The following is a 453935-nucleotide window of genomic DNA, read 5'->3' on the forward strand; positions in this document are numbered from 1 at the left end:
AAGATGACCGTGATGGTTGTCAAATGCGACAGCGGCAACGCCAAAATGCCGGTGATCACCATGGATCCCGTCGTGATCAAGGACCGGTTTATGAAAGCGGTCACGGCCTGACCTGTCGAATTGTTCCCGGTTGCAACATGTGACCGGGGGCGCTCTTTAACGTCAAATTCATCGGCGCGCTTTTACCGTTGTCACCAAATCAAAAGGTAGCGGCGGTCAAACCGGTATGGGGCGAACACAGGTGATGAACAGGCATATGGATGTCCTGTCTGCACGTCCTGACATCTCGCACTGTCTGAACGTTCTCTCGCGGCACGGTTTGCGCGGCACCGTTTTGGTGCACGTCTTCTCGATTTTGTTCTGCAGGGTCGGCTGCGGACTTTTTATGTGTCCTTGCCGCGACCTGACTGCAGGGCTGGTGACTGCGCGGATCGCACATGCCTTCGAAAACGAACGCAACTTGCATCGGATCAGCCATGGCATACGCGTGTTGCCGATGTCCGGCAGGCAAACCATGTGATGCGGCAAACGCTTTTTATAACACAGGGCGAGTATGCAACCGGCTCCGGGCCTGACATTGTTATCTCGACGCTTTTGGGATCCTGTGTTGCCTGCTGTTTGTGGGATCCTGTGACGCGCATCGGCGGTATGAACCATATGCTGCTTGCTGTGTCCGGAGGGGGCGACACAAGCTGTGCGTTGTCCGGTATCAATGCGATGGAAGTGTTGATCAACGACCTTGTCAAACTGGGTGCGGTGCGCGATCGGTTGCGAGCAAAGGTGTTTGGTGGTGCCCGGATGATTTCGGGTTTTTCAGACATCGGAGCAAAGAATGCAGCTTTCACGCTGTCCTATCTTGGGCAAGAGGGCATCCCACTGATCACGCAGTCATTGGGAGGGAACAGCGCCAGGAATCTGCGCTTTTGGCCAGGTATTGGCCGCGCCATGCAAAAGATGACAAATGCCCCGGTACGGGACATGGCGTTTGCTGCACCGGGGGGAAATGGGGTCGAACTGTTCTGAAGCAGATCGTTTAAAAAGACTGGCTAGAATAGCTCGACAGAGCCAGGTGGGGTGTCCTGATCATGAGGGTTGTCTGGATCCAGAATTGACCTCGTCTCGGCCAATTGCAGGTGTCTTGCAGAAGACGCGGCGACATGCGGCGTTGTCGCAAGTACACTGCAAACGACAACGAGATCCTGTAGAGACTGTGAAATTCGGTCGATGCTTTGCAATTGCAATATCTGATGTGTCGTCAGGGTGGTGCGAGATTGATCTGCCACCTCCGATACAATTTCGGAAACAGTCAACATGTCATCGCTTATCTCTGCAAGAACGCTTGCCATCCGCGATAATGCACGATTGCTTCGCACTGCATTTGAATTGGTCTGTGTCATTAGAAACGGTTGACCTCGGACTGAAGATGACTCTGTAAAATACTGGAAATAAATATTTTATTTGTGTAATTGTTTATTTCAAGCTGCTGTTCCTGATCATGAGCATTTTGTACGACGCGTCCGGCAACCAATGTGAAACCAATATCTTGTGTGCAGGATTGGCTTTGCAACGTTTGGGGCCGCTTCACCTTTGTCACCCTTGATATGTTGTAGGCTGAAGCGGCAAGCTGAACTGGTGCCATCGCAAGCAAGATCGATGTCGTCAACCCATGTACTCGGCTGGAGATGCAGCGTTTCGCCAGGGCGCCAACAGTTTCTGCACACGCGTCAAGCCTTACGGATGCATCGTCAACAACCATGATCTGTATTTGATCCGTGAGTGCCATCCGGATGTCCTACTTGCTCCAATCGAATGCGTCGTCGCACTTGATGTAAGTCGTTGGCCCGGCGGAGCGGAAACCATAGGCGTTCGGAGACAGGATGCGTTCTGAATGCCCGAGAAAAAGTAAACCGGCAGTGGACAGAGCGGACTTGAAGCGTGGCCATAGCTGCGCCTGTTTTGACTGATCGAAATAGATCATGACATTTCTGCAAAAGATGGCATCAAACGCAAATTGCATGGGCCAGTCGTCAAACAGGTTGAGTTCTTTGACCGAGACAACTTGGGTCAATACATCAGACATTCTTCGGCGTGACTGGCTGTCGCCACAAGCGATTGTGAACGTATTAAGGTCATCTTCAGAAACGCCATTCAATTCCGAAGTATTGAATTCCGCACTGCGCGCTTGGGTGATGACTTGAGGATCGAGATCTGTGCCTAGAATCTTGAAGTTCGCTTTGGCCAGAGCCGGTTCCAAACGCAGCAGATGCATCGCGATCGAATAAGGTTCTTGTCCCTTTGAGCACCCCGCAGACCAGATGCGAATACGTTCATGTCGTTCAATGCGTTGTCTGAACATTGGCATGAGCCGGTCGCTAAGCATCTTAAAGTGATGAGCCTCCCGGAAGAACTGGGACACATTGGTGGTCAGGGCAGAGATCATGAAACGGCGTTCACTTGCTCCGTCTTCTGATGCGACATGATCTGCGTACGCCGAAAAGGCATCAAGGTTGAGCGCGCGTAGTCGATGCCTGAGCCGGGACTGAACCATCAGCTTTTTCTCGCGCACCAACTTGATCCCAGACTCGCGATAGGCCAATCCGGCAATCGCATCGAACTGCTCGTCGTTCAACTGGGGCAGATCTGGTGATTGACGCATCAAGCGGCGTCACTTTCTGGCAGTGCTATGACGTATGGTAAATCCAGAACGCGTATCATGCGATTGTCCAACAGCGTTATCGCTGCGATGACGTTTCGACAGTTCTGTACGGCGGAATCTGGTGGAGTCTGCATGTCCTTGGGGTCAAGTGTCACGATATCCGAGACAGCATCTACCAATAGGCCGATTGTTGATCCCTCGTTCTGGACCACAACGATGACGCTTCGGTCGTCCTGATCACATTTGGGCAACCCCAAACGTTCGGCCAGGTCCATGATCGGAAGCACAGTGCCCCGCAAGTTGATGACGCCGCGCATGAAGCTGGGCGCGAGTGGCATTGGGGTTGCGCGCGTCCAACCACGAATTTCGCGAACGGTCATTATGTCAAGCGCATACTCCTGATCGCTTAGTTTAAAGGTCAACAGCTCCCTTTGCTTCGTTGTTTCAGTTGTGCTCATGTTTGGGGTTCCAATCTCGCACGCTTGGGGGCGGGGCTTTTGATCGTGTTGGTAACGATGTCTGCGGGATCGAGGATCAACGCCACTTGCCCATCCCCCAAAATCGTCGCGGCGGCGATCCCCGGTGGGCGGCAACAGCTGTCATCAAGTCCTTTGATGACGACCTGTCGCTGGTCGTGAACCTCATCCACGAGCAACGCAACCTGCGATTCATCCTCTAACATCAGAAGCATCGCTATGCGGTCATTGACCGTGTCACAGGGCGGCCGATAGCCAAGTGCTGCACCCAAATCAAACATTGGCACAAAGCCATCGCGCACACGAACGACAAAATGGCCCGGTTGGATTTGTTCCAGTAAACTGTCTGATAGCGTGAGCGTCTCGGACACAGTATTCAACGGTAAAACGAGGGTTTCGCCTGCTACATCTATGACCATACCGTCCAGTATAGCCAAGGTCAGTGGAAGGGATATGCTGAATGTCGTTCCAGCGTTGGGTGTGGATCCGATTGTGACACGGCCACCCAGGCGATGGATGGCAGTGCGTACCACATCCATGCCAACCCCACGCCCTGAAAGGTCAGATACATCTGGTGCGGTGGAAAAACCTGGCAAAAATAGAAGCGTGTCAATTTCTGCGTCCGTCATGGCCACATCTTCCGCGACAAGACCCTTTTCGACCGCAGTTCTAAGAACCTTATCCCGGTCAATACCTTGTCCATCATCCGAAATCTGGATCAGGACGCGGCCAGACCTGTGCGCTGCGCTTAACCGGATTTCACCACGTGCAGGCTTGTTGTGCGCAAGACGTACGTCCGAGGGTTCAAGCCCGTGATCAACTGCATTGCGGATCATGTGGGTTAGCGGCTCGACCAATTGTTCGATGACCGTTTTGTCGACTTCGGTTGCCTCTCCAACGGTGACCAGCCGCACGTCTTTGCTGACGGATGCCGACGCCTCGCGCACAATGCGCGCCATGCGTTGAAACAGTGATTTTACAGGCTGTGCTCTGATCATCATGACACTGTCCTGAATATCTCGGGTCAGGCGTTGGAATTCTTCGAGTCCGTACATGGTGTCGGAGTGGGGTGATACGCCTGCGGTTTGCAGGCTTTGCGCCAGCATCGACTGATTGATCACCAACTCACCGACCAGATTTGCGAGACGTTCGACCCTGTCTATATCGACGCGTACAACAGACTTACTTGGTGTGGGGGACGCGGTGCGCTGATCATCTGTTCTGGGCCGGATGGTGGTCCCAGAACCCGTTTCCTGGCATTGTGAGCGGACGGAGATTTTCATCCTGCACAGGCCATGGGCGAATTCGAGCTGGGACGCGACTTCTGCTTCATCAACATCAGTCGTCAGAACCAGTGACCAGCTTAGGTAAGTCTTGTCTGGTATCAGCTGATCAAGTGCGGGCAGGCGACTTGAGTCGCATTGGACTTCGACTTCACCAAGGGTCGCCAAGCGGTTGATAACATCCGAAACCTCGTGCCCTGTTTCGAAGAAGCCAGGCTCGGGTTCGAAGAAAATATTGTACTCCACGTAATGCTTGGACGGGTCCTCGCCAATCACAGCATCACTAGATTCTATTTCAACTGGTTCGCATTCATTGTCGTTCGCGTCTTTTTCCTGCGACGCTTGGCTGACCTGCACATTCAATTCGCGCAGTATTGCCTCGGCTTCTGATTTCGGAGGGTCGAGATCATTTCGACATGCGCGCACCAAGTCCGATAGGTGATCTGATGCGCGAAAGAAAACGTCCAGCAAGCCGGGAGTGGTACGCGCTTTACCTGCGCGGATGCTGTCCAGCGCAGTCTCAAACTGGTGTGCAAACTGCACCAGCGCCTCGAACCCAAAGGCGCCCGCACCTCCTTTGATCGAGTGGACGGCACGGAACACGACATGAATTGTCTCTTCATCATGCCTGCCGTCATCGAGGGCCTGCAGTCCATCCTGCAATGCCTCAAGCAACTCCTCGCACTCGACAAAAAAGGAAGCGCGAATTTCAGCCATGGGGTCCGCAGACGTCATCGTCCTGCTATCCAGCCACCATTTGCAGCGCTTTCACCAGTTTCGCCGGGTCGAAGGGTTTGACGATCCACCCAGTGGCGCCAGCATTGCGCGCACGCATCTTCATCTCAGGGGCTGCTTCCGTCGTGAGGACAAGGATCGGTGTCGTCTTGTGTTGACCACAGTCACGAACAGCATCGATGAAGCCGAAGCCGTCCATACGAGGCATGTTGATGTCGGTTATGATGACATCCGGATCGATGGCCTCCAGGACTTCTGTTCCATGAACGCCATCTTCGGCGGTATGGACGATGAACCCCGCAGGTTCCAACGCGAAGCGTATCATGTCACGCATTGTACGGCTGTCATCAACAGCAAGAATTTCAAGATTCATTTGTCTTCCTCCTGCTGTGTCAGGTCCATAAGTCCCATGGCTGACAGTTGATCGTGGACAGCGTTCTGCACATGCAGAACGTAAAAAGATGTATTGTTTTCGACGGCCCTGCGCCGCGCACTGAGCAACACTTGTGCCCCCAATGCCCCAATGTGCGAGGTGTTTTGCGCGTCAAGAAGGACATCGCTGCCCGGCGGGTGCGCCACCAGTTGCGACAGCAGATCGGGCGCAGAGGCAGTGTCCAAACGTTTGGGCAGGGGGATTGGGTCAGCCATGACGTGCACGGCAAGTTGCACCATTTTGATGGCTCATCCGGTCCCTCCTGATCGCAAAACGTAAGGAGTGTCTACCGGACGGTCTGTTAAAAGCGCGTTACTGAAGCTGTGCTTTGCGGGTACGTAGGCGTCAAAAGAAAGACCGCCGGGGGCAATGGCACCGGGCGGTCCTTGTTAACGTCGTCCAATCAGAATTTAGCCGCGGCGGCGGCGTCCGCCGGCCCGCCCACCGCGTCCGCGGGCTTCTTCGCCCGCTTTTGGTGCAACGCGGTTGAACTTGATCCATGCACCGCCACCTTCGTCATTGTTGGTCAGGAAATTGGCTGCACGGATGGCTTCCATTTCCTTGCCTGCGCGCGGCTTTGTCGATCCCATTCCAAACATCTGGACGAACGCTTCGTCGTCCATCCCGTCGGGTAAGGCGATGCCTGCCGCCTCAACTTCGGCCCGCTTTTCGGCTATTTTTGTGGGGCCGACCGGTAGCGCCACGGGGTTCATGATGGCGGATGTCATGCCAGCGCCCATCGCCATGGGCAAGAAGGCATTGTTAATGCCATGCCGGTTGGGCAGACCGAATGAGATATTGGATGCGCCGCATGTCGTGTTCACACCCAGTTCTTCGCGCAGACGCCGCACAAGGGTAAAGACTTGCAGTCCAGCAGTGCCCATTGCACCGATGGGCATCACCAGCGGATCGACGACAATGTCATAGGCAGGAATACCAAAGTCAGCTGCGCGTTCCACAATCTTCTTGGCCACAGCAAATCGAACATCGGGATCCTCGGAAATACCGGTGTCATCATTGGAAATGGCGACGACTGGCACATTGTACTTCTTGACCAGCGGCAGAACGAGTTCCAGTCGTTCTTCTTCACCGGTCACGGAGTTCAGAAGCGGGCGACCTTCTGCGGCGGCCAGCCCGTTCTCCAACGCACCGGGAACGGAACTATCGATGCAAAGCGGGCAGTCTGTCACGGCCTGGACACGCTCCACCAACTGCCTCATCAGCTCAGGCTCAACAAAGTTGTTGTCTGCATACCGCGGATCTTCGGCCATCTTGTTTGAGAAGACGGCACCAGAATTGATGTCGAGTACCGTGGCACCAGCCGCAACCTGCGCTGCAGCGTCCGCTTCGACACGCGAGAAATCACCTCGCTCCAGTTCTTCGTTCAGGATTTTCCGGCCTGTTGGATTGATCCGTTCACCGATCACGCAGAACGGTTGGTCAAAGCCAATCAGCGCGGTTTTGGTTTTGGATTCGATGACGGTGCGGGTCATGGGCGCGGCCTTTGTGCGTTGGTTTTGCGAAGTGTTGTTCCGATTCCCGTACTGGCGCACAGGTCAAAACGACATCCCACCGGTTGGAAAAGACACCTATCGCGCACGGGGCTGGTACGCGAGGGGGCAGGGCATGAAACCTTTTCAGGACAGTTATGAGTGATATTAGCCCAAGGCCGCAGGCACAGCCGACGCGCCGCCGTTTTCTATCGCCCAATTGGCATTCGTTTTGATCCCGCCAAGAGGAAAGAAATGCACGTGCGTCACATTGAAATCTGGGTTCGCAGCCTTGTGTGCGGCCAGCTCTGACACGACCTCGGTGGGTTCGAACGGCAGCAGCAACTTGGTCACGTCTTTGGCGCGGCGCTGCAGTACACGCAACGATGGTCCAACGCCGCACGCAATTGCGAATTTGATCATGGTCTGCAGCTTGGCTGGTCCCGCAATCCCGATATGGATGGGCAGGTCAACACCCGCTGCCTTGAGGTTGTCCGCCCATGTGATGATTGGTCCGGCCTCAAAGGCAAACTGCGTAGCGATGGCCATTCTTGCATCGGTACGCTCGGAGAATTTCTGTTTCCATGCAAGAGCTTCATCGACGACCTTCATCCCACCATCGGGATCAATATCCCTGTTGCCTTCAGGATGTCCTGCCACGTGCAAGTTCGTAAATCCGGCCGCGTCGAACGCACCGCTTTCCATCAGTTGCATGGAGCTGTGATAGTCACCATGAGGCTTGTCCACACCGCCTGCCAAAAGCAGCGCCTGATCGACATTTGCCTCACCTTGGTACCGAGCGATCCAGTCCTTCAATGTCGCCTCGTCCTTGATGATGCGCGCGGGGAAGTGCGGCATGACCGGAAAGCCTTCGGCATTCAGGCGCTTGGCGGTGGCCACCATATCTTCGATTGGCGTGCCTTCGATGTGTGCGATGTAAACGCGGGTACCTGCAGGCAGGATGGCGCGAAAATCATCAACCTTCTGGGATGTGCGCGGCATCACCTCAATGGAATACCCTTGAAGGAACGCCTCGACCTCGGGCGAGAGGGTGCCGGCCACTGGACCGTCGTCACGTTTGAAGTTCAGCAATGCCATTGCGGCACCTCCCTGTGCTGGGGCGCTATGCCCATCCCTCATTGTCAATCAGCGCCTTGATCCGCGCTTGATCGTATTCGGTCTCAAGCCGTACCGCTTCACGTTCCGCAACTTCGGCGGGATCGCCATCGACGGTGTAAGGGTCCGCCTTGCGCCATTCAGCCAAATACGCATCGGCGTCCTTGGCATTCACTTTCATTGCCGCGCGGTCGATGGCCTGTTCGAACCGTTCCGCAAGCTGGCGTTTGGAGCCACGACGCCCTTTGCCCACGATCACTTGGGCAGGGATGTCGCGCCAATAGACGATTGTGACGTCAGGCATGTGATTCCTCCGCGTATCTTTTGCCCTAATACGCGACGACTTAGAGTATCCAAGGCTCAATTTCGACAAAGGACGCCACCGTTGCGACGTCATGAATGGTGAGTCTGATTTGCAACAATGCCGCACTTTCGATCCTGTAGCTGTTTGGGCGTGCCGAAGCTTGGTTAAGATGGCCCTAACAAGACAAAAAAGTCGGGCAGGAAATCATGGTTATTCGGGTGGATTCCCATCGGCTGGCCTATATGGCTGTGCCAAAGGCGGCATGTTCATCGGTCAAGGCAGCACTTGCCGCAATTGATCCGCTTCAAGAAGACGATTCTGTAGGCGCATTCACGCAGCAGCAGGTGCATGCAATTTACCCCACGGCACGGTTTCGGCCGCACCGCTGGAGTGTTCTGGAAAATCACTACCGCTTCACAGTCGTTCGTGACCCATTGAAGCGGCTGCTGGCGGTGTACACCAACCGCGTCGAAGGGTTGGGTATTCTAAGTCATAGTCCGAAAATTCGTAGGGGCAGGGTGCATTTGCCAACAGAGCCGGATCCCGATTACTTCTTTCAGAACCTCAGCGCGTACATCGCAACGTCTTCCGACATCAAACACCATACCCTGCCGACCGAGTTGTTTACCGGCAGGGATTGGTCGGTGTATGACCGCGTCTTTCGCACAAGTGAAATGGACGAGCTTAGTGTTGAGTTGAGCGCGCACACGAGGCGAGATGTCGTTATCCCGCATTTCAACTCAAGCGATCGGCGCCTTCAGTTGAGCGATCTTTCGGCGCAAACACAACGTGTTCTGGGTGTGCTTCTTGAAGAAGAGTATGCGCATCTTGCACCATTTTTCGACAATCCCTTTCATCAGCCACAGATGCACGCAGTCGCCTGATCAAGTCACTTGCGCGAACACGTTGCACAACATATCGTCGTCTCAACTCGATATGAAAGGCGCAGAAGATGGCGCCACAGCGTCCCCGAGGTGCGGGCGCGACAAAGACCAAAGGCACCCGACCGGGGGCCAAGCCCGTGCCGCGTGCTCCTGGATCGCCCGAGCTTTATGCCGCGCTTGATCTGGGCACGAACAGTTGTCGCATGTTGATAGCCGAGCCGAAGGGCGCGGGATTCCAGGTTGTGGACAGCTTCTCAAAATCTGTCCAACTTGGTCTTGGTCTGGAGAAATCCGGCAAGCTGTCGCGCGGATCCATGTCGCGGACCGTGCAAGCCATGCGGATTTGCCAGCAGAAATTAAAGCGACACCAGGTCAGACGGATGCGCCTTGTTGCCACAGAAGCGTGCCGTAGAGCCCTGAATGCAAAGGATTTTGTTCAGCGCGTTCAACGCGAGACCGGGTTGCGGCTGGACATTATCGAACCCGAGGAAGAGGCGCGCCTGGCCGTTGTATCCTGCGCGCCATTGGTCAGCCCCAAGACGGAAAACCTTTTGGTCGTCGATATTGGAGGCGGGTCGACCGAGTTGGTCTGGCTTGATCTGTCTCAGGTCCCGCGCGCAGACCGCCCGCAATCCATCATGCGGCTGCATTCGGGCTTTAAACAAGTTGCGTCAGATATGCCCGAGGCACGTGTCGTAGATTGGATTAGTGTTCCCTTGGGTGTCGCAACATTGCGCGAACAGTTTAACGACGTGGATGACGATGCTGCGCGATTTGCGCTGATGAGTTGGTTTTTCGAAGAAAATCTAGCCGATTTCTCGCCCTACCACGCGACAGAGCCAACCGAGGGTTTTCAGATTATCGGCACCTCCGGTACAGTGACCACCGTCGCGGCCTCGCATCTTGGTCTGAAGCGATACGACCGGACAAAGGTGGACGGTCTGCGCATGACGTCGGATCAGATCGACAGGGTCATCCGATCCTATCTGGCTCTGGGTCCCGGTGGGCGGCGTGCCGATCCCCGTATCGGATCGGACCGGCACGCCCTGATCATGTCTGGTGCGGCGATCCTTCAGGCCTTGATGCGCTGTTGGCCAACCAACCGACTGTCCGTTGCCGATCGTGGATTGCGGGAGGGGCTACTGTACGCGCAGATGAGCGCGGACGGTGTATTGGAAGATCAGCGGATTTGACGGCAGCGGGGCCAACACAAGGCAATACACAATATCAATGAGCCTTGCTGACGACACTTGCCATGCTTTCTGCATCGGATAGGGAAGTTCTGCATGACCACACTCAGTTCGAATAAGAAGATGCAGGACCGAGCGATCAGTGCTATCGGCAACGCAAATTGCGGAAATTGGCAGGGGACACATGCATTTCCGCATGATCCATCCTATATCCGCGATCTCTTGTAGCGGATCATTTTGCACAAACCGCTGGCGTGAAATTGAAAGGTGGCAACGTGACCAAGACCCCAACAGGCAAGAATACATCAGGGCGCGGGCAGCGTGACCTGAAGGTCAAGGTCAAGAGTGCTCGCGGGCGCAAGCTGTCGTCGACCCGCTGGTTGCAGCGCCAACTCAACGACCCTTATGTAAAGCGGGCCCAAGCGGAGGGGTATCGCGGGCGTGCCGCGTTCAAGATCATGGAACTGGACGACAAGTACCGCTTCTTGGTGCCTGGTGCCCGAGTTGTAGATTTGGGAGCAGCCCCGGGCGGCTGGTGCCAGGTTGCGGTCAAACGCGTGAACGCGCTGGGTGAAAAATCAGGCAAGGCTGTCGGAACAATCCTTGGGGTCGATCTGCAAGAAATGGAGCCGATTGCGGGGTGCGAGTTGCACCAATTGGACTTCATGGAAGATGATGCCGATCTGAAAGTCAAAGACTGGTTGGGTGGCAAGGCAGATGTGGTCATGTCCGACATGGCCGCCGCGTCCTCGGGCCACAAACAAACCGATCACCTGCGCATTATCTCTCTATGCGAGGCGGCCGCTTATTTCGCCTTTGATGTCCTGGATGATGGTGGGACATTTGTCGCCAAGGTTCTGGCAGGCGGGGCAGAGGGCAGCCTTCAAAAGCTGCTCAAGCAACGTTTTGACAAGGTGGCCAACGTTAAACCACCTGCCTCGCGCGCGGATAGTTCGGAGAAATTCGTTGTTGCGACGGGTTTCCGCAGTGACAGCGCGTAACAGGTGTCCAGCACAGTCAAGCAGCCACGCCTCAGCAATGCATTTGGACTAGATTGACAGCCGTGCAGCGTGCGTGCCTCGTTCACGATACGGCGTCGTGTCATAGTGCGACCGATAGCATTTCGAAAAATGTGACGGTGAGGCAAATCCACACGCCAAGGCCACGTTAATGACGCTCATGTCGGTTTGCATCAACAGGTTGCGGGCCTTTTGCAAGCGCAGTTCCATGTAGTACCGCTTGGGGCTCCGGTTCAGGTAGCGGCGAAACAGACGCTCAAGCTGCCGTGTCGACATGCCGACATCCTTGGCCAGAATGGAGGGGCTGATCGGTTCCTCGATATTCTGCTCCATGATCTGGATGACCTGGCTCAGCTTCGGATGCCGGACACCGATACGCGTCGGCACGGACAAACGTTGGGTGTCCTGATCTGTACGTATCGAGGAATAGATCAACTGATCTGCAACGGCGTTCGCCAACTCTTCGCCATGGTCATCCGCAATCAATTTCAGCATCAGATCGATGGAGGATGTCCCGCCTGCCGTCGTCAAACGTTTTTCATCAATGACAAAAACCGATTTGGTCAGTTCGACCTCCTGAAACTCTTCCGCAAAGCTGTCCTGATTTTCCCAGTGAATCGTTGCTCTCTTGCCGTCCAACAGACCGGCTTTCGCCAGCGAATACGCTGCCGTGCACAGACCGGCCATCTGGATCCCTTTCCGGGCTTCCCGACGCATCCAGCTCAGCAGCCGCTTTGTTGTCGCAGCTTGAACGTCGATACCGCCGCAAATCATGACCACGTCATCGCGGGTCAACTCATCCAGATCACCGTCCAGTTGGAAAGCCGGTCCCGCAGAACAGTGCGCGACGTCTCCACCTTCTCCAACAATCCTCCAGCTATAAAGCTCACGACCAGCCATACGGTTGGCGATGCGCAGACTTTCCAAAGCGGCCGAGAAGCAAAGCAGGGTGAAGTTGTCGAGCAGTACAAACACAAAACGTTTGGGCTTGGCAACTTCCTGAGGCGGGCGAGAGAACGACATCGCTGCGAGTGTCCTGTTATTATTGCCGGGCGTCGTGACCCGGAGGTTTCGTCAGCCTGACCACGGCGGAAACGCCACGTCAAGAGGGCGCATTTGTGATATGGTGTCCTTCCAATAGCTTTTGTATAGAAGGCTCCGGTCATGAGACCGCTAACAGCTTTTGCGGAGAGACAAGATGAGCGATTGGACGAAATCTGACTGGCGCGCCAAGCCCCGGATCCAGATGCCCGATTACACCGACACTGCGGCACTGAACGCGGTTGAGGCGCAGCTTGCAAAGTATCCTCCGCTGGTGTTTGCAGGCGAGGCGCGGCGGCTAAAGGCTCATCTCGCCGATGCTTCCCGTGGTGATGCGTTCCTGCTGCAAGGTGGCGATTGCGCTGAGGCGTTTGATCAGTTCAGCGCCGACAGCATCCGGGACACGTTCAAAGTCATGTTGCAGATGGCAATGGTGCTGACCTACGGTGCCAAAGTGCCGGTGATCAAATTGGGCCGCATGGCTGGCCAGTTTGCCAAGCCGCGCTCTGCCCCGACAGAGGTGGTGGATGGCGTGGAGCTGCCCAGCTACCGCGGCGACATAATTAATGAGCTGGACTTCACTCCAGAGGCGCGTATTCCGAACCCACGCAAGATGCTGCAGGCCTACACTCAGGCAGCGGCCACGCTGAACCTGCTGCGTGCATTCTCGACCGGTGGCTTTGCTGACATGAACATGGTGCACTCATGGACTTTGGGCTTTGCCGATGGGGCCGGAGCAGAAAAGTACCGCGAAATCTCAGCCCGCATTCAGGATACCATCGACTTCATGGCCGCGGCTGGCATTGATGCCGATACCACGCATGAATTTTCGTCCGTCGAATTTTATACCAGCCATGAGTCGCTGCTGCTTGAGTATGAAGAAGCGCTGACGCGGATCGACTCAACCAGTGGCAAATGGCTGGCTGGTTCCGGTCACATGATCTGGATCGGCGACCGTACGCGGCAGCCCGATGGTGCACATGTCGAGTTTGCGCGTGGTGTTCAGAACCCCATCGGTTTGAAATGTGGGCCCAGCATGACAACCGAAGACCTGAAGGTGCTTCTGGCCAAGCTGAACCCGGACAACGAAGCTGGCCGTTTGACCCTGATTGCGCGCTTTGGCGCAGGATCGGTGGGTGAACACCTGCCGCGTCTGATCAACACTGTCCGCGAAGAAGGCGCAGAAGTGGTTTGGGTGTGCGACGCGATGCACGGCAACACGATTAAGTCCTCGACCGGGTACAAGACACGTCCGTTCGACAGTGTTCTTCGTGAAGTGCGCGAATTCTTTGGCGTGCATGCTGCCGAAGGGACAGTGCCTGGCGGTGTTCACTTCGAAATGACGGGGCAAGACGTCACCGAATGCACTGGCGGTGTACGCGCCGTGACCGAAGAGGACCTGAGTGATCGCTATCACACGGCGTGCGATCCACGGCTGAATGCCTCGCAATCGCTGGAATTGGCGTTCCTGGTGGCCGAAGAGCTGTCGCAATTGCGCGCCACCCGTGCCAAAGCACGCGCTGCAAGCTGATCGAAACAAAAACGCGCCGAACAAACCGTTCGGCGCGTTTCTTTTGGTAGATCTTCAGACCTCTGGCCTATTTGTCGTCTGACTTCACCAAACGAAGATACGGAACACTTGGTCTTGGCGTCGTGGCTTCAAAGCCTTTCTGGCTTTCTGCAAAACCATCCATCTGCACGCGCTGTGGCCTGGCCTGAACAGTAGGTTCGATGGCTGCCGGTATGGCAGCGGGAGATGCAATCGGCCGAATACGCGCACCAACCACATTGAAACGGCGCGGTGTCTGCCCGATTTCACCCTGGGCAACGAGACATCCCAGAATTCGGCTCACATCGCCGAGGTCGCTTTTGAGTGGCAGCAGAAGCAAACGGCATTCCATCTGCGGTTTTGAAATGTTTGTCTCTGCACTCATGCGCAATTCGCACATGGCGGGGCGTTGGCAGACATCTTCGATGGCATCGGAGATTTGACGACGACAGGGTGGCGTGATGAGAGATGTCAGTGGCATCCCGCGCACTTCCATCCCCATCAAGTCGCCGAGGTGACTGCCCGCGATACGAATACGCGCCATTCCGGGTGCGATGCGTTCCAAAACAAAAGTGTATTCGAGCGCCGATTCAATGCCGCGTGGGTCAATCTCGGACCGTTTTGGCATCAGGCGTGTGCCACGCAAGCCTTCCCAATAGGCTTCAACCTGCGAGATCGCCGAAAAACCTGTGTTTGCGCGGAACTCTGTCATTGCGCTGACATTGTGCGTGTAAAGGTCTGATTTGTCCATCTGTACATACTCTTGCTCAGCCCGCCGAATGCGTTGCTTCGGGAATGATGCAAAACATATCAAATTTGTAAGAAACCGCTCGGTGAAAGCTAACAAATGGTTAATCACCGCTCTGTCCCCGCGGGGACACGGGCTGTGGCTTGCCCCGATGTGAACTTCCCCCTAAACGCAAAGACATGACCAAGACATCCAAAGATGGCGCGCTGCGCTCAATGACCGGTTTCTCGGCTGCTACCGGCGCATTCAACTCATTTCGCTGGGCATGGGACATTCGAAGCGTCAACGGTAAGGGTTTGGACGTGCGCTTGCGCGTTCCCGATTGGATTGATGGGTTGGAAACGGCGCTGCGGCCGCTGGTTGCAGCACGGGCCAAGCGCGGCAATGTCACGTTGTCGCTTCGCATCACGCGAGATGATGCGGCGGCTGGTTTATCATTAAACGAAGAGACCATGCGCGCCGTCGTTCAAAGTCTTCTTACAATTGAAGCAGAGGCGATGGACCAGGGGCTGTCGCTTGCACCTTCCCGCGCCACCGACATTGCGAGTATGCGCGGCGTTATGGATGCGGGGGCCGCACAGGATGACACCGGTCCATTGCGCACGGCCTTGCTTTCGGAGGTTCCGGCGCTTCTGGACGCATTTGATGATATGCGGACGCGCGAAGGATCGGCCTTGCGCGAGGTGATGTTGGCGCAGTTGACCGAAGTCGGGCAGCTGACCGAACAAGCCGCGGCGTTGGCAGAGAGACGCAAGGACGATGTGGCCGCAAATTTGAAACGGAACCTTGCCCGCGTTTTGGACAATACAGACAGCGCAGACCCGGATCGTGTCGCACAAGAGCTTGCCTTGTTGGCGGTCAAGGCAGATGTGACAGAGGAAATTGACCGGCTGCACACACATGTCAAAGCCGCAGGTGCGCTTTTGAATGACGGAGGTGCGGTCGGGCGTAAGCTCGATTTCCTCATGCAAGAGTTCAACCGCGAAGCTAATACTCTATGCTCAAAAGCGCAAAATGCCGATTTAACGGCTGTCGGATTGGCGTTGAAAGCGCTGATCGATCAGATGCGTGAGCAAGTACAGAACGTGGAATAAGAATATGACCGACGCTCAGAACCGCCGTGGTCTTCTGATCATACTCAGCTCTCCATCAGGCGCCGGGAAAAGCACTCTTGCACGTCGATTGCGGGATTGGGACTCCGGTTTGTCGTTTTCCGTATCGGCCACGACACGTGAGCCAAGACCAGGCGAAGTGGACGGTGAGCACTATCGCTTCATCTCTGAGGCTGCATTCAAGGGTCAGGTTGCAGATGGAGAGATGCTGGAACATGCTCACGTCTTCGGCAATTTCTATGGCTCACCGAAGGGGCCCGTCGAGAATGCGATAAACAAAGGGCAGGATGTCCTTTTTGACATCGACTGGCAGGGTGCGCAGCAGATCACCAATTCTGTCCTGGGCCAGCATACATTGTCGATCTTCCTCCTCCCACCTTCTATCGCTGAGCTGCGCCGCCGGTTGGAAAAGCGCGCACAGGACGACGCGGAAACCATTGCCCGTCGCATGCAGAAAAGCTGGGACGAGATAAGCCATTGGGGCGGGTACGACTATGTTTTGGTCAATGATGATCTGGACGAGACCGAAGAGCATTTGAAAACCATCATCACCGCCACGCGCCTGCGTCGCTTGCAGCAACCACAATTGACCGATCATGTGCGCGCCCTGCAAACCGAGTTCGAGGAGCTGCCATGACACTCTATGCACTGGGCAAGGAACGCCCGCAGATCGCGCACGACACATGGGTTGCCCCGGATGCCAATCTGATTGGCAAGGTGATCCTCGAAGAAGGTGCGAGTGTCTGGTTTGGCTGCACCATCCGTGCAGACCACGAGGATATCCGCATCGGCGCGGGTACAAATGTTCAGGAAAATTGCGTCATGCATATAGACGCAGGCTATCCTCTCACAATCGGGCCCGGCTGCACCATCGGGCACAAGGTCATGCTGCATGGGTGCACGATTGGGGAAAACAGCCTGATCGGTATGGGTGCCACAGTCCTGAATGGTGCCAAGATCGGTAAGAATTGTCTGATCGGGGCAGGGGCACTGATCACTGAGGGTAAGGTAATCCCGGACGGGTCATTGGTGATGGGTGTGCCGGGCAAGGTGGTGAGGGAACTGGATGAACAGGCCATTCAAGGCCTCCGCGCGTCCGCTCTGCATTACCAGGACAATATGCGTACATTCCGCGATACAATGGTCGAGGTTGAAAACTGATGCCGCATTGCGAACTCAGCTATTCAAGCGATCTTGATATCGACGCCAAGGCCATCTTGGCAGAAGTTGAAGCCTGCATTCTGCGCCACGATGACGGGGCAGGGGAAACCAAGGGGCGCGCGTATCCTGCGCCCGTCTTCCTGCATACTCATCTAAAAGCATCCGTTGCCCTGCTGGCCAAGCCTCATCGAAACGCCGCATTCACCGCTGCCTTGCAAAAGGACCTAGTGGGTTTAATTGCAGAGCACCTGCCGCGTCCCTCCTGGTTGAGTGTGGACATCACGTTCAGCTCGCAAACCTATCATACGGAATTTTTGGAATGACCTCGAACTCCAAAGGGTCGCTCGTGCGACCAACGCCGCTGCCGGAAAGCGCATCGCGACCAGTTGTGACGCCGCTTAGCCCCTCGGTCGTCTATGCGTCTGACACACCTGACATGCTGGATGCCCAATATGACGGCGACCTGCATGGCTATACCTACAGCCGTGAAGGGCATCCGAATGCAGACGTCGTCGCGCAAGCCATTGATCGGATGGAAGGCGCGCCGCATATGGGGGTGCTGACCTCGTCGGGCATGGGGGCTGTATCAGCGGTCCTTTTGGGGCTGCTCACGTCGGGCGACCACGTGATCGGCGGCAACCAGCTATATGGTCGATCGCTGCGCATGATGTCCGAAGACCTGCCTCGTTTGGGCATCCAGACCTCGATGGTTGACCCGGGAGATGCAAACGCCGTGCGTGCTGCTCTGCGTCCGGAGACCAAGATGATCCTTGTTGAGGTTGTGTCGAACCCGACTTTGCGTGTCGCTGATGTGTTGGGCTTGTCTGCGCTTGCGAAAGAAGCGGGCGTGTTGCTCGTCATCGACAACACGTTCACCACGCCCCGCGCGTTCAAGGCGTTCGATCACGGCGCGGATATTGTCATACATTCATTGACCAAGCTTTTGTCCGGTCATTCGGACGTGATGCTCGGCTATGTCTCGGCAAAAGACCAAGTGATCAATGACCGGTTGCGCGTGTTTACCGTGACAGCGGGAATGACACCAAGCCCCTTCGATTGCTGGTTGGCTGAGCGTGGGCTGCTGAGTTTTGAATTGCGATATGATCGGGCGCAGGCAACAGCAGCGATCCTGGCCGAGCACTTGTCGGCGTTGTCAGGTGTCAAGCGGGTCATCTATCCGGCCCGCCGCGACCATCCCGACCACGCGCGTGCCGAGGCATTGCTGAAGGGTCAGTATTGCAACATGGTCAGTTTCGAAATTGACGGGGGGCGCGAGGCGGCCAATGCCTTTGCACGCGGCGCTACTGGGCTGAACTTTGCCCCGACACTGGGCGATGTCGGCACAACGATTTCGCATCCGGCCTCATCCTCTCATCGGGCGTTGACTGCTGAAAAACGTGCGGAGCTGGGTATGTCCGAGGGGTTCTTCCGCATCTCGGTCGGCCTCGAAGACCCAGATGTGCTTTGCGATGTGTTCACGCGCGCTGTAGAGGCCGCACTGGCGTAAGGGGGCAGGGCGATGGGTGACGATGTGCTGGGCGCATTGCTTGCGGCCTTTCCCTTGCCCACACTCGCCATCGATGCATCCGAACGCATCGTGGCTGCCAATGTCGAGGCGCTCACACTGATCGGCCAACAGGCTTTGGATCGCAACTATGTGACGATGTTGCGCCAGCCTGCACTGCTCGATGCGATCGAAGCAACGTTGCAGGACGGTAAGGCACGAACCACGCGTTATCTTGGCAATGATGGTGCGCAGGATACGACATACACTGTGAGCGTCCGCGCCGTGCGGGGTGTTGGGCGCGACAATGCGGGTATCGCCATGCTGGTATTCGAAGATGTGACGCATGTCGAGCAAACCAGCCAAATGCGCCGGGATTTTGTCGCCAATGTCAGTCACGAGCTGCGCACGCCTTTGACTGCGCTTATGGGGTTCATCGAAACACTGCGCGGACCGGCGCGCAATGATCCGGAGGCGGCTGAGCGCTTTCTGAACATCATGCAGGACGAGGCGGAGCGGATGAATCGCCTGGTTGGGGACTTGATGTCACTGAACCGGGTGGAGGGCGACGAACGCGTGCGCCCGACGGAGGTCGTAGTTTTGAACGACGTGCTTGAGTCCACGCTGCGAACCCTACGGTCACTTGCCGAGGAAGCTGGCGTTACACTTGAGCGTGAGTTCGGCGATGAAACCGTGCACCTGATTGCGGATGCCGATCAGTTGAAACAAGTCTTCACGAACCTGACTGAAAACGCGATTAAGTATGGTGGATCGGGCGGGCGCGTCACCATTCGCGTGATAACCAGCACCCGGGAACCGGCCCTGCGTGCACCCGGGGTACGGGTTCAGATTGTGGATTATGGGCCCGGCATTGATCCTGTACATCTGCCGCGCATTACAGAGCGGTTTTACAGGGCAGATGATCACCGCAGCCGCGCGCTTGGTGGTACTGGCCTTGGCCTGGCTATCGTCAAGCATATCATCAACCGCCATCGGGGACGCTTGCGGGTTGAAAGCACGTTGGGCGAGGGCGCAACCTTTACCGTCATTCTGCCCGTACAAAAAAGTTTGGCGTGACGCGGCGGCAAACTGCCCGCTGTCATAAAACTGTTACGCAGTTGTCACAAAAGGATTGCGAGCGGTGCCTAGACGGGCACCAAGATCCTCATGGGGGGGATCATCAAGAAAATGCTCAGACAGGAGACATTCATGTCCTTTGTGAAACTCACCACGTCGGCGCTGGCTCTTTCAGCCATGGCTGCAACTGCGGCAGTAGCGCGCGACCAGGTTCAGGTTGCCGGTTCGTCCACCGTTTTGCCTTACGCTTCGATTGTTGCGGAAGCCTTTGGCGAAAACTTTGACTTCCCGACACCTGTTGTGGAATCGGGTGGTTCCTCCGCTGGTCTTAAACGATTCTGCCAAGGCGTCGGCACCGAGCATACGGACATTGCGAATGCATCGCGCGCGATCCGTGACAAGGAAATCAAGGCCTGCGCCGCAAACGGTGTGACGGACATCATCGAAGTGCGCATCGGATATGATGGCATCGTCTTTGCATCGCAAATCCAGGGACCCGAATACACGGCGTTCACGCCCTCAGACATCTTCAATGCGTTGGCCCCAAAAGTCATGGTGGACGGTGCGCTGGTCGACAACCCACACAAGCAATGGTCCGACTTCAACGCGGACCTGCCTGCGACTGATATCCTGGCGTTCATCCCCGGTACCAAACACGGCACACGTGAAGTGTTCGAGGAAAAAGTAATCGCGGCTGGCTGTGAAGCCACAGGCGCAATGGAAGCCATGATTGCTGACGGTATGACCGAAGATGACGCGGAAGATGCCTGCCTGAGCGTCCGCACAGATGGCCGTTCGGTCGACATCGACGGCGACTACACCGAAACACTGGCTTCGATCGACGCCAATACCAACGCCATCGGCGTGTTCGGTCTGGCGTTCTATGAAAACAACACGGACAAGCTGAAAGTGGCTACAATGTCGGGTGTTGAGCCAACGACCGAGACCATCGCCAAGGGTGAATACCCGGTGTCTCGTCCGCTGTATTTCTACATCAAGAAAGCCCACATCGGCGTCATCCCAGGTCTGAAAGAGTACGCTCAGTTCTTTGTAGCCGATGAGGTTGCTGGCCCCGACGGTCCGCTGGCGGCTTACGGTCTGGTATCCGATCCTGAACTGGCTGACACACAGCAAATGATCGCTGATGAAGAAACAATGGGCAGCAACTCGTAATCTGAGCGATTGTTGAAAACTGCCATAACAAAAGATCGGGCGGCGACGAACTGCTGCCCGGTTTCTGCTGACAAGACCGCGAAAGTGCGGCTTTCGTTTTTGGGGGACAAATGCCTATTCTCTGGCTCACGCTGATCGTTCTGGCGATCTCGGCGGTTGGGTTCTTCATGGGGCGCCAGCGTGCGCTGGCAAGCGCCGGTGGCGACAGTCGAAACCTTCACTCGCTGCCGATCTACTATGGCTCCAACGCTCTTATGAAATCGGTTGTTCCGGCCCTGGGGTTGATGATCCTTTGGTTGCTCGCGCAGTCCCTGTTCATTGACAGCCGTATCGTTCAGATGATCCCAGAAAGCGAAATCGCCGAAGGGTCGAATATCGGTCTTGTTATGTCTGATGTTCGCCGTACCGCAGACGGGCTTTCGAAAGCGGTAGACGCAGGTCTGTTGGATGATGAAACGGCACGCAACGCGGAAGCCGATCTCGAAGACATTACGCAGCGGCTGAAAGATGCGGGTCAGGTCGTGACCGGCCAAATCACACAAACGGTACTACAGGCTTCTCAAGCTTACCGCGCAATGAGCCAGACATCGAACCTGCTGATGACAATCGCAGTATTGATTGTCGCTGCCGCTGGTGCCGCCTGGGGCACAATGGAGAGTTCCAAGTCCTTTCGGGCCCGAAACACGGTCGAACAGGGTATTCTGGCACTTCTGATCGCGGCTGCTTCGGTTGCAATCCTCACAACAATCGGGATCATTCTTTCGTTGATCTTCAACACGATTGAATTCTTCCGCTTGTACCCGGCATCCGATTTTTTCTTTCTACTTGAATGGGCACCCAGCTTCTCCGGCCGTGGCGGTGCATCGAGCCTTGGGATTCTGCCCCTGCTGTGGGGCACGCTTTATATTTCACTGGTCGCTTTGCTGGTGGCTGTTCCCATTGGCCTTTTTGCGGCCATCTATCTGTCGGAGTACGCGGGCCCAAGGATGCGCAGCATTGCCAAGCCGCTGCTTGAGATCCTCGCGGGTATTCCCACCATCGTCTACGGTTTGTTCGCATTGCTGACCATTGGCCCAATTCTGTTGTCGGTGTTTGGTGACAATGGTCTGGGATGGATGCAGGGACAACGGGCCGTGCTGACTGCGGGCCTCGCCATGGGCATCATGTTGATCCCATTTGTCAGCTCTTTGTCTGACGACATCATCAATGCGGTTCCGCAAGCCATGCGCGATGGCTCGTACGGGCTAGGTGCGACAAAATCCGAGACCATCAAGCAGGTCGTACTGCCCGCAGCTTTGCCAGGCATCGTTGGTGCCATCCTGCTGGCAGCCAGCCGCGCCATTGGCGAGACGATGATCGTTGTGCTGGGGGCAGGGGCAGCGGCCCGGCTCAGCCTCAACCCTTTCGAAGCCATGACAACCGTGACCGCCAAAATCGTGTCGCAGCTGACGGGCGACAGCGACTTTGCCTCACCCGAGGCCCTTGTCGCTTTTGCCCTTGGCATGACCCTTTTCGTCATGACGCTCGGGCTCAATGTCTTTGCCCTCTACATCGTGCGCAAGTATCGGGAGCAGTATGAGTAATGACTGACGCAACAATGAGCCCCGAAAGCGCACGCCCATCCAGGTCGCTGATACACGAGGACGCGCGCACCAAGAAACGCAATGCCTCCGAGCGTCGCTTCCGTGCCTATGGCATCGCTGCAATCTTTACGGGCCTTTTCTTCCTTGTGGCACTGCTGGCTGCAATCCTGAGTTCAGGTCTACCCGCTTTCCGGCAAGCTGTCGTCGAGGTGCCGTTCACGCTGACACAAGAGCAATATGACGCCGCCGAAAAAGCGTTGCTGAAAACCGGTATTTACACCGATTATTTCGTCACTTCTCTGACCCAAACAATGGAGAGCGAAGGTGTCGAGATCGAATTCGATGAGAAGGCAATCGAACGTCTTCTTGGTAAGGTTGGCGGCGATTTGCGTAAATTTTACCGTGCCAATGAAGATCAATTGGGGGCATCTGTTTCCTTCGAACTCGCAGCAGCATCGCGTGTGGATCGCTATCTGAAGGGCACATTCGCACGTGAAGACCTGCAAAGCGGTAACCGCTTCTTCATGCCTGAGGATTTCGACCTGATCGACGCCATGCGCGAAGCCGGGTTGATCAAGCAGGTATTCAACTGGAACTTCCTTACTGGCGTGGATACGGGTGTGGACAACCCCGGTGGAGCGGGAATTGGTGCTTCGGTGCTGGGCTCTTTCTTCATGATGCTGGTTGTTCTCGTCCTGAGCCTACCGATTGGGGTGGCTGCGTCGATTTACCTGGAAGAGTTCGCACCAAAGAACCGATTTACCGACTTCATCGAGGTCAACATCTCGAACCTGGCCGCCGTACCGTCCATTGTGTTCGGTATTCTGGGTCTTGCCGTGTTCATCCAGTTCGCACATCTGCCGCAATCAGCGCCGCTGGTTGGCGGCCTGGTGCTGACGCTGATGACGCTGCCGACGATCATCATCTCGACCCGCGCATCGCTCAAGGCCGTGCCTCCGTCGATCCGGGATGCGGCACTGGGGGTAGGGGCCTCCAAAATGCAAGCGGTGTTTCATCACGTTCTGCCATTGGCCGCACCGGGTATTCTGACAGGTACTATCATTGGCTTGGCGCAAGCTCTTGGTGAAACAGCGCCGCTGCTGCTGATTGGGATGGTTGGCTTTGTTGCGCGATACCCGGGCACATTTGTCGAGGGTTTCATTGAGCCAAACTCGGCGGTGCCGGCACAAATCTACAACTGGGCCGCGCGGTCCGACGCGGTCTTTACCGAAAAGGCCTGGGGCGGCATCATTGTGCTGTTGCTGTTCCTGATCACCATGAACACCATCGCCGTTATCCTGCGGCGCCGGTTCGAACGCCGCTGGTAGGAGGCTACCATGAATGACATGAGAATTCTGGAGAGAGACGTGGACACAAACGACGTCAAGATCGCGGCCAAAGGTGTGCAGGTCTACTACGGGGACAATCACGCCATCAAGGACGTGGATGTCGAAATCGACGACAAGACCGTCACTGCATTTATCGGTCCATCAGGCTGCGGGAAATCAACATTTCTTCGCTGTATCAACAGGATGAACGATACAATTGATGTGTGTCGTGTGGTGGGTGACATCCATATCGACGGTGAAGACATCTATGACGCCAAGGTTGATCCGGTGCAGTTGCGTGCGAAGGTGGGTATGGTTTTTCAGAAACCGAACCCATTCCCTAAGTCCATCTATGACAACGTAGCCTATGGCCCGCGCATACACGGACTTGCAAAGAACAAGGCGGAACTGGATGAATTGGTTGAGAAATCTTTGCGTCGCGGTGCGATCTGGGATGAGGTAAAAGACCGTTTGGATGCGCCAGGTACCGGCTTGTCCGGTGGCCAGCAGCAGCGCCTGTGCATCGCGCGTGCCGTTGCGACCGAACCAGAAGTGCTGCTGATGGACGAGCCTTGTTCGGCGCTTGACCCAATTGCAACCGCTCAGATCGAAGAACTGATCGACGAGTTGCGCCAGAGCTACTCCGTGGTGATTGTCACGCACTCCATGCAGCAGGCCGCACGGGTCAGCCAGAAGACGGCATTCTTTCACCTCGGCAACCTTGTTGAATACGGTGAGACGGGCCAGATCTTTACCAATCCCGTCGATCCACGCACCGAAAGTTACATCACTGGCCGCATCGGCTAAGGAGCAAATCCATGCAAGACCAACACATCGCATCGGCCTTTGACAGGGACCTTGAAGCGATCCAGGCGCAGATCATGAAGATGGGCGGCCTGGTTGAAAACGCAATTCTTGAGGCATCCATCAGCCTTGAAACCCGTGATGAAGAGCGGGCGGAACAGGTTCGCAAAGGCGACAAGGCCATTGATGAGCTGGAAGAGTTGATCAATGAGGAAGCCGCGCGCGTGATTGCTCTTCGCGCGCCGACGGCAATCGACCTACGACTTCTGTTGTCCGTCATCAAGGTGAGCGCCAACCTGGAACGTATTGGAGACTATGCAAAAAACATGGGTAAGCGCACAAGCGTTCTGTCCCAGATGGCGCCAGTGAATGACAGTGCAGGTGCCTTGCGCCGCATGGCGAAGGAAGTGGAGCGCATGCTGAAGGATGCATTGGACTCCTATGTGTCACGTGATGCCGAACTGGCTCAGGACGTGATTGATCGCGACGCCGAAGTCGACCAGATGTACAATGCGCTGTTTCGCGAATTCCTGACATTCATGATGGAGGATCCGCGCAACATCACGGCTTGCATGCACCTGCATTTCATCGCGAAGAACATTGAACGCATGGGCGACCATGTGACGTCGATTGCAGAGCAGGTCGTCTATTTGGTGACCGGATCGACCCCGGAAGAAAACCGCCAGAAGGCGGACAAAACATCCGTTCAGGCTTAGGAGACAAGGCAGATGTCCGTCGATCAGCCCCGAGTTCTGGTTGTCGAAGATGAGCCAGCACAACGAGAGGTGCTAGCGTACAACTTGGAGGCTGAGGGTTTTGCCGTCAGCCGCGCGCAAAACGGTGAAGAAGCGCTTCTGCTCGTCGACGAGGATATGCCGGATATCATCGTGCTGGATTGGATGATGCCAAACCTGTCAGGGATTGAAGTCTGCCGCAGGCTTAAGATCAAGCCTGAGACCCGCGGCATTCCGGTGATCATGTTGTCTGCCAGATCTGAAGAAGTCGACAAGGTACGTGGACTTGAAACCGGCGCCGATGACTATGTGGTTAAACCATACTCAGTGATCGAACTCATGGCGCGTGTACGCAGCCAGCTGCGGCGCGTGCGGCCCGCGACTGTTGGTCAGAGACTGGAGTTTGATGACATCGTGCTGGACTCGGAAAGCCACAAGGTCACGCGTGGTCGGGACGAGCTGAAGTTAGGCCCGACAGAGTTCAGGCTATTGAGTACATTTATGGAAAAACCAGGACGGGTGTGGAGCCGGGAGCAATTGCTGGACCGGGTGTGGGGCCGTGACATTTACGTGGATACAAGGACGGTTGACGTGCACATTGGCCGTCTGCGCAAGGCGCTTACATACTTTGGCGGAACCGACCCTGTCCGCACAGTTCGAGGAGCTGGATACGCACTCGGTTGAAGGTGAGTTGAATCTTGTAATATATTGATATTTAATGCTTAATTTCATAACGGCGCTCAAAGTCTGTCCGAGCCTGATATTCGATGGGGTGTCTGTTATTGCCAGCCGAACCAGGCCCGCAAACCATCATGCAAGCGGACCTGCCAGCCTGACGCAGCAAAGATCCACTGTCAGCTGAGGGCTTGGAATTCCACACGGCGGTTTTCGTCAGCACGGGTGTTTTCAGTGTTGTGCGGAAAGCGTTCACCAAGTCCCAAGGTGGTCAGGCGATTGCTCTGAATGCCACAGCTTGCGGTCAGGTATCTACCAACCTCTTCAGCCCTCAGTCGGGATAAACGTTCGTTGTACGCATCCGACCCAGCAGAATCCGTGTGTCCGACAATCTGGAAGACCTTTATGTCGCTGTCGCGCATAACGACGCACATTTCATCCAAGATCTGGGTCTGGTCCGCCCCAATCGCGGCGCTATCAAAGGCAAAATTGATAAAGAGATTGACCTGCAATTCTTCCGCGAGTTTGCCGTATGTTGCAACTGGTGGATTTGCAGAGGCAATCTGAGGCGTATTCTCCGCATTGGGTGCAGTCGGCGGATTCAAACCTGTGATCACCGTCGTTTGCGTATCGTCCAGCTGTGCTGGTGTCAGAGGTTGAAGCTCGGTCGAGGCTTGGGGCGTGCCCAAGGTTGGGCTATCGACCTGAGCTTCGACATCCAGATCGTCCACGGTCATCAAAATAAGGTTCCGCGTCGGACCATTCTCGGTCGCACCGCTGAAGGCGTCACGTTGTGCTTGGAACCGTTCTATAATGTCGCTTGTATCAAGCGATTGGGCTATCAGCGGTCCAGTCAAACAAAGAAGCGCCGCTGCCGCGGCAGAGATTGTGTGCATAGTATCACCAAAAAGAAAATCGTTAGGGTATATCTCCAGAATACTGTAGCATTGAGAAAATTTCAACGTTTTGCCGGCTTCGGTTTTTTCAAATGTACAGACCAGAATTGCTCCTATTTCGGGCAAAACCTGACACTGTTGCGGAGCGCTCTTGAGATCGGCCTCAACACTTGCGCCGTTGCGCATTTCGGGTGCGGGCTTCACGCACAAGGGACTGGTGCGAGATCGGAACGAAGACGCGATATTGATCGATCCGAATGGAGAACTGTGGGCGGTGGCCGACGGAATGGGAGGCCACGGCCACGGTGATGTCGCCGCAGACATGGTGATCGATAGCCTTGCGACCTTGACCCGCACAGATGATCCAGAGGTGTGTCTGGTCGAAACTCTTCAGCGAAGCAATCAGGCAGTTTTTGCGGCAGCCGACGGGACAGTCATGGGAGCGACAGTCGTTGCCGCGTTTATGGATTCAAACGTAGCGTATTGCGCTTGGGTCGGTGATAGCCGGATTTACCTGTGGCGGCAGGGTCAGTTGAAGCAAATGACCAAGGACCACAGCCATATTCAGGAACTGATTGATCAGGGTGTCCTGAGCAAAGAGGCAGAACGGTCGCACCCTGAGCGGAATGTGGTTACCCGCGCCATTGGCGCGGAGCCGGACGTTGACGTCGATACATTTGTCTTGCCGCTGCAGTCAGCGGACAGGCTGGTGCTGTGCAGTGACGGCTTAAGCGGTGCTGTGGAAGATACGAGACTCGCGAACACAATGATGATGAACAGGCCCGACAATGCCACGGCAGCGCGATTGTTGCAGGCGGCGTTGGATGCAGGCGCGCCAGACAATGTGTCGGTAATTGTCGTGACAGCAACGGAAGGGTAGGGCGCGTGCAGGCGAACTTGGTTGCAGCGACAATAGTTGCCATTGGTTTGGTCATCGGCGCCGTGGCTTTTGCGTTGGTCGGTGCGGTTTTGCAGGTCGAAGATGGAGGCGCGCTGGTGCGGTTGAACAGAGCAACCGTCGAAGTGCGTGAACTGCGCCGTACCCTTGACGCGCAGGACGTAGAGATTGAAGCGGCCAAGCGGCAAATCGAAGAATTACGCAAAGCCTTGGCCGAGGCGCGCGAGGCGGCAAATCGCGCGCCTGCAGTTGTCAATTCTCCCACCAGTTTGCGCGGTTTTGACCAGATCGGCGAGCATTCCGAAACCAAGGACATGACCGAACAGATGATCCTTGCCGACGAGCGGTTTAACAAAAATATCTCGCAGCCTCGCAACAGGATCATGCGCGAAGTCCTTGGCAATCCGCGTCAGCACTATGGCGTGAATTGCCAGAGCGTCACCAATCCTGGCCTGCGCGCGTTGTTGGAAACCCGGCAAGTTGGTCCAATCAGAGTTACCATGATCCGCCCGGCGCTGGATTCTCTGGAACGGATCATGAAGCGGTTGGAAGAGCAGGAACCGGATATCCATGCCGCTATTGGCACGGCGGGGGCGCTGTGCGCGCGTCTCATCCGGGGGTCGAGCACCGGCATCTCCAACCATTCCTGGGGAACTGCAATCGACCTGAAACTCAAAGGGCGACTCGACGGGTTCGGTGATGGATCCACACAGTTCGGGCTGCTTCTGATCGCTGAACTCTTCAATGAGGAAGGCTGGTACTGGGGCGCGACCTATTCACGAGAAGACAGTATGCACTTCGAAGTTGGCGTCGAGACTTTGCGCAAATGGGCCGCCGAAGGGTTGCTATGACGGCGCTGGAGGAGGAGGCCGCCGCATTTCGACAGTTCGTCGATGGCCTTGGCCCGAAAGACACACGTGATGTGCTGCGCCTCGTGGACGAGCTTGCGGTGCGTTTGAGAAGGTTTTCGCAACGTGCGGAACGGGCGGGGGAACCGACTGTGACCTTGCGACCGGCCCGGATGGCACTGGCCGTTTTCGCTGACCACAGGGTCAGGGCGTTGCCGAAGACGGATCTTACCAAGTGGGGGGCCTTGGTTCAGCAGACCATCTTTGAGGGACGAGATGTCAGCGAAGCTGATCTGCGGGAGTTTCGGCGCATCGCGCAGGACCAGAATTACTCTGCACTGGAAGCGCTTTTGTCCGATGTGCTTGCAACAGTCCGGAGAAAGCCCAGACGCAAGGCAGCGCGACTTCGCATCGTTCCGATGCTTTCGGCTTTACTTGTAACCTCGGTGATTGGGATGGCGGCCTATCTGGCATGGCTGGAACAAAGATTTCATGCGCAAGCGTATGCAGCTTATTCGGAATTTCAGAACGCCCTTGAGTTGGAGCAAACGCGGGAGAGCGCCGCTATCCTGGCGCGCCTTGGCGCGCTGTCCGGCGATCTGCAAAACGTGGAAGCAGCGATAGCCCAAGCGCCTTTGCGCAACATGCTGACTTTGCCATTTGCCGACGCAAGAGGAGCTGCGGAGTCCTCCTATCGCCAAGCGGCGGCGCGGGCCATCGGCCCACTTTTGGCGGATGCGATCGAATTTGCCTTGGCAACGGAAGGACAAGGCCTGGCGGTGTATGACAGCTTGCGCGCCTATGGCATTCTGACCGGGCAGACCGCGTGGGAACCAACCTTCTTGATTGGATGGGCAAAAGCGCGGGAAGAAGCGCTCGGGCTCGCAGGGTTTTCAGAGCACATTGCATCACTGACTGGTCCGGTTGAGGGGCTTGTTCCTGCCGAGGCAGTGCTCTTGGAGCAGGCCCGCACCATCGCCACGGAGGCCAGTGAAGTGGACCGGACCTGGTTGGAGATGATCCGCGCGCCCGATGTGTTGTCCCTGCCGTCATGGTCAGCGTCAGAGGCTCTGCCCAACCTTTTGGATGTCGCGATCCGGCGCAGCGGCACTCCTTTGGAGGTGCCTGGCCTTTACACTCGGGAGGGGTGGGACCGGGCGCAAACCATTTCCGCTGGTGTCGCCGTGACGAAAAGCAGGCAAGTGACGGAAGCTTTGTTTGGTCGCCCCTTGCCGCAGCAGAACGGCACAGTCGACCTGGTGATGGAACGGCTCCAGACGGAAACGATTGACGCCTGGACGAAATGGCTCGCCGATCTGCGGGTGCGACCTTTTGATGATCCTGATCGAGCGATCATCGTTTCCGGGACTCTATCGCAGGCCACATCGCCTTTGTCTGCTTTGTTTGAAGAGATTTGGACGGAAATTGGAGGGCGAGATCGCAGTCGCCCACGACCGTTTCAGACCGAAATTGCGCGTAGTTTCGGACCGGCAATTCAGTACGTCGAACAGGGACGGATGGAAGAGATCGCTGCGCTGTTTGCCGCCGTAAACGTAGCGCTCGTAACGCGCGCGCAAGATGCAGCGCGCGGGGATCATGCGATCCTAGCAGTGGCCGAGCGGGCGCGCTCAATTCAGTCTTTGCGTGCCGCGCCTCGGCTTGTCGTGCAATTGGTCGAGGATACGCTTGCGCAAATCAGTGCGCCTGTGGTCGCCGATGATACGCCAATCTCCAGACAATGGACTCGGATTCAGGCGGCGTGTCAGGCGGAGTTGGAAGGGCGTTATCCTTTTGGAGAAGGTGCCGCAGTACCGGTGGCAACCACGACCAACTTTTTTGGTCAGCAAGGGCTGCTTCCCCAATTCTTCGCACAATATGCGCGTCCCAATCTGGAGACAGAGGATGGGCCTTGGCGCTGGAAGACCGAAGCGCGGTTTGCTGGGCTTTCGCCGGAGAGCGCGACGTTTCTGGAACAAAGTATGGCGATCAGCAGCGGATTGTTCGGCGGCAAGGGTTTGGGGGCAGAAATGATGCTTGCCACATTGGCGGAGCGCGGACAGGCCAGTTTTCGATTGGGCGGACAAACGGCGTCATTGCGTGCGTCGGGTGCCGCCAGTCGCCTTGCGTGGCCTGGTCCAGTGTCTGAACAGGGTGTGGCGGTGCAATTCAACGGTAGCGTCGAAAGCAGTCTGCTGTCACATCCCGGCGCCTGGGGGATGCACAGGATGTTGGATGGCGTGCGGGTCAGACCGCGTGACGAGGGGCGGCGCTTTCTGGTCGATCTGAGGGATGACACCGGTCGGATTTTTCTGGAAGTACAGTTTGATAAGCCGGTCAACCCTGTCTCGATCCGGCCTCTGATGGCGGACTTTGCTTGTCCGTCTCAGCTGTGAAGACGAAGCAAAAGTTTTGCTGTATGTTACTGGTATTGTAGTGGGCGGTTTCGCCAATCTAATTTGAGTTGATCTGATTGCGAGAGGCATTTCATGGCCGAAGGACGCGCGTTTAGGCTTAGTGGGCCGTTGGACCCGGAAACACTTTTGTTTTCGCAGATGACAGGGCGCGATGCTGTCAGTGACTGCTATCGCTTCGTGGTCGAGATGCTTAGCGATGATCCGACTTTGTCGGTCGACGACGTGCTGGGCCAGCCGATGAACATCGAAATTGGGCTGGATGATGATGACCCGGTCTATTTGGGTGGCTACGTGTCAGAGTTTTCACTGACCAAGCTGGAAGGCGTGGATGCATATTACTCGGCCACACTGCGCCCGTGGCTCTGGTTTCTGTCACAATCGACCGACAACCGGATTTTTCAGAATTTGAGCATTGTTGAAATTCTCGAAGAAGTCTTCGGAGCCTACTCTGTCGCCAAGTTTGAGAACCGTTTGGAGGCGACCTACGATCCAATCCCTTACTGCGTGCAATACGGTGAAAGCGACCTCGATTTCGTGATGCGGTGGATGGAGCACGAGGGGATCTTTTTCTTTTTTGAATACGGTGATGCGGATCAGACTCTGATTTTGGTGGATGGCTTGTCGGCTTTGGCACCTGGGGCAGGGCATGAGAGCATTCGCTACTACCCCGACTTGTCGCCTGCGGTTGAAGACACGCAAGGGATTACCGAGTTTTCCTGGACCGCCCGTGTGACGACCGGTGAGATTGCCCAGACAGATTACGATTTTACAAAACCGTCCGCGGATTTGATGTCAAAAAGCACCAATCCTGGCGTGCATGATTTGGGTGATTTGGAACGCTATCACTATCCGGGCAACTACGACGAGCTCTCACGAGGCGACCATCTATCGCTCTTGCGTATGCAGGAGTTGAAATCGCCAGTGGCCCGGGCCAAGGCGACGGCGACCGTGATTGGCGTAAATTCTGGAATGATCTTTGATTTGGAAGATTTTCCGCGCGAGGGCGATGTCACTGAGTATGCGGTTCTGTCTGTCGACTACACGCTTTGGGACGGTCAGTACGGGGCGGGGGAACAGAACGTCGAAGAAGGTTATGTCGTCAAATTTGAATTGACGCCAACAACCGAAGAATACAGCCCGCCACGCCGAACCACGAAGCCGGTCATGCGGGGCCCACAGACTGCTGTGGTTGTTGGGCCGTCGGGGGAAGAGATTTTCACTGATGAATATGCCCGCGTAAAAGTCCAGTTTCACTGGGATCGCCTAGGTGGATCAGACGAGCATTCATCCTGTTTCGTACGGGTGTCATCCGTTTGGGCCGGATCCGGCTATGGCTTCATTCAGATCCCGCGGATCGGGCAGGAAGTCATTGTTGATTTCTTGGAAGGTGACCCGGATCAGCCGATCATCACGGGTCGGGTCTACAATGCGTCGCAAATGCCGCCCTATGCCTTGCCGGGAAATGCCACTCAGTCGGGGTGGAAATCTGACAGTTCGCTTGGCGGAGGCGGTTTCAACGAATTGCGGTTTGAAGACAAGGCGGGGTCGGAAGAGGTCTACTTCCAAGCGCAGAAAGACCATAACGAACTGATCAAGAACGATGAAGGCCGGGATATCGGGCACAATTTTCGCGAAGAGATCGGCAATGATTCCTTCCAGAAAGTTGGCAATGATGCGCGACAGGAGATTGTGCATGATCGAGCGGAGGTGGTCGGCAATGACAAGTCCACTGGCATTGGAAACAACCGCAACGTTCAGATTGGGGCGAATGATCACGAGACTGTTGGAGACAATCGCACGCTGCATGTCGGTGGGAATGAAACGATCACGGTAGACGGCGACAGTGATGAACAGATCATGCAAGGGCACTCGCAATATGTTCTGATTGATCAGAAGATCACCGTCGGCGGTTTGCGAAACATCAAAGTGGGTGGCATGGAAAGCCGTGCGGTCGGAGCGTGGCAGTCAAACACAGTTGCTGGCTACAGGTCCGTCACGGTGGGAGCCTACCAGAAGCACGGTGTTTCAGGAGATGACAGCTGGCAAATCAATGGTGGCCAGTCCGTCAGCATCGGCAAATCGCAAGAGATAAAGGTTAAAGCCGACCAAAGCTTCTGGGTCGAAGGTGAAGGCACCTACATGGTCACTGGCAAGTGTTTCCATAGTGCTGAGGATGATGCTGCCTTTCGATCCAACAAGAACCTTCTTTTGGAAGCCGCAGACGACAGCATCACTCTGAAGGTCGGACAATCTGAGGTCATTCTCAAGAAGGATGGCACCATCACCATTGAGGGCAAAGACATCACCTTGGATGCGTCCGGCAAAATCAACATCAAGGCAGGCGGCGAAATCACGTTGAAAGGCAGCAAGATCAATCAGAATTGATGTCTGACAAGATCTGAGCCAACGGGGTCGGAGGTGTCGACGAAGTCCAGACCGCCTCTGGAACTTCTGGCATTGCAGCGCCGAATTCCACAATTGGCAGTTCGACCAACAACTCATCCGCATCCCAAGCACCGGACGTCGCACTTTGAGCAATAGAACTCAGGTCCTTGCAGCGCAACTCGGCCCTTTGGAAGCTTTTGTCTACGAAGGGGATCATGACTGCGAGTGGGAAGAAGCGCCCCGGGGCATCGAAGCTGGGTAGAATGAGCGCAAGCCACATCTGGTTTTCGAAACAAAGGCTTGCTCGCAATCCATCCTCAGGCAGATCTGCAGTTGCGAGTTTTGCAAGCAATTGATCCAACGCCCGTTTGACGCCGGGCTTCAATCCACGTGATACAAAGTCTCCGTGCAGTGGCAGTTTGCCGTAAAAGCCGGTCAAAAGGACTCAGGGCATTTGAAGCCGGAGAAAACCTTCAGGTCAAAGGGGTTTTCTACGGAGTTGGCCTGAAGCTGGAAGCTGGCTGTATAGCCGCCGCGCGAAAGATTGAGGTTGAATACCTCTGGCAAGCTGCTGGGCGAAAGGCCGCTTTCACTGATCAAACGCAAAATCGCCCACGCACCGGTCTGTGTCTGTACGACTTCTACGCCTCCATCGAGCGGTGCAAAGGAAAGTGTAACCATGTTGCTGCCGTTTGGCCCTGGCCATGTGAGAGGTTGGGCAGCCGCCGCCGCGTGTGCATAGGTCAGCAGTTGACCATCAACATTGAGTGAGACGCGAGCAGCATTGGCCGACAAATCCTGAGGAACGAGGACAAAGCCGATCACCGGGCCAGCCCCACCAGGAAAAAGGGCATCGCGGATCGCCCTTGCATTTTCAAAGGGAGCGAGCGCCTCGTCGCTGAGTCCAAAGTCCGCTTGCCACCGCCAGGGGCGGTTGCTTGTGTTCACAAAGTCACTCAGCTCATTTTCGATGAAGCCATCGATCAAGCCACCTGCGCCAAACAGTCGGGCAAAATCGAGGATGTTCACATCAATTCCGCTGGATCGGTCAAACGGATATCGCCCACGCGTGGCTTTTTGACAAAAGGGTAGCACATCAGCCCGCCAGCTCGCATTCAGTTGCGCAACGATTCCATCGCGACTGACGGCAGTGGCATCCGCCGCGATTCCGGCGATCCAGTCGTCGACCGGATCGGGCAATATACGTGCTTCGTTTGCAACCGCACCGGTCAAAACAGACAGACCACCAGATCTGGCCAATGCTTGTTCCGGTTGCGGGCTGGCTGCAATGACCTGAATTTCGTTTGAAAGCGCCTGCAGTGCGGCGATCGTATCGCCCACAAGGGGCGGATTGCCGTCCACTTCTTTTACGGTGGCCTTCAGAGGAGCGAAATGGTCGGCAACAGGACGCCCTTCAAGCACTTCAGCCAAGGCAGCATCGGTACCGATGCCTGAGGCGGCGAGCCGTGCATCGTCGGTTAGTCGCGCCACACCAGAGATTCTTTTGCGCGCGAGCGCCAACAAACCAGAACCGGACGTGACATCAATAACTTGCCCATCGTCGCGGGGATCAGTGAGATCCGTTTCGAGAACCACAGCCGTCAAAAACCGCTGGAGCGCACTGTCGGATCCCGCAAGGTCTTTGAGATTGGTCCGGGCGCGTTCCAAATCCGTAATCGGACTAACCCGAATGTCACGCAGAAGCCCGTCCCATGCTTCGATGTAATCGTCGAAGTAGAGCTTTGTTACATCCGCCTCGATACTGCGTTCCGAAGCGCCCGCGCTTTCAGGGCAACCGCCTGCAAATACACTGCGATCCAGCGCCGCCTGAACAGCCACAGCACCAACACGCGGGGCAACAACGGTGTGAAAACCGTCATAGGTGAAAGCTCCGGGAATGCCGACGCGCAGTGTTTTCTCTGACAAGCGGGTAAAGACCTGCTGCCCGTTTGGCCCCATATGCTCTGCCGGAATCCATTGGGGCAGCCCGGCAACGTCCGGGTCTTTCATCAAGGTCGCATATGCCCGTTTGCTGATTGGAATGGTGCAAACAATCTCCAACGCCTTGTTGACCAGTTGCGGATCCGGGTCAGGCCGTTCCGTTTGGGTCTGCATGATGGCAATGGCGGCCAGTTGGTGTTGGGCGGCTTCCGGACCCGCGAAAGGATCCAGAGGCGCATATTGCGGCAATTCCTCTTGCCACCAAGTAGTGACGAAGTCGGCATCAAAGGGCGCGAGCCCAGTCATCATCTGGTAGGTCTTGAGCGCGCCCAGCAAGTATTCGGGGTCGCGGATTTGACGCCATATCGTTGCTTCGAGCAAGGCAACCATCCGCGGTGTCAGGATATGATCAAGGGCCCGTTCATAGGCGATGTTTTGGGCAAGCTCACGGTCTTCTTGCGCGCTGGGGCCAATGGAAGACAGGAGCCCGGCAGTTCGCACAGTGTTGGCGCGTGCCACTTCGCTGACCGCATCAAGGGCGAGGTTGAGATCAAGCGGATCGGTGGGCGCCTGTCGGGACGCAATGTTCGAAAGGCGCGGGCCCAAAGCCTTGAGGTTGTCCTCGTAGGCACCAATAGCGCGGGATTGTTGCACATAAGAGGTCACAAAAAGCCCGATCGCGATGAGTGTTGCGAATGAGGCTGCCCCAAGAGTTCCACGCCACAGCCAACGGTGACGAGCCACGGATTTGGCATCGAAGGTGCCCAGGCCGGCCTCTGGAAAGATCAGGTCAGTCATCAAGTCCCGCAAGAAGAATGACCGTTTATCTCCATGTCGACGAGGCGCGGCTTGTGTCGCTGGCATCCCAAAGTTCTGCGCCATACCAGCGACCATTGCGTCGAGCGGAGAACCTTCCTGCGTGGCGGATGTGAAGTAAAATCCGCGTAGGCGCGCAGCTTCTTCGTAACGGCTTTCGCCAAATGCTACATCCAAAAGCAATTTTAATGGACGTGTGAGCGTGTCCATCTGGGTGGGAAAGCGGAACACCTGTGCACGTTCATCAATCGGGAGGTCTTCGGCAATGCGGGCCGTGCTTTTGCTCTCCAGTCGAGTGAGAAGGGCTTTCATCTCCCGATCGACAATTTCCGGATCAAGCCTGGCCTCGACATTGAAAGTGCTGCCCCAGACCTGCTCGCGTTCGCGCGTTGTCAGGTCGCCAAAGAAGGCTTCAAATCCGGGGATCAAGTCGGTCTTGGTCAGCAAAAGATATACAGGAAGATCGACGCCGAGTTCATCTTTTAACTCCGCAAGACGCGCCCGGATGATACGGCCGTGTTCCCGAATGGAGTCGTCGCCTTCCAAGAGATCATTGACGGATAGGGTGAGAACAATCCCGTTCAGAGCTCGCCTTCCGCGGTGCTTCTTGAGCATCTTGAGAAAGCCAAACCATTCCGCCGCATCGACCTGCGAGTCGCTTTGCTGTTCAACGTATCGGCCGGCCGTATCGATCAGAACGACATCTTCGGTGAAGAACCAGTCGCAATTCCGCGTGCCTCCGATCCCTTTTAGGTCGTCGGACAGATCAATCGGAAAATGCAAACCGGATTGTCGCAAGGCAGTTGTTTTGCCTGTGCCGGGCGGGCCGATGATCACATACCAGGGCATGTCACGTAGGAATTTGCGCCCACCCAGTTTGGACCGTTTCATTTGATCCAATACGCCTTTGAATTTGCCCTCGATCTCGGCAATGTTGGCATCCCCGGGCGCCCCTTCCTCGGGCTCAGGTGGTGCGGCGAGGTCGGTGACGAAAACGCGATTGGCCCGCGCCGCCCGCATTTGCCGTAGCAGCATGGATACGAGCCAGACAGTCAGGATCAGACCAATGGTCACGATCCGCGCTACGGCAGATTCCAACGGTGCGACCGAGCCGATCTTGACGATCCCACCCAGCGACCAAATCAAACCGCAAAGCAGCGCGATACCAAAAAGTGTCCACAAGAAGCGGGAAAAGAGGAAGCCAAAGAGTTTTTTCAGGATCTTCATTTCTCAGACCTTCTTTCCAAGGAGGATCTCGATCCGGCGGTTTTGCGCCCGTCCTTCTGACGTCGCATTGTCGGCAATTGGTTCTGTGGCCGCGCGTCCACGCACTTCGATCAAATCGATCGAGACGCCACGGGACACCAAGATATCGGCAATGGTCTGCGCCCGCGCCTCGGACAATCGCTGATTTGATCCGAATGGATTGGAACGTTGGACAGGGATGTTGTCGGTATGACCGAGGATTGTCACCGACCCGATGAATTCCTGATTTTCAATGATCACCTTTGCAATGGAATGCACAAGATCCAGATATTCTGTGTTCAGGTCTGCCTTGGCGGAGCGAAAGACCTCGGGGTTTGTTGCCTGAACGGCAAGAACCGTAAGCGATACATCTTCGCGACCTTTTAGGGCTGAGAGATCATCTTGGGGAGCGGCGGCTGCAAAGAGCGGCAACATATCGAGACTGACCACCTCAAGCTGAATTTCGGGGGTCGGCGCGGTATCCCGTACCGGTCGATAAATCTCGGCTGGTTGCAACGGGGGCAGGGCACTTGCAGCGGTGTAGAGAACTTCGGACTGATCCGACAGCCGCATCGACAGAAAGACATAGCTGAGCAGCATTGCAACTGAGGCGATCACCATCATGGCCCAAACAGGGATGACGAATTTTTCCTTCTCTTGCGCGGCCACGACACCTTTCCAATTGGGGGACAAGGGAGCGGCCTCTGCGTCGAGGTCACGAAGTTGGCGCGCCATTTGCGCTCGAAGTTGGGACAAAGCGCCGTCACCTGCGGCCCCTGTGCTGCGATGTTTGCCGCGAAAGCCGAAGGACAAACAATGAAACACCAGTTCCAGCAAGTTCGGGTCACGTTCAGGGTATCTCAGCAGGTCTTCGGCGCGCACGAAGAATTGCTCGCCTGCGTCCACGTCGCCATAAAGCGACGCGACAAGTGGCTGAGCGGGCCAATGCGACTGTCCGCCCCAAGGTGTGTTGAGCGCGATATCGTCTAGCAGAGCACCGACAAACCAGGCCGCTTGGTCGGCGCGGGCAAGCGGGACACCCGCCGATACAGCGCCGTCGCGCGCGTATGTCAGATTGTCCAGAAGCCGGGCGCGCAAGGTTTCGGGGTTTTCCACCTGCTGCGCCCTTTCAAGTTCCGGTGCAAGCCCAAGCAGGAGCCCGAAGTTTGACAGAAGTGGATTGTCGCCCGCCCGGTTCTGGCGCATGCGCGCGGACGTATCAATGGCTCCGACTTGCGGTATGGGCGAAGGCGGTGACGGTTTCGCGCGCGCAGGACGGATGCGTGTGCGCCCGGCGTCCGTTTCCAGACCGAAGGGATCCTCATCCGTCATCGTTTCACCGCGTAGCAATCAATCAGTGGCTCCTTCTCGAGCTTACCGGCAACCCCGAGAACAAATCCCGGCGCATCGGCAAGCTTGGCCCAGTGGTCAGAAGCGCGGTCAAGTTCGAGGCAGAGACGTTCACCATCATATGGAATTTCGCGAGGCTGCGAATGCAGTGGTTTCAGTGGTATGCCCGTCAGCTTGGATTTCCAAAGCGTGTCGAACTCATCCGCAGCACCCACTGTGGCCTGCTCTGCAAATATCTTGCGCAGATGCGCTTCCGACATATCGCCACCAACACGCAGTACAATCCGGTGATCATTTATGATCCCGCTGTCATCCAAACGGACCGTCCAGACGTTTTTGGAGTGGCCGGCCACCTTAAGAGCGATGGATTTCTGTTCAACGTGTCGTAACGACAGAATGAGCGACCGCAGGGTGTCGGCAATGGCCATGAAACTGCTCTGAGGATCTTCATGCTGATAAGCTGGCAGTTCTGTCATGGTGCGTGCTGATGATCCGAACGTCGCCATCCGCCCCGCCAATCCAGCAAGTTCGAGGAACAGAGAAGACGGATGAAAGAGGTTTTGACCCATCATGTGCGCAATGCGCGGGCGGGCCGCGTTGGCGAGCTCGAGGATCAGCAGGTTTTCGACAGATGCGCCTGCACCGCCCATCACAACACCACCATGGGCTTGCGCGATCCGGTCGAGACCGGTCAGCACCTCCTGTAAAAAGGCGGCGTACCATGGGGCCGCTGCGGTAGCGAGGGCAGGGGGCAGATAGTCTGGGTCGAGTGCAACCGATCCGTCAGCAAGCAAACCATCGATGCGCGCGATCGGGAGAACTGTGTAACCGTCCGTTGAATCGTCAGGGAGAAAGAGCTTGGGCGCAAGACGAGCGACCTCGATCTCTACCGGGTCCGCGCCGCCCTTGATCGTGTCTCGGACAGTGGTGATTTGTCCCAAGTATCGCGCCCCCTGTGCGCCGCCGCTCTCGGGGTCCATTGTTGCGATGCCGGGCTGCAGTGCCGGAATGCCGAGCTTGACGACGCCCGCCTTCGTGCTTGCGGATACTGGCCGGGCCTTGGTTCCGATACTCATGTCGGGAAGCAGGAAAGGTGTGCCATCCGGGAAAATGCCTTGTGCCTCACCCAGTCCGATCTGTCCCGCTTGTATCGCGGCGCTGTCCAGCTCGAGGAGAGTGAAGCCGTAGCTCTGATGCTCTGGCGCCTGCAGCGCACCCCGTACCAAAGCGTCGGTATGGCGGTCCTGTTGCTGCAAGTGCTGGGGGCGCAAGAACAGCCCTTCTGTCCAGATCACGCGGTTGGCGTCGTTCATATGACTTATCGTCCTTATTAAGAAACCGAGAGGCCAGAGGCCGTGACCGAGATGTTGAGCAGTACATCCCCGGTCGCAGGCAAGCCTTGCGTCAAACGGAATACTTTGCCGCCCGGCTGACGGAACCCTGCAACAATCCCAAGGGTTGAAGCGCCTTGCTGCACCTCGACCGGGAACGTGCCTTGTGCCGTACCGCCGGGGGCCAGCACCAACTTGTCCGCGCGTACAAGGTCCGCGGCGAGAGCGCTCTCAGGATCTTGCAATGTCGCGAAATCCACACTGGAGAACTGATTGGCGGACCGGAGTTGAACCAGAGTCACCGTTAATGGTCGCCCACTGCCGTCAGGCCCCGGGTTTGCACCGTCGGACATGTTGGCAGTTGCCATAATGGAACCGGGTACGGGGTCATTGGCCAGACAAGCCGACAGAAAGGCGAAGCCTCCCGCTGAGAGAATAGCATTGCGGCGTGTGAGTGTCATCTTGAAGTCTCCTTCCCATTGCCTTCATAGGCGTCGCGAAAATTGTCACCGACCTCGCCGAGAAAACGTTCTTCGGCGGCGCGGGCGATCTCCTTGTATTTTTCTGTGTAGGTCTGCCAAAGCTGAGCGGATTTGCCTCCTGCAAGCAACGCTTCAAGCACGCCGGTTTCGGCGATCTCCTTTTCAATCTGTTCCGGATCGAACTGATCAATCATGCGTCGAAGTGCCGATTGCAGGGCATGCCATGTTCGCAACTGGTGATCGGCCAGATCGCGATAGGCGCCCACGATCGCGTCGTCGGCAGACTGGTAACCTGGCCGATCGCCGGAGATCATGGCGTCCAGGGCATCATCGGCCGTCGCCAAAAACTTCAGCGGATTCACGTCTGCGCTTGAGATCAACGTCTGTGCCACACGGACTTGTTGTTTGGCGCTTGCCCGAGCCCGCAGAAGCTGCATCACGCCGTCGATCAGTAGGCGATACTGACGCCCTATTTCAGTAGCTTGGGCCACGGGGTCAGAGCCAATTGCATCCGTTCCCAGGCCCATGCCTTCAAGCAGCGCTGCCAGTACCTCACTATCCGTGACTGTTTCTTGCGGTGTCACTTCGTTCGTTTCTGCGGGTCGAATGCCAGAGGAAAATTCCACAACCACTGGGTCTTCCCGTTCCTTATCTGGTGTTTCCACAGGTGCAACTGCTTCGTCACGGGAAATCGGTGCATCGAAATAGCCGCCGGAGGATGGAACCGCTTTCTGTGGCGTCCGATCCGCCAGATTCAGGTCAAAGGGATCGTCAATGCCAAAGGGCTTGGGTGATGATGCTTCAATCTGTTCAGTGTCGGAATGGCCTGACGCGCGATCATAGGGGTCAAACGGATCCGGTAAGCTCTCGGGGCGCGGAGCGGGTTCCGACCGAACAAGCGTATCATCTTGACTAAAATCGAATGGCGAAGTCTTGCGTTGCGGTGTTTCAGGGTTTTCAACTGGCACCGTTTCTGCAGCCATGTCTACACGGAAGACGAAGTCCCCCATGCGCAGGCGCATACCGTCTTCCAGCACGACCGAATTGCCGGTTCCCAATGCGGTTTCGGAACCGTCGACAAATGTTCCTCCCCGACTGGCATCGGTCGCTGTCAATTTTCCATCAACCATCGCCAGAATGCAGTGACTGCGAGACAAGTAGCGTTCAGGGTCGTCAAGTTGCCAGTCGGCGTCCGCTCCCCGCCCAATCACAACTTGCCCAAACTCGTAAGTGAAACTCATACGGGCCTGCGGCGTTGCCGCGCTTTCTATGATCAGATTTACGGTCAAGCGGCATCCTCCAAACGGAAGGTCACATCGTCAGCGTCACGGTCCCTCTTGGGTAAGATCCAAGCGGTTCGGCCCAATTGGCACCCCCCAAGACGCGCAGCTGGAACTTCGGCGCGATCCAACACAAGCCGAATGTCAAAGGTGATGTCATGTCCATTTGCAAATAGAATAGCATGACGGATAGCGGCGCGCTTCTTTGGGTCATCCAGAAGCGTCGTGAACTGATGAAGCGAAAGCGGCCCAAACCGCAGTTCAGCCCGATGTTGACGCGAGAAACAGCGTTCGCCGACCACAACTGCACCGCCGAGTGTGGAATATGCCATCCCGAGACGGCTTTGTTGGTGGCGCGGAATTTCGTCCCAATGGCCCAAAAATTCATTCAGAGAAACCGGCGCGCCGACCACGTCCTCAAGATAGCCGACCAAACGCTCTGGCGATTGCGTACGCACAGCGAGTTTTGTGGCATGGGCCAGTTTGGCCTTGTCATGATCTGGATCGCGCGTGCCAGGCAGCCCCAGCCCTGCGAGGCAGGCAATGATTGCGGGCGTACGCCCATCACCACGGCCTGCTTGAACTTCGGATTGTGCATCGGCCCACGCGCGCCAGTAGAGGGCAATCAGTCGATGCTGCAAAACATCCAAAAAATCTCGAAACGCCGTGTCAGATGTGACCCCATCACTGTCGCCAGCGAACCAACGGTTCGACAGGCGAGCCATCACCCAACGGGTCATAAAAAGGGGCATAGGACCTTCAGGTCCAAGCAGGCCAAGAACGTTGGTACTGACCTGCGTTTGGTCGCCGTCGACGGCAACACTTTCTACATCGCGTGTGGCAAATGACAGCCTGATGTGCTGTCCCAGTCGCGCAGGCTCGTTCTCCGGTCCACCAACTGCGCCGAACCGGCGACCGTCGACTTCTTCAATTCGCCGGAGCAGGGCGAAGAATTCACTGCGCCCTGCGTCACTTGCAATTTGAGCGAGAGTATCGCTCATATCATCGCGCGATTGCCGAGGCTGAGCGGCCATGAGACGTCCTCTTGCGATCCAATAAGAGTGGTTTTTGTTCGAACAACGGCGTTGATGGCAGCATGGCGACGGAAAAGCTGCGCCAGAATGGCGGACATCAACAAACGCGAGTGTCCGGCCAGCACTGTCTCATCAATGCTGAGACCAATTTCGGTCCCTTGCCCGAAACACATAGGACCGGCGATTGGGAGACGCTCCATTATCGGTTTGGCGGAAATGGAGCGCAGCGCTTGTGCGTGGCGCTTCAAAACCGGATCACCGCGATCCGCATAGAGTGACAGTAGCGCCCGAATGGGTTCTGCATCTGTGTAAGTCTCCGTGAGCGACACTTGATTCAGCGCCATCTGGCTAATCCAACGCCATGCGATTTCGTCACGACGAGTTTCGCGCGCGCTGGCGGAAGGAAGGGTCGCTTGCAAACTGGCTCTGGGGCGTTTGATTGCCTGCAACAAAGTGATGTCGTTCACAGGCGCACCAGTCTCGAGTGTCAAAACTGGGGTGTCATCCAAAATCGGTAAGTCACGGTTGGTGCAAAGGGCGCGTATGTCCAAACGACCAACGTTGCGCCCTGTGGCGGAACCGTCGTGACTGAGCGCGATATAGAAATCATCACCTGGATAAGAAGTTCGCATCTGACCACGCCGAATTTCGTCTTCCACCGGACGCCGAGGGCGTCGTTTCGTGGCATAAGACAGGCGCGAACCTTTATCTGATGTGGCGGCAAATGAAGATGGGATCGCGGATTGAGGCCCATCTGTTTCCACATCTTCAACGCTCAAGAGCCGGAAAATCTCAAAGTCCATCGTGCGGGTGCGATCTGCGTGGACCAAATGCGCGGTTCGGGCGCGGTCCAATTCGACGATGTTACATTCCCGCTCAAAAAGATTGACGATGGGTGTTACAAATAGCTGAAAGTCTTTGACTGAAAGGTCCGCCAAGTCAGGTTGTTGTTTGTCCAGAAGGATGATGATCTCGACCGAGCTGTCTGATTTTTTTACGAAACTTTGCAAGCCGGTCAGCCGGACGTAGTGGAAACGCTCTGGCATCAGGAAGTATTCCCGCAACAGGCTGTAACCCTGAAACGACTCCGACACAGACGGCAATAGAGTCTCCGAGAGGGCCGTTCCGATCATCTCGACTTGGCCAGCCTGAGAGAACCCGCCGCTTTTGCCACGCGCCATCAAAGTGGTGCTATGGCCGTGAATCGCATCAAACAGCAGCCCCCCGCGCGCTTGATGGCCAAGATACAGGTCCAATTGATCAATCTCGATCTGGGACAACGGTATAGTAGACGCAGAGCAGAGCTGAAGTTTGATCCCTGCTGCATGACGAGCACCGTCCAAGTCGTCTCCCAACCCAACCGCTTGCAGTGCTCCGATATCCTGCAGGTATTCAGCTGCTTCGATCTTGATTGGCCAGAGAGTTACATCCTGCGCGGTCGTGTAGCGGGCGCGGGTGGCAAGACCGTCGCGCAGCCCGGAAACCATGCTGGTTCCGCGCGGCACTGTGTACCCGGTGACCATTTCCTCGACTTGATCCCCGGGCGCGAACTTTACGAGCGACATCGCCGGCGCAGGTGCCACCAGATCGGGGTAGAGCGCGTCCAGAAGCGCCTGCACATAGCGGCTGCTTTCCGCATCGACTTTCAGGCGTGTCCGCGCCGACAGATATGCGACGCCTTCCAGCAACCGCTCAACATACGGATCCGGGCAAGGGACGCTATCAAGCGACAGGTTGCGCGCCACTGCAGGGTGAAGTTGAGCAAACTCCTTTGCGAGGTCCCGGATGTGCGTAAGCTCATCTTCATAGTAGCTAAGAAACGTGGCATCCATTACCGATCCTCCAGCACGGTGGCAGCAGATCCGCTATCAAGATCTATAGTAGTTGATAGCCTGAGCCGCTCGGGCGTGGGTGACAGCATCAATGTCGCATCCACATCAATGCGCATGCCGATCTTTTCGCTTTGGCGGATGTTAATTCGAATACTGTCCGGTTTCAGCCGCGGTTCAAAATGGATCAGTGTTTGCTTCAATTCTCTTCGCAGTGTGGATTTGTCGAAATCTGTACTTGTACGGCCGGCAAAGGATGGCACACCATAGTTCAGAACAGAGGTCTGGACCTGCGGATATTCCGCCAGCAGGTCCTTTGCGGTTTGATATCTGTTGGCTTCCCGATCGGTCATCATCGGTTCCGCTTCCATCCGTTCCACATTGAACAGCATTTCGATGTCGCGCCGCACGGCTTCTCGCAGGACCTCTCGTGTCACCATGATACCGCTGGCCTGGATGGCGCGGCGCCGGTCTTGTTTCTGCGTCAGTTGGAACAGGCGTTTCCTGGTGTAATCGTCCAAAACCTTATCGTCGGCAGATGCAGACACGCCATGTTCCAGAAGCTCATCAAGTTTGTCCGCACCGCCAAGGTCCTTAGCGAGGCCACGACGGAGTGAACTAATCTCCGCATCCAACCCCGGAAGATCGTTGACCAACCGATCCCAAAGCGATGGCTGAAGCGCCTCGCTTTGGGCCTGTGGTTCGCCAATTGATCCCCGTCTGGGCGTCATAAATTAGACGCCCGCAGCAATGTCGAATGTGATTTCGTGTTCGTCACCGGCGGAGTGATCGTCAGCTTGCACTGTGTACTTGTAGGTCACGTTCTCAAACACAATGCCGATCTCTTCGAGAATCGTGTCGGTTGCTCCGTCCGAGAAACTGTCGGCGTCGGCATCTTCGACGTAAGAGTCCTTGCCGAGATTCGCGCCTCCGGCCATGCGGAACGATGAAATTGTAGCATTTTCCATGGTTATGATCAGGTAATCCAGATGCGCGTCGCCACTGTCTTTACGGACGGCAAGCGTCACGGACGGGAAGGATTTGCCCTGCATGCAAGCCAGAGCAAGATAGGCCGAAGCTGCGTCCTTGGTCTTGGTCAGTTTAACCGCACCTACCTGAGCACGGCTGCGAGAGCGCCCTTTCCCGATCTGGGCTGATGCAGCTTGCGCGATCTTCCACTCGACCCCAACAATATCAATTTCATCTTCGTGATCAGCCCGTTGCGATTCACCCTGGATTTCGTCGATGAGGAGGTAACCAGTAATTGCCATTTTTAAATTTCCTTATGCCAAAAGGTGAAGGCGAGGGCGCTTAAGCGCCCTTCACCGATGGAAGTTCCGAAACCAGCCGGAGCGACGCATTGATGCCTTCAAGCTGGTAATGGGGGCGGAGGAAGAAACGCGCGTTGTAGTAGCCGGGGCGTCCTTCAACACTATCAACTTCAACCTCTGCTGCGGCCAACGGACGCTTTGCCTTTGCGGTGTCGTCCGCCATTGCCGTGTTGGCCAGCACGTAGCGGTTGATCCACTCCGAGAGCCAAACCTGCATGTCGGCACGTTCTTTGAACGTCCCCACTTTGTCGCGTGCGATTGCCTTGAGGTAGTGCGCAAACCGGCTGACCGGGAAGAGGTAGGGCAGGTTTGCTGACAACCTCTCATTGGCTTGCGCATCCGGATCGACCAGACGCCCAGCGCGAGCCTCGTCGTCCTGCAAGCTGTGCGCTCCGATGAAGGCGGCGGTATCGGTGTTTTTGCGGTGAAGAATGGGCATCATACCCAGCTTTGCCAATTCCGCTTCTCGGCGATCATCAATCGCGATCTCGGTCGGACACTTCATTGCAACGGAGCCATCGTCGGTCGGGAATGTGTGCACGGGCAGGTTCATCACCGTTCCGCCTGACTCAACACCACGAATCTGGGTGCCCCAACCGTAAAGCTTGTGCGACCGGTTGATGTTGACACCCATCGCGAACGCGGCGTTCATCCAGACATAGTTCTCGTGATTGCCTTCAATCTTTTCTTCAAAGTCGAAGCCCTTCACCGGAACAGTCTCGGCACCGTAGGGCAAACGCCCCAAAACGCGCGGCATTGTCAGCCCAATGTACCGGGCGTCTTCGCTTTCACGCAGGGATTGCCAGCTTGCATAATCAGGGGATGACACGATCTGCTCCAGATCCTGCGGATTTGGCAGCTCTTGCCAGCTGTCCATGCGGAACAGTTGTGGGGCAGCCGCCGCAATAAACGGTGCATGTGCTGCAGCACAAATGCCAGACAAGTTGCGCAACATACCCACATCTTTCGGATGCTGCGAGAATTCGTACGCGCCGACGATGCAGCCGAAAGGTTCACCGCCGAACATGGAGTATTCATCGGTGTAGACCTTTTTAAACATATCGGCCTGATCCCACATCTGGCCCTCGAAATCTTCTAGGTGATCTGCAAGATCCTCTTTCGTGATGTTCATCACTCTGATCTTGAGCTTTTGATCCGTCTCGGTGTTGTTCACCAGATAGTGGAGACCACGCCAAGTGCCCTCGATCTCGCGTACCTCTGGGGCATGCATGATCTCGTTCATCTGATCCGTCAAAAGGCTGTCGATGCCACCAATCAAGGATTTGATCGACTTGACCGCATTGCCTGAAATTGTGGCAGCGCCGCTGCGCTCCTTGGCTGCAAGGGCAAGGTTCCCCACGAGATTTTTCAGCTTGTCGCTTTCGCTTTCCTTGATCCGGAAATCCTTTTCCAGCAGAGCGGAGAATTCGCCGAGATCCAGCGTTTCTTCTTCTTTCGATGTGCCTTGTGCTTCTGTGTCGGCCATAGCTTAACCCTCCTCTCCGTCCTTGTCGCTCATCGCAGCTTCTGCTGCCTCCGCCAAAAGCGGCTCGTTTGCCAAAAGCTGAGCAATTCTCTTTTCGGCGTCTACTCGCCCGTCCATGTAGCTAAGCAACTCTTCCAGTTGCTGCCGCATCTTCAGCAGCTCATTCAGCTGCGGCACCTGTTGCGCCACTTTGTCCGGCGTGAAATCTGACATGGACTCAAAGGTCAGATCGACAAACATCTCTTCGTCTGCTTCTTCGCCGTCCTTGCCGGGCAGCGTGTTCTTGACCCGGGCCTTTACACGCGGCGCGAGCGCTTCCATGAATTTCGGGAAGCGGCCTGCGTCAGTTTCGACAAATTTTCGTTCGCCGATGGGTTTCACGGCTTCCTTGGTTTCAGAAGCCCCGGCGAGGTCCGCAACAACCCCCATCACGAAAGGCAACTCAATCGTAGTTGGGCTGCCGTAGTGCTCTACGTCATACGCAATCTGCACTCTTGGCGCGCGATTACGCTCTATGACCTTCTGTTTGCTGTCTGCCATGATTTGCTACGTCCTTCATTTAAATTACTTTGGTTTGCCATTGCCAACACCAGCGACGTTCCTGAATTCCTTGATCCCGCTGGGTGCGATCTCTTCCATCAACTCGATAAAGTTCATTGGAACCATGCGCCGCATCCGTTCCGCCAGGTGCGGGATTGGGCTGCTTGGTTCGGTGCGGTTATAAAACTCGATAATCTGCGTGAGGCTTGCGATCACGTCCTCGCGGCTGTTGACACCTGAGCTGATTGTCTGTTGTGCCGGGGTGGTCGGCGCCGCGCCGTTTGATGTTGCCGACCCGGCTGCCTGTGTGGTGGGATGTTCGTTTGCAGTTGATTGCATGTTCGCCTCCATCACCTGTTTGGTGCGGGTCAGGAACAGCTCAAGTTCCGGAAAAATGAGGCCCGTACCATCCTCGAACTTGCCCGATGTGGTATAGACCTCACAAAGCCTGGCAAGCTCAGCCAGGGCCGAGGCGACATCGGTCTTCAAGGCGTCTGCAACCTCTGACTCTTCTGTTGCGATGGCGCGGCACGCTGCAATGACGCGCGCTTGGTTTCTTTCGTGACGTGCCAGTATTTTGGCTTTGTCATCTTCAGACAATCCTTGAGGCGCTTCGTTGATGCACTCGAAATCTGTGCGTGCGGCGTCGGCCATGTTCTGGCCGGTGACAATTCCGATACCGCGTGGTTGCAGCAGGGCGTTCATTTCCAAATCGCCGAGGAGCCCGTTGTCATCGTTTTCGAGTTGCTTGAGCGCATTTGTGCGGCGCAAGGCAGCATCCCTAGGCGAGTCCCTGTCGCGCAACATCGGGTGAACGCTGTCCCAGTATTGCTCCAGCGTTTGCGTGATCAGTTGCAATCCCTGAACAAGCCCGCCAAGTCCGTTTGTATTGCTGAGCGCGCGAACGACAATCACCAAAAGGCGCAGATCGCGACCTGTCTTGGCTAACGTTGCGGCTTCGTCAAAGAGGTCTTGCCATCCCACATTTGCGGCTGTGGGTGGATCGTCTTCACGTTCCGATTTTCGAGCTTCACGTGCTGCGGGTTCCAGCTGTCGTTCAATCGCATGAAAGGCTGCCTCGTTGCGCAGATCAACGCCAGAGGGGGATTCCGAGTCTACAGTACTGAGGAAGCCGGACAGCTCCATACGAAATTCCTAGACAAAAAAACTACAACAAAAAGTGACTTGAGCTTTGTGGAAATGTCCGATTCGGTCAAATTTTTCCTGTCACGGACGTGCGTCAATGATGGAAAACCTGACTGCGCGAACGTTGTCAGGTCGGGTTTTCATGACCTCTTCGAGGGCCTCGACTGTGCCGTCCACACTCATTGTTGTTGGGTACAGACCGTCGAACAACGATTCGTCGCTCAGAATCGCAATGATCTCGGATTTCCCGTAATTGGTGTCGGCAATGCGCGTGGCAGCCTTGCTGTTGTCGGCAAGGAATTCGTCGATCGTGTGCAAAACACGTATCCGCCGAAGCCCGCCTTCCACCTCTGCCATTTCGGCGATGCGGTTCTCTTGTCGGTTGATGTTGGGCACCAGGTGGAACAGAGTTCCGTCCGGGTTCACTGCCATCACCCAGAGCGCACCGTCAGCGTATGTGTCGGGTACAAGAATATCCACGACAGGATTTTGACCAGTCGTGAAAACGCCAGAGAGGTTTCGCTCACCAGTTTCGCCATTGGACAAGGCGATGGAAACATCACCAATTGGAACATCGTCCAGGATCTGCCGGATCGCGCAGAGCTGTGGGTTCAAGACATCTACCTGAACGTTCAATCCGCGTTCGCCGATCCGCGGTGTCAAACCGTCGATCAGCGCGGTGCGTGTTGTCGCGTCAGCGACGTTGCCCTGAATTTCAATTGCTGCCGTCAGTTCGAAACGTCCATCTGTATCGCCTGACACCTCAAGTGGACCGCAGTCCGCCAAGCCAACCAGCGTTGACTGTACATCGGCCATTGTCACAACAAGTGGCCCGGCGTTGAGGTCGCTTGTGATGGTCCATCCTGTTGATGCAGCGAATGTACGCAGATTCTGGATCACAGTAGATTTCTCTGCCACGTTGGCGGCCAAACCGGTAATTTGAGCCGTCCGTTCCAGAACTCTTAACTCGGCACTCTCCAGAGGCGCGAGAGCGGAGATGATGTCAGAGGCGTTCTTTATCCACTGATCACTGGGTACTCCGCGTGCCAAAGTAATGTTGCCAGTCGGAGCTGTGCCGAAAGCAGCAGTGACGCTCGCCTTCAACGCGGTCGCGTCCTCGTCAGTTGGAGCAAATGTCGTGAGCGTCGGCGGGCCTGATGTGTCGAATTCGAAATCCAGCCTGTAGGTCTCAAGCGGAGGAGGCGGGTCGAATACACCGGCAAGCCATAGGCCGCCTCCGACCGCCACCAAACCAAGCATTGCAAAAACGGGGACGAATGCTTGCTTCTTGCGCGGCTTCTCTTTTTGTTCCGTCGGTCGACCGGACGGTGCAATCGCCATGTCGACATCACGCAGGATTTCGGCCGCGCTGGCGGGACGGCTGTTCGGATCAGGTGCGGTAAGCCGGTCTATGAACCCTTTCAGCCTGTCTGGCACTCCGGTTGTATCAAGTGCACTTTGCTTGCGGCGAATGATCTCGCCCACGGCGGCGCTGGCGAACGGTGTTTCGCCTCGAAACGCAGCCAAAAGCGTGGCGCCGAGGGCATAAAGGTCAGAGCGTGCGTCCACCTGGCCGTCGATTTGCTCAGGCGCAGAATACTCGTATTTGCCCGCAAAGTCTGAACCTACGATGGTTTTTGCGCCAGAGGCGGTGTCCTTGGCGATACCAAAATCGATGATCGTTGCCTGAGCAGGATCGCCTTCTTTCAGGATGATATTGTCAGGCGAAAGATCGCGGTGGATGATGCCCTTTTTATGGGTCGCTTCCAGCCCTCCCAGGACCCGGTGCAGAATAATCAGCAGTTCCCGCTCGGACATCTGTCGCCGCGCCATTTCATCCGACAAGGGCGGACCATCCACAAAATCCATCACCAGAAAAACATGGCCGTCATCAGACAGGGAGCATTCCGTGTAACGCACCACCGCATCATGATGGATTGCGCGGATTTGCTCCTCGCGTTTCATCAGTTCGATGTAGTCGGCATTGCCAGAGAAGTTGCGATTCAACGCCTTGATGGCGACCTTCCGACCCGTGATTTTGTTAGAAGCCAGATATACCTCACCGGTGCCGCCGCGTCCTAGGATGCGATCGACCTGATAGGTGTTGTTTAAGACCTGCCCAACGGTGAAAATGTCGCCCGGCAACTGACCTGTCATTTATCAACCCCTCTTAAATTCTTGGGATTCCGGTTTCAAAAAATGTCTTTATCTTTGAATTCACGATAGGTTAGCCTGACTGTGGGCGCGACATTTTTTTTGCCCATCTGTGTTTTGAAGAAGTCCATTTTCCAGAAGGAGGGTCTGAACATGGCCCAATCTGCCGCGTCCGGCTCGATCAAGCGCAAAGAGCTTGTGGGCAAGCTCAACCCATTGTGCCTCAAAAGCTTTTCTGCTGCGGCAGGCACTGCCAAGTCGCGCGGAAACCCGTATGTTGAGCTGGCTCATTTCGTACAGGCCATCGCCGCGGAACCGCAAAGCGATTTGAGTCTGTTACTTGCCGCATCGGGCGTTGATCAAGGCAAACTAGACGCCGATGTGACCCGTGTCCTGGACGGTCTGCCCGCAGGTGCAGGCGCGGTCGAAGAATTTTCCGATCACCTTTTCCTTGCCATCCGTGAAGCTTGGACATTGGGCCAGTTGGAGTATGGTGACGAAACGGTCCGCTCCGCATACCTGCTTCTTGCCATGCTCAAAACGGGGGTGTTGGAAGGGCTGTTGTTCCGCATCAGCTTGGAATTTGACAAACTGGATGGCGCCGCCCTGGCAGATCAACTGGACGAGCTTTTGGCAGACAGTGTCGAAGGTTCGACGCCCGAGGCGCCGGACAAAAAACCTGCACCGGGCGGACAATCGGCGCTTGAGCAATACGCGACCGATCTGACCGCCGATGCGAGAGATGGCAAAGTGGACCCGGTGATCGGCCGTGATCCGGAAATTCGCCAGATGGTCGATATTCTCATGCGGCGGCGGCAAAACAACCCGATCCTGACTGGCGAAGCCGGTGTTGGGAAGACAGCGGTTGTTGAAGGTTTCGCTCAGCGGCTCGCCCAAGGGGATGTTCCTCCGCAACTGAAGGGTATTGCCCTGTGGGCATTGGATGTGACGCTGATGCAGGCCGGTGCTTCGATGAAGGGCGAGTTTGAAAAACGGCTGAAGTCTGTCGTCGATGAGGTGCAGTCGTCTGCGACACCAATTGTGCTGTTTATCGATGAGGCCCATACGCTGATCGGGGCAGGGGGGGCGGCAGGTACCGGCGACGCCGCCAACATCTTGAAACCGGCACTTGCTCGGGGTGAGTTGCGTACCGTGGCAGCGACCACATGGGATGAATACAAGCAACACATCGAAAAAGACCCTGCGCTGACCCGGCGCTTTCAGGTCGTCAAGGTCGAGGAACCATCAGTAGAGGTCGCCACTCGGATGTGTCGGGGCGTTGCGGGTGTCTTGGAAAAACATCACCAGGTCGAAATATTGGACGAGGCCATCGCTGCTTCTGTCGAATTCTCACACCGCTACATCCCTTCACGCCAGTTGCCGGACAAAGCAATCAGTCTTCTGGATACGGCAAGCGCACGTGTCGCTGTATCTCAACATGCAACGCCAGCCGCAATTGAAGACCTGACGCGGCGCAAGACCGCGCTGGAACTTGAACAGGCCATTGCAGAACGCGAACAAGTCATTGGTATTGACGCGTCGGACCGGGCCACCCAAGCCGCCGCAGATCTGAAAATCGTTGAGGGTGAGCTGGAGCGCGAAAATGCCCGCTGGGACGCTGAGAAGGCTTTGGTCGCTGACATTATTGATTTGAGATCAAAACTCCGATCCACCGGACAATCCATTGACGCGGAAAGCGAAGATCAGCAGGCCGATGAAGCCTTGGACCCAGCCGAGCGCGAGGCCACCCTTTCGGAACTGAAATCGAAAATTGCGGAACTGACCGAAGAGCAAGGAGAAACGCCGCTGATCCTGCCGTCCGTCGATTCTGCCGCGGTAACGTCCGTCATTCAGGATTGGACCGGAGTGCCCGCCGGTCGGATGATGGCCAGCGAGGCGGAAAAAGCGCTCGAGATGGTGGACACCATCACCAGTCGCGTGACCGGTCAGGATCATGCGATTGAGATGATCGCATCGCGCATCCAGACCTCTTACGCCGGATTGTCCGCTCCTGAAAAACCAATTGGTGTTTTCATGCTCTGCGGGCCGTCCGGCGTTGGGAAGACCGAAACCGCACTTGCGTTGGCTGACATGTTGTACGGCGGCGAGCAAAACCTGATCTCGATCAACATGAGCGAGTTTCAGGAAGCACACACTGTCAGCACACTGAAGGGCGCGCCCCCGGGCTACGTTGGCTACGGGAAAGGCGGCATTCTGACTGAAGCAGTTCGGAGACGGCCCTATTCGGTAGTCCTGTTGGACGAGGTCGAAAAAGCCCACTCGGATGTGCACGAGATATTCTTTCAGGTCTTTGACAAAGGCATAATGGATGACAGCGAAGGTCGCCGGATCGACTTTAAGAACACACTCATATTGCTGACTTCGAACTGTGGCACTGACGAGATCATGGCAATGACCGAACAGGGCAAAGTGGCCTGTGATCTCGACAATCTGACCGCATCTTTGCAGGAACCATTGCGCAAGGTGTTCCCCGCAGCTTTGCTGGGTCGGCTTGTCGCTATTCCTTACTTTACATTGTCTGATGAGATGATAGAAGTGATTGCCGGGCACAAGCTCAATGCCATCGCCAAGCGTCTTGAGAAAGAGCATGACGCGGAATTGATTATAGGCGAAGGCACTCTCGATCTGATCAAAGCCCGTTGCACCGAAATCGAGAGCGGTGGGCGAATGATAGATGCGATCCTGACGAACACCTTGCTGCCTCAGATGTCCCGTCAGCTTTTGGATCGTACGCTGGATGGGTCCACTTTGACGTCTGTCACAGTCACCGGTGGCGATGACGGGTTTTCATATGATTTCTCCTAGGGCGCGGTGATGCAGGTCTACAACCAAACCCGCTTTGTTCATGAAAAAACGATGGGACTGGATAAGGCCGGGCGCGAGCATCTTTCGTTTGTGTTCAAGGGGACGTGGGATTTTCCGGAAAAAGCTGGCGAGCCTGCGCAATTGGCTGAAATTCAGACCCCATTGACCATGGCGGATGAGTATTCGGGTGAGCCTGCCTTTTCCGCTCCGGTTCGGGAAACAGACTTCGCGTTTCGAAAACCACATCCCGAGGTTATCGTCCATGGGGCAGCTTACGCTCCGCAAGGCAAACAGGCGGACCGGGTCCGGGTCGGTGTCAGGGTCGATGACTGGTCGAAGCAGTTTGACGTGGTGGGCTACCGTGAATGGCAGGTGATCGGCCCCGTGGTCCGCGCCACCAAAGCACTGCCCTTCCGTCGGGTTCCCATCGGGTACGACCATGCCTTTGGCGGGCAAGACAGGTTCGACCCCGAAGACGAAACGCCTAAGGCATACCGCGACAATCCGGTTGGGTGTGGCTTTGCGTCTCCCACATATCAGGACCAACTGACAGGTGTGGCCCTCCCACTCACCGAAGCCATCGGTGAAGAGGTTACGTCACCCTACGGCAGTTACAAACCGATGGCGCTGGGACCTATTGGACGAAATTGGCCGGATCGCGCAAAATACGCTGGCACATACGATCAGAACTATGTCGATAACATCTTTCCATTTCTTCCCCCGGATTTTGATGATCGCTACTTCCAATCTACACCGCAGGATCAATGGCTCCGCGGGTTGCGCGAAGGCGCACCTGTACTTCTGGTAGGCCTCTCTCCTGCGGGCCGGGAGCAGTTTGCTTTGCCCAAGACCAAAACACCGGTCACGCTGTTTAGAAATGGTAAGATTTGCCTTGAACAGGACATTACGGCCGACACTCTCTTGATTGATACCGAAGCGCGACAGTTCAGTTTGGCCTGGCGATTGGAAGCGAGAATCCAAAAGGCATTTATAGAGTTCAACGAACTTTGGCTGGGGCCACCAACAGAACCCATGGTTCGCGCCCGAGAAGAAGGGCGTCGCTACATCCGCGCTGTAGCAGAGATCGGCAACGAAAGCGAAGACGCGTGAACGGACTGCGCATCTCTGCGGCAGGCATGGTCACGGCGGTTGGCCTGGATGCACCATCTTCTTGCGCTGCTTTGCGCGCTCGCATTGACGGCTTTGCCGAAACGCGTTTCGCGGGACCGGGCGGGGAATGGTTAAGGGGTGCGGCCGTGCCTCTGCCGCGACAGTGGATCGGAGAGAAACGATGGGCGCACCTAGCAGCGGGTGCTCTTTTGGAAGTGTTGAAGCAGGCCAACAATCGCCGAAGTGTCGAAGTCATCCTGTGTCTGCCTGAAGAAGATCGACCGGGGCGACCCATACTTGATGCCGAGAGCTTTCTAAATCGGGTGCAGGCGATTCTGGGTCTGGACTATTCGTTCCGCAGTCGGCTGGTGGCGCATGGGCGCCCATCGGGCATCGTGGCGCTTAGCACCGCGCGCAAGGCTCTGGCCAGGGACCCCAACCATGAAATCGCGATCTTGGGGGTCGACAGCTATCTGACTGGGCGTACAATCCAGCACTATTTGTCTCAACAACGCCTTCTAACAGCCGACAATCCCGAGGGTTTTCTTCCCGGGGAGGCTGCGGCTGCGGTTCTTTGTCGAGGGGCCGGGCCGGGAATGAACGTCGGTGGCATTGGTCTATCCCGAGAAGAAGCGCATTTTCTCAACGGTCAGGACGAAGATGGTTTCAATCTCCCATTGCGCGGGGAAGGTATGGCTGCCGCGTACAAGGCAGCGCTGTCTGACGCTGGTCTTGGTCTACATGAGATCGGTGTGAAAATCGGCGACCTGATCGGCGAAACTTTCTGGTTCAAACAAAGCGAGCTTGCCTCATTGCGTACACAACGCGAACGCAGTGAAGTTCATCCTATTTGGCCCATCGCCGCGGCCTTGGGGAACATCGGTGCGGCGGTCGTACCGGTGATGCTAGGATGGGCGCTCGCCGCGGTGCGGAAAGACTACGCTCGTCAAAAGCCGCTTTTGATTGAGTCTTCTGCCGATGATGGCGCGTGTGGCGTTGCGATTGTCGGAGGCCTTAGCGCATGACCGTTTTCGCAAACAATCTGGAGATTTCTGCAAAGGCGCAAGGCTGCAAAATTATCGCAGCATTCCCTGACACTTGTTTCACCCCGCCTCAAACTCCAGCTACCCCGCCGGGCGTGCCCATACCCTATCCCAATTTCGCCATGGACAGCGATCTGACCAAAGGCAGCAGCAAGGTGCTGATTGGCGGCAAGGAAGTGAGCATGGAGAATGCGAGCAAGTGGTCCAAAGTTTCTGGGGATGAGGCTGGCTGCGCCCCGAAGAAAGGCATCATTACATCAAAGAACACAGGCGCGGCTTACGCGAAAAAGTGGTCGATGGATGTAAAAGTGGAAAGCAAGGGGGTGGTGCGGTTCACGGATATGGCAACCACCAACCATGCGAGCGATCCCGGTGACGATGCGCCTTGGATCGTCGCGGGCATACCGGGGCCGCCAGTTGTATTCGAAAGCGCAAACTGCCTTGTTGGATCCTATGACGGAACGAAAGACGCGTGTAACGAACGCGGAGGCCAGGCACACCATATCATTCCGGACCAATACGTCAGACAGGGCAATCGCGGTACTCCGCCAAGTGATCCCGCATTTCCATCCGAAGGCGAGGGTTGCAGTATCTGTGTTGGTGGAAACGCCTACGGCTCCGCAGCTTGCGAGGCCAATCCGAGATCCGCGCGCGGAATTGCCAATAGGGATTCAACCGTCGAAAGCGGCCGCTCCTATGCGGCAGCGACTGGAACAACAAGCCTTGCCACGCTGCGCGGTCACGGTTTCCTGCATCAGTTTGACGAACGTTTCCGCGAAATGTCTCCTCCGTCAGTAGCGAACGCATTGAAAACCGCGAATGACCTGCTTGATGAATGCGTTGCATACGACCAATCCGCCGTTGATAGCGAATGCGCCGAGAAGGCGAAGGAATGCATCGCTCAGCAATACTCGACGGCGAAAAAACAAAACAAAAACCTGAAGAAATTCAAACCACGAAGCCAAGCCTCCAAGGACAAGCGTCAGTCTCGGTTGTTTGGATAGCTTGTTGCAATCCTGAAGGGCCATTTGAATGTTTACGCTTCCAATCTCAGAAACACACGCCATCGCCATTGATGATTCAGATGAAGACAACTGGTCTGTCTACACTGTTGATTTTGAAAAATGGACGTTTGAGTCTTTCAACGTGGAGGGGGAAGGCTCTGTGCAAGGCGCACATTATGACGGAAGCCGCGATTTGGTGTGGATTGTCGCGCTTGGTGCATTGTTCGCCTTGCAACCGGCCGAAGAAGAACTCTTCGGAGCACCACAACCACCAAAGGATTTCTTCATCTACTCCGTTTCGGGTGACACAGATCAGGTCTATGCCTGTGGTGAGTATCAAAACCTGTGGCGTTTTTCCTGGTCGAGCAAAAAATGGACACCCTTGCTGGAGCCAGGCCCAAAACCACCAGACTCTGATGATGCGCAAACTCAGTCTCAAAGAGTGAAAGAGTATGCACGAAATCATCCTCCTCTTTATGCCGGTTTTGCGGCAGGTTCTGACTATGTCTTCTGTGGTGCGCTTGGCGCACTCGTTCGGGTGCGTCAGGACAACGTCGAGAGGACTGAAGTTGCAACTGGCGCGCGGCTCGTCTCGGGACACGCCGAAAATGGGCATATCGTGTTGTCTGGCGACAGCAACGGAGCGGAAATCTACAAGGGCGATTTCGACAGTGGCTTTGAGCTTTTCTTTGCTGACAAACAGCCATCCCTCCATCGTACAGCGCTGAACGATGGGGACCGATTTATCGCTATTGCCGAGTACCCTGCATCCAATCTGCACAACCTGTACATCTACGAAGATGAGGAGTTGATCCCATACAATACGGGCTGTGCGCGCGAACCTTTTCCACTGACAAGCCTTTCCACGATTGGTGACACCCTTTGGGCAACTGATCTGGCCGGCATGTTTCGGCGAAGAAGCGGGAAGTGGTCCTATGTCGGCATCGAGGACCTCAAGAGTGGAGCGTGGCCGAAAGATTCCTGATTTTGGTCAAATATGCCGTTCCAAATACGCCCTTACTTTATCCACTTCCAAGCTCGCCACATGCATATCCTTCGCACTCGGCTGCAGCATTCGGACGACGAACAATTCGCCGCGTTCCGGGAACTCGGCAAGACGATCTTCGGCCATTGCCAACCCCTCGGCCCCAGCAATTCGAAGGCCGTCCAGATGCGCTTCCAATCGCTCCTTCAGCCGGGCGACTTCTTCCTCCTGAGCTTCTCGGTCGTCTGGGTTTTCTGGCGTTTGCTCCTGTAGAACCGCATCATATTGCGTCCAGAGGAAAGCTGCCTGTTCGGCATGCTGTCGAAGGATATCGGGTAGGGCAGGGGCCGCCATTAGTTCAGGTTGATCGATCCGCCGCGGATCCGGTTGGATGCAGAGGCGTGGCTGACCAGATAACTGCCACGAATGGTGATATGCCCGTCCTTCTCCATGATGATACGCGCCTTTCCGCAGCGAAGATCAATCCGGTCCTGCGCTTCGATCACGACGCGGTCACCATCTCTAACGATATCAACCGCTGGCCGTTCCGGCTCGGTCACTCCGGGTTGGACGATACGACCGATAATTAGAGGCCGGTCACGCCGCCCGTCTTCGAAAAGGAGCGCCACTTCGCATCCTGTGTCCTCGGATCCCAGCGCCACGGTTGATCTTGCTGCAATCGCCTCGTCTTTGGGGTTTCCAGCGAAAACGACCTGCGCCGCGCCATCCTGCACACCAAGAAAGATGCCAATGGCCACTCCATCCAGCGTTTCATTCGCTATCATCGCGGGCACCTCCCTTTAGCTGCAGTGCTTTGCGGGTGAACCTGTTTTGTGGTGGCGGAACACCAATGCCTCGCGGCCAAACCCGGGTCGAAATACTCTGCAATGCCTGCCAAATTTAACTGAATACTGAGCCACATCTATGCGTTCGATCAATACTTTCAGCCTAGCTTAGTTAAAGAATTGAGGCAAACCCTTGTGTTCGGCTCATTGGCCATTTGCAAGGTGTCAATCAGCCTATCCGGCTGGTGGCGAAGGGTCGAGGTTCGCAGCCAGTTCATTGAAAAGAAGAGATATATCTGACCTGAGTTGTGGTGAAAGCATGCCCAACGGCAGTTGTCGGATTTGCTTTTCAGTGGGTGCCAGGTAGCTTTCAACAGAGTCAACAAAGTGGCTGCCATACTTCTGTGCAACCGCTTCTTGCTCCTGCGCGATCCAGTTCGTTTCATTCGAAAGGGTGATGGGTACTGCGGCATGATACTGAGCGGCAAAACCGGGCATCCAGTCCAACATATCGTCCGCGATACGTTCAAACAGCTTCTTTCTTAGATTGAGGCGCTGGGGATAGTTCAGGGTTGTGTTGCCTAAGATGTTCATATGGCGACCAAGTTCGACCTGCCAGTCTTGGGCAGTCGTGTTTAACTGCTTGGTCCTGAAAACGTCTTCGTGACCAATACCAAAAATGTCATCCACGAAATCCTGACCGTAGTTTTCCACCTCACTGTTCCGGGCATCGTAGCAGAGAATGCGCAAGGTGTCGGACCCAAAGAACCGGCAAAGACGGTCTAAATGCAGCATCGGCAGCGGAGGAACAAGATTGGGCCGCCCGGTGTCAACGACAGCGTTTTCAAGGTATTCTTCAAATGACAGTTTTTGACCGTGTTTGATCAGTTCGCGCCAATGGCTTGCCAGCAGGTTGGGCAAGCGACGGATGACATAGATGATCTCGACCCGAGTTTCGCCAAAGGCCGATCTCAAGCGCTCCAACCCTTTCATATCCAATGCTGAAATCAGCTCACTTGAAATGAAGACTGTGTCATGTTCGGCCATCTCATTGGCCAAATCCAACAGCAAAGAGCTGTCTTTGCCCCAGCAAGCGCGCGCCACGTCCTGATGTGCCGCGCCATCCAGTCCAGTGATCGGGTAGTGGATACCATATCGCGCCAAAACACGCCTGTTCGTTGCAAACATATGCTGCAGCGCCGTCGATCCGGTCTTGTGTGGTCCCACATGAAGAACGATGCGATCGGCCATAGCGTGTTACCGATAGCCCAAATCAGCGGCGAGAGATTTTGTGATGTCTTTTACCGGAGACGTGTAGGGTTCCATCGAGATGGTTTCCGAACGTCCCAAAATCATGCCGTTGTTGGCATTGGGTGCGCCGAGAAGTAAGAATTGCAGGGTTTGTCTCATATCAACCCGCCCGGCTTGGAGATCTTCCATGCGGATTTCGGCGTAAGGCGTTGACCGCTCCAAAGCGGCTTGCCGCGCATTGGCCAATCGGCGCGTCCATGCGCTTGCCTGTTGCCGTTCCTCCCCCCGGGTATTCTGCAAGCGGTGGATCCAGGCAGGATGACTAAGGAAGTTCAGGACAGGGAGCGCAGTCTGTGGAACGATCGGCGACGTTTCAAGATGCAATCGTAGCCCGGGAAACGAAGCGGCCAAGTTGGAAGACAGCTCATTGAAGTCAGCCTTTTTCTGCGCCAAAACAACGATGTCCGCACCAGACTTGATATTAACACGCGGCTCCTCCGTACAGCGAAATATGGGCAGCGTCTTGGTTTCCGTCGGTAGGCTGTCAATGGCACCTACAATGTCAAACTGCGCAGCCGCCTTTCGATTCAGATGCCACAATTTCTGCAAATCGCGTCTGGCAAAGACACGGCTGTAGTACTGTCCCCGGATATCGTCCAACGACAAGCCCAGATAGTGATCAAGCCGCAACCTATTCAACGCCACGTCTTCCGCCCTTCGAGAGATGGTATGCCCGCCCGTCGCCATCCAAACATCCAAGGGTGCGTCGCGACGGAAAAGTCGCTGTTTCTCGTCCCGCTCCATCATTCTTGTGGTTTGGTTCATAGTTCTACGGAAATTTCTGGAATCGTGCACCTCATCTTCGAACAACGGCAGATGCAGGTATTCTTCACATGCGAAAGCGGCCTGATTGACGGAACGCACTGCCTCGGGAATGGTCAATCCATCTTTGGGCGTGAGGAATTCATCTACATCCGCATGAATTACCCAATCACCCTTCTGGGCCTGCATGACCTGCGACTTCAGTTCTAACTGCGCAGTCAGATCGAACGCACCGAAAAAGGGTGTGGAAATGATATCCTTGACCGATGTTCCCAGATGTCCGGTAGCGATCCTTTCGGTGTCATCGGTCGATCCATGATCGATCACAACAGTCTCGACGCCCATTTGTCGGTAATGATCTATGAACGCTGGCAACATGGCTTCCGCGTTGCGACATGTCACGATGGCGGTCACTTCGGGGTGTTGACGTCCAACAACCGGTGCCGACTTTGGATCGGTCTTTGCAACACCGGGGAAGTCCAGTTTCTTATCGGAGTGATACTCTGCAAGCTGAGAAAGCTTGTCCTGCCGATTTGAGAGTGGCAGTCCAATTCTTTTGAACAGGCCCAGTCGGCGTAAAAAGACATCCGGTTCGTTTACGGCCAAATACTCCTCATGTTTGCGGGCATTCAGTGCAAGCAATGCCGGCAGGGCTCCGATGGGGATGCTCTTGGTCTTGAGCAATTGCCAACTGATGCCAAAGATAGGCCACCGTCTGGGTTTGAAACGTTCCGAACCTTCCGTACCACATGCTGCATAGGTGATCCAACTCGTCTCCTCCCGAAAAAGCAGACATGCAGGAAGCGAAAGCTGTGGTCCCTTCGACAGCAAAGACACCATGAAATACCAGTCGTATGCGTATCCGGCATGCATCGGAAAAGAAGTGCGCGCAGCCTTGGTCCGCATCAATCCATACATCCGCGTTCCACCCGGATGGGCGAGATATCGTTTAGTCCTTTCTGTCTTGAGACCCTTCAGAAATCCAAGGTTGGGGACTGGATGAGGCGGTTCACCTATGAAGGCAGCAGAAGGGATGACAGACACCGCTGAAGGCGCGGCATCAAGCGCAGCAACCGTCGCTTCCAGAAAGGCAGGATCCCAATAATCGTCACCTGCAAGCCAGGCGAAGTAGGTTGTGCGTGCTTTCCTGAGGGCAAGTTCAAAGTTGTGAAAGACCATCGGTCGATCATTCACGCGTACCGATATACGTGGGTCAGCCGTCGCTAATTCTTGCGCAATTCCAAACGTTTCGTCGTCGGATTGGTCATCCGTGATCAGAAGTTCCCAGTCCCGAAATGTTTGCGCCAACACGGAAGACACTGCACGTTCCAACGTTTCGGCGTTGTTGAAGACGGGCATTCCGATTGTGACGCGGGCGGTCATGCGTCAACCCATCTAAACTGCATGAAACGCGACACCGCTTGGTTTTCGCGTCATGGCCAATGTTGAGATAAGATTGGCTGCCTGCTGCGCCCCGTTTTCCAACTTCGCGCGGTTACAATTCAGCCGCAGCGTTTCGCGTGTCTTCGGATCAAGAAGACGGTGCAGCGCTCTTTCAAACTGTACTGCGTCATAGCTACGTGCACTGAGTGCCAAACCACATTGAGCGGCGTAGTCCGCACGCAGCCATTGTTCGTCCTGTTCGGGATGTTGGTTGGCCGTAAACAAAGTTGGCAGAGCGGCTGCTATGTTCTCGTGAAACGTATTGTAGCCTGCCAGTGCTATCGCACCGTCGAAAGCATTCAGCAGCTTTGAAATCGGAAACGCGTCCAAAGTCTTCACGAAGGCCGGTAACTCAGGCGCTTTTTGCGTTATACGCCATCGCGCGAAAACGAGCTGGATCGGGCGCGCCTGCAAAGCGGGATCGCCGATCGAGCAGATTTTCTTGAGCACTCCTTGCATGTCAAAATTGTTACCGGAGCCCAATTGCAATACAAATGCTGGACGATCCGGATCGAGCCCGATCAACGCACGCGCAGCTTTGCGATCCAAAATCTCTGACTGATCAAGATAGCGGATGCTCGGCACTTGCCGCGCCTCAACTCGTCTCCCAACGGTTGGGCCACGATCCACGGGTGCCGCGAGTTCACCTGGTTCTAGCACCGTATCAAATCGGGAAGCATGCTGCAGGAACTCTTCGCCTACATCTGCCGGCCAAAGTGGTCTGCGTTGCCAGACACTCCACATCTGCGGAAAGTCCGGAAGAACCCGAAGCAGAGGATCATAGGGAACATTTCCATCGAGTACCAGCACATTGGGTCTGTGAAATCGCAAAACCATGTCCAACTCGGCCGAGAGTTTTTGGTTCCAATCGCTGTACTCGATCCCAATGGATCTAAAAAACGGCAGGTACTCAACCTTGAAACCCTGTGTCTCGGCAACACCAAACGCCTTGCTCATCGTCACAATGACAGGGTCACACTGATCGGACAAACGTCGTGCGGTTGCCAGACAGCGGGTAATGTGGCCCATTCCGACGCCATTGGACGTTAGGTAAAGAACACCGGCCTTGCGCGCAGCGGTAGCTTGTGGAAGCCGGTTCGGCGGGCCGATCATTGCTGCGACCCGAGCGACGGATTTATCCGGGCCGAAATGCGATTTCACGAACTCCACGGCACGCTCTGACTGTTTGGTGTAGGCTTTGGGGTTATTTTCAAAGCCCCGTACTTTGTCCAAGACTTCAATCGGCTCGCAATACACTGCCGCGTGTCGAAAGAGCGGTTCGAAGTGTTCAGGCAAAAAACAAACAAGACCGGCCGCCATGGCTTCCAGAATGGACCGACCAAAGGCTTCAGCCCAAACCTCGCTATGGAAGTAAGAGAAATAGTCCAAACCAGCCAGAAAGTCTTCAACCGGCATGGCGCCAAAGGGCAGAACATCCCAGTTCTGAGGTCGTTCCTCGACAATCTCATCCAGCTGGTTGCCCCATCCCATCAGTCGAACACGGAGTTGTTCCGCTTCCGGGTAGGCATTCTTGAACTCTGTTTCACTGTCCGGCCACTTTTCGACACCCGGTCGACTATGACGACCAAGCACCGGCAGCTGCCCCTTCAGTCTGGGGCGGCTTTTGCGAAACCCATCAGCATCGATCGTGTTAACCCAATCGGACTGGGTAAGGGCAGGGGCCAAGGCGACCTTTTTGAATGCACCGCGAACCTTTGGACCAACAGGCGCCCAGACGACGTGGCCGAACTGCGCTTCTGTTATGCGCATTGAACGCAACAAATTGTATTGTTCGTTTCCGTAGGCATCGATGGGGGGATGATGCACAATCATAACAAAACGTGGACAACTGATCTCCAAGGGCAACGCCGGCAGGTGTTCGAACACAGCCGGATGATGCAGACAACACAACTCGGCCTCAACCGGTTGACCAGGTGGAACCAGACACGCCAAGCCATCTTCAGCCAAAGCGCGAATTCCAGGATGAAAGCTGCGCCGCCCATCAAAAAGGTTGCTCGCATAGGCCAGTAACCCGACCCTGTAACCCGCGCCGTGCAACGCCTTCACATCGGAGACTATGGACGTGGACGTTCCGCCCGGAAAGCGAAAGTCTCCAACAAGTAATACATCGACTCTCAAAACTGGCTTTCTCGCAAAAACTTGGGTTACTCTAGCAAGGAATTGATGTTTGTCTATTTGCAACGAACAAGGATTCCGGATGGTTTGGAGCAAGTTCAAGCAGGCAATTTCTGCAGGTCGTCAGGCGGTTGATGCCTCTTTGACTGGTGACTCATCAGTGCAGGAACCGTACAAAATCAGCTGGGCGCTGATACACTTGGATGATACCAAGACTGCCGAACACAACCTGAACGATCACCAAGCCATTTGCGAGCGATCTGGATTTCGCAGTCTGGTCATTTCAAACACGTTTCCACCGATTTTGATCAATCGTCCGGAGGTGATTTTTGAGTATGTGCCCTTGGACATGCGCTCAAGCTTGGATGAGGGCGCAGGGACGGCGACATCAGAAGAGTATTTGATGGCCCGCTTGGATCACATCACGCAGTTTTGGCAGGTTGTCGGATGTACATGGCATGGCAACCGCTCCACCGAAATCAGGTCGATTGCAGCCAAACGGCACGGGCCGGATTCTGTCTTTGCAGCCTGAAGTTGATATTCGTGTTTTGATTGGCGGCCGGTTTCTGCTATAATCTCGGCATTGAATTTTTAGGTTGTATTGAAATGGCCCAGATCACCCGCCTAGCTCTTTTTTGGCGCGCTTTTTTCTTATCATTGATTTTCGGATCAACCGCGGCAAGTGCGGACGAAACTGAAAACCGACTATGGCAAAACACGGTGTCTCAAAACACGCCGAGTGCATATTTCAACTACCTCAGCAGCTACCCGGCAGGTGTATTTGTCGAGCAGGCTGTCAACGCGCTGGTTAATCTGGGTTGCGTGAACGAGCGTGGGATAGACATTTCATGCCGCGAAGCTCTTGGCACCGACAGATCAATCGGGAACGAAAGTGTTGATAACGGCGGCCAACGCGCTCAATCCGGTGGTGGGGGCCTCTACTAATGACCGTACTTCTACGTTCCTTTTATGCCGGATGTGCGGCTCTCGTGTTGACGGGATGTAATGCGATACCAAACGAAGAAGGTTTGTATCTGATTGAAAAACCAGAAGGGGGTGTATCGTCCGTTCGAACCTCCAAATCGATCACTCAGATTGCCGCTGCTTTTCAAGCTGCCGGCTTCGGTGACGTTGCAATTATTGACGGTGGTTCAACCGTAGAGGCCAGCACCCGATCAGAAAAAATGGTCAATTGCGGGACAATCGCGCAGGTTGCTCTTGGAAAGAGGGCGACTTTTCCTGGGTCGGCGCCTCTCGCCGCGGTCATCTACAATGAAGAGCTTTTTGTTCGCTTAGTTAGCACAAGGTCGACTGTGCGCGTTCAGATGGGGCAGGGTGACCTCTATTCGATCTCGGAAGATCATAGGGTGACGCTTGAATACCAGACGCCCGATGGAACCTCTTTGTTTCGCCAGACGAAATCCTTTGACCAGCAGCAAGGTGCTGCATTTGCTGATGGCGTCACCTGCGAGAGTGCAGGCGCAGCAAGAGCTGTTCTTTAGGGTAAGCGCCCCCAGACAGCATCCGCTGTCCGGATCAGAGCTGTGGCAGTATCCTCGTCCAACTTGTCTGCGGCTTCCAGAAATGCTTGCTTGCGCGCAATTCTTGGCTTCAGAAACCTTAACCATTCGGCATCCCTTTTTGGCCAAGTTTGGATTTTGCCATTCCCAAGAAGGGTTTCGAGGGCGCCCAGGTAAGCGTCGCGGTAAGGGCCATCGCTGGCGAACACAATTGCATTGTCCGACAGAACGCCTGAGTTGAAATCGCATTCGGCGAAAAGTGCCGCTTCTTTCCTGGATTTGGGCTGACGGCGCTCCCCTAGATGCTTTGGAAGGACGGCGTACGGCATCTGGTCCGGTGCATCCAGAAACGTCCGAACTGCCCCAAACCGTATGCCGGAGTGAATGATCTGGCTTGTCAATTGGCAGTAACAGGAATACCCGATCACGCGGCCGTCTGTGCACAAATTGGGATCGGGGACATGCTTTTCCATCTCGGTCGTCGGTTGAACCGCTTTGTCAAAGACAAAACAGTATCCATCGATGTCCAAAGACTTGATCTTGTCCGCCGGAACCGTTGGGTAGTCACAGGCCCGCCGGGCAGGGCGGTTTTTGTCTTCGAAAACACCATCCGCACGCAAGTGTTCAATTTTTCCGAAGGCGTGCGGGTTGCCCAAGGCATCGGCGGCCCGAAAATACCAATCCGCCATCTCTCTTGACGCAGACGCTTGGCACGCGCGCAGATAGGTCAGCCCGGTATTGTGAAACGCTGAAGGGTGGTCGAGAGTCCGAGCGACATCAAATAGCGGGCGAGCAACCTCGGCGTTATGGGCATCAGGTGCTGCCATCATAGTCAAGTACCCAATCGCATCATGTCGACTTGCCGCAGGGGTTGCCGACAGCAAATCCGCGTCGACCAGCCATTGAGACTGAACAGTATCGAACTCCGCAATCGGGAAATTCAGGTCCGCACGGATGCAGTCGCCCATCTTGAGCAGGTCGTCTTCCAACCAATCCCATCTCCACGGTCCATCGGTTCCAGCCAGCCCATAACGCGGTGCGACGTCATGCGACCAGAGCTCCGACAGCCACCCATAATCATTGACGCACCTCGGGTCCTGCAACTGCTTCTGCGCGTGGTGGAGCAACCCGAGACGAGCGCCGTACAAAACCCAATGCCCATTAGGCGCATGCCGCCCAAGTGTGCACCAAACACCCAAAATGCGGGCAACGCTGGCCCGTTGCCAACCATCCAGTGACAGCCTGTCGACCTCTTCAATAGCCAACTGATATAGGAATACGGCCTCTCGGTATCCTGCACGAAAACCGTGCAACGCAGTCCGCGCAGGATCGGTGTAGGCGCCGCGTTCGGGACGAGTGATCTGGCCCGAGCGACCAGGAAGCACGCCGCCAATGTCATGGTCCATCGACACCTTTTCATCCGGTGCCGCCTCATGCGTTTGCATTTCCTGCAAAAGCCTGGTCGGCCAAAGCTTGACGGAACCGTTACCGCTCCATAGTCCATTGACCTGATTTCTGCTGAGCCAATCAAAGCGAAACAAATCATGCATCAGCGCCGTCGGCACAGTCGCCTTCAACAGGCGCGGATCGAGTCGTGTATCGGCGTCAACCGTCACCAGCCATTGTCCGTCAACGGCGTTCGCTGCCGCCTTGTGACACGCATCCAGCCCTTTCACGCCATGGACACGCTTTGCAGTTGGAACTTTTGACTTCAAGTCCCTCCAATTCCAATCTGCCCACGGCTCATCATAGGACAAAAAAACGAACGGCACGTTGCCTAACTGACAGGTCTCCTCGTCCTGGCAGGTCTGTGCGATGGGCGTGTGTTGGATCATTCGCTGACAAGGTTGAAGTCAAGCAGACCGTACTGCTCTATCCAGTCAGCGGCCATCTGCTCTCCGCTCTCGATTTGCTGAGACGACATCTCGCCTATAATTGACGCAATGCGCACCTCAGCATCGTTCAACTGTTTGATCGAGTCACGTGTGTCCCGCAATAACGCCCCGTCCCGTGCGATGATGTAATTGGCATAGGCCTCGGGAAGATTGGGTTGGCGGTTCCGAGTTCCGGTGCGCAGGATACTGCCGATGTAATTGTGGGCTCCTACGAAGTTTCTTTGCGCTGACAAACGGAAGTAAGAAAGGGCCTTTTCGAGATCCTTCTCAACTCCGTTGCCCTTTTGAAAGGCCTTGCCGAGTTCCAATGCCGCAAAGGGGTTTCCTTCTTCGCTTGCTCTGGCTAGCCAACGGATGCCGGTTCTGGTGTCCCTCTGAACGCCCTTGCCAGCCATGTAAGCCCTTCCAATAAGGTTCATAGCGTCTGAGCTGCCAAGCGTTGCTGCAGTTCGGTAGAACTCCAGAGCGGTTTCATCACTCTTCGACACACCAAGACCCTTGCGATATGTGCCACCGTAGGCGACGTAGGCTGGTGCATAGCCCGCATCCAAGGACAGCCTCATCCAACGTCTGGCCTCGGGGAACGACTGTTGCCGTCCCCAGCCTTCGCGGTAGTAGACACCCAAAAGCAGCCGGGCAGGGGCCGATCCCAGGAGCGCGGCCTCTTGAACAGATTCAAAGGCTTTCTCGTTGTCTGGTTCAACTCCCATACCCAGCCGATAGGCTGTTGCGATGCCGGTATACGCCGTCGGGTTCCCACGCGCTGCGGCAAGTTCATAGTAGTGCAGCGACTCTTCAAACCGTTCATCCAGATTAAGAACCCGGGCCAGCAATCCAAGAAGCCTCGCATTCGTAGCGTCGTCTCGAACTGCCTCAACACAAGCCCGCATCGCCGCGCGCGTATTGACCAAGTCATGAGGTACAGGTTCGACTAAGGCCAAAGGATCCCCAATCCCGGTCGCGAGGATGTCGCATGCTGTAATCTGAACCAGAAGCCCGCCGGGCACATCCTCATCTGCGTCTCTGACACGCAGATCCAGCAGCGGAAAACTTGGTGTTCCTTCAGCGCTCACAAGGGTCAGTTGCCGCTGAGCCACTTCAGCCAATGTGTCCTCGGGGAAAAGCGACGCAAACTGCTCGAAATCTCTGGGATCCGCACTGTCCACAACGGTCAACCATGCGGTGGTCGACAGCGTTATATCGCGGTCGGACACAAGCTGCGCCAATGCCTCGGCATCTTCCGCAAACCGTGGGCGCAGAGTGATAGCCTCCTTGGAATTGTCAACATACCAAGGGGTTTGAGCGCCCCCTGTGGCCAACCGAACCCGCGCGCGAACCAGCCTTAAAACGTCTCGGAATTCAGTTTCCGCACTTTTGAGCGCCGTCACCAACGCAGCAGTGTAAGGGCTGTTGCCATATGCGCCGTCAAATGCAACTGCGCCAGGTGCGGTTGAATACGCCACGATAGTGTTGTCAGGCGCATCAAACAACGCGAGGCCAACGCCAATTGCTTCCTCGTTTGGGAAAGGGGAGTCGCGGCACGCATCCAAGATGACAACCAGCGACTGTGTGTCAAAATCGTTCAGTGTCTTGATCAGATCGTTCACGGATATCGCGTTGCGCTGCAGAAAATCAGCCCCGGCCGGCACCAGATCTGAAGGCAGTGCATAGTTCTTCCCACCAACTTGCAACCCATGACCGGCAAAGTAGAAAAGGCCAAGCTCTGCGCCCTGATGCTCTCGTCCAATCTGATCGACAGTCTCTTCAATTTTGGCCTTGGTCGCGTTCTCCAAATAATAGACGTCAAAGCCCATGTCGTTCAGCGATGCCGCAATAGCGCGAGAGTCATTCACAGCGTTGCTGAGCGAAGGTATTGCACGGCTTTCATATTCGCCCACACCCAAAACAAGTGCCCAACGACCGTCAGCCAACGCAGGACCTGCCGTGAGGCAGAGAAGAGCGAGGCAAAACCTTGCTCGCACACAGAAAGCGATAATCAACTTCACACTTGGACTTACGGTCATCATCACACCGGCCCTCTAAATGATTTGGATAAAAACAGTGAAAGCTTGGGTCCTTCGCCGATTTGAGTCAAGTTGTACGAAACTGTGCGCTGCAAAGGCAGAGGGTTTAACTTGGACGACAACGGTGCGACTTACGTATCTTTTGAGCACACAAACGCAGTTCATGCCCGGACCGTGCTTGTTGACTGGATGCTTGGAAATGCGTGCAGCTATGCCTGTTCTTACTGTCCAAAGTCTCTACATGACGGCACGGTGCGGTGGCAAAACCCGGATGACGTGGTCGACTTTTACGACCGGCTTCAAATCCACTACGTTACACACCGCGATCGACGTGTCTGGCTACAATTCACTGGGGGAGAGCCAACCATGCACCCTCAGATCGTGCGTATCCTGGAAGAGGCGAGTGCACGTGGGTTTTCAGTAAGTTTGATTTCCAATGCATCTCGGACACATCGGTTCTGGACTAAGATCAAACCGCACCTGAACGCCGTTATTCTGACGTACCATAGCGAATTCGTAGATTTTGATCACTTCAAAGGCGTTGGCGAGATTTTGGTTCCCGATGTACCCATGCACATCAACATCACCATGAAGCCTGCAGAATTTGGCAAAATCCATGTAGACGCCCTCGAACTTCGCCGGGCGTTTCCCGACGCAACAATATCGCTCAAACCGCTCCGGGTCGATTTTGCAACCGAGCTCTACGAGTATTCCGACGCACAAATGGCGATCATGGACGCTGGTTTGCTGGGCGGCTCAGGACATCCCGATACGTTGCCCAGAGCCACGATGACAGGAAGAACCGCTGACGGCAATCGGAAGCGTCTGCGTGCAAATGAAATCATTTTGCGCAATCTGAACCGGCTCAAGGGTTACCGGTGCAACGCGGGACTCGAATCTCTGCGTATCAATGCATCCGGCCAAGTTTTTCGCGCGACCTGTGGCGTAGGAGGATCGATCGGGACGTTGGGCGAAACGTTCGAACTTCCATACGTACCTATTTCTTGTACGGCCCATAAATGTGGATGCACCGCTGATATATTGATCACCAAGTCGCGCGCTGAGCAGTTCGTGCGCAGGTGATACGTCATTGAGTGTCAAGTTTGAGCAAAACGCGTTCATTCTGAGTTTCTGGCGTGGGGTGTTACGCGCTAGAGGCCCTTAAAGATTTTTACATAATATTGATTATACGTTTTGTGAATGTGCCAGAATGCATGAGGCTCCCAAGCCAAAGAAACCAATCACATAGCAAAATCTGAATTTTCGAGCTTCCACGCCAAGCGCATGAATTACGACACCCAGCACTCGCGACGATCCCAGTCTTAATCTCCATCACCCTATGGCAAAGACCAAGCAAGCTTGCGAATTCCTAGTCCAACTCTGATGCCGCATTGGCGTCCGGATCGCGTTTGAAATCAGCATCTTGGTCAACGAGGCCACCGATTTTTTGCTGCGGGCATTGTTCCAAAACCCGTCCCATGCTGGGTTTGAAACATGACACGAGTAAATTTCGCGCTTCTGCTTCGACGCTCCGCTCGTTCGCAGCCGCCTGTTCTTCAAGTGCACAAAAGTCTTCTTTAGAGAGGCCCGTAGAAGCAGCTTTCTCATGTAGTGTCTCCAATCTGATACGCCTACTCTGCTTTGGACTTTTCTTTTTTTACAGCGCCCTGCAGTCCGTACTTATTCTAAAACAACGATGTCTGTGTCTGGACAGACAACATGATGAGATTACTTCAATCAGCAATGCTGGATCGGAAACTCTCCTGTAGAGCGGCTTCACAATTATTAGGAGCTTGCTGTCATTCTCAATTTAGCGTGTCTGCTCAATCAGAGCTCTGAGTGTCTTTGTCAGTTTGTTTGGAGATACCGTTTCTTTGATAAGTTGAAGCCCCCTGCCCCGATAGTCATTTTCTGCTTCTGCTTCTGCTTCTGCTTCTGCTTCTGCTTCTGGCTTCGCAGTCGCAAGTCCGACCTAAAGCCACCGTCCAGCTGACGTTTCAGATGCTGTGGCTGTAGCCTGCCTTGCAGACCTTCGCCGCGCTTGCAAAATCTTGGGTTAGTCCAACTTATGGATTGCGGGACTTCGCTGCTGTTTGCTGCGGCTGCGCCAAAGTCAGGTTTCGGCATTCGTTTCGTCCCAATGGGATCATCGAAGGACGACATGTCAAACTCCCCGAACTTGCCGAGGATATTCTGCGCGTTCTCAGCCGGCAACTGATCGACCTGCACAACCGGCTTGGCTGGTACGAGATCACGATGCGAATCTAGCGCTCGCCTTTGCCGGCAGGCGCAGCTGCTGCAGACAATTCCTGCGGTTGGGTCTGTCGCGGCATCGGCTGTCGTGGCGACGATTGGCTTAGGTCACCGTGCTGTTGTCGCAGGTTCCGGCGTTTCTGGCATGATTTTCACCCTGTCGATCCTGAACTTGGTCAGATGTATAAGCACGCCGAAACGAATTCTGCGTTGCTGCGCTGATCAACAGATGCAAGTTCGCTGTTTCGAAGTGCCACATGCAGACGCAAATGCGCCTTTACAGAGCATGGACCAAACGAACTCGCCATCCCGCTGCCCGTATTGTGATTTCAACGCAGGACACCGTATCCTTGTCCGTATGAAAAATCAAAGTCACTCGCCGAGATACGCCGCACGCCTGAACGCTTTCAAGATCGGGGCCAACGACTATTGGCACCAGAAAAACACCGTGACCACGGCCGACCTGCTTTCACGCGCAGCCACCGCGGGCTTGACGGCCGCTGACCTGAATTTCCCAGATCACTTTGTAGATGACACACCTGCGGAGCTCAGCCTGGCACTGCAGGATAACGGGATGGTATTGAACGGTGTCGCCATGCGGTACTACACCGACCACCGTTACAAGCTGGGCGCCTTTACCAACCCAGATGCGTCCGTGCGTCAGGCCGCGATCGACGAAACCAAGCGGGGTTTGGATGCGCTCAGCAAGATGGGCGGCACCCTGATGACCCTCTGGATGGGGCAAGATGGGTTCGATTATTCGTTTCAAATGGACTATGCACGCGCCTGGGATGCAACACTTGAGGCCATGGCCGAAGTGGCCGACCACAATCCCGCCATCGATATCGCACTTGAATACAAACCCAACGAGCCCCGGGCCTTTGCCTTGATGCCGGATGCGGCAACGACCCTTTTGGCACTGAGCGAACTGAACAGACCCAACACCGGCGTTACGTTGGACTTTGCGCACGTGCTTTATGCTGATGAAATGCCGGCCTACGCTGCCGCTCTTGTCGGTCGGTATTCACGCATCCTGGGCGTTCATCTGAACGATGGCTACGGAAAATGGGACAACGGTCTGATGGTTGGTGCCGTCCACCCGATTCAGACGGTCGAGTTGCTGGTTGAACTCGAGCGCGCGGGATATGATGGTGCGATCTACTTTGACACGTTTCCCGACCATTCCGGCCTGGATCCAGTTGCCGAAGCCCGCACGAATATCGAAGTGGTCGAGCGGTTGCGCGGAGTGGCCGCCCGTCTTGTCTCAGATTCAGAGCTGCAACGCGCAATCGCAAAACAAGACGCACCCACGGCAATGCGTCTTGTGCATGCAGCGATGCTGCCGTGAGTGTTTTTGTTGCCGGTTCGCTGCATCTTGACGTGGTGCTGCGCGCACCGGATTTGCCCCGGCTGGACGAGACGGTGACTGGCTCGGCCGTGACCTATGTGTTTGGCGGCAAAGGTGGGAATCAGGCCGTGGCCGCGTCCCGCATGGGGGCCGATGTGGATTTTGCCGGCCGCATTGGCAGTGACCGCTTCGGAGACATGATCCGGGACGCACTAGTGGCCGCCGGTGTCAATATCGACCAGGTCCAGGTGGACGGGGGTGCCAGCGGCATGAGCGCTGCCATCGTCAATGACGATGGAGACTATGGCGCCGTCATCGTCTCGGCGGCCAATCTGCGCATTGATCCCGAAGCCATCACACTCCCGGACGGCACGAAGCTGGTGCTCCTCCAAAATGAAATTCCCGAAGCGGTGAACTTGGCCGTGGCGCGGCAGGCGGTGCAACAGGGCGTCCCGGCATGGCTCAACGCAGCCCCCGCACGGACGTTGTCGCCCTCACTGACGGACGCGATCGATCTGCTGATCGTGAATCAGGTCGAAGCCGAATTCTACGCCGGAGCAAGGTCAGACACGCGTGTGATACGGACGTTAGGCGCAGGTGGGGTTTCGTTCCATGGCACCACCTACCCCGCCCACGCGGTCAATGTGATCTCGACCCATGGCGCAGGTGACATGTTCGTGGGCGCATTGGCGGCACAAGCCGCGGTTGGCACATCCATGACTGACGCCATCGCGTTTGCTCAAGCGGCAGCCGCGCTGCATGTTTCGAAACCGGTTTATCAACGCAACAGCATCACGCCGGACAAAGTCCAAACGTTCCAAGCGGATCAACTCAACTGGTAGAACCGCGCCGCTGTTCCGCCAAAAATCCAAGCGCGGTCAACGTTTGACAAATGCGCGGTCAGCTCCTGCGCGATGTCGTGCCAGGCATCATACTCGGCTTGTAACCGACACACGGGCCAGTCCGATCCCCACATCACCCGCTCGGGTCCGAATGCCTTTAGGATATGGTGGGCAAAGGGGCGGATGTCCTCAATCCCCCACCCATCGTCAGCTTCAGTCACGAGGGCCGAAAACTTGACACAAGCGGCGGTCCGGTCGGCCAACTTGGTCATCCCATCCGCCCATTCGGCAAAAGCATCCCGGCCCGCTTGCTGGTCACGGATCTGAGGCTTCATGCAGTGGTCATAGACAACCCGCATCTCTGGATACTGTGTCACCAAAGTCGTGAAATTCGAAATGTGTTGTGGAAACCCAAGCGCGTCAAACGTCAGGTCCAGATCGATCAGCGCGCGGTAGGCCCATTGCACGTCCTCTCGCAACATCCAGTTCACATCCGGGATGTCCTGGATCATCGGGCGCACGCCACAAAATTTCGGGTGTGATGCCAGCCGTGTCAAATGATGCAGATGGCTGTGATCCTCAAAGTTGATCCAGCCGACCACGCCCTTGATCCAAGGCGTAGCGTCGGCAAGGCCCAACATGTATTCGGTTTCTTCCACGCTGGCCGCAGCCTGCACGATGACAGTGCCGTCAATGCCCAGGTGATCAACATGCGGCGCGAGGTCCCGAGGGGCATAGGCGCGGTTCAGCGTCGCATTGTCCTTGGGCATCCAATCGTAGTCACCGCGCGCTGGTTGCCAAAGGTGATGATGGGCATCGATCTTCACGTGGGCGCGTCCTCGCGCATCAGGCCTTCGGACTTCAAGTCGGCCCAAAGCGCCGACGGGATGTCCGCGCATGCGGCTGCCAGATTGCTCTCCATTTCTGAAACTCCCTGGCCGCCGGGGATGACCGTGACATGCGCGGGGTGCAACAGCGGGAACTGGAACGCTGCATCGACCAACCGGACGTTATGGGCTTGGCAGACCCGTTCAATCGCGGTCACACGGTCGATGACGTCCTGTGGCGCAGGATCGTAGTTGTACCACGCCCCCTTGCAGGCGCCGGTGGCGAGAATGCCGGAGTTGTACGGTCCGCCAGTTACAATCCCGATCCCGCGCGACTCGCAAAGCGGCAGAAAACTGTCGAGCGCCGTCTGTTCAAGCAGCGTATAGCGCCCCGCCAACAGGAAGAGGTCAAAATCCCCGCGCTCGGCCAGCGTCTGGCACACTTCCCACTCGTTGATCCCGCCCCCGATCGCTGTGATCAGCCCTTGATCGCGCAGCGACACCATCGCGTCATAGCCGCGCCCGCCAAAGAACTCTTCGATCCGCATGTCCGAGGCCTCTTTGGAGCCATGGGTAAAGATACAAAGGTCGTGAACATAAAGGATGTCGATCCGATCTACGCCAAGGCGCGAAAACGAATGCTCGAAAGAGCGCATGACACCATCGTAAGAATAGTCATAGTGCTCGCGCCGCATTGGAACATCGAACCATTTTCCACCCCCTGTCCGGTATTCGGGCGCGCAAGGTTTGATCAGCCGCCCGACCTTGGTCGACAGCACATAATCATTGCGCGGTTTGCCACGCAGAAACGGGTTCAGTCGGGTTTCGGACAGCCCCAGCCCGTACAGCGGCGCGGTGTCAAAATACCGCACACCATTGTTCCAGGCAGCATCGAGGGTCGCACGCGCGTCATCGTCGCTGATCGCCTTGTACAGATTGCCCAGCGGCGCAGTCCCGAACCCCAGTTCGGTAAACGTCAGACCCCCGTTGTTCATGCGGTCCCAATGTCGCGTCTTCAGATCCATGACCATCTCCCCATCCTGCCATTCTGACCTTAGCGCAGTTTCTTTTTGCCTGAACAGCCCGCTGTTCCTAAAGTCGACGGGGGAGGATTGTGGATGGCGGAGAATTTTACCCGGGTGTTCGGCGCGACCAAGCCGGTCATCGGGATGGTTCATATCGGTGCGTTGCCAGGTGCACCGCTTCACGATCCATCCCTTGATCTATTGGCCGCTGCCCGTGCCGATCTTACGGCGCTGCAGGATGCAGGCTTTGATGCCGTGATGTTCGGCAACGAAAATGATCGCCCTTACGAGTTTCAGGTCGATACCGCTTCGACCGCTGCGATGGCGCACCTGATCGGTCAGTTGAAGCCAGAGATCAAAGTCCCCTTTGGCGTCAACATGCTTTGGGATCCCATCGCAACGATCGCACTGGGCGTGGCAACCGGCGCAGATTTCGTGCGCGAGATATTTACGGGCACCTATGCCTCGGACATGGGCGCTTGGACGCCGGACGCGGGCAAGGCCATGCGCTACCGTGATCGGTTGGGACGACCGGACATGGCCATGCTTTACAATGTATCAGCCGAGTTTGCCTATTCCTTGGACCAACGCTCGTTGCCCAACCGGGCGCGCAGCGCGGTGTTTTCTTCGGTCCCGGATGCCGTCCTGGTCTCGGGCCAAATCACAGGTGAAGCCGCTAAGATGTCAGACCTGGAAGCGGTGAAAGCTGTCGTGCCCGACGTGGCGGTGTTGGCCAATACCGGAGTCAAGCACGATACTGTAGCGGATGTCTTGGCCATTGCAGATGGTTGCATCGTTGGGTCATCGCTGAAAGTCGATGGGCACACCTGGAACCCCATCGACCCCGACCGCGCAGAGACCTTCATGGATCGCGTGCGACAGGTACGCGGATGAAAGAGCGTCTCAAACAAGATCTGATGGACTTGATGCTGGTGCCGGGCCTTTCCGGCCACGAAGACCGTGTGCGCCGCGCCATCCAGGCACGTTTGGTCGAGATCGGGGTACAAAGTCGATCCGACCCCCTGGGCAATCTGGTTGCGCAGTTTCCCGGCCAGGGACCTGCGGTTATGCTGTTCACTCACATGGACCAGCTCGGGTTTGTGGTGCGCAAGATCGAAACGGACGGGCTACTCAGGATCGAGCGTCTGGGCGGCGTGCCAGAGCGCGCGCTTGCCGCGCAAGAGGTGTTGATCTGTGTCGGCGAAGGCCGCGATGTGCCAGGTGTCATTGCCAACAAAAGCCACCACGCGACAGGACCTGACGAAAAGTTCACCGTGACCCCATATCGCGAGCTCTTTGTTGATGTCGGGATGTCATCGGATACCGAAGCCGAAGCGGCCGGCATTCGTATCGGCACGCCTGCGGTCTACGCACCGCATGCCGGGCAACTGGCGGACGACCGCATTATGGGAACAAGTGTCGATGACCGGGCGGGCTGTGCTGTGTTGCTAGAGATCGCCCGCCAGTTGAAAGATCGGCCCGCGGGTCCTCCGGTACATCTGGCATTCACAGTGCAGGAGGAATTCAACCTGCGCGGCGCGCTGCCCCTCGCCCAGACACTGCAACCTGACATCGCCATTCAAGTCGACCTGATGCTGGCAGCGGATACGCCCGGTATGGAGGGGCACGGCGACATCTCTCTCGGCGCCGGGCCGGGCATCAATCTTTATTCCTTTCACGGTCGCGGAACGCTCAACGGTGTGATCCCGCACCCGGCAATGGTCGATCTATTCGAACGGACGGCGCGGTCCGAAACCATCCCCCTGCAACGCAGCGCACAGGTCGGGGTGCTCACGGACCTCTCTTATGTGCAACTGGTCGGACAGGGCGTCGCCTCGATCGATGTCGGGTTTCCAATGCGCTACTCCCATTCGGCGCGCGAGGTCTGCGATCTGGGTGATCTGATCGGGCTGACCCAGCTTGTCAGCGCTGCCCTGTCCCGTATCGGCCCCGACTTTTCACTCGACAGGGATGATTACACCTGATGGCGTACACGCTTGGCATCGACATCGGCACCTACGAAACCAAAGGGGTCCTCGTTGACGAAACCGGAACGGTCCACGGACAGGCGGCACGCGGCCACCAGATGCTCGTTCCCCGACCCGGCTGGGCCGAACATCGCCCCGAAGAGGATTGGTGGGGCGATTTCGCCCATGTCAGCCAGACCCTAGTGAAAGACAGCGGTATCGACCCGGCGGACATCAAGGCGGTCGCCTGTAGCGCGATCGGTCCCTGCATGCTGCCGGTAGATGCAACCGGGACGCCCTTGATGAACGGGGTGCTCTACGGCGTGGATGGACGGGCAGAAGCCGAAGTGAACGAACTGACGGACCGGATCGGCGAAGATACCATCATCGCCCGCTGCGGCAACGCGCTGACGTCGCAATCGGTGGGCCCTAAGATCCTGTGGCTTAAGCAACACCGCCCCGAGATCTATGCCGAGACGGCACATATCCTGACCTCAACCAGCTTTCTGGTGCAGCGCCTCACGGGCGAAGTGGTCATCGACCACTATACGGCCGCAAATTTCTCTCCTCTTTACGACGTCACAACGCAGTCATGGACTGACGATCTGGCAGACGATATTCTGCCCCTGACCAAGCTGCCCCGCTTACTTTGGTCAAACGAGATTGCGGGTCATATCACACCAGCCGCAGCAGCCGAAACCGGCCTTGCCGCAGGGACGCCGGTGACCGCCGGAACGATCGACGCCGCAGCCGAGGCGCTGTCTGTCGGGGTGGATCACCCCGGCGATATGATGATGATGTATGGCTCGACCATCTTTATCATTCTGCGCACGCAAACGCGCGCCGCCGATCCGCGCATCTGGTACGCTCCCTGGCTCTTTGAGGGGGAGCACGCCTCTATGGCGGGGCTGGCCACGTCGGGCACGCTGACCCATTGGTTCCGGGACCAGGTCGCCCGTGATCTGGATGTGGCAGAGGCTTTTCCCATCTTGGCTGAAGAGGCCGCAGGATCCCCCCCGGGTGCCAATGGCCTGCTGATGCTGCCGTATTTCTCGGGCGAACGCACACCCATCCATGACATCAACGCCAAGGGTGCCCTGTTTGGCCTGAACCTGACCCACACACGGGGCGACATATACCGCGCCTTGATCGAAGGGATCGCTCACGGCACGCGGCACGTCACCGACACGTTCGCCGAACTGGGCCAGTCACCAACTCGTTTGCTCGCCGTTGGCGGAGGCACAAAAAATGCGCTTTGGCTGCAAGCTACATCCGACATCACCGGCATTGATCAGATCGTATGCGAAAAGACGGTGGGAGCCAGCTATGGCGACGCGTTCCTCGCCGCCCTAGCGATTGGGGCTGTCGAGCGGAACGACATTGCAAAATGGAACCCCGCGCTACATATGATCCCGGCATCCCCACGAGCGGAATACGACACGGCGTACACTCTCTTTCGCAGGCTCTATGCGCAGACGAAAGACATTGCGCGGGAGTTGGGGTGAAGGCCGACGATGCGGACAAAGCTGTCATACAGTCTCGAGGCGATACTTTAGAAAGATTGCACCGTCGTAGTCGATCTCGCCGACGTGCTTTGCGCCAAGTCTTTTGAGCGCGCCCAGCTTCTTGCGGGAAGGTGGTAAGAGGAATGTGACGTAAGGGATGCGGTCGTCCGCCATGGCAAATTCAATTGCTTTTCTTGAGATGCAAGCCCCAAGGCCAAAGGCGTCAGGCCGCAAGACCAAGCCGAAATCCCACTCGTCACCTTCCTTCTGAAAACCGCCCCATCCGACATACTGGTCGTCCGATAGGAATGCCCAGTGCCCAAGGCCATCACGCACCCAACACTGTTCTTTTTTAGCGACGAATTTTGCCGCAATCTCGGCGTCCCATTTCACGGACAAAAGCGGCATGTGCTCCGCCATCCGTGAGTCAGACATGTGGGCCGCAATCTCGGTTGGTTCAACTTCGGACAAGCGTGCAAAGGTGATGTCGTGTGTCAAATTGGCTTCCATCCGCGAATTTGGGGCTAGTAATTCAAATGATGCGGACTGACAACATATGCGCCTCGTCGCAGTGACGGACTGGACGAGTTTGAAAGTCGCAGATGATGCGAGAGCAGGCATCTACTCCGTGACTACTTCACCGCTCCTGCCGCCATGCCCTTGATAATGTATTTCTCGAGAAAGATGGCGACGATAATCAGTGGCAGGATCGCAGCCGAAGACAGCGCCGCCATGGACCACCAGTTGATCCCTTGCGATCCGGTCTGACTGGCCACCATGACGGGCAGAGTTGTGGCATTGGTCGAACTCAGCAGAGCGGCAAAGAAGTATTCGTTCCAGCACAGCACGAGGCTCAGGATGAATGCGGCGACCATGCCAGGAAGCGCGATCGGCAAAACAATCTGGATGAAGGCGCCCCAGATGCCCAAACCATCGACCAGAGCGGCCTCTTCTAGCTCAACCGGAATGCCCTGGAACTGGTCACGCATGATCCAGATCACGATTGGCAGCACCATCAGAGTGTACAGCAGGATCAGACCAATCTGGCTGTCGAGCAAGTCAAGTGAGCGGTAAAGGACTAGGAACGGCAGGGCCAGAACCACGGGCGGCAGGATCATCTGGCTCAGGAAAAAGAACGAGATGTCCGAGTTGCGCATGAACCCGAACCGGTAATTGAACCGGGACAGACCATAGGCAGCGAGCGACCCCAGAACGACGGCAAGCAACGACGCTGAAGTGGCAACAATTGCACTATTCCAGAAGCGTTTCAGAAACTCTTCCCGCACGGTCGATACTTCTCCGATCAACCGCGGTGAGATGCCCAGCGACTCCCACCCCTTCCAGCGCGGGGTGAAATCCCACCAGGGCACCATATTACCCCGCATCACGTCCGGGGCCAGCTTGAATGAGGTGGTAATGGTCCAGTAGATCGGGAATAGGCACACGATGGCCCAGACGATCAGCGCGGTGTAAATGGCCACTCTGCTGGTCCACCATTTCATGCGGACTACGCGATCCGCGTCGTGATCCTTGAAAACGGCAGCATTGGTCATGCGGGGCGCTCCATCCAACGGCTCACCAGCTTGAGCAGCAGCGTGACAAAGATGATGATCAGCACGAGGTACACCATCGCCAGAAGCGTGCCATATCCCACGTTCGAACGGTCACGGTACTCACGAAAAATAAAACTGGTGACCGAGTCAGTGGCGCCGCCCGGTCCGCCAGATGTCACGTTGATGATGATATCTGCCAGCTTCAGCTTGAAGATGACGCGGATAACGATGGCCGTGACAGACACTGGCAACATCAAGGGAAAGATCACCTCTTTGAAACTTTGCCAGCCGGATGCTCCGTCCACTTTCGAGGCTTCAATCACCTCGCGCGGTAGCGCCTGAAGCCCAGCCAGCAGCATGATCATCATGAACGGGATAAAGGTCCACGCGTCCATCGCCATGATCATGAAGCGGGCAATCTCCGGGCTGCCAAAGAAACTCGGCTCGAACCCAAGCTCGCGCACCACCCTCGAGATGGGGCCGAACCGCACCTCCAACATCGACTTGCCAATCATCCACGATACCGCAACCGGGCTCAGCATAAGGGGCAGCAGAAAGACGACACGAAAGAACTTGCGCGCCCGGATTTGCGCGTTGAGCAGCAACGCAAGGCCAAAGGCGATCACGTATTCCACGCTGACCGCCAGGACGTAGTAAACCATGTTTTTCAATGCGTTCCAGTAGAACTGGTCGTTCCACATCTGCACCATGTTCGCCCAGCCATTGGGCTTTGGGCCATCAACGGACGCCAGGTTCCAGTCCGTGAAGGAGATGTAGAGCGCAAAAAGCAATGGAAAGACAACAAGGCTGATCACGAACAACGCGGCAGGCAAAACAAACAGCGTCCGCTTGCCCGCTTCTCCCCGAATCATGACCTGCGATACGCAGAGCGCCGTCGCCCAAAGCATGTACGCGTACAGCACTGGGCGCCAATTTCCGAAACCTTGGCCAACGCGGTCCATCTCGAACGCCATTTGCCATGCGGCAAGGCCGACGCACAGCAGTCCCGCACCCCAGACTATGCTTTTTCCCAAGCGCTTTCGCATTTCGGAAATGTCGTCAGCGGTCACTGTGTGAAGAAGGTCGCCTTCAGCGCTCATAATGCAATAAGTGGCCTGTACTGTCCGTGAATTGGGCGACGCTGTTGCGCCGCCCAAACTTGATGTTCCCCAGTATCAGAGGCCCAGGGATGCCCGATACACCGCGATCTGGCTGTCCCGCCCGATCTGATCGGTGATCTCTTCCCAGGCCGCAGCAATGGCATCAGCCGTTTCCTGCGCCGATCCATACTGCCCCGCATAGCCCTTGGCCAATTCGTCCTCGGCAACCGAGTAGTATTGGAAGATGCCGGGGATGCGGGGTTCGATAGCTGCGTTGGGATGGTTGTAACTGTCGGCGTTCGAGCCAAGGTAATCCTCGATGAACGCGCGGTCGTAGCCTGCCTCTTCCCACTCTTCGAATTGGAAGTGCGAGTTGCGGTAGGGCTGGAAACCCGACGGATAGGCCGACGCCCAAAGCGATAGGTCCTTGCCACCCAAATGGGCTGCCGCGGACCAGGCTGCTTTCTTCTTTTTCTCGTCGCCTTCGACTGTGGCCATTACATAAACACCCCACCCGATGTAAGCCATATTGGGCGCTTCGTTGCGAGTGTCTTCCCATGCGCCGGACTGTGCGTTGTAGACTCGGTCCGAGGCCGGGTTGATGCCAAAGCCAACCACATCGCCTACAACGGACGTGTCCGACGTACGGGCCGAAGACCCCACATCGCCCCACCACATCAGCATGGACCCCGTCCCTGCAAGGAATTGCTGGAAGGCCGTCGTGCCGGGGTCCGCATTGATCTGGTCTGCTGGGTAAGCGCCCGCTTCAATCAGGTCCATCACGTCCTGAATGGCTTGCACCCATGCAGGGTTGTTGACCATGGGCGCCATGGTCTCGGGGTCAAAGAGCCACGCGGGCGAATTCGGGTGTTTCGCATAAGCAGCAGCACGGTTTTCCAGGAAGTAGAAGCCAAAGCCGCCCCAGCCCTTCAACGGATCAAGATAGCCGTGTGCGGGCAGACCGGTCAGCGGGTCTTCTTTGCCAACAAGGTCCTTGGAGACCTGGTTGATCTCTTGCCAGGTGGTAGGTACCTCGGCGCCGCCAATACCGTCGGGTCCAAAATAGTCCTTACGGTATGCAAAGCTGTGGCAATCGCCGTCGATGGAAACACGGTAGGTCTTGCCATCCCATGTGCCGACGGGCGCTTTGAGGTAGTCGACATAGTCGTCCATGTCGATCTGCTCCTTGACCCAGTCGGGCATCTCGGAGGCGAGGCCCTTGCCCAACACGTCGCCTTCGAAAGGCGCACCCATTTCGATGATGTCAAAGTCCACGGTGCCGGTGGCAATCGACTGTTGCAGGCGGGCGTTGTAGTCGGCTTGCGCCAGGTCGATCCAGTTGATCTTGGCGCCGGTGTAGGCCTCCCATGGCTTCAGGAATCCACGGAACAGGAAGTTGTGCAGGTTCTGGTTGTTCAGACCCATGAACGTCAGTTCGACGCCTTCGAACTCGCCTTCGGCCACGTTCTCCTTGGTCGCCCCAAGGCACATTTCACCAACTTTTTGCCAATCGCTGTCGGTGGGCGATCCAGCCCCGACTCCGGGGATTTTCAGGATTTCGGCACGGACGTTTCCGTGTCCGTCGGCCATGGCCGCGCCTTTGGGCATCATTGCTGCAACACCCATCGCGGCGGTGCCTTTCAGCATCTGCCGACGGTTCATTTTCTGCGCCGCTCTAATGTAATTGTACAATCCGGTCTTCATATCCATCCTCCCTGGATCTCGTGATACAAATCATCCTTGGGCAGATGGTGGGGCGCATTTTTTGTTATTTTTTCTAGGTGATAGCGCCTCGTACTCCCCCGAGGAACTCTCACTATGCGTGAGATTTACGTTAAGTCAACAAAAGCTGACCCGTGCACGTAGACAACAAAAACCCCTTTCACTAGCATCCGATTTCTAAGTGGAGGGAAGCCGTGCATGGCAGGCGTCAAGATTCAGGACATCCGAAAATCATACGGTGCCGTAGAGGTTATCCACGGCGTCAACGTGGACATCGGCGACGGGGAATTCGTGGCCCTTGTGGGCCCGTCGGGATGCGGGAAGTCGACGCTCTTGCGCATGATCGCCGGGCTTGAGCCGATCAACGGCGGCACCATCGCCATCGGTGATCGTGTCGTGAACAACCTGCCGCCCGCGGAACGGGACATCGCCATGGTGTTCCAGACCTATGCGCTGTACCCGCACAAATCCGTCGCTGAAAACATGGGTTTCGCGCTGAAAGTGTCCAAAGTTGACCGGGCAGAGATTGCCCGCCGGGTCAAAGAAGCCGCCGAAATCCTCAGCCTCACCGAATATCTCGACCGCAAGCCCCGCCACCTCTCCGGTGGGCAGCGGCAACGTGTGGCGATGGGCCGTGCCATTGTGCGCGACCCGCAAGTGTTCCTGTTTGATGAACCCTTGTCCAACCTCGATGCCAAACTGCGCATCCAGATGCGGACGGAAATCAAGGAGCTGCACCAGCGGCTCAAGACCACGACAATCTTCGTCACCCACGACCAGATCGAGGCGATGACACTGGCCGACCGTATCGTCGTCATGCAAGGCGGCAACATCGAACAGGTCGGCACACCGCTTGAACTTTATGACAACCCGACAAATGAGTTCGTGGCGACGTTCATCGGCGCGCCGTCCATGAACCTTTTGAATGCTGATCTGTCTGACAAGCAGATCAGGATCGCCGATCAAGCATTTGCCGGGCCGTCAGGCGCGGGGAAAGTGCGTCTGGGTGTACGGCCCGAACACCTTGTTCTGGCCGACAAGGGATTGGCCATGCAGGTCAAAGTGGTTGAACCCACTGGCTCCGAGACCATGGTTTTTCTGAATTTCGAGGGTCAGGATGTCACCGCAGTCTTTCGCGAACGCCACGCGTTCGAGCCCGGACAGACCGTTCATTTGGCGCCGGATCCGAGCTGCCTGCACGTCTTTGATAGTTCGACCGGCCAAAGATTGGCCATCTGATCATGCCGCCACGCACTGTCCTTTGTTTTGGTGACAGCAACACGCATGGGACGATTGGCATGACCACCACGACAGATCGACGTCGACACGACAAACCAGACCGTTGGCCAAGTGTGATGGCCCGTTCGCTGCCGCAAGATTGGGACATCATTCCGGAAGGACATCCCGGGCGCACGGCAGTTTGGGATGACCCGATCGAGGGTATTCACAAAAACGGCGCGCGCGCGCTCCACGCCATTCTTGAAAGCCACAGACCTGTCGTTCTGGTCATTCTTTTGCTGGGCACCAAAGATCTCAAATCGCGCTTCGGTCTGTCGGCGCATGACATCGCCCTTGGCCTGCAACGGTTGGTGACAGAGATCCTCGGGTCCGATAGCGGCCCCAACTCCCACGCGCCCGGCGTCCTGTTGGCCGCGCCGGTCGTCGTACAGGAGGTTGGTGTCCTAAAAGAGTCGTCTGCAGGTGCAAGGTCCAAATCGACGGCCCTGCCCGCCTTGCTGAAGAACGTCGCCATCCGACACGGAACCGGATTCGTCGACCTGAATGACGTTGCCAAAGTCGATCCGGTGGACGGCGTCCACCTCTGCGCCGGTGCGCCTGCCGCGATCGGCGCGGCCATGGCCAAGGCTGTCGCGAACCAAATGAACTGATTGCCCAAGAAAAGGAGTCACACATGCTCAAAGGAATTGATCCGATCCTGAACGCCGACGTGCTGTATGCACTACGTGCGATGGGTCACGGTGACGACCTGATCATTGCCGACACAAATTTCCCCTCGGACAGCGTGGCCCGCGAGACTGTACTGGGCGAGGTCCTGCGCATAGACCGTCCGGCGGCGGAGGTCGTGCGCGCAGTATTGTCCATCTACCCCATCGATACCTTTGTCGACGATGCCACCGCACGAATCGAGGTGGTGGGTGAACCCGACACCATCCTGCCGGTGATGGAGGAGGTTCAGACCGAAGTCAGCGCCGTTGAAGGCCCGACACTGTTGGGGATCGAACGCTACGCATTCTACGAGCGGGCAAAACAAGCCTATGCCGTCATCCAGACCGGAGAGCGGCGGTTCTACGGCTGCTTTGCCTTGCGCAAGGGCGTTGTCGGCCCGGATGAGGGCTGACCATGGGCACCGTTGTCATATTGGGTATCTTTGTCGCTGACACCGCCTATCGCGCCGACCGTATGCCAGTTATGGGCGAAACAGTCATGGGCAATGCCTTTGCATTGGGGCCGGGTGGAAAGGGATCAAACCAGGCCGTGGCCTGTGCCCGCATCGGTGCTGACACGCACTTCGTGACCAATCTCGGGCAGGATGATTTCGGTAAACTGGCGCTCGACACCTGGGCTCGGGCCGGCGTCACACCGCATGTGCGCCAGATCAGCGACAGCTACACCGGAGCCGCCTTTATCTTCATCGAGGAACGCACAGGCGACAACGCCATCATCGTATCCCCTGGGGCCGCTGCCCTGATCTCGCCGGCGGATGTCGAGGCGCACAAGGACTTGATCGCCAGCGCGGACGTGTTCGTCACGCAACTGGAACAGCCGATGGATGCGGCCATGCGCGGGCTCGAACTGGCCCGCGCCACTGGCGTCATAACCGTTCTGAACCCCGCCCCGGCCGCTGATCTGCCCGAGGGCATGCTGGCACTCTGTGACTACGTCACCCCGAACGAGACCGAATGCGAGGTGTTAACGGGCATCGCAGTCACAAACGAGGTCGAGGCGGAAGCCGCCTGTGCCGCGTTGATCGCCAAAGGTGTGCGCACGCCGATCATCACCATGGGCGAACAGGGCGCATATCTATCGGGGCACGGTCTGGTGCCCGCCGTGCAGGCAGGACCGGTGGTCGAAACAACGGGCGCCGGTGACGCATTCAACGGGGCTTTTGCCGCGATGCTGGCCAATGGAGACACTGCGCTGCGTGCTGTACAGTACGGCTGTGCGACAGCCGGAATCTCGGTCACGCGCGCCGGAACCGCCCCTGCGATGCCGTATCGATCAGAGGTGGACGCGCTACTCTGAGCGTCCGGCCCATCGACAAGAAACCGGACGCCGTTGTCAAAACTGTCGCACAGAACTCCCTTAAGTTGCACTTGGCATGCGTGTTGCGAAATCCAATGCGACGGTCAGATATGGTTTGCCAATCGCTTCTCTAGTGTCTGGTTCAACGACGAATATGTCTGCGAACGCAAGCCGGAGCCAGAAATCAAAGAATTCTTGAGTCTCAGATATTTAAAGCGCTAAGTAACGGATTTTTCTGCAACCGCAGTCTCAACAATAAGGAGATCCAACCGCCATGTCGGATTCTCAAAATGATGAGACTGCTGCAGTGAGCCCCCCTGATCCAAGGAAACAACACATAGCGATTTGAGGTTATAGCTGCTTTTGGCGCGCGCTACTTGGCTTACTAGCACCCAGTCAAAACGGTAGTCACACCGTAGCTTTCCTACGAAATCTACGAACCACGCGCTCATCTTCGAGCGCGGCAAGCAACTGCTCACGATGGTGCTCAGCATCTCATCGACGGCCCAGGCGCGATGCTGGTCTGGCCATGCTTCATCGAACACCTTCTCAGTCAGCACAACCTAAGCATTTTTCCTCCGTGCCTGAGGTATGCTGGCCCCTTGTCGGCTGGCCTTGCTAGACCAAACCCATGGTTGTAGATCGTCTCAATATCAAATCGGCGCGTTTGGATCGGTGGAATGCTGTTGAGTTTCAAAAGACGGTCCTTCCGACAGTGCACATAAGAGTCGCGGTTTGCGCCGCGTTTGCTGCTGCATCGAAAGAAACTGCCAAGTTATCGGATACCTTTGAAATGTCTGCGAGGCGCTGTCAGCCCCCCTGCCCCAACAGAACTGTTCTGTTGTTTGGTTCATCTCCTGCCGTTGTCGGTGACCGGCCCATTCCGGACACTCAACGCAGCTTGTGTATGCTGCGGCCGCACCCGCACTGCCGACATTCGCTGCATCAGCAAAGTCTGGCCTGTTCGAACTCACAATTCGCGGTGCAAAGCAAACTTCCAAGATTTTCGCCCTAGCGTGAAATCAAGGGCCGCAGGCCCCCTGAGCAATTGCTAGACCGCCCGTAAAGGCTGGCAATTTATTTGCATTGGGCAGTTAAATTCGAACCTTTGCATGCTTGGCAGAAGTAAAGCGCATTGAAATCCGGTCACATCTCCACCCCGCGGTCTGACGATCGCACGGCTACATCAACCGTCCGTTTTTCGGCCCGCGACTGACCTCGGAACATTTGGGGTGAACGGACAAAGCCCGGACGAAACTACCTTCGCTGTGTTTGCAATGATGCCTAGATTTCGGTGGCGCATTTTGTGTGGGGCGGCGGTAGTGATAAGGGTACTTGCTGCAGCTGCCTCCAAGTCGCTTGGTAGGATCCGAGTCTATAGCTGGCCGCCCGACAGGTGGGGCAGCCAGCTTGTGCTTCTTGAAGGCGGTTCAGTTGATGTCCTGAGCCTTCATGACAAGCTCGTTCCAGTTGCGCTGGTTTTCGATGTCGTGTTCCAGTGCCTGTTCGTCCGCTATGGTGAAGCGTTTGATCGCGGGGGTTTTGCTGGTCGCCTGGTAAAGCCAATAGGCCTCGGCCTTCAGTGCGTCATCGATGGGCTTGTCAATGGATTCGTAGACCATCTGCTTGCAAGCGTTGATAGACTCCGCCGGGAACTGCGCGATGCGATGCGCCAGCGCGTCGACATACGGCCCGATCTCATCTGGCTCCAACGCTTTGTTAATTGTGCCCATGCGCTCAGCGTCGTCTGCATCGTAATCCTGCGCACTCAGAATGATCTCAAGCGCGCGGCCGAGGCCTGTTTGCCGCGCCATGCGCGACGCGCCGCCACCGCAGGGCAGGATGCCCATGCCCACTTCCATCTGCATGAACTTGAACTTGCCACGCGCGGCAAAGCGCATATCAAGCGCAAGGGCCAATTCGTGCCCGCCGCCACGCGCGAACCCTTCCAGCTTGGCGATGGTGGCCTGGGGGACTTTGCTGATGCGTTCGCAAACGGATTGAAGATCCAGCAGATGCGCCTCGTCGCGCGAGACGGCTTCTGTTGACATGTCCTTTAGCAATTCCGTGTCATAGTGACAGACCCAGATCTCGGGATTGGCCGATTGAAGGACGACGACCTTTGTCTCACGATCGCGTTCCAACCGCATCGCCAGGCTATTGAGATCGGCCAGCATCTCCTGGCCTTGCACATTCACTGAACCGAAATCGAAGGTCACTGTGGCAATGGCGTTTTCGACTTCTACGTCGAAGGTTTGAAAGTTTTCATATTTCATAAGGCAGTCCTTTCTTGGGCCTCGGCATCAGAGACGCGAGGGGGTGGGTTAAACGGTTGGGGGTTTGGGGCGGCGCGTGCGCCGCGGTCCTAGCTTTGCTGGCCGAGGATGGTCCTGATCGTTGTCATAACATCCGCCGCATGCGCCGCATCGAGTGCTGCGGGATGTGGCTTGGCAAAGGCGCCGCTGTCATTGTCGAAGTATTTGCCCGACGCATCGGCAAACCGGGCCCCAAGGGCGGCCTCTATCAGGATATCAGCGCCGATATTCATGTCCTTGCCGGCCACGCCAAAGCCCTCTTTAACCATCTTCGACGCGAGCAATGACCCAGGATTCACTGCGATCATCGCAGGCCCTTCGGGCAACGTCCTGGCCCACTCACGGGTCCAGATCGTGATCGCCAATTTGCTTTGGGCATAGGCGCCCATTTCGTCCAGTTGGCGTTGACCCAGCATCGCTTCCCTGTCCACCGGCGCCTGTGCTGCCGACGACAGGTTCACAACGCGGCCATCCTGCGGCATGATCGGTAGCAAAAGTTCGGTCAGCATATAAGGCGCGTAGGTGTTGACCACAAAACGAATATCAAGCCCGCCATTCAGCGTCGGGTTGGGCGCGCGCAAAACGCCCGCATTGTTGATCAGAACGTCCAGTTTTTCGTGCTTGGCGCGGATGTCACCGGCCAGTGCCTTAACTGCGGAAAAATTCGACAAGTCGGCAACAAAGCTTTCCACCGCGCCGCTGATACTATCGGCGGCGGCATCAAGTTTTGCAGCGCTACGCCCGTGCAACAAAATACGGTGCCCATCGACGGCCAGCTTCTGAGCAGTCAGCAGGCCAATTCCGTCTGTCGAGCCTGTGATGAGGATTGTTTTGGTCATACATCTTGTCCTTTAGTGAAAGTCGGGCAGCAAATCGTCCGCCAATTGCTTCAAAGTGGTGTCAATTGGGGCTTGATTGAATCGCAGGTTCAGAGCGATGTGGTTCACGCTCAGGGCTTCGATGTCGCGCAGATAACTGCGTAGGAAATTGGTGCCAGATTGGAACCCCAGGTGGATTGGCCGTGGCTGTGCATCTGGCGTTTTCAGCAAATCAACATAAAGCGATTGCATCACCGGTTTGTTTGGCTGCCCCATCGTGACCAACCGCTGCCGGTAGTCGGCGATCACCCGGTTCTGGGAGGCAACATCGCGCGGATAGGTCATCCACCCGTCGCCATTTTGCGCCGCCCAGTCCGGTGTTTGCTGGCTGCCCCCTGTTATGAGCAGTGGCAGACGGCTTCCGACCGGTTTGGGCAGCACGTCAATGTCGCCCAGCAAACACCCCTGATCGCTTTGATGGCGTGGATAGGGCTCTGCCGCCGCGCGGATGTAGCCAAAGCTGTCGCGAAACCGCACGCCGCGATCCGGGTAGCTGTGGTTCAGCGCCGGGTACTCCTTGGGCCGGTCACCCGATGCGACCCCCAGCAGTACCCGGCCATCTGACAAAACATCCGCCGTCGCTGCGGCCTTGGCCACATGGGCCGGATGGCGCAGCGGCAGGATGATGCTGGCGGTGCCAAGCGCGATACGCTGCGTCGCTGTGGCCAATGCACCCAAATACACAAACGGGTCGAAAATCTGCCCTGCATCCCCGAAGTTTGGAACGTTAAAGGGTACGTCGCGCAGCCATAGCGCGGAAAACCCCAACTCTTCGGCCAGTTGTGCTGTTTCGATATGGTCCCGCATCGTCGGTTCATGGCCAACGGCATACGCCTCCAGTGGCAGCACCAACCCAATGCTCAGGCGGCCTGGCTGGAACACAGTATTATAGCCTGCGTTGATGCGCGGGAAGCGCGCGTTTTTGTGGTCGTCGAACATGACGGTTGCTTTCTCAGTAGCGCACCAAGGTGCGGCTTTCGATGCTTTTGCGGATGCTGGTTAGGCTTGGGTCCTCGACCATGTCCAGCGCACTGTGCCCGATGGATGGCAGGCCGCGATTGTCGTAAATGTTAAAAAACGCAACCTCGTCCGGCGTCATCACCGATTGATAAATCCATTCATGATCCGGATTGCCCACAAGCCCCATGATCTGGCCCTTGCGATCCGGGTAAATCAGATCCAGCAAAATCCAGTCTGTCGGATCAACACTTGACGGACGCACGAAGCCAAGAGGCGCGCTGTTGATTGGCTGCTCTACAGGCCGCCAAACATTGATGAAGGCGTAATGCCCATCCTCCCATGTCGCCGCCTTTTCCGGACCTAGCAGATCGATCAGACGTTTTTTTGCGCCGTCTTCGCTGTAGTCGCTGTGCACTTTGCGCGCTGGTTTGCGTGTTGCATCCGGGTCATCCACGCGCACGGTATGGTCAAAGATCATGACCTCGCGTGCGTTCAGCTTGTTGTTCAAAAGCTGCGTCAGTTCGCGGTCGTAGGTGTCTTTCCAGTGGTCGCCGCAAAAATCCTGCACCGCACTGGGGTAGGTTATGAATTCCACGGCATCAGCCGCGAACGCCACCGGACGCTTTGCTGTCCGAGTGTCCGACAAGGTCACCTGTGTCACCACCAACTCGGGCGAGATCAGATTGCCGACGATGCCACCTGCATCCAGCTCGAACGCTTGGCGTTCGTCCTTGTGAACGTGGTAATTAACTGTGGCCGTGCATGTCATCTGTATCGTCTCCTCAGGGGTGTCAGCCTTGCGATGAAACCAAATATGATTGCTATCAATTTATAAATAAACAGCATATTCTGGTATTTATAACTCGGGATTTGCATATAATGGGTTTCAATACAGACGGATTGCGGTTGTTCGTTCTGGCCGCAGAAATGCTGAACATCAGCGCCGCCGGTCGCCGCCTTGGCATGGCCCCAGCCGTGTCCAGCGCGAAACTGGCAAAGCTGGAACACGCCCTTGGGGCCGAGCTTCTGCACCGTACGACGCGTAAGGTTTCGCTTTCCATTGAAGGGGTGGATTTCCTGCCCTTCGCGCGTGAGATGATCGCCCAGGAAGAGGCCGCACTGGCTGCCCTCGGCAAAGGCACCGCCAATGTCAGCGGGACCCTGCGGTTCGCCGCACCAAGCACGTTCGCACAGCTTTACATCGCGCCCATCCTGCCAAAGTTCCTGGACCAGCATCCCGATCTTACGCTGGATTTGCACCTGTCCGATGTGCAGTTCGACCTGATCGAAGGCAGCTATGATCTGGCCCTGCGCAACGCACCTCTGCTCGATACCAGTCTTAAAGGCCGCAAACTGGCTGATGACCAGCGCATTCTCTGCGCTGCCCCTTCCTATCTGGCCGTGCATGGCACGCCGAAATCCCCGGATGAACTGGCCAATCACAAGCTAATCGCGTTCAGGCATCTGCGTCCCCGTCCGCTCAGGGCCGCAGATGGAGAGACCGGCGAGTTTAGTCCGGGCGCTGCAAAAAGCCAGCTGATCATCGATGATGGGCTCAGCCAGAAACACGCGACCTTGGCCGGCGCAGGTATTTCCCTAAACTCTCTCTGGAGCGTGCATGAAGAGATCACCTCAGGACAGCTCAGGCGTGTGTTGCCGGACTACGAAGGCGACGAAGCCAACGCGCTGTGGCTCATCTATCCCAAGTCTAACGTGCTTTCCCCCAAGGTCCGTGTGTTTATGGATTTCCTGATCGCCGAGATCGGTAAAACCCCGCCATGGGAAGGCTAAGCTAGGGCTTAACTTACTGCTAAAGCGGTTATTGGTGCGCTCCGTGGCATTGGTAAATTGGGCTCACTGTAGACCTCGAGGCAGACGCAGCATCCAACGCCGTATCCAGGGATCGATCATTGAGCTGCCGTTCGATAATCGTGGACAACGCTGCGCTGCGGCCTGTCGAAGGAGACATTCGCTGCAGTGGCAAAACCGACAGCTGGATGAACTAGCGGCATGCGGGTCAAACGTCGCTTCGCCGCAGTCGGGCTCTTAGCCAAGATGCAAGAAATGCGCGGTTCAAGCTCTAGCCGTGCATTCCAATGCTGGTACTGACGGAATACTTGTGGCCACACACCTTCTGACTGCCAGGGTATCGGAAAGCTAAGCGTATTCGGCGATCAAATTCAGTGCTTAATGATGTACGCAACCGGCACATTCCTGTGCCTCCGTTCCGCGCCTCACCGCCGCCTGTGAGGCGGAGCAGCACCTGCGCGATTTTTTGAGATCGGTTTTGCCACAACAGGCAATTCTGTCTCGATCCAGTCGATCGACATGGTAGAGGCGTTTGGATGTCACGTCGAAAGCATTGGATGAACGGCGCAAATGCTGAAACGGTTTCGGTATCGCCACGGTGCTGCCTAACCCGATACCTTTTTAACTGACTAATTTGGTTGGGGGCGTCCTTAACACATCTTTTCCATCACCAATTCGTCGCGCAAGGCAGCAAACCGTGTTTCAAGGTGGTCGAGCATTGCAATCCGCGCAGCGTCTGCATGGCCGGCTGCAATTGCTTCCACAATTGCGGTGTGTTCGCTGTGGGTGACCTGCAAAGACGTCTCGGTCCGGCCCTTGGCCCGAATACGGACCCAAGAAGGGTTGGATCTGATTTTGTCCAACATCGAATATGCAGTCAGAAGAGGACGGTTGCGGGCGCATTGTGCGATCAAGCGATGCAAGGACCCGTCCCAAAGCTCCATGGCCTGAGCATCGGTCGCCTCCCATTGTCGCTGAGCCAACATGCGTAAACGCGTCACTTCTTCCGGAAGCACACGTTGAGCGCACAAAGCAGCCAACTCGGGCTCAATACAAAGGCGTGCCTCCATGACTTCCAGCGCATTGGTCTCGCCCGTGACCTTTGCGGCTAGATCGCCCATCGGGTCCATCGGCTGTCCCGCAAAGGTGCCCTTGCCCTGCTTGCGCCAGACAAGACCTTCGGCTTCCAGCGCATCCAGTGCCTGCCGAATAAAGCGCCGTCCGACCCCGAAACGGTCCGCCAATTCGCGCTCGGTGGGCAGCTTTCCTTCGGATCCAAGATCCTCGGATTTGATCAATTCGAGCAGACGCGCGCGCACCTGTTGCTGCGGACCTTTGGGCGGCATGACGTTCATTTCAGTTCCAGTCTCTCCAAACGATCAAAATGTGCTTTAGAGGGTGCCCCCTATATTATTCAAGCTCAACCGCCTGTGACCGGCTTGGACGGCCAGCGGCTTTTCGTTCCGCTTCGGCGCGCGCAATATCTGCATCGATCCCGTCGCGGGTCGGAAAGCCTGAAAATCGTTCGGTCGTGGGCATACCTTTGGCGAAGTGAACGTATCGTTCCTGAGCAACGTCACACAGGCGCGCCAGTTCACCCAACGGATCGGCATGATCATCCGCGCGCAGGTCAAGCCAAGGGTGGGCTTGCCCACGATGGATAACAAGACCTGCAGCCTGTCGGCCACGCTTGTCCCCACCGGTCGCTTCTCCGGCCTGCATCGCAGTGATCAAACGCTCTGCAAAGGGAAGGCCGACGCCCTTGCTATAAGCGTCGGATGTGGCATCAAGCACTTCCCCGCCAGCCAGCATATTGCCCGCAACCGAATGATCGTTGCGCATCAGATGACCAGCCCAATCAACGCAGTCTGATCCTGTGTGTGCCGCAAAATGGCCGTTGATGTCCATCATATGCGCCTGCCGGATCGCGTGTCCTTCGTCGCGCGCGACCAGATCAGTCAGGACAACCTCGGCAGTCTCGCCGGCCATCATCCGCGCGCGTCCTTCGGTTCCCCAAACGGGATTGCAAAACGCTTGGCTTGCGACCGCGACCTTGTCCGAGACAAAGGGCACCACGGCGCCGCAGGCAAAGAACTTGCTGGCGACAATCAGACCGATGCTTCCATCAGTGTCTTTGGCAATCAGGGAAAACGTCATCGGCCCACCGCATAGGCTTGCATCAATCGAGGGGTGGCGGCCGCACGCAGTGTGCCATCCGGCTGGCGCAGCGCCGCCGTAAGGCGCCCCACCGTCCATGGCTCTGCCACGGTCACCTTGTGCCCGCGCGTGCGCAGATCATCAATCAAGTCATCGCCAACATTGCGTTCGATCATCATTTCACCTGTCTTGACCTCTCTGGGAAAGAACGAGCCTTGGAAGTGCATGGAATGGAAAAGCGGCTGGTCCATGCACTCTTGCAAGCCCATGTCGAAGTGCACAAATCGCAGGAACCAGATCAGCTGCCACTGGTCTTGCTGGTCACCACCGGGCGTGCCGAACACCAGTTGGACGCCATCCTTCTCGGCGTAACTAGGGGTGAGTGTCGTCCTTGGGCGGCTCTTGGGCATGAGCGAGGTCGGCAGGCCCTTTTCCAGCCAATACATCTGCGCCCGCGAGTTTAGTGGGAAGCCGAGCCCCGGCACAACCGGGTTACTTTGCAGCCAGCCTCCCGACGGCGTGGCGGCCACCATGTTGCCCCAACGGTCAATGATATCCAGATGCACCGTATCGCCGCGTTTTTCGGTGAGATGCGACATCGTAGGTTCTTGTGCAGCCACGCTGCCGACCTCGAAATCGCGCTGTGCGCGTTCGATGTAGGCATCCGCTTGCGCCTCGAACCCCGGCACCCGTCCGGGACGTTGCGCGAGTGAGGCATCGGCCCCGATCAGCTCGCGGCGCTCGGCGTTGTATGCTTCGCTCAGCAGCACATCCATCGGGATTTCGCTGAAATCTGGGTCGCCGTAATAGGCCTCCCGGTCTGCATAGGCGAGCTTCATCGCCTCAATCACCGTGTGCACGAATTCCGCCCCATTCGGGTCCATGGCACCAAGGTCAACCCCTTTGAGGATCGCCAGCGCCTGCAAAAGCACGGGACCCTGAGACCAGGCGTGGGTCTTGTACACAGTCCAGCCATGGTAGTCGTAGCTCAGAGGCGCCTCATATGTCGCCCGCCAGTCAGCCATGTCCGAAGGGGCCAGAACGGCGCTGTGCTTGGTCTCTGACACGTCCATGACGTGCGCATCCTTGAGATAGTCGAAAATCGCCTTGGCGACGAAGCCCTCGCGCCATTCGTGCCGGGCTGCGTCGATCTGAACCTCTCGTGTGTCACCCACGGCCGAGGCCAAGCGATCATAGGTTGCCGCCAGATCGGGGTTTTTGAACAGCTCGTTCGGTTCTGGCGCGCGGCCACCGGGCGTCCAGACTGCAGCGGAAGTGGGCCATTCCTCCTCGAAGAACGCGTGCAGCCCCGCAATCGTGTTGGCAACGCGCGGCAAGACGGGATGCCCATTGCGGGCATAATCGATGGCCGGCTGCATGACTTCGCGCAGGGTCATCGTGCCGTGATCACGCAGCATCAACATCCAGCCGTCAAAGGCACCGGGCACGACCGTCGCCAAAAGTCCTGAACCGGGGATCAGGGTCAGACCCTGCTGTATGTAGTGCTCAATCGTTGCAGCTTCGGGTGCTACGCCTTGAGCGCAGAGCACTTCGACCTTGCCGGTTTCGGCGGAGTAAAAGATCGCGGGCATGTCCCCGGCAGGGCCATTCAGATGGGGCTCGACCACTTGAAGCGTCAGCGCGGTTGCCACAGCTGCGTCAAAGGCGTTGCCGCCTTTCTCAAGGATGCTCATCCCCACCGCCGACGCGATCCAATGCGTCGAAGTTGCGACGCCAAAGGTGCCTCTTATCTCGGGGCGGGTTGTGAAATTGGACATGAAGCCTCCAGTTAGTGTTCGCGCGGGTCAAGCGCATCGCGCAGGCCGTCACCCAAAAGATTGAACCCCAGCACCACGAAGAAGATCGACAGGCCCGGCCACATGGCCATCCAGGGGGCTTGATTGAGGAAGTTCTTGGCGGTGTTCAACATGGACCCCCAGCTGGGTGCAGGGGGTTGTTGACCTAGGCCCAGAAACGACAGGGACGCCTCGGCGATGATGGCCGTGGCAATTGTCAGCGTCGCTTGCACCAGAATGGGCGGCAGGACGTTGGGAAAGATGTAGCGCGAGAGGATCTTGGGCGTTGGCAGACCGATTGCGCATGCGCTTTCGACATAATCCTCTTCCTTGACGCTGAGGACCTGCCCGCGCGTGAGCCGGATGAAGATCGGTGTGGCCGAGATCCCGATGGCGATCATGGCATTGGTCAGGGATGGCCCCAGAAATGCTGCAAGCGCAATGGCAAGGATTAGGAACGGTACAGCCAGAAGCGCCTCGGTGCAGCGCGAAATGACGGCGTCGGTCCAGCCGCCGAAGTACCCCGCAACGATGCCCAGGGGCACGCCAAAGAGAACGGCGATCCCAACCGAGACAACGCCCGCTGCCAGGGAGGCTTGCGCGCCCCAGATCAATCGGGCCATGACATCGCGGCCGATTTCGTCAGTGCCCATCCAATGGTCCCCGTTTGGCGCTTTGCGCACCGCACCCCAATCCGTCGCGGCAGGATCGGGGATCGGTAGTATCGGGGCTGCCAGCGCAATAGCGATGAAGAACACGACCAGCGCACCGCCGATCATCGCGCTCTTGTGGCTGCGAAATTTTTTCCACACGCGGTTCTCGGGGCGGGCCTCCAGCAGGGGATCATTGGGCGCTGGCGCTTGGGTCGCGGTCTGGGTCATATCACTGCTCCCTCAAGCGCGGGTTGAGGACGAAATACATGACGTCCGCAAACAGATTCATGAAGATGAACCCCACAGCGGTGACAAGCACGATGCCCTGCACAACGGCGTAGTCGCGGTTGAATACCGCATCGACGACCAGCTTGCCAAAGCCCGGAATGGTAAATATCTGCTCGGTGAGAACGGCCCCCGCCACCAGTTCCCCAAACAAAAGCGCGGTTAGTGTCACGATGGGCGTGAGCGCGTTGCGCAGGGCATGTTTGAGGATGACGACGCGTTCGGCCAACCCTTTGGCGCGCGCCGTGCGCACGTAGTCTGCACTGAGCACACCGATCATCGAGGATCGGGTGTGCCGCATCAAGGTCGCGGCCAGCGCCGTGCCTAGCACAAAGGACGGCATCAGCATCGTGCGGATCGATTGCCAGAGATCCTCTGACGGCGGCACGTAGCCGGAGGCGGGCAACAACTGCCATTTCACCGACACCAGCAGGATCAGCATGATCCCCAGCCAGAAGTTTGGAATGGACAAGCCGGACAGCGCCACGACGTTGGCGACATAATCCGTCGCCGTGCCCTTTTTGACCGCGGATAGGATGCCCGCTGGAATGCCGATCACAAGGGCAAAGACCATCGACATCAGGGCCAGTTGAATGGTCACGGGCAGCTTTTGTGCCATCAGCTCGGTGACGGGCTGATTGGTTCGCAGCGACACGCCCAGATCCCCCTGAAGGGCGTTGCCCACCCAGGCTAGATATTGCACCGGGATCGGATCGTTGAGGCGGTATTTTTCGCGCAACGCCTCCAGCACGGCCGGATCACGCTCTTCTCCGGCCAGCACCAGAAGAGGATCGCCCGGCAACAGATGTTGCAGTCCAAAGACCATGATCGAGATGATCACAATCGTCGGAATAGCAATCAGGATGCGTCGCAGCAGGAACGCCAGCATGTCAAAACCTCAGCAGCAAAGAACCCGCAGGGGCAGCGCGGGCAGGTCATGATCACTCTTCCCAGGTCACGTTCTCCAGGCGGATCATGCCGTCAGGATAGGGTGTAAAGCCTTTCATGTTGCTGTTGTACGCCCAGATCCAGTTGACGTGGTACAGGAACACCCGGTTCAGATCATCGAGCAGAATGGTCATGGCTTCATCGTAGAGCGCTTTGCGCTCTTCGGTGCTGCCAGCCACGCGGGCGGCATCCATCAATTCGTCCATCTTAGGGTCAGAATACTTGGAGTCGTTTATCCCGCCATTGGTGGTCACGAACGGGTGGTTGTTCCCGTCCGGATCAACACGACCCGACCAGCCGATCTGGCTTGCGGTGTAGTCGCCAGCGGACTGGTCTGCCAGCAGCGTCGCGAACTCTTTGGAGGTCAGCTTGATGTCGATCCCGGCCTCAGCAGCCATGGCTTGAACCACCTGCATGACTGCAAGCGGCTCGGTGGAATTGGGCACCTGAACTTCCAGCTCCAGACCATCGGCAAAGCCCGCTTCTGCCAGGAGTGCCTTCGCTTTTTCGATATCGCGGGCTTCTAACGGCAAGGACTGATTGTACCAGGGTGAAGTCGATGGGAACGGTTGGTTGCCAGGTGCAAATGCACCCTCGAAGACCACTTGGTTCAGCGCCTCGCGGTCAATCGCGTAGCTTAGCGCCTGGCGCAGACGCTTGTCGTTACCCCATGGGTTGTCGCCGCGGGGCCCGTTGTTGATGTTGAAGGTGATCGCCTGATAGCCGAGTGATACCGCGCTATCGACGATGATGTCGGGATCGTCGTTGGCTTGTGTCAGGTCCGTCGCGTTCAAGCGCTCCAGCATGTCGATGTCGCCCGCTTGCAGGTTCGCAAGACGCACCGTGGTGTCGGGGATCGGCAGGAAGGTGATGCTGTCAAAGTGGATCGCCTCAGCGTTCCAATAGTCGGCGAACTTGGTCAGAACGATCTTGTCCTGCGCCACGCGCTCCGTGAAGCTAAACGCGCCCGAGCAGACAGGGTTCAACCCGAAATCCGTCCCAGCAGCGGCCGACGCGGTAGGTGAGACCATCATGCCTGCGCGGTCTGCCAGTTGCGCCATAAGCGTTGCGTCGGGTCCGGCGAGATTGAGCACAATTTCATAGTCACTCGTGACTTCGGTCGAGGTGATCGAGGCCACCTCGGATTTGCGTCGCGACTCGTCCATTGTCTGCGACCGGTCGATATTGGCGGCCACCGCTTCGGCGTTGAACGGCGTACCATCATGGAACACAACTCCCTCACGCAGCTGCATCGTGATTGCAGTGCCATCCTCGGACGTGCTCCAGGAGGTGGCCAACTGCGGGATGATTTCGAGGTCGGGTGTGATGTCCACCAGCTTGTCGCACAGCGAGGCGTAGACTATCCGCCCCACAAATGTGCGCGATTGGTCGGGGTCCAGCACGTCTGCGTCCGATTGCAACGCGATCCGCAGATCCTTGGCAAGCGCCGGGTTGGCAGTGAGCGCGGTTGCGCCAACCAATGCAGTGATAATGGCCTTTTTCATCTGTGACATCTTCAAATCCTCTCTGTTCATGGCTGATCCTGTTTTGCATTGTGCGTGACGGCGCCGCCTTCTGTCGCCGCGCGGTAAAGCGCGAAACGTGCCTCGGCAGTCTTGGATTTCTGTGTTGCGGTTGATGGGCGGGGTCGCCGTTGCAACGTGTCTGCGAAATGGCAGGCTACCTGATGGGATGCGTCCTGTGCGCCACTCAGATGCGGTGTTTGCGTTTTGCAAAGCGCCTGCGCGTGTGGGCAGCGCGTGTGGAACCGGCAGCCCGGCGGCGGATCCGATGGGCTAGGCATTTCGCCGTGAACCGTCGCACTATGATCCGTCACTGGCCCGTCCATCGACGGGATTGCGGCCAAAAGCGCCTGTGTGTAGGGGTGTTTGGGCTCCGTAAAGACATCCTCGGTCGTGCCAATCTCGACAATCCGGCCCAGATACATAACGGCCACGCGGTCGCTCATGTGCCGGATCACGCCCAAATCATGTGCGATGATCACAAGGGTCAGCCCAAGGTCGCGGGACAGATCGCCCAAAAGATTGATCACTTGTGCCTGCACCGAAACGTCCAGCGCCGAAACCGGCTCATCCCCGATGATGAGCTTCGGCCCTGAGGCCAGCGCGCGCGCGATGCCGATCCGTTGACGCTGGCCGCCACTGAATTCGTGAGGATACCTGTCTGCGTGTTCGGCGCGCAATCCAACTTGGCGCAGCAGCTCGGCCACCTTGGCGCGGCGGTCCTGTGCGGACAGCGCGGGCGCATGAATTTCTAGAGGCTCCGCCACAAGCTTGGCCACCGTCATCCGTGGATTCAGAGAGGAGAAGGGATCCTGAAAAATGAACTGCATGTCGCGGCGCAGCGTCTTCAGCTCTTCGCCCTGGATGGTACTGACCTGTCGTCCGTCGAACAGCACATCGCCGGAGGTTGGCGTCAAAAGCCGCATCAACAGGCGTGCGAGCGTGGATTTTCCACAGCCGCTCTCGCCGACAATCGCGAAGGTCTCTCCGCGCCGCACTTCAAGTGAGACACCGTCGACCGCCTGCACAACCGGCGTTTGAGATAGCCAGCCAGAACCCGTTCCAAAGTGCTTCACGACATCGATGGCCTCGAGGATGACGTTTTGGTTCAACGGGTCACCTCAATGTGTTTTTCAAGAGGCGCAAAGTGGCATGCAACGTGGTGCTGCGGGACAATCTCCGAGAGCGTGGGTCGCTGCGCACATGTCGCCGCTGCGAAGGCGCAGCGGGTTCGGAAACGGCAACCTTCAGGCATATTCGCAATCGTCGGAACCGTGCCCGGAACAATCGCTAATCGCTCGCCCGGACGGTCCAGCCCGGGCATCGCGCTCATCAGACCAATCGTGTAGGGATGCTGCGGGTTGTCAAAAACCTCTCTCACGGGCCCTTGCTCAACCAACTGACCGCCGTACATGACCGCTATTCGATCGGCGATCTCTGCAACAACACCAAGATCATGGGTGATCATGATGGTGCTCATCCTGGTCGCATCGCGCAGGTCCCTGATCAGGTCGAGGATTTGCGCCTGTATCGTCACATCAAGCGCAGTTGTCGGCTCATCCGCGATAAGAACCTGAGGGTCGTTGGCCAGAGCCATCGCGATCATGACCCGTTGACGCATACCGCCGGACAATTGGTGTGGATACTCGAATAGCCTCTGAGAAGGGTTGGCAATGCCGACGCGTTGCAGCATGTCTTCCGCACGGGCACGCGCTTCGGGGCGCGTGGCGCCACTGTGTTGAATGATCGCCTCGCATATCTGATCCCCGATGCGAAAGGCTGGGTTCAGGGATGTCATGGGTTCCTGAAAAATCATCGCGATGCGACTGCCACGCATGACGCGCGGCAAGGTATCGCGCGTGAGATCGAAGATGTCTTCTCCAACCCTCAGATTTCCCGATGAAATTATCGAGGATTCTTGCGGAAGTAATCCCATTAGAGCCATCGCAGTGACGCTCTTGCCGCAGCCAGACTCGCCGACAATGCAAAGCACTTCACCCGATTTGGCCTCTAGGGATACATGATCCACGATGTCATTTGATTGTCCGCGGAAGCGCAAGGCCAAGCTGGTCAACTCCATGGCACAACCATTAGGTGGCTCATGCAATCCGGTCTGACAATCTTGCTTAACTTGTGACACTGCTTGGTTCCGTGACAAAGAACGTATGAAAATACGAACCAATTTAAGATTGGTATCGGGCCTTAAACGTGTCAAACTGTCAATACCAAACCGGCTGGGTCAGCCCGTTGAGCCGCTAAGGGCAACATTCAGTGCATATGGATCAGGCAAAAGGCGCCGCAGACGATCGGGAGGCCGTTCTGCTCTTGGATTGAACGCAGCAGCGGGGGGCCGCAGTAGGCCTGTACTCGTGTTTGCGACCGAAATGGTTCGCTATGTTGCGCAATTGCGCCTGGAGTGTCTCAATTCGAGAGTACCACGCCTTGCGAACCGAACCGACGCCAGTTGATCATGCATAAGCGCCAGACGAATACGTCAGTTCGTAGCTGTGCTGTACAGTTCGTGCCCATCCACATGTTTCCGGGCCACAGAATTGTGCTTTTTCAAATAGCGTTTCTAGGCCTGGTGGGCGCCTGATGCGGGGCCTGGTGTGATTGCATTACTTTCTGTGATGGATGACGATCAAAGCTCGCTCGGTTGTGGTGAACCATTTGGCATTCAGAACTTCCCGGCGAAGTGTCCCATTGAACCGCTCATTGCATCCATTCTCCCAAGGTGATGCAGGATAGATGCGGATAGACTTGATGCCAACCCGCCGGAGCCAGCCCTGCATTGTTCCAGCAGCGAACTCAGGCCTGTTGTTTGATTGGACGTACTCTCGCGAACCTTGCTTCAGCAGTAACGGATAGAACGCTTCGAGAACGTTGTCAGCTCTGAACCCATCTCCGGCATTGATGTTTCTCGCTACGCGCGCAGCGTGAATATCGCCGCATGTACTCAATGCATAGCGCTGCTTGGCAGCGTAAAGAGCGGCCATCGGAGCAAGGCGCGCACCTAAGGTGCGCGCTCCGATATCAAGCGACGGCATTCGCCACCGTTTTTGACACGCCTTTGTAGTGGCGCTCTACAGCCTTACCAAGCGAGACAAGGTAGCCGTTAGTCGTCACGAGCGTCTTGTCGATATTCTTCCAGCCTGAGGCATCGGTGCTCGCCGCCCCTGTCGCGATCTTGGCCGCATCCACAGCCGTCTCGAAGGCGTTGATCCATTTATCAAGATTCTTCAGGCCTTTGTCGTTCATCAAGTCGTCGAGTGTCTTTTTCGTATCTTTGTGAAATGTCTTGTAGTTGGGTAGTTTTGTGACACGATCCTTGACCATCGTGATCAGCGTGCCGACCTCAGTCTCGATCTTGCTCACATCTTGGGCCACCTCTTTCGGCAGCTTCTTTGCAAGCGACTCCGCCTTCTCCAGCAGCTTGTTCAAACGTTTGCTCAGCGTGTGTGCCTTCTGCTCATATTCGACCATCCGGCCCTCGTAGAACCTAAGCTCTTTCTGCATTTGCTTGCCCGTTTTGCCGCAATAGCCCGTGATGCTCGCGGCGAATGACTTCAGCACATCTGCCTTCTTGCCCTTGCCGTCCGCCATCTTGTCTGACAGCGCGTTCACGCCGGTTTCGATCCGCTCCTGTACCTTTTCCAGCTTTCGGAAGATGAGATACAGTTCATTGGCCGTTGAGACCGCGTCCTTGAGCGTACCCTGTACAGCAAAGACGATTCCAACCGGCCCCGCTGTGACGACTTTGATCGCATTGATGGCGACACCGACACCACGCAGGGCGAAGTCGACCCTGACCTTTATCCTGAACTTCTTGTAAGCGGTCTTTAACTTGACGTAATCGTCCCAACCCTTTTTTGAGGCCGCATCCATCTTGGATACATAAGTATTCGACACTGTGTTCAGCTGCTTTTCCAGAGCGGCAGGAAGAGCCTTCAGAGTTTTGACAGCCAGAATGTCGCCTCTATCCGTGATGGCCTGGCGCTTTGCCGCGACAACCTTGTCGTATTCCTGAGTGATCTTCGACATCTCAGCAATCATCTTGTTGAACAAGAGCTCACAAGGATTTCGTATCTTTTCGATCAGAAGCGGGTCAGCCTTAATCTCTTTGAAGACCTTGTCGGGAAACGTCGCCGTATAGTCAAAAGAGATTTTCGGCGCATTCAGCAGTTGCGTTTTTTTGTGCTTTTGAATGACCTTCCAAATGTCGGGGTGACTAATGATGCTCCAAGTTGCCATCGATCCTATCCTTTGCCATTGAAATTGCGCGTTCCGTCCTGACAACACGGGCGCAGGCGCACTTATTCATTTCACCGCAAAGAAATCGGATGCAGATGCTCCTAAGCTTTAGGATCGACGCTACCAAAAATACCAGAATCGGGATTCTTAGAAATTCAAAAGACAAAGTAACTGATTTTCCTTTTCTTGAGCCAGATGAAGCCAATACTGCCGAAGGCTTAATAGATGGCGTGGCAGTCAGGAAACGGTGATAGCGTCACACAAAAAGGAGCTGGATGGACCGGCCATATCACCGGATATCTGATACGCCGTGAGGGTTTATCCTGCTGACATGCTTGAAGTCTTCAGCCGATTGATCAGGTTCAACTACTGCGGTTCAACAATGAATCACGTACTTCTGTGTTGGATCTGGGAACACTGTGAACAGTAAAGAACTCACATGCCATCAAGATAGAACGCAAGCAGATCGGGCAGGTCACTGAATGCCGCGAATGCGACGTCATGTGGAATCAAGGAGATCGGCTGTTTTCGATATCCCTCGCTGAACAGAAAAAATGGGATCGAAGCGCGCCTGGCGGTCTCTGCATCGATCTCGCTGTCACCAACATAGATCAAAGGGCCATCGCCAAGCTCTTCGTAGACAGCAAGAAGAGCCGCTGGATCAGGCTTGCGGCCCAGTGGATTGTCTCCTCCTGACACGGCCTCAAAAAAGTCGGCCAACCTCAGATGCTGCAGAACAGCCATTGCGGGGCGATAGAGCTTGTTGGTGCAAACCCCCAGGCGGTAGTCGCGAGACAGGCTGGTCAGAGCTTCCAGAACACCTGGATAGGTGACAGTCAGGCCGACGGCGTCATCGTAACGTGCGACCACGTCACTCAACAATTCATCCTGCAAGCTGTCGGGCAACCCACCTGCGGCGCGCATCTTTTCGACAAAGACGGTAACCCCTTCGCCAATGAAGTCATGTGTCTGCGCAAGCGAGATCGGATCCGCACCAAAACGCGCCAAAGCCGCGTTGGCGATACCGCGAATATCTGGTGCACTGTCGATCAACGTGCCGTCGAGATCAAAGACGATACGGGCGCTCATGGTCGGCATACCACGTAGTCCGGCACAATCCCAGAGCGCGCGATGGCGTGCGGGACATCGTGGCCCGCAAAGAAACCGTAGTCGGAGATCAGGGCCGAGGCGATGCCTGCCGTCTGCGCCCCGAGGATATCTGTGTGCAAGCTATCATCGACCATCAGGGCGCGCGCTCGGTCGACGGGTCCAATCCGTTTGAACGCCAAATCGAAGATGTTGGTGAAAGGCTTGCCGAAGAATTTCGGGACGACCTTGGTTCGGTCGGCCAGACGGTTAGCAAAATGGCCGGGTTCGGTGGAAAACCCTTTCTCTCTCGGGGCCACGATATCCGGGTTGCCCACCAGGACCGAACGCATGCGCTTTGCGAGCGCGTCTTCGATAAGGGCCTGCCGAGCGTCGGTCCAGGCCGCCGAGCCGATCAGCAAGAACCCGTCGACCGTGTCGTATAGTGCGGGGTTTTCCTCAAAGTAGGTGAGACTGAGCCCTTCAAGGAATTGCAACCCGGTGCTGCGCGTGGCCATGAGCCCCCAATGCATGCCACGCTCCCCGTTCATTTCGGCAAGCAGCGTCGCGCGGCTGGTGATGACGTCCTCCGGCGCGAAATCATAGTCGAGCCGGGTGTATTTCTTAATTAGCGTGGCATGGGGAGACCCCGCGGCGTTCGAGACCACAAGCACACGTTTGCCCGCAGCCTTCAGGTCCATGATCCTTTGTGACGTGCCGGAAATGGCCGTCTCACCGATATTGAGCACGCCAAAAGCGTCGAGGAAGAACACGTCGAAGTCATCCGCGAAATCGGCAAGTGTCTCCACCGTTTTGTAGGTCCTGCTATCGGTGGAAATTGGTGGCAGCCGATGCCGGGCAGCCTCATAGGCATGAAACGCCTCTTCTACCGACATCGCGGTCAAATTATGGCTCCGCGGACTTTGGCCGACACCCATTCGCTGATGACAACAGCGGCGAGAATGACGATCAGGATCAGGCTGACTTGCGGCCAGGCCAACACGTTTAGCGAGGCCGAAAGCTGCAAACCGATGCCGCCCGCCCCAACCAGCCCCAGCACGGTGGATTCGCGGATGTTGATGTCCCAGCGGAACACGGCGATTCCGGCAAACGCAGGCAGGATCTGGGGCACGATCCCGTAGGCCATGACCTGCCAGCGGCTGGCACCCGTAGCTGTAATCGCCTCGACCTGGGTGTGATCGATTTCCTCAATCGCCTCGTAGAGCAGCTTTGCACAGAACCCGATGGAGCGGATCGCAATTGCAATCACACCTGCAAAGACGCCGGGGCCAATGATTGCGATCAGCAAGAGCGCCCAGATGAGCGAATTGATGGAGCGTGTGGACACAATGATCAGCAGCGCGATGGGCCGGATAATGAGCGCCGAAGGCGTCGTGTTGCGCGCGGCCAGAAAGGCCACTGGGACGGCAAGGCAGAGCGCAATCATCGTGCCGAGGGTCGCGATGTTCAGCGTATCCCAGATTGGACGGCCAAGCTGCGTAATGTATTCCCATCGCGGCGGTGTCGCACGTGTCCAGATATCGTTTGCGATGCGCGGGGCGTCCCAGACAAAGAACCAAGTCGTCGAGGCAGAAATGATCTGCCAGCAATAGACAAAGACAGCCACGCCCAGGAGCCAGCCAAACCAGCGGATCAGGCTTTCGCCCGTCGTCCGCCGACGCCAGACCCGCGCATCCTCGCGTTCCAGAACCGGCATTACTGAACCCTCGCCCTGATGATGCCTGACAGATACTCAAGCGCCATGACAATCACGATGATCATGATCAGAATGGCAGCTGCAGTGTCATACTCGTAGCGGTCAAAGGCGGTATTGAGCGTGGCCCCGATGCCGCCCGCGCCCACGAGACCCAGGATCGCGCTTTCGCGGAAATTGATGTCGATCCGGTACATCGAAAGACCCACAAGGCGCGGCATGACCTGCGGCTGAACCCCGTAGTTGATCCACTGCGTCCAGCGCGCGCCGGAGGCCTTTATGGCCTCCGCCTGCACTTTGTCCATGGCCTCGATGTCTTCGGCCAAAAGCTTGGAAAGGAACCCAATGGTGGCGAAAGACAAGGTCAGAAAGCCCGCGAGTGGGCCAAAGCCAAAGATCGCTACCAGCAGGATTGCCACGATAATTTCTTGAAGCGCACGACTGATGGCGACGATGCCCCGGCAGACCACGTAGACCGGAAGAGGAGCGATGTTGCGCGCCGCACCAAGGCCGATTGGGATCGAAATCAGGATGCCAACAACCGAGGCAGCAACCGTCATGACGATGCTCTCCAGCAGCCCCTCCCAGATGTCAGTCCAGCGCGAGGTGAAATCCGGGCTGGTGAAGGCGAGCACGAATTGCCAGCCTCGGTCGAGGCCGTCGTAGACGCGGCCCCAGTCGACCTCGATCGTCGACACAGCAGCAATCAGATAGGCAATAAAACCGATGATCAGCGTCCAGCGCAACCAGGCGCGTTTGACGAATGGCGGCTTTTTCCAGCCTCGTCCCAGCATCTGGTCGAGGGTTATGTCGCTCATTCTGCCGCCTCGATCTCGTCATCCTCGACCTTCTCAATGGTCGCTTCCCAGTCTTCCTCGCCATAAATCTCAGTCAGCTTGTCGGGGGTCAGCCCGTTCGGGCCACCGTCATAAACGATCTCGCCCAAGCGCAGGCCAACGACGCGGGGCACAAACATCTGGGCAAGAGCCACGTCGTGGATGTTGATAATGGCGGCAAGGCCACGTTCCCGGCACAGTTCGGTGATCAGGCGCATAATCTGGCGGCTGGTCTTAGGATCGAGCGATGCGGTGGGTTCATCCACCAGGAGAAGCTTCGGGTTTTGAATGAGGGCCCGGCAGATACCGACACGCTGGCGCTGACCGCCAGAGAGCTCGTCTGCGCGCTTGTCCGCCATATTCAGCAGACCAACACGGTCCAGCAGGCGAAACGCCTCGTCGACGTCCGATTGTGGATAACGACGAAGGAAGCTACGCCAGAACCCGACATAACCCAGTCGACCCGACAACACGTTTTCCATCACTGTCAGGCGTTCAACGAGGGCGTATTCCTGAAAGATCATACCCATCTCGCGGCGCGCCTTGCGCAGTGCGCCCGCACCGAGTTTGGTCAAGTCCACATCCTCTAGCAGGACCGCACCGCTTGACGGTTCTACCAAGCGGTTGACGCAGCGGATCATCGTGGACTTGCCTGCCCCGGAGGGACCGATCAACGCCAGAACCTGGCCTTTGGGGACGTCGAGATCAATCGCCTTCAACGCCTGGTCGCCCGTTTTATATGTTTTGGTAAGCTTTTGAAGGCGCAGCATGAATTGCCCCAGATAAGGGTGGTTGGCGGGCCGGTATGGCCCGCCATATCAAGTATGGATCACTCGCAGGCGTAGGAAACGCCGTTGGCCGTATCGATCTTGCGGATGACTTCCCAGAATTCCTGATAGGTCATTTCCAGGAACTGGCCCTCGTTCGATTTCTCGAACTCGGCCTGCAGCGTGGTGCCTTCCCACTCGAAGTTGAAGAAAGCATTGCGGATCTTGTCCTGCAATTCCGGCTTCAGGTTATAGACCGTGCCAAAGCCCGTGGTGGGGAAGGTTTGCGATTTGTAGATTGTGACCACGTCGTCTTCGCTGATCACGTCGCGGCTGATCATGCGGGACTTTACCGAGTTCGCGATCGAAGCCGCCATGTAGTCCTTGTTGGCCACACCGAGGATCGAGTTGTCGTGCTTGCCCGAGAAGACGGGCTCGAAGTCCCGCTCGGGCAACATGTCGAAATCACCCTTCAGGATCGCTGACGGGGCCTTGAAGCCTGAGTTCGAGGTGGGCGATGTAAATGCAAGCTGCTTGCCTTTGATATCCTCGACCGCCTCGATACCGGAATCAGGATAGGTGATGATCTCCATCTCATAGCCGAAATTGCCGTCCTTGGAGGCCATGATGGTGAAGGGACGGAAGCCCGCACAGTTCACAGCCAGCGGGTTGGAGCCGGTGTTGAAACCTGCAATGTGAAGACGGCCCGAACGCATCGCCTCTATCTGAGCTGCGTTATTCTGGACAGGGAAGAACACGACGTCCTTGCCGGTTTCCGCCTCAAGATGTTCGAGGAAATCTGACCAGGCCGTTTTGTAAACCGCGGGATCTTCAACCGGTGTATAGGCAAAGATCAATGTGTCGGGATCCAGTTGGTCCGCCGCATCGGTGGGGATGTCTGCGATCAGGTCGCCATCCGCGTCGCAAAAGCGCGCGTCCAGATCACCACGTGGGCAGTCCTGCGCAGATGCCGTACCGCCCAGTGGCATGAGCGCAATGGCAGATGCGCCGAGCAGTAGTTTGATATCCAGTTTCATATTGTCCTCCCTAGGATGCGACACTTTCGGCCGCGTTTGATTTTTGTGTTTCGTCCGCGGCATTAATTTCCACCCCCGCGGCGACAAGGGCGCCGAGAAGCGCGCCGGTTGGTTTTGTATTGACCACAATAGACTGAAGTTCTGACAGGTCACCCACTTGCGCCAATCCTTTGCGCCCAAATTTCTCGGAATCAATCAAAAGATGCCGTGATGCTGCACGCTGCAGCATCATGCGCTTGACCGCCGCAAATCCCCGCACCGTCTCGGACAGCCCTTCTTCGGAAAAACCCGACGAGCCGATCATGCAGCGATCCACATTGAACCGGCCTAGAAATTCCAACGTCTCCGTTCCGATGACAGCCGATTCCGCTGCCAAGTAATCGCCCGGGCATAGCAGGACCTGTGCCGCGCCATGGCCAAGGGTCATAGCTACCGGAATGGAGTTTGTGATCACCGTGCACGGCGTTCCTCTATATGCCAATGCGCGCGCCATCTCGATAGTGGTCGAGCCGGAATCGATCATCAACGTTTCGCCGTCCCGCACCAGTTCGGCTGCACGCCGGCCTATGTTCTCGCGCTCATCAATGCGCGCATTGGCGCGTTCATCGAGGCCGGGATAGTGCCCTTGAGCTGGTGCGGAGGCGCCGCCATGTGCTCGCGCGATGAGGCCATCATCAGACAACGCGTCTAAATCACGGCGAACAGTCTCGGTTGAAACGTTGAAGCGTCCGGCAAGTTCGTTGATCCGCACATGCGGGCGCAACTTGAGTTCGAGGAGGATTTGCCGTCGTCGCTCGGTTTTTTTAAACCGGGCCTTTTCCTTACGCTTGTCCTTTGGTTCCGGCATATAGCAACAAATCCCCTGCCCCTCCAAAATGTGACCTTTCCGTCGCCGGTGCAATTAATTTGTTGCTTAGGCCACAAATTAATGCAACGTTTTTGAAAAGATTGGCAAAAACCCGGAACTCAGTATGCGAATGCAGCACTTACGGGACATCCCAAAAACAAAGCGCCCATGATTTTTTTGGCCGCCCAACTCGCGGCGGCAGCCGCCTTGCTGCTTTGGTCCATAAACCTGATCCGAACCGGTGTTGAACGGGCCTTCATGCCAGAGTTAAAACGGTGGCTACGCGCCCTTTCCGGCAGCCCTATCTCAGCTGTATCGGGTGGCATTGTGTCCGCGATGGTGGTGCAAAGCGCTACTGCCGTTGCCTTGATCGGGGCCGGTTTCGCCGTCTCCGGTATGTTGGCAGTCCCTGCCGCATTGGCTCTGATCCTTGGGGCCGATCTGGGCTCCGCACTTATGGCGCAGGTGTTGTTCCTGCCTGTGCAGGCTGCCGTTCCATTCGCTTTGCTGGCCGGCATCCTAACGTTTTTTAGGGCACGTCAGCGCAAGACCAAACAGGTTGGACGCATTCTGATCGGCTTTGGGCTTGTACTCATGTCACTGCAGATGATCCGTATGGCAACAACTCCAATCGGCGAAAGCGAGATCGTGCAATCGATCGCTGCGTATCTTCATGGTGATCTGGTTAGTGCCTTTGTAATAGCGGCTATACTGGCATGGGTGATGCATTCCAGCCTTGCCGCAGTTTTGACCTTTGCCTCCTTTGCTGCGACTGGGCTTGTATCTCCCGCCGTTGCGGCGGCGCTGGTGATCGGCGCAAACTTGGGCGGTGCGGTCATCCCCCTTGTCTTGCTGTCAGGTGCCGAACGGCCTGCGCGCATCGTGGCTATCGGCAATCTTGCTGCGCGAGGTGGGGTAACGCTCGCGTTTCTTGCAGCGCTGGTTCTGGGTGCGTTCCAGCCACTCATTGGGCTCGTTCCCGCCGGCCAATTAGCTATTTTGACTCATATTCTCCTGAACTTTGTCATGCTTTTGGTCGCGCTTCCTTGCGTCAGTATGCTGATCCGCTTGGGCGAGGCTCTGGTGCCTTCGCGATCCGACACCACCACGGACACGGTCAGCGCGCTAGACACCACTACGCTGGATCACGCGCCTTTGGCGTTGGCCTGTGCGCAACGCGAATTGCTGAGCATGGCCGAAACTGTTCAAACGATCCTTGTCCCAGTGATGAAACAGTTTCGAAGCTGGAACCCGGACATGGCGCGGCAAATCGACCTTTGCGAAGACAAGATTGACCAGATGCACTTCGAGACCAAAATCTACATCTCGCACCTACGAGAACGTGATCTCACCGAGGCGGATCAGAAAAAAACACTCGAAATCGTCGCAACGGCAAACAGCCTTGAGGAAGCAGGCGATCGTATCGCCGTCAATCTGGCTGCATTGGCACGAAATATGCACGATAGCGCCCTGTCTTTTTCGGATGAAGGCCTGCACGACCTTGAGCATTTCCACGATCAAGTTGTCACCAACGGTCAACTTGCGCTTCAGGTGCTTACCACCGGCGATGCTGAAGCGGCCCGGCAGTTGGTTGCTGAAAAGGATCGTATCCGTGTCGAGGAACTAAGGCTGCAAGAACGGCATTTGAAGCGCCTGCAACTTGGCAAAACGGCGAGCATCGAGACTACGAACATCCATCAAGACGTGTTGCGCCTGCTGAAACAGGTAAACGCCGCTCTCAGCTACGTTGCCTATCCGATTGCCGAGGAAACCGGCGACCTTCTGGGCAGTCGATTGGCACACCGCAGGCGCGTTGGAGGTCTGGCATGAGCGCAACGCGTCATGACGCCGAACAGATCGCGGCCCTGCCTTTGCGATGGGACAGGAAAAACAGATTGCGTGTCCTGATGGTCACCTCCCGCGACCGGGGGCGCTGGATCATGCCCAAGGGCTGGACAATGGATGGCAAAAAGCCGTGGCAAGCCGCCAAGATCGAAGCCCCAGGGGAAGCTGGCGCTGTCGGCTTTGTATCGGATCAGCCGATTGGCAGCTATCACTACATGAAAGAACTTGCGAAAGGGTAGTCCGTTCTCTGCCGGGTGACGGTCTATCCGATGATCGTTGATAAGTTGAAACGTCGCTGGAAAGAACGCGAGGAACGCAAGAGACACTGGTTTTCGCTTAAGGAGGCTGCAAAGCTGGTCGAAGAAAAAGAATTGATGACAATGCTACAGGATCTGGCTCGGACCCCGGATATCCTGACAGCACTGGAAGACCTACGCCCGGCCGCATGAGCCGGGATTAATTAAAGCCGGGCAAACCGGATGACTTGATCCAATGGGAGGACAACAATGAAAAAACTGACACTGACAGCGGCAAGCTCGCTGATCACGCTGGCCGCATCAATGGGTGCCGCACAGGCTGACAAGCTGACGTTTTATTGCTCGGCACAGGAAGACTGGTGCCAGCTCATGGCGCGGAGCTTTGAGGATGCCACGGGTATCGACGTCAACATGACGCGCAAGTCGTCGGGTGAGACCTTTGCGCAGATCCGCGCGGAATCGTCGAATCCCAAGGGAGATGTCTGGTGGGGTGGCACCGGCGACCCGCACCTTCAGGCGGCCGAAGAAGGTCTGACCATGGAATATGTCTCGCCGATGCGCGACCAGTTGCATGACTGGGCGATTTCTCAAGCCGAAAGTGCCGGCGACAAGACCATCGGTATCTATTCGGGCGCTTTGGGCTACGGCTATAATGCCGACCTTCTCGCAGCGAATAATCTTCCGGAGCCCGCCTGCTGGAAAGACCTTCTGCAGCCCGAATACAAAGGGCACGTACAGATGGCCAACCCGAACTCGTCTGGCACGGCCTACACCACTCTGGCCTCTATGGTGCAGATCTTTGGCGAGGATGACGGGTTCGAATTCATGAAGGACTTACACGCCAACATCAACCAATACACCAAGTCCGGTTCTGCTCCGATCAAGGCCGCGGGCCGCGGTGAAAACACTGTTGGCATCGTATTCATGCATGACGCAGTGAAACAGGCTGTGTCGGGTTTCCCGATCAAGGTTGTCGCGCCTTGCGAAGGCACTGGGTATGAGATCGGCTCAATGTCGATCATCGACGGTGCGCGGAACGAGGAGGAAGCCAAGAAGTTCTATGACTGGGCTCTCAGCACCGACGCGCAGAACCTTGCCCTACAGGTGAACGCCTTCCAGGTGCCCTCGAACAAGGGCGCAGAAACCTCTGAAAGCGCGCCGGATATGTCGACGATCAAGCTGATCGACTACGACTTCAAGAAATACGGATCGTCGGACGAGCGCAAACGCCTGCTGCAGAAATGGGACGAAGAGGTCTCGGTCCTGCCGCAGTAAGTGAGCGACACCACAACAAAAACGACCCATCCGGCTCTGATCTTCTGGATCATCGCTGGGTGGGTCGGCTTCTGCCTTCTGCCATGGTATATGGTAGAGGACGGCCTCTGGTCGTTCGAATGGCTGTTTGACGGCTACCCGTTTGACGCCGATTACGCGCCCGGACTGTTCCTGACCGTACAGGGCGAAAAGCTGTGGCTTGCACCGCTTCTGATCCCGCTGACCTTGCCGCTCTTGGCTCTCAGGCGTCCGAAGTCCGACCCATTCTACGCCAAGATACTGATCCTTGCAGGTACGCTCGGCTTTGGTTGGTTGATTTTCCAGGGTTTTTCAATCGGCATCCGTGGGTTCAATTTCGAATGGCAGGAGGCCCTGTTCGGGGACCTCAAGATTCGCCAATTCGGCATGGGCTACGGCGCCATGATATGTGCCTCCGCCTTCCTGTTTGTGTTAACTCAAGGCATCGCTGCACGGGGTGCGATCAACGGCGATGTCTTTGTCGTCAGTGCAATTGGCGGGATCATCACCATCGTGACCGTCTTCGTATTTTTCCCAATTGCCAAGATGCTCTTCGCTGCATTCGTGACCGAAGATGGAGCATATTCCGCATCGGTCTTTGCGTCGAAATTCTTCGACGACCGGCTATGGAGCTTGGGCTGTTTCTGGGGCGCGCGGTGCGGGGCGGGGTGGAATTCACTAATTCTTGCCATCCTTGTGGGCCTCATAACCACAGCTCTTGGCCTCTGCTTCGCGCTTGTCGTGACCCGCTCGGGCTTCCGCTACAAACGCGCGTTGCGGGCGCTAACGGTCCTGCCGATCATAACTCCGCCCTTCGTAATTGGTCTGGCACTGATCCTGCTCTTTGGTCTGTCTGGCTCGGTCACCGTGTTCTTCGCCGACCTCTTCGGCGCCCAACCCACCCGCTGGCTTTACGGCATGCCAGGGGTGCTGATAGCCCAGACACTTGCCTTCACGCCCATTGCCTTTCTGGTACTCATCGGCGTGGTCGAGGGCGTGTCACCCTCCATGGAGGAAGCCGCGCAAACGCTGCGCGCGAACCGGTGGCAGACATTCCGAACCGTATCGCTGCCGCTGATGCGCCCAGGTCTCGCAAATGCCTTCCTGCTGGGTTTCATCGAAAGCATGGCCGATTTCGGTAACCCGCTGGTTCTGGGCGGCAATTTCGACGTGCTTTCGACCGAAATTTTCTTTGCCATTGTGGGCGCGCAATATGATCAGGGCCGCGCGGCGGTTCTGGCCATGGTCTTGCTGTTTTTCACACTATCGGCCTTCTACGCACAGCGCGCCTGGCTCGGGAAGAAGAGCTACACCACAGTGACGGGCAAAGGCGACGCAGGTGTGCATCCCCTGATGCCAGCAGGCCTTTTAGTGCCGGTTCTGCTGATTGCGCTGTTCTGGGCTGTCTTCACGGTCATCGTTTACGGCATGATCATCTATGGCAGCGTGGTGGAGCTTTGGGGCGTCAACAACACCCTGACCTTCAAGCACTATATCACGGCCTTTTCCGTCCGTTTCGAGGCGGAGGGCATTCGCTGGACCGGGGCAGCCTGGGATAGTTTCTGGACGACGATCACCATTGCCGCGCTTGCAGCGCCTCTAACCGCCGCGGTGGGTTTGGTAACCGCCTATCTGCTGACCCGCCAGAGTTTCGCAGGCAAGGACACCTTCGAGTTCGGCACGATGCTCAGCTTTGCCATTCCAGGCACCGTGATCGGAGTCAGCTACATCCTCGCCTTCAACGTGCCCCCGATCGAGATCACCGGCACCGGGGTCATCCTTGTGGTCAGCTTCATCTTTAGAAACATGCCGGTGGGGGTCAGGGCCGGCATCGCCAGCATGTCCCAGTTGGACAAATCGCTTGATGAATCCTCGCTCACGCTGGGAGCCAATTCCTGGCAGACCTTCCGCCGGATCATCTTGCCGCTCTTGCGCCCAGCCATCCTTGCGGCGTTGGTTTATAGTTTCGTGCGCGCCATGACCGCGATTTCGGCGGTGATCTTCTTGGTCTCAGCGGAATACGACATGGCCACCAGCTATATCATTGGCCGGGTCGAAAATAACGATTACGGCCTTGCAATCGCCTACTCCACGACGCTGATCTTCGTGATGCTGTCTGTTGTCGCCTGCATGCAGTTCATTGTTGGGCGGACACAGATCGGACGGCGCATGACCCAATCGCGCACCAATGTGTAAGGACCTACGCTCATGAGCATTCAATCCAAGGCAGCACCCGTGCGGTTCGAACAAGTCTCCAAGAAATTTGGCAAGGATGTGGTCGCCGTTGATGCGATCGACCTCCATGTCGACGCGGGCAAGCTGGTGACACTGCTCGGCCCGTCCGGCTGCGGCAAGACGACGACCTTGCGCATGATCGCGGGGCTCGAAATGGCGACATCGGGCAAGATCACGATCGGGGATCTCGATGTGACCACCCTGCCCGCCACTGACCGCGATGTTTCGATGGTGTTTCAGTCCTACGCCTTGTTTCCGCACATGTCAGTGCTTGAAAACGTCATGTATGGGCTGACCTTTTCGGGGTTTGCAAAGGATGAGGCGCGCAGCCGCGCGTTGCATGGCCTCGATCTTGTCGGTCTCAAAGGGTTTGACAGCCGTCTGCCATCCGAGTTGTCGGGTGGCCAGCAGCAGCGTGTCGCCGTCGCGCGGGCGTTGGTGTTGGAACCTCAGGTACTTCTCTTTGATGAGCCGCTTTCCAACCTAGACGCCAAGCTGCGCAGGCAGGTGCGCGAAGATATTCGCGCCATTCAGCAAGATCTTGGTTTGACAGTTATCTACGTCACACATGATCAGGAGGAAGCACTCGCCGTCTCGGATGAGATCGTCGTCATGCGCAACGCTGCCATCGCGCAGATGGGCACGCCACGCAATTTGTATGACGCGCCCAACGATCGCTTTGTCGCCGATTTCATCGGCGAGGCGAATTTGCTGTCCTGTGAAATTATCGCTGTTGACGGTGATACGGCCACGATCGAGATCGAAGGCTACCAACACGCATTGCCGTCACGCGGTTTGGGCCGAGGGCCTGCGACCATCGCGGTGCGCCCCTCACGCCTTGTCGTCGGTGCTGATACAGGGATATCTGCCAAGGTGGCCAAATCCACCTATGTCGGTGTGCGTATGGAATACACGCTCACCGGTGCCTTTGGTCAAGTCTTCGCTGTCCACGACGACGTGGAGGCACCGCTTGAGCCGGGTGCCGAAGTCTGCATGGGGTTTGCCGCCAAGGGCCCCGTTCTTCTCCCTGAATAAACCCCGCAACTCATCGTCGTCTCGCATCCAAAGGTTACCGTCGATCCGAGCATTCCCATCCCCGACTGGGGGCCAAATGAAACGGGTCGTAGTCGGACCGCCGCCTTCGCCATGTTGGCAGAATTTGTCATGTCACGCATATCTGGTCCAGCTTTGAGCAAAAAACGCGCGACACGGCAGCCATTTTGGCTGCGCCCGTGGAATTGAGGTGCACATCCATCCACAGCTTGGTGAGAACGGCCGCAGCTCCGCTGGTTTTCTGCCACCTGCCGAATTTGAAGTTGCGGCAGATGCGTTCTTTGTGACTTCCGTGTCACCAATTTTCGACGTTGGGAAACTGCCCACGATGCCTGGTCCCGCATCGTCGTAGCCGTGACCAAAATCATCAACAACCGCACAAGGGCAGACCTTGGGGTTTCCACTCATGGTGCCGTTGGGACACCTCTGTCGTGTGCACTGGCAAAGCGTCTCATCAACCGAACACATGATCAGCCAGAGAAATGCCATCTCTGGACCGCCGATCTTGTCGCATTTCAGCCGGCCATTGGCTAGCAAAGCATCGGTTGGCGGTCATACTCTCCAGGCATTCTCCGACATCTCAAGCAAGGTTTCAAAGACATCTGGCGTGCCAACGATAACTCGTCCCCCCTCACGGATCATCGCATCGGCATCCTGATCCTCGATCACGCCGCCAGCCTCCGACACCAGGAGTTGACCGGCCAGGCAATCCCAAGCGTTCATATGTTCTTCAACGTATCCAAGCAGCCGTCCAGACGCGACATAGGCCAGAGACAAGGCACCGCTTGCGTTACGATGGAACATTGCCCCCCGCTCAATCAGGCCAGCCACGATCGGTACCACGTGCCGCGCCTTCACGCGGTTCGAGTATCCAACCGCGACGGTGCCCGCGTTTAGGGGAGTGCCGCTGGCAACCCGCATCGGAGCGCCATTAAGCTGTGCCCCAACGCCCCGAAGGGCGGCAAATGTTTCGCCAACAATCGGATCGTGGATGACGCCCAACTCCGTGCGCCCATCCCTTACACCCGCAAGAACGATGGTCCAGGTGGGAATGCCATTCACAAAATTGGTGGTCCCATCGATCGGGTCGACCACCCAGTCAAAGCCGCTGATCCCAGCTTTCGGTGTGTACTCCTCGCCCACGATCCCGTCATCGGGCCAGGCCGTTTCGATTTGTTTACGGATATAGGTTTCGACGTTCCTGTCGGCCTCGCTCACCCAATCCTGAGTGCCCTTTTGATCGACAACAAGTGTAGCCCTATTTGCAAAATAGTCGCGTGCAACGCCACCAGCCGCGTGGCAAAGTTCCGTCGCAAATTCCAAACGTTCTGATACGCTGTCCAACTTTCCAGTCCCTCCCAGTATTTTTTGCCTTTGAAGACACTTATGCCCTTTTCGCTGCGACGCACAGATCGTCGGCACGGCAATCGCAGGACGAGACAACACCGTAGCTACCCTTCTCCAATTAAGAAGCGTCAAAGTTCATGTGCACTGCAAGTCAGCTCTTCTAGCAACGCTTCTCATCCCCTCCGCAGCGCAGGTGCAGATCAACATCGGTGACGCGCTTGGCACATCAGAAACTGCACTTCGAGCCGCGCTCGCAGCGCACGGATACATCGCCACAGAGATAAAAACGAGGATGGAGTGATTGAAGTTGAAGCCGCAAACGGTGCTCAATCCATCGAATTCGATATTTCACCAGAGACGGGCTTGGTTCTCGCGGCCTATGAAGACGACCACGACGATGATGATGAGGGAGAAGCCTCGGACGACAATGATGACGAAAGAGAAGACGACGATAAACATCTCCCGGTGCGCCCCTTCTAGTGGGCGCACCTTTAGTCAGGATGAACGAATGAATTTATCTCGTGCCACGGTGTTGTGATTTGTGCTCGCGCTTCAAACGATCTGTTGCGCATACTTTCTGATGGACATCGCTTGGGACTTGCTGTGGCCCGCCGTCCACAAACCGTTTCGCGGACAGCGACGTATTCGAGGCCTTGGTTACGATCGCACTTTTCTTTGGTTTGGCGTTCACCAGCAATGAATTGCGCCAAACACCGACGCGCCAAGATCAGATTAAGATTGCCTCAGGTGCGTTCAGCGAAGTGATGGAGGCGCGCTTCAAAGCTTAGTCACTGACAAGCGTCGAGTGTGAAATCGCGATGTTGGCGATCAAGGGCTTCTCTATCGCGGAAATGGCAGAGCTCTGCGAAACCAAATAAGGCACAGTCACAGCACAATGCGCATCCGTTTACAGAAGGGCCGACGTCGCAGGGCGTTTGCAGCCATTAAGCGTCTTTCTTGATGATCTTATGGCAGATGATTTGGTTTCTGCCGCGCAAAACGCTGCGCTTTAGAGATTGGCCATGAACCCCATCGGGATTATCCTAATTGCGGCGACCGCACTGCTTCCCGCCCATCAACTTTTCATGCTGCCGAATGTGACGAACCAAGTCGCGCTCTTCTCGCAGTACCTTGGCTTGGGAGCTTTGGTTCTCATGGCTTCGGGCAAACTCTGTCCACCCGGCTCAAGGGCACTGAAACGCTCTTCAGTGAATTGGATCGGGTCTGTGTTATGCATAAGTGGGCGGGTATCGTCGCTATGTTCGCGCTTCTAATTCACGATACCATTGATGCAGACACGCTTGGTTTGGAGCCCAAACCCCGCTCAATGAGCCTGCCGAGACCTGGCGTGAGATCAGCTTGTATGGCCTGTTGATCCTCGTCGGGATCTCAGTCGCAACCTTCATCCCCTATCACCTTCGGAGATGGACACACAAAGCCACGGGAGCTCTGTTCACGGCTGGCGCTTTCCATTTCTTCTTCATCATGAAACCGTTCACGATGGGCGATCCAGCGAGGCTGTATACTGGCCTTTTCTCCGTGGCGGGACTGGCAGCATACATATGGATGCTGTTTCCCTATAAAATGCGCCCGGGTTATGGATACCAAATCACAAATATTCAAAGCACCGGCAGTTACTATGTCGCCAGTTGGAGAGTCTTTGAGGGCCATGCCCGGACAATTCGGAGTGCTGCGATTTACAGGCGCTGGCACAGAAGAGCCGCATCCATTTAGCTTCTCGAAGATCTGCAGCGACGGGTTGCTTCGCGTAACGGTCAAAGACCTCGGAGATTTTACGTCAGACCTCAAAACCGTCACTTTGCTTGGCCGAGAGGTTGCTATCCAACGCCCGTTTGGCCGATTTCGGCGCTCTGGACCAACCGCCGAGATTTGGGTCGAAGGTGGCATCGGGATCACACCGTTTTTGGCGTGGGCCGATGCACTAGAATGTGACGCCCCGCGGGTCGACCTGATTCCCTGATTGTTCACCATTAAAGGACAATGAGGTCAGCAATGCAGCACCCAGCTCAATCAAGTGTGCAAACGAAGAATAAGCCGCCTTTGTCCAGTTTCCTACTACATCTAGGAAACCTGCGCGGCCTAGGGCCGCGCGTTCGTTTCAAGACCATTCGATTGGGATACTGATGCCGCCGTGGCCCATTCTTTCCGGTTCTGTGCCTGGCGGCAGATTGAAAGGATCTTGTGTGGCCGCAAATGCAACCCACTCACGCGCAGTGCCGTTCCAATCGGTGATTGCGTCCGACGCTATGCGCGCCACCCTTGGGGCCGATACGCTGGTGCCATTGAGGCGCACATAAGATCCGCTGCGCGATCCTGCCGAAATCACCCCCCAAAGCACCAGAGATTCATCACCCTCCGCGGTAACATCTGGTCCATTTCGTGAAGGTTCGGGGGTCATTGGCGTATGCGTTAATGGCCCGGCCGCAGAGTAGTATGAGATAATCTCGTTTCGCTTTGTATAGGCTGCAACCACGACCGGAGAAGGGCCACAGGCGAACCCACTGAGCGTTCCTGCACGCCTGATTGGGCTTGGCGTGTCAGGAGGATCAACCGGTAAAGGGGCGCCAAATCGGCCAAAGCGCACATAATCGCCATTGTCAAAATAGGACTGTCGACCGCCGGGGCGGTATCCCGGGAGTGTTTCATCGCGTCTGACCCAGACTTGAACTTGTTGATCGGGGGCGATGTCCTTGGGTTTGGTGCTGATCTTCCATCGTCCGGACGGTGCCAATGCACGGTGCGGATCAAGGCTCGCGGTCGGCTCAATAGCCAGGGTGATGAGGCCCCGCGCCGTTGGCGCCGGCTCAAAAGTGTAGAGAAGCGTCGCCATAACGCGGCCCAACTCATCAATGAGTGTTTGGTGTTGTCCTGGCTGAGCTGTGACCGTCAAGCTTTCGGGACCAAAAGGCGGTGTCACGGTGACCGAGATATAATCCGGCGGGGGATTACCTTCTGAAAACGGCATCCACAGTTCAACGTGACTTGCAGTCCGGTCATCCGGCAAAACCCGAAGATCAAGTGTGATCCCGTCCGCACTCTTCCCGTCAAATTGCAATTCGGCGTGCGCCCGTGCAAGGTTGCCGTTCCCCGCTGGCAGTGTCATCCAACGTGTTTGTTCAGGATCGCTCGAAAGAAACTGCTCGAACAGGCGAGACACCTCACTGGTCCCATCGTGAGGACCCGAGAAGTTGCCATACGAAAAGTTGGTGACCATCGGCACGGGCTCACCATCATATTTAAAGCGAGAGGCCTGCTTGCCCAGCACATGGAGAGCCAGACAAAGTGCGGGCAACAGACTGATACCTGACGTGTCCTCGACCACGCGGGGTGGCAGTACTGCGCAAATGATTGGGCGCGTGCCGTCATTCAGCTCGGGAGCGAAACCAGTCGACAGGCCCATCACATGCGTGCCGTGTGAGCGTCGCAGCGACACGGGTGAGAATTTGCCCTGTCTGTAGTCAATTTGAGCCGTGTGGCTATAGAACTGATCTTCGTCCAGGAGGTCTGACCGGGTGAATTCACGGAGATACTTGTCAATTTCATCGGCGTCGAGCACCCTGCCCTGCGAGGCGTCACCACGATCAGGGTTTGGCGGCGCAGGAAGAACGGTGCAAAATTCGACACGCGTTTCTTCGGGTTCAGCACGAAACAGTTCGTGCGCAATGCCAATTCCATCATCGATCATTGCCGTCACAACACTGCCCTTGGGCACTTCGATCGGAGACAAATCTGGCGCATCTGCTTCAAATGACAGCCACTCCTCCGGTGTAAGCAGCCCCAAATGCACATTGACAACATTGTATTCGTTTTGGGTGTCGTTCAGCGCTTCGATCAAGTTTCGCCGCGCGAAAAGGCTCACGAATTGCCGCTCAGGGCGTCTGCTGCGATCAGCTTTGTCATACGCGGACGGCACAAGCAGATCGCTGGGATAGTCAGCCGCCAAGCGCTCCTCGAGTTCAGCGATGCTGATGCTTTCAAGCTCTACCATCGCTGAAAGCCAATCAGAGTCCCGTATATTCAGGCCCTTAGACAGCCTGGTAAAGGTGAGTGCATCGATGGGTGCTTGTTCGTCCCTTGATGACGATGTCCAAGAATAGGCCATGGCCATCTGCCCTCAAACCGTTGGGTTGGGGTTGAAATCAACCCATTCAGCTTGTGCCTTGTTCCATAGCCAGGCGAGCCTTGGATCTGGTGCGCTGCAGGATGTGCGCTGTGTCGCGGTAGCCCAAACGCCGTCCGGTCCTGTTGATTGGTCTTTCTGGGTGTCGTCATCCGCTTTGTAGAGCTTGTGCCACTCGAAATCGCTACTTCCAGCGTAGTGATGTCCGTGGAACTTGGCGGTCGTCCAGCCATTCCCTGTGCTCAGATCATAGATAAAGTCAGCGAGGGTCAGCCCAAGCATCGCTCCGGTTGCGCTATCGACAGGGTAGTGGACACCTGCCACTGTGCGGTTGGTTGCAATGCGTGCGGCAAGCCGCATGAGCATTTCCCCCCAATGTCCTCCCGCCCCGTATTGCGGTGTTCCTGAATGCAGCATCAGCTTCCAAATCAAGCGGGCCATTACAAAGGCTTCTGTTGCGTGTCCACTGGGCAGAGAACCATGGGTTGGCGTGGCGATCATCGGTTGTACTTGCGGGGACAATTCGATCGGGCGCTTGACGGCGAGAACGTATTTGAATTGCTGTTCGCAGAAATTCGCAAAGCGAAGACCGGTGGCAAGCAACTCGAGTGTGTAGGGCGTGCGGGCCGGATCGATAAACCCGATGGTTTGATAGAACGGCACAGGTGCCGCGATCTGAGAGATGATTTCCGCACCGCGATCCTGACGAATATCCGCATAACCCGTCAGAAAGCCCATCTGTTGTTCAAAGACATCCATTTTGGGCGACTTGATTTTAACGAGTTTCTTGTAGTCGCATCCAGGCTTGCTCTCTTGCGCATCCTTTTTGCGCCAAAGTGTTGCTTTTGCTGTTGTGCCTTGTTCGAAGGTCAGCTCAACTTGGGTGTCCAGTGCGAAAGAAAAGATAGCGGCGCGCACTTCACGCGAAAGGCGTTGAAGGTTCTGGACATCGTTAGGCACGCCCGGTTTGGTGCCGGGAATAGGACCCAAGGGAGCTCCAACAATCCCATCGCGCGTCGTCACAAATGCTTCTGCTGCAATAGGGCTTTCTGGAAGGCCAAAGGCAGCATATGACCCGTAGGAGCCGTAAGAGCCGTAGGATCCGTATGACCCATACGAGCCGTAAGAACCATACGACCCGTAAGAGCCCTGCGGGCTTCCAAAGAATTCTGCGGTCATTTTAACCTTCCTCCAGCTTTGTATTAGGATTTATTAATCGGGAACACCTGCATCGCGCAGGGCTTTGGCGAATATCTTGCCGGTATTGAATTCAGCGCTCGGAGAAGACTTCAACCAACGGCTCACTCGAAGATCGGGTTGCAGTTTCAACAGCTTTGATACGGTTTCTCGTGCTTCCGCCGTTTTTCCCTGACTGTGCTGTGCCACAGCCAAAACGCGCAAAGTGGATGTGTGAGTTCTGTTCAGTCGCAACGATGCCAAAGCCAACTCTTCCGATCGAGCGAAGTTGTTTGGCGTCAGCCACGCGCCTGCCGCCATGACGAGATAGAAAAAGCGATGCGGATCAAGCGGTGCCAGATGAAGTGCACGCTCCGTGTCACGCACCCCATCCTCCCCGCGATCCTGGAATGCGAGAAGCATGCCTCTCAGTGATCTTGCATTGGCATCGTTTGGGTTGATGTCCAGTGCCATGTCATAGCGTTCTTCTGCATCATCGAGCCGATGCAACAGATTGGTCAGAACGTGCCCCTCGCATGCAAGGGCCAGTACGTTTTCCGGGTCAAGATCCAGTGCACGGCCTGTGCAATCAAGCGCTGCCCGGGCATCCTTGTCAGGGTCCTGCGACCAGCCTTGAACCACGCGGAGAAGATGCCACCGCGCGCGCCACGCGAACGGGGTAGGATGATTTGGCACGCGCGCCGACAATACATCAATCAGATCGCGCGCCTTCTTGAAATCCTTGGGGGAAAGCCGATGCATTAACCCCACGGAGGCAAACATCAACGAATAATTCTGTAAACTTGCCAACGGTTTGGTGTTGGCCCGGCGAATTTCATTAATCAAAACAGCGCGACGAACCTTTGCAACAATCTCGTAGGCCTGCTCGCAATCACCTAAAAGCTCGTCTTGGGTCATTTCGAGACGGAGAGCCCACAGCACGCGCTGATTGGCCACCTCGGTGAATTCAAGATTGAGTTGCAGCTTGTCGCCGCGCTTAATGTACATGCCCGAAAGAACAAACTCCGCGTTCAGCAACCGACCGGCCTCAAGAAGATCGGCCGGACCATGCACAAAGGACGCAGTAGACAAGCGTGAGGTCACGTTGATCTCTTCCGATGCGCTTAACACCGCTGTCACCCGATCCGCAAAAACAGTGCCAAGGATGTCCGGCCCATCTTGGCTCATGTTCTGCAAAGGCAGCACCGAAATGGTTGGTAAGAGAGGTTGATCTTCAAAACCTTGCCCGAATGTATCGCCTGGTCCCTCCGACAGCAGGCGAAATGCGCGCGTGTTTTGTTGATCGTCGATGTATCCGACGTCCTCAAAGACGAGTTGCGGATGCGCGTGGGCCATATCCCGAATATCAAGGCTGCTCAGCACTTCTCCCGGCCGCGCGGCATCGAGCAGTGCAGCGAGTTGTGCGGGATCGCCGTATTCAGCGGCGAGTGCACTGGACGCCCCGCTGCCTTGCGCCAGCCTTAAACATGTCGCGGCGGCTTCTGTAAGGTTGGTGAAGGTTTGTTTCTCTACGTCCGAGGAGGCGTCTAGGGTCGTGTGTGCAGTCTTTTCGGCCTCGAAAGATGCTTGCTTTGTTAAGACGACAACGTTCCCATGGCCTGCGCTTAACTCTGCCATCGTCCCCAGATCAGCTAGCATGCTTGTCTGGCCGGGTCGTTCTACGCTTTCCAAGACTGCGTTTAAAATAAAGCCGCGTTTGGGGACGGTCTTTAGGATCGCGCGGTCCGTGTCGCCGATTGCGCGGCGAATGTCTGCAATGCACTGCGTCAGGCTATCATCGGTGACAGACAGGCCATCCCACACCGTCTCGATCAGAGTGTCCCGGGGCACCAATATGCCCGGGCTTTGCGCCAGACAGCGCAATACGCTTGCTGATTGCGCGCGAAGCACAATATGCGTGCCGTCGGCGCGCTGCAGCTGATCACGGTTGGGATCGTAAGTGACGTCCCCCAACACAACCAGTGTGTCTGTGTTGAGTTTCCCCGACACGCAGATTCCTTCCCCCCGGACCGCGCCATTGTGTTCACCATTAAGTTTTCGCAAAGCGGCGGGGGTTTCAACAAAAAAGAGAACTTTTTGCCCGCCATGCGCGTATTTAGCAGACGTCTCGACATGGCGTTCCACCGCCTGCTTACGTTCCTTGCGCGCATTTTCATGCGGAGGTGTCATTGCCGCGGCACCAGTCACTTGCCACCCTCTTGCAAAAAGACGGCCGGATCGCTGGACTGTACACATATCAAATCCTGAAGTCCGATGGACTGGCCTGTACGCGTTGACCGGGCCGTAACCGTCAAACGGCGCGCCCCAGTGAGGAAGTGTGGTGGCAAAAAAGGGTCTTTGATCCGAATGCCCATGACATGGGGCGCGCCGAAAGCAGTAGAGATCAAATCGCCCGACGTACCTAGCTTGAACTCGAATACGTCCAGGTGTGATGGCAGGTACGATGACACACCTATTATTTCTCCAAGCGGCTCCAGCATTACAAACATGGATCGATCGAGATGGGGTGCTGGGGCGAACACGCCAGGCGTGCCGTGATTATGTGATATCGCAAGCGTTGGGATCGGCGCAGTTTGTGTGCAATACATCCAATGTGTCTGTACCTGCATGCCCCGCGCATCGCGCCCTAGAGCAACGTAGGTGGCGCCTGTTTGCAGCTCTCCGCATGAAATGCTGGTCGAAACCTTCAAGCCCTCATAGACCAATCCGTTTACATTACCACGTACATACTCTGCCTCGCCACCAGTGAGGCAATGCGGCACCTCCAGAGGAATGTCCGCGTAGTACGGAAACAGCTCCACGTCTGTAAGTGATTGAACTGACAATTCCATTCCTGCCCAGCAACAAACGATCCATATGAATGTAGAGAAAGCCAGCCTGCCAAGAGATCATGCGCCACGGCGGCCGCAACAATACCCTGCCCCTCTCCGCGTTCATTGGTGGCCGGAATAATGCTCAGTGTACTGAAATAATTCTGAAAACTTTCCGAAATCTCGGAACAACCACCCCTGCGACCGAGATATTTTCATTTCGGGAAGGTTTCGGCTCGATTTCAAGACAGTGCGCTAGCGTTTGGCGATGCTTGTGGAGCGGGCCGTGATGGTTGGTTGCCTAGCATCCCGATTGGATCAGTTCCGCCAAATACAAACTAAGCTTTTGACATGGAGATTTTTCAGATGGCCGATGAAGTATATGAATTTGATAAGGAAGCGGTTGCTGCAGCATTGGAGGCAGCGCGGTCCCACTATGCTGACAAAGTCGATGCAATGGCAGATGGCGTTACAGAGGATGGTCACCTGTCGATGGCCGCCGGGTGCGTTTCTGTAACAGTGGAAAACGGCAAAGTCTGTCTCAACTTGCCGCTTGGTTTCGGTAAGTACTGTTTTCCCATTCCCAACGTCATCCCGAACGGGACCGCTGCAGAGGCATGCCTGCACATCTGCACCACCTGGGGCATTCCAACCGGGGTCAAGGTGACCATCAGCGTCGCGGGCAAAGTGATTGTTTCGAAATCCTTCGGCAAATGCTGACCTAAACAATTTCAAATGGTCTTGAGACGGACATCAGAGGCCGAGAAATTTAAAACAAGTCATAGATGAAACAGACCTCCGACATCGGTTTTATGCACGATGTCGGAGGCATTTTCATGCTGCAACCTTAGTGTTCCAGCCTAAGACGGTCGCGTCGTTCACGGCAGACTGTCCCCGCGAGCAAGACAACGACTATATTGCACCTCGGATACACACCTTTGATGGGGCCCAAGCAACAACCGCAGACTGCGGCTAGCAATGTGCGGCTACGGGGCGCTTCTGACAACGTAGACCGAGCAAGTTGAATGCCGGACTATTCGTGCCGCATTAGGCCCAAGCAGAAAATCCTTCAAATCCGGACGGCTGGCACCCAAAACAATCAGGTCCGCATTGTCCAATTTCGCTGTCTTCAAAACTTCTTCGTAAACACTGCCTGTTGCTACAAGATGGCGAACGGATTGGTTTGCCTTGGCCCCCAACACATCTTCTCCAAATGAAGACAGCAACTGGGCAGCCCCGTCTTTGGCTGTCTGCACGTCATGGTCTTTGAAATAGGCACCAACAACACTTGCCCCAAAATCCGGCACAACTGTGATGAGATCAAGCTGCGCACCATCCATGTCCGCCAACCGTTTTGCTGCTTGCAAAACCTTGGTTTCGTCTTGAGGTCTGTTGATGTCCACGGCGCAGAGGACTGTCTTACTCATGCCATTTCTCCTTCGCGCAAGGGCGGAGTGACCCGTCGCGTTTGCAGCCATATGATAAATGCCAGGAGCAGAAGTGCTGGGATGAAGATAAGCTCCTTCGGAAGTTGCTGTGCCGTCGCTCTCACTGCGCTGATCGAAACGGGATTGTCACCGTAGAAATCAAATGAATCCAGCGCATTGCCCAACTCGGTTCCAAACAAGGGTTCTTCCAGAATAACCGTGTCCCCTTCGGTAACGAGCATGAACCCAAGTTGATCCAGCCGCGCATCTGCCCCTTCAACATCCGGGATGGTTACCGGCACAGTCAGGTCTTTCATCTCGAGCGTGTCAAAATCCGGACCGGAAATAATCACCCTAAGCTGGTCACTCGGTGATGCGTTGCCAACCGCTTCGGAGAAGGCTGCTGGTGCCACATCCTCGAAGGGTGGTTGGATTTGGTTCATGAACACACCCGGCCTAAACAGCGCGAAGGCGATCACCAGCAGTGCAAGCGTTTCCCAGATACGATTACGTGCAAAGAACCAGCCCATCGTTGCGGCCGTAAAGACCAGAATGCCGATCGTTGCGACAACAAATACAATGATCCCCTGCGTCCATGTGACGTCAATCAGCAAGAGATCGGTGTTGAAGATGAACACAAATGGCAGGGCCACGGTCCGCAGCGAGTAGAAGAATGCCGTGAAACCGGTTCGGATCGCATCACCACCCGACACAGCCGCCGCTGCAAAACTCGCCAATCCAACAGGAGGCGTGACATCCGCCATGATCCCGAAATAGAACACGAAAAGGTGGACCGCGATGAGCGGCACAATCAGTCCCGACTGCGCGCCCAGTTCGACCACAACCGCAACCATGAGCGAACTCACGACGATGTAGTTAGCCGTCGTGGGCAAACCCATCCCCAGTATGAGGGACAGGATCGCAACAAAGATAAGCATCAGGATCAGATTGCCACCTGACAGAAACTCGACGAAATCTGCCATTACCTGACCGATGCCCGTCAACGACACTGTACCAACGATGATACCGGCAGTTGCTGTTGCAAGACCGATACCGATCATGTTGCGTGCGCCGTCGATCATCCCCTCGATCAGATCAATGACACCATCCCGCAGCCGACTAATCGAATTGTCTTCACCTCGGAACATCGCCTTGAGCGTCTTTTGCGTGAGCAAAATCCCAAAGAGCAGGAACGTCGCCCAGAAGGCAGACAAGCCAGGCGATTTCCTTTCGATCATCAGGAAATAGACCAGCACGATGATGGGCAGCAGGTAATAGAGCCCCGATTTATAAATCCTCGCGACCTCGGGCAACTCCACGACCTCGGCGTTGGGATCGTCCGGCTCAAGATCGGGAACCTGCGCCGCGAGATAGACCAAGGCGACATAAATTAGCCCCAGCAGCGCAGCCAAAATCCAACCGGACCCAGACGGGAAGAGCGAAACGACCCAACCGACCGGATATTGCGTCGCGTAACAAAGAACAGCGAAACCGGCAAAAAAGGCAAACATGCCGCCGATTGTCCGACCCATGCTGACGACCTTGTTTCCGATTGTCGGCATGTTGTTTTTAACAGCTTCCAAATGAACAATGTAGACGAGCGCGATATAGCTAATGACCGCAGGCAAGAAGGCGTGCGTGATCACCTCGACATATGAAATGCCTACGTATTCAACCATCAGGAACGCAGCCGCGCCCATAACAGGTGGCATGATTTGACCGTTTACAGAGGATGCGACTTCGACTGACCCGGCTTTTTCCGCGCTAAAGCCAACGCGTTTCATCAGCGGTATGGTGAACGTTCCGGTGGTTACGACATTGGCAATCGAAGAGCCCGAGATCAGCCCAGTCGCGGCCGATCCCACAACAGCCGCCTTTGCCGGGCCACCGCGCAAGTGCCCCAGGGCGCCAAACGCCATCTTGATAAAGTAGTTCCCTGCCCCGGCCTTATCGAGCAGAGCGCCGAAGAGAACGAAGAGGAAAACGAACTTTGTCGATACACCCAGCGCAATGCCGAAGACGCCCTCGGAGGTGATCCACATATGGCTCATCGCTTTGCGCAGCGACGCACCGGCCCATCGAATCTGATCTGGCACCCATTCTGAAGATCCAAAGAAAACATAACACAAAAAGACAATGGCGAGGATGACCATCACCGGTCCAAGCGTGCGGTAGGCCGCAATGAAGAGCAGTGTCAGGCCCGCGAGAGCGAAATTGGCGTCTGCGGCATCGGCAAGGCCACCAGCAGCCACGATTTTCTCATAGAAAAAATAGCCGTAAAGCGCGAGGAACGCGCCGCCCAGACCAAGAACCCAATCGTACCACGGTATGCGATGCCGTGGCGAGGACTTGAAAAGAGGGTAAGCCATCGCTGCAAGGAAGACGGCAAAGGCCAAGTGTATCTGACGAGAGTTGTTGATCAAATCGCCGGGCAAAATGTAGGGCGCGGCAGGTGATGCCAACAGGACCTGAAAAACCGACCAAACCAAGGCTACCACCGCGATGGCCGTTCCAATTGCGCCCGTAGGGCTGCGGGCTCCGCTGTCGCTGGCCGCAACCAGTTCCTGAAGCTCTTGTTCGCTGAGTGTGCGGTTGTCGGTCTGTGTCATGGTGTCCCCGTCATGTGATGGCTTGTGCCGGCGTCCCGCTCTTTCGGCGGATTAGGGAACCAAGGGCGCCGAAACGCCCTTGGTCACAAAATAGACAGGTGGTCTTATTCGACCCAGCCTTGTTCACGATAGTACTTTGCAGCGCCATCATGCAGCGGTGCGGACAGACCCGCCGATGCCATCTCTTCTGGCACCAAGTTTGCAAATGCAGGGTGCAACCCTTTGAAGTCATCAATGTTTTGGAAGACAGAACTCACCAGAGTGTAGACCACGTCTTCGGATACATCTGCGGACGACACGAATGTCGCGCCAACACCGAATGTCATCGTGTCATTGTCGTTGCCACGATACATCCCACCAGGGATGGTTGCCGTCCGGTAGAACGAGTTCTGTTCAACCAGCATGTCAACAGCATCACCAGCAACTTCAACAAGAACGGAGTCGCAAGCAGTCGTCGCTTCTTGGATCGACCCGGACGGGTGACCGACCGTATAGACCATCGCGTCAATCTGGTTGTCACACAGGGCAGCCGATTGTTCCGCAGCTTTCAGCTCTGTCGCCAAAGCGAAATCATCCGTGGTCCAACCGAGCGCCTCCATAAGCACTTCCATTGTGCCGCGCTGACCGGAACCGGGGTTACCGATGTTCACGCGCTTGCCCTTCAGGTCTGCGATTGTCGAGATGCCGGAATCTGCCCGTGCAACAACGGTAAAGGGCTCTGGGTGGACCGAGAACACGGCGCGGAGGCCTTCAAAAGCACCGGCTTCTTCAAAGCGTGATGATCCATTAAACGCGTGGTACTGCCAGTCGGATTGCGCCACACCAAACTCCAGCTCACCTTCGCGAATTGTGTTGATGTTGTAGACAGAGCCACCGGTCGACTCGACCGAGCAACGCACGCCGTGATCGCGACGCCCCTTGTTCACGAGGCGGCAAATTGCGCCACCTGTTGGGTAGTACACGCCAGTCACACCGCCCGTGCCGATTGTAATGAACTCTTCCGCAGTTGCGACGGGTGCCGTCAATGTTGCAACCGCAACACCGACCGCCATAATACTGAGTTTATTGAACATTCTGTTCTCCCTTTGATTGATATTCAGCAATTTGATCATTGATCCCAAACCTCGGCAAGCACCCTGTTGGCCGCTTCCACCTCGGCAATTCGTGTCCGTGCTGCCGGTCCTGTTCGGCTCACCAAAACCCCGATGATGGCTTCGACCAAGAACATTGTCACCACGTAGGATGAATAAAAGTGAGGGCTGTCTGTCGGCACGACGAAGCTGACCGATGCATGTTTCAGCGCCGGACAACGGTGCGTGTCGGTGACTAGAACAACATAAACGCCCTGCTGTTGCGCGAGTGCAGCCGCTTGAATAGCGCGTTCCGAAAATGGCGGCTTTGTCACGATTATTAATGCATCGCGTTCATCCAAGCCAGCCATCCCGCCGCCCAAAGATGCGCCCATGCGGCTCGCCATCATCCAGTTGTCCACACAGAAGCTTGCCATATAGGACAGGTATTCCACGACCCCTGTCGACCCTAGTGCCCCCAACAGCATCACTTTGCGTGCAGCAGCCACTCGATCCACGGCACCTTCAAGTGCCCTGCGATCCAGACTGTCCATGAACGTCTGCAAGTTGGATTGGCACGCCGCGAGATGAGCATCCACGAAACTTGCGCGCCCTTCCCGATGTTGGCTGTGCAGCCTTTCCGCACGTTCAGCAAAGTTGTTCACACTTCGCCCGATCTTCGTGCGCATCTCTTCGCGAAGTTCTTCGAAGTCTGCGTAATCCAAAGCGCGGGCCAAGCGCGAAAACGCTGCAGGTGAAACACCACTTTCACGAGACACAGTTCGCAGAGTTCGCGAAGCGACATCCACCGGGTTATTGGCAAGATAGTCTGCCGCCTGGCGAAGCGTATAGCTCAGATCGCCGTATCGATCGGAAAGCCGTGTTTCAAATGTCGAATCCAAATGGACCCCCTCAGGACATGCCGAAAGTGTTTCTATTGTTTCAGTCATTGTCAATGAATGGATCATCTGTTTCAGTCGCTGCACCCAATGAACGCCACTGGATCAGCCATGTCGCATGTTTTTTCGCGGAATTCGAATACCACCCTACCTGTCGCAGTGCGCGGCGAAGGAATATATCTCTATGATTCAAATGGGAAATCTTATCTAGACGGATCAGGAGGTGCAGCCGTTTCGTGCCTTGGTCACGCGGATAAAGATGTCATCGCTGCCATGGCTGACCAGATGAGTAAGTTGGAGTTCGCGCATACCGGTTTTTTAACATCAGAACCTGCTGAAACATTGGCCACGCGCCTCGTAGCTCACGCCCCTGAAGGGATTGAAAAAGTATACATCGTTTCAGGTGGTTCCGAGGCTGTTGAAGCGGCACTCAAACTCGCGCGTCAATACATGCTCGAAATTGGCCAGCCGGAACGAAATCGTTTCATTGCCCGTCGTCAGAGCTATCACGGGAACACTCTGGGCGCACTTGGAACGGGTGGTAACATGTGGCGACGCGCGCCCTTTGACCCGGTCATGGTGTCCGCATCCCACATCGCACCTTGCTATGCGTACCGATTCCAAGACGACGGAGAGACAGAAAACGACTATGCGCTTCGCGCGGCAAACGAGTTGGAAGATGAAATCTTGTGCCTCGGTCCTGAAACCGTCGTTGCCTTCATCGCGGAACCGGTTGTCGGTGCAACAGCGGGTGCTGTTCCCCCTGCCTCAGGCTATTTCAAACGCGTTCGCGAAATCTGTGACAAGTATGGCGTGCTTTTAATACTTGATGAGGTGATGTGCGGCATGGGCAGAACCGGCACCTTCTTTGCCTGTGAACAGGAACATGTCCGGCCTGACATCGTTGCAATCGCGAAAGGTCTGGGCGGTGGATATCAACCCATTGGTGCAATGCTATGCTCAGAGGCAATTCACGATGCTATTAAGCAAGGAAGCGGCTTCTTCCAACACGGGCACACCTATCTTGGCCACCCAATTGCCTGCGCCGCTGCAAATGCCGTTGTAAACAAGCTGACCGCAGGAGGTCTGACCAAACGTTCTGCGGAAATGGGTCGTTACTTCGAGCAGTCACTCAACGCGGAATTCGGTCAACACCAACACGTCGGCGATATCCGTGGGCGCGGCATGTTTCGCGCGTTGGAACTTGTTAAAGACAAGGACACCAAAGACCCATTTGAACCGGAAAAAGGTCTGGCAAAATCCATCAAGGCAAAGGCGATGGAGAATGGGTTAATCTGTTATCCCAACAGCGGCACAATCGATGGCAAACACGGCGATCACATCTTGCTGGCACCGCCCTACATTTGCACCGAGGCACAGATCGACGAGTTGGTCGAGAAGCTTGCGCAAAGCCTGCAAGACGTTTTGTAAACGCCTGTAAAATTTTAGTTCTGCCAAGGGAACGGTCAACTCACCGTCGTAAGTGGACGCCGAAAAATACTTCTAAAAGAGAGCTATATCGCAAGCGCAGTTCGTCAATAAACTCGTTTAAAAGCTGCGTGTGGTCAGGGTCGAACAAACAGATCACAGCGGTGGCATCAAGTGGGCACAGCGGACGAGAACTGAGGCTTGCTCTGAATCGACGCCCGGTGTCGAGACCATTCACAATGGCGTCCGATCTTGTTTGACTACGTAATCTCACCGTTCTACACCTCGCAGTGCCAGGGGCGCTGCAAAGCTGAGACGTACCCTTTGAACCTGAACCAGATAATGCTGGCGGAGGGAGGTCGCAGGTCACTCAACAATAGGTGACACGTCTCCATTTTCGTCTGCGAAAACGGAGACACTATGGCTTACCAAGACGTATTGACGCCCCTTCGCGATAAGAACCCTCTGGTGCACTGCATCACCAATTATGTCGCGATGAACGTTGCCGCGAATGTTGTTCTCGCTGCGGGCGCATCACCGGCAATGGTGCACGCTCCGGAAGAGATTGCGGATTTCACACCAGTATGCGCGGCCGTGACAATCAACATAGGAACACTTTCCACGTCTTGGGTGGCAAGCATGCTGGCGGCCGCACAATTGGCCAATGACAGTAACATACCATGGGTGTTCGACCCTGTTGCGCATTTCGTCAGTGGATATCGCAAGGCCGTCGCCCAGGATTTGCTGGCGTTACGTCCAACCATCATTCGCGGAAATGCATCCGAGATACTGGCACTTGCCGGAGAGTCCGGCGCTGGCAAAGGGGCTGACAGTGGGGATGCGGTCGAAGCTGCAAAAGGCGCAGCGCAAAACCTCGCTGAAAGATATGACGCAGTAATTGCCGTAACTGGTCCGACTGATTTCGTAACCGATGGCTCTCAGTCGGCCTGGGTTCATGGTGGCTCGCCGATCATGCCCAAGGTCACTGCTTTGGGATGCGCTCAGACCGCGCTGATGGGTGCATATGCTGCAGCAGGCCCAGCCTACCATGCAGCTGTCGGTGCTCTGTCGCATTTCAAGGTTGCAGGATCACAAGCTGCGTCTAAGGCACAAGGCCCCGGTAGCTTTCAGGCGCACTTCCTTGATGCACTGGCGGCAACGCAGCCCGCCGACTTGGCAGGGGCGGTGAGATGATACCAGACATTCGCGTGCACTTGCGGCTATATCTGGTGACCGATCCGCAGCTTTGCCACACTGCGGGCTTGGAGAACACGGTGCGACAGGCCGTGGACGGTGGCGTCACGATGGTTCAACTGCGTGACAAGCATGCGACAACCGCGGCCCGCATCGACATGGCACGCGCGTTGAGGGATGTGCTGTCGGGCACAGGCGTTCCTTTGGTCATCAACGACGACGTCGAGGCTGCGGTTGCAGCGGATGTGGATGGGGCTCATGTCGGTCAGGGCGACATATCAGCCGCTGACGCACGCGCGATGCTGGGGCCGGATAAAATACTTGGGCTCTCTTGTGAGAATGCCCAAGCCGTGCACGCGGTCAATCCCGCAGTCGTGGATTATCTCGGGCTTGGTCCTGTCTTTGGCACGACAACCAAGGCTGATCACAAGCAACCAATCGGCTTTGATGGCTTGGCGGGACTGGTCGCACAGTCTCCACTACCCAACGTCGCGATCGGCGGGCTGAAGGCAAAACACCAGCGTGCAGTTCTTGAAAGCGGCGCCGATGGGCTGGCTGTGGTTTCCGCCATTTGTGGTCAACCGGATGCGACAGCCGCTGCGCGCGCTTTCGCAGAAACGGAGGCAAAATTATGATACCCAATGTCCTGAGTATCGCGGGGTCGGATCCGTCCGGTGGCGCGGGTGTTCAAGCGGATATCAAAGCAATATCCGCAAATGGCGCATTTGCAATGGCAGCGCTGACGGCTTTGACGGCGCAAAACACACGAGGTGTCACCGGCATTCATCTCGTACCACCAGACTTCGTCATGGCTCAAATCAACGCGATCTTCACCGATATTCGAGTGGATGCCGTGAAAATTGGGATGATCGCAAATGCAGAGATCGCCCAAGCCGTTGTGACCACGCTTGACACCTGTAAGGCTCCGGTCGTCGTTGACCCTGTCATGATTGCCAAGGGCGGCGCCGAGCTTCTTCAGGCCGACGCTGTGGACGTTGTCCGGAATCAACTGTTGCCACAGGCAACGCTGTTAACCCCCAACTTGCCAGAAGCAGCGCATCTATTGGGGACCAAAACGGCGGCCACGCGGACCGAAATGGAAGCGCAAGGCCGCGCTTTGACCCGATGCGGACCGGGCGCAGTTTTGATGAAAGGTGGCCATCTTGACGGCCCCGACAGCCCCGATTGCCTCGTCACAGGCCAAGATGTCAGGTGGTTCGAAAGCCCCCGAACAAAGACCCGGAATACCCACGGGACGGGGTGCACGCTGTCTTCGGCATTGGCGGCGCAGCTGGCCAAGGGGCAAGACCTCCCCGCTGCGGTCACAGCTGCCAAAAGCTACGTCACCAGCGCCATTGCCCGTGCAGATGACCTTGCGGTCGGACACGGACACGGACCCACACACCATTTCGCGGCTTTCTACGCCGACGTGAAAGGAACTCACGCATGATACCGATTGTCATCGCAGCCGCCCTGTCGATCTGCGCAACGCCACTTTGGGCTCAAGACAAAATGACCCTTCTGCTGGACTGGTTTGTGAACCCCGACCATGGACCGGCGATCGTTGCACAAGAGAAAGGTTTCTTCGCAGACGTGGATTTGGAGGTTGAGATCATTGCCCCTGCCAATCCGTCTGATCCACCAAAGCTTGTAGCAGCTGGTCAAGCTGACATGGCGATTTCGTATCAACCTCAGCTACACCTGCAAATTCACGAAGGACTGCCTTTGCAACGCGTCGGCACACTGGTCGCAACACCGCTAAACTGCCTTTTAGTGCTTGATGAAGGTCCAATCACATCGCCTGCCGATCTCGAAGGGCGAAAGGTGGGTTTTTCCGTCGGCGGTGTAGAAGAAGCCGTCCTGGGCCATGTCTTGAACACCCATGGCTTGAGCTTGAACGATGTGGAACTGATCAATGTGAACTGGTCTTTGTCCCAGTCCTTGATGTCGGGTCAGGTAGACGCGGTTATCGGTGCCTTCCGCAATTTTGAGCTGAACCAGATGGACATCGAAGGCGTACCCGGCCGCTGCTTCTACGTCGAGGAAGAAGGGCTGCCGCCTTACGATGAACTGATCTACATCGCCAACCCGGGCACAATGAATTCTGACCAGATCCAGCGTTTCCTGGCTGCCACGGAAAAGGCAACACAATACATCATCAATCACCCAGAAGAGAGCTGGGAGATTTTTTCGGGCACGGCGCCTGAGCTGCAGGACGAACTCAACAGACGTGCGTGGGCAGACACATTGCCCCGGTTTGCCTTGCGTCCCTCGGCAGTGGATGTCGGTCGTTACGCCAATTTCGAAACTTTTTTGTTCGAAGCAGGCCTGATCCCACGCATAAATTTGGTTTCCGACATAGCCATCGACGTGATGGCGCAATGAATATGAAACCGTACGGGCAAATCTTTGTCATGTGGCGCAGCGGTTGCCCTGAACCATGGCGGGCTTACACGCATCACAGGTTCGTCGAAGGGTTGCGCGAGGGCACCCTGCCCCGCTCCGCGTTTCTAAACTATCTGATCCAGGATTACGTCTTTCTCGTCCACTTCGCTCGCGCATGGTCCCTCGGCGTCGTCAAAGCGGAAGCATTGGATGAAATGAAGGTCTGCGCGGGCACCGTCGACGCCTTGGTCAATCACGAAATGGCTTTGCACATCAAAACATGTGCAACCGAAGGGATTGATGAAGCTACGTTGTTCAACGCATCCGAGGAGTTCGAAAATCTCGCCTACACGCGTTACGTGATGGATGCCGGGCTACAGGGGGATTTTCTGGATCTGATGGCCGCATTGGCCCCTTGCTGTTTTGGCTATGGAGAGATCGGGGCGCGCTTGGCGCAAGATGCTGCCGCCGATACGCCCTATCATGACTGGATCAACACTTATGCGGGCGAGGATTATCAAACAGTCATGGCCAATGTAGGACGCATGATAGACGCTGCCGTCGCGCGCCGTTTGGGGGAAAACCCGCAACAAGCCGCTCGGTGGGAACACTTGCAGCAGCGCTTTACCACAGCCACAGAGTTGGAGGTGCGCTTTTGGGATATGGGAATGCGGGCAGCGTGACACCGACAGCCCCACCTATCCATATCAACGGCTCCTGCTCTATCGACGGCCTGCCTTTGTTTGGGCCTTTGGAAATGACACTGAACGCAGGTCAATGGACCTGTGTTCTGGGGCGCTCCGGCGTCGGAAAATCAACGCTTCTGCGCTTGACGGCAGGATTGGAGTGCGGCGGAGTTTTCCAAGGGACGATCGCCGCGTCTGACCACCACCCCGTCAACAACCGGGTGAGTTTCATGGCGCAAATGGACCTATTGCTGCCTTGGCTTACCGTACTTGAGAACACGGTTCTGGGCTCACGCCTCCGCGGAAAACAACCTGATTTTCCGCGCGCTAAGAACCTGCTCGAAAGTGTCGGTCTTGCCGACCACCTCATAAAGAAACCCAGGGAACTGTCGGGTGGGATGCGCCAGCGTAACGCGCTTGCCCGTACACTAATGGAAGACCGACCCATCGTTTTGCTGGACGAGCCGTTCTCGGCTCTTGACGCCAGTAGCCGCGCCGAAATGCAGGAACTGGCTGCCGAGGTGCTGGTTGGGAAGACAGTGCTTCTTGTCACCCACGACCCGACGGAGGCGGTGCGCCTGGGTCATCAGATCATTGTTCTTGGGCGAACATCAGTGCAAAAATGGCCTGTGCCCGCCAATCCACCGGTCCGCGACTCCTTTGCGCCAGATACTATCACTTGCCAGAGTGATCTTCTCTCCGTCTTGCGGGGGCTAAAGTGAGCAGGCTGGGTTACACGATTGGTGCCTCTGCCCTCGGACTGCTTTTATGGCAAGGAGTGGTTTGGGTCACTGACGTTCCTAAATTCATCCTGCCGCCGCCATCCAGAGTCGCTGCCGCCGCCTGGGACAATCGCATTTTGCTGATGGAACATGCCAGCATCACGCTGACCGAAGTTCTATTGGGCCTGTTGATTGGCTCATGTTTGGGAGCATTCACCGCAATCCAACTGGCACTTTTTCCCCGGCTGCACCGGTTGTTCATGCCGCTCCTGGTATTCACGCAGGCCGTTCCTGTGTTTGCTCTCGCCCCCATTCTGACACTGTGGTTTGGGTACGGCATCGCTTCAAAGGTCGTGATGGCAATCCTCATCATATACTTTCCGGTCACCAGCGCATTTTATGATGGGCTAACCCGCATTCCATCAGACGTGTTGGACCTGGCACAAACCATGGGCGCGACCGAAAGGCAGATCATGCAGAGGATCAGGATTCCGTACGCTCTTCCGTCGTTGGGAACCGGGCTGACCCTTGCCGCTGTCTACGCTCCAATCGGCGCAGTCATTGGTGAATGGGTGGGTGCTTCGAAAGGTCTCGGATATCTAATGTTATTGGCGAACGGGCGAGCAAAGACAGACCTGATGTTTGCGAGCTTGATCGTCTTGGCCGTGATGACAGCCACGCTGCACTTTGGCGTGACAAAAGCGTCAGCGCGATTGCATCAGAACTAAATGTCGCGCCAGCACCATCAAAGCCACCACTGCTCGTAATTTGGAACTCGGTGTTAAAGTCCGAAACTGGTCGCCCTTTGTTGCCGATGGATTTTACCGCTTTAAACTGGCGACAAGTTGATGAAATTTCTCACCTTGGATAGCAACGTGACTGCGTAGCGCTGACGCGACCTTGTCTGCGTTACCCTCTTGCAGCGCCATCAGTATCTCGGAGTGTTCACTCATGGATTGCTCTAGCCTGCCTCGAAACCGAAGCTGGATCCTACGATATGCCTTAAGGCGGTTTTGAAGTTGAAGCGCTTGTTTTTCGAGAAAGCTGTTCGTCGAGGCACGATAGATGATTTGGTGGAATGTTTCGTTCTCTGAATAATAGCGGTCGGGATCAGAGCCTTGAGTGGCTTCCTGGCATCGCTCATTTGCAGCCGTCAGCGCATCAAGATCTTGATCCGTCATGCGCATGGCGGCCAGACGCCCGCACACCGCTTCGATCTCGGCCATGGTTTCGAACATCTCCATCAGCTCGACAGGACCAGGTTGACGGATGAACACACCCCGACGAGGCACCTGTTCAGCCAGCCCAGACGTCACCAAAACCTGCAAAGCTTCGCGGATGGGCGTCCGCGATACGTGAAACTGTTCCGCCAACCGCAGTTCATCCAGTCGTTCGCCATCGCGAAATTCCCCTGAGAAAACAAGTTGCTCAAGGGATGCTGCAATCTGATCTGCGCGCCTGATATCCATAAAGGAGGTGTACCATTCGCCCCCTCAAATGCAACTGCCTTAATATTGTATACAAGAAAGTTGACTTGTTATGCACGGTGTGGAAGCGTTGAAGTGCAGTTTCAACGCACGAACGTTGATTCACGCCTAGGGAGGACAACATGAAATTCAAATCACTCACAGCCGCAGCCATTGCGACGTGCGTCGCTGCCACGTCGACCGTAGGCGCGGAAACACTTCGTCTATCGCATCAATGGTCCAACAAAGACGTACGCCATCAAGTGGCCCAGATGGTCGCCGACGAAGTGGCAGCCGCTGACGTTGATCTCGAAATCCAGATATTTGGCTCAAAATCGCTATTCAAACCACGTGAGCAATATCGACCGCTAAGCCGCGGCCAGTTGGACATGACCGTGCTACCGCTCAGCTATGCCGGTGGCCAACAACCCGCTTACAACCTGACGCTTATGCCCGGCATGGTTAAGAACCACGACCACGCCGCGCGTCTTAGTGAGTCGCCTTTCATGGAGGCACTGGAAGAGAAGATGGCCGATGATGACGTGATGGTTCTGGTTCACGGCTATCTGGCCGGTGGGTTTGTCGGTAAGGACAAGTGCATCACAAAGCCGGAAGACGTGCAGGGGCTGCAGACACGTGCGGCAGGCAAGGCTTTTGAACAAATGCTGGCCGGGGCCGGGGCATCCATTGCGTCCATGGCCTCGTCCGAAATCTACAACGCGATGCAGACGGGTGTTCTGACCGCCGCAAATACGTCGTCATCGTCGTTTGTGTCCTACCGCATCTATGAACAGGTCAGTTGCTATACACCAGCCGGCGATGTTGCTCTGTGGTTCATGTATCAACCTTTGCTCATGAACAAATCGCGCTTCGATGCGCTGACACCTGAGCAACAACAAGCGCTGCTTGGCGCATCGGCCAAGGCGCAGGCCTTCTACCTTGAGGAAGCCAAGAAGCAGGATGCAGCATCGGAGCAAGTGTTCCGAGACGCTGGCGTAGAAATCGCACAGATGTCAGCCGAAGATTTCGAAGCTTGGCGCGCTCTGGCTCAGGAAACATCCTATGCCAAGTTCGTGTCCGAAGTCGAAGGCGGTCAAGAGCTTTTGGATATGGCGCTGGCCGTAGACTAACACCTTTCCAAGGGGCCGCCTGAACCGGCGGCCCCTCCCCAACATTTCTTTCCAAGGACTTCATGATGGCGGATCAAAGCTCCGCCGCGATTGCACGCACCGGTAACAATCCGTTTCTGCGCTTCGTGGCTGCACTATCCACACTGGCAGGCTGGTGTTCTGCAGCGATGATTGTTGCAGCTGTTGCAATAACTTGCCAAATGATCTTCATCCGTTTCGTTCTGAATGGATCGACCATCTGGCAAACAGAGGCCGTCATCTATCTCGCCATCGGCGCGACATTAATCGGGCTGCCTTATGTCCAGCGCCTGCGCGGGCACGTGAACGTGGATCTTGTGCCATTGGCCTTGAGCAAACGTTTGCGCTTTGTCCTTGCCGTTTTCACTCTTTCGCTGTCCATCATCATGGTGTCGATCATGCTCTGGTACAGTTATGAATTCTGGCACCTGACATGGGAACGGAACTGGCGTTCGGACACGGTGTGGGGGGTCCGCCTGTGGATACCTTACCTTGCGCTGCCAATGGGTTTTGGCTTGTTCCTGCTGCAACTGATTGCCGACATGGTCGCCATGCTGCTCTGGATCGAGAAGCCGTTCGGCCTGGAGGACGTGTGATATGGACCCGCTCACGCTTGGAGCGCTGGTTGCTGTTTGCACAATCTTGGTCTTGTTCTCGGGCGTTTCGGTCGCTCTGGGACTGCTCATCGTCTCCACAGGCTTCATCATGGTTTTTGATGGCGTGCGTTCACTCGAACTGATGCCAGAGATCCTGTTCGGAAAGTTGGACAATTTCGCGCTTCTGTCGATCCCGATGTTCATCATCATGGGGGCATCCATCGCGTCAACGCGGGCGGGTGCCGATCTCTATGAAGCCCTTGAACGTTGGCTGACCCGCGTTCCGGGGGGGCTTGTGATCTCGAACCTCGGGGCCTGCGCCCTCTTTGCTGCTATGTCCGGGTCAAGCCCGGCCACCTGTGCCGCGATTGGCAAGATGGGTATTCCCGAGATGCGCAAGCGCGGGTATCCGGATGGTGTCGCAGCGGGTTCAATCGCAGCCGGCGGTACACTCGGCATCCTGATCCCGCCGTCGGTTACCATGATCGTTTACGGAATCGCGACTGAGCAATCCATTGGCCGCCTTTTCCTGGCGGGTGTCATCCCTGGCCTATTGCTCGTGGGACTGTTCATGGTGTGGTCTCTCTACTCGACCTGGCGGTCAGGTGATCGCGCTTTACTGGCCCATACAAACTACACATGGCGGCAAAGGTTCGAAATACTGCCGCGAGTCCTGCCGTTCATTTTCATCATCGTCGGCGTGCTCTACGCGATGTATGGCGGGGTCGCGACACCGTCTGAAACGGCAGCAGTCGGCGCGCTTTTGTGCCTGATGATTGCCATGATCATCTACAAACTGTGGAACCCCAAAGACCTGTGGATGGTGCTGCGTGACAGCACGAAAGAAAGCGTGATGATCCTATTTATCATCGCGGCCGCGGGTGTCTTTTCCTACATGCTGTCCAGCCTCTTCATCACCCAGTCCATTGCCGCTTGGATTGGGACATTGGACGTGAACCCCTGGGTGCTTATGGGAGCGGTTAACATCTTCCTTTTGATCGCCGGTTTCTTCTTGCCGCCGGTTGCCGTGATCCTGATGGCAGCACCTATTCTACTGCCCATTATTACAACAGCTGGCTTTGACCCGATCTGGTTTGCTGTGGTGCTGACCATCAACATGGAAATCGGGTTGATCTCTCCCCCCGTTGGGTTGAACCTCTATGTTATCAATGGGATTGCACCCGACATCTCGCTCAAGACGATCCTCAACGGATCACTTCCTTTTGTGGCATGTATGGTGATTGCAATCATCCTTTTGTGCATCTTCCCGGGTCTGGCCACGTGGCTACCCAACGCAGTAATGGGCACCGCGATATGAGTTACTTCGCTGATCTCATTTCCACGGTTTTCGAGCGCCGCTATGCGCGTGCCGTGTCATCTGATGCGCAAGGGCGTGCCATAACCGAATTGGCCCAAGACCTGCTGAGTGCACGCGGGGAAGTTTCCGGCAGTACGCTTGCAAGGCTAATATTGGATCAATACAGCGGCGGCGATGACCAGCTTAAGCAGGCGTTCTTTGAATTTATGATGCGCGATCTGGAAATCGATCCAGTGGATGTTGTCGAAAGCCTCAAGACCTACAAGGAAACACCTTCCAAGCGCAGCTATCGTGAATTTGTGCGCGCCAGTGAACCGAAACGGCAAGAGCTGTTGCGTCGTTTGAACCAAGTACCGGGTGGGACACGGCACCTGGTATCCATGCGCAAAGATCTCTTGCGTATGACGCGTGACGCTCCAGTGCTGGAGCCCCTTGATGTGGATTTCCAACATCTGTTTGCATCATGGTTCAACCGCGGCTTTCTGGTGCTGCGCCCCATCGACTGGGCAAGCCCCGCCGAAATCCTTGAAAAGATCATCGCGTACGAAGCTGTCCACACGATCGACAGCTGGGAAGACCTGCGCCGCCGCCTGCAACCTTCGGACCGCAGGTGTTTTGGGTTCTTTCATCCCGCGATACCGGATGAGCCTTTGATCTTCGTCGAAGTCGCGCTGACCAAGGGCATCCCGAAGTCCATTCAGAACCTTCTGGCTGATGGGCGCAATCCCATCGATGCCGAAGAGGCTGACACCGCAGTGTTCTATTCCATCTCCAATTGCCAGGATGGGCTTGCGGGCATTTCATTCGGAAATTCGTTGATCAAACAGGTGGTTGCGGACCTGTCTCGTGATCTTTCAAACCTTCAGACATTTGTAACCCTGTCGCCAATCCCCGGCCTGACAAGATGGCTGGACCGGGCTGATGCTCCGCTTTTGCAAAACGCGTCCATTGAGGTAAAGGTCGCGCATTATCTGCTAGAAGCAAAGCGCGAGGATGGACTACCCGTGGACCCGGTTGCACGCTTTCATTTGGGAAACGGTGCATCGGTACATGCGGTACATGCCGATGCGGATTTGTCCGACAATGGAATACGACAATCGTCTGGTGCCATGGTGAACTATATCTATGACCTTTCTCGCATCACAACGAACCACGAGCACTTCGTGACCCACAAAACAGTGGCAGCGTCATCCGACGTCCGCGCGCTCAGTTCAACGCTCTCAACCAACACTTAGGTAGTCAAAGCGACCGATGCCCAACCCACTCTACGACACACTGTTTGGTCAGCACCGCGCAAGCGATGCGGTGTTCCTGCATTTACCCGGAGGCCTTTCGCTAACTTACGAGGCTTTTCTGGACATCGGAGCACAGTATGCAGGGTTGATGGCCGATATGGGCCTGACGGCCGGAGATCGGGTTGCTGTTCAAACCGCCAAGTCTCCAGAAACGCTGGCTGTATACGCCGCGTGTGTACAAGCTGGTTTGGTCTTCTTACCGCTGAACACGGCCTACACCCCGGACGAGATGGCCTATTTTGTCGAAAACAGCGGCGCACGCCTGGTGCTTGTAGAGGGCAGTAAACGCAATGCTCTGGCTGCGATCGCAGAACGGTGCGGGGCGAAGCTGGAGACTCTGAATGCGGATGGTTCAGGTTCATTTGCGGACAACGCTACGCCCTACTTGAAATCTTTTGAAACCGTATCTCGCACGGGCAGCGACCTTGCAGCGCTGTTGTACACCTCCGGCACGACTGGACGGTCCAAAGGGGCCATGCTGACTCAAAGCAACTTGCTGTCCAACGCTCAGGTGCTGCAAAAGGAATGGCGTTTCACCTCACAGGATGTTTTGCTCCACGCCCTTCCAATCTTTCACACGCACGGTTTGTTCGTAGCAACCAATATCACCCTGCTGTGCGGCGGCCAGATGATCTTCTTGCCAAAATTCGATTTGGACCAGCTGATCACCCAACTGCCGAATGCAACTACAATGATGGGTGTGCCAACGTTCTACACGCGCCTTTTGGGAGACGCCCGTTTTACAAAAAACCTCACAACTCATATACGGCTGTTTGTATCCGGCAGCGCCCCACTACTAGCCGAAACACACATCCAGTTCGAAGAACGGACAGGCCATCGCATCCTCGAACGATACGGCATGACCGAAACCAACATGAACACGTCCAATCCCTATGCGGGAGAGCGCCGCGCTGGAACCGTTGGCATTCCTCTGCCTGGAGTTGAGTTGAAGATCACTGATCCCAAGAGCGGTGTGTCACTGCCGAATGGAGACATCGGCCAGATAGAAGTACGCGGTCCAAATGTCTTCCAGGGATACTGGCAGATGCCTGAAAAGACGGCCGAAGAAATGCGTGCAGACGGATTTTTCATCACTGGTGATTTGGGAACGATTGACGAGGACGGTTACGTCACAATCGTTGGGCGCAACAAAGATCTGATCATCTCGGGCGGGTACAACATCTATCCAAAGGAGATAGAGTTGATCTTGGATGAGCAGGACGGCGTTCTCGAAAGCGCCGTGATCGGGGTGCCGCACAGAGATTTTGGCGAAAGTGTCTTCGGCATTATTGTTGCGATGCCTGACCGCCAACCCGATCTCGATGCCATAGCCGCCGAAATCGGTTCTTCGCTTGCGCGCTTCAAGCAGCCAAAAAAGCTCGTCATACTTCCTGAACTTCCCCGAAACACGATGGGGAAAGTTCAGAAGAAGGCGTTGAGAGAGCAATTTGCCGATACCTTCACCAAGTGAAATGATCGGCTCACTCCCACAGCTTGGGTGAACCACTCCGGCGCCCAATAGGGCGTGAAATCTGTTTCACAATTTCGTAAGCGTGTACCCAGGTAACACGTGTTGCCCCGGGTACACTGATTAGCGACCCAGATGGTGAGAGGCCTGCAATTTGTAAACGGGCGTGTCGATCCCCTCATATCGCGCCTTCAGTTGCAGAGACAGGTACTGCGAATAGTGCCGTGACTGGTGCAGGTTTCCACCATGCAGCCAAAGGTTCTCCTGCTGTGTTGGTTTCCACATGTTACGCTGCTCCCCTTCCCAAGGACCCGGGTCTTTGGGTGTGTCGGAGCCAAGCCCCCAGCACTTGCCGACCTTGTCGGCCGTATCCTGATCAATCAGATCAGCGACCCAACCATTCATTGAGCCGTAGCCTGTCGCATAAACGATCAGATCGGCTTCGAGCTTCGTGCCATCCTCAAGCAATATCCCGTCTTCAACCACTTCGCTGACCTGGCCATGGGCAAGCTTGATCTTGCCGTCGATGATCAATTGACTGGCCCCTACGTCGATATAGTAACCGGAGCCACGACGCAGGTACTTCATGAACAAACCCGATCCGTCAGCCCCCCAATCCAGTTGGAACCCGGCCTTTTCAAGACCTGCATAGAAGTCCGCATCGACCTCCTTGATCTTGTCGTACACCGGCTTTTGGAACTCGTGCATGATCTTGTACGGCAAGGACGCAAAAATCATGTCCGCCTTCTGGGTCGTCACGCCAGCTTCGAGGGCCCGCTCTGAATAGAGATCGCCAAGGCCGATCTCCATGAGGGGATCAGATCGGACGATATGGGTTGTCGACCGCTGAACCATTGTTACGTCAACATCATTTTCCCACAATGCGGCACAGATATCATGGGCGGAGTTGTTGGACCCGATGACAACAGCTTTCTTCCCCTTGTAGGTATCGGGACCCGGATGCTTGGATGAATGATGCTGATCTCCCTTGAACTTATCCATGCCGCGGAAACTCGGGACGTTTGCCTTGCCTGACATCCCGGTGGCCATCACCAGTTGTTTGGGTCGCAATGTGATTTCTTCACCGTCACGCTCGACCACCACAGTCCATTCTTTGGAGCCTTCATCGAACTTGGCAGATTTCGCCGTGGTCTTGGTCCAATAGTTTAACTCCATGATCTTGGTGTACATCTCAAGCCAATCGCCGATCTTGTCCTTGGGCGAGAAGACAGGCCAGTTTGATGGGAACGGCAGATAAGGAAGGTGGTCGTACCAGACCGGATCATGCAGGCAGAGCGACTTGTAGCGATTGCGCCAACTGTCTCCGGGTTTGTCGTTTTTCTCGATAATGATGGTGGGCACACCAAGCTGACGCAGCCGTGCACCAAGCGCAATTCCACCCTGCCCGCCTCCGACGATCACGGTGTAGGGCTGGACAGAATGGCCGAGTTCGGCAATCTCCTGGTCTCGTTCTTCGCGCCAGGATTTCCGACCTTTTCCCACACCATGCTTGGCACCTAGTGGTCTTTCATAGCCAAGCGGCTCTTCGTGACCTTTCAACTCTGTCATTGACGTGAGCAGCGTCCAGATCAATCCGTCTTTCAAACGGATAAGGCCATAGCCTCGTGACACATCGGTTTCGAACGTAATCCATGCGGTGACAATGCCGCCTTCTTCCGTGACGACCTCGCCATCTGCAACTTGCCAACCTTTAGGTTTGATTGCTGAAAGCTGAGCTTGCAGCATGTCGCGGATCGCGTCCTGCCCCTCCATCGTGCGAATGTTCCACGTAAACGAGACAAGATCGCGCCAATAACAATCGGCCTGAAACATGGAAACGGCCTCATCCACCCGTCCGTTTTCCAAGGCATCACCGAACCGGTTCAGCGTGTCCTCGACTTGATCACTATGTAATGTATCCAGCATGAAATGATCCTCCTTCCAGTGTTTGAAGGCGATCATTGCTGGGGGTGTAGGAGAGGCCCATCCAAAGAGTGCTATCGCGCTGCGTCGCAGCGCAAATTGGGGTGAAATTGTGATGCAACGCCACACCCTGTGGCATCAAGGGCGTCTGATCCCGGCGCGTTTCATCTGTCTGTGGATCGTTGTTCTGTCCACGCCGCGCAAACGCGCTGCACGCGATATGTTCCATCCGCATTCGTCCAAACAGCGTTCAAGGTCTGCAATCCATCCCGCCGCAGAGTCAGCTTGCGGCTTTGTCACAGGCTTTGGGATGTGTTCAATGTCAATGAAACCATCGTCACTCAGAGCCATTGAGACACGCAGCGTGTTCTTCAGCTCTCTAATGTTTCCCGGCCAATTGCGGTTTCTGAGATGGGATCGAGCGCCGTCCGACATCGTGAATGTCTTTGGCGCCGCGATACCAGTCAGCCGCATGATCTTGTCGACAAGACCGTCAATGTCCGTACGGTCATCAAGGTCCGGAAGATCGAGACACGCCCCACCCAATCGAAATATCAAGTCGTCGCGCATATCGCATTCGGACAGTGTTACAGTGCTTGCTGAGATAATTTTGGCTTTGATGGCAATTGGGTTGGCGCCGCTTGTGGGCCGTATTCCATCGTCCGTGAGCGCACGGGCCAGACGCGCCTGAACGGTTGCCGGCATTTCATCTGCCGCATCGAGAAACAGCACACCATCCCGTGCGCGAGCAACAAGACCGCCATCACCGTTGTTGTCCCCAAAAAGAATAGTTTCCAAATGGCGCCCTGGGAAATCTGCGCATTGAACGACGACAAATGGAGCACGCTCATCACGTTTTTTGTGAATGGCGCGAGCCAGTCGCTCTTTTCCAGTTCCGCTCGAACCTGTAATCCAGATCGGCACGTCATTCGCTGCCAAGCGCTCTGCTTTGCTCAGCATCTGTTCAACCTCGGGGTCGCCACAATGCAAAGCCGCAAATGCATTCGACAGTTTTGCGGACAAAGGGAGTTTGCGGAGGCGGGTCGCAGGCTGAGGAGCTATTGCATGTGCATAGACGACATCACCCGATTTAAGGAACACACATCGTTCCCGTGTGAGACGGCTTCTGGAGAACGTGGGAAGGTCATCTATTTCAAGATCCAGAAATGAATTCAGTGACTTTCCAACGACCGCACTGCCCACAGGGCCGGACAAAATGCGTTGAGCCTGTCGCGTAGCACCAATGATCGTTCCAGAATTATCGATGGCCAGTGCACCATCTGGGTCCACATCCACAAACTCCGGTCGTCGAGAAAAACGCAGTACCCAATTCGTTCTCATTTCGGCCATCAGATTGGCAAGTTCAATGCGTCGTGCCGCTGTCTTGACCATATGCAACGCCAATGCTTGTGTCGCCTTTGGCTGTGGAGACCGCAGCAACGATACGTCCAGAACAGCAGCCAGACTGCCACTGAGATCATAAATGGGGGCAGCACTGCAACTCAGCGGAACGTGATGCAGATCAAAGTGATCTTCCTGATGAACTGTCACCGCTCGGCCAGTCGCGATGCAGGCCCCTATGCCATTGGTCCCCGATTGTGCTTCGGACCATGACGACCCGAGAAACAATCCCGACGCACGAAGATCGTCTTCAAAATTTGCGTCCCCAAAATAGTCGACGGTGACGCCTTGTGCATCCGTGAGCAACAAGACGTAATTTTGGCTTGCAACCTGCCGGAACAACTCTTCCAACCCGGACCGTGCAATTGAGGTCAATCGTTCAGCCTGCTGCTGATGATGTCGGAGTTGGCGTTCCGGCAGAATATACGCTGGCGTTGGTTTGGTTGGATCAAGCCCGTGCTGTTCGATACATCTGCGCCATGACGCAACGACAAAGTCGTCGCGTTGCACTGGGCGTTCCGACAGAGCGGCTTCAATCTCTTTGATATGTTCTACTGCAGACATCGTTTCCTCCAAAACGGTTCTGCTCTCGACCTCCGTGTCAGGATATTGTCTGTGGCGCGTTTGTCCAATGCGGCGATGCCGCCGGTGCTTTAGCGAACAGGCGGATCGACATCGCCGTGTGGCTACGGATGCGCCTCTTGTGCAGGATCACACGACATCAACCGTGATTTATGGTGTTTGCATTTCGGCGTTGAGGAAGTCGTCCGGGCTATCGACCTCTTGCAAAGCCTGTCCTTGAATACACCAAAACCGGTTGCCTACATTTCGCAAAAAGCGCCTATCATGGCTGACCAGCAGGCATGATGTCTCGTGATCGATCAGTTCGTTCTCCAACGCCTCCTGACCGTCGATATCCAGATGGTTCGTAGGCTCATCCAAGAGATAGAAATTGGGGGCTTTCAGGCGAAGCACCAACATGGTCAGCCGCGCCTTCTGCCCACCGGACAGGGCTCCAATCCTTGTATCCTGCATCTGATAGCTGACGCCCGCACCGGCCAATACCCCCCGCGCCCGTTGATCACCGATGTCGAAGTTGTGTGTCACAGCGCGCATGGGTGTATTGTCGTCTGAAAGCTGGCTGAGATGCTGATCAGAATACCCGGCGACGGCAGATGCCGCGCATCTAATTGTTGTGTCTTCACCGTCCAAAGCGCGTGCGATCATCTTGACCATTTGGGTCTTGCCCGCACCGTTCGCCCCCAACAACACGACCCGATCACCCGGCGATATCCATTTCTTTCCGGTTCTGTATAGCAACCTATTGTCTGGGGTTTTGACTACAACGTCATCAAGGGCAATCAATGCTTTGGCGTGCGTTCCGCTGTTCGATAGCTTGATGTCTCCTGCGTTTTTACCCTTATGCGCAGGTCTTGCGGCGGCTTCTATTTTGTTAGCCCGCTCGGTCAGCTGCTTTGTCTTGGTCAACAGCAGATCAGAGCCGGAATTCACACCTACATTCTTCAACTTCGCCGCCTGCTTCCGTAGCTGCTGCGCCTTGTTTAGATCATTGGCAAACCGACGCGCGTCCGCAATGTCGGCTTCTTGAAGGGCCGCGCGGGCAGCCGAAAACGGCAACGCAAAGAAGCGCGACTGCTCTGGGCGCAAGAACAGCGTGCCATTGGTCACAGCATCCAGGAATGCCCGGTCATGCGAAGTCATCAACACTGGCAAATCACTGGGCAACGCGGCCATCCAGCTCTCAAGGCCAGCGATACGCTGCAAATCCAAATGGTTGGTGGGCTCGTCCAGCAGCAACAAACCCGGCTCGTTGACCCAGGCAGCCGCAAGCATCGCCATGCGTTGCCACCCGCCACTAAGCTCTGCCAGTGATCTGTGTTGGAACTCATATGGAACGGACAAATCATTCAGCACCACGTCGACACGCCAGCTTTCATAATCAACCTGTTCAGATGGAAGCTCCGCCAATACCCAATCATACATCGTGTAGGACAACGCATGTGTTGGAAGGTCTTGCCTTACAAAGCCAATGCGCAACCCACGGGCCCGCGTGATTTCGCCGCTGGTTTGGTCAATCTCCCCGGCAAGACAGGACAGAAGTGTCGACTTTCCGCTGCCGTTTTGCGCAACCAGACCGATGCGGTTGCCTTTGGAAATTGTGAAGTTGAGGTCAGAAAAGAGCGTATTGCTCAGCGTTACTGCCAGAGCGTTTGAATGCAGGATAGCCATAGGAATCTCGGAACACGGAATGGGTGCCGCAGCGCGGCTTTGGGCAGACCGGGTGGTGAGATTACCTTTGGTCAGCCCTGCAAACGAATTTACAGGGCGACGCGGGGACCATGCTGAAGTCGACGTGTGATGCGCATGCTCAGCTTGTGCCCTCCCATTGTGACTGTGTTTCTCGGACTACGACACTAACGCCCATTCGCCCATTTGGCAAACATCTGCTTTGACATACACCGACTGACCGGCGGAAGGTATCAGACGCCAAGCAACGGCCTACTCCAACAATCGCTAACAGCCTGACTTGGCATCAAAACCGATGCGACTTACTGTGTGATAGTGCCTCATTCGACGCACCGGCATCGAGGTTGCTCATGGATATCAAAGACAAGATTATCGTCGTCACCGGTGCAGCCGGAGGTATAGGCCGTGCACTCTGTTATGCGTTTGCAAATGAGGGTGCCAAACACATCATTTGCGCTGACCGTGATATCGCAGGCTCCGAGGAAACCTCGAATAAAATCAAAGGCACAGCGGCAAAAGTTGATGTCGCAAACGAGGAACAGATCAAGTCCCTGATAGAAACAACCGAAGCGTCTGTCGGCCCGATCGACATCTTCTGCTCCAACGCAGGTGTTTTGGTCGAAGGTGGCGCAGAGGCGCCAGATGCAGACTGGCAACGTTTGTGGGATATCAACGTGATGGCGCATGTCTGGGCGGCACGGCACGTTGTGCCGCGCATGACAGAGCGTGGCGGCGGTTATCTGCTGAACACCGCTTCTGCTGCCGGTCTTCTGAACCAGATTGGATCAGCTCCATACGGTGTGACAAAGCACGCGGCCGTGGGACTTGCCGAATGGTTGGCCATCACGCATGGCGATGCCGGTATCAAGGTATCGGTCTTGTGCCCCCAAGCGGTTCGCACCGCAATGACCGAAGGTCACGAAGACCATGTAGCAGCCATAGACGGAATGCTTGAACCCGAAGATGCCGCGCGTGCCTGTGTCGACGCCATCCGGGATGAGACATTTCTGGTTCTACCGCACGCGAACGTACTCAAGTACATGCAGCTCAAGACGGGGGATTATGACCGTTGGATTGCTGGCATGCAAAAATTGAACCGCGCTTATAGCGGTTAACTCTTCGGCGTGATTGGACGAATAAGCCCTTCTTGCGCAACCGATGCGACCAGCGTTCCGTTCTTGTCGTAGATCATGCCGCGGTTAAAGCCCCTGCCTTTGCCTGACCACGGACTGTCCATGGTGTACAAGTGCCAGTCACAGAATTCCGCAGGCGCATGGAACCACACGGCATGATCAAGACTGGCCGCCATCACACGCCCAGTGAACCAGGTTTGTCCGTGGCGCCGCAATGCCGTCCCCAATAGGTTCAGATCCGACGCATAGGCCAGAAGGCAATGTTGCAATTGCGGACTGATCCCGCGCGCCGCAGCCATGCGGAACCAAAGGTGACTGCGGTCATCCATCGGGTCCGGCGCGAAGAAATCACGCGGCGCAACCTCTCGGATATCAATCGGACGCGGGCGCAGGAACTCTTCATGGAACTTCTCAGGTATCCGATCCACCACGGCTTCGCGCAGCGTTGTACGGTCGGACAGGTGGTCCGGACCTTCTACATCCGGCATGGGGTGTTGATGCGACCAGCCGTCCTCATCCGCGTGAAAGGACGCAGACATGTTCAGGATCTGCCGCCCATGCTGGATTGCCACGACGCGCCGCGTCGTAAAGCTTCCGCCATCCCGCGCGCGATCAACCTGATAGATCACCGGGATGGACGGATCGCCCGGACGGATAAAGTAGGCATGTAACGAATGGCACAACCGGTCCTCGACTGTGCGATAAGCTGCCGCCAATGCCTGCCCGATCACCTGACCGCCAAAAATACGCGTGGGTGTCTCGCCACCCTGCCCGGTTCCACGGAACAAATCGACTTCAAGCCGCTCTACGGCGAGAAGGTCCAACAACGTCTGATGTGCATCTGTCATGGATTTTTTCCTGTCACATCAATGCGCCATGCACCAGCGCTTTGAGTTCGGCCCGCGCCGGGTAGCTGGAGGACGGGCTGAGTTGGGTGAAGAAGACGACGCTTACATCATGTACACGGTCGACCCAGAAGAACGTAGATGCCATACCACCCCAGCTGAAATCACCAATCGACGAAGGTACGCGGCTGCGGGCCGGGTCGACAACGACCGCACCGCCAATCCCAAACCCCATGCCGTCCATCGGTTGTTCGGCAAAGCTCGCGGGGCCAAGGCTGGCGATATCTCCGGGCAAATGGTTCGACATCATGAAATCGGCCGTCGACGGTGATATCAGCCCCTGCCCTCGGTTCCGCAAGCATTCGGCGAACGACATGTAATCGTCGATTGTCCCGACCAGGCCGCCGCCGCCACTGAAACAGGTGGTGCGCCGGAACGGAGAGTTTGCAGCAGCATCAAAAAGCCTGAGCGAACTGTCACCGTTTGTAGCAGCGTTCAAGTCCATGGCATCCCAGGCCAGCGGAGTATACAGGCTGGCAAAACGGTCAAGCGTTCCATCCGAAACCGAGAACCAGGTGTCCCCCATACCCAGTGGGTCCAGCACCCGTTCGCGAAAGACTTGATCAAGCGCCTGGCCGGTGACCACCTCGATCACTCGGCCAATCACATCGATACCAACCGAATACTCCCAACGCTGCCCGGGTTCAAAAGCCAGCGGCAGTCCGGCAAGTTCGTCACATTGTTCGGCCAACGTGCCCGCTGCGGGTTTAAACAGCAAATCCTGCTCTGCCATCGCCTCTGGCAGAACACCCGGATTGAATGGGTAACTCAAACCAGATCGATGAGTGAGCAAGTGGTGCAAAGTGGGGGTGACACAGGGTTTGGTTTGCGACAGATCAACCGCCCCGGGCCGAAGGGCACGCATATCGGAAAACGCGGGTAGAAAACGGGACAGCGGCGCATCCAGATGCAGCAAGCCTTCTTCAACCAACATCAGGAGGATCAGCGACGTGATTGGTTTGGTCATCGAATAGATGCGCGCCACAGTGTTCCGATCAAAAGCAGCCCCGGTTTCAAGATCCCGCACACCGGATTGAGCGTAACAAACTTCCTTTCCGTGCTGACGGATTAGGACAGACAAGCCTGCAAATCTCTGGTCGGATGTATAGCGATCTGCCCAATTCTGAAAACGGGCAAGGCGGCGTGAATCTAGCGTCAGTGACATATCGCCACGATACGGGGCCTTGCCGCCTTGCCAAGACAAAAGACTGGGGAATAGCCTGAAACCAAGGGAGGATCTCAATGCTCAAGCTTTACTTTGCACCGCGCAGCCGGGCGATACGTGTGGCATGGCTGCTGGAGGAGATGGGCCTCGATTATGAGCTTGTGTCCTACGCACTCGGTGATCCTTCCATGCGCAGCCCTGAATACCGCGCTGACATTCATCCCATGGGCCGCGTGCCGGTGCTGGTTGATGGCGATGTGCAGATCATGGAAAGCGGCGCGATCCTTGAATACCTGCTCACACGCCATGGCGACGGTCGATTTCGACCGGCTGAGAGCAGCGCAGATTATCCCACCTATTTGCAATGGCTGCATTACTCTGAGGGGATGCTGATGCCGCAGGTGAACAGTTACATGGTCGAAACATTCTTCTTGCCGCCCGAACGGCAGTCCAAAATCCATGCCAAACGCGCGAAAAAGCTGCTTGGACAGATGTTGGTGCCCGTCGATGCCGCTCTGGACAGTCGGGACTATCTGGCTGGTGACTTTTCTGCAGCTGACATCATGACAGGATCGGCGGCGATTACTGCAAAAGGTATTGGCATCGACATGTCTCAGATGCCGCAGTTGGCTCAGTACGTTGATCGACTGACGACACGGTCAGCGTACAAAAAGGCCGCTGCACTTTAGTCCGAAGGCAGCGACGCTACATCGACATTCTGGGGTCGCTACGTCCGCCCGGCTGCCGCCCCCGTTGATATTTTCGCTCAGAAGATAGTCAGACTTCCAACCACTCCTTACGGATGTCATCACGTGCTTTCAATTCTGCGGGTGTGCCTTCAAACACGACCTGCCCATGTCCCATGACATAGACGCGGTGCGCGATATCCAAGGCGATGGACAGTTTTTGTTCGACAAGCAGTGTTGCAATCCCTCGTGCCGCAATCTCCTGCAGCAGTTGTGCGACCCGTTGCACCATTTGCGGCGATAGACCTTCCGTCGGTTCGTCAATCATCACGAGGTCCGGATCGCCCATCAATGTCCGACACATGGTCAGCATCTGCTGCTCGCCACCTGACAGCACAGATGCCTCGACATCAGCCCGGTGTGCAAGGTTTTCGAACATGTCGAACATGTCCTGCATCGACCAACGTCCCTGCCCATCCTTTTGACCGGGTTTGAGGCCCAAGATCAGGTTCTGACGGGTTGTGAGCCCCGGAAAGATATCCCGGTTTTCGGGCACGTACCCAATCCCGAGATTGGCAACCTCGTAGGCTTTCTTGCCCGCAATCTCCTGCCCGCGGAACTTCACCGAACCATGCGGTTCCACTTCCCCCATCACAGCCTTGCACGTGGTCGAGCGCCCCACCCCGTTTCGGCCCAGCAGCGCAACAATCTCTCCCTCGGCGATCTGGATATTAACGCCCTGGAGGATATGGGACTTGCCGTAATAGGCATGCAGGTCAGCAACATCGAGCATCAGTGCGTCTCCAATGCTTCGCCAAGGTACGCTTCCTGAACCTTGGTGTTTGCGCGAACGGCTTCAGGTGTGCCGGTCGCGATGATTTCGCCGTAGACCAATACCGATATCTGATCTGCAAGGCCAAAGACGACGCCCATATCATGCTCAACCATGATCAATGTCTTCCCCGTTGTCACGGTGCGGATCAAATCGACGATGTAGTCGGTTTCCGAATGGCTCATCCCGGCGGTGGGTTCGTCCAGCATAATCACATCTGCACCACCGGCTATCGTAATTCCGATCTCCAACGCGCGTTGCTCGGCGTAGCTGAGCACACCCGCGGGCAGATCGCGGCGGGCCGTCAGGTTGATCTGGTCGAGGATTTCATCGGTCCCTTCCGTCAGTGCGCGGGAGCGCCCAACCATGGACCAGAAGTTATAGCGGTATCCCATGGACCACAGCAACGAACAGCGAACATTTTCAAACACTGTCATCTTGGGGAAGATGTTAGTGATCTGAAAACTGCGGGACAGACCCATACGGTTGATCTCGAAGGGCGCCTTGCCAGCGAGGTCCTGACCGTGAAGGCGGATGGCGCCCTCGGTCTGGGGAAAACGACCAGTGATCAAGTTGAACAGGGTCGACTTGCCCGCGCCGTTAGGTCCGATGATCGCGTGTCGTTCACCCTTGCCGATGCTGAGGTCCACACCGCGAATGATCTCGGTTTGGCCAAAGGACTTCTTGAGTCCGTCTAGTTCCAGCGCGGCGCTCATCGTGGGGCTCCGTCGGGAGTGTTGGCATCATTCCACGCCTCGGCCAGTGCGGGTGCCGTGGCGCGCACGATGCCAAAGCCGATCAGAGTGACAGCGATCGCGACAATCCAAGGCAGCATGGTGTGACTGTCGAATGTGATCCAATAAAGGGTCATGCTATGATCGCCCGCACTTGCATGACGCAGATGGAACGTCATCTCGATCAGCGCGGCGGCCCCCAAGCATCCAACGGCACCAGCCCCTAGCGTCTTGAGGTAGGGTATGCCTAGCCGACCCAGCTTGCCAAGGCGCATGGCTGGCACATGCATCATGATCAGCCCTGCGAGCCCACCGGGAAAAAACATCACCGTCACGACAAAGACGATGCCAAGATAAAACCCCCACAGTTCGGTTTGCAGGCTCAGCACGGTCTGCACCAAGGTGAACACTATGGCGCCCAGAATAGGTCCAAAGAAGAAACCGACACCGCCCAAGAAGGTGGCAAGCAGGATGAGCCCGGACTGCGTGGTGTTCAAGTTTTCTTCGGTCAATATCTCGTAGTTGACGGCAAAAAGCGCGCCCGCGACCCCTGCGAAAAAACCGGATGCGACAAAGGAAAAGAAGCGGACCCAGCGCGCGGAATAGCCCAGAAATTCGGCCCGCTCGGGGTTGTCGCGTACGGCGTTCGCCATACGGCCGAGCGGAGTGCGGGAGTAAAGATACATCAATGCAGCAGATATCAAGAGCCATGCAGCGATCAGGTAGTAGACCTCAATCTGTTGCAAAAATTCGACACCGAAGAACGGCATGCCGTAAGTGCGGTCGCCCGATATCCCCTCTTCGCCACCGAAAAAGGCGACGATGATGACGGAACAGGCCGCTATCAGCTCACCCACGCCAAGGGAGATCATGGCAAAGACTGTGCCCGCCTTGCGGGTTGAAAAGCTTCCGACGATGGTCGCCAGTCCCATCCCCATGAGCCCGCCAAAGATAGGCAGAAGGGGCAGCGGGATACCGGCAAAGAAGTCATCCATGTTCATGATGTGAACACAGGCGAACCCACCGACACCGGCGTAGACTGCGTGACCGAAGGACAGCATGCCGCCCTGCCCCAGCAGCATGTTGTATGCCAGCGCAAAGATGATCGTGATGGCCATCTGGTTCATGATGGTTATGGCAGAATTGGCCGTAAAAATGAACGGCAGAACCATCAGCAATACTGCTGCGATCCCCCACGGCACCAGTGGGATGACCATGGAGCCGGCGCGCATCCGTTGTGCTGGTTTTGACGGGTCTGAGGTGAACTGATCTGTCATGCGTCACGCTTTCCGAACAGGCCATAAGGACGGAAAATCAGGATCAAAACCATAAGGATGTAGGGCAGGATGTCCGCAATCTGCGGGCTGGTGATCGACCATAAATCACGCCACGCGCTGTCCCAGATCGGTTCGGGTTTGGTAAAGCCTGCCCATGTGAGCAGGTCTTCCATCCGCAGATTGTAAGCTTTGGAAAAGGTGGTGATCCAACCGATGAGCAAAGAAGCGACAAGCGCGCCCCAAAGCGAGCCCAGCCCGCCAATGACGATTGTGACGAAGACGATTGAGCCAAGGACAAAGGCCATACCCGGGAATGTGCCCAGCACGGGCCCAGCGATGACGCCAGCCACACCAGCCAGCGCCGTACCGACGCCAAACACACCCATGAAGATCAACGGCACATTGTGCCCCAAAGCCTCGACCGTTTTGGGATATGTCAGGGCAGCCTGGATAATCATGCCAACGCGTGTCCGCGTCAGGACGTAAAGCAATCCAATGAAGATCGCGATCGAAATGAAGATCATGAAGATCTTGTAGGCAGGGATGGAATTGCCCGCGATGGAGAACGCGGTGAATTGCAGGATTTCGGGCGTGGCATAGGGCATCTGGTTCTTGCCCCAGATGAACTGAACCACCTCTTCGATCAGCAACGCGAGTCCGAAGGTAAAGATCAGCTCTGGCACGTGGCCATATTGGTGCACACGCCTAAGCCCATAGCGTTCCACACCTGCTCCGAGCACACCAACAACAAGCGGCGCGATGAGCAAGCCCATCCAGAAACCGATATACAGACTGATCTGGAAGGCGAAATATGCGCCCAGCATGTAGAAACTGGCATGGGCAAAGTTGAGCACGCCCATCATGGAAAAGATCAGCGTCAGACCAGCCGACAGCATGAAAAGCAGCAGGCCGGTCACAAGTCCATCGATCAGATTGACGAGGATAAGGTCCATATCAGGCGTGATCCCAATGCCGCTTGCGCGACGCGATTTCTGTTTGAGTTTGAGGGGTTCCACCCCTCAAACTCCCCGTGGTATTTTTGGTCAGAAGAAAATGCGGGGCCAACGAAACGCGGCCCCACTGGATCAAGTTACGGGCGGCGCATCTTGCAGCTTGTGGGGCTGTCGGCCGCGGCCATCTCGACCGTTTTTACCACCTTTACGCCGAAGCCGGAATTGTCGTGGTCGTACACCACGTCATCGGTATGCTCCATAATGTGGACGTTCTGGATCAGCTGGTGATCGCTTTCGCGCATCATCAAATTGCCGCCCCAAAGGCTCTCGTGCTCCATTCCGGCAAGTGCATAGGCCACCGGCACAACGTCATCAGCGCTACCAGCCTCATTGATTGCCTTCGCCAGCATCTCGATGACGTTGGTGATACGGGCCTGGCTCAAATTGCCGTCAGGGTACTTGGCCTTGAACGCTTGAATATACTCTGAAGCGCGGTCATTTGGCGGCGGATTCAATTGCCCTTCGGCGACAAGCCGTAGGCTTCCGACCCCCGCATCTCCGAAAGCTGCGGTGATCCCGTCGGCGGCCGCGTAGTAGGTATATATCGGTCCAGTGAACCCGTTCTCCAGCACGGATTTGCCAAGCCCCACCATGTCAGCACCCCAGTTGCCCGTGATGACCGCATCCGCCTCGGAGGCAACGATCTTGCGGCTGTATGGGGTGAAGTCCTTGACCTTACCGATGGGGTGCAGCTCGTTCCCGACAATTTCGATTTCCGGGGCCTTTTCGCCCAGATACTTTACAGCAGCAGCCGCAACGGCTTTGCCGAAGCTGTAGTCCTGACCAATGATGTAAACTTTTTCAATCGCATCGTTGCTGACTATACTGTCAGTCAGCGCGTCCATCTTGATGTCCGCATTAGCGTCGAAGCGGAAATGCCAGAAGTTGCATTTGTCGTTTGTCAGCGCTGGATCAACCGCTGAATAGTTCAGGAACAAAACCCTGTCGTCCGGATTGCGGCGGTTGTGCTTGTTGATCGCTTCCGTGAGCGCATTGGCGACGCCCGACGAATTGCCCTGTGCGATGTAGCGAATGCCCTGATCAATCGCGACCTGCAACTGGATCAGTGATTCCTTGGGGCTGATCTTGTTATCAAAGGCGACAATCTCGAACATGTCGCCATCCAGGACGCCGCCGTTCTTGTTCACCAATTCTTCGGCAGCGAACTCATATTGGTGCAGGCCGTTGGTGCCTGTCCCGGCGAAGGGGCCGGACAAAGGGTCAATGAAAGCGATTTTGATCGTGTCAGCACCAGCTGCAAACGTGCTGGCGGCCAAAGTAAGGGCAGTGGTCAACCCAAGCATTGTGGTAGTGCGCATGATGTTCCTCCCTAGGACGCGGACCGCCAGGGCGGCCTCTTTCGGGCCAGTTTACGAGGCGGGATAGATCCAGCGTTGCACAGGTACAGGATAAGTCAAGCGTCTAGGTTGAATCCGGGCGCGCGATTGCCACACGTTAATAATTCTTAATGTATAGCTTTATAAAAGCGCGATAAGGCTATGTTATTGATCACTTTCTAGGGCTTTCAATCCGTTGTCAGCAAACACAGGAACAAACGCGCCCAGTTGCATGGCCCGTTCCGGGTTGGACGCATTTCCGTCAATGGCTCGTTTCAGCACCCCCTGAATGATCGCCCCCATGCGAAAAAAACAAAACGCGACGTAGAAACCGAACCGGTCGACGCGATCCAAACCCCGTCTTTCGCAATATGCCCCAACAAATTCTGCATCAGACGGCAGCCCCAAACTGGCGCGATCTACGCCCATCAATCCGCGGCCCTGCGGTCCAGCGGGCAACTGCCATTGCATGATGACCGATGCCAGATCTGCATAAGGGTGGCCGATTGTGCTTAACTCCCAATCCAGCACCGCCAGACAACGCGTGCCCTCGGTTTCGAAGATCATGTTGTCGATGCGATAGTCACCGTGCACCAGCGTACGCTGGCCATCATCTTCGGGCATGTCAGCCTCAAGTCGCTCAATCAAGCTGTTCATCGACGGGATATTCTGGGTTTCGGATGCGCGATACTGCTTTGTCCAGCGCCCAACCTGCCGCTCCAAATAGTGACCGGGCGGGCCATAATCCGACAGTCCGACCGCCTCGATATCAACCTCGTGCAGCGCGGCCAAAACGCGGTTCATATCTGTGATGATTGCCGACCGATCCTCATTGTTCACCCCGTCCATGGTCGGTTCGTTGAAGTTCCTGCCTGCGACATGATCCATCACGTAAAAGTCCGAACCGATGACGGATGGATCCTGGCATAAAACATGCATTTTCGCGACCGGCACGTCTGAACCATGTAGCGCCTTTTGCACCCGAAACTCTCGATCCACAGCATGAGCCGATTTCAAAAGTTGACCTGGAGGCTTGCGGCGCAGAACATAGTTCCCCGCATTCGTCTGCAAAAGAAAAGTTGGGTTGGATTGGCCCCCCGCGAACTTTGTCGCCTCGATGGCTTTGTCAAACCCTGGCAACTTGTCTTTGAGAAAGGAAGCCACAGCGGCTGTATCAAGCGTTTGGGTGTCCATCACAGTTTTCCTAAAGAGTCCTGCGCCAGTCGTGCCTGGGCTTCCGCATATTCGCTGGCGATCCTGTCAACAATTGCGGCTGCGGGTCCTATCGAGGTAACGGCCCCCACCCCCTGTCCAGAGCCCCAAATCGTCTTCCAGGCCTTGGGCTTTGACGACCCCGAAGAGAAGTTCATCGATGCCGCGTCTGCGGTGGGTAAGTTGTCGGGATCCATACCAGCCGCCTCAACCGAACCACGCAGGTAATTGCCCCACACCCCAGTAAACAGAGAGGAATAGACGATATCCTCAGCGCCGGCGTCCACAATCATGTCCTTGTATCCCTGCACCGCGTTTGCTTCGTCTGTCGCAATAAAAGGCGAGCCGACATAACCAAAATCGGCACCTAACGCGCGGGCCGCTAGCAATGCTTCACCCGTAGCGATGGCGCCAGATAGGGCCACTGGACCATCAAACCATTCGCGGATCTCGCGGATCAAGGCAAACGGCGATTGTTGGCCCGCGTGACCGCCCGCCCCCGCGGCGACAGCGACAAGACCATCGGCCCCCTTGTCGATCGCCTTGCGGGCAAACGTGTTGTTGATGATGTCATGCAGGACGACGCCTCCGCACGAATGCGCGGCCTCGTTCACTTCGACCCGTGCGCCCAGTGACGTGATCCAGATTGGCACTTTGTGCCGGACGCAAATCTCCAGGTCGCGCTCCAGCCGTCCGTTCGACCTGTGCACAATCTGGTTGACGGCAAAGGGGGCAGCGGGTGTGTCGGGATTGGCCTGGTTGTGGCGGTCAAGCTCTTCTGAAATCTGGGTCAGCCATGCATCCAGCAGCGGTGGCTCGCCCTCATCTTCGCGTGCATTCAGCGCAGGGAACGATCCGACAATACCTGCCTTGCATTGAGCAATCACCAGCTCGGGCACCGAAATGATGAACAATGGGGCCGCGATCATAGGAATGCGGAGGCCCTGCAACGCCGTTGGCAACTTGTCCTGCCGTGTCATTTGTTTGTCCATCGCCCAGCCTGTTGTTTCCCCAAAAGATCTCGACCACTCAAAGATGTGGTGCTCAAAGTACCTCGAACAGGCCAGCCGCGCCCATGCCGCCACCAACACACATGGTGCACACCACATGTTTGGCTCCGCGCCGCTTGCCTTCGATCAAAGCATGGCCGACCATCCGCGCACCCGACATGCCGTAGGGATGCCCGATCGAGATGGCACCGCCGTTCACATTCAACAGCTCATCCGGAATGCCAAGCGTGTCCCGGCAATACAGCACCTGAACGGCAAAGGCCTCGTTCAGCTCCCACAGACCGATGTCGTCCATCGTGACCCCATGCGCCTCAAGCAGGCGCGGCACCGCAAAGACCGGGCCAATACCCATCTCGTCCGGCTCACAACCTGCAGCCATCACACCGACACACCGACCAAGCGGGGCCAGCCCCTTCTTTTCGGCCATCGACGCTTCCATGACAACGGCGGCAGACGCACCATCCGACAACTGCGATGCATTGCCGGCCGTGATGTACTCGCCTTGTGCCACGTGAATACCATTTGAAAACACAGGTTTGAGACCCGCAACATTTTCATATGTAGTTCCGGGGCGATTGCCCTCGTCCTTGTCTAGGGTGACTTCATGCTCCGAAATCGCCTTGGTTTCCTTGTCCTGAAACTTCATCACCGTTGTGATGGGCACGATCTCGTCCGCAAACTTGCCAGCCTCTTGGGCGGCGGCGGTGCGGGCCTGGGACTGTACCGCGTAGCGGTCTTGGGCTGCGCGGCTAATGCCATACCGATCAGCGACAGTTTCTGCCGTTTCCAGCATGGTCATGTAGATTTCCGGCTTCTTCGCCTTGAGCCACGGGTCGCCATGTGCCCTCATCTCAGGGGTCTGAACCATCGACACGGATTCGACCCCACCGCCAATGACCACATCCATCCCATCGTGCACCACCTGCTTGGAGGCCGTCGCAATGGCCATCATGCCGGACGCACATTGCCGGTCCACACTCATGCCTGCCACTGTCACAGGCAGTCCGGCCCGAATGGCCGCCTGCCGCGCAATGTTGCTGGCAGTGTGCCCCTGCTGCAGCGCCGCCCCAAGGATCACGTCCTGCACTTCGCCCCCCTCAATACCAGCGCGTTTGACCGCATGTTCGATCGCGTGCGCTGAAAGGGCCTGGGGCGTCGTCGCGTTGAACGCCCCACGATACGCTTTGCCGATGGGGGTACGAGCGGTAGAGACGATGACAGCGTCGCGCATTTATCTGGTCCTTGCTTGGTTTAGGAGAATTGGACCCGGGCGCTTCCTCGGCCCCCGGAGTTTACTTGGCAAGATGAAGGAGCATTGCCCGCTACCAGTCAAGATCGACCCCTTTGGCCTTCGCTGCCCGCAACGCGTATTTGCGGGTTTGTGCAAAAGCGTTTTCCAATGGTTCGGCGCCTGAAGGATCGGTGATTTCAGACCATGCAGCGGCAACCGCCTCAGGCGTGATGTCGCCTTCGATCAACGTGCCCTGGGTTTCGGTGATTTGAGTTACCGCGAACGTACCTCCTCCCGCTGACAGGATCGTGCGGCTTGGGGCATCCCGACTGACAAGATGCAGCACACCGGGTGTGATTGTTCCTGGCTGAAGCAGATCAAGCGCCACCTGCGGCAGCAGCCCCTGGGTCATTGCGGTTGCGGCAGTGGGGGCCAGGGTGTTCACCCGGATGTCGTCCCGCGCGCCTTCAAGGTGCAGCACATTCATCAAACCAACCATACCGGCCTTGGCCGCCCCATAGTTGGACTGACCAAAATTGCCATAAAGCCCTGAACCGGACGCCGTCAGCACGATGCGCCCATATCCTTGGCTGCGCATGATCCGCCAAACCGCGTGGCAGCACTGCGCTGTTCCTATCAAGTGCACATCGATCACCTTGGCGAAGTCATCCATGTCCATCTTGGCAAAGGTCTTGTCCCGCAGAATGCCGGCGTTGTTGATCAGGATGTCGATCCGCCCCCAGCGATCCATGACCTGCGCAACCATATCACTGACAGCGCCCGCATCTGAGACGTCTGCCGCGATGGCCATGGCCTGCCCGCCCGCCGCTTCAATTTCCGAAACCACTGAAGAGGCGTCGCCCATATCATTTACAACGACACCCGCACCGCGCTCAGCCAGCCCCAGAGCATGGGAGCGGCCTAAGCCTGCTCCGGCGCCAGTCACAATAGCAACCTGATCGTCGAAGCGGATCATCCCTCCAGCGCCGCACGGAACAGGTTTGGCCCTGACATGACCTGAATGCCTCCGGATACCGGCAGGATTGCACCTGTCAAATAGGCACCGCCCTGCCCGCACAGGAATTGCATGCAACCAGCAATATCCTCATCTCGGCCGACGCGCCCCAGCGGCACATCCGCACCAACCTTGTCGCGCATATCTTCGTCAGCCGTGGCGAAAGCGGTCATCTTGCTGACAAATGGCCCCGGCGCCAGTGCGTTCACGGTCACATGGTGCCCAGCCAGTTCCTTGGCCATGATCTTGGTCATATGCAGCACCGCCGCCTTGGACGCGGCATAGGAATACGCCCCATCGCCCAGTGGCGCATCGCCCATGACCGACCCAACGTTAACCACGCGCGCCGGGTCATCGGCAGTCGCACTCTTGATCAGTATCGGCAACAGGCTTTGCGTAAGGTGAAACAGCCCCGCCACGTTGACATTCATGACCTTTTCCCACGCCTGATGTGGGAACTGTCCCATGGGTGCGCCCCAGGTGACACCGGAATTGTTCATGAGGATATGCAGCTTGTCGGTGCGCTTGGACACCTCGGCGACCAGCGCTGCAATCCCTTCTTCACTGCCGACGTCCCCTGCAAACCCTTCGGCGGAACCCTGCGCATCCATGGCGTTCAGTTCGGCCGCCACGGCCTCGCAAGCCTCACCTTTGCGACTTGCGATCAGAACACGGGCGCCCGCCATCATCAGACCGGTAGCGGCCATCCGCCCAATGCCGGTCGCACCACCGGTGACCAGAGCCACCTTTCCATCCAATGAAAAAAGGGTTTTGGGATCCATGGCTCTCTCCTCCGATCTGCGGGCTACCGTAACGTCGCCCGGTCCACGGCTTTACAGCCGCGCCTCCTCAACTGCAGGATGTGACAAAGGCAGGCACATTGCACCCCTGCCGTAACGTCATGGGTGGGAGGACCCGATATGCACGCCATGCTCAGCACCGCACCCGGTGGCCCTGAAACGCTGGAATGGACCGGACAGCCAACTCCCGAACCAAAGAAGGGAGAAGTGCGGATCGCGGTGAAGGCTGCGGGCGTCAACTTCCCCGACACATTGATCATTCGTGATCTTTATCAGGTCAAACCCCCACGCCCCTTTGCCCCCGGCGGCGAGGTGTCCGGTGTTGTCGAAGCGCTGGGTGATGGCGTGTCGCATCTGGCGGTCGGCGACCGTGTTCTGGCCATGACCGGCTTTGGTGGTTTCACCACCCACCTCTGTGCCCCCGTAACATCTTGTGTGAAAATTCCGGACGACATGCCGTTTGATGAGGCCGCGTGCTTCATTTTCACATACGGTACGTCCCACTACGCGTTGAAAAACCGAGGGGAGTTGAAGGAAGGCGAGACTCTTCTCATTCTTGGCGCGGCTGGTGGCGTTGGTGCGGCAGCCATCGAGCTTGGCAAAGCGGCAGGTGCCCGTGTGATCGCCGCTGTGAGTTCACAGGAAAAAGCGCAGTTTTGCCGCGATCTGGGCGCTGACGATGCAATCATTTACCCGCGCGAGATGGACCGCGACGCGCAAAAGGCCCTTTCGGCCGAGATCAAGAAAGTTGCAGGTTCAGAAGGTGTGCACGTGGCCTATGACGCCGTGGGAGGCGACTATGCCGAACCGGTGATCCGCTCGATGGCTTGGGGCGGCCGGTTCCTGGTCGTTGGGTTTCCGGCCGGTATTCCGGCCATCCCGTTGAATCTAGCCCTGCTAAAATCGTGTCAGATCGTCGGCGTGTTCTGGGGCGCATCAATCTATCGCGATCCCAAGGGTCATATGCAGAACATCACGGAACTCTTTGAAATGTACGGAAAAGGGAAAGTAAAGCCGCACATCTCTGCCAGTTTCCCAATGCAGGACGCGGCCAAAGCACTGGAGTTGATCGCCGACCGCAAGGTGCAAGGCAAGGTCGTGCTTACAAACGACTAGAGGTGATCCAGGTGCTGCGTTTCATTGAAACCCCGGACGATCATACGTTCGCCATGGATCACAAGGCGGCTGATCGACCCGTTGGCAGCGCCAAGGAATGCGAACGGCTCGGAACCTGTTGCCATCGCAAGAGCTGCACCGATCACGCCGCCATGGACAAATATCGCGACTCGCTGGTTCGCGTGCGCTGCCGCGACGCCCAACAAACCTCTGCGCACCCGGCCAAAAAACGCATCACGCGTCTCTGCCCCGGGAATCGGCGACCAATCCTGCGTGTCCCTGACACGTTGATAGATCGGGTCTCCCTCCGCCGCCTTGATGCGATACAAGCCACCATCCCAGTCACCAAGGTTCACCTCATGCAAATCGGGATTCTCGATCGGGGTCATATTCAAATGTTGCGCCAACGGTGCAGCCGTTTGATGTGTACGCATCAACTTCGTCACATAAAGCGCTGCAAAAATTTCACCTTTCAGACGCTCACCAACAGCCGACGCCTGCCGCTCGCCCTGCGGATGCAAAGGCGGGTCACCGCTGCCATCCTTCATCGGAAAACTCACGCCGGAACGCGCTGGCGCGCTTTCCCCATGCCGTATCAGAAACAAGTCAGCCGCTCCCTCGGGCGGCGCGTAAACGGGTTGGCGGTATTCTTTCGTCATGCCCCCTCATACACAGGAGCCATACTATGACCAACCGCCAGATTGTCGTCGCTAGCCTGCCTCAGGGTGCACTTGGCCCTGAACACTTCGAGCTACAGGAGGCGGCAATGTCCGCGCTACAGGATGGCGAAGTGCTCCTGCGCACCATCCTGATGAGCATCGACGCCGCCAACCGGTCGTGGATGCAAGGCGCAACCTACCGCGACGCGGTGAATGCGGGCGACCCAATGCCCACCTATTCAATCTGCGAGGTAATGGAGAGTAAATCGCCCCGCATCGGCCCCGGCGACATTGTCGCGGCAGAGAGTGTTTGGGCCGACCATGTCATCCGCCCTGCCCACAAGTTGCAAAAACTGCCAAAGATCCAGCCGCTCAGCCACCTGCTGAGCGTTTATGGTATTGCAGGCAAGACAGCATTCCACGGTCTGATGCAGATTGGTCAACCTTTGGCTGGCGAAACCATCGTGGTGAGCGCTGCCGCAGGATCCGTTGGTGGTTATGTTGGTCAGATCGGCAAGGCCCTTGGCTGCCGCGTCGTCGGAATCGCCGGAGGACCGGAGAAATGCGCATTTGTCACAGACAATCTCGGTTTCGACGCCTGCATCGACTACCGGGCGGGCGGCGTGTTCAAAGCCCTCAAGGCAGCTTGTCCGAATGGCATCGATGTTTATTTCGATAATGTGGGCGGAGACATTCTTGAAGCCACATTGGCCCTCATGAACGAACGTGGTCGCGTTGTATGCTGTGGCGCAATCAGCCAATATGACACGACCAATCCAACCGGCCCCCGCAACCTGCCCGGCGTTGTTGTTGTCAAACGCTTGCGTATGGAGGGGTTCATCGTCATGGACTTCGCGCGCGACGACGCCAAAGCAACACGCGCTTTGCAAGCCTGGGTCCAGCAAGGAAAGATCAAGGTCACCGAGGATATCGTCGAAGGTCTGGAAAACGCCCCCAAGGCCCTGATCGGCCTCTTGAACGGGGACAATACTGGCAAGCGCATGGTGCGAGTGGGTGCCGATCCATGAGCATCAACGCGGCGCTGGATATCCTGACGCAACAGATCGGGGCTGAGGTTGGCGTATCAAACTGGATCAAGGTCGATCAGGACATGATCGACCAGTTTGCTGTTACAACACATGATGATCAGTGGATTCATATCGACCCGGCACGGGCCAAGGGAACACCCTTTGGCAGCACAATTGCCCATGGCTTCCTGACACTCAGCTTGGCATCGCGTTTCGCATACGACTGCTTTCCTCTCATGCCCGGGCAAGTCATGGGAATAAACTACGGCTTCAATCGCCTACGATTCCTCGCCGTTGTGCGGCCCGGCAACCAGTTGCGAGGACGTTTCACACTCAACGACGTTCAAAAACGGAACGAAAGTGAACTGTTGCGCACCATGGCCCTGACGATCGACATCGATGGCTCGGAAACGCCAGCACTTGTTGCAGAATGGCTCGGATTGGCGGTCTTTGACCAATCGGCTTAACCCTGCACTGGACAGATATAGGGCAGAGTGGATAACACCGTCATAAATCTAAGGTTTTTCCCATGACTTCTGTTCTGGTCCTTAACGGTCCCAATCTGAATCTGCTCGGCACCCGTCAGCCCGAGATTTATGGCGCAACCACCCTGCGCCAGGTCGAACAGCTATGCCGCGAGTACGCTGCGAAGAATGGCTATGACGTCACATGCACCCAATCCAACCACGAAGGTGCCCTTGTTGATACCATTCACGCCGCGAAAGGAACGCATGACGGTATTGTTCTCAATGCCGGTGCCTACACCCATACGTCCATCGCATTGCACGATGCGATCCTTGGAACCGAATTGCCGGTCGTCGAACTGCACCTCAGCAATATCCACGCGCGCGAAGCATTCCGCCACAACAGCTATATTGCGCCGGTGGCCGTCGGGATGATTTGCGGCTTTGGCGTTGCGGGGTATACTCTGGCTCTGGACGCGTTGATAGGACACCTTGGGGGGCGGACTTGAAAAGCTATCTGCACAGGTTGTCAAACTGTCAAACCATAGAGGAACTGTGGGAAGCCCATTCGCGCAGGATGGCCGAATACGGGTTTGACAGATTGATCTATGGCTTCACCCGCTACCGCTCGGGCAATTCGCTGGGTGATCCCGAAGATTTCATCATCCTCACAAACCACGACCGCGCCTACACGGATACATTTCTTGGCGAACAGCATTATGTCCACGCCCCCATGGTCAACTGGGCTTTGAACAACGAAGGGGCGTGCAGCTGGGGTATCCTGGCGCAGATGCAATCCTCTGAAACGCTGAGCAAGTCAGAACAGCGCGTGCTTGAATTCAACTATTCCATGGGTGTGACTGTGGGATACACGATCAGCTTCAAGTCGGTCTCGGCCCGTTCAAAAGGTGCAATCGCCCTGACCGCGCGTGAGGGCATGACGCAGGAAGAAGTCGATGCCGTGTGGGCCCAACATGGGCGCGACATTCACCTTATGAACAATGTGGCGCACCTTAAGATTCTCACCCTGCCCTATACGGCACCCAATCGATCCCTGACCAAACGCCAGCGCGAAGCTCTGGAGTGGGTCGGCGACGGCAAAACAATGCAGGATATTGCAGTTCTGATGGGGCTGACATCGGCGACGGTGGAAAAACATCTTCGCCTTGCACGGGAGGCGCTGGCGGTGGAAACCACAGCCCAAGCCGTCCTGAAGGCGGCATTCGCAAATCAGATGTTTATCCTCGAAGCATAATGGCTCATTCCGCGCGACTGATGTATCTGAGCCATCCGCAGGTTCTGATAGATCCCGACGTACCGATCACCGAGTGGTCACTGAACGATGTAGGCCAAGCGCGGATCAACGCACTCGCCCAAATTGCTCACGATAGGCTGAAGGGCACGCACTCGGTTTTTTCCAGCCCCGAGCGCAAAGCACGTGACGCAGCACACCCACTTGCTTCTGCCTTGGGACTGGACGTCATCATCGCCGAAGACAGCTACGAAAATGACCGTTCTGCCACAGGTTACTTGCCCCCGACCGAGTTCGAAACCACTGCGGACACATTCTTTGCCAACCCCACGCAGTCAATCCGGGGCTGGGAATGCGCGCAAGATGCCCAAGATCGCATTCTGACCAGCGTGCAAAACATGGCGCGGACGGCGCCGCCCGGGGACATCCTGGTCGTAGGACACGGTGCGGTTGGCTCGCTTCTGTATTGCGCTTGCGCTAATACACCAATCAGCCGTGACCATGATCAAGGCCCCGGAGGAGGTGGCAACGTGATGGTTTTTGACCGCGCGAATCTGCAGGTCCGATCGCACTGGCAGCCTTTGGAACAAGCCTTCGAAATCTGATCAAATGCGGTCGTTCGGTCATTTTCTGTGTATGACTGCCCAAAAAAGATACAAAAACACAACTCAGAGACGAGCTGGTGAAATTTTTGACCATTGGGTAAGGAATCCCCCACTTTGCTAACACGTCGTAAATTTGGCATTGTAGGCGTGTTCCGTGAGTGGTGGCTTTAGCCAGGGAACAGCGAAACGGACCTCTCGCGATTACGAGGGCACTGCGTTTCGACCGGATCTTCCGGACCCGGCTCGCCTGTGTATTTTTCAGCAGGTGGGTCGGACTTTGTAGCGTCCACGTGTCTCATCCCCGTGGCCAAGGACGCCGACAAACGGGCGGGATTGCGACCCCAAACGCGATCTCGCCCACCTTTGCCTTCAGAGCACCAATGAATCCGTCGCTGAACGGATGGCCCGGACCATCTCTTTGTCCAAGGCGGAATGGGTCGTGCCATCCAGCACCCGCAAGGTCGCCGCCGGCCAAACTTGATCCAATTCCCACGGCGCGCGCAACGGGCAAGACGGATCAAACCGGCTGTGGATCATGGTACACGGGACGTGCGCGATGGTCCCGACATTCCGCAGCAATTGATCGTCGTCCATCCAAGCCCCATGGGCAAAATAATGCGTAACGATCCGCGCAAACCCCAGCCGAAAGGACGGGTCGGAATAACGGGACCCCGGCGTGTGAATATCTCCACCAAAGATCCCGGTCTCCCACTGGCACCACGCATCCGCGGCCGACTGCGCACGGACAGGATCTTGCAACAGCTCAGCATAGGCACGTATACGCTCCACCGTCGCCTCGGGGGCCATGCTCACCTCCGGCACGGCTGCACAAAACTCCTTGTATGCTTCGGGAAACATGTTCCCCACATCCCCATACAACCAACGCAAGTCTCGCTCCGCCGTTGTTGCCACCCCCGCCAGAACCAGCGCCCGCACGCGCGTGGGATGGGCCTGTGCATAGGCCAAGGCCAACGTCGCCCCCCATGATCCGCCAAACAGCACCCAAGCATCCACGCCCAGATGGGCACGCAGCATTTCGATGTCGGCAATCAGATGCTGTGTCGTGTTGGCGTCCAAAGCGTCCAGCGTTTCGGAGGCCAGAGGCGTTGACCGACCACAACCGCGCTGATCCAGCAGGGTCACGCGGTATCGCGACAGATCAAACAGATCATAGTGTCCCGGCTTGCAGCCAGATCCGGGCCCACCATGCAACACAAGGGCATCTGCGCCCTGCCCGGCCTGTTCAAACCACAGCCGGTGACCATCGCCCACATCCAGCATAAACATCCCCTCCAACGCAAAACGGCACGCCACAATGGGCGCGCCGTTTCACATTCAATGCAAGGGAAAGATTAGCCCTGAGCTGCTTTCGCAACCTCGGCTGCAAAGTCTTCCTTCTCGACTTCGATGCCTTCGCCCACTTCCAGACGGGCAAAGCCGGTGATGGTTGCGCCCGCTTCCTTGGCAGCCGCCTCGACCGTCAGGTCGGGGTTCACAACAAAGGACTGGTTCAGCAAGGTTGATTCGGCGACGAATTTCTTCATCCGGCCCACGATCATCTTCTCGATGACCTGCTCAGGCTTGCCGCTTTCACGTGCAATATCCATCTGAACCTGCTTTTCTTTCTCGACCACGGCAGTATCCATGTCGGCCTCGGACAAAGCTGCAGGGTTTACAGCCGCGATGTGCATCGCAACCTGCTTGCCGAACGCTTCGTCGCCGCCGTCCATGGCTACCAGAACACCGATTTTACCCATGCCGGCAGTTGCCGCGTTGTGGACATAGGACACAACTGTACCGCCGGAAATCTTGGCCATGCGGCGGACCGACATGTTCTCGCCAATAGTTGCGATCTTGTCAGTCACGACGTCTGCAACGGACTTGCCACCCATGTCGGCAGCAGCAAGTGCTTCAACACCGTCCACGCCCAAAGCGGCGGTGGCGATGCCAGAAACCATCTCCTGGAATTCAGCGTTCTTGCCAACAAAGTCAGTTTCTGAGTTCACTTCAACCGCGACGCCAGTGCCACCATCGACAACAACGGCCACCAGACCTTCGGCAGCCGTCCGGCCCGATTTCTTGGCCGCTTTCGCGAGGCCCTTGGTGCGCAGCCAGTCAACAGCGGCTTCCATGTCACCACCGGTTTCGGTCAGCGCTTTTTTCGCGTCCATCATGCCTGCGCCGGTGCTGTCGCGCAGTTCTTTCACCAATGCTGCTGTGATTGCCATCTTTTGGCTCTCCTCAAATGGGTGTGGGTTGCGGCAGGCCTTAGCCCGCCGCACATGTCAGTTGTGTGACGCTTCAGCTTTCTGCAGGCGCTTCGGCAGCAGGCGCTTCAGCAGCGGTTTCTTCTGCAGGGGCCTCTTCGGCAACAGCTTCCTCAACCGGTGCTTCTTCCATCGCACCCAGATCAACGCCGGCTGCACCCAGTTGGGCGCTCATGCCGTCAAGGGCTGCGCGCGATGCCAGATCGCAATACAGCGCAATGGCACGGGCCGCGTCATCGTTGCCGGGGATGATGTAATCCACACCATCGGGCGAGCAGTTGGTGTCGACCACAGCCACAACCGGGATACCCAGCTTATTAGCTTCCGCGACGGCCAGCGCTTCTTTCTTGACGTCGATGACGAACAGCAGATCAGGACGACCACCCATCTCGCGGATACCACCCAGCGAGGCTTGAAGTTTGCCCTGGTCACGTTCCATGCCCAGACGCTCTTTCTTCGTCAGACCTTCAAAACCGTTCTCGGACTGCTCATCGATCGACTTCAGGCGGTTGATCGATTTCGACACGGTCTGCCAGTTGGTTAGCGTGCCACCCAGCCAGCGGTGGTTCATGTAGTACTGCGCGCATTTCTCGGCTGCATCCGCAATGGGCTGTGCCGCTTGACGCTTGGTGCCAACGAACAGAACGCTGCCGCCTTTTGCGACAGTGTCGCGGACAGCTTGCAGGGCCTGATCCAGCATCGGAACAGTCTGCGTCAGGTCCATGATGTGGATGCCGTTGCGCGCGCCATAAATGAAGGGCGACATGCGCGGGTTCCAGCGCTGTGTCTGGTGACCAAAGTGTACGCCTGCTTCAAGCAGCTGACGCATGGAGAACTCGGGAAGAGCCATGTGCTTTATCCTTTTCCGGTTTTCGCCTTGCCCGGGGTATCAGCGCGGATGCGCCAACCGGTGGACATCTGGGGATGTCTCCCCCATCTGCCCGCCCCGAACTGCGGAGTTAGTGCGCGCCGATTATGCCAAGCGCTCTGAAATGGCAAGCCCCATTCGACACCATCCACGCCCGGCTGCACAATTGCGAGCACACCAGTTACAGGCGACTGGATTGGTATCGCGCGCAAGCGCGTCCTTTGGATCAAATAAGCACAAGATCTGATGCGCAAGAGCCGTCTTGCCATAGTGTGGTGCATCCCCGGTGTACGGGGGGTGTACAGGAGGTGTACGAGGGGTGACAGGCCACGCGCGCAACAAAAGGTTAAACTCCGGTCTCGTCGCTTTCCGCCTGTTCACCCGCTGCAAGCGCATGACTGGCGCGTACCGCCACCTCCGCTGCCGCCGCCAAAGCCTTGCGATCCGCAAAGTCGGACACACGCAAGGGCGCGTGATAGATCACCTCCACCCGTCCATGTCGCGGCAATGCAAGCGTTGCCAAAAGGTGTGTGCCGAATTCCATGTCACCCCACCAGCCATAGGTCCTAGCATCACGACGTTGCGGCGCATGGTACACCACCGTGACCGGCTGTACGGACAGATGTGGGCGCAGATCTTCAGCGAAGAATGACGCGAACAAAGTCGTCTTGAACGGCAAAACACGCAAACCGTCTGTACTGGTGCCTTCGGGGAAAAACAAAAGCCTTTGACCGGCCAGCAACCGCTCTTGGAACAACTCCGTTTGCACCTTGACCGCGCGTGGATCGCGAGCAATGAACAACGTGCCTGTTGCGCGGGCCAGCGTACCGATACCGGGCCATCCCGCCACTTCTGATTTCGACACGAAGTAGATACGGTCCGCCGCGTTCAGAACAAAGATGTCCAACCAGGACGAGTGGTTGGCCACGATGGCACCCTGCCCTTTCATCGGTTTGCCAGTGCGGATGTAGGACAGCCCAAGCCAGAACATGGACAAGCGGCACACCACCTGCGTGATCCAGGGCGTCCACGGGCGCGTCAACCCAAAGAACGGCCTTTCGATCAGACGCAAAGGCAGGAGCAACGCTAATCCGATGAGAATGATCAAAATGATACCCGCACCTCGCCAAAGAATGCGCAGCACCGCGGTCGGACCACGCACCACATGGTCAGGCGGCGGTGCACCGTCCCATGTCATGTTCATGAAACTGCTCCATAAATCCGCCTCTGACGGTCCGACATAGCAGCAGTGTCCATGATCAGGCACACATCTGTTGTGTTGAAGGCATGATCGACATAGGCCCCCTCCCCCACGACACCGCCAAGGCGCAGATAGGCTTTGATCAAGGCAGGCATGTCCACCATCGCCGCGCGTCTGTCTATCTGATCTTCGGGTACCAGGTTCATGGTGGCGGCGTGTGGCGCGCGAGCCGTCACACGCAGCGGTTCGGGTGCAAGGTGACGGTGATGTAGGAGTGACAGAGGTTGCGCAATGGCTCGTGGATTGGTGCCGTGGAACGACGCGACGCCAAACATGATGTCAATCTGATGCTCCGCCACGTAAGCGGCAAGACCATTCCAAAGATGATACAGCGCCGCCCCTCCGCGATAGTCTTTGTGCACGCAAGATCGACCTAGCTCCAGCAATCTCCGCCCCGTCGCGCGCAAGGGTGCCAGATCATACTCATCTTCGGAGTAGAATTGCCCCGCTGCCTCGGCCTGTTCGGCGCGCAGCATCCGGTAAACGGCAACAACCTGTCCCACCGCATCATCGTACAGAACAAGATGATCAAAAAAGGGATCGAAGCGATCACGCTCAAGGCCGGCATGATGGTCCACCATCGCGCCACCACCGCCCAGTTCGCGCACGAAAACATCGTAGCGCAAGGCCTGCGCTGCCCGGAGGTCCGCCGGGTCGTCCACAAGGCTCACACGAAATTCTGGGTCTTTGGTCAGGCTCATCGCGGGCGGTGTATCGGCATATCTTGAAAAAGGGTAGAGATTGACGACGCATGCGACGAGAGGTTGCAATGCGTTAAGGTTTTAGAAAGGATGTTCAAGCATCAAAGACCGGGATCAAAGCAATACGCGTTCCGTCGATCACCACCTTGCCCTCATTGGGAAAATTCACGGTGACCTTGGCGCCGATGTTGCTTTGGACCTGCCCAATACCCCACTCATCGTACTGGGGATGACGCACCAACATGCCGGGAGCCAGAATGGCATTCAGATCTTCCATATCCGGGCCTTTACCATTTCACTGTCTGGGGGCCGCTGATGGGCCAAAGTAACATCAACCTGGCTGCATTGATCGGCAGCCGCATCTGCCATGACCTCATATCGCCAATCGGGGCCATCAACAACGGCCTGGAGCTGCTTGGTATGTCCAGCGGGCAGACTGGACCTGAACTTGATCTTATTTCGGAAAGCGTGGGAAACGCCAGCGCACGTATCCGGTTCTTTCGCATCGCCTACGGTGCCGCAAGTGCACAGCCGCTCGGCCGGGCCGAGGTTGTGTCGATCCTATCGGACAGCATGGATGGCGGACGGCTGAAGGCCGTCTACGGGCCGCTTGACCCGCAACCGCGCTGGGCTGTGCGGATGGCCTTTCTGGCGGTACAATGTCTTGAAACGGCTCTGCCGTATGGCGGACGGATTGAAATTGCGTGCACTGATGGCACATGGGACATCACAGGCCATTCCGCCAAACAAAGTGTCGATTCATCGCTTTGGGGCCTGCTCAAAGGAGAAGGCGTCAACGAACTGGCCCCAGCCCACGTGCAATTCGCCCTGTTGCCCGAGGTGGCGGCAGACGCACAGCGCAAGATTTCGACACAACTTTTGCCGGACAGGCTGACAATCCGGTTTTAGTCCCGCACTGTTCCATCGCCACGCACCAAGTACTTGAAACTGGTGAGCTGTGCTGCACCCACCGGCCCGCGTGCATGCATCTTGCCCGTCGCGATCCCGATCTCTGCGCCCATGCCAAACTCGCCGCCGTCTGCAAACTGGGTGGAGGCGTTGTGCATCAGAATCGCGCTGTCGACTTGATCAAAAAACTTGGCAGCGGCCCCCGCATCCTCGGTCAGGATACAATCGGTGTGGTTTGAGCCATGGGTTCGGATATGCTCAATCGCTGCATCAACATCCGAAACCACGCGCGCGGCAATGTCCATATCGAGGTATTCCTTGCCCCAATCGGCGTCGGTGGCGGCCAACACTCCTTCGATCGTCTGCAACGCGACATCTGCATGAACACGCACACCCGCATCCACCAACGCGCGGACAACGCCCTGACCAATGGTCGACGCAATATCCTGATGAATTAACAAGCACTCCGCAGCCCCACAGATACCAGTGCGTCGCGTTTTTGCGTTCAAAACAACCTTGAGGACCTTCTCGAGATCCGCATCCTTGTCGATGTAGATGTGAACGATCCCTTCAAGATGAGCAAAGACAGGTACACGCGCCTCGCGCTGTACAAGACCGACAAGACCTTTGCCGCCACGTGGCACTATCACATCGATAGTGTCGGTCATGGTCAGCATTTCACTGACCGCGGCACGGTCTCGCGTCGGCACAAGCTGGATGGCATCTTCGGGCAAGTCGGCGTCGCGCAGACCCGCTTGCAACGCGGCATGGATTGCACCCGACGAATGAAAGCTCTCTGATCCGCCACGTAGGATAACAGCGTTGCCAGCTTTCAGGCACAGGGCACCTGCATCCGCCGTCACATTGGGCCGGCTTTCGTAGATAACGCCGACAACCCCTAGCGGTGTCCGAACACGTTGAATGTTCAGCCCCGTGGGCTGGGTCCATTCGGCCAGAACCTCTCCGACCGGGTCAGCCTGTTCAGCCACCGCGCGCAGACCGTCGACGATCCCTTGAATACGCTCTTCATCCAGCCGTAGGCGATCCATCATGGCATCGGACAAGCCCTTGTTCCGACCAAATTCCATGTCCAGCGCGTTCGCCGCAATAATCGCATCGCGGCTGTTCCACACATGCTCTGCCGCGCTGATCAAAGCGGCATGCTTCCGCTCGGCGCTGGCAAAGGCCAATGACGCCGCGGCAGTTTTTGCGCGGGTGCCAATATCGGCCATCAATGCAGGGATGTCGGCGAAGTCTTTCATGGGTCACGTCCTTTTTCAGGCGGTACGCCGCAGATTTCCATGCCTCCGGCGGTGGTATTTATAGTCAGAAGAAGATCACAGCGCCATATCATCGCGGTGGATCAAGGCGGCCCGTCCCGGATACCCCAGTAGCTTCTCGATCTCGGCGCTCCTGTGGCCTTTGATCTTTTGCGCTTCATCCGCTGTATAACGACTGAGACCCAGACCAAGTTGGTGTCCATCCGGCCCCGTGATCGCCACCGGGTCACCGCGGCCAAACATTCCCGAAACCGCATGAACTCCAGCAGGTAACAGACTGTTTCCTCTTGACAATGCCTGTGCAGCACCTGCGTCCAGCGTCACAGTTCCAAGCGGTTTCATGGCCGCAATCCAGCGTTTGCGTGCAACTTGCGGGTCCAGTGTGGCAGTGAACCACGTCGCGTTCGCGCCTGTTTCAAGCCCGGTAAGTGGGCGCAAGGCAGCACCATGACAGATCGCCATCGCGCATCCCGCGGCCGTCGAGGTTTTTGCCGCCATGAGCTTGGTTTTCATTCCACCCTTTGACAGCCCCGACCCGGCATCGCCAGCCATCGCTTCGATCTCGGGCGTGATATGGTCGATGAAATCATAGCGCTTCGCATCTGGATCATCGGCAGGGTTGGCGGAATAGAACCCGTCCACGTCCGACAGCAGGACAAGAACGTCCGCGCCTATGGTCGCAGCGATCTGAGCGGCCAATCGGTCATTGTCGCCAAACCGGATTTCATCGGTCGCGATCGTGTCATTCTCATTGACGATCGGCACGACATTCAAGCCAACCAAGTGCTCCAGTGTCGCCCTGGAATTCAAATAGCGGCGTCGGTCGCGGCTGTCCTCCAACGTCATCAACACCTGGGCGGTCGTGATGTCGTGCGGCGCCAAAGCTTCCTCATAAGCACGGGCAAGGCGAATCTGCCCAACCGCCGCTGCCGCCTGCGACTGTTCCAATGCAAGATCAGTGGCAGGTAGACCCAGAACCTCGCGCCCCAGCGCGATGGAGCCTGACGAAACAAGAACAACCTGTACGCCGCACGACTTCAACCAAGCCACGTCCTGCGCAAGGGCGGTGAGCCAGTCCTTACGAAGCGCGCCCGTGGTCCTGTCCACCAACAGCGCTGACCCGATCTTGACCACCAGCCGTTTGGCCGTGATCAGGGACGCCATGGCTCGACCTCTTCCTGCGGACGGTGGCGCAGACGATCCTCATCTATCTGCCCCCGCAAGGACCGCAGCACTTCGGTGACGCCGTCGCGCGCAACACTCGACATCATCATCACCGGGCCGCCGGATGCTTCTTCGAGTGCGGTACGGGCTGTGGCGCGTTCGTCTTCGTCCAACGCATCAATCTTGTTCAACACGGTCACGCGCGGCTTGTCGGCCAGATCACCGCCATAGGCCTCAAGCTCGCCAATGATGGTCTCATAATCCTCAGCCACTGTTTCCGATGTGCCATCCACCAAATGCAGCAGGACCGCACAGCGTTCAACGTGGCCCAGAAACAGATCGCCCAAGCCCCGCCCTTCAGACGCACCTTCGATCAGGCCGGGGATATCCGCAACAACAAATTCGGTGTTGTCCACGCCAACAACGCCAAGGTTGGGATGCAGCGTGGTAAACGGATAGTCTGCAATCTTGGGTCGCGCATTCGACGTGGTCGCTAGGAATGTCGACTTGCCCGCATTCGGCAAACCCAGCAAGCCCACATCCGCGATCAACTTTAGGCGCAGCCAGAGCGTACGCTCGACACCTTCTTGACCGGGGTTGGCACGACGTGGCGCCTGGTTGGTGGCAGACTTGAAATGGAGGTTGCCCCAACCACCGTTCCCACCACGCGCCAGTTCGACCCGATCACCAACATTCACCAGATCAGCGATCACCGTCTCCTGATCCTCATCGAGGATTTCTGTCCCCGCGGGGACACGTAGCAGAATGTCGTCGCCATCCTTGCCCGTGCGCTGACGCCCCATGCCTGGTTGGCCGTTCTTGGCAAAGAAGTGCTGCTGGTAGCGAAAGTCGATCAGCGTATTAAGCCCATCGACGGCCTCTGCCCAGACCGAGCCCCCGCCTCCGCCATCGCCGCCGTCCGGGCCGCCATATTCGATGTATTTTTCGCGCCGAAACGAGATGCACCCGTTTCCGCCTGCACCCGAACGGATGTAGACCTTGGTCAGATCAAGAAACTTCATGGGTGGTGTCCTAGCGCGGGGGACCAGCCCCCGCAATCAGAGTTTGCGACTATAAGTCCATGTGGGCACGGTCGCATCCCGCGCGACCGAGAACCCTTCGGCATCACCCAGATATTCGAACCCGCAATGCGTCAACACACGGGCCGAGGCCGGATTGTCCTGAAACACGCTGGCAAACATCGTGGCATTGTCCATCGGATTGGCATCCACGAGCGCCTGAACCGCATCAGATGCAAGACCGGTGTTCCAGAAATGTGGCGCGACCCAATATCCAACCTCGGACTGGTTGCGATCCATACGGGTCAAGGAGATCAGACCCATGATTTCAGCACCGCCAGACTTGAGCCCGTCCATGGCCCAGACATCTTCCTCGCGCTCATCTGCCATGGCGCGCGCCACAAAGGCTTCGGTCATGCCAGGCGGGATCGGATGTGGAATAGATTGGGTGTTGCGGGCGACGCGCAGGTCGCTCGTATACATCTCGATCAACCCCATGTCCGATCGGCGCAACGGACGCAGTACGAAGCGTTCCGTTTCGATCACATTCTGGGTCACGATTTTTTCCATCTCCACGGTCATGTCCCTCCTCCGAACAAAACAAACAGAACCGACGCGACCGTCAGGGCCGCGAGGGTATACATCAAATAAGGTTCCGCACGCGTTCCTGCGAGGGTGCGCGCGATACGATCACCGGCAAGTGTCCAAAGCGGGTGAAACAGCACCTGCGTGGCGAGCAATATTCCACCAATCGTTGCCGTTGCGATAACGGCATCCGTACCGGGAGATACAAAGCCCGTGAAACCTGCAACAATCATTGCCCACGCCTTGGGGTTCAACGGGTGCACCACAAGTCCAGCGACGAAGCCAGGCGCGGCAGCACTCGGATCGGATGCACCAAGGCGCAGTTGTGACACCTTCCACGCCAGCCAGATGATGTAGGCAGCAGATACCCATTTCAGGGTTTGGAACACCCACGGTGCCCGATCAGCCAATTCCATCAGGCCAAAACCAACAGGCCAGATGATAAGTTGCTTTCCCAGCGCGACACCGGCCACGAATGGCAAAGCCGCGCGAAAGCCGTACCGCGCACCGGTTGCCAAAAGCGCCATGTTTGCAGGCCCGGGTGTTCCGACCTGGCTGGCTGCAAAGACGGCAAAGGACATCGCCGCAACTGTCATGGCAGACGCACCAAATCGCGGTCGAGCAGGCCCATCACCAAATCATCATGCCATTCGGCATCAATCAATGCAGACTCACGTTCGCGTCCCTCGACGACAAACCCCACTTTTTTGTAGGCAGCAATGGCGCGGGCGTTGAATGCCAGCACCCGGCAACCCAACCGGTGCAATCCCATGTCATCAAACGCATGCGCCCCAAGCAGGCGCATCGCTTCAGAGCCGTAACCCTGCCCCAACGCATTGTGATCCAGAATGCCGATACCGATCAGAGCCCTTCGGTCGGCGCGATTGATCAAGTGCAGACGGATGGCGCCCAGCAGGTCACCGCCAACATCAATCACCCAAGCATGACGATCCTCTTGCTGCGCAGTAACCCATGCCTGTGCAGCATCGCGAGTGATGTCCCGCACCTGCCCCGGGTCACCGCCAAACATCTTCACGATATCCGGCGTGTTGCCCAAGGCAAAACGTGCATCGACGTCGCCAGAAACTACGTCACGAAGAACGACACGCGGACCGCGCAGTACTGGTTTGGTGGATGCCGTCATCCGATCATCTCCCACGTGCTTTGGGTCAACACCATGCGCTGCAAAACATGACAGTCGCCTGTCGCCGGGCATCTGGCCTGCGTCTGCGATGTCCGCACAAATCCCAGCTTCTGAAGCACATGGCGCGATGCCACGTTTTCCATAAAATGGCTGCTTTGCAGGTCCGAAGACGTCATCGCAAAGTGGCGATTAACCATGGCCCTGCACGCCTCGGACGCATAGCCGAGACCCCAATGGTTCTTTCCCAGCCAGTATCCAAGCTCGCCCTCGGTACCAATGCATCCGACGACCTGCTCTCCCGCACAGATAACAAAGGTGTTGCCACCGCCGACTTCAACGCGCGCAATGAAGTCATTGGCATCCGCCAGCGTATAGGGATGCGGCACGCGGGTCAGCCAGCGCGACACATCCAAGTCACCCACCAATGCGGCGAACACGGCAGCGTCCTGCATTCCGGGACGGCGCAGGGTCAGGCGGTCAGTGGTCATTAGGTCTGTCATCAGACCCTCCTCGCTGGTTGCGGGGGGCGGAAACGAAAAAGGGACCGGCGTTTCCGCCGATCCCTGATTTTGTCAAAACCTTTTGGGTACGGCTTATTCAGCAGCCTCCGCAGCTGGGAGCACGGAGATAAACGTGCGACCCTTGAGGCCTTTGTGGAAGGTGACGGCGCCATCGACGGTTGCAAAGATTGTGTGATCTTTGCCCATGCCTACGCCTTCACCCGGCCAAAACTTGGTTCCGCGCTGGCGCACGATGATGTTGCCGGGAATGGCGGCTTGGCCACCATAAAGCTTTACGCCAAGACGGCGGCCAGCGGAGTCGCGACCGTTACGGGACGAACCGCCTGCTTTTTTATGTGCCATGCGTCTCTCTCCTTAGCCTTGGGTCTTTTCTTGGGCCTGAGCGATCCAGCCTTCGCGCTCGATCCGACCTTTGAAAGACAGTTTCTCGTCCATATCAGCAACGTCCTCTGGGGTCCATGCTGCGATCTGCGCGAAGGTGGTCACACCCGCTTCGTGCAGTTTCTTCTCAAGCGCGGGACCAACACCCGACAGTTGCTTCAGATCGTCGCCACCGGCTGCGGCCTTCTTGGGCGCGGCTTTCTTGGCTTCCTTCTTGGGCTCTGCCTTGGCTTCAGCCTTTGGCGCTTCGGCTTTCGCCGCTTTCTTGGCAGGCTTGGCGGCAGCGGGTGCTGCAGCAATGCCGAACCCGGCGCCGTTCACAGCGGCCATCACGCCCGACTTGTCCGCACCAGAGGCAAGGATGTCGGTGATCTTGACCAGCGTCAGTTGCTGACGGTGACCCTTGGTGCGCTTCGAGCTGTGCTTCCGGCGACGCTTGACGAAGTTGATCGTCTTTGGGCCTTTGATCTGTTCGATGACTTCGGCTTGCACGCCTGCACCCGAAACAACGGGCGAACCGACTTGGGGCTTGTCGCCACCAACCATCAGCACTTCGTTGAATTGGACTTTGTCACCTGCGTTTGCGGCCAGTTTTTCAACGCGGAGCGTGTCGCCCGATTGAACTTTGTACTGTTTGCCGCCGGTTTTCATAACCGCGAACATTGCGTTCTTCCTTTTGTTACCGCGTCTTGTGGTCCCCGGTCTCGGGAGTTTACGGCACTTGCCACCTCAGACAGCGCGCCCATTCGGGCGATATCCATATGATCTGACAACACGAAGGCCGCCAGAATGCGCGCTTATTCAAGCATTCCTACGGCAAGTCAAGGGGCTGGCGTTACTCCCAAGAAAAAACACTTAAGCGGGACTTTGCCGATGGCGAAACGGGCAGTCACATTTCTACCCAAGATAGCAGATTGTCATTTTGAATATTTGCTCTGAAAGCGAGGCAAACACAGCATGCCTTTATATACCTTGCAGTGGGTCTACCAGCTTGATGATTTTGACACATCCGGCGGGAACATTACGCCTCCGAACGAACGCAGCGCGCAAGCGCAGGGGGATCCGCCCTTTAGCATCCGGTTGGATCCAAGCGCGCAGCCACTTCAGATTGTCATTGATGATGACGATCCGAATTTCAACGAAGCACCGACAGACACCAATCAGGTGTTAGCGAGTCCAGTCACGATTGATAACGTCACCTACCCGGCCGGTTCGCAGGTAGTCATCAACTATGTTCTAACCGACGACAACGGGTTTGAAGGCTTTTCAATTACGATCGGTGAGAACAATACCGGAAACAACACAACGACAGCCTTCATTTCCAACCAACCAATGGTTCCGGGCCAGCAATATATATTCACGGATGAAGGTAATATTGGCCGTAGCCCGCGACCCTACTCCGAGTTTGTTTGCTTTACACCAGGCACCCGCATCCGGGTCCCCGGCGGCACACGTCCTGTCGAAAAGCTGAAACCCGGCGACTTGGTCAGCACCATGGATCATGGCCCCCAGCCGGTGCGGTGGGTCGGAATGCGAACCGTACCTGCAATCGGTGACCGTGTGCCGGTGACAATTTCGGCGGGCATACTCGGCACACGACGTGATCTGACCGTGTCGCCAAATCACAGGATCCTGCTTGAAAGTGGTGCAACCGAATTCCTGACGGGAGAGTCGCGTCTTCTGGTCGCCGCCAAACACCTCGTGAACGGCGACACCATCCGCACCGCACCCAACGGCTTCGTCACATACGTCCACATCATGTTCGACGCACACAGGGTCGTTTGGGCAAATGGGTGCGCTGCAGAAAGCTTTTATCTTGGCCCGCATGCCCGTCGCACACTGGACCCAGACCAAACCGCAGAAATCATAGCGCTCTTCCCAGAATTGGCGCACACGAACTGTCCGGAAGCGGACATGGCATATCCCATTGCAAGCTCTCACGAGGGCCGCATATTGGCGACTTACCTTTGAAGCAAACAATCGTTTGACATCATTTCAGAGTTCATTTTGCGGCAGAAGTCGGCCCGCCGCCTGTCCCAATCCATAGGAAAGCGTTGTGTAGCTTTGACCGAAAGCAAGGAACAGGGCATCGTCAACAGCCATGCCCACATCGGTTTCCCAAAAGGCTGTGTAGATGGCAATCTCGTCATCAGTCATCGCCGATTGGGCCAGCGCGTTGTACCCGCGCAACCAGCTCTCCGTATCGACTAGAATGCGCGCGCGCAGTTGATCCATATCCGGGGCTTCAGCATTTCGGCCTGAGCTGTCCGACAACCCATCTAAAAAAGCGGCCTGCGCCGCAACGGCAACGTCCGTATTCCGTTCGATCAAATCCCGAGACACCAAGTAGTCCGTAACCTTGTCGCCGCGCGCAGCCGGGCTGGCCTTGGCGGCATCTTCAACGGAATCATCGAGAAATGTCTGCCGCGCCTGCACCTCCAGCGCAATAATACGTTCGCCCAGCTCGCTCTCGAAGAACAACAGCGCCTGCGCCGCCGCCTCCGGCTCCAAGTGTTCCGCCATTATGGTGCGCAATTCGGTTTCCATGCGCGAAGGATCATACAGCCGCTGCACGGTATCCGCCCATACATCGCCGCCCTGCCCGTTCAAAAATGCCTCGTCAATCGATTGCCCCGCTTCCAGGCCTTCAGTGACAAAGGCCCCAATCAATTCGGGCACGCCCATCGCATCAATCAAACGGTTGACGTCAGCCCAGGCTGCCTGCGTGAGCATCCATAGTGACAGGCTCAGAACGGCAAGGCGCATCTACAGCTCCTGACTGGGTTGCAACGATTGCATGGCACGGGCCAATGCCTCGAACCGGTTTGCCATGATCTCGTACTGCACCGCGTTCATCAGGTCGTATACGTGACGCATCTTTGGGTTTTCGAGGGCTTTGGCATATTCCAGCACCTCTTGATCGGAAAAAGACTGGTACGTGTAAGCGGCGCCAGTCAACGCGCTTGCCGCAATCTCTTCCTTCAAGACATCCTCATCGCTGGACAGAAGCTCGCGCAAATCCGGCTCCTCCAGCTGCAATTCAATGATACCCGCACCAGCGGCAGCCATAAGAAACCGGACCTGGATTTCCTGAATTGCTCGGATACTTACCCCCGCGCTGTCAGACGCTTTGTTCATACGCTTGAGATAGTCAAGACGAGGACTGTCCAATCGTTCAAGCCCCGCAACAATAGCTTCGCCACTGTCGTGCTTCAGCGCATCATCTTCCTTCATATGGCTGGCGTTTTCCGCTTGAACCAGACGTTGCCCAAGGTCCGTTGCATAGAAATCCGCCGCATGGGTCAGCATGTCGTCTTCGAGGGTCCTTTCCAGGATATCCAAAGCAAGATCATGCATGACCTCGGTCTTGAAGACATCCCTTGTTAGGCGGGTCCATTCCGTTCCAAAATCTTCGGCCTGCAAACCAAGCATTTCGGGGGCAGAACTTGCTGACAGTCGGATACTTTCAAGCGCAACATCGAAACCTGTGACTTCAAGAAAATCCTGCAGTTTGGCCCGATCCGCCGCAAAGGCGGAAACAGACATGGCAAATGTCAGGACAAGGGCTGCAAATCCGTATCGAAGAGAACGCATGGGATACCTCATTTCTATCTGCTCGGGCATATTAACCTCGGCATCTAGGGTATGTGTTTTTACGGGCGCGTCCATCAAATTTCCCGTGTAAACGGCTTTGATGAAAAACTGCCTTGCGCGTCGGCGTCGTTCACCGTAATTGAGCGCACCAGACCCCCGCGGAGAGGTGCCGGAGTGGTCGAACGGGGCGGTCTCGAAAACCGTTGTGGGTGCAAGCCCACCCAGGGTTCGAATCCCTGTCTCTCCGCCACATATCTTAATTTAGCGTTATTTTTCAATCGGTTGAGTGGCGCTTGCACCTTCATACATCCGCTGTTTCTCCGCTTTGGCCGGACACAGCTACAAATCACACCGACAACTCAGCCTTGCATCGGGCAAAATGCCGCCGACGAACTGCTGGCCCAGTCCTTTCCGGCCTCAAGGCGGACAAAGCTCCCAAACAGACCGCTGCAGAGCCAGCCGATAAAGCAAAAGTCCAGCCGGATAGGCCAAACGCGCCTGTTGAGCTGCGTCCGTTGCCTTGGCCATGGGTCGCTTTCAAATGCCCGAGCCGGCCGCTACAACAGGTGATCGGCTTGTTTGGTCTGGCCCAAGTCCGGCGTCAGGTTGATAAGAAGACGTCAGAGTGTGCCAATTCAAATCCCACGCTCCAGCGGTCAGACAAATACAGCTTAAGAGTGATCCGGCACATGATCCAACAGTCTGTGCAACCGGTCCGCAGCCGCTTCAACCCTGCCTGCATCATTGAAGGGCTCTGCCTCGATCATCAAGATCGCAGGCATGCCTGACGCATTACCTACGTCCTTGGCCAATCCCAGAAGACGCCATGCTTCGCTCGGGCGACATCTAGACGCGCCGCACGCGCACCAGCAATCAAAGTCCCTTGGTTCGTAAAACTCGCTTCAGCCATTTTGCAAACCTTATGTTTTAATCGCGTAATAAACGTCGGCCCGCTTTGCATGGAACCAGCACGCAACTGCGGGACCAAGAATCCAAGACTCCACCCGAGACGTAACGCGCCAAGGCACTGTGTTTGTCGCGACGCCCAATGACAACCAAAATGACTGCGATTTTCGCATTGTCGCCGACAGCGAGCATCAAAAACAGACACATCGCCTCTTATAAGTTATTTTTAAACAAAACCCTGCAGCAAGCACGCCGCAGACTCTGCTAGTGGTGCTCACTCACCAACAAAATCAATGTGAATATGATTGCCGTCTGGATCCCAGACGTTGAAGGCCGACAGATGCATCTCTTCGATGCCGGAACGGCGATAGGCGACACCCCTTTGTTGTAGCCGATCCTGGAATGCCTCTGCATCCCCGGAGGCGCGAAAGGCAAAGTGTTCGAGCTTGAGGGCCGTTTCAGATCCCGCAGCCCCATCGTCTTCAACCGCAACCAAATGAACAGCGGCAACATCCCCAGCGTAGAGCCACGCACCATCCATACTGAACGCGGGACGTACACCCGCTGAAAGCCCAAGGATCTCCTCGTACCACTGGATCATTTCGGCAAGGCGCGTTGTGCGCAGATTCACGTGATCGAGACGTTCGATAGGCATGGGTGTACTCCTCTTCCGCAGCCACCCTATCGCACTGCTCTCAACGCGTCATCCGGTACACGGTGCCGTTGCCGACCGATATGAACAGGATACTCCCATCAGGTGCCTCGACGATGTCGCGCACACGCAAGGTTTCATCGCCCTCGATCTGCTCGACTTCGCTGGCACTGATGTCGTCCACCGCCAGTCGCGAAATGTAGCTGAACTTCAGCGAACCAACGAACATGTCACCCTTCCACTCAGGAAACATGTCGCCCTGGTAAATCATAAGTCCGGATGGGGCCATCGACGGATCCCAGTAGAATGCCGGCTGCTCCATGTCGGCTCGCGACGTGCCTTCTCCGATCTTCGCACCGGAGTAATGGACGCCATAGGAAATCACGGGCCACCCGAAATTCGCCCCCTTCTGGACGCGGTTCACCTCGTCCCCGCCGCGCGCGCCGTGCTCTGCCGTCCACAGCGTGTCATCAGCATCCAGGCCCGCCCCTTGCGGGTTGCGATGCCCGTAGGACCAAATATGGGGCAGAATGCCTTCCTGGCCAACAAACGGATTGTCAGCGGGCACCGTGCCATCCCTGTTTACTCGAACGATTGCACCGTTGTGATTGGACCGGTCCTGCGCGGACGGGCGATCACCTCGATCACCGATGGTCACATACAAAGTGCCATCCGGTGCTTCGACCACGCGACTGCCGAAATGGCGCCCACTGCTTCCCCCTGGTGCGCTTTCAAACAGGTCACGCAGATTTTCGAGCCCTGTTCCATCCGTGCTCAGCTCTGCCGCTGCGAGTGCGGTACCCGATCCGCGGCCCTGCGGTTTGGAGTAAGTCAGAAAAACGGTCCGCGAAGTCGCAAAGTCGCGCGAAATAGTAACATCCAAAAGCCCGCCCTGCCCTGCGGCAGCAACACGTGGCACGCCATCCACCGCTTTCGCTTCACCACCAGACGCATGCACCAAACGTCCATCACGTTCAGTCACCAACAACGAACCATCCGGCAGTTCCGCGACCCCCCAAGGCTCATCCAGCCCCGCGACGACCGGCGTCACTGTTATAGCCCCCTGATCCGTTTCCAGCGCAAGGGCGGATAAAGGCAAAAAGGTCATGGCAAAAACAGCAAAACGGCGCATCTGAGCATCCTCCATCTTGGGTACATACCTTAGCTAATCATTCATCCAGCGCGGTCCACCCACATTCCCGTGGGTTACCACGGACTATTCGACTTTTCTTTTTTGCATCGCCCGCTTACGCTCCGCCGCAGGACAATGATCCACAGGGAGAAAAGACAATGAAAAAACTGCTTATGGCGTCAGCCGCCACGGCATTGATGGCCGGCACTGCATTCGCCGACGGACACGCAAAAGAAGTCAAAATCGGTATCATTCTGGGCTTCACCGGCCCCATTGAATCTCTGACACCGTCGATGGCCGATGGCGCTGAACTGGCAATGAAAGAAGTCACCGATTCCGGCTTGTTGCTGGACAGCGCCACCGTGACACCGGTACGCGCGGACAGCACATGCGTTGATGCTGGTGCGGCAACGGCCGCCGCCGAACGTCTTGTGACCTCGGACCAGGTTGACGGTATCATGGGCGCAGATTGCTCGGGCGTCACGGGTGCGATCCTGAACAACGTGGCCGTAGCCAATGGCGTTGTCATGGTGTCGCCCTCGGCCACCTCACCCGGCCTGTCGCATAATGACAACGAAGACAACGGCCTGTTCTTCCGCACGGCACCGTCGGACGCACGTCAGGGCGTTGTGATGACCGAAGTGCTGATGGAAGAAGGCATCAACGAAGTCGCCGTTACCTACACGAACAACGACTACGGCAAGGGGCTGGCAGATTCGTTCCAGGCCGCCTTTGAAGCCGCAGGCGGGACCGTGACCATCAACGCAGCCCATGAAGACGGCAAGGCGGACTACTCGGCCGAAGTCGGCGCGTTGGCAGCAGCTGGCGGTGAGCGTCTCGTGGTCGCAGGCTATGTGGATCAGGGCGGCTCCGGCGTCGTGCGCGCAGCATTGGATTCCGGCGCATTCGACACCTTCCACTTCCCCGACGGGATGATCAGCGCCAAGCTGGCCGAGAACTTCGGGGACGAGATTGAAGGCTCGACCGGTCAACACCCAGGCACCGACAGCCCGGGCGCCGCGAAGTTCGAAGAGATGGTTGGTGACGCGTTCGACGCCACCTCGCCCTTCACACCCGAAAGCTATGATGCAGCAGCGTTGATCATGCTGGCGATGCAAGCGGCCAACTCCAAGGACAGCAACGACTACAAAGAGCATATCATGGACGTGGCCAACGCACCGGGCGAACAGATCTTCCCCGGTGAGCTGGCCAAAGCCCTGCAAATCCTCAAGGACGGCGGCGAAATCGACTATGTCGGCGCCACAGCCGTGGAACTGATCGGTGCGGGTGAATCGGCGGGCAACTATCGCCAGATCGTCGTCGAAGGCGGCGAAATCACCACGGCCAAGTACCGCTAAACGGTTATCCAAACTGATGGACAGCCCGGGCATTCCCGGGCTGTTTCAATATCTTGAAGACCGCTCTTAAAGCGGCACGAGGAAACATATGATCGTCGTTGACGACATTCACAAACATTTCGGCGGGTTTCATGCCGTTGACGGCGCATCGCTGTCAATCCAACCCGGCTCGATCACCGGTTTGATCGGCCCGAACGGCGCAGGAAAAACCACACTTTTCAATGTGATCGCAGGTGTACTTCCACCGACGTCTGGCCGCGTGACCATGGACGGCGAGGACATCACCGGCCTGCCACCACATACACTGTTCCACAAAGGACTTCTGCGCACCTTCCAGATCGCGCACGAGTTCAGCTCCATGACCTGTCGCGAGAACCTGATGATGGTCCCCAGCGCGCAATCAGGTGAAACGCTTTGGAACACATGGTTCGGGCGCAAGCGCATTGCCGATGAAGAACGTGCGCTGGCTGCAAAGGCCAATGAAGTGTTGGAGTTCCTGACCATCGAACATCTGTCCGACCACAAGGCGGGCCAGGTCTCAGGTGGACAAAAGAAATTGCTGGAACTCGGACGCACCATGATGGTCGACGCCAAGATCGTGTTCCTGGACGAGGTCGGCGCAGGCGTGAACCGCACCCTACTCAACACCATCGGCGACGCCATCCTTCGTCTGAACAAGGAACGCAACTACACATTCGTCGTGATCGAACACGATATGGATTTCATCGGCAAGATCTGCGACCCGGTCATCTGCATGGCCGAGGGCAAGGTACTGGCCGAGGGCACGTTGGCCGAGATCAAAGCCAACGAACAGGTGATCGAGGCGTATCTGGGCACCGGCCTCAAGAACAAGGACAAGGTGGGCGCATGAAACGCATCGCACTTGCATATTGCGCAACGCTCGCACTGACAGCAATGCCGGTCCTGGCGCAGGAAACCTGCCATGACGTTACCGAAGGTGTGGAATATTGCACGGACGCGGAACAGCGTCGCGGTTTCATTAGCCAAGCGATTTATCCCGATCTGTTCGGTGTGTTCACCCTATCGGACGACCCGTTGATTTCCACAAATGTAGTTGTCATGCCGCTCGACCGTACGCTCATCGACAGCAATGACATGGTCGACATGATCTTTGAGCAGTACCGCCGTGGCACACCGCACTTTTCCAACGTTGGCAACCTGCAAGTGCGCGGCTCTACCATCGACGGACGCGCCAGCATTCAGGTCGATTTCATGGCCCTGAGCAAGGACAACAACCCGCGCGGCGGGTACATCGTGGAGGCACTGCCGGGTGCTGATGCGGTTTTGTTGATCTACACGGTTCAAGAGCGTCACGCCAAGGAAGCCGACGGTCGGCCCGGTCCCAAGGTCGAAGCCATTACAGATGAAATGCGTGCCGCCCATGCCGCCGCTATGCAAGACTACAGGATTGGCCTGTGATGTCCGACCCCTTCCTGATTGGCGACACCATGACCGGCGGCTACGGCAATGGCCCCGACATCCTTCACGACTGCACCGTGGCGGTTGAACCTGGCGAAATTGCCGTCATTGTCGGCCCCAATGGCGCAGGAAAGTCGACGGCGATGAAAGCTGTCTTTGGCATGCTGGACGTACGCCAAGGCGCGGTGCGGTTGGATGGTGAAGACATTACGGACCTCACCCCGCAGGACCGGGTCGCCAAGGGCATGGGGTTTGTCCCCCAGACATCCAACATCTTCACCTCGATGACGGTCGAGGAGAATCTCGAAATGGGCGCCTTCATCCGGCGCGACGATTTCTCGGACACCATGGCGCAGGTTTACGAGCTTTTCCCGATCCTCAAGCAAAAGCGCCGCCAGCCTGCGGGAGAGTTGTCGGGTGGCCAGCGCCAGCAGGTCGCCGTTGGGCGTGCGCTGATGACCCAGCCCAAGGTGCTGATGCTGGACGAACCCACTGCGGGCGTCAGCCCCATCGTCATGGATGAACTCTTTGACCGCATCATCGAGGTTGCCCGTACCGGCATCCCGATCTTGATGGTCGAACAGAACGCCCGCCAAGCGCTTGAGATTGCAGACAAAGGCTATGTGCTGGTGCAGGGCCGGAATGCGTATACGGGGACCGGCAAGGAATTGTTGGCCGATCCAGAAGTGCGCAAGAGTTTTTTGGGGGGGTGAGGAAGTGAGATTATTGCTCATTCTGACCTTGTCGACTTTCGGTGCTTGGACGAAGCCAAGTGTCGCACAAGGTAATCAAACACTGGACTGCACTTTCAAGACCGAGTGTGCAGACACCGATGGCTGCGCAGAAAGCGGTTTCGACCTCACATTGTCTTACATGCTTAAGCCTTTGGGACCCAACGGAATGATTTCACGCGCGGAAAAAACCGATGTAAACGGCACGACCAGGGGCCTCGTTGCAGTTCGCAACCAAGTAACGCGGTATCAGTCCGGCGAATTCCATGAGGGTGCGGAAGAAACATTAACAATCAACGCGGAAGGCGACGCGCGCTTTGTGGTCACTTTGCCTGAAGTACCGATGATCATTACTTACGCTGGCACCTGCGAGGTGATCGAATAATGGACCTCCTGAACGCCTTCATCACCCTCTCGAACTTCGTCCTGATCCCGGCCATCGCATATGGCTCCCAACTCGCCCTTGGGGCGCTTGGTGTCACGTTGATCTACGGCATTCTGCGCTTTTCCAACTTCGCTCATGGCGACACGATGGCCTTCGGCACCATGGCGACAATCCTGATCACATGGGCGTTCCAAGCCGCTGGGATCAGCGCCGGTCCCCTGCCCACCGCCCTGCTCGCCCTGCCCTTTGGCATCGCCGTCTGCGCACTGTTCGTGCTGGCGACAGATCGCGGGGTCTACAGTTTCTACCGTACGCAAAAGGCGAAACCGATCATCTTTGTCATGGTCAGCCTTGGTGTCATGTTCATCATGAACGGCCTTGTCCGCTTCATCATCGGCCCCAATGATCAGCGCTTTTCGGACGGTGAGCGATTCATCATCTCGGTCCGCGAATTCAAGGCACTCACGGGGCTCAAGGAAGGTCTGGCGATCAAGACCACCCAAGGGCTGACCGTCATCACCGCTATCATCGTTGTCGCTTTGCTGTTCTATTTCTTGAACCGGACCCGAACGGGCAAGTCCATGCGGGCCTACTCGGACAACGAAGACCTCGCGCTGCTGTCCGGCATCAATCCTGAACGGGTGGTCATGGTCACATGGCTGATCGTGGCGGCACTGGCGACAATCGCGGGCGTTCTCTACGGCCTCGACAAGTCGTTCAAGCCCTTCGTCTATTTCCAGCTGCTGCTGCCCATCTTCGCCTCCGCCATCGTCGGCGGGCTTGGTAACCCGCTGGGCGCCATCGCGGGCGGCTTTACCATCGCGTTCTCCGAAGTGATGATTACCTATGCATGGAAGAAGGTGGCTGGCTATGCCCTACCCGATGCGCTCGCCCCGGACGGGTTGGCACAGCTTCTGTCCACCGACTACAAATTCGCCGTCAGCTTCGTCATCCTGCTGATCGTGCTTTTGTTCAAGCCCACGGGCCTGTTCGCGGGGAAATCCGTATGACCGACACGACACGCAACTTCGTCTACTTCGGCTTCATCGCTGCGCTGATCATCGGCACTGGCATGATGACCTCTTGGAACCTCGCCATCACGATCGTCAATTTCGGGCTGATCTCGGCCATCATGGCGCTGGGGGTGAACCTGCAATGGGGGTTCGCGGGGCTGTTCAACGTGGGCATCATGGGTTTTGTGGCGCTCGGCGGGCTTGCCACTGTGCTGATCTCCATGCCCCCTGTGGGCGAGGCCTGGGCTGCAGGCGGCGTACGGGTGATCCTCGCGTTGATCCTTGGGGCGGCGACAATCGTCGGCGCGATCCTTGCCTACAACGCGTTGCCCAAGGGGCGTATGCGCGCAATCGGCATGATTGTGATCCTGGTTGCCGGGTTCTTCATCTACCGCGCCGTTTTTGACGGCGGCGTACAGGCGGTCGAGGCGGTGAACCCCGCCAACGCAGGCTACTTGGGCGGGCTTGGCCTGCCCGTGTTGATGGCATGGCCCGTGGGCGGCCTGCTCGCCGCGGGTGCTGCGTGGATTATTGGCAAGACGGCACTCGGGTTGCGCTCGGACTACCTTGCCATCGCCACTTTGGGCATTGCAGAGATCATCATCGCCGTGCTGAAGAACGAAGATTGGCTGGCACGCGGCGTCAAGAATGTTGTCGGTCTGCCCCGCCCTGCGCCCTATGAGATCAATCTGCAAAACAGTGAAACATTTGTGGAGCGTGTAACAAACCTTGGCTTCGACCCGGTCACGGCGTCCACCCTTTGGGTCAAGGCCATCTACGCGGGGCTTTTCACGGTTGTCCTGCTGATCCTCTTCATCCTTGCCCAACGGGCTCTACATTCGCCCTGGGGCCGCATGATGCGTGCCATCCGCGACAACGAGGTCGCAGCCGAGGCCATGGGCAAGGACGTCACCGCCCGCCACTTGCAGATTTTCGTGCTCGGCTCCGCCATCTGCGGCATTGCCGGCGCGATGATGACCACGCTGGACGGGCAGCTCACACCGGGCACATATCAGCCCTTGCGCTTCACCTTCCTGATCTGGGTCATGGTAATCGTGGGTGGCTCGGGCAACAACCTCGGCGCGGTGCTTGGCGGCTTCCTGATCTGGTGGCTCTGGGTGATGGTGGAACCCATTGGGCTTTGGGTGATGCAGGTCGTCACCTCCGGCATGGCCGAAGGCTTCTGGCTGCGTGAGCACCTGCTCGACAGCGCGGCCCATATGCGACTTTTGACCATGGGGGTTGTCCTGCTTCTGGTGCTACGTTTCAGCCCGAGAGGATTGATACCGGAGAGGTAACATGGAGCCCACAGCACGCCGTACCGGATGGACGATTGCCGGGCTTGTGCTGCTTTTCGTGCTGATCCAAGGCTTTGTCTGGCATTCCGCGTCACGCGGTACGCTTGGCCTGTTGGGCAATCCAGCTGCCATTGAACGGCTTATCGGGCCCCAGGTCAGTCTTTTGGCCCTGTTCGCCCATATGATTTCGGGTGCGCTTGTGACCTTGCTGTCCGTGATCCAGCTGGCTGGCCCGCTCCGTGATCGCTGGCCCCGCGTTCATCGCATGTCGGGCCGCGTTCTTTCCGTGATGGCGTTGCTGACGGGTATCAGCGGTCTGATCTACATCGCTCTTAGCGGCACAGTTGGCGGGCCGCTGATGTCAGTGGGCTTCGGGGTCTACGGTGCGTTGATGATCACGGCAGCCGTCCAAACGCCCCGCTTGGCCATGGCCCGCGACTACACGCGCCACAGGCGCTGGGGCCTGCGCCTGATCGTACTGGGCCTGGGGTCCTGGCTGTACCGTCTGCACTATGGCCTTTGGTACGGGATCACCTGCACGATAGGAGAGCAAACCTGCGGTCTTGCTGCCGAACCGGACTTCTCCGGCCTCTTTGACCAGATACAGGTCTTTGCCTTCTACGTCCCTTACCTGCTTGCGCTTGAATGGTGGCTGCGCCGCGCACCGGCGCCTGTCAGAACGTAATATCCGCTGCGACGCGCAAATCGCGCAGAGGCCGCACAATATCTATAGACTTCTGATAAAGCGGGTGCGCCTTGTACGCCTCCAATGCGCCAGTGTCTTTGAACTCGGCATACACAACCACATCAACCTCGTCCGAAAGAGCATCGTTATGGGTGTTCTTCCGAACCGAGATCACATCAGCATGCGGGTTGGCTTCCAGAATGGATAGGCCATCAAACACACGGTCCACGTCCTTGCGCTCCTTCGCCCGGAAAAACACAACATGTCTCAGTCGATGCGCGTCAGGCATAGCAATCCAGCCCCTATCTTGGCGAAGGCGCAACGCCTTCTTGCCCGATATGGTGCAAGACTAGCGCCCTTTGAAGAGGCCACCCAAAATGCCGCGGACCATGCGCCGCCCCGTGGTGCCGGTCAGCTCCTTCACAACCATCTTGGTCATCGCCTCGCCAAAACTGGCCCCCCGGCGTGTGGACCGCGATGTTGAGCGTGTAACCCGCGCGCCAGAGTACCGGCGACCCGCATTGAACTCACGCAGGACAGGTTCCAGCTCTTCAGCCTTCTCCTCTGCGTCGGCCGCCTCTTTGGCTGCCGTATCCGCACGTGCCTTGAGAATTTCAAAGGCGGATTTGCGATCCATCGGCTCATCATATTTTCCCGCCATATCGCTGGCTGCCAGATGAGCAGTGCGCTCGGCCTTGGTGATCGGTCCAAGTTGCGATGAGGGTGGTCGGATCAACGTACGTTCGACAATTCCCGGCACGCCCTTCTTTTGCAGCATCGACGTTACGGCCTCACCCACGCCAACCTCGCGAATGGCTTCTTCCGTCTCAAAGCGTGGATTTTCGCGGTAGGTTTCTGCCGCCATCCGCAGCTCTTTGCGATCTTTCGCGGTAAAGGCACGCAACGCATGTTGAAAGCGATTGCCCAATTGGCCAAGGATGTCCTCGGGTACATCCGCAGGGTTCTGGGTGATGAAATACACACCAACCCCCTTGGACCGGATCAGCCGCGCCACCTGTTCCACCTTGTCGACCAGCGCCTTGGGCGCGTCCTCGAACAGCAGATGCGCTTCGTCAAAGAAGAACACCAGCTTGGGTTTGTCCGGGTCGCCCACTTCGGGCAGTTCCTCGAACAGCTCGGACAGCAACCACAACAGGAAGGTGGCATAGAGTTTCGGCGCCCCCATCAATTGATCTGCGGCAAGAATGTTCACCATCCCCTTGCCGGAAGCGTCCGTGCGCATCAGGTCTGACAGTTCCAACGCTGGCTCACCGAACAATTGGCTCGCCCCCTGGTTCTCCAGCACCAGCAAGCGCCTCTGGATCGCCCCAATGGATTGGGACGACACATTGCCATAGCGCAGGCTGAGGTCCTTGGCGTTCTCGCCGACCCAAACCAGAAGCGCCTGAAGGTCTTTCAGGTCCAAGAGCGGCATGCCTTCTTCGTCTGCAAGACGGAAGGCAATGTTCAGAATGCCCTCTTGTGCTTCGGTCAATTCAAGCAACTGCGCCAGCAACAACGGCCCCATCTCGGACACTGTCGTGCGTACCGGGTGACCTTGTTGACCGAACATGTCCCAGAACGTCACGGGGCAAGCATGATATGTGTAGTCTGAAAACCCGATCTTCTGCGCTCGCTCAGTGAACGGAACATGTAGCTTGTGATCGGGTGTGCCCGACTTGGCCAGCCCCGACAAATCACCTTTGACGTCTGACAGAAACACCGGCACCCCCGCATTCGAGAAACCTTCGGCCAAAATCTGGAGCGTGACGGTCTTGCCCGTTCCAGTTGCGCCGGCAACAAGCCCATGGCGATTGGCGTATTTCAGCGTCAGCCCTTGCTTCTCAGCATAGTCTACGCCGCCTCCACCGATAAAAAGACTGTCACTCATTGCTGTTAACCTTTTGTCCATTGGGCCTGCCGCGCCGACCATACAAAGTTAACACTTGGGTGCCATAGTGTTTTTGTTCTCGTCGAGATGTCCTCCCGGCGCTGAACACTTCCTCCCTGTCAGACTGGGCCGCGCTTCGTGCGCGGCCTTTTTTTCTCAACTAAACCGAACGGTTTAGATATTGATTTCACGGTCTTTTTATTTTCCGACATTCACTGTTGACCGTTGCGCGGCGCTCTCGTAACTTCTCGCGCATAAGTCGGCCAGTCCGACGGGGAGAGAAGAGATTGGAAAAGGGGGCTTTGGGGTCCCCTTTTTTGCTGTTTAATGCCGGTCACGAAAACTTTGCCCTTTACCCCTGACACCGCCTTTGGTCCGTGTTAGCAGTCAGGCAAATGCAACAAGAGCGGAATTGACATGCGCACTTCACTGATTGCCCTCTCCGTGGCCCTTTTGCTGCCACTTGGCGCTATGGCCCAGTCCACGGACACGACAACAGAAGGTACGGCCACAGAAGACGCGGCACCTGAAAACACAGACGAAGCACCGACTGTTGGAAATGCCATCGAAGACCAGTTGAGCCTCGGCGAAGATGCGTCGTCGCCACAGGTTGGTCAGACCTACACCAAGGAAACCAACGGAGACTGGGAACTGCGCTGCATCAAGGCAGAAGAAGGTGAAGAGCCTTGCCAGATGTACCAACTGCTGTCGGATGACGAAGGCACTCCGGTCGCAGAGGTTTCGATCTTCCGCCTGCCCGAAGGTGGTCGCGCTGTTGCGGGTGCCACAATCATCGTCCCGCTTGAAACATCCCTGCCCCAACAGCTGACAATGGAAGTCGACGGCGGGCAAGCGCGCCGGTACCCATATGCGTTCTGCAACCCGATCGGGTGCTATTCACGCGTTGGCCTGGTGGCCGAGGAAGTGGCACAGTTCCGGCGTGGTGCAAATGCAAAGCTGACAATCGTACCGGCGCTGGCTCCCGATCAGAAAGTCGAACTAACTATGTCGCTCAAAGGGTTCACGGCCTCTTTCGACAAAACTTCGATCGCGCAGTTCTGAAGACAGTCCTCAACCGGACAGAAAAGGCCGCCCTTTCGGGTGGCCTTTATATTTTGCGCAGGGCCAATACCGCGTTCATACCGCCAAAGGCAAAGGCGTTGGACAGGACAACATCAACCTGAGCCTCTCGCGCTTCGTTCGGAACAACGTCAAGCGCACATTCGGGATCAGGTTCTTCATAGCCAATCGTGGGTGCAATCACACCGTCGCGCAGGGCCATGATGCACGCCAGCAGCTCCACCGCACCGGTGCCGCCAATCAGATGCCCGTGCATCGATTTGGTGGATGAAATCATCAGCTTGTCAGCATGCGGCCCAAACACGTCGGCAACAGCAGCGCATTCCGTTTTGTCGTTGGCGGCGGTGCCTGTCCCGTGGGCATTTATGTAACCGACCTCATCCGCGTTGACGCCGGCATCCGCTAGCGCGCCGGACATGGCGCGCGCTGCGCCATTCTTTGATGGCATCACGATGTCAGCCGCATCCGACGACATGGCAAAACCAGCAACCTCGCACAGAATTTCTGCCCCACGCGCCCGTGCATGGTCATATTCCTCGAATACGAAAACGCCCGCGCCCTCGCCCTGCACCATCCCGTTGCGATTGGCCGAAAAGGGCCGGCAGGCGTCTTTGGACATCACACGCAGCCCTTCCCAGGCCTTGACGCCACCAAAGCACAACATGCTTTCCGACCCGCCGGTTATCATGACCGGCGCCATGCCGGTCCGCACCATCTGAAAGGCCTGCGCCATGGCGTGGTTGGAGGACGCGCACGCCGTTGCGACGGTAAAGGACGGCCCCTTGAGGTTCCATTCCATCGACACGTGGCTGGCCGCTGCATTGTTCATCAGCTTCGGCACGACGAAGGGATGAACGCGGTTCTTTCCCTCTTCATAAACAAGACGATAGTTCTGGTCCCAAGTGCTGACGCCGCCCGCCGCCGTGCCCAAAATGACACCAGATCTGGCGGCTTCATCGCCTGAAAACGTCAGTCCCGCCTGCTCGATCGCTTCCTTGGCAGCCGCCAAAGTAAACTGAGTGAACCGATCATAAAGGCTCATCTGTTGGCGGTTATAGCGTCCCTCGGCTTCGAACCCACGGACCTGGCCACCAATCTGGATGGCCAGCCGATCCACGTCCTGAAAATCCAGCTCACCAATGCCGCATTTCCCCTCGCGCATTGCGGCAAGTGTTTCGGAGACATCATGCCCCAGGGCATTCACAGTGCCCGCGCCGGTAATCACAACACGGCGCATCAGGTTTTCTGTTCGGAAACCAGCCGTTCAATGCCGGTAATGATCGACTGAACGTTCGATATATCGAAATCGCTCGCCTTTGGTTCGTTAGCGTTGAAAGGGACTTGGATGTCGAACTCTTCCTCAATGGCGAAAATGCTTTCCACCAGGCCAAGGCTGTCTATCCCAAGATCTTCCAGCGTGTTCTCCGGCGCCACATCGCTCCGCTCAAGCATCGCCTGCTCTGCAACGATCTCGATCACCCTGTCCTTGATACTCATGACAGCCGCCCCCTTGCCTGACTTGAGGTTGATTTAGTCATTGGCGTTGGACTTGAAAACCGCTTTCTTCAACTCCGCAACGTCGCGAAGAACGCGGGTCAGTCGCCGTGTGTTCTTGAATATGTCCAGGTTGGTTTTCATCTCAGTGGCGGGATAACCCATCATGACCTTTCCATCACGCACGGAACTCAACACCTTGCTGGCGGCAGCCAACACCACGTTGTTTCCGATTGTAAGGTTATCGGACACGCCAACCTGTCCCGCCATGACAACGAAGTTGCCCACCGTCACCGAACCGGCAAGGCCAACACAACCGCACAGCAGGTTGTCTTCGCCGATGACACAGTTGTGGCCGATGTGAACAAGGTTGTCGATCTTGGTTCGATCTCCGACTGTTGTGGGACGGATCGTGCCATTGTCGATGACAGTATTGCTGCCCACTTCCACATCGTCGCCAATGAAAACTGCGCCAAGGCTGGCGATGCGTGCCCACGGTTGCCCGGAGGCTTCGCCCTGATCGCCCAGGGACTCCCTGACGGCCTCCACACCGCTCTTTTCCGGAGTGACAAAGGAAAACCCGTCGCCACCAATTCGAACGCCCGGCTGAGCGATGAAATTGGCACCAATACGTACACCCGCGCCGATGCTGACATGTTCACGCAAATACGCGTTCGGGCCAAGAGACGCACGCCAACCGACAAAGCACAAAGGACCTATGATCGACCCATCACCGATCTCCGCGTCAGGGCCGACTACGGCACCCGCTGCAATGGTGACATCGTCACCGATCCGTGCCGTTGAATCTACAACCGCACTGGGATGAATGCCCGATCCAAACCCCTGCCCCGGATCAGCCATGGTGGTCAGCTGCGACATGGCAAACCGTGGACGTTGAGGCAGAACGGCCGCGTTCAGGCCCAATTCTTCCCAATCGGCTCCATCCCACAGCAGGGCCGCCTTGGCTGCGCCCGCCGCAATAGAACCTGCATACTTGGCATTGCTGGCAAGGGCCAAATCCTCTGGCCCCGCCTGACCCGGCTCCGACAGGCCGGTTACAACCATGCTGGTATCACCAACTGCCTCCGCCTCCAGTGCATTGGCAATCTCGGCAATGGTGTAACGCATGGCGGTCCCCTTTGGCTGCGGCCTTCGGGGGCAGGATTTACCCCTGAACGGCGCGCAGGGCCACCCCTGCATTCGCAAGAGCATTCCAGATCTTGGCATCACGACCATAGATGTCGCGGCGGTACTGTGTATGCCCTTTCGCAGTTGTGAAAGCGGTGCGATAGATCAGATGGACAGGCACCGGAGCCTTCAGATCCACACGCGTTTCACGCCCTGTCGCCAAGACCGACTGAAAGTACTTCTCCGGCTGCGCTTCCTGCTTGGCCAGCAAAGCATAAGCAAAGTCGAACGGGTCGGCCAAACGCACACAGCCGTGGCTATAGGCGCGCACTTCACGGCCGAACAGGTTTTTGGCCGGGGTGTCATGCAGATAAATGTTGTGCACATTCGGGAACATGAACTTCACCAAACCCAGAGCATTGCCCTTGCTGGGCGGTTGGCGCATGGCGAATGGGAATGTCTTGGCCGTGTACTGAGAGAAGTTGACCGCACCACGGTTGACCTTGCGGCCTCGGCTGTCGGTGATCTCGATGTGGCGCACGGCGTTGCGATTGGCCTTGAGTGCCGGCAGGTATTCCTTTGTCACGATCGAACGCGGCACGTACCAACTTGGGTTGATGACCATGAACTCCATCACGTCCGAAAACTCGGGCGTCGGACGATCATCCTTGTTGGCACCGACAACCGAACGGGTTTCGAATGTCACCTTGCCACCGTCGATGATCTTGGCGGTAAAGTCGGGGATGTTGACCAGGATGTGACGTTTGCCGCGCTCCTGATTGACCCACCGTTCCCGCTCCATCGCGACAATGATGGATTGCAGGCGCTGCTGCACAGATGTGTTCAGCTCGGTCATCGTACCCTGACCGGCCACGCCATCGGCCACCAGGCCATGCGCCAACTGGAATTGCTGCACAGCGGATTGGATGCTCGCATCATAGGTCTGCGTGTTCGTGCGCTTCAGAAAACCCATGGCAATCAGTCGGTTGCGCATGATCGCGACAGCATCACCCGTCTGGCCCGGTTTCAGGGAATTTACCGGTACCTTCTGACCCCAGCCGCCCTTGGCAAGCAACCGCTCCATGCGCAGCTTCTCTTTCATCAGGGCGTTGTATTCCATCGTCTTCGGCGCCAGCGCCTTGAAGAACCCGGATGGAGAAGACTTGGAGAAATTCACGAGGTACGACGTGCGATCCCGGTATGGCACCTGCCGCACAATGGCGCGGTCCACGCGCGACGGGACCAGCACACCGGTCTGCAGGTCACGCGCATATTGCAGGAAGGTGCGGCTCATCTCGACTTCGACCAGACCACGATCACGCTGGGTCTTGGCCGCCTTCATCTTGGCGTGAAGGCCTGCCGCATCATAGCGCGCGGCGGGCAGACCGTGATGGTCCGCATTGGACAACGCCTTGAACAATGCTGCGCGACGCTGGCGCTCGCGGCCCGTCCGTCCGGTCCACAGGCTCCCATAGGCGTTGGCCTTGTAGAATTCGGCAATGTCCGCGTCCCGTGCTGCTGCCTCGGCCACGGCCTGCTTGAAGGCCGTAACCTCGGCCGAAACCGTTTGCGGTACGACAGTTAGAAACGCTGCCGCCGTCATGGCCAGCGCCATCATCCAAATTCGAGAAAAAATCACCGTCACGTTGCACCTATTATTCTTGTACGCCAATTGATTTGGGTTATCCCAAAGCGTCGCGCGCCCTGTCTATTCACATTGCCGGTAGAGCAGCAAGAAGCACCTGCATGATGCGCGCCTGCATCGCTCTGGGGCGTCTGCGCCACAATGGTCAGAGTTTGCGCAAAAATCTGCCCAAATGACTTGCGACCGTTACATGACCCGATTCAGCACTTGGTAAACGAATCAAGCTATGCAATACAAATGTTGCATCTGGGGATGAGATAGCAAACTCCGTGTAACATCACGGACAGGCAGGCGTACGGGACGCGCAGTGACATGACAAAAAATACCTCTACGGGCATGACCCGCCGGGCAGTACTTGGTGCATTCGCAGCGACGGCGATCACGGCGGCACCGACTTTCTCAAACGCAGCAGGATTTCTTCGAGGCGCTGGCGATATTCGTCGGCTTCGGATGTATTCCGGTCGCACCGGCGAACGGATCGACATGATCTACTGGATTGAAGGTCACTACATCAAGGACGCGGTCAAAGAAGTGAACTACTTCATGCGTGACTGGCGGACGGATGACGTGAAATCCATGGATTTGCGCAATGTTGATATCATGGCGGCAGCGCACAACCTGCTCAACGTCGATGAACCCTACATGCTTCTCTCGGGCTACCGCAGCCCGAAGACAAACGCCATGTTGCGCTCGCGCAGCCGGGGTGTGGCCAAGAATTCTCTACACATGAAAGGTCAGGCCGCCGACTTGCGCCTGTCCACCCGATCGGTGAGCCAGATGGCTCGTGCCGCACAGGCATGCCGCGGTGGCGGTGTTGGCAAATACTCCGGCTCGAACTTCGTGCACATGGATTGCGGTGTTGTGCGATCCTGGGGCGGATAAACCTGCACGATCATAGCGCGAAGTAAGGCGCCATCGGCGCCTTTTTTCGTTTCGGAGGAACGGTGTTTTTTACCCGCCGTAATCCATGCCGCGCCATCGGCAAGAATTTGGTCAATCCCTGTGCTCAAACGCAGCCAGAATGCGCGATCTTCTGCCAGATCAGACATGAAACTGTGACAGAACGGCATTACGCGCCTAACGTGAACAACAGAACAACTCCCGGGGAATCCAAATGACACATCTCATTTCACGCCGCACTTTTTTGGCCACTACGGCCACTTTCGCGGCCATGCACCCGTTCTCCTTGCGCGCCAGCACCAATCAGGCGCACCTGCGCATCATGGAAACCACAGATCTGCACGTGCACGTCTTTCCTTACGACTATTACGCCGACAAACCCCGCGACACGGTTGGCCTGTCGCGCACGGCCTCGATCATCGAAAGCATCCGGGCCGAGGCCACGAACTCCATGCTCATCGACAATGGCGACTTCCTGCAGGGCAACCCCATGGGCGACTACATCGCTTACGAACGGGGCATGAAGGAAGGCGATAGCCACCCGGTCATCACCGCCATGAACACCGTCGGCTTCGACGCGGCCACCCTTGGCAACCACGAGTTCAACTACGGGCTCGATTTCCTGATGAAGTCGCTGGCCGGGGCCGACTTCCCCGTGGTCTGCGCCAACGTGTCCAAGGAACAAGGCGCGGACGCCGCAGCGGATACCACGCTGGTGCCTCCCTTCGTCATCCTTGACCGGACGGTTACGGATGGTTCGGGGGAAACGCATCCAATCAAGGTCGGCCTCATCGGCTTCGTCCCACCGCAGATCATGAACTGGGATCGCCGCCACCTCGAAGGCAACGTGCAGGCCCGCGACATCGTAGACACCGCTAAAACCCTCGTACCGCTGATGAAAGAACAAGGCGCCGATATCATCATCGCGCTCAGCCACTCCGGCATCGGGGCCGCAGACCACAGCGACGGGATGGAGAACGCCTCAGTCCCCCTCGCCGCCGTGGACGGAATCGACGCGATCCTCACGGGCCACCACCACCAGGTCTTCCCCTCGCCCACCTATGCCGACATGCCCGCCGTCGACGTGGCAAACGGCACGATCCATGGCAAGCCAGCGGCCATGGGCGGCTTCTGGGGCTCGCACCTGGGGGTCATCGACTTGATGCTGGAACGCGATGGCTCCAGCTGGCGCATCACCGGACACGGGTCCGAAGCACGGCCAATCTCGAAACGGAACGAAGACCGATCTGTCACCGCCCTCGTCGAAGACCACCAACCGGTCCTCGACAGCGTGCAGGCAGACCACGACGCCACACTGGCCTATGTCCGCCGCGCTGTCGGCAAGACCGACGCGCCGCTCCACAGCTACTTCGCGCTCGTGGCCGACGATCCGTCCGTCCAGATCGTGTCGATTGCCCAAAGCTGGTACATCGCCCAGATGATGCAGGGCACCGAATACGAAGGCCTGCCGATCCTCTCTGCCGCCGCCCCGTTCAAGGCAGGTGGTCGTGGAGGCCCCGAATACTTCACAGATGTGCCCAAGGGCGATGTCGCGATCAAGAACGTATCCGACCTCTACCTCTACCCCAACACCGCCCGCGCCGTGCTGGTCTCAGGGGCCGAGGTCAAGGATTGGCTCGAACGCTCCGCCGGCATGTTCAACCAAGTGGAACCCGGCAGCACCGACGCGCCGCTCCTGAACCCCGACTTCCCAAGCTATAATTTCGACGTGATGGACGGCGTGACCTACCAGATCGACCTCAGCCAACCGTCCAAATTTGACCCCAAGGGCGAATTGCTCAATGCGGACGCCAACCGCATCGTTGACCTGAAATTCAACGGTGAACCTATTGATTCTGAAGCGCAATTCATCATCGCAACGAACAACTACCGCGCGGGCGGCGGCGGTAACTTCCCCGGAGCCAAGGGCGACACGATTGTCTTCGAAGCCCCCGACACAAACCGCGACGTGATCGTGCGCTACATCGTCGAACAAGGCACAATCAGCCCCCGCGCCGACGCCAACTGGTCCTTTGCACCTCTCGACGGCACATCGGTCCTGTTCGAAACGGGCCCCAAGGCGCAGGACTATATCGACGATGTCAAAGGGGTGACAATCGAACCTGCAGGAGACGGCCCCGACGGTTTTGCACAGTTCCGCATCTCACTTTGACGTGCAGGGCGCAGGGCACCTGCGCCTTACGATTTTGCAATTGCAGGGCGCGGATGGCACCGCTATACCGCGCCCCAGTGGACCATTAGCTCAGCTGGATAGAGCGCTGCCCTCCGAAGGCAGAGGCCAGAGGTTCGAATCCTCTATGGTCCGCCATCTCCCACACACTGATCGCGTGCATCGCACTAACCAGTTCCGATTGCATCGACTTTAAAGGTGATCAACCTCAGCCAATCCCGCTCTAACCTCTGCCATGATCCAGTGCCTGTGCCGGGGACATCCGTTGCGCTTTGCGATAGTCCAGTACAAACAGAAAAGCCGACGACGCAATGGCAATCACCGCACCAATCATCGCGACACCTTGATAGTCGGTCACGCTCGTCCCAACCGCAAAAATTGCAGAAGCAATGATCGCGCCGCCAAAATGATTGACGGACAACAGCGAACTTCCGGCCCCTGCCCGGTCTGCGACAAGGTTCTGCACATACCCAATTGGGATAGACAGGATGATGCCCGCACCAATCCCCGCTGGCAGCACCAGCCACCACGCAAACCCAATAGACGGCATAAGACCCAAGACAGCGAGAAAGCCACCGTAAATCACAACACCGATCAGGATAAGGAACGAGGCTGAAACCACACGCAAAAACCGAACCGTCAGCATCATGACGGGAATTTCGATGAAGGCGACGAGGCCCGCAAAGACGGCGACGTCGGATTCGACACCACCAAGGTTGTTGAGGATCAGCAGCCCCAGCAGAATATTGTACAGCCCATTGGTGGCCGAGATCACGCAGATCAGAACCATACGCAGCAACAGGCCCGGCTCTGTCAGCTCCGACAAAGACGCCAACAACCCCTTGCCGGATTTCACGGTCTGCGACACCGTATGGTCCCGGTGCCACAACGTCAGGACGGCGGCAAGCGCCAGGACATTTGCAAAAGCGACTACAGCATAGGCCGCGAGCACATCGACACCCTTTACGAGGGCATACCCCCACACCACGGGTGTCAGTGCAAATGCGCCGGAAAACGTCGCCCGGGACAGCGTGGCCGCATAAGAACGATCAAGCTTCGGGTTCTCATTGGCCGCCACAACAGAGATTGCGAAATATTGGGTGAACGCCGTCGCTCCGACGGGAAACAGCACGACATGCACCAGCAAGAAAGCAATCTTCGAAGGCACGAAAAACATCAACAGCCCGGCTGCAGCGCCAACTGCCAATGCGGCCAGCAACGCTTCACGAAATCGTCCTGTCTGGTCCGTGTAGATGCCCACCAGTATGGACGCGACGACACTGAAAAACGCCCCACCCGTCACGATCAGAGCGTAGGCTGCATCGGAAAACCCAATCTCCTCGATCCCAATGATCGACTGGAACGGGCCAACCGTTGCCGCGCCAACGCCCATAAGGATCAAGCCAACCAGCGCCACTTGAAGCAGTCTGTCGGTCAGCGCTGTCTTGATCATTGATGAGTTCCAGACTGAGCAGCGGGGAGATCACGCAAAGGAATATGCGCCTGCCCCTCTATATGACGTGCAATCACAGATGGAAACGGCGCGACGCACACGCTTGTGCCTAACCGCCGCCCGGCTTCGGGCAGCAGCATCGCTCTCGGCTGGTTAACTTTGATAGAACGCAGCGCGCGCGCCTCAAGCCCCTGATTTACGGACGCTTTCACAAGTCGCTCAACAACTCGCAAATCGACCGAACGCCTTGTCCCCGCGGGGACAGATCACGCAAACAGGTCGTGTGCCAACTCCAAAGCGTCCACGAGCACGTCCACCTCTTCCTTGGTGTTGTACATACCAAAGGACGCTCGACAGGTGGCGTTCAGCCCCATGTGTTCCATCAACGGGCCCACACAATGCTGTCCCGCCCGGACCGCGACACCCTTTTTGTCGAGGATGGTCGAGATATCATGGGCGTGCCCAGCCCCGTCCAAAGTGAACGAGAAAATGGCGCCCTTATCCGGGGTCGTCCCCTGTACCTGCAGCCAGTTGAGCCCGCCCAACTTCTCCACCGTGTAGTCACGCAACGAATCCTCATGCGCCGCGATGGCCTCCATCCCGTGACCCATCATGTAATCCAGCGCGACCCCAAGCCCGATCATCTGCACGATACCCGGCGTGCCCGCCTCAAACTTATGGGGCGGATCGTTGTAGATCACACCGTCCTTGCTGACCTCCTTGATCATGTCACCACCGCCGATGAACGGGCGCATCTCGGCCATGCGTTCAGCTTTGCAGTAGATGGCGCCGGATCCCGACGGACCATAGAGCTTGTGACCGGTGATCGCGTAGAAATCCGCACCCAGATCCCGCACATCAACCGGCATGTGCACCGCAGCCTGAGACCCGTCGACAAGCACCGGCACGCCCTTGGCGTGGGCGCCCTCGCAGATCGCTTTCACGTCCACCTTGGTGCCCAGCACATTGGACATGTGCGTTACGGCCACCAGCTTGGTCTTTGGCCCAATCGCATCAATGACCTTCTGAGGATCAAGCGCACCGGTGGCGTCCACATCCACCCATTTCAAAACGACACCTTGCCGTTCGCGCAGGTAGTGCCAGGGCACGATATTGGCGTGGTGTTCCATCACGGACAGCACAATCTCGTCGCCTGCCTCCATCCGTGGCATGGCCCACCCATAGGCCACCATGTTGATGCCTTCGGTTGTGCCCGAGTTCATCACGATCTCATCTTCGGAGCCTGCATTCAGGAAACGCGCCAACTTGCCTCGGACGCCTTCGTAATTTTCGGTCGCGAGATTAGAAAGGAAATGCAAGCCTCTGTGAACATTTGCATATTCCTCGGAATAAGCTTTGGAAATGGCGTCAATCACGACCTGCGGCTTCTGAGCCGATGCGCCACTGTCCAGATAAACCAGCGGCTTTCCATTCACCTCACGGCCGAGAATGGGGAAATCCGCCCGGATGGCGTTCACATCATACATTCGCAAGTCCTCCTGCCGTCACGCCCGTTAGCGTCACAAGCATCATCATTCCAACAAACAGGCCTGCCAGCACGATGATAAGCAGGCCAAAGGCACGAAACAGCGAGTCAAAGCGCAAGGCCGCGCTGACAAAATGCAATAAAAGCCAAAAGGCGACGATGGCAACAACCAGTGCCACAAGGCCCGCGATGCCCGGCACGATCAAGCTCAGCACAAGCACAAGCGCCTGTGCAGCCGCACGCAGGGCCTGCAACCAGGTCAGCAGTGCCAGCATGTCGGTGAGTTCACCATGTCCGCCAAGGGCCCGTCCGGCCCAGACAAGCCCGTGCACCATGACCAGAAGCCCGCCCGCGATCATCGCAAACAGCGCAAAGGGCCGTTCAAGCAGGGCCAGAAGCGGTATCGCCGCCCGTGCGGCAGGATCAATCGAACCGGGGGCAAGCACCGCGGGCGCTGAGGCCAGAATGGTATTGACCGCAGCCACCGCAAATAGCGCAAAATACAGGGTCTGCCGGTCCAGATGCCACCCGATGATCCGCTGTGCTACCTCTTTGGGATTGCGCAGCGTTTCGACCGCCAGGTCCGCGACGGCGTTCACGCTGCCCGCTCCTGCGCGATGGATCCACCGATCCAAAACCACATGAACACCACGAACCAGACCAGGCCAACGGTTTGCAGCCCGATCCCCGGGCCGATGAAACCTGCTATCAGACCATGCAGCAGGATCAATGGCGATGACGCAAGCAGCGCCCAAAACAGTACCAGCCGCGCGCCATAAGATGTGCCCTGCCCGCGCAGAAGCCGCCCAATACCATGCGCAGCAAAAGCGATCACGTAGAACAACAGCGGGGCCACAAAAATCCACGCCAGAAGCGATGCGCCCATCAGCATGTTCAGATCCTGACCGGTTAAATGCGCCTCTCGGGCCAGTCGCGGCAGTTGCGCGATGAAGACCAGGGCACATGACGCCATGAGATAGGCCAGCGCACGATCTTCGCGTTGGCCAAGCTCAAGCAGGCGCCGTATGACGCGCCCTGGACCACGATACGTGGCCGAAATGTTCCGCGTGATGGCCATCTTAGCCCCGGTGACGCTCCAGCCAGCCTTGCAGGCGTTCAACCAATGCGTCGCGCAAAACTTCGTCCTCGATCTCTTCCACCGCCTCGGCGAGGAAGGCCAACGTCAACAGATCCGTTGCGATCTCAGCCGGGACACCGCGCGAGCGCAGGTAGAACAACGCATCTTCATCAATGGCACCAGACGTGGACCCGTGGGAACAGGCCACATCGTCGGCATAGATTTCAAGCTCGGGCTTGGCGAGGAACTGGCTGTCATCATCCAGCAAAAGCGACTGGCTGATCTGATAACCGTCTGTTTTCTGGGCCCCTTCCTTGACCAGGATCTTGCCCTGGAACACACCGACAGCACCGTTGCGCAGCACCTTCTTGAACACCTGGCGGCTTTCGCAGCGCAGCGCGTCATGGGTGACAAACACCGTGTCGTCGTGGTGGAAATCGCCATCGCCCACGCAGGCGCCGGCCACATGCGCCACCGCATCGTCACCGGTGATATCGATCACGCATTCGTTGCGGGTCAGGCGACCATTCACGGTCAGCGTGAACGACTTGAACACGGATTCGGCGCCCAACCGCGTAAAGATATGCGTGGCTGCGCGGCGTTCGTGGTCCCGCCCCTGGGCACGTACATGATGGAAGGTCGCGCCATCGGCCACATCTACTTCCATTACCTTATTGAAACGTGCAGCGGCCGGGCCGGTTTCGAGCAAGGTCACCTCGGCACCCGGATCAAGCTTGATCACGTGGTGCAAGATCGCGTCCGACGTTTCGTTTTCATGCAAGTAGATGAAATTGATAGGCTTTTCAGCCCTGTCCGTGACATGAACCAACACGCCATCGGTGGCATAGGCCGTGTTCAACGCTGCCAACGGCCTTGGCACGTAGTGACCGTTCCCCTCAAGCGCACCGTAAAGGTCGGACGCCCAGTGAATATCTGCGCTTTCGGCCAGCCGGTCGATGCGTACACCAGACAAGGTCAGATCATCAGACTGATCGGCGTCGAATACACCATCGACAAACACGATCTTGAGCCGGTCAAGGTCGCCAAACAACGGCCCCTCTTCGTTGTGGAACAGCGCGGCGACGGGGGCTGTGGGCTGCACAAGGCTGTCCGGCCGCGTGAACTTCCAATACTCGTCGCGCCGTCCGGGCAGACCCATTTCACGCACACGGGCCAAGGCCGCCTTGCGTGCGGCATCTGCCCAGCCGTTTTGCGGCATGGTCAGGGTGTCCAACCGATCCTCGGTCGGGTTCGATTTTGGTGCGGGTTCAGCCATTATGCCACCTCGGCCAGGATGTCGGCGTAGCCGTTGTTTTCAACTTCAAGCGCCAGCTCGGGGCCACCGGTTTTTACGATCTTGCCGTCTGCCATGATGTGCACAACGTCCGGTTTGATGTGATCGAGCAGACGCTGGTAGTGCGTGATCACCAGGAACCCGCGCCCTTCGTTGCGCAGCGCGTTCACACCTTCGGCGACCAGCTTCATCGCGTCGACGTCAAGGCCGGAATCGGTTTCATCCAAGATGCACATCTTGGGTTCCAGCATCGCCATCTGCAGGATTTCATTACGTTTTTTCTCACCACCCGAGAATCCAACATTGACGGGACGCTTGAGCATGTCAGCGTCGATTTTCAATGCTTTGGCACGTTCACGGATGACCTTCAGGAAGTCAGCGGCGCTCATTTCATCTTCGCCGCGCGCTTTGCGTTGCGCGTTCACAGCCGTGCGAAGAAAGGTCATGTTGCCGACGCCAGGAATTTCGACCGGGTATTGGAAGGCCAGGAACAGGCCCGCCGCGGCGCGTTCTTCCGGTTCCATCTCGAGCAGGTCTTCACCATCCAGCGTGGCTTCTCCGCTCGTGACTTCGTAGCCGTCGCGGCCCGACAGAACATAAGACAGGGTGGATTTGCCCGAGCCGTTTGGCCCCATGATCGCGTGCACCTTGCCTGCTTCGACCGTGAGGTCGACGCCTTTCAGAATCTGCTTGTCTTCTTCTTCAAGTTGCACATGCAAGTCTTTGATGTTCAGCATTTTTCTTTTCCTCGTCTCGCGCCTGTCGCGCGCTATTGCAGAATGACAGCAGTGCCCGAAACACTGACCATCAACATTGAGTCCCCAACAACCTCGTAGTCGAGGTCGATTCCGATGACGGCGTTCGCGCCGAGCGCTGCCGCACGTTGTTCCAGTTCCGCCATCGCCATATCGCGTGCGTCCTGAAGTTTGGATTCATATGCGCCGGCTCGACCGCCAACGATGTCCCTGACGCCGGCAAAGAAATCGCGGACAATATTGGCCCCCATGATCGCCTCGCCCACGACAATGCCGCGGTAGTCGGTGACCTTGCGGCCTTCGACCGTGTTTGTCGTGGTCAGGATCATCTTGCGCCCTTCAGTCATGTCCATGTGGCTGACTGCAGTCTCGGCACAGACCGTCACCGGCACGGGCACACCGCAGAATTGTGACGAACCGAAGTGTCAGCGCGCCCCAGCAGATGAAAAGGACAAGCCCCATCAGGATCTCGAACCGTTCTGCGTATTTTGCAATGAACCAGCCGTCTTCGACCATCTCGGCAACAATTTCGTCATGTGCGATGGACAGCATGAACACAATCAGGTGGCCGAGGATCACCAAGGTCAGCTCGCGTGTTTCCGGCAAGAGCCGACCGGGGTGTCCGAACCGGACCTGCAGGCCGCTTGGCTTGCGTGGTGTATCAGGTGCCATCGAATTACCCTCCCTGCACAAGCGCAGTCTGCTGCCGACCACGGACCTGTCCATCGGTGGCGTCTACGCAGGGCGCTGTTGTTTTGCAGTTCATTCCACATCCTCCGACGTAGCGCGGGCGAACAACCGTTGGGTTCCCGTAGCCACTGCAACAGACAGCATCAAAAGCGCAAGCCACACCCAGAAGGACGTCAGCGCCCCCGGCGCAAGTGACGCAGCCACAATCATTCCACCGATCACGGTGATGACAAAGGCCAGCCCGCCCTGCTGTGTGCCATCGAGGTTCGAGGCCACGTGACGTTTAATCCTAGCGTCGGATTGCTGTGTGTTCGAGATTTGCGTCATCGATCCGCCCCGGCAAAAAGAAAGAACGCCGCCCCAATCGCGCCACCTGTCATGGCCCCGCCGATGGCCAACGCCGCGGCGAAGTCAGGCAGCAACATCGCACCCACGCCACCGCCGATTGCCGCGCCCCCAAGGACGGACAAGGCCATGATCGCAAAGGCGGACCGGGATTCCTTCTGTTCAGACATGGATCAGCCCACCGATCCTTCCAGCGAAATGGCAACCAGCTGCTGCGCTTCCATGGCGAACTCCATGGGCAACGCCTGCAGCACGTCCTTGCAGAAGCCGTTGACCACAAGGGCCACCGCCTCTTCCTCGTCCATGCCACGGCTGCGGCAGTAGAACAGTTGGTCGTCGTCCACCTTGGACGTCGTCGCCTCGTGTTCGACACGGGAAGAGTTGTTCTTCACCTCTATATACGGAACCGTGTGGGCACCGCATTTGTCGCCGATGAGCAAGCTATCACACTGGGTGTAGTTGCGGCTGTCCTTGGCTTTGGGGTGCATGGACACCAGACCACGGTAGGTGTTCTGGGCCTTGCCTGCGCTGATCCCCTTGGACACGATGCGCGACTTGGTGTTCTTGCCCAGGTGCACCATTTTGGTGCCGGTGTCGGCCTGCTGCATATTGTTGGCGATGGCGATGGAGTAGAACTCGCCCTGGCTGTCGTCACCGCGCAGGATGCAGGACGGATACTTCCACGTCACGGCAGAACCGGTTTCCACCTGTGTCCACATCACTTTTGCCCGGTCGCCCCGGCAATCGGCGCGCTTGGTCACGAAGTTATAGATGCCGCCCTTGCCGTTTTCATCCCCGGGATACCAGTTCTGAACGGTGGAATATTTGACCTCTGCATCTTCCATGATCACAATTTCGACCACAGCGGCGTGCAGTTGCGAGGTATCGCGCTGAGGTGCCGTGCACCCTTCAAGGTAGGACACGTAGCTGCCCTTGTCCGCGATGATCAGCGTGCGTTCGAACTGGCCGGTGTTTTCGGCATTGATGCGGAAGTAGGTCGACAATTCCATGGGGCAGCGGACACCCGGCGGGATGTAAACAAATGAGCCATCCGAGAAGACCGCGCTATTCAGCGTGGCATAGAAATTGTCCTGCACCGGCACGACTGATCCAAGGTATTTCTTCACCAGCTCGGGATGTTCCTTGATCGCTTCGGAAATCGAGCAGAAGATCACGCCAGCTTTTCTCAGCTCCGCTTGGAACGTGGTGCCAACGGACACGGAATCGAACACCGCATCCACCGCGACCTTGCGGCCCTCGGCTGGCGCATTCTCGGCCCCTTCAACGCCAGCAAGGATCATCTGTTCCTTCAGCGGAATGCCCAGCTTTTCATAGGTGGCGAGCAGTTTGGGGTCGACCTCGTCCAGCGACTTCGGCTTGACCTCCATCGATTTGGGGCGCGCGTAGTAATACTGATCCTGGAAGTCGATCTCGGGATAGTCGACCATGGCCCAGTCTGGTTCCTTCATCTGCAGCCAGCGGTCATAGGCTTGCAGACGCCATTCGGTCATCCACTCCGGCTCTTCATTCTTTTCCGAGATGAGCTTGACGATGTCTGGTGTCAGGCCCTTTGGCGCGTACTCCATCTCGATGTCGGTTTCCCAACCGTACTTGTACGCTCCACCCACCTCGGCAACGGCATCTACCGTTTCCTGATCAACACCTTCCTTGACTACCACATTTTCCATGTCGGACATCCTCTCGCATCTGAGCGGTTCACGCCGCCCGCGCCTCGTGTTTCTTCAGCTTTTGCGCCCACACATCGACAAAGCGCAAAACATCTTCTTCCGTTGTCTCAAGCCCCAGCGACACCCGCACTGCCGATGCCGCCTCAAGCTCCGAATAGCCCATGGCCTTCAGCACCCGACTGGCCTTGACCTTGCCACTGGAACAGGCCGAACCCGCCGAGATGGCGAAACCGGCCAGATCCATCTGCATCACCTGCGTTTCGCCCTTCCAGCCGGGCGTGATGAAACAGGAGGTGTTCGGCAGCCGCGTCGCCTCTTTCCCGACAAAAATAGTTGTCTTTGACGCGGCAGCAAGAGCCTTTTCTAGAATATTTCTAAGTTTCTCGACGCGGGCCCACTTTCCATCGGCAACGTCACGTTGTGCGGCCTCGGCTGCAGCGCCGAAACCAGCGATTCCGATTACATTCTCAGTGCCAGACCTGCGGCCCATTTCCTGACCGCCGCCGCGTATCTGCGCCTGCACATCCAGACCTTGTCGCAAGACCAATGCACCTACGCCCTTTGGGCCACCAAGCTTGTGACCCGAAATTAAACCCATCTCTACGCCCAGCCAATCGAACCCAAAAGGCAGCTTACCGAAAGCTTGCGTCAGATCGCTGAGGGCGAGCCCCTGCTGAACATCCTGCACCACACCTGTTTCGGAGTTGGCGAACTGCAGGCAAGACGCGGCGGGTGTTGCTACCCGAACATGACCGTTGGCATCCGCCGCCAAAACCGGGTCAATCCATGCGCCCACCGCATCATGTTCAACAGCAGATCCGTGCAAGGACCGCCCGGCGCAGGCAAGAGCCGCCGCCTCGGTCGCGCTGGCTGTAAAGACGATGTCGGCAGCCGATGCACCCAACGCGTCAGAAACCTGCCCCCGCGCTTTCTCGACAATCGCTTTGGCCGCGCGCCCCTCGGCATGCACCGACGACGGATTGCCCACCACATCCATGGCACGCAGCATCGCCTCGCGCGCCTGCGCCCGCAGAGGTGTCGTCGCGTTATGATCCAGATAGACCCGGCTCATGTCTTCCCTGTTTCAAAAAATCCCGGGGGTCTGGGGGCTGGCCCCCAGTCGACATCAACCATCATCGACGACCGCAAAGAGGTTCGGCACCGCAGGACACGGGGCCAATTCGTTCCCGATCACATCCGAAAGCCGCGTCTGATGCAGGAAGACATATACATGGGCGCTCAGCCCTTCCCAAAGCCGATTGGTCAGCGACTGCGCCTTGGACCCAGATGCCGCACCAGTGGCTCCGGCCCCCTTGTGCATCGCATCCACCTTTTCATCGACCGCTGCCAGAATGTCAGCAACACGGATGTCGGACGCCGAACGCGCGAGTTTGTAGCCGCCGCCCGGTCCACGCACTGACGACACCAGATCAGCGCGCCGCAGCTTCACAAACAACTGTTCCAGATAGGGCAAAGAGATGTCCTGCCGGGTCGAGATATCGCCCAGGCTCACAAGCTGATCGCCCGGCTGCATCGCGATGTCAGCCAGCGCCACCATCGCATAGCGCCCTTTGGTCGACAGTTTCATCTCAAAACCCCCAATTGACGTCACCGACACAAGGCCATACATCGTTGCCACTGCAGGATGTATGACCTGTCGGATAAGTTAGAACCGTTCTAAGGTGCCCGATCAATTTCGTCAAGAAATCGGAACCCAAAAAAAGACGCGCGAGGACAGAACACCATATGCCCGAGGTCATTTTTCCCGGACCCGAAGGCCGCCTCGAAGGCCGCTACCACCCCCAAAAAGAACGTGATGCGCCGATTGCCATCGTTTTGCATCCGCACCCGCAGTTTGGCGGCACCATGAATCACAAGGTGGTGCACGCGCTGCACTACGCTTTTTACAACATGGGGTTCACTGTTCTGCGCTTCAACTTCCGTGGTGTCGGACGCAGCCAGGGCGAATATGATCAGGGTATCGGCGAGCTGAGCGATGCCGCTTCGGCCCTCGACTACCTGCAGTCGATGAACAACAATTCCAAGCACTGCTGGGTTGCAGGCTTTTCGTTCGGCGCGTGGATCGGCATGCAGCTCTTGATGCGGCGGCCCGAGATCACTGGATTCATCTCAGTGTCGCCCCCCGCCAACATGTATGACTTTTCGTTCCTGGCGCCCTGCCCGTCTTCGGGCCTGATCATCAACGGCACATCCGACCGTGTGGCGCCGCCCGCGGATACAGAGGCGCTGGTGTCCAAACTGCATGAGCAAAAGGGCATCACCATCACGCATACTCAGGTCGAAGGGGCCGGCCACTTCTTTGAAGAGCCGCACCTGGACACTTTGATCGGCAACACGACCGACTATGTGAAACGGCGTCTGACCGAGACCACGCGTTAATGGCTGACCCCGTTGTCGTCGAAATGGCCAACAAGCTGGCCGAGGAATGTCTGGCTGTGCAGAACGAGCTGGGCAACGACCGCTTGTTCATGGAAGTGGGCGATGTGCTGGGCGCATCGTCCCAAACGCTGGAGGAGGCATTCCTGACGGCGATCCGGACGCGGATGGCAAATGACGCCGGTCGCCGCTTTCTGGCCCAGAAACTCAAGGCGCATCGCGCGGAACAGGCATCTGAGTGACGCGGCTGGATCAGCAGATCGCCTTTCTCAACGAGGCGGACAAGCTCAAATCCATCCTGCGCGCAACGACCCTGGCTGACGGCAGCCGGGCGGAAAACAGCGCGGAACATTCTTGGCACCTGACCCTCTATGCTTTGGTCCTTTCGGATCAGGCAGGCCCTGATGTCGACATCAACAGCGTCATCAAGATGCTGATCCTCCACGATCTGGTCGAGATTGATGCAGGCGACAACCCTATCTTCGAAGACGTAGATGCCGCTACCGTCGCGGCACAGGAACAGGCTGCGGCCGATCGCATCTTTGGCCTTTTGCCTGTCGATATTGCCCAGGCGTTGCGCCCGATCTGGGAAGAGTTCGAAGCGGCAGAAACCCCGACTGCGCAGTTTGCGAAAGCGCTGGACCGGTTTCAACCACCGATGCTGAACCTCGCGTCGGGCGGTGGCAGTTGGACAGACTACAATGTCACCGAAGAAACCATTGCCACCCGCGTCGGAACTAAGATTGAGCGTGGCGCACCGGGACTGTGGGATTATGCCAGCAAACGCATCAGTGCGTTCTTTGACGCGCTCTAGTGCAGCGTAATTTCTGTATACCGTTGCATACAGTCTTTCCAAACGCCTTCCAACCCGCTAAGCGCTACGCAGGACAGACAGTGCTGCAAAGGACCCATCCATGACCAAGATCAAGGTAGAGAACCCCATTGTCGAAATGGACGGGGACGAGATGACCCGCATCATGTGGGACTTCATCAAGAAGAAGTTGATCGAACCCTATCTGGATATCGACCTGCTCTACTACGATCTGGGGATCGAGGAACGCGACAAGACCGAAGATCAGATCACCATCGACGCCGCCGAAAAGACCAAGGAGGTGGGCGTCGCCGTCAAATGCGCGACCATCACCCCGGATGAGGCACGGGTCGAGGAATTCGGCCTCAAGAAGATGTGGCGCAGCCCCAACGGCACCATCCGCAACATCTTGGGCGGCGTGATCTTTCGCCAGCCGATCATCTGCCGCAACGTGCCCCGCTTGGTCCCCGGCTGGACACGCCCCATCGTGGTGGGTCGTCATGCCTTTGGAGACCAGTACAAAGCCACGGACATGAAATTCCCCGGTGCAGGCACGCTGACCATGAAGTTCGTTGGCGAAGACGGCACCGAGATCGAGCACGAGGTCTACAAGGCCGACAGCGCGGGCGTGTTCATGTCCATGTATAACGTCGACAAGTCGATCTACGACTTTGCACGTGCGTCCTTCAACTACGGCCTGAACCTTGGTTGGCCGGTCTATCTGTCAACCAAGAACACGATCCTCAAGCAATATGACGGGCGGTTCCTTGAAATCTTCCAAGAGGTCTATGACGCCGAATTCAAGGAAAAATTCGAAGCGAAGAAAATCTGGTACGAACACCGCCTGATCGACGACATGGTGGCCTGTGCCATCAAGTGGAATGGTGGATTTGTCTGGGCCTGTAAGAACTACGACGGCGATGTGCAGTCAGACGTGGTGGCCCAAGGCTTCGGCTCGCTTGGCATGATGACCAGCCAGTTGATGACGCCCGATGGCAAGATCGTCGAGGCCGAGGCCGCGCACGGCACCGTCACACGCCACTACCGCCAGCATCAAGCGGGCGAGCAGACCTCGACCAACTCCATCGCGTCCATCTATGCTTGGACAGGCGGCCTGAAGCACCGGGCGAAGCTTGATGAAAACGCGCAGCTCAAGCGCTTTGCCGAGACATTGGAAAAGGTGATTGTGGACACCGTTGAGTCCGGTCACATGACCAAGGACCTGGCGCTGCTTGTTGGTCCCGATCAGGGGTGGCTGACCACCATGGGCTTCCTTGAGAAGATCGACGAAAACCTGAACAAGGCGCTGGCTGGTTAAACCAGCTCCAGACTGTCTGGCGACCCTGCTGCACTATACGTGGGGTCGCCAAAGCGCCGCGGCTGAAACGAAGCCGTGCGCACGCCATCGGGGCCGAAACTGCAAAAAGTGCCCGGTGGAACTGCGGTCCATCCGTCATGTTGATCGTCAAACGGCTCGGACACGATGGCCCATCCCTGCCAGTTTTCCTTCCATCGATAATAGAGCGACGGCGACTTGTCGTCAGATGCATAACGCGCTGCGTAGAGCGTTTTACCATCGGACAAGGCAACGCTAAGCCGCATATGCGGGGCCGTCCCGTGGCGCATCGACAGAGTTTCAAGCTGGTGCACCGCGTGTTCCAATGCCCGCTGAGGGTCAATATCCAACCCTGCACCCGCCGCCAACAGGAACAGAGTTTCAGAATCCGTGGCACCTTTGCGATGCTCATACAACGCATCCGTGATCAGCATATCCGCCTTCTTGCGAAACGAACCGAATCCACCGACCTGACCGTTATGCATGAAGGACCAGCGTCCAAGGGCAAATGGGTGACAATTGTTGCGACTGGTTGCCGTCTCTGTCGACGCCCGCACATGCACCAGAAACATGCCAGATTTCACCTGACGGGCGATGGATTGCAGGTTGGGGTCCGACCATGCCGGATAGACATCGCGAAACAGCCCCGGTTCCGGCCTGTGCGCATACCACGCCAGACCAAACCCATCTGCATTGACGGCTGTCTTGCACTCTTCGGCCGACAAGGATTGATTGACCAGCGAATGCTTTGGCTCTGCAATCATGTCCGACAGAAAAAGCGGAGCCCCGGTGTAAGCCGCCCATCTGCACATGGATCAACGACCGCGGTTGTGAGTTTTAGAATACATGCCAGCGATCATGTTGCTTGCTGTTTTTTCAAACAGACACGGGATAAATGCGTGGATCAGCGCCGCCCCACCGGCCAAGAACAACCGGACAGCAAATCCACCCGCAAAAACGGCATGTTGCGCATAGCTTTCATCTACGCTGCGGGGGTGGGATAGAAACACACGGGTCAGCATCTGAAACTCCTGAATTGATTTCCGTCATCCTATGCTGGCGTCGGGGTCATTTTTTCCCAAATTGGCCCTTAACCGCCCCTTGTTCTGTGACATGCTCCCACCGACATAGGGGTAATGAAGACATTTGATGACATAGACATGCGAATCCTGCGCGAGTTGCAGCAGGACGCGGGCGTTTCACTTGAAACGCTCGGGGAACGGGTTGGCCTCAGCCGGAATGCATGCTGGCGACGGGTGCGCGCGCTTGAAGACAGCGGCGCGGTCAAGGGCCGTGTGGCGTTGCTCGATCCGACGGCCGTCGGTCTGAGCTTGATGGTGTTCATGCAAATCCGAACACAAAGCCATGACCCCGACTGGCAACAGCGGTTCAACAGGGCTGTCCAGGCGATTCCCGGCATTCTGAGCGTTTACCGGATGACCGGTGATCTGGACTATTTGATCCGGGCGCGCGTATCAGACATGGCGGGTTACGATGACCTGTACCAACAGCTGATCCACCACGTGCCCATTGCAGACGTGTCGGCCAGCTTCGTTATGGAAGAGATCAAGGACAGCACAGCACTGCCCATCTGAAAGACACGCCAATGCCCCTTCACTATGTTTACCTTGTTCTGGCCGTCGCTGCCGAGACGATCGGTACCACCGCCCTGCAAGCCAGCAACCAGTTCACGCGGATGGGTCCAACGCTGCTGGTCGTTCTGGCCTATGGGGTGGCGTTTTACTTTCTGGGCATTGCGCTGAAATACATCCCCGTCGGTATTGCCTATGCCCTCTGGTCTGGGCTGGGGATCGTCCTGATCGCTTTGATCGGCTTTGCGGTGTTTGGGCAGGTCCTTGATCTGGCTGCCGTGCTTGGACTGGGATTGATCATCACAGGTATTGTGGTGATTCAGCTCTTCTCTACAACGGCGACACACTAGGGGTCTTTGACCCTTTCATTCTGCATTGCGGCGCTATATGGGCCGGGCAACGGGCGCACTGTCACTCAAGACCGTGTCGCCAACATCGGACATCTATGTCCTACCGCTTCGCTACTTGAGGACAGATATGGATCTGCGCAACATCGCCATCATCGCCCACGTCGACCACGGCAAGACTACGCTTGTGGACGAATTGCTGAAACAGTCCGGCACATACCGCGACAACCAGGCCACAACCGAACGGGCCATGGACAGCAATGACCTGGAACGCGAGCGCGGGATCACCATCCTGGCCAAGGCGACATCCGTCGAATGGAAGGGCACGCGCATCAACATCGTGGACACGCCCGGCCACGCCGATTTCGGCGGTGAGGTCGAGCGTATCCTGTCGATGGTTGATGGTGTTGTACTGCTGGTGGATGCCGCCGAAGGACCGATGCCGCAGACCAAGTTCGTAACCTCCAAGGCCTTGGCGCTGGGCCTGCGCCCCATTGTCGTTCTGAACAAGGTCGACAAACCCGATGGAGAGCCGGACCGCGCGCTTGACGAATGCTTTGACCTCTTTGCCAACCTTGGTGCGGATGATGACCAGCTTGATTTCCCGGCGATGTATGCTTCGGGCCGCTCAGGTTGGGCAGACATGGAGCTAGATGGCCCGCGCAAGGACCTTTCGGCGCTGTTTGATCTGATCGTGGATCACGTCCCTGCCCCGGCACAAGTCGCAGCCAAGGACGAACCCTTCCGCATGCTGGCGACCACTTTGGGATCGGACCCGTTCATTGGCCGTATCCTGACGGGCCGTGTCGAATCCGGAACCTTGAAAGCGGGCGAAACCGTCAAGGCGCTCAGCCGCGATGGCACCCTGATCGAAAACTTCCGCTGCACCAAGATCCTCGCCTTCCGCGGGCTGGGCCAGCAGCCCATCGATCTGGCCGAGGCGGGCGATATCGTCACGCTTGCTGGCATGTCAAAGGCGACCGTGGCCGACAGTATCGTTGCGACATCCGTGAGCGAGGCCCTGCCCGCACAACCCATCGATCCACCAACCATCACCGTCACCTTTGGCATCAACGACTCGCCCATGGCCGGTCGTGACGGCAAGAAGGTGCAATCACGTGTGATCCGTGACCGCCTGATGAAAGAAGCGGAATCGAACGTTGCAATCAAGATCACCGACACCGCGGGCGGCGACGCCTTCGAAGTGGCAGGCCGCGGCGAATTGCAGATGGGTGTCCTGATCGAAAACATGCGCCGCGAAGGGTTCGAGCTGAGCATTTCGCGCCCGCAAGTGCTGTTTCACGAGATCGACGGCGTCCGCCACGAACCGATCGAAGAAGCCACCATCGACGTGGATGATGAATACTCAGGCGCGGTCATCGAAAAGCTGACCGGCGTGCGCAAGGGCAATCTGGTCGAGATGAAACCGGCCGGGGCCGGCAAGACCCGCATCGTGGCCCATGTGCCGTCGCGCGGGTTGATCGGCTATCACGGCGAATTCCTCACCGACACGCGCGGCACCGGCGTGCTGAACCGCGTGTTCCATGAATGGGCGCCCCACAAGGGACCGATCCCGGGCCGTCGCGCTGGCGTCTTGATCTCGATGGAAAACGGCCAATCCGTCGCGTTCGCCCTCTGGAACCTCGAAGAGCGGGGTCGCATGTTCATCGGGGCGCAAGCCGACGTCTATACCGGTATGATCATTGGTGAACACAGCCGCGACAACGACCTGGAAGTGAATCCACTGAAGGGCAAGAAGTTGACCAACGTGCGCGCCTCGGGCACGGACGAAGCGGTGCGTCTGACGACACCGATCACCATGTCACTGGAAGAAGCAATCGCTTACATCGACGACGATGAACTGGTCGAAGTCACGCCGAATGCCGTGCGGTTGCGCAAGCGATATCTGGACCCGCACGAACGCAAGCGGATGGCGAGGGCCAGCTGATCAGGAAGGCGGACACACCGCCCTCCCTTAGTCGGTGATCAATCGTCAAACGGGAAAATGCCGGTGTCGTCTTTATCGCTACCTTTCTCTTCGGCAGCACGCACGCGCTTCTCGATCTCGTCCAGATGACCCAACTCGAACGGCCGTGCCGGACTCGGAATGTGTTTGAGCACCTGTTCGATCCCGTCCTCTGCCAATTGTGCCGCGTCGTTCGGAATCGCCTCTTGTTGTACGGCGTCCTGAACCGCAGCCAAAAAGATGCGCCCGCACCGATGTGCGCTTGGGTTGAACAGCGTGACGCATTGATGTTTGTCACAGCACGCCTGAACCACCGCGCTGTCGGTGAAATGATTGACGTAGTAAAATCCATCACCGATGCGGAAACTCCAGACCGCGTTGATCCGATAGCACCCGGGGGGCACGCGAATGCTGCGATGGCCACAAGGCGCGGGAATGACGGCATATTCCCGGTCGCACCACCGCAGGATCGATCCATCGCAGTTGTAGATGTTGATGTACCAGGTGCGGCTGCTGATCTTGCATGGATCATCAAGGGCGGTCACCCAAACGTTTAGATTTGCCAAAGACATAAAGAATTCCTCCCAGAAATGGGCACAAACGCCCCGAGGGGCGCAAAAGAAGTGCATGTTTGAATTCAGGGGCGAGATGTCGCGCGGGGCACAACCCCCGTCCCAACGATCAACGACGCGACAATTGCGCCGTGAGATGCACTATATCACACAAGCGTGAGTCGAAAAACTCGCCTTTCGGGATTTCTGTCAGACATTGGAAACGGCGGCGTGCGCCGACAAACGGCTACTCAGTCGTTTCGACGATCAAGAGTTCGCGTTCCGATGCGCCGCGCGCATGTTCAAGTGCGGCTTGATACGCGTCGGAATGGTAGCACCGCTCGGCCGTTTCGACATCGGGGAACCGGGCCACGACATTGCGGGGCCGGTCCTTGCCTTCCAGCTGCACGTAACGCCCGCCCCGGGCGATGAAGGTGCCGCCATGGTTGGCGATAGCGACCGTCGCGCCTGCTGCATATTTCTTGTATGCCTCTTCGTCCGTCACCGTGACATGTGCAATCCAGAGTGCTGGCATCTTATCCTCCCATGACCGCCTTGGCAGCTGCGATGGCCGCGTCGGCATTTGCTGCATCCTTGGCCCCGCCCTGGGCCATGTCCGGGCGACCACCACCGCCCTTGCCACCCAGCTCCACCACAGCAGCCTTGACCAGATCCACGGCGTTCACGCTGTCAGTCTTGTCCTGCGTGACACCCGCAGCCACGGCCACTTTGCCATCTGCATCCGCGATCAAAAGGATCGCGCCGGTTCCCATGCGGCTTTTGTGCTCGTCAATCAGCGCAGGCAGATCACGGCCTGTCACACCGCTCAGCACCTGCGCGAGGAACGGTGTTCCGTTCACATCCTCAGCTTCGGGCGCGGCTTGCCCGCCACCCGCCATCGCGAGATCACGGCGCAGCTGCGCCACTTCGGCGGCCAGCGCCTTGCGTTCGTCCATGAGCGCCTTGACGCGGGCCGGCACATCCTGGGCCTGCGCTTTCAGTTCGGTGGCCGTTCGAGCCAAGAGACCTTCTTGATCACGCAAGTGTTTCATCGCGGCCTGCCCCGTCAGCGCCTCGATCCGGCGCACACCGGCGCTGGACGCGCTGTCACCCAACGTGACGAAAGCCCCGATATCGCCCGTTTGGCGCACATGCGTGCCACCGCACAATTCAAGCGAATAGGTATCGCCGCTGATGCCTTTGCCCGATCCGGCTTCGGTGCCCATGGACACCACACGCACCTCATCACCGTATTTTTCGCCGAACAGCGCTTGCGCTCCCAGGTCACGCGCATCATCGGGCGTCATGATCCGGGTCTCGACCGGTGCGTTCTGGCGGATATAGGCGTTTACCTCAGCCTCGACCGTGTTCAATTCTTCAAGGCTCATCGCCTTGCCGTGGCTAAAGTCGAAACGCAGGCGATCCGGCGCATTGAGCGAGCCGCGCTGCGCCACGTGATCCCCAAGCGCATTCCGGAGCGCTTCATGCAGCAGGTGCGTGGCCGAGTGGTTTGCACGGATTGTCGTGCGCCGCGCGTGATCAACCTCAAGCCGAACGGGATCACCAACAGCCAGTTGACCGCTGTCCACCGTGACGTAGTGAGCATAAAGCCCGCCAGCCCGCTTTTGCACGTCGCTTAAATGTCCGGAAAATCGAGTCTCGTATTCTTCCTGACTTCCTTCGACAATCCGCACATGCCCATGGTCGGCAACCTGCCCACCCGATTCCGCGTAAAACGGGGTCTGATTGAAGACGACCCAGGCACCGCCTCCATCGACATCCAGTGATGGGACGTCAGCACCCTCGCTGACAATGGCAAGCACCACCCCTTCAGCGATTTCGGTGTCATAGCCCAAGAAATCGGTGGCGGCGTGACTATCTGCCAAATCGAACCAGACGGTCGCATCCGCAGCTTCGCCAGATCCCGACCACGCAGCACGGGCCTTGGCCTTTTGCTCGGCCATGGCGGCATCAAAGCCTTCCGTGTCCACCCCACGCCCCTTTTCACGCAAGGCATCCTGCGTCAGATCAAGCGGGAAACCATAGGTGTCATAGAGTTTGAACGCTGCGGCTCCGGGCAGATCAGCATCATCGGCCAGCCCGGCGACCTCATCATCCAGCAGCTTCAGCCCTCGGTCGAGTGTTTGCTTGAACCGGGTTTCCTCGGCTTGAAGCGTTTCCGTGATCAACGCCTGCGCCTGCCCCAATTCCGGGTAGGCCGCGCCCATCTGCTGCACCAACGCAGGCACCAGCCGGTACATGACCGGGTCCTTGGCCCCCAAAAGGTGCGCATGCCGCATCGCGCGGCGCATGATCCGACGCAGCACGTATCCGCGCCCGTCATTCGACGGCATCACGCCATCCGCAATCAGGAACGAGGTCGAGCGCAAGTGATCTGCAATCACCCGATGATGCACGTTCTGGTCGCCATAGGGATCAACGCCCGTCACATCTGCGGAGGCTTCGATCAGCGACTTGAACAGGTCCGTGTCGTAGTTGTCGTGGCTGCCTTGAAGCAACGCCCCAATGCGCTCCAGCCCCATACCGGTATCGATGGACTGCATCTCCAGATCGATCATAGACCCATCTTCGAACTGCTCGTTCTGCATGAAAACGATGTTCCAGATCTCGATAAAGCGGTCGCCATCCTCCTCCGGGCTGCCGGGCGGGCCGCCCCAGATGTGGTCGCCGTGATCATAGAAAATCTCGGTACACGGACCGCAGGGACCGGTCGGCCCCATCTGCCAGAAGTTGTCGGAGGTCGCGATGCGGATGATCCGGTCCTCGGGCACGCCAACCTTCTTCCAGATCTCAAACGCTTCATCATCGGTGTGATACACGGTGACATAAAGGCGATCCTTGGGAATTCCGAACTCACCGGTGATCAGGTTCCATGCGAACGGGATCGCTTCGTGCTTGAAATAATCGCCGAAACTGAAGTTCCCCAGCATCTCGAAGAACGTGTGGTGGCGGGCGGTGTAACCCACATTGTCGAGGTCATTGTGTTTGCCCCCGGCGCGCACACATTTCTGCGCTGTTGTTGCCCTAGTATAGTCGCGACGCTCAAGCCCGGTGAACAGGTTCTTGAACTGCACCATGCCCGAGTTCACGAACATCAACGTAGGATCGTTGCGCGGCACCAGCGGGCTGGACGGCACAACGGCATGCCCTTGTTTTTCAAAGTAATTCAGAAAGGTCGAACGGATGTCATTGAGCGATGGCATGGGCATGGTCCCGGGGCGTCAGATCAGTTGCCCTGACATAGCCCCGAGGGCGGACAGTGTCCACAAACGAAACGGGGCGCCGCCGTCGCGACACCCCGTTCCGGATATTGTCCGCACCACGTCTGGAGCGCCGGGGACGTTCTGGGCCCGGCCCCCTGTGCCCGACCGATCAGGCCTCGAGGATATCGTCGTCCTCGACCTGCTCATGCTTGGGCATATCGAAGTCGAGCCCATGCGCCGCTCGGATTTTGTCTTCGATGTCATAGGCGATGCGACCGTTTTCCTTCAGGAAGGTCTTGGCGTTCTCACGCCCCTGCCCGATCCGCTCATCCCCATAGCTGAACCAGGAGCCCGATTTCTCGACCACGCCAGCCTTTACTCCAAGGTCGAGCAGTTCGCCCATTTTCGAGATGCCTTCGCCATACATGATGTCGAATTCCACCTGCTTGAAGGGCGGTGCCACCTTGTTCTTAACAACCTTGACGCGCGTCGCGTTGCCGACAACCTCATCACGATCCTTAAGCGCGCCGATACGACGGATATCGAGCCGGACGGAGGAGTAGAATTTCAACGCATTGCCGCCCGTCGTCGTTTCGGGCGAGCCGAACATGACGCCGATTTTCATGCGGATCTGGTTGATGAAGATCACCATGCAGTTGGAACGGCTGATCGACCCGGTCAGCTTGCGCATCGCCTGGCTCATCAGGCGGGCTTGCACGCCGACGCTGCTGTCACCCATGTCGCCCTCGAGTTCTGACTTCGGCGTCAGAGCAGCAACAGAATCAACAACCACCATGTTCACGGCGCCGGAACGCACCAGCGTATCAGTGATCTCAAGCGCTTGTTCACCGGTGTCCGGCTGCGAGATCAGCAGCTCATCAATGTTTACGCCCAGTTTCTTGGCATATTGCGGGTCCAGCGCGTGTTCGGCATCGACAAAGGCACAGACACCGCCCTGTTTTTGCTGTTCAGCCACGCAATGCAGGGTCAGCGTGGTTTTACCTGACGATTCAGGGCCATAGATCTCGACGATGCGCCCCATGGGCAAGCCGCCTATGCCAAGCGCGATGTCGAGGCCAAGCGAGCCGGTCGAGCTGGCCTTGATGTCCTGAATGGCGTTCTCGTCACCCAGCTTCATGATCGATCCCTTGCCGAACTGACGTTCGATCTGGGCCAGTGCGCTGTCGAGCGCCTTTTGTTTGTCTGCCGATTTCTTGTCTGTCATTGTCAAAAGGTCTGCCGTTGCCATTGCTTTGGTCCTTTGTGTCATACCCGCCGGGGGGCGGCAATCACTGCCGAGGCTGCTTCGATGTTCTCCTTGTGTTCCTTATGAGATCAAATCGGGAACATTTCAATAAATTTCTACTTAACTACCTTTTGCCAACACGGGTTAAGGAGTAGTTTACGCGCCAAGGCAAAGATGAAGAAAAGCAGAACGGGGCAGGAAATGCTGGTGTTTTACAAGGCAAAGCTGGCGTTTCTGGCCGTGCCCAAAACGGGCACGTCGGCCTATGAAACCGCGCTGGCGTCGCATGCGGACATGGTCATTTCCGAGCCTCCCGCGCTGAAACATGCGCCGGTTTACCGTTACAACCGATTCATCCGCCCCATGTTTCTAAATGTCTGCGATGTCGACCTGGATGTCATGGCCGTTATGCGAGACCCGATAAGTTGGTTGGGCAGTTGGTGGAGATATCGGCAACGTCCGTTTATGGCAGGCAAACCAAATGCCACCCACGACATCAGCTTTGACGACTTTGTGCTCGCCTACATGAAGGGCAACAAACCACCGTTCGCAGACGTCGGAAGCCAATACAAATTTCTTGAACGCCAGCCGAACGGAACAGGTGTAACACATCTGTTTAGATACGAGGACCAACAGCGATTGCAAACGTTCCTGACGGAACGGCTTGGCGTGACTTTTGAGTTGGGGCAGGAAAATGTCTCGCCCGCACGCGCGCTGGAGTTGTCACCTGACGTGGAAAAACGGTTTCGCCGAAAATTTGCCGAAGAGTTCGCCCTTTATGAGGGCATTCCGACAACCTGACGCGTTCAATGCAGCTGCTGGTGTACCGTCTCTGCGAGATCGTTCAGTGAAAACGGTTTCGGCAGGAAAACCGAATTTGGAATCTCCCGCTGCTGATCCGTCAGACGATCTTCGGCGTAACCCGAGACAAAGACGACGCGCACATCCGGACGTTCCTGAAGCGCTTCTCTTACCCAGGAAGGGCCATCTTTTCCGGGCATGACGACATCCGTCACAAAAAGATCAACGTTCAGAGACGCATCCTCCAATGTCTTGAGGGCTGCCTCGGCCGAGTCGGCCTCAAGCACCGTATACCCGCGCAGCCGCAAGGCGCGACTGGCGAAAGCGCGGACCGGTGCCTCATCCTCAACCAGCAAAATCACCCCATCGCCATGTTTCGGCTCTGCCATTTGCGTTGGCACCTTCGCAGCTGGCGCTTTCGTCGTTGTCACTTCAAGGACCGGGAACATGATTGAAAAGCACGTGCCCTGCCCCGGCGTGCTGTCGACAAAGATGAACCCGCCTGTCTGCTTTACGATCCCGTAGGCGGTGGAAAGACCCAAGCCGGTGCCCTCCCCGGTTTTCTTTGTTGTGTAGAACGGTTCGAACACTTTTTGTAGCTTGTCGGCAGAGATGCCGACGCCCTGATCAACGACGCGCAGACACACATAATCGCCAACGGGTACACTCACCCGATCGCGTTCCAGTGGTTCGGACAAGGTCATACACTCGGTCTCGATCTGTATTTCGCCGCCATCCGGCATGGCGTCACGCGCGTTGACGACGAGGTTCATCAAAACCTGCTCCAATTGTCGCTTGTCGGCGCGGATGGGCTTCAAAACTGGATCGTGGGATAGGTTCAACGTGACCTTTTCGCCCACCAAACGGTTCAGCAGATGTGTGAGGTCCGACATCGTGTCGCGCAGGTCCAACTCTTCCGGGCGCAGCGTTTGCTTGCGAGAGAACGCAAGCAACTGGCCCACAAGAGCAGCGGCGCGATTGGCATTCTGATTGATCTGCACAAGGTCGCTATAGTCCGGGTCGCCTTGGTCATGACGCAGCAACAGCAGATCACAATGGCCCGAAATCGCGGTGAGCAGATTGTTGAAATCATGGGCAACACCGCCCGCCAGCTGACCAATTGCCTGCATTTTCTGGCTCTGCACGAACTGCGCTTCAAGTGTCTTGAGTTCGGTCGCATCAGCAAGGACAGCGATTACGGACACTTCACCATCTTCATTCATCCGATTGAGCGCGACCTGAACAAACATTTCCTTGTCCGAACGCGTTAACCTCAGGAATTCCGATTGCTGAACCGCCCGCCCCGACACCGTTTCTTCGAGCCAATCGCTGATCGGACGCCCCAGGCCAGCCATCAAATCCGAAATGTTTTTGCCTTCGGCCAGCGCGTCTCCAATCAACTCGGATGCGCAGCGATTAAAGCCACGCACATCACCGGCGGGCGAAAACCGGACCAGCGGCACGGGCAAATCCTCAAGCGATGCCCAACTGCCCGATTTCTCATCGTCGCCTTCGGTTGGCGGCGGCAGAAGATAATAGGCCCGGCGCCCCGCACCCGCATCGACCTGCGTGACAAGAACGTCAACCGGACCATCCGGCGTCGTCAAAGGGTTCACGGATCCCAATTTCACTGGAACCTGTTCAAAAACGGCTTCAAGTGTTTTGACCCGCCCACCGACAAGTTTGCGGGCACTTTCGTTCATATAGAGAACGGCACCTGTGCGACCGACCATCAGCATCGGCAAACCAGGGCCGTCGGCACCACGCCCTTGTCCTGTATCCGGCGCAGCCTCAAGCCGCCAAAGCAGCGTGTCGTCTTCCATTTCGTGTACAGCAAGGCGCATGTGCCCTTTGCGTGTCACGATATCCTCGCGTGCCGCCCCATCAATCTCGGCCTGCTTCCTCAGCCGGAACAAAATGCCACCCGGGTTCGCAAAGGTATTGCGCAACGTGCCTGCCATCGTCTCACCCTTACGAGTGGCATAGGTCTGTCGCGCCGCCGCATTGGCTTGCAACACCTCGCCGTCACTTGTGCACACAAAGCTGGGCGACGCGTCTTTTTCAATAAAGGCGGCGATGGAAGATATCGTGCTTTCGTGGCGCGATCGGGATTTTCGGGCCTGCAACGTGACTGCAAAGCCAAGGCCCATTACGGCCAGCGAAGCCGCCAACAGGCCCATCTGTATCAAACGATCGGGTGCAAGAACGCCCATCACGCCAAGCAATACAGCCGCGCCCAGAAGGCTGATGGCCCGATGCGAGCCGTCCTTGTCGGGCCGTGTCAAATTGAATGGCGATCCCACACTGTCGGGCACCAGGCACCTCGTCTCTCTCGATTCGTTGTGCCTTTCTGCGACCAAAACGGTTAACTGCCTCTTAAGCCCTGTCCGTTTCTGCGCATCCAGAAGGTGACGCCAAAGGCGAAACATCCCAGCACGATAAACCTGAGGTTGAGTAAGCCCTTCTCAACCAGCGCGTGTCAAGTGGGTAGCGAAGAAACCATCGCCCCACTCGTCAACAGCCCAACGCTGTGTCGCATCTATGCTGAAGTCTGCGGCCCCATCGGCGAAGCTTTGCACCTGCTCTTCGTTTTCCTCACGCAACACGGAACAGGTTGCATACAGAAGCGTTCCACCCGGCACGACAAGCGCTGCAGCTTGGGCCAGTATCTCGCTTTGAATACGTGTCAGATCATCCAGACGGTCCTGGGTCAGTGCCCATTTCGCATCAGGCGCGCGCCGCCATGTCCCAGACCCCGAGCAAGGGGCGTCGACAAACACCAGATCAAACGGCGGACTGGATGCCAGACCTCCGGACGGAAAAATCTTGATATCATGCCCCCCGCGCGCAGCCCGTGCAGGCAGGTCGCTCATCCGGGACGCATCAACATCACTGGCAGTTACAGACCAGCCAAGCGCAGCCATAGCCAACGCCTTGCCACCACCGCCGGCGCACATGTCCAGCGCCTTTCCGGGAGCGCCAAGACCAGCAACGGCAGCCTGGCTTGACGCATCCTGCACCTCGACAAGACCGTTTACGTAGGCCAGCGCGTGCCGAACACGGCGCGCGCCTTCGGTGACCGTCAGTGCCGTTGCCGCACGCGGATTGGCAATGGTTTCAATACCGTCCTCTTTCAACGCCAATTGAGCGTCGGCAACGCTGGATTTGGACATGTTGGCCCTGAGGGTTACGGGCGCACGTCCAGTCAAGGCGCGTGCGGTCTGTTCGGCCTCGTCTCCAAGACTGTTTTCAAAGATTGGAACCAGCCAATCCGGTAGATCCCAAGCGACACCCTGAGGATCAAGCGGTTTGCTTCTTTCACGCTCCAAATCAGACAAAGGTGCGGGCGCATACCCTCGACCATCAAACAATGTGTCAGGGTCAATGCCTTGGTCGCGCAATCGCCCAATCATGCGTGCGCGCCCGCTGTCCGCGCCACCGCGCGCAGTATCGCTACGCCAGTGTCGCAGCACATCAAAAACGTGATCACGGATGGCCGCACGATCCTTGGAACCGGCAAACCGACTGGCACGTGCCCAGCGGGTCAGTGCCTTTTCGGCCGGTTGTCCAGCGTCGATGGCGTCAAGTACTTCGATGGCCGCAGCGACGCGTGCACCGGGTGTCATTGCGCCAAACTCACGTGAAGTTCACACCGTAACACCTTGTTTTCTCACATAGCCCGATAGTTCGGCGACTCGCGCGTGATCTGTACGTCATGCACATGGCTTTCCTTAAGGCCCGCGCCAGTGATCTTCACGAAGTTGCAGTTTTTCCGCATCTCATCGACGGTCGCGCAACCGGTGTAGCCCATTGCAGCCCTCAAACCACCCACCAACTGGTGGATGACGGCACCCGCCGACCCCTTGTAGGGCACCTGCCCCTCGATCCCTTCGGGCACCAGCTTGTCACTGGCCGCGTCCTTCTGGAAATACCGGTCGGCAGACCCGCGCGCCATCGCGCCAAGGCTGCCCATGCCGCGATAGGATTTGAAGCTGCGGCCCTGGTACAGAATGACCTCACCAGGAGATTCGTCTGTCCCCGCGATCATGCTGCCCACCATTGCGCAGGATGCGCCCGCCGCGATGGCCTTGGCGAAATCGCCTGAGAACTTGATTCCGCCATCCGCAATAACCGGCACATCGCCCGCCGCAGCAGCACAATCCATAATAGCGGTCAGCTGGGGTACACCCACGCCCGCCACCATCCGCGTGGTGCAGATCGACCCGGGGCCGATACCCACTTTCACGGCATCCGCGCCCGCGTCGATCAAAGCGCGTGTGGCCTCACCGGTAGCAACGTTGCCCGCAACAATCTGCACCTCGTTCGACAGTTTCTTGGCCCGGCGCACCGCCTCGGCAACACCTTCGGAATGCCCGTGGGCTGTGTCGATCACGATCATGTCGACACCGGCATCGACCAGGGCTTGCGACCGTTCAAAGCCAGCGTCCCCAACGGTCGAAGCCGCCGCCACACGCAAACGCCCCAAATCGTCCTTGCAGGCGGTCGGGTTCAACACGGCCTTTTCGGTGTCCTTGAGGGTCAACAGACCCGTCAGCTTGCCCTCAGCATCTGTCACCAGCAGCTTTTCGATCCGCCGCGCCTTCATCAGGCTGATCGCCTCGTCCCGGTCCGCAGGTTCGTGCAGGATGGCAAGATCTTTCGTGGTCATCATGACCGATACAGGCGTCTTGTCATTCTCGGCAAAGCGCATGTCGCGATTGGTTACGATCCCGACAACGCGCCGATTTTCATCCACAACGGGGAAGCCGGAGAACCCATAGCGTTCGGACAACTCGCGCGCGTCAGCGAGGGTCTGATTGGCATTGAGCGTGATGGGGTTATAGACGATCCCGCTTTCGAACCGCTTCACCCGGCGGACCTCCTGTGCCTGTGCCGCGATATCCAGATTGCGGTGCACGACCCCCATGCCGCCAGCCTGCGCCATGGCGATGGCCATGCGCCCCTCGGTCACTGTATCCATGGCCGAGCTGAGCAGCGGGATATTCAGATCAATGCTGCGGGTGACCCGCGTGCGGGTGTCAGCGGTCGTGGGCAGCACGCTGGACGCGGCCGGAACCAGAAGAACATCATCGAAGGTGAGCGCCTCGCGAATCTCCATGGGGGTCTCCTTGGGAGGGTTCGTTTGACGCCTCCCTATTTCATGGACCTGCAAAAATGGGAAGCCCTATTGCGCGCAAGATTTCAACGCGCCACGCTGCCCTTCATGCACACTGAAAAACTGTCCCACATGCCCAACCTTTGCGATACCGAGCGCATCGTCTCGGAGCCGGGCACGTGCAACATGCGTGGAACGATCCGCACTGACCTACCGAAAACCCTGTGGATCACCGGCCATGGCGTCTTGGGGATAGTGGGTATTCTGGTGTTTCCGCAGTGGGACGCGGCAGTGGTCTTTCTGCTGCTGACCGCACTCACCGTCTGCGCGGGCCACTCCGTGGGCATGCACCGTTTGCTGATCCACCGCAGCTTCGAGACGCATCGTCTGATCGAATACATTTTGGTCTGGCTGGGCACATGTGTCGGGATGGCCGGTCCGATCGGTATGATCCGGACTCACGACATGCGTGACTGGCATCAACGTCAGCGCACATGTCCGGCACATCCAGCGCATCGCGCCGGATTTCTGAAAGACGCATGGTGGCAACTTTGCTGTCGCTATGACCTCGCCTGCCCCCCACGCTTTGTGCTCGAGCAGCGCGTGGCCCAAGATCCCGTCTATGTCTGGATGGAGCGCATGTGGTGGCTGCAGAACCTGCCTATCGCTCTATTGCTCTTTGCCTTTGGGGGATGGGCCTGGGTGCTGTGGGGCGTCAGCCTGCGTATTGTTGCCTCTCTCGTTGGCCATTGGTGGATCGGCCATGTCGCCCATCGGCGCGGACACCAGGGTTGGGTCGTTGCAGGACTGCCGGTACAGGGTTTCAACGTACCCGGCTGGGGCCTTGTGACCTTTGGAGAGAATTGGCACGGCAATCACCACGCTTTCCCTTATTCCGCCCGCCTCGGCGTCGAAAAAGGTCAGATCGACCCGGGGTTTTGGCTTATCTCCACGCTCGAGACCTTTGGTTTGGTATGGAACGTCAAAACACCCGGTGACGAACCGGATCGGCCCGGCCTCACCTGCGTGCAGAACGGGGCTTGCAGCGGCACCGAAAGCGCGGGCATGGTCCAGCCCCATGACAAATACATATGATACAGGCCGCCTGAACCTGCCATTTGTCGGCATATCGACCTTCGGCAAACGCCCCTATGCCGAGGATTGGACAGCGCTCAATGCGGATGTGGCAATCCTGGGCGCGCCCTTTGACGCCGGGACGCAATGGCGTTCGGGCGCCCGGTTCGGCCCGCGGGCGGTGCGCGAGGCGTCCACGCTGTTCAGCTTTGGCCATGCCGGGGCCTACGATCACGAGGACGACGCGACCTACCTGCCCGAAACCGTGCGGATCGTGGATATGGGCGACGCAGACATCATCCACACCGACACCGAAGGGTCCCATGCCAACATTGAAGCCGGTGTGCGGGCCGCTTTGGCCGCAGGTGCCCTGCCCGTCACCATTGGCGGTGATCATTCGGTGAACATCCCCTGCATCCGCGCCTTTGACGGGCAAGGCGACATCCATATCCTCCAGATCGATGCGCATCTGGACTTTGTCGACGAACGGCACGGTGTGCGGCATGGCCACGGCAACCCCATGCGACGCGCGGCAGAGTGTGACTATGTGACCGGGCTGACGCAGGTCGGCATCCGCAATGTCAGCTCGACCGCCAAGGAAGGCTACGATGATGCGCGCGCGATGGGCTCGGACATCCTGTCGGTCCGTCAGGCGCGCGCGCTTGGGCCCAAAACAGTGATTGACCGCATCCCCGAGGGCGCGCGGCTCTACGTCACCATCGACATCGACGCATTCTGCCCCTCGATTGCGCCCGGCACTGGCACGCCAAGCCATGGCGGGTTTTTGTACTATGACGTGCTGGAGATGCTACAAGCGGCGGCGAAACGGCACGACATCGTGGGCATTGATCTGGTTGAAGTGGCACCCGACTACGACCCAACGGGCTCAACGGCCATTCTGGCGGCACAGGTATTGATGAACCTGCTGGGCTTCATCTTTCACGCCCGCGCTGGCGGATAGTTCGGAGGGGGCCAGCCCCCGCCCTTCGGGCCCCCCGAAGTTTATCTGGCAAGATGAAGAGGATCGAAAACTGACGTGTGTGTGACGCCCTATGTCGTTTGACACCTTTCCCCTGCCCGTGGCCCGACTATTGTAGGGGCAGGCAAGATCACCGAGGCGCTCATGAGCACTGATCCACTCGTCGTATTTACCCCGTCCGGCAAGCGCGGGCGTTTTCCTGTCGGCACCCCGATACTGACTGCCGCCCGCCAGCTTGGTGTGGATCTTGATTCCGTCTGCGGTGGGCGCGGGATTTGTTCCAAGTGCCAGATCACGCCGAGCTATGGCGAGTTTCCCAAGCACGGTGTGACCGTGGCCGACGATGCCCTGTCGGAATGGAACAAGGTCGAAGAGCGTTACAAATCCAAGCGCGGGTTGATCGATGGCCGCCGCCTGGGATGTCAGGCCACGGTGCAGGGCGACGTGGTCATTGACGTGCCCCCGGAAAGCCAGGTGCACAAACAGGTGGTGCGCAAACGGGCCGAGGCGCGCGACATCGTCATGAACCCCTCGACCAAGCTTTACTATGTCGAGGTGGCCGAACCAGACATGCACGACCCCTCGGGCGATCTGGAGCGGCTGGTCGGCGCCATCGAGGCCGATTGGGGCATCAAGAACATCCACGCCGATCTGCACATCCTTCAGGACCTGCAACCGGTGCTGCGCAAGGGCGCGTGGAAAGTCACCGTCGCCATCCACCTCGGCGATGACGAAAACGCGCCGCGGATCATGCATATATGGCCCGGCTATTACGAAGGCGCGGTCTATGGCCTTGCTGTCGATCTGGGGTCCACCACCATCGCCGCGCACTTGTGTGATCTGACAAGCGGAGAGGTCGTGGCCTCCTCGGGTATCATGAACCCGCAGATCCGGTTTGGTGAGGATCTGATGAGCCGCGTCAGCTACGGCATGATGAACACCGGCGGCGCGGGTGAAATGACGGCAGCCGTGCGCGAGGGGATGAACGCCCTTTTCACCCAGATCGCGACCGAGGCCGAGATTGACAAGGGCCTGATCGTGGACGCCGTCTTTGTCTGCAACCCGGTCATGCACCACCTGTTGCTGGGCATCGATCCGTTCGAGCTGGGTCAGGCCCCCTTTGCCCTTGCCACATCGAACGCGCTGCGCCTGCGGGCCGATGACCTTGACCTGAACATCCACCCCTCCGCGCGGATTTACCTGCTGCCCTGTATCGCGGGCCATGTGGGCGCAGATGCCGCTGCCGTGGCCCTCAGCGAGGCACCGGACAAGTCCGACGATCTGGTCCTCGTGGTTGATGTCGGCACCAACGCCGAAATCCTGCTCGGGAACAGGGACAAGGTACTCGCCTGCTCCTCCCCCACCGGACCCGCCTTTGAAGGGGCGCAGATCAGCGCAGGCCAGCGCGCCGCCCCCGGCGCAATTGAACGGGTCGAGATTGATCCGGTCACCAAGGAACCGCGCTTTCGCATCATCGGGGTTGACCTGTGGTCCGACGAAGACGGGTTCGAGGCTGCCGCCGCGGGCACCGGGATCACCGGCATCTGCGGCTCTGGCATCATCGAAGCCATTGCCGAAATGCGGCTGGCCGGACTGCTCGACGCCTCGGGCCTGATCGGCAGCGCGGCGCAGACCGGGTCGGATCGCTGCGTGCCCGACGGGCGCACCCAAGCCTATGTCCTGCATGACGGCACCGCCATCGGCGGGCCAAAGATCACCGTCACCAACCCTGACATCCGCGCCATCCAGATGGCGAAGGCCGCGCTTTATTCTGGCGCGCGCCTGCTGATGGACAAGTTTGGCGTGGATCAGGTCGACCGGGTCGTGCTGGCAGGTGCATTCGGCGCGCATATCTCGTCCAAACACGCCATGGTGCTGGGCATGATCCCCGACGCCCCGCTGGACAAGGTGACCTCGGCGGGCAACGCCGCCGGAACCGGCGCGCGCATCGCGCTCCTGAACCGCGACGCCCGGGGCGAGATCGAAGAGACGGTCCGCCGTATCCACAAAGTCGAAACCGCCATCGAACCGCGCTTCCAGGAGCATTTCGTAAACGCCTCCGCCATCCCCAACTCTGCCGATCCATTCCCGATCCTGAACGGGATCGTCGACCTGCCAAATGTCAGCTTCAACACCGGCGGCGACAGCGAAGGTGGTGGGCGCCGTCGCCGGAGACGCGCATGAGCAATGCGGAGCAGGAAGAGTTCTGGACCGATGCCGCCGGTCCGAAATGGGTCACGCAGCAGATGCAGATGGATACGCTTCTGGCCCCAGTGCTCGATCTGGTCCTGGACCAAGCCGCCCTTCGGCCCGGTGACCGGGTGCTGGATATCGGCTGCGGTACGGGCGTCAGTGTCGTGGCCGCTGCACGGGCGGTGGGCGGCCAGGGCCATGTGACCGGGCTTGATATCTCGGAAACGATGCTGGATCTGGCCGCGGCACTGCTGCCGGACATGACGAACGCGGCGCTTTTGAAAGCGGACGCTCAGACACACCGGTTCGACACGTCTTTCGACGCGATGATCTCCCGCTTTGGCGTCATGTTCTTTAACGACACGGTGGCGGCACTCTCCAACCTGAACACGGCCCTTGCGCCGGGTGGGCGTATGACCTTCGCGGCATGGGGACCCGCGCCGCAGAACCCCTATTTCATGGTGCCCGCAAAGGCAGCCGCCAGCGTGCTGGGCCCTATGCCCAAGACGGACCGCACGCTGCCCGGCCCGTTCGCGTTCGAGGACAGCACGCGGATACTGGTGCAAATGGCGCAGGCCGGGCTGAATAGCACGGACGTTGAAACGGTGTCGGTCGACCTGACATCAGGGGGCGATGTGGCCAAGACCGCGGCGTTGATGATGCAGATCGGACCGGCAGAAGCGGCCGTGCGCCACCACGGCGTGGACGCCGAAACCGCCCAACAGGTGCAATCCGCCGTGGCCGACGCCATCGCGCAATTCGACACCGATGACGGGCTGCGCATTCCGGCCTGCATCCACATCTACAGCGCACGCAAACCCGCTTGACGCCAGCCGCCCCCACGCCTATCCCAAGCCCCGAGCGCGGGTATGGTGAAAAGGTATCACGGCAGCTTCCCAAGCTTTAGTTACGGGTTCGATTCCCGTTACCCGCTCCACAACCTTACCCTTCAGGATAGTTGACTTCCGCCCATACCTTGAGTGCCCGGATATGGGGTAACAGGTCCGCACCGCGGTCTGTCAGGCTATACTCAACGCGCAGCGGCATTTCGTCGAACGGCTCCCGATGGACCAGGCCGTCGGCTTCCAATTTGCGCAAAGTTTGGGTCAGCATTTTCTGCGTCACACCATCCAAACGCCGCCGTAGAGCGCAAAAGCGTTCAGGCCCATCGGCAAGGGCAACAATCGCCAACAAGGTCCATTTCTCTGCCAATCAGGCAAAGAACTGCCGCGATGGGCAGACCTTGGCAAAGCTCGGGGTCAAAGCCGAACATACCGTTTTGCTGGGCAGTCGTACCCCGGTCAAAGAACAGGTCAGTCTGGTAAGTGCCCGTGCAGACAGCGACATGGTGATCCTCGCCATGCCCTATACCGCAGCGCGGGACACGCTGGTCCCACTCGCAGCTGCTATTGGCAACAAGATCGTTGTTGATGCGACCAATCCGCTAAATGATGACTGGAGCCCGCTGCAGCTTCGCGAGTCCACCTCGGCGGGTGAAAATGTGCCGGATTGGCTGCCTCAGGCGCGGGTGGTCAAAGCCTTCAACACCATCTTCGCGGACATCATGACAAAGTGAGGCTTGAACCGGGATGGCAGGGCCGCGACGGCTTTCATCGCGGAAAATGACGCAGACGCCGTGGACACTGTCAAATCGCTGACTGCGCGCATGGGGCTCACCCCGGTGGTGACCGGCCCGTTGCAGATCAGCCAGCACCTTGAGGCGATGGCGCATTTGAACATCGCGATAGCTGCGGGTCAGAACGGCGGGACAAATGCCGCCGTCCTGTACCACCAAGGTTGAAAGAGATGGCAGGCGGTCGACCCGCCTGCCACCGCTACAGATCACTATCGCGTGCGCATGCAGGTGTGGCCTTGATTTAGGAACCGTTTGGTCCACTTTTGCCCAAAAGGAGATGTGCACCGTGCCACACGTCAAAACATGGCAAATCGCAACCGACCGCACGGTGATGAGGCGCGCGACCAAGATTGCTCTTGTCGTCGGCATCGTCATCGCGGTGATCAACCACGGCGATCGGATGGCTGCGGGCCAGATGGACGCCAGTGCGTGGCTGAAATGCGCGCTGACCTTCCTTGTGCCCTACTCCGTCTCCACCTACTCTTCGGTCATGGCCGTACGGGAGCGGCTGCAAAGCCTCGGGGACTGATCCACTTTGAACATTCTGTTTGTGATGTATGACCAGCTGCGGTTCGACTACCTCAGCTGTGCCGGGCATCCGCATCTGCATACGCCGAATTTCGACCGTGTGGCGGCGATGGGCGTGCGTTTCACCAACGCCTATGTCCAATCCCCGATCTGCGGCGGATCGCGGATGTGTTTCTATACCGGACGCTACGCTGCATCTCACGGCGCCCACTGGAATGGGTTTCCCTTGCGTGTGGGCGAACACACGTTGGGGGATCACCTGCGCAAGATCGGCATGTCCTGCCACTTGATCGGCAAGACGCATATGACGGTCGATGCCGAAGGGATGGAACGGCTGGGGTTGGACGCAGAAAGCGTGATCGGCGTGCGCACCTCGGAATGCGGGTTCGATCCATGGGTGCGTGATGACGGGCTCTGGGCCGAAGGGCCAGACGGGTTTTATGACGAAAGACGAAGCCCTTACAACGAATACCTCAAGTCAAAAGGGTATGACGGCAGCAACCCATGGGCCGACTACGCTAACGCCGGTGTTAAGGACGGACAAATCGCATCCGGCTGGTTCTTCGACAACACCGACCTGCCCGCCAACATCCGCGAGGAGGACAGCGAAACACCGTGGCTCACCTCGGAAGCGATCCGTTTCATCGATCAGGCGACCGGCCCATGGTGCGCGCATCTTAGCTACATCAAACCGCACTGGCCCTACATCGTTCCCGCATCCTACCACGACATGTATGGCCCCAACCACGTGCCCGCCGCCACCCGCGCCGACGGCGAACGGATCAATGCGCACCCGGTCTTTGACACCTTCATGAACGGCCCCGTAGGGCGCGCCTTTCAGGATGAAGAGGTGCGGGCCAAGGTGATCCCCGCCTATATGGGCCTGATCAAGCAATGCGACGACCAGTTGGGCCGCCTGCTCGATCATCTGGAAGCGACGGGCCAGATGGACAGCACCATGATCGTGCTGACCTCGGACCACGGCGACTATCTGGGCGATCACTGGCTGGGCGAGAAAAACCTGTTCCACGACCCTTCCGCCAAGGTGCCCATGATCATCTATGACCCGCGCGAGGCTGCAAACCGCACCCGCGGCACCACATGCGATGCACTGGTCGAATCCATCGACCTCGCCGCCACCTTCGTTGAGGCCGCAGGTGGCACCGTGCCCGACCACATCATCGAAGGACGCAGCCTGCTGCCGTGGCTGCAAGGTGAGACGCCCGACTGGCGCGACTACGTGATTTCCGAATACGACTTCTCGGCTCAACCCGTCGCGGTGAAGTTGGGGCTGGAGCCGCGCGACTGCCGCCTCTTCATGGTGTTCGACGGGCGGTACAAGCTGATGCACTGCGCGGCCCCCGGTCTGCGCAACATGCTGTTCGATCTCGAAACGGATCCGGACGAGTTGATCGACCTTGCCAAGACCGACACCCACGTTGCCATCGAAGCCCGCCTGCTCACGCATCTCCATGACTGGAGCCTGCGCATGTCGCAACGCACCACACGGTCCGAAGACCAGATCAAGGCAATGCGCGGCGCTTCAAACGGCAAAGGCATCCTGATCCACCTCAAGGACGGCACGGAAGTTGATGAAAAACTGACACAAAAGTATCGCGGCCCAGCCCGCCAGATCCACCTCAAGGACTGATCCCATGCATCGTCGCTTCTGCTTTGCCACGTTGGCAATCAGCGCGCTCCTTGCGCACCCCGTCATTGCGCAACCAGCCTACGACATGGGTGCCCTTCCCAAGGGCGCAACGTTCACGTGGCACGCGGACAACGGCAATGCCACGGTCAAGTACCTGGGCCAGAACGGCCCACTCTTCAAATTCCGCTACACCCGCGACGCCAGCCAGGGCCAGCCCGTCAAGGTCACCTCCTGGTCGGACCGTGCCGGCAACACGGTCAAGGCACGCGTCCCGAGCGGCACGGTCACCTTCACCCCACATGATTGCAGCATGACGCCGGGCACCTGTCAGTAAACAGAATCCCATTCCCGCTATGGCAGGCGCAATGTTGTCTCTACCGTCACATTTAAAGGCGGCACCAGGCACTACACCAAGCATGAAGACCGGGTATCACCAGGCACTTTGTTTGAGAAAGGCACGGTCAGCATCGACCAATACGGCGTGGCGCTCGACCGAGACTATCAGCATTTCGAAAACGGTGCCATGACCAAGACGGGTTGGACCCGGCGCAATCGCTGACCGATACGGCCTCTAGCCGATCAAGACCTCGCCAAATTCCTCCCGCAGGTTCCGCTTGAGCACCTTGCCGGTCGCATTGCGCGGCAGCACGTCGGTGAACACCACCTTGTCCGGCACCTGCCACTTGGCGATCTTGCCTTCGAAAACAGCCAAGATCTCAGCTTCACTGGGCGCCTGCCCCTCAGCCACAACGGCGATCAGAACAGGCCGCTCGTCCCACTTCTCATGCCGCGCCCCAATCACGGCCGCATCGGCCAGCGCCGGATGCGCGATGGCAATGTTTTCCAGATCCACGGACGAAATCCACTCGCCCCCCGACTTGATGATATCCTTGGACCGGTCCTTGATCGACAAATACCCATCCGGGTCCAGCGTCGCCACATCACCGGTGTCAAACCAACCGCCGGTCAGTGTTTCGTCTACGGTCTTCTGGAAATAGCTGTCCAGGATCCAGTGCCCCCGCACCATCAGCGCGCCCTGTGCCTCTCCGTCATGGGACAATGGGTTGCCGTCATCATCCATGATTTCCAGCTCGACACCCCACGGCGGACGGCCCTGGTTCTCGCGCAGCTTGTGTTGCGCCTCGATCGGCAAGTCGGCGTGTTTGGCCAACGGCTGGTTGGACGACCCAAGCGGCGACATCTCTGTCATGCCCCAGGCGTGGATCAGCTCCACCTCATATGTCTCGCGGAAGGCGGCAATCATCGATGGCGGACAGGCCGACCCACCAACCACGGTCCGTTTGAGCGACGTCAGTTGCGACCCGGATTTCTCAGCCTCACCCAAAAGCCCCAGCCAAATCGTCGGCACACCCAGGGCAATAGACACCTTGCATCCATCGATCAGCTTGACCAGCGACGGACCATCCAGTCCCGGGCCCGGCAACACCATCCGCGCGCCCACCTGCGCACAGGCATAGGGTGTGCCCCACGCGTTCACATGGAACATCGGCACCACGGGCAGCACAACGTCGCGGGCCGAAAAGCCAATGCAATCAGGCGTGTTCGACGCAAAGGCATGCAGCACGGTGGACCGGTGGGAATACAGAACACCCTTCGGGTTCCCCGTCGTTCCCGACGTATAGCAAAGCGACGACGCGGTATTCTCGTCGAATTCCGGCCACGCGAAATCAGGTGATCCGGTGGCGATCAACTCGTCATAGAACTCCAGCCCCTCGATCTCCGCCGCGGCCGCCTCGTCGCGGCCTTCCATCAGCACCACATGTTTCACACCCGGTATCTTGTCGCGGATGGCTTTCACAAGCGGGACAAAGGTGCGGTCGATAAACAGCACCCGGTCCTCGGCATGGTTGATGATATAGATCAGCTGTTCGGGAAACAGGCGCGGATTGATCGTGTGGCAGACCAGACCGGCGCCTGAGACACCAAAGTAAATCTCAAGGTGCCGCCGGTTGTTCCACGCAATAGTGGCGCAGCGGGCATGCGGCTCCAGACCCAGCTTGAGCAGCGCATCGCCCAGCCGATGGGCATTGGCCCCAACCTGCCCCCATGTCGTCTCTTCCACGCCGCCACCAGTGTTCACAGACGTAATGGCTGTCTCACCATGATACCGCGCCGCGTGATCGACCAGCGAAGAAATGGTCAGGGGGTAGTTCATCATTTGGCCAAGCATCGGCGCCTCCCGTATTTTCCTGTCAGAGCAACGCCTTGCCTGCACGGCCCTCCCCGGCCCCGCGCGTTCCTCCCTTGGGTCAACCCTGCCAAGGGGCGGCGGCCCATGCAAGCGCGGCGTGCACGGGATGACGCAAAGACAAGGGGCCAGCCACCGGCCAGCCCCTCGTTCGAACGCCTCAGGCTCAGATCAGCCGCATTGCAGCGCCTTGGCGTGCTGAATGTGACCGCGATGCGCCTCGACATAGGCGATCATACCGGCCAACACACTCGGCTGCCCCTTGAACCCATGCCACGGCTTGAAATGCGGCACATGCAGGAACGTGGTCGGGTCACGCTTGAGCAGGTTGGCAAAGACCGACGCCACCAGACGGCCCCCGGCCCCGGTCAGCTTGCCATCACCCTTCTCCTTTGCCTCTTGCAGGCAATAGAACCACAGCGGCGTCTTGGTGATGCCCTTGGCCTTGAGGATCGCGGGCGGATCGATGGCATGCGTGCCCAGATGCGCCGCCATATGCTGACCGCTGGCCAACTGATAGGTATAGCGGTCGCGCACCATGTTGCGCAGGGCCAGGTTGCGGGACTGATCCAAGGTCAGCGTTTCCTCGATATCCGCCAGTTCAATCGGCGCATGGACAAAGGGCAGGTTCAAAAGCGGCATACCCAGTTTCGGCCCCACCGGCCGCGCCTTTTGCGAGGCGACCGCCCCATTCATGCCAAAGAATTTGGCATAATCGATATTCCCGCTGGTGGGCCTGCGGCCAAAGCCAAGGGTTGCAAACAGCCCCTTCGGATCGGCGCCTTCCGTCAACGCATACTCGAACTGGGTGGTGGCGTGACCAAAGCGATACCCGGCCCCGGTGAACTCCACCGGCATCACCGGCGCATCCCATCCAAAGGCGTGGTTGTCCAGCGCCCAATCCAGGCATTCCTGCTGGACAAAGGCAGGCAGCAATTCGCACCACACGATCCATTGGTAATGCAGCCGGATGAAACGACGGACCTCCTCAAAGTTGGTCAGCTTTGGGCTGACATGATCATGCCAGACATGTTTGGGCAGGCCCTCATGGGCGCAGGTCTTGATGTCCTTCGCATCATCGCCATCTTCAACCCGCTTGCTCATCAGGATGTTGTGCAGCTCGATGAAAATCGCCTGCACCTGCGCCACGAGGATGTTCTCGTCATTGCGCGGATCGCCAATCAGCGCCTTGCCCGCACAGGTCCGGGCCAGGTCACGCGGATTGTCTTTGCGACCAAAGACAAGAAACTGCTCTGCCTCGCCCTCACCATACAGATGCGGTGACGCCTCCGGCCCCGCACCATAGACACAGTCCAGATCAAGGCTCGGCGTCCGCACATTCGGGATGGTCGAAGGATCGATACGGGAGCCAAGGGCAGATGTCGCATCCAGCGTAATGTCGTGATCCACGAATTGGCCAAGAAAGGTCATGCCAGCATCCGCATGTCCGTCCTCGTTCTCGGTCACACCCATGGATTGGGCAAGCTCATCCAGCGCCGCAATGACATCTGCATGGTTGATGTTCTTGATGTGAACGGGGTTCGCGGGCAAGACCCGCCCCAGTGTCTGCGCAAAGGGCCTTGAGGGTCCCTTGCCATGAATACACGTTTTGAAAAGTTGATCGAGCCGTGTCAGCCCGTGTTGTGTGCCAGCCATAATATTGGCCTCCGGTGCATGTTAAAGAAACAGAGCGCAAAATACGGCGCGCCCTGCGCAACATTATTACATCCGGACTCAGCACCGGGTCAGGTCAGGCATTCCTGACCGCCACAAGTTTGGGCGAATAACCGCTCACCAAAGGCCAAATAACTCAGTTTTTTCGCAAGGATACAATCCTGAATTGAACTAAAAAACACCCCGTTTCCATAGAAATGGATCGCGTGGGGCGCCGTTCAGACCATTCGACGGCTGCTTTTAGCGGTGCGCATGCAGATATTTGACCAGCGCTTGGGTGGAGCCGTCCTTGCCATCTGCAGGCGCCGCCCCCTCGACAATGGGCTGCAACGCCGTCGCAAGTTCCTTGCCCAACTCAACACCCCATTGGTCGTAAGAGTTGATGCCCAGAATGACGCCCTCGACAAACACCCGATGCTCGTACAGCGCCACGATCTGACCCAGGGTGAACGGATCAAGCGTGGGATAAATCAGCGTGGTAGACGGCCGGTTGCCGGCAAAAACCCGATGCGCCGCCTGACGCTCCAACACGTCTCCCTCGAACTTGCCGGCAATCTTCGCGCGCGCCTCATCCAGCGTGCGCCCGCGCATCAACGCCTCGGACTGCGCCAAACAATTGGCGACCAGCAGGTCATGATGATGGCGCAACTCTGGTTCATGCCCCGCACAGGCCACCATGAACTCGCAGGGAATGACTGACGTACCCTGATGGATCAGCTGGTAAAACGCATGCTGTCCGTTCGTGCCAGGTGCACCCCAGACAACGGGACCACTCTCAACCGGAACAGCACCTCCATCCATCGTCACCGACTTGCCGTTCGATTCCATCTCAAGCTGTTGGAAATAGGCAGGCAACTGCCCCAGCCGCTGATCATAAGGCAGAACGGCGCGTGACGCGTGCCCCAGCACCTGCCGATGCCAGATGCCCACAAGGGCCAGCATCAAAGGCATGTTTTCGACGCCCTCAGCAGCCCTGAAATGCGTGTCCATATCCTGTCCGCCGCGCAGGAAGGCACGGAACCCATCCGGCCCCATGGCCATCATCAGGCTCAGGCCAATCGGCCCCCACATCGAATAGCGGCCCCCGACCCAATCCTCGAAACCAAACACACGCTCCGCCGGAATCCCGAACTCGGATGTTTTCTCAAGGTTGGTCGACAGGGCCGCAAATTGCGCCGCCGGATCGCCACCATGATCCAGCATCCACGCCCGCGCCGTGCGCGCATTCGTCATGGTCTCGATCGTGGTGAATGTCTTGGACGCGACGATCACCAATGTCGTCTTCGCATCCAGCCCGCACAGCGTGTCCGCAATGTGCGCGCCATCCACGTTCGACACGAAATGGCAGCGTGGCCCGTCGTGATAAGGCGTCAGCGCCTGAACAGCCATGGCAGGCCCAAGGTCCGACCCGCCGATCCCGATATTGATCACATCGGTGATGGCACTGCCGCGGATCTCGCCTGCATAAGCGTCCATCCGGCCAAGCGTTTCCAGAACGCCCGGCATGACATCCTCTCCATCGACCAGAACCGGACCACCATCCAGATTGCGCAAGGCCGTGTGCAGAACGGCCCGCCCCTCGGTCTCGTTGATCTTTTCACCGGAGAACATCGCATCACGCCGTGCCGCAACGCCCGATGTCTCGGCCAGGTCCAGCAGCATATCACGTGTTTCAGTGTCTATGTTGGTCTTGGAATAATCGAACAGCATGTGCTGCGTCTGAACCGCGAACTCATCCGCACGCGCATCATCGAACAGGTCCAGAAGGGCGCGGCCGGACACGGCCTCCGCCTTGGCCTTCAAAGCGTTCCACATGTCTCTTACTCCGCCCAGTGCACCGTCAGGCCGCTCATAACAGCTTTGATGGGCGCCTCAACCGGATCAAGCCCCTCTGCGCGCTCCAACGCCGCCCGCTTTTCTGAGCCGTAGATCACAAGATGCTTCGCCATTGCACCCGCCAAGGCCGGACCGGAAAACGAGATCCGAGGCTCTTGCCCCGCCACGGACACCGGCACCACCAAGGGCGCGTTATCGGCCAGCATCGTGTCCAGCCCGACAGCCCCCGGAAAAAGGGACGCCGTATGCATATCCGCCCCCATCCCCAGCAACAAAAGCGAGATCGGCATCTGGTCCGCCAATTGCTCGGACAGAGCCGGAGAGGCCTGTTCAGGCGTTTGCCCGTCCCTGTAGAACGGCACGAACTTGGCCTGCGCCGCACGGCTCTGGAACAACCGATCCTTCAGCAGCTTCGCGTTCGACCTGTCGTGATCCTCCGGCACCCAGCGCTCATCGCTCAGCATGACATTGACGCGCGACCAGTCCAGATCAGCCGCACACAGGCTGTCAAAGATCGGACCCGGCGTTGTCCCGCCCGGCACAACGAAAGAGGCTGAGGGATGCACCAGCAGGCAGTTCTTCAACTCGCTCGCCAGCGCATCGGCCAGTCCCATGGCCAGCAGATCACGGTCAGGATACTCAACGATATTCATGGGGCCACCTTTCTCCACACTCTGGTGTCGCGGGCCAGAAGCTGCACGGCATCCACCGGCCCTTCGCTGCCCGCATCATAGGTCTTCGGCACTTCCCCACGCGCTTCCCATCCATTTATGATCGGATCGGTCCAGGCCCAAGCCGCCTCGACCTCATCGCCACGCATGAACAGGGTCTGGTTGCCACGGATCACATCCATGATCAAACGCTCATAGGCATCGGTCTGATCCGCGCCATCCGCACCCAACGCCTCGGCAAAGGACATATCCAGCGGCACATCAACCAGACGCATGCCCCCGGGACCGGGTTCCTTGATTGTGACGCCCAGCGTAATCCCTTCGTTCGGCTGCAACCGGATCGACAACACGTTACGATGATCCGACTGTTCGCCAAAGATCGAGTGATTCAACTCCTTGAACACCACGGTGATCTCGCTGGACCGGGCTTTCAGCATCTTGCCTGTGCGCAGGTAAAACGGCGTCCCCGCCCACCGCCAATTGGAAATGCCAACCTTCATGGCAATGTAGCTTTCGGTGCGCGTGCGCGGGTCCCCCACCGCCTCGCGATAGCCGGGCTCGCTCTCGGACGCTTCATATTGGCCGCGTACGATGTGGTAGGGTTCGACGTCATCCAGCGCGCGGATCACCTTCAACTTTTCATCGCGCACAGCGTCTGGGTCGAATTTGGATGGTGGTTCCATCGCAATCAGGCACAAAAGCTGCATCAGGTGGTTCTGCACCATGTCCCGCATCGCGCCCGACTTGTCATAGTACTCACCCCGACCACCCACGCCGACCGTCTCGGCCACGGTGATCTGGATATGGTCGACATACTGGCTGTTCCACAACGGCTCGAACAACATGTTGCCAAAGCGGACCGCCATCAGGTTCTGCACCGTCTCTTTGCCAAGATAGTGATCGATCCGGTAAATCTGGCTTTCGTCGAAATGCATCGCCAGATCCTTGTTCAGCGCCTTTGCCGAAGGCAGATCGCGGCCAAAAGGTTTTTCCACCACGATCCGGCTGTCCGCATCGGTCAGTCCATGCGCATTCAACCGATGGGCCAGATCCGCAAACAGGCTTGGACCGACAGAGAAGTAATACGCACGCACCACATCCGGACGGACAAGTTTCGCCAGCTCGTCCCAGCCCTTTTCGCCTCGGGCGTCAATCGTGACAAATTCCATCCGCTCCAGGAAACCGGCCAGCGTGCCCTCTTCACAGCTGTGGATCCCACCAAACTCTGCAATCGCCTCGGCCACGAACTCGCGATAGGCCGCACTGTCCATATCACCGCGCGCGGCACCGATCACCCGGGCCCCCTTGGGCATTTGCCCTGCACAAAAACGGCGGAACAGACCCGGCAGAATCTTGCGGCGTGCAAGGTCCCCTGTGCCGCCAAAGATCACCAGATCAAACGGATCGACCGGGATAACGCGCGATACCATGGCAAGGCTCCCTCTTGCATGCCCAGAAAATGTTTGCGCTACCACTAGCAGATTCAAACAGATACTCAACGCCCGATGCTGCACCTGCATCACACGGTCACATATTTCTATCACAAAGCCGTCAATGGGACACAGTCCGCTTTCACCTTGCCCCCGCACGACATAACTCTACGCTCGAACCGCACAGAAAAAGACGGAAACAGGCGATATGAAAGACTTGGCAAATCTGGGCAAGTTCCAGGACCCCCATGTGACGGCCAAGGGCGAAGCGCGGGCAACGGTTGCGCTGACCCATCCCGAAACCCTTTGGTTCAACACCGGCACGCTGTGCAACATCGCCTGTGCCAACTGCTATATCGAAAGCTCGCCCACCAACGATGCGCTGGAATACATGACGGCCGATGAAGTCTCCGGCTATCTCGACCAGCTTGAAGACCGCAATTGGAACGTGCGTGAGATTGGCTTTACCGGTGGCGAACCGTTCATGAACCCCGCCTTCCTCGACATGGTCGAATGGTCGCTGGATCGCGGATACGATGTTCTGATCCTGACAAACGCCATGGCCCCAATGATGCGCCCAAAGGTCAAGGCCGGCATCGTGCCTTTGGTCGAAACCTATGGTGACAAACTGACCTTCCGCATCTCGCTCGACCATCACGCAGCCGCTGTCCACGACACGGAACGCGGTGTCGGCACCTTCGCCAAAACCCTGCGCGGCGTGGATTGGCTGTCGTCCATCGGGGCTCGACTGGCTGTCGCAGGCCGGATCGAAATGGCCGAAGACGAAAATGAGGCACGCGCCGGATATGCCGCGCTCTTTGCCAAACACGGCTGGGACATCGACGCCCAGGACCCTGGCATGACGGTCCTCTTCCCCGAAATGGACGCCAATGTCGAAGTGCCCGAAATCACGACCGCCTGCTGGGGCATCCTGAACAAACATCCCGACGCGGTGATGTGTTCTTCATCCCGCATGGTGGTCAAACACAAAGGAGCCGCAGCCCCCGCGGTTCTGGCCTGCACCCTCCTGCCCTACGACCCGCAATTCGAGATGGGCGAAACGCTCGCGCAGGCCGAGGCGGACGTCTCCCTCAACCACCCGCATTGCGCCAAGTTCTGCGTCCTCGGCGGCGCCTCCTGCTCGGCCTGAGCGCGACGCATCCCGGGTCCGGCGGGTGGGCGAATTTGCGCAAGCAAAGAGTGCACATGACGGACCAAAACCGACAAAGGTTAACGCCTGCACGCACCCTACCAATGGGTTAAGGGACGCCGCGCATCCAAAAGACGCAGTTTTCCCGCCAAAATGCGCAGTTTGCGTCTCAAAACACGCAGTTTGGTCGATCAGCCGCCCGTCGCACCCCACCGCGCGCGTCATTAACCTCTCAATGCACCGTGAATTCACCCGTCACATTCCGCCACTCCCCCGGTGCGATCATCTTGCGATGGGTGAAGCGCACGGAATGCAGTGCTCCCTCAATCTCGGCCTTCCAGAAATCGATGAATTTGAACAGGCGCGGATGGTCCGGCGCGAGGTCATAGTGCTGCCAGACAAAGGTATTCAACACGTGCCTGTAATCCGGCATGTGATAGATCATTTCGGCCGTTGTCAGGCCATATCCCTTCAACATCAGTTCCGTTTCGGTATATGCCATGTTTCGCCTCCGTTTTTATGCCTTGTTGGTCCAGCAGAACGGATCGAGTATTAATTTTCAATAAAAACAGCGTCTTGGCATCAGACACGGCAGACTGCTAACAACCATCGCCTCCGCACCATTGCACCCTATCTGCGCTTTCTGATAGACTGCACCGCAATATATAGCGCACGCGACAGAACGAGCAGATCAACGTGAACGACACGCCCCAACCTCCTGAAAACGATGATGAAATGATGCCCGAACGGCCAGCCTATGATGGCCCCTCGGTCTCGATCGAAGACGAAATGCGCACGTCCTATCTGGACTATGCCATGTCTGTCATCGTGTCTCGTGCGATCCCCGATCTGCGCGACGGCTTGAAACCAGTGCACCGCCGCATCCTTTACGCGATGCATGAAACCGGCAACACGCACGAGAAATCCTACCGCAAATCCGCGCGCCCCGTGGGCGATGTCATGGGTAAATACCACCCCCATGGCGACAGCGCGATCTATGACGCCTTGGTGCGCATGGCGCAGGACTTTTCGATGTCCCTGCCGCTCCTCGACGGGCAAGGCAACTTCGGCTCCATGGACGGCGACAACCCCGCAGCCATGCGCTACACCGAAGTGCGGATGGACAAACCCGCCGCCTTTGTTCTGGCAGACATCGACAAGGACACCGTTGATTTTCAAGACAATTATGATGGCAAGGACCGCGAACCCACCGTCCTGCCATCGCGCTTCCCGAACATGCTCGTCAACGGTGCGGGCGGCATCGCCGTCGGCATGGCGACCAATATCCCACCCCACAATCTGGGTGAAGTGGTCGACGCCTGCCTTGCCCTGATCGAAGACCCGGACCTGTCGTCCGAAGCCTTGATCGACTACGTGCCTGGCCCCGACTTCCCGACGGGCGGCATCATGCTGGGCCGCTCCGGCGCGCGCAAAGCCTATCTCGAAGGGCGCGGCAGCGTCATCGTCCGCTCCAAAACACGGGTCGAAGAGCTGCGCAAAGACCGTTACGCCATCGTCATCGACGAAATCCCCTACCAGGTGAACAAAGCCACGATGATTGAACGCATCGCCGAGGCTGCCCGAGACAAGCGGATCGAGGGGATTTCCCACGTTCAGGATGAATCCGACCGCAACGGTGTCCGCGTCGTGGTCGAACTGAAACGGGATGCGACTGCAGAAGTCGTTTTGAATCAGCTATTTAGATTCACGCCAATGCAAACCTCCTTCGGCTGCAACATGCTGGCGCTGAACGGCGGACGCCCCGAACAACTCACGCTCCGGCGCTTCCTGACCTCCTTCCTCGACTTCCGCGAAGAAGTGGTGATCCGCCGTACTGCCTTCGATCTGCGCAAGGCTCGCGACCGCTCACACATCCTGTGTGGTCTCGCAGTGGCGGTCTCAAACGTGGACGAAGTTGTTGCCACTATCCGTTCCTCCGCCGACGCCGCAGAGGCGCGCGCCAAGCTGATGGAACGCCGCTGGCCCGCAGCAGAGATTGAAAGCTACCTCCGTCTCATCGACGACCCATTGTCGAAGATGCACGATGATGGCACCTATAACCTGACCGAAATCCAGGCCCGCGCGATCCTCGATCTGCGCCTGCAGCGCCTGACCCAGATCGGGGTCAAGGAAGTCACTGACGAACTTGAAGAACTGGCAGCTAAGATCAAAGAATACCTCGATATTCTCGGAAGCCGCGAACGAATCATGGGCATCATCTCGAACGAGCTAACCGAGGTGAAGGAGCTCTTCGCCGTGCCCCGCCGCACCGAAATCGTCGACTGGTCTGGCGACATGGAAGACGAAGACCTGATCGAGCGCGAGGACATGGTCGTGACCGTCACCTCCGGCGGCTACATCAAGCGCACCCCGCTTGCCGATTTCCGCAGCCAGAAGCGCGGTGGCAAAGGTGTGTCGGGCATGCAGACCAAGGAAGAGGATGTGATCACCACCCTCTTCGTTGCCAATACCCATACGCAGCTTCTGTTCTTCACGACCGACGGGATGGTCTACAAGCTCAAGACATGGCGCTTGCCGCAGGGCGGCCGCACGTCCAAGGGCAAGGCCATCGTGAACATTCTGCCTATTCCCCAAGGGGTTAGCATTGCCGCCATCATGCCAGTCGACCGGGATGAAAAAGAATGGGACGACCTGCAGGTCGTGTTTGCCACCTCTGCCGGGACCGTGCGCCGCAACAAGCTGTCTGACTTCACCAACGTCATGCGCAACGGCAAGATCGCCATGAAGTTCGAGGACGAGCACGCGGAGACAACCCTGATCAACGCCCGCATCGCATCGAACGACGATGATGTCATGCTGGTCACCAATTCCGGCCGAGCCATCCGTTTCCCGGCAACCGACGTGCGCGTGTTCAACAGCAGGAACTCGGTGGGCGTGCGTGGTGTCAAGCTCAGCGGGTCGGACAACGTCGTATCCATGTCGATCATACGCCACTTCGATGCAACCAGCGATGAACGGTCGGCCTACCTCAAGATGCGCCGCGCCGTCGCCGGACTTGCCGACGATGGCGAAGCATCCGACGAGGAAGAAACCAACGCCAACGCAACCATCAGCCAGGAACGCTATGCAGAAATGTCTGCGGCCGAAAACCTGATCCTGACGATCACGGCGCAAGGATCAGGCAAGCTCAGCAGCAGCCATGACTATCCTGTCCGTGGACGCGGCGGTTTGGGCGTGGCGGCGATGGACAAGGCCATGCGCGGCGGCGACATCGTGGCATCCTTCCCCGTCGACTTGGATGACCAGATCATGCTCGCCACATCCAAGGGTCAGTCAATCCGCGTGCCCGTGGATGGCATCAGCTTCCGCTCGCGCAACGCTGGAGGCGTACGCGTCTTCAACACCGGCAAGGGCGAAGAAGTCGTCAGCGTCGCATGGATCGCTGATCAGGGCGACGAAGAGGAAGAAGGCGGCGAAGGCTGATCTTCAGTTCAGCGGCGGCAGAACATCTTGTAAAGGGATCGGCGTGTACCACAGCGTGTCGATCTCGGCCTCGCGCACCGCGTTGCAGTGCGGCGTATCACGCGCCATGTCCACGACGATGGCATAGCTCTCTTCCATTAACGGAATGTGTTCGGCGCAACTTGGGTACACATCCGCGTCGTGCTCGCAAATGTGCGCCCGCAGCCGCTCTGCGCGTACAAATGGGCACAAGATATCTCGTTCAAAGTCTACGCTTTCAGCGGCCTTGACCCACTGCGGTGTCGCACCATCCTTTTGGGCGTCATAGTAGGTCTGTACTTGCCGGGTTTTTGACAAAAGATACAAATCGAGCCCTCGAACAATGTCACTTTCATAGACAAGCGCGTTTATTTCGGCGTCTTCGTAAGCGTAGTACTGACTGAAATCGCTTTGGATATGCGCGCTCGCATATCTGTGCCAAAAGTCGCTTGAGTACGGTGCAGCATGAAGCCTGCGAACTGAAAAGTCGCGCTTCTGTTTGGCCAGCGCCTCAAGCCGCTCTGTCTTGTCCACCTCGCTTTCATCGCTGTTCACGCGCCGTGTCGTCGCGCTGCCGTCTGCGTTAAAAACGGTGATCCACGGCAGTTCGAATTGAACATCCTCAACCATGTCCAAAAGGCGAAGATTGAGCGGGTCCATTTCAAGGAACGCAAGACTGCGCTCAAGATGAGCCCGTCGCATCTTGTTTTTCATGTTGCGGCGCTTGTGGTAGAGGCCGAAGCGGTTTTGGAACGTGCTCGCCCACCTGTCCAGATCCATCAGTTCATACAGATCTGGTTCCATGCTCACGAACGCACTTTCGATCCAGTCCAATTGAGCTTCGGACACTGTGTCATGGCCAAAATTGTTCATCATGTTCAGCAATCTGACCGTTACCATGTCCGGATTGTCGGGATTGTAGTCCGGCCACTCAGCGATGTCTTGGTTTCTTACGTCGCCATAAACCGTCTGCCCGTACATCAGGCACAAGGTCCGCGCCTCGTCCGAGATGCGAGTGGCATATTCCTGGCAAAAGGTGGCTATCGCCTCCATTCCGTAGCGCCCAACAAAATCATATGCACGTTGCAAGGTGCCCCAATTCGGATGACTGTCCATGACACGATTCACAGCGGCGACAGGATCACCAACCTGTTTGTCATAGCCATACATGACAATCACAGCATCAGAGGCCGGGATCAGACCGGGTGCCGCGGCATAGGCAAACCGGGCATGCAGCACGCCTTGGTCCCGCATCTTGCGCGCGACATCATAGCTCCAACCGTTGCGGCTTGACGCGATGGCGCCTGCAGCATTCCAAAGGCTCCAGGCTCGGGCAATCCGCGCGTAATGATTGCCGGTGTCCCGGTTCAACCACTCCTTCACAAAGGTGGTTGTTTTCGGGTGGCTGCGCGACAATACGATAAACAAATCGCGCATGTCATCCGCGCTCAGATCATCCCGTTCAAAGCGCTGTTGTGCGTCTTTGATCAATGCCTGAACGGCGATGAAGTCACCGTCCTGAACCTTGTCAAAAAGCTGCCGATCAAGCGATGGCTCTGCACTTGCTGCAAAGCCAAAGACCATCAAAACCAACGCCAGAATTGCGCGCATCACAGCCACCTCTCAATACTATCAAGAGTAGTATCGTGGCCGATTGCGACTCAGCTGGGCCCACACTTGGGCGATGCTGTGGCGCAGAACAGTTCTACAACCTGTAGATGCCCGCGAACTTGTTCCGAAGATATGCGACCAGAGGCTCTGGGCCGGGGCTGCGCCCGCTGGCACGTTCGATCACCTCGCGCGGCTCATACAGGCTGCCATGGGTTTGCAAATTGTCGCGCAGCCACGCCGTCGCCGCCGATGTATCCCCTTGTGCCAGCTGCGCATCAAGGTCCGGCACGGCGGCACGCAAAGCCTCGTGCAGACACCCGGCATATACATTGCCCAAGGAGTAGGTCGGGAAATACCCGAACAATCCAACAGACCAATGCACATCCTGCAACACACCGTTTGACGGCTTATCGACGGCATATCCGAAATCAGCCTCGAACCGATCATTCCAAGCGGCTTCCAAGTCATTGACGCTCAGGTCCCCAGACATCAGCGCCCGCTCCAGATCAAAGCGCAAAAGCACATGCAGATTGTACTGCACCTCGTCCGCTTCGGTCCGAATATAGCCGTTCGAGACCATATTCACCGCAGCAAAGAACGCATCCTCCCCCTCGATCCCGAAATCCCCGAACGCATCCCGCATCTGACCAAAGAGCCACCCGGTAAAGGCACGGCTGCGGCCCAACTGGTTCTCGTAGATGCGGCTTTGGCTCTCATGCACTCCCATCGACACCCCGCGCCCCAGCGCGGTCATCAGATAGGCATCGTCGATGTTCTGCTCATAGCAGGCGTGCCCGACCTCGTGGATGGTCGAGTAGAAACAATTAAACGGGTCTTCGGGGTTGATGCGCGTCGTGATCCGCACGTCTGTGCCCGACCCGGATGAGAACGGGTGTACTGCCTTGTCGATCCGCCCATGGCCCATGTCATAGCCGAATGTCTTGGCCAACAGCGTGCTCAGCCGAAGCTGCACCACGTCGTCAAATGTCCCGGTGACTCCATCGGGCGCAGGGCGCTCCAGAATGGCCGCGCGCAGGGATGTCAGAGCGGGCCGCAGTGCCCCAAACATCGCTTCCAGATCCGCGCCCGTGGTGCCCGGCTCGTAATCCTCAAGCATCGCATCATACAGATCGCCGCCATTGGCCAGCGCCGCACCTTCTTCGCGTTTGAGGGTGACAACCTCCTCCAGCACAGGCGCGAACGCCTTGTAATCATCCGCTTCGCGCGCCTCGGCCCATTTGCCTTGTGCCGTCGACGTCACCCGCGCGATCTGGGCCGCAAGATCGGCCGGCACCTTCGACGCCCGGTCATAGCTGCGCTTGATCTCGCGCAGCTTCGCCGCACCCACCTGGTCCAGCACGCCCCCTTCAATCGCGGCCAACCATTCACCCACCTGCGGATCAGTCCGGCGGGCATGCAGAACGCTTTCCATCGCCGCCATTTCCTCGCCCCGTTGGGCAGCAGCGCCGCGCGGCATCATCGTCTCCTGGTCCCAGCCCAGACGTCCCGCAACCTGCCCCAAGGCCTGTGTCGTGTGATCAAAGGCCAAAAGGTCGTCAAACGCTTTCATCAGGAAGTTCCTCGAATGGATGTGGCAATGGGATAGGCCGACAGGAAACGGGCGCGCAGGATCAGCGCCCACAGCACCACAGCCAGGAATTGGTGCAGGATCGCCACTTGCCAAGGTGCCCCATAAAGCACGGTCGCGATGCCCAGTACGATCTGCAGGCTCATCGCTGCAAAGACGGCATTGAAAGCAAAGCGCGTGTTCTCATGCGCCGATTTGCGTCCGCGCAACCAGACCACCACGGCAAAGGCAAACAGCAGATAGCCGGTCACGCGGTGGATAAACTGGACCAGCCCGGGGCTTTCAAAAAGGTTCCGCCACCACGGCTCGAACACAAAGGCACTGGCCGGGAACACCTGCCCGCCCATCAGCGGCCAATCGGTATAGGACCGCCCGGCATCAATGCCAGCCACAAGCGCCCCAATCAGGATTTGCAGAAAGGCAAAGTGCATCAGGCCCGTCGACATCGAAAACAGCTTGGCCTCTTTCGACCGGCGCGCCTGCATCAGATCCCGCTCGGACCGGCTCAGCAGGTAAGTGTACCATGCGATGAAACCTAAAATGACAAAGGCAAGGCCCAGATGCGTGGCAAGCCGGTAGCTGGCCACATCCACCATGCCCTCGCCCTGCGTCACACCGCTGGCAACCATCCACCAGCCAATGGCCCCTTGCAGGCCACCCAGAACACCCAGCCCCAACAATCGCGGCGTCCAACCCGTGGGTATCTGGCGGCGGATCAGGAACCAGAAAAACCCGATGGCCCAGACCAGACCAATGATCCGACCCAACTGCCGGTGCCCCCATTCCCACCAGTATATGACCTTGAAATCGGCAAGCGTCATCCACTGGTTCTGGATACGAAACTCATCAATCTGCTGGTACAGGGCAAACTCCGCCTGCCAATCCGCTTCGTTCAGTGGTGGAATGGCCCCGGTAAAGGGACGCCATTCCGTGATGGACAGGCCGCTATCGGTCAAACGGGTCAACCCACCCACCGCGATCATCACGACCACGAGGGCGAAAAGGATCATCAGCCAGACCCGGATGGCACCGCGCGCACCGCCCCTGCCCTTGTCGATGACCCCGGTTTCAACCACCTGTTTTTCAGTGGTGCCAACCTCTTCGAAAATGCTGCGGTTCTTTGCCATTTCAGCCTCGGGTTTCTGTGTTGACGCGCAACCTAGGCCCGCCCGTACCCAAGGTCCAGCGTCACTGACGCGACGCCCAGCGGACCATCTGACGCAGCATGCCATGCAGGGTCTGTACGTCGGCACGTGTCAGGGGCATCCGGCTCCACAGATTGCGCAGGTTCATCTTCATGCTTGGCGCCTTGTGCTCGGGGAAAAAGAAACCAGCGTCCTCCAGCCGCTCCTCGAAATGACGCGCCAAGTGGTCAATCTCATGGCCGTCGGCCCAGTCCGTGCCTGCCATCTCGACCACGCGATGTTCTACCTCTGCACTCGCACGCATCCACTCATAGCCCACCAGCAACACGCATTGGGCCAGGTTCAGCGACGGAAACTCGGGGTTTACAGGTACCGAGATCAGGGCATTGGCCTGCGCGATATCCTCGTTCTCAAGGCCCGCGCGTTCCGGGCCGAACATCACGGCCACATGCTGGCCCTCGGCAATCCGGCGCGCCGCATCCCGCATGGCGGCCTCGGGGCTCAGGACATCCTTGGTCATGTCCCGCATCCGCGCAGTCGTGGCATAGACAAAGCTGCAATCCGACAGGCTGCCCGCCACGTCCGGATGCACCGTGGCCGCATCCAGCACACGGCCTGCCCCGCTGGCCATGGCCACGGCGGCCGGGTTCGGCCATCCATCGCGCGGATCAATGATGCGCATCCGGTCCACGCCAAAGTTCAACATCGCCCGGGCCGCAGCCCCGATGTTCTCGCCCATCTGGGGACGCGTCAGTACAAATGTCGGTGTCATGGCGCGCCATCTACCCCGCGACGACACACCCGACAATCCCTTTCACTTTGCAAAATAAACTTCCGCCGGAGGCATAAATCTTTTCATCCCATGTGTTTTCCGGCTAGAGCGACAACCAGAACAAAAGGACCACGCCAATGAGTGCCCCCGAGCAGCCGCAGATCTACCTTCTGACCCCGCCCGTGTTCGAGCTGTCGGTGTTCCCCGATCAACTGGCCTCGGTGCTTGATGCGCATGACGTGGCGTGCATTCGGCTGGCCCTCGCCACCCGCGACGAAGACCGCATTTCCCGCGCCGCCGACGCCTGCCGCGAAGTGGCCCACACCCATGACGTCGCCATCGTGGTCAGCGATCACACGCAACTGGCCGAACGTCTGGGTCTGGATGGCGTACACTTGTCCGACGCCTCCAAATCCGTGCGCGACGCGCGCAAGGCGCTCGGCCCGGATGCCATTGTCGGCAGCTACTGCGGCACCTCCCGCCACGATGGCATGACCGCGGGCGAGGCCGGTGCGGATTACGTCGCCTTCGGCCCGCTCACCGGTGTCGGAGATGAAGAAACGGCCGAGGATGATCTGTTCGCCTGGTGGTCCGAGATGATCGAGGTGCCAATCGTGGCCGAGGGGGGATTGACCCTCGACATCGTCAAGCGGCTCGCCCCCATCACCGATTTCTTCGGCGTGGGCGAAGAGATTTGGGGCGACGAGGATCCCGCCGCCGCCCTTGCCCGCCTGATGGACCCTCTGGGTTAAAGAAGCGTCCGCTCGATCACCCAATAGATCGCCACAACCGCGATGATCAACGATCCGGTCATCGACCACGCTCGGAACATTACGTTGTAATCGGTGATCGTCTCTTCCTGCCCCTCAAGGTCAGACACGCGCGCAGCACGGACACCAAGCCACAAGGCGAACGCCGCCAAGGCAATGACGGTCAACTGACCAAGCTCAACCCCGACGTTGAACCCGATCAGGGCCGGGATGAATTGCCCCTCTGGCAGGCCGAACTCCCCCAGCACGGACGCAAAGCCAAGGCCGTGCAACAGACCAAAGCCAAACACGATCATGGGCCGCCACCGGTTGAGACCACGGGCAAAGATGTTCTCGACCGCGACATAGACGATCGAGGCCGCAATCAAGGGCTCAACGATACTGCCGGGCATGTTCACCAGTCCCAGCGCCCCAAGCGCCAGCGTGACCGTGTGCGCCAACGTAAACGCCGTGACCTGCCACAGAAGTGGACCCAAACGGGTCGACAGGAAGAAAAGACCAAGAACGAACAGGATGTGATCCAACCCCTTAGGCAGGATATGGTCAAAACCAACCGGGACGTAGGCACCAAAAGTCTGCCAGCCAGACGCCTCATCCCCACCGGCAACCGCAATCGGGCCACTGTTCTCGCCACCACCAATCAGCCCGGTATAGGGCGCCTCTACCCCTTGCTGGCGCAGGATCAGATCCCCCGCACCGTCAGGCCAGGCCACCTGCAAAACGTTTGTCCCCGCGGGGACGGATCCGCTCAGCGCCACGTCGGAAATGCGCGCAAGCTCTTCATTTGGCACCTCGGGCACGGTCACATTTTCAAGGCTGAGTGCAACGGGCTCACCATTGGCGATCAGCAACGGCAAACTGTTCCATGTCGTCACAAGCGTAGAAACACGCGCCTCGACCTCTGCGCCACTCAATGCGCGCAAGGCGTCATAATCGCCCGCATTCTCGGCATTGTCCGTATCTGCCACAACATCCAGATCGATGCCCGACAACTGCGCCTCGACATTCACGCGCACCTCAAGCCGCACCACACCATCCACAACGGTTAGGTCCGCAATCGTCGGCACAACTTCGTGAGCCACAGCCACATTGGACCAAATCGCCCAGCAAAGAGTTGACAACACCGCCCAAAGCCGCAGCTTCAAAGGCACTCGAACAAAGGCAGCCTGCATGTATATCGTCCGTCTTCTATTTGCTCTTTGGTGCGCCATCCTGACGACAAGCGCAACCGCTCATGAATTCTGGATTGAACCAGAGACGTATCAAGTGGAGCCATCGGCTAAAATCGTGGCACGACTGAAGAATGGTGAGAACTTCGAAGGCGTGAACCTGGCCTATTTCGACCGTCGCATCGAACGGTTCGACGTGGTGGTCGGTGACACCATACGCCCGGTCGAAGCGCGAATGGGTGACAATCCGGCCCTTGATGTGCCCGCACCTGTCGACGGTCTGGTCGTGGTTGTGCATGAAACGACATCGTCTTCATTAACGTATAAAGACTGGGCAAAGTTTCAGAAATTCGCCGATCACAAGGATTTCGCGAACATCGAAGCCCGGCACGCCAGCAATGGCTTCCCTGAGCCACCTTTCAAAGAACGCTACACCCGCCACGCTAAGTCCCTGATCGCTGTTGGAGATGGTCAAGGCGCGGATCGGGCACTGGGTCTGAAAACCGAATTCATAGCGTTGACCAACCCCTACGCGCCAGCGTTCGATGGCACTATGCGGGTGCAAGTCAATCTCGACGGTGCTGTGCGGCCAGACGTACAGGTCGAGGTGTTTGATCATGCTCCTGATGGAAATGTTTCCGTCACCCTGCATCGCACGGACGACGCGGGCATCGCATCCGTTCCGGTGGAACCTGGTCACGCCTATCTGTTCGATGCCGTATCGATTGCGCCGATAACAGATGGCGGCGACGCCGTATGGGACACGTTCTGGGCCGCTTTGACATTCGCCGTCCCGACCCGGTGACCACATCCCCTTGCCTCTTCCCGCAGTGGACGGCACAAGGCGGGCATGACGCGCTCACATGACATTCTCTGCATCGGTTCCGTCCTCTGGGACGTGATCGGCCGCGCGCCGCTGGCGATGCGCCAAGGATCAGACGTGCCGGGCAGGATCACCCGCCTGCCCGGCGGTGTTGCCATGAACATCGCCATGACTTTGGCCCGTTTCGGCCTGACACCCGCCTTGCTGACGGCCATTGGCCGCGATGCTGAAGGGGACGAGTTGATTGCCGCCTGCACCGCGCGCGGCATGATCACGGACACCGTCTATCGCTCCGAGGACCTGCCAACCGACCAGTACATGGCCGTCGAAGGTGCCAATGGCCTGATCGCAGCCATCGCAGACGCGCATTCGCTGGAAAGCGCCGGAGCCAAGATCTTGCGCCCGCTGACCGATGGCACCATCGCAACAGATCGCGCGCCCTACACCGGCCTTGCAGCCCTTGATGGCAACCTGACACTGGACCTGCTGAACGAGATTGCGACCAGCCCGGTTCTTGCAAATGCAGACCTGCGCGTCGCCCCGGCCTCTCCCGGCAAGGCCGAACGGCTGGGTCCGTTTTTGACGCACAGCCGCGGGACGCTCTACGTGAACCTCGAAGAAGCGGGCCTGCTCTGCCAACGCGGTTTCGAAACATCAATGGACGCGGCCGAGGGTTTGCTGGACCGCGGTGCGGCCCGTGTCCTTGTGACGGACGGTGGCAACACGGCCACCGAAGGATCGGCTGACGGGCTGGTCAGCGAAACACCCCCGCAGGTTTTGGTCACCCGGATCACCGGCGCCGGTGATACATTCATGGCAGCCCACATTGCGGCGGAAGTCCGGGGCGCAGGACGCCCCGAAGCGCTGCACGCCGCGTTGGAAGCCGCCGCGATCTATGTTTCAGGAAAGACACCCACATGACCCTGTTCACCCCCTCTCCCGAAGTTGCAGACGCATTGGCCACAGGCGCGCCGGTTGTTGCGCTGGAAAGCACGATCATCACGCACGGCATGCCCTATCCGCAGAACCTTGAGGTCGCGCGCCAGGTCGAAGCCGACATCCGCGCGGCCGGAGCGGTGCCCGCGACCATGGCCGTCATCAACGGCACATTGCATGTTGGCCTCACAGAGGCGCAGCTTGAAACACTGGCGCAGTCCAGGAACGTGGCCAAGCTGAGCCGTGCGGACATGGCAGCCTGCATCGCCAATGGCGGCACCGGCGCGACAACAGTGGCTGCAACGATGATCGCGGCCCGGATCGCGGGTATCTCAGTCTTCGCCACCGGCGGGATCGGCGGCGTGCACAAGGGGGCGGAAAACAGCTTTGATATCTCTGCCGACCTTCTGGAACTGGCGCAGACCCCTGTGACGGTCGTTGCAGCTGGCGCCAAGGCCATCCTCGACATTCCCAAAACGCTGGAGGTCTTGGAAACCCAAGGCGTGCCCGTCATTGCCTATGGGCAGGACGACATGCCCGCCTTCTGGTCGCGCAGTGCAGGCGTTGCCGCACCCCTGCGCATGGACAGCGCCGCATCGATCGCCGCGGCCCACACGCAACGCGCCGTCATGGGCATTCCGGGCGGCCAACTGATTGCAAACCCGATCCCCGAAACGGACGAGATTGACCGGGCAACACTTGCCCCCATCATCGCACAGGCCGCACGAGACGCGGATGCACACGGCATCACCGGCAAAGGGGTGACGCCGTATCTGTTGCAACGCATCTTTGAGTTGACGGACGGGCGTTCGTTGACGGCAAACATCGCTTTGGTGCGCAACAATGCGCGGCTGGCAGCCGCCATTGCAACGGAATTGGGCGCAATGGGGCCAAATGCCTGAATAAAGGGCGGAAACCATTGTAGTGCCGGACACGTTGACTTACTTCTTCCGTGAACTTGCGCCGGGATCCTGATGACCACTCCTTTTGACCCCAAAGAGCCCAGGCAGCCTGGCCTGTTTTCCGGCTTGCGCGCCTCCTTTCTGACCGGTCTTGTGGTTATTGCGCCTGTTGGCTTGACCATCTGGCTGATCTGGACTGTCATCGGCTGGGTCGACGGGTTCGTCTGGCCGCTGGTGCCCACGGTTTGGCAGCCGGATTCGATCGTCAACTATTGGCTGAACAATCCACGTTTCATCGAGCGCAACGGCGCTGTTGTTCCGAACCCGGATTGGATTCATGTGAACGTCCGCGGCGTGGGCGTGATCGTCTTCCTTCTGTTCACGATCTTCGTCGGCTGGATCGCCAAGGGCTACATCGGCAATTCGCTGATCCGGTACGCGGAAAGCCTTGTGGGACGTACCCCGGTCGTGCGGTCGATCTATTCCGGGATCAAGCAGATCTCCGAGACCATATTTGCCCAATCCGAGCGGTCATTCGAAAACGCATGCCTGATCGAGTATCCGCGCAAGGGCATCTGGGCCATCGGCTTTATCTCGACCACCGCCAAGGGCGAGGTCAGCGAAAGGGCCGGCAACACCGGCGCGCTGCTCAGCATCTTTGTGCCCACCACACCAAACCCGACATCGGGCTTTCTGCTGTTTCTGCCAGCCGAAGACGTGATCGAATTGGACATGTCCGTTGAGGACGCCGCAAAGTTGGTGATTTCCGCCGGACTGGTCTATCCCAACGGCAAGGATCCCACCAAACCGCCGAAGTGACAGGGACCACAGAAGTTCAACTGAACATCTCGGGCATATTTACGCTGTCACCATTGCCGATCTGATCGAAATGTACGGCCAGAAATTCCTCTGCTGCGCGCGCGCCCGCATCCCGCAACCGCCCCATGACAAAGCCATTCGGGACAATCTTGGTCGCAACACTCAGGTCGTTCATCAACGCATCGTCAGCAATCATGTGCATGTTGACCCGGCGCATATTGCCGCGCTCAATCGTCCCCTCGTCAATCAACCGCTTCACAAATGAAATGGCGCGCATCTCGCGCAGCAGAGACGAATTGAAGCTGATCTCGTTGATCCGGTTCTGGATCTGCTGCGGCGACCGTGGCAATTGCTCACGCTCCAGCGGATTGATGTTGATGACAACGATGTCGTCTGGCAGTGACGCGTCAAATAGCGGGAACAGCGCGGGGTTACCGGTGTAGCCGCCGTCCCAGAACTCCTCATCCTGACCGGTTTCACTGTCATAGACGGTGACTGCCTGAAACAGCGTCGGCAGGCAGGCCGAGGCCATGATGGCATCCGGCGTGACCTCGGCCTGCTTGAAAACCCGCAGCTTGCCGTTGCGCACGCGCGTCGCGTTGATGAACAATTGCGGGCCGTCGTCGCAACAGACTTTCTCCATGTTGAACTTTGACACGATGTCGGTCAGCGGATTGCGATAGAACGGACCATACAGATATGGCGACAGCATCCGCCCGACCGCATCGCCCACAGCATAAGGTATAGAATTTTCAAGCGCCTGGGACACCTGTGCTGGGCCAAACGGCGCCATCCATTGCGCCATGCGCATGTCCTGCACGCCAGCCACCTGCCCCCAAAGCCAATCAAGGTTCTCGCGCGCGTCGTCTTCGCCGCCGATCGCCAGTCCGGCCTTGACGGCCGCACCGTTCAGGGCCCCGGCAGATGTGCCCGAAATCCCGGCCACTTCGATCCGATCATCGGCCAGCAGAACGTCCAGCGCCCCCCATGTGAACGCACCATGCGCGCCGCCGCCTTGCAGTGCCACGTTGATTTTCTTGCGCGTCATGGATCAACCCTTTGATCTGGTGGAGAGTGCGGGAGCCTCCGGCGGAAGTTTATTTGGCAAGATGAAGATGGATCAGAGCGCTGTCCAACCGCCGTCAACGCTGATGGTCGTGCCGGTGATCTGGTCCGCCGCAGGCGAACAGAGGAAGACGGCAGTGCCGCCCATCTGTTCCGTGGTCGCAAACTCCTTGGACGGTTGGCGCTTGAGCATGACGTTCTTGATCACCTCTTCACGCTCCATGTCGTATTCCTTCATCGTGTCCGGGATCTGGCTTTCGACCAACGGCGTCAGCACGTAGCCCGGGCAGATGGCATTGGCCGTGATTGGTTCCTCGGCTGTTTCCAGCGCTGTTGTCTTGGTCAGGCCGACAACACCATGTTTGGCGGCGATGTAAGCCGACTTGTACGGCGACGCGGTCAACCCGTGGGCCGAACTGACATTGATGACCCGGCCCCATCCGGCAGCGCGCATCATTGGCAGGGCCGCAGCGGTGGTGTGAAAGGTCGAACTGAGGTTGATGGCGATGATGGCATCCCATTTTTCGATGGGAAAATCGGGAATGCCTGCCACGTGCTGAATACCTGCATTGTTTATCAGGATATCGCAGGCCCCCGCCTTTTCGATCAAGGCGCGGCATTGATCCCCCTTGGACATGTCGGCCTGAATGTAGCGGGCGTTTGTCTCGGTCTCGTCCGCGATCTTCGTGGCCAGCGCGTGATCCTCGGCGCGGTCCGTAAACGAGTTCAGAACGACGTCCGCCCCAGCGCGCGCCAGTTCCCAGGCCATACCCAGGCCAATCCCTGAATTCGAACCGGTGATGACGGCCGTCTTGCCAGTTAGGGAAATCTCAAAAGCCATGAGCGGGGTCCTTTCGTCAAAACTGCACACATCCTGTCATGCTGCACTTGCGAAAGAAATGGCTGCACCGCCTGTCCGGCTGGGTTTCGCACAAAAAAAAACGCCAGCACGAAGCTGGCGTTAAGTTATTGAGGCAGGTTTCATACAGGCAAGAAACCTATCGAGCAGTGCCCTTGTTATACGCAAACCCGCCCGAAGAGTCCAAGCTAAAAGTTTGATAATGCGTAAATGTCCGAGCGCCGCTATTGTTAACAAAACAAGGGCGATCAAGGATTGTTTACAAAATGAGCAGGCATTTTTTCCAAAATGGACGCACAAGATTCTATGCCACGGGTGCGATTCTTGCGGGCATAGTATCGATGGCCTCGATGGCACAAGCAGAGCCAAGTCATGGCATAGCTATGTATGGTGACCCCGCCCTTCCACCGGATTTTGTGGCCCTTCCGCACGCAAATCCCGATGCAATCAAGGGTGGTGACATCACGCTTGCCAATACGGGCAGCTTTGATTCGCTCAATCCCTACATCCAGAAGGGTAACGTGCCCTGGCAGCTCCGCTTTTTAACCCATGAAAGCCTGATGGGCCGCAGCCGGAACGAACCCTTTGCTCTATACGGATTGCTCGCCGAATCGATTGAGACGGACGAGGAGCGGTCCTGGGTTGAATTCACCCTGCGCGAAGAGGCGCAATTTTCCGACGGCAGCCCTGTGACGGTCGAGGACGTGCTGTGGTCTTATGAAAAGCTCGGCACCGAGGGGCATGGCAGGTACCGCAGCCTTTGGACACAGATCGAAAGCCTTGAACAAACCGGTCCGCGCAGCATCCGCTTCACCTTCAACACGGAAAACCGGGAACTGGCCTTGCTCGCCGGGATGCGTCCGATCCTTCAAAAGGCGCAGTGGGAGGGCAAGGATTTTGCCAATTCCACGATCAACGATGTGCCCATCGGCTCCGGCCCCTATGTGGTCAGCGATTACGAGGGCGCGCGCTATGTCACTCTGACCCGCAACCCCGACTACTGGGGTAATGACCTGAACTTCCGTCGTGGCACGTTCAACTTCGATGAGATCAAAATTGATTTCTACGGCGATGGTGACGTGGTGCTGGAGGCTTTCAAGGCAGGTGAAATCTCGGCCTGGCGCGAGTTCAACGCCGAAACCTGGAACAGCGAGTATGACTTCCCGCGCGTCCAATCCGGTGATGTCATCAAGACCGAGATCACCCACCAGAAGCCGTCAGGCATCACCGGCTTTGTCATGAACACCCGCCGCGCACCCTTTGATGACTGGCGGGTGCGCGAGGCCCTGATCACCGCCTTCAACTTCGAATATATCAACGACACGCTGACCGGCGGCGCACAGCCCCGCATCACCTCCTACTTCTCGAACTCGCTACTGGCGATGGAGCCGGGCGCCGCCAAGGGCCGGGTGGCCGAACTGCTTGCCCCATTCAACGGCAAACTGCTGCCCGGCGTCATGGAAGGCTACGCGCTGCCCGAAAGCGACGGCACCTTGCGCAACCGCAGGGCCTTGCGACGCGCCATCGGCCTGCTGGAAGAGGCCGGCTGGACAACACAGGAAGGCAAGTTGCGCAACGCTGACGGTCAGGCGATGCGTTTTACTATCCTGCTGGACCAGCAACGGACCGAGGACCGGGCGATTGCCAACCTCTACATCCAAGCACTGGAGCAGCTTGGCATTGACGTCACCGTTGACCTTGTGGACGGCGCTCAGTTCACGGCACGCGAAGACAGTTTCGACTTCAACATGACCTATATCCGTCGTGCGCTATCCCTGAGCCCCGGCAATGAACAATGGTTCTATTGGGGAACCGATGCCGCGGTCGAGGACGGCTCCGGCAACCTGATGGGTGTGCAGGACCCGGCCATCGACGCCATGATCACCGCCATGCTGACCGCCACAACGCGTGAGGACAGCATTGCAGCCACACGCGCGCTCGACCGGTTGCTGATCGCCGGGCGTTACGTCGTGCCGTTCTGGCAATTCACGACCGGCCGCATCGCTCATGTCTCAGAAATGAAACACCCCGATGTGATCCCGCTTTATGGCGACGGCCCGGACTGGATGCCTCAATTCTGGTGGTGGGACGCAAACTGATCTTCGGCCACTGACATGACACAGAAACTCTGGGCCGAAGGGCTGGGCACCGCGCTGCTTCTCATCGGCGTGGTCGGGTCGGGCATCATGGGCGAGGCGCTTGCAGGCGGAAACGTCGCCATCGCCCTGCTGGCCAATGCTATCGCGACCGGCTGCATGCTCTACGTGATTATCACCGTGTTGGGTCCGATCTCCGGCGCGCATTTCAATCCAGCGGTCACTCTGGCCTTTTGGTTGCGGGGCGACATCGCCACGCGCCCTGCCCTTGGTTATGGGGCTGTGCAGGTTGCGGGAGGCATTCTGGGCGTCTGGGCCACGCACCTCATGTTCGATTTGCCCGTCTTGCAGAGTTCCACAACCTTGCATCGGACCGGTCTCGCGCAATGGTGGTCCGAGGGCGTAGCCACCTTTGGATTGCTCTTTGTGATCTTCGGTGGCCTGCGTTCGCGCCCCGAGGCTGTACCGACTTTGGTCGCACTCTACATCACCGGCGCTTACTGGTTCACGGCCTCAACCAGCTTTGCCAATCCGGCAGTTACCATTGCACGCGGATTTTCCGACACGTTTGCAGGCATTTACCCGGGGCATGTTGCGGCCTTCGTCGGCGTGCAACTTCTGACCGCTCTGATCGCGCATCCGATCCTGCGCAGACTGCTTCTGATCAAAGGTTGAACTGTCACGAATTTGCAATATTGTCTGGCGCAGGGTGGATGTCTGGCCTGCAGTGGGACCTGCTGGCCGCCACGTGCAAGCACCGCACGTGGTAAACCAAAGGTAATCGGGGGTATACATGAACTGGAATGATCTGACCCGCAATTGGGCGGACAGCTACCACGCGCTGTGCCAGGAATTTCCCAAACTCGAAGCCAGCGCGATGCCCTTTCTCAAGGCAGATCAAGACCGTTTCGAGAGTTACCTCGCCGCAACCCACGACATGTCATTGAAAGAAGCGCAGGACGCGTTTGACGCCTTCCTGTCGCGGCGCGCCAAGGCTCTGCACACCGCGTGATCGCGCTCAGGCGAGTGACGTCACCCACAAGATCAAAGCATCTTCGTCGCTGACGGACACCACATTGTGGCCCATCGTGGCATCGTAATACGCGCTATCGCCCCGCCGCATATCGACGGGTTCATAAAACTCGGTATACAGGCGGATGACTCCGGTCAGCACATACAGGAATTCTTCGCCATCGTGCCGCACCCAACCATCGAATTCATCCATCGACCGCGCCCGTACACGCGCGCGATACGGCAACATCTGCTTCTTTGTCAGCGTTTCGGCCAAAAGCTCGTGTTCGTAGGTCACAGTGGCCTGAGCATTACCCTGCCCCGATTGCGTCACCACCATACGGCCGTTAATCTGGCCCTTTTCAGGCGGCGTGAACAGCTGCGGCACACTGATCTCAAGACCAATGGCCAGCTTCTTGAGCGCCTCGTAAGTGGGCGACATCTGACCGTTTTCGATCTTGGAAAGGGTCGACCGGGCCAATCCGGCCTGGTTCGCCGCCTGTTCCAGCGTCCAGTCGCGCGCCTTGCGCAACTCGCGCACACGTGCGCCCAGATCCAGCGGCTCGGCTGTTTCATCGTGGCCCGTAGAGCGGGCGATCTGGATCAGTGTCTTGGGATCTTTTCCTTGCATGACGACTTCTATAGGACGCAGGCCCAAGGCTTGCAACGCCACCCATGCTGAGCGTCATCGACGGCGGCCCGATGCCGCCCTGCCCGTCCCCGTTCAACATGGCCGCTCACGTCTTGGGCCGCGCCGACACCCAACCACAAAAAGTCGCGTTGTCCGTCGTGAACGGCGACCAAGCGACATCCATGACATACGAAACCCTGAAGCGCGCTGTGCTAGGCACGGGCGGCGGGTTTCTGGCGGCAGGATGTGTGCCCGGTGATATCGTGCTGCTGCGCCTTGGGAACACAATCGACTTTCCCATCGCATATCTGGGGGCACTGGCCGTGGGTCTTGTCCCCGTCCCGACATCTGCCGCGCTGACCAGACCAGAGGTTGCGCGGATCGTGTCCGAGCTGCGCCCCCGCCTGATCCTGCGGGACCCCGGCGTGACAACCGCCCCCGGTGCGCCAGAGATTGGCCTGGCCACGTTGCAGGCCTTGCGCAACCATGCGCCAGCCGATTGGCACATGGGTGATCCTGAACGGTTGGGCTACATCATCTATACCTCCGGCACATCAGGCCAGCCACGCGCAGTGGCCCATGCGCATCGTGCCATCTGGGCACGGCAGATGATGCATGATGGGTGGTATGGGCTGCGCGCCGACGACACTCTGATGCACGCTGGCGCCTTCAATTGGACCTATACGCTGGGAACCGGGCTGATGGACCCGTGGACCGCTGGGGCAACGGCACTCATTCCTGCCGCGGGCACACCGTCCGAGGTGCTTGGCCCGCTTCTCGCCACGCACAAGGCCACGATCTTTGCTGCCGCACCAGGCGTCTATCGCCAGATGCTCGACCGCGCAGAACTGCCAGCCTTACCAAACCTGCGCCATGGCCTGAGCGCCGGGGAAAAGCTGCCGCAAACCACGCTGGACAGATGGCGGGACACAACCGGCACCAACCTGTTCGAAGCCTACGGCATGTCCGAATGCTCGACCTTCATCTCGGCCAGCCCAGCACATCCTGCCAAGACAGGAACGCTCGGCCAACCGCAGGCCGGACGGCATGTTGCAATCCTCGGCGACGACGGTCCGGTTCCGCGTGGCACACCCGGCACCATCGCCGTGCATCGATCCGATCCCGGCCTGATGCTGGAATACCTGCACGCCCCTGACGACACCGCCGCGCGCTTTGACGGAAACTGGTTTCTCACTGGCGATGTGGGCGCCATGGATGAGGACGGGCAGATCACCTATCTGGGCCGTAACGATGACATCATGAACGCAGGCGGGTATCGCGTATCCCCGCTTGAGGTCGAGGCGGCGTTGGCGGACGCGCCCGGTCTGACCGGCGTTGGTGCCACCCAGATCGAGGTGAAGCCCGGCGTCTTCATCATCGTCGCGTTCTACACCGCAGCCGCACCACTGGACGAGGACAGCTTGCGCGCCTATGTCGACACCAAGCTGGCGCGATACAAACACCCCCGCGCCTATGTTCACCTGCCAATGCTGCCCACCGGCGCAAATGGCAAGCTGGTTCGGCGGCGGCTGCCCTTGTTCTGGCCCAAAACGACGAAAGCCACCTGATGCCCGATTCGATCAAGCTCGATATCATGTCCGACCCGATCTGCCCGTGGTGCTATATCGGCAAGGCCCACCTGGATCGCGCGCTTGAGGCGCATCCGGACCACCCATTCGTGATCGAATGGCATCCCTTTCAACTGAACCCTGACATGCCCGCCGAGGGCATGGATCGGCGCGCATATCTGGAAGGTAAGTTCGGTGGCAAGGAAGGCGCGGTGCGGGCCTATGCACCGGTTGTGGAACATGCGGAAAAGGCAGGCCTCAAGATCGATTTCGAGGGCATGAAACGCACACCCAACACGCTTGACGCCCACCGCCTGATCCACTGGGCCGGGATCGAAGGCAAGCAGACAGCAGCGGTATCGTCCCTGTTCAAAGCCTATTTCGTCGAAACACGGGACATCGGGGATCATGATGTTCTGGCCGATATCGCCGACAGTATCGACATGGACGCAAGCGTTGTGCGGCGTCTTCTGGCCTCTGATGCAGACCGCGAGGATATCTCCACACGGGACGCGCACAGCCGCCAGATGGGCATCCAGTCGGTACCGACTTTTATCGTGGCCAATCAACATGCGGTACCGGGTGCACAACCGCCTGAACTTTGGGCAAAAGTGATCTCGGAATTGCGCGAAGGCGCAGCCTGATCTGCCCAATCGATCACAATTTTACCATTTGATAGATTTTCAACCGTAAGTCGTTGCCATTCTCGGTTTAGATGGTCAATGTGGCGCGCAATCGCGTCACCAGAAGCCGAGAAGGGCCGTATCAACCTTGACGAAACCCGAGGGACAACGACTGGGCAAAATCGAATTCATCACCTTGATGGCGATGATGTTCGCGACCATCGCGTTTTCCATCGACGCAATGCTGCCCGCCCTGCCCTCTATCGCTGCCGAAATCGCCCCCGGTGGAGTTGCGCAAGCCGCTCTGGTGATGACTTTTTTCGTGATTGGCATGGGACTTGGCACCTTTGTCACTGGTCCTTTGTCGGATGCCATCGGGCGCAAACCCATCGTGTATCTGGGGCTTGCCGTCTATGCTCTTGGCGCGGTCCTCAGTTGGATCGCCCCCACGCTTGAACTGATGCTTGCAGCACGAATTCTGCAGGGTTTGGGTGCGGCGGGTCCGCGTGTTGTGTCCGCAGCCATCATCCGCGACCTCTATTCGGGGCGCGCAATGGCCAGCATCCTGTCACTGACCATGATGGTGTTCCTTCTGGTGCCTGCAATTGCTCCACTTTTGGGCAAGATCATCATGGACGCCGCCGGATGGCGGGCGATCTTCCCGGCATTTCTGATCTTTGCGGTTCTGCTGCTTGTCTGGTTCGGCACGCGCGTGAACGAAACACTGCCGCGGGCCAACCGCCGCCCTCTGCGCTGGCCGCTAATGAAGGATGCGGTGCGGCAGATGTTTGCACACCGCACCGTACGTCTGTCGATCTACGTACAGACACTGATGTTGATGATCCTCTTTTCAATCCTCACCATGGTACAGCCAATCTTTGAGACGTCCTTTGATCGGGCGGACAGCTTCCCGCTCTGGTTCGGAGCGATTGCACTTGCCTCGGGTGTTTCAAGCCTGCTCAACGCGGCCATCGTGGGCCGGTTCGGTATGCGAAAACTGGTGACATGGGCACTGACGGCCCAGGTCATTGTGTCGACCGTCTTTGTCCTGTGGATGATGGCGGACATGCCCGGCCTGTTCTGGTTCTACATTTTCTGGCAATGGGGCGTGATGTTCCAGGGTGGGCTGACCGTTGCGAACTTGAACGCCATCGCCATGGAACCGATGGGCCATATCGCGGGCATGGCGGCGTCGGTGATTGGTGCCATATCGACCGTAGTCGGTGCCGCTCTTGCGTCGCCGGTTGGGTTGATGTTCGATGGTACGCCCATGCCCTTGGTGGCGACCGTCCTTATCGCCTGCCTCGTCGCCTCAATCCTGATGCAAATGATGCGCCGGGCCGAGCAGGCGATCGCCTAGGCTTTCGCCTTCTTTTGCTGCATGACCTTCTCAGCCAGATCGCGGGCAATGGCAAACGCACCCTTGATCTTGTCGCTGTCCTTGTTCCAGTCCCGGCGCACGACAATCTTGTTGTCCTTGACCTTCGCCAGCCCACGCTGATCCTGAATGAAGTCCACAAGCCCCTGGGGTGAGGCGAACTTGTCATTGTGGAACTGGATTGTGGCCCCCTTTGGCCCGCCATCCAGCTTGGCAATCCCGGCCCGCTTGCACATCGCCTTGATGCGCACGACCAACATCAAAGTATTCACTTCCTTGGGCAACTTGCCAAAACGGTCGATCAGCTCGGCAGCAAAGCCTTCAAGCTCCACCTTCGTGGTCAATTCAGACAGACGGCGATAGAGGCCGAGGCGCACGTCAAGATCAGGCACATATTGCTCGGGGATCAGCACGGGCACACCCAGATTGATCTGCGGCGCCCATTGGCCGTCATCATCGACCATGCCCTCCATCTCGCCCGCCTTGATCTTGCCAATCGCCTCTTCCAGCATGGATTGGTAGAGTTCAAAGCCCACGTCGCGCATCTGGCCCGACTGCTCCTCGCCCAGCAGGTTCCCCGCCCCGCGAATATCCAGATCCTGAGACGCCAGCGTAAACCCGGCCCCCAGCGTGTCGAGCGATCCCAGCACCCGCAGCCGTTTCTCGGCCGTCGCCGTCAGCTTGGCACGCGGCTTCGTCGTGAGATATGCGTACGCGCGCGTCTTCGACCGCCCCACCCGGCCCCGGATCTGGTACAGCTGCGCCAGACCAAACATGTCCGCGCGATGCACCACCATCGTGTTGGCCGTCGGAATATCGAGGCCCGACTCCACGATCGTCGTCGCCAGCAGGACATCGAACTTGCCGTCATAGAAGGCGTTCATGCGGTCATCCAGCTCGCCCGCAGCCATCTGCCCATGGGCCACGACGTAGGTCAGCTCAGGCAACTGCTCCTTCAGGAATTCCTCGATCTCGGGCAGATCACTGATGCGCGGCACGACATAGAAACTCTGCCCACCACGATAATGCTCGCGCAGCAGCGCCTCGCGGATCGTCACTGCGTCGAACTCGGACACGTAAGTGCGGATCGCCAGCCGATCGACGGGCGGTGTACCGATGATCGACAGATCACGCACGCCGGTCAGCGACAGTTGCAAGGTGCGTGGAATGGGCGTCGCCGTAAGGGTCAACACGTGCACATCCGACCGCATCTGCTTCAACCGCTCTTTATGGCCGACACCAAATTTCTGTTCTTCATCAATGACAAGCAAGCCGAGGTTGTTGAACCGCACACCCTTGGCCAGCAGCGCATGGGTGCCAATGACAATATCTGCCGTGCCCTTGCCCATGCCGTCGCGCGTCGCCGACGCCTCCTTGGCGCTGACAAAACGGGACAGCTGCCGGACTTCGATCGGAAACCCCCGGAACCGTTCGGCAAAGCTCTTGTAGTGCTGACGCGCCAACAGCGTTGTGGGCGCAATCACCGCGACCTGCACACCGGACATGGCCGCGACAAAGGCCGCGCGCATCGCCACCTCCGTCTTGCCAAAGCCCACATCGCCACAGATCAGCCTATCCATCGGCTGGCCTGCGGTCAGGTCGTCCATTACCGCAGCGATGGCGGTCAGCTGATCATCTGTTTCCTGATACGGGAAGCGCGCAGCAAAGGCGTCCCACATCCCCGGCGGTGGCTCCAGAATGGGCGCTTTGCGCAGCGCGCGTTCCGCGGCAATACGGATCAACCGATCCGCCATTTCGCGAATGCGCTCTTTCAGCTTGGCCTTCTTGGCCTGCCACACGCCGCCGCCCAAGCGGTCCAGCAACCCCTCTTCATGGCCGTATTTCGACAACAGCTCGATATTCTCGACCGGCAGATACAGTTTGGACCGCTCGGCATATTCCAGCAGCAGGCATTCATGGGCAGCGCCCGCGGCGGTCACCACTTCCATGCCCATATAGCGACCGATCCCATGATCCACATGGACCACCAGGTCACCGGGCGACAGCGACTGCGTCTCGGTCAGGAAATTCTCGGCCCGGCGTTTTTTCTTGGGCTGACGGATCAGACGATCCCCCAGAACATCCTGCTCGGAAATGACGGTCAGTCCGGGCGCTTCGAACCCATGCTCCAGCGCCCAGACCACCAAGTGTAGCTCACGCTTGCCAATGCGCATCGCGTTCGGGATTGGAACAACTTCGGCCAGCCCTTCGTCCTCGATCAGGCCCGTCAGACGTTCACGCGCACCTTCCGAGTAACTGGCAATGACAACGGGACCATCCGCCATTTTTGCTTTAATATGATCCGCCAAGGCACCGAAAAGACTGATGGATTCCAATTGGCGCTCGGGCGAGAAATTGCGTCCGATCCGCCCTCCCGCATCCGTGACACCGGGACCCGCCGCTTGCGGAAGCTGGGCAAAGGACAACACGCGAAAGCCTGCAACCGCCGCCTCCCATGCAGCATCATCCAGGTAGAGGCCCGCCGGGGCAGCAGGCTTGTAAACGGAATCCATCTTGGACCGTTTTTCCATCGCCAGCCGCCGCGTCTCGTACTGGTCCTCGATACTCTCCCACCGCGCCAGCCGCGCTGGCGTCACTTGATCATCCAGCGTGATCGCGGCCCCGGGAACATAATCAAAGAGCGTGTCCAGTCCCTCATGGAATAAGGACAACCAATGTTCTGCCCCCTGATGCTTCCGGCCCGCGCTCACCGCTTCATACAGCGGATCGTCGGTGCCAGCCGCGCCAAACTCCAAACGGTAATTCTGCCGAAACCGCGTAACGGCCGCCTCATCCAGAATGACCTCGGACACAGGCGCCAGTTCCACCACGTCCAGCTTTTCCGTGGTCCGCTGAGTGGCTGGATCAAAGCGGCGCGCGCCATCCAGCACGTCACCAAACAGGTCCAGGCGCACAGGCCCCAGATCACCGGGCGGATAGATGTCGATGATGCCACCACGAACGGCATAATCCCCCGGCTCCATCACCGTCGGGCTTTGCACAAACCCCATACGGACAAGGAAATTGCGCAGCGCGCTTTCGTCCACCCGATTGCCGACCGTGGCAGAAAACGCCGCCTCGCGTAGCAAATCCCGCGCAGGCACACGCTGGGTCGCGGCGTTCAGCGTGGTCAGCAGGACAAACTGCGCAGGCATACCATGCACAAGGGCCGCAAGCGTCGCCATCCGCCGGGCCGAGATGTCTGCATTCGGCGACACGCGATCATAAGGCAGACAATCCCACCCGGGAAAGATCAGCACGGGCATGTCGGGCGCAAAGAACCGCAACGCGGCCTGCATTGCTGCCAGCCGCTTGTCATCACGAGCCACGTGCATGACCGGCGCGCCCTTGGACACTTCCTGAAGGATCAGCCTGGCGTCAAACCCCTCGGGTGCGCCAGACACGGTGATATGGGTCTGCTCGGGCATAGGCGGCAATTCACTCGGCAGGGAACGGGATCAAGGGGCCTTCAATTGGGTCTTTCAACCAAACTGTCAACCGCCGAAAGGGCCAATCGACAGGTTCTGATACATGCCCCACAGGGCCGTGATGAAAATCGACACCATGCCGATGGCCTGGACGATGGTCCGATGACGGGTCAGGCGCCGCCAGAGCGCTTCGCCGGTCGCCCGTTCATCCTGAATCAACCGTGCTGTCGACAGGTTCAGGGCACCCACAATGCTCATGGGAAAGCCCAGCAGAAACAGGGCCTGTGCAAACTCGACCCGATACACGAATCCCAGCAGCGCAAGACCGGTGAGCAGGAAACAGGCCAGCCCAAGCAACCACAGCCCAGATACGCCACCGATGAACAGCAGACGATTTGTGTTGATACGGACCAAGTCCTCAAGATCCTCGGCCGCCTGTCCACCATGGCGACGCGCCCGCGCCACCATGTCATATGGCACGCCCAGCACCCAATGGCTTGCTGTTGACCACACGACCGCCAGCGCAATCCAGAACCACAGGTTCGAGAACGAGCGCATGTCGATCAATTCAAAGATTGTGTCGTACCAGTCCACGCGCTGTCCCGTTGTCCCGTGTGCCGGGTCCTCTTGCCTGTGTTGACGCCCCTCTTAGCGCGGGGGCGGCGCAGTGCCTAGACACCTGCAAGCGAAAAAAATATGCGTCACATCGGGATCACAGAAATTACAGTACGCGAGACACACATGAAAGAGATTTCACCCGATTTTCAGGAGAAGATGGCCCATCTGCGGTCCGGCATCCGTGGGATGTATCGCGTTTCTGAAAACATTGACTTGGTCCACAGTGGCAACGCAGACCGGCCCATTTCCGTCAGGTTTGTGCGCAGTCATGGACGCCGTTATCACCCAATGACACGCGATGAGGCACTATCGCTGGCGGCGGCACTTCTGGAGCTAACGGAACGCGACCTTGCCTGACATCTCGGTTCGTGCCACCCATGCACTGTCACCGAAACCGGACATTTTCCATGCGCCCCACCCAAGCCCCCTATCCCGCCACCCGCCTGCGCCGCACCCGTCAAAGCCCTGCAATCCGCGGGCTCGTGCGGCAGAATACGTTGACGGTCGAGGACTTCATCTGGCCCGTCTTCGTCCGCAGCGGCGAAGGCATCGAAGAGCCCATTCCCTCCATGCCGGGTGTCGTGCGCCGGTCGGTCGACAAGGTGGTCGAAGCTGCGCGGGAAGCTGCCGACCTGGGCATCCCCGCCATCTGCATCTTCCCCTATACTGGGCTCGCAGAACGGACCGAGGATTGCGCAGGCGCGTGGGACCCACAGAACCACGCCAACCGGGCGATCCGGGCGATCAAGCAAGAGGTGCCGGACATCGCAATCATGACGGACGTGGCGCTTGATACCTACAACATCAACGGCCATGACGGCTTTGTCGAAAACGACGAGATCGTGAACGACCGCTCGGTCGAGGCACTGGTGAAAATGGCGCTCAGCCAGGCCGAGGCCGGCGCCGACATCATCGGCCCCTCCGACATGATGGACGGACGTATCGGCGCGATCCGGGAGGCGCTTGAAGGCGCAGGCCATCAGAACGTGATGATCCTCAGCTACGCCGCCAAATACGCCTCCGCCTTCTACGGCCCGTTCCGCGACGCGGTCGGGGCATCGGGCGCGCTGACGGGCGACAAGAAAACCTACCAGATGGACCCCGGCAACTCGGACGAAGCACTGCGTCTGATCGAACGGGACCTGGCCGAAGGGGCCGACATGGTCATGGTCAAACCCGGCCTGCCCTATCTCGACATCTGCCGCCGGGTCAAAGACAGCTTTGGCGCGCCCACCTTCGCCTACCAGGTGTCGGGCGAATACGCGATGATCGAAGCGGCCAGCGCCAATGGTTGGGTCGATCATGACCGGGTCATGATGGAAAGCCTCATGGCGTTCAAACGGGCGGGCTGCGATGGTATCCTGACCTATTTCGCGCCAGCGGCCGCGCGGCTTTTGGCAAAAGGCTGACATGTGTTTGACCAACTCAACCCCTCGATCATCGTCGGCGCTGCGCTGCTCGGTGGCCTGACCCCCGGCCCCGCGACCCTAGCTATCGCAGGCACATCCATGGCCCGGGGGCGCGCCGTCGGGCTCGCGCTTGCATGGGGCGTGTCCAGCGGATCAGTGATCTGGGCCGTCGCAGCAGCGCTTGGCTTTGGCGCGCTGCTGCTGGCAAACCAGTGGCTCTTGGAAACGGTCCGCTATGCTGGCGCCGCCTATCTCGCCTGGCTCGGCCTCAAATCCGCCCGCGCGGCCCTGCATGACCGCCCCTTGGCACCACGGGACATAGGCACTGCTTCCTACCTGCGCTGCTGGGCCCAGGGCGCACTCATCCACCTGACAAATCCGAAGGCAATCATGTTCTGGGGATCGATCATGGCCATCGGCCTGAAACCCGGCGCCGATTCCAGCGGTGTGGCCGCCCTTGTCGGTCTTTGCATCGCAATCTCCCTCACGCTAATGACCAGCTACGCGCTTCTGTTCTCCAGCGCTGTTGCCACCCGCACCTACCTCAAGCTCAGGCGCCTGTTCGAAACCACCTTCGCCCTGTTCTTTGGCGCCGCAGCCTGGCACCTGCTCACACAGCGCAACACCTGAACACATCCTTCCTCGTTTAAAAAATCCCGGGGGAGGCCAAAGGCCGGGGGCAGAGCCCCAAAAAGCACGGCAGAAAGCCGCGCACGCATCACCACGTAGTGACACGCACATGCAATCGGCGTATATTTGCGCATAAGCGCGGCCAAACCGCGCAAAACCAAGAGCTATACAGGCGGTTCAAAATGAATACGAATGGGATCTCGCGGCGTGCCTTCGCCGCTGGGGCGCTGGCCAGCACGGGCGTGTTGGCAGCATGTGGAAACGGTGTCGGCAGCCGCGGCAGTGCGCTGATTGACAGCCGCGTGGATGTCACGCTGCAGGAAATGTATCGCAGCTACCCGAACACGGTGGACCTGGCGCAAAAAGCCAATGGCATGCTGGTGATGCCACTGGTGACCGAGGCTGGCCTCGGCTTTGGTGGCGCCTACGGACGGGGCGCACTGCGCGTCGATAACGTGACAGTCGATTACTACTCGATGGTCAAAGGGTCTGGCGGCCTGCAGATCGGGGCACAGCAATTCGCGCATGTACTCTTCTTCATGACGCCCGAGGCTCTCACAGACTTCCGCCGCAGCCCCGGTTGGGCCGCAGGTGCGGATCTTGAATACGTGGTGTCCGACCAGGGCGACAGCGTGGCCGCAGACACAACAACGGCTCTGTCCCCCGTTTTGGCGGCCGTCTTTGCCCGTGCAGGTCTGCGCATCGGTGCCACGCTCGAAGGCACCAAATACACACGGATCATTCCTTAAATCATGGGTCGGTGGGCGGGCGCATTTGCGCAGCAAACAGTGCCGCCCATCGACAAAACACAGGGCTTCGCCCGTTCTACCCTCAAACGCGCTCCCCTGAGCGTTTGCCGCTTACGCGGACCCGGTTTCACCCAATATTGCGCAGCCGCTTGAACAGGCTCGACGTGTCCCAACGCCCGCCCCCCATCTTTTGAACATCCTTGTAGAACTGGTCGACCAGCGCCGTTACCGGCAGGCTCGCGCCGTTCTCATCCGCCGTATCAAGGCAAATCCCAAGATCCTTGCGCATCCAGTCGGTCGCAAAGCCATGCTCGAAATGATCGTCCAGCATGGTCTCGTACCGGTTCGACATCTGCCAGGACCCGGCGGCACCCTGCGAAATCACCTCGACCACCGCACGGCCATCCAGCCCCGCCTTTTCGGCAAAATGCAGCGCCTCGGACAGTCCCTGCACGACACCGGCAATGGCAATCTGGTTGCACATCTTCGTCATCTGCCCCGCACCGCTGTCCCCAATACGGCGGCATAGCTTGGCATAGGCCTGCATGATCGGCTCGACCCGGTCATAGGCGCCCTGATCGCCCCCACACATGATGGATAGCTGGCCGTTCTCGGCCCCGGCCTGACCACCTGAAATTGGCGCATCGACAAAGCTGACCTGTCTGGCATCCGCAGCCGAATACAGCTCGGCCGTCACCTTGGCCGACACGGTTGTGTGATCGACAAATACCGTACCGCTGCCCATCCCGGCAAAGGCCCCATCGTCACCCAGGCAAACAGACCGCAGATCGTCGTCATTGCCCACGCAGGCCATCACGAAATCAGCGCCTTCGGCCGCAGCGCGCGGCGTGGTCGCCATGGCACCACCATAGGCATTCACCCAGTCCTGCGCCCGGGACGCGGTACGATTGTACACCGTCACCTCGTGACCCGCCTTTTGCAGATGTCCCGCCATCGGAGCACCCATGACACCCATGCCCAGAAATGCCAGCTTCGCCATCCGTGATCCCTCGCCATTTTGCGCAGCCCTTTGGCTTGCGCTTCTTCGCTTGCCTACCTAACAGTCGTGGCCCAAGCGTCAACGCATCGAAGGCAAGGATCACAGACGGCATGGCAGTGGTGTTTCAATGGTTGGTCCGCCTGACCGCAGGGGTAATCGTGCTCGCCGTTCTGGGTGTCGGCATGGTTTATTACCTCGCCGCGCGGTCTCTGCCGAACTATGATGCCCGCGTGCGCGTGCCCGTCATTTCGGCCCCGGTCGAGATCGTGCGCGACAACGCCAATGTGCCACATATCTTTGGTCAAACGGACACGGACGTATTCCACGGCCTCGGCTTTGCCCATGCGCAGGACCGCCTTTGGCAGATGATGATGCTGCGCCGCACGGCCCAAGGACGGCTCAGCGAACTGTTCGGCACCACAACTGTTGATGTAGACAGCTTTGTCCGCCGCCTCGATCTCTACCGCCTGTCCGTCCAGTCGGTCGAGGCACAGGATCCGGCAACACGCGCCGCGCTCGAAGCCTACGCATCGGGCGTGAATGCACGGCTGGACCAGATCAATGCCGAGGCGTTGGGGCGCGGCGCACCCGAGATGTTCCTCTTCAACACGCCCCTTGCCCCTTGGCGGCCCGCCGACAGCATCGCCGTGGCCAAGCTCATGGGCTTGCAGCTTTCCGGACACCTCAGCGAAGAAGTGCTGCGCGCCCGCATGTCACTGGCGCTCGACGACCCTGCCCGGCTGGCGGATATTCTGCCCGATGTCCCGGGCGAAGGCATCGCCAGCCTGCCCGAATACGCATCCCTCGTGCCCGGCGTAGAAAAGAACTACGCCGCCGCCGAGGCGGAACCGCACCCCCTGTCCCCCTTCAGACCACGCGGCTTTGCCGGGGCCTCCAACGCCTGGGCCGCCGCTACAGCGCGTTCCGCGTCAGGCGGCACATTGCTGGCCAACGACCCGCATCTTGGCTTTTCCGCCCCCGCGATCTGGTACCTTGCACGGATGGAACTGGAATCCGGTGGTGTGATCGGCGGTACAATCCCCGGCGTGCCCGCGGTGCTCACGGGACGGTCTGACCGCCTTGGCTGGGGCCTGACCACGGCTTATGTCGATGATCAGGATGTGTTCATCGAGGAACTGAACCCCGAAAACCCGTCGCAGTATCGCACACCCACAGGCTGGAAAGACTTCGAGTCCCGCGACTCCATCCTGCAGATCGCAGACGAGGATCCGGTCACGCTCACCCTGCGCTGGACCGACAATGGCCCGGTCCTGCCGGGCAGCTTCCGCAACCTGCGCACGGTTACACCGCCCGGACACGTGGCGGCGCTCAGCTGGACGGTGCTCAGCCCGCGTGACACATCCCTGACCGCCGCCATGGGCATCATGAAATCGCAAACCGTGGCCGAGGCGATCACCGCAGGTGAAAACTACATCGCGCCCGCCCAGAACATCACGCTGGTCGATCGCGGATCGATCGCGATGAAAACCATCGGCGCCGTGCCCAAGCGTGACGCAAACCACCAAAGCCAGGGGCGCCTGCCCAGCCTCGGTTGGCTGGCCGAGAACCGTTGGCAGGGGCGCATGGCCTACACCTCCAACCCCGGCTTCGTCTCACCCGTGGGCGGCATCCTCGGCAACACCAACAACAAGACGGTCGACCGCCCCTTCCCCAACCACATCAGCTTTGTCTGGGGCGACACCCAGCGCGTCCAACGCTGGCGCCGCCTGATGCAGGCACGCGAGGTCCACACGCGCGACAGCTTTATCGAAGCACAGCTCGACACCGTTAGCTTCACGGCACGCTCGCTGCTGCCCCTGATCGGTGCGGAATTGTGGTTCACGGGCGAAGCCGCCCCCGAAGGCACGCCCGAACGCCAGCGCCAACGCGCCCTCGCCCTGCTCGCCGAATGGAACGGTGAGATGAATGAACACTGGCCCGAACCGCTGATCTACGCCGCCTGGCTGCGCAAGCTACAGGATAGGCTGATCCGCGACGAACTGGGGCCAATGGCCGACACGCTCACCCATGTCGAACCGCTCTTCATCGAACGGGTGTTCCGCAACGTGGAGGGCGCAGGCGTCTGGTGCGACGTGCGCCAATCCGCGCCGGTGGAAACCTGCCCCGACATGGCCCGCCTCGCGCTCGACGACGCCCTGCTTGAAATCAACGAAACCTATGGCAGCCAGTTGGAAAGCCTGCGCTGGGGTGACGCCCACCAGGCCACCCACGACCACCAGGTGCTGGGTGACGTGCCGATCCTGCGCTACTTCGTCAACATCCGGCAATCGACATCGGGTGGGGACAACACGCTTCTGCGCGGTCTGACCAGGGGGACCGGCCCCGACCCGTTCCAAAACGTACATGGCGCGGGCTATCGCGGCGTCTACGACTTCGCCGACCCGAACTCTTCCGTCTTCGTCATCTCGACCGGGCAATCCGGCCACTTCCTGTCCCGGCACTACGACGATCTGGCCCAACTCTGGCGACGCGGTGAATACATCCCCATGTCACTGGACGAAGGGCTCGCACGGGCGGCAGCCGTCGGGGTCACCCGACTTGAACCGCTGCAATGACGACGATCCTGTTCAACAAACCCTTCGGCGTCCTGTCGCAGTTCACCGACAAGGGGACAGAAGGCTCCCCCCGCCCCACGCTCTCCAACTATATCGATGTGCCGGGCGTCTACGCGGCGGGGCGACTGGACCGGGACAGCGAAGGGCTGATGGTGCTGACCAGCGACGGCAGACTACAGGCCAAGATCGCACACCCGAAATACAAGGCCCCCAAGACCTACTGGGCACAGGTCGAAGGCACGATCACCGAAGATGCCCTCGCGCTGCTGCGCCAAGGGATCACGCTCAAGGACGGCCCCACAAAACCCGCCAAAGCCCGCGCCATTCCCGCTCCGACCATCTGGGATCGCGATCCACCCATCCGGGTGCGCAAGTCCGTGCCCGACAGCTGGCTTGAGCTGACACTCACCGAAGGGCGCAACCGCCAGGTGCGACGGATGACGGCACATGTCGGCCTTCCCACCCTTCGGCTGATCCGGGTGCAAATCGGCAACTGGCACCTTGATGACCTGCAACCGGGTCAGTGGCGCGCCCTGCGCTAACACGCTTGCCCGCACGGGACATTCGCGCATAGGCTCAGGGCATTGCTTCACGCATTGCACATGATGCCATTATGAAACGCCTGCCTCTGCTCCTTTTGTGCCTGTTCTGCCTGGCCCTGGGCTTTGGTCTCAGCGCCACGTTCCAGAACGCAGCGCTCGCTCAAGCGACACGCGACCTCGCGCCAATGGTCGCAGCAATGCTGCTGGCGGGGTTGATCCTTGTCCTGATCGCGATCTGGACAGGCTATCGGCTTGCCCGACGCTGGGTGCGCAAGACGCTGGGCGCGCAAGAGCACATGACAGAAACGGAAATGGTCACGGGCCTCATCGACCACTTCACCACACCCGACGGCATCGACAACCCGACACCCCAGGAACGGCGTCACGCCGCCATGGTCAATCTCGGACTGTGGCTCGCCCGGCGCGAAGCCGTGCAATTTTCCTTCAACGCAACCGTGACAGTGGTGGGTGGGCTGGTGGGGGCGGCAACGCTGTTCCTGCTCTACGAACAGAACCAGAAATTCGACATCCAGAACGAACGGATCACCCTGCAGACAGACGCCAACATCACCCAAAGCCTCCTGATCGAAGGCGCGCGCCGCGCCGCGCTTGCTGGCGACCTCACAGAGTTGCTGGCCGATATCCGAGACGTGACCGATCCGGCAAACAACCATCCGAATTGCCTTGAATCACAGCGATCTCCCTGCTGGATCATTGCCAACGAAAACGCCCCCCGCGGCGCGCGTCGGACCCTCCGGCTTCCTGACCCTCTCAGGGAACGCGTTTCACGTTTCCTTGTCCGCAACACGCCATATCTTCTGGCGCGGTCCAAAGGGGCCGATATCGACTTTGACGCGCCCCTGCGCGATCAATTCGACTTTCCGACGGTCAGCCCGGAACGGGGCCAAATGCTTCAGGCGCTTGTCAGCGCCAACGTCGCACTGGCAGGTCTGGACTTCTCGTGGGCGCAACTGGACGGCGCCGATCTGAGTGCCGCTGATCTCTCTGCCGCCAACCTGTCCAACGCAGACTTCCGCGGCGCCATCCTCGGCAACGTCAGGATCATCTCGTCAAATCTGCGCGCGGCCAACTTCGAAGATGCCGTGCTGTTCTTTGCACAGCTCGACCGCACCTTTCTGTCCGGCGCCAACTTTGCCGATGCTTCGCTCAACCTCGCCTCCTTGAAAGAGGTCAACCTGTCCAAGGCGAACCTGCGCAACACCGACCTGACGGATGCAAACCTGCAAGGTGCGGATCTGTTTCAGGCGGATCTCATCGACACACAGTTGACTGGCGCGGATCTCACCGATGTTGATGCATCGGGCGCGAACCTGACCGGGGCATGGGCATGGGCCGACGACCCGCCGACCGGAATGGCAGACATCTCCCGGATTGCGCTGTGCGTGTACCCGGGGGATGTGGCCTCGGTCACCCCGATGGCGCTTGATCGTCGCGGCAAGCCCAGCCCCTGCGTGGCGCCCGATGGCTGATGCCGCCGCACAGCGCCTTCGGATGTGGAAGCGGCAGCGCAAAACAGTGAGGGTCGGCGCGACACCACGGCGTCTGTTCGACGGCCCACGACCGTATTCCTTGCCCGGCCGTTCACATTGAAAATTCTTATGTGAAAGCGGTGTGTTAACCCTTTCTGTTAACCATTTGCGACCGTTGCAGGCAAAATACGCAATTTGGGGCGCAAAACGCGCAGACTCCAGAATTCAGCCGGTTTGGGATGGTTTTCGGGCCTCCGAAACATCGCAGTTTCTTACGCAAAATATGCAGTTTGGTATGGTTGCTGCGCCGTGTGACCGCGCAATTCACCAAGGACTGCCCAGGTTAACACAGCGTACGCCGGGGCGGTCAAAGCCCCTCGAACCGCGCCTTCTGGATCGCCGTCCAGCGCACGTCGAACTCGAAACCGTCCTCGCCCTGTCGCTCGGCCAACACCACATCCTGCTCAAACAACCACGCCCGCTTGCGTCCCTCGGCATAGGGCAGCACCAGCGTCTCTTCGGTGACGGCGCCCTGCAACGTGTCAGCCACATCCGCCAGCAGCGCATCGATGCCCTCGCCCGTGATCGCCGACATGGCGAACACGTCCTCGTCACGGTCCGCACGCGCACGCACTGCATCGGCCTCGTCATCAGGCAACAGATCAATCTTATTCCAGACCTCGACCATCTCGCGCCCTTCACCGACACCCAGATCGGCAAGGATGGTGCGCACGTCCTCGGCCTGCGCCTCGGTCTCGGGGTGCGAGATATCGCGCACATGCAGAATGATATCTGCCGCCAGAACCTCTTCCAATGTGGCGCGGAACGATGCCACCAGCTCGGTAGGCAGATCCGAAATGAAGCCCACTGTATCAGACAGGATCACCTCGGGGCCGTCTTCCAACTCAACCCGCCGCATGGTCGGGTCCAGCGTGGCAAAGAGCATGTCCTTGGCCATCACATCTGCGCCCGTCAGTCGATTGAACAGGGTCGATTTACCAGCGTTCGTATAACCAACCAACGCTACGATCGGATATGGCACCTTGGCCCGCGCTGCCCGGTGCAGGGTCCGCGTTTTGACCACCTTGTCCAGTTGCCGCCGCAAGCGAACAAGTTGTGTATCAATGGCTCGGCGGTCGGCCTCGATCTGCGTCTCACCGGGACCACCAACAAACCCAAGCCCACCCCTTTGGCGCTCCAGGTGGGTCCAGGCGCGGACAAGGCGCGTGCGTTGATAGCTCAGCGCCGCCATCTCCACTTGCAACACACCCTCACGGGTGGCGGCGCGGTCACTGAAAATCTCCAGGATAAGGCTGGTCCGGTCGAGCAGCTTGACCTTCCACGCCTTCTCAAGATTGCGCTGCTGCACGGGCGTGACCGGCCCGTCGATCAACACAAGCTCAACGTCGGCCCCTTTGATGCGCTCGGCCAGTTCCTCGATCTTGCCGGATCCGAACAGCAGGCCAGCGCGGACGCGCGGCAGCGGCACAATCTCGCTGCCCACCACCTCAAGCTCGGGCAGCGCATGGGCCAAAGAAATGGCTTCGGCCAGCGCGAATTTCGCTTCGCGCCGGTTAGGATCGGATTTGATATCGGGGTGGAGCACCCAGGCGCGGGTAAACTCCGGCAACTCACCCATCAAGAAGCGTCTTCGCCCTCATAGAGGCTGATCGGCTGGCTTGGCATGATGGTCGAGATGGCGTGTTTATAGACAAGCTGGCTTTGTCCATCCCGGCGCAACAGGACGCAGAAGTTGTCGAACCACGTGATAACCCCCTGCAATTTCACACCATTGATCAGGAAGATGGTCACGGGCACCTTCGTCTTGCGCACGTGATTCAGAAATGCATCTTGTAAATTCTGTCGGTCCGAAGCCATGTCGGTTAACCCTTTTTTTCTTGCTAGGCCTGCGGATCAGACCGTCCCTCCGGACGGAGTATGTATTGGGGCTTGGGAAGATTCCAGCCCAAAAAACAGTCCGTTACGGACCTACCGCAAAGGCCCGCCTACCCGCGCCACAAATCGGGTGTGAAAAGGGCGATGATCGCAAGCGTCTCCAAGCGTCCCAACACCATGGCGGCGGTAAAGATCGCCTTGGCTGCATTGTTCAACTCGATCAATGCGATCGGTGCGTCCGTAGCCACCCCCAAAAGTGGTCCCGTGGTCGACAGCCCCGACACCGCAAGGACAAGGGCGGTGTCAAAAGCAACGCCCGTCAGGGTCAGCAAGATGGTGATCAACGCCAGGGTGAGCGCAAAGAGCATGAAAAATATCCATGCAATGAACGCCCCATCCTTTTGCAGCCGTCGCGCGCGCGGCCCCGCGCTGCTGACAGACGACGGATGCACCAGCCGCTCCATCTCGCGCACACCGTTGCGATAAAGTGCAAAAACACGCAGCAGCTTGACGCCTCCGGCGGTGGTGGCGACGCCCCCACCGATCAGCGCCAATCCCATCAGCAACAAACCCGGCGTTTCCAACCCGGACCACGCCTGCGCATCCACCCAATTGGCCGAGGCAAAGCCCGTCGTGGTCAGGAAAGACAGCACAGTGAATGCGCTGCCCCACAGCGCACGGGCCGCGTCAGCCACATCACTTTCGGCAGCAACGTCAAAAGCCCCAAGGAAATGGCGGAGAAACAGGAAAACCGGCACCGCGATGACAACGGCCACACCGATGCGAAACTCCGGGTCCTGCACAAGCCCACCGGACTCCGCCGTGGTCGTGTCCGTTGAAAAGGTCAGCCGCGACAGGGCAAACAGCATGAACAGCAGCATCACCGCCTCACCCGCCATGCCCGAGCCTTCACCACCCAGCCCGCCAACCGGCGAAATGCCGGACGTCGCCAGGATCGCCATCGCGTGGCACAAGGCAACAAGTCCGGCATCGCCGCCCGCGGCCAGCAGCACCCAAAGCAACATGGTCAACCCGGCATAGATCGGGATCAGGACAGCAGACACCTTGGCCAAACGCTCACGCACTTCGGGGGCCGTCATGCCGATATCACGGCTGGCGCTACGACCGGGTTCGGCCCGCGCCGTCACCTCGAACCCCCCAAGGTTCAGCGGGGCGAGAATGGCCGATGCCGCCACCCACATCATCAACCCGCCCAACCAGCCAACAATCGACCGCCACAGATGCAGCGTGCCATTCAGCCGCTCCGGGTCGTCGAACATCGTTGCACCGGTCGTGGTGATCGCGCTCACCATCTCGACATAGGCATTCAGAAACGTGGTGGTGCGCAGCCCCTCGTAGAAGGGAACGGCAAGGATGACCGGCAGAATGGTAAAAGCGCTCATCAGCGACAACAGCGGACCCAGGGTGCCATGGCGCGGATCGCGGCCCGCATGAGCCAGACCGATCAGTGCAAAGGTCACCAGCCCCAGGAGACCAGCATACAGAAAGGCCCGCGCCGCCACCAGATCGCGCATGATACCGCCGTAGACTGCGGGCACCAGCATGGCCGCCGAAAACACGCCAATCAGCAGCAAAAACAGCGGCAGCCGCAATACAGAGGCCCAGAACGGTTGCCGCGGCTGCGTGCGTCCCTGCATCAGAAAAAGTCGATGGACACCTGCATCAGGCGCTCCACCTCTGGCACGTCGGTGGCCAGCGCAAAGATGGCGATCACGTCGCCCTCGTCGATGCGGGTGCTGCCCACGGGTCGGATCACGTCATCGCCCTTGCGTACGGCCCCGACCAGAACGCCCTCGGGGAAGTCAATCTCGTTGATCTTCTGACCGGCAAGGGGTGAGGTCGACAGCACTTCGGCCTCGATCACTTCGGCATCGGCATCCCCGATGGAATAGACAGAGCGCACGCGCCCATGCCGGATGTGACGCAGGATGGACGACACCGTTGTGGCGCGCGGATTGATATACGCGTCAATGCCCAGCGGCCCCATCATCGGCACCAGCGTCGGGTCGTTGATCAGGGCAATGGCATAGGGACAGCCCTCGGCCTTGGCACGCACGGCGGCCAGCATGTTGGTCTTGTCATCATCGGTCACAGCCAACATGGCGTCAGCCCGCGACACGCCCGCTTCGGCCAACAGGGTCACGTCCAGACCGTCCCCGTTCAGAACGATGGTGCGCTCCAGCGCCTCGGCGGCCAGTTCCGCGCAACGCCGGTTGCGCTCAATCACCTTGGCGCGCACGCGGCTCGCCCGCTGTTCAAGCGCGCGGGCCACGGTCAAGCCAACATTGCCCCCGCCCACAAGAACCACACGCTCTTGCTTGCGCATGGTCTTGCCAAACACTTCCATGGTGCGCGGCACGTCATCCACATGGGCAAAGACATAGGCTTCGTCCCCCGCAAACAACTGGTCCGAGGCTTCAGGGGCAAACAGCACCCCGTCCCGCCGCACGCCGACAACGACAACGCGCAAGGTCGAAAACAGGTCGGTCAGCTGGCGCAAAGGTGTATTCAAAACCGGGCAATCTGCATCCAATGCAATGCCCAGAAGCTGGGCCTGCCCATCAATGAAAAGTTCGGTGTCGAATGCGGCAGGTGCGCTCAGACGTTGCAAGGCCGCAGCGGCCACCTCGCGCTCCGGCGAAATCACCACGTCGATAGGCATGTGATCACGACGATACAGATCGGAATAGATGGCGGTCAGATAGGACTGGCTGCGCAGACGTGCGATCTTGCGGTTTACCCCGAAAACGGAATGCGCCACCTGGCACGTGACCATGTTCACTTCATCTGAATAAGTCGCAGCAATGACCATGTCGGCATCCCGCGCCCCGGCACGTTCCAGAACGTCCGGATAGCTGGCAAAGCCCGCCACGCCCTGCACATCCAGCGTGTCAGTGGCACGACGCACCAGATCGGGGTCATTGTCGACCACCGTGACATCGTTGCGCTCGCCCGAAAGGTGGCGTGCAATCTGCCACCCCACCTGGCCAGCCCCGCAGATGATGACCTTCATCCATGTCCCCGTTTTGACGTGCCGCAACGCGGCACATTCAGCCTCTTTGCATGACAGAGAGGGCGCAGGGGGTCAACGTTTGCGCAAAACCTGCCGAAGGGTCATTCGTGAATTGTCAAATCTGGCAAGCTTGGGCAAGATTGGACCATGCGCGCCATCGTCACCCTTCTCGCACCTCTGGTGCTTTCCGGCTGCCTGCCGCTGTCGACTTACTATGCGGAAGGCGTCAGTTTTGCCCAGTTCGAACGGGACAACACCAATTGCGACGTGCGTGCTGTGCGCGATGCACCTGTTGCAAACCAGGTTCGTCAGGGGGCACCCATCTACGTTCCACGCCGGGTCTGCAACAAGGACGGGCATTGCTACAGCCGTGGCTACTGGATACCTGGTGATGTCTACACCGTTGACGTCAACGCCAATCTGCGTGCACGGGTCAAGGGCCAGTGTATGGGTGATCTTGGTTACCGGCCCGTCGAAATACCAGCATGCACCGAAGGGGTTGCAAGTGCCGCCCCACCCGGTCCATCAACCATCCTGCCCCGGCTCAATGCCCGCAGTTGCGCCATTCGGACCGGCGATGGCCGGTTCCGCATCGTTACCCAAGGATAATCATGACCACAGATCTCGCCCGGGCCAAAACCGTCGTGCTGGCTCATCACGCCGCCCTCGGGCGCGCCGAACCCGGATGCTGCGCGACCGCACTATCGCAGCATTTCCTGCCCAACACACTGTGGCGAGGTATGCACCCATTCCATGAACAGCACGGTCCCCAAGCGGTCGCCGACGCGTTCTGGTCCCCCTTCCTGACGGCCATGTCACGTGTGCAGCGGCGTCAGGACATCTTCTTTGCCGGGCACAACCATCTGGATGAAGGCGGCGGCACATGGGTCGCATCCATGGGCCATCTCATGGGCCTGCTCGATGCGCCCTTCCTTGGCATTCAGCCCACGCGCAGGATCGCTATGGTCCGCTATGCCGAATTTTCGCGGGTCGAAAATGATCGGATCGTCGAACAGGCTTTGTTTGTCGATCTGTTGCATCTGATGGCGCAGGCGGGTCAGTACCCCCTGCCCGGCATGACGGGCGCGCAGCTGGTTCAGCCCGGACCGATGACACATGACGGCCTGCTGTTCGACAATCAGGACCCGGCCATAGGTCAGGCCACGCTCGACCGTATCCACGCAATGATGGACGCGATCACACAGGCCAACACCACCGAGGATCCGCCCCTCCCGCAGGAAGAACTGGCCCGGGATTGGCATGATGACATGATCTGGTGGGGGCCGACGGGCATCGGGGCCACCTACACGATTGACCGCTATATCGAACAACACCAACGCCCGTTCCGCACGCAACTTGGCGATCGCACATTCAACGGGCATATCTGCCGTATGGCCGAGGGGAACTACGGTGGTTTCTTCGGCTGGCCCAACCTCACGATGGAATGCACCGGCCCGTATCTGGGCCTGCCACCGTCTGGCAGGAAGGCGGACATGCGGGTTGTCGATTTCTATCGCCGTGACGGGGACAAGCTGGCAGAGAACTGGGTGTTCATCGACATCCTGCACTTCCTGAACATGCAAGGGCTGGATGTGCTGGCGCAACTGGATGTGCGCAAAGGTTAACGCGATTTAACCTTTGCGATTCTCAACCACCTGATTTCAATTGATTTTACAAATCTGTCCCCGCGGGGACAGATTTTGAACTTCGGTTGCGCTTAGCTTGCCTGCGCCTCTTCCTCATCCAGATGCGCCACGCGCGCACCAGCCTTGGACGAGGTCACAACCCCCAAAGACTTCAACTTGCGGTGCAAGGCAGACCGTTCCATGCCAACGAAGTTCGCCGTCCTGCTGATATTCCCGCCAAAGCGATTGATCTGCGTCAGCAGATACTCCCGTTCAAACGCCTCGCGCGCCTCGCGCAGTGGCAGGGTCGCAAGGGCACCGGACAGAACCACGCGGCCCTCTTCTCCGGTAGGCTCCTCCGAGCCAGGCAATTCCTTCGCATCAATCGGACCGGTTCCGTCGCCAAGGATCAAAACCCGCTCAACCATGTTCTTGAGCTGCCGCACGTTGCCGGGCCATATCATCGTCTGCATCAACGCCGCTGCATCTTCACTCAGATCACGCTTGGGCAGACCCTGTGCCGCGTTGCATTCGTCGATGAAATGCTCTGCCAGAACTGGGATGTCCTCGCGCCGCTCTTCAAGGCTTGGCACCGCAATCGGCACCACGTTCAGACGGTGATACAGTTCCTGCCGGAACGTCTCGGCTGCAATGGCCTCTTCCAGATCGCGGTTGGTGGACGAGATGACGCGCAGATCCACACGCACCTTGTCATTGCCACCGACCCGTAGAAATTGCTGATCCACAAGCACACGCAGGATCTTGGATTGTGTGCCGATGGGCATGTCCGCCACCTCATCGAAATAGATCACGCCGCCATGCGCCTGCTCCAGCAGGCCGGGCTCAACACCACGCTCGCCGCCCTCTTTGCCGAACAGAACCTCTTCCATGGTCTCTGGCGCGACGCCCGCGCAATTCACGGTGACAAATGGCGCGTCGGATCGGTTCGAATTGGCGTGGATGTAACGCGCGGCCACTTCCTTGCCCGACCCGGCAGGGCCCGTCAGCATCACGCGACCATTGGATTTCGTGACCTTGTCGAGTTGTGAGATCAGCGCACGGAAACTGGCCGACGCGCCAATCATCTTCGCCTGGGCCACCTCGGGGCGACGCAGGCTCTGGTTCTCGCGACGCAAACGCGAGGTTTCCATGGCACGGCGAATGACAACCAGCAACTGGTCAATGTTAAACGGCTTTTCGATAAAGTCGTATGCGCCCTGCTTGATCGCGGCCACCGCGATCTCGATATTGCCATGGCCCGAAATGATGACCACGGGAACACCAGGGTTGTCCCGCTTGACCGCCTTGAGAATGTCGATCCCGTCCATCCGGCTGTCCTTGAGCCAGATGTCCAAGATCATCAGCGCAGGCTCCTCCGCCTCAATCTCGGCCATGGCGTCATCGGAGTTGCCTGCAAGCCGGGTCGAAAATCCTTCGTCCTTGAGGATATCCGAGATCAACTCCCGGATATCCCGTTCGTCGTCCACGATCAGAATGTCACTCATACTGCTTCCTCTTCCTCAACTGCTGGTGCGGATGCCATGACGGGCAGCGTGATCACAGCCATGGCTCCGCAATGGGTTTGGCCCTCGAACGGGGCCGCATCTTCGAGGGTCAGGGTGCCCCCGTGTTCTTCGATGATCTTTTTGACGATTGGCAGGCCAAGGCCGGTGCCTTCGTCCCGGGTGGTCACGTAAGGTTCAAACAAGCTCGCCCGATCTTCGGGCAGACCGATACCATTGTCCGAAATTGCGATCACAGCACCGGTTGGACCGGTCTGCATGGCAACTTCGATACGAGGTGAATGCCCATTCGGAAAACCATTTTTCCCTAAGCTTTCAATAGCTTCCCCGCCGTTCTTTACAAGGTTTGTAAGGGCTTGCGAAATCATGGTCGCATCCACTTCGGCGTAGATGGCCATATCGGGCAGATCGGCCACGATATTTACCCCTGGTTGACCGGATTGCTGCAGAACCACGGCATCCTGTACCAGTTTGGTCAGGTCATGGCTTTTGCGATCCGGTTCGGGCATGCGGGCGAATTTTGAAAACTCGTCGACGATGCGCCGCAGATCGCCCGTTTGACGTACGATCACATCGGTCATCTGTTCGAGGCTGTCGCTGTCCTCGCCCACCCTGGGGCTGAACTTGCGTTTGATCCGCTCGGCGCTGAGCTGAATGGGGGTTAGCGGGTTCTTGATCTCGTGCGCGATACGGCGGGCAACATCGCCCCACGCCGCCATGCGTTGCGCCGACACCAGGTCAGTCACGTCGTCAAAGGCAACCACGTAGCCTTCGAGCTGCCCCTCGATACTGCGACGTGTCGCCATTCGGACCAGCAGGTTTTCGAGATGACCGCTGCGCGTCACCTTGACCTCACCTGTTGCCACCTCTTGTGGACCGGCCTTGAGCAGCGCAAAAAGCGCCGCGAATTCAGGGACTGCGACGGCAAGTGGCACAGCCTCGCGCCCTTCTTGCCAGTTCAGAAGCTGAGCACCGGAGCGGTTTACAAAGGTCACCCGTCCGCTGGCATCCACACCAACCACCCCGGACGTCACAGAGCTGAGTACTGAATCGAACAAGCGCCGCCGCCGTTCGATCTGCTCGGTGTTGGCGAGCAAAGTGTGACGTTGCCCTTTAAGCTGCCGGGTCATCTGGTTGAAATAGCGGCCCAGCATGGCGATTTCGTCGTCACCTTCCTCCTCGCGCACCTGCACGTCAAGGTCCCCGGCCCCAACCCGTTGCGCCGCACCTGTCAGGCGCCCAACCGGGCCTGAAAGACGCTCGGCGAACCACAAACCCAACCAGATGGCTGCAAGGATCAGGATGACCGCAAAGCCGAGATACAGAAGGCCGAATTGGAACAGCACCGTGCCCCGTTCGCTCTCAAGCTGCTGGTACAGCCGCACCGTTTCCTTGGTTTCATCCAGAAGGGACAGGATTTCGCCATCCACTTCACGGCTCACATACAGGAACCGATCCACGTAGCTGGCCAAGGGAACAAGCGCGCGGAATTCATTGTTGGTCCAATCCTGAATCACCAACCCGCCCGTATCGAGTGATTGCGAGATTTGATCCGTGGAGGGTCGTTCAAAATTGAAGAGGTAAGAGCGGTCGCCTCGGGCACGTAGTTCGCCCGTGCCATCAACCAGGAACGCTTCGCGCAGACCGCGTTGCACCTGCACCTGCCCTTCGCTTAGCACTTCCCGGTCACCGACCACCTGCGCCCCGCGCACCGTATCGATGTAGCGTCCAAGCGCCCGCGCATCTGTGATCAGGTCGGTCCGCTGTTCCGATTCGTATGCTTCGGCCGCGGCAAGCGATGCTCCGACCACGCGGCTGACGCGATCAGAGAACCACCCTTCAAGCCCGATGTTTACCGTCAGCCCTGCAAACACCGCGACGGTCACGGTTGGAATCAGAGCCAGCAGCGCGAAGACGCCAGCAAGCCGGAGGTGCAGCCGTGAGCCCGCCGATTTCGCGCGCCGTGCTGCAATGAGACGGGCAATCTGCGACAGCACCAAAGCGCCCAGAACAAGGACATAGACAAGGTCAGCAAGCAGAACGAGCCGCAAAGACAGGGCGTTTGCACCCTGATCGAGCGGTCCAAGAACAAGGAATGTAGCAAGGGCGAGGATGGGGCCGAGAAGCACAAGGCCCAAGGTCGCCGCGTTGCGCACCCGTCTGCGTCGCCGCAGACGGCCGAGCGTCAACCACCAGCTGGTGCGTGTTCCGGATGCCACGTGGCCCGACCTCGATGATGTGGCACCTTCGGTGCCGTACCGCCATATCCAGTGATCCGGGGGACAAGTGCGCCCCATCGGCCACGGGTTGTGTGGCAGTATTACATCAACTTACGGCGGCGTGTCACCTCAATATCCAAATCTGTAATTTTCTTGCGCAACGTATTGCGGTTGATGCCGAGCAGGTCCGCGCATTTCGCCTGGTTCCCGCCTGTCGCATCGAGGGCAATCTCGATCAGCGGCGCCTCAACCTCGCGCAGGATGCGTTGGTAGAGGCCCGGAGGCGGCAGCATGTTGCCGTGCAGGTCGAAATACCGTTTGAGGTGGCGCCCTACTGAGGCCCCCAGTTTTTCTGTATCGCCCGCACTGCGGATCGGTTCCAGCTCGGGTTGGCTGCCCAGCACCTGCTCTACCTCGGAGGCTGAGATTTCAAGAGCGCGGCTGGTGAGCCCGAGACGGCGGACTGCGTTTTCCAGTTGGCGGACATTGCCGGGCCAGGAATAAGTGCGGAAAATCTCGGCTGCGGCGTCTGAAAGTGCTCGGCGCGGCTGGCCGGTCTTTTCCCCCCTGACCAGGAAGTGCTCTGCCAGAAGCGGGATGTCATCGACCCGTTCGCGCAGTGCCGGGACGTTCAGCGTGGCCCCGGACAGACGGTAGTACAGATCCTTGCGCACCTGCCCCGCTTCCATCGCGGCGGTCAGGTCCGTTTGCGAGGTGGCAAGGAAGCGTGGGACATATTCGCCCGGCGTGTCCATCATCCGCACGATGCGGGCCTGGATTTCCTCGGGGATGTCACCGATTTCGTCGATCAGAAGTGTGCCGCCCTTGACCCGTGCCAGCACCCGCGCAGGGCCTTCGAGGTCTTGCAGCTCGGCTGCCGTGACAGTGACAAACGGAAGCGTACGCCGGTCGGAGAAGTCGTGGATGGCCCGTGCAATCAGGGATTTACCCGTGCCGCTTTCGCCCCAGATCAGCACCGGAAGGTCGGTGTTCATCACCCGTGCCACGACGCGATAGAGCGCCTGCATGATCGCCGTGCGTCCGACAAGAGGCAGTTCATCCGGACGGTCGCTGTTCTCTTCCCTTGCGGGCGCATGGGCCTTTTGCTCAAGAGCCTTTGCCGTGCGTTTCATCAGGTCTGGCAGGTCGAAGGGCTTGGGCAGGTAATCGTAGGCTTCGGCTTCGGCGGCTTGGATCGCTGTCATGATGGTGTTCTGCGCGCTGATCACGATAACGGGCAGGCCTGGCCGGTCCTCGCTGATCTTGGGCAGCATTTCGAGGCCATTGCCGTCCGGCATCATCACGTCCGAGATCACAACGTCGCCCTTGCCCTCGCCCACCCAGCGCATCAGCGTGGTCAAGCTGGAGGTCGCGTGCACCTTGCACCCGGCGCGGGTCAGCGCCTGGGTCAGAACGGTGCGGATCGTGCGGTCGTCATCAGCGACAAGAACGGTGCCATCCATATGCTAGTCCTTTGTTTGGTCTGGGCCCGGTTGGGCAGATTTGGGGGCGCGCGGCAGGGACAGACGAAACACCGTCTTGCCGGGCACGGAGGTGACTGAAATCCAGCCGCCGTGGTCGGAGATGATCTTGGACACGAGGGCAAGGCCAAGGCCGGTGCCGTTTTCCTTACCCGACACGAAAGGGTCGAAGATGTCGGCAGCAATGGCGTCCGGCAGCCCCGGGCCGTCATCGATGATCTCGACCTGCAGGGGCAAGGATTGACCGGCGCCATCGGCGCGGCGCAGGCGGAAGGAATGTTCAAAGTAGCTATGCAGGCGGATTATACCGCCACCCTTACCGGCGGCCTCCGACGCATTCTTGAGAAGATTGAGCACAACTTGCAGCAGTTTGTCTGGGTCGCCGTAGGCTAAAGGCAACGAGGGGTCGTAATCCTCGATAATCTTCATCTCGGCCCCGAACCCCAGCAAAGCGGAGCGCCGCGCGCGATCCAGCACGTCGTGGATGTTCACCGGCTTGAGGTCCGGGGGAGAGAGATTGCCAAACTGCTCGACCTGTTCGAGCAGTTTTACGATGCGCCGCCCCTCCTCGACAATCAGGTCGGTCAGTTCCAGATCCTCGGGTTTGAGGTTCATGCTAAGCAGTTGCGCCGCCCCGGTGATACCTGCGAGCGGGTTCTTGATTTCGTGGGCCAGCATCTCTGCCATGCCGATGGCGGATTTGGCGGCAGACTTGACCGAATGGTTCTGCGTCATCCGACCCGACAGTTCGCGGGGCGAGATCATCAGCACCATGTGATCTGCCGCACCGATCAGGGGGGCGATTTGCAGCGCGCATTGCAGGGGCGCGCGCCCACCGTGGCCCACATCCACGTCATTCACAAAGAGAGGCGTGCCGTTCTTGCGCGCCCGCGCGAGGCTTTCCTCCAGCGGCGCATCCACTGCCAGTTCATCCCACAGCGGCAGGCCCTTCATTGTCTTGGCCGACGCGTTGAAGAAGCCCTCGGCGGCGGAATTTATATCGACGATATCATCCCGTGGCCCAATGATGATGACCGGCACGGGCAGCGAGGCCCAAAGATCCCCTGCACCGGTCATGCTGCCGCCGCCCCGGTTTCAGGACGCAGGGCGCGCGGCAACAGGTCCATCGTGGCCTTGGGTGTCTTGGCCGTCAGGACGGCACGACGCAGGTCGGCGGGTGTGCATGCGGTGTCCATGAACCAGCCGAGGTGCTTGCGCGCCACCCTTAGACCCAGCAGTTCGCCATAAAAGCGCAACATCTCGTCATAGTGGGCCGTCACCATCTCGGCAAAGGCATCCCCTTTGGGCACATCCGGTGCGGGCGTGCCGTACAGCGCGTGCGCAACCTCGGCCAATAGCCACGGTTTGCCCTGTGCGCCGCGCCCGATCATTACGCCTTGTGCGCCAGACTGATCCAACGCTTTCTTTGCCGTGGCGGCGTCCACGATGTCTCCATTGGCAATCACCGGGATGTTCACCGCATCAACCACCGCGCGGATCGCAGCCCAGTTGGCGTTGCCCTTGTAGAACTGGCACCGCGTGCGGCCATGGATCACGATTTGCCGGATGCCCGCAGCCTCGGCCCTTGCAGCAATCTCGGGTGCATTCATCAAGGCATCATCCCAGCCAAGACGGGTTTTCAGGGTCACCGGAATATCGACCGCATTCACAACCGCTTCGATCAACGTCAGGGCGTGATCAGGGTCGCGCATCAGGGCAGATCCGGAATACCCGTTCACCACTTTCTTGGCAGGACATCCCATATTGATGTCGATGACTCGCGCGCCTTGCCCGGCGACCATCTTGGCCGCTTCGGCCATCGGTGCCGCTTCTCGTCCTGCCAATTGCACTGCTGTGCCATCAGCCCCCAATCCCAGCTCAGCCTTTTCGCGGCTTCCGGGACGCGCGTTGAGCATATCGTGGCTGGCCACCATTTCGGACACGACCATACCGGCCCCAAACCGGGCCACGAGGGAGCGGAATGGGAGGTCAGTGATTCCAGCCATCGGGGCCAGCATCACAGGGGCTGTCATGTCGAGGGGACCAGTGGCCATCCGATTTGCCTAATCCTTGTGCGATACTGTCTGGTATTGCACGTGCGGGGTTTTCTCAATCACTGCAACGCTGTTTCCGCACTCAAGGCTGACGTGTTGCCTAAAATTTAGGCAGAACTTCTGATCATGGACAGGCCGCACATCTCCGCCTAGAGATCAAGCATGAGTTGGAAAACCCAAGAATGAAGCGGGCCGCCGCCGTGATTGTCGCTGCGGGGCGCGGTACGCGCGCCGGAGGGGATGTGCCCAAGCAATGGCAAGACCTCGCTGGGCGGCCAGTTGTGTCATATACGCTGGCGGCCTTTACCAAACATGACGATATCTCTCAGGTGGTACTGGTTGTGCAACCTGATGACGACACGCGCGCATCCAATTTGGCACATGCGGACGTGACGATTGTTCATGGCGGTGCGGACCGTGCTGCGTCTGTAAAGAACGGGCTGGCATCAGTGCAGGACGCCGAATTTGTTTTGATCCACGACGTGGCACGCCCGATGGTCACGACCCGGACCATATCAGCCGTTTTGGATGCACTTGTGAAGAATGCCGGTGCTGCGCCGGCCCTGTCGGTGACCGATGCGCTGTGGACGGGTGCCGATGGTCGCGTGACCGGCACGCGGAGTCGCGACGGCTTGTACCGAGCACAGACCCCACAGGGCTTTCACCTTGAGGCCATCCGAGCGGCACACGCGGCCCATCCCGGCGGCGCTGCGGATGACGTGGAGGTTGCCCGTGCCCATGGTTTGGCAGTTGCCATTGTCCCGGGTGATGAAGACAATCTGAAAATCACACACCCGTCGGATTTTGAGCGGGCGGAACGGATCTTGCGAGGACGCCATGGACATTAGACTGGGCAACGGATTCGACGTGCATGCCTTTGGTCCTGGCGATCATGTGACACTGTGTGGCGTGCAGGTCCCGCATGATCGGGGTCTTGTCGGCCATTCCGATGCCGATGTCGGCATGCACACGGTGACCGATGCAATTTATGGCGCCTTGGCACGTGGCGATATCGGACAGCACTTTCCGCCCTCTGATCCGCAGTGGAAAGGGGCCGCGAGCGACATATTCCTGCGCCATGCGGTGGGTTTGGCACGCGAGATGGGATTCGAGATATCGAATGTCGACTGCACCTTGATCTGCGAAGAGCCGAAGATCGGGCCACATGCTGCAAAGATGCGGGCCGTTATGTCCGAGATCATGGAACTGGACATTGATCGCGTGTCGGTCAAGGCGACCACGTCCGAACGTTTGGGCTTTACCGGGCGCGGTGAAGGCATTGCCTGCATCGCCACAGCAGCGTTGATCAAGTCATGATTGCACGGATTTTGGGCACCGCTTGTTTTGTGGGCTACATGAGGCCCGCCCCGGGCACGTGGGGCTCGTTGATTGCGTTGCCGTGGGGCTGGGCCCTGCATCAACTGGGTGGCTTCCCATTGCTCGCTGCCGCAACGGCCATCTATTTTGTCGCCGCTTGGTGGGCCACTGCACAGATGACATCGGGCGGCGGCGACCATGATCCTTCCGAGATCGTGGCGGACGAAGTGGTCGGCCAGTGGATCGCCCTGTTTCCGCTGAGCTACGCGGCGTGGGATCGTGGTTTGGACATTCTTGTGATGTGGCCGGGTTGGATTGCCGCCTTCGTGTTGTTCCGCCTGTTCGACATCTGGAAGCCGTGGCTTGTCGGCTGGGCGGATCGGCGCGGCGATGCGCTTGGCGTCATGCTGGATGACGTGATTGCTGGCGTGTTTGCGGCCATCGGCGTGCTGGCCCTCGCCGCACTGGCGCACGGGGTCCTGATGGCATGAGCCTTGCCGCAGAAGTCCTTGAATTTGCGAAAGATCGTGGGTACATGATTGCCACGGCAGAGAGCTGCACAGGTGGCATGGTATCGGCTGCATTGACCGACATTCCGGGATCGTCCGCGGTGGTTGAGCGTGCGTTTGTCACCTACACCAATCAGGCAAAGATGGACATGTTGGGTGTGGCGGCAGCAACCCTTGAAGCCCACGGCGCTGTCAGCGAAGAGGTCGCGGCCGAGATGGCAGAGGGTGCATTGAAACATGCACCCGTTCAGCTGGCTGTATCGATCACTGGGATCGCAGGACCGGGCGGATCAGAGTTCAAACCCGAAGGGCGCGTGTGTTTCGGCATCGCCGATGCCAGTGGCGTCCGCACGGAGACGGTAGAATTCGGCGCCCAGGGCCGTGACAAGGTACGTATCGCAGCACGGGATCATGCGCTTGGGCTTTTGAAAGCCGCGTTAGTGCCGGCCTAAGCGCCGCTTTTCTCCTTGCCCTATTTTTGTGCGAATACCTCAAAAAATCGCACAAAATAGATGCACTAACTAAAATGCCCTTAAAATCAGCACGCCTGACCCCACGCGCCTCTTTTTTCCGCAGGCGCTGTCAGCCAGACGACCCCGCATATAAAAATTCCGGAGGGGACAATGAACGGAGCCGATACCGCCTGGATCATCGTGGCAACCGCACTGGTGCTGCTGATGACGTTGCCGGGCCTTGCGCTATTCTACGGGGGCCTGGTGCGCGCCCGCAACGTGCTGAGCGTTTTCATGCACTGCTATGCCATTGCCTGCCTGATGAGCATTCTGTGGTTTGTGGCTGGATACTCCATCGCATTTGGCGACGGCGGGTCCGGATACTGGGGTGGCCTGGGTAAGCTGCTGCTGAGCGGTGTGGACGCCGACAGCCTGTCGGGCACCCTGCCCGAGGTGCTGTTCTTTGCCTTCCAGATGACATTTGCCATCATCACGCCCGCCCTGATCGTGGGCGCATATGTCGAGCGCATCGGCTTTGGCTTTGTCCTGCTGTTCTCGGCCCTATGGATGCTGTTGTGTTACGCACCGGTCGTGCATTGGGTGTGGGGCGGCGGCATGCTGGCCGATGGCGGCATCTTTGGCGACGTTGGGGTCAAGGATTTTGCCGGTGGTATCGTCGTGCACGAAACCGCTGGCATTGCAGCCCTTGTGCTTGCTGTCTTCCTGGGCGCGCGCAAGAACCAGACCACACCGCCGCACAACCCCGGCATGGTCATGATGGGCGCTGCCCTGCTGTGGGTCGGTTGGTTCGGCTTCAATGGCGGATCGCAACTGGCCGCTGACGGTGGCGCCGCCATGGCTCTGACCGTAACCCACATCTCGGCCGCGATGGCATCGCTGACCTGGGCGCTGTGGGAACGGATCAAGTTCGGCAAGGCGTCCCTTGTTGGTATGGTCACCGGGACCATTGCAGGACTTGCGTCCATCACGCCTGCGTCCGGCTTCGTTGGTCCGGTTGAGGCGATGATCATCGGTGCTGTCGCGGGCATTCTGTGTCAGGAAGCCGTGAATCTGATCCGCAATGTGGTCAAGATCGACGATACGCTGGACGTGTTCGCCGTGCACGGTGTTGGCGGCATCTTTGGCACGATCATGATCGCTGTCTTTGGTGCAGGCAGCTGGGCTGCGCAGCTCGGGTCGCTGGTCATTGTCGGTGTCTTCACGCTGGTCGTGACGGTCGTGCTGATCTCTGTCGTGCGCGCCATCACACCGCTGCGCGTGGATGAAGAGACCGAGGTCAACGGCCTCGACCTCGCCGTACATGGCGAGCGTGCTTACGACGTCAGCAGCTGAGCAAAGGCTGGCAGGTCATCGTCTTTGATGGCCTGCGCCATCTGATCCGCCCGTGCGCCCACCAGCGCGCGGGCTTTTTCGTGGATGCGGTTGGCGCGGGTCTCAAACGGAAGAGGCGTGTCGAGGTCATGGAAACGCTCCACCCCATCCACGATCACACGCGCCTGCATTTCGGTCAGGTCATCGACAGGCGACACTGTCACCCGCCCCCGCCACGACACAAGTTGAGGATCTTGCGCACAGGCATCGGTAAAAGCGCTGATGTTGCCCGTATCCATGCCATACGCTGTCATGGCCAGAACATGGGCGTAGGAAAATTTGGCCCCAAGACCGGTATCAGGCGCAGCTTGATTGCAGACGGTCATCCACCTTGGGTGGGTATGCACCTCGACCCGCGACGCATCGCGCAGGGGAACGTCACGGACTGCTTCGAGAGCGGCGTGCAGCCCATGGCAACAGGCATGAAACTTGTGGCTGACAGAACCCATGCGCCACGCAAACGGCACCTTGGCCCTCGCCCCATGATGCGTGTCGCCAAAACCAAGCGCACCTGCGAGGCCGTCAGGGGATCCGGTCATGCCCGCTTGCGCCCACAACGTCGCTTCGACCCCGGTCCGCGCGGCCAGACCTGCGTTCAGCGGTTTGCCCATTGTCCCGAATTGGGACTTCAACCCAGACGCCATTGTCGAACATAGCCCGAGTGCGTGCCGCATCTTATCGCCATCCAGACAGAGAAGCCGTGCCGCCGCAATCGTTGCGCCAAAGCCCCCTGCCGTGGCCGTCTGATGAAACCCGACCTGATAGTGCCCCCGCCCCAGCCATAGTCCAGTTGCAACCGACGCCTCAGCCCCGACGACCGCCGCATCAACCATGTCGTTCAGCGGCACACCCTGCATCTGCGCCATGGCAAGCGCTGCCGGGATCACCGCAACAGAGGGATGGCCGATATGCGCAAAATGCGTGTCGTCATAGTCCAACGCGTGGGACAAGGTGCCGTTGACAAGCGCGGCTTCCGCCATCGTCCCACCACGCCCGTCAAAGCGTGTGGCAGGCCCATCCGTGTCCAACGTTGCAGCCCAAGTATCGAACGCCCCGTCACGATGCCCCGCCATACCGCAGGCGGCCCAGTCCAATAGGGACAAACGCATCACCGCGCGTACATCCTCCGGCGGTTCAGCCAGCGCGTAGGCCAGAAGCTGTGCGGTAATGTCCATACTTCCCTGTTTCAAAAAATCCTCCCCGAAGGGCCGGGTTCAACCGGGCCGGTGCTATCCATAAAGCGCGGCCGCACGCCTCTCGAACGCCCTGACAATGCGCTGCATAGCCTCGTTGAATACAACTCCAATGATCCCTTGCAGAATGGCGTTCCTGAACTCGAAGTCCACGAAAAAGGAAACGTCGCATCCGCCTTCGGCATCCGTGAAAGCCCAGTTGGATTTCATGTGGCGAAAGGGACCATCCAGATATTCCGTATCAATCTTTTTGTCGGCGGGATGCAGCACGACGCGAGAACCGAACCGTTCACGGAACACTTTGAAACTTATGACAAGATCCGCCTCCATCACCTGACTGTCCCCTTGCTGCGTGACTGTACGCACGCGCGCTGCGGCACACCACGGCAGGAACTGAGGATATTCGCCCACATCTGCCACCAGATCGTACATCTGTTGTGCGGTGTAAGGCAGGAAGCGGGTTTCGGAATGGGTGGGCATTGCGGTAAAGGTGACCTTGAACAAGCGTTGCGCAGGGATGTGTCGCGGTTGTCATGCAAAATCAAGGGGAAGCGCATGTCAGAGCGGCCATATGTCATAGACAGAATGATTTCGGCCAAGGCGATTGCCGCCCGGATCGAGTCGCTCTGTGGGGAAATACAGGACGAGTTTGCGGGCACTGACAAACTGGTGGTCGTTGGGCTCTTGCGCGGATCCTTTGTGTTCATTGCCGATCTGGTGCGCGAACTGGACCTGCCCATCGAGGTCGATTTCCTTGAAGCGTCATCCTATGGCGACGGGATGGTAAGCAGCCGAGAAGTGCGCATTCTCAAAGACTTGCGCGGCGCAATTGAAGGGCGTGATGTGCTGGTCGTCGAGGATATTGTCGACACCGGCTATACCATGCAGCACGTTATCCGGCTGCTGAAGGGGCGCAAGCCATCAAAACTGCGCACCATTGCCCTGCTCGACAAGCCGAGCAAGCGCGAGGTTGAGGTCAAGGCAGACTGGACCGGTTTCGAAATCCCGGATGAATTTGTCGTGGGGTACGGGATCGACTACGCGCAGCGCAATCGCAACCTGCCCTATATCGGCAAGGTCCGGTTCACTTGAACAGCAGCACGACCCCCTTCCGTTGCACAGTGCCGTTCCTCAAGTCAGCCGACCGCGCGTAGCGTGTCGGCTCATTGCGGGCCGTAGCCGCAATCGCATCAATAGCGTCATGCAAATGGGCGATTGCCACTTCCTGGGTACGCGCGTCCAAGCCGGCGATAAGCACCTCCAGCTTTTGGATGGTTCCCATTGAATCTGTCATGGGGCGCACTCCCACGTGTGTCGTTCATTTTTGATATGTGAAGCAAGCGCGAAAGCTGTCAAGGTAAATTGACACGCCTCCGATTTCTATTTCGCCGCAGCGCTGAACAGTGCACGGAAATCGTGGACAGGCGCACAATAATGCAGTTCCTTGAGTGCGACAGGTCAGCCTGTCACCACAGACGATTTATGCATACAGATTGTTGCGCGATACGCCTTGTGCGCACAGAGCCGAGCGTTAGGCGAGTTTTGCCTGTCGGGCTGCGCGCAACCGAGCGAAGTCATCACCGGCGTGATAAGATGACCGCGTCAATGGCGTCGCTGACACCATCAGGAACCCTTTGCCATAGGCTGCTTTTTCGTAGGACGCGAATTCGTCCGGATGCACAAAACGGTCCACGCGGTGGTGTTTTGGTGTCGGCTGCAGATATTGGCCAATTGTCAGGAAATCGATGTCAGCGGCCCGCATGTCTTCCATCACCTGGATGACCGATTGCCGATCTTCACCCAGCCCCACCATGATCCCTGACTTGGTGAACATGGATGGGTCCAGTTCCTTGACCCGTTGCAGCAGACGCAGGCTGTGGAAGTAACGCGCGCCCGGGCGTACCTCAGGGTACAGGCCGGGCACCGTTTCAAGGTTGTGATTGAACACGTCGGGCCGCGCTTCGACCACCACTTCAAGCACAGAAGGGTCGCAGCGGATAAAATCCGGCGTCAGAATTTCAATTGTTGTCTCCGGGCTGCGGTGCCGAATGGCGCGGATCGTCTGGGCGAAGTGATCCGCCCCACCGTCCTCGATGTCGTCACGGTCGACGGAGGTGACGACCACGTGGTTTAGACCCAGCTTTTCAACCGCATGTGCCACGCGACCGGGCTCGAACGCATCCAGCGCTTCGGGTGGCTTGCCCGTTGCGATGTTGCAGAAGGTGCAGGCGCGGGTACAAACCTCGCCCATGATCATCATGGTTGCGTGGCCCTGACTCCAGCACTCGCCCACATTCGGGCACCCGGCTTCTTCGCACACGGTGACAAGCCCGTTGTCACGCATGATCTTGCGTGTGTCTTTGTACCCTTCACTGACCGGTGCCTTGACCCGGATCCAATCCGGCTTCTTGGGCTGCGGATTATCAGGTCGCCGCGCCTTTTCCGGGTGCCGCTGCTCGGGGATTTTCAGGTCGCGCATGGATCTCTGCCAATTGGTTCAGCGTTAAACTTGTTCTAACATAAAGACTTTCCCGCTGAATACCACGTGGCGCATGGCCGCTATGCACAGAGTGCGGAAAAAGCGTTACTTGTCCCCTTCAAAAGCGATGCCGAACGCCCAACACAAAGCCCGTCGATCCTGCATCAACTTCGAACACACCATATCCGTCAGAGCGGTGATGCAATCGCACAAATGCGGATCTATTCGGATCAGATAGCCCGAACTCAAGCTCGGCCATCCAATGGACGAACAGACGCTGAGACGCGCCATTGCGATCGATCTCGACCTGTGGAATTTCGGACGCGTAGGACAATCCGATACCGGCGGCAATCGAACGCACCGCCGTTTCCTTTTCCGGAACATATCGCAGGACAACCGGCACGGTTAATTCAAGAAGATCCTGACGTCCGAAATGCACCGCCAATTGCGCTTCGAATCCATAGCGAAAGCGGCTGTCACCGATTTGGCGATCCCATCCCAGCGCACCGCCTACGAGATGCGAATCCGCAAACTGAACCCGCCCAGGGACCAACGCGTCATGCCATCTGTTTTCGGTCATGGTGCCGACAAACCCAGAAAAATACATCTGTCGCTCGGCGCGCGTTGCAGACACGCTGCACATGAAAAGAAGCAAAATCACCATCATCACACGGGCGTACGCACACAGCGCCATCGCTGATCGATGCATCCAAAACCTCCACCGCAAGTACGTTCAAAGTTTTGACGATGCCATCATGCTTCACCGCCCGTTGATTGTGACCAACCGCACCGGCGGGCAAGCGAGTCACACAGGAACAGAAACCAAAAAAATGGCGCTGCGGGGAGGACGCAGCGCCATTTGGCGGAACAGGCGCGGTTTTCAGCCGATCAGGCCGCCGCCCGGTCCCATCGTCTCGTCATAATGCTGTTTCAGGCGCATCAGGGCGATGCGCAGCACGATCTTGCCGGACCGGGCGGACCAGCCGAGTTGCTTTTCAGCACTCTCGAGCCCTTCCAGGTAACAACAGCAGCGCAGAACAACATCCGACAGGCCGGGACCGAGATCCCGCAAGGCCGCCGCAACACGCGTGCGGGCCCCTTCCGGCCCATTGCCGACACCGCTGTCCATAGCAAACCCACCGCGCCCGCCGCCCGTCAGGAAGCGGTCCCAGTTTTGGGCCACGCGGGGACCCATCTGGGCAAGTTCAAAGTCCTCGCGCAGACGTTCACCTGCAGTGACAAGATCATCTGAAAGAAACGGTTGCCCCGCCTTATCACGGCGGCGCGCCAATGCCGTCAGCGGAGATTCAGCGAGGTTGTAGCGTACCTTGCGTGGCTGGCCCGTATCCGTGTCGCGCACCGTACGCTCACTCCATTGACGGTGCTGGTCTGCGAAGGGTGTTGCAGCCTCGGCAAAGCCCGGCTGCGCGTCTTCAACCTCTCCCATCATCTCGGCGAGGGCCGCACGGCCCGCGGGAGTGATACGGTAACGCGTAATACGCCCCGTGCTTTCCGCGCTGATCCAATCCTGAAGCGCCATCGCTTCGGCAATCTTGCGATCAACCACGGCAGTGCGCGTGCTGCTGCCGGTCACGCCATCGCGTACGACGACCGCCTTTTCCATATCAACCGCGACCGCGAGAACCGCCCCCGTTTCACAGAGCCGCCGCAGAATGCGGACCGAATCCTGTGTCATCATGGTGGTGTCTGGACCGTGGTCCCGCGCAAGAGCATTTTGCATTTCCGGATCATCCTTCATGGGCTGAGGTGCAGCCGACGAACGTTTCCGACCCAGAGACTTCCCCAATTTACGCAGCACTGCATCCACCAAAGGATCGTCGCGACGGGTTTCAAACCGCCGGATCTGGCGCAGTACGGTCGAGGCATGACAGCCCGACTTGCGCGCCAGTTCGCGGATCGGCAAACCGGCTTCGGTGTGTGCAAGGTAGTGTACGGCCCCGTCTGGAACCCAGGCAGGCAGGTTCAGGTCCGTCGAGCAGAGTACATCGCTGTGGCGCATAGCTGTTTTCCGTCCTTCTTCCCTTTTTGGGCCCCGAATGTCTTTGTTCGCATCGGGTTATCCACAAAAACATCCACACAACCTAGAGCTGCATTGATTACTGGATCGTTAACATTCATCGATATCCGCAGCATTGTTTCCAAAAGATAAACAGTTGCTAAACGAACGTGCGCGGTCAGCTTGACGTGCGCAACACCCGTTCAGGTTGTGCAATGGTTTGCTTGCACTCACCCGACGGGGATCGGGTCGACATCAAGTTTAGGAGACCGGAAATGCAAGATATTCTGACAATGCTAAGCGCACTTCGTCGTCCACGCCTGCTGATGCGCGCCGCGCGAATCGGAGCGGAAGACTATCGCCGAAACGCGCATCTGCCGCGTCTTCTGGGCTACGGACAGTTGCCCCGCCACGGTGCCGCACTCATGCGCCTGATGGAAATCGAAGGCGACCTGAATGCCCAGCGCGTCAATGACGATTCGTCCTACAGCCTGCTGCGCCACATCGACATCTTGATCGCGATTGTAGGCGAGGCGCGCACGCTGCGGGCCGCACAAAGCGAGCCCGCTGGCTGATCACATGAAGCTGTCGGGCTCTGCCGCTTTCTTTTCGGCCACGTAGGCGTCCAGCGCCTCGCGCGTGGCGAGGTCCATGGCAGGTTGCTGGTAGTCCGACAGAAGCTTTTGCACCCGAAGCGTGGCCAGCGCGGCCGTATCCCGCGCGCCCTCGTCTTCCCAGGTTTCAAACGGCTTGTAGTCCAGAAGGTCTGACTTCCAGAACGCTGACTTGAAGTTCGCTTGCGTATGGGCGCATCCAAGGTAGTGCCCACCTGGCCCTACTTCACGAATGGCATCCATCGCCTGCGCGTTCTCGTCTACCTGGACACCAGCAGCCAGATGGTGCAGCGTCCCAAGTTGGTCCGCATCCATGACGAATTTCTCGTAAGAGCTGACCAGCCCGCCCTCAAGCCAACCACATGAGTGCAGCATGAAGTTCACGCCCGACAGAAGACCCATATTGAGTGAATTGGCAGTTTCATACGCGGCCTGCGCGTCGGGCAGTTTCGAGCCGCAGAAAGAACCGGCCGACCGGAAGGGAAGCCCAAGGCGCCGCGCCAATTGCCCAGCGCCATATGTGATGTGCGATGCCTCCGGCGTGCCAAAGGTGGGTGCACCTGAATTCATGTCTATGGAGGTGACAAACGCCCCCATGATGACCGGCGCCCCTGCCCTGCACAGCTGGGAATACGCGATGCCTGCCAGCACCTCGGCCAGCACTTGTGTGAGCGTCCCCGCCACCGACACTGGTGCCATGGCACCGCCCACGATGAAGGGCGAGATAATGCAGGCCTGATTTGCCTGCGCATAGACCTCAAGCGCACCCATCATCACATCATCGAAGGTCATCGGTGAGTTGATGTTGATGAGCGATGTCATCACCGTGTTCTCGGCCACAAAATCCTTACCAAACAGAATTTCCGACATCTCGACCGAATCGCGGGCACGGCTGGGTTCGGTGACAGATCCCATGTAGGGCTTGTCTGACAACGTCATATGGGCGTGCAACATATCAAGGTGCCGCTTGTTCACCGCTACATCCGTGGGTTCACAGACCGTGCCACCTGAATGGTGCAACCATTTCGACATGTAGCCCAGCTTCACGAAGTTGCGGAAATCCTCCATCGTCGCGTAACGCCGGCCGCCACTGGCATCCCGAACAAAAGGCGGGCCATAGACGGGGGCGAGGACAAGACTCTTGCCACCCACCTCAACCGTACGCGCCGGGTTGCGCGCATGCTGGGTGTACGATGACGGCGCTGTTTCACACAACTTGCGCGCCAGGCCACATGGAATGCGCACCCGTTCACCGTCTACATCTGCGCCCGCATCGCGCCAACGCTGCAACGCGGCCGGATTATCGGGGAAGTTCACACCGATCTCTTCCAACACCTTCTCGGCGTTGTTTTCGATGATTTCGAGAGCCTCTTCCGTCAACACCTCGAAATTCGGGATATTGCGTTCGATGAACTTTGCAGTCTCGAAGGACACGGCACTGCGTTCGGCACGCCGCGCAGCGCCGCCGCCACCGCGTCCCCGTCTGCGTGTCGGTGCCTGTTCCATGCCGCATCCCCTTTTCACATGAATTGATGCCAAGGTGATTACCCTATCCCAAACCCAACGGCGCGCGGTTAGCGTCCATCAAGGGAAAAAAGCGACATCCTCCCTTCTTCTGACAAAAAATACGACGGGGTCTGGGGCAGAGCCACTATCCGACGCTTGCCACCCCTGACACACATGCCTATTGCACGCACATGACCGACCAGATCCATGACCGCCTTCTCATCATCGACTTCGGTAGCCAGGTGACGCAATTGATCGCGCGCCGCCTGCGCGAGCTGGATGTCTATTGCGAAATCCACCCCTATCAGAACGTCGACGCCGACCTCATTCGGGACATGGCGCCCAAGGCCGTCATCCTGTCGGGTGGACCGGACAGTGTAACGCGTGAGGGCTCGCCCCGGGCGCCGGACGCCTTGTTCGATATGGGCATCCCGGTTCTGGGTATCTGTTATGGCCAGCAAGTGATGATGCAGCAGCTGGGTGGTCTGGTTGAAGGCGGCAAGATCTCTGGCGGCGGTGGCACGGCGGAGTTTGGCCGCGCGTTTGTCACGCCGGAAGGGCAGCTTAACCTGCTGGACGGCTGGTTCGGTGATGGCAAGGAACAGGTGTGGATGAGCCACGGCGACCATGTGTCCAAGCTTGCCCCCGGGTTCGAAGTCTATGGGACCTCGCCCAACGCGCCCTATGCGATTACCGCGGACACCGCGCGCAACTTCTATGCCGTTCAGTTCCACCCCGAGGTGCACCACACCCCCAAAGGCGCGAAACTTTATGAAAACTTCGTGCGGTTGGCGGGTTTTGCCGGCGATTGGACGATGGGCGCCTACCGCGAGGAAGCAGTGCAGCGTATTCGCGATCAGGTTGGCAACAAAAATGTCATCTGCGCCCTATCCGGCGGTGTCGACAGTTCCGTCGCCGCGGCGTTGATCCACGAGGCTGTTGGGGACCAGCTGACCTGTGTTTTTGTCGATCATGGCCTGCTGCGCAAGAACGAGGCCGAAGAGGTCGTTGACATGTTCCGCGACCACATGAACCTCCAAGTTATCCACGCAGACGAGACAGAGCTGTTTCTGGGTGAACTTGAAGGTCAGTCCGATCCCGAGACCAAGCGCAAGATCATTGGTCGCCTGTTCATCGACGTGTTCCAGAAATACGCTGACCAGATCGAGGGTGCCGAGTTCCTGGCCCAAGGTACGCTCTACCCGGACGTCATCGAAAGCGTCAGCTTCTCGGGCGGTCCGTCGGTCACAATTAAATCGCACCACAATGTGGGCGGCCTGCCGGAAAAGATGGGACTGAAGCTGGTCGAGCCGTTGCGTGAGTTGTTTAAGGACGAAGTCCGCGCCTTGGGCCGTGAATTGGGCCTTCCCGATCACTTCATCGGTCGCCACCCCTTCCCCGGCCCCGGCCTTGCCATCCGCTGCCCTGGAGAGATCACGCGGGCCAAGCTGGATATTCTGCGCGAGGCGGATGCTGTCTATATCGATCAGATTCGCAAACACGGGTTGTATGACGAGATCTGGCAGGCCTTCTGCGCCATCCTTCCCGTGCGCACGGTCGGCGTGATGGGCGATGGACGGACCTACGACTATGCCTGCGCGCTGCGCGCGGTTACTTCAGTCGATGGGATGACGGCAGACTACTACCCGTTCAGCCACGACTTCCTTGGAGAGACAGCCACCCGGATCATCAACGAAGTGCCGGGCATCAACCGCGTCACCTATGACATCACATCGAAACCTCCAGGCACCATCGAATGGGAGTAACGCTGGATGGGTTTCTGCGCTGTGCGTCAGAGGCAGAGGCAGCACGTGTGCGTGCAGCGCTGCCCGAGCACGTGCGTCTGACACGGGCCGAACCCGGCTGCATTCGATTCGATGTGTTGCCCACAGACGATCCGTTGGTTTGGGCTGTCTCGGAAGAGTTTACTGATCCCGCAGCTTTTGATGCACATCAGTCTCGCGCCTCAAACTCGGACTGGGCGAAAGAAACAGCGGGTATTGCTCGCGACTACGCCATCAAGGGCATGCCATGAGTCCAGTCCTTAGGGCAGCGCTTTGGATGACAGGGTCCATCGCGTCTTTTTCGACCATGGCAGTCGCCGGACGCGAGGTTTCCGACAGCCTAGATACGTTTGAGATCATGATGTATCGGAGCGTCGTTGGCATCGTGGTCGTCTGTGCGTTCGCCTTGGCCACCGGTGCCTGGCGCAGCATCAAGACGGATCGCCTTGGTACACATCTGGTCCGCAACGTCGCGCATTTCACGGGCCAGAACCTTTGGTTCTACGCGGTCACGGTGATCCCACTTGCGCAGGTCTTTGCGCTGGAGTTCACCTCGCCTATCTGGGTGATTGTTTTGAGTCCACTGATATTGGGTGAACGGCTGACCCGCGTGCGCGCACTGGCCGCGATTATGGGGTTCGTTGGCATCTTGATCGTTGCGCGGCCCGACATGGCCGGGATCAACGCTGGTGTTATCACCGCAGCGTCCTCGGCCATCTTCTTTGCGCTCACGATCATGTTGACCAAGCGGTTAACCCGGCACGAAGGGATCACATCCATCCTGTTCTGGCTGACATCCATGCAGTTGGTCATGGGAATCGCCATGGCGGGATATGATGGCGACATCGCCCTGCCCGACCTGCAAACCGGGCCTTGGGTATTCCTGATCGGCTGCGCTGGCCTGTTGGCGCATTATTGCCTGACCAACGCACTTTCCATTGCACCTGCAACCGTCGTAGTCCCCATTGACTTTATTCGCCTGCCAACCATCGCAGTGATCGGGATGCTCGTTTATGGCGAAGTCATTGATGTTTGGGTATTTGTTGGCGCAGCCGTCATCTTTGCGGGCAATTACGTGAACATTCTGGTCGAATCGCGGCAATCCAAAGCGATGTGACCCGAATGTCACAAACTTATGACGCTCCGTCACGAGCGCTTATCTGCCCTAGCGTCAATATTGACGCACACCCCTTGAAAACGGCTTATAGTCTACCAAAGCGCACCCACTCGACATCCACATGTGCGCTGTTTTGGGAGGAAATAGTATGAAAACCCGTCTTTTGACGGTTGCGGCGCTGCTGGCGTCCACCGCATCCGCACACGCCGTTGGCCTCGACCGGTCCGGCCAGCGCATTGGCATCCTGTTCGAGGAAGGCAACCGTGTTGAGCTGAGCTTTGGGTATACTAGCCCAAGCGTTGAAGGCCGGTCGCAAAATAACCCGCTTTTCGGGCCATTCGCAGATCAGCCTATCGACAATGTTGGGGACAACTTCCTTATTTGGAACTTGGGCTTGAAGTATGACTTCAATGACAAACTGTCATTTGCCATCATCTCCGACGAGCCATATGGTTCCGACGTTTTTTACCCTGGCGACCCAACCGCAAGCGTTCTTGGGGGCACAGGAGCGACTGTTGACAGCAATGCTGTGACTGCACTGGCGCGCTACAAGTTCAATGACAACTGGTCAGTTCATGGCGGCGTGCGCTATCAGGAAGTTTCGGCCGGTGTGACACTTGGTGGTGTCGCGTTCCGAGGGCTCAATGGCTACTCTGGTAACTTCGCTTCTGACGGTGATGTTGGATATGTCGTTGGTGCTGCGTACGAAATACCCGCAATCGCTTTGCGTGTTGCTCTGACCTACAATTCGTCAACAACCCACAACTTGCCGACAACTGAGTTTGTTGGTCCGGTCCAAATCTCAGCACCTGGTGCAACAACTGAAGTTGACACACCTGAATCGATTAATTTGGATTTCCAAACCGGCATTGCCCAGGACACTCTCTTGTTCGGTAGCCTCCGCTATGCACGTTACAGCGATACTGTTGTTGCTCCAACCGGCTTTGTATCAGTCAATCCATCAGGCGGACCTTTGACCGACCTTGAAGACGGTTACGATTTCGAAATTGGGGTCGGCCGCCGTTTCAATGAGAAGTGGTCCGCTTCAATTGCCGCTGGGTTCTCCACAGTGGGTGACGATAATCTGGTGTCTCCCCTTGGACCAAACAACGGTTCACGTCACGTCGCCGTCGGTGCTAAATATGATGTAAACGATCAGTTCGCGATTTCTGGCGGTGTACGCTATACAATTCTGGGTGACGCGGTGTCGTCTCCCGGCGGCAGCCCAGTCGCGGACTTCGACGGCAACAACGCGGTCTCTGTCGGCATCAAGTTCGCCTACCAGTTCTGATTCTATCCCAGCAGGGATACATCAGAAACCCCGCCCTTCCTGGGCGGGGTTTTTCTTTGCGCAGGTTCCGGGTGGCGGAAGATAAGTCGGGCTGACAGGATACGTCCATGACAGCACAAAAGACCCTCTCAGGACGCGCATGGTCCGAACTATTGCTTCTTGGTCTCATCTGGGGCGCTTCATTCTTGTCCATCCGCATTGCGCTGGATGAAATCGCCCCCCTGACCAGCATAGCACATCGCACGTTCTGGGCCATGTGCGCCCTGTGGCTTGTGGTCTGGGCCATGCGCCTGCCTGTGCCGCGCGATCCGCGCGTCTGGGTCGCGTTCCTGGGCATGGGTGTTCTGAACAACGTCATCCCCTTCGGCCTCATGGCTTGGGGGCAGCTTTACATTGAAACCGGTCTTACCTCGATCCTGAACGCGGCCACGGCCATCTTTGGCGTGATTGCAGCAGCGCTCTTCTTCGCGGATGAACGGATCAGTGCCCGCAAGGCAGTGGGTGTTGTCCTGGGCTTTTTCGGTGTGGCAACTGCGATCGGACTTGAGAATTTCAAATCCTTCGATCTGCGCAGCCTGGCCCAAGTGGCAATTGTGGCCGGCACAGTCAGTTACGCTCTGGCTGGCGTTTGGGGGCGGCACTTCCTGAGTGGTTTACGCCCGCAGGTCGCGGCGGCGGGCATGCTGACGGGGTCCAGCCTGGTAACAGTTCCGTTGGCTTGGATGGTCGATGGGCCAATCAGCCTGAACCTGCACACCGACACTGTTCTGGCCATTGCCTACTATGCAATCATCGCGACGGCAGGCGCCTACCTTCTCTACTATCGCGTTCTGGCCATGGCCGGATCGGGCAATCTGATGCTGGTAACATTGGTCATTCCACCGGTCGCAATCATCTTGGGTTCAATTGTGCGGGACGAGGTACTGAACCCAAACGCCTTTGCTGGTTTCGCCCTGCTGGCGCTTGGGTTGGCCATCATCGATGGTCGCATCCTCACCCTTCTGCGACGCAGGAGCGTTGACCGCCCCACCCCTCGCGGCTAGGACAGCCCAAACCGGAAAACGGCGCGGGGACCTTGACGACAATGCTTTATCGCGATGCGGACAGCTGGCGGGCCGCTCCGTCGAAACGTGTGCTTGTTTTTGGCATGTCCGGTTTGGGCAAGACACACATGTCCACGACATTGCGCGACAGCGGGAATTGGTTCCACTACTCGATCGATTACCGGATCGGCACGCGCTACATGGGCGAACGCATCACCGACAATGCCAAGGCCGAAGCGATGAAGGTGCCGTTTCTGCGCGATCTTCTGATGTCCGACAGCATCTATATCGGCTCTAACATCACCTTCCATAACCTGAGCCCTGTTTCCACCTACCTGGGAAAACCAGGCGACCCGGCCAAAGGTGGCTTGCCAATCGCAGAGTATCGCCGTCGGCAAGAGCAGTTCCGCCTGTCAGAAATCGCCGCGCTTAACGACACCGGCTATTTCGCTGAACGGGCACAGCGGCTTTATGGATACCCCAATTTTATCTGTGACACAGGCGGGTCGATCTGCGAATGGGTCGATCCCAACGATGACAATGACCCCTTGATGACCACGCTAAGCTCTGTAGCGCTTCCGATCTGGATCAAAGGGGACGAAGCACACACTGCCGCGCTGATCGCCCGCTTCGATAAAGCGCCGAAACCCATGGCGTATCAGCCTGACTTTCTGCTGGGCTGCTGGTCTGAATACCTTGCCGAAACGGGCGACGCCGAGGACAAGGTCGATCCCAATGCCTTTGTCCGCTGGACCTACGCCCGTGCGCTGGCACACCGCCAACCACGATACGAAGCGATGTCGCGCTGGGGTGTGACAGTGACCGCAGACGACGTGGCCACCCTGAACGGCGAGGCCAACTTTAACGATCTGATCGCAGACGCGCTGACATCTAAACTGCGCAGCAGCTAGGCGACGATCCGGAACAGCTTCGTCGCGCGATCCAGCCAGTTCGCGGCGGTCTTGAGCGCATTGGCCGCTTTTTCCAGTTTGCGAAGATCCGCCTTGGCCGCCTTTACCGCAGCACGCAGACGCGCGCCCGCACTGGATGGTTCGCCGGGGCGCGGCGTTGTCAGCTCAACATACTGCGCGCGCCGCAGCTTGGTCATGCCGCTCCGAATATCTCGGGCCGTCCGCCGCAGCGCTTTTTTCTGGCTCAGATCAGATTCTTCATCCGCACGCTCCTCCAACTCGGCCGAGGCTGCACGTCCTACAATCAACAACTCTTCGTAGGTTGCCATTCCAATGACATTTTTTCCCATAAATCACCTATTCAAATAATCAGCCCTTGAGGGCCTGGACCTGTTTGACCAGCTTGCCAATCTCAGCCGCATCCGGTCGAGACTTTACCTGCTCCAACAACAGTTGGTGTTGGCGCCAAATGGCCAGCAATTTGACTGACTGCGCCTTGGCCTTCTGCTTTTCAAAGCGCTTGAACTCTTGTTCATACGCCCGCACAGCGGACAGATATCCGGATGTACCCTGTGCGTCCGTCATGCGCCCATAGGCAGCATCCAAACGGTCGAAAGCGTCCAGCATGTCATCGTCACCCTTGATCTCGAAATGCGCGATCAACTCGTAGACGATTGTGCGGATTTCAGGATGCGCTGTTGAGACGAGGCGCTCCAGAATAGCGCGACGACGTGCCTCAACCGCCGTTCCGAGCAGGTTGCCCAATGCGCCAACTTGTTCAGCATTTAGGGGTGCGTTCTTGGGCGCCACATTCACCGTTGCAGCAAACTCGGTCAGGCTTTTGTTGAAGGCATTGAAATTGGTGGTCACGTCACCGGCCACCGAAGACCCGGAAATCGCGGACAATGTCGCTGCATAGTCCTGCAAGGTTTGTAGCCCCTCTTGCGCAAACTTCGCGTCGCCCCTCTTTTTCGACAGGGTGACCTTTGGCGTCAGATCACAAGGCGCAACCGCCTGATCATCTGGGACTGTGCTGAGATCCAGAGACAGCGCCACATCCTGACAGCCCAGTGGCGCGGCATAGATGTCGCGCCCACTGCGGGCAGCTGCAGCAACGGACGCGCGCGTTTGCTCGGCAACAGCCCTATCAATCTCCGGTTCGGCAGACTTGGATGCAGCAGCGACTGTTTCTCCAAACGCCTTGACGCCGGGGCCAGCATCCGGCGCGTTGCAGGCAGATAGTGCAAATAAACAAAGGGCAATCAGGCAAAAACGTGCCATCGCAGACCTCCTGAAATCGAACTTTATAAAATATCGTCAACCATCGGTTGGACGTCACACCCCTGTCAAGGTTTGTTTACCAACGCCTACACATCTGGAAACCCGGGCCAGCAACCGCTATCTGATCGCGACCACTGTGAAAGATTGCGATCATGCCTATCAAATTGCCATCCACCCTGCCCGCCTATGACGTTCTGACGAACGAAGGCGTGATGGTGATGGACGAGGAGCTGGCAAGTCATCAGGATATCCGCCCGCTGAAGATCGGGCTGTTGAATCTGATGCCCAAGAAGATCCAGACAGAAACACAGTTTGCGCGCCTGATCGGGGCCACGCCTTTGCAGATCGAGCTGACGCTGATCCGTATGTCGGACCACGAGACAAAGAACACGGCCGCCGCGCATATGGAGAGCTTTTACCGCCCCTTTCAGGAGGTGAAGGCGCAGAAGTTTGACGGGTTGATCATTACCGGTGCTCCCATCGAACACCTTGATTTCGAGGACGTGGATTACTGGGCCGAGTTGGAAGAGGTCATGGATTGGACCCAGACCAATGTGCACTCCACATTTGGTGTGTGTTGGGGCGGGATGGCCATGCTGCATCATTTCCACAGGGTGCCCAAACACCTGCTTGGGTCAAAACTGTTCGGCACGTATCGGCATGCGAATCTGGCGCCTGCATCGCCATATCTGCGGGGCTTTTCCGATGACTGCGTGGTGCCTGTCTCTCGCTGGACCGAAGTGCGCGCCGCGGAAGTCGAAGCCGCTGGCCTGCCCGTCTTGCTGGGCTCGGATGTAGCCGGGCCGTGCCTGATCGAGGACCCAGCGCACCGCGCCCTCTACATCCTGAACCATTTTGAATACGACAGTGACACGCTAAAACAGGAATATGACCGCGATCTGGCTAATGTTCAGGTCGAAGGGGCCGAGATCGCCCTGCCTGTCGACTATTTCCCCGGCGATGACCCGACGCACATGCCCACCAATCGGTGGCGCAGCCATGCGCACCTTCTTTATGGCAATTGGCTGTCCGAGATTTATCTGACCACGCCGTATGACATGAACCGGATCGGCCGGGACCGCACCGATCTGCGAGGTTAAGGATATGAAGACGTTGTTGGTTGTGTTGGTGGTACTGGCCATTGTTGGCATTGGAACCGTGCAAGTCCTTGCGCAGAAGCGCGAACGCAATGCAGCAGTTCACTACCCGCCGCAAGGCACGTTGATCGAAGTGGACGGCGTGGCTGTGCATGTGGAACAAATGGGCAAAGGTCCGGACCTCGTGCTGATCCACGGAGCATCGGGGAACACGCGGGATTTCACCTTTGCCTTTGCCGATTTACTCAAAGACCGGTACCGGATCACGATCCTCGATCGCCCAGGGCTTGGGTGGAGCGACCGTGCCGGGCCGCAATATGAGCGGATCTGGACCAATGCGCACGAGGATCCGATCACGCAGGCGCGTCTGCTGCGTGCAGCAACACAGAAGCTAGGTGTCGAAAACCCGATTGTTCTGGGCCATTCCTTTGGGGGCATCGTTGCCCTTGCCTGGGGTGTCGAGTTTGATGATCTGGCTGGCATTGTGTCCGTTGCTGGTGTCGCAAACCCTTGGCCAGGCACATTGGACTGGACCTATACGGTTGGCGGGACTGCCTGGGGCGGTGCTTTGGTGATCCCTCTGCTTTCCGCGTTCGTGCCGCAAACCTATGTCGACACTATTGTTGCAGGTATCTTTGAACCGCAGAAGGCCCCGGCCGGGTACCTGGAACACGTCGGATCGGCGATGACCCTGCGCCGCAACACCATGCGCGCCAATACGCGACAGGTGAACTGGCTGCGCCCACATGTTGTGGACCTGTCCGCGCGCTACAACGCGATCACTGAGCCTGTAGAAATCGTGCATGGAGATGCGGACACAATTGTGCCGCTGGACGTGCATTCCATCAAACTGCCCGATCAGATTGCTGGCGCCAACCTTACAGTCCTGCACGGTGTGGGACATATGCCGCACCACACGCACGCCAGCGATGTAATTGCAGCAATTGACCGCGTCGCTACCCGTGCGGGTTTGCGTTAAACGCCTGTCTCGCCCATATTACATGTTAAGAGCAGTAACTTGGGGTCTCGAACCATGAGCCTTCCCTTCGATGGCGCGATCACCGAATTCTTCGAGACCGGTGCGCCCGATGACATTCGGGACAAGCTTCGCACAGCGGACAAAGACGACATCCTGACACCCACTTATCCGCACGACGAAAGAATGAGCAGGAAGGCCTACGAGCGCGAGATGGATGCCCTGCAGATCGAACTGGTCAAGATGCAGAACTGGGTGTCGAACACCGGGGCACGCGTAACCTGTGTCTTTGAAGGCCGGGACGCGGCCGGTAAGGGCGGTACGATCAAGCGGTTCCGCGAAAACCTGAACCCGCGTGGTGCCCATGTTGTAGCGCTGTCCAAACCCACGGAAACCGAAGCCTCTGAATGGTATTTCCAACGCTACATCAGGCGGTTGCCCTCGGGTGGTGAAATCACATTCTTTGACCGTAGCTGGTACAACCGCGCAGTGGTCGAGAAGGTTTTTGATTTTTGCACCACCAAGCAGCGACAGCATTTCTTTGTTCAGGTCAATCCGTTTGAAGAGATGTTGGTCGATGAAGGCATTCACGTCTTCAAGTTCTGGCTGAACGTCTGCCGTGCCGAACAGTTGCGCCGTATTCTCGCGCGTGAGCGGGATCCGCTGAAGCAATGGAAACTGAGCTGGATTGACGTAGAAGGATTGAAACGATGGGATCTCTATACCGATGCCATCCGCGAGACCTTGGACCGATCCCACACCAGCCACGCGCCTTGGACCGTCGTGCGATCCGATGACAAAAAGCGTGCACGCCTCAATGCGATCCGCACGGTTCTTCATGGGCTCGACTACACAAACAAAGACCCGCAAAACATTGGAAAGATAGAAAAAGATATTTGCGGCGGACCGGATATCTGGGATGCCTAAACGCGGGTACCACCACGGTAACCTGCGTCAAGCCCTGATCGAAGCAGCCCTGCAGCTGATCGAAAACAAGGGTCCAACCGGGTTCACGCTGTCCGAAGCGGCCAAGCAAGCAGGTGTGACCCCCGCGGCGGTCTATCGTCACTATGAAGGGCGCGAAGACCTGATCGCGGAATGCGCACGCCAGGGCTATGGCATCTTTGCCGACTTGATGGAGCACGCGTACCAATCCGGGCAACCGTCTGCGCTCGCCGCCTTCGAGGCCACTGGACGCGCCTATCTCGCCTTTGCCCGCCGATTTCCCGGCCACTATATCGCGATGTTCGAAAGTGGCATTTCGACCAACCGCACGCCTGAGCTTGCTGACGTGGTGACACGTGCAAATGCTGTCTTGGAAAAAGCAGCGGCGGATTTGTCTCAGCACATTCCTGAAGACAAGCGCCCCCCAGCCTCAATGTTCTCGGCCCATATTTGGGCCCTGAGCCACGGGGTGGTTGAGCTGTTTGCACGCAACTCACCCGGCACAACATCGCCCTTCCCGCCCGAGGATTTGCTCGAGACAGGGATCGGGATCTATTTGCGTGGTTTGGGCCTGATCCGTCCTGACGACTGATGCGTCGCCCACGTGTTTGCGCGAGCGACGCATGCGCGCGGGCCTATTCAGCCGGCTCGCTTGTGTGCCGCGCCTCTTTCTCAGCCTCGTATTTGGCTTGTGCAGTCTCAACCGCTTTCATGTGAATATCTGCCAGCTCCGGACGTAGTTTTTGCGCGCGCACGGCCGCATTCATTGTCGCCAAATGCTGCCCTTGGAAATGCGGGAACACTTCACGCGCGATCAGTTCGTAGGATTTCTTGGTCGCTTCGAAGTTGGCCCAATTGTGCGCGAGCATCAGATACGCGCCAAAGCCGCCATTCGACTGTTTCCAGAGACGGTCAATCTGCGCCTTGCACATTTCCGGCGTGCCGATAGCACCAAATCCGCTGTCGTTGATAAAGTCGATCATCTCTTTGGCGTTCTGTCCTGGCATCGACATCTGCGGGAACGCCGCAATTTCCTGGAAATAGTTGAACCAGTGTTCAATCCCATACTCCACATCGCGCCGCGCCTGTTCTGCTGTTTCAGCAATGTGGCAAAGACCAACAAGGCGCCATTTCGAACGGTCCGGCGTATGACCATGATGTTTGGCCTCTTCTTCAATCACGTCCCAATGCAGCGCCAGCGCATCAAACCCTGCAGCCGTTGTCGCCCCGATCGAGATCAACCCGGTACCGTATTTGCCAGCGAGTTTCGGCCCCGTGGGCGAGGCGACCGCGGCCGTCGCAAGGTCAAAATTGGAATAGGGTCGCAGATGCAGCCGTGCATCCTTGAGCACCCACCGATCATTCTCAAAATTGACCGGCTCGTCCGAACGCAGCAGTCGCGTGATCACGTCAAGCCCATCGGCAAGAAGGCCGCGCGTGTCTTTTTGGCTCAACCCGATCATTGCGGCATCGGTCGGCAGTGATCCCGGCCCAAGGCCCAACATGGCCCGGCCCCGCGTCAAGTGATCAAGCTGCACGATCTTTTCGGCCACCCAAAGCGGGTTGTGATAGCTGACCGATACAACACCGGTGCCCAGCTTGATCCGCCGTGTGCGTGGCGCGGCTGTCGCGATCATAATCTCAGGGCTGGCTGAAATCTCGGAACCGGCAGAGTGGTGTTCGCCAAACCAAACCTCGTCATAGTCACAGCGGTCGAGCCATTGAACGAGTTCGAGGTCCTGTTCCAAAGCAAGAGTCGGATTAACCCCCGGTTTATGGAACGGGGCGAGAAAGATGCCAAAGCGCATTCGATCCATGGTGTTTCCTCCCTGGTCGTCACCTGAATGGGTGGCGTTTGGGAAGCGTACGGCATCGGGCACAGCCGTCAAAATCAAATCTGGGACGCCAGCGTCTCGTCGCCTGTCGCGTTGCGGGTCAAATCCGCTTTATCGCAAAACTGTTGCTTTCACCAAAACCAGCGGTGAGGAACGCAATCCTCCAGTTTTCCTTGACGCAGAACTCGGCAACCGCCTCGATCACCCCGTATTTGTATCCTGTCACCCAGTTGCCCATGGTGTAATCGTGGCCGGCGATAAACCCGTCCTGTTTGACTTTGCCAGCATAAGCATAAAGCTCGCTCAGCGTGGTTTTGTAACTGTGATCGGTATCGATATAGATCCAATCAAAATAGTCATCTGCGAAATCACCAGCCGCCTCCGTCGACAGCTTGCGCTTAATCTGCACACGGCCTGCATTGATCTCTGACTTGAAGCGACCCTTAACGGCGTTAGCCTTCTGGTCACCATATCGTTCCGTGCCCCAGACATCCACTAAGTGCAACATTTCTGGCTTCGTCGTTTCCAGAATGGCCGCGCTAAAGTTCCCTTCATCCGCGCCCAGTTCAGCAACCACTCCGTTCAATGGCATCTGCGTCAGCAACGCCGCGCGATTGCTCAAAAGGTGCGCACCCGCACAGTGACGAGCCTCCAACGTGTAGGTTGGAATGGCAGTAACATCGTTGCGCCGGTTCTGTTCTTGCCGCAGCAGCACAGACTTCTCCAACCGCCGTAGCGGTGAGTGGTTTTTCCATAAGCGCCGTAGTCCCAATCTATTATCTCCCGTTGGCATTCAGCACTTGCATATCCAGTCTCACCTGCACCCTGCAATTGAAAACGGCCGCAAATGATTGCGGCCGTTCGACATTCATATCCATCAATACGATGGCTGTTAACGCTTGGAGAACTGGAAGCTCTTACGCGCTTTGGCCTTACCGTATTTCTTACGTTCAACCACACGGCTGTCGCGCGTCAGGAAGCCGGCGGCTTTCAGTGCGCCGCGCAGGCTAGGATCATACAACTGCAGGGCTTTCGAGATGCCGTGCTTGACTGCGCCGGCTTGCCCCGACAGGCCACCACCCTTGACGGTGGCTGTCACGTCAAACTGATCTTCGACACCGGCAACCTGGAAGGGTTGGCGCAGAATCATCTGCAGCACGGGGCGTGCGAAATATGTGTTCAGCTCTTTGCCGTTCACGGTGACCTTGCCGGAACCCGGCTTGATCCAAACACGGGCAACCGCGTCCTTCCGTTTGCCGGTAGCATAGGAACGACCGAACTCGTCACGGACGGGTTCGCGCGGGGTCATTTCGACTTCGACCGGGGCAGCGTCGCCAGCGACGGCTTGCAGGTCTTCGAGTGTGTTGATTTCGTCAGCCATGCTTATGCGCTCCGGGTGTTTTTCTTGTTCATGGACTTCACGTCCAGAACTTCGGGGCTTTGTGCTTCATGCGGGTGCTCGGCCCCGGCATAGACACGCAGGTTGGTCATGATCTGGCGGCTCAGACGGTTGCCGGGCAGCATCCGCTTGACGGCCAGGGTCACAACGCGCTCGGGATGTGCGCCTTCAAGGATCTGCTCCTTGGTGCGCGACTTGATCCCGCCGGGGTGGCCGGTGTGCCAGTAATGATGTTCCTGGCGCTTGTTGCCGGTCAACTGGATCTTGTCCGCGTTGATGATGATCACGTTGTCGCCACAGTCCATGTGGGGTGTGAACGACGGCTTGTGCTTGCCACGCAGACGCATGGCGACGATCGAGGCAAGACGGCCCAGAACAACGCCCTCGGCGTCGATCAGGATCCATTTCTTGTCGATGTCCGCAGGTGTTGCGGTATAGGTTTTCATATGAGTGAATCCCTTGAAGGGTGGAATTTCAGATTGCGTGGTTATACAGCAGGGCCAACCTGCGTCAACGGCATGAAGGCAGTTTTAATCTTGCAAAATCATACGCTTGAAAATAAGGTATTATATTACCCCACACAACGACCCGGACACTCAGCCTTATGCTGATCGAATTGGCCGCCCCTGCCCTTGCGGCTTTGGCCCTAATGGTCTGTGCCACTGCCATTGGCGCGCCAGCCATGCGCAAGCTGATTACCGTCTACGAAGCCAAGCATGAGCTAAAGCATGGCTCTGCGGGCTGGCTGCGATCAATCCGAGGGTGGTCGATGGTTGCCTTCTGGGTGATGACCACGTGGTTCGTTGCGACAATCATTGGCGACTGGGCCGTGAACGGAGACCTTGAGGCGGCGATTGATCGCGGCTGGCTGCGCCTGCGCATCCTGCTTGAGATTGCCATGGCCATTATGGAGTCCGATTGATGGATGACATCAGCGCGGCGCAGTCCGAACTGCAATGCAGCAATTGCGCAGGGCAGTGCATCTATGACCCGGCGCAACAGGCGCTGGTCTGCACCAGTTGCGCCACGCGATATGGGTTGGAAACCAAGAACGATCATCGGGCAGCACAAGAGTTTGATTTCGATCCGGATACGCCAGAGGATGACCCGCCCATACTGACCGAAACCCGCGTCCATCATTGCGAGACCTGCGGCGGGGACGTGGTGTTTGTCGGCCAAACCTTATCCGAGCGCTGCGCCTATTGTGACGGACCGGTGGTGCTGGCAACCAGCGACACCGGCTATCAGACCAAGGCGTTGATCCCGTTTCGTGTGCCTGAACGTGATGCCCAAGTGGCGGCCGTGGATTGGGTTGCACGGCGTTGGGCCGCCCCGTCCGACCTGAGAGCCGTTGTTGCCGAGGCGCGCGTCGTCGGCCTCTATGTCCCATTCTGGACTTTCGACAGCGAAGAGGCCGTGAACTATTGGGCCAAGTACAAGATACGCAGGAACAAGCGAACCGTTGTGCGAAAAACCTCGGGCGCCCTGCGCATCACATTTGACGATCTGCTGGTCCCCGCATCGCCTCACATCACCCCCTTGATCCGCGACGGCATCCTGCATGACTTTGAACCGCGCCGACTACGCCCCTACCGCCCTGGCTACCTGGCCGGGTTTGGAGCCGAACGACACCACCAATCTGTGGCCGAAGGGCTGGGCGCAAATGCAGAGGACAAGGACCTTTTGATCCGCAACCGGATCAAGGGACACGTGGGCAAGTCTGGCGTGCATGACGTGCGCTATATCACTGATACCACCGGTGTTCGGTACAGGCGCATCCTGCTGCCCGTCTGGATCCTGCACTATCAGTACAATGGCGACGCGATGAAGGTTGTTGTGTGCGGTATGCAAGGACGCACCTATGGCGAGCGCCCGTTTTCATGGGCGAAACTTACGGGATACGCGGCGGTGTTGTCCGGCCTGACAATAGCCTTTGGCCTCGCTTGGGGCGCTGGCGGTCTGCTTTAAACCCCGATCTGATCGGGCGGATTGTCCAGCAGGTCTCGCAACCTTTCGATGGCAGCTTCGAAAGACTGCAGGCTGACCCCTGCATTGATAGCGATGCGCACGGCATGCGGTGTACGGGCATCTCGGCAAGCATAGTCTTCGGCTGCACGGATACCGACGCCTTGCTTTGACGCTGCTTGCACAAATGCGCCAGCCCGCCATCCTTCGGGCAACCGCAGCCATAGGAATGGGACATCCTTGCGCCAAGCGATGTCATAGCCGCCCAGCACATTCACCGTGCGCTGAACATAAGTGCCGATCCCCTTGCGCGCGCTTGCCATGAGATCGGGCAACTCCGGGTGAACAAGCAAGGTCGCAAACAGGTCCGTCATGGGTGTGGCCAGACCAAAGAACGAATATTCGGCTGTGCGCCGCAGGACATTGGCCCGCCCTTTTGGTGCAACAGCAATTCCAAGCCGCAAGGCAGGTGTAATGGATTTGGAGATCGAGGAAATGTACCAAGTACGCTCTGGTACAATCATCCTATAACTGGGGGCCTGTGCCTGCCCAAGCCTGTAACAATCATCTTCAAGGATTTGCAGGTCATGACGGCGCGCGACCTCGGCAAGCTCTTCGCGCCGGGCCCGCGGTGTGAAGCCACATGTGGGATTATGCACTTCGGGAGAGGTGCAAAATATCTGCGCATCATGCGCCTTGGCCGCCGCGTCCAATGCCTCCGGTATGACCCCTTGTGCATCCATTTCGACAGGGATCGTGTCAGTGCGCAGCAACTCGGCAGCACGCCGAAAGCCCGGATAGGCGAGATCCTCAACCAGGATTGCGGGGCGTCGCCCTTTCAGAAGCGCCTGAAGTATCAGGAGAATCGCATTCTGCCCGCCATTGGCCAAAACGATGTCATCTGGTCCAAAAGATCCAATCGGCGCCCCGGCCAACCAAGCCGCCGAGGCTGTGCGCGCCTGCGCGCCTCCGGCCCGCGTCGGATAGTGCATCACCCCTGAGGGCGGGTCGTGGGCAACTTTCGCCAGAAGCTTACGGATCAGTGTCGCTTGCCCAACGTTGGGCAAATGAGGAGAGAACAGGTTGACGTCCCAAGTCTGCGCCCCGGAATTATGCGTGACACTATCGACCTCGATAGGTGCGTCTGAGAAAAGCGGCCCCTTTTCATCGGGTTGCGCGACGAAAGTGCCGCGCCCCACCTCTGCCTTCAGAGTCCCATCATCCGTCAACAGTGTATACGCACGCGCCACAGTGCCAGGTGTAATGCCAAGGCTCCAAGCCAGATCGCGCACAGGCGGCAGTTTGTCCCCCGGTGTCAGATCATGGTCCGAGATACGCTGGCGGATGACATGCATCACCGCCTTGTATTTCGGCCCTTGTCCATCCAGCAGATCAGGCGACCAAATTGTATCCATTACAATGTTTCCGTAGCGTTATCTGATTTCGCATTGTATCACATATTCATGGCAATATCGCCACATTGTGTCAATACAATTTAGGAGTTTCCCATGACACATTACATGCAAACGCCCGCCTCGCACCTGGCTTACCTGACTGCGCAGAACCGCATTCCGGCAACCTCGGTTGTCGCGCTGCGCATTGCGGTGATGCTGTCGAAATGGGCCGAACGTCGTCGCAGTCGCCTGGCCTTGCGCCAGTTGGATCCGCACTTGCTGCGCGACGTGGGACTGACACCCGCCGAGGCTGAGTACGAAGCCTGGCGCGTGTTCTGGCGGGCGTGACATCCCCGTGGCACCTGCCAGACCTCTTCCTTACGGCCGGGCTTGACCCGGCCGTTTTTTATTTCTGCAGATCAACGCCTTGGGGTGGAATGGCGTAGGTCAGACTGGCCCGCGCCACAGGCTTGTCATCACCCTCCGAAAACAACAAGGCATCCGTCACCGACAATTGCTTGCCCAGCTTCAACAAACGACCATGCGCGATCAGATCAACCCCGGCCTTCGGTTTACGCATGAAGTCGATGGAACAGTTTGTCGTCACAGCTAGCGCTCGCGGCCCAATATGGGCCAAAGTCACCATGTACGCCGTCACGTCCGCCAACCCGAACATCGCAGGCCCTGAAACCGTACCCCCTGGGCGCAAATGCCGATCCTGTACCAGTAGACGCAGAACGACCCCCTCTTCTGTCACCTCCTCGACATGGAACTCACCCGCAACTTCCAAGAACACCTTTTGTAGAAATGCGTTCATCTCGGGCGCGGTCATTACAACAGCCATGCTTTTCCTTCCCTTGTCCCTGCCCTAGGGTGAGACGCAAATATGTTGGAGGGCAAGATGACAATTCTGGAACGTGAGGTCACAGGGGCAGTTGCTCATCTGCGCATGAACGCACCTGATCGCCTGAATGCGCTCTCGGATGAAATGATCGCCGAATTGCATGGCGCTTTGGATGATGTCGCAAATGACAGTTCAGTGCGTGCCGTGGTGCTGTCGGGTGCGGGCAAGGCGTTTTGCGCAGGCCACGACCTCAAACAGATGACGGCGGGGCGGCAGGCAGCCGATGGTGGCACGGCATATTTCAAAGATCTGTTCGACCGTTGCGCCGCAATGATGGCGCGCATCCAATCCCTGCCCCAACCCGTCATTGCACAAGTGCACGGCATCGCGACGGCAGCGGGCTGCCAACTGGTAGCAACCTGTGACCTTGCGGTCGCGGCCCACGGAACGCGGTTTGGGGTCAATGGTGTAAACATCGGCCTGTTCTGTTCAACGCCGATGGTGGCGCTAAGCCGCAATATTCCGCGCAAACAGGCCTTTGAAATGCTGACCACTGGCGAGTTTATCGAGGCAGCACGTGCGGTTGAGCTGGGCCTTGTTAACCATGCCGTGCCGATGGAAGAGTTGAATGCAACGGCCCACGACCTTGCCAACCGGATCGCTGACAAGCTGGGCAGCGCGGTCAAGATCGGCAAGCAGGCATTCTATGAACAGCTTCAGATGCCCATCGCCCAGGCCTACACTTATACCGGAGAGGTTATGGTCGCGAATATGATGAATCCGGATACGGTCGAGGGTATTGACGCGTTTATCGAAAAACGCCCACCAAACTGGTCACAATAACCCGGCAAAAGCGGATAAAATCCCGTAAGAGTTTTGGTTGTTTCCAAATCGTGGACCGACTATTTCCGATATACCACTAGCAATTTGGGCACAAATGAGGCACAAATTGGACACGGTTAACAAACCAATGACATTTTTGGGTCGCCGAGTGCGGAAGGTCCCTCCAGGTCAGCCTCTCTCTGACCGACCATCCCCGCAGCGGCGACCCCAAAAATCTCCCTTCAAAATCGAACAATTTCTGGGCCCGCCAACGAGTGCGTTACCTATGTAACCGGCCCGCAATCACCAGGAGGCGCAACAATCACCGGGTCCTCGGGGCTGCATGGCTCTCCGCTGATCGGATAACGGTCCGGTTCCTCGCACGCCTGCAAGGCGAAGAGTGCTGAAACCACGAAAGCGAGTCTGAGTAGTGTCATAGTCCTGTCCTGTACAATTGTGCACCCTGCATAGAGGCCGCCGAGCAAGGCCACATTGATCCTTATCAATTGCCAAAGCGGACTGGGCATGGATTGCGCGACCGACGCGCATGCCCTACATCCGCGCCATGACACAGATCCTTCATATCGTGGGCGGCGGCATGGCCGGGTCCGAGGCTGCTTGGCAGGCGGCAAACATGGGCGTTCAAGTCGTGATCCACGAAATGCGTCCCAAAGTTGGCACCTTCGCGCACCAAACCGGCCTTTTGGGCGAGATGGTCTGCTCTAACTCATTCCGCTCGGACGACAGCGAGCAGAATGCCGTTGGGTTACTGCACTGGGAAATGCGCGCAGCGAACGGGCTGATCATGCAAACCGCTGACAAGCATCGCTTGCCTGCAGGTGGCGCACTGGCTGTTGACCGCGACCCCTTTGCGCAATCGGTGACCGACACGCTGATGGCGCATCCCAAAATCTCTGTCGAATACGGAGAGATCGCCGCCCTGCCCGATGATGGTCACTGGATCATCGCCACTGGCCCGTTGACTTCCACAGCTTTGGGGCAAGCGATTTCGAATGAAACGGGCGCCGCAGCGCTGGCATTTTTCGACGCAATCGCGCCGATCGTCTATTTCGACTCCATCGATATGGACCAAGCGTGGATGCAATCGCGCTATGATAAGGGCGAGACCGAGGAAGAGCGTACCGCCTACCTCAACTGCCCCATGGACAGGCAGCAGTACGAAGACTTCATCGACGCACTGCTGGCTGCCGACAAGACGGAGTTCCACGAAGGCGAGACAGCGGGATACTTCGACGGCTGTCTGCCCATCGAAGTGATGGCAGAACGCGGTCGCGAAACGCTGCGCCATGGGCCGATGAAGCCCGTGGGGCTCACGAACCCGCACCAACCTGAGGTCAAGGCGCACGCCGTCGTGCAGCTGCGGCGCGACAATAAACTGGGCACGCTTTACAATATCGTCGGCTTCCAGACAAAGATGAAGTACGGCGCGCAGGCCGATGTTTTCAAATGCATTCCTGGACTTGAGAATGCTCGTTTTGCGCGTCTTGGGGGCATTCACCGCAACACGTTCCTAAACTCCCCCACATTGTTGACCGCAGATATGCGCCTGAGGTCGCGCCCCAATATCCGCTTTGCGGGACAAATCACCGGTGTCGAAGGATATGTTGAATCCTCGGCAATGGGCCTGCTGGCAGGACGCGCGGCAGCCACCGAGATCCTTGGCGGTTCGTTGGACATGCCCCCGGCCACAACGGCCATGGGTGCCCTGATCACCCACATCACCGGTGGGGCCGACGCCAAGACATTCCAGCCGATGAACGTCAACTTCGGTCTTTTTCCTCCGGTCGAGGGATTGCGAGGCGGCCGGCGTGGGCGCAAGGACCGCTACAAGGCCTACACCGATCGGGCCAAGGCGGATTGGCAGGCTTGGCTCGCCCCGCAGGCCGCAGCCGCCTAAATACTGGACTGATACGGCATCAGGCCTTTACTCTGTTGGCATGACTGGATTTTTGGACAAGGCCTATCGGGCACGCGACGCGACTTCGACCCGCGCGCTTTATGACGATTGGGCCGCCAGCTACGAAGCGGAAGTGGCCGAAAACGGATATGCCACACCAGGCCGTTGCGCCGAAGCATTGCGGAAGTATGTGGCCGACCTCTCCGCCCCGATCCTCGACTTCGGCTGTGGGACAGGTCTGTCAGGCCTGGCGTTGAAGTTGGCTGGGTTCGAGGCCATCGACGGCGTCGACCTGTCTGCCGAGATGCTTGAAGGCGCACGCACCAAGGCTGTGTATCGGCACTTGGATCAGATCGAAGCAGACGGCGCGTTGCCAAGAGACTGCTACACGGCTATGGCCGCGATCGGCGTCATTGGCGCAGGGGCCGCGCCCATCGACGTACTTCATACGCTGATGCGGGCGCTACCCAAAGGCGGTAAACTGGTGTTCTCTTTCAACGACCACGCGCTTGAAGATCCGGCAAACGAAGCCGGTGTGGCCGCTTGGACCGATTGCGGTGCGGGTCGTCTTCTGTTCAAAGAGCACGGGGATCACCTACCCGGCATTGACTTGAAGTCCAATGTTTACGTGCTTGAAAAAGCGTGACTTTCGTTATCCGTTTTGCACCTTCACCGACGGGCCCACTGCATCTGGGTCACGCCTATTCTGCTATGCTGGCGCACGACATGGCACGGGCTGAGAATGGCGATTTCCTACTGCGGATTGAGGATATTGATAAATCACGCGCGCGGACCCACTGGGAAAACCAGATCTATGACGACCTGCGATGGTTGGGCGTGACGTGGGACGGGCCGGTGATACGCCAGTCAGAGAACACGGCAGCCTATTCCCATGCGCTGGATATCCTCTGGGACAAGGGTTTGCTTTACCAATGCGACTGTAAACGGCGCGACATTCTTGACGCGGCACAAGCACCACAAGAAGACGCCCCGACGCACGGTCCCGATGGTCTCATCTATCCCGGCACCTGTCGTCACGCACATCCGCGCACAGGTTCACGCCCCGAAACAGTGGCACTGCGGCTTGATCTATCGGCGGCCATTGCCCAGATCGGCGCCACACTCACCTATTCCGAAACTGGCGAGGACGCCGGGCAAATCGAAATCAGCAATCCGATGCAGACCATTGGCGACATCGTTTTGGCGCGCCGGGACATGGGTACGTCTTACCATTTGTCCGTTGTGGTTGATGATGCGGCCCAAGGAGTGACCCACATTATACGCGGCGCTGATTTGGCAGAAGCAACTGGCATTCATGTCATCCTGCAACACTTGTTGGACCTTCCTACCCCCATCTACCACCATCACCGCCTGATCCGGGACGAGGCCGGCAAACGGCTGGCAAAGCGCGACGATGCGCGCGCGATCTCGAAATACAGGGCTGAAGGTGCCACACCGAACGACATCAGGCAGATGGTCGGCCTGCCGCCTGCCCCGTGAAGCGGTGTTACTCCATCGGTGTCATCAGCTCGATCTCGGACCCACCTGTCACGTCTGTATAAAAACATGTCCGCCGCCCCGTGTGGCATGCCGGCCCCGTCTGCTTCACAAGCATCAGCAGGCAATCGCGGTCGCAATCCACACGGAAGGACACAAGTTCCTGAACATTGCCTGAGGTTTCCCCCTTGACCCAGAACGCTTGCCGCGACCGGGACCAATACGTGACACGGCCGGTCTCCAAGGTACGGGAAACCGCCTCGGCATTCATCCATGCCATCATCAGCACTTCATGACTGTTTGCGTCCTGCGCAATGGCCGGGATCAAGCCCTGGTCGTTGAATTTCAGGCTGTTGGGATCGAAATCCGACATGGCAAAACCTTTTGCATCTGTGTCCGAGCCGACTATGTAGGGGGAAACGACTTACGACACCAGAGCGGAGGGGCCATGCCCGCCGATACCGACCTGATCAAGCTTTATTCCAGTCGCATCCTGGGCCTCGCCGCTGATATTCCGCATCACGCACGGCTGGCTGACCCTCATGCGACGGTCAAGAAGCGCTCGCCCCTTTGTGGATCAACCGTGACAATTGATGTGCAAGTGGAAGACGGGCGCATCACCGGCTTTGGTCAAGATGTCAAAGCATGCGCTCTTGGTCAGGCTGCAGCGGCTGTCACGGGCGGTGCCGTCATCGGTCGCACACTGGACGAAGTGCAAACGGCGCGTGATGCGCTACGTGCCATGCTGAAATCTGGTGGCCCTGTTCCAGAAGCGCCGTTTGACGGATTCGAAGTTCTGGAACCCGCGCGCGATTACAAGAACCGACATGCGTCTATCTTGCTCAGCATCGAAGCCACGGCTGAGGCGATGGAACAGGCGCTGCAATCCGATTGCGCCTGAGCGGTTACTGATTGACAGGATGCCGCCACGCAGCACGGCTACAACTTAAAAAGATAGCAAAAAAAAGCGCCGCACATCCGGGCGGATGGCGGCGCAGGAAAAGCGTCTCTTGCGTGGGACAGATCCGGGACCCCGCGGCAAACGGGAGCGTTCATACGGCAGGCAGAGCCGGTGAAACGCGGGACAGCACCTGGGACGGGTGCGGTATGGGATCAAGCAAGATCGCAGGCAGAAACTCAGATCAAAGACGGCAGGTGCAGCGCAACAACCAGCATCACCGTCAGGGCAGCAGCACCCGCAGCGTCCTGAAGCAACGTGGCTTCGGCGCGGGAGGCGATATCCTTGATTTGGCGCAACGTGGTCATGTCGACATCTCCATCTTCGAGTTGCCTCTTTGTTCTCATATTCTTAACGATGCGTAAAGAACTTTTTAAGAACATTTGCGAACTTTTCGGAACAAAACGCCTAACCCACTGAAATCAAACGGATCGCTTCGTCCTGTCGCATAAGCCACAGGAGAACGCGCGCCGCCTGTCCCCGCGGGGACAAAAGCTCGGGGTCTTCGGTCAGCAGTTTGCGGGCGTCTGATTGCGCAATCGCCATCAAACCCGCCTGCCGCTCAAGGTCCGCAACCTGAAACTGCGGCACGCCAGATTGGGCTGTGCCGATCAGGTCACCGTACCCTCGCATTTGTAAATCTGTCTCGGCGATACGAAATCCATCCTCGGTTCCGCGCAGCACTTCCAGCCGTTTTTTCCCGGCATCCGACAACGGTGTTTGGTACAGGAGCAGGCAGGTTGAGGCAGCATCCCCCCGCCCGACACGTCCACGCAACTGGTGTAACTGCGCAAGGCCAAAAGTTTCTGCCCGTTCGATCACCATGATCGTGGCGTTGGGAACGTTTACGCCCACCTCGATCACCGTTGTCGCGACCAGCACACCTGTTTCGCCAGACTGGAACCGGGCCATGGCAGCATCTTTCTCTGCAGGTGGCATCTGGCCGTGAACCAACCCGACGCGCCCCTCGCCTAGCACCGCGCGCAAACGCTTGAATCGTTCCTCGGCTGCGGTCAGGTCGACAGCCTCGCTCTCTTCGACCAGCGGGCAGACCCAGTAGCACTGCCGCCCCTCGTCCATCGCGGCCTGCAAACGTGCAACCACCTCATCCATGCGGCCGGTGCTGACCATGGCAGTTTTGATCGGCTTGCGCCCGGGCGGCTTTTCATCCAGCACCGACACATCCATATCGCCATACTGCGCCAGAGCCAGCGAGCGCGGGATCGGCGTGGCCGTCATCACCAACACATCCGCCGCCCCACCCTTTTTGCCAAGGGCCAACCGTTGCCGCACACCGAAGCGATGCTGTTCGTCAACAATGGCTAAACGCAAATCAGAGAAGACAACGTCGTCCTGAAAAACGGCATGGGTGCCCACAAGGATCTGAATGTCGCCACGTGCCAGCGCAGACAGCTTTGCGCGGCGTTCGCCCCCTTTGTCCCGGCCCGTCAGCAGCTCAAGAACAACGCCGGCATCTTCGGCCAAGGGCTGCAAGCCTTCCAGATGCTGACGCGCCAGGATTTCGGTCGGCGCCATCATCACGCCCTGCCCGCCTGCTTCGACGGCAATTAGTAAGGCCATGAACGCGACCAGCGTTTTGCCCGCGCCCACATCGCCCTGCAAAAGACGGTTCATGCGGGTGGATGCCGCCATGTCCCCGGCAATCTCGGAAATGGCGCGTTCCTGTGCTCCCGTGGGTGCGTAAGGCAATGCGGCGCGCACGCGCGTCTGAAGCCGTTCCGTGCCCTTGGTTTCGATCCCCACGGTCTGACGTTCGGACGCGCGCGCCAAAGCAAGGGTAAGCTGATGTGCCATCAACTCATCGTACGCCAGCCGCGTGCGCGCAACAGCATCCGGAGACAGGTCACCTTGCGCCTCAGGCGTATGCACCGCTTGCATTGCCGAAGAAAAATCGGGCCAGGTTTCTTGCATCAATTGCCCCGGATCAATCCACTCAGCCAATTCCGGCACACGGGCCAAGGCAGAGCGGGAGGCCTTGAACATTGTCTTTTGCGTGACCCCTGCCGTCAGGGGATACACCGGTTCGAACGGCGGGATATCTCCGGCCTCTTCCACGGGCAGGATATGGTCGGGATGCACCATGTTCGCGATGCCATCGAACAATTCGACCTTGCCAGACACGACGCGAGTGCTGCCGGTCGGTAGCACCTTGTTCAGGTAGTCGCTGCGCCCGTGGAAAAAGACGAGCTGAAAGCTGCTCTGTGCATCCTCCACATGAATGCGATATGCACCGCCCCGATTGCGGGCGGGATGATGGGCACCCACCTTCACCTTCACCGTCAGGGTCGCGGGCAGTGCGGCCCCTTCAACCGTTTCGCGCATGGCACGATCAACGCCCGTATGCGGCAAGGTGAACAACAGATCACGCGGCGTAGAAATGCCCATATGGCCCAGGTTCTGCGCCGTCTTGGGTCCAACGCCGTCGAGCGTTTCAAGATCCGCAAAGAGCGGAAACAGGATTTCAGGGCGGCTCATACTGCGCCGATCAGATCCAGCCAGCCATCTTCGTCGATGGTTTCAATGCCCAGATCCGCCGCCTTCTTTGCCTTTGAGCCCGCGCCGGGGCCAGCCACCAGCAAATCCGTCTTCGCACTGACCGACCCAGACACCTTGGCCCCCAAGGCCTCGGCCCGCGCCTTTGCCTCGGCTCGTGTCATCTTTTCCAATGTACCGGTGAAAACGACTGTCTTACCTGCGACCGGGCTGCCCGATGTGTTTGGGCGTGCTGCCTCTTCAATGTTCAAATGCGCGACAAGGCGGTCAATGCTCGCGATCTCGGCCTCTTGATTGAAGGTTGTGGCAAGCGACCCGGCCATGACCGCGCCGACACCGTCGATGCTGAGCAGATCCTCCCACGCCTCGTTGCCTTCTTCGGCACCGCGCATCGCTGTGCTGAACGCGTCCCATGTTCCGTAGTGCGTGGCCAACAGGTTCGCTGCGGCCTCGCCAACATGGCGAATCCCGAGCGCGAAAATCACGCGCCCAAGCCCAATGTTGCGACGCTCATCAATAGCATCAAACAGATTTGCCGCTGACTTTTCACCCCAGCCTTCACGGTTCTTAAGTTGCTGCAGTCCGGCGCCATACCGGTCGCGTAGGGTGAAAATGTCAGCCGGTTCAGTAATCCACTTGTCGCCGTGGAATTGTTCCACCTGTTTCGCGCCCAGTCCGTCGATGTCGAACGCAGTACGGCTTACAAAATGCTTTAACTTTTCCACCGCCTGCGCCGGACAAATCAGCCCGCCCGTACAGCGGCGTACAGCATCGCCCGGCTCGCGCACGGCCTCGCTGTTGCACTCGGGGCAGCGGTTCGGCATGACATAGGGCTCTGCATCCTTGGGGCGCTTGGACAGATCAACATCCGCTACCTTGGGAATCACGTCACCAGCGCGGTAAACCTGCACCCAATCACCAACACGGATGTCCTTGCCGTCGCGAATCTGTTCACCTTTGTTGTCACGGCCCGCGATGTAATCCTCGTTGTGCAACGTGGCGTTCGACACCACGACACCGCCGACAGTGACAGGTGTCAGGCGCGCAACCGGGCTGAGTGCGCCGGTGCGACCCACCTGAATGTCGATGGCTTCAAGCCGGGTCCAGGCTAGCTCTGCAGGGAACTTATGGGCCACAGCCCATCGCGGCGTGGTGGACCGGAAGCCCAGCCGGGACTGTAGCCCGAGGTCATTGACCTTGTAGACAACGCCGTCGATGTCATAGCCAAGAGTCGCGCGCTCCTGTTCGATCAGGCGGTAATGCGTGATCATCTCTTCCGGCCCATTACACAGTCGGGTGAGCGGATTGGTTTGGAAACCAAGAGTGTTCAGCCGTTCGATGGCCCCCATCTGGGTATTCGCAAGTGGATCGGACAGCGCACCCCAAGCGTATGCAAAGAACCGAAGCGGTCGGGCACGTGTTATGTTGGCATCAAGTTGACGCAAGGACCCGGCCGCTGCGTTGCGTGGGTTGGCAAATGTTTTTTGCCCCGCGGCTGCCTGTCGATCATTCAGCGCTTCGAAGTCTGGGTGCGACATGTAGACTTCACCTCGCACCTCCAGAATCGCGGGCGCCCCTTCGAGCGTACCTGGAATGTCGTCGATCGTGCGAGCATTGGCCGTCACATTTTCGCCCACGGCCCCGTCACCGCGCGTGGCTGCCTGCATGAGAACCCCGCCTTCATAACGCAGGGACAAGGATAGGCCATCAATCTTTGGTTCTGCAGTGTAGGACAGTGCCACATCCGATCCGAGGCCAAGATACTTCCGAATGCGTCCGTCGAATTCAGACACATCCGCATCGTCAAACGCATTTGAAAGTGACAGCATCGCAACGGCATGGGTGACCTTGGAAAACCCGTCGGCTACCGGCGCACCCACCTGTTCGCTTGGGCTGTCACCCCGTTTCAGATCGGGAAAATGCGCTTCAATCTCTGCATTGCGGCGCTTGAGGCGATCATACTCGGCATCACTGATGTCAGGGGCATCTTCGGTGTGATAGGCAGCATTGGCGCGCGCCAGAATATCCGCCAGACGCGCAAGTTCCGCCACGGCCTGATCCCGAGTCATCGCGTCGATCTTGATAGTGTCCGTCACAATTCATCCCCTGCGCTTGTCGCGCCAAGAGATAAAAGCCGAAGCGCAAGTGGTCCAGTCATTGATGAACGTCTAAAGGTGAAACAAAAAAAGGGTCGCTGCACTACCCCGTGCGGCGACCCATTTTCGGAGGGTTGTAGCTGCCTCTAGGCGCCCACGGCCATCGGTGTATTGTCTGCCATCTCTGCCGGCTCAGGATCGCGCAGCACGTATCCACGACCCCAAACGGTTTCGATGTAGTTCTGACCGCCTGTGGCATTGCTGAGCTTTTTGCGCAACTTGCAGATGAACACGTCGATGATTTTCAGCTCAGGCTCGTCCATGCCGCCATAAAGATGGTTCAAGAACATCTCTTTCGTCAGTGTCGTGCCCTTCCGCAGGCTCAGAAGCTCAAGCATCTGATATTCTTTGCCGGTCAGGTGGACCGTTTTGTTGTCAACACTGACTGTCTTGGCATCCAGGTTGACGGATACATCGCCGGTATTGATGACGGATTGCGAATGCCCCTTCGAGCGGCGGATGATGGCGTGGATACGTGCAACCAGTTCTTCGCGGTGGAATGGTTTTGTCAGGTAGTCATCGGCGCCAAAACCGAACCCCTTGATCTTGTTTTCGGTGTCGTCCGCGCCTGACAGGATCAAGATTGGCGTTTCAACCCGGGCCAGACGCAATTGGCGCAGCACTTCGTGCCCGTTCATATCCGGCAAATCCAGATCGAGAAGGATCAGGTCGTAATCATAGAGCTTGGCCAGGTCGATCCCTTCCTCACCCAAATCCGTCGCATAAACGTTCAGGTTGGCATGGGTCAGCATCAGTTCGATGCTTTTCGAGGTGGTTGGGTCGTCTTCTACAAGCAATACGCGCATTCTTCGGATCTCCACACAAAGGGCGTTCAGGTGTTGAAGCAAACGTGAACCGAAAAGGTTAACCACACGTTACCCTTGATGAAGTCGTAACTTAACAACCTAAAGTTGTCTATATTTTTGTAGTGCTGTTGCCTTCAAAGCCTCCTCTCCGTGCGTCGAAACGGCGCGAACCCATTCGTGAAATTCCTCTTCGCTCAACCCATAGCGCTCAAGTGCCGCCTCTTGCGTGAGAAGACCGTACAACACGCCGCGCACCACCGCCGCCTTGCGCGACGCGACCCAGCGCCGTGTCGTGGCGGGAGGCAGGTCCGCTTGCGTCAGCACGGAACCATCCGGCAAGGTTACAGCACGTGGGCCATCCACTTTCTTCAAATACATCACACACCGCTCACTATTCATGTTTGCGCAGAGCTTGGGCGAATGCGTTTAATGCGCCGTTAAACGGGGCCTTGAGACTATTTCGGATTTTCATATATATGCGCCCAATCCCCTCGGAGATCTGCCATGCTTGACCAAAACGGTCCGCTCAACTCACTGGGCTTTGCCAAAGACCCGGCTGACACTCGTGTCGTCGTCGCCATGTCCGGCGGCGTGGACAGTTCTGTTGTGGCGGCAGAGCTGAAGAGCCAAGGCTACGATGTCGTGGGCGTGACTCTGCAGCTTTATGATCACGGCGCAGCGCTTGCCAAAAAGGGGGCGTGCTGTGCGGGCCGGGACATTCATGACGCACGCCGCGTGGCAGAGGAAATGGGGTTTCCCCACTATGTCCTCGACTACGAAAACGTGTTCCGCGACGCAGTCATTGATGAGTTTGCTGACAGCTATCTGGGCGGCGCGACGCCAGTCCCATGCATCCGCTGCAATGAGCGAGTGAAATTCAAGGATCTGCTTGAAACAGCTAAGGATCTTGAGGCCGATTGCATGGCGACCGGTCACTATATCCAACGCAAATTGGGCGCGCACGGAGCTGAGCTGCATGCAGCAGCAGATGCCGGACGCGATCAGAGTTATTTCCTGTTTTCGACCACGTCTGAGCAGTTGGACTACCTGCGTTTTCCATTGGGGCATCTGCCTTCCAAAGACGACACACGTGCGCTGGCTGCAAAGTACGGATTGGGCGTGGCGGACAAGCCTGACAGTCAGGACATCTGCTTCGTACCCAATGGCGACTATGCGTCAGTCATCCGCAAGCTGCGCCCCGAAGCTGCGGCCCCTGGTGACATTGTCGATCACACCGGGCGGGTGTTGGGCAGCCATGACGGGGTGATCAACTATACGATTGGACAACGTCGCGGTCTGGGAATCGGCGGCTTGGCGGATCCGCTTTTTGTCGTAAAGCTGGATGCCGAAAACCGGCAGGTTGTCGTTGGACCCAAGGAGATGCTGGCCACCCGCACGATTCCCGTGCGCGAAGTGAATTGGCTGGGTGACACCCGATTCGACAGCAAAGACGAGTGGCATGTGGCTGTCAAAGTCCGATCAACCCGACCACCGACCGACGCCATCATCCGGCCGAACAGCGCAACCGAAGCCACCGTTGAATTGGCTGCAGCCGAGGCGGGCGTGTCCCCTGGGCAAGCCTGTGTGTTCTATGATCGGGACAGCAGTCGAATCTTTGGCGGTGGGTGGATCCACCAGGGTTAGTCCCTGCGCCTTGTCAGACGATGCTGCTTCCGGTTAACTGAACATACGTTCATATTTTGACAGGAGTGGTTCGCATGAAACTCGACACAACCATGGCGGTCGTAACGGGCGGCGCGTCCGGGCTTGGCGAAGCAACTGCACGCCACTTTGCCGCGCAGGGTGCGCAGGTCACGCTGTTGGATCGCGACGCGGAACGCGGAACGGATGTTGCAAGCGAGATTGGCGGACATTTTGCCGAAACTGACGTGACGGACGAAACATCGGTCGCAGCAGCCATTGATTTGGCCCACAGCAGGATGGGCGGGCTAAACGCGGCAGTGAATTGCGCGGGCATTGCCGTTGGTATCAAGACAGTAGGACGTGATGGGCCACATCCCCTTCCCGCCTTTCAAAAAACGATCGACATCAATTTGGTTGGCAGTTTCAACGTCGCGCGTCTGGCAGCGGTGGCGATGGCCGACAACGAACCCGAATCCGATGGTGCGCGGGGCGTGATCATCAACACAGCCTCGATTGCCGCTTTTGACGGGCAGAAGGGTCAAGCCGCCTATGCCGCGTCCAAAGGTGGTGTTGTGGGGATGACGCTGCCAATGGCACGCGATCTCGCATCGTCTGGCGTGCGAGTCATGACGATTGCACCGGGCATCTTCAAAACCCCGATGCTGGCCGGGTTGCCCGAGGATGTGCAGGCAGCCCTGGCAGCCGATGTGCCAAACCCGCCACGTTTGGGTGATCCGAATGAATATGCACGTCTTGCAGCCTTTATCGTCGAGATGGGTTATTTGAATGGCGAGGTCATCCGCTTGGATGGCGCACTGCGGATGCGATGATGCGCACCGAGCGGGAAAAGATGGAGGCAGGTGAGTGGTACACCTGCCTTGATGATGCGCTGGAAGACCTGCGTATGGTGGCATTGAATGCGGTGCACGCACATAACCATTTGTCCCCGTCAGAGCGGCGAACACTTAGCGCGCCATTGCGCGCGCTTTTTGCCGAGGCCGGTACAAATTGCCTGATCGAAGCCCCCTTTCATTGTTCCTACGGTCGGAACATTCATCTTGGGGCCGAGGTGTTTATCAATAGCGGCTGCGTGATCCTCGACAGCGCCTCTGTGCGGATTGGAGAGGGCACAATGATTGGCACAGGTGCGCAGATTCTGTGTGCGGATCACCATCGTGATCCAGTCAAACGGCGTGCCGGGATAGAACGGGCATTGCCTGTGACCATTGGTGCGGATGTGTGGATCGGGGCCGGTGCGATCATCATGCCTGGAATTACGATCAAGGACCAAGCGATCGTGGGCGCTGGTGCCGTTGTGACCAAAGACATTGCCGAAGGCGCAACGGTGGTAGGTGTCCCTGCCCGTCCGACTTAGGCTTCGGCCTTCTCCTCAAGCATCAGCCACTCTTCTTCCGCGGCGTCCAGCATGGTCTGTCGTTCGGTCAATGCCTCGGTTGCCTTGCGGAATTTGACCGGTTCACGAGTATAAAGATCAGGGTCAGACAACAACCCTTGCAGCTTGGCCAATTCCGCTTCAAGCCGCTCAATCTCGGCTGGCAGCGCTTCAAGCCGGTGCTTTTCCGTAAAGGACAACCCAACCTTGGGCGACTGCTTTGGCTTGGCCGTGGCGGCCCCCGGTCTCTTAACTGCTTCAACAGATTGCGGAGTTTGTTTCGGACCGCGCTGGGATTGATAATCGCTCCATCCACCAGCATAGACAGTGGCCTTCCCGTCCCCCTCCATCGCAATGGTGGTGACCGCCACACGGTCAAGGAAATCACGGTCGTGACTGACCAAAAGGACCGTGCCATCATACTGGCCCAGCAGGTCCTGCAACAAGTCCAGTGTTTCGACATCCAGATCGTTGGTCGGCTCATCAAGCACCAGGACATTGGACTGCCGCGCCATGATGCGTGCCAGCAGCAGACGCGCCTTTTCACCCCCTGAAAGGGACCGCACGGGCGCACGCGCTTGCGCTTCATCAAACAGGAATTCCTTAAGGTATCCAACGACATGCTTTGGGTTGCCCCGCACCATGACCTGATCGGCCTTGCCGCTGACCCGCATGTCGGGATCGCTTGTCAGACTGTCCCACAGGCTGGCATCCGGGTCGAGTTTCGAACGGGCCTGATCAAAAACGGCCAGTTCCAGATTGGTGCCCATTGTGACCGTACCGGTATCGGGCGCGACCTCTCCGATCAGCATCTTGAGCAAAGTGGTCTTTCCGACACCATTCGGGCCGACAAAGGCAATGCGATCACCGCGCTGCACCTTGAGCGAAAATGGCTCAAGGATCACCTTTCCATCGTAAGATTTTGAAATACCTTTTGCTTCCAACACCTTCCGACCGGACTTGGGTCCTGCGTCCAATGCCATCGCAGCCGCGCCCTGACGCTTGATCTGAGCGGCCCGCTCGGCACGCAGGTCTTGCAGCGCACGCACGCGGCCCATGTTGCGCTTACGTCGCGCGCTGATGCCTTCGACAGCCCATCGCGCCTCGGCCTTGATCTTGCGGTTCAGCTTGTGGCGGGCGGTGTCCTCGTCATCCCAGACCGTGTCTCGCCACACTTCAAACGCCTCAAAACCTTTTTCCTGGCGGCGAACACTTCCTCTGTCTATCCAAAGGGTTGCACGGGTGAGCTCACGTAGGAATGCTCGGTCGTGGGAGATAAGGACAAAACCGGCTCGGGTGGCCTTCAATTCGGCTTCGAGCCAAGCAATGGCTTCGATGTCGAGGTGGTTTGTCGGTTCGTCCAGCAGCATTAGATCCGGCGCTTCGGCCATCAAGCGCGCCAATGCAGCGCGGCGGCGCTCCCCTCCTGAGGCGGTGTCCACCGGACGCGCCGGATCGAATTTCAGCCCTTCGCCGGCCCGCTCAACCTTGTATAGATCGGACGGTTCCAACCCGTGAATTGCAAAGTCACCCAGCGTCGCAAACCCTTTCATATCAGGGTCTTGCTCCATGTATCCGACACTCACGCCGGGGCCTGGGACGACCTCACCGCGGTCTACTTCGACCAAGCCGCCCATCACTTTCATCAGTGTCGACTTGCCCGATCCATTGCGACCCACAAGGGCGATACGATCGCCCGGTTGTACAACCAGGGACAGGTCATCAAAGACGGGATCGCCGCCAAATGTGAGCGAGATATCGGAGAGCTGAAGCAGAGGAACACGAGCCATATCCGGGCAGCTAGTGGGTCAATCCGGGGGCGTCAACCGGGGTGTCACCCCCCGTGCAGCATCCGTACACCCCCTGTGCACCCCCAACGCGCGCTGAAATGCCTTGGTGCGCAACAGGGGCAGACCGCCTTGACTTATGAGCACTTTGGTCTCGACGTGCTGAAATCAGCCGACGACCGCGCGTAGCAGCTTTTTTCGCGCTGGAGGAATGGACCCGATTTCGACCCCGGTAAAAACGTGCAGCGTGTTCATCTTGTCATCAACCACCGCATGGTCGCTGACCCACCCGCCCATCATCAGATAGGTCCGCAGCAAGGGCGGCATGCGCAGCATCGCCTTTTTCGCATCCGGCTTGCGGCGCAGACGCGCGGCATATTTGAAGACTTTTGGCGCCTTGACCCGCGGCAACCAGCGTTTGGGGGCAAGGTGGCGGGCCTTGAGCATCGCGAAGGCATCCAGATATTCTGCCGTCTCGGTGCCCGAGAACGACGAACAGCCAAAAAGCAGTTCGACCCCTTCGTCATCCACATATGCGGTCATTGCCCCCCAAGCGACACGCAGGATGTCCGGGTCCGCCGCAGCGGGATCGACACAAAAACGGCCCATCTCGACCATCTTGCCATCAAAAGCTTCCAGCGCAGTGAGTTCATAGTACTGGGCCGAATAGCTGTGCGAGATTGTGGCCCCGGTGAGAGGCAGCATCCGGAAGCAGCAGACAAGCGCGTCATCCGCGATTCGGTGGATCAAGATATGCTTGCACCGGTCATCAAAGACATCCGCATCCGACACCAGCCCAAAACAACGGGCGCGCAACCTCTTGGCAGCTTCGATGTCAGCAAGGCCCCCGGCTTGCCGCGCCACATACCGCCCTTTTTTCAACCTGATCATCGGTTCAGCCTCCTGCCCAAGCCATATGTGGCCCCGATAACATGGGGCACATGACGTGCGGATGAACCCAAAAGATCAGAGGACGCCCTGTGGCCCGATGCGACCGATGTTGCCGAGAAGCTGACGCAGGAAGCTGGTGTCGGTTACACCGCTTTCGGTCACACGACGCGACAGAGCAACCACACGTCCGTCTTCAAGGCCAAAGCGTTCGATGTTCTTCAACACACCATCGGCATCGAAAGTAATAGCCAAAACCTGACGTTCTACAACTTCTGGGCGGCGTGGCCCGAATGTGCGCACCTTGCTGCGAATGTAGAAGTAGTCCCCGCCTTCTAGAACACCGCCTGCTGTTGGTGGTCCAACCACATCTTCGACCGATGCGCGTGTGTCGATGCCGACGACGAGTTCCGCAAGATCTTCCTCGGGTGGGACATATCCGTGATTGCGGAACGTGGGCGAGCATCCCGCGACACCAAGCGAGACGATCAGGGCAAGCCCTGCAGCGGATAGTGGTGTAAAGGTCGCCATCTGACCCCCCTTGTTATAAGCCACCCCTTGCTCAGGGCGCGTGGTGCTTTTATCTCGACTTACTCAAGCTTTGGCCTTGGTTCAAGAAACGAAAGCGATCCATGTCACAGACGCCCCCATCCACCACTGCGCTACGCGTCAGTGGTTTGGCGCAAAACGCCGCAACACCGTTCCAGATTTTGCCGGATGCCAAAGCAATGACAGCCTTGGCGGACGCATTGGAGTTGAGCGGACTGCGCAAGTTGCGGTTCGAAGGGCAGATCGAAGCCCATGGTGCAACAGATTGGTTGCTGACCGGCACGCTTGGCGCAACGGTCACGCAGCCCTGTGCAGTGACGCTGAAGCCAGTGACCACGCGGATCGATTTGCCTGTTCGCCGTCTGTATGTGCGCGACTATGAAGAGATCGATACGCCGGAGGCAGAAATGCCAGAAGATGACGAAGTTGAACGCCTAGGCAACTGGATCGACCCCGAGACCGTCATGATCGAATCCCTGAGCCTTGCCATCCCGGATTTCCCACGGGCCGACGGTGCCGAGTTGGGTGAGATGGTGCTGACCGAACCGGGTGTTGCGCCCTTGACAGACGAAGCTGCCAAACCCTTTGCCGGTCTGGCGGATCTGAAGTCGCAGTTGAGCGACGAAAAAGACGACTGATTTACCCTTGCGTCCCGGCCAAGGATGCGTATTTTGCCGCCCTCACGAGATTTTGGGTTGGACATGGCGTGGCGCTTTGCCTAAACGCTGCTCAACCCGTACTTGGAAGACCAAACACCCGATCCGGGACCACGAAACACCTCGCATCCGCGCACGATACGCGGCGCTGCCCGAACCAAAGGCCCACTTCAATGGCTGTACAACAGAATAAAGTGTCGAAATCGCGCCGCAACAACCGCCGCGCCCACGACAGCTTGACCCCCGCCAACCCCAACGAATGCCCCAACTGCGGTGAGCTGAAGCGCCCGCACCATGTTTGCGCGGCATGCGGTCATTACGACGACAACGAGATCGTCGCCATGACCGAAGAGGTTGATCTGGAAGACGACGCGGCCTGAGTGGCGTCACAGGCGACAAGGCAAGACAGCGCGCAATGACGGCCCCTTCCACAGACCCGGCCGACGCGGCAGCAGAGCTTGCCTTTCCCATTATTCTTTCGGTCGACACGATGGGCGGGGACATGGGCCCCGCCGCAGTCGTGTCCGGCTGTTCGACATCTGCGAAAAAGAATCCAAAGCTGGGCTTTATCCTGCATGGTCCGCGGGAAGAGCTGGAAACGCTGATTGGCCGCCGCAAAAATCTTGTGGGTCGATGCGTGATCCGTGACGCCGCGGGCGTTGTGACAATGGACGACAAACCCAGTCACGTGGTGCGCAATGGCAAGGGCACCTCGATGTGGTCCGCCATCGAATCTGTGCGCGCGGGCGATGCGGACGTGGCTGTGAGTTGCGGAAACACCGGCGCGTTGATGGCATTGTCGATGATCCGCCTGCGCAAGCTGCCGGGTGTGAACCGCCCCGCCATTGCAGTCCTGTGGCCCAGCCGGAACCCGCAAGGCTTCAACGTGATGCTGGACGTAGGCGCAGATGTGCGCGCCGACGCAGATGATTTGCTGCGCTATGCTCTGATGGGCGCGTCCTATGCCCGGAATGGCATGGACCTGCCGCGTCCTCGAATCGGCCTGCTAAACGTAGGTACCGAGGAACATAAGGGCCGCGCGGAGCTGAAAGAGGCATACGAACTGATTGGTGCACAGGCCGATGCCGCAGAGTTTGATTTCGTGGGCTTTGTCGAAGGTGGTGACATTCAGGGCGAGGTTGCAGATGTGATCGTCACGGATGGTTTTACCGGAAACGTCGCCATCAAGACCGGCGAAGGCACTGCCAGCCTGATCGGTGATCTTCTGCGGGAAGCGTTCAAGTTCACCCCCCTGTCGCGCCTGGCCTATCTGCTGGCCTTTACGTCGATGCGGCGCCTGCGCAAACGCATAGATCCGCGCCGTGTAAATGGCGGTGTTTTCCTTGGTTTGAACGGAACGGTTGTCAAATCGCACGGCGGAGCAGATGCTACGGGTGTTTCGGCGGCCATAAAACTGGCGGCCCAATTGTCCGAACAAGGCTTTAACGACAAGCTCGCCGCCCGGGTTGCCCGGGCCACGCAGCGAGCAGAGGAGAGCAATAGATGACGCTTCGTGCGGTGGTCCGTGGCGTGGGGCATTACCTGCCCGAACGCGTGGTCGAGAATGCCGAATTCGAGGCAACGCTCGACACATCCGATGAATGGATTCGATCCCGTTCGGGGATCGAGCGGCGCCACTTTGCAACCGAAGACGATACGACATCGTCCATGGCAACAGCAGCGGCGCAAGCGGCACTTGCGGATGCGGGACTGCAACCGGATGACATTGACGCCATTATACTGGCCACATCAACGGCAGACCTGACCTTTCCGTCCGCTGCAACGATGGTGCAAGACAAGCTTGGGATGACCGGGGGTTTTGCCTTCGATGTTCAGGCTGTGTGTGCCGGCTTTGTCTATGCCCTGTCGAATGCGAATGCGCTGATCGTGTCGGGCCAGGCCAAACGGGTCATGGTCATCGGAGCGGAAACGTTTTCCAAGATCATGGACTGGACCGATCGCAGTACCTGTGTGCTCTTTGGTGATGGTGCAGGCGCTTTGGTTCTTGAAGCCCATGAAGGCGGCGGCACCGCGGCGGATCGTGGCATTCTGGCAACCGATCTGAACTCGGACGGTCGGCACCGTGACCTGCTTTACGTCGATGGCGGTGTGAGCACCGGCACAAGCGGCTATCTGCGGATGCAGGGGAACCAGGTGTTCCGTCATGCGGTGGAAAAACTGGCGTCAACGGCGGAAACAGCCATGGAACGCGCAGGTGTAACGGCGGATGAGGTCGACTGGATCGTGCCGCATCAGGCCAATATCCGCATCATCCAAGGCACGGCCAAGAAGATGGGGATCGCAATGGACCGCGTCGTCGTGACGGTTCAGGACCACGGCAACACCTCCGCGGCGTCCATTCCGTTGGCTCTGTCGGTCGGTCGTGCGAGCGGTCAGATCAAGGATGGCGACCTGATCGTGACCGAAGCTATCGGCGGTGGGCTGGCTTGGGGCGCTGTTGTGCTGCGCTGGTAGCGCGGCCCTTCCGCCATACGCGTCACCGCGACGACACCCGCAGCGCTTGAGGGCGAACACCAAGCGTACCTCGAAACGTATCTGCTAAAGTCTGCTTGTTCTCGAGACCGGTGACAAATGCGATTTCATTGAGGTTGAAGCGGGTGTCGATCAGAAGTCGCACGGCCAAGTCCACGCGCATCCATGTCAGGAAATGCATGGGAGGCATCCCCGCACGCGCCTCGAACGCACGGCGGAATGCGTGACGGCCCATAGGGCTGAGCTTGTGTAGCATATCTTCTGTGATACGTTCACCGATACGCGCGCGCATCCACGTAACGATCCGCTCATATGATTTTTCGCTTAGCGCCTGATTTCGGCGTGCAAGTGCCTGCCCGCCGCGGCCCTCGTTACAAGGATCAGCGGCTGGTGGGATGGTGAGAATAGTCGGAATATCTTTGAGTACGGCAGCATGATGCGGCACGGTTTCTCCTCCCGGCATGTAATCATAGGTTGAATCTACATCAAATCTTGTGACCAGTCTTTCGTGATTTGGTGACAGTTTTTTCACGCGATGCATTTTCCGCGGATTTTCGCCTATTCTCCGAATACGCTGCCGTTTGGTCGGGTGACCGTTGTGCCAACCAGCGGAAATGCAGAAAAAGCCGGCCAGACCGGCCATAAAACGTACATCCGGTGTCGTGGCCAAGGTCTTGATATTGACTCGGAATTTCTCCGCGCCCTATGCTTTGCCAAAGGGGAGAACTTATGACTGACAAGACATTGACGCGCATGGATTTGAGTGAAGCCGTTTTCCGCGAGGTGGGACTGTCACGAAATGAAAGCGCACAGCTGGTGGAAAGCGTCCTGGATCATATGTCGGACGCGCTTGTGCGCGGCGAACAGGTCAAGATTTCATCCTTTGGTACTTTTTCAGTTCGGGACAAATCTGCACGTGTTGGTCGCAACCCCAAAACCGGTGAAGAAGTGCCCATCAACCCGCGCCGTGTCCTGACCTTTCGCCCCTCGCATCTGATGAAAGATCGCGTGGCCGTAGGCAACAAGTCCTGAACAGATGGCCAAGTCCGCGGACGCCTTTCGCACGATTTCGGAAGTTGCCGAGTGGTTGGGCGTTCAGACCCATGTTCTGCGCTTTTGGGAAAGTAAGTTCACCCAAGTCAAACCCGTAAAACGCGCAGGCGGCCGACGGTACTATCGCCCAAGCGATATGTTGCTTTTGGGTGGCATTCGCAAACTGCTGCATGACGATGGCCTGACCATCAAGGGCGTTCAAAAAATCCTGCGCGAAGAAGGTATGGCGTACGTCGCCGATCTGTCCCCTCCGCTTGATGCGGAAACAGACGCCCAGTTGGACGCAGATCTGACGGCACGCATCGACGAGGATGTAACTCCGCCGCCTGTTGAGGCTGATGTATTGCCCTTTGAGTCCACTCAGGACCCTGCACCAGCGTATGCTGCGTCAGATGATGATGACATTGCCGATGTTGACGAACCGGAAGCGGCGGCAACGGATGCGCCTTTGCCCTCTTTCTTGCGCACTCAAGCACCTGAAGCCGGTGCCGAGACCTCTGATGCCGATGATCAACCCGGTCTTCCCTACCCGCCACTGGTCGAGGATGCACCCGCGCAGGATGAGGAGCAGGCGGACGCTGATGCGCCTGCCCCGACCGACGACATCGCGGAGCCTACGCCTGCAGAACAGGTTTTGACGCCCGCATCCGACGCTGCGAAACCAGATGATGCCGATGTGCCAGCTGAGGCTGAGGCTGCGAAGCTGAATTCTGCTGAGACACAAGCAGAGGATGAAGCAACCGAAGACACGGAAGCGGAGCCCGCAGCTACGTTGCCGTCATTTCTGTCTGACTATGCGGAACCGGCCACAGCGGACGAAGATTCTGTTGTCGCGCAAGCGGAGGAAGCAGAGCCTATTGCCGCAACTGCGAAGCCCAAGATTGTCAACGTGCCCGACGATCCCGACCCAGAGACCATTCTGGCTGCCCCATCGGCACTGAGCAAGGCAGCGGGCTTGACACATCTGAGCGATGCGCAGCGCAATATGGTCCGTCCCCTTTTGACACAGCTGACCGCATTGCGCGACCAGATGGCAAGCAACCGGCGCGACCCGCGCTAAGAAGAACGCAAACCTCGTGCAATTCCCCCCTTGCCCCCGGCCAGAAATCGGGTATGACACCCCACACGTCGGGCTATGGCGCAGCCTGGTAGCGCGTCCGTCTGGGGGACGGAAGGTCGCAGGTTCGAGTCCTGCTAGCCCGACCATTAAACACCGCCCCGGCGCTACGGGGTCACTGGCCGCAGGCCCCGCAACACGACACGAGGGGGCGATATGATCGGCGTACTTCCCGACACGGAACTGAAAGCGATGATGGATCGCGGTGAGATTGCCGCAGACCCAGCCGTGATTGATGCACAGGTCCAACCCGCTAGCCTTGATTTGCGTTTGGGTACCGTCGCCTATCGCGTGCGTGCATCCTTCCTTGCAGGCCATGGTGCGCGCGTCAGTAACCGGCTGGCTGAATTCCAGATGCACGAGGTCAATCTGTCCGGCGGCGCTGTACTGGAAAAGGGCTGCGTCTATGTCGTGCCCTTGATGGAAGCGCTGGACCTGCCCGACGGGGTGCAGGCGGTGGCCAATGCCAAAAGCTCGACCGGGCGCTTGGACCTGCTGACCCGGACGATCACTGATGGCGGCACCGAGTTTGACCGCATTCCACCGGGCTACACCGGCCCACTCTATGCCGAGATTTGCCCGCGCTCGTTTTCCGTTCTTGTCCGGCCCGGCATGCGCTTGAACCAGATCCGCTTTCGCGCAGGGCAAGCGGTGCTGAGCGATGGCGAGCTCAGCAAGCTGCACGATGATATCCCATTGGTGAACGGGCCCGCAGTCATTGACGAGGGTTTGGGCTTTTCCGTGGATTTGCGTCTGCCGGACACAACACTGGTGGGATACCGGGCCAAGCCGCACACAGGTGTGATCGATCTGGACAATATCGGCCATTATGACCCCGCCGAGTTCTGGGAAGAGGTGCACGCGCGGGACGGTCATATCATCCTCGATCCCGGCGCGTTCTACATTCTGGTCAGTCGTGAGGCTGTCCACATCCCGCCCGACTACGCTGCCGAAATGGCCCCCTACCTGGCCATGGTGGGCGAGTTTCGCGTGCACTATGCCGGTTTCTTCGATCCCGGCTTCGGGCACGATGCAGCAGGCGGTACCGGTTCACGCGGCGTACTTGAAGTGCGCTGTCACGAGGCGCCTTTTGTCCTTGAGCATGGCCAGATTGTCGGACGCCTGATTTACGAGCGGATGGCGGCGCAACCTGCGCAACTCTATGGCGCGGGCATTGCCTCGAACTACCAAGGCCAGGGCCTGAAACTATCCAAGCACTTTGCTGCGCCCAACACCTAGCTGCCGTCTGCGGGCTCCGCTGGCGGTTCACCGTTCTGCGGGGCCGGAGGATCTGGCTTGAAGATACGCTTGCCTGCCGATTGGATGGAGGCAAAGGCATCCTCGGCCATGAAGCCGGACAGGAATGCGATGAAGGCCACGGTATAGGGGCTGAGTTCGACATCGTTGGCAGGCCCACTGCCTTGTGTCAGGGCCAGCATGCCAGCGCCGGAAAACAGGAAGATGGCAATGGCGGCGGCAATCCCCTCGCCCACATTCACGAAAAGCCGCGACAGGGTCAGTGTGTCTGCTTCTTTCGACGAATAGTAGCGGCGCGAGAAGGCAACGACCGTGCCCAGCCCTCCCGATGCAATAGTCACAATCAAGGTCAGGAAAATGGTGGGAAAGCTGACAAAGCGCATCAGAATGTCGGGAAAGATCGGAAAGTTCAGCGACAGTGCCGACAAGCGGGCACGCGCAGGATCACCCGGCCCCAACGTATCCTGCAGTGCGAGTATCTGATTGTTGTGGCCGGTCCAACGTTGCCGCAGCTCGTCAATCTGAGCCTGCATCGCCTCCTTCTCGGCTTTGATGACCAGCGAAGCACTGTTTGCCGTTTCCACTGCGTCGGACAAAAGATCCAGCGTCACAAATGTCTGGTCATGTAGCGCGGTGAACCTATCCGTAGTGTCCAGATCGACATCGCTCTTTTCAAGCCCATCGTCCAGCGTCCGCATCAAGGTCCGCAACTGTAACTCCGCCGTCTTGGCACGCAGGGTCGGTTGCGCTGTTGACACGGTGCTGTGCAAGGTTTCGAGCGTGGTGTCATAGACAAGCCGCTGAGGTCCAGCCAACGCAAACTGGTATTCCGACAGCTTGCCAAGGGTTGCGTCTACCTCAGCTCTCAAGGTCGACTTGGCAACGGCGATTGCGCCAAAGGAACGGCTGTGTCTGGCCTCGATATCCGACATCTTGGCGGCGTGAAGCTGAATGTCCCGCGTGACACCCGTCTTTGCCCGTTCCAAATCCTGTTCACGCTTGATGATGAAAAGCAGATTGTCGATGTCCGACACCAACGCCCGGCTTTCCTGCGTGGCCGTTTGCGCGACAGGCTCAGCCTGCCAAGCTGTGCGATAGATGTAGCTGCCAAAGCCAATCGTGACGAACAGCACGAAAATGACGTACAGCCCGATGACTGTGACGCCCAATGAAACTGAAGATACAAAAATACTGGGCTTGCTATGTGCCATAATGAGTTCCCCCCAGAACAATGAGGGTTACGCTACGGCACTGAATTTATGCAATCAACGGTGGTTTTCCCCACCTTCACGCACGGTCTGACAACTATTGGACTATTTTCGTTCCGCTTTTGCAGCTTGCCGCGCCTGACGTGCTGCACGTCGCGCACGCCGTTGTTCCCGCACTTCAGCCTGCGTCGGGCCGTCGTGATCGTCCAGTTGAGGCTGCGGCGGCGGTGCCGACTGCCGACCGCGCGTTGCGCGGTTTACGCCAGCATCAATACCCTTGTTGATTGCCTTGCGCATGATGATCCGCATGATCATGTTGATGATCTGATTTGCATTCATGGGACTGCTCCGCCCTGTTCGCCTTGGTCCAATATAACGACAAATACGTCGAATTTCAGATCGAATCTTTTTTCAGTCTTCAAAAAGCTCGGACTGACCCTCTTCGCTTTCGTCTTCCGGATCGGTCTCGGGGCCCGGAAGTGTTCCGGGCGGCGGGCGATTCTCCAGCAGGCCAGCGGCACGCAATTCCTTGAGGCCGGGCAGATCGCGGGCGTTTTCCAGACCGAAATGATCCAGGAACGATTGGGTGACAACAAAGGTCACAGGCCGTCCGGGGGTCATCTTGCGCCGCCCAAAGCGTATCCATTCCAGTTCAAGCAGCTGATCGACGGTGCCGCGGCTCACGCTGACGCCGCGGATCTCTTCGATCTCGGCCCTAGTCACGGGCTGGTGGTAGGCGATGATAGCCAATGTCTCGATTGCAGCGCGCGACAGTTTGCGCGTCTCAACCGTTTCCTTTTGCATCAGGAATCCAAGATCGGCGGCTGTGCGGATTGCCCACGCATCACCGACCTTCATCACCTGCACACCACGCCCTTCATAGCGTTTGCGCAGATAGACCAATGCTTCTGCCGCGTCGCAGCCGTGCGGCATACGTGCCTCCAATTCGCGCGTGGTAATGGGTTCCGTTGTCGCAAAGAGGATGGCTTCGACCATACGTTCCTGTTCCGCCATGGGCGGCGCCTCGAACAGGCTTTCTTCTTGATCTTCAGGTGCTTCGGTCACGTTTCTCATCTCTCTTGCGCAGCTGAATGGGGGCGAATGTCTCGGACTGACGGATTTCCAAGTGCCCTTCCTTTACCAGTTCCAAACTGGCCGCAAAGGTGGCTGCAGTGGCCGACCGGCGCTTGGCCGGATCCATCTCCCAGCCCTCGGGCAGGTAGGACAGAATGTCGGTCCAATCGCCCGCAAAACCGATGAGGCCACGCATACGGTCCAGTGCCTGTTCCATGGTGAACACCGCGTCGCGGTCCATCACGAATGGCCGGAACTCATCGCGGGTACGGATACGGGCATAGCCCTGCATCAAGTCCAGCAACGTGGCGGTATAGGTCACCTTGCGCACCCGTGTGACCATCTCGGATTGGCCACGAGCAAAGAAGTCGCGGCCTAGCTGATCCCGCGCCATCAGTCGGGCGGCAGAGTCGCGCATGGCCTGCAGGCGTTCAAGCTGGAACGCCAGATGCGCGGCCAGTTCCTCGCCTGATGGTCCCTCTTCAGTCGGGTCGGGTGGCAGGAGCAGACGAGATTTCAGGAACGCGAGCCACGCGGCCATCACAAGGTAGTCGGCGGCCAGTTCCAGCCGCAGCTGCTTCGCTTTTTCAACGAAAGCAAGGTACTGATGCGCGAGTTCAAGCACAGAGATTTTGCGCAAGTCGACCTTTTGCGTGCGGCTGAGGGTCAGCAACAGATCAAGCGGCCCCTCAAAGCCGTCGACATCAACAATCAGAGCCTCCGCTGCAAGGCGGTCGGCGACCGACACGCGGTCTTCCTCGAATGTATCTTCAGCCATGCCCCACGCTTTTACCTGCCCCGCTCAAAAGCGCCTCAAGTTCGGCGTTGAGCTCGGCAATGTCAATGTCGTCGGGGGTTTGACGCGCCGCCAAAGCGGCCTCGGCCCGCGCTTGGGCGGCGTCCGTCATTTGACCAGCGGCATTCGCTGATGCAATGCGGTCGACGAGTGGTGCATTGCAGTGCAGGACCACATCACATCCCGCATCAAGCGCGCGGCGCGCGATCTGATCCGGTGTGCCATTCAGCGCTTTCATCCCGATGTCATCCGTCATGATCAGCCCGTCAAAGCCGATATCGCTGCGGATCAGGGCCATGGTATCGGCTGACAATGTTGCCGGTGTTTCATCTACCGCCTCGTAGACAACGTGCGCCGTCATGCCCATGGGGAGGTCATTGAGTTCTCGGAACGGTGCGAAATCGGTCTCGCGTAGCGTGTCGAGGCTGACATCCACGCGCGGCAAGTCGTAGTGACTGTCCAAATCGGTGCGGCCATGACCCGGAATGTGTTTTAGCACAGGCAGAACACCGCCATCCAGATGCCCTTGGGCGGCCGCACGGCCCAAGGCCGCGATATCGCCCGGTGACGTTCCATAGCAGCGGTTGCGCAGGAAATCGTGGGTTTCCTTGACCACAAGATCAACCATCGGCGCGCAATTGCTGTCAATGGTGAGTGCTTTAAGTTCATGCGCTATGTGTCTGTACCGCAAATACATTGCGCGCTCTGCATCATCACCCGCGGCGCGTACAAAATCCAGTGGCGGCAGCCATTCGGTCCATGTTGGGCCACGCATCCGCTGCACACGCCCGCCTTCTTGATCAATAGTGATGATCGCTTCGCGCCCGACCGCCTCGCGGAACTCGGAACACAGGCCATAAACCTGGTCGGGTGTATCGATATTGCGGGCAAACAGGATGAAACCGAACGGATCGGCATCGCGAAAGAATGCCTTTTCATCCTTGGTGAGACGCAAACCATCCGCATCGAGGATGGTCGCGCCAAAATTGCTCATCGTGTGACCACCGGGATGCAGTCCGCGCCTTCAGCGACAAGCGCCGAACAGAAGCGGCGGGCATCACTGAGATCGGCAAAGCCATGGGCGCGCAAGCGGTAGAAGGTGCGGCCACCCGACTGTGCCTGTTGCACGATCCGGTCCTTGCCCCGCAACAGATCGCCAAAGCGTCCCTGCATCTTGTCCCATTCGGACCGCGCCACCTCTGGGCTATCGAATGCGCCAAGCTGCACCAATCGCGTCCCCGACGGTATTGATGTGGCTTCAAGATCGCTTGTTTGTGGCTCTGCGCGGACCGTGGTTTCAGGAACAACTGTCTGCGGCGCGGAAGCTGGGCGCAGTTGGGGCCGTTTGGAGGCTTTTGGCCCCGGCCCCTTTACGACCGCCGGAACCGGCGTTGGCGTTTCCGGCAGATCAGCAGTTGTTACGCTGGCCAGCACCGGCTCCACCTCAGCCGGGTTGTCTTCAATTGTCTCGGCACCGCTGGTCAGCTGTCTGACGAGATCATCAATATCGCCACCGTCAAGCGCGGTCGCCACATCCACTTGCGCGGCCTCAAGGCTGGCTGCGACGTTTAGCGGTTCGGGCTGTTGCACAGGCGCCACCGTTTGAGCGGGGATCGGCTGATCTTCTTCCGTCAGATCCACGGGGCGCGGGGCCAATGTGACCTGATCCACCGGGCCAGAGGCTTCGCCTGCAGCGGCCACTTCGTTCACGGCAAGCCCAGTATTGCGGGCCAGTTGGCCGCCCGGATTTTCAGGACGCACACGCATCTCGCCTTCGGCGGCGCGGACAACCGGGATACCGGACACGTCACGCATCACCAGCTTGTAGCCCCAAACCGACACCCCTGCGATCAACGCTAGGGAAACAGCCGCGCCCGCGAAATTTGTAAAGTTCTTCAGTGTGTTCGAAGGTGGCGCTGATGTTCCCTGGTAAGCGTCATAGCCCCCGGGACCCGCGTCGTGGGAATAATGCATATCTGCCATCTGTAGCCTCATTGCCCGCACGGATACATGCCCGCGCAAGTCATCTTGTTGGTTGTGCCCGCCCGGTGGCGTGCCTTGGGATATGTGCCTGTGTGCCCCTATTGGCGGGACGTTAACGCAGCTCTTCGGCCGGTTTCACCCCAAGAATACCAAGGCCCGCTGCAATTACAACGGCGGAGGCACGCGCGAGCGCGATTTTTGACTGAGAGGTTGCGGCATCATCCTGCAGGAAGCGCAATTCGGGCAGTTCATTCCCCCGGTTCCACAAGCCATGGAACACACCAGCAAGGTCGTAGAGGTAGAATGCAATGCGATGAGGTTCATTGGTCCGGACAGCCGTTTCGACCAGTCGCGGCCATTCAGCGAGCTTGGCGGCCAGCGCCAGTTCCGCCTCGTGATCCAGCTTGGATAGGTCAGCAGCGGCCAAGGTCGTGTCATCAACCCCAACACCTGCCTCTACCGCCTTGCGCAAAACCGATTTCACCCGCGCATGCGCGTATTGCACATAGAACACCGGGTTTTCCTTGGACTGCTCAAGGGCCGCGTCCAGGTCAAAGTCGAACATCGCATCATTCTTGCGCGTTAGCATCATGAAGCGGGTCACATCGGGGCCAACCTCGTCCACCACGTCGCGCAGGGTCACAAAGGTCCCTGCCCGCTTGGACATCTTGAATTCCTGCCCGTCCTTGAACAGTTTCACCAGTTGGGTGAGCTTGACGTCCAGCGGCACCTTGCCATCAGACAACGCACTGACCGCCGCCTTCATCCGTTTGACATAGCCACCGTGATCCGCACCAAACACGTCGATCAGCGCGTCGAAGCCGCGCTGCACCTTGTCGTAGTGATAGGCAATGTCAGGCGCAAAATAGGTCCATGAACCGTCCGACTTCATCACAGGGCGGTCCACATCGTCACCATGATCCGTGGATTTGAAAAGGGTTTGCTCCCGTGGCTCCCAATCCTCGGGCTTCTTGCCTTTCGGCGGCTCCAACACACCCTCATAGATCAGGCCCTTGCTGCGCAGATCATCCAGCGCCGCCTCGATCCGGCCTGTGCCGTACAACGACTTTTCGGAGTAAAAGACATCCATCTCAACCCCAAGCGCCGCAAGGTCATCCCGGATCAGGTCCATCATGGCTTCGGTTGCGAACTCCCGCACCTCGGCCAACCAGAACTGTTCGCCCTTGTCGACAAAGGCATCGCCAACCTTGTTTTTCAGCGCTTCACCAACGCCGATCAGGTAGTCGCCGGGATAGGTTCCATCCTCGAATGCAACCTTTTGCCCGTGCGCTTCGAGATACCGGAGGTAGACTGACCGGGCGAGGACATCGACCTGCGCACCGCCGTCATTGATATAATATTCGCGCGTCACATCATGGCCCGCAAAATCCAGCAGCGAGGCCAACGCATCGCCAAAGACCGCGCCGCGCGTGTGACCGACATGCAGGGGGCCTGTGGGGTTGGCCGAGACGTATTCGACATTGACCTTCAGACCAGCGCCCAGATCGGACCGACCATAATCCGTGCCGGCAGCCAGCACGGCGCCAACCACCCCCTGCCAGACCGATGGCGCAAGCCGCAGGTTCAGAAAACCGGGCCCAGCCACTTCGGCACTGGTGATGCGGTCGTCTTCCGCAAGACGCTTGGCCAAGACTTCGGCGATGTCGCGCGGCTTCATCTTGGCAGGTTTGGCCAGCACCATCGCCGCGTTCGTCGCCATGTCACCATGCGCTGCATCGCGCGGCGGCTCGACCGTCACGTTGTGCGTTGCCAAATCGGCAGGCAGTTCCCCCGCCTCGGCCATGGCGGCGAGGTTGGTCAGCACAAGGGCGCGGATATCGGCAAAAAGGTTCATGAGGGGCCTATTCATTGGATGCGCGGGGTGTATCACGCGCACCCCAAGCGTCAAGCATGACTACCTGATCAGGCGGGCGTGTTCCTGCAGGGCAAATCGGTCTGTCATGCCCGAGATATAGTCGGAAACACTGCGGGCCAGCGCCACCTCGTCCCGTGCATCGACATTGCGGCGCCATTCAGAAGGCAGCAGGTCAGGCTTGGACAGGAACAGCGGGAACAGATCGTTGACAATGCACGTCACTTCTTCGCGCTTCACCATGACCGAAGGTGCGCGGTACATGTTGGTGAACAGGAACGTTCGGATCTGTTGCAGATCTGCCCAAAGCGTATCTGAAAAGCGGACAACTGGGCGGCCAAAGTGGCGGATATCCTCGACCGACTGCGCACCGCTTTCAGCGAGCAATGTCCGAGACGTATCGACCACATCCGTTACCATGGCGGCAAAGACACGGCGCAGCCCTTCATGGCGCCGCCGCATCGGATCAAGATCGGCGTGCATCGCATCAACCTCGGCAAAGGCTGCGCCGATCATGGGCAGGTGACAGATGTCAGCCTCGTCAAAAAGGCCCGCACGCAGACCATCATGCAAGTCATGGTTGTTGTACGCGATGTCATCAGACAGCGCCGCAACCTGTGCTTCCGCACTCGCATGGGTGCCAAGTTCAAGGTCGTGTTCGGAATCGTACTCAGCCAGCGCATAGGGCAGATCACCCGTGACCGGACCATTATGTTTTGCAATACCTTCAAGGGCTTCCCAGGTGAGGTTCAACCCATCGAAATCGGCGTAATGGCATTCCAGCCGCGTCACGATCTTGATCGCCTGAGCGTTGTGATCGAAGCCGCCAAAGGGGGCCATAAGTGACTGCAGCGCATCCTCACCTGTATGGCCAAAGGGGGGATGGCCCAGATCATGTGCCAGCGCCACGGCCTCGGTCAGGCAATCATTCAGACCCAAGGCGCCTGCAATTGTACGTGCGACCTGTGCCACTTCGATGGAATGGGTCAAGCGCGTACGGTAATAGTCACCCTCGTGCTCGACAAAGACTTGCGTCTTGTGCTTGAGCCGCCGAAAGGCCGAGGCATGAATGATCCTGTCCCGATCGCGCTGGAACGGCGAGCGGAATGACATCTCTTCCTCCGGCCAGCGCCGCCCTCGGGCGCGTTCAGGATCAGAAGCATATGCGGCTGGCATTTCCGGTGATCCTTGTCGCCTGTTCGTACCGCGCATATATTGCAGACGCAGCACGAAGAAAACCATCCGGAGCAGATGCAATGCAATTGCCACCCAAAGTCACCGAACGCGCCTTTGAGCGCTTGGCCGAGATCGGCGCAGCCGATCAGGGACAGGCCCTGCGTGTGGCCGTTGAAGGTGGGGGGTGTTCCGGCTTCCAATACGAGATTGCTTTGGACGACCCCAAGGATGATGACCTTGTTCTGGAGGGCGCGGGTCAAAAGGTTGTCGTGGACAGCATCAGCCTGCCCTTCCTTTCCAATGCAGTCATTGATTTCTCCGAAGAACTGATCGGTGCCCGTTTCGTGATCGAGAACCCAAACGCCACCAGTTCTTGCGGGTGCGGTACGTCCTTCTCGATGTAGCCTTCAAGCGCGCGCGAACAGTTCGAAAAACGGCTCGAACTGTGCGGTCGACGCTATGGTCGTTTCCAGGACTAACCCTGCATCGTCATCCAGAAGATCAAAGATATAGTCGCACATTTGCCCCCAATCGCAGCTGCGCGTCTCGGATGTAGCAAGCAGAGCCGCAGATACTGCGCGCAATGCGCTGGGTTGTTCGATCCTTTGCTGAAAGACCGCCCGCCCTTGGGGCAGCGGGCATCCGGTGCCATCTAAGCCAAGAGCCTGCACCGCCCAGGATGCGACAAGGTATTCGTGATAATCGTCTGATGCTGTCCCGGATGGGTCTTCTATAACCCTAAATCCGGAAATCGACCTGCGCACGGCTTCTACCCAAATGGCATTCGGTGCTTTTCCAGCCTGCCGCAATGCGACACAGACCTCGGCCAGTAAGTCGATGTTTTGATCCAGATACGCCAAAATACCCACATATTCAAGGCTTTGCAACGTCGCGGCATCCAAACATGGGTCGCGACGTCCGTATTCGGACAAGTAAAAAACGATATGAGTCAGCTCATACGCGGCCTTCTTGTTCGGCAGCGCAAATGTTTCGGGTCGGGCAATAAACCCGCGCAAGCGGTCATCCAGCCCGGGATCGGCGGCAGTGCAATCCACACCGCGGCGGGCCAGCAAACGCCGTGCTTCGGCGCGCTGTAAATCACTAAGCTCAGCCTCCGGCAAGCGTTGATGCGCAACCCAATGACACAGACCCTCCATCTGCGTTCCGGGCAGGCCGAGGTCTTCGAGGTCCATGCCTATGGACAATAGGAACCGGTAGTACTGCGGAAAAAACTGCAGTCGCTCGGACAGCGTCTTGTAAAAATCCTGATGAGGTAGCAACGCCTCAACACCAACTTTGGTGCCTGTACACTCCAGAATGCCAAGAAGCTCTGCATTCTCTTTCAGCCAGAACACATCATCCGGGTGTCGACGGTGCGTTGCAAAAAGTTCGATCAATCCGCCCGCGCGTTCGGTCAGGCGTTGTCGGCGCGGCGGGACGTGAAGCTCAATGACATTTGACATATTTGTCGTACCCCTTTGTCTGTTGTCTTGTCGTCCCGCCGCCCGAGGTCAGGACCCTGACGAGAACAGATTTGTCAGCTCACCCTGCATGACTGCGCCTGTCTGAGCAGGCGCACTGCTGGTCGAAAAGAGTTCGACGCCGTCGCCAGCCGCAGTTTCACGCGCAGCCGGTGCGCTGCTTGTTGAAAACATCTCGACCCCGTCACCGGCAACGACATCCCGTGCGGTCCGTGCACTGCTGGTCGAGAACATATGAACCCCGTCGCCCATCAGTGTGTCCCGCGCCGTTGGCGTGCTGCTGGTCGAGAACATTTCAACCCCTTCACCAGAGTGCAGGCCACTGATTGAAGTGGTGTCCAGAGCGACGTTTGTTTTGCGTTGAGCCGTCATAGCAGCTTCCCCTTTTCATCTTTTGGTTGTGGTGCCCCAAGCGTTGCCCGTTAAAGGAGATTTACAAAAGGAAATTTCTTGCTAGAAGCGAGTGGATCAAGGGTTATCCACATAAGGAAAAGCATAGAAGCATTTGCACGCCCCCGGCTTCAGCCCAGAACATTTTTGGAACAAATTTTCTTATCCACAGCCCTGTTTTTGCTGTGATTTTCCTGTATTGCGCTCAGCAATATTCAAAGATTACCCCGAATCGATTAGTTAAGAAATAGTTAATTTAGGGGATCTGCACCCGTTATCATCGGGTCTTGCTCAGAGCGATTGGATGCGCGACACCGGAAGAGCAGCGCAAACGGGGGCAAACATGAAAATCGCAACCTTCAACATAAACGGCATCAAGGCCCGTATCGAAGCTCTCCCCCGATGGCTGGATGCAGCGAACCCGGATGTTGTGCTGTTGCAAGAGATCAAATCGGTCGACGAAAACTTTCCACGCGAGCTGTTCGAGGATCGCGGATATAACGTCGAAACACACGGTCAAAAGTCGTTTAATGGCGTGGCCATCCTGTCGAAACTGCCGCTTGAGGACGTGACACGTGGTCTGCCCGGTGACGCAGACGACGAACAGGCCAGATATATTGAGGCGACCGTCGTGGGCGACACTCAGGCCGTGCGCCTGTGCGGACTGTACCTGCCCAATGGCAATCCGGTGCCTGGACCAAAATATGACTATAAACTGGCCTGGATGGAACGGCTGCGGCAGCGCGCGATTGCCCTGATGGCCGAAGAGACGCCCTTCCTCATGGCCGGAGACTACAACATCATCCCGCAGGCCGAAGATGCCAAGCGACCGGATGCATGGCGCGAGGACGCGCTGTTCCGCCTCGAAAGCCGCACCGCCTTCCGGCGCTTGCTGAACCTTGGACTGACCGAAGCCTTCCGTGCGCGTAGCTTTGGCCCCGGGCATTATTCATTCTGGGACTACCAGGCTGGCGCGTGGAACAAGGATGACGGTATCCGCATCGACCATTTCCTGCTCAGCCCGAACTGCGCCGACCTGATGATGGACTGTCAGATCGACAAGGCGGTGCGGGGCGAGGAAAAGCCATCGGATCACGTCCCGGTATGGGTTGACCTGGCGGCCTGACATCGCGCCGCCAACAGCGCCCTACATCAGCAATGCGCCCTTGGACTCTTCGGTAAAGACACGGATGTAGTCACCCGGCGACGATCCCGCCCAATACACCCACAGTCGGGTGGGCAGGTTCTCGTCAATCCAGACGTAGTCGCCCTGCTCCAAACCGCGCAGCTCGGTGCTGAGATAGGTTACGCCCGTGTCAGCCAGAAAGTCGGTCGCCGCCATCGTGTCCTGAAAAGCCGCAACCCCAAGGATGGGCGCGTCAAAGTCAACATAGCCAGTGTGAATGCCAGACAGGCTGTCAAAGAACACATAGTGACTTGCCACAACTGTCCCTGCCGGAATCAGACCCTTTTCATTGCCGATATCCACCCGAATGGGTTCGACCAGCGTGATGTTCTGATCTTCATCGAACCCATACAGATTGTCATCATCGAACGTGTCTTCGCCGACGGCAAAGGGGGTCTCTGTATCCAGCAATACGAACCGTCCGTCTCCGCTTTGCTGGAGGATTTTTCCTTGCAATATCTGGGCCGTCACCGGCTGGGTCGCGAGAAGAGCAATAAGACAGGCAATAAACTGGCGCATCCATGAAACATGCCCCAGTTCATACGTAGGCGCATGGGGCTTAAGTTCACGAGCACGTGAAGGCGCAACACCATCGCTGCTCTGTTATGCCTCCAGTTCGGCATCCCAATACAGAAAATCCATCCAGCTGTCATGCAGGTGGTTTGGTGGAAACTTGCGGCCCATGTTGCGCAGCTCTTCCGCTCCGGGCTGTCGCGGTGGTTTGCGCAGGGCCATGCCCGTACGGTGCAGCGCCTTGGAGCCCTTGCGCAGGTTGCACGGACTGCACGCCGCAACCACGTTCTGCCAGCTGGTTACACCGCCTGATGCGCGCGGGACCACGTGATCAAAGGTCAGATCCCCTTTGGCCCCACAGTACTGGCAGCGGAATTCGTCCCTCAGAAATAAATTAAAGCGCGTGAAGGCCACGCGCTTTTGAGGTTTCACATAGTCTTTCAGGACCACGACAGAAGGTATTCGGATCTCGGTACTCGGGGACCGAACGACCTCGTCATACTCGGCCACGATGTCCACCCTATCAAGCCAGGCCGCCTTGACCGCCTCCTGCCAGGGCCACAGGGACAACGGGTAATAGCTGAGCGGCCTGTAGTCCGCATTCAGCACCAACGCCGGGTGCTGTTTCAACGCAGATGGGCTGCGTGTAAATTCCGTTCTGAAATCGCCGTCCATGCGTGACTCCGTCCTCGCCCTGTCTGCCCGTTATGGCACCAGAGCGGGGATCCCGCCCCGGCTTTATGTCGTGACTATATCTTGTGGAAAGCGGGTTGCAAGTGCCATGCGTACCACGAGATGTCGCAGCCGCAATAGAACGGTTTGGTGACAGCGATGTGACGGTTTTTGTGCATCTCAAGCCGTGCGGGGCAGCTACTGTCCGACAGCATCCAGCGGAGTGGACCAGCCTTCAGCACGGCACCGCTCCATACCGCCGAACGGATCGCTGGTCGCCTCCTCACCACCTTCGGCATCCACAGAATAGATGACGTCCCGCACACCAACAGCAACGCACAGGGCCGGATAGCGTCGCAACCCATGGGCATAGGCCAAAACAAGCCGCACCCGGTGAATGCGCCCGTCCCGATCATCGACCAAACGCAGCACGCTCCATTCCAGTACCGTTTCCGCATCCCCGGGCTGATCCGCAATCATCCGTTGCAGGGAGTCCTGGAAAATGTGATCCCTGTCCGGCACAAACGTATCGCGCCGGTCGATCACCCAGATATAGGCATCCACCTCGAGCATGGAGAGCGGCACCACCTCCGTCTCAAAGGCCCCTACCCCGGCATCCAAGGCATACAAATCACGTTTCAGAGTCGGCAGCGCATCGCCATCCACGAGAATCGTCAACGGAGTTGTAGGAACGTCACCTTCACTGGAGGACTGAGCAGTCGCGGACACGGACGTCAGTGCCATGGCACTGACGAATGCGCTTCTCAGAATGAAGCGGATCACAGCCCCAACTTATCCCGCATAAAGGCCAGTGCGACACTCAGCCCATCGGGCGCGATACCGTGCGCTGTGCCTTTCATGACATGCGCAAACACGTCCTTCCACCCGGCCCCTTGCAGCGCCTCGGCCGCTTGCGGCAGGGATTGCGGTGGAACCACATCGTCCTGATCCCCGTGAACCAGCAGGACAGGCGGGCGGCTCACCACCTCATCTTCCAACAGTTCGGGGTTCAGCAACCGCCCGGAAAAAGCTACAATACCGGCGACCGGATCTTCACGCCGAGGTGCCACGTGCAAAGACATCATTGTGCCTTGGGAAAAGCCAAACAGGACGACCTGCTCCGGCAGCACATCCTCATCCACCATCAACGCATCAAGAAACGCGTTCAAATCCTCGGCAGCGGCGTTCAGACCGCGTTCCGCCTCTTCCTCCGATGATCCGTCAATCCAGGGGATCGGGAACCACTGATAACCGCCCGGATACCCCGGAATAGCCTCGGGCGCGTCAGGGGCCACAAACAGCGTATCGGGCAAATGCTCACCCAAAGGGTCCGCCAGCCCCAACAGGTCCGCACCGTTCGCACCGTACCCATGCAGAAATACAACGATAGACCGCAACTCACCTGATTGCGGCTCAACCCGCCCTGCCTGCAGTACCCGTGTCATGTGATCCCCTCTCGGCCCTTTGCGACCCGGTAGTAGGTGAAGAAAAGCCGCGCAGCAACCGCCCGCCAGGGCGACCAGTCCTCGGCCATCTGGCGCAGCACTTTTTCCTTGGGCCGCTCCGGCAGATCAAAGATCATGCGTGCCGCCTCCTGCAACGCCAGATCACCCGGAGCAAAGACATCCGCCCGACCCAGCGCGAACATGGCATAAATCTCGGCCGTCCAAACCCCGATGCCCTTCACGGCGGTCAGGGTGGAAATGACATCCGCATCCGGCGCGCGACGCAACGCATCATAGTTGATCCCGGCCCCGGCCAGCGCCAGCGCATAGGCAATCTTCTGGCGGCTCAGGCCTGCCGCGCGCAAACCGTCCTCGCCCGCCGCAATCACAGGCGCAGGCGCGACCAGCCCGGCCTCCTGCATCCGGGTCCAAATCGCATTGGCCGATGCGGTACTGACCTGTTGGCCAATGATGGCATTGAGCAGCGCGGCAAACCCATCTGGCCGTCGCCGGAGCGGCAAAGGCCCCGCCAACTCAAGCGCACGCGCCAGCGCTGGATGTTGCGCCGCCAACCACGCAGCCCCTTCGGCCACATCAGCATCGTTTTCGATTATACGCCCAGTCAAAGAGTATCCATCCACGCCAACAAACCACCTGGATCGTTCACAATAGACGCAGTGCCCGCATCAGGCTGCGCAATCAGGATCACCGGCAGGCCGAGCATCCGCGCCGCGGCGATCTTGGGAAACCCGCTGCGCCCGCCAGTGTTCCGCGCCAGAACAACATCAATGTCCAAGTCTTTGAATGTCGCCATCTCTCCGGCGACATCGAACGGGCCGTCTCCAAACACATAAGTGCACCTGTCCGGTGCTGGATCGTCATGGCGGTGCAATTGCCGCAGAAAAACGGCGCCGTCATGATGCGTCAGCACCTCTGCGCTGTCCCTTCCCGAAGCGGCAAAAACGCGTGCGCCCGGCGGCAAGGCTGCAACAGCCTGCGCCAGATCATCGACCTGCTGCCAATTGTGCTCTGCCTCAGATGTCCAGGGGGCGCGGCCCAACCGTACCCGCGGGACTGTGGGCGCGATACTGTTCGCCAAGGCACGCAAGGTTTCATCAAAAGGATGGGTGACATCGACAACCGCTTCGGTGTCCAGCAAACCGCTCCGCAGCGTGGCAGCGCGCGGCAGCTCTGCCACGCTCGGCGCACGCGACCAATAGACGACAACGTCGTGCCCCACCGCCTGCAAGGTGCGCACCGCAGGTTCGGTCATCGCCGATCCGCCCAGAACAAGAACCCGTTTCATGCCGCCACCCTAGCCCCATGTCGCCGGCGCGCAACCACCTGTGCTTAATCGCGCACTTGCCGCAGAACGCGCCCGGGGATACCCAGCAAATATGACCTATGTTGATGATACCCGTGCCAAGCGCAACGTGGCCGTTCTGGTTGCGGCGCAGGCCTTTCTTGGCAGCCAGATCACCATGATGTTTGTGGTGGCTGGTCTGGCCGGACAACAGCTGACGCCCTATGCCTGTCTGGCGACGCTGCCCATCTCGCTCATCGTGTTCGGGTCGATGACAACAGCGCCGTGGCTGTCGAACGTCATGCAGCGCTTTGGACGCAAAACGGGGTTCATCGTAGGCGCGCTTGGCGGACTGGCGGGTGCAGCCATCGGGGTCTGGGCGCTGAGCATCGGCAGCTTCTGGCTGTTTCTCGCGGGCAGCTTCATGACCGGCATCTACATGTCGGCGCAGGGTTTCTATCGCTTTGCGGCTGCCGACACGGCATCTGATGCCTTCCGCCCCAAGGCCATTTCTTACGTGATGGCAGGCGGCCTGCTGTCGGCCATCATCGGACCGCAGGTCGTTGGTTATGTGACCGCAGACACAGCCGATGCCACGGTCACGCGCTACATTCCGATCTATTGGGTTGCCATGGGCTTCAACGTGATGGGCATGGCGCTGTTCATGCTGCTTGATATTCCCAAGCCAGCCCCGCCGTCAGCGACAGAAGGCGCGGGACGCACGCGCAAGGAATTGCTTCGGGATCCGCGCATCGTGGTCGCCGTAATCTGTGCCGCCGTATCCTACGCGCTGATGAACCTCGTGATGACCTCCACACCGCTCGCCGTGGTCGGCTGCGGGTTTACTGAACCAGACGCGGCAAACGTGGTCACAGTGCACGTTCTGGCCATGTTTGCCCCGTCCTTTTTCACCGGCCACCTGATCTCGCGCTTTGGGGCCGAGCGGATCATGGGTCTTGGCCTTGGCATCCTTGGTGTGGCTGGCGTTGTCGCACTTCAGGGCGTCGACCTCGCCAATTTCTATTGGGCGCTGTTCTTCTTGGGACTGGGCTGGAACTTTGGGTTCATCGGGGCCACCTCCATGTTGGCCGGGGCCCACTCGGCGCAGGAACGGGGGCGTATGCAAGGCATGAACGACTTGATCGTTTTCGGCGGCGTCACCTTGGCATCGCTGGCATCCGGCGGCTTGATGAACTGCGCAGGCGGAGACCCAGTCGAAGGCTGGGCGGCGGTGAACATCGCCATGGTGCCCTTCCTCGTGCTGGCCGGTGGATCGTTGATCTGGCTTGTGATGCGGAAACGCGCAATCGCCGTGTAAGGCGCATCTTGATGCGCCAGCCTGCGGGCTACAGCATCACGCGCCCCGTCAAAGCGCTGAAACTCAGCCGCCAGGGCGCGACGGTCGGCACGCGCCCCTCAACCACCATGGCCGGGTCGCGCGCGATCTGATCCAACACGGACCGGACGCCAATCGCAGGCCAGAGCGCTGCCCGCGCCGATGTGGGCAATCGTGGAACCGTAAGGCGCATCCTGGTGCGCCCAGCCAAGGCCGCAACACCGTCCTGAGTGCCATCAAGCAAGGGAATGCGGCCCGCGTCTTCCAGCTTGGGAACAGCCCGCAAAAATGCAACAAGCCCGGCCGCCAAGGCAACGGACCGCACCGAACTTTCCTGATCTGCAGGCGCCCCAAGACATTCTGCAGCGGTCCACATCAGGTGGCCCGCGGTCTGGTCGATATAGCTGTCAAAATGCGCCTTATCTTCAAATGGCTCACGATAGACATCCCAGCGCCGCGCCGCCACGCTTTCGTCCAACCGGCGCGCCATGTCCACCGTCAGCACCCCGGCCAAGGGCGTTGTGACCTCATGCTTGCGCACCATCTGTCGGTCCGCGATCTCCTCCAAGGCATCCCGCCACCATTGCAGACGCATCTCCGCAATCATCACCTCTTGCGTGACCCAAGGCGCACGCGACACCTCCACATTCAGGGCATAGAGCGGGAACAGTGCCGCACGGGCCGACACCGGCGCCGCCATGACCGTCCGAAACCGATCGGGATCCCCCTGCTCGACAATCCGCGCACAGGGAATGACCATCTCTGGCAGGCTCATTCCGGCGCCACGATCAACAGCGCATAGGCAATCTCGTCCCGGGCGGCATGCCACAGGTCAATCTCGCGCTGGCATTCGGCCATGGCTTCCGCGATCACCGGATCGGTGTTGGTCGTTCGCAAATGATCAATCCGTGCCTGCATCGGATTATAGTAGGAGAGCCAAGGCGCGCCGACGATCATGCGATGATCCCACACGCGGTAACCGGCGGCAGAAACCCGCGCCTCTATCGCGGCAAGATCGGTGATCTGCGGGTACTCTTCCCAAAACGCCGTTGCGTCGGCCGACAAGGGCCCCAAAGCAACCGGTTCGGAAAAGGCGACATGCCCACCGGGTTTCAACGCATCACGCCACAGGGTCAGTCCTTCGGTCACGCCCAGAAAATACAGCGCCCCGGCGCACCAGATCAGGTCATAGGTCCCACCCGGCTCGGCCATGCTGCCAAGCTCAACACGCACACGGTCCCCAAACGGCGCAAGACGCGCTTGTGCATGGGCCACAAACGGCTCTGTCGTATCAACCGCCCTGATCCGCGCCTCGGGCAAAGCCTGCGCCAAGGTGACAGTGTCCCCCCCTGTCGCACAGCCTGCGTCAAACACGTCAACCGCGCCGGAAATGCCAATTCGGTCCAAGGCCCAATGCACGTCCTCCGGAGCACCCGGTCCTTCGCGTGGCAGGTCCTTGTGGACTTCCAGAAAAGCCGACCATTGTTCAGGGGTCATGTCGCACCATCCCGTACCAGCTTCCACCGGATCGCATCCAGCAGCGCCTCGAACGACGCATCCACTATGTTCGCTGACACACCCACGGTCGACCATCGCCGCCCCTGCCCGTCCTCACTGTCGATGATGACCCGGGTCACGGCCTCGGTCCCGCCTTGCGTGATCCGCACCTTGAAATCGACCAGACGTATATCCTCGACATTCTTCTGATACCGGCCCAAATCCTTCGCCAGCGCCTTGGCAAGCGCATTCACGGGGCCTCGGTCAGTCCCAAGCTCATCCATGGATTCCGACACAGACAACATCTTCTTCCCATCGACCTTCACCACGACAACTGCTTCGGACAAGGACACCATCCGGTCCCGCTTGTTCTTGCGGCGCTCAATGGTCACGCGGTAGCGCTTCACCTCGAAGAATTCCGGCAATAGGCCCAACTCGTCCCGCGCCAGCAGCTCGAACGACGCCTGCGCGGTGTCATAGGAATATCCGGCATCCTCGCGTGCCTTGATCCGATCCAGAATGCGCGGCAAGGCCGGGTCTTTGGCAGGCACATCCAGCCCCATCTCGGCTAAGCGCTTACGCAGGTTCGACTGCCCCGCCTGGTTCGACATCGGAATGATGCGCGCATTGCCCACTGTATCCGGGACCACATGCTCATAGGTAGTCGGGTCCTTTAGGATCGCCGACGCGTGCAAACCTGCCTTGTGCGCAAAGGCAGACGCTCCGACAAAGGCCGCCTGCTTCTGCGGCACCCGGTTGAGGATATCATCCAGCATCCGGCTTGTCCGCGTCAAGCCCGCCAAAGCATCCATCGAAACACCCGTCTCGAACCGGCTGGCATAGGGCTCTTTCAACAGCAGGATTGGGATGATCGACGTCAGGTTCGCATTCCCACACCGCTCCCCCAACCCATTGAGCGTGCCCTGGATCTGCCGCGCGCCCGCATCGACAGCAGCCAGCGACCCGGCCACCGCGTTTTCGGTGTCATTGTGGGTGTGAATGCCCAGACGGTTTCCATCGATGCCCGAAGCAATCACCGCCTTGGTGATAGCATGGATGTCATGCGGCAGCGTCCCGCCATTGGTATCACATAGCGCAATCCAACGCGCACCTGCGTCATAGGCTGCGTGGATCGCCTCAAGCGCATAGTCCGGGTTGCTCTTGTAGCCATCAAAGAAGTGCTCGGCATCAAAGATCGCCTCGCGCCCATTCGCGACGAGGTGGGCAAAGCTCTGGGCGATGTTGTCGATATTCTCGGCCAGTGAGATGCCAAGGGCCTTTTCCACATGGAAATCATGGGTCTTGCCGACCAGACAGACGGCTGGTGTCCCGGCATTCAGCACGGCAGCCAGGACATCGTCATTCTCGGCACTGATCCCTGCCCGCTTGGTCATGCCAAAGGCGGTGAAGGTGGCGCGGGTCTTGGGTTGCTCCTCAAAAAACGCGCTGTCTGTGGGGTTGGCTCCGGGCCAGCCGCCCTCGATGTAGTCAATGCCAAGAGTGTCGAGCGCTTGCGCGATCTGATGCTTTTCAGGGGTCGAGAACTGCACGCCTTGGGTCTGCTGCCCATCGCGCAACGTGGTGTCGAAAAGATAGAGGCGTTCTTTGGTCACAACACGTCCCCACTCTTCTCAGTTCCAGCCGTGGCGCCTGCGTCACGGCCAGCCCCCGAGCGCCCACCCAGGCGGGGGCTACACCCCCACCCGCGGCCGGGGACTGTCCTGTGTTCGGAGTAGATCATTCCAGCCCCTCCAGTTTTGAGGGATCGAAGCCCGCAGCAGGAACTAGCTCGACGCCAGCCTTTGACATGCGAACTTCCACACCGGCACTAGTAAGGCTGGCCTTCATGGCATCAACGGCGGAAAAGTCTTTCGTTTCCATCGCCTCCTTGCGAGCAGCCAACAACCTCGCCGTCCAGATATGCAATTCATCGGTGTGCGGGTCGCCAGCCCAAACTTCTTGCCACCATTTGCTTTCCAGTGGCCCCGGAATGCCCAATAGCTTCATTCCTCCGAGCAATGCGGTCAGGTTTCCCTCGCGATAGTATTTATGCAGCACCGCAATAGCGCCCGGTGTGTTCAAATCATCTTTCAATGCTTCAATCACTTCGACGGGCAAGTCCTGGGAGCCGATACGATCTAACGAATGGTACCATCTGTGCAGCGTGTCTTCCGCCTCGGCTCGCTTCTTCTGGGTCCAATCCATCGGCTTCCTATAATGCGTCGACAACATCACGAAGCGTATCACGTCCCCCGGCACATGCTGATCCAGCAAGTCCCGAACGGTAAAAAAGTTGCCCAAAGACTTGGACATCTTCTTGCCCTCGACCTGCAACATCTCGTTGTGCATCCAAAACCGGGCAAACCCGTGACCCGCGCATTTCGACTGCGCGATCTCGTTCTCATGGTGGGGAAACTGCAAGTCGTTGCCTCCGCCGTGAATGTCGAACGTATCACCCAGCAGATCGTACGCCATAGCCGAGCATTCGATATGCCACCCCGGCCGCCCCCGTCCCCAAGGACTGTCCCAACCGGGCAAGTCATCATCCGATGGCTTCCAAAGCACGAAGTCCATCGGGTCCTCCTTGTAGGGCGCGACCTCAACCCGCGCACCTGCGATCATGTCGTCAACGGAGCGACCCGACAGCGCGCCATACTTGTCATACTCACGCACCCGAAACAGCACATGGCCGTCCTTGGCATAGGCAAAGCCTTTGCCGATCAAATCCTCGATCATCGTGACCATCTGTGCGATGTATTGGGTCGCCCGCGGCTCTTGCGAGGGACGCAAAGCCCCCAACGCATCCATGTCCGCGTGATACCAGCCGATGGTCTCGTCCGACCGCTCGGCGACCAGCTCTTCCAGCGTCCCGTCGGCACCCGTTTCTTTCCGGGCCAAGGCCGTGGCGTTGATCTTGTCATCCACGTCCGTGAAGTTCCGCACGTAAGTCACTGCATCTTCGCCATAAACATGGCGCAGCAGCCGGAACAAAACATCAAAGACGAGCACGGGCCGCGCATTGCCCAGATGCGCCCGATCGTAGACCGTGGGGCCGCAGACATACATGCGCACATTATCGGGATCGAGGGGTTCGAACACCTCTTTCCGGCGGGTCGCAGTGTTGTAAAGCTGGATCGTCATGGCATGGTCTCGCAAGGCATGAATGTGGGCGCATGGTTGGCGCGGGCCTAGCAATTCTGATCTGTCATGGAAACAAAGAACCGGCCCGCCGAAGAAATCAGCAGATAATGCAGCAAATGATGCAGGTGTTCCGGGTCATAATCTGTCAGTAGCGCGCACGCCCGACGCCGGTCAACCCTTGTTTCGGGCCGCAGGCCCCGCCACACTCGTGAAATGACGCTCGAATACGCAAACCGCATCTGCAGCGCCCTGCCCGGCGCGTGGTATCACTCCAGCGCCGATGGCGGGCTTGAGGCGTGGAAAGTAGGCGACAAGATGTTCGCCTGCTACGGCCACGCGCTTGACGGGATTTCGGTCAAAACAGCCGACCCCGAAAGCGCCCAGTTCCTGATCGAGATCGGAGCCGCCGAAAAAGCCAAGTATTTCCATCGCTCATGGATCCGCATCCCGTTCGATCACCCAGGCGTGGACGCATTGCAGGACCGCATCCATACCTCCTATGGCATCATCCGCAATAGCCTGCCCAAGAGAGCACAAGCCGAACTCGCCGCATGGCAGGACGACACCTGATCCTCCTTCATCTTGCCAAGTAAACTTCGGGGGTCTGGGGGCTGGCCCCCAGTCAATGTGTTGACATCCCCCGCCCCCTCTGACCCCTTGACGCCAACACATGCCAAGGAGTCAAACATGAACCTCTCCCAACGTATGCAAACGCTGACAGGCGGAGGATCAGATGGTTGGGACGTGTTCATCAAGGCCCGCAAAATGATCGCCGAGGGCACGCCGGTCACGGAGCTGACCATCGGCGAACACGACATTCGCACGGCGGCCCCTATCCTGCTGGACATGCACAAAAGCGCGCTTGGTGGGCACACCGGCTACGCCATGGTCCCGGGCACCGACACATTGCGCGACACAGTAGCAAAACGAACAACGGAACGGACAGGCATCGCCACAACCCGGGACAACGTCCTGATCACCCCGGGCGGGCAATCGGCTCTCTTTGCCGCCCACGCCGCGGCCTGCGATCCCGGCGACACAGCGCTTTATCTTGACCCCTACTACGCCACCTATCCCGGTACGATCCGTGGTGTCTCTGCCATCCCAAAGGCGATCCAGACCCGAGCCGAAGACGCCTTCCAGCCCCGCGCCTCAGACATCGCCGCGCATGCCACAAACGCCAAAAGCCTGCTGATCAACTCCCCCAACAACCCGACAGGCACCGTCTATTCCCGCGCCACGCTCGACGGGATCGCACAGGTGTGCATCGAAAATGACCTGTGGCTGATCTCGGACGAAGTCTATGACACGCAAGTGTGGGAGGGTGAACATATCTCGCCACGCTCCCTGCCCGACATGGCTGAACGCACAATGGTGATTGGCTCCATGTCCAAAAGCCACGCCATGACCGGCTCACGCTGCGGCTGGGTGATCGGACCACAAGAGGTGATTGGGCACCTGATCACCTTCGCCACGCACACGACGTACGGCGTGCCCGGGTTCATTCAGGACGCCTCGGTCTTCGCGCTGGATCAGGGCCCGGACTTCGAAGTTGAGATCGCGGCGCCATTCAAACGCCGTCGCGCCATCGCGCGGCACGTATTGTCAGGCCAGAACACCATTGGCCTGATCCCGGCCCAAGGGGCCATGTATCTGATGCTGGACATCCGGGCGACAGGGATGACGGGGGACGACTTTGCCAACGCCCTTCTGGACGAACACCACATAGCTGTCATGCCCGGCGAAAGCTTTGGACAAGCCGCCGCCGGTCACATTCGGGTCGCCATGACAATCGACGACGCCGACTTTGAACAGGCACTGCGCACGCTCACGACATTTGCCGAAGCGCGCGCAGCCTGAGATCAGAAGCGGATCGAACCGCGTACGGTCAGGGTCGTGGCATCCGCATCTACGCCCGAGCCGTCGATGTCGTCAAAGCTGTGCTCCAAAAGCTCCGCCCCGACGGTGTAACGGTCGTTGATCTGGTAGGCCACGCCGATACCATAAAACTCGCCGGTCTCAGAACCGATCGACGTGTCCAAATCAGCAACACCAGCCGTGAAATACCCCAGCGTGCGACCGAAGTCGTAGCCAGCCTGCAGCTTCAACCGGGCGACACTGTCAACATCCGCAGCCCCGTTCAGGTCAATGTCGGTGAAGTCATAGTCAAGCTCACCACCCAGAACGAACGTGCCGAAGTCATACCGGTACCCGACATGCGCACCGTAAAGAATGTCGTCACCATCCGCATCACCAGATCCATCGACATCGCCATAACCCAACTGCAAACCAGCATAACCACCCGTCCAGTCGCCGCCAAACGTCTGCACCGGCGCGGGAGGTGGGGGTACAGGCGCCACAGGTTCGGGTGCCGGGGGCTCAAGGCTGCCAGCCAGAGCCGGGCTTGCCAGGGCCGTTGCCAACCCAATCGCAAAAATGCGCGTCTTCATAAGTCTGCTCCTTTTTTCGTGGCACAGCGCGATCACGCGCCGCCCCGTACACAACTGGGCATGACGCGGCACAGTTCCAGTCCTGACCCCTCACGGTGCGGTGACTGCGCATGAGACCGCCCAAAACCATGCAAAGTTGCAGCGACAAGCCGCGTGCACGGTGTCGCAAACAGACAAGACAGGCGACGTTTCGCACGTCAGCGTGACGAAGAGTGACATGTTGAAACAAAGGTGACGGAGGAGCCGCACGTCGTGCAGGGCACCTTTAGCAAGATTTCACTGGTGGCACGTACCATCGGGGCCGAACGCGGCAGGGCCGCGCGTGGGCGACCTGCATCGTTGTGATCTGACCGCACACGATACTTCGCACACTTACCCATGGACTATGCAAATGAACGATCAATCCCCCTCTCGCTCTGGCGGCCGGGCCGCACGCCGTGCTGCGCGCGCCACCGCCCTCCCCGACCATCTGCGCCCGGTGCGCCCCGGCCTTGAGGGTGGCCGCTACAATCCACTGACCGACGCAGAGGTTCAGCGCATCCACACAGCTGCACTGGACGCTCTCGAAACCATCGGCCTCGCCGATGCCCCACCGTCCGGCGTGGAATACCTGACCAATGCAGGCGCGATCCTGGGCGAAGACGGGCGCATCCGTTTCCCGCGCGCACTTGTTGAAGACACCATTGCAAAGGCCAACAGATCGATCACCCTGTGCAGCCGCGACGGCAAGCACGACCTTGATCTCAGCGGCTCCCGCGTCCACTACGGCACGGCTGGTGCGGCTGTGCATATGGTCGATGTTGATGGACGGAACTACCGCGACAGCACAGTACAGGATCTGCACGACGCGGCGCGCATTTGCGACGTGCTCGACAACATCCACTTCTGTCAGCGGCCAATGATCTGCCGCGACATCCCCGACACGGTCGAGATGGAGTATAACTCGGTCTACGCCTGCGTCTCGGGCACAACCAAACACATCGGTACCAGCTTTTCTGAACCGCATTGCGTGGCGCCCGCGGTCGAGATGTTGCACATGATTGCGGGCGGGGAAGACGCCTGGCGCGCGCGCCCCTTTGTCTCAAACACGAACTGCTTCGTTGTCCCGCCGATGAAATTCGCCTCCGAAAGCTGCCAGGTGATGGAGGAATGCATCAAGGCCGGGCTGCCCGTTCTGCTGCTCTCGGCGGGGATGAGCGGTGCCACCGCGCCATCGACCATTGCGGGCGCCATCGTGCAGGCCGTGGCCGAGTGCCTAGCGGGCCTTGTCTATGTCAACGCCGTCAAACCGGGCGCACCTGCCATCTTCGGCACATGGCCCTTCGGCCTTGATCTGCGCACCGGGGCAATGTCGATCGGCTCAGGCGAGCAAGCCTTGTTGACAGCAGGCTGCGCACAGATGCACAGGTTCTACGATCTGCCCGGCGGCGCTGCTGCCGGTGCGTCGGACAGCAAGCTGCCGGACATGCAGGCGGGATGGGAACAGATGTGTTCCAATGTCATGGCGGGGCTGTCGGGGCTGAACATGGTCTACGAGGCCGCAGGCATGCATGCATCGCTTCTGGGGTTCTGCCACGAAAGCCTGATCCTGGGCGACGACATCATCGGTCAGGCCCTGCGCTGCACACGCGGGATCGAAGTGACGGATGAAACGCTGGCCCTGGACCAGATGGCGCAGGTGTGCATGGAAGGCCCAGGTCACTACCTTGGGACCGAACAGACGCTGTCGCGCATGCAATCAGATTGCGTCTACCCGACATTCGGAGACCGCACCTCACCCAAGGAATGGGCCGAACTGGGCAAGCCGGACCTCTTGGAGAAAGCGGCGGCGCGCAAGGCGGAAATTCTCGCCAGCCGCCCAGCGGCCGCACTCGAACCCGCGCTCGATGCAGATATCCGCGACACATTCAAAATCCACCTGCCAAACGCCTGAACCTGAATAAGTAGGGACCAACCGGTCAGAACGGTCCCTCTTCCCTGTTTCAAAAAAATCCTCCCCGAAGGGCCCGTCGGCCAAGCAGCCGATGCGTGGCAGGCCGAGGGCTCAGGCCTCCACATGCCCGGCAAATGGCGTCGCGCAGCGTCTTTTGGATCACCGCGCGTTGCGTTAACCGCCCAAGGTCCGCCCGTTGGGGGTGTACAGGGGGTGTACGGATGCTGCATGGGGGGTGACACCCTGTCACCAGCCTTCATCTTCATGAAAACAAGGTGAATCCACGGGCGAATCCGCCCCTGCCACACCTAAAACAAAAAAATGAGGCCCGGCCCCTGGGGGGAGACCGGACCTCACACCCCCACCCTTCACCACGCGGACAATGACACGCGGTAAAAGTCGGGTGTACGGGTTAGCCGTCCGTGGGTGGCATAAGGCCGGCTTCTTGGGCTGCGGCGACTTCATCTGCATCCAGCGCGCCATCGGCGTTCAGGTCCATCGCTGTGAAAACATCGGATGTTACGTCGGGAAAGCTTGCTTGCACTTCGTCGATGGTCAGCACGCCATCCCCATTCGTATCAAGATCCGCTGCGCCCTGGGCCACTGCAAAGGCCGGGATAGTGAGCGCTGCTACGAAAGTCAGAGAAGCAATCTTGGTCATTGGTGAACTCCTATCGAGTTTGGTTGTTTGAGGGGCCTGTTTCCGGCGCCCTTGATGTACATGAGCACAAATTTCAGGACTGCACCCCCCTCGAGATCGCCACCCCTGCAACCGCGCAAGCGCCTGCCGATCCGGGCAATTGGCATGCGCGGCGTGCTGCCCAAAAAGAGGGCGCAGCGGGAATCGGCGAAAACCCCCGGGCTATTCAAGCGGTATGAGAAAGCCCAGCTTCGCAGCCATGACTCACCCCATCAGTCCCCGCGGCCTCGTACCAATTATACCCCTGTTGACGCGGCGCGCGCTCAAGCTGGCGGGCAACCGCGCCGAGGCCGAAGACCTCGTACAGGACACGTTGCTCGCCCTGTGCCAACGGCTGCGCGACGGCCACCCGATCGACGACTTGTCCGTCTACGCAATGCGCACACTGTCAAACCGTGCGCGGCGCGGGTTGAGACTGCAGACCACGGACAAGCTGAAGGATGATCACGCGCTGACAGAACCAGATGCCCTGCTGCGACTGGATTGTGCAGACACCCTTGCCGCGATCACAAAGCTGCCCAAACCACAGCGCCAGTTGATGGAACTCGTCGTTGCCGGAGAAACCTCGCCCCGCGCACTTGCAAACAGCACGGACCTGCCTCTTGGCACGGTTATGTCGCGTCTCGCCCGCGCCCGCGCAAAACTGCGGCTTGTCCTGGCCGAGTAAGAACAGAAGCAGTCGCCCCTCCGCAGGGGCGGTGGGTGGGCGAATTTGCGCAGCAAAGAGAGCACCAACCACATCAAAAGAAAAAAGGGGGACCAAAAGGCCCCCCTGTGAGTTTCGCCGTTCAGGCTCAATATGTTAACCGCCCGGTACTTTTCTGCCTGCGGCCTGAACGTCGTTAGGGGCGAGCGCACCCGCCCCGTGTAAAGGTGGGGGGACAAAGTACCGCCCCACCCTATAGCATTGAGAAATCAAGGATTTCTCAATGAGTGAGACAGAGGGAAAGTTCACTTTCCCGGAGTCTCACCCCATTTAACTGCTGGGCGGGGACAATTATCCCTGCCCTTCTTTTCGTCGGGAGCCAGACCGATCCAGCCGGCCCGGCCCCCTCGCGCCCCTTCCCCGGGGTGCGTAACTCTTAGCTGCACCCGGACGTGCCGCCGCAGGTGTTGCACTTCATGCAAGTGCCGTTGCGCACCAGCGTGTAGTTGCCGCATTCGCCACATGCCTCGCCTTCGTAGCCCTGCATCTTGGCCTTGGTGCGGGCGTCCATGGTCGTGGTTGCCGCCGTCACAGTCGTGGTCGACACCGATGCCGCACCGTTCACAGCCACCTCGGGCACCAGCGTCTGCAATGCGACTTCTGCGTCCACCGTGACCCCTTCAGCCATGCCGCCCTGCAGCACCACCAGATCCTGGGGCAAACGCTTGCGCAGATAGCCGGTCGAGCTGATTTGTTTCAGCACTTCCAAGGACTTCGATGCTGCCGTCTCAGACAGTTCCGAAACGTTGGACACGCCCTCTTCCTCGCCCCGACCGATATCGTCGAACGTGGCCCCTTCGGGTTTCACATGCGCCAAATCCGTGCGGTCAAGGTAGGACACAGCCAGTTCACGGAACACGTAGTCAAGGATCGACGTCGCGTTCTTGATGCTGTCATTGCCCTGGACCATACCTGCGGGTTCGAACTTGGTGAAGGTAAAGGCGTCCACGAACTCTTCGAGCGGCACACCGTATTGCAGGCCCACGGACACGGCGATGGCAAAGTTGTTCATCATCGCACGGAAGCCAGCGCCTTCCTTGTGCATGTCGATGAAGATCTCGCCCAGGTTGCCGTCCTCATACTCGCCCGTCCGAAGGTAGACTTTGTGGCCCCCAACGATGGCTTTCTGAGTGTAGCCCTTGCGGCGCTGAGGCATCTTTTCGCGGTGAGATTTCACAATCTCCTTCACGATGATCTTCTCAACGATCTTTTCGGCCAGCACGGCGGCTTTTTCGGCGGGTGCGCCGCTTTCCAGCACCTCTTGGGCCTCTTCGTCATCCTCGACCAACGCAGCCGCCAAAGGCTGCGAGAGTTTGGAGCCATCACGGTAGAGCGCGTTCGCCTTCACACCCAATGACCAAGACAGCTCATAAGCACGCTGGCAGTCTTCGATAGTGGCATCGTTCGGCATGTTAATGGTTTTGGAAATCGCACCTGAGATAAAGCTCTGTGCAGCGGCCATCATCGTGATGTGGCTGTCCACGCTCAGGAAACGCTTGCCCTTCTTGCCGCACGGGTTGGCGCAGTCGAAGATGTGGTAATGCTCTTCCTTGAGGTGCGGAGCGTCTTCCAGCGTCATCGTTCCGCAGACGTGATCGTTCGCAGCGTCGATATCGGCCTTGGAAAAGCCCAGCGACTTCAGCAGGTCAAAGGTTGGGTCGTTCAGCTTTTCGGCCGGAATGCCCAGCACGCCTGTGCAGAACTCTTCGCCGAGCGTCCACTGGTTGAACACGAACCGGATGTCGAAGGCACTTTCCAGCGCCGCATCCACTTTCGCCAGTTCATTGGCACCAAAGCCATGCCCAGTCAGTGTCGTGTGGTTGATCGCAGGCGCATTACCGATGGAGCCATGGCCCACCGCGTAGCTGATGATCTCTTCGATCTGAGCCGAGCCATAGCCGAGGTTTTCGAGCGCCGCAGGTACCGAACGGTTGATGATCTTGAAGTAACCACCACCGGCAAGCTTCTTGAACTTCACCAGGGCAAAGTCAGGCTCAATCCCGGTTGTATCGCAGTCCATGACCAGGCCAATCGTGCCGGTCGGTGCGATCACAGTGGATTGCGCGTTGCGGTAACCGTTCTTCTCGCCCAGTTTCAGCGCTTCGTCCCATGCACCCATGGCGACGTCGATCAGACGTGGATCTGGGCAGTTGGCGTGGTCCAGAGCGACCGGTCTGACCGCCAGTTTTTCGTAGCCTTCGGTCGCCCCGTAGGCCGCGTTGCGGTGGTTCCGCATGACGCGCAGCATGTGATCCGCGTTCTTCTTGTAGCCAGGGAACGGGCCAAGCTCACCCGCCATCTCGGCAGATGTGGCATAGGACACGCCGGTCATAATGGCAGTCAGGGCACCACAAAGCGCGCGGCCTTCGTCGCTGTCATAGCCGTGGCCCATGTTCATCAGCAGGCCGCCGATGTTTGCATAGCCAAGACCCAAGGTACGGAAGTCATATGAGCGCTGTGCAATCTCTTTCGAAGGGAACTGCGCCATCATCACGCTGATTTCCAGTGTCACAGTCCAAAGGCGGGAGGCATGCATGTAGTCCTCGACCTGAAACTGCCCGTCCTTGAGGAAGGTCAGCAGGTTCATCGACGCGAGGTTACATGCAGTGTCGTCGAGGAACATGTATTCCGAACACGGGTTCGAGCCACGGATTTGCCCGTCTTCGGGGCATGTGTGCCAGTCGTTGACAGTGTCGTGGTACTGGATGCCTGGATCGGCACAGGCCCATGCGGCATGGCCCACTTGTTCCCACAATTCGCGTGCCTTTACCGTCTTGGTGACCGATCCATCGACACGGCTGATCAATTCCCAATCAGCGTCCTTTTCGACCGCAGTGAGGAAGGCGTTGGTCACGCGGATCGAGTTGTTCGAGTTTTGGCCCGAGACTGAGCTATACGCTTCAGAATCCCAGTCGGTATCGTAGGTCGGGAACTCGATGGACGTGTGCCCCTGACGAGCGTAGTCCAACACGCGCTTGATGTACGTTTCGGGGATCGCAACCCTCTTGGCCGCTTTCACTGCATCCTTCAACGCGTTATTTTTCTTGGGATCGTAAGCGTCCGCTTCCGCACCATCCCATGTACCAATGGCTTCAAAGATGCCGTTCAGCTTTTCCTCGTGCATCTTGGAGCCTGCGACGATGGACGCCACTTTCTGCTCTTCGATGACCTTCCAGTTAATGAAGTCCTGAATGTCAGGGTGATCCGCATCGACGATCACCATCTTGGCCGCGCGGCGTGTTGTGCCGCCCGACTTGATAGCGCCCGCGGCCCGATCGCCGATTTTCAGGAAGCCCATCAGACCCGACGACTTGCCGCCACCCGACAAGCTCTCGCCTGCGGCGCGGAGGCTGGAGAAGTTGGTGCCGGTGCCTGAACCGTATTTGAACAGGCGCGCCTCGCGGACCCAAAGGTCCATGATACCGCCATCATTCACCAGATCGTCGGCGACGGACTGAATGAAGCAAGCATGCGGCTGCGGATGTTCATAGGAAGACTTGGATTTGGTCAGCTTGCCGGTCTTGTAGTCGACATAGTGGTGTCCTTGCGCGGGACCATCAATGCCATACGCCCAATGCAGGCCGGTGTTGAACCACTGGGGAGAGTTCGGTGCAGCGCGTTGCGTCGCCAGCATGTGACGCATTTCATCGTAATAGGCGCGCGCATCTTCTTCGGTCGAGAAGTAGCCACCCTTCCAACCCCAATAGGCCCAGGCGCCTGCCAGACGGTCAAATACTTGCTTGGAGGACGTTTCACCGCCCATTTCGGCCCCATCAGCCGCTTCGGACCGCCAAAGGAACTCGGGAACGTCCTTTTCTTCGACCTTCTGCAGTTTGGAAGGCACGCCAGCCTTGCGGAAATACTTCTGCGCGATGACGTCGCTGGCAACCTGGCTCCAGCTGCCCGGCACTTCCACCTCGTCCAAGCGGAACACGACGGTTCCATCAGGATTGCGGATCTCGGACGCGGTCGTCACGAAATCAAGAGCCGCATATGCGTCCTGACCGGCTTTGGTGAACTGTCTTTCAATCTTCATCGCGCTGCCTCATTCCCAGCTGGTGTTCCGAAAGGTGCGCCTGACGTTGCAGGGCCCCATTGTTAATGCCGGCACAAATTCACTGAACCACCCGCCAGACCCGGATACGTGTCTGCGAAATCCCCTAGTATGGCGGTGTCCCCTATCCCTCGTGCCCGGCGCTTCACCTATAGCGTTGACCACTAAATGTTGTGGTGAACCACCCGGCCCACACAAACTGACGTATAGGGAGGGTTCACGTCAACGACATTTTAAAAGTTTTTTGACATCTTTTTCCTTGACCGTTGAGGCCAACTTTGTACGGCGGCGTCACATGCGATTCACTTCGTTAACACCTCGGTGTTTCGGCGAAATTTCGTCCACGGCATGCAGCCGAAAAACCCAAACCAATCTCACTACTTAATCCAGGCTGTGGATGCTTCACGTGAACTTATCCACAGTTAACGCGCGTCCAATCAGAAAGGTTTTGCCGCGCTGCGGAAAATATGATGAGGTCTGCATATCCCTGAGCAAAGGCACCCAAATGCGACCCCTTATAGTCTGTTTCGCGGTCGCGCTGAGCGCCTGCGCACCACAATATGTAGAAACTGTAGTAACGGACGAACAAGATCTGCCTGTGCGTCGCGCAACATTTGCCGCGAATCCCGCTCCACTGGATGACGCATTCCGCTCATCATGCGACGCACCTGGGGATGAGCTGCTTGTTGTATCCCGCTCTGTTGTACAATGCCGCATTCTACCGCCGCCCGACGTGGCCGCGTTTCTTGTGCTGCAATACGATGGCGCGCTCGAAGCGCCGACGCTGGTGGTCCAAAAAGAGACAGACAAAGACAACGGGGACTTCGTTGTCGAATTGTCTTATTTTGCAGAGGTCGTGCAAAAATCAGGCAACCCGAGACGTATCTACATCAAGCAACGCGCACTGGATCAATTGATGGATCAGTTGCTGGTCGCAACAGGCGGAATTGCATCTAACTAGGTGAAATGGTCGGAGCGAGAGGATTCGAACCTCCGACCCCCTGTACCCAAAACAGGTGCGCTACCAGGCTGCGCCACGCTCCGACCGTGGCGCTGTCTTAGACGGGGCAAACGCAATTGAAAAGCCCAAAGCGTGCAATCAACAGGGCCAAACTGCGATATCTTGATCAAAGCTGGGGTGTCGCATCTGCGCCCCTTCCTGAATCCCCATCATGCGCGCAAGGCCTCCGTTGATTTCGAGGACATGAGTAAGGCCATCCCCCCCGGGAATGGGCGTCTCATCCAGCGGGATCGCCTCGTGATGTATCTTGGTTACCGTTCCAGTCGGATCCACGAATAACAGATCAAGCGAGATCAGAGTGTTTCGCATCCAGAACGACAGCGGTTGCGGGCGGGGATAGATAAATAGCATCCCCTCGCTTGTTGGCATTGACGGTCTGTTCATCAGTCCAATGGCGCGCTCACGATTGGTATCTGCAATCTCGACGTTAAAGCGCGCCGAACCAAAATCACCACGCAGCCAAACAGTCGCATCATTGCACTTTGCTGCAACAACCTGCGCACATAGACAAAAAATCAGTGCTGCAAATGCCCGATGCAACGAGCCGCGCATGATCAATCGCCCTTCTTGGTGAGCGCCGCTTCCCACGCCAACACTTCGGCCGCCATGTGACCGCGCTTTCCATCAATCACGCGCAACGCAAGCGCTTCGCCCGGCTGGAGGTCAGACAAACCGGAGCGGCGCAATACTTCGACGTGCAGGAACACGTCGTCTGCACTGCCGAACACATTGGCAAATCCAAACCCCTTACCCTTGTCGAACCACTTGACGCGACCCGGTTGCAACGGCGCATCTGTCACATCGTGCTGATCCATCTCAGCAAGATCGGTAAGGGAGGACGAATCCGTATGGTCTGGTGGTTTTATCGATATGACCTCGACAGCCTGCACGCCACGCTCCGTATGTTGGATACGCACGTTTACCTCGGCGCCATCCGCCACCGAAGACTGACCAAAGTTTCGCAACACATTTACATGCAGCAAAATGTCCGGACCACCTGAATTGGCCACGATAAAACCGAATCCCTTAACGGGATCGAACCACTTCACGGTCCCAGTGACCACATCCGTATCTTGAGTGTGTTGTGACACGACTTGTCTTTCTATGAGTGCATTATGCCGCATACCAAGACTTGCGCCATTTTCACCTCATAATTCAAGCATGAAATACTGTTTATAATTCAGTTATTTACATTTCACGCTACGTGAAATTCATGGGCTGAGCCGTGTCACTTGCCACGCAGAACCAAGTTTTTCACGCCTCCAGCAGAAGCGATCATGCAATCGAAATGCGCCGTCAGCCCAAAATTCGATCTCAACCGGTGTGATCCTGTAGCCGCCCCAAAACGGTGGACGGGATGGATTGGTGCCCTGTTGCGCTGTGACCTTGGCGACCGTAGCCATCAGTGCGGCACGACTGTCCAGCGGCGCACTTTGGTCTGACGCCCATGCCCCAAGGCGTGATTTCAATGAACGGGATGCATAGTAGGCGTCAGCCTTCGCTCCCTCCTCTTTCTCGACAATACCGCGCACCCGCACTTGCCGCCGCAGCGACTTCCAATGCATCACAAAGGCGGCCTTGCCCGCCTGGTCCAGTTCTGCCGCCTTCGCGCTGGTGTAATTCGTATAGAAGACAAAGGCGTCATCCTCGACATCCTTCAACAACACCATGCGGACATTGGGCAAGCCCTCAGCGTCCACGGTGCTGAGCGCGATGGCATTCGGATCGTTCAGCTCCGCCTCTTCTGCCTCAGCCATCCATGCACGAACAATATCAAAAGGGTTCTCGCCAGCGAATTTGCCCGCTCGGTCTGCCATATCTGTCTCCTGTCGTGTTTTGAAACAGCTAGCCCTGCACGCAACCAGGTTCAACTGCCGCACCCTCTCTTGATGCGTGTTGGGCAATGGCATAAAGCTGGCCGCCAGACACAAAGCCGAAAACGAGGGACGGGATGGGTAGCGACATGGCGAGCGATCTGATGACAGGCAAGCGAGGTCTGATCATGGGTCTCGCCAATGATAAATCCATCGCATGGGGTATTGCACGGACTCTCAGCGAGGCTGGGGCCGAACTTGCGTTTTCTTATCAAGGTGATGCGCTCAAGAAGCGCGTCGATCCGCTGGCCGCTCAACTGGGCAGCGACATCGTGCTTCCTTGCGACGTGGGCGATGAGGCATCGATTGATGCCCTATTCGAAGCACTGAAAGAGCGTTGGGGCAAACTGGACTTTATCGTCCACGCCATCGGCTTCTCGGACAAGAATGAGTTGCGCGGCCGTTATGTTGACACAAGCCGCGGCAATTTCACGCTGACGATGGATATCTCAGTCTATTCATTCACCGCGGTAATGCAGCGGGCCGAAAAGATGATGACAGATGGGGGCAGCGCCCTGACCCTCACATACTACGGCGCTGAACAGGTGATGCCGCACTATAACGTCATGGGTGTCGCCAAGGCTGCACTTGAGGCGTCGGTCAAATATCTGGCCGAGGATCTGGGCAAGGACAACATTCGCGTCAATGCGATCAGCGCTGGACCGATCAAGACCCTTGCAGCCTCGGGCATCGGCGACTTCCGCTACATCATGAAGTGGAACGAGTACAACTCGCCCCTGCGGCGCAATGTGACCATCGATGATGTTGGCAAATCGGCGCTGTTCCTGCTCAGCGATCTGGGGTCTGGCACGACCGGCGAAAATCTTCACGTCGACGCGGGCTACCACGTGGTCGGCATGAAGGCGGTCGACGCGCCTGACATCGAAAAAGGGTAACGGATGAGCCTGACACTGGCAGAGCTTGTTGCCTTCAATACCATCCTGCTGGCTGCCTTGCTTTCACCCGGAGCAGCCATGTTGTTCATTACCAAGGCAACCGTGACAGGTGGCCGAGCCGCCGGGATTGCCACCGGCATTGGTCTTGGCACCGCGGCCGCGATGTGGACCCTCGCGGCATTGCTTGGACTTGAGGCTGTGTTCACGTTCTTTCCATGGACTTACACCGCGCTCAAGATCGGAGGGGCGCTGTACCTGATCTGGATTGCCATCCAAACGTGGCGACATTCGCGCGACCCGCTTGGGGATGCACCGAAACCGCGCGGACAAGCGATCTTGTCCGGAATACTTTTGAATTTGGGCAACCCGAAATCGATGTTGTTTGCGGCGGCTGTGATCGTCGTTGTCTTTCCCAAAGGCCTCGCGGCGGCTGATATCGTGGCGATCGTCCTGAACCACTGGCTGCTTGAACTGGCGTTTTATACTCTTCTCGCCCTTGCTCTGAGCACGCCGCACATTCGACGCGGCTATGTCAGCCTCAAACCTGTTTTCGACCGCATCGCGGCTACACTGCTTGGCGCGCTTGGCCTGCGCCTGATCCTGGAGAAATAACCAATGGCAGACCGCCTCCCCCATGAAAAAGGGTTCCACATCAGCTGGGATCAAATCCACCGCGACAGCCGGGCGCTCGCCTGGCGTCTTGATGGACAAGGACCAGACAATGGTGCCTGGCGGGCCGTGGTTGCGATCACGCGGGGTGGCATGGCACCAGCGATGATCGTCAGTCGCGAGTTGGACATCCGCACTGTGGATACGATCAGCGTCAAATCCTACCATCACCAAAGTCAGGGAGAGGTTGAAGTGCTGAAGGCACCTGACGCAGACCTGATGGGGGATGGCACAGGCATCCTTGTCATTGACGATCTGGTCGACTCAGGCCGCACCCTCGAAGTGGTGCGCGATCACTACCCAAAGGCGCATTTTGCCACTGTCTATGCCAAGCCCAAAGGCGAGCCGATGGTTGATACGTTCATCACCGGCGTCAGCCAGGACACCTGGATCTTCTTTCCCTGGGACATGGCGCTGCAATATGTCGAACCCTATCGCGGCACTGATTAATCCTCTTCATCTTGCCAGATAACTACCGCCGGAGACTCCGGTGCTTTCAAAACGAGCGACCTCATGACCCTGACGCGCACCGCATCCACATTCGCTCCTCCGGTGATGGAGGCGCGGCGCTGGATTGAAGGCGTCAATTTCCCTGAAAACCGTCCGCTGATCAACGTGAGCCAGGCCGCTCCGGTCGATCCTCCACCGGATGCCCTGCGCCAAGCCATGGCCGATGCGGCTCTCACCAAGGACGACGCGCATCTCTACGGTCCGGTTCTAGGCATGACGGCCCTGCGCGCCGGATTGTCTGACCAGATCATCCGGCACTATGACGCGCGCACGACGACAGAAAACATCGCCATCACCTCCGGCTGCAATCAAGCCTTCGCCGCGACAATCGCAACGCTGTGCGAGGAAGGGAATGAAGTTATCCTGCCAACCCCATGGTATTTCAATCACAAAATGTGGTTGGACATGAGCGGGGTTGCCTCCGTGCCGCTGCCTGTCGGGAACGGTATGTTGCCGGATGTCGCCGCAGCAGAGGCTTTGATCACAGACCGGACACGCGCCATCGCACTGGTCACGCCGAACAATCCGGCAGGTGTCGAATACCCCGACAACCTCATGCTGGATTTCTTCGAATTGGCAAAGGCGCGCGGCATTGCCCTAATCGTCGACGAAACCTATCGCGACTTTGACAGCCGCAGCGGCGCGCCCCATACCCTTTTCCAGCAGGATGGCTGGGATGAGACGTTCATCCATCTCTATTCGTTCTCCAAGACATACCGATTGACCGGTCACCGGGTCGGCGCATTGGTCGCGTCCCCTGCGCGTTTGGCCGAGGCCGAGAAGTTCCTTGATACGGTCGCCATCTGTCCCGGCCAGATCGGGCAATACGCTGCCCTTTGGGGGCTTGAGAACCTTGGCAATTGGGTCGCCGGAGAACGGAACGAAATCCTTGTTCGTCGCAAGGCCATTACCGATGGGTTTCCTGTGTTGGCGGACAAAGGTTGGGAGCTTATGGGGTTGGGCGCCTATTTCGCCTACATGAAGCACCCGTTCGATATGTCGTCGGCCGAGCTTGCCCCGAAATTGGTGCAGGAGGCGGGCATCCTATGCTTGCCCGGTACAATGTTCTGGCCCGACGATGCCGTCGAGGGACGCCAACAATTGCGCATTGCATTCGCCAATCTCGACGCCAGCGGCATAAATGACCTGTACACAAGGCTGTCAGCCCTGACCCTTTGAATCCCACGCGCTCTTGCCCGTCTCAGGCAGTGCCGTTAGACATCCTCAACCGCAACGACACCCGTTAGAAGGCGCACATGGCCAAGAGCAAAACATCCATCTCGAAAATCGCCGTTTGGATCCTTCTGGGCCTTTTATTCGTCGGTCTCAGCCTCGGCTTCGGCCTTGATGGTCTGGGCGGTACGATCCGCACCGTGGGCAAGGTCGGCGACAGGCACATCGATGTGCAAACCTACGCCAATACGCTGCAGCGCGAAATGCAGGCGGTTGGGCAACAGACGGGCAGCCCACTGACCTTTGCCCGTGCACAAGCCATTGGACTGGACCAGGCCGTTCTGGCCCGTCTGGTCCGCGCCCGTGCGCTGGACCACGAAGCAGGTGAAATGGGCCTGAGCGTGGGTGACGAAACGATCCGAGATGAAATCCTGAACATTCCAGCGTTCCGTGGCCTTGATGGTTCGTTTGACCGCGACGCCTATCGCTTCACCTTGGATCAGCAAGGCACCAGCGAGTCGGAGTTCGAAAATCAACTGCGCGAGGAAGTGTCCCGCTCAATCCTGCAAGGTGCCATCGTTTCGGGTGTCAGCATGCCTGAAACATATGCCCGCACGCTGGTGTCCTTCCTTGGTGAAACCCGCGACTTCACATGGGTGCGTCTGGGTCAGGCCGACCTTGAAACGGCACTGCCCGCACCCTCGGACGAGGTGTTGCGCGCGTATTACGACGACAACCTTGACGACTACGAACTGCCCGAAACTAAGCGCATCACCTATGCAGCACTGCTGCCCGACATGATCCTGGACTCCATGGAGGTTGAGGAAAGCACGCTGCGCGCCGAATACGACGCGCGGGCGGATCAATACAACCAGCCCGAGCGGCGCCTCGTTGAACGTCTCGTCTATCTTGATGCAGATGCAGCTGAACGCGCGGCGGCGCAGCTCGAGGTGGACGGCACCACGTTCGAAGCACTGGTGACGGAACGCGGGTTGGAATTGGCTGATGTCGACATGGGCGACGTGAACCGGCTTCAACTGGACGCAGCGGGTGAAGCTGTTTTCAATGCCGAGGTCGGAGATGTCGTTGGACCCCTTCCGTCATCGCTTGGCCCGGCGCTGTTCCGTGTGAACGGGGTCCTGCCTGCTCAGACCACCAGCTTTGAGGATGCCGAGCCGCAACTGCGCCAGGAACTGGCGCTGGACGCCGCACGCCGGCAGGTCGCCGTTCTGGCCGAAGAGTTCGACAATCTGTTGGCCGGAGGTGCCACGCTCGAAGAATTGGATGCGGAAACCGACATGCAGCTGGGCACCATCGATTGGTTCTCGGTCATGGGCGACGGAATTGCAGCCTATGATGGCTTCCGCGACGCCGCAGTCGAACTGACCCAAGACGACTTTCCAGAAATCGTCCAACTGGACGATGGCGGTATCGTCGCCATGCGGATGGACGACCTACTGCCGCCACGCCCCGCCCCGTTTGAAGAAGCGAAGCTGAACGTGCAGGGCAACTGGGAAGCTGAGCAGACCGAAAACAGGCTGACCGAAACGGCCGAAGCGCTGCTGCCTGCACTGGAAGCAGGCGAAAGCTTTGCCAGCCAATCCTTGGACTCCATCGTTGAAACCGATCTGGATCGCAGCGCGTTTGTGCAGGGCACGCCGCCCGCGTTCATGCCCGCAGTGTTCGAGATGGAGCCCGGCGACGTTCGCATCATCCCCGGCTATGGCGCGGTGCTGGTTGTTCGCCTCGACGCAATCAACGAAACCACTGACACACCGGAAGTGCAGGCGGAAACCGAAGCGCTCAGCGCCGAGATGGGCCAGCTCCTCGCCGGTGAAATCTTCAACATCTTTGGTGAAGACGTTGTGCTGCGCGCGGGAACGCAAATCAACCAGCAGGCACTGGACGCCGTGCACGTGAACTTCCCCTGATGGCACTGGTTCCCGATTTCGACAGCTTTGCCGCAGCCTATGCGGAGGGCCAGAACCAAGTGGTTTACACCCGGCTGGCGGCAGATCTGGACACACCTGTGTCTCTCATGCTGAAGCTAACGGGTGCTCAGAAAGATGCCTTTGTACTTGAGTCCGTCACCGGCGGTGAGGTGCGCGGGCGATATTCGATCATCGGGATGAAACCGGACCTGATCTGGCGCTGCGATGGCGAGGCATCCGCTATAAACCGGATGGCACGCTACGACACTGACGCCTTTGAACCACTCGATGGCAATCCGCTTGATGCACTGCGCGCCCTTATCGAAGAAAGCCGCATCGATCTGCCCGACGATCTGCCTCAGGCCGCGGCTGGTCTGTTTGGCTACCTGGGCTACGACATGATCCGGCTGGTTGAACGTCTGCCCGATGTGAACCCCGATCCGCTGGGATTGCCCGACGCACTGATGCTGCGCCCATCCGTCGTCGCCGTGCTGGATGGCGTCAAAGGCGAGGTAACCGTCGTGTCCCCCGCATGGGTCAGTGACGGCCAATCGGCCCGCGCTGCCTATGCACAGGCGGCGGAACGGGTGATGGACGCGGTCCGCGATCTTGAACGCGCAATGCCGGTCGAAACCCGTGATCTGGGGGACGCAAGCCCGCAAGCCGAACCGGTATCGAATTTCACCAAGGACGGCTACAAGGCCGCAGTGGAAAAGGCGCGCGACTACATCAAGGCGGGCGACATCTTCCAGGTCGTACCGGCGCAGCGCTGGACGCAAGAGTTCCGGGAGCCTCCCTTCGCACTCTACCGGTCGCTGCGGCGCACGAACCCGTCGCCCTTCATGTTTTACTTCAACTTCGGTGGGTTTCAGGTCGTCGGCGCAAGCCCCGAAATCCTAGTCCGTGTGTTCGGCAACGAGGTCACGATCCGCCCGATTGCAGGCACCCGTCCCCGCGGGGACACACCTGAAAAGGACAAGGAACTGGAAGCCGATCTGCTTGCCGACAAGAAAGAGCTGGCAGAGCACCTCATGCTACTGGACCTCGGCCGCAACGACGTGGGCCGCGTGGCCAAGATTGGCACCGTGCGCCCCACCGAGGAATTCATCGTCGAACGCTACAGCCACGTGATGCACATCGTGTCGAACGTCGTGGGCGAACTGGCCCAGGGCAAAGACGCGCTTGATGCGTTCTTTGCCGGGATGCCTGCTGGCACCGTGTCTGGCGCGCCCAAGGTGCGGGCGATGGAGATCATTGACGAGCTGGAACCGGAAAAGCGCGGGGTTTATGGCGGCGGTGTCGGCTATTTCAGTGCGGGCGGCGACATGGATATGTGCATCGCCTTGCGCACGGCCGTTGTTCAGGACCAGAAGCTCTACATCCAAGCTGGCGGCGGCGTTGTCTATGACAGCGATCCCGAGGCCGAATTCATGGAAACAGTGCACAAGTCTGGTGCCATTCGGCGGGCGGCTGCGGACGCCGCGCGCTTTGGCGGCGGCAATCAGTGACGCACAGACTCGCGTGGCAATGGGTCAGAGCTGATGCCGCGTGACGCGTTCGAGCTGGGCGGCACAAGTGTTGCAGCAGGCAGCCGCGCATCGGTAGCCCTGCCCGTTTCGGATTTGCCGGATCACACGCCGGTTTCCCTTCGGGTCGAGGTTTTGCACGGCAAACGCCCAGGCCCAACCATGTTCGTCAGCGCCGCTGTACATGGGGATGAGGTGATCGGGGTAGAAATTGTACGCCGTCTGCTCCGCACATCGCAGCTCGACAAATTGCAGGGGACTCTGCTGGTTGTTCCGATCGTAAATGCATTCGGCTTTCTGGCGCGATCCCGCTATCTGCCAGACCGCCGCGACCTGAACCGTTGTTTTCCCGGCAGTGCGAGCGGATCCCTTGGATCGCGCTTGGCCCACATCTTTCTGAATGATGTGGTTCTGCGCTGCGATTTCGGCATCGACCTGCATTCAGCAGCCGTTCATCGCACCAATCTGCCGCAAATCCGCATCACGCCTGGCGACCCGATCACCGCGAAAATGGCGCGCAGCTTTGGTGCGCCTGTCATTCTGACGTCGTCCCTGCGCCAGAGGTCATTGCGTGGCGAGGCGGCCGAGCGCGGGACACCCGTCTTGCTTTATGAAGCAGGTGAAGGCCTGCGCTTTGATGAGTTTTCTGTGCGCGTAGGTGTTGCGGGCATCCTCCGCGTCATGCGCGACCAGGACATGTTGGCCGCCAAGGGCATTGCACACCCACGGACACCATCTTTGGCCTGCAATGGCTCTACGTGGTTGCGCGCGCCCTCCGGTGGTCTGCTGCGCACCTTCCGGGCCGAGGGCGACGTGGTGGAGGAAAACGAGGTTCTGGCGGCCATTTCTGACCCAGCAGGGTCAACGGAAACCGAACTCATTGCCCCGTCGTCCGGTATACTCATCGGGCGCGCCGTTCTGCCCGTCGTGAACGAGGGAGACGCCGTGTTTCATCTGGCCGAGATCAGCCCCACGGCAGACGAAGACACGGTCGGAGCGATGACGGCCCAATTGGAAACCGACCCACTCTTTGACGAGGATGAGATTATCTGAGCGCTATTGCGGTTGTTCGGCAAGCAACTGCAGGACAGATGACACTGGCGCAAGCGCCACACGCTCTGCCCTGTCTTGCAAGCCCCACAACAACAGGGCCGAGATTGTGTCCGGCCGCACCCGCCCCACCATGATCACACCGCCTTCTTGCCCCGCGCGGAACGCCGCTTGATCCAAAAAGCGCCGGATGACCGTGGGTGTCTGACCCGCGCTGTCGAAGTCGCGGAACACGAGGCCTGTCGGCACACCGTCGCGCGCGGCCAGCTTTTGCGCCGTATTCAACCCTTTGGATTGCAGGATCAATCCGTGACCGGATGCCAAAACAGCCGCAGCCACCTGGTCAGACGCGTCGCGTGTTTCTTGCAGACCTGTGCCTGTCCCTTCCATCACTGCAACAGCTTCCGGCACGGCATCTATGGCCGCCGAAAGCGTCACCTCGGTATCAGAGGCCGTTGCACCCGCAGGCAGATCCAAAAGCGCCGCAACCTCGAACCCCTGTCCGCGGTACTCGGCGGCCCGCTCCGCTGCATCGGGCAGCGACGCCTTCACCGCGAATGTCAGCGGATAGGGAAAACTCTGCAAAGCAGCGAGGCCAACGCTGCCGCCAGTCAGATCTGCGCCCTCATCAATCAAGACAATGGACATCAAGGGCTTGTCTTCAGGGTTCTCGAAAGGCGCAGCATAAATCTGGATCGGAGGCCCATCTGCCGCTGCACCATTTGCCACCTCGTCCGTCTCTGCAAGCGGCTCCTCCGCACTGGGAGCGCGATCGACCAGGGACGTGGCAGGGCGCCCAATCGTGGGTCGTGCAATATCAGTCTCTGGATCCAGCGCCGAGGGAAGTGCGGCAGACCGTTCAGGTGCTGTTTCTGGATCAGCTGGTGTATCGACCCGCTCGGGAACGTCCGGAGCCGGGGCAGCATCTGGCGCATCGGGCGCCGCAGCTTCGGCGGTTGGCGCGTCCGTGCCGTCAGGCGTTGTTGGCGCGTCTTCAGCGAATGCGCTTGGCGCATCCGGAACCTGCGGTGCAGGCGGTTGCGCGGGGTCTGTCGAAATGGACAATTCCGTCTCACCCACAGGCGCTTGTGGCGCTTCGCCCTGTGGGCTGGGCTGCACCGGTGCATCCGTGTCGATTGCGACAGTTGCACCTTCACCAACCTCGGCAGGATCAGCCAGCCCTTCTGCCTGACCGGTCTGTGGTACAGATGGTGTATCGGCACCCGCCGCTTCTGCGGCAGTCAGGTCATCGGCCTCCGGACTGTCGATTTGTGGCGCGTCACCATCCATGACCAGATCGGCATCGCCACGGGTCTGCGGCGTCTCGCCTGTGCCTTCCTGAGGTGCGTCAACACCCTGCGGTGCGCGCACGACTGCATCTGGCGCCGTCGGGCCGTCACTGGCAATAGACAAGGCCGCCGCGCCTGCAACGCTCACCACGCCACCCCAAAAAATGCCGCTCAGAAAACCCCGTGCCATATCTGACCTCTTTGCCTGTCCCGCTGTGACCTCGCTTTGCGATGTGCCACAGCCTGCTCTTCGTGCCTGTTCGAACACCCCCCGCCTCTTGACGCTGGCGGGCAAGCCTGAACATGTATGGCGCAACTATACCGGCCAACGCCCGCCCTTGGAACATCGAATACGCCCATGCTTCTGCTGATCGACAATTACGACAGTTTTACCTACAACCTCGTCCATTATTTGGGATCGTTGGGGGCGGATGTTCATGTCTACCGCAATGACGCCCTGAATGTGCAAGAAGCGATGGCACTCAAGCCCGAAGGCATCCTTCTGTCACCTGGTCCCGCGACGCCGGATCAGGCCGGTATCTGTCTTGCACTCACCGCAGCCGCTGCTGAAACACGCACCCCCCTTATGGGTGTATGCCTTGGTCACCAGACCATCGGGCAAGCCTTTGGCGGCAAGGTCGTGCGCGCGGACGAGATCGTTCATGGCAAGATGGGCACCATGCACCATGACAATCGCTCGGTGTTCAAAGGGTTGCCCAGCCCGTTCGAAGCAACCCGTTACCATTCGCTGATCGTCGACCGGGACAGCCTGCCGGATGAGCTGGAAATCACCGGCGCGCTCGAAGACGGCACGATCATGGGCCTTGCCCACAAGGAATTGCCGATCCACGGCGTGCAATTCCATCCGGAATCGATCCGCTCGGAACATGGGCACGCCATGCTCCAGAACTTCCTGGATCTGATGCCGGTGGCCGCATGAGTGACGCACTAAAACCGCTCATTGATGCAGCGGCAAACGGTCCCCTGACACGCGATCAGGCCGAAGCAGCTTTCCAGATTCTCTTTGACGGCGAAGCAACGCCCAGCCAAATTGGCGGATTGCTGATGGCCCTGCGTACACGTGGCGAAACGGTCGACGAATACGCCGCCGCCGCCGCCGTGATGCGCGCCAAGTGCAACCCGGTCAAAGCGCCTGAGGGCGCTATGGACATCGTTGGCACAGGTGGGGACGGCAAGGGCACGCTGAATATCTCGACAGCCACCGCATTCGTCGTGGCAGGCGCAGGCGTGACGGTCGCCAAACACGGCAACCGCAACCTCAGTTCGAAGTCCGGGGCGGCGGATGCGCTGACCCAGATGGGAATCAACGTGATGGTCGGCCCCGATGTGGTCGAAAAAGCCATCAAGGGTGCTGGCATTGGCTTTATGATGGCCCCCATGCATCACCCCGCCATCGCCCATGTGATGCCGACGAGAGCAGAACTTGGCACGCGCACAATCTTCAATATCCTCGGCCCGCTTACAAATCCCGCGGGTGTCAAACGGCAACTGACCGGCGCATTTTCGCGCGACCTGATCCGCCCCATGGCCGAAACACTCGGTCAGCTTGGTTCCGAAGCTGCATGGCTGGTGCACGGTTCGGATGGCACGGATGAACTGACGATCACAGGCGTGTCCTGGGTGTCCGGCCTGTCCGATGGCACAGTCACTGATTTTGAAGTGCACCCAGAAGAAGCTGGCCTGCCCACCCATCCGTTCGAGGCGATCGTTGGCGGCACACCCGAAGAGAATGCCAAATCGTTCTCGGCCCTGCTGGACGGCGCACCCGGCGCCTATCGTGATGCCGTACTTCTGAATTCCGCAGCCGCACTCAAAGTTGCCGGCACAGTCACGGACTTGAAGGAAGGGGCCGCACGCGCCGCGGAAAGCATCGACAGCGGCGCCGCACGCGACAAGATCAATATGGTCGCAAAGATCACGCAAGCGGGTTGATGCTCATTCACCCAGCCAGATAAACTCCGGAGAGCACGAGAGACTGCCCCTCGCCCCCACCGTCAGACAAAAAGCGCGCCAGATGACCGATACGATCCTCGACAAAATCAAAGCCTACAAACTTGAGGAAGTGGCGGCCGACAAGGCGTCCAAACCGCTCGAAGCCGTGGAAGCGGAAGCGCGCGAGGCATCCCCTGTACGTCCGTTTGCGAAGGCCCTGCAGGTTGCGAACAGGGAAGCCTATGGCTTGATTGCCGAGATCAAGAAAGCCAGCCCATCCAAAGGGTTGATCAGGGCGGATTTTGATCCGGCGGAGCTCGCGAAAGCCTACGAAGACGGCGGCGCCACATGCCTATCGGTCCTGACGGATACCCCAAGTTTTCAGGGCGCCAAAGAGTTCCTGACACAAGCCCGCAACGCCTGCGCCCTGCCCGCTTTGCGCAAGGATTTCATGTACGACACCTATCAGGTGGCCGAAGCGCGCGCACTTGGGGCCGATTGCATCCTGATCATCATGGCGTCAGTCAGTGATGCACAGGCCCACGAGCTGGAAGAAGCGGCGATGGAATGGGGCATGGACGTGCTGCTGGAAGTGCACGACGCGGAAGAGCTTGAGCGCGCTGCGGCTCTGAAAAGCCCGCTCATGGGCATCAACAACCGCAACCTCAAGACATTTGAGGTGTCTCTGGACACCACCCGCACCCTGTCGAAACAGGTGCCGGCAGATCGAACCATCGTTGCCGAAAGCGGGCTAAACACACCGGCCGACCTTGCTGATCTTGCCATGTACGGCGCCCGAACCTTCCTGATTGGGGAAAGCCTGATGCGGCAGGACGACGTGGCCGCTGCCACGCGAACCTTGCTCGCCAACCCGCTCACCGCCGGAGGGGGGATGTAATGGCACTTACGCATTTCGACGATCAGGGTGCGGCCCACATGGTCGATGTGTCTAACAAGGATGTCACTGACCGCATCGCCGTGGCTGAAACATGGGTGAAGATGAAGCCGGAAACCTTTGATATCATTACCGAAGGACGCGCAAAAAAGGGTGATGTCATCGGGGTTGCACGTCTGGCCGGGATCATGGGGGCCAAGCGCACTGCTGACCTGATCCCGCTGTGCCATCCGCTGCCCATAACCAAAGTGTCCGTTGATCTGACCCCTGACGCCGCCCTGCCTGGGCTACGTATCACGGCCACTGTGAAGACAACCGGCCAAACCGGTGTCGAGATGGAAGCGCTGACCGCCGCCTCCACCGCCGCTCTCACGGTCTACGACATGGCCAAGGCCGTCGACAAAGGCATGGAGATCGGCGGTCTGCGCGTCGTTCTGAAAGATGGCGGGAAGTCTGGGCGCTACGAGGCGACATGATCACCGTCACCCAAGCGCTGGAAAACCTGTTCGACCTTGCGGACGAAATGCCGACCGAACATGTGCCCCTTCTTGAAGCGGATGGTCGGGTGCTGGCTGAACCCGTCGCTTCGCAGCGCACCCAGCCGCCCTTTGCCGCATCTTCAATGGATGGCTACGCGCTCAAGGCGGTCGAGGCAGATTTGCACGCGCAGTTCAAAGTGGTGGGTGAAGCCGCCGCTGGACATGGATGGAACGGGACCGTCGGCGCCGGTCAAGCCGTGCGCATCTTTACTGGCGCGCCAGTGCCCGATGGAGCGGATAAGGTTGTCATCCAGGAAGACGTCACACGCAGCGGCGATCTGATCACGATCACGGATGATCCCGGCACAAAAGACAACATCCGTCCCGCTGGCATCGACTTTGCCGAAGGGGATACGCTCGACGCGCCCCGCATCCTCGCCCCGGCTGACATTGCCCTTTTGGCGTCGATGAACGTGCCACAGGTTCCTGTGCGACGCGGACCGGTCGTGGCGCTGATCGCGACGGGTGACGAGTTGGTCATGCCGGGCGAAGACCCCGGCCCGGATCAGATTATCGCATCGAACACGTTTGGCCTGTCTGCAATGCTGCGGCGGCTTGGGGCTGTGCCCCGCCTCTTGCCCATCGCGCGTGACAGCGCCGCGTCCCTGACAACCGTGTTCAGCCTGGCAAAAGGCGCGGATCTGATCGTCACCATTGGTGGTGCTTCGGTCGGTGACCATGACCTTGTTGGCCATGTTGCGGGCGAGTTGGGTATGGAGCGCAGTTTCTACAAGGTCGCGATGCGCCCGGGCAAACCACTGATGGCGGGACGGTTGCACGGCACGCCCATGATTGGCCTTCCGGGAAATCCCGTGTCCGCCATGGTGTGCGGCACAATTTTTCTGGCTCCGATGATCCGCGCAATGCAAGGGTTGGGCCGGGCTCCCGCCACACGTCAACTGATGCCGCTCTCTGCGCCGCTTAGCGCAAATGGCCCACGCGAGCATTACATGCGCGGGCGGGTCCGGAATGGTGCCGTAGAAGATGCCGGGCTGCAGGACAGTTCATTGTTAAGTGTGCTGGCCAACGCAAATGCCCTTATCGTGCGCGCGCCAAATGATCCGCCCCGTAACGCCGGTGATCTGGTGGATGTGGTTGATTTGACCTGACCCGTTGACACAAAAGGGGAACGTCCGTAGAACAAACCCAAACAAAATGGGCTTGGAGGACGAACAGTGTTGACAAAGAAGCAGCTGGATCTGCTCGAATTCATTCATAAACGGGTGCAGCGCGACGGGGTTCCCCCCAGCTTTGACGAGATGAAAGAGGCGTTGGACCTGCGGTCCAAGTCGGGCATCCACCGCCTGATCACGGCGCTTGAGGAACGCGGCTTCATTCGCCGCCTCGCCCACCGCGCCCGTGCCATCGAAGTTGTGCGGCTGCCTGAAAGTCTGGGCGGTGCCCCGAGCGGCTTCCAGCCCCGGGTCATCGATGGCGACAAACCTGACGCGCCGCCCCCGGCTGCTGCCCGTCCTGTTGAGACCGCAGACGCGATAAATTTGCCTGTTATGGGCCGGATTGCCGCCGGGGTGCCAATCTCTGCAATATCAGAGGTCTCGCACTCCGTGGCTGTGCCCGGACAGATGCTTTCGGGACAAGGCGATCACTATGCGCTTGAGGTCAAGGGCGACTCGATGATCGATGCAGGCATCAATGACGGCGATGTCGTGGTCATTCGCGAAACATCAACGGCGGACAACGGCGACATCGTCGTGGCGCTTGTCGAAGACCACGAGGCAACGTTGAAGCGCTATATGCGCAAGGGTGATACGATTGCGCTTGAAGCGGCCAATCCAGCCTACGAGACACGTGTTTTCCCCGTGGGACAGGTCAAGGTGCAAGGGCGGCTCGTTGGTTTGATCCGCACCTATTGAACAAGGGCGCACGACACGTGCGCCTTACTCGTTACGATCACCGCACAGAATGTGTGTCGTAGGGCGGACCAATGGTCCGCCTTACTTGTTTTCCGCAACAGCCCAATTGTTTTCGAAAAGCCTTGTCAGTTCGGGTGGTGGGGCTTTGGCCCAGCCAGACCACATGCGATCCCCGGCAACGTCACGCGCTGTGCGAATACGCAACCCGCCCCCTGTTTCCACAAAGGCAATGGCACCGGTGCGCCGCAGAATGGGTGGGGATAGCACAAGACACGGAAGGTTTGCAGCGTCGAGCAGCTCCGTGTTGCTGACAACAATGTCGCCCTTCGCGCAGCCAGAAAATCCCGCAGCCGCGCGTTTGCCACTCAGGTGCACGATCCGGGGACCGCTCCCCTCTTTCCAGCGCGCTGCGGCATCTTCTTGTTCAATCCCCTCCCCATCGTTTTCCAACCAGTTGCGCGCGACAAACCCCGCACCCTTGGCTTTGCTCAAGGCGCGCCCTTCATCGGTCATGAGGCCCACGATACCGCCCGTATCGGCCACCAACACCTGCGGGCGCGATCCTGTTTGCCAAAGCAAGAAAGCAAGAGCGACGGCGGCCCCCCCTGCAAAGCGCACACGCCCCTGCCAAAGGATCACAAAGAGCATGCCCAAAGCCATCAAGGGCAACACGGCTGGACCCGGCCCCGCCACGTAACCCTGTGCCCCCTCCAACCCGGACACTGTATCGGCAACCCAAAGAATCCAACGCAACCCCAGACCCATCAACCACAAACCGATGCCATCAAGGCCAACAGGTGCCAGCACCAGCGCCAAAACCGCCGCCGGAATCACAAGCGTGCCCATGAGCGGCACACTTGCGAGGTTCGCAATTAGCCCGTAATGCGCCATCGTGTTGAAATGCGCGGCACCGATGGGTGCCGTCGCAAGCCCTGCCACAGCCGAAGAGATCACGACCCCCAAAACAGGCTGCAACCATTTCGGGCCAAGCGACCAGTCAAGATCACGGATCCAGCCAAAGACGGCGACAAGCGCGGTGGTGGCGGCAAAGGACATCTGGAAACCGGGGCCCATCAACGCCTCTGGTCGTAAAGTCAAAACAATCAACGCGGCCATGGCCACCGCCCGCAGGCTGAGGGCACGCCGATTGACCAGCACCGCACAGAGGGCCACCGCTACCATAACAAAGGCACGCTCGGTCGCTACATTTCCTCCGGACAAAGCAAGATAGACCGAGGCTGCAATCAAAGCGCCCACGGCGGCCATTTTTCGAGCAGGCCAATACAGTGCAATGCGTGGTATCAAGGCAAAGAGCAGGCGCAGCAGACCGAACACAAAGCCCGACAGCAGGCCCATATGCAGCCCCGAAATCGCCAGCAAATGCGCCGTGTTGGAGGCTCGCAGGTCTTGCAAGGCATTCTGGCTGATCCCGCTGCGATCCCCGGTGGTCACAGCCGCGGCAAACCCTCCCACATCCCCGGGCAAGACTGCCCGCACATGGGTCGACACGGACATGCGGATACGGAAGACTGTCTGGCGCAGATCGAATTCCGCCATGCTGATGGCAAGCAAAGGCACGCGAGTGTAACCGACCGCACCCAGTTCTGCGAACCACGCATGGCGTTGGAAATCGAAACCTCCGGGCTCCACCGGGCCACCCGGAGGCCCAAGATGCGCGGTGGTCATCACCCGCAAACCGGGTTCCGGCGTCACACCCAGATCAGATTTGTCATGTAATGAAATGCGCACCCGTCTTGGCGTATCCGACGGGGCAACGCGGTCCAGCTTGACGTGATCCAAGGTCAGGCGCACAGCATCAGATGCACTGCGATCCATACCAACGATGCGTCCCTCAACTGGCCCGTAATAGCGCCAGTCCAGCACCGGACCAGCCACGGAATGCGCCCGCCATCCGGCCAGGACAAAACCAAGAGCAATCATGGTCAGAAACACGAATACAGGCGACATCGCCTCACCGATGCGCCGAGAGACAAACGCGGCACCCGCCCCCACAGAACCGACACTCAGGATCAGGGCAACAGATGGCTCAAACCGCAGTCCGAAAAACAGCGCAATTCCACAGGCCATTCCAACCGGGCACCATCCAAACAGGTGGCCGCGCTGGATCAGCATCACGTGGCGAAATCCCAGGCCATGCCCCATGCTTGCCCCTCTCGCCCATGGTGAGTATCAGGAGCGCAAACCGTAGACCCACCGTGGTTAAACAAAGGTAAACGCGCACCATGTCACAACCCGTCGTCACCCGCTTTGCTCCTTCACCCACGGGGTTCCTGCACATCGGCAGTGCACGCACGGCGCTGTTCAACTGGCTGTACGCGCGGGGGCGCGGCGGAACCTTCCTGCTACGGATCGAAGATACCGATCGCGCGCGCTCCACCCCGGAAGCAACACAAGCAATCTTCGATGGGATGGCGTGGCTCGGGCTTGACCACGATGGCGAGGCGACCAGCCAGTTCGCAAACGCTGACCGCCATGCAGAGGTCGCGCATCAGCTTCTGGCAGAAGGCAAAGCGTACAAATGCTTCTCGACGCAGGAAGAGATTGCAGCCTTCCGCGATGCCGCACGGGCCGAGGGCAAATCGACCCTCTTCCGCTCACCCTGGCGCGACGCTGACCCTGCCACACACCCCGATGCGCCGTTCGTGGTTCGGATCAAGGCCCCGAAAGAGGGCAACACCGTGATCCGTGACGAAGTGCAAGGTGATGTGACCATTCGGAATGACCAACTGGACGACATGGTTCTGCTGCGCGCTGACGGCACGCCCGTCTACATGCTTGCCGTCGTGGTGGATGATCACGACATGGGGGTCACGCACGTGATCCGCGGCGATGACCACCTGAATAACGCCGCCCGACAGATGATGATCTATGATGCCATGGGCTGGGATGTTCCCGTCTGGGCGCATATCCCACTCATCCACGGGCCAGACGGTAAAAAATTGTCGAAACGGCACGGTGCGCTTGGTGCGCAAGAGTATCAGGTCATGGGGTATCCCGCCGCCGGTATGCGCAATTACCTTGCTCGCCTGGGATGGAGCCACGGCGACGACGAGTTCTTTACCGATGCGCAGGCAAAGGAGTGGTTTGACCTTGGCGGCATCGGGAAAAGCCCCGCCCGCTTTGACGTAAAGAAGCTTGAAAACCTCAGCGGTCAGCACATCGCGCAGACCGAGGACGCTGCGTTGCAGCAAGAAATTGAGAACTTTTTGAAGGCTGCGGGCAAGGAACCTCTGAAACAATCGCAGAAAGATGGGTTGTTGAACGCGCTACCCTACGTCAAGGAACGGGCAAAGACCTTGCCAGAACTGCTTGAAAAAGCGCATTTTGTTCTGACGGAGCGGCCAATCGCACCGGATGAAAAGGCATCAAAAGCGCTTGATACGGTATCCCGTAGTATACTGTCGCAATTGACGCCGCAGTTGCAAACCGTTACTTGGTCCCGTGACAGTTTGGAGGCGGTCCTGAACGATTTTGCTGCGTCACAGGACACGAAATTCGGCAAGCTGGCAGGCCCGTTGCGGGCCGCCCTTGCGGGTCGGGCCGTAACGCCTTCGGTCTTTGACATGATGCTGGTGCTGGGGCGCGAAGAAACCCTTGCCAGGCTTGAGGATGCTGCCGCCTGACGAGGTTCATCAATCGTTCATGGTGCGCAGTCTAACGATGGGCACGCGGGTCTACCGCGGCCCCAGGCGGGCATGCCCGCCACGCGACGAAAGGAACGACCCTGATGGCCGATACCCAAAAATCCGCAACCCTGACAATTGGTGACGACAGCTTCGATCTGCCAATCCACTCGCCCACCGCGGGCCCCGATGTGCTGGATATCCGCAAACTCTATGGCCAGGCGGGTGTGTTCACCTATGACCCCGGTTATACCTCGACCGCCAGCTGCGACAGCACCATCACCTTCATCGACGGGGACAAGGGCGTGCTGCTGCACCGTGGCTATCCCATTGATCAACTGGCTGGCAAATCGCACTATCTCGAAGTGTGCTACCTGCTGCTCTACGGTGAATTGCCGTCAGCCGCACAATTGGAAGAATTCGAAAGCCTCGTGACAAACCACACCATGCTGCACGAGCAGATGGTGTATTTCTACCGCGGCTTCCGCCGGGACGCGCACCCTATGGCGATCATGACCGGCGTGGTTGGGGCGATGTCGGCCTTCTACCACGACAGCACCGACATCCACGACGCCCACCAGCGCGAGGTCGCCTCGATCCGCCTGATCGCCAAGATGCCGACGATTGCCGCCTGGGCCTACAAATTCTCGATCGGCCAGCCGTTCATCTATCCGCGCAACGATCTGGATTATGCGTCGAACTTCCTGCGCATGTGCTTTGCCGTCCCGGCCGAGGATTACGAGGTCAACCCGATCCTGTCCCGTGCCATGGACCGCATCTTTACCCTGCACGCGGATCACGAACAGAACGCCTCGACCTCAACCGTGCGTCTGGCCTCCTCTTCGGGGGCGAACCCGTTCGCCTGTATCGCGGCCGGTATCGCCTGCCTCTGGGGCCCGGCCCATGGCGGTGCAAACCAGGCATGCCTCGAGATGCTCAAGGAAATCGGCAGCGTCGACCGCATCCCCGAATTCATTGCCCGTGCCAAGGACAAGAACGATCCGTTCCGCCTGATGGGTTTCGGCCACCGCGTCTACAAGAACTTCGATCCCCGTGCGACGGTTATGAAGCAATCAGCGGACGAGGTTCTGGAGCTCTTGGGGGTCGACAACAATCCGATCCTGCAAGTTGCAAAGGAACTTGAAAAGCAGGCGCTGGAGGATCCGTACTTTGCCGAGAAGAAGCTGTTCCCGAACGTGGACTTCTATTCCGGCATTATCCTCGAAGCGATGGGCTTCCCCACGTCGATGTTCACACCAATCTTTGCGATGTCGCGGACGGTGGGCTGGATCTCGCAGTGGAAAGAAATGATCGCAGATCCGCAGAACAAGATTGGCCGCCCGCGCCAGTTGTATCTGGGCGAAACGTCCCGCGATTACGTGGACATCGAAAACCGCTGATCCAAGGAAAAGCCCCGCCCAGTGCGGGGCTTTTTTTCGATCAATTCAATCTGTTTTTCCGCATCGTTTCGTCGCCGTCGACAATGCCCATATCTGCTTGACAGAAGACGCACCACCGCTCCAAAAAAAGACAAAACACTGGGGGGTGTTGTTATGGTAATTGGTTTTACTCTTCTGACGTTGCTGGGCATTGGCCTGATCGTTAGCCTAGTGGATGATGACGACGACAGTTCAAGCAACTCGGTCACAGAGCCAGACGGTGTAGAAGTCACCGGCACCGAAGATTCAGAGATCATCAACGGGACAGAAGGGACGGACCTTCTGATCGGCGGCGATGGTCAAGACATAATCAACGGTGATGCATCTTCGGACACGATCGAAGGCGGCGCAGGTGACGACCGCATTGTAGGCGACGCTGGTGATGACCAACTTCTAGGCCAAGCGGATGACGATGTGATCATCGGCGGCGGAGGCGATGATACAATTGCCAGCGGCCAGGGCGACGACTTTGCACAAGGTCGCGGCGGCGATGACAGGCTGACCGGTAGTCTCGGTCGGGACTGGCTTGAGGGCGGCGACGGCAGTGACACCATTGCGGCCGGGTTCGGAGAAGATACGTTGGTTGGCGGTACCGACGCCGATTCACTTGAGGGCGGCGGCGGCACTGACTTGATCATGGGCGGCGACTTGGCCGAGATCGACCTGTCAGAATTTGAATTGGCCGGTTTGCGGGATGGGACGCTGAGCTTTGTCGAAGCCGCCGGGCTGGAAGACTTGGACGACGTCCTGCTCAGCGTGGCTGACGCGGAAGACAACGCCGCCGATACACTGAACGGCGGTGACGGCAATGACGCACTACTCATCGGGAGCGGAGACATCGCAACCGGTGGCGAGGGCGAGGATGAGTTCGGGATTTTCGCAGATGCCCTGTCAGGAGATCAGGGCCCGAGCACGATCACGGACTATGTCCCTGGAGAAGACTTTATCTTCATTCTGGATGATCCAGATGCCGCGACACCAGCAAGCGTTTCTGTCCTGACAGCAGGTGACGACGCAATTGTCGCCCTGAATGGTCAACCTGTTACGATTGTGAACGGGGCAGCAGGATCTCTGTCAACGGACGACATCGGCTTTATCGCCGGTATCCCTGTCTCGGTTCTCGACCCCAACACAACGGTCTGACCCGCGGGGGTGCTGATCCCGCGCGGGTCAGCGCCCCTCGAAACTCGGCTTGCGCTTCTCGACAAAGGCCAGCACGCCCTCGCGGAAGTCACGGCTTTGACCGCAATCGCCCTGCTCGGACGCTTCTGATGCCATCTGTGCCTCAAGGTCGTTGCCCCAGCTTGCGCGGATCACGCGCTTGGCGGCGGCAAAGGCCTTGGTCGGACCATTCGCCAGATGCGCGACACGCGCTTTCCAGTGATCCTCGAACGCCTCATCCGCCACCGCTTCCCAGATCATGCCCCATGCGTCCGCTTGGCGGGCCGTGATCTTTTCGGCAAACAGCGCGGCCCCAATGGCCTTGGCCATACCCATCGTACGCGGCAACACATAGGTCCCCCCCGCATCCGGGATCAGGCCGATCCGGGTAAAGGCTTGCAGAAAATACGCGCTTTCTGATGCGATCACCACATCGCATGCCAGTGCAAGGTTCGCCCCCGCCCCGGCGGCTGCACCATTGACCACGGCCACAGTGGGTACGGGACAGTCAACAATCGCATTCAACATCGGTGTGTATTCGTCGCGCAATGTGCGTTCCAAATCCAGGTTGGACGCATTGGCGCGATCCCCCAAATCCTGACCCGAGCAAAAGGCACGCCCGGCACCGGTCAACACCACAACGCGCGCCGTCTTGCCTGCATGGGTAACGGCCACCTCGATCTCCGCTCGCATCTGCGTCGTCAGCGCATTCATCACGTCGGGCCTGTTCAGCGTGATGATCGCTGCGCCATCTTCCATTGCGTAGGTGAGCGTCTCGTAATTCATGGCCGGTGTCCCTTCAGGTTCCGATCCTCAATATCAAACCGATCAGTTTAGAAAAGCCCCGACGCGCCGTTACTCGTCCATAATCTCGCGCAAACGACGGGTTTCCTCATCGCTCAACCCGGCTTCTGTGGTGACAGGCGCACGACTGCGCCCGCGCAAATAGCCAAAACCGATGCCAGCGGCCAAAAGGAACATCAGCGGCCCAGCCGCCCACAACATCCAGTTGGACCCGGATGTGCGGGGCGTCATCAACACGAACTCTCCGTAGCGTTCGACAAAGAAATCAACAATCTGCGCGTTGCTCTGTCCCTCCGCCACCTGCTCGCGAATGACCTGCCGCGCATCAATGGCCCACTGTGCATTCGACGATGCAACGGATTCGGACTGGCAAACCACGCAGCGCAGCGCATGATCCAACGAACGGGCGCGTGCCTCTTGCTCGGGGTCTTCAAGCATTTCCGACGGATCAAGTGCCAGCGCCGCCGTGCTCAGAACCATCCAGAAAAGAACGACAAGCCGCTTCATTCCGCAGGCACCGCCTGAACCTTGCGCGCCCCAACGGCCACACGGAAGCGTCGGTCGCTCAGTGACAAGAGCCCTCCCAGGGACATGAGCGCACAACCAATCCAGATCCAGTTGGTCAGCGGCTTGATATAGGTCCGCACAGCCCAACCGCCGCCCTGCTGGGCGTCACCGATCACAACATACACATCCCGAGCCAGATCATAATCGATCCCGGCTTCGGTCGTGGGCATCTGCGCCACCGGATAGATACGTTTCTCGGGGCGCAGCTGCGCAATCTCACTCCCGTTTCGTGACAGCGTGATAGAGGCCATCGTGGACAGGTAGTTCGGTCCTTCCACATCCTCGACGGCATCAAGGGTCAAATCATATCCACCGACATTGAATTGCTCCCCAATCTGGGCGACACGGATGTCTTCGGTTTGCCAAGCCGTCAGGCCCGCAACACCAATCATCGTGACACCCAAGCCTGCATGGGCAACCGTCTTGCCCCAGTCCGCCCGCGGAAGGCGCCAAAGCCGTCCGAAATCAAATTTCTTCCCGGTCCGAGACGCAAGATCGACCATTGCCCCCATCACCAGCCACGCGCCAAGGAACGCACCCAGTGGGCCAGTCAACGGCTTGCCCGTGTTCATCGCCCAGGCCAACCCACCAAAGGCCAAGGCCAATACAAAGACATAGCGCAGCGGCCGTACCGCTTTCGAGATCTGCCCCCGCTTCCACGGGATCATCGCGCCGATCGGCAAGATCAAACCGAGTATCACCATGAAAGGCGTGAACGCCATATTGAAGAAAGGCGGACCGACACTTAACTTCCGGTCAAAAAACATCTCGGCCACCAGCGGCCACATCGTACCCACGAAGACCACAAAACAACTGACCGCAAGCAGCAGGTTGTTGGCAATCAGTGCACTTTCGCGGCTGACCATGCCAAACACGCCCCGCGCCTCCATGGTACCCGCACGCAGTGCAAACAGCAGCAACGCGCCTCCCATGAAGAAGCCCATGATCATCAGGATGAACACACCACGCTCGGGATCATTGGCAAAGGCGTGGACCGAGGTCAGCAAGCCAGAGCGCACGATAAACGTGCCGATCAACGAAAACCCAAAGGCGAGGATCGCCAGCAGGATGGTCCATGATTTCAGGCTCTCGCGTTTCTCAACCACGATGGCCGAATGCAGCAGCGCTGCCGCCAGCAGCCATGGCATGAAAGACGCATTCTCGACCGGGTCCCAGAACCAGAAGCCGCCCCAACCCAGCTCGTAATAGGCCCACCAGGACCCCAACGCGATTCCAATGGTCAGAAAAACCCAGGCCGCCAGCGTCCAGGGTCGCACCCAACGGCCCCAGGCCGCATCTACACGGCCTTCGATCAACGCAGCGACGGCAAAGGAAAACGCCATGCTCAGGCCAACATAGCCCAGATACAGAAACGGCGGGTGGAAGGCCAAACCGGGATCCTGCAACAGCGGGTTCAAATCCTGCCCGTCAAAGGGCGGTACGGCCAAACGCAGAAACGGATTCGATGTGAACAGGATGAAGGCAAGAAAGGCGACACCAATCGCCCCTTGGACCGCCAGCACCCGTGCGCGCAAGGTGGGCGGCAGATTGTCCCCAAACCACGCGGCCATCGCCCCGAACAGCGCCACGATCAGCACCCAAAGCAGCATGGACCCCTCGTGATTTCCCCACGTGCCCGAGATTTTGTAGAGCATCGGCTTTGCCGAATGGCTGTTCAGCACCACCAGCCGCAAAGAGAAATCCGAGACGATGAACGCCCACATGAGTGCCGCAAAGGAAAAGGCAATCAGCAGGAACTGCGCCGACGCCGCAGGTTCCGCAACCGCCATCCAGCGCGCATCGCGCCGCCATGCGCCAACCAACGGGACAACAGCCTGAACAATGGCAATCAGAAAGGCGAGGACGAGGGCGAAGTGACCGAGCTCTGTAATCATGTCTCGGTTATATGACGCCCTATGCCCGCCGCCAATGGGTATGCCGTTTATGTCGCATCACGACATCGCCAGAAACTGCGTTTCTTCTGACAATAAATACCACGGGGACGCCGCAGGCGGGGGCAGAGCCCCTGAAGAATGTCGTCGCGCAAGCGGCCTTTGGATCACGCCGCAGCACGCCACTCGTCAAGTGCCGCATTCTCGCCCCGCGCCAACGACGCGACAGTCAGCCGCGCATCCCCGTCCGTCGCAGCCGCACCAATCCCGTCATGCCGCATCTTCCGAAGGGCCGAAACATTCTCCATCACTTGCGGAACATGCGACATCGTCTGCACAATCTCCCGCTGAAACTGCTGCGCCTTAACCTGATGGCGGGCCCCAAAATAAAAGGACACAATCACACCCAAGAGCCACCAGAGCGGTTCAGGCACCAGCGCAATCCCCTGCATACGTTCGGCAAACCACAAGGGCGCCACCATGGCCGACACGAACAAGCCCAGGGTCCCCAAAGCCAGCGCCGGACGTGGCAAGCGGTTGATCCCGTCCATCACGCGGTCAAACCAACCCACGCGCGGCACCGCAAACTCGGCCCCCAACTCGCGCATCGCCTGAATTTGAACCTCATGGGCCCGTGCCGATCCGGCCTCGGCATTCTCCCGGAACACCTCAACCGTGTCCTTCACCACATTACGATCACTGCCGAACAGCAGCGCGAACAACCCCTGCATCAACCCCATGCCGCAACCCTTTCCCGAAACTGCGTCTCTGTCAGATGAAAGCGCGGGGCGACGAACTCCTCGGCCCGCTTGATCCAGCCGCCCTTCCCGCCTGCACGGCTGCGCGCGTACTTGCGGCTGGCGGGCCGATTATCAGCGATGCGGAAGTAATAGTTGCGCCGCGCAATCCCGTAAGCATCAACCAGATGATCAGGTGCCGCATCGTAAGCAGCCCGCGTGGCCCCGATGCTCTGCGGTCCAAGCGCCCCATCGACCACAACGGCGTGCCCCATGGTGTTCAGTAAACGCTGCAGGATCTTGATCGCATTGGCACCCCCGTTGACATACATGTCAAAGACGGTGGCGTGCAGTGCATCCGGCAACGCTGCAATTCTTGGTCGCTCGAAGTAATGCGTGATGAAAATATCCACCGCTTGCGCACGGCTGAGACGACGCACGTCGCGCACGTCCACATCGCCATCCTGGTCCAGATCAAGACCCAAGCGCTCCATTGTGTGGATCGTGACACCAAACTTCGTGGCGCCGCCCGGATCATCCGGATCATTCACGAATCCGCCCTCGCGGCCCACGATCTCTTCTGCAATGTCTTGGACATTCTGCATCAGCCAGCCCTTCCCGTAGATGTGATGGGAAGACTGCTGTGATGTCGGTTAACGGGCTTTAACTTGACCGAACGCTACGTGTCGGGCTCTTTGTAGACACCTTGCGCCTTGAGCGCATCGACGACCTCGGCAGGCATATAGGTCTCATCGTGTTTCGCAAGAATTTCAGAGGCTTCAAATACGCCGTTGATGTACGATCCGGTCCCAACCATGCCTTGGTTCTCTTCAAAAAGATCCGGCAACACACCTGTAAACACAACGGGCACCGTTGCGCCGCCATCGGTCACTTCAAAGCGAATCGACTCGCCCTGGCCACGTATCAACGACCCTTCAGCGACCAGTCCGCCAATGCGGAACACCTCGTTCGGACCAGGCGGTTCCGCCATAATCTGACTGGGCGCCCGAAAAAAGTTGATACCGTCGCGCATGGCATAGCCAATCAGCACCGTCGAAACCGTCAGTGCGACCGCCGCGAGGGCGATGATCTGGATCCGGCGCTGCTTCTTCAGACTTTTCATGGGCTCACATCAAGGGAACAACGGGGCCATCAACAGCCCTTCAGTCTCTGGAATACCTAACATCAGATTGGCATTTTGCAACGCCTGCCCCGACGATCCCTTGGTCAAATTATCGAGGGCAGCAACCACCACCGTCCGCCCGGGCAACCGATCCGCCGCGACACCGATATGGCAGAAGTTCGATCCACGTACATGCCGGGTGCTGGGCACCTCGCCCATCGGCAGCACTTCGATGAACGGTTCAGCCGCATAGGTCGCCGCCAAAGTGTCATAAATCGCCTGTGCCTCGCCCTTCACATAGGCCGTGCCCAAAATCCCCCGGTTTGCAGGGATCAGATGCGGCTGGAACTGGATATGCACATCCCGCCCCGCAACCTTGGAAAACTCCTGGTCAAACTCGCCCAAATGCCGGTGCGCGCCGCCCGTGGCATAGGCGTGATACCCTTCGCTCAACTCGGCATGCAGCAAATTCTCTTTCAACGCCCGCCCCGCGCCAGACACGGCCGCCTTGAGGTCAAGAATGATGTCATCCAGATCAATCACGCCCGCCGAAATCAATGGCCGCAACGCAAACTGTCCCGTGGCAGCGTTGCACCCCGTGCCAGCCACCAACCGCGCAGCGGTAATTTCATCGCGATAAAACTCGGTCAGGCCATAGACAGCTTCGCCCTGCATCTCGACCGCCGAATGCGGGTTGCCGTACCACTTCTGATAGGCCTCCGGGTCGCGCAGCCGGAAATCCGCGCTCAGATCAATGATCCGCAGATCGCGCGGCAAGCCCGAGATCACCTCTTGGCTCGTCTTGTGCGGCAAGGCACAGAAACACAGGTCAATCCCCGCCCAGTCGATCTGGTCAAAGGCGACCATGAGCGGCAGATCCAGATGACGTAAGTGAGGATAGACCTGCGCAACAGTCTGCCCAGCTTTAGAGAACGCACCCAAAGCCTTGATTTCAATGGAAGAGTGCCCAGCAATCAGCCGGATCAATTCAGCGCCCGTGTAGCCGGAAGCGCCCAGAATAGCGATGTTATAGGTCATGTCAGTCTTCTTGGATAAAGGGTCAGATCAAGCGGCTTCAAACGTGATCTGTCGTCGCAAGAATTGCGTGGCGCGCTGGCTGACGGTCTTGGGATCACCGGTGGTCAGATACCCCGACGCACCGCTGCCCATCTTGTCAGGGTGACGCTGCAGATAGTCGGCCAGGCTCTCGCCCACCAAACCGGCTTGCGAATACACAGCCACATCCGCGCCCAGCGCGTCCTGAAACTCGTCCTGCATCAGCGGATAGTGGGTACAGCCCAGAATGGCAGCCTGCGGCTCGGGCATCTTACGCTTCAGCGCATCCACATGGGACCGCACCAGCGCATCCGCCAAAATCATGTCGCCATCCTCGATGGCATCCACAACGCCCCCACAGGCCTGCGCTTCGACATCGACGCCAATGGCGCGAAAGGCCAGCTCGCGCTGAAACGCGCGGCTCGCCACTGTCGCAGGCGTTGCAAACAATGCAACATGCTGCACCCCGACCTCGCGCGGCGGAGAATTGTCTCCCCACTGACGCTCGGTCAGCGCTTCGATCATTGGTACAAAAACACCCAGCACACGTTTGTCAGATGGCACCCACCGTTCCTGCATCCGGCGCAAAGCCGCTGCAGAGGCCGTGTTGCAGGCCAAGATCACCAGATCGCAACCCGCATCGAACAGGCGCTGCACAGCCGCAGTCGTCAGGTCATAGATATTGTCGGCCGTCCGCACACCGTAGGGCGCATTCGCACTGTCGGCGAGGTACACGAAATCCACATCCGGCAGCCGCTTTTGCGCAGCATCCAGCACGGTCAAACCGCCCAAACCGGAATCGAAAATACCAACTGCCATGCAGCACCTCTCGCGGCTCACGTGCGGTGCCGCTCTTCGAACTCATATCCCAGGTCAAACATCTTCACCGGGTTCGGGTTCAGCTCATACGTGGCTTTGCGCAGGAATTCCATCATCTGTTTGGGGTGCTGCGCCATCGGGTTAAGCACATCCCTGCCGATAGGGTCCCCAATCACCACATCCACGGGCGTATCCACCCGCTTCTTGAACTCTTTGATCAGCAAGCCAAGGCGCAGCGTATTGTGCAGATGGCTGGCAATCTGGAACATGCGGCTGGTGTGTCCATCGAAGTAGAGCGGCACAACGGTCGCCTCGGATTTCGCCACCATGCGCGCCGTAAAACTGCGCCAACCGGGGTCCATGGGCCGCGAAAACGGCTTTGCTGCCGTGCTGACAGTCCCACCGGGAAAGATGCCAATCGCTCCGCTGTCGCCAAGATAGCGCAACGCCTCCTTGCGGGTCGCCACGTTCAGCGCCATCGCCTCACGCGTGTCATCAAAGCTGATTGGCAGTAGCACCTTGTTCAACTCCTCGGCCTTCTTGAAGACCGAGTTTGCCATGATCCGAAAATCGCCCCGGATGGTCGACAGGATATGTCCCATCATCAAACCATCCAGAATGCCATACGGATGGTTCGCAATTAGAATAAGCGGCTTGTCACGCGGGATGTTGTCCAAACTGCCCGCAACGACATTCAGCGATAGCCCATAGCGCTCCACCATTACGGCCCAGAAGTCACGGCCCGCCGCCACTTCGTGTTCGTAGCCCTGCGCCCGCTTGATCAGCCGCAAGCGCCCGGTCGTGTTTTCAAGGATACGGATCAACGCGCGCCCACCCTTGGTCTCGGCCGAGTGGGAATAGCTGATCTCGCGCGTGATTTCGCGTTGCTGACGGTTGGGCATGGTGCTTTGCCTGATGACGGTACTAGCCACCCGTTTTACGGGGTGCGCGCAATCCTGCCTAGCCCATATGACGCAGGTGTGACGCGATCACTCAGCCGCCTTGGCCTGTTCTGGCCCTCCTGCCCGAATAACGGACAGCAACTCCTCACGCCGCTTGGCCGCCTTCACCTCGTTCGCCTGCTTGACCGGACCAAAGCCCCGAATGTCGAGCGGAAGCGCAGCCAGCGCCAAAATCGCATCGCGGGTGCCTTCATCCAGCTTGGGCAGCACCGCCTTCATATCGGCCTCATACTGCTTGATCAGCGCCCGCTCCATCCGCCGTTCCTCGGTCCGCCCAAAGATGTCCAGCGGTGTCCCGCGTAAACCCTTCAACTTCGCCAACAGACGGAAGTTGCGCATCATGCCAGGACCGTACTCCTTCTTCACAGGCCGCCCATCCGGACCGTCTTTTGACAGCATCGGCGGGGCCAGATGGAACTTCATCTTGAAATCCCCCTCGAACTGCTCGCGCGCCTTGGCCTCTGTTTCCAGATGCAGGCGGGCCACCTCGTACTCGTCCTTGTAGGCCAGCAGCTTGTGATAGCCCTTGGCCACCGCCTCCTTCACAGCGACGTCCTCAATCCCATCCACCAGCTTGCGATAGCGCTTGGCCAGCCGCTTGGATTGGTACTTCACCAGATGATCCGCCCGGAAGGCGATCTTCTCATCCAGCGATTTCGGCAACTGGATCACCTTGGGCTCCGCAATCCGCGCGGCCTCTTCCGCATGCAGCACCGCCCAGCGCCCGATATCAAAGGCGCGTTTGTTGCGCTCAACCGCCGCACCGTTCAGATCAATCGCCGCCACGATGGCGTCATGGGTCAACGGCACCAAGCCCCGTTGCCACGCAGCACCAAAGATCATCATGTTGGAAAAAATGCTGTCGCCCATCGTGGCCTTCGCCAGATCCGAGGCATCGAACATGTCCACCCGATCCCGCAGACGCGCTTCCAGCGCAAGGGATAGTCGATCAGACGGCAGCGCAAACTCTGTATCACGGGTGAAATCCCCGGTGATGATCTCATGACTGTTCACCACCGCGCCCGTGCGCCCAGCGCTGGTCAGGCCAAGCGTCTTGGCCCCAGCGCTGACCACCAGGTCGCCGCCAATCAGCGCATCACACTCGCCCGTCGCAACCCGAATGGCACTGATATCGGCAGGATCATTCGCCAACCGACAATGGATGTGCACCGCACCGCCCTTCTGCGCCAGCCCCGCCATTTCCATCATCCCGGCACCTTTACCGTCGATATGCGCCGCCTGCGCCATGACCGCGCCAATGGTCACAACACCAGTGCCACCGACACCCGTAATCACCACATTCCAAGTGCCTTTGATCTCAGGCAGTTTGGGCATCGGCAGATCAGGCAAATGCAACTCGGTCGTCGCAGCCTTCTTCACCTGCGCCCCTTCCAGCGTCACGAAGCTGGGGCAGAACCCTTTGAGGCAGGAAAAATCCTTGTTGCAGGACGACTGGTCAATCGCCCGCTTCCGGCCCAGCTCGGTCTCTTTCGGCACGATGGAGACACAGTTCGACTGCACGCCACAATCGCCGCAGCCCTCGCACACATCCGTGTTGATGAACACACGCTTGTCGATGTCCGGAAAGGTGCCGCGCTTGCGGCGCCGACGCTTCTCGGCCGCACAAGTCTGCACATAAACGATGGCACTCACGCCTTCAGTCTTAGCAAAGCGCTCTTGAACCAGCGGCAACTCCGCCCGCTCATGGGTCGGCACACCCGTAGGAAAGCGCGAGACATCCACATCTTCCTTTTCGTCATAGACAACGGCGACATGCTCACAGCCCATCGCTCGGACTTCATCGACGATGCGGTAGGGATCAAGGCCACCCTCATTCCCCTGCCCACCCGTCATGGCAACAGCGTCGTTGTACAGGATCTTGTAAGTGATGTTGGTTCCGGCAGCCAAAGCTGCGCGAATGGCCTGCACGCCCGAGTGGTTATAAGTCCCGTCGCCTATATTCTGAAACACATGATCGCGTGTCGAAAACGGCGCCTCGCCGATCCAGTTCGCGCCCTCGGCCCCCATATGGGTATACCCGATGGTCTCGCGGTCCATCCATTGCACCATGTAGTGACAGCCAATCCCGGCATAGGCCCGCGACCCCTCGGGCACTTTGGTCGATGAATTGTGCGGACAGCCTGAACAGAAATAGGGCAAGCGCGCCGCGATATCCTCGGCATTGTCGGACCGGCGTGCCTCGTCCAGCTTGGACAGCCCTGCCTTGATCCCATCGGTATTGCGGCCTTCCTCCAAAAGAATACCGCCCAGTTTCTCAGCAATCAGGATCGGGTCCAGCGCCCCACGGGTCGGAAACAGCTCTTCGCGGTGCAGGCCACCGGCACCCCCCTTATACCAGCCGTAAACGCGCCGCCCGCGCCGGTCGTCAAAGATCGCCTCCTTGATCTGCACCTCGATCAGCTTGCGCTTTTCCTCGACGACAACGATCAGGTCCAAGCCTTCGGCCCAGTCGTGGAAGCCCTGCATGTCCAGCGGAAAAGTCTGCCCCACCTTGTAGGTCGTGATGCCCAGCCGCTCGGCTTCGTTCTCATCGATATTGAGCAGGTTCAAAGCGTGGACCAAATCCAACCAGTTCTTGCCCGCAGCGACAAAGCCGATCTTGGCTCCGGGCTTGCCCCACATGCGCTTGTCCATGCGGTTGGCGCGTGAAAACGCCTCTGCCGCAAAGCGTTTGTGGTCAATCATCCGCGTTTCTTGTTCGGTCGGCGTATCCACCAAACGAATGTTTAATCCGCCCTCGGGCAGTTGGTAGTCCGGCACCTTGATGGCCATGCGATGCGGGTCGCCATCCACGACACTGGTGGCCTCCACCGTGTCCTTCATGGTCTTCAGACCAACCCACAGCCCCGAAAACCGGCTCAGCGCCCAACCATAGACACCATAGTCCATGATCTCCTGCACGCCCGCCGGAGAGACAACAGGCATGTAGGCGTCAATCAGCGCCCATTCGGACTGGTGCAATACGGTCGAGCTTTCACCTGTATGGTCGTCCCCCATGGCGACCAGCACACCGCCATGTTTCGACGATCCAGCCATGTTGGCGTGTTTGAATGCGTCGCCAGACCGGTCCACGCCCGGCCCCTTGCCGTACCACAGACCAAAGACGCCATCGAACTTGCCCTCGCCACGCAATTCGGCCTGCTGCGCGCCCCATAGGGCAGTCGCTGCCAAATCCTCGTTCAGCCCCGGCTGAAATGTCACGTCATGCGCGGCAAGCTGCTTCAGCGCCCGCGTCATCTGCATGTCCACGGCCCCAAGCGGAGACCCGCGATATCCAGTCACCAGGCCGGCAGTATTCAGCCCCGCAGCGGTATCCCGCGCCTTCTGCATCAGCATCAAGCGCACAAGCGCCTGTGTCCCGTTCAGCAAAACGGGGCTCTTTTCAAGATCGTAGCGGTCGTTCAAGGAAATCTTTTGCGTGCTCATCGCTGGCCTCCCCTGCCGTGATCAGTCTTGCATATTCTCAGTTGAATAATAGGTCACACACTCTGACCTTACCAGAAAATTTTTCGTGCGTTCCCGGTTCCGGTCATGCAAGCGATGTGAAAAGAGACTATTTCGGATACGGTAGCGCAAACGTTACGAAAGTGGTGCAAATGGACTGGGATAAGTTACGGATATTTCACGCGGTCGCAGACGCGGGCAGCCTGACTCACGCAGGTGACAAGCTGAATCTGAGCCAATCCGCCGTGTCCCGGCAAATCCGCGGGCTCGAAGAATCGCTGAACGCCACCTTGTTTCACCGCCATGCACGCGGGCTGATCCTGACGGAACAGGGCGAGTTGCTGTTTGATGCGACGACCGCGATGAACAAGCGGCTGGACACTGCAAGCGCCCGCATCCGCGACAGCGAAGAAGAAGTGTTCGGCGATCTACGCGTCACGACCACAATCGGCTTCGGCACGCTGTGGCTGGCCCCGCGTCTGGTCAAACTCTATGAGCAATACCCAGACCTCCGCGTCGATCTCATGCTCGAAGAGCGCGTGCTCGACCTGCCCATGCGCGAGGCCGACGTGGCCATCCGTATGAAAGAACCCAGCCAGGCCGACCTGATCCGAAAGCGTCTTATGACGGTCAAGATGCAGGTGTTCGCCACGCAGGCTTATCTTGATGCCAATGGCACACCCAACACGCCGGAAGACCTGATCCATCACCGCCTGATCTGCCAGAACGTAAACTCGGCCCAGGTGGGCGCAGGCAGCAGCCTCGTGCAGCACTTGCTGACCTACGAAGTGCGGTCCCTTCTGACAGTGAACAACTACTTCGGCGTGTTGCAGGGGGTGCTTCAGGATCTCGGCCTTGGCATCCTGCCCGACTACGTCTCACTGGACGATCCGCGACTCGTCCGCGTGCTACCCGAGATTGAATCTGCTGATGTGCCTGTTTTTTTGGCGTACCCAGAAGAATTGCGCCAATCCAAGCGGATCGCCGCCTTCCGGGACTTCGTGCAGGAAGAGATCATCGCGTACCGTAAGATGTTGAGGAAAAAAGAAAATCCCTGAGATATGCGAAAAATGCATATCTGCCATGCCTTTGCGCGTGCAGAAAGTGCCTTGATCGGGGGCATTAGCATCCCTACCTCGCCTACTGAAGATACACGGCGCATATCGCGCCATCTTCATACCTCCCTGTTGGACTTGGCCGAGCTTCGCGCTCGGCCTTTTTTTATCCCCGCGTTGCAACGAATCCCTTTTCCGGTCATGCCGGGAAAAAAGACTTTGCGCCGGGGGGCCTATGCATTTGATGAATTTCCTGCTGCGGACGATGGTATTCGTCCTTTCATTGACCATTGCCGTCGGCGCATCCGCACAGGGCCTGTCCGTGACAGGAAGCAGCTCATCTTCCAGCGAAACGGTCCCCGAGCTGCCCGACCCTCTGACCGAGGATGCAGCAAACGCATTGATCTCGCGCCTGTCCGACACGCAAGTGCGCGAGCTGCTGCTGGATCAACTCAACGCGCAAGCTGTTCCGGAACAGGAAGACGCAGGTGTTGGCGAATTTCTGTACCACCTAACGACCGGTGCGTTCGGCACAATCACGGAGTCGGTAGAACGCGTGCCGATCCTGTTCAGCAGCCAGGCCAAGGCGTTTTCGAATTTCGCCAACTTCGTGGGCACAAATGGTCTGCTAGCAACCGCAGGCTTCTTCATTCTGGTCACAATCGGAGCGCTGTTGATCGAACTGGTGTTCCGGCGCTTTATCCGCAGATGGCTGATCCTGCCCGAACAGGCGGATCAGGATGCCAACTTGCGGTCCACTCTGTCCCTGCTCTTTATCCGATTGCTCAGCGAACTGGCCGCAGTGGGGGTCTTTATCGCGGCAGCCATCGCACTGACAAACCTCGTCGTGCCACCCTACTACCATCCATTCATCACCTTGTTCGGATTCAACCTCGTGGGCCTGCCTCGGTTGGCCATCGCGGTGGGGCGCTTCTTCATGGCGCCGACGGCGCCTGCATACCGGATCGTGCACGCCACGGACGAGGTCGCACGCGCCATCGTATTTCATATGTTCTGGCTTGCGCTCCTGATCGGGTTTGGTGCCTCCATCATCCCGTTCAACGCAGCGAATGGCGTGCCAATGGGTGAATCCCGCATCGGTTTCTGGATCAATCTTTCGGTGCACGTTTATGTGGCCGTCATCGTCTGGCGCTACCGCGATGCCATGGTGCGCATGATGCGCGGCGCTGATCCTGACGTCAGCCCGGTCGAAGAACGCATTGCGCGCGCCTTCCCCTATTTCGCCATTGCGACCGCCATAGGCACATGGTGGGTGGTCAACATCGTGGTCAGCTATGGCAACTTCGCGGCGCTGGCCAGCGCACCTCACTACAAGACCATGACACTTCTGCTGTTCGCTCCGGCCATGGACACGGCAATCCGCGGCCTCGTGCGGCGGTTGGCCCCGCCGATGACGGGTGAAGGGGCGGTCGCACAACGCGCATATGTTGCAACGAAACGGTCCTATATCCGCATCGGCCGAGTCATCGTGTTCGGTATCGTGCTGATCTCGATCGCGGGCTTCTGGGGCATGACACCGACAACGCTCGCCTCGGCCGGTGTTGGCGAACGCTTCGCCGCCAGCCTGATCGAATTCCTGATGATCATCGCAATCGGCTATCTGGTCTACGAGGTCGTCTCGCTCATCATCAACCGCAAGCTGGCCGCGGAACAAACGGCATCAGGCTACGACCCTGACACGGAAGACACCGGCGATGGCGGCGGCGCGGGCGGATCGCGCCTGTCGACCGTGTTGCCCCTGATCCTTGGCGTGAGTCAGGCAACCATCATCGTCCTGTTCCTCTTGTTGGGGCTCAGCAACATCGGGGTGGACACGACGCCGCTGCTGGCAGGTGCCGGTATCGTCGGCCTCGCCATCGGCTTTGGCGCGCAGAAATTGGTGACGGACGTTGTGTCGGGTATCTTTTTCCTGGTCGATGACGCCTTCCGCACCGGCGAATATGTCGAAGTGGATGGCACCATGGGCACGGTCGAAAAAATCTCGATCCGCTCCATGCAGCTGCGCCACCACAAGGGCCCGGTGCATACCTTGCCCTATGGCGAAATCCCAAAGATCACCAATTTCAGCCGCGACTGGGTGATCATGAAACTGCGCTTTACCGTCCCCTTCGGCACCGATCCTGAAAAGGTCCGAAAACTGTTCAAGAAGATCGGGCAGGAAATGATGGCCCTGGACCAGTTCAAGGACGACTTCCTGCAACCCTTCAAATCCCAAGGCGTGTTCGAGTTCGACGACGTGGGCATCGTGATCCGGGGCAAGTTCATGGCCAAACCCGGCACACAATTCGTGCTGCGCAAGGAAATCTACAACCGCGTCAACAAGGCGTTCGAAGAGAACGGCCTCGAATTCGCGCGCCGCGAGGTGCGTGTGGCCATCCCGAACCTCACGGATCAGGACAAACTGACGGATGAGGACAAGGCCACCATCGCCGCAGCCGCGACACAGGCCGCGCAAGAGGTGGCGGATCAAGCTCCTGCGGCGGATAAACCCGGGGATTGAAGCGGTCGACCTAAAAACGAGAAAGAAAACTTTATTCAGTCACGCGGCATCGCATTCCGGTGTGATGACATAGGGTGATCGACACGTGGTCGTGACACCACCTTTCTTTGGGGAAGCTGGCAACCATTTGATGTGCAACAGCATAAAAAGGAGCCTGTTATGACGTTTATTAAATCGACCCTTACCGCATTGACACTCGGCCTCTCAGCCACTGTTGCGCACGCCGACCTCAGCCCGTCGGATATCGCCGCCATCGATGGCAAAAGCGGTATTCGCGTCTATTCTTCAGACGGTGACTTCGTGGGGCTGACCAATGGCTTGCGCATCAACCAGGATCGCACGCGCCTCTTTTTGGTGCCGCGCGCCGGATCCATTTTTCGTTTGCGTGGCAAGGACGTGATCGTCACAACCAAGACCGACCTGTTGACGCTGCAGGATGGAAATATTGTGATTGATGCCGACACCCAAAGGCTGCGGATCAAGGCCCGGTCATCGTCCTCTGATGACGATGGAATCGTGACCATCCTGCTTTTGAATGGCTAAGACACACCCTGTGTTGCGCGCATCTTGTGTCCGACATGGCGCGCGCAACCGCTCCGGGTCATGGCCCAGCCTGCCTAAGTCAGGTTAATTTCGGCCAAAGCGACCGCGCGACGATCTAAGCAATTGATCTCTCGGAACGATCAAAAAGCGATGAAAATACCCTAAACGCAACGTACAGGCTGTCCCCGCGGGGACAAACCCTTTCCCCTGCCCCGTCCCTGCTCTAAAGAGCGGTCCAAAGCCGCGGGGGACGCCACATGACCGAGCCGAAAATCACCGAAGATCTGATCGCTAGTCACGGGCTCAAACCCGACGAATACGACCGCATCCTCGAGATCATCGGACGTGAGCCAACCTTTACCGAGCTCGGTATCTTTTCGGCCATGTGGAACGAACACTGCTCCTACAAATCCTCCAAAATCCACCTCAAGAAACTGCCGACCACGGGCCCTCAAGTGATCTGTGGCCCGGGTGAGAACGCCGGCGTGGTGGACATCGGCGACGGACAGGCCGTGGTGTTCAAGATGGAGTCGCACAACCATCCCAGCTACATCGAACCCTACCAGGGCGCGGCCACCGGCGTGGGTGGCATCCTGCGCGATGTCTTCACGATGGGTGCCCGCCCGATTGCATCTATGAACGCCCTGTCTTTCGGCGAACCCGATCACCCCAAAACCCGCCAATTGGTCCATGGTGTCGTCGAAGGTATCGGCGGCTACGGCAACGCCTTCGGCGTGCCGTGTGCTGGCGGAGAAGTGCGGTTTGATCCTGCCTATAACGGCAACTGTCTGGTCAACGCTTTCGCTGCCGGTTTGGCCGACGCCGACAAGATTTTCTACTCCGCCGCTTCAGGCGTTGGCATGCCGGTGGTTTACCTCGGTGCCAAAACAGGCCGCGACGGTGTGGGCGGAGCCACCATGGCCTCTGCCGAGTTCGATGACACGATTGAAGAGAAACGCCCCACTGTTCAGGTAGGTGACCCCTTCACCGAAAAGCGCCTGATGGAAGCGACGCTGGAACTGATGAAGACCGGTGCCGTGATCTCGATCCAAGACATGGGGGCGGCAGGTCTGACCTGCTCTGCCGTCGAGATGGGCGACAAGGGCGGTCTTGGCGTTAAGCTGAACCTCAACGACGTGCCTGTGCGCGAAGAGAACATGACCGCGTATGAGATGATGCTGTCTGAGTCCCAAGAACGCATGCTCATGGTCCTCAATCCCGAGCTTGAGGCCGAGGCCAAGGCCGTCTTCGATAAGTGGGATCTGGACTTCGCCATCGTGGGTGAAACGCTTCCCGAAGACCGCTTTCTGATCGAGCACGATGGCGAGGTCAAAGCAGACCTGCCGCTGTCCAAACTCGCCTCCGAGGCCCCGGAATATGACCGCCCATGGGAACCCACACCAGAAGCCAGTCCCCTCGGGGACATCCCAAGCATCGACCCGATCGACGGCCTCAAGGCCCTGCTGGCCAGCCCCAACTACGCCGCGAAACAGTGGGTGTTTGAGCAATATGACACCATGGTCATGGCCGACAGCGCCCGCACACCGGGTCTGGGGGCCGGGATCATGCGGGTGCATGGCACGGACAAGTCCCTTGCCTTCACGTCGGACGTCACCCCACGTTACGTCAAGGCCAACCCGGTCGAGGGCGGTAAGCAGGCCGTGGCTGAAGCCTATCGAAACTTGACGGCAGTGGGCGCCAAGCCATTGGCAACAACAGACAATCTGAACTTCGGCAACCCTGAAAAGCCCGAGATCATGGGGCAGTTCGTGGGGGCGCTCGACGGGATTGGTCAGGCTTGCGAAGCGCTCGACATGCCCATCGTGTCGGGCAACGTGTCGCTTTACAACGAGACGGACGGCACCGGCATCCTGCCCACCCCCACCATCGGGGCCGTTGGGCTGATCGATCACCCAGACAACATCATCGGTGGCGACGTGCGCGATGGCCACGTGGCCTTGCTGGTCGGAGACTGCGGCGGGCATCTGGGTCAGTCGGCAATCCTTGCGGAAGTGTTTGGACGTACCGACGGGGACGCGCCACATGTGGATCTTGATGCCGAGAAGCGGAATGGCGATTTCATTCGCGAAAACAGACACTTGATCAACGCCTGCACCGATCTGAGCGATGGCGGCCTTGCCCTTGCTGCCTTTGAACTGGCAGAGGCGGCAGGCGTTGGCGTATGGATCGACGCCAACGAGATGGGCAGCTTCTTTGGCGAAGATCAGGCACGTTACCTGGTAGCGTGTTCGTTCGACAAGGCCGAAGCCTTGATGATCGCCGCTGGCAAGGCGGGTGTTCCTATCGTTTCCGTCGGCAAATTCTCGGGCGACACGGTGTGGATGGGCAACAGCTCGGCCCCGCTGTCGGAATTGTCGGACATCTATCGCAACAGCTTTGCCGATACATTCGCGTGACCCTGTTGGGACGGCGAGACTTTTCGTACGAAAAATCTTGGCCCGGATCAGGCGGTGATCATTCGGAGCAAGCGGTCTCGGTCGCCAACGTCGTCACGCAGGGAGATCACCTGCGCCAGTTCTTCGATTGACGCGATAGAATGACCCGCGCGGAAGCTGTCCACATGAGGCAACATCGCCGCAATGCCACGGGCACGGGGTGCAAAATCCTCCCATCTTAACAACGGGTTGATCCAGATCAGACGTTGTGCGGAGAGGTGCAGACGCTCCATCTGTTTTGCCAATGCATCCGGGTCGTCGCGGTCGAGGCCGTCTGTGATCAACAGGACCACGGCCCCTTGCCCCAGCACCCGGCGGGACCAGTCGCGATTGAACGTTTCAAGGCACGATCCAATCCGCGTACCACCTTCCCAATCCTGCGCTTCCGCCCCTGCGGCTTGCAGCGCCGCATCCACGTCACGCTGTGCCAAATGCCGCGTGATGTTTGTGAGCCGCGTGCCAAAAGTGAAAGCGTGCACCTTGGCCCAGCCCGCCCCTTTTGCATTCGCCACAGCATGGAGGAAGTGCAGCACGACGCGGGAATACTGGCTCATCGAGCCCGAGATGTCGCAGAGCGCTACTAGGTTCGGATAGCGGACCCTCGGCGTTTTCCATTTCAGATCGCGCATCTCACCGCCCTGTCGCATGGCGGCGCGCAAGGTGCGGGCGGGATCGATGCGCCCCAGCCCTGCGACCCGTGTCCGGCGCGTGGGCATGGGATCGACCGGCAGCGCCATGCGGGCAAGCATGGCTTTGGCTTGCGCCATTTCCTGCGCGCTCATCTGCTCAAAATCGAGGGTTTTGAGCTGTTCCTCGTTGCTCATGGTGAGCGAGGCGTCAATTTCGATCTCGGTCCCGCCTTCCTCCATCTCTGGCAGGTCGATGTCATCGCCAGCTCCATCAAGCAGCGCTTCGGCGGCGCGTTTCTCAGCGGCTTGTGCGCTACGGTCTTCCTGTACGCCCCGCACGGCAGGCAGCATGGCAGCCATCATGTGTTCGAGGTAGCGTGGGTCGCGCCAGTAGAGGCGGAAAATCTGGGCAAAGACCGCCCGGTGTTCCGGCTTTGAGACAAAGCAGGCGTGCAGCGTCCAGTAAAAGTCACGTTTCTCGGTGAAGCCCGCCTTGGTCACTGCCGTGATGGCATCCATCACGCGGCCCGTACCAATAGGTAGGCCAGCGCGGCGCAGGGCGCGGGCGAAATGGGTGATGTTTCCCGCGAGCTTCGGGTTTTCGGGGAGTTCGAGAGTTGCGTATTCAGGCATCTGTCGTGCCGGGGGCCAGCCCCCGGACCCCCGAAGTTTTCCTGGCAAGATGAAGTTGGATCATGCCGGCTCCAAGGATGCCTTGGCTTCATCCAGCAGGCGTTTGGCCTCGGAACCTTGGAGTTTCTGGATGTCGTCCTGGTATTTGAGGATTGCGCCAAGCGTGTCGGCGATAACCTCCGGGCTTAGGGTGAGTACATCGAGCGCCAGCAGGCATTTGGCCCAGTCGATGGTTTCGGCGACGCCAGGTTTCTTGAACAAGTCCTCGGTCCGCAGGCGTTGAACGAACGCCACCACCTCGCGGCTGAGTTCTGCGGCCGCCTCGGGCGCGCGGGCGTTCAGGATTTCCATCTCGCGGTCGAAATTCGGGTAGTCGACCCAGTGATAGAGGCAACGACGTTTGAGCGCGTCGTGCACTTCGCGCGTGCGGTTGGAGGTGAGGATGACGATGGGCGGTTCCGGGGCCTTGATCGTGCCCAGTTCGGGGATCGTGACCTGAAAGTCGGAGAGCGCTTCGAGCAGGAAGGCCTCGAACGGCTCATCCGTGCGGTCCAACTCGTCGATCAGCAGGACCGGCGCACCGTTTTCGTCGGGGCGCATCGCGTCGAGCAGTGGGCGCTCGATCAGGTAATCATCCGAGAAAAGCTCGGTTTGCAGCGCCTTGCGGTCGGCCCCGCCCGATGCTTCCGCCGTGCGGATCGCGACCATCTGTGCCGGGAAGTTCCATTCGTAGACGGCCGATGACGCATCGAGCCCTTCGTAGCACTGCAACCGGATCAGGCGACGGCCAAGTGCAGCCGCCAGCGCCTTGGCGATTTCGGTTTTGCCGACGCCTGCTTCGCCTTCCAGGAACAGGGGGCGGCCAAGTGACAGGCTAAGGAACACGACGGTCCCAAGAGCGCGGTCACAGACATAGCCTTGGTCGGCCAGCATGGTCTGGACGGCGTCAATGGAGGTGGGTGTGTGCATCGGGTTTCCTTCCTTGCGTCCAACCTGCATCGCTGGGCCCTGTCGTCAAGGCCTCCTAAAGTCCTGTGCGTTGACGGGATTCGCGAGAAATGGCATGGTGTTAACGGGATAAGAATGAGGTTCGCGGCATAGATACCGGGACCCGGAACAGAGGCGGTGGGCAATGACCCGATCACGAAAGGCTGGCGTTTGATGCGCATTACGGCTGTGACCTGCGTGAAAAACGAGGGCCCGTTTCTGTTGGAGTGGATTGCCTTCAACCGCCTGATCGGCGTGACCGATCATCTGTTTTATTCCAATGATTGTACCGATGGGACCGATACCCTGCTGGACGCCTTGGCCGATCGCGGGTTGTGTCGGCATTTGCCGAACCCGGCCGAGGGGCGCAATTACCAGATGGAGGCGCTGAAGGATGCGCGCCGTCAGGATGTCGTGACCGACGCCGACTGGGTTTGGGTCGCGGATGTGGACGAGTTTTTGAACATCCATGTGGGCAATCACACGATCCCGGCGCTGATCGAGGCCTGCGGTGACCCGCAGGCGATTTCGGTGACCTTCCAGTTTTTTGCCAATGATGGCGTCGACACGTTTGTTGATGCGCCGGTGATCGGCCAGTTCCATCGCTCGCACAATCCGGACCTTTGGTGTGGAGAGGCCGCGATTGAGGTCAAGTCGCTGGTGCGTCACGACTTTCCCTTGCAGTACTACGGCGCACATCGCCCGTTCCAGAAGGGCAAAGCCAAGCCTGCGTGGACCGATGGGTCGGGTCGCAAGGTGCCGCACAAGTTCCTTGTCGCCGCCAATCCACGCCGCATTCGCCGCTTTCCCGCCCACGGGGCGCGGGAGTTTGCGACCTTGAACCATTATGCTTTGCGATCTTTGGATAGCTATCTGGTCAAGAATGACCGGGGCGATGTGAACCGCGAAAACCGGGCCTTTGACGACACCTATTGGCGCGAGCGGAATGACCCCGCCTGGGAAGACAAGAGCATTCAGCGCTATTTGCCTGATCTGAAAAAGGCGTTGGTGGAGCTGAAGAAAGACAAGGAGATCAGTGCGCTGCATGACGACTGCGTGCAGCGGCATATCGCCAAGCGGGACGAGTTGCTGGCAATTCCGGAATACCAGGCAATGCAGGCACAGTTGCATGCCGCCTCGACCCTGCCGCCGCAGGAAGAAGCGATGTTGATCGACCTGGGATTGATGGAGCCCGCGGCATGAGTTTGCGCGTTGTGAACCTTGGTCTGCCCAAGACCGGCACCACGACGCTGGCCCGTGCCCTGCGTCGGGCGGGGCTGCATGTGGCGGACCATCGCGTGCGGCCGCGCCAAACCAACAATACGCAGCTGCACAATGAATTTGTCGCCGACCTTTTGTATCGTGGATATTTTGAGACAGGTGATCCGGCCGCGTACTTCGCCGACTTCGATGCGATTTCGGAGATGAGTGTGCTGCGCGCGGGACGGTCGCTGTGGCCACAAATGGATTTCGGGCTGATCATGGCGATCCGCAAGCACAATCCCGGCGTCAAGTTCCTTGCTTCGAACCGCGATCCTTTCGAGATGTCGCAATCCATGTTGGCGTGGTCCGATCTGGGCACGTCGCGCCTGCCCGCCAACAACATCCCAGGCCTGCCGGAAGGGTTTGGAGAGACAAGCATTCAGCGGATGCAGTGGATCGAAGCCCATTATGCCCATCTGCGCGCGATCTTTCGCGATGATGACGATTTTCTGGAATACGACGTGGCCGACCCCGAAGCCAAAGACCTGATCAGCGGTTTCATCGAGCTGCCGGTGAACTGGTGGGGTCGGACCAATGTGAACAAGTTGAACGAGGTTGCCTGATGCGAATCCACCTGCATATCGGGTTGGAACAGGTGGGCGCAGACCGCCTGCAGAACGTGCTGGCCGCCAAACGGGACCAGATGATCACCAAGGGCGTGCTTTATGCGCGCAGCCCCGGAAACAAGAACCATACGCGCCTTTACATGGCGGTGACAGAGACTGCGCATGTCGATCCATTGCGTTACAACCGCGGATACATCACAGCTGACAAACAGAAAGTTCTGCATGATACGGTCGCGGCTGATCTGGCCAAGGAAGTCGCGCAGTTTTCACCAGATCACTTGATCCTGTCCGCGTCGCAACTGGGTGTGAGCCTGGTGTCCAAATCCGAACTTGAGCGATTGAAGGCCCTGCTGGCACCCTTGTCCGAGGACATTCGCATCATTGCGCATATCGATGAACCTGCGCACCTGCTGGCCCGCCACTACCGGGAACAGATCATGGAGGGGCGCGGCGTCGCGCTTACCCAGGAACTGGAGCTTGCGGGCAGCAAGACATGGTGGGCAGACGCACTGGCAGCCGCGCCCCGGATCAATCCGCAGGCGGGTGTGTTCATCGAAAGCCAGGCTGCCCCATGCTGGCTGGACTACAGCGCCCTGGAACGACACTGGAACGCGGTGTTTGGCGAGGGCGCCCTCACGTTCCGGGCCTACGATGCAGAGGGTTTTGCCGCCGAAACGGTGACCGAAGAAATACGTGCGGCATTTCAGATCAAACCGGCCATTGGCAAGACTGCAAAGGCGGATGTGCCTTCCGAACCATCTGCGGCGTGGTTAGCGCGCGGGCGGCAGTTGAACGACCTGATCCTGCAGGTGCTGGCGAATGAGAAACGCATTCTGCCCCGGCAGTTGTGGCGATCTTTTGTGAATGAAATCAAGGTGGACGGTGATCCCATTGATCCCGCATCGCTATCCGCCATCTCAAAAACCTTTGCCACGCAGAACACTGCCATTGCCAAGGCACACGGCCTGCCCACGGATCTGTTCAAAGCACCGCGTGCAAAGAAGGCCTGGGAAGAGGCGAATCCGACACGCGGCTTCCGCGCCTCCCAGTATCTACTGGGCTTCATGTGGCGGATCGACAAGGCGACACAAGAAGAGCGCAAGACCAAAGCAGCTGATCTGGCCCGCCTGAACGGAGCCACCGCCCCCACACCGCCGGGGCCGGACCCTGTGCCAAGCGATGGTCTGACAGATACGGCCCGCGCCTTGATGCCACCGCTGGCCGTGCAAAACTTTGAAAAGCTGCGCACGTCCTCATTTGCACCGCACAACAAGCTGGGCGCCGTCAACGAAGAGGAACTGGCCGCAGCCTACCCACCCATCGGCAAGCGCGATCTGCCCAAGGGGTCGACCGGCAATGTCATTGTCGGCTGCATGAAGAATGAGGCGCCCTATATCGTCGAATGGGTCGCCTATCACCGGGCGATGGGCGTCGACAATTTCCTGATCTACACCAACGGATGCGAAGACGGCACGTCGGAAATCCTGGATCGTTTGCAAGACATGGGCGTGCTCCAGCACCGCAACAACGACAACTGGAAGGGCAATTCGCCCCAGCAATACGCGCTGAACCAGTCACTGAAAGAGCCTCTGATCAAGAACGCAGACTGGATCATCCATATTGATGTGGATGAGTTCATGAACGTGCGCACCGGCAACGGCACGTTGCAGGATTTCTTTGACGCAGTACCGGATGCAACGAATGTCGCCATGACCTGGCGGTTGTTCGGCCATAACGGCGTGACCGAGTTGAAAGACGAGTTTGTCATCGACCAGTTCGACCACTGCGCCCCGAAATATTGCCCCAAACCGCACACGGTCTGGGGGTTCAAGACGATGTTCAAAAACATCGGCGCCTACGAAAAGATCAGCTGCCACCGGCCGAACAAGCTGGACCCCAAATTTGCCAAGAAAGTGCAGTGGGTGAATGGCTCGGGCAAGGACATGACCAAGGAAGTCGCCGAAAACGGCTGGAGAAGCTCAAAGAAATCAATTGGGTATGACCTTCTGCAGCTCAATCACTATGCTCTGCGCAGCGCAGAAAGCTTTCTGATCAAGCGGCAGCGTGGCCGTGCGCTGCACGTGGATCGGTCCATCGGGATCAACTATTGGATCCGTATGGATTGGTCCGATTTCCGCGACATCACCATCAAACGAAACCTGCCCCGCATGCGCACCGAATATGAGACGTTGATGCAGGATGCCGAACTGCGCAAGTGGCACGAATTTGGTCTGACATGGCATCGGACCAAGGCGGACGAGCTCCACGCCAATCCGGAGTTCCAAGACCTGTATGATCAGGCCCTTAAGGTCAAACTGACCGAGACTGAGCGGGTGGCCTATGCCCTCGCCCTCGACATGGAGAGTTGAGATGGATGGTGCACAGATCGAGCATGACGTGATCACGACCCCGCGGGGATTGTTGTTCCCACGCGATACGGATGTGCTGAAGCCACGCATTGCGGGCAGCTTGCGGCGCGGCCTTTATGAGAGGAAGGAAGGTGACGCGGTGTTGCGCGTCATCCAGCCTGATGATGTCGTTCTGGAGTTGGGCGGCGGGGTTGGCTTTATTTCCACCCTTGTGGCCAAGAAAAGCCAGGCAGCGCATGTGCATGTCTACGAGGCGAACAGTGTTCTGGCTGATTACATCCGCCGGGTGCACGTCGCCAATGGGATCGAGAATACGACCGTGCATCACGCCATACTGGGCAAGCGCAAGGGGACCAAGGACTTCCATGTGCGCGGCAACATCCTGGCTTCGTCCGTCGAAGAGACAAATGGCGAGGGCATCGTGCGCACAGAGACCGTAGATGTCGTGAATGCGGGCCAACAGACCAAGGCAATCAAACCCACGGTTCTGGTGTGTGACATCGAAGGGGACGAGGCAGAATTGCTGCCCGAGATGGACCTGAGCACCCTGCGCGCCGCCGTCATTGAACTGCATCCGCAATGGATCGGCCCAGAAGGTGTGAACGCAGTCTTTGGCGCAATGATGGGCGCCGGTCTGGCCTATTACCCCAAATTATCCACGCAAAAAGTCGTCACTTTCCGCAGGGCCTGGCCGCTGAAGTGACACATCTTGCCCTTCTGACGGTCCGGAACGAGGCTGCGTTCATTCTGGAATGGCTGGCCCATCACCGGGCTGTCGGTTTTGACGATTTCCTTGTGTTTTCCAATGATTGCGATGATGGCACCGATACCATGCTGGATCGGCTGGCCGGGCTTGGCTGGCTGAGCCATGTGCGCAACGAAGGCCCCTATGACAAAGGCGGTATCCAGTTCACGGCCCTCAAGGCCGCTGCCAAGATGGATCAGATCAAGACAGCGGATTGGATTCTGCCGCTTGATGTCGATGAGTTCGTCAACATTCATACTGGTGACGGTACATTATCGGCCCTGCACGCCGCCCTGCCCGAAGCCACAGCCATCACGTTGACATGGCGTCTGTTCGGCAACAATGGCCAGGTTCGATATCTGGACCGACCGGTGACGGATACCTTTCCCATGGCTGCACCAGAGGTCCTGCACTGGCCGTGGCGCGCATCCATGTTCAAGACGCTCTATGCGAATGACGGTACGTATCGCAAACCCGGCGTGCATCGCCCGCGCGATGCGGATGGCAGCAAGCTTGCGCAGGCCAATTGGTTCGATAGCCATGGACGCGCGTTGCCGGAACAGTTCAAAACCCGCCGCCTGTTTTCCAACTACGGGCAACCCAATTACGGGTTGGCGCAGCTCAATCACTACCCGCTGGGAGCGATGGAAAGCTATGTTCTGAAGGCGGACCGGGGCCGCGCCGTACATTCGGACGATTTGCTGGGCGTCGATTACTGGGTTGAGCGGAACTTCTGTACGGATGAGGACCGAACGATCAGCCGGTATGCGGAACGGCGCGATGCGCATCTGGCCGACCTGAAGGCTGATAGTGTGCTTGCAACACTGCACGACGACGCCGTCGCGTGGCGCAAATCAAGGTTCGATGAATTGATGCAGCAAGAACCGTTTCGCGCGCTGTTTGGCCGTCTGCTGATGACGCCACCCACACGCCCTGTACCGCCAAAAGCCGCGCAATTCATGATCCAATACGCCAACCAGGCGCGTCGCTCGGCGCAATAGTCGCGCAAATTTTCCCCATTTTTGCCCCATTGCGGCGGTACCTCACCCTCAACCCGCGGTTCAAAGGCGGGATGTGAGGATAGAGCAATGCAGGACCAAGAGATTCCGTTCGAGCCGGATCTGGCCGATCTGCCGAAAGCTGAGTGGCTGTCACGCCTGATGCAAACCGCTGAAGACCAAGGGTTTTTCCAAGCCCTGGGGCGCAAGCATTTTGCAGCGCACATTCGGCGCGGCGACACGTTGGTCGTGACCTTCGAATCGGTACAGGGTATGCGCGCCCTGTCAGAGCGGGCCGAGCCTTTGGGCTGGTCCATGGTGCGCGACAATGACTGGTCGCACCTGTGTATCGCGTCGGACGGCGACACTTGGTTTCGCGACCGGCACGTGATCGGCCTATTCGATCAGCTGGTCGATGACGGCTTTTTCGACGACTTCGAAACGGTGCTGTTCTACGGGGCCGGTCCCTGCGGATATGCCGCTGCTGCCTATTCCGTAGCCGCACCGGGGGCGCAGGTGCTTTTGATCCAACCCCAGGCCACGCTTGATCCGCGTGTGACGGAATGGGACGACCGATTTATCGAGATGCGGCGCACCGACTTCACGTCGCGCTACGGCTACGCGCCAGACATGCTGGACGCCTGTGCGCAAGCCTATGTGCTGTACGATCCGGTTGAAAGACTGGACGCCATGCACGCCGCCCTGTTCACCCGCGCCGGTGTGACACAATATCGCCTTCGTAATATGGGCGACACGATCCAGAGCGACCTGATGGCCATGAACGTGCTGCCTGACCTGCTTGAAATGGCCGCCGAAGGCACGCTGGATGATCTGCAATTCGCCAAGATCTATCGCGCGCGCCGCACCTATCCGGGCTATCTGCGTCGTGTTCTGGCCGCCCTCGACCGCAACGAACGGACCGAGCTGACCTACATGATGGCGCGCAACGTGGTGTCGCGTATGAAGCGGGCACCTCGGTTCCAGCGCCGCCTGGCCGAGATTGACGCACTGCGCAATGCCGCAAATGCCAGAAGTGCCGAGCCCGAGGACTAGAAACCCATGTCATGCCCATGCTAACGGCGGCGCATGACCACACTCACCATCGCCCGCCCCGACGATTGGCACCTGCATCTGCGTGACGGCGCAATGATGCGCGCCGTGCTGCCATGGACCGCGCAACATTTTGCCCGCGCCATAATCATGCCCAACCTCGTGCCTCCGGTTGTTACAGGTGCTCAAGCTGCTGCCTATCGCGATCGCATCCTGTCCGCCCTGCCCGACGGCATGGACTTTGATCCGTTGATGACGCTGTACCTGACCGACGACACGGATGCGGATGACGTGGCCGCAGCGCACGCAAGTGGTTTGGTCAAAGCCGTCAAACTCTATCCGGCCGGGGCAACCACCAATTCCGCTTCGGGCGTCGCAAACTTCGACAAGGTGCGCCCGGTGCTGGAGCGCATGGCGGAGATTGGCCTGCCCCTATGCGTGCATGGTGAGGTCACCGACCATGACATCGACATCTTCGACCGTGAAGCGGTGTTCATCGACCGGGTTCTCGACCCAATCCGACGCACCACACCCGGCTTGCGCGTTGTCATGGAACACATCACCACGTCGAACGCGGTCGACTACGCCCGCGCACAGGATGAGAGCCTTGGGGCCACGATCACGACGCATCACCTGGTGATCAACCGCAACCACATCTTGGCCGGGGGTATCAAGCCGCACTACTACTGCCTGCCTGTTGCCAAACGGGAGGAGCACCGACTGGCGCTGCGTGCTGCTGCAACCAGTGGCGAGGCGCGGTTCTTTCTGGGTACCGACAGCGCGCCGCACACCGATGAGAACAAGCTGTTGCCATGTGGCTGTGCGGGTTGCTTCACAGCCCCCAACACGCTGCCCATACTCGCACAGGTGTTTGAGGAAGAGGATGCGCTGGACAAGCTCGAAGGCTTCACATCGCGCAACGGCCCAGCCTTCTATGGGCTACCCGCCAACGAAGACACCATTGCCCTCACCAAATCCGCCCCTACGCTGCCTGACCAAATTGACACTGACGATGGCCCGGTCACCGTCTTTGATCCCGGTTTCGATCTGACGTGGTCCGTCCAGTAACTTCCCTGTTTCAAGAAAATCCCCGCCGGAGGCTCCCGCCCCCTCCACGCAGCACAAAGCCCGAAAGCAAAGCGCCATGATCCCAACAAGCTACCCCACACCCGAAGAAATGGCCCGTCTGACGGCCCGCATGCTGCTGGAAATCAAGGCCGTACATTTCAACGCGGCAGAGCCGTTCACATTGGCTTCGGGCCTGCCAAGCCCGACCTATATCGACTGTCGCAAGCTGATCTCTTACCCGCGCATCCGGTCGACGCTGATGGATTTTCTCACTGTCACCGTTATGCGCAATGCGGGGTTTGAAGCGTTCGACAACATCGCGGGTGGCGAGACGGCAGGCATCCCTTTTGCTGCCTTCGTGGCCGAGCGGATGGCCCTGCCGATGACCTACGTTCGAAAAAAGCCCAAGGGATATGGCAAGGGCGCCCGGATCGAAGGGGACATGACCGATGGTCAGCGCGTTTTGCTGGTCGAGGATCTGACGACCGATGGTGGATCAAAGCTGAGCTTTGTGGATGCCATCCGTGATGCTGGGGCAGCCTGCGCGCACACAGCTGTTATCTTTTACTACGGGATTTTCCCAGAGACCGAGAAGGTATTGGGCGAACATGGTGTGACGCTGCATCACCTGTGCACATGGTGGGATGTGTTGGCCGAGGCCAAGGCGTCCGGCGCGTTTGATGCGGCGACTTTGGACGGCGTCCAGGACTTCCTGAACGACCCACGCGCGTGGCAGGCAGCCCGGACGTAACGGAACTTTGCCGATACGGCTCCGTTTGTAGCTTTTCTACATAGAGTCTGGCTGTGGAACAGTGTGCAAAACCATGATTCTTTTGCACGGCGCCGGACAGATGTGGTATGCGTGCAGGACGCCATTGCCATATGTGGGAAAGTGTAAACCACGATTGTGGAGAATCCACCGGGTTTTCCACAGACTTGCTCCCGGTTTTCAACGCCTATGCGCTTGTGGCAAGACACCCGGAACGCGGGGACAATAAAACAACGAGCAGAGAGTGGGGCGATGAACGAGATTGCAGCAATCAATCCGACCGGGGTTGCGGTTCAGGATGCCGAGACCATGCCCCACTCGATCGAGGCCGAGCAGCAATTGCTGGGCGCGATTCTGACCAACAACGACATCTATGACCGTGTCGCATCGATCATCAATCCGACCCATTTCTATGACCCGGTACACGCCCGCATCTTTGAGATTTCGGCGGCTCGGATCGCCAAAAACAATCTTGCCTCTCCCGTGACGCTCAAGGCGTTCATGGAGGAGGATGAGGGGCTGAAAGAGCTGGGCGGTCCGGCCTACCTTGCCCGCCTTGCCGGGGCCGCCATCAGTGCCTTTGCCGTGCGCGATTATGCGCAGATGATTTATGATCTTGCCGTACGCCGCGACCTGATCCAACTGGGGCGCGACATCAGCGCCAAGGCGGCCAAGGTCGATGTCGCCTCGGAGCCCAAGGAGCAGATCGTAGAGGCCGAACAGGCGCTTTATAAGCTGGCCGAACAGGGCACATCCGAGGGTGGATTTCAGAGCTTTCTCAAGGCTGTAACGGATGCAGTTAATGTCGCCAATGCCGCGTATCAGCGGGAAGGCGGACTTGCGGGTATCTCAACTGGCCTGATCGATATGGACAAGAAGCTGGGGGGTCTGCACCCGTCTGACCTTCTGATCCTTGCGGGCCGTCCGTCGATGGGGAAAACCTCGCTCGCCACCAACATCGCCTTCAACATCGCCAAGGCCTACAAGAAAGGCCTGAAACCCGACGGAGCCGAAGGCGCGATTGAAGGCGGCGTTGTGGGCTTCTATTCACTCGAGATGAGCGCGGAGCAGCTCGCCGCGCGTATCCTGTCCGAGGCCGCCGAAGTGCCCTCGGAAAACATTCGTCGTGGTGACATGACCGAGGCCGAGTTCCGGCGCTTTGTGGACGCGGCCAAACAGCTCGAAGCCTGCCCGCTCTATATTGACGACACTGCCGCCATCCCGATTGCCCAGCTGTCCGCGCGCGCGCGCCGGTTGAAGCGGACGCACGGGCTGGATGTGCTGATTGTCGACTACCTGCAACTGGTGCGCGGTGTGTCCGAAAACCGTGTACAGGAGATCGGCGAGATATCCATGGGCCTGAAGGCCATCGCCAAAGAGCTGAACATCCCCGTCATCGCGCTGTCGCAGCTTTCGCGTCAGGTCGAAAACCGGGAGGACAAGCGCCCGCAGCTGTCAGACCTTCGGGAATCGGGATCGATTGAGCAAGACGCCGACGTCGTCATGTTCGTTTTCCGCGAAGAGTATTATAAGGAACGTGAGAAGCCCGGTGACCACGACCTGGAAGCCATGGCCAAGTGGCAGGAAGAGATGGAGCGGCTGCATGGTCGCGCCGAAGTCATCATCGGCAAGCAGCGTCACGGCCCCATTGGCACAGTGGACCTGAGTTTCGAAGGGCGCTTTACCCGTTTCGGCAACCTCGTGCAGCCCTGGCAACAGGGTGGCGGCGGCGACGCCGGGTTCTGATCACAAGGACGCGCTGCGCGCGACGCCAATGTTTTAGGGGCTCTGCCCCCGCCTTCGGCGTCCCCGAGGTATTTTTGGCCAGAAGAAGCTGTATGGCCGGGTTGTGATTGGACAGAGTCACGCCGGCCCGTCACAGTGACAGCATGCGCTTGGTTCTTGGTTTGTTGGTGTGTTTTGGCTCGGTCGTGCATGCGCAGGAGCGGATCGAGGTGGATGTAGAGCTGTTCCTCGCCGTTGATGTAAGCCGCTCTATGCAACCCTACGAGCTTGAAATCCAGCGGCGTGGCTATGCCGCTGCCCTTCAAGCGCCCGAGGTGCAGGCCGCCATCACAAGTGGGTTTCTGGGTCGGATCGCAATCACCTATGTTGAATGGGCCGGGACGCATGACCAACGGGTGATTGTACCTTGGACCGTTTTGGCCACCCCCGAGGATGCGGCCAGGATTGCAGGTCAGATCACAGCCCATTTTGACGATGCGATGCGCCGCACTTCGATTTCAGGCGCGTTGATGCATGCCGCTGAAAGCATTGACCGGAACGCATTTGATGGCTTGCGCAGGGTTATTGACGTGTCAGGGGACGGCCCGAACAACATGGGGCGTCCCGTCACCCTGGCCCGAGATGCCGTTCTGGCGCGGGGCATCACGATCAACGGACTGCCATTGATGACCCAAGATGACGGATTTACGTCCCGGTGGAATATTCCCGATCTTGATGCGTACTACACCGCATGTGTCATTGGCGGCACCGGTGCCTTTGTCGTGCCCGTTACGGATTGGGCGGAATTTGAGGATGCGGTGCGGCGCAAACTGGTCCTTGAAATTGCCGGACAGTCCGCGCGTCTGTGGCGTGCCCAAGCCACAGCACCCTATAACTGCCTGATCGGAGAGGAAATCTGGGAACGCAATCGCGACATCTTTGCGCTGCCTTAAGCCCATATCGCATTTTCCTCTTCACCAATGCGCGTCGTCCTGCCAAACAGCCGGTCATGACATCTGCGACCCTCTCTATCGACCTCGGCGCGCTTGTGCGCAATTGGCAATCCCTTGATGCACTCAGCGCGTGCGAAACCGGTGCGGTGGTCAAAGCCAATGGCTATGGTCTGGGTGCGCCCGTCGTGGGCCGCGCCCTTGTACGCGCTGGCGTGCGAAGCTTTTTCGTGGCCACGGCCGAAGAAGGCAACACGCTGCGCGGGGCGATTGGTCAAGGGCCAGCGATCTACGTCTTTTCCGGGCACATGGCTGGCGATATCAACGCGATCCGCGAAGCGGTATTAACCCCGCTGCTTAACTCCGTTGACCAGATGCTGCGCCATGTCGAGGCGTTGCCGGGTGCGCCCTTCGGCATTCAACTGGACAGCGGGATGAACCGTCTGGGTATGGAGCACGCCGAATGGTCTGCTGTACGCGACATTGCAATTGCCCAAGGTCCAGCGCTGATCATGTCGCATCTGGCCTGTGCGGATGAGCCTGATCACCCGATGAATGCAAGGCAATTGTCCGAGTTCCGTGCGATGACTGACGGATTGGACATTCCCCGCTCTCTAGCTGCCACCGGCGGCACCATACTTGGCCCGGACTATCACTTTGACATGACGCGTCCGGGTATCGGCCTCTATGGCGGTCTGCCCTTTGCCGATGCGGCCCCGGTGGTCACGCTTGATCTGCCCGTCATTCAGGTTCGGGACGTCGTGCAGGGGGAAAGCGTCGGCTACGGCAACACTTGGACTGCCCCACGAGACAGCCGCATCGCGACGGTCTCCGGCGGCTATGCAGACGGGCTGATCCGCGCGATGGGTCCCAAGGCGACGCTTTTTGCGGGTGACACGCCTTGCCCTGTCGTTGGCCGTGTGTCCATGGATCTGATCACGGCGGACGTTACGACACTGGATCATGATCCCACCGAATTGCAGCTTATGGGGCGTCATCAATCTGTCGATACGGTGGCTGATGCCGCCGGCACCATTGGTTATGAAATCCTGACCTCGCTTGGCCTGCGCTATCAACGGAGCCTTGTCGGATGAGCTGGATCGCAGCACTTGGACGGGCCACGCTGGGCCTTTTGGCCGCCATGGGCCGTGTGGCCATGTTCTTTGGCACGTCGGTCACCCACCTGTTGCGGCCCCCGTTTTATCCGCGCGAGCTGGCCCTGGCCCTGCTGAATATCGGGTGGTTGTCCCTGCCTGTCGTCGGGTTGACGGCCATTTTCACGGGCGGCGCATTGGCGCTGCAAATCTATGCCGGCGGCGCGCGCTTCAATGCCGAGGCGGTGGTGCCCCAGATCGTTGCCATAGGCATGGTGCGCGAACTGGGTCCGGTGCTTGTCGGGTTGATGATCGCCGCGCGCGTCACCTCTTCCATCGCGGCCGAGATTGCGACGATGAAAGTGACCGAGCAGATTGATGCTTTGGTCACGCTGTCGACCCATCCCATGAAATACCTGACAGTGCCGCGCGTTCTGGCTGCGACACTGGTTGTGCCGCTGTTGGTGGCCGTTGGTGATGTGATTGGCATCTTTGGTGGTTATGCGGTTGCCACGGGCACGTTGGGGTTTAACGCGGCCGCCTATATCCAGAACACGGTCGATTTCCTGCAAACGCGGGACATCACATCCAGCCTTGTGAAAGGCGCGGTGTTCGGCTGCATCGCCGCCTTGATGGGATGCTACTTCGGCATGAACTCAGGCCGGGGTGCGCAGGGCGTGGGCCGTGCGACCAAGGGGTCGGTCGAGGCCGCTGCCGTGCTGATCCTGGCCGCCAACTTCGTGCTCACGGGGGTGTTCTTTTCCGTATGACCCAGAACACGCCCTCTTCCTTGTCCGTTACAGGCCCCGCCAGATGATCACACTCGACAACATCCACAAAAGCTTTGGCGACAATCACGTTCTGCGCGGTGTTGATCTGCATGTCGCGCGCGGCACATCGATGGTGATCATTGGCGGCTCCGGTACCGGCAAGTCCATCGCGATCAAGACGATCCTTGGCCTTGTTACGCCCGAGAAGGGCACGATCACGGTTGACGGTCAGGATGTCAGCCAGACCGGAGATCGCGATGCCTTTCTGGCCCGGTTCGGGATGCTGTTTCAGGGCGCTGCCTTGTTTGACTCCCTACCCGTCTGGCAGAACGTCGCCTTTCGCCTACTGCGCGGCAGTCTTGCGCGCCCGAAGGCAGAGGCGCATGAGATTGCCATCGAGAAATTGCGCCGTGTGGGGCTGACGCCGGATGTGGCGGATCGTCTGCCTGCCGAACTATCGGGCGGGATGCAAAAACGCGTGGGGCTGGCGCGGGCCATTGCGGCAGAGCCCGAGATCATCTTTTTTGACGAACCGACCACCGGACTTGATCCGATCATGGCGGGCGTCATCAACGACCTCATCCGCGAGATCGTGACCGAGATGGGTGCGACCACGATGACAATCACCCATGACATGACGTCCGTGCGGACCATCGCGGATAATGTCGCGATGCTGCACGGAGGCAAGATCCGCTGGACAGGTCCCGTGGCCGACATTGACGGGGCAACCGATCCATACGTGGATCAGTTCATTCACGGGCGGGCAGAAGGGCCGATCGAGACCGTGCGCTGAGGCGTGCAGCGCTTGACACAGGCATTCCGGCGCGGCCACTTGCCGTCATGCATCGCTGGATCAACCTGTCCCTGCTTATCCTGTTCCCGGTCTCGTGGTTTGCGCCATTACTCAAGGCCGGGCTACTGCCACTTTTCAAGCTGAAAGAGATTTCCGTTCTGACCGGGCTTCAATCGCTTTGGGGCACGGATGTCTTCCTTGCCCTAATCGTTGCCATCTTTGCCCTTGTGGCGCCGATGGCCAAGACCATCGGGTTGGCGCTGGTGCATTGGAACATGGCCAGCCCGCGCCTTGCCCCTGCGCTGCGGATCATGGGGAAGCTGGCGATGGCCGATATTTTTCTGATCGCAATGTACATCACGGTTGCCAAAGGCATCGGTGTTGGACGGCTGGAAGTGGCGTGGGGGCTTTACCTCTTTACCGCGTGCATTCTGGCATCGCTTTGGGTCGGTGTTCGAACTGAAAGGATTGCGTCCAACCTCATGGATTGATGCGAAACCGGAAACAATCCATATCGCGCCCTCACAAGTCACCACTTTTTGACTGTATTTTCCGACGCTTAAGGATATGCTGCCTAGATTAGTGCGTCTTCTGGGGGGAAGGCTAATGAAACAAGTAATTTTCGCAGCACAGGTTCTTGCTGCAACCATGCAACGGCTCGCGCTTTTTCTTTTCGCTGCGCTCGCACTTGGATTGATTGTCACAACTGGGATGGCTGCAGCAGGCTTTTGGCCGTGGATTGACCTTTCGGTTACTTGGAATGGCGCGCCGGTTGACCAAGCTGGGATGATCGCCCAGATCGGGCTGACTGTCCTTGCAGTTGCCTTGTGTTTTTTCCTGCCAACGAACATGCGCATCATGCAGCTTGAAAACTCGCACCGGCAATTCAGTGTTGGCGTAGATGACATCACCCGTGCCTATCACGCTGCACATCACGCGGATCGCAGCGGCACTTTTGGTCTGAGCGATGCGTTTGAAAGCACGCAGGATCGTCTGGCGTTCCTGCGCGATCATCCCGATCTGGGTATGTTGGAGCCTGAACTGCTGGAGTTGGCGGCAAAGATGTCCCATATCAGTCGGGACCTTGCCCAAGCCTATTCAGACACCAAGGTCGAACGGGCGCGGTCCTTCCTTCAGCAGCGCCAATTCGAGATTGAGCAGTTCAACGACCGCTTGGAACAGGCCAAGGCGATCCATGGCGAGTTTTCAACCTGGATCAACCGGCTGGAACTGGAGGAGAACGTGGCACGCGCCCATCTTGAACGTCTTTTGGACCAGATGGAGCGACTGCTGCCCGAACTGAACCAACCTGCCACACCGTCAAAAGTCACCCAACTGCCCCTGCGCGCTGAATAGGGCTTGCCCGCCCACGCCGCCGCTGGCAGACCAACGCGCATGGTAAAAACCGGCACGACCTATTCCTGCTCCTCATGCGGCGCGTCCTTCTCCAAGTGGTCCGGGCGCTGTGACGGCTGTGGTGAGTGGAACACCATCAGCGAAGACGCCGGCCTTTCTGCGGGCCCCAGCAGCAAGGGGCTGGGCACAAAACGGGGCAATACGGTCACCCTGACCGATCTGGCGACGCAGGAAACGCCACCACCCCGAACCGAAAGCAAGGTGGCCGAGCTTGACCGGGTACTGGGCGGCGGTCTTGTCCCCGCTTCTGCCATTCTGGTTGGTGGCGATCCTGGCATCGGCAAATCCACCCTTCTGTTGCAAGCCGCGGCGCGTTTCGCCCGCAACGGCCTGAAAACGATCTATGTCAGCGGCGAAGAGGCAAGTGCGCAGGTCCGGATGCGCGCGGAGCGCCTCGGGCTGTCCGATGCGCCAGTACAGCTGGCGGCGGATACCAACCTGCGCAACATCCTGACCACACTCGAGGCCGAGGCGCCGGGGTTGGCCATCATCGATTCAATCCAGACCATGTGGCTCGACACTGTCGACAGTGCGCCCGGGTCGGTCAGCCAGGTTCGCGCCGCCGCACATGAACTGACGACCTTTGCCAAGCGAAAGGGCATCAGCGTCATTCTGGTTGGGCACGTGACCAAAGAAGGGCAGATTGCAGGCCCCCGCGTGGTCGAACACATGGTCGATACGGTCTTGTACTTCGAAGGCGAGCGCGGGCACCAATTCCGCATCCTGCGCGCAGTCAAGAACCGCTTCGGCCCCGCCGACGAAATTGGCGTGTTCGAAATGACCGGCAAAGGACTGGCCGAGGTCACGAACCCGTCGGCCCTGTTCTTGTCCGAACGCGGCGAGCCGTCGCCCGGGTCCGTGGTATTTGCCGGGATCGAAGGCACCCGTCCCGTGTTGTGCGAGATGCAGGCCCTTGTCGCACCCTCCCCGCATTCCCAAGCGCGCCGGACCGTGGTGGGTTGGGATGGTGGGCGTCTTGCCATGATCCTTGCGGTCCTTGAGGCACGCTGTGGCATCCCTTTTGCCGGGCTTGATGTGTATCTGAATGTCGCAGGCGGCATGAAAATCAGCGAACCTGCTGCCGATCTGGCCGTCGCAGCCGCCCTTTTGTCTGCACGCGAGGATAGTGCATTGCCCGCAGATACAGTTGTTTTTGGGGAAATCAGCCTATCTGGCGCGCTTCGGCCTGCCCCTCAGACGGAAAACAGGTTGAAAGAAGCCCAAAAACTTGGTTTTTCGTCATCCATTGCACCCAAGGGCGGCAAAGCCCAAGGTGCACCGGGAATGACGCTGAAACGCTTCAGTGACCTGACCGGGTTTGTAGGCGACGTATTCGGCGCAGGCTAGACGCCGCACGAGCAGAACATAAGGGGCAGGACCATGGAAGGGTTCACCATCATTGACGGCGTAGTTGCCGTGGTCATCATCCTGTCGGCCCTATTGGCCTATGGGCGCGGGTTCGTGCGCGAAGCCATGGCAATTGCAGGCTGGATTGCAGCCGCCATTCTGGCATTCCTGTTTGCCCCGCGCGTGGAACCGCTGGTGCGCGAGATTCCGGTTGTGGGCGACTTCATCGCTGACAGTTGCGAGCTCAGCATTATTGGGGCCTTTGCCCTTGTCTTTGCTGTTGCGTTGATCGTGGTGTCCCTGTTCACCCCGCTTTTTTCATCGATTGTGCAACGGTCCGCTCTCGGCGGTATCGATCAGGGTCTTGGTTTTCTCTTTGGCGTGGCGCGCGGCATCCTTCTGGTTGCCATTGCGTTCTTTGTCTACGACACGGTGATCACCGGCCAGGAATTCACCATCGTTGATGAAAGCCGTTCGGCCGCCGTGTTTGGCCGCTTCACCGGGCAGATCGAAGAGCAGAACCCCGAAGAGGCGCTTGGCTGGATCACCCGCCAATACGAGAGCCTTGTGGGCGCCTGTAGCGAATAATTCGTCCCAACGAAGCGGGAATCAGACATTTCAAAGGCGCGGGCAGCACCGCCCGCACGCAATCATGGTTAAGCACGGATTAATCGCGTCGCCGTGATGCGGAGAGTGTGGGCCGCCTGCACCCCACTGGTGACTGTGGCGAAACAGCGCCCGGCTTTGGCCGTGGTTGTGACCAAAAAGCGGCAGATTTGTGGAGCGTTCTTGTCCCCAGAACACGAACACAAACTGACCCGAGGATACACCGATGTTTCTGAACCATGACGCCGCATTTGCCGACATTACGCCCATTAAAACACCGGCTGCCCCGCGCATCAGCGCAACAGTCACGGCACATACATTGCTGGAGACTGAAAACGGATGGGCATCGGTTGACACGCTGCAGGCAGGCGACGCCGTGGCGACACTCGATGGTGGCTTTGCCGAAATCACCGCGATCACGCGCCCCGACCGCACTGTACCGCTTGTGCATATCCCCGGCGGTGTCCTCTCGACCTGCTCCGACATCGCCTTGCCCGCAAATGCCCATGTCGCGTTGCACACCCCTGCCCGCTGGGTAGACGCACCCGTGGTCTCTGTCCCGGTCAAGGCACTTAGCGGTTGGTGTGGGATCCGCCCTACCCTGTTTAATGGGCCGGACCTGGCTGAGTTGCATTTCGCGGACGAAGAGATGATCTACGCCCAGTCTGGCCTGCTGATCCACGCCGCACCGTCATCAGGCGACAGCTTCTTTTCCAAGCTCAATTACGGTGACACTCGCGCCATGCTGGCCCTGTCCGCTGGCAAAATTGGCCAACCGGACACGGTCGCTGCGTAATGCACGATCAATTGTGATCCTTTCGTGACAGGGGCAGTCTGTCTTGTTACACCGCGCCCATATCCCATTCACGGATTCGGAGCTGCCCCTTGTCCGACCTTGCCGCACACGCGCAAATGCCCCTTGCCCATCCCTTTGATGACGACAAACTCAAGGAAGAATGCGGGATATTCGGGGTCCTCGGGACAATGGACGCCGCGAATTTCGTGGCCCTTGGCCTGCACGCCCTGCAACATCGTGGACAAGAAGCGGGCGGCATCGTTGCCTACCACCCCGAACACGGTTTCAATTCGGCCCGGCGCTTTGGCTATGTCCGCGACAACTTCACCTCTCAGGCGGTGATGGAAACGCTTCCCGGCTCCCTTTCGATTGGCCATGTGCGCTACTCAACAGCTGGGTCCAAAGGGCAAACCGCGATCCGTGACGTGCAGCCCTTCTTTGGCGAATTTGCTATGGGCGGCGCGGCCATTGCCCACAACGGCAATATCACCAATGCTGACGCGCTGCGCCGGGAATTGATCGAGCGCGGCTCGATCTTCCAGTCTTCCTCGGACAGCGAATGCATCATCCACCTGATGGCCCGCAGCCTGCAGCGCAACATCCCCGAGCGGATGGAAGACGCCTTGCGCCGGGTCGAAGGCGCCTTTTCGGTCGTCGCCATGACCCGCACAAAGCTGATCGGCGTGCGCGATGCGTTGGGCGTGCGCCCACTGGTGCTGGGCAAGCTCGACACCGGCTATGTCCTCAGCTCGGAAACCTGTGCGCTCGACATCATCGGGGCCGAGTTCGTGCGGGAAATCGAACCGGGTGAAATGGTGGTCATCACGGACAAGGGTGTCGACAGTCGGTTCCCGTTCCGTCCGCAGAAACCCCGCTTCTGCATCTTCGAACATGTATATTTCAGCCGTCCCGACAGCATCCTCGGCGGCAGATCGGTCTATGAGACACGTGAAAACATTGGGCGCGAATTGGCCAAGGAGGCCCCGGTCGAGGCAGACCTCGTCTGCCCCGTCCCCGACAGCGGCACACCTGCCGCCATTGGCTATTCGCTGGAATCCGGCATCCCCTACGCCATGGGCATCATCCGCAACCAATACATGGGCCGGACGTTCATCGAGCCGACCGAAAGCATCCGCAACATGGGTGTACGTCTGAAGCTGAACGTGAACCGCGCCCTGATCCGGGGCAAACGGGTGATTTTGGTCGACGACTCGGTTGTGCGCGGCACGACATCTCGCAAGATCAAGGAAATGATCCTGGACGCAGGTGCCAAAGAGGTGCATTTCCGCATCGCTTCGCCGCCCACGGCTTGGCCTTGTTTCTACGGTGTCGATACACCACAGCGCGAAAAGCTGCTGGCCGCGACCATGAGCGAGGAAGAGATGTGCCAGCATCTGGGCGTCGACAGCCTGAAGTTCATCTCGCTCGATGGCCTCTACCGCGCTGTCGGCGAGACCAAGGGGCGCGATGCATCCAGTCCGCAATATTGTGATGCCTGCTTCTCGGGCGAATACCCGGTCGAACCCGCCGACATGATCGAGAAGGGTTTTGAGATGAAGGCGGCGGAATAGTCGCTGCTGACATTATATGACATCAGGGCGGGCGATGGTTCAGTATGGATGTTACGCCTTCAGAGATTTTGAACCGAACCGAGAATTGGCCTGACGAGGCGCAGACACATTTCCTGCGTCTTCGCAGCATTGTGCATGATGTAGCGACCAGTGCCGACATCGGACCTCTGGACGAAAGCCTGAAATGGGGGCAGCCCGCATGGCGGCCCAAACGCCCACGCGTCGGATCAACCTTGCGCGTGGATTGGTCGCCTACAACGCCAAATCGCCTGATGGCCTTTGTCGACTGCAAGACCGATCTGGCAGCGCAAATGGACAACCGATTTCCACAACAGTTCCACAATGACGGGCGGCGCGCGCTGGGGTTCGATCTTGATGCGCCACTGGATGAGGATGCCGTTTGGCAACTTGCCCATATCACGTTGACCTATCACAGGGCCAAACGTCAGGGCTGATCAGCACGCCACCGCCGAATGTCCCAACGTCACTGGGCAAAGCATTGCGTATTGATGCCCGGACCCGTTCACCTTGCCAAAAGGTCATGTTAGCCGCGCCCCTTGATTCATGGGGATGAACACGCAAATGGCCGAAGAGACAAACGCAACAACCGCAGATCTTGCGACCCAAAACGGTGTGCTACCGCTGCGCAACCTGCAGCTTCTGGGTGTTGTAGGGACAGAAAACAGCCGCCGCGCACTCTTGCGAACGGCTGGAGGGCAAACACGCATGGTGCAGGTTGGCGACACGTTTCGCCACGGTACTGTCATTGCCATAGGCGAGGATCGGGTTGTCTTGGCAGGAGGCGTCGGCCAACGCACGCTTACTTTGCCCGGCCGGCCCAAGGCTGCCGCTTGACCCTTGGCCCGCCACAAGGCAAGAGCGGGCCATGACACAGACTGCCCTTATCACTGGTGCCTCCCGTGGCCTTGGCGCGGCCATGGCGTTGGCCCTTGCCCCGACGCATCACATCATTGCAGTGGCCAAAACAACGGGCGCACTGGAAGAGCTGGATGACGAGATCACTGCCAAAGGTGGCGCCGCAACGCTTGCGCCCATGGACATCGGCAACGACGCGGCAATGCAAACCCTGTGCCGTGGTATCTTTGACCGCTGGGGCAGCCTGGACATGTGGGTACATTGCGCAATCCATGCCGCCCCACTGGCCCCGACCAGCATGATCGACGCCAAGGACATGTCAAAGTCCATCGCAGGCAACGTGGCAGCGACGGCGACACTGATCACTTACATTGCCCCCCTGCTCGGCACATCCGGCAAGGCTGTGTTCATGGATGACCCGGTCGCTGGCCAATCGTTCTACGGCGCATATGGCGCAACCAAGGCCGCGCAGATCGCGCTGGCCCGCAGTTGGCAAGCTGAGACGGCCAAGACAGGACCACAGGTGCATATCGCAACCCCTCAACCCATGCCAACGGCAACGCGTGCGCGCTTCCATCCCGGCGAAGATCGCTCCCCCCTCGCCAATCCGGCGGACGAAGCAGCCCGTATCCTGTCCGAAATCAACGGTTGAACGAAGCAGGCAGGCATGACCCAATAGGATCATGCTGACCCGCCTTACTCGATTTGACCGGCCCCGACCGCCTGCGCGGTCTGGCACCCTGCAATCCATCTACGATGCGGCTGCAACAGGCTGGCAGGACGGCATTTCCAAGCTGGGGTTCCTGTCGGCCTATGCTGATTTGATGTCTTCCGTTCCTGCCGTCAGAACTAGCCCAACGGTGCTGGACGTCGGCACGGGCACCGGCGCATTCGCACAAGCGTGGCTGGACGCACATGGGGCACCCGCCACCCTGACACTGACGGATATCTCGCAATCCATGCTCGACACAGCTGCGGCCCGTTTGCCCGGCGCCGCCACGATTGCAACCCCGTTGGGAGGGCAATTGGATCAGTTGCCGCCACAGGATGTCGTGCTGTGCGCCCATGTGATCGAGCATCTGGAGGACCCACAAGCGGCCCTGGCATGGTTGCATGATCATATTGCACCCGGCGGAATGTTGGTCCTTGCCCTCTCTCGTCCCCACTGGTGCACGGCACTTGTTCGATGGCGGTGGGGTAATGCCGCGTATACCCCCGCTCAAGCCCAACACATGCTGCACGCCGCGGGATTTACCGACATCACACTCCACCCGTTCAAAAGCGGCCCACCCAGCCGCGTATCACACGGATACATCGCCATTCGCCCGTAGCGGGTACGCAACGGTCCCATGTCGCTGTTCCAAAAAAAACGCCGTCGGGGGCCGCGACAGTTGCCCCGCGCGTGCGCGGCACATAGTAAGGCGCAAAGGGGCGACACATGCGCATTCTCATCACAAATGACGACGGTATCTCGGCCCCCGGCCTTCGGGTACTTGAACAGATCGCGGTCGACCTTGCCGGGCCGGACGGGCATGTGACCACCGTGGCCCCCGCATTTGAGCAGTCGGGCGTGGCCCACTGCATCAACTACGCGCGGCCCTTCATGTTCCAGCAGATCGCACCCAACCGGTACACGGTTGAAGGCAGCCCCGCAGATTGTGTTCTGGCCGGACTTCATCAGGTGCTGGAAGGCCCACCCGACCTGATCCTGTCCGGCGTGAACCGTGGCAACAACTCGGCTGAGAACGCGCTTTATTCCGGCACCTTGGGCGCGGCGATTGAAGGGGCGTTGCAAGGCGTGTTGTCCATCGCGCTATCACAGTACTTTGGCCCCGCGAACCGAGAGCTGGATGACCCGTTCGAGGCGTCTGCCACCCACTGCAAGGCACTTGTTGAGCGGATTATTGCCGCCACGCCGAAAGATCAGCCCGGATATCAGTTGTTCTATAACGTCAACATTCCGCCCATGGCCGCAGCAGATGTCAAAGGCACGCGCGTCGTGTCCCAGGGCCTGCGCCCCGGCATGGGATTCCATACCGAACAGACGCAATCGCCCAGCGGGCGGAACTTCCTGTGGATCCGGGGCGGTAATCAGCATGTCCACACCGCCCCCGATACGGACGCGGCCGTAAACCTGGATGGCTATATCTCGGTCACGCCCATGCGCGCGGATTTCACCGCGCATGACATGCTGGGCCAGCTTGGGTCTATTGCCACATGAGTGAGGACACCGATCTCGCCACGCGCAAGATGCAGTTCCTTTATGCGCTGCGGTCCAAGGGTGTGACCGACAAGCGTGTACTCGGCGCGATGGAAGAGATCGACCGCGGCCCCTTTGTGCGTGGGCTGTTTTCCGAGCGGGCATATGAAGATATGCCTTTGCCCATTGCCTGCGGACAGACCATCAGCCAGCCATCGGTCGTTGGTCTGATGACGCAAGCCTTGAATGTCAGCCCACGGGACAAGGTGCTCGAAATCGGGACCGGGTCCGGCTACCAGGCGGCCATCCTCGCCAAGCTGGCACGTCGGGTCTACACCATCGATCGGCACCGGCGATTGGTACACGAGGCGCGCGCGATCTTCGAAGAGCTGAACCTCCACACCATCACCGCGATCACGGGGGATGGGTCTTTCGGCTTGCCGGACCAGGCGCCCTTTGACCGCATCATCGTCACAGCCGCCGCCGAGGATCCGCCCGGCCCCCTGCTGGGTCAGTTGAAAGAGGGTGGGATCATGGTGCTGCCCGTGGGGCAATCAGATGCGGTGCAAAGCCTGATCCGTGTGCACAAAACGGCAGACGGCCT

Annotated in this window: 436 protein-coding genes, 5 tRNA genes, 3 pseudogenes and 1 riboswitch (1 of these 445 running past the window's edge); of the genes and pseudogenes, 217 read left to right on the forward strand and 227 right to left on the reverse strand. The window is 58.2% G+C overall.

Translation table 11 applies throughout. The features are described from left to right. Both AC53L6_RS08590 and AC53L6_RS08595 read left to right on the forward strand, forming a co-directional pair. Window positions 1–111 (forward strand): annotated as a pseudogene (locus AC53L6_RS08590) (sulfopyruvate decarboxylase subunit beta); the annotation flags it as partial. Window positions 112–648: 537 nt separating this feature from the next. Next, a complete protein-coding gene (locus tag AC53L6_RS08595) occupies window positions 649–1023 on the forward strand; it encodes a chemotaxis protein CheD (RefSeq protein ID WP_496907553.1) in 375 nt (124 codons plus the stop codon). Window positions 1024–1396: 373 nt separating this feature from the next. Here AC53L6_RS08595 and AC53L6_RS08600 read toward each other — a convergent pair whose 3' ends face one another. The 9 genes from AC53L6_RS08600 to AC53L6_RS08640 form a co-directional block, all read right to left on the reverse strand. Then, window positions 1397–1783 carry a hypothetical protein gene (locus AC53L6_RS08600; RefSeq protein WP_496907554.1) on the reverse strand — a complete coding sequence of 129 codons (387 nt, stop codon included), beginning with the start codon at window positions 1781–1783 and terminating at the stop codon, window positions 1397–1399. Between the two features lie 9 nt (window positions 1784–1792). Further along, window positions 1793–2656: a CheR family methyltransferase gene (locus AC53L6_RS08605; RefSeq protein WP_496907555.1), complete on the reverse strand. Its 864-nt coding sequence runs from the start codon at window positions 2654–2656 to the stop codon at window positions 1793–1795. Continuing rightward, window positions 2656–3114, reverse strand: a complete 459-nt coding sequence (locus AC53L6_RS08610) for a chemotaxis protein CheW (RefSeq protein WP_496907556.1) — start codon at window positions 3112–3114, stop codon at window positions 2656–2658. The genes AC53L6_RS08605 and AC53L6_RS08610 overlap by 1 nt, the downstream gene beginning before the upstream one ends. Beyond that, window positions 3111–5132, reverse strand: a complete 2022-nt coding sequence (locus tag AC53L6_RS08615) for a chemotaxis protein CheA (protein ID WP_496907557.1) — start codon at window positions 5130–5132, stop codon at window positions 3111–3113. The genes AC53L6_RS08610 and AC53L6_RS08615 overlap by 4 nt, the downstream gene beginning before the upstream one ends. 25 nt (window positions 5133–5157) lie before the next feature. Further along, a complete protein-coding gene (locus AC53L6_RS08620) occupies window positions 5158–5523 on the reverse strand; it encodes a response regulator (protein WP_299196418.1) in 366 nt (121 codons plus the stop codon). Next, the gene (locus tag AC53L6_RS08625; RefSeq protein ID WP_496907558.1) at window positions 5520–5798 is read right to left on the reverse strand and encodes an STAS domain-containing protein; all 279 of its coding nucleotides are present in this window, start codon (window positions 5796–5798) and stop codon (window positions 5520–5522) included. The genes AC53L6_RS08620 and AC53L6_RS08625 overlap by 4 nt, the downstream gene beginning before the upstream one ends. 195 nt (window positions 5799–5993) lie before the next feature. Continuing rightward, the gene (locus AC53L6_RS08630) at window positions 5994–7076 is read right to left on the reverse strand and encodes a dihydropteroate synthase (protein WP_299196422.1); all 1083 of its coding nucleotides are present in this window, start codon (window positions 7074–7076) and stop codon (window positions 5994–5996) included. 165 nt (window positions 7077–7241) lie between these two features. Next, entirely contained in the window at window positions 7242–8171 is a 930-nt protein-coding gene (locus AC53L6_RS08635; protein ID WP_299700192.1) for a methylenetetrahydrofolate reductase, read from the reverse strand. A 25-nt stretch (window positions 8172–8196) separates the two neighbouring features. After that, window positions 8197–8493, reverse strand: a complete 297-nt coding sequence (locus AC53L6_RS08640) for a virulence factor (RefSeq protein ID WP_299196430.1) — start codon at window positions 8491–8493, stop codon at window positions 8197–8199. A gap of 206 nt (window positions 8494–8699) precedes the next feature. Here AC53L6_RS08640 and AC53L6_RS08645 point away from each other — a divergent pair, with 206 nt between their 5' ends. From AC53L6_RS08645 to AC53L6_RS08660, 4 genes are all read left to right on the forward strand, one after another. Further along, window positions 8700–9377, forward strand: coding sequence for a sulfotransferase family 2 domain-containing protein (locus AC53L6_RS08645; RefSeq protein WP_496907559.1), 678 nt, complete (start codon window positions 8700–8702; stop codon window positions 9375–9377). Window positions 9378–9445: 68 nt separating this feature from the next. After that, complete coding sequence (locus AC53L6_RS08650) at window positions 9446–10570, forward strand: Ppx/GppA phosphatase family protein (RefSeq protein WP_496907560.1); 1125 nt, start codon at window positions 9446–9448, stop codon at window positions 10568–10570. Between the two features lie 93 nt (window positions 10571–10663). After that, window positions 10664–10795 (forward strand): hypothetical protein, encoded by a 132-nt coding sequence (locus AC53L6_RS08655; RefSeq protein WP_496907561.1) that lies wholly within the window; start codon window positions 10664–10666, stop codon window positions 10793–10795. Window positions 10796–10842: 47 nt separating this feature from the next. Then, the gene (locus tag AC53L6_RS08660; protein ID WP_299750932.1) at window positions 10843–11568 is read left to right on the forward strand and encodes an RlmE family RNA methyltransferase; all 726 of its coding nucleotides are present in this window, start codon (window positions 10843–10845) and stop codon (window positions 11566–11568) included. Window positions 11569–11616: 48 nt separating this feature from the next. On the opposite strand, the gene AC53L6_RS08665 is transcribed toward AC53L6_RS08660, so the two are convergent. Beyond that, window positions 11617–12609 (reverse strand): GlxA family transcriptional regulator, encoded by a 993-nt coding sequence (locus AC53L6_RS08665; protein ID WP_496907562.1) that lies wholly within the window; start codon window positions 12607–12609, stop codon window positions 11617–11619. Window positions 12610–12784: 175 nt separating this feature from the next. Between AC53L6_RS08665 and AC53L6_RS08670 the strand changes: the two genes are divergently transcribed. Further along, window positions 12785–14158 carry a class II 3-deoxy-7-phosphoheptulonate synthase gene (locus AC53L6_RS08670; RefSeq protein WP_299700182.1) on the forward strand — a complete coding sequence of 458 codons (1374 nt, stop codon included), beginning with the start codon at window positions 12785–12787 and terminating at the stop codon, window positions 14156–14158. A gap of 67 nt (window positions 14159–14225) precedes the next feature. Here the strand turns inward: AC53L6_RS08670 and AC53L6_RS08675 are convergent, their stop codons facing one another. Beyond that, window positions 14226–14927, reverse strand: a complete 702-nt coding sequence (locus AC53L6_RS08675) for a PAS domain-containing protein (RefSeq protein ID WP_496907563.1) — start codon at window positions 14925–14927, stop codon at window positions 14226–14228. Window positions 14928–15103: 176 nt separating this feature from the next. On the opposite strand from AC53L6_RS08675, the gene AC53L6_RS08680 reads away from it, so the two are divergent. The 12 genes from AC53L6_RS08680 (at window position 15104) to phoB (ending at window position 26084) form a co-directional block, all read left to right on the forward strand. After that, window positions 15104–16018 carry a YicC/YloC family endoribonuclease gene (locus tag AC53L6_RS08680; protein ID WP_496907564.1) on the forward strand — a complete coding sequence of 305 codons (915 nt, stop codon included), beginning with the start codon at window positions 15104–15106 and terminating at the stop codon, window positions 16016–16018. A gap of 4 nt (window positions 16019–16022) precedes the next feature. Continuing rightward, a complete protein-coding gene (gene gmk / locus AC53L6_RS08685) occupies window positions 16023–16673 on the forward strand; it encodes a guanylate kinase (protein ID WP_496907565.1) in 651 nt (216 codons plus the stop codon). Then, window positions 16670–17197: a gamma carbonic anhydrase family protein gene (locus AC53L6_RS08690; protein WP_299196451.1), complete on the forward strand. Its 528-nt coding sequence runs from the start codon at window positions 16670–16672 to the stop codon at window positions 17195–17197. The genes gmk and AC53L6_RS08690 overlap by 4 nt, the downstream gene beginning before the upstream one ends. After that, entirely contained in the window at window positions 17197–17520 is a 324-nt protein-coding gene (locus AC53L6_RS08695; protein ID WP_496907566.1) for a hypothetical protein, read from the forward strand. The genes AC53L6_RS08690 and AC53L6_RS08695 overlap by 1 nt, the downstream gene beginning before the upstream one ends. Further along, the gene (locus tag AC53L6_RS08700) at window positions 17517–18704 is read left to right on the forward strand and encodes a trans-sulfuration enzyme family protein (RefSeq protein WP_496907567.1); all 1188 of its coding nucleotides are present in this window, start codon (window positions 17517–17519) and stop codon (window positions 18702–18704) included. The genes AC53L6_RS08695 and AC53L6_RS08700 overlap by 4 nt, the downstream gene beginning before the upstream one ends. Window positions 18705–18716: 12 nt before the next feature. After that, window positions 18717–19778, forward strand: coding sequence for a sensor histidine kinase (locus AC53L6_RS08705; RefSeq protein WP_496907568.1), 1062 nt, complete (start codon window positions 18717–18719; stop codon window positions 19776–19778). A 132-nt stretch (window positions 19779–19910) separates the two neighbouring features. Then, window positions 19911–20951, forward strand: a complete 1041-nt coding sequence (locus AC53L6_RS08710) for a substrate-binding domain-containing protein (RefSeq protein WP_496907569.1) — start codon at window positions 19911–19913, stop codon at window positions 20949–20951. A 110-nt stretch (window positions 20952–21061) separates the two neighbouring features. Beyond that, the gene (gene pstC, locus AC53L6_RS08715) at window positions 21062–22534 is read left to right on the forward strand and encodes a phosphate ABC transporter permease subunit PstC (protein ID WP_496907570.1); all 1473 of its coding nucleotides are present in this window, start codon (window positions 21062–21064) and stop codon (window positions 22532–22534) included. Next, on the forward strand, window positions 22534–23862 hold the full coding sequence (gene pstA / locus AC53L6_RS08720) for a phosphate ABC transporter permease PstA (protein ID WP_299750822.1): 1329 nt from the start codon (window positions 22534–22536) through the stop codon (window positions 23860–23862). The genes pstC and pstA overlap by 1 nt, the downstream gene beginning before the upstream one ends. A 9-nt stretch (window positions 23863–23871) precedes the next feature. Next, window positions 23872–24669 (forward strand): phosphate ABC transporter ATP-binding protein PstB, encoded by a 798-nt coding sequence (pstB, locus tag AC53L6_RS08725; protein WP_299596204.1) that lies wholly within the window; start codon window positions 23872–23874, stop codon window positions 24667–24669. An 11-nt stretch (window positions 24670–24680) separates the two neighbouring features. Continuing rightward, entirely contained in the window at window positions 24681–25382 is a 702-nt protein-coding gene (gene phoU / locus AC53L6_RS08730; protein WP_496907571.1) for a phosphate signaling complex protein PhoU, read from the forward strand. A 12-nt stretch (window positions 25383–25394) separates the two neighbouring features. Then, window positions 25395–26084 (forward strand): phosphate regulon transcriptional regulator PhoB, encoded by a 690-nt coding sequence (gene phoB, locus AC53L6_RS08735; RefSeq protein WP_496907572.1) that lies wholly within the window; start codon window positions 25395–25397, stop codon window positions 26082–26084. Between the two features lie 170 nt (window positions 26085–26254). Here the strand turns inward: phoB and AC53L6_RS08740 are convergent, their stop codons facing one another. Further along, window positions 26255–27157, reverse strand: coding sequence for an OmpA family protein (locus AC53L6_RS08740; protein ID WP_496907573.1), 903 nt, complete (start codon window positions 27155–27157; stop codon window positions 26255–26257). Here AC53L6_RS08740 and AC53L6_RS08745 point away from each other — a divergent pair. The 4 genes from AC53L6_RS08745 to AC53L6_RS08760 all read left to right on the forward strand — a co-directional run bounded on the left by AC53L6_RS08745 (window position 27123) and on the right by AC53L6_RS08760 (window position 33516). After that, window positions 27123–27851 (forward strand): PP2C family protein-serine/threonine phosphatase, encoded by a 729-nt coding sequence (locus AC53L6_RS08745; RefSeq protein WP_299750833.1) that lies wholly within the window; start codon window positions 27123–27125, stop codon window positions 27849–27851. The two genes, AC53L6_RS08740 and AC53L6_RS08745, sit on opposite strands and share 35 nt — an antisense overlap. Window positions 27852–27856: 5 nt before the next feature. Continuing rightward, the gene (locus AC53L6_RS08750; protein WP_299750836.1) at window positions 27857–28720 is read left to right on the forward strand and encodes a M15 family metallopeptidase; all 864 of its coding nucleotides are present in this window, start codon (window positions 27857–27859) and stop codon (window positions 28718–28720) included. Continuing rightward, window positions 28717–31110 carry an ImcF-related family protein gene (locus AC53L6_RS08755; protein ID WP_496907574.1) on the forward strand — a complete coding sequence of 798 codons (2394 nt, stop codon included), beginning with the start codon at window positions 28717–28719 and terminating at the stop codon, window positions 31108–31110. Before AC53L6_RS08750 ends, AC53L6_RS08755 begins: the two co-directional genes overlap by 4 nt. 93 nt (window positions 31111–31203) lie before the next feature. Further along, complete coding sequence (locus AC53L6_RS08760) at window positions 31204–33516, forward strand: type VI secretion system Vgr family protein (RefSeq protein ID WP_496907575.1); 2313 nt, start codon at window positions 31204–31206, stop codon at window positions 33514–33516. Here AC53L6_RS08760 and AC53L6_RS08765 read toward each other — a convergent pair. The 14 genes from AC53L6_RS08765 to AC53L6_RS08830 all read right to left on the reverse strand — a co-directional run bounded on the left by AC53L6_RS08765 (window position 33503) and on the right by AC53L6_RS08830 (window position 51484). Continuing rightward, a complete protein-coding gene (locus tag AC53L6_RS08765; RefSeq protein ID WP_496907576.1) occupies window positions 33503–33955 on the reverse strand; it encodes a TagF domain-containing protein in 453 nt (150 codons plus the stop codon). The two genes, AC53L6_RS08760 and AC53L6_RS08765, sit on opposite strands and share 14 nt — an antisense overlap. Continuing rightward, window positions 33952–37500 carry a type VI secretion system membrane subunit TssM gene (gene tssM / locus AC53L6_RS08770; protein WP_496907577.1) on the reverse strand — a complete coding sequence of 1183 codons (3549 nt, stop codon included), beginning with the start codon at window positions 37498–37500 and terminating at the stop codon, window positions 33952–33954. The genes AC53L6_RS08765 and tssM overlap by 4 nt, the downstream gene beginning before the upstream one ends. 3 nt (window positions 37501–37503) lie before the next feature. Further along, on the reverse strand, window positions 37504–38850 hold the full coding sequence (gene icmH, locus AC53L6_RS08775; protein ID WP_496907578.1) for a type IVB secretion system protein IcmH/DotU: 1347 nt from the start codon (window positions 38848–38850) through the stop codon (window positions 37504–37506). Next, the gene (gene tssK, locus AC53L6_RS08780) at window positions 38847–40181 is read right to left on the reverse strand and encodes a type VI secretion system baseplate subunit TssK (RefSeq protein ID WP_299700137.1); all 1335 of its coding nucleotides are present in this window, start codon (window positions 40179–40181) and stop codon (window positions 38847–38849) included. Before tssK ends, icmH begins: the two co-directional genes overlap by 4 nt. A 17-nt stretch (window positions 40182–40198) precedes the next feature. Next, window positions 40199–40660, reverse strand: a complete 462-nt coding sequence (gene tssJ, locus AC53L6_RS08785; protein WP_496907579.1) for a type VI secretion system lipoprotein TssJ — start codon at window positions 40658–40660, stop codon at window positions 40199–40201. After that, window positions 40657–41970, reverse strand: coding sequence for a type VI secretion system-associated FHA domain protein TagH (gene tagH, locus AC53L6_RS08790; RefSeq protein ID WP_496907580.1), 1314 nt, complete (start codon window positions 41968–41970; stop codon window positions 40657–40659). The genes tssJ and tagH overlap by 4 nt, the downstream gene beginning before the upstream one ends. Continuing rightward, on the reverse strand, window positions 41967–42995 hold the full coding sequence (gene tssG / locus AC53L6_RS08795) for a type VI secretion system baseplate subunit TssG (protein WP_496907581.1): 1029 nt from the start codon (window positions 42993–42995) through the stop codon (window positions 41967–41969). The genes tagH and tssG overlap by 4 nt, the downstream gene beginning before the upstream one ends. Further along, window positions 42959–44827, reverse strand: coding sequence for a type VI secretion system baseplate subunit TssF (gene tssF, locus AC53L6_RS08800; RefSeq protein WP_496907582.1), 1869 nt, complete (start codon window positions 44825–44827; stop codon window positions 42959–42961). Before tssF ends, tssG begins: the two co-directional genes overlap by 37 nt. Further along, window positions 44827–45555, reverse strand: a complete 729-nt coding sequence (gene tssE, locus AC53L6_RS08805) for a type VI secretion system baseplate subunit TssE (protein WP_496907583.1) — start codon at window positions 45553–45555, stop codon at window positions 44827–44829. Before tssE ends, tssF begins: the two co-directional genes overlap by 1 nt. 3 nt (window positions 45556–45558) lie before the next feature. Next, the gene (locus AC53L6_RS08810) at window positions 45559–46095 is read right to left on the reverse strand and encodes an Hcp family type VI secretion system effector (RefSeq protein WP_496907584.1); all 537 of its coding nucleotides are present in this window, start codon (window positions 46093–46095) and stop codon (window positions 45559–45561) included. Window positions 46096–46135: 40 nt separating this feature from the next. After that, entirely contained in the window at window positions 46136–47641 is a 1506-nt protein-coding gene (tssC, locus tag AC53L6_RS08815; protein ID WP_496907585.1) for a type VI secretion system contractile sheath large subunit, read from the reverse strand. Window positions 47642–47644: 3 nt separating this feature from the next. Beyond that, window positions 47645–48181 (reverse strand): type VI secretion system contractile sheath small subunit, encoded by a 537-nt coding sequence (gene tssB, locus AC53L6_RS08820; protein WP_496907586.1) that lies wholly within the window; start codon window positions 48179–48181, stop codon window positions 47645–47647. Window positions 48182–48205: 24 nt separating this feature from the next. After that, window positions 48206–49327, reverse strand: coding sequence for a type VI secretion system protein TssA (gene tssA, locus AC53L6_RS08825; RefSeq protein WP_496907587.1), 1122 nt, complete (start codon window positions 49325–49327; stop codon window positions 48206–48208). An 81-nt stretch (window positions 49328–49408) separates the two neighbouring features. Then, on the reverse strand, window positions 49409–51484 hold the full coding sequence (locus AC53L6_RS08830; protein ID WP_496907588.1) for a serine/threonine-protein kinase: 2076 nt from the start codon (window positions 51482–51484) through the stop codon (window positions 49409–49411). A gap of 150 nt (window positions 51485–51634) precedes the next feature. Here AC53L6_RS08830 and tssH point away from each other — a divergent pair, with 150 nt between their 5' ends. The 5 genes from tssH to AC53L6_RS08855 are packed head-to-tail and all read left to right on the forward strand — an operon-like array spanning window position 51635 to window position 58449. Continuing rightward, window positions 51635–54307, forward strand: a complete 2673-nt coding sequence (gene tssH / locus AC53L6_RS08835; RefSeq protein ID WP_496907589.1) for a type VI secretion system ATPase TssH — start codon at window positions 51635–51637, stop codon at window positions 54305–54307. 51 nt (window positions 54308–54358) lie between these two features. Then, window positions 54359–55417 carry a DUF2169 family type VI secretion system accessory protein gene (locus tag AC53L6_RS08840; RefSeq protein ID WP_496907590.1) on the forward strand — a complete coding sequence of 353 codons (1059 nt, stop codon included), beginning with the start codon at window positions 54359–54361 and terminating at the stop codon, window positions 55415–55417. After that, the gene (locus AC53L6_RS08845) at window positions 55414–56442 is read left to right on the forward strand and encodes a 3-oxoacyl-ACP synthase (protein ID WP_496907591.1); all 1029 of its coding nucleotides are present in this window, start codon (window positions 55414–55416) and stop codon (window positions 56440–56442) included. Before AC53L6_RS08840 ends, AC53L6_RS08845 begins: the two co-directional genes overlap by 4 nt. After that, on the forward strand, window positions 56439–57464 hold the full coding sequence (locus tag AC53L6_RS08850) for a DUF4150 domain-containing protein (RefSeq protein ID WP_299596276.1): 1026 nt from the start codon (window positions 56439–56441) through the stop codon (window positions 57462–57464). Before AC53L6_RS08845 ends, AC53L6_RS08850 begins: the two co-directional genes overlap by 4 nt. A gap of 28 nt (window positions 57465–57492) precedes the next feature. Beyond that, a complete protein-coding gene (locus AC53L6_RS08855; RefSeq protein WP_496907592.1) occupies window positions 57493–58449 on the forward strand; it encodes a hypothetical protein in 957 nt (318 codons plus the stop codon). Between the two features lie 6 nt (window positions 58450–58455). Here the strand turns inward: AC53L6_RS08855 and AC53L6_RS08860 are convergent, their stop codons facing one another. The 5 genes from AC53L6_RS08860 to AC53L6_RS08880 all read right to left on the reverse strand — a co-directional run bounded on the left by AC53L6_RS08860 (window position 58456) and on the right by AC53L6_RS08880 (window position 64952). Continuing rightward, window positions 58456–58803 carry a hypothetical protein gene (locus AC53L6_RS08860; RefSeq protein WP_496907593.1) on the reverse strand — a complete coding sequence of 116 codons (348 nt, stop codon included), beginning with the start codon at window positions 58801–58803 and terminating at the stop codon, window positions 58456–58458. Continuing rightward, complete coding sequence (locus tag AC53L6_RS08865) at window positions 58803–59234, reverse strand: DUF6484 domain-containing protein (protein ID WP_299596282.1); 432 nt, start codon at window positions 59232–59234, stop codon at window positions 58803–58805. The genes AC53L6_RS08860 and AC53L6_RS08865 overlap by 1 nt, the downstream gene beginning before the upstream one ends. A 234-nt stretch (window positions 59235–59468) precedes the next feature. Beyond that, window positions 59469–60281: a hypothetical protein gene (locus tag AC53L6_RS08870; RefSeq protein ID WP_496907594.1), complete on the reverse strand. Its 813-nt coding sequence runs from the start codon at window positions 60279–60281 to the stop codon at window positions 59469–59471. Between the two features lie 210 nt (window positions 60282–60491). After that, entirely contained in the window at window positions 60492–62666 is a 2175-nt protein-coding gene (locus tag AC53L6_RS08875) for a glycosyltransferase (protein WP_496907595.1), read from the reverse strand. A gap of 36 nt (window positions 62667–62702) precedes the next feature. Beyond that, window positions 62703–64952, reverse strand: a complete 2250-nt coding sequence (locus tag AC53L6_RS08880; RefSeq protein ID WP_496907596.1) for a hypothetical protein — start codon at window positions 64950–64952, stop codon at window positions 62703–62705. A gap of 16 nt (window positions 64953–64968) precedes the next feature. Between AC53L6_RS08880 and AC53L6_RS08885 the strand changes: the two genes are divergently transcribed. From AC53L6_RS08885 to AC53L6_RS08895, 3 genes are read left to right on the forward strand one after another with little or no spacing between them, the layout of a single operon-like run. Beyond that, entirely contained in the window at window positions 64969–65418 is a 450-nt protein-coding gene (locus AC53L6_RS08885; RefSeq protein ID WP_299700090.1) for a hypothetical protein, read from the forward strand. A gap of 20 nt (window positions 65419–65438) precedes the next feature. Continuing rightward, window positions 65439–65831, forward strand: a complete 393-nt coding sequence (locus AC53L6_RS08890; protein WP_496907597.1) for a hypothetical protein — start codon at window positions 65439–65441, stop codon at window positions 65829–65831. Then, entirely contained in the window at window positions 65831–66388 is a 558-nt protein-coding gene (locus AC53L6_RS08895; protein WP_299596296.1) for a hypothetical protein, read from the forward strand. The genes AC53L6_RS08890 and AC53L6_RS08895 overlap by 1 nt, the downstream gene beginning before the upstream one ends. Here the strand turns inward: AC53L6_RS08895 and AC53L6_RS08900 are convergent. Together AC53L6_RS08900 and AC53L6_RS08905 are read right to left on the reverse strand one after the other, a co-directional pair. Next, window positions 66385–68121 carry a hypothetical protein gene (locus AC53L6_RS08900; RefSeq protein ID WP_496907598.1) on the reverse strand — a complete coding sequence of 579 codons (1737 nt, stop codon included), beginning with the start codon at window positions 68119–68121 and terminating at the stop codon, window positions 66385–66387. The two genes, AC53L6_RS08895 and AC53L6_RS08900, sit on opposite strands and share 4 nt — an antisense overlap. A 116-nt stretch (window positions 68122–68237) precedes the next feature. After that, window positions 68238–70232, reverse strand: a complete 1995-nt coding sequence (locus tag AC53L6_RS08905; protein WP_496907599.1) for a caspase family protein — start codon at window positions 70230–70232, stop codon at window positions 68238–68240. 282 nt (window positions 70233–70514) lie between these two features. On the opposite strand from AC53L6_RS08905, the gene AC53L6_RS08910 reads away from it, so the two are divergent. Next, the gene (locus AC53L6_RS08910; protein ID WP_496908067.1) at window positions 70515–71408 is read left to right on the forward strand and encodes a radical SAM protein; all 894 of its coding nucleotides are present in this window, start codon (window positions 70515–70517) and stop codon (window positions 71406–71408) included. A gap of 286 nt (window positions 71409–71694) precedes the next feature. Here AC53L6_RS08910 and AC53L6_RS08915 read toward each other — a convergent pair whose 3' ends face one another. Next, the gene (locus AC53L6_RS08915; RefSeq protein WP_496907600.1) at window positions 71695–71946 is read right to left on the reverse strand and encodes a hypothetical protein; all 252 of its coding nucleotides are present in this window, start codon (window positions 71944–71946) and stop codon (window positions 71695–71697) included. Window positions 71947–72467: 521 nt separating this feature from the next. On the opposite strand from AC53L6_RS08915, the pseudogene AC53L6_RS08920 reads away from it, so the two are divergent. From AC53L6_RS08920 to AC53L6_RS08930, 3 genes and pseudogenes are all read left to right on the forward strand, one after another. Then, window positions 72468–72693: pseudogene (locus AC53L6_RS08920) on the forward strand (IS110 family transposase); the annotation flags it as partial. A gap of 243 nt (window positions 72694–72936) precedes the next feature. After that, window positions 72937–73926: a sugar phosphate isomerase/epimerase family protein gene (locus AC53L6_RS08925; protein ID WP_496908068.1), complete on the forward strand. Its 990-nt coding sequence runs from the start codon at window positions 72937–72939 to the stop codon at window positions 73924–73926. Further along, on the forward strand, window positions 73923–74768 hold the full coding sequence (locus AC53L6_RS08930) for a PfkB family carbohydrate kinase (RefSeq protein WP_496907601.1): 846 nt from the start codon (window positions 73923–73925) through the stop codon (window positions 74766–74768). The genes AC53L6_RS08925 and AC53L6_RS08930 overlap by 4 nt, the downstream gene beginning before the upstream one ends. On the opposite strand, the gene AC53L6_RS08935 is transcribed toward AC53L6_RS08930, so the two are convergent. Further along, on the reverse strand, window positions 74753–75595 hold the full coding sequence (locus tag AC53L6_RS08935; RefSeq protein WP_496907602.1) for an amidohydrolase family protein: 843 nt from the start codon (window positions 75593–75595) through the stop codon (window positions 74753–74755). The two genes, AC53L6_RS08930 and AC53L6_RS08935, sit on opposite strands and share 16 nt — an antisense overlap. Beyond that, on the reverse strand, window positions 75592–76620 hold the full coding sequence (locus tag AC53L6_RS08940; RefSeq protein ID WP_496907603.1) for an aldo/keto reductase: 1029 nt from the start codon (window positions 76618–76620) through the stop codon (window positions 75592–75594). The genes AC53L6_RS08935 and AC53L6_RS08940 overlap by 4 nt, the downstream gene beginning before the upstream one ends. A gap of 93 nt (window positions 76621–76713) precedes the next feature. On the opposite strand from AC53L6_RS08940, the gene AC53L6_RS08945 reads away from it, so the two are divergent. The 3 genes from AC53L6_RS08945 to AC53L6_RS08955 are packed head-to-tail and all read left to right on the forward strand — an operon-like array spanning window position 76714 to window position 80092. After that, window positions 76714–77514, forward strand: a complete 801-nt coding sequence (locus AC53L6_RS08945; protein WP_496907604.1) for a BtpA/SgcQ family protein — start codon at window positions 76714–76716, stop codon at window positions 77512–77514. Next, entirely contained in the window at window positions 77511–78605 is a 1095-nt protein-coding gene (locus AC53L6_RS08950; protein WP_496907605.1) for a M42 family metallopeptidase, read from the forward strand. The genes AC53L6_RS08945 and AC53L6_RS08950 overlap by 4 nt, the downstream gene beginning before the upstream one ends. Continuing rightward, a complete protein-coding gene (locus tag AC53L6_RS08955; RefSeq protein WP_496907606.1) occupies window positions 78605–80092 on the forward strand; it encodes an FGGY-family carbohydrate kinase in 1488 nt (495 codons plus the stop codon). The genes AC53L6_RS08950 and AC53L6_RS08955 overlap by 1 nt, the downstream gene beginning before the upstream one ends. A 24-nt stretch (window positions 80093–80116) precedes the next feature. Here the strand turns inward: AC53L6_RS08955 and AC53L6_RS08960 are convergent, their stop codons facing one another. From AC53L6_RS08960 to AC53L6_RS08975, 4 genes are all read right to left on the reverse strand, one after another. Then, window positions 80117–80602 (reverse strand): GNAT family N-acetyltransferase, encoded by a 486-nt coding sequence (locus tag AC53L6_RS08960; protein WP_299596325.1) that lies wholly within the window; start codon window positions 80600–80602, stop codon window positions 80117–80119. 122 nt (window positions 80603–80724) lie between these two features. Next, entirely contained in the window at window positions 80725–81645 is a 921-nt protein-coding gene (locus AC53L6_RS08965) for a carbohydrate ABC transporter permease (protein WP_299596327.1), read from the reverse strand. After that, complete coding sequence (locus tag AC53L6_RS08970; RefSeq protein ID WP_496907607.1) at window positions 81642–82679, reverse strand: carbohydrate ABC transporter permease; 1038 nt, start codon at window positions 82677–82679, stop codon at window positions 81642–81644. The genes AC53L6_RS08965 and AC53L6_RS08970 overlap by 4 nt, the downstream gene beginning before the upstream one ends. A gap of 141 nt (window positions 82680–82820) precedes the next feature. Beyond that, the gene (locus AC53L6_RS08975) at window positions 82821–84449 is read right to left on the reverse strand and encodes an extracellular solute-binding protein (protein WP_496907608.1); all 1629 of its coding nucleotides are present in this window, start codon (window positions 84447–84449) and stop codon (window positions 82821–82823) included. 216 nt (window positions 84450–84665) lie between these two features. Between AC53L6_RS08975 and AC53L6_RS08980 the strand changes: the two genes are divergently transcribed. Genes AC53L6_RS08980 through AC53L6_RS08995 form a run of 4 tightly spaced genes read left to right on the forward strand, consistent with a single transcriptional unit; the run spans window position 84666 to window position 87731 of the window. After that, window positions 84666–85706 carry an ABC transporter ATP-binding protein gene (locus AC53L6_RS08980; RefSeq protein ID WP_496907609.1) on the forward strand — a complete coding sequence of 347 codons (1041 nt, stop codon included), beginning with the start codon at window positions 84666–84668 and terminating at the stop codon, window positions 85704–85706. A 2-nt stretch (window positions 85707–85708) separates the two neighbouring features. Next, window positions 85709–86356: a GDSL-type esterase/lipase family protein gene (locus AC53L6_RS08985; protein WP_496907610.1), complete on the forward strand. Its 648-nt coding sequence runs from the start codon at window positions 85709–85711 to the stop codon at window positions 86354–86356. Window positions 86357–86379: 23 nt separating this feature from the next. Further along, entirely contained in the window at window positions 86380–86826 is a 447-nt protein-coding gene (locus AC53L6_RS08990) for an RbsD/FucU family protein (RefSeq protein WP_496907611.1), read from the forward strand. Between the two features lie 2 nt (window positions 86827–86828). Then, a complete protein-coding gene (locus AC53L6_RS08995; RefSeq protein ID WP_496907612.1) occupies window positions 86829–87731 on the forward strand; it encodes a ribokinase in 903 nt (300 codons plus the stop codon). A 1430-nt stretch (window positions 87732–89161) separates the two neighbouring features. Here AC53L6_RS08995 and AC53L6_RS09000 read toward each other — a convergent pair. The 4 genes from AC53L6_RS09000 to AC53L6_RS09015 all read right to left on the reverse strand — a co-directional run bounded on the left by AC53L6_RS09000 (window position 89162) and on the right by AC53L6_RS09015 (window position 92653). Beyond that, window positions 89162–90007, reverse strand: a complete 846-nt coding sequence (locus AC53L6_RS09000) for an enoyl-CoA hydratase/isomerase family protein (protein WP_496907613.1) — start codon at window positions 90005–90007, stop codon at window positions 89162–89164. 89 nt (window positions 90008–90096) lie between these two features. Beyond that, window positions 90097–90885: an SDR family NAD(P)-dependent oxidoreductase gene (locus AC53L6_RS09005; protein ID WP_496907614.1), complete on the reverse strand. Its 789-nt coding sequence runs from the start codon at window positions 90883–90885 to the stop codon at window positions 90097–90099. A 12-nt stretch (window positions 90886–90897) separates the two neighbouring features. Continuing rightward, on the reverse strand, window positions 90898–91863 hold the full coding sequence (locus AC53L6_RS09010; RefSeq protein ID WP_496907615.1) for an LLM class oxidoreductase: 966 nt from the start codon (window positions 91861–91863) through the stop codon (window positions 90898–90900). A 13-nt stretch (window positions 91864–91876) separates the two neighbouring features. Continuing rightward, complete coding sequence (locus AC53L6_RS09015; protein WP_496907616.1) at window positions 91877–92653, reverse strand: CmcJ/NvfI family oxidoreductase; 777 nt, start codon at window positions 92651–92653, stop codon at window positions 91877–91879. 110 nt (window positions 92654–92763) lie between these two features. Here AC53L6_RS09015 and AC53L6_RS09020 point away from each other — a divergent pair, with 110 nt between their 5' ends. Beyond that, the gene (locus AC53L6_RS09020; protein WP_496907617.1) at window positions 92764–93675 is read left to right on the forward strand and encodes a LysR family transcriptional regulator; all 912 of its coding nucleotides are present in this window, start codon (window positions 92764–92766) and stop codon (window positions 93673–93675) included. Window positions 93676–94343: 668 nt separating this feature from the next. On the opposite strand, the gene AC53L6_RS09025 is transcribed toward AC53L6_RS09020, so the two are convergent. The 17 genes from AC53L6_RS09025 to AC53L6_RS09105 all read right to left on the reverse strand — a co-directional run bounded on the left by AC53L6_RS09025 (window position 94344) and on the right by AC53L6_RS09105 (window position 111620). Further along, window positions 94344–95048: a FadR/GntR family transcriptional regulator gene (locus AC53L6_RS09025; RefSeq protein WP_299596357.1), complete on the reverse strand. Its 705-nt coding sequence runs from the start codon at window positions 95046–95048 to the stop codon at window positions 94344–94346. A gap of 55 nt (window positions 95049–95103) precedes the next feature. Further along, window positions 95104–95850 carry a DUF1028 domain-containing protein gene (locus tag AC53L6_RS09030; protein WP_496907618.1) on the reverse strand — a complete coding sequence of 249 codons (747 nt, stop codon included), beginning with the start codon at window positions 95848–95850 and terminating at the stop codon, window positions 95104–95106. After that, window positions 95847–97628, reverse strand: a complete 1782-nt coding sequence (locus AC53L6_RS09035; RefSeq protein WP_496907619.1) for a gamma-glutamyltransferase family protein — start codon at window positions 97626–97628, stop codon at window positions 95847–95849. Before AC53L6_RS09035 ends, AC53L6_RS09030 begins: the two co-directional genes overlap by 4 nt. A gap of 11 nt (window positions 97629–97639) precedes the next feature. Further along, window positions 97640–98527, reverse strand: coding sequence for an ABC transporter permease (locus AC53L6_RS09040; protein ID WP_496907620.1), 888 nt, complete (start codon window positions 98525–98527; stop codon window positions 97640–97642). Window position 98528: 1 nt separating this feature from the next. Beyond that, entirely contained in the window at window positions 98529–99473 is a 945-nt protein-coding gene (locus tag AC53L6_RS09045; RefSeq protein WP_299596365.1) for an ABC transporter permease, read from the reverse strand. A 52-nt stretch (window positions 99474–99525) separates the two neighbouring features. Further along, window positions 99526–101046 (reverse strand): ABC transporter substrate-binding protein, encoded by a 1521-nt coding sequence (locus AC53L6_RS09050; RefSeq protein WP_496907621.1) that lies wholly within the window; start codon window positions 101044–101046, stop codon window positions 99526–99528. Between the two features lie 17 nt (window positions 101047–101063). Further along, on the reverse strand, window positions 101064–102167 hold the full coding sequence (locus AC53L6_RS09055) for an ABC transporter ATP-binding protein (protein ID WP_496907622.1): 1104 nt from the start codon (window positions 102165–102167) through the stop codon (window positions 101064–101066). Further along, on the reverse strand, window positions 102164–103270 hold the full coding sequence (locus AC53L6_RS09060; protein ID WP_496907623.1) for an ABC transporter ATP-binding protein: 1107 nt from the start codon (window positions 103268–103270) through the stop codon (window positions 102164–102166). Before AC53L6_RS09060 ends, AC53L6_RS09055 begins: the two co-directional genes overlap by 4 nt. Before the next feature lie 403 nt (window positions 103271–103673). Then, entirely contained in the window at window positions 103674–104102 is a 429-nt protein-coding gene (locus tag AC53L6_RS09065) for an integrase core domain-containing protein (RefSeq protein ID WP_299596375.1), read from the reverse strand. After that, on the reverse strand, window positions 104089–105306 hold the full coding sequence (locus AC53L6_RS09070) for a hypothetical protein (RefSeq protein ID WP_496907624.1): 1218 nt from the start codon (window positions 105304–105306) through the stop codon (window positions 104089–104091). Before AC53L6_RS09070 ends, AC53L6_RS09065 begins: the two co-directional genes overlap by 14 nt. A 435-nt stretch (window positions 105307–105741) precedes the next feature. Beyond that, window positions 105742–106395: an HAD-IA family hydrolase gene (locus tag AC53L6_RS09075; RefSeq protein WP_496907625.1), complete on the reverse strand. Its 654-nt coding sequence runs from the start codon at window positions 106393–106395 to the stop codon at window positions 105742–105744. Beyond that, on the reverse strand, window positions 106392–107288 hold the full coding sequence (locus AC53L6_RS09080; RefSeq protein WP_496908069.1) for an HAD-IIA family hydrolase: 897 nt from the start codon (window positions 107286–107288) through the stop codon (window positions 106392–106394). Before AC53L6_RS09080 ends, AC53L6_RS09075 begins: the two co-directional genes overlap by 4 nt. A gap of 5 nt (window positions 107289–107293) precedes the next feature. Next, a complete protein-coding gene (gene phnE / locus AC53L6_RS09085; RefSeq protein WP_299196832.1) occupies window positions 107294–108109 on the reverse strand; it encodes a phosphonate ABC transporter, permease protein PhnE in 816 nt (271 codons plus the stop codon). After that, on the reverse strand, window positions 108109–108924 hold the full coding sequence (gene phnE / locus AC53L6_RS09090; RefSeq protein WP_299699992.1) for a phosphonate ABC transporter, permease protein PhnE: 816 nt from the start codon (window positions 108922–108924) through the stop codon (window positions 108109–108111). Before phnE (AC53L6_RS09090) ends, phnE (AC53L6_RS09085) begins: the two co-directional genes overlap by 1 nt. Beyond that, window positions 108921–109712, reverse strand: coding sequence for a phosphonate ABC transporter ATP-binding protein (gene phnC, locus AC53L6_RS09095; RefSeq protein ID WP_299596387.1), 792 nt, complete (start codon window positions 109710–109712; stop codon window positions 108921–108923). Before phnC ends, phnE (AC53L6_RS09090) begins: the two co-directional genes overlap by 4 nt. 59 nt (window positions 109713–109771) lie before the next feature. Next, window positions 109772–110746 carry a phosphate/phosphite/phosphonate ABC transporter substrate-binding protein gene (gene phnD / locus AC53L6_RS09100; protein WP_299196854.1) on the reverse strand — a complete coding sequence of 325 codons (975 nt, stop codon included), beginning with the start codon at window positions 110744–110746 and terminating at the stop codon, window positions 109772–109774. A 10-nt stretch (window positions 110747–110756) separates the two neighbouring features. After that, the gene (locus AC53L6_RS09105) at window positions 110757–111620 is read right to left on the reverse strand and encodes a DeoR/GlpR family DNA-binding transcription regulator (RefSeq protein ID WP_496907626.1); all 864 of its coding nucleotides are present in this window, start codon (window positions 111618–111620) and stop codon (window positions 110757–110759) included. Window positions 111621–111761: 141 nt separating this feature from the next. Between AC53L6_RS09105 and AC53L6_RS09110 the strand changes: the two genes are divergently transcribed. Genes AC53L6_RS09110 through AC53L6_RS09135 form a run of 6 tightly spaced genes read left to right on the forward strand, consistent with a single transcriptional unit; the run spans window position 111762 to window position 118258 of the window. Next, window positions 111762–113423, forward strand: a complete 1662-nt coding sequence (locus tag AC53L6_RS09110; RefSeq protein ID WP_496907627.1) for a Na/Pi cotransporter family protein — start codon at window positions 111762–111764, stop codon at window positions 113421–113423. Further along, window positions 113420–113677: an NUDIX hydrolase gene (locus AC53L6_RS09115; protein ID WP_496907628.1), complete on the forward strand. Its 258-nt coding sequence runs from the start codon at window positions 113420–113422 to the stop codon at window positions 113675–113677. Before AC53L6_RS09110 ends, AC53L6_RS09115 begins: the two co-directional genes overlap by 4 nt. Before the next feature lie 30 nt (window positions 113678–113707). Continuing rightward, window positions 113708–113887 (forward strand): hypothetical protein, encoded by a 180-nt coding sequence (locus AC53L6_RS09120; protein ID WP_496907629.1) that lies wholly within the window; start codon window positions 113708–113710, stop codon window positions 113885–113887. A 57-nt stretch (window positions 113888–113944) separates the two neighbouring features. After that, window positions 113945–114970, forward strand: a complete 1026-nt coding sequence (locus AC53L6_RS09125) for an ABC transporter substrate-binding protein (protein WP_299699978.1) — start codon at window positions 113945–113947, stop codon at window positions 114968–114970. Continuing rightward, on the forward strand, window positions 114971–117184 hold the full coding sequence (locus AC53L6_RS09130) for an ABC transporter permease (protein ID WP_496907630.1): 2214 nt from the start codon (window positions 114971–114973) through the stop codon (window positions 117182–117184). Window positions 117185–117196: 12 nt separating this feature from the next. After that, window positions 117197–118258, forward strand: coding sequence for an ABC transporter ATP-binding protein (locus tag AC53L6_RS09135; protein ID WP_496907631.1), 1062 nt, complete (start codon window positions 117197–117199; stop codon window positions 118256–118258). A 570-nt stretch (window positions 118259–118828) separates the two neighbouring features. Here AC53L6_RS09135 and AC53L6_RS09140 read toward each other — a convergent pair. Further along, on the reverse strand, window positions 118829–119620 hold the full coding sequence (locus AC53L6_RS09140) for an inositol monophosphatase family protein (protein WP_496907632.1): 792 nt from the start codon (window positions 119618–119620) through the stop codon (window positions 118829–118831). A 300-nt stretch (window positions 119621–119920) separates the two neighbouring features. On the opposite strand from AC53L6_RS09140, the gene AC53L6_RS09145 reads away from it, so the two are divergent. Next, the gene (locus tag AC53L6_RS09145; RefSeq protein ID WP_496907633.1) at window positions 119921–120103 is read left to right on the forward strand and encodes a hypothetical protein; all 183 of its coding nucleotides are present in this window, start codon (window positions 119921–119923) and stop codon (window positions 120101–120103) included. Between the two features lie 1159 nt (window positions 120104–121262). Next, a complete protein-coding gene (locus tag AC53L6_RS09150) occupies window positions 121263–121604 on the forward strand; it encodes a ferredoxin reductase domain-containing protein (RefSeq protein ID WP_496907634.1) in 342 nt (113 codons plus the stop codon). Between the two features lie 138 nt (window positions 121605–121742). Here the strand turns inward: AC53L6_RS09150 and AC53L6_RS09155 are convergent, their stop codons facing one another. The 4 genes from AC53L6_RS09155 to AC53L6_RS09170 form a co-directional block, all read right to left on the reverse strand. Continuing rightward, on the reverse strand, window positions 121743–123746 hold the full coding sequence (locus AC53L6_RS09155) for a S8 family serine peptidase (protein ID WP_496907635.1): 2004 nt from the start codon (window positions 123744–123746) through the stop codon (window positions 121743–121745). Between the two features lie 12 nt (window positions 123747–123758). Beyond that, a complete protein-coding gene (locus AC53L6_RS09160; protein ID WP_496907636.1) occupies window positions 123759–124943 on the reverse strand; it encodes a phosphatase PAP2 family protein in 1185 nt (394 codons plus the stop codon). 33 nt (window positions 124944–124976) lie between these two features. Then, on the reverse strand, window positions 124977–126950 hold the full coding sequence (locus AC53L6_RS09165; protein WP_496907637.1) for a winged helix-turn-helix domain-containing tetratricopeptide repeat protein: 1974 nt from the start codon (window positions 126948–126950) through the stop codon (window positions 124977–124979). A gap of 194 nt (window positions 126951–127144) precedes the next feature. Continuing rightward, window positions 127145–127792 carry a hypothetical protein gene (locus AC53L6_RS09170; RefSeq protein ID WP_496907638.1) on the reverse strand — a complete coding sequence of 216 codons (648 nt, stop codon included), beginning with the start codon at window positions 127790–127792 and terminating at the stop codon, window positions 127145–127147. Window positions 127793–128137: 345 nt separating this feature from the next. Here AC53L6_RS09170 and AC53L6_RS09175 point away from each other — a divergent pair, with 345 nt between their 5' ends. After that, window positions 128138–128491, forward strand: a complete 354-nt coding sequence (locus AC53L6_RS09175) for a hypothetical protein (RefSeq protein WP_299596438.1) — start codon at window positions 128138–128140, stop codon at window positions 128489–128491. 266 nt (window positions 128492–128757) lie between these two features. Here AC53L6_RS09175 and AC53L6_RS09180 read toward each other — a convergent pair whose 3' ends face one another. The 4 genes from AC53L6_RS09180 to AC53L6_RS09195 all read right to left on the reverse strand — a co-directional run bounded on the left by AC53L6_RS09180 (window position 128758) and on the right by AC53L6_RS09195 (window position 133779). Beyond that, the gene (locus AC53L6_RS09180; protein ID WP_299596441.1) at window positions 128758–129198 is read right to left on the reverse strand and encodes a universal stress protein; all 441 of its coding nucleotides are present in this window, start codon (window positions 129196–129198) and stop codon (window positions 128758–128760) included. Continuing rightward, entirely contained in the window at window positions 129195–131807 is a 2613-nt protein-coding gene (locus AC53L6_RS09185; RefSeq protein ID WP_496907639.1) for a TRAP transporter permease, read from the reverse strand. Before AC53L6_RS09185 ends, AC53L6_RS09180 begins: the two co-directional genes overlap by 4 nt. 104 nt (window positions 131808–131911) lie before the next feature. After that, window positions 131912–132880 (reverse strand): TAXI family TRAP transporter solute-binding subunit, encoded by a 969-nt coding sequence (locus AC53L6_RS09190; RefSeq protein WP_496907640.1) that lies wholly within the window; start codon window positions 132878–132880, stop codon window positions 131912–131914. A gap of 35 nt (window positions 132881–132915) precedes the next feature. After that, window positions 132916–133779, reverse strand: coding sequence for a MurR/RpiR family transcriptional regulator (locus AC53L6_RS09195; protein WP_496907641.1), 864 nt, complete (start codon window positions 133777–133779; stop codon window positions 132916–132918). Window positions 133780–133887: 108 nt separating this feature from the next. On the opposite strand from AC53L6_RS09195, the gene AC53L6_RS09200 reads away from it, so the two are divergent. From AC53L6_RS09200 to AC53L6_RS09235, 8 genes are all read left to right on the forward strand, one after another. Continuing rightward, window positions 133888–135207 carry an aspartate aminotransferase family protein gene (locus AC53L6_RS09200; RefSeq protein WP_496908070.1) on the forward strand — a complete coding sequence of 440 codons (1320 nt, stop codon included), beginning with the start codon at window positions 133888–133890 and terminating at the stop codon, window positions 135205–135207. A 282-nt stretch (window positions 135208–135489) separates the two neighbouring features. Then, window positions 135490–135579: riboswitch (TPP riboswitch) on the forward strand. Window positions 135580–135624: 45 nt separating this feature from the next. Then, on the forward strand, window positions 135625–136398 hold the full coding sequence (thiM, locus tag AC53L6_RS09205) for a hydroxyethylthiazole kinase (RefSeq protein ID WP_496907642.1): 774 nt from the start codon (window positions 135625–135627) through the stop codon (window positions 136396–136398). Further along, entirely contained in the window at window positions 136395–137033 is a 639-nt protein-coding gene (gene thiE / locus AC53L6_RS09210) for a thiamine phosphate synthase (protein WP_496907643.1), read from the forward strand. Before thiM ends, thiE begins: the two co-directional genes overlap by 4 nt. Next, entirely contained in the window at window positions 137030–137848 is an 819-nt protein-coding gene (thiD, locus tag AC53L6_RS09215; RefSeq protein ID WP_496907644.1) for a bifunctional hydroxymethylpyrimidine kinase/phosphomethylpyrimidine kinase, read from the forward strand. The genes thiE and thiD overlap by 4 nt, the downstream gene beginning before the upstream one ends. Continuing rightward, complete coding sequence (locus AC53L6_RS09220) at window positions 137845–138783, forward strand: ABC transporter substrate-binding protein (protein WP_496907645.1); 939 nt, start codon at window positions 137845–137847, stop codon at window positions 138781–138783. Before thiD ends, AC53L6_RS09220 begins: the two co-directional genes overlap by 4 nt. Continuing rightward, on the forward strand, window positions 138780–139466 hold the full coding sequence (gene tenA, locus AC53L6_RS09225; RefSeq protein ID WP_496907646.1) for a thiaminase II: 687 nt from the start codon (window positions 138780–138782) through the stop codon (window positions 139464–139466). Before AC53L6_RS09220 ends, tenA begins: the two co-directional genes overlap by 4 nt. Then, complete coding sequence (locus AC53L6_RS09230) at window positions 139463–140191, forward strand: ABC transporter ATP-binding protein (protein WP_496907647.1); 729 nt, start codon at window positions 139463–139465, stop codon at window positions 140189–140191. Before tenA ends, AC53L6_RS09230 begins: the two co-directional genes overlap by 4 nt. After that, a complete protein-coding gene (locus AC53L6_RS09235) occupies window positions 140188–140919 on the forward strand; it encodes an ABC transporter permease (RefSeq protein WP_496907648.1) in 732 nt (243 codons plus the stop codon). The genes AC53L6_RS09230 and AC53L6_RS09235 overlap by 4 nt, the downstream gene beginning before the upstream one ends. A 93-nt stretch (window positions 140920–141012) precedes the next feature. Here AC53L6_RS09235 and AC53L6_RS09240 read toward each other — a convergent pair whose 3' ends face one another. Then, complete coding sequence (locus tag AC53L6_RS09240) at window positions 141013–141660, reverse strand: GntR family transcriptional regulator (RefSeq protein ID WP_496907649.1); 648 nt, start codon at window positions 141658–141660, stop codon at window positions 141013–141015. Between the two features lie 140 nt (window positions 141661–141800). Between AC53L6_RS09240 and dctP the strand changes: the two genes are divergently transcribed. The 5 genes from dctP (at window position 141801) to AC53L6_RS09265 (ending at window position 147485) form a co-directional block, all read left to right on the forward strand. Beyond that, window positions 141801–142787: a TRAP transporter substrate-binding protein DctP gene (gene dctP / locus AC53L6_RS09245; RefSeq protein WP_496907650.1), complete on the forward strand. Its 987-nt coding sequence runs from the start codon at window positions 141801–141803 to the stop codon at window positions 142785–142787. A gap of 65 nt (window positions 142788–142852) precedes the next feature. Continuing rightward, window positions 142853–143401: a TRAP transporter small permease gene (locus tag AC53L6_RS09250; RefSeq protein ID WP_496907651.1), complete on the forward strand. Its 549-nt coding sequence runs from the start codon at window positions 142853–142855 to the stop codon at window positions 143399–143401. A 1-nt stretch (window position 143402) separates the two neighbouring features. Then, window positions 143403–144719, forward strand: a complete 1317-nt coding sequence (locus tag AC53L6_RS09255) for a TRAP transporter large permease (protein WP_496907652.1) — start codon at window positions 143403–143405, stop codon at window positions 144717–144719. Continuing rightward, window positions 144716–145954: a malonyl-CoA decarboxylase gene (locus AC53L6_RS09260; RefSeq protein ID WP_496907653.1), complete on the forward strand. Its 1239-nt coding sequence runs from the start codon at window positions 144716–144718 to the stop codon at window positions 145952–145954. The genes AC53L6_RS09255 and AC53L6_RS09260 overlap by 4 nt, the downstream gene beginning before the upstream one ends. A gap of 16 nt (window positions 145955–145970) precedes the next feature. Continuing rightward, window positions 145971–147485, forward strand: coding sequence for a malonate--CoA ligase (locus AC53L6_RS09265; RefSeq protein ID WP_496907654.1), 1515 nt, complete (start codon window positions 145971–145973; stop codon window positions 147483–147485). 120 nt (window positions 147486–147605) lie between these two features. Here the strand turns inward: AC53L6_RS09265 and AC53L6_RS09270 are convergent, their stop codons facing one another. The 3 genes from AC53L6_RS09270 to AC53L6_RS09280 form a co-directional block, all read right to left on the reverse strand. After that, window positions 147606–149408: an NAD(P)/FAD-dependent oxidoreductase gene (locus tag AC53L6_RS09270; protein ID WP_496907655.1), complete on the reverse strand. Its 1803-nt coding sequence runs from the start codon at window positions 149406–149408 to the stop codon at window positions 147606–147608. Between the two features lie 135 nt (window positions 149409–149543). Beyond that, window positions 149544–151370, reverse strand: coding sequence for a sigma-54-dependent Fis family transcriptional regulator (locus tag AC53L6_RS09275; RefSeq protein WP_299767975.1), 1827 nt, complete (start codon window positions 151368–151370; stop codon window positions 149544–149546). Window positions 151371–151538: 168 nt separating this feature from the next. Beyond that, window positions 151539–153056 (reverse strand): ABC-F family ATP-binding cassette domain-containing protein, encoded by a 1518-nt coding sequence (locus AC53L6_RS09280; protein ID WP_496907656.1) that lies wholly within the window; start codon window positions 153054–153056, stop codon window positions 151539–151541. A gap of 368 nt (window positions 153057–153424) precedes the next feature. Between AC53L6_RS09280 and AC53L6_RS09285 the strand changes: the two genes are divergently transcribed. Continuing rightward, window positions 153425–154189 carry an SDR family oxidoreductase gene (locus AC53L6_RS09285; protein WP_496907657.1) on the forward strand — a complete coding sequence of 255 codons (765 nt, stop codon included), beginning with the start codon at window positions 153425–153427 and terminating at the stop codon, window positions 154187–154189. On the opposite strand, the gene AC53L6_RS09290 is transcribed toward AC53L6_RS09285, so the two are convergent. Together AC53L6_RS09290 and AC53L6_RS09295 are read right to left on the reverse strand one after the other, a co-directional pair. Then, entirely contained in the window at window positions 154186–155055 is an 870-nt protein-coding gene (locus tag AC53L6_RS09290) for an acyl-CoA thioesterase (protein WP_496907658.1), read from the reverse strand. The two genes, AC53L6_RS09285 and AC53L6_RS09290, sit on opposite strands and share 4 nt — an antisense overlap. A 13-nt stretch (window positions 155056–155068) precedes the next feature. Continuing rightward, window positions 155069–156277 carry a serine hydrolase domain-containing protein gene (locus AC53L6_RS09295; protein WP_496907659.1) on the reverse strand — a complete coding sequence of 403 codons (1209 nt, stop codon included), beginning with the start codon at window positions 156275–156277 and terminating at the stop codon, window positions 155069–155071. Between the two features lie 77 nt (window positions 156278–156354). Between AC53L6_RS09295 and AC53L6_RS09300 the strand changes: the two genes are divergently transcribed. Continuing rightward, window positions 156355–156966, forward strand: coding sequence for a glutathione S-transferase family protein (locus AC53L6_RS09300; RefSeq protein WP_496907660.1), 612 nt, complete (start codon window positions 156355–156357; stop codon window positions 156964–156966). 88 nt (window positions 156967–157054) lie between these two features. On the opposite strand, the gene AC53L6_RS09305 is transcribed toward AC53L6_RS09300, so the two are convergent. The 10 genes from AC53L6_RS09305 to AC53L6_RS09350 all read right to left on the reverse strand — a co-directional run bounded on the left by AC53L6_RS09305 (window position 157055) and on the right by AC53L6_RS09350 (window position 167406). Beyond that, on the reverse strand, window positions 157055–157759 hold the full coding sequence (locus tag AC53L6_RS09305; RefSeq protein ID WP_366141795.1) for an ABC transporter ATP-binding protein: 705 nt from the start codon (window positions 157757–157759) through the stop codon (window positions 157055–157057). Further along, complete coding sequence (locus AC53L6_RS09310; protein WP_299197199.1) at window positions 157756–158511, reverse strand: ABC transporter ATP-binding protein; 756 nt, start codon at window positions 158509–158511, stop codon at window positions 157756–157758. Before AC53L6_RS09310 ends, AC53L6_RS09305 begins: the two co-directional genes overlap by 4 nt. Next, a complete protein-coding gene (locus tag AC53L6_RS09315; RefSeq protein WP_299197239.1) occupies window positions 158508–159806 on the reverse strand; it encodes a branched-chain amino acid ABC transporter permease in 1299 nt (432 codons plus the stop codon). Before AC53L6_RS09315 ends, AC53L6_RS09310 begins: the two co-directional genes overlap by 4 nt. Then, entirely contained in the window at window positions 159803–160822 is a 1020-nt protein-coding gene (locus AC53L6_RS09320; protein WP_496907661.1) for a branched-chain amino acid ABC transporter permease, read from the reverse strand. Before AC53L6_RS09320 ends, AC53L6_RS09315 begins: the two co-directional genes overlap by 4 nt. Before the next feature lie 74 nt (window positions 160823–160896). Continuing rightward, a complete protein-coding gene (locus AC53L6_RS09325) occupies window positions 160897–162138 on the reverse strand; it encodes a branched-chain amino acid ABC transporter substrate-binding protein (RefSeq protein WP_496907662.1) in 1242 nt (413 codons plus the stop codon). 183 nt (window positions 162139–162321) lie between these two features. Beyond that, entirely contained in the window at window positions 162322–163350 is a 1029-nt protein-coding gene (locus AC53L6_RS09330) for a phosphotransferase family protein (RefSeq protein WP_496907663.1), read from the reverse strand. After that, the gene (locus tag AC53L6_RS09335; protein WP_496907664.1) at window positions 163350–164348 is read right to left on the reverse strand and encodes an NAD(P)H-dependent flavin oxidoreductase; all 999 of its coding nucleotides are present in this window, start codon (window positions 164346–164348) and stop codon (window positions 163350–163352) included. The genes AC53L6_RS09330 and AC53L6_RS09335 overlap by 1 nt, the downstream gene beginning before the upstream one ends. A gap of 64 nt (window positions 164349–164412) precedes the next feature. Beyond that, entirely contained in the window at window positions 164413–165609 is a 1197-nt protein-coding gene (locus tag AC53L6_RS09340; RefSeq protein ID WP_496907665.1) for an acetyl-CoA C-acyltransferase, read from the reverse strand. A gap of 91 nt (window positions 165610–165700) precedes the next feature. Continuing rightward, window positions 165701–166585, reverse strand: coding sequence for an SDR family NAD(P)-dependent oxidoreductase (locus tag AC53L6_RS09345; RefSeq protein ID WP_496907666.1), 885 nt, complete (start codon window positions 166583–166585; stop codon window positions 165701–165703). Next, the gene (locus AC53L6_RS09350; RefSeq protein ID WP_496907667.1) at window positions 166582–167406 is read right to left on the reverse strand and encodes an SDR family NAD(P)-dependent oxidoreductase; all 825 of its coding nucleotides are present in this window, start codon (window positions 167404–167406) and stop codon (window positions 166582–166584) included. The genes AC53L6_RS09345 and AC53L6_RS09350 overlap by 4 nt, the downstream gene beginning before the upstream one ends. A 138-nt stretch (window positions 167407–167544) precedes the next feature. Here AC53L6_RS09350 and AC53L6_RS09355 point away from each other — a divergent pair, with 138 nt between their 5' ends. Further along, window positions 167545–168540, forward strand: a complete 996-nt coding sequence (locus AC53L6_RS09355) for an NADPH:quinone oxidoreductase family protein (protein WP_496907668.1) — start codon at window positions 167545–167547, stop codon at window positions 168538–168540. Here AC53L6_RS09355 and AC53L6_RS09360 read toward each other — a convergent pair. Further along, window positions 168537–169199 (reverse strand): histidine phosphatase family protein, encoded by a 663-nt coding sequence (locus AC53L6_RS09360; RefSeq protein WP_496907669.1) that lies wholly within the window; start codon window positions 169197–169199, stop codon window positions 168537–168539. The two genes, AC53L6_RS09355 and AC53L6_RS09360, sit on opposite strands and share 4 nt — an antisense overlap. Before the next feature lie 26 nt (window positions 169200–169225). Here AC53L6_RS09360 and AC53L6_RS09365 point away from each other — a divergent pair, with 26 nt between their 5' ends. The 5 genes from AC53L6_RS09365 to AC53L6_RS09385 all read left to right on the forward strand — a co-directional run bounded on the left by AC53L6_RS09365 (window position 169226) and on the right by AC53L6_RS09385 (window position 172548). Beyond that, window positions 169226–170227: an NADP-dependent oxidoreductase gene (locus AC53L6_RS09365; protein WP_496907670.1), complete on the forward strand. Its 1002-nt coding sequence runs from the start codon at window positions 169226–169228 to the stop codon at window positions 170225–170227. Continuing rightward, window positions 170224–170694 carry a MaoC family dehydratase gene (locus tag AC53L6_RS09370; protein WP_496907671.1) on the forward strand — a complete coding sequence of 157 codons (471 nt, stop codon included), beginning with the start codon at window positions 170224–170226 and terminating at the stop codon, window positions 170692–170694. Before AC53L6_RS09365 ends, AC53L6_RS09370 begins: the two co-directional genes overlap by 4 nt. Window positions 170695–170756: 62 nt before the next feature. After that, window positions 170757–171200: a type II 3-dehydroquinate dehydratase gene (gene aroQ / locus AC53L6_RS09375; protein ID WP_496907672.1), complete on the forward strand. Its 444-nt coding sequence runs from the start codon at window positions 170757–170759 to the stop codon at window positions 171198–171200. Further along, window positions 171197–171946, forward strand: coding sequence for a LuxR family transcriptional regulator (locus tag AC53L6_RS09380; RefSeq protein WP_299197437.1), 750 nt, complete (start codon window positions 171197–171199; stop codon window positions 171944–171946). Before aroQ ends, AC53L6_RS09380 begins: the two co-directional genes overlap by 4 nt. After that, window positions 171946–172548 (forward strand): histidine phosphatase family protein, encoded by a 603-nt coding sequence (locus AC53L6_RS09385; RefSeq protein ID WP_496907673.1) that lies wholly within the window; start codon window positions 171946–171948, stop codon window positions 172546–172548. Before AC53L6_RS09380 ends, AC53L6_RS09385 begins: the two co-directional genes overlap by 1 nt. 369 nt (window positions 172549–172917) lie before the next feature. On the opposite strand, the gene pip is transcribed toward AC53L6_RS09385, so the two are convergent. The 6 genes from pip to AC53L6_RS09415 all read right to left on the reverse strand — a co-directional run bounded on the left by pip (window position 172918) and on the right by AC53L6_RS09415 (window position 177922). Beyond that, window positions 172918–173829, reverse strand: coding sequence for a prolyl aminopeptidase (gene pip, locus AC53L6_RS09390; RefSeq protein ID WP_496907674.1), 912 nt, complete (start codon window positions 173827–173829; stop codon window positions 172918–172920). Between the two features lie 71 nt (window positions 173830–173900). Next, the gene (gene tsf / locus AC53L6_RS09395; protein WP_299197475.1) at window positions 173901–174776 is read right to left on the reverse strand and encodes a translation elongation factor Ts; all 876 of its coding nucleotides are present in this window, start codon (window positions 174774–174776) and stop codon (window positions 173901–173903) included. 73 nt (window positions 174777–174849) lie between these two features. Beyond that, the gene (gene rpsB, locus AC53L6_RS09400; protein ID WP_299197478.1) at window positions 174850–175665 is read right to left on the reverse strand and encodes a 30S ribosomal protein S2; all 816 of its coding nucleotides are present in this window, start codon (window positions 175663–175665) and stop codon (window positions 174850–174852) included. 364 nt (window positions 175666–176029) lie between these two features. Continuing rightward, complete coding sequence (gene olsA / locus AC53L6_RS09405; RefSeq protein WP_496907675.1) at window positions 176030–176887, reverse strand: lyso-ornithine lipid O-acyltransferase; 858 nt, start codon at window positions 176885–176887, stop codon at window positions 176030–176032. Then, window positions 176884–177645, reverse strand: a complete 762-nt coding sequence (gene olsB / locus AC53L6_RS09410; protein ID WP_496907676.1) for an L-ornithine N(alpha)-acyltransferase — start codon at window positions 177643–177645, stop codon at window positions 176884–176886. The genes olsA and olsB overlap by 4 nt, the downstream gene beginning before the upstream one ends. Before the next feature lie 94 nt (window positions 177646–177739). Next, window positions 177740–177922 carry a DUF3553 domain-containing protein gene (locus AC53L6_RS09415; protein WP_299197487.1) on the reverse strand — a complete coding sequence of 61 codons (183 nt, stop codon included), beginning with the start codon at window positions 177920–177922 and terminating at the stop codon, window positions 177740–177742. Between the two features lie 38 nt (window positions 177923–177960). Between AC53L6_RS09415 and AC53L6_RS09420 the strand changes: the two genes are divergently transcribed. Further along, a complete protein-coding gene (locus AC53L6_RS09420; RefSeq protein WP_472728053.1) occupies window positions 177961–178554 on the forward strand; it encodes a histidine phosphotransferase family protein in 594 nt (197 codons plus the stop codon). On the opposite strand, the gene AC53L6_RS09425 is transcribed toward AC53L6_RS09420, so the two are convergent. The 9 genes from AC53L6_RS09425 to AC53L6_RS09465 all read right to left on the reverse strand — a co-directional run bounded on the left by AC53L6_RS09425 (window position 178551) and on the right by AC53L6_RS09465 (window position 185311). After that, the gene (locus tag AC53L6_RS09425) at window positions 178551–179816 is read right to left on the reverse strand and encodes a glutamate-5-semialdehyde dehydrogenase (RefSeq protein ID WP_496907677.1); all 1266 of its coding nucleotides are present in this window, start codon (window positions 179814–179816) and stop codon (window positions 178551–178553) included. The two genes, AC53L6_RS09420 and AC53L6_RS09425, sit on opposite strands and share 4 nt — an antisense overlap. 75 nt (window positions 179817–179891) lie before the next feature. Continuing rightward, complete coding sequence (gene proB, locus AC53L6_RS09430) at window positions 179892–180998, reverse strand: glutamate 5-kinase (RefSeq protein ID WP_299741556.1); 1107 nt, start codon at window positions 180996–180998, stop codon at window positions 179892–179894. Further along, window positions 180986–182020 (reverse strand): GTPase ObgE, encoded by a 1035-nt coding sequence (obgE, locus tag AC53L6_RS09435; protein ID WP_299768035.1) that lies wholly within the window; start codon window positions 182018–182020, stop codon window positions 180986–180988. The genes proB and obgE overlap by 13 nt, the downstream gene beginning before the upstream one ends. A 36-nt stretch (window positions 182021–182056) precedes the next feature. Beyond that, window positions 182057–182599, reverse strand: a complete 543-nt coding sequence (locus tag AC53L6_RS09440) for a GNAT family N-acetyltransferase (protein ID WP_496907678.1) — start codon at window positions 182597–182599, stop codon at window positions 182057–182059. Beyond that, on the reverse strand, window positions 182596–183198 hold the full coding sequence (locus tag AC53L6_RS09445; RefSeq protein ID WP_299197579.1) for a LysE family translocator: 603 nt from the start codon (window positions 183196–183198) through the stop codon (window positions 182596–182598). Before AC53L6_RS09445 ends, AC53L6_RS09440 begins: the two co-directional genes overlap by 4 nt. Further along, complete coding sequence (locus AC53L6_RS09450) at window positions 183195–183746, reverse strand: GNAT family N-acetyltransferase (protein ID WP_496907679.1); 552 nt, start codon at window positions 183744–183746, stop codon at window positions 183195–183197. The genes AC53L6_RS09445 and AC53L6_RS09450 overlap by 4 nt, the downstream gene beginning before the upstream one ends. Beyond that, window positions 183743–184246 (reverse strand): GNAT family N-acetyltransferase, encoded by a 504-nt coding sequence (locus AC53L6_RS09455; protein WP_299596563.1) that lies wholly within the window; start codon window positions 184244–184246, stop codon window positions 183743–183745. Before AC53L6_RS09455 ends, AC53L6_RS09450 begins: the two co-directional genes overlap by 4 nt. A gap of 93 nt (window positions 184247–184339) precedes the next feature. Further along, window positions 184340–184609, reverse strand: a complete 270-nt coding sequence (rpmA, locus tag AC53L6_RS09460; protein ID WP_189370744.1) for a 50S ribosomal protein L27 — start codon at window positions 184607–184609, stop codon at window positions 184340–184342. 12 nt (window positions 184610–184621) lie between these two features. Then, entirely contained in the window at window positions 184622–185311 is a 690-nt protein-coding gene (locus AC53L6_RS09465) for a 50S ribosomal protein L21 (protein ID WP_299768041.1), read from the reverse strand. A 294-nt stretch (window positions 185312–185605) separates the two neighbouring features. Here AC53L6_RS09465 and AC53L6_RS09470 point away from each other — a divergent pair, with 294 nt between their 5' ends. Continuing rightward, complete coding sequence (locus tag AC53L6_RS09470; RefSeq protein WP_496907680.1) at window positions 185606–186619, forward strand: Hint domain-containing protein; 1014 nt, start codon at window positions 185606–185608, stop codon at window positions 186617–186619. A 24-nt stretch (window positions 186620–186643) separates the two neighbouring features. Here the strand turns inward: AC53L6_RS09470 and AC53L6_RS09475 are convergent, their stop codons facing one another. Together AC53L6_RS09475 and AC53L6_RS09480 are read right to left on the reverse strand one after the other, a co-directional pair. Further along, on the reverse strand, window positions 186644–187414 hold the full coding sequence (locus tag AC53L6_RS09475; protein ID WP_496907681.1) for a DUF2059 domain-containing protein: 771 nt from the start codon (window positions 187412–187414) through the stop codon (window positions 186644–186646). Then, window positions 187415–188242, reverse strand: coding sequence for a DUF2059 domain-containing protein (locus tag AC53L6_RS09480; RefSeq protein WP_496907682.1), 828 nt, complete (start codon window positions 188240–188242; stop codon window positions 187415–187417). A 160-nt stretch (window positions 188243–188402) separates the two neighbouring features. Here AC53L6_RS09480 and AC53L6_RS09485 point away from each other — a divergent pair. Continuing rightward, a tRNA-Ser gene (locus tag AC53L6_RS09485) sits at window positions 188403–188492 on the forward strand. Between the two features lie 930 nt (window positions 188493–189422). On the opposite strand, the gene AC53L6_RS09490 is transcribed toward AC53L6_RS09485, so the two are convergent. Both AC53L6_RS09490 and AC53L6_RS09495 read right to left on the reverse strand, forming a co-directional pair. Next, window positions 189423–189803, reverse strand: coding sequence for a VOC family protein (locus tag AC53L6_RS09490; protein WP_299197943.1), 381 nt, complete (start codon window positions 189801–189803; stop codon window positions 189423–189425). Window positions 189804–189843: 40 nt separating this feature from the next. Further along, entirely contained in the window at window positions 189844–190932 is a 1089-nt protein-coding gene (locus AC53L6_RS09495) for a PQQ-dependent sugar dehydrogenase (RefSeq protein WP_496907683.1), read from the reverse strand. Window positions 190933–191090: 158 nt separating this feature from the next. On the opposite strand from AC53L6_RS09495, the gene AC53L6_RS09500 reads away from it, so the two are divergent. The 8 genes from AC53L6_RS09500 (at window position 191091) to AC53L6_RS09535 (ending at window position 197842) form a co-directional block, all read left to right on the forward strand. Next, window positions 191091–192290 (forward strand): ABC transporter substrate-binding protein, encoded by a 1200-nt coding sequence (locus AC53L6_RS09500; RefSeq protein ID WP_496907684.1) that lies wholly within the window; start codon window positions 191091–191093, stop codon window positions 192288–192290. 88 nt (window positions 192291–192378) lie between these two features. Continuing rightward, entirely contained in the window at window positions 192379–193161 is a 783-nt protein-coding gene (locus tag AC53L6_RS09505; RefSeq protein ID WP_496907685.1) for an ABC transporter ATP-binding protein, read from the forward strand. Continuing rightward, a complete protein-coding gene (locus AC53L6_RS09510; RefSeq protein WP_299741581.1) occupies window positions 193158–193730 on the forward strand; it encodes a hypothetical protein in 573 nt (190 codons plus the stop codon). Before AC53L6_RS09505 ends, AC53L6_RS09510 begins: the two co-directional genes overlap by 4 nt. Next, window positions 193730–194443 carry an ABC transporter ATP-binding protein gene (locus AC53L6_RS09515; protein ID WP_496907686.1) on the forward strand — a complete coding sequence of 238 codons (714 nt, stop codon included), beginning with the start codon at window positions 193730–193732 and terminating at the stop codon, window positions 194441–194443. The genes AC53L6_RS09510 and AC53L6_RS09515 overlap by 1 nt, the downstream gene beginning before the upstream one ends. 13 nt (window positions 194444–194456) lie before the next feature. Beyond that, on the forward strand, window positions 194457–194846 hold the full coding sequence (locus AC53L6_RS09520) for a hypothetical protein (protein ID WP_496907687.1): 390 nt from the start codon (window positions 194457–194459) through the stop codon (window positions 194844–194846). Then, window positions 194846–195856 carry a branched-chain amino acid ABC transporter permease gene (locus AC53L6_RS09525; protein WP_299198077.1) on the forward strand — a complete coding sequence of 337 codons (1011 nt, stop codon included), beginning with the start codon at window positions 194846–194848 and terminating at the stop codon, window positions 195854–195856. The genes AC53L6_RS09520 and AC53L6_RS09525 overlap by 1 nt, the downstream gene beginning before the upstream one ends. Continuing rightward, window positions 195853–197157 (forward strand): branched-chain amino acid ABC transporter permease, encoded by a 1305-nt coding sequence (locus tag AC53L6_RS09530; RefSeq protein ID WP_496907688.1) that lies wholly within the window; start codon window positions 195853–195855, stop codon window positions 197155–197157. The genes AC53L6_RS09525 and AC53L6_RS09530 overlap by 4 nt, the downstream gene beginning before the upstream one ends. 1 nt (window position 197158) lies before the next feature. Continuing rightward, window positions 197159–197842 carry a DUF2306 domain-containing protein gene (locus AC53L6_RS09535; RefSeq protein ID WP_496907689.1) on the forward strand — a complete coding sequence of 228 codons (684 nt, stop codon included), beginning with the start codon at window positions 197159–197161 and terminating at the stop codon, window positions 197840–197842. On the opposite strand, the gene AC53L6_RS09540 is transcribed toward AC53L6_RS09535, so the two are convergent. After that, the gene (locus AC53L6_RS09540; protein WP_367278529.1) at window positions 197832–198071 is read right to left on the reverse strand and encodes a Dabb family protein; all 240 of its coding nucleotides are present in this window, start codon (window positions 198069–198071) and stop codon (window positions 197832–197834) included. The genes AC53L6_RS09535 and AC53L6_RS09540 overlap by 11 nt on opposite strands. A gap of 120 nt (window positions 198072–198191) precedes the next feature. Then, window positions 198192–199733 (reverse strand): helicase HerA-like domain-containing protein, encoded by a 1542-nt coding sequence (locus AC53L6_RS09545; RefSeq protein ID WP_496907690.1) that lies wholly within the window; start codon window positions 199731–199733, stop codon window positions 198192–198194. Between the two features lie 417 nt (window positions 199734–200150). Here AC53L6_RS09545 and AC53L6_RS09550 point away from each other — a divergent pair, with 417 nt between their 5' ends. Next, window positions 200151–200795, forward strand: coding sequence for an invasion associated locus B family protein (locus AC53L6_RS09550; RefSeq protein WP_299198166.1), 645 nt, complete (start codon window positions 200151–200153; stop codon window positions 200793–200795). A 46-nt stretch (window positions 200796–200841) separates the two neighbouring features. On the opposite strand, the gene AC53L6_RS09555 is transcribed toward AC53L6_RS09550, so the two are convergent. From AC53L6_RS09555 to AC53L6_RS09570, 4 genes are read right to left on the reverse strand one after another with little or no spacing between them, the layout of a single operon-like run. Then, window positions 200842–202050, reverse strand: coding sequence for a beta-ketoacyl-[acyl-carrier-protein] synthase family protein (locus AC53L6_RS09555; protein ID WP_496907691.1), 1209 nt, complete (start codon window positions 202048–202050; stop codon window positions 200842–200844). Continuing rightward, entirely contained in the window at window positions 202050–202310 is a 261-nt protein-coding gene (locus AC53L6_RS09560; RefSeq protein WP_299596704.1) for an acyl carrier protein, read from the reverse strand. The genes AC53L6_RS09555 and AC53L6_RS09560 overlap by 1 nt, the downstream gene beginning before the upstream one ends. Window positions 202311–202343: 33 nt before the next feature. Continuing rightward, the gene (gene lpxD / locus AC53L6_RS09565) at window positions 202344–203435 is read right to left on the reverse strand and encodes a UDP-3-O-(3-hydroxymyristoyl)glucosamine N-acyltransferase (protein ID WP_496907692.1); all 1092 of its coding nucleotides are present in this window, start codon (window positions 203433–203435) and stop codon (window positions 202344–202346) included. 37 nt (window positions 203436–203472) lie between these two features. After that, the gene (locus tag AC53L6_RS09570; RefSeq protein ID WP_299768091.1) at window positions 203473–205038 is read right to left on the reverse strand and encodes a L,D-transpeptidase family protein; all 1566 of its coding nucleotides are present in this window, start codon (window positions 205036–205038) and stop codon (window positions 203473–203475) included. Between the two features lie 354 nt (window positions 205039–205392). Between AC53L6_RS09570 and mepK the strand changes: the two genes are divergently transcribed. The 3 genes from mepK to AC53L6_RS09585 all read left to right on the forward strand — a co-directional run bounded on the left by mepK (window position 205393) and on the right by AC53L6_RS09585 (window position 208309). Continuing rightward, window positions 205393–205962, forward strand: coding sequence for a peptidoglycan L,D-endopeptidase MepK (gene mepK / locus AC53L6_RS09575; RefSeq protein ID WP_299198224.1), 570 nt, complete (start codon window positions 205393–205395; stop codon window positions 205960–205962). Between the two features lie 232 nt (window positions 205963–206194). Further along, window positions 206195–208153: a bifunctional 2',3'-cyclic-nucleotide 2'-phosphodiesterase/3'-nucleotidase gene (locus AC53L6_RS09580; protein WP_496907693.1), complete on the forward strand. Its 1959-nt coding sequence runs from the start codon at window positions 206195–206197 to the stop codon at window positions 208151–208153. 79 nt (window positions 208154–208232) lie between these two features. Continuing rightward, window positions 208233–208309: transfer RNA gene (locus AC53L6_RS09585), tRNA-Arg, on the forward strand. A gap of 85 nt (window positions 208310–208394) precedes the next feature. Here AC53L6_RS09585 and AC53L6_RS09590 read toward each other — a convergent pair. The 13 genes from AC53L6_RS09590 to iscR form a co-directional block, all read right to left on the reverse strand. Continuing rightward, window positions 208395–209624, reverse strand: a complete 1230-nt coding sequence (locus AC53L6_RS09590; RefSeq protein ID WP_496907694.1) for an MFS transporter — start codon at window positions 209622–209624, stop codon at window positions 208395–208397. Between the two features lie 266 nt (window positions 209625–209890). Next, entirely contained in the window at window positions 209891–211111 is a 1221-nt protein-coding gene (locus tag AC53L6_RS09595) for a cysteine desulfurase (protein WP_496907695.1), read from the reverse strand. After that, entirely contained in the window at window positions 211104–211709 is a 606-nt protein-coding gene (locus AC53L6_RS09600) for a Yip1 family protein (protein WP_472728075.1), read from the reverse strand. Before AC53L6_RS09600 ends, AC53L6_RS09595 begins: the two co-directional genes overlap by 8 nt. Beyond that, the gene (locus AC53L6_RS09605; RefSeq protein ID WP_496907696.1) at window positions 211706–212188 is read right to left on the reverse strand and encodes a YIP1 family protein; all 483 of its coding nucleotides are present in this window, start codon (window positions 212186–212188) and stop codon (window positions 211706–211708) included. Before AC53L6_RS09605 ends, AC53L6_RS09600 begins: the two co-directional genes overlap by 4 nt. A gap of 1 nt (window position 212189) precedes the next feature. Continuing rightward, the gene (sufD, locus tag AC53L6_RS09610; RefSeq protein WP_496907697.1) at window positions 212190–213464 is read right to left on the reverse strand and encodes a Fe-S cluster assembly protein SufD; all 1275 of its coding nucleotides are present in this window, start codon (window positions 213462–213464) and stop codon (window positions 212190–212192) included. Continuing rightward, window positions 213464–214219 carry a Fe-S cluster assembly ATPase SufC gene (gene sufC / locus AC53L6_RS09615; protein WP_299198324.1) on the reverse strand — a complete coding sequence of 252 codons (756 nt, stop codon included), beginning with the start codon at window positions 214217–214219 and terminating at the stop codon, window positions 213464–213466. The genes sufD and sufC overlap by 1 nt, the downstream gene beginning before the upstream one ends. A 32-nt stretch (window positions 214220–214251) precedes the next feature. Continuing rightward, window positions 214252–214566 carry a heavy metal-binding domain-containing protein gene (locus tag AC53L6_RS09620; protein ID WP_299201084.1) on the reverse strand — a complete coding sequence of 105 codons (315 nt, stop codon included), beginning with the start codon at window positions 214564–214566 and terminating at the stop codon, window positions 214252–214254. Between the two features lie 10 nt (window positions 214567–214576). Next, window positions 214577–214909, reverse strand: a complete 333-nt coding sequence (locus AC53L6_RS09625) for a hypothetical protein (protein ID WP_496907698.1) — start codon at window positions 214907–214909, stop codon at window positions 214577–214579. Window positions 214910–214999: 90 nt separating this feature from the next. Next, a complete protein-coding gene (locus tag AC53L6_RS09630) occupies window positions 215000–215254 on the reverse strand; it encodes a hypothetical protein (RefSeq protein WP_496907699.1) in 255 nt (84 codons plus the stop codon). After that, entirely contained in the window at window positions 215251–215442 is a 192-nt protein-coding gene (locus tag AC53L6_RS09635) for a hypothetical protein (RefSeq protein WP_299699710.1), read from the reverse strand. The genes AC53L6_RS09630 and AC53L6_RS09635 overlap by 4 nt, the downstream gene beginning before the upstream one ends. A gap of 3 nt (window positions 215443–215445) precedes the next feature. Beyond that, window positions 215446–216960 carry a Fe-S cluster assembly protein SufB gene (gene sufB, locus AC53L6_RS09640; protein WP_496907700.1) on the reverse strand — a complete coding sequence of 505 codons (1515 nt, stop codon included), beginning with the start codon at window positions 216958–216960 and terminating at the stop codon, window positions 215446–215448. A 28-nt stretch (window positions 216961–216988) separates the two neighbouring features. Further along, window positions 216989–218032: a cysteine desulfurase family protein gene (locus AC53L6_RS09645; protein ID WP_496907701.1), complete on the reverse strand. Its 1044-nt coding sequence runs from the start codon at window positions 218030–218032 to the stop codon at window positions 216989–216991. 54 nt (window positions 218033–218086) lie between these two features. Beyond that, entirely contained in the window at window positions 218087–218548 is a 462-nt protein-coding gene (gene iscR / locus AC53L6_RS09650) for a Fe-S cluster assembly transcriptional regulator IscR (RefSeq protein ID WP_299198381.1), read from the reverse strand. Between the two features lie 158 nt (window positions 218549–218706). Between iscR and AC53L6_RS09655 the strand changes: the two genes are divergently transcribed. From AC53L6_RS09655 to AC53L6_RS09670, 4 genes are all read left to right on the forward strand, one after another. Continuing rightward, window positions 218707–219360, forward strand: a complete 654-nt coding sequence (locus tag AC53L6_RS09655; protein WP_299198384.1) for an alpha/beta hydrolase — start codon at window positions 218707–218709, stop codon at window positions 219358–219360. Further along, window positions 219360–219599: a hypothetical protein gene (locus AC53L6_RS09660; RefSeq protein ID WP_189370632.1), complete on the forward strand. Its 240-nt coding sequence runs from the start codon at window positions 219360–219362 to the stop codon at window positions 219597–219599. Before AC53L6_RS09655 ends, AC53L6_RS09660 begins: the two co-directional genes overlap by 1 nt. After that, window positions 219596–220171 carry an HD domain-containing protein gene (locus AC53L6_RS09665; RefSeq protein ID WP_299198390.1) on the forward strand — a complete coding sequence of 192 codons (576 nt, stop codon included), beginning with the start codon at window positions 219596–219598 and terminating at the stop codon, window positions 220169–220171. Before AC53L6_RS09660 ends, AC53L6_RS09665 begins: the two co-directional genes overlap by 4 nt. A gap of 100 nt (window positions 220172–220271) precedes the next feature. Beyond that, a complete protein-coding gene (locus AC53L6_RS09670) occupies window positions 220272–221486 on the forward strand; it encodes an NADP-dependent isocitrate dehydrogenase (RefSeq protein WP_472728084.1) in 1215 nt (404 codons plus the stop codon). Here AC53L6_RS09670 and AC53L6_RS09675 read toward each other — a convergent pair. Both AC53L6_RS09675 and AC53L6_RS09680 read right to left on the reverse strand, forming a co-directional pair. Next, a complete protein-coding gene (locus AC53L6_RS09675) occupies window positions 221483–222316 on the reverse strand; it encodes a class II glutamine amidotransferase (RefSeq protein ID WP_496907702.1) in 834 nt (277 codons plus the stop codon). The two genes, AC53L6_RS09670 and AC53L6_RS09675, sit on opposite strands and share 4 nt — an antisense overlap. Before the next feature lie 3 nt (window positions 222317–222319). Beyond that, window positions 222320–222526, reverse strand: coding sequence for a DUF6356 family protein (locus tag AC53L6_RS09680; protein ID WP_496907703.1), 207 nt, complete (start codon window positions 222524–222526; stop codon window positions 222320–222322). Between the two features lie 114 nt (window positions 222527–222640). Between AC53L6_RS09680 and AC53L6_RS09685 the strand changes: the two genes are divergently transcribed. The 3 genes from AC53L6_RS09685 to typA all read left to right on the forward strand — a co-directional run bounded on the left by AC53L6_RS09685 (window position 222641) and on the right by typA (window position 225391). Further along, complete coding sequence (locus tag AC53L6_RS09685) at window positions 222641–223099, forward strand: Lrp/AsnC family transcriptional regulator (protein WP_299596759.1); 459 nt, start codon at window positions 222641–222643, stop codon at window positions 223097–223099. 11 nt (window positions 223100–223110) lie between these two features. Continuing rightward, the gene (locus tag AC53L6_RS09690) at window positions 223111–223446 is read left to right on the forward strand and encodes a DMT family transporter (RefSeq protein ID WP_299198416.1); all 336 of its coding nucleotides are present in this window, start codon (window positions 223111–223113) and stop codon (window positions 223444–223446) included. A gap of 127 nt (window positions 223447–223573) precedes the next feature. Continuing rightward, entirely contained in the window at window positions 223574–225391 is a 1818-nt protein-coding gene (gene typA / locus AC53L6_RS09695; RefSeq protein WP_496907704.1) for a translational GTPase TypA, read from the forward strand. 38 nt (window positions 225392–225429) lie between these two features. On the opposite strand, the gene AC53L6_RS09700 is transcribed toward typA, so the two are convergent. From AC53L6_RS09700 to recA, 4 genes are all read right to left on the reverse strand, one after another. Then, on the reverse strand, window positions 225430–225981 hold the full coding sequence (locus tag AC53L6_RS09700; protein ID WP_496907705.1) for a hypothetical protein: 552 nt from the start codon (window positions 225979–225981) through the stop codon (window positions 225430–225432). Between the two features lie 226 nt (window positions 225982–226207). Continuing rightward, on the reverse strand, window positions 226208–226495 hold the full coding sequence (locus tag AC53L6_RS09705; protein ID WP_299198442.1) for a DUF1330 domain-containing protein: 288 nt from the start codon (window positions 226493–226495) through the stop codon (window positions 226208–226210). 1 nt (window position 226496) lies between these two features. Beyond that, a complete protein-coding gene (alaS, locus tag AC53L6_RS09710) occupies window positions 226497–229184 on the reverse strand; it encodes an alanine--tRNA ligase (RefSeq protein ID WP_496907706.1) in 2688 nt (895 codons plus the stop codon). A gap of 169 nt (window positions 229185–229353) precedes the next feature. After that, on the reverse strand, window positions 229354–230433 hold the full coding sequence (recA, locus tag AC53L6_RS09715) for a recombinase RecA (protein ID WP_299198488.1): 1080 nt from the start codon (window positions 230431–230433) through the stop codon (window positions 229354–229356). 198 nt (window positions 230434–230631) lie between these two features. Here recA and AC53L6_RS09720 point away from each other — a divergent pair, with 198 nt between their 5' ends. Beyond that, window positions 230632–231231 (forward strand): gamma-glutamyl kinase, encoded by a 600-nt coding sequence (locus tag AC53L6_RS09720; protein ID WP_496908071.1) that lies wholly within the window; start codon window positions 230632–230634, stop codon window positions 231229–231231. Between the two features lie 5 nt (window positions 231232–231236). Here AC53L6_RS09720 and AC53L6_RS09725 read toward each other — a convergent pair whose 3' ends face one another. The 3 genes from AC53L6_RS09725 to guaB all read right to left on the reverse strand — a co-directional run bounded on the left by AC53L6_RS09725 (window position 231237) and on the right by guaB (window position 236350). Further along, window positions 231237–233444 carry an ATP-binding protein gene (locus tag AC53L6_RS09725; protein ID WP_496908072.1) on the reverse strand — a complete coding sequence of 736 codons (2208 nt, stop codon included), beginning with the start codon at window positions 233442–233444 and terminating at the stop codon, window positions 231237–231239. A gap of 252 nt (window positions 233445–233696) precedes the next feature. Next, window positions 233697–234857, reverse strand: a complete 1161-nt coding sequence (locus tag AC53L6_RS09730; protein ID WP_496907707.1) for an RsmB/NOP family class I SAM-dependent RNA methyltransferase — start codon at window positions 234855–234857, stop codon at window positions 233697–233699. Between the two features lie 44 nt (window positions 234858–234901). Further along, window positions 234902–236350, reverse strand: coding sequence for an IMP dehydrogenase (gene guaB, locus AC53L6_RS09735; RefSeq protein WP_496907708.1), 1449 nt, complete (start codon window positions 236348–236350; stop codon window positions 234902–234904). 105 nt (window positions 236351–236455) lie between these two features. On the opposite strand from guaB, the gene AC53L6_RS09740 reads away from it, so the two are divergent. The 5 genes from AC53L6_RS09740 (at window position 236456) to AC53L6_RS09760 (ending at window position 241530) form a co-directional block, all read left to right on the forward strand. After that, a complete protein-coding gene (locus AC53L6_RS09740) occupies window positions 236456–237442 on the forward strand; it encodes an acyl-CoA desaturase (protein WP_496907709.1) in 987 nt (328 codons plus the stop codon). Beyond that, window positions 237426–238382, forward strand: coding sequence for an agmatinase (gene speB / locus AC53L6_RS09745; RefSeq protein WP_496907710.1), 957 nt, complete (start codon window positions 237426–237428; stop codon window positions 238380–238382). The genes AC53L6_RS09740 and speB overlap by 17 nt, the downstream gene beginning before the upstream one ends. Window positions 238383–238544: 162 nt before the next feature. Then, window positions 238545–240584 (forward strand): ASKHA domain-containing protein, encoded by a 2040-nt coding sequence (locus tag AC53L6_RS09750; RefSeq protein WP_299699685.1) that lies wholly within the window; start codon window positions 238545–238547, stop codon window positions 240582–240584. Further along, window positions 240581–241420, forward strand: a complete 840-nt coding sequence (locus AC53L6_RS09755) for a class I SAM-dependent methyltransferase (RefSeq protein ID WP_496907711.1) — start codon at window positions 240581–240583, stop codon at window positions 241418–241420. Before AC53L6_RS09750 ends, AC53L6_RS09755 begins: the two co-directional genes overlap by 4 nt. A gap of 36 nt (window positions 241421–241456) precedes the next feature. Next, window positions 241457–241530: transfer RNA gene (locus AC53L6_RS09760), tRNA-Gly, on the forward strand. Between the two features lie 5 nt (window positions 241531–241535). Here the strand turns inward: AC53L6_RS09760 and AC53L6_RS09765 are convergent. Next, window positions 241536–241805: a winged helix-turn-helix transcriptional regulator gene (locus AC53L6_RS09765; RefSeq protein WP_496907712.1), complete on the reverse strand. Its 270-nt coding sequence runs from the start codon at window positions 241803–241805 to the stop codon at window positions 241536–241538. A 31-nt stretch (window positions 241806–241836) separates the two neighbouring features. Here AC53L6_RS09765 and AC53L6_RS09770 point away from each other — a divergent pair, with 31 nt between their 5' ends. The 5 genes from AC53L6_RS09770 (at window position 241837) to AC53L6_RS09790 (ending at window position 244742) form a co-directional block, all read left to right on the forward strand. Then, the gene (locus AC53L6_RS09770) at window positions 241837–242169 is read left to right on the forward strand and encodes an NADPH-dependent F420 reductase (RefSeq protein WP_496907713.1); all 333 of its coding nucleotides are present in this window, start codon (window positions 241837–241839) and stop codon (window positions 242167–242169) included. A 60-nt stretch (window positions 242170–242229) separates the two neighbouring features. Then, window positions 242230–242394: a hypothetical protein gene (locus AC53L6_RS09775; protein ID WP_496907714.1), complete on the forward strand. Its 165-nt coding sequence runs from the start codon at window positions 242230–242232 to the stop codon at window positions 242392–242394. A 121-nt stretch (window positions 242395–242515) separates the two neighbouring features. After that, a complete protein-coding gene (gene nrtS / locus AC53L6_RS09780) occupies window positions 242516–242758 on the forward strand; it encodes a nitrate/nitrite transporter NrtS (RefSeq protein WP_496907715.1) in 243 nt (80 codons plus the stop codon). A 6-nt stretch (window positions 242759–242764) separates the two neighbouring features. Further along, window positions 242765–244408, forward strand: coding sequence for a sulfatase-like hydrolase/transferase (locus tag AC53L6_RS09785; protein WP_496907716.1), 1644 nt, complete (start codon window positions 242765–242767; stop codon window positions 244406–244408). Between the two features lie 4 nt (window positions 244409–244412). Next, window positions 244413–244742, forward strand: a complete 330-nt coding sequence (locus tag AC53L6_RS09790) for a hypothetical protein (protein WP_496907717.1) — start codon at window positions 244413–244415, stop codon at window positions 244740–244742. 237 nt (window positions 244743–244979) lie between these two features. Here the strand turns inward: AC53L6_RS09790 and AC53L6_RS09795 are convergent, their stop codons facing one another. From AC53L6_RS09795 to zwf, 5 genes are all read right to left on the reverse strand, one after another. Further along, on the reverse strand, window positions 244980–246599 hold the full coding sequence (locus AC53L6_RS09795) for a long-chain fatty acid--CoA ligase (protein WP_496907718.1): 1620 nt from the start codon (window positions 246597–246599) through the stop codon (window positions 244980–244982). A gap of 189 nt (window positions 246600–246788) precedes the next feature. Next, window positions 246789–248168: a peroxidase family protein gene (locus AC53L6_RS09800; protein ID WP_496907719.1), complete on the reverse strand. Its 1380-nt coding sequence runs from the start codon at window positions 248166–248168 to the stop codon at window positions 246789–246791. A 363-nt stretch (window positions 248169–248531) separates the two neighbouring features. Further along, complete coding sequence (gene pgi, locus AC53L6_RS09805; RefSeq protein ID WP_496907720.1) at window positions 248532–250106, reverse strand: glucose-6-phosphate isomerase; 1575 nt, start codon at window positions 250104–250106, stop codon at window positions 248532–248534. 5 nt (window positions 250107–250111) lie between these two features. Beyond that, window positions 250112–250780: a 6-phosphogluconolactonase gene (gene pgl, locus AC53L6_RS09810; RefSeq protein ID WP_299596816.1), complete on the reverse strand. Its 669-nt coding sequence runs from the start codon at window positions 250778–250780 to the stop codon at window positions 250112–250114. After that, window positions 250777–252228, reverse strand: a complete 1452-nt coding sequence (zwf, locus tag AC53L6_RS09815; RefSeq protein WP_496907721.1) for a glucose-6-phosphate dehydrogenase — start codon at window positions 252226–252228, stop codon at window positions 250777–250779. Before zwf ends, pgl begins: the two co-directional genes overlap by 4 nt. Before the next feature lie 208 nt (window positions 252229–252436). Between zwf and AC53L6_RS09820 the strand changes: the two genes are divergently transcribed. Then, a complete protein-coding gene (locus AC53L6_RS09820; protein WP_496907722.1) occupies window positions 252437–253378 on the forward strand; it encodes a radical SAM protein in 942 nt (313 codons plus the stop codon). Window positions 253379–253610: 232 nt separating this feature from the next. Here AC53L6_RS09820 and AC53L6_RS09825 read toward each other — a convergent pair whose 3' ends face one another. Then, entirely contained in the window at window positions 253611–253880 is a 270-nt protein-coding gene (locus AC53L6_RS09825) for an usg protein (protein WP_496907723.1), read from the reverse strand. Window positions 253881–254074: 194 nt separating this feature from the next. Here AC53L6_RS09825 and gyrA point away from each other — a divergent pair, with 194 nt between their 5' ends. After that, complete coding sequence (gene gyrA, locus AC53L6_RS09830) at window positions 254075–256822, forward strand: DNA gyrase subunit A (RefSeq protein WP_496907724.1); 2748 nt, start codon at window positions 254075–254077, stop codon at window positions 256820–256822. A gap of 3 nt (window positions 256823–256825) precedes the next feature. On the opposite strand, the gene AC53L6_RS09835 is transcribed toward gyrA, so the two are convergent. From AC53L6_RS09835 to AC53L6_RS09850, 4 genes are all read right to left on the reverse strand, one after another. Continuing rightward, window positions 256826–258451 (reverse strand): hypothetical protein, encoded by a 1626-nt coding sequence (locus AC53L6_RS09835; protein WP_496907725.1) that lies wholly within the window; start codon window positions 258449–258451, stop codon window positions 256826–256828. A gap of 94 nt (window positions 258452–258545) precedes the next feature. Next, the gene (locus tag AC53L6_RS09840) at window positions 258546–260021 is read right to left on the reverse strand and encodes a carboxypeptidase M32 (protein ID WP_496907726.1); all 1476 of its coding nucleotides are present in this window, start codon (window positions 260019–260021) and stop codon (window positions 258546–258548) included. Beyond that, on the reverse strand, window positions 260021–261166 hold the full coding sequence (gene ctaA / locus AC53L6_RS09845) for a heme A synthase (protein ID WP_496907727.1): 1146 nt from the start codon (window positions 261164–261166) through the stop codon (window positions 260021–260023). Before ctaA ends, AC53L6_RS09840 begins: the two co-directional genes overlap by 1 nt. Window positions 261167–261227: 61 nt before the next feature. Continuing rightward, a complete protein-coding gene (locus tag AC53L6_RS09850) occupies window positions 261228–261956 on the reverse strand; it encodes an RNA methyltransferase (RefSeq protein WP_299198728.1) in 729 nt (242 codons plus the stop codon). Between the two features lie 137 nt (window positions 261957–262093). On the opposite strand from AC53L6_RS09850, the gene AC53L6_RS09855 reads away from it, so the two are divergent. After that, the gene (locus AC53L6_RS09855; protein WP_496907728.1) at window positions 262094–262708 is read left to right on the forward strand and encodes a thiamine phosphate synthase; all 615 of its coding nucleotides are present in this window, start codon (window positions 262094–262096) and stop codon (window positions 262706–262708) included. Here AC53L6_RS09855 and AC53L6_RS09860 read toward each other — a convergent pair. Continuing rightward, window positions 262705–263898, reverse strand: a complete 1194-nt coding sequence (locus AC53L6_RS09860; RefSeq protein WP_496907729.1) for a HupE/UreJ family protein — start codon at window positions 263896–263898, stop codon at window positions 262705–262707. The genes AC53L6_RS09855 and AC53L6_RS09860 overlap by 4 nt on opposite strands. Between AC53L6_RS09860 and AC53L6_RS09865 the strand changes: the two genes are divergently transcribed. The 4 genes from AC53L6_RS09865 (at window position 263897) to AC53L6_RS09880 (ending at window position 267375) form a co-directional block, all read left to right on the forward strand. Beyond that, the gene (locus AC53L6_RS09865; RefSeq protein ID WP_496907730.1) at window positions 263897–264700 is read left to right on the forward strand and encodes a DUF4198 domain-containing protein; all 804 of its coding nucleotides are present in this window, start codon (window positions 263897–263899) and stop codon (window positions 264698–264700) included. The genes AC53L6_RS09860 and AC53L6_RS09865 overlap by 2 nt on opposite strands. A gap of 45 nt (window positions 264701–264745) precedes the next feature. Next, window positions 264746–265639, forward strand: a complete 894-nt coding sequence (locus tag AC53L6_RS09870; protein WP_299596845.1) for a PfkB family carbohydrate kinase — start codon at window positions 264746–264748, stop codon at window positions 265637–265639. Then, complete coding sequence (locus AC53L6_RS09875; RefSeq protein WP_299596848.1) at window positions 265636–266556, forward strand: pseudouridine-5'-phosphate glycosidase; 921 nt, start codon at window positions 265636–265638, stop codon at window positions 266554–266556. The genes AC53L6_RS09870 and AC53L6_RS09875 overlap by 4 nt, the downstream gene beginning before the upstream one ends. Window positions 266557–266628: 72 nt before the next feature. Beyond that, the gene (locus AC53L6_RS09880) at window positions 266629–267375 is read left to right on the forward strand and encodes a DUF502 domain-containing protein (protein ID WP_299198809.1); all 747 of its coding nucleotides are present in this window, start codon (window positions 266629–266631) and stop codon (window positions 267373–267375) included. 16 nt (window positions 267376–267391) lie between these two features. Here the strand turns inward: AC53L6_RS09880 and AC53L6_RS09885 are convergent, their stop codons facing one another. Beyond that, window positions 267392–268423: a patatin-like phospholipase family protein gene (locus AC53L6_RS09885; RefSeq protein ID WP_496907731.1), complete on the reverse strand. Its 1032-nt coding sequence runs from the start codon at window positions 268421–268423 to the stop codon at window positions 267392–267394. 72 nt (window positions 268424–268495) lie between these two features. Then, window positions 268496–269281: a 3-hydroxybutyrate dehydrogenase gene (locus AC53L6_RS09890; protein ID WP_496907732.1), complete on the reverse strand. Its 786-nt coding sequence runs from the start codon at window positions 269279–269281 to the stop codon at window positions 268496–268498. 359 nt (window positions 269282–269640) lie between these two features. Here AC53L6_RS09890 and AC53L6_RS09895 point away from each other — a divergent pair, with 359 nt between their 5' ends. The 3 genes from AC53L6_RS09895 to AC53L6_RS09905 all read left to right on the forward strand — a co-directional run bounded on the left by AC53L6_RS09895 (window position 269641) and on the right by AC53L6_RS09905 (window position 272407). Further along, on the forward strand, window positions 269641–271398 hold the full coding sequence (locus AC53L6_RS09895; RefSeq protein WP_496907733.1) for an extracellular solute-binding protein: 1758 nt from the start codon (window positions 269641–269643) through the stop codon (window positions 271396–271398). Window positions 271399–271413: 15 nt separating this feature from the next. After that, a complete protein-coding gene (locus AC53L6_RS09900; RefSeq protein ID WP_496907734.1) occupies window positions 271414–272070 on the forward strand; it encodes an aquaporin in 657 nt (218 codons plus the stop codon). 118 nt (window positions 272071–272188) lie between these two features. Then, window positions 272189–272407: a hypothetical protein gene (locus AC53L6_RS09905; RefSeq protein ID WP_299741671.1), complete on the forward strand. Its 219-nt coding sequence runs from the start codon at window positions 272189–272191 to the stop codon at window positions 272405–272407. 6 nt (window positions 272408–272413) lie between these two features. Here AC53L6_RS09905 and AC53L6_RS09910 read toward each other — a convergent pair whose 3' ends face one another. Beyond that, the gene (locus AC53L6_RS09910; protein WP_299198883.1) at window positions 272414–273037 is read right to left on the reverse strand and encodes a helix-turn-helix domain-containing protein; all 624 of its coding nucleotides are present in this window, start codon (window positions 273035–273037) and stop codon (window positions 272414–272416) included. A 44-nt stretch (window positions 273038–273081) separates the two neighbouring features. Between AC53L6_RS09910 and AC53L6_RS09915 the strand changes: the two genes are divergently transcribed. The 3 genes from AC53L6_RS09915 to AC53L6_RS09925 all read left to right on the forward strand — a co-directional run bounded on the left by AC53L6_RS09915 (window position 273082) and on the right by AC53L6_RS09925 (window position 276588). Next, entirely contained in the window at window positions 273082–274605 is a 1524-nt protein-coding gene (locus tag AC53L6_RS09915; RefSeq protein ID WP_496907735.1) for a class I adenylate-forming enzyme family protein, read from the forward strand. Further along, window positions 274605–275249 (forward strand): DsbA family oxidoreductase, encoded by a 645-nt coding sequence (locus tag AC53L6_RS09920; RefSeq protein WP_299198896.1) that lies wholly within the window; start codon window positions 274605–274607, stop codon window positions 275247–275249. The genes AC53L6_RS09915 and AC53L6_RS09920 overlap by 1 nt, the downstream gene beginning before the upstream one ends. A 127-nt stretch (window positions 275250–275376) precedes the next feature. Then, window positions 275377–276588, forward strand: a complete 1212-nt coding sequence (locus AC53L6_RS09925) for a multidrug effflux MFS transporter (RefSeq protein ID WP_299699641.1) — start codon at window positions 275377–275379, stop codon at window positions 276586–276588. Here the strand turns inward: AC53L6_RS09925 and mfd are convergent. Both mfd and AC53L6_RS09935 read right to left on the reverse strand, forming a co-directional pair. Then, on the reverse strand, window positions 276585–280034 hold the full coding sequence (mfd, locus tag AC53L6_RS09930; protein ID WP_496907736.1) for a transcription-repair coupling factor: 3450 nt from the start codon (window positions 280032–280034) through the stop codon (window positions 276585–276587). The genes AC53L6_RS09925 and mfd overlap by 4 nt on opposite strands. Window positions 280035–280100: 66 nt before the next feature. Beyond that, on the reverse strand, window positions 280101–280628 hold the full coding sequence (locus AC53L6_RS09935) for a component of SufBCD complex (protein ID WP_299198908.1): 528 nt from the start codon (window positions 280626–280628) through the stop codon (window positions 280101–280103). A 147-nt stretch (window positions 280629–280775) separates the two neighbouring features. Between AC53L6_RS09935 and AC53L6_RS09940 the strand changes: the two genes are divergently transcribed. The 4 genes from AC53L6_RS09940 to AC53L6_RS09955 all read left to right on the forward strand — a co-directional run bounded on the left by AC53L6_RS09940 (window position 280776) and on the right by AC53L6_RS09955 (window position 283440). After that, entirely contained in the window at window positions 280776–281009 is a 234-nt protein-coding gene (locus tag AC53L6_RS09940) for a hypothetical protein (protein WP_496907737.1), read from the forward strand. Window positions 281010–281059: 50 nt separating this feature from the next. Further along, window positions 281060–282061 carry a porphobilinogen synthase gene (gene hemB, locus AC53L6_RS09945; protein WP_496907738.1) on the forward strand — a complete coding sequence of 334 codons (1002 nt, stop codon included), beginning with the start codon at window positions 281060–281062 and terminating at the stop codon, window positions 282059–282061. 3 nt (window positions 282062–282064) lie between these two features. Then, window positions 282065–282691, forward strand: coding sequence for a LysE family translocator (locus AC53L6_RS09950; protein ID WP_496907739.1), 627 nt, complete (start codon window positions 282065–282067; stop codon window positions 282689–282691). Window positions 282692–282873: 182 nt separating this feature from the next. Then, window positions 282874–283440, forward strand: a complete 567-nt coding sequence (locus AC53L6_RS09955; RefSeq protein WP_299198927.1) for a lipid-binding SYLF domain-containing protein — start codon at window positions 282874–282876, stop codon at window positions 283438–283440. Window positions 283441–283567: 127 nt separating this feature from the next. Here AC53L6_RS09955 and AC53L6_RS09960 read toward each other — a convergent pair. Then, window positions 283568–284458, reverse strand: a pseudogene (locus tag AC53L6_RS09960) (NAD(P)-dependent oxidoreductase); the annotation flags it as partial. Window positions 284459–284550: 92 nt separating this feature from the next. Here AC53L6_RS09960 and AC53L6_RS09965 point away from each other — a divergent pair. The 3 genes from AC53L6_RS09965 (at window position 284551) to AC53L6_RS09975 (ending at window position 289048) form a co-directional block, all read left to right on the forward strand. Then, complete coding sequence (locus AC53L6_RS09965; protein WP_496907740.1) at window positions 284551–287016, forward strand: penicillin acylase family protein; 2466 nt, start codon at window positions 284551–284553, stop codon at window positions 287014–287016. Then, complete coding sequence (locus AC53L6_RS09970) at window positions 287013–287558, forward strand: rRNA large subunit pseudouridine synthase E (RefSeq protein ID WP_496907741.1); 546 nt, start codon at window positions 287013–287015, stop codon at window positions 287556–287558. The genes AC53L6_RS09965 and AC53L6_RS09970 overlap by 4 nt, the downstream gene beginning before the upstream one ends. A 71-nt stretch (window positions 287559–287629) precedes the next feature. Next, window positions 287630–289048 (forward strand): pentapeptide repeat-containing protein, encoded by a 1419-nt coding sequence (locus AC53L6_RS09975; RefSeq protein WP_496907742.1) that lies wholly within the window; start codon window positions 287630–287632, stop codon window positions 289046–289048. A gap of 367 nt (window positions 289049–289415) precedes the next feature. Here the strand turns inward: AC53L6_RS09975 and hflX are convergent, their stop codons facing one another. From hflX to trkA, 4 genes are all read right to left on the reverse strand, one after another. After that, window positions 289416–290687: a GTPase HflX gene (gene hflX, locus AC53L6_RS09980; RefSeq protein WP_496907743.1), complete on the reverse strand. Its 1272-nt coding sequence runs from the start codon at window positions 290685–290687 to the stop codon at window positions 289416–289418. Continuing rightward, window positions 290687–290926 carry an RNA chaperone Hfq gene (hfq, locus tag AC53L6_RS09985; protein WP_007119530.1) on the reverse strand — a complete coding sequence of 80 codons (240 nt, stop codon included), beginning with the start codon at window positions 290924–290926 and terminating at the stop codon, window positions 290687–290689. Before hfq ends, hflX begins: the two co-directional genes overlap by 1 nt. Window positions 290927–291054: 128 nt before the next feature. Beyond that, window positions 291055–292602, reverse strand: a complete 1548-nt coding sequence (locus tag AC53L6_RS09990; protein ID WP_496907744.1) for a TrkH family potassium uptake protein — start codon at window positions 292600–292602, stop codon at window positions 291055–291057. Beyond that, window positions 292602–293978: a Trk system potassium transporter TrkA gene (gene trkA / locus AC53L6_RS09995; protein WP_299596939.1), complete on the reverse strand. Its 1377-nt coding sequence runs from the start codon at window positions 293976–293978 to the stop codon at window positions 292602–292604. The genes AC53L6_RS09990 and trkA overlap by 1 nt, the downstream gene beginning before the upstream one ends. A 147-nt stretch (window positions 293979–294125) precedes the next feature. On the opposite strand from trkA, the gene AC53L6_RS10000 reads away from it, so the two are divergent. Together AC53L6_RS10000 and AC53L6_RS10005 are read left to right on the forward strand one after the other, a co-directional pair. Further along, window positions 294126–294587 (forward strand): hypothetical protein, encoded by a 462-nt coding sequence (locus AC53L6_RS10000; protein ID WP_299596942.1) that lies wholly within the window; start codon window positions 294126–294128, stop codon window positions 294585–294587. A gap of 2 nt (window positions 294588–294589) precedes the next feature. Next, window positions 294590–295603: an ester cyclase gene (locus AC53L6_RS10005; RefSeq protein WP_496907745.1), complete on the forward strand. Its 1014-nt coding sequence runs from the start codon at window positions 294590–294592 to the stop codon at window positions 295601–295603. A 92-nt stretch (window positions 295604–295695) separates the two neighbouring features. On the opposite strand, the gene ntrX is transcribed toward AC53L6_RS10005, so the two are convergent. The 5 genes from ntrX to dusB all read right to left on the reverse strand — a co-directional run bounded on the left by ntrX (window position 295696) and on the right by dusB (window position 302880). Further along, entirely contained in the window at window positions 295696–297108 is a 1413-nt protein-coding gene (ntrX, locus tag AC53L6_RS10010; RefSeq protein ID WP_496907746.1) for a nitrogen assimilation response regulator NtrX, read from the reverse strand. Beyond that, a complete protein-coding gene (locus AC53L6_RS10015; protein ID WP_496907747.1) occupies window positions 297105–299345 on the reverse strand; it encodes a sensor histidine kinase NtrY-like in 2241 nt (746 codons plus the stop codon). Before AC53L6_RS10015 ends, ntrX begins: the two co-directional genes overlap by 4 nt. Window positions 299346–299446: 101 nt before the next feature. After that, complete coding sequence (locus AC53L6_RS10020; RefSeq protein WP_299199083.1) at window positions 299447–300808, reverse strand: response regulator; 1362 nt, start codon at window positions 300806–300808, stop codon at window positions 299447–299449. A gap of 3 nt (window positions 300809–300811) precedes the next feature. Beyond that, window positions 300812–301903: a two-component system sensor histidine kinase NtrB gene (locus AC53L6_RS10025; protein WP_299768253.1), complete on the reverse strand. Its 1092-nt coding sequence runs from the start codon at window positions 301901–301903 to the stop codon at window positions 300812–300814. Beyond that, complete coding sequence (gene dusB / locus AC53L6_RS10030; protein ID WP_496907748.1) at window positions 301900–302880, reverse strand: tRNA dihydrouridine synthase DusB; 981 nt, start codon at window positions 302878–302880, stop codon at window positions 301900–301902. Before dusB ends, AC53L6_RS10025 begins: the two co-directional genes overlap by 4 nt. A gap of 182 nt (window positions 302881–303062) precedes the next feature. Between dusB and ispD the strand changes: the two genes are divergently transcribed. The 5 genes from ispD (at window position 303063) to AC53L6_RS10055 (ending at window position 306511) form a co-directional block, all read left to right on the forward strand. Next, window positions 303063–303728 carry a 2-C-methyl-D-erythritol 4-phosphate cytidylyltransferase gene (gene ispD / locus AC53L6_RS10035; protein WP_496907749.1) on the forward strand — a complete coding sequence of 222 codons (666 nt, stop codon included), beginning with the start codon at window positions 303063–303065 and terminating at the stop codon, window positions 303726–303728. Beyond that, window positions 303718–304197, forward strand: a complete 480-nt coding sequence (gene ispF, locus AC53L6_RS10040; RefSeq protein ID WP_299699594.1) for a 2-C-methyl-D-erythritol 2,4-cyclodiphosphate synthase — start codon at window positions 303718–303720, stop codon at window positions 304195–304197. The genes ispD and ispF overlap by 11 nt, the downstream gene beginning before the upstream one ends. After that, the gene (locus AC53L6_RS10045) at window positions 304194–304688 is read left to right on the forward strand and encodes a phosphatidylglycerophosphatase A family protein (protein ID WP_496907750.1); all 495 of its coding nucleotides are present in this window, start codon (window positions 304194–304196) and stop codon (window positions 304686–304688) included. The genes ispF and AC53L6_RS10045 overlap by 4 nt, the downstream gene beginning before the upstream one ends. Next, window positions 304685–305158 (forward strand): CinA family protein, encoded by a 474-nt coding sequence (locus AC53L6_RS10050; RefSeq protein ID WP_496907751.1) that lies wholly within the window; start codon window positions 304685–304687, stop codon window positions 305156–305158. The genes AC53L6_RS10045 and AC53L6_RS10050 overlap by 4 nt, the downstream gene beginning before the upstream one ends. Window positions 305159–305329: 171 nt before the next feature. Further along, entirely contained in the window at window positions 305330–306511 is a 1182-nt protein-coding gene (locus tag AC53L6_RS10055; RefSeq protein WP_496907752.1) for an ammonium transporter, read from the forward strand. On the opposite strand, the gene AC53L6_RS10060 is transcribed toward AC53L6_RS10055, so the two are convergent. After that, window positions 306493–307725 carry an MmgE/PrpD family protein gene (locus tag AC53L6_RS10060; protein ID WP_496907753.1) on the reverse strand — a complete coding sequence of 411 codons (1233 nt, stop codon included), beginning with the start codon at window positions 307723–307725 and terminating at the stop codon, window positions 306493–306495. The two genes, AC53L6_RS10055 and AC53L6_RS10060, sit on opposite strands and share 19 nt — an antisense overlap. Window positions 307726–307779: 54 nt before the next feature. Continuing rightward, window positions 307780–308223 (reverse strand): type II toxin-antitoxin system RatA family toxin, encoded by a 444-nt coding sequence (locus tag AC53L6_RS10065; protein ID WP_299700280.1) that lies wholly within the window; start codon window positions 308221–308223, stop codon window positions 307780–307782. A 75-nt stretch (window positions 308224–308298) separates the two neighbouring features. Between AC53L6_RS10065 and hpt the strand changes: the two genes are divergently transcribed. After that, the gene (gene hpt, locus AC53L6_RS10070; protein ID WP_299596975.1) at window positions 308299–308835 is read left to right on the forward strand and encodes a hypoxanthine phosphoribosyltransferase; all 537 of its coding nucleotides are present in this window, start codon (window positions 308299–308301) and stop codon (window positions 308833–308835) included. On the opposite strand, the gene AC53L6_RS10075 is transcribed toward hpt, so the two are convergent. From AC53L6_RS10075 to AC53L6_RS10090, 4 genes are all read right to left on the reverse strand, one after another. Continuing rightward, on the reverse strand, window positions 308828–309037 hold the full coding sequence (locus tag AC53L6_RS10075) for a hypothetical protein (protein WP_299596978.1): 210 nt from the start codon (window positions 309035–309037) through the stop codon (window positions 308828–308830). The genes hpt and AC53L6_RS10075 overlap by 8 nt on opposite strands. A gap of 237 nt (window positions 309038–309274) precedes the next feature. Beyond that, complete coding sequence (gene lipA / locus AC53L6_RS10080; protein WP_299596980.1) at window positions 309275–310222, reverse strand: lipoyl synthase; 948 nt, start codon at window positions 310220–310222, stop codon at window positions 309275–309277. Window positions 310223–310340: 118 nt separating this feature from the next. After that, window positions 310341–310802, reverse strand: a complete 462-nt coding sequence (locus AC53L6_RS10085; RefSeq protein WP_496907754.1) for a hypothetical protein — start codon at window positions 310800–310802, stop codon at window positions 310341–310343. A gap of 300 nt (window positions 310803–311102) precedes the next feature. Beyond that, the gene (locus AC53L6_RS10090) at window positions 311103–312242 is read right to left on the reverse strand and encodes a DUF6456 domain-containing protein (RefSeq protein ID WP_496907755.1); all 1140 of its coding nucleotides are present in this window, start codon (window positions 312240–312242) and stop codon (window positions 311103–311105) included. 272 nt (window positions 312243–312514) lie between these two features. On the opposite strand from AC53L6_RS10090, the gene AC53L6_RS10095 reads away from it, so the two are divergent. Further along, on the forward strand, window positions 312515–312814 hold the full coding sequence (locus AC53L6_RS10095; RefSeq protein WP_299741719.1) for a DUF6477 family protein: 300 nt from the start codon (window positions 312515–312517) through the stop codon (window positions 312812–312814). On the opposite strand, the gene AC53L6_RS10100 is transcribed toward AC53L6_RS10095, so the two are convergent. Continuing rightward, the gene (locus tag AC53L6_RS10100; RefSeq protein WP_496907756.1) at window positions 312815–314359 is read right to left on the reverse strand and encodes a trimethylamine methyltransferase family protein; all 1545 of its coding nucleotides are present in this window, start codon (window positions 314357–314359) and stop codon (window positions 312815–312817) included. 191 nt (window positions 314360–314550) lie between these two features. On the opposite strand from AC53L6_RS10100, the gene guaA reads away from it, so the two are divergent. From guaA to AC53L6_RS10130, 6 genes are all read left to right on the forward strand, one after another. Then, window positions 314551–316125: a glutamine-hydrolyzing GMP synthase gene (guaA, locus tag AC53L6_RS10105; protein ID WP_496907757.1), complete on the forward strand. Its 1575-nt coding sequence runs from the start codon at window positions 314551–314553 to the stop codon at window positions 316123–316125. Beyond that, window positions 316116–316394 carry a putative quinol monooxygenase gene (locus AC53L6_RS10110; protein WP_496907758.1) on the forward strand — a complete coding sequence of 93 codons (279 nt, stop codon included), beginning with the start codon at window positions 316116–316118 and terminating at the stop codon, window positions 316392–316394. The genes guaA and AC53L6_RS10110 overlap by 10 nt, the downstream gene beginning before the upstream one ends. Then, on the forward strand, window positions 316391–317260 hold the full coding sequence (locus AC53L6_RS10115) for a DMT family transporter (protein ID WP_299199314.1): 870 nt from the start codon (window positions 316391–316393) through the stop codon (window positions 317258–317260). The genes AC53L6_RS10110 and AC53L6_RS10115 overlap by 4 nt, the downstream gene beginning before the upstream one ends. Before the next feature lie 148 nt (window positions 317261–317408). Next, window positions 317409–318551 carry an OmpP1/FadL family transporter gene (locus tag AC53L6_RS10120; protein ID WP_496907759.1) on the forward strand — a complete coding sequence of 381 codons (1143 nt, stop codon included), beginning with the start codon at window positions 317409–317411 and terminating at the stop codon, window positions 318549–318551. Window positions 318552–318658: 107 nt separating this feature from the next. Then, entirely contained in the window at window positions 318659–319594 is a 936-nt protein-coding gene (locus AC53L6_RS10125; protein ID WP_496907760.1) for a DMT family transporter, read from the forward strand. 41 nt (window positions 319595–319635) lie between these two features. Continuing rightward, the gene (locus AC53L6_RS10130) at window positions 319636–320505 is read left to right on the forward strand and encodes an ATPase (RefSeq protein WP_496908073.1); all 870 of its coding nucleotides are present in this window, start codon (window positions 319636–319638) and stop codon (window positions 320503–320505) included. On the opposite strand, the gene AC53L6_RS10135 is transcribed toward AC53L6_RS10130, so the two are convergent. Both AC53L6_RS10135 and AC53L6_RS10140 read right to left on the reverse strand, forming a co-directional pair. Further along, complete coding sequence (locus AC53L6_RS10135; protein ID WP_496907761.1) at window positions 320502–320834, reverse strand: hypothetical protein; 333 nt, start codon at window positions 320832–320834, stop codon at window positions 320502–320504. The genes AC53L6_RS10130 and AC53L6_RS10135 overlap by 4 nt on opposite strands. Before the next feature lie 40 nt (window positions 320835–320874). Further along, entirely contained in the window at window positions 320875–321786 is a 912-nt protein-coding gene (locus AC53L6_RS10140) for a hypothetical protein (protein ID WP_299597014.1), read from the reverse strand. A gap of 152 nt (window positions 321787–321938) precedes the next feature. Here AC53L6_RS10140 and AC53L6_RS10145 point away from each other — a divergent pair, with 152 nt between their 5' ends. Genes AC53L6_RS10145 through AC53L6_RS10160 form a run of 4 tightly spaced genes read left to right on the forward strand, consistent with a single transcriptional unit; the run spans window position 321939 to window position 325396 of the window. Further along, the gene (locus AC53L6_RS10145) at window positions 321939–322886 is read left to right on the forward strand and encodes a homoserine O-succinyltransferase (protein WP_299741728.1); all 948 of its coding nucleotides are present in this window, start codon (window positions 321939–321941) and stop codon (window positions 322884–322886) included. Between the two features lie 4 nt (window positions 322887–322890). Then, window positions 322891–323862: an alpha/beta fold hydrolase gene (locus AC53L6_RS10150; protein WP_496907762.1), complete on the forward strand. Its 972-nt coding sequence runs from the start codon at window positions 322891–322893 to the stop codon at window positions 323860–323862. Between the two features lie 54 nt (window positions 323863–323916). Further along, window positions 323917–324786, forward strand: a complete 870-nt coding sequence (gene ppk2, locus AC53L6_RS10155) for a polyphosphate kinase 2 (RefSeq protein ID WP_299699536.1) — start codon at window positions 323917–323919, stop codon at window positions 324784–324786. Then, window positions 324779–325396, forward strand: coding sequence for a TetR/AcrR family transcriptional regulator (locus tag AC53L6_RS10160; RefSeq protein ID WP_299199394.1), 618 nt, complete (start codon window positions 324779–324781; stop codon window positions 325394–325396). Before ppk2 ends, AC53L6_RS10160 begins: the two co-directional genes overlap by 8 nt. A 43-nt stretch (window positions 325397–325439) precedes the next feature. On the opposite strand, the gene AC53L6_RS10165 is transcribed toward AC53L6_RS10160, so the two are convergent. From AC53L6_RS10165 to rplM, 4 genes are all read right to left on the reverse strand, one after another. Then, entirely contained in the window at window positions 325440–326621 is a 1182-nt protein-coding gene (locus AC53L6_RS10165; RefSeq protein WP_496907763.1) for an LLM class flavin-dependent oxidoreductase, read from the reverse strand. 118 nt (window positions 326622–326739) lie between these two features. Further along, a complete protein-coding gene (locus AC53L6_RS10170) occupies window positions 326740–327366 on the reverse strand; it encodes a class I SAM-dependent methyltransferase (protein WP_496907764.1) in 627 nt (208 codons plus the stop codon). 165 nt (window positions 327367–327531) lie between these two features. Further along, window positions 327532–328020 (reverse strand): 30S ribosomal protein S9, encoded by a 489-nt coding sequence (gene rpsI, locus AC53L6_RS10175; protein WP_189370546.1) that lies wholly within the window; start codon window positions 328018–328020, stop codon window positions 327532–327534. Window positions 328021–328022: 2 nt separating this feature from the next. Further along, window positions 328023–328484, reverse strand: a complete 462-nt coding sequence (gene rplM, locus AC53L6_RS10180) for a 50S ribosomal protein L13 (protein ID WP_189370545.1) — start codon at window positions 328482–328484, stop codon at window positions 328023–328025. 158 nt (window positions 328485–328642) lie between these two features. On the opposite strand from rplM, the gene AC53L6_RS10185 reads away from it, so the two are divergent. Beyond that, window positions 328643–328960, forward strand: coding sequence for a hypothetical protein (locus tag AC53L6_RS10185; RefSeq protein ID WP_496907765.1), 318 nt, complete (start codon window positions 328643–328645; stop codon window positions 328958–328960). Further along, window positions 328960–330006, forward strand: a complete 1047-nt coding sequence (locus AC53L6_RS10190; RefSeq protein WP_496907766.1) for a hypothetical protein — start codon at window positions 328960–328962, stop codon at window positions 330004–330006. The genes AC53L6_RS10185 and AC53L6_RS10190 overlap by 1 nt, the downstream gene beginning before the upstream one ends. Here the strand turns inward: AC53L6_RS10190 and AC53L6_RS10195 are convergent. Beyond that, complete coding sequence (locus tag AC53L6_RS10195) at window positions 330003–331418, reverse strand: aminotransferase-like domain-containing protein (protein WP_496907767.1); 1416 nt, start codon at window positions 331416–331418, stop codon at window positions 330003–330005. The two genes, AC53L6_RS10190 and AC53L6_RS10195, sit on opposite strands and share 4 nt — an antisense overlap. A gap of 93 nt (window positions 331419–331511) precedes the next feature. On the opposite strand from AC53L6_RS10195, the gene AC53L6_RS10200 reads away from it, so the two are divergent. After that, window positions 331512–331745 (forward strand): DUF1127 domain-containing protein, encoded by a 234-nt coding sequence (locus AC53L6_RS10200; protein WP_299199515.1) that lies wholly within the window; start codon window positions 331512–331514, stop codon window positions 331743–331745. A gap of 58 nt (window positions 331746–331803) precedes the next feature. Here AC53L6_RS10200 and AC53L6_RS10205 read toward each other — a convergent pair whose 3' ends face one another. Continuing rightward, the gene (locus tag AC53L6_RS10205) at window positions 331804–332241 is read right to left on the reverse strand and encodes a PaaI family thioesterase (RefSeq protein ID WP_299199529.1); all 438 of its coding nucleotides are present in this window, start codon (window positions 332239–332241) and stop codon (window positions 331804–331806) included. Between the two features lie 57 nt (window positions 332242–332298). Between AC53L6_RS10205 and AC53L6_RS10210 the strand changes: the two genes are divergently transcribed. From AC53L6_RS10210 to gluQRS, 4 genes are all read left to right on the forward strand, one after another. Next, window positions 332299–333084 (forward strand): enoyl-CoA hydratase, encoded by a 786-nt coding sequence (locus AC53L6_RS10210; protein ID WP_496907768.1) that lies wholly within the window; start codon window positions 332299–332301, stop codon window positions 333082–333084. A 544-nt stretch (window positions 333085–333628) separates the two neighbouring features. Further along, the gene (gene trmFO / locus AC53L6_RS10215; protein ID WP_496907769.1) at window positions 333629–334981 is read left to right on the forward strand and encodes a methylenetetrahydrofolate--tRNA-(uracil(54)-C(5))-methyltransferase (FADH(2)-oxidizing) TrmFO; all 1353 of its coding nucleotides are present in this window, start codon (window positions 333629–333631) and stop codon (window positions 334979–334981) included. A gap of 40 nt (window positions 334982–335021) precedes the next feature. Next, window positions 335022–335627 carry a class I SAM-dependent DNA methyltransferase gene (locus AC53L6_RS10220; RefSeq protein ID WP_496907770.1) on the forward strand — a complete coding sequence of 202 codons (606 nt, stop codon included), beginning with the start codon at window positions 335022–335024 and terminating at the stop codon, window positions 335625–335627. Next, the gene (gluQRS, locus tag AC53L6_RS10225) at window positions 335624–336481 is read left to right on the forward strand and encodes a tRNA glutamyl-Q(34) synthetase GluQRS (protein ID WP_496907771.1); all 858 of its coding nucleotides are present in this window, start codon (window positions 335624–335626) and stop codon (window positions 336479–336481) included. The genes AC53L6_RS10220 and gluQRS overlap by 4 nt, the downstream gene beginning before the upstream one ends. Before the next feature lie 7 nt (window positions 336482–336488). Here gluQRS and hisI read toward each other — a convergent pair whose 3' ends face one another. Beyond that, complete coding sequence (gene hisI, locus AC53L6_RS10230) at window positions 336489–336851, reverse strand: phosphoribosyl-AMP cyclohydrolase (RefSeq protein ID WP_496907772.1); 363 nt, start codon at window positions 336849–336851, stop codon at window positions 336489–336491. 75 nt (window positions 336852–336926) lie between these two features. Between hisI and AC53L6_RS10235 the strand changes: the two genes are divergently transcribed. Beyond that, window positions 336927–337379, forward strand: coding sequence for an iron-sulfur cluster assembly scaffold protein (locus AC53L6_RS10235; RefSeq protein ID WP_299768334.1), 453 nt, complete (start codon window positions 336927–336929; stop codon window positions 337377–337379). Between the two features lie 236 nt (window positions 337380–337615). On the opposite strand, the gene AC53L6_RS10240 is transcribed toward AC53L6_RS10235, so the two are convergent. The 5 genes from AC53L6_RS10240 to sciP form a co-directional block, all read right to left on the reverse strand. Then, window positions 337616–337744 (reverse strand): hypothetical protein, encoded by a 129-nt coding sequence (locus AC53L6_RS10240; RefSeq protein WP_299199629.1) that lies wholly within the window; start codon window positions 337742–337744, stop codon window positions 337616–337618. A gap of 100 nt (window positions 337745–337844) precedes the next feature. Next, complete coding sequence (gene recG, locus AC53L6_RS10245; protein WP_496907773.1) at window positions 337845–339932, reverse strand: ATP-dependent DNA helicase RecG; 2088 nt, start codon at window positions 339930–339932, stop codon at window positions 337845–337847. After that, window positions 339929–342019 carry an NAD-dependent DNA ligase LigA gene (ligA, locus tag AC53L6_RS10250; protein WP_496908074.1) on the reverse strand — a complete coding sequence of 697 codons (2091 nt, stop codon included), beginning with the start codon at window positions 342017–342019 and terminating at the stop codon, window positions 339929–339931. Before ligA ends, recG begins: the two co-directional genes overlap by 4 nt. 173 nt (window positions 342020–342192) lie before the next feature. Then, entirely contained in the window at window positions 342193–342912 is a 720-nt protein-coding gene (gene ctrA, locus AC53L6_RS10255) for a response regulator transcription factor CtrA (protein WP_299199642.1), read from the reverse strand. Between the two features lie 99 nt (window positions 342913–343011). Then, window positions 343012–343290 carry a CtrA inhibitor SciP gene (gene sciP, locus AC53L6_RS10260; RefSeq protein ID WP_299199645.1) on the reverse strand — a complete coding sequence of 93 codons (279 nt, stop codon included), beginning with the start codon at window positions 343288–343290 and terminating at the stop codon, window positions 343012–343014. Between the two features lie 126 nt (window positions 343291–343416). On the opposite strand from sciP, the gene mnmA reads away from it, so the two are divergent. From mnmA to AC53L6_RS10275, 3 genes are all read left to right on the forward strand, one after another. Continuing rightward, complete coding sequence (mnmA, locus tag AC53L6_RS10265) at window positions 343417–344556, forward strand: tRNA 2-thiouridine(34) synthase MnmA (RefSeq protein WP_299699500.1); 1140 nt, start codon at window positions 343417–343419, stop codon at window positions 344554–344556. Between the two features lie 74 nt (window positions 344557–344630). Continuing rightward, entirely contained in the window at window positions 344631–345386 is a 756-nt protein-coding gene (locus tag AC53L6_RS10270) for a 3-hydroxyacyl-CoA dehydrogenase (protein ID WP_299199671.1), read from the forward strand. Then, complete coding sequence (locus AC53L6_RS10275) at window positions 345383–345931, forward strand: sugar O-acetyltransferase (protein ID WP_496907774.1); 549 nt, start codon at window positions 345383–345385, stop codon at window positions 345929–345931. The genes AC53L6_RS10270 and AC53L6_RS10275 overlap by 4 nt, the downstream gene beginning before the upstream one ends. Here AC53L6_RS10275 and AC53L6_RS10280 read toward each other — a convergent pair. From AC53L6_RS10280 to AC53L6_RS10290, 3 genes are all read right to left on the reverse strand, one after another. Beyond that, window positions 345928–347739: an ABC-F family ATP-binding cassette domain-containing protein gene (locus tag AC53L6_RS10280; protein ID WP_496907775.1), complete on the reverse strand. Its 1812-nt coding sequence runs from the start codon at window positions 347737–347739 to the stop codon at window positions 345928–345930. The genes AC53L6_RS10275 and AC53L6_RS10280 overlap by 4 nt on opposite strands. Window positions 347740–347904: 165 nt before the next feature. Further along, on the reverse strand, window positions 347905–348627 hold the full coding sequence (locus AC53L6_RS10285) for a GNAT family N-acetyltransferase (protein WP_496907776.1): 723 nt from the start codon (window positions 348625–348627) through the stop codon (window positions 347905–347907). A gap of 75 nt (window positions 348628–348702) precedes the next feature. Further along, on the reverse strand, window positions 348703–349155 hold the full coding sequence (locus tag AC53L6_RS10290; protein WP_496907777.1) for an outer membrane protein assembly factor BamE: 453 nt from the start codon (window positions 349153–349155) through the stop codon (window positions 348703–348705). A gap of 101 nt (window positions 349156–349256) precedes the next feature. On the opposite strand from AC53L6_RS10290, the gene AC53L6_RS10295 reads away from it, so the two are divergent. From AC53L6_RS10295 to AC53L6_RS10310, 4 genes are all read left to right on the forward strand, one after another. Continuing rightward, a complete protein-coding gene (locus AC53L6_RS10295; protein ID WP_496907778.1) occupies window positions 349257–349811 on the forward strand; it encodes a YceD family protein in 555 nt (184 codons plus the stop codon). 191 nt (window positions 349812–350002) lie between these two features. Continuing rightward, window positions 350003–350209, forward strand: a complete 207-nt coding sequence (gene rpmF, locus AC53L6_RS10300) for a 50S ribosomal protein L32 (protein WP_189370522.1) — start codon at window positions 350003–350005, stop codon at window positions 350207–350209. Between the two features lie 35 nt (window positions 350210–350244). Next, window positions 350245–351336 carry a phosphate acyltransferase PlsX gene (plsX, locus tag AC53L6_RS10305; RefSeq protein ID WP_299199736.1) on the forward strand — a complete coding sequence of 364 codons (1092 nt, stop codon included), beginning with the start codon at window positions 350245–350247 and terminating at the stop codon, window positions 351334–351336. After that, on the forward strand, window positions 351333–352304 hold the full coding sequence (locus tag AC53L6_RS10310; protein ID WP_299199749.1) for a beta-ketoacyl-ACP synthase III: 972 nt from the start codon (window positions 351333–351335) through the stop codon (window positions 352302–352304). The genes plsX and AC53L6_RS10310 overlap by 4 nt, the downstream gene beginning before the upstream one ends. 22 nt (window positions 352305–352326) lie before the next feature. Here AC53L6_RS10310 and AC53L6_RS10315 read toward each other — a convergent pair whose 3' ends face one another. Next, window positions 352327–352965 (reverse strand): helix-turn-helix domain-containing protein, encoded by a 639-nt coding sequence (locus AC53L6_RS10315; RefSeq protein WP_496907779.1) that lies wholly within the window; start codon window positions 352963–352965, stop codon window positions 352327–352329. Between the two features lie 86 nt (window positions 352966–353051). Between AC53L6_RS10315 and ihfA the strand changes: the two genes are divergently transcribed. The 4 genes from ihfA (at window position 353052) to AC53L6_RS10335 (ending at window position 355731) form a co-directional block, all read left to right on the forward strand. Next, window positions 353052–353354, forward strand: coding sequence for an integration host factor subunit alpha (gene ihfA / locus AC53L6_RS10320; protein WP_189370518.1), 303 nt, complete (start codon window positions 353052–353054; stop codon window positions 353352–353354). 4 nt (window positions 353355–353358) lie between these two features. After that, on the forward strand, window positions 353359–354435 hold the full coding sequence (locus tag AC53L6_RS10325; protein WP_496907780.1) for a MerR family transcriptional regulator: 1077 nt from the start codon (window positions 353359–353361) through the stop codon (window positions 354433–354435). Between the two features lie 69 nt (window positions 354436–354504). Then, window positions 354505–354581 (forward strand) — tRNA-Pro (locus AC53L6_RS10330). A gap of 67 nt (window positions 354582–354648) precedes the next feature. Next, the gene (locus AC53L6_RS10335) at window positions 354649–355731 is read left to right on the forward strand and encodes a 2'-deoxycytidine 5'-triphosphate deaminase (RefSeq protein ID WP_496907781.1); all 1083 of its coding nucleotides are present in this window, start codon (window positions 354649–354651) and stop codon (window positions 355729–355731) included. Here the strand turns inward: AC53L6_RS10335 and AC53L6_RS10340 are convergent. From AC53L6_RS10340 to AC53L6_RS10375, 8 genes are all read right to left on the reverse strand, one after another. After that, window positions 355728–356960, reverse strand: a complete 1233-nt coding sequence (locus AC53L6_RS10340; protein WP_299699472.1) for a hypothetical protein — start codon at window positions 356958–356960, stop codon at window positions 355728–355730. The two genes, AC53L6_RS10335 and AC53L6_RS10340, sit on opposite strands and share 4 nt — an antisense overlap. A gap of 102 nt (window positions 356961–357062) precedes the next feature. Further along, complete coding sequence (locus AC53L6_RS10345) at window positions 357063–357296, reverse strand: hypothetical protein (protein ID WP_299699469.1); 234 nt, start codon at window positions 357294–357296, stop codon at window positions 357063–357065. A gap of 72 nt (window positions 357297–357368) precedes the next feature. After that, window positions 357369–358031, reverse strand: a complete 663-nt coding sequence (scpB, locus tag AC53L6_RS10350; RefSeq protein WP_299768360.1) for an SMC-Scp complex subunit ScpB — start codon at window positions 358029–358031, stop codon at window positions 357369–357371. After that, window positions 358006–358809, reverse strand: a complete 804-nt coding sequence (locus AC53L6_RS10355) for a segregation and condensation protein A (RefSeq protein WP_496907782.1) — start codon at window positions 358807–358809, stop codon at window positions 358006–358008. Before AC53L6_RS10355 ends, scpB begins: the two co-directional genes overlap by 26 nt. Next, window positions 358802–359821, reverse strand: a complete 1020-nt coding sequence (nagZ, locus tag AC53L6_RS10360) for a beta-N-acetylhexosaminidase (RefSeq protein ID WP_496907783.1) — start codon at window positions 359819–359821, stop codon at window positions 358802–358804. The genes AC53L6_RS10355 and nagZ overlap by 8 nt, the downstream gene beginning before the upstream one ends. After that, window positions 359818–360810 (reverse strand): SPOR domain-containing protein, encoded by a 993-nt coding sequence (locus tag AC53L6_RS10365; RefSeq protein ID WP_496907784.1) that lies wholly within the window; start codon window positions 360808–360810, stop codon window positions 359818–359820. The genes nagZ and AC53L6_RS10365 overlap by 4 nt, the downstream gene beginning before the upstream one ends. Window positions 360811–360922: 112 nt before the next feature. After that, on the reverse strand, window positions 360923–362665 hold the full coding sequence (argS, locus tag AC53L6_RS10370) for an arginine--tRNA ligase (RefSeq protein WP_496907785.1): 1743 nt from the start codon (window positions 362663–362665) through the stop codon (window positions 360923–360925). 60 nt (window positions 362666–362725) lie between these two features. Beyond that, window positions 362726–363859, reverse strand: a complete 1134-nt coding sequence (locus AC53L6_RS10375) for a deoxyguanosinetriphosphate triphosphohydrolase (protein ID WP_496907786.1) — start codon at window positions 363857–363859, stop codon at window positions 362726–362728. A gap of 80 nt (window positions 363860–363939) precedes the next feature. On the opposite strand from AC53L6_RS10375, the gene AC53L6_RS10380 reads away from it, so the two are divergent. Continuing rightward, window positions 363940–364263, forward strand: coding sequence for a HesB/IscA family protein (locus tag AC53L6_RS10380; protein ID WP_496908075.1), 324 nt, complete (start codon window positions 363940–363942; stop codon window positions 364261–364263). A 3-nt stretch (window positions 364264–364266) separates the two neighbouring features. On the opposite strand, the gene AC53L6_RS10385 is transcribed toward AC53L6_RS10380, so the two are convergent. After that, entirely contained in the window at window positions 364267–365322 is a 1056-nt protein-coding gene (locus AC53L6_RS10385; RefSeq protein ID WP_496907787.1) for a DUF6902 family protein, read from the reverse strand. Window positions 365323–365370: 48 nt separating this feature from the next. After that, on the reverse strand, window positions 365371–365712 hold the full coding sequence (locus AC53L6_RS10390) for a hypothetical protein (RefSeq protein ID WP_496907788.1): 342 nt from the start codon (window positions 365710–365712) through the stop codon (window positions 365371–365373). A gap of 361 nt (window positions 365713–366073) precedes the next feature. On the opposite strand from AC53L6_RS10390, the gene xth reads away from it, so the two are divergent. Continuing rightward, on the forward strand, window positions 366074–366856 hold the full coding sequence (xth, locus tag AC53L6_RS10395; RefSeq protein WP_299597144.1) for an exodeoxyribonuclease III: 783 nt from the start codon (window positions 366074–366076) through the stop codon (window positions 366854–366856). Window positions 366857–366877: 21 nt separating this feature from the next. Here the strand turns inward: xth and AC53L6_RS10400 are convergent, their stop codons facing one another. From AC53L6_RS10400 to AC53L6_RS10425, 6 genes are all read right to left on the reverse strand, one after another. Beyond that, window positions 366878–367435 carry a hypothetical protein gene (locus AC53L6_RS10400; protein WP_496907789.1) on the reverse strand — a complete coding sequence of 186 codons (558 nt, stop codon included), beginning with the start codon at window positions 367433–367435 and terminating at the stop codon, window positions 366878–366880. Between the two features lie 84 nt (window positions 367436–367519). Beyond that, a complete protein-coding gene (locus AC53L6_RS10405; RefSeq protein WP_299699439.1) occupies window positions 367520–368104 on the reverse strand; it encodes an HNH endonuclease in 585 nt (194 codons plus the stop codon). 195 nt (window positions 368105–368299) lie between these two features. Continuing rightward, entirely contained in the window at window positions 368300–368845 is a 546-nt protein-coding gene (locus AC53L6_RS10410) for a hypothetical protein (RefSeq protein WP_496907790.1), read from the reverse strand. Between the two features lie 35 nt (window positions 368846–368880). Continuing rightward, window positions 368881–369546 carry an alpha/beta hydrolase gene (locus tag AC53L6_RS10415; protein WP_496907791.1) on the reverse strand — a complete coding sequence of 222 codons (666 nt, stop codon included), beginning with the start codon at window positions 369544–369546 and terminating at the stop codon, window positions 368881–368883. Then, window positions 369543–370172 (reverse strand): DNA-3-methyladenine glycosylase family protein, encoded by a 630-nt coding sequence (locus AC53L6_RS10420; RefSeq protein WP_496907792.1) that lies wholly within the window; start codon window positions 370170–370172, stop codon window positions 369543–369545. Before AC53L6_RS10420 ends, AC53L6_RS10415 begins: the two co-directional genes overlap by 4 nt. Beyond that, window positions 370169–370852 carry a precorrin-6A/cobalt-precorrin-6A reductase gene (locus tag AC53L6_RS10425; protein ID WP_496907793.1) on the reverse strand — a complete coding sequence of 228 codons (684 nt, stop codon included), beginning with the start codon at window positions 370850–370852 and terminating at the stop codon, window positions 370169–370171. Before AC53L6_RS10425 ends, AC53L6_RS10420 begins: the two co-directional genes overlap by 4 nt. Window positions 370853–370943: 91 nt before the next feature. Here AC53L6_RS10425 and AC53L6_RS10430 point away from each other — a divergent pair, with 91 nt between their 5' ends. Beyond that, window positions 370944–372167, forward strand: coding sequence for an MFS transporter (locus AC53L6_RS10430; RefSeq protein ID WP_299200034.1), 1224 nt, complete (start codon window positions 370944–370946; stop codon window positions 372165–372167). Window positions 372168–372195: 28 nt separating this feature from the next. Here AC53L6_RS10430 and AC53L6_RS10435 read toward each other — a convergent pair whose 3' ends face one another. The 4 genes from AC53L6_RS10435 to cysS form a co-directional block, all read right to left on the reverse strand. Next, window positions 372196–372960 carry a squalene/phytoene synthase family protein gene (locus AC53L6_RS10435; RefSeq protein ID WP_496907794.1) on the reverse strand — a complete coding sequence of 255 codons (765 nt, stop codon included), beginning with the start codon at window positions 372958–372960 and terminating at the stop codon, window positions 372196–372198. Beyond that, window positions 372957–373682 (reverse strand): class I SAM-dependent methyltransferase, encoded by a 726-nt coding sequence (locus AC53L6_RS10440; protein WP_496907795.1) that lies wholly within the window; start codon window positions 373680–373682, stop codon window positions 372957–372959. The genes AC53L6_RS10435 and AC53L6_RS10440 overlap by 4 nt, the downstream gene beginning before the upstream one ends. Then, window positions 373679–375295, reverse strand: coding sequence for a citramalate synthase (gene cimA, locus AC53L6_RS10445; RefSeq protein WP_496907796.1), 1617 nt, complete (start codon window positions 375293–375295; stop codon window positions 373679–373681). The genes AC53L6_RS10440 and cimA overlap by 4 nt, the downstream gene beginning before the upstream one ends. A 124-nt stretch (window positions 375296–375419) precedes the next feature. Continuing rightward, window positions 375420–376823: a cysteine--tRNA ligase gene (cysS, locus tag AC53L6_RS10450; RefSeq protein WP_496907797.1), complete on the reverse strand. Its 1404-nt coding sequence runs from the start codon at window positions 376821–376823 to the stop codon at window positions 375420–375422. Window positions 376824–377036: 213 nt separating this feature from the next. On the opposite strand from cysS, the gene AC53L6_RS10455 reads away from it, so the two are divergent. Together AC53L6_RS10455 and AC53L6_RS10460 are read left to right on the forward strand one after the other, a co-directional pair. Continuing rightward, entirely contained in the window at window positions 377037–377393 is a 357-nt protein-coding gene (locus AC53L6_RS10455; RefSeq protein ID WP_496907798.1) for an MmcQ/YjbR family DNA-binding protein, read from the forward strand. Window positions 377394–377510: 117 nt separating this feature from the next. Then, complete coding sequence (locus tag AC53L6_RS10460) at window positions 377511–378683, forward strand: pyridoxal phosphate-dependent aminotransferase (protein WP_496907799.1); 1173 nt, start codon at window positions 377511–377513, stop codon at window positions 378681–378683. Between the two features lie 2 nt (window positions 378684–378685). Here the strand turns inward: AC53L6_RS10460 and AC53L6_RS10465 are convergent, their stop codons facing one another. Further along, the gene (locus AC53L6_RS10465; protein WP_299200120.1) at window positions 378686–379273 is read right to left on the reverse strand and encodes an outer membrane protein; all 588 of its coding nucleotides are present in this window, start codon (window positions 379271–379273) and stop codon (window positions 378686–378688) included. Window positions 379274–379664: 391 nt separating this feature from the next. On the opposite strand from AC53L6_RS10465, the gene AC53L6_RS10470 reads away from it, so the two are divergent. Further along, complete coding sequence (locus AC53L6_RS10470; RefSeq protein ID WP_496907800.1) at window positions 379665–381206, forward strand: trimethylamine methyltransferase family protein; 1542 nt, start codon at window positions 379665–379667, stop codon at window positions 381204–381206. 412 nt (window positions 381207–381618) lie between these two features. On the opposite strand, the gene AC53L6_RS10475 is transcribed toward AC53L6_RS10470, so the two are convergent. Next, entirely contained in the window at window positions 381619–381867 is a 249-nt protein-coding gene (locus AC53L6_RS10475; protein WP_299200149.1) for a penta-EF hand family protein, read from the reverse strand. 238 nt (window positions 381868–382105) lie between these two features. Between AC53L6_RS10475 and AC53L6_RS10480 the strand changes: the two genes are divergently transcribed. Beyond that, window positions 382106–382573, forward strand: a complete 468-nt coding sequence (locus AC53L6_RS10480; protein WP_496907801.1) for an RNA polymerase sigma factor — start codon at window positions 382106–382108, stop codon at window positions 382571–382573. 415 nt (window positions 382574–382988) lie between these two features. Here the strand turns inward: AC53L6_RS10480 and AC53L6_RS10485 are convergent, their stop codons facing one another. Further along, a complete protein-coding gene (locus tag AC53L6_RS10485) occupies window positions 382989–386648 on the reverse strand; it encodes a vitamin B12-dependent ribonucleotide reductase (protein WP_496907802.1) in 3660 nt (1219 codons plus the stop codon). Window positions 386649–387063: 415 nt separating this feature from the next. Here AC53L6_RS10485 and AC53L6_RS10490 point away from each other — a divergent pair, with 415 nt between their 5' ends. Continuing rightward, window positions 387064–387627, forward strand: a complete 564-nt coding sequence (locus AC53L6_RS10490; RefSeq protein ID WP_299741825.1) for a hypothetical protein — start codon at window positions 387064–387066, stop codon at window positions 387625–387627. A gap of 6 nt (window positions 387628–387633) precedes the next feature. On the opposite strand, the gene AC53L6_RS10495 is transcribed toward AC53L6_RS10490, so the two are convergent. From AC53L6_RS10495 to pdxH, 4 genes are all read right to left on the reverse strand, one after another. After that, window positions 387634–387710, reverse strand: a tRNA-Pro gene (locus AC53L6_RS10495). Between the two features lie 55 nt (window positions 387711–387765). Next, window positions 387766–388239: a DUF192 domain-containing protein gene (locus AC53L6_RS10500; RefSeq protein ID WP_299200193.1), complete on the reverse strand. Its 474-nt coding sequence runs from the start codon at window positions 388237–388239 to the stop codon at window positions 387766–387768. A gap of 2 nt (window positions 388240–388241) precedes the next feature. Next, entirely contained in the window at window positions 388242–388778 is a 537-nt protein-coding gene (locus AC53L6_RS10505) for a cold-shock protein (RefSeq protein WP_299597200.1), read from the reverse strand. A gap of 120 nt (window positions 388779–388898) precedes the next feature. Then, complete coding sequence (gene pdxH, locus AC53L6_RS10510; RefSeq protein WP_496907803.1) at window positions 388899–389597, reverse strand: pyridoxamine 5'-phosphate oxidase; 699 nt, start codon at window positions 389595–389597, stop codon at window positions 388899–388901. Window positions 389598–389650: 53 nt separating this feature from the next. Here pdxH and fabI point away from each other — a divergent pair, with 53 nt between their 5' ends. The 7 genes from fabI to AC53L6_RS10545 all read left to right on the forward strand — a co-directional run bounded on the left by fabI (window position 389651) and on the right by AC53L6_RS10545 (window position 397319). Continuing rightward, window positions 389651–390457 carry an enoyl-ACP reductase FabI gene (gene fabI, locus AC53L6_RS10515; protein ID WP_299599639.1) on the forward strand — a complete coding sequence of 269 codons (807 nt, stop codon included), beginning with the start codon at window positions 389651–389653 and terminating at the stop codon, window positions 390455–390457. Between the two features lie 3 nt (window positions 390458–390460). Beyond that, window positions 390461–391069 (forward strand): LysE family translocator, encoded by a 609-nt coding sequence (locus AC53L6_RS10520; protein ID WP_496907804.1) that lies wholly within the window; start codon window positions 390461–390463, stop codon window positions 391067–391069. A 3-nt stretch (window positions 391070–391072) separates the two neighbouring features. Beyond that, complete coding sequence (gene gpt / locus AC53L6_RS10525) at window positions 391073–391576, forward strand: xanthine phosphoribosyltransferase (RefSeq protein WP_299200222.1); 504 nt, start codon at window positions 391073–391075, stop codon at window positions 391574–391576. Between the two features lie 63 nt (window positions 391577–391639). Continuing rightward, window positions 391640–392815 (forward strand): aminotransferase, encoded by a 1176-nt coding sequence (locus tag AC53L6_RS10530; RefSeq protein ID WP_496907805.1) that lies wholly within the window; start codon window positions 391640–391642, stop codon window positions 392813–392815. Between the two features lie 77 nt (window positions 392816–392892). Next, window positions 392893–394740 (forward strand): peptidyl-prolyl cis-trans isomerase, encoded by a 1848-nt coding sequence (locus tag AC53L6_RS10535; protein WP_496907806.1) that lies wholly within the window; start codon window positions 392893–392895, stop codon window positions 394738–394740. Further along, a complete protein-coding gene (gene trpE, locus AC53L6_RS10540) occupies window positions 394740–396248 on the forward strand; it encodes an anthranilate synthase component I (protein ID WP_496907807.1) in 1509 nt (502 codons plus the stop codon). The genes AC53L6_RS10535 and trpE overlap by 1 nt, the downstream gene beginning before the upstream one ends. A gap of 33 nt (window positions 396249–396281) precedes the next feature. Then, window positions 396282–397319 carry a succinylglutamate desuccinylase/aspartoacylase family protein gene (locus AC53L6_RS10545; protein ID WP_496907808.1) on the forward strand — a complete coding sequence of 346 codons (1038 nt, stop codon included), beginning with the start codon at window positions 396282–396284 and terminating at the stop codon, window positions 397317–397319. Between the two features lie 3 nt (window positions 397320–397322). Here AC53L6_RS10545 and AC53L6_RS10550 read toward each other — a convergent pair whose 3' ends face one another. Continuing rightward, window positions 397323–398795 (reverse strand): divergent polysaccharide deacetylase family protein, encoded by a 1473-nt coding sequence (locus tag AC53L6_RS10550; protein WP_496907809.1) that lies wholly within the window; start codon window positions 398793–398795, stop codon window positions 397323–397325. A 168-nt stretch (window positions 398796–398963) separates the two neighbouring features. On the opposite strand from AC53L6_RS10550, the gene AC53L6_RS10555 reads away from it, so the two are divergent. The 6 genes from AC53L6_RS10555 to lexA all read left to right on the forward strand — a co-directional run bounded on the left by AC53L6_RS10555 (window position 398964) and on the right by lexA (window position 403866). Then, complete coding sequence (locus AC53L6_RS10555; protein WP_299597223.1) at window positions 398964–399545, forward strand: anthranilate synthase component II; 582 nt, start codon at window positions 398964–398966, stop codon at window positions 399543–399545. Next, a complete protein-coding gene (gene trpD / locus AC53L6_RS10560; protein ID WP_496907810.1) occupies window positions 399542–400558 on the forward strand; it encodes an anthranilate phosphoribosyltransferase in 1017 nt (338 codons plus the stop codon). The genes AC53L6_RS10555 and trpD overlap by 4 nt, the downstream gene beginning before the upstream one ends. 82 nt (window positions 400559–400640) lie before the next feature. Next, window positions 400641–401456: an indole-3-glycerol phosphate synthase TrpC gene (gene trpC / locus AC53L6_RS10565; protein WP_496907811.1), complete on the forward strand. Its 816-nt coding sequence runs from the start codon at window positions 400641–400643 to the stop codon at window positions 401454–401456. Then, window positions 401456–401929, forward strand: coding sequence for a cyclic pyranopterin monophosphate synthase MoaC (gene moaC, locus AC53L6_RS10570; protein ID WP_496907812.1), 474 nt, complete (start codon window positions 401456–401458; stop codon window positions 401927–401929). The genes trpC and moaC overlap by 1 nt, the downstream gene beginning before the upstream one ends. Further along, on the forward strand, window positions 401926–403101 hold the full coding sequence (locus tag AC53L6_RS10575; RefSeq protein WP_496907813.1) for a molybdopterin molybdotransferase MoeA: 1176 nt from the start codon (window positions 401926–401928) through the stop codon (window positions 403099–403101). Before moaC ends, AC53L6_RS10575 begins: the two co-directional genes overlap by 4 nt. Before the next feature lie 66 nt (window positions 403102–403167). After that, window positions 403168–403866, forward strand: a complete 699-nt coding sequence (gene lexA, locus AC53L6_RS10580; RefSeq protein WP_299200288.1) for a transcriptional repressor LexA — start codon at window positions 403168–403170, stop codon at window positions 403864–403866. Between the two features lie 81 nt (window positions 403867–403947). On the opposite strand, the gene AC53L6_RS10585 is transcribed toward lexA, so the two are convergent. Beyond that, a complete protein-coding gene (locus AC53L6_RS10585) occupies window positions 403948–406029 on the reverse strand; it encodes a ComEC/Rec2 family competence protein (protein WP_496907814.1) in 2082 nt (693 codons plus the stop codon). A gap of 80 nt (window positions 406030–406109) precedes the next feature. Here AC53L6_RS10585 and gltX point away from each other — a divergent pair, with 80 nt between their 5' ends. The 3 genes from gltX to AC53L6_RS10600 all read left to right on the forward strand — a co-directional run bounded on the left by gltX (window position 406110) and on the right by AC53L6_RS10600 (window position 410092). Further along, window positions 406110–407510, forward strand: coding sequence for a glutamate--tRNA ligase (gene gltX, locus AC53L6_RS10590; RefSeq protein WP_496907815.1), 1401 nt, complete (start codon window positions 406110–406112; stop codon window positions 407508–407510). 104 nt (window positions 407511–407614) lie between these two features. Further along, entirely contained in the window at window positions 407615–408910 is a 1296-nt protein-coding gene (gene gltA, locus AC53L6_RS10595; RefSeq protein WP_299200312.1) for a citrate synthase, read from the forward strand. 153 nt (window positions 408911–409063) lie between these two features. Further along, window positions 409064–410092, forward strand: a complete 1029-nt coding sequence (locus AC53L6_RS10600) for a calcium-binding protein (protein ID WP_496907816.1) — start codon at window positions 409064–409066, stop codon at window positions 410090–410092. A 27-nt stretch (window positions 410093–410119) separates the two neighbouring features. Here the strand turns inward: AC53L6_RS10600 and AC53L6_RS10605 are convergent, their stop codons facing one another. The 10 genes from AC53L6_RS10605 to AC53L6_RS10650 all read right to left on the reverse strand — a co-directional run bounded on the left by AC53L6_RS10605 (window position 410120) and on the right by AC53L6_RS10650 (window position 421517). After that, entirely contained in the window at window positions 410120–410896 is a 777-nt protein-coding gene (locus tag AC53L6_RS10605; protein ID WP_496907817.1) for an enoyl-CoA hydratase-related protein, read from the reverse strand. Window positions 410897–410965: 69 nt separating this feature from the next. Continuing rightward, window positions 410966–411421, reverse strand: coding sequence for a cytochrome c-type biogenesis protein (locus AC53L6_RS10610; RefSeq protein ID WP_299200333.1), 456 nt, complete (start codon window positions 411419–411421; stop codon window positions 410966–410968). Next, window positions 411418–413376, reverse strand: a complete 1959-nt coding sequence (locus AC53L6_RS10615) for a heme lyase CcmF/NrfE family subunit (protein ID WP_299200341.1) — start codon at window positions 413374–413376, stop codon at window positions 411418–411420. The genes AC53L6_RS10610 and AC53L6_RS10615 overlap by 4 nt, the downstream gene beginning before the upstream one ends. A 164-nt stretch (window positions 413377–413540) precedes the next feature. Continuing rightward, window positions 413541–414113, reverse strand: a complete 573-nt coding sequence (locus AC53L6_RS10620) for a holin family protein (protein WP_496907818.1) — start codon at window positions 414111–414113, stop codon at window positions 413541–413543. Further along, window positions 414104–414715: a holin-associated N-acetylmuramidase gene (locus tag AC53L6_RS10625; protein WP_496907819.1), complete on the reverse strand. Its 612-nt coding sequence runs from the start codon at window positions 414713–414715 to the stop codon at window positions 414104–414106. The genes AC53L6_RS10620 and AC53L6_RS10625 overlap by 10 nt, the downstream gene beginning before the upstream one ends. 74 nt (window positions 414716–414789) lie before the next feature. Then, entirely contained in the window at window positions 414790–415233 is a 444-nt protein-coding gene (gene ccmE / locus AC53L6_RS10630) for a cytochrome c maturation protein CcmE (protein WP_299200365.1), read from the reverse strand. Between the two features lie 9 nt (window positions 415234–415242). Continuing rightward, the gene (argC, locus tag AC53L6_RS10635) at window positions 415243–416271 is read right to left on the reverse strand and encodes an N-acetyl-gamma-glutamyl-phosphate reductase (protein ID WP_496907820.1); all 1029 of its coding nucleotides are present in this window, start codon (window positions 416269–416271) and stop codon (window positions 415243–415245) included. Window positions 416272–416298: 27 nt separating this feature from the next. Beyond that, window positions 416299–417108 (reverse strand): glutamate racemase, encoded by an 810-nt coding sequence (locus tag AC53L6_RS10640; RefSeq protein ID WP_299597259.1) that lies wholly within the window; start codon window positions 417106–417108, stop codon window positions 416299–416301. A 17-nt stretch (window positions 417109–417125) separates the two neighbouring features. Continuing rightward, window positions 417126–418010: a lysophospholipid acyltransferase family protein gene (locus tag AC53L6_RS10645; RefSeq protein WP_299699371.1), complete on the reverse strand. Its 885-nt coding sequence runs from the start codon at window positions 418008–418010 to the stop codon at window positions 417126–417128. Between the two features lie 87 nt (window positions 418011–418097). Continuing rightward, a complete protein-coding gene (locus tag AC53L6_RS10650; protein WP_496907821.1) occupies window positions 418098–421517 on the reverse strand; it encodes an indolepyruvate ferredoxin oxidoreductase family protein in 3420 nt (1139 codons plus the stop codon). A gap of 170 nt (window positions 421518–421687) precedes the next feature. Between AC53L6_RS10650 and AC53L6_RS10655 the strand changes: the two genes are divergently transcribed. The 4 genes from AC53L6_RS10655 (at window position 421688) to purL (ending at window position 428071) form a co-directional block, all read left to right on the forward strand. Next, window positions 421688–422593, forward strand: coding sequence for a LysR family transcriptional regulator (locus AC53L6_RS10655; protein ID WP_299200413.1), 906 nt, complete (start codon window positions 421688–421690; stop codon window positions 422591–422593). 241 nt (window positions 422594–422834) lie between these two features. Beyond that, a complete protein-coding gene (locus AC53L6_RS10660) occupies window positions 422835–425111 on the forward strand; it encodes a mechanosensitive ion channel family protein (RefSeq protein WP_496907822.1) in 2277 nt (758 codons plus the stop codon). A 159-nt stretch (window positions 425112–425270) separates the two neighbouring features. Beyond that, window positions 425271–425654 (forward strand): hypothetical protein, encoded by a 384-nt coding sequence (locus tag AC53L6_RS10665; RefSeq protein WP_299741870.1) that lies wholly within the window; start codon window positions 425271–425273, stop codon window positions 425652–425654. A 257-nt stretch (window positions 425655–425911) separates the two neighbouring features. Then, window positions 425912–428071 (forward strand): phosphoribosylformylglycinamidine synthase subunit PurL, encoded by a 2160-nt coding sequence (purL, locus tag AC53L6_RS10670; protein WP_496907823.1) that lies wholly within the window; start codon window positions 425912–425914, stop codon window positions 428069–428071. A gap of 47 nt (window positions 428072–428118) precedes the next feature. Here purL and AC53L6_RS10675 read toward each other — a convergent pair whose 3' ends face one another. Next, window positions 428119–429372: a vWA domain-containing protein gene (locus tag AC53L6_RS10675; protein WP_496907824.1), complete on the reverse strand. Its 1254-nt coding sequence runs from the start codon at window positions 429370–429372 to the stop codon at window positions 428119–428121. Between the two features lie 60 nt (window positions 429373–429432). Continuing rightward, window positions 429433–430341, reverse strand: a complete 909-nt coding sequence (locus AC53L6_RS10680; protein ID WP_189369998.1) for an AAA family ATPase — start codon at window positions 430339–430341, stop codon at window positions 429433–429435. Window positions 430342–430533: 192 nt separating this feature from the next. Between AC53L6_RS10680 and AC53L6_RS10685 the strand changes: the two genes are divergently transcribed. The 25 genes from AC53L6_RS10685 to AC53L6_RS10805 all read left to right on the forward strand — a co-directional run. Continuing rightward, window positions 430534–431562, forward strand: coding sequence for a glycosyltransferase family 2 protein (locus AC53L6_RS10685; protein WP_496907825.1), 1029 nt, complete (start codon window positions 430534–430536; stop codon window positions 431560–431562). Beyond that, window positions 431559–432185, forward strand: coding sequence for a sulfotransferase (locus tag AC53L6_RS10690; protein WP_299741882.1), 627 nt, complete (start codon window positions 431559–431561; stop codon window positions 432183–432185). Before AC53L6_RS10685 ends, AC53L6_RS10690 begins: the two co-directional genes overlap by 4 nt. After that, a complete protein-coding gene (locus AC53L6_RS10695) occupies window positions 432185–434557 on the forward strand; it encodes a glycosyltransferase family 2 protein (RefSeq protein WP_496907826.1) in 2373 nt (790 codons plus the stop codon). The genes AC53L6_RS10690 and AC53L6_RS10695 overlap by 1 nt, the downstream gene beginning before the upstream one ends. Before the next feature lies 1 nt (window position 434558). After that, window positions 434559–435260: an FkbM family methyltransferase gene (locus tag AC53L6_RS10700; RefSeq protein ID WP_496907827.1), complete on the forward strand. Its 702-nt coding sequence runs from the start codon at window positions 434559–434561 to the stop codon at window positions 435258–435260. Next, window positions 435257–436303, forward strand: a complete 1047-nt coding sequence (locus AC53L6_RS10705) for a glycosyltransferase family 2 protein (RefSeq protein WP_496907828.1) — start codon at window positions 435257–435259, stop codon at window positions 436301–436303. The genes AC53L6_RS10700 and AC53L6_RS10705 overlap by 4 nt, the downstream gene beginning before the upstream one ends. An 87-nt stretch (window positions 436304–436390) precedes the next feature. After that, the gene (locus AC53L6_RS10710) at window positions 436391–437353 is read left to right on the forward strand and encodes a phosphoadenosine phosphosulfate reductase (protein ID WP_299200484.1); all 963 of its coding nucleotides are present in this window, start codon (window positions 436391–436393) and stop codon (window positions 437351–437353) included. A 33-nt stretch (window positions 437354–437386) separates the two neighbouring features. Beyond that, entirely contained in the window at window positions 437387–438418 is a 1032-nt protein-coding gene (gene pyrC / locus AC53L6_RS10715; protein WP_496907829.1) for a dihydroorotase, read from the forward strand. A 76-nt stretch (window positions 438419–438494) separates the two neighbouring features. Further along, a complete protein-coding gene (locus AC53L6_RS10720; protein ID WP_496907830.1) occupies window positions 438495–439169 on the forward strand; it encodes an orotate phosphoribosyltransferase in 675 nt (224 codons plus the stop codon). Between the two features lie 270 nt (window positions 439170–439439). Then, a complete protein-coding gene (locus AC53L6_RS10725; RefSeq protein ID WP_299741895.1) occupies window positions 439440–440933 on the forward strand; it encodes a replicative DNA helicase in 1494 nt (497 codons plus the stop codon). 143 nt (window positions 440934–441076) lie between these two features. Next, complete coding sequence (locus tag AC53L6_RS10730) at window positions 441077–441865, forward strand: DUF1194 domain-containing protein (protein ID WP_496907831.1); 789 nt, start codon at window positions 441077–441079, stop codon at window positions 441863–441865. Between the two features lie 56 nt (window positions 441866–441921). Continuing rightward, entirely contained in the window at window positions 441922–442956 is a 1035-nt protein-coding gene (gene alr, locus AC53L6_RS10735; protein ID WP_496907832.1) for an alanine racemase, read from the forward strand. Then, window positions 442953–443726 carry an MlaE family ABC transporter permease gene (locus AC53L6_RS10740; protein WP_299699345.1) on the forward strand — a complete coding sequence of 258 codons (774 nt, stop codon included), beginning with the start codon at window positions 442953–442955 and terminating at the stop codon, window positions 443724–443726. Before alr ends, AC53L6_RS10740 begins: the two co-directional genes overlap by 4 nt. Window positions 443727–443769: 43 nt before the next feature. Continuing rightward, complete coding sequence (locus AC53L6_RS10745; protein WP_299200521.1) at window positions 443770–444519, forward strand: ABC transporter ATP-binding protein; 750 nt, start codon at window positions 443770–443772, stop codon at window positions 444517–444519. Between the two features lie 47 nt (window positions 444520–444566). Continuing rightward, window positions 444567–445010, forward strand: coding sequence for a paraquat-inducible protein A (locus AC53L6_RS10750; RefSeq protein WP_496907833.1), 444 nt, complete (start codon window positions 444567–444569; stop codon window positions 445008–445010). A gap of 115 nt (window positions 445011–445125) precedes the next feature. Beyond that, entirely contained in the window at window positions 445126–445875 is a 750-nt protein-coding gene (locus tag AC53L6_RS10755) for a DNA repair protein (protein ID WP_496907834.1), read from the forward strand. A 39-nt stretch (window positions 445876–445914) separates the two neighbouring features. Then, window positions 445915–447282 carry a DNA repair protein RadA gene (gene radA / locus AC53L6_RS10760; protein WP_299597330.1) on the forward strand — a complete coding sequence of 456 codons (1368 nt, stop codon included), beginning with the start codon at window positions 445915–445917 and terminating at the stop codon, window positions 447280–447282. Window positions 447283–447315: 33 nt separating this feature from the next. Continuing rightward, a complete protein-coding gene (locus AC53L6_RS10765; RefSeq protein WP_299200529.1) occupies window positions 447316–447870 on the forward strand; it encodes a CvpA family protein in 555 nt (184 codons plus the stop codon). Window positions 447871–448114: 244 nt separating this feature from the next. Continuing rightward, window positions 448115–448684, forward strand: coding sequence for a hypothetical protein (locus AC53L6_RS10770; RefSeq protein WP_496907835.1), 570 nt, complete (start codon window positions 448115–448117; stop codon window positions 448682–448684). A gap of 116 nt (window positions 448685–448800) precedes the next feature. Beyond that, complete coding sequence (gene purF / locus AC53L6_RS10775) at window positions 448801–450255, forward strand: amidophosphoribosyltransferase (RefSeq protein ID WP_299591791.1); 1455 nt, start codon at window positions 448801–448803, stop codon at window positions 450253–450255. A 44-nt stretch (window positions 450256–450299) separates the two neighbouring features. Continuing rightward, window positions 450300–450710, forward strand: a complete 411-nt coding sequence (locus AC53L6_RS10780; protein ID WP_299768522.1) for a hypothetical protein — start codon at window positions 450300–450302, stop codon at window positions 450708–450710. 109 nt (window positions 450711–450819) lie between these two features. Continuing rightward, window positions 450820–451110, forward strand: coding sequence for a hypothetical protein (locus AC53L6_RS10785; protein ID WP_299741917.1), 291 nt, complete (start codon window positions 450820–450822; stop codon window positions 451108–451110). A gap of 31 nt (window positions 451111–451141) precedes the next feature. Then, the gene (locus AC53L6_RS10790) at window positions 451142–451783 is read left to right on the forward strand and encodes an SDR family NAD(P)-dependent oxidoreductase (protein WP_299200539.1); all 642 of its coding nucleotides are present in this window, start codon (window positions 451142–451144) and stop codon (window positions 451781–451783) included. Between the two features lie 31 nt (window positions 451784–451814). Further along, the gene (locus AC53L6_RS10795; RefSeq protein WP_496907836.1) at window positions 451815–452462 is read left to right on the forward strand and encodes a class I SAM-dependent methyltransferase; all 648 of its coding nucleotides are present in this window, start codon (window positions 451815–451817) and stop codon (window positions 452460–452462) included. Between the two features lie 107 nt (window positions 452463–452569). After that, window positions 452570–453352, forward strand: a complete 783-nt coding sequence (gene surE / locus AC53L6_RS10800) for a 5'/3'-nucleotidase SurE (RefSeq protein WP_496907837.1) — start codon at window positions 452570–452572, stop codon at window positions 453350–453352. After that, on the forward strand, window positions 453349–453935 hold the 5' portion of the coding sequence (locus tag AC53L6_RS10805; protein ID WP_299741924.1) for a protein-L-isoaspartate(D-aspartate) O-methyltransferase. The gene runs 64 nt beyond the window's last position; the window shows 587 of its 651 coding nt (coding positions 1–587); it begins with the start codon at window positions 453349–453351; the stop codon falls past the right edge of the window. The genes surE and AC53L6_RS10805 overlap by 4 nt, the downstream gene beginning before the upstream one ends.

The sequence above is a fragment of the Tateyamaria sp. LSS28 genome (assembly GCF_059611725.1).

What these genes read in the sequence shown, in the direction of transcription:
- AC53L6_RS08595 (WP_496907553.1), top strand. Translation starts at nt 649, where the DNA reads ATGAACCATATGCTGCTTGCTGTGTCCGGAGGGGGCGACACAAGCTGT.
- AC53L6_RS08600 (WP_496907554.1), bottom strand. Translation starts at nt 1,783, where the DNA reads ATGGCACTCACGGATCAAATACAGATCATGGTTGTTGACGATGCATCC.
- AC53L6_RS08605 (WP_496907555.1), bottom strand. Translation starts at nt 2,656, where the DNA reads ATGCGTCAATCACCAGATCTGCCCCAGTTGAACGACGAGCAGTTCGAT.
- AC53L6_RS08610 (WP_496907556.1), bottom strand. Translation starts at nt 3,114, where the DNA reads ATGAGCACAACTGAAACAACGAAGCAAAGGGAGCTGTTGACCTTTAAA.
- AC53L6_RS08615 (WP_496907557.1), bottom strand. Translation starts at nt 5,132, where the DNA reads ATGGCTGAAATTCGCGCTTCCTTTTTTGTCGAGTGCGAGGAGTTGCTT.
- AC53L6_RS08620 (WP_299196418.1), bottom strand. Translation starts at nt 5,523, where the DNA reads ATGAATCTTGAAATTCTTGCTGTTGATGACAGCCGTACAATGCGTGAC.
- AC53L6_RS08625 (WP_496907558.1), bottom strand. Translation starts at nt 5,798, where the DNA reads ATGGCTGACCCAATCCCCCTGCCCAAACGTTTGGACACTGCCTCTGCG.
- AC53L6_RS08630 (WP_299196422.1), bottom strand. Translation starts at nt 7,076, where the DNA reads ATGACCCGCACCGTCATCGAATCCAAAACCAAAACCGCGCTGATTGGC.
- AC53L6_RS08635 (WP_299700192.1), bottom strand. Translation starts at nt 8,171, where the DNA reads ATGGCATTGCTGAACTTCAAACGTGACGACGGTCCAGTGGCCGGCACC.
- AC53L6_RS08640 (WP_299196430.1), bottom strand. Translation starts at nt 8,493, where the DNA reads ATGCCTGACGTCACAATCGTCTATTGGCGCGACATCCCTGCCCAAGTG.
- AC53L6_RS08645 (WP_496907559.1), top strand. Translation starts at nt 8,700, where the DNA reads ATGGTTATTCGGGTGGATTCCCATCGGCTGGCCTATATGGCTGTGCCA.
- AC53L6_RS08650 (WP_496907560.1), top strand. Translation starts at nt 9,446, where the DNA reads ATGGCGCCACAGCGTCCCCGAGGTGCGGGCGCGACAAAGACCAAAGGC.
- AC53L6_RS08655 (WP_496907561.1), top strand. Translation starts at nt 10,664, where the DNA reads ATGACCACACTCAGTTCGAATAAGAAGATGCAGGACCGAGCGATCAGT.
- AC53L6_RS08665 (WP_496907562.1), bottom strand. Translation starts at nt 12,609, where the DNA reads ATGTCGTTCTCTCGCCCGCCTCAGGAAGTTGCCAAGCCCAAACGTTTT.
- AC53L6_RS08670 (WP_299700182.1), top strand. Translation starts at nt 12,785, where the DNA reads ATGAGCGATTGGACGAAATCTGACTGGCGCGCCAAGCCCCGGATCCAG.
- AC53L6_RS08675 (WP_496907563.1), bottom strand. Translation starts at nt 14,927, where the DNA reads ATGGACAAATCAGACCTTTACACGCACAATGTCAGCGCAATGACAGAG.
- AC53L6_RS08680 (WP_496907564.1), top strand. Translation starts at nt 15,104, where the DNA reads ATGACCAAGACATCCAAAGATGGCGCGCTGCGCTCAATGACCGGTTTC.
- gmk (WP_496907565.1), top strand. Translation starts at nt 16,023, where the DNA reads ATGACCGACGCTCAGAACCGCCGTGGTCTTCTGATCATACTCAGCTCT.
- AC53L6_RS08690 (WP_299196451.1), top strand. Translation starts at nt 16,670, where the DNA reads ATGACACTCTATGCACTGGGCAAGGAACGCCCGCAGATCGCGCACGAC.
- AC53L6_RS08695 (WP_496907566.1), top strand. Translation starts at nt 17,197, where the DNA reads ATGCCGCATTGCGAACTCAGCTATTCAAGCGATCTTGATATCGACGCC.
- AC53L6_RS08700 (WP_496907567.1), top strand. Translation starts at nt 17,517, where the DNA reads ATGACCTCGAACTCCAAAGGGTCGCTCGTGCGACCAACGCCGCTGCCG.
- AC53L6_RS08705 (WP_496907568.1), top strand. Translation starts at nt 18,717, where the DNA reads ATGGGTGACGATGTGCTGGGCGCATTGCTTGCGGCCTTTCCCTTGCCC.
- AC53L6_RS08710 (WP_496907569.1), top strand. Translation starts at nt 19,911, where the DNA reads ATGTCCTTTGTGAAACTCACCACGTCGGCGCTGGCTCTTTCAGCCATG.
- pstC (WP_496907570.1), top strand. Translation starts at nt 21,062, where the DNA reads ATGCCTATTCTCTGGCTCACGCTGATCGTTCTGGCGATCTCGGCGGTT.
- pstA (WP_299750822.1), top strand. Translation starts at nt 22,534, where the DNA reads ATGACTGACGCAACAATGAGCCCCGAAAGCGCACGCCCATCCAGGTCG.
- pstB (WP_299596204.1), top strand. Translation starts at nt 23,872, where the DNA reads ATGAATGACATGAGAATTCTGGAGAGAGACGTGGACACAAACGACGTC.
- phoU (WP_496907571.1), top strand. Translation starts at nt 24,681, where the DNA reads ATGCAAGACCAACACATCGCATCGGCCTTTGACAGGGACCTTGAAGCG.
- phoB (WP_496907572.1), top strand. Translation starts at nt 25,395, where the DNA reads ATGTCCGTCGATCAGCCCCGAGTTCTGGTTGTCGAAGATGAGCCAGCA.
- AC53L6_RS08740 (WP_496907573.1), bottom strand. Translation starts at nt 27,157, where the DNA reads ATGCGCAACGGCGCAAGTGTTGAGGCCGATCTCAAGAGCGCTCCGCAA.
- AC53L6_RS08755 (WP_496907574.1), top strand. Translation starts at nt 28,717, where the DNA reads ATGACGGCGCTGGAGGAGGAGGCCGCCGCATTTCGACAGTTCGTCGAT.
- AC53L6_RS08760 (WP_496907575.1), top strand. Translation starts at nt 31,204, where the DNA reads ATGGCCGAAGGACGCGCGTTTAGGCTTAGTGGGCCGTTGGACCCGGAA.
- tssM (WP_496907577.1), bottom strand. Translation starts at nt 37,500, where the DNA reads ATGAAGATCCTGAAAAAACTCTTTGGCTTCCTCTTTTCCCGCTTCTTG.
- icmH (WP_496907578.1), bottom strand. Translation starts at nt 38,850, where the DNA reads ATGACGGATGAGGATCCCTTCGGTCTGGAAACGGACGCCGGGCGCACA.
- tssK (WP_299700137.1), bottom strand. Translation starts at nt 40,181, where the DNA reads ATGAACGACGCCAACCGCGTGATCTGGACAGAAGGGCTGTTCTTGCGC.
- tssJ (WP_496907579.1), bottom strand. Translation starts at nt 40,660, where the DNA reads ATGACACTCACACGCCGCAATGCTATTCTCTCAGCGGGAGGCTTCGCC.
- tssG (WP_496907581.1), bottom strand. Translation starts at nt 42,995, where the DNA reads ATGGCCGCTCAGCCTCGGCAATCGCGCGATGATATGAGCGATACTCTC.
- tssF (WP_496907582.1), bottom strand. Translation starts at nt 44,827, where the DNA reads ATGGATGCCACGTTTCTTAGCTACTATGAAGATGAGCTTACGCACATC.
- tssE (WP_496907583.1), bottom strand. Translation starts at nt 45,555, where the DNA reads ATGACGCCCAGACGGGGATCAATTGGCGAACCACAGGCCCAAAGCGAG.
- AC53L6_RS08810 (WP_496907584.1), bottom strand. Translation starts at nt 46,095, where the DNA reads ATGGCAATTACTGGTTACCTCCTCATCGACGAAATCCAGGGTGAATCG.
- tssC (WP_496907585.1), bottom strand. Translation starts at nt 47,641, where the DNA reads ATGGCCGACACAGAAGCACAAGGCACATCGAAAGAAGAAGAAACGCTG.
- tssB (WP_496907586.1), bottom strand. Translation starts at nt 48,181, where the DNA reads ATGGCAGACAGCAAACAGAAGGTCATAGAGCGTAATCGCGCGCCAAGA.
- tssA (WP_496907587.1), bottom strand. Translation starts at nt 49,327, where the DNA reads ATGGAGCTGTCCGGCTTCCTCAGTACTGTAGACTCGGAATCCCCCTCT.
- AC53L6_RS08830 (WP_496907588.1), bottom strand. Translation starts at nt 51,484, where the DNA reads ATGACAGGTCAGTTGCCGGGCGACATTTTCACCGTTGGGCAGGTCTTA.
- tssH (WP_496907589.1), top strand. Translation starts at nt 51,635, where the DNA reads ATGGCCCAATCTGCCGCGTCCGGCTCGATCAAGCGCAAAGAGCTTGTG.
- AC53L6_RS08840 (WP_496907590.1), top strand. Translation starts at nt 54,359, where the DNA reads ATGGGACTGGATAAGGCCGGGCGCGAGCATCTTTCGTTTGTGTTCAAG.
- AC53L6_RS08850 (WP_299596276.1), top strand. Translation starts at nt 56,439, where the DNA reads ATGACCGTTTTCGCAAACAATCTGGAGATTTCTGCAAAGGCGCAAGGC.
- AC53L6_RS08855 (WP_496907592.1), top strand. Translation starts at nt 57,493, where the DNA reads ATGTTTACGCTTCCAATCTCAGAAACACACGCCATCGCCATTGATGAT.
- AC53L6_RS08860 (WP_496907593.1), bottom strand. Translation starts at nt 58,803, where the DNA reads ATGGCGGCCCCTGCCCTACCCGATATCCTTCGACAGCATGCCGAACAG.
- AC53L6_RS08865 (WP_299596282.1), bottom strand. Translation starts at nt 59,234, where the DNA reads ATGATAGCGAATGAAACGCTGGATGGAGTGGCCATTGGCATCTTTCTT.
- AC53L6_RS08870 (WP_496907594.1), bottom strand. Translation starts at nt 60,281, where the DNA reads ATGGCCGAACATGACACAGTCTTCATTTCAAGTGAGCTGATTTCAGCA.
- AC53L6_RS08875 (WP_496907595.1), bottom strand. Translation starts at nt 62,666, where the DNA reads ATGCCCGTCTTCAACAACGCCGAAACGTTGGAACGTGCAGTGTCTTCC.
- AC53L6_RS08885 (WP_299700090.1), top strand. Translation starts at nt 64,969, where the DNA reads ATGGTTTGGAGCAAGTTCAAGCAGGCAATTTCTGCAGGTCGTCAGGCG.
- AC53L6_RS08895 (WP_299596296.1), top strand. Translation starts at nt 65,831, where the DNA reads ATGACCGTACTTCTACGTTCCTTTTATGCCGGATGTGCGGCTCTCGTG.
- AC53L6_RS08910 (WP_496908067.1), top strand. Translation starts at nt 70,515, where the DNA reads ATGCTTGGAAATGCGTGCAGCTATGCCTGTTCTTACTGTCCAAAGTCT.
- AC53L6_RS08925 (WP_496908068.1), top strand. Translation starts at nt 72,937, where the DNA reads ATGAAAAATCAAAGTCACTCGCCGAGATACGCCGCACGCCTGAACGCT.
- AC53L6_RS08940 (WP_496907603.1), bottom strand. Translation starts at nt 76,620, where the DNA reads ATGGATCTGAAGACGCGACATTGGGACCGCATGAACAACGGGGGTCTG.
- AC53L6_RS08945 (WP_496907604.1), top strand. Translation starts at nt 76,714, where the DNA reads ATGGCGGAGAATTTTACCCGGGTGTTCGGCGCGACCAAGCCGGTCATC.
- AC53L6_RS08950 (WP_496907605.1), top strand. Translation starts at nt 77,511, where the DNA reads ATGAAAGAGCGTCTCAAACAAGATCTGATGGACTTGATGCTGGTGCCG.
- AC53L6_RS08955 (WP_496907606.1), top strand. Translation starts at nt 78,605, where the DNA reads ATGGCGTACACGCTTGGCATCGACATCGGCACCTACGAAACCAAAGGG.
- AC53L6_RS08960 (WP_299596325.1), bottom strand. Translation starts at nt 80,602, where the DNA reads ATGGAAGCCAATTTGACACACGACATCACCTTTGCACGCTTGTCCGAA.
- AC53L6_RS08965 (WP_299596327.1), bottom strand. Translation starts at nt 81,645, where the DNA reads ATGACCAATGCTGCCGTTTTCAAGGATCACGACGCGGATCGCGTAGTC.
- AC53L6_RS08975 (WP_496907608.1), bottom strand. Translation starts at nt 84,449, where the DNA reads ATGAAGACCGGATTGTACAATTACATTAGAGCGGCGCAGAAAATGAAC.
- AC53L6_RS08980 (WP_496907609.1), top strand. Translation starts at nt 84,666, where the DNA reads ATGGCAGGCGTCAAGATTCAGGACATCCGAAAATCATACGGTGCCGTA.
- AC53L6_RS08985 (WP_496907610.1), top strand. Translation starts at nt 85,709, where the DNA reads ATGCCGCCACGCACTGTCCTTTGTTTTGGTGACAGCAACACGCATGGG.
- AC53L6_RS08990 (WP_496907611.1), top strand. Translation starts at nt 86,380, where the DNA reads ATGCTCAAAGGAATTGATCCGATCCTGAACGCCGACGTGCTGTATGCA.
- AC53L6_RS08995 (WP_496907612.1), top strand. Translation starts at nt 86,829, where the DNA reads ATGGGCACCGTTGTCATATTGGGTATCTTTGTCGCTGACACCGCCTAT.
- AC53L6_RS09000 (WP_496907613.1), bottom strand. Translation starts at nt 90,007, where the DNA reads ATGAAATATGAAAACTTTCAAACCTTCGACGTAGAAGTCGAAAACGCC.
- AC53L6_RS09005 (WP_496907614.1), bottom strand. Translation starts at nt 90,885, where the DNA reads ATGACCAAAACAATCCTCATCACAGGCTCGACAGACGGAATTGGCCTG.
- AC53L6_RS09010 (WP_496907615.1), bottom strand. Translation starts at nt 91,863, where the DNA reads ATGTTCGACGACCACAAAAACGCGCGCTTCCCGCGCATCAACGCAGGC.
- AC53L6_RS09015 (WP_496907616.1), bottom strand. Translation starts at nt 92,653, where the DNA reads ATGACATGCACGGCCACAGTTAATTACCACGTTCACAAGGACGAACGC.
- AC53L6_RS09020 (WP_496907617.1), top strand. Translation starts at nt 92,764, where the DNA reads ATGGGTTTCAATACAGACGGATTGCGGTTGTTCGTTCTGGCCGCAGAA.
- AC53L6_RS09025 (WP_299596357.1), bottom strand. Translation starts at nt 95,048, where the DNA reads ATGAACGTCATGCCGCCCAAAGGTCCGCAGCAACAGGTGCGCGCGCGT.
- AC53L6_RS09030 (WP_496907618.1), bottom strand. Translation starts at nt 95,850, where the DNA reads ATGACGTTTTCCCTGATTGCCAAAGACACTGATGGAAGCATCGGTCTG.
- AC53L6_RS09035 (WP_496907619.1), bottom strand. Translation starts at nt 97,628, where the DNA reads ATGTCCAATTTCACAACCCGCCCCGAGATAAGAGGCACCTTTGGCGTC.
- AC53L6_RS09040 (WP_496907620.1), bottom strand. Translation starts at nt 98,527, where the DNA reads ATGACCCAGACCGCGACCCAAGCGCCAGCGCCCAATGATCCCCTGCTG.
- AC53L6_RS09045 (WP_299596365.1), bottom strand. Translation starts at nt 99,473, where the DNA reads ATGCTGGCGTTCCTGCTGCGACGCATCCTGATTGCTATTCCGACGATT.
- AC53L6_RS09050 (WP_496907621.1), bottom strand. Translation starts at nt 101,046, where the DNA reads ATGTCACAGATGAAAAAGGCCATTATCACTGCATTGGTTGGCGCAACC.
- AC53L6_RS09065 (WP_299596375.1), bottom strand. Translation starts at nt 104,102, where the DNA reads ATGCCGTCGCTTGATATCGGAGCGCGCACCTTAGGTGCGCGCCTTGCT.
- AC53L6_RS09070 (WP_496907624.1), bottom strand. Translation starts at nt 105,306, where the DNA reads ATGGCAACTTGGAGCATCATTAGTCACCCCGACATTTGGAAGGTCATT.
- AC53L6_RS09075 (WP_496907625.1), bottom strand. Translation starts at nt 106,395, where the DNA reads ATGAGCGCCCGTATCGTCTTTGATCTCGACGGCACGTTGATCGACAGT.
- AC53L6_RS09080 (WP_496908069.1), bottom strand. Translation starts at nt 107,288, where the DNA reads ATGTCGGTAGAAGAGGCGTTTCATGCCTATGAGGCTGCCCGGCATCGG.
- phnE (WP_299196832.1), bottom strand. Translation starts at nt 108,109, where the DNA reads ATGCCGGTTCTGGAACGCGAGGATGCGCGGGTCTGGCGTCGGCGGACG.
- phnE (WP_299699992.1), bottom strand. Translation starts at nt 108,924, where the DNA reads ATGAGCGACATAACCCTCGACCAGATGCTGGGACGAGGCTGGAAAAAG.
- phnC (WP_299596387.1), bottom strand. Translation starts at nt 109,712, where the DNA reads ATGCTGCGCCTTCAAAAGCTTACCAAAACATATAAAACGGGCGACCAG.
- phnD (WP_299196854.1), bottom strand. Translation starts at nt 110,746, where the DNA reads ATGAAACTGGATATCAAACTACTGCTCGGCGCATCTGCCATTGCGCTC.
- AC53L6_RS09110 (WP_496907627.1), top strand. Translation starts at nt 111,762, where the DNA reads ATGATTTTTTTGGCCGCCCAACTCGCGGCGGCAGCCGCCTTGCTGCTT.
- AC53L6_RS09115 (WP_496907628.1), top strand. Translation starts at nt 113,420, where the DNA reads ATGAGCGCAACGCGTCATGACGCCGAACAGATCGCGGCCCTGCCTTTG.
- AC53L6_RS09120 (WP_496907629.1), top strand. Translation starts at nt 113,708, where the DNA reads ATGATCGTTGATAAGTTGAAACGTCGCTGGAAAGAACGCGAGGAACGC.
- AC53L6_RS09125 (WP_299699978.1), top strand. Translation starts at nt 113,945, where the DNA reads ATGAAAAAACTGACACTGACAGCGGCAAGCTCGCTGATCACGCTGGCC.
- AC53L6_RS09135 (WP_496907631.1), top strand. Translation starts at nt 117,197, where the DNA reads ATGAGCATTCAATCCAAGGCAGCACCCGTGCGGTTCGAACAAGTCTCC.
- AC53L6_RS09150 (WP_496907634.1), top strand. Translation starts at nt 121,263, where the DNA reads ATGTCGCCAGTTGGAGAGTCTTTGAGGGCCATGCCCGGACAATTCGGA.
- AC53L6_RS09155 (WP_496907635.1), bottom strand. Translation starts at nt 123,746, where the DNA reads ATGGCCTATTCTTGGACATCGTCATCAAGGGACGAACAAGCACCCATC.
- AC53L6_RS09160 (WP_496907636.1), bottom strand. Translation starts at nt 124,943, where the DNA reads ATGACCGCAGAATTCTTTGGAAGCCCGCAGGGCTCTTACGGGTCGTAT.
- AC53L6_RS09170 (WP_496907638.1), bottom strand. Translation starts at nt 127,792, where the DNA reads ATGGAATTGTCAGTTCAATCACTTACAGACGTGGAGCTGTTTCCGTAC.
- AC53L6_RS09175 (WP_299596438.1), top strand. Translation starts at nt 128,138, where the DNA reads ATGGCCGATGAAGTATATGAATTTGATAAGGAAGCGGTTGCTGCAGCA.
- AC53L6_RS09180 (WP_299596441.1), bottom strand. Translation starts at nt 129,198, where the DNA reads ATGAGTAAGACAGTCCTCTGCGCCGTGGACATCAACAGACCTCAAGAC.
- AC53L6_RS09185 (WP_496907639.1), bottom strand. Translation starts at nt 131,807, where the DNA reads ATGACACAGACCGACAACCGCACACTCAGCGAACAAGAGCTTCAGGAA.
- AC53L6_RS09190 (WP_496907640.1), bottom strand. Translation starts at nt 132,880, where the DNA reads ATGTTCAATAAACTCAGTATTATGGCGGTCGGTGTTGCGGTTGCAACA.
- AC53L6_RS09200 (WP_496908070.1), top strand. Translation starts at nt 133,888, where the DNA reads ATGTCGCATGTTTTTTCGCGGAATTCGAATACCACCCTACCTGTCGCA.
- thiM (WP_496907642.1), top strand. Translation starts at nt 135,625, where the DNA reads ATGGCTTACCAAGACGTATTGACGCCCCTTCGCGATAAGAACCCTCTG.
- thiE (WP_496907643.1), top strand. Translation starts at nt 136,395, where the DNA reads ATGATACCAGACATTCGCGTGCACTTGCGGCTATATCTGGTGACCGAT.
- thiD (WP_496907644.1), top strand. Translation starts at nt 137,030, where the DNA reads ATGATACCCAATGTCCTGAGTATCGCGGGGTCGGATCCGTCCGGTGGC.
- AC53L6_RS09220 (WP_496907645.1), top strand. Translation starts at nt 137,845, where the DNA reads ATGATACCGATTGTCATCGCAGCCGCCCTGTCGATCTGCGCAACGCCA.
- tenA (WP_496907646.1), top strand. Translation starts at nt 138,780, where the DNA reads ATGAATATGAAACCGTACGGGCAAATCTTTGTCATGTGGCGCAGCGGT.
- AC53L6_RS09240 (WP_496907649.1), bottom strand. Translation starts at nt 141,660, where the DNA reads ATGGATATCAGGCGCGCAGATCAGATTGCAGCATCCCTTGAGCAACTT.
- dctP (WP_496907650.1), top strand. Translation starts at nt 141,801, where the DNA reads ATGAAATTCAAATCACTCACAGCCGCAGCCATTGCGACGTGCGTCGCT.
- AC53L6_RS09250 (WP_496907651.1), top strand. Translation starts at nt 142,853, where the DNA reads ATGGCGGATCAAAGCTCCGCCGCGATTGCACGCACCGGTAACAATCCG.
- AC53L6_RS09255 (WP_496907652.1), top strand. Translation starts at nt 143,403, where the DNA reads ATGGACCCGCTCACGCTTGGAGCGCTGGTTGCTGTTTGCACAATCTTG.
- AC53L6_RS09260 (WP_496907653.1), top strand. Translation starts at nt 144,716, where the DNA reads ATGAGTTACTTCGCTGATCTCATTTCCACGGTTTTCGAGCGCCGCTAT.
- AC53L6_RS09265 (WP_496907654.1), top strand. Translation starts at nt 145,971, where the DNA reads ATGCCCAACCCACTCTACGACACACTGTTTGGTCAGCACCGCGCAAGC.
- AC53L6_RS09270 (WP_496907655.1), bottom strand. Translation starts at nt 149,408, where the DNA reads ATGCTGGATACATTACATAGTGATCAAGTCGAGGACACGCTGAACCGG.
- AC53L6_RS09275 (WP_299767975.1), bottom strand. Translation starts at nt 151,370, where the DNA reads ATGTCTGCAGTAGAACATATCAAAGAGATTGAAGCCGCTCTGTCGGAA.
- AC53L6_RS09280 (WP_496907656.1), bottom strand. Translation starts at nt 153,056, where the DNA reads ATGGCTATCCTGCATTCAAACGCTCTGGCAGTAACGCTGAGCAATACG.
- AC53L6_RS09285 (WP_496907657.1), top strand. Translation starts at nt 153,425, where the DNA reads ATGGATATCAAAGACAAGATTATCGTCGTCACCGGTGCAGCCGGAGGT.
- AC53L6_RS09290 (WP_496907658.1), bottom strand. Translation starts at nt 155,055, where the DNA reads ATGACAGATGCACATCAGACGTTGTTGGACCTTCTCGCCGTAGAGCGG.
- AC53L6_RS09295 (WP_496907659.1), bottom strand. Translation starts at nt 156,277, where the DNA reads ATGTCACTGACGCTAGATTCACGCCGCCTTGCCCGTTTTCAGAATTGG.
- AC53L6_RS09300 (WP_496907660.1), top strand. Translation starts at nt 156,355, where the DNA reads ATGCTCAAGCTTTACTTTGCACCGCGCAGCCGGGCGATACGTGTGGCA.
- AC53L6_RS09310 (WP_299197199.1), bottom strand. Translation starts at nt 158,511, where the DNA reads ATGAGCGCCGCGCTGGAACTAGACGGACTCAAGAAGTCCTTTGGCCAA.
- AC53L6_RS09315 (WP_299197239.1), bottom strand. Translation starts at nt 159,806, where the DNA reads ATGACAGATCAGTTCACCTCAGACCCGTCAAAACCAGCACAACGGATG.
- AC53L6_RS09325 (WP_496907662.1), bottom strand. Translation starts at nt 162,138, where the DNA reads ATGCGCACTACCACAATGCTTGGGTTGACCACTGCCCTTACTTTGGCC.
- AC53L6_RS09330 (WP_496907663.1), bottom strand. Translation starts at nt 163,350, where the DNA reads ATGGACACCCAAACGCTTGATACAGCCGCTGTGGCTTCCTTTCTCAAA.
- AC53L6_RS09335 (WP_496907664.1), bottom strand. Translation starts at nt 164,348, where the DNA reads ATGACACGGCAGGACAAGTTGCCAACGGCGTTGCAGGGCCTCCGCATT.
- AC53L6_RS09340 (WP_496907665.1), bottom strand. Translation starts at nt 165,609, where the DNA reads ATGCGCGACGCTGTCATCGTCTCTACCGCTCGTACCCCCATCGGCAAA.
- AC53L6_RS09345 (WP_496907666.1), bottom strand. Translation starts at nt 166,585, where the DNA reads ATGATCCGCTTCGACGATCAGGTTGCTATTGTGACTGGCGCCGGAGCA.
- AC53L6_RS09350 (WP_496907667.1), bottom strand. Translation starts at nt 167,406, where the DNA reads ATGGATCCCAAAACCCTTTTTTCATTGGATGGAAAGGTGGCTCTGGTC.
- AC53L6_RS09355 (WP_496907668.1), top strand. Translation starts at nt 167,545, where the DNA reads ATGCACGCCATGCTCAGCACCGCACCCGGTGGCCCTGAAACGCTGGAA.
- AC53L6_RS09360 (WP_496907669.1), bottom strand. Translation starts at nt 169,199, where the DNA reads ATGACGAAAGAATACCGCCAACCCGTTTACGCGCCGCCCGAGGGAGCG.
- AC53L6_RS09365 (WP_496907670.1), top strand. Translation starts at nt 169,226, where the DNA reads ATGACCAACCGCCAGATTGTCGTCGCTAGCCTGCCTCAGGGTGCACTT.
- AC53L6_RS09370 (WP_496907671.1), top strand. Translation starts at nt 170,224, where the DNA reads ATGAGCATCAACGCGGCGCTGGATATCCTGACGCAACAGATCGGGGCT.
- aroQ (WP_496907672.1), top strand. Translation starts at nt 170,757, where the DNA reads ATGACTTCTGTTCTGGTCCTTAACGGTCCCAATCTGAATCTGCTCGGC.
- AC53L6_RS09385 (WP_496907673.1), top strand. Translation starts at nt 171,946, where the DNA reads ATGGCTCATTCCGCGCGACTGATGTATCTGAGCCATCCGCAGGTTCTG.
- pip (WP_496907674.1), bottom strand. Translation starts at nt 173,829, where the DNA reads ATGCTGGATGTGGGCGATGGTCACCGGCTGTGGTTTGAACAGGCCGGG.
- tsf (WP_299197475.1), bottom strand. Translation starts at nt 174,776, where the DNA reads ATGGCAATCACAGCAGCATTGGTGAAAGAACTGCGCGACAGCACCGGC.
- rpsB (WP_299197478.1), bottom strand. Translation starts at nt 175,665, where the DNA reads ATGGCTCTTCCCGAGTTCTCCATGCGTCAGCTGCTTGAAGCAGGCGTA.
- olsA (WP_496907675.1), bottom strand. Translation starts at nt 176,887, where the DNA reads ATGAACATGACATGGGACGGTGCACCGCCGCCTGACCATGTGGTGCGT.
- olsB (WP_496907676.1), bottom strand. Translation starts at nt 177,645, where the DNA reads ATGAGCCTGACCAAAGACCCAGAATTTCGTGTGAGCCTTGTGGACGAC.
- AC53L6_RS09415 (WP_299197487.1), bottom strand. Translation starts at nt 177,922, where the DNA reads ATGGAAGATCTGAATGCCATTCTGGCTCCCGGCATGTTGGTGCGTCAT.
- AC53L6_RS09420 (WP_472728053.1), top strand. Translation starts at nt 177,961, where the DNA reads ATGGGCCAAAGTAACATCAACCTGGCTGCATTGATCGGCAGCCGCATC.
- AC53L6_RS09425 (WP_496907677.1), bottom strand. Translation starts at nt 179,816, where the DNA reads ATGAAAGACTTCGCCGACATCCCTGCATTGATGGCCGATATTGGCACC.
- proB (WP_299741556.1), bottom strand. Translation starts at nt 180,998, where the DNA reads ATGGCGTCCCTGATCACGGCCAAACGGCTGGTGGTCAAGATCGGGTCA.
- obgE (WP_299768035.1), bottom strand. Translation starts at nt 182,020, where the DNA reads ATGAAGTTTCTTGATCTGACCAAGGTCTACATCCGTTCGGGTGCAGGC.
- AC53L6_RS09440 (WP_496907678.1), bottom strand. Translation starts at nt 182,599, where the DNA reads ATGACCGTGGAGATGGAAAAAATCGTGACCCAGAATGTGATCGAAACG.
- AC53L6_RS09445 (WP_299197579.1), bottom strand. Translation starts at nt 183,198, where the DNA reads ATGACAGTTGCGGCGATGTCCTTTGCCGTCTTTGCAGCCAGCCAGGTC.
- AC53L6_RS09450 (WP_496907679.1), bottom strand. Translation starts at nt 183,746, where the DNA reads ATGACGGCATCCACCAAACCAGTACTGCGCGGTCCGCGTGTCGTTCTT.
- AC53L6_RS09455 (WP_299596563.1), bottom strand. Translation starts at nt 184,246, where the DNA reads ATGACAGACCTAATGACCACTGACCGCCTGACCCTGCGCCGTCCCGGA.
- rpmA (WP_189370744.1), bottom strand. Translation starts at nt 184,609, where the DNA reads ATGGCACATAAAAAAGCAGGCGGTTCGTCCCGTAACGGTCGCGACTCC.
- AC53L6_RS09465 (WP_299768041.1), bottom strand. Translation starts at nt 185,311, where the DNA reads ATGTTCGCGGTTATGAAAACCGGCGGCAAACAGTACAAAGTTCAATCG.
- AC53L6_RS09470 (WP_496907680.1), top strand. Translation starts at nt 185,606, where the DNA reads ATGCCTTTATATACCTTGCAGTGGGTCTACCAGCTTGATGATTTTGAC.
- AC53L6_RS09475 (WP_496907681.1), bottom strand. Translation starts at nt 187,414, where the DNA reads ATGCGCCTTGCCGTTCTGAGCCTGTCACTATGGATGCTCACGCAGGCA.
- AC53L6_RS09480 (WP_496907682.1), bottom strand. Translation starts at nt 188,242, where the DNA reads ATGCGTTCTCTTCGATACGGATTTGCAGCCCTTGTCCTGACATTTGCC.
- AC53L6_RS09490 (WP_299197943.1), bottom strand. Translation starts at nt 189,803, where the DNA reads ATGCCTATCGAACGTCTCGATCACGTGAATCTGCGCACAACGCGCCTT.
- AC53L6_RS09495 (WP_496907683.1), bottom strand. Translation starts at nt 190,932, where the DNA reads ATGCGCCGTTTTGCTGTTTTTGCCATGACCTTTTTGCCTTTATCCGCC.
- AC53L6_RS09500 (WP_496907684.1), top strand. Translation starts at nt 191,091, where the DNA reads ATGAAAAAACTGCTTATGGCGTCAGCCGCCACGGCATTGATGGCCGGC.
- AC53L6_RS09505 (WP_496907685.1), top strand. Translation starts at nt 192,379, where the DNA reads ATGATCGTCGTTGACGACATTCACAAACATTTCGGCGGGTTTCATGCC.
- AC53L6_RS09510 (WP_299741581.1), top strand. Translation starts at nt 193,158, where the DNA reads ATGAAACGCATCGCACTTGCATATTGCGCAACGCTCGCACTGACAGCA.
- AC53L6_RS09515 (WP_496907686.1), top strand. Translation starts at nt 193,730, where the DNA reads ATGTCCGACCCCTTCCTGATTGGCGACACCATGACCGGCGGCTACGGC.
- AC53L6_RS09525 (WP_299198077.1), top strand. Translation starts at nt 194,846, where the DNA reads ATGGACCTCCTGAACGCCTTCATCACCCTCTCGAACTTCGTCCTGATC.
- AC53L6_RS09530 (WP_496907688.1), top strand. Translation starts at nt 195,853, where the DNA reads ATGACCGACACGACACGCAACTTCGTCTACTTCGGCTTCATCGCTGCG.
- AC53L6_RS09535 (WP_496907689.1), top strand. Translation starts at nt 197,159, where the DNA reads ATGGAGCCCACAGCACGCCGTACCGGATGGACGATTGCCGGGCTTGTG.
- AC53L6_RS09545 (WP_496907690.1), bottom strand. Translation starts at nt 199,733, where the DNA reads ATGAGTGACAGTCTTTTTATCGGTGGAGGCGGCGTAGACTATGCTGAG.
- AC53L6_RS09550 (WP_299198166.1), top strand. Translation starts at nt 200,151, where the DNA reads ATGCGCACTTCACTGATTGCCCTCTCCGTGGCCCTTTTGCTGCCACTT.
- AC53L6_RS09555 (WP_496907691.1), bottom strand. Translation starts at nt 202,050, where the DNA reads ATGCGCCGTGTTGTGATTACCGGCGCGGGCACTGTGAATGCCCTGGGG.
- AC53L6_RS09560 (WP_299596704.1), bottom strand. Translation starts at nt 202,310, where the DNA reads ATGAGTATCAAGGACAGGGTGATCGAGATCGTTGCAGAGCAGGCGATG.
- lpxD (WP_496907692.1), bottom strand. Translation starts at nt 203,435, where the DNA reads ATGCGTTACACCATTGCCGAGATTGCCAATGCACTGGAGGCGGAGGCA.
- AC53L6_RS09570 (WP_299768091.1), bottom strand. Translation starts at nt 205,038, where the DNA reads ATGACGGCGGCAGCGTTTCTAACTGTCGTACCGCAAACGGTTTCGGCC.
- mepK (WP_299198224.1), top strand. Translation starts at nt 205,393, where the DNA reads ATGACAAAAAATACCTCTACGGGCATGACCCGCCGGGCAGTACTTGGT.
- AC53L6_RS09580 (WP_496907693.1), top strand. Translation starts at nt 206,195, where the DNA reads ATGACACATCTCATTTCACGCCGCACTTTTTTGGCCACTACGGCCACT.
- AC53L6_RS09590 (WP_496907694.1), bottom strand. Translation starts at nt 209,624, where the DNA reads ATGATCAAGACAGCGCTGACCGACAGACTGCTTCAAGTGGCGCTGGTT.
- AC53L6_RS09595 (WP_496907695.1), bottom strand. Translation starts at nt 211,111, where the DNA reads ATGTATGATGTGAACGCCATCCGGGCGGATTTCCCCATTCTCGGCCGT.
- AC53L6_RS09605 (WP_496907696.1), bottom strand. Translation starts at nt 212,188, where the DNA reads ATGGCCATCACGCGGAACATTTCGGCCACGTATCGTGGTCCAGGGCGC.
- sufD (WP_496907697.1), bottom strand. Translation starts at nt 213,464, where the DNA reads ATGGCTGAACCCGCACCAAAATCGAACCCGACCGAGGATCGGTTGGAC.
- sufC (WP_299198324.1), bottom strand. Translation starts at nt 214,219, where the DNA reads ATGCTGAACATCAAAGACTTGCATGTGCAACTTGAAGAAGAAGACAAG.
- AC53L6_RS09620 (WP_299201084.1), bottom strand. Translation starts at nt 214,566, where the DNA reads ATGATCCTGACCACGACAAACACGGTCGAAGGCCGCAAGGTCACCGAC.
- AC53L6_RS09625 (WP_496907698.1), bottom strand. Translation starts at nt 214,909, where the DNA reads ATGGCACCTGATACACCACGCAAGCCAAGCGGCCTGCAGGTCCGGTTC.
- AC53L6_RS09630 (WP_496907699.1), bottom strand. Translation starts at nt 215,254, where the DNA reads ATGACGCAAATCTCGAACACACAGCAATCCGACGCTAGGATTAAACGT.
- AC53L6_RS09635 (WP_299699710.1), bottom strand. Translation starts at nt 215,442, where the DNA reads ATGTCTGAACAGAAGGAATCCCGGTCCGCCTTTGCGATCATGGCCTTG.
- sufB (WP_496907700.1), bottom strand. Translation starts at nt 216,960, where the DNA reads ATGGAAAATGTGGTAGTCAAGGAAGGTGTTGATCAGGAAACGGTAGAT.
- AC53L6_RS09645 (WP_496907701.1), bottom strand. Translation starts at nt 218,032, where the DNA reads ATGAGCCGGGTCTATCTGGATCATAACGCGACGACACCTCTGCGGGCG.
- iscR (WP_299198381.1), bottom strand. Translation starts at nt 218,548, where the DNA reads ATGAAACTGTCGACCAAAGGGCGCTATGCGATGGTGGCGCTGGCTGAC.
- AC53L6_RS09655 (WP_299198384.1), top strand. Translation starts at nt 218,707, where the DNA reads ATGCCCGAGGTCATTTTTCCCGGACCCGAAGGCCGCCTCGAAGGCCGC.
- AC53L6_RS09660 (WP_189370632.1), top strand. Translation starts at nt 219,360, where the DNA reads ATGGCTGACCCCGTTGTCGTCGAAATGGCCAACAAGCTGGCCGAGGAA.
- AC53L6_RS09670 (WP_472728084.1), top strand. Translation starts at nt 220,272, where the DNA reads ATGACCAAGATCAAGGTAGAGAACCCCATTGTCGAAATGGACGGGGAC.
- AC53L6_RS09675 (WP_496907702.1), bottom strand. Translation starts at nt 222,316, where the DNA reads ATGTGCAGATGGGCGGCTTACACCGGGGCTCCGCTTTTTCTGTCGGAC.
- AC53L6_RS09680 (WP_496907703.1), bottom strand. Translation starts at nt 222,526, where the DNA reads ATGCTGACCCGTGTGTTTCTATCCCACCCCCGCAGCGTAGATGAAAGC.
- AC53L6_RS09685 (WP_299596759.1), top strand. Translation starts at nt 222,641, where the DNA reads ATGAAGACATTTGATGACATAGACATGCGAATCCTGCGCGAGTTGCAG.
- AC53L6_RS09690 (WP_299198416.1), top strand. Translation starts at nt 223,111, where the DNA reads ATGCCCCTTCACTATGTTTACCTTGTTCTGGCCGTCGCTGCCGAGACG.
- typA (WP_496907704.1), top strand. Translation starts at nt 223,574, where the DNA reads ATGGATCTGCGCAACATCGCCATCATCGCCCACGTCGACCACGGCAAG.
- AC53L6_RS09700 (WP_496907705.1), bottom strand. Translation starts at nt 225,981, where the DNA reads ATGTCTTTGGCAAATCTAAACGTTTGGGTGACCGCCCTTGATGATCCA.
- AC53L6_RS09705 (WP_299198442.1), bottom strand. Translation starts at nt 226,495, where the DNA reads ATGCCAGCACTCTGGATTGCACATGTCACGGTGACGGACGAAGAGGCA.
- alaS (WP_496907706.1), bottom strand. Translation starts at nt 229,184, where the DNA reads ATGCCATCGCTCAATGACATCCGTTCGACCTTTCTGAATTACTTTGAA.
- recA (WP_299198488.1), bottom strand. Translation starts at nt 230,433, where the DNA reads ATGGCAACGGCAGACCTTTTGACAATGACAGACAAGAAATCGGCAGAC.
- AC53L6_RS09720 (WP_496908071.1), top strand. Translation starts at nt 230,632, where the DNA reads ATGCTGGTGTTTTACAAGGCAAAGCTGGCGTTTCTGGCCGTGCCCAAA.
- AC53L6_RS09725 (WP_496908072.1), bottom strand. Translation starts at nt 233,444, where the DNA reads ATGGGCGTTCTTGCACCCGATCGTTTGATACAGATGGGCCTGTTGGCG.
- AC53L6_RS09730 (WP_496907707.1), bottom strand. Translation starts at nt 234,857, where the DNA reads ATGACACCCGGTGCACGCGTCGCTGCGGCCATCGAAGTACTTGACGCC.
- guaB (WP_496907708.1), bottom strand. Translation starts at nt 236,350, where the DNA reads ATGGAGATTCGCGAGGCGCTCACCTTCGATGATGTTCTTCTGGTTCCG.
- AC53L6_RS09740 (WP_496907709.1), top strand. Translation starts at nt 236,456, where the DNA reads ATGCACACTGAAAAACTGTCCCACATGCCCAACCTTTGCGATACCGAG.
- speB (WP_496907710.1), top strand. Translation starts at nt 237,426, where the DNA reads ATGACAAATACATATGATACAGGCCGCCTGAACCTGCCATTTGTCGGC.
- AC53L6_RS09750 (WP_299699685.1), top strand. Translation starts at nt 238,545, where the DNA reads ATGAGCACTGATCCACTCGTCGTATTTACCCCGTCCGGCAAGCGCGGG.
- AC53L6_RS09755 (WP_496907711.1), top strand. Translation starts at nt 240,581, where the DNA reads ATGAGCAATGCGGAGCAGGAAGAGTTCTGGACCGATGCCGCCGGTCCG.
- AC53L6_RS09790 (WP_496907717.1), top strand. Translation starts at nt 244,413, where the DNA reads ATGCATCGTCGCTTCTGCTTTGCCACGTTGGCAATCAGCGCGCTCCTT.
- AC53L6_RS09795 (WP_496907718.1), bottom strand. Translation starts at nt 246,599, where the DNA reads ATGCTTGGCCAAATGATGAACTACCCCCTGACCATTTCTTCGCTGGTC.
- pgi (WP_496907720.1), bottom strand. Translation starts at nt 250,106, where the DNA reads ATGTGGAACGCTTTGAAGGCCAAGGCGGAGGCCGTGTCCGGCCGCGCC.
- pgl (WP_299596816.1), bottom strand. Translation starts at nt 250,780, where the DNA reads ATGAATATCGTTGAGTATCCTGACCGTGATCTGCTGGCCATGGGACTG.
- zwf (WP_496907721.1), bottom strand. Translation starts at nt 252,228, where the DNA reads ATGGTATCGCGCGTTATCCCGGTCGATCCGTTTGATCTGGTGATCTTT.
- AC53L6_RS09820 (WP_496907722.1), top strand. Translation starts at nt 252,437, where the DNA reads ATGAAAGACTTGGCAAATCTGGGCAAGTTCCAGGACCCCCATGTGACG.
- AC53L6_RS09825 (WP_496907723.1), bottom strand. Translation starts at nt 253,880, where the DNA reads ATGGCATATACCGAAACGGAACTGATGTTGAAGGGATATGGCCTGACA.
- AC53L6_RS09835 (WP_496907725.1), bottom strand. Translation starts at nt 258,451, where the DNA reads ATGCGCGCAATTCTGGCGTTGGTTTTGATGGTCTTTGGCTTTGCAGCA.
- AC53L6_RS09840 (WP_496907726.1), bottom strand. Translation starts at nt 260,021, where the DNA reads ATGAAAGCGTTTGACGACCTTTTGGCCTTTGATCACACGACACAGGCC.
- ctaA (WP_496907727.1), bottom strand. Translation starts at nt 261,166, where the DNA reads ATGGCAAAGAACCGCAGCATTTTCGAAGAGGTTGGCACCACTGAAAAA.
- AC53L6_RS09850 (WP_299198728.1), bottom strand. Translation starts at nt 261,956, where the DNA reads ATGACACCGACATTTGTACTGACGCGTCCCCAGATGGGCGAGAACATC.
- AC53L6_RS09855 (WP_496907728.1), top strand. Translation starts at nt 262,094, where the DNA reads ATGAGTGCCCCCGAGCAGCCGCAGATCTACCTTCTGACCCCGCCCGTG.
- AC53L6_RS09865 (WP_496907730.1), top strand. Translation starts at nt 263,897, where the DNA reads ATGTATATCGTCCGTCTTCTATTTGCTCTTTGGTGCGCCATCCTGACG.
- AC53L6_RS09860 (WP_496907729.1), bottom strand. Translation starts at nt 263,898, where the DNA reads ATGCAGGCTGCCTTTGTTCGAGTGCCTTTGAAGCTGCGGCTTTGGGCG.
- AC53L6_RS09870 (WP_299596845.1), top strand. Translation starts at nt 264,746, where the DNA reads ATGACGCGCTCACATGACATTCTCTGCATCGGTTCCGTCCTCTGGGAC.
- AC53L6_RS09875 (WP_299596848.1), top strand. Translation starts at nt 265,636, where the DNA reads ATGACCCTGTTCACCCCCTCTCCCGAAGTTGCAGACGCATTGGCCACA.
- AC53L6_RS09880 (WP_299198809.1), top strand. Translation starts at nt 266,629, where the DNA reads ATGACCACTCCTTTTGACCCCAAAGAGCCCAGGCAGCCTGGCCTGTTT.
- AC53L6_RS09885 (WP_496907731.1), bottom strand. Translation starts at nt 268,423, where the DNA reads ATGACGCGCAAGAAAATCAACGTGGCACTGCAAGGCGGCGGCGCGCAT.
- AC53L6_RS09890 (WP_496907732.1), bottom strand. Translation starts at nt 269,281, where the DNA reads ATGGCTTTTGAGATTTCCCTAACTGGCAAGACGGCCGTCATCACCGGT.
- AC53L6_RS09895 (WP_496907733.1), top strand. Translation starts at nt 269,641, where the DNA reads ATGGCCTCGATGGCACAAGCAGAGCCAAGTCATGGCATAGCTATGTAT.
- AC53L6_RS09900 (WP_496907734.1), top strand. Translation starts at nt 271,414, where the DNA reads ATGACACAGAAACTCTGGGCCGAAGGGCTGGGCACCGCGCTGCTTCTC.
- AC53L6_RS09905 (WP_299741671.1), top strand. Translation starts at nt 272,189, where the DNA reads ATGAACTGGAATGATCTGACCCGCAATTGGGCGGACAGCTACCACGCG.
- AC53L6_RS09910 (WP_299198883.1), bottom strand. Translation starts at nt 273,037, where the DNA reads ATGCAAGGAAAAGATCCCAAGACACTGATCCAGATCGCCCGCTCTACG.
- AC53L6_RS09915 (WP_496907735.1), top strand. Translation starts at nt 273,082, where the DNA reads ATGCTGAGCGTCATCGACGGCGGCCCGATGCCGCCCTGCCCGTCCCCG.
- AC53L6_RS09920 (WP_299198896.1), top strand. Translation starts at nt 274,605, where the DNA reads ATGCCCGATTCGATCAAGCTCGATATCATGTCCGACCCGATCTGCCCG.
- mfd (WP_496907736.1), bottom strand. Translation starts at nt 280,034, where the DNA reads ATGCCCGAGCAGACCCATATCACCGTGTCTGGCGCACCCGAGGGGTTT.
- AC53L6_RS09940 (WP_496907737.1), top strand. Translation starts at nt 280,776, where the DNA reads ATGAAAGAGATTTCACCCGATTTTCAGGAGAAGATGGCCCATCTGCGG.
- hemB (WP_496907738.1), top strand. Translation starts at nt 281,060, where the DNA reads ATGCGCCCCACCCAAGCCCCCTATCCCGCCACCCGCCTGCGCCGCACC.
- AC53L6_RS09955 (WP_299198927.1), top strand. Translation starts at nt 282,874, where the DNA reads ATGAATACGAATGGGATCTCGCGGCGTGCCTTCGCCGCTGGGGCGCTG.
- AC53L6_RS09965 (WP_496907740.1), top strand. Translation starts at nt 284,551, where the DNA reads ATGGCAGTGGTGTTTCAATGGTTGGTCCGCCTGACCGCAGGGGTAATC.
- AC53L6_RS09970 (WP_496907741.1), top strand. Translation starts at nt 287,013, where the DNA reads ATGACGACGATCCTGTTCAACAAACCCTTCGGCGTCCTGTCGCAGTTC.
- AC53L6_RS09975 (WP_496907742.1), top strand. Translation starts at nt 287,630, where the DNA reads ATGAAACGCCTGCCTCTGCTCCTTTTGTGCCTGTTCTGCCTGGCCCTG.
- hflX (WP_496907743.1), bottom strand. Translation starts at nt 290,687, where the DNA reads ATGGGTGAGTTGCCGGAGTTTACCCGCGCCTGGGTGCTCCACCCCGAT.
- hfq (WP_007119530.1), bottom strand. Translation starts at nt 290,926, where the DNA reads ATGGCTTCGGACCGACAGAATTTACAAGATGCATTTCTGAATCACGTG.
- AC53L6_RS09990 (WP_496907744.1), bottom strand. Translation starts at nt 292,602, where the DNA reads ATGCAGGGACGCACGCAGCCGCGGCAACCGTTCTGGGCCTCTGTATTG.
- trkA (WP_299596939.1), bottom strand. Translation starts at nt 293,978, where the DNA reads ATGAAGGTCATCATCTGCGGGGCTGGCCAGGTGGGGTGGCAGATTGCA.
- AC53L6_RS10000 (WP_299596942.1), top strand. Translation starts at nt 294,126, where the DNA reads ATGCGCGCCATCGTCACCCTTCTCGCACCTCTGGTGCTTTCCGGCTGC.
- AC53L6_RS10005 (WP_496907745.1), top strand. Translation starts at nt 294,590, where the DNA reads ATGACCACAGATCTCGCCCGGGCCAAAACCGTCGTGCTGGCTCATCAC.
- ntrX (WP_496907746.1), bottom strand. Translation starts at nt 297,108, where the DNA reads ATGAGTGACATTCTGATCGTGGACGACGAACGGGATATCCGGGAGTTG.
- AC53L6_RS10020 (WP_299199083.1), bottom strand. Translation starts at nt 300,808, where the DNA reads ATGGATGGCACCGTTCTTGTCGCTGATGACGACCGCACGATCCGCACC.
- AC53L6_RS10025 (WP_299768253.1), bottom strand. Translation starts at nt 301,903, where the DNA reads ATGACCGGTGCAGGGGATCTTTGGGCCTCGCTGCCCGTGCCGGTCATC.
- dusB (WP_496907748.1), bottom strand. Translation starts at nt 302,880, where the DNA reads ATGGCCACTGGTCCCCTCGACATGACAGCCCCTGTGATGCTGGCCCCG.
- ispD (WP_496907749.1), top strand. Translation starts at nt 303,063, where the DNA reads ATGAAGCGGGCCGCCGCCGTGATTGTCGCTGCGGGGCGCGGTACGCGC.
- ispF (WP_299699594.1), top strand. Translation starts at nt 303,718, where the DNA reads ATGGACATTAGACTGGGCAACGGATTCGACGTGCATGCCTTTGGTCCT.
- AC53L6_RS10045 (WP_496907750.1), top strand. Translation starts at nt 304,194, where the DNA reads ATGATTGCACGGATTTTGGGCACCGCTTGTTTTGTGGGCTACATGAGG.
- AC53L6_RS10050 (WP_496907751.1), top strand. Translation starts at nt 304,685, where the DNA reads ATGAGCCTTGCCGCAGAAGTCCTTGAATTTGCGAAAGATCGTGGGTAC.
- AC53L6_RS10055 (WP_496907752.1), top strand. Translation starts at nt 305,330, where the DNA reads ATGAACGGAGCCGATACCGCCTGGATCATCGTGGCAACCGCACTGGTG.
- AC53L6_RS10060 (WP_496907753.1), bottom strand. Translation starts at nt 307,725, where the DNA reads ATGGACATTACCGCACAGCTTCTGGCCTACGCGCTGGCTGAACCGCCG.
- AC53L6_RS10065 (WP_299700280.1), bottom strand. Translation starts at nt 308,223, where the DNA reads ATGCCCACCCATTCCGAAACCCGCTTCCTGCCTTACACCGCACAACAG.
- hpt (WP_299596975.1), top strand. Translation starts at nt 308,299, where the DNA reads ATGTCAGAGCGGCCATATGTCATAGACAGAATGATTTCGGCCAAGGCG.
- AC53L6_RS10075 (WP_299596978.1), bottom strand. Translation starts at nt 309,037, where the DNA reads ATGACAGATTCAATGGGAACCATCCAAAAGCTGGAGGTGCTTATCGCC.
- lipA (WP_299596980.1), bottom strand. Translation starts at nt 310,222, where the DNA reads ATGCGCGACCTGAAAATCCCCGAGCAGCGGCACCCGGAAAAGGCGCGG.
- AC53L6_RS10085 (WP_496907754.1), bottom strand. Translation starts at nt 310,802, where the DNA reads ATGACCGAAAACAGATGGCATGACGCGTTGGTCCCTGGGCGGGTTCAG.
- AC53L6_RS10090 (WP_496907755.1), bottom strand. Translation starts at nt 312,242, where the DNA reads ATGCGCCACAGCGATGTACTCTGCTCGACGGACCTGAACCTGCCTGCC.
- AC53L6_RS10095 (WP_299741719.1), top strand. Translation starts at nt 312,515, where the DNA reads ATGCAAGATATTCTGACAATGCTAAGCGCACTTCGTCGTCCACGCCTG.
- AC53L6_RS10100 (WP_496907756.1), bottom strand. Translation starts at nt 314,359, where the DNA reads ATGGAACAGGCACCGACACGCAGACGGGGACGCGGTGGCGGCGGCGCT.
- guaA (WP_496907757.1), top strand. Translation starts at nt 314,551, where the DNA reads ATGACCGACCAGATCCATGACCGCCTTCTCATCATCGACTTCGGTAGC.
- AC53L6_RS10110 (WP_496907758.1), top strand. Translation starts at nt 316,116, where the DNA reads ATGGGAGTAACGCTGGATGGGTTTCTGCGCTGTGCGTCAGAGGCAGAG.
- AC53L6_RS10115 (WP_299199314.1), top strand. Translation starts at nt 316,391, where the DNA reads ATGAGTCCAGTCCTTAGGGCAGCGCTTTGGATGACAGGGTCCATCGCG.
- AC53L6_RS10120 (WP_496907759.1), top strand. Translation starts at nt 317,409, where the DNA reads ATGAAAACCCGTCTTTTGACGGTTGCGGCGCTGCTGGCGTCCACCGCA.
- AC53L6_RS10125 (WP_496907760.1), top strand. Translation starts at nt 318,659, where the DNA reads ATGACAGCACAAAAGACCCTCTCAGGACGCGCATGGTCCGAACTATTG.
- AC53L6_RS10130 (WP_496908073.1), top strand. Translation starts at nt 319,636, where the DNA reads ATGCTTTATCGCGATGCGGACAGCTGGCGGGCCGCTCCGTCGAAACGT.
- AC53L6_RS10135 (WP_496907761.1), bottom strand. Translation starts at nt 320,834, where the DNA reads ATGGCAACCTACGAAGAGTTGTTGATTGTAGGACGTGCAGCCTCGGCC.
- AC53L6_RS10140 (WP_299597014.1), bottom strand. Translation starts at nt 321,786, where the DNA reads ATGGCACGTTTTTGCCTGATTGCCCTTTGTTTATTTGCACTATCTGCC.
- AC53L6_RS10145 (WP_299741728.1), top strand. Translation starts at nt 321,939, where the DNA reads ATGCCTATCAAATTGCCATCCACCCTGCCCGCCTATGACGTTCTGACG.
- AC53L6_RS10150 (WP_496907762.1), top strand. Translation starts at nt 322,891, where the DNA reads ATGAAGACGTTGTTGGTTGTGTTGGTGGTACTGGCCATTGTTGGCATT.
- ppk2 (WP_299699536.1), top strand. Translation starts at nt 323,917, where the DNA reads ATGAGCCTTCCCTTCGATGGCGCGATCACCGAATTCTTCGAGACCGGT.
- AC53L6_RS10160 (WP_299199394.1), top strand. Translation starts at nt 324,779, where the DNA reads ATGCCTAAACGCGGGTACCACCACGGTAACCTGCGTCAAGCCCTGATC.
- AC53L6_RS10165 (WP_496907763.1), bottom strand. Translation starts at nt 326,621, where the DNA reads ATGGATCGAATGCGCTTTGGCATCTTTCTCGCCCCGTTCCATAAACCG.
- rpsI (WP_189370546.1), bottom strand. Translation starts at nt 328,020, where the DNA reads ATGGCTGACGAAATCAACACACTCGAAGACCTGCAAGCCGTCGCTGGC.
- rplM (WP_189370545.1), bottom strand. Translation starts at nt 328,484, where the DNA reads ATGAAAACCTATACCGCAACACCTGCGGACATCGACAAGAAATGGATC.
- AC53L6_RS10185 (WP_496907765.1), top strand. Translation starts at nt 328,643, where the DNA reads ATGCTGATCGAATTGGCCGCCCCTGCCCTTGCGGCTTTGGCCCTAATG.
- AC53L6_RS10190 (WP_496907766.1), top strand. Translation starts at nt 328,960, where the DNA reads ATGGATGACATCAGCGCGGCGCAGTCCGAACTGCAATGCAGCAATTGC.
- AC53L6_RS10195 (WP_496907767.1), bottom strand. Translation starts at nt 331,418, where the DNA reads ATGGATACAATTTGGTCGCCTGATCTGCTGGATGGACAAGGGCCGAAA.
- AC53L6_RS10200 (WP_299199515.1), top strand. Translation starts at nt 331,512, where the DNA reads ATGACACATTACATGCAAACGCCCGCCTCGCACCTGGCTTACCTGACT.
- AC53L6_RS10205 (WP_299199529.1), bottom strand. Translation starts at nt 332,241, where the DNA reads ATGGCTGTTGTAATGACCGCGCCCGAGATGAACGCATTTCTACAAAAG.
- AC53L6_RS10210 (WP_496907768.1), top strand. Translation starts at nt 332,299, where the DNA reads ATGACAATTCTGGAACGTGAGGTCACAGGGGCAGTTGCTCATCTGCGC.
- trmFO (WP_496907769.1), top strand. Translation starts at nt 333,629, where the DNA reads ATGACACAGATCCTTCATATCGTGGGCGGCGGCATGGCCGGGTCCGAG.
- AC53L6_RS10220 (WP_496907770.1), top strand. Translation starts at nt 335,022, where the DNA reads ATGACTGGATTTTTGGACAAGGCCTATCGGGCACGCGACGCGACTTCG.
- hisI (WP_496907772.1), bottom strand. Translation starts at nt 336,851, where the DNA reads ATGTCGGATTTCGATCCCAACAGCCTGAAATTCAACGACCAGGGCTTG.
- AC53L6_RS10235 (WP_299768334.1), top strand. Translation starts at nt 336,927, where the DNA reads ATGCCCGCCGATACCGACCTGATCAAGCTTTATTCCAGTCGCATCCTG.
- AC53L6_RS10240 (WP_299199629.1), bottom strand. Translation starts at nt 337,744, where the DNA reads ATGACCACGTTGCGCCAAATCAAGGATATCGCCTCCCGCGCCGAAGCC.
- recG (WP_496907773.1), bottom strand. Translation starts at nt 339,932, where the DNA reads ATGAGCCGCCCTGAAATCCTGTTTCCGCTCTTTGCGGATCTTGAAACG.
- ligA (WP_496908074.1), bottom strand. Translation starts at nt 342,019, where the DNA reads ATGACTCGGGATCAGGCCGTGGCGGAACTTGCGCGTCTGGCGGATATT.
- ctrA (WP_299199642.1), bottom strand. Translation starts at nt 342,912, where the DNA reads ATGCGCGTATTGCTTGTAGAAGACGACCCAACCACCTCGAAAAGCATC.
- sciP (WP_299199645.1), bottom strand. Translation starts at nt 343,290, where the DNA reads ATGTATTTGAAGAAAGTGGATGGCCCACGTGCTGTAACCTTGCCGGAT.
- mnmA (WP_299699500.1), top strand. Translation starts at nt 343,417, where the DNA reads ATGCTTGACCAAAACGGTCCGCTCAACTCACTGGGCTTTGCCAAAGAC.
- AC53L6_RS10270 (WP_299199671.1), top strand. Translation starts at nt 344,631, where the DNA reads ATGAAACTCGACACAACCATGGCGGTCGTAACGGGCGGCGCGTCCGGG.
- AC53L6_RS10275 (WP_496907774.1), top strand. Translation starts at nt 345,383, where the DNA reads ATGATGCGCACCGAGCGGGAAAAGATGGAGGCAGGTGAGTGGTACACC.
- AC53L6_RS10280 (WP_496907775.1), bottom strand. Translation starts at nt 347,739, where the DNA reads ATGGCTCGTGTTCCTCTGCTTCAGCTCTCCGATATCTCGCTCACATTT.
- AC53L6_RS10285 (WP_496907776.1), bottom strand. Translation starts at nt 348,627, where the DNA reads ATGATCAGGTTGAAAAAAGGGCGGTATGTGGCGCGGCAAGCCGGGGGC.
- AC53L6_RS10290 (WP_496907777.1), bottom strand. Translation starts at nt 349,155, where the DNA reads ATGGCGACCTTTACACCACTATCCGCTGCAGGGCTTGCCCTGATCGTC.
- AC53L6_RS10295 (WP_496907778.1), top strand. Translation starts at nt 349,257, where the DNA reads ATGTCACAGACGCCCCCATCCACCACTGCGCTACGCGTCAGTGGTTTG.
- rpmF (WP_189370522.1), top strand. Translation starts at nt 350,003, where the DNA reads ATGGCTGTACAACAGAATAAAGTGTCGAAATCGCGCCGCAACAACCGC.
- plsX (WP_299199736.1), top strand. Translation starts at nt 350,245, where the DNA reads ATGACGGCCCCTTCCACAGACCCGGCCGACGCGGCAGCAGAGCTTGCC.
- AC53L6_RS10310 (WP_299199749.1), top strand. Translation starts at nt 351,333, where the DNA reads ATGACGCTTCGTGCGGTGGTCCGTGGCGTGGGGCATTACCTGCCCGAA.
- AC53L6_RS10315 (WP_496907779.1), bottom strand. Translation starts at nt 352,965, where the DNA reads ATGGCCGGTCTGGCCGGCTTTTTCTGCATTTCCGCTGGTTGGCACAAC.
- ihfA (WP_189370518.1), top strand. Translation starts at nt 353,052, where the DNA reads ATGACTGACAAGACATTGACGCGCATGGATTTGAGTGAAGCCGTTTTC.
- AC53L6_RS10325 (WP_496907780.1), top strand. Translation starts at nt 353,359, where the DNA reads ATGGCCAAGTCCGCGGACGCCTTTCGCACGATTTCGGAAGTTGCCGAG.
- AC53L6_RS10335 (WP_496907781.1), top strand. Translation starts at nt 354,649, where the DNA reads ATGATCGGCGTACTTCCCGACACGGAACTGAAAGCGATGATGGATCGC.
- AC53L6_RS10340 (WP_299699472.1), bottom strand. Translation starts at nt 356,960, where the DNA reads ATGGCACATAGCAAGCCCAGTATTTTTGTATCTTCAGTTTCATTGGGC.
- AC53L6_RS10345 (WP_299699469.1), bottom strand. Translation starts at nt 357,296, where the DNA reads ATGAATGCAAATCAGATCATCAACATGATCATGCGGATCATCATGCGC.
- scpB (WP_299768360.1), bottom strand. Translation starts at nt 358,031, where the DNA reads ATGAGAAACGTGACCGAAGCACCTGAAGATCAAGAAGAAAGCCTGTTC.
- AC53L6_RS10355 (WP_496907782.1), bottom strand. Translation starts at nt 358,809, where the DNA reads ATGGCTGAAGATACATTCGAGGAAGACCGCGTGTCGGTCGCCGACCGC.
- nagZ (WP_496907783.1), bottom strand. Translation starts at nt 359,821, where the DNA reads ATGAGCAATTTTGGCGCGACCATCCTCGATGCGGATGGTTTGCGTCTC.
- AC53L6_RS10365 (WP_496907784.1), bottom strand. Translation starts at nt 360,810, where the DNA reads ATGGCAGATATGCATTATTCCCACGACGCGGGTCCCGGGGGCTATGAC.
- argS (WP_496907785.1), bottom strand. Translation starts at nt 362,665, where the DNA reads ATGAACCTTTTTGCCGATATCCGCGCCCTTGTGCTGACCAACCTCGCC.
- AC53L6_RS10375 (WP_496907786.1), bottom strand. Translation starts at nt 363,859, where the DNA reads ATGCCAGCCGCATATGCTTCTGATCCTGAACGCGCCCGAGGGCGGCGC.
- AC53L6_RS10380 (WP_496908075.1), top strand. Translation starts at nt 363,940, where the DNA reads ATGCAATTGCCACCCAAAGTCACCGAACGCGCCTTTGAGCGCTTGGCC.
- AC53L6_RS10385 (WP_496907787.1), bottom strand. Translation starts at nt 365,322, where the DNA reads ATGTCAAATGTCATTGAGCTTCACGTCCCGCCGCGCCGACAACGCCTG.
- AC53L6_RS10390 (WP_496907788.1), bottom strand. Translation starts at nt 365,712, where the DNA reads ATGACGGCTCAACGCAAAACAAACGTCGCTCTGGACACCACTTCAATC.
- xth (WP_299597144.1), top strand. Translation starts at nt 366,074, where the DNA reads ATGAAAATCGCAACCTTCAACATAAACGGCATCAAGGCCCGTATCGAA.
- AC53L6_RS10400 (WP_496907789.1), bottom strand. Translation starts at nt 367,435, where the DNA reads ATGCGCCAGTTTATTGCCTGTCTTATTGCTCTTCTCGCGACCCAGCCG.
- AC53L6_RS10405 (WP_299699439.1), bottom strand. Translation starts at nt 368,104, where the DNA reads ATGGACGGCGATTTCAGAACGGAATTTACACGCAGCCCATCTGCGTTG.
- AC53L6_RS10410 (WP_496907790.1), bottom strand. Translation starts at nt 368,845, where the DNA reads ATGGCACTGACGTCCGTGTCCGCGACTGCTCAGTCCTCCAGTGAAGGT.
- AC53L6_RS10415 (WP_496907791.1), bottom strand. Translation starts at nt 369,546, where the DNA reads ATGACACGGGTACTGCAGGCAGGGCGGGTTGAGCCGCAATCAGGTGAG.
- AC53L6_RS10425 (WP_496907793.1), bottom strand. Translation starts at nt 370,852, where the DNA reads ATGAAACGGGTTCTTGTTCTGGGCGGATCGGCGATGACCGAACCTGCG.
- AC53L6_RS10430 (WP_299200034.1), top strand. Translation starts at nt 370,944, where the DNA reads ATGACCTATGTTGATGATACCCGTGCCAAGCGCAACGTGGCCGTTCTG.
- AC53L6_RS10435 (WP_496907794.1), bottom strand. Translation starts at nt 372,960, where the DNA reads ATGAGCCTGCCAGAGATGGTCATTCCCTGTGCGCGGATTGTCGAGCAG.
- AC53L6_RS10440 (WP_496907795.1), bottom strand. Translation starts at nt 373,682, where the DNA reads ATGACCCCTGAACAATGGTCGGCTTTTCTGGAAGTCCACAAGGACCTG.
- cysS (WP_496907797.1), bottom strand. Translation starts at nt 376,823, where the DNA reads ATGACGATCCAGCTTTACAACACTGCGACCCGCCGGAAAGAGGTGTTC.
- AC53L6_RS10455 (WP_496907798.1), top strand. Translation starts at nt 377,037, where the DNA reads ATGACGCTCGAATACGCAAACCGCATCTGCAGCGCCCTGCCCGGCGCG.
- AC53L6_RS10460 (WP_496907799.1), top strand. Translation starts at nt 377,511, where the DNA reads ATGAACCTCTCCCAACGTATGCAAACGCTGACAGGCGGAGGATCAGAT.
- AC53L6_RS10465 (WP_299200120.1), bottom strand. Translation starts at nt 379,273, where the DNA reads ATGAAGACGCGCATTTTTGCGATTGGGTTGGCAACGGCCCTGGCAAGC.
- AC53L6_RS10470 (WP_496907800.1), top strand. Translation starts at nt 379,665, where the DNA reads ATGAACGATCAATCCCCCTCTCGCTCTGGCGGCCGGGCCGCACGCCGT.
- AC53L6_RS10475 (WP_299200149.1), bottom strand. Translation starts at nt 381,867, where the DNA reads ATGACCAAGATTGCTTCTCTGACTTTCGTAGCAGCGCTCACTATCCCG.
- AC53L6_RS10480 (WP_496907801.1), top strand. Translation starts at nt 382,106, where the DNA reads ATGACTCACCCCATCAGTCCCCGCGGCCTCGTACCAATTATACCCCTG.
- AC53L6_RS10485 (WP_496907802.1), bottom strand. Translation starts at nt 386,648, where the DNA reads ATGAAGATTGAAAGACAGTTCACCAAAGCCGGTCAGGACGCATATGCG.
- AC53L6_RS10490 (WP_299741825.1), top strand. Translation starts at nt 387,064, where the DNA reads ATGCTTCACGTGAACTTATCCACAGTTAACGCGCGTCCAATCAGAAAG.
- AC53L6_RS10500 (WP_299200193.1), bottom strand. Translation starts at nt 388,239, where the DNA reads ATGCGCGGCTCGTTGCATCGGGCATTTGCAGCACTGATTTTTTGTCTA.
- pdxH (WP_496907803.1), bottom strand. Translation starts at nt 389,597, where the DNA reads ATGCCATTGCCCAACACGCATCAAGAGAGGGTGCGGCAGTTGAACCTG.
- fabI (WP_299599639.1), top strand. Translation starts at nt 389,651, where the DNA reads ATGGCGAGCGATCTGATGACAGGCAAGCGAGGTCTGATCATGGGTCTC.
- AC53L6_RS10520 (WP_496907804.1), top strand. Translation starts at nt 390,461, where the DNA reads ATGAGCCTGACACTGGCAGAGCTTGTTGCCTTCAATACCATCCTGCTG.
- gpt (WP_299200222.1), top strand. Translation starts at nt 391,073, where the DNA reads ATGGCAGACCGCCTCCCCCATGAAAAAGGGTTCCACATCAGCTGGGAT.
- AC53L6_RS10530 (WP_496907805.1), top strand. Translation starts at nt 391,640, where the DNA reads ATGACCCTGACGCGCACCGCATCCACATTCGCTCCTCCGGTGATGGAG.
- AC53L6_RS10535 (WP_496907806.1), top strand. Translation starts at nt 392,893, where the DNA reads ATGGCCAAGAGCAAAACATCCATCTCGAAAATCGCCGTTTGGATCCTT.
- trpE (WP_496907807.1), top strand. Translation starts at nt 394,740, where the DNA reads ATGGCACTGGTTCCCGATTTCGACAGCTTTGCCGCAGCCTATGCGGAG.
- AC53L6_RS10545 (WP_496907808.1), top strand. Translation starts at nt 396,282, where the DNA reads ATGCCGCGTGACGCGTTCGAGCTGGGCGGCACAAGTGTTGCAGCAGGC.
- AC53L6_RS10550 (WP_496907809.1), bottom strand. Translation starts at nt 398,795, where the DNA reads ATGGCACGGGGTTTTCTGAGCGGCATTTTTTGGGGTGGCGTGGTGAGC.
- AC53L6_RS10555 (WP_299597223.1), top strand. Translation starts at nt 398,964, where the DNA reads ATGCTTCTGCTGATCGACAATTACGACAGTTTTACCTACAACCTCGTC.
- trpD (WP_496907810.1), top strand. Translation starts at nt 399,542, where the DNA reads ATGAGTGACGCACTAAAACCGCTCATTGATGCAGCGGCAAACGGTCCC.
- trpC (WP_496907811.1), top strand. Translation starts at nt 400,641, where the DNA reads ATGACCGATACGATCCTCGACAAAATCAAAGCCTACAAACTTGAGGAA.
- moaC (WP_496907812.1), top strand. Translation starts at nt 401,456, where the DNA reads ATGGCACTTACGCATTTCGACGATCAGGGTGCGGCCCACATGGTCGAT.
- AC53L6_RS10575 (WP_496907813.1), top strand. Translation starts at nt 401,926, where the DNA reads ATGATCACCGTCACCCAAGCGCTGGAAAACCTGTTCGACCTTGCGGAC.
- AC53L6_RS10585 (WP_496907814.1), bottom strand. Translation starts at nt 406,029, where the DNA reads ATGGGGCATGGCCTGGGATTTCGCCACGTGATGCTGATCCAGCGCGGC.
- gltX (WP_496907815.1), top strand. Translation starts at nt 406,110, where the DNA reads ATGTCACAACCCGTCGTCACCCGCTTTGCTCCTTCACCCACGGGGTTC.
- gltA (WP_299200312.1), top strand. Translation starts at nt 407,615, where the DNA reads ATGGCCGATACCCAAAAATCCGCAACCCTGACAATTGGTGACGACAGC.
- AC53L6_RS10600 (WP_496907816.1), top strand. Translation starts at nt 409,064, where the DNA reads ATGGTAATTGGTTTTACTCTTCTGACGTTGCTGGGCATTGGCCTGATC.
- AC53L6_RS10605 (WP_496907817.1), bottom strand. Translation starts at nt 410,896, where the DNA reads ATGAATTACGAGACGCTCACCTACGCAATGGAAGATGGCGCAGCGATC.
- AC53L6_RS10610 (WP_299200333.1), bottom strand. Translation starts at nt 411,421, where the DNA reads ATGAAGCGGCTTGTCGTTCTTTTCTGGATGGTTCTGAGCACGGCGGCG.
- AC53L6_RS10615 (WP_299200341.1), bottom strand. Translation starts at nt 413,376, where the DNA reads ATGATTACAGAGCTCGGTCACTTCGCCCTCGTCCTCGCCTTTCTGATT.
- AC53L6_RS10620 (WP_496907818.1), bottom strand. Translation starts at nt 414,113, where the DNA reads ATGGGGTTGATGCAGGGGTTGTTCGCGCTGCTGTTCGGCAGTGATCGT.
- AC53L6_RS10625 (WP_496907819.1), bottom strand. Translation starts at nt 414,715, where the DNA reads ATGCAGAATGTCCAAGACATTGCAGAAGAGATCGTGGGCCGCGAGGGC.
- ccmE (WP_299200365.1), bottom strand. Translation starts at nt 415,233, where the DNA reads ATGAAAAGTCTGAAGAAGCAGCGCCGGATCCAGATCATCGCCCTCGCG.
- argC (WP_496907820.1), bottom strand. Translation starts at nt 416,271, where the DNA reads ATGACCTATAACATCGCTATTCTGGGCGCTTCCGGCTACACGGGCGCT.
- AC53L6_RS10640 (WP_299597259.1), bottom strand. Translation starts at nt 417,108, where the DNA reads ATGGCAGTTGGTATTTTCGATTCCGGTTTGGGCGGTTTGACCGTGCTG.
- AC53L6_RS10645 (WP_299699371.1), bottom strand. Translation starts at nt 418,010, where the DNA reads ATGCCCAACCGTCAGCAACGCGAAATCACGCGCGAGATCAGCTATTCC.
- AC53L6_RS10650 (WP_496907821.1), bottom strand. Translation starts at nt 421,517, where the DNA reads ATGAGCACGCAAAAGATTTCCTTGAACGACCGCTACGATCTTGAAAAG.
- AC53L6_RS10655 (WP_299200413.1), top strand. Translation starts at nt 421,688, where the DNA reads ATGGACTGGGATAAGTTACGGATATTTCACGCGGTCGCAGACGCGGGC.
- AC53L6_RS10660 (WP_496907822.1), top strand. Translation starts at nt 422,835, where the DNA reads ATGAATTTCCTGCTGCGGACGATGGTATTCGTCCTTTCATTGACCATT.
- AC53L6_RS10665 (WP_299741870.1), top strand. Translation starts at nt 425,271, where the DNA reads ATGACGTTTATTAAATCGACCCTTACCGCATTGACACTCGGCCTCTCA.
- purL (WP_496907823.1), top strand. Translation starts at nt 425,912, where the DNA reads ATGACCGAGCCGAAAATCACCGAAGATCTGATCGCTAGTCACGGGCTC.
- AC53L6_RS10675 (WP_496907824.1), bottom strand. Translation starts at nt 429,372, where the DNA reads ATGCCTGAATACGCAACTCTCGAACTCCCCGAAAACCCGAAGCTCGCG.
- AC53L6_RS10680 (WP_189369998.1), bottom strand. Translation starts at nt 430,341, where the DNA reads ATGCACACACCCACCTCCATTGACGCCGTCCAGACCATGCTGGCCGAC.
- AC53L6_RS10685 (WP_496907825.1), top strand. Translation starts at nt 430,534, where the DNA reads ATGCGCATTACGGCTGTGACCTGCGTGAAAAACGAGGGCCCGTTTCTG.
- AC53L6_RS10690 (WP_299741882.1), top strand. Translation starts at nt 431,559, where the DNA reads ATGAGTTTGCGCGTTGTGAACCTTGGTCTGCCCAAGACCGGCACCACG.
- AC53L6_RS10695 (WP_496907826.1), top strand. Translation starts at nt 432,185, where the DNA reads ATGCGAATCCACCTGCATATCGGGTTGGAACAGGTGGGCGCAGACCGC.
- AC53L6_RS10700 (WP_496907827.1), top strand. Translation starts at nt 434,559, where the DNA reads ATGGATGGTGCACAGATCGAGCATGACGTGATCACGACCCCGCGGGGA.
- AC53L6_RS10710 (WP_299200484.1), top strand. Translation starts at nt 436,391, where the DNA reads ATGCAGGACCAAGAGATTCCGTTCGAGCCGGATCTGGCCGATCTGCCG.
- pyrC (WP_496907829.1), top strand. Translation starts at nt 437,387, where the DNA reads ATGACCACACTCACCATCGCCCGCCCCGACGATTGGCACCTGCATCTG.
- AC53L6_RS10720 (WP_496907830.1), top strand. Translation starts at nt 438,495, where the DNA reads ATGATCCCAACAAGCTACCCCACACCCGAAGAAATGGCCCGTCTGACG.
- AC53L6_RS10725 (WP_299741895.1), top strand. Translation starts at nt 439,440, where the DNA reads ATGAACGAGATTGCAGCAATCAATCCGACCGGGGTTGCGGTTCAGGAT.
- AC53L6_RS10730 (WP_496907831.1), top strand. Translation starts at nt 441,077, where the DNA reads ATGCGCTTGGTTCTTGGTTTGTTGGTGTGTTTTGGCTCGGTCGTGCAT.
- alr (WP_496907832.1), top strand. Translation starts at nt 441,922, where the DNA reads ATGACATCTGCGACCCTCTCTATCGACCTCGGCGCGCTTGTGCGCAAT.
- AC53L6_RS10740 (WP_299699345.1), top strand. Translation starts at nt 442,953, where the DNA reads ATGAGCTGGATCGCAGCACTTGGACGGGCCACGCTGGGCCTTTTGGCC.
- AC53L6_RS10745 (WP_299200521.1), top strand. Translation starts at nt 443,770, where the DNA reads ATGATCACACTCGACAACATCCACAAAAGCTTTGGCGACAATCACGTT.
- AC53L6_RS10750 (WP_496907833.1), top strand. Translation starts at nt 444,567, where the DNA reads ATGCATCGCTGGATCAACCTGTCCCTGCTTATCCTGTTCCCGGTCTCG.
- AC53L6_RS10755 (WP_496907834.1), top strand. Translation starts at nt 445,126, where the DNA reads ATGAAACAAGTAATTTTCGCAGCACAGGTTCTTGCTGCAACCATGCAA.
- radA (WP_299597330.1), top strand. Translation starts at nt 445,915, where the DNA reads ATGGTAAAAACCGGCACGACCTATTCCTGCTCCTCATGCGGCGCGTCC.
- AC53L6_RS10765 (WP_299200529.1), top strand. Translation starts at nt 447,316, where the DNA reads ATGGAAGGGTTCACCATCATTGACGGCGTAGTTGCCGTGGTCATCATC.
- AC53L6_RS10770 (WP_496907835.1), top strand. Translation starts at nt 448,115, where the DNA reads ATGTTTCTGAACCATGACGCCGCATTTGCCGACATTACGCCCATTAAA.
- purF (WP_299591791.1), top strand. Translation starts at nt 448,801, where the DNA reads ATGCCCCTTGCCCATCCCTTTGATGACGACAAACTCAAGGAAGAATGC.
- AC53L6_RS10780 (WP_299768522.1), top strand. Translation starts at nt 450,300, where the DNA reads ATGGATGTTACGCCTTCAGAGATTTTGAACCGAACCGAGAATTGGCCT.
- AC53L6_RS10785 (WP_299741917.1), top strand. Translation starts at nt 450,820, where the DNA reads ATGGGGATGAACACGCAAATGGCCGAAGAGACAAACGCAACAACCGCA.
- AC53L6_RS10790 (WP_299200539.1), top strand. Translation starts at nt 451,142, where the DNA reads ATGACACAGACTGCCCTTATCACTGGTGCCTCCCGTGGCCTTGGCGCG.
- AC53L6_RS10795 (WP_496907836.1), top strand. Translation starts at nt 451,815, where the DNA reads ATGCTGACCCGCCTTACTCGATTTGACCGGCCCCGACCGCCTGCGCGG.
- surE (WP_496907837.1), top strand. Translation starts at nt 452,570, where the DNA reads ATGCGCATTCTCATCACAAATGACGACGGTATCTCGGCCCCCGGCCTT.